Source organism: Thalassospira indica (genome assembly GCF_003403095.1).
Classification (GTDB): Bacteria; Pseudomonadota; Alphaproteobacteria; order Rhodospirillales; family Thalassospiraceae; genus Thalassospira; species Thalassospira indica.
This window is the reverse complement of the sequence record NZ_CP031555.1, coordinates 572401-1033773: the sequence shown is the minus strand read 5'-3', so window position 1 is coordinate 1033773 and position 461373 is coordinate 572401. Positions and strand designations below refer to the sequence as shown.

Sequence of the window (461373 nt, the reverse complement as noted above, 5' to 3'; positions counted from 1 at the left end):
TCTAGAATTTTCTTCTGAACTAAAAGGATTGCTTGAAAATCCGGATAATCCGCGCCAAGTCGATTTTACGGCCCTTGATTGTTATCTGACCATGGGCTATGTGCCTGGTGAGCACTGCATTCTGAATGGATACAAAAAACTACCCCCATCCCACGCCATGACGTTTCGTCTATCTGATGGTTTGGTAAAGACTTGGGAATACTGGTCAATTCCTGAAATGAGTTCGCGCACCGAAAGGGCGGCTTGCAATAAGGATGAATTACTTGATGAGTTGGAAAGTTTATTAGAGGAATCGGTAAGTCGCCAGATGTGTGCTGATGTGCCGGTCGGGGTTCTCTTGAGCGGCGGACTCGACTCCAGCCTAGTAACGGCTATGGCGGTAAGACATTCTGATAAAATACAGACCTTTAGTGTCGGCTTTCCCGGCTATGGTGATTTGGATGAAACGGCGCATGCGAGATTAATCGCAGACCATTTCGGTACCACTCATCTGGAACTGACCGCGGAAGCCACTACAGCCGACCTAATACCCCGCCTAGCATGCCAATTTGATGAACCTATGGCGGATTCATCAATGATTCCAACATGGCTTGTAACCAATCTAGTTAGACAACATTGCACTGTTGCCCTTGGCGGGGACGGAGGGGATGAACTATTTGGTGGATATCCACAGTATAGCCGTTTGTTATGGATGGAAAAGCGAAGCAGCATGTTTCCGACCTCAATAAGGCAATTGCTTAGCCGGTCTGCAGGAGCGATTCTTCCAACGGGTTTCCGGGGAAAAAATTACATTCAGGCATTCGAGGTGGACCTGAAACGAGACCTTTCAACTCACATTGACGGACTTTTTGATAATTCCACTCGGCGCAAGCTAATGAGTGGATATACCTCATATACTACTGTTGCAGATGAGATATATAGGCAGCGCACACCGCCAACATCGGATTTATTGCAGCGCGCGACACGAATGGACTTCCGGAATTATCTGGCTGAAGATATTTTGGTTAAAGTCGATCGAGCAAGCATGCTTAATTCGTTGGAGGTTAGAGCCCCTTTTTTGGATCGCAAGTTAGTCGAGTTTGCCTTTGCCAAGGTTCCGTCAAATCTGAAGGCTATTGAAAGTGATAAGAAGATTCTGCTGAAGCTATTGGCTGACCGGATACTTCCGCCCCAGTTCCATAAACAGCGCAAGCAAGGGTTTTCAATTCCGCTGGCAAGATGGCTAAAATCTGGGCCCTTCCGAGACTTATTTTGGGAAACTTTGACTGGTAGTAATTGTGTATTTGACCGCTCAACAATAATAAAATTGTTCAAGGGACTTGATAGAGGCTTCAATAATGGTGAACGTCTGTTTGCATTGACCCAATTTGAGCTTTGGCGTCAGCATTACAATATGAAATTGTAATGCTTGAATTGAACGTGGCAAGCTATAAGGCTTTTGTCGCTAAGTATTTTGATGATTTACATAATTTTTAAGCGTGGTTTTGATAATGAAATCTGAACTATTGTTCCGTTTAAGGTGCCCTAAAACAGGCCAAAAGCTTATTTATGAGTCCGACACCGGATATGCCAAAACTGAGACTAAAGATATTGATGATGGCTGGCTGGTCTCAGAAGATGGTAAACATAGATACCTCGTGCATCGCTCCATACCAAGGTTCGTCCCTAAGTCAAATTACGCTGACAATTTTGGCATGCAATGGAATCATTTTGCCAAAACACAGCTTGATAGCTATTCCGGACAACCGATATCTGAAGATAGATTCTGGAATGCAACCGGATGGACTCCGGATGAGATTAAAGGACAGTGGGTACTAGATGTTGGGGCAGGTTCAGGTAGATTCGCGGAAATTGCGCTAAAAGCCGGAGCCATCGTGGTTGCGCTAGACTATTCTAGCGCAGTCGATGCTTGTTACGCAAACTTAAACCACTATCCTAATTTACATGTGGTTCAGGGAGACGTCTACGCATTGCCATTTTCTGGAGAGAGCTTCCGTTATGTTTATTCTCTAGGAGTACTCCAGCACACACCTGATGTTGAAAAAGCTTTCTTTGCTTTACCTCCAATGGTCGAAGACGGCGGATACCTATGCGCTGATTTCTATTGGAACAGGTTCCGAACGCTCATGAACCCAAAGTATTTGTTACGTCCATTTACTAAAAGATTGGATCAGAAATTGCTTTTTGGGTGGCTGGAAAGGAATATTCCAACCTTGCTTCGAATGAGCCAAACTCTTGGACGTATTCCCCTTTTAGGCCGTTTTCTAAAGCGTTTGGTGCCGGTGGTGGACTACACTGGCATTTACGATTTGTCACAAAAGCAATTAGAAGAGTGGGCATTGCTTGATACATTTGACATGCTTGCTCCGGCTTACGATAAACCACAATCGGCACGGACGATTACAAAATGGTTTAAGGAAAAAGGTCTCAAGGATATTGAGGTTTTCCACTGGGGTCACTTGGTCGGAAGAGGAAAAAAATAGCAAAGGATGGCTTTAAAGATCGCGATAAATGCATCTCGAGCCCGCTCAGGAGGAGCTGTTGCGCATCTCGTCGGTATACTTGGTTGCCTGCATCCCGAAGAGTTCGGAATTTCAGAAATCCATGTCTGGAGTTACTCGGGATTGCTCGACCGCTTACCCACGGCTCCTTGGATAATTAAACACTGCGCGGAAGAATTGAATGCCGGCTTGGTCACGCAAATGTGGTGGGAACGGTTCCGTTTGCCCGAAGAAGTACAGAAATTTTCTTGCTCGATCTTGTTGAATGTGGATGCGGGTTCCGTTTGTAGATTCAGCCCTGCGATCACAATGAGTCGTGATATGCTCTCGTACGAGCCCGGCGAGATTCAACGTTACGGGTTTGGTCGAGAGCGATTAAGGATTACTGCACTTCGCTATGTTCAGAATGCAGCGCTGCGTCATGCTGACGGTGCGGTGTTTCTTACACATTATGCGGCGGAGGTAATCCAGAAATCATGCGGCAAACTCAGGAATGTAGCTTACATTCCGCACGGCGTTGGCGCCAATTTTTTTAACAACAGACACAGCGCGGCTTGGCCAGATGCGGCTGAACGCCCCGTTCGTTGCTTGTATGTATCCAACGCTCTTCCCTACAAGCATCAATGGCACGTTATCGATGCGGTCGGGCGCCTGCGCGCCAGGGGATTCAATTTGCAACTTGAGCTTGTCGGCGGTGGAGACGGGGCCGCCCAAGCCCGTCTAGAAAAACAGATCAGCGAAACCGACCCTGAACACACGTTCGTCAAGCAACATGATTTCGTGCCTCAATCTGCGTTGCCGGAGTTCATAGCCGGGGCCGATTTGTTCATATTTGCATCGAGTTGTGAAAATATGCCGAACACATTGCTAGAGGCCATGGCGGCAGGGGTTCCCATAGCCTGCTCGGACAGAGGCCCGATGCCGGAGGTGCTTGAGGATGGCGGCGTATATTTTGATCCAGAGGCCCCTGAGTCGATCGCATCGGCTGTTTCAGCGCTTATTCAAAATCAACGCATACGAGAAAGGGTAGCTGCTCGCAGTAGAGAGCTAGCCCAGAATTACTCTTGGCACCGTTGCGCCAGAGAAACTTTTCGGTTTGTCGCACAAACCGCTGACCAAGTAATAAAGAAGAACATTGTTTGATATGACTGATAATTACCAGATGTGTACCGAAACGGTACTGGATTCCAGTTATCCGGGGCTTACCTTCGATGAGCGGGGCGTTAGCAGCCTAGTAACGGATTTTCATGAAAACGTTAAACCCAAATGGCATACGGGTCCGGAGGGACGAGAACATTTGGAGCGAATGGTGGAACAAATCAAGCAATCCGGCAAAGGGCGTGATTTTGATTGCATCATGGGGCTAAGTGGCGGCGCCGACAGTTCATACATGCTGCACGTCATGGTCACCGAATTTGGTTTGAGACCATTAGTATTTCATGTCGATGGTGGATGGAATTCCGAGTTGGCAGTGAACAACATTAATCAACTGGTAGACAAGCTAGGCGTCGACCTTTTCACAGAGGTCATAGACTGGCAGGAGATGAGAGATTTTCAGCTGGCGATGTTCAAAAGCGGGGTGCCGCACCTTGATATTCCACAGGACATGGCCTTCATAGGCGTTCTTTACAAGTTCGCGAGCAAGCATGGAATCAAGTATATTTTGAACGGTGGTAACATTTCGACAGAATGTGTCCCTAGGCCCTTGAAGTATATTTACTGGGGTACGGACATGGCTCAAATACGCGACATCTTGTCAAGGTTTGGCACAATGCCGATGAAGACGTTTCCCTTCAGCTCTGTTTACTATCACAAGGTATACCTCCCTTACATAAGAAAGATAAAGGTCTTCAAACCTCTTAATTTCATGCCCTACATAAAACAAGAGGCCATGGAAAAAATGACGGAGCATTACGCTTGGAAACCTTATCCTCAGAAACATTTCGAGTCACGTTTTACGCGATTTTTCGAGGGGTACTGGTTACCCAGCCGGTTTGGTTTTGATATGCGCCGGGTCGATCTTTCGAGTCTGATTCTGACGGGACAGAAATCCCGGGAAGAAGCCCTGAGCGAACTAGAGCAGCCTCCATACGATCCCGAGCTTATCAACCAGGATTTTGAATACCTCGCAACAAAGCTGGGAATCAGCTCGGATGAATTTAAGGAATATCACGAGTTGCCTTTGAAATTTTATTGGGATTATAAAAATCAGCAGCGCATATTCGAATGGGGGGAGAAGGTTTTGTCGCGGGTGGCCGGGACCCGGCGTGGTGGAGCATTCTAAAGATGTACAAGGTGTCGATTGTCGATTACGGCCTAGGCAACATCCGTGCATTCTACCATATTTACCAGCGATTAAATATCCCAGTTGAAGTTGCAGCAACTGTAGAACAGCTGAAGAGTGCACAGAAACTCATATTGCCGGGAGTTGGTGCCTTTGATTGGGCTATGAACAGATTAAATGATTCGGGCCTTCGTGATGTCCTGGATGAACTTGTACTGAACAGGTCGGTGCCTGTTCTAGGGGTTTGTGTTGGAATGCAGATGATGGCATCTAAAAGTGCAGAAGGAGATCTTGCCGGGCTGGGGTGGCTGGATGCAGAAGTTGTACGCTTCAACGTCCCCAAGAATGTTTCCAACCCACTACCCCACATGGGGTGGAATGATGTTTCACCTGTTGAGCAAGAGACGATCTTTAAAGACATTACCTCTCCGCGTTACTACTTTTTACACTCTTACTGTATTCGGCCTGCCCGCGAGGAAAATATCTTGTCGCGGACTTTTTACGGTGAAGATTTCGTTTCTGCAGTAACCAAAGACAATATATTCGGTACGCAATTTCATCCAGAGAAAAGCCATAAGTGGGGAATCGATTTGTTGCGCAATTTCGCGGAGATTTCGCAATGTTAAGGCCACGAATCATCCCTTGCCTCCTCATAAGAAAAGGAGGCCTAGTCAAGACCGTGCGATTTGGCGAGTCAAAATATGTTGGAGATCCACTCAACGCGGTTCGAATCTTTAACGAAAAGCAAGTAGACGAGTTGATGGTGATCGATATAGACGCCACTGTGACCGGCAAAGAACCTAACGAAAAAATGATTTCCGACCTAGCGGCAGAATGCCGGATGCCGCTTTGCTACGGTGGAGGAGTTAAAACAGTCGATCAGGTAGAGCGACTTGTCACTTTAGGAGTGGAAAAAATAGCAATTGGTTCGGCCGCGATAGAAAATCCGGATTTGATTGTTCAAGCTGCAGCACGCGTTGGAAGTCAAAGTATTGTTGGGGTTGTTGATGTAAAAGCGACAGGACTTCTGCGCCGGTATGAAGTGGTAATAAGGAATGGCAGAAAGCGAACCGGTTTTGAGCCTGCAGCCTATGCCCAAAGATTAGAAAATTTGGGTGTTGGAGAGATATTTCTCAACTCTGTCGATTGCGATGGTGAAATGAAAGGTTATGATTTTAACTTAATTGATCGAATAAAGAAGGCCGTAAAATTACCAGTAACTGTTCTTGGTGGAGCAGGGTCTATTAACGACATTAAAGATCTTGTGCAACGCTATCCCGTTATTGGAGCTGCCGCCGGTAGCTTGTTTGTATTTAAGGGAAAATACAAGGCTGTACTTATAAACTACCCTAGCTTAGATGAGAAAGAGGCATTATTGCCAAGTGATCAATTATGAAAACTAAAATATTGATTTTTGGTGCAAGTGGGATGCTTGGGAACACTTTGTTGCGCTATTTCTCTCAGAAAGGCTTGTATCATGTAGTTGGATCGGTACGCGGCACAGGTTCATTGCGAGACATCGCCGACAATGGCTCCTACAGACAGGTTTCGGGTATTGATGCAGAAAATACGGATCACTTATTGCGTGTTTTCGAGATCGCACGCCCTGATGTGGTAGTGAATTGCGTCGGTGTTGTAAAGCAACTGGCAGAGGCAGATGATGAGCTTGTATCCATCCCATTAAACAGTTTATTGCCTCATCGTTTGGCACGGCTGTGCGCTGCAACTGGGAGTCGTTTGATTCATATCAGCACTGATTGCGTCTTTTCTGGAAAGAGTGGCGGGTATACTGAAAGTGATCTACCTGATGCCGTTGACTTATATGGTCGTAGCAAGTTGATGGGAGAGGTTAACTACCCGCATGCGATAACTTTACGAACCTCCTTGATCGGTCATGAGTTGAATGGCGCACGTAGTTTGATTAATTGGTTTCTCTCTCAAGAAGGCAGTGTGCGGGGCTTCACCAAGGCGATATTTTCTGGTTTGCCGACAGTTGAAATCGCCCGGGTTATTGAGACACATGTACTGCCAAATCCTGTATTACATGGGCTATACCACCTTTCGGTGGACCCAATAAGCAAGCATGATCTGCTGACACTCGTGAAAGATATCTATGGCAAGCGGATCGAGATCGTTCCTGATGATGCATTCCTCATCGATCGTTCATTAGATTCCGCACGTTTTCGTCGGGCTACGGGCTATTCGCCAAAATCTTGGCCTGAATTGATTCAAGATATGCATGATTTTGGATAAAAGTATTTATGGAACTTCTCAAAGATAAGGTTCTGATGATTACCGGTGGCACCGGTTCGTTCGGCAGCACGGTCGTCAGGCGGTTTCTCAACAGTGGTGTGCGTGAGATTCGCATTTTCAGCCGGGATGAGAAGAAGCAGGAAGACATGCGCATTGCGCTGAAGGACAGCAAAGCGAAGTTCTATATCGGTGATGTGCGTAACTATGACAGTGTTCATCAAGCCATGCATGGCGTAGATTATGTTTTTCATGCTGCCGCGCTCAAGCAAGTTCCTTCTTGCGAGTTTTATCCGATGGAGGCAGTAAGAACTAATGTATTGGGTGCAGAGAATGTGCTCAATGCCGCTGTTGCAAACGGTGTAAAACGGGTCGTTGTACTCAGTACGGACAAGGCAGTTTATCCCATTAACGCAATGGGTATTTCAAAGGCCATGATGGAAAAGCTGATGATTGCCAAGGCGCGGTTGCGCAGCGAAGGCGAAACGGTTTTGTGCGCGACGCGTTATGGGAATGTGATGGCGTCGCGTGGGTCTGTAATTCCGCTTTTCGTCGATTTGATCAAGGCAGGCAAAACGTTGACTGTGACCGATCCAGAAATGACGCGTTTTTTGATGTCACTGGAAGATTCGGTGGATCTTGTGTTGCATGCATTTGAACATGCAAAGCAGGGCGATATTTTTGTGCAAAAAGCGCCAGCTTCAACGGTTGGTGATCTAGCACAAGCGATGAAAGAGCTGTTTTCTGCCAATAATGCAATTCAAATTATCGGTACTCGACATGGTGAGAAGCTTTATGAGTCACTGCTGTCTCGTGAAGAGATGGCGCGAGCCGAAGACATGAATCGCTATTACCGAATTCCGTCCGATGATCGGGATTTGAACTATGCCAAGTATTTTGTTGAGGGTGAGGCATCAATTTCCAAGAGCGAAGATTACACCTCGCACAACACAGAACAACTCAATGTAGAGCAAATCAAGGCCCTGCTGTTGACGCTCGATTTTATTCAGGATGCCTTGAATGCTTAAGGTGATGACAATTGTCGGTACGCGACCTGAGATCATTCGCCTGTCGCGCACAATCGGGGTGTTGGATCAGCACTGTGATCATTGCCTTGTCCATACCGGCCAAAATTATGACTACGAGTTGAACCAAGTTTTTTTTGAGCAGCTGGAGATTCGCAAGCCAGATATTTTTCTTGAGGCAGCGGGTGCTACTGCAGCTGAAACAATTGGCCAAGTGATTGCCAAGATCGATAGTGTATTGGAAGCTCAAAGACCCGAAGCGGTTCTGATTTTGGGCGATACCAACAGTGCGCTCGCGGCGATTTCAGCAAAGCGTCGTAAGATTCCGATTTTCCATATGGAGGCAGGCAATCGCTCTTTCGATCAGCGCGTACCCGAGGAAATCAATCGGCGAATCGTTGATCACATTGCTGACATCAACCTCACCTATAGCAGCATTGCCCGCGAATACCTGCTGCGCGAGGGTTTGCCCCCTGATCAAGTGATCAAAACCGGCAGCCCTATGTATGAAGTGCTAAACCACTACCTACCGAAGATCGAGTCTTCCGATGTTCTGACGCGCCTGGACCTTGAGAATGAGCGTTACTTTGTTATCAGCGCTCATCGTGAAGAAAACATCGATTCGGAACGGCAATTCGACAAGCTGGTGACTGTGTTAAATGCGGTTGCGGAAGACTACGACTTACCCGTTATTGTCTCAACCCATCCGCGCACTCAGAAGCGCATTGATGCCACAAGAATTTCATTCCATCCACAGGTACGATTGCTAAAACCACTGGGCTTTAATGATTACGTTCACTTACAAGTGCACGCCAAAGCTGTTTTGTCGGACAGCGGAACTATCACGGAAGAGTCTTCGATCCTGAATTTTCCAGCATTGAATATACGCGAAGCGCATGAACGCCCTGAAGGCATGGAAGAGGCAGCCGTTATGATGGTTGGTCTGGACCCGGAGCGGGTAAAACAGGGGCTGTCAATTCTTCAAACACAATCAAGAGGCGATAGTCGATCCTTGCGTTTAGTAGCAGATTACGCAACCCCGAACGTCAGCGAAAAAGTGGTAAGAATTATTCATAGCTATACCGATTATGTTAATCGGGTGGTGTGGAAGAGGTATTGATTCGTGCGTATTCTTGTGGTGCATCGTTACTACTACCCAGACCAAGTGCCATGCGCCAGTATCATGAGCACCATAGCGCGCCGATTGCATCAAGATGGGCACCAAGTCGATGTTTTGACGGGAAAACCAAGCCGAACTATCAACCCTAGTCGTGATAAGGGCGCAAACTCTGACGGTTGTGACGGATTACGGGTTTTCAGGTTGAACTTACAACCTGAAGTCGGTCGTCCCGTCTGGCGGATTATTAACGCTTTGTATCTTGGTCTCAGCCTGCTGGTTAAAGCGATCTTTACGCGTTATGATGTCATTATCTCTACGAGCATTCCCCCTGTTTTAGGCGGTTTTTTTGCATCGCTTGCAGCAAGACTAACCCGTTCACGCTTTATTTATTATTGCATGGACCTTCATCCCGAAGTTGGCCGAGTATCTGGGGATTTTTCCAACCCAGTTCTCTATCGCATACTGCTTCGAATTGATGACTGGAGTTGTAGACAAGCTAGACCCGTATTGGTGCATTCAGAAGATATGCGCAACACGCTGCGAGCACGCTCAAGGGGGAATGAGTATGCAATTGAACTTATGAACAATTTCGCTTTGCCAACCCGGCATAGTAATCAAAGCAAGACTGAATGGCATCACAGTTCATACAATAATCGGCTAACACTGATTTATGCAGGCAACATGGGCCGTTTTCAAGGGCTGGAAACTTTGATCGGTGCCATGGGACTTGTCGCTCATCGCAAGGACATTGAGCTCATTATGATGGGTGAGGGGGGCGCTAAAGCTGATTTGATTAGTCTACAAAAACAGACCAACTCAAATGTGCGGTTCTACGATTATCAACCAGTCGAAGTAGCTAAAGCTGCCATTAATACCGCGGATATTGGATTGGTGATGCTGACTCCCGATATCTACAAATATGCCTATCCGAGCAAAACAATGGCCTATCTGGAACAGGGTTGCCCTATTATTGCTGTGATTGAGGAAGAAAGTGAGCTTGCTAGGACCATGAAATCAGATGGCTATGGATTTTCTATCCCTATAGGAAATACTGAAGCTCTCGCTCAATTATTGATGCAGCTTGCCGATGATATGTCCTGGAAAGAGCCGATGAGACAATCTGCATCGACGGCGTTTGAGAGATACTTCTCTGCCTCAGTTGTGTTGGATAAGTGGACGAAATTGGTCGATCAATCGCACCAAACATCCTAATTGGATGCAATCGGTTCATGCCTTGTGCACTGCGTTACTATTACGAATGTAATAGATAACATCGAAGCTAACCGATTTTCTTGAATTTGGAGACAGCCTGCCAGTCTGTCTATACGGACTGTTAAATGACGGCTTTCGCTAGATACGAGCCAGTCAATCTACAAGCTTTGAAGCGCATATAGCACCGTGCCAAGGAGCTTTATGCAGCCTGGAAACCAACTGCAATCACACTGTCGGACAAATGCTGATGAAATGCTTTCCGTATAGACGCTTGCCATTTTGACCAAGCCTTGGTTACAACTGGGTTAAAATTATTCCAAGCTATTTGGAACGACCTCCAATCCATTCAAAAACAATTCACGGGAAGCCACTTTTCCCGGATTGCATAATCATTGGTCGGCTTAAACCTCTAATTTTGCCTACCTTTTCACAGCAAACATTTACCTAGCGGAGACTTTTTGCAGCAAACACCCTCAAAGTCTCCTCACTCACATGATGCTCGATCCCCTCTGCATCAAACTCGGCAACCTCAGGATCGACCCCAATCGAGACGAGGAAGTTATAAACGATCTGGTGGCGTTCGCGACATTTTTTGGCGAGGGTTTCGCCTTTTTCTGTCAGGAAGATCGAGCGGTAGGGGCGTGAGGTGACGTAGCCGTCGCGTTCCAGGCGCTTGATGGTGTTATTCACGGTCGCTGCCGTTACGCCAAAGCGCTCGGCAAGGGCGACTGAGCGCGCCTCTCCTTCTTCGGCAATCAGGTCGCCGATCATTTCCACGTAGTCTTCGGTCACTTCGCGGGCGTGCGCATCGCGCAGGCGCGCAAAAACTTCGGCCTTGTTGTGACGCGGGTTAAGCTGGGTGTCGTCGCCCATTAAACTCTCCAATCCAGACTCCTGAAACCTTCATAACAAGTAAGTTGGCAAATAGCAATTTAGCCTTGACTAACTTTAAAAGTCCGCACATAAATAGGGGACATTTACCTGAGTAATTCCAATTAGCTTTCGGATGCCCTGATGCCGTTTTTCCCCACTGCCCGACCCATCGCTCGTTATCTTGTTGCACTTGCCTTTGCGCTGTTTGTTGGCGCGGGCGTTGCGCATGCGAAGCCGCTGAATGTGGTTGCGACCACATCAATGATTGCCGATGCCGCGCGTCAGGTCGCCGGTGATCGGGCAGAGGTGACGGCGCTTATGGGGCCGGGTGTGGATCCGCATTCCTATCGTCAGACGCGAAGCGATATTGCCGCCCTGGCGCGTGCCGATCTTGTTTTATGGCATGGCCTTTATCTGGAGGCGCAGCTTGAAGAGTTCTTCCTTGATCTTGGCAAGCGGCGCAACGTGGTTGCTGTCGGCGAAGCCGTGGCGCGCGAAAAGCTTCTGAGCCATGCGGACTATGAAGGCCGGTTTGATCCGCATGTCTGGATGGATCCGAAGCTCTGGGAAACCGTCGTTTATGCCGTGCGCGATGCCCTGATCAAAACCGATCCCGATGGTGAGGCCACCTATAATGCCAATGCCGATGCCCATGTGGCCGAGATCGAAAAACTGGTCGACTACATGACATCCGTCACCGCCACCGTGCCAAAGCAAAGCCGCGTGCTGTTGACTGCCCATGATGCCTTTAGCTATTTCGGACGTGGCTATGATTTCGATGTGCTGGGCATTCAGGGCATCTCAACAGAGTCTGAAGCCGGCCTTCGTCGGGTCGAGGAACTGGTCGACACCATTGTCGAGCGCAAGATATCAGCCGTCTTTGTCGAAAGCTCCGTCCCGGAACGTAATGTGCGTGCCCTGATCGAAGGGGCTTCTGCCCGTGGCCAGGACGTTACGATTGGTGGTACGTTGTATTCCGATGCGATGGGTGAACCCGGCACCTATGAAGGCACCTATATCGGCATGATCGATCACAATGCGACATTGATCACCCGTGCCCTTGGCGGCGATGCCCCCGAAGGCGGTTTTCAGGGCAAGCTTGCGGCCGGATCATAACCGCTTCACATATTAATCCAGATGGCATGAAGCAAAACGAAGCAGGATACACACCATGAGCAGCGCCAAACTGGTTGCAGAATCAGGCAAGATACTGGACGTCGCATCCAAGGACGCGCCGCTGACCGTGCGCGGACTTACGGTATCTTATGGCAATAAGCCGGCTGTGTTTTCCGTTGATGCTTCGATCCCGGCGGGCTCCATGACCGCAATCATCGGCCCGAATGGTGCCGGCAAATCGACTTTCCTGAAAGGTGCACTTGGTGTGGTGCCGCGCCTTTCCGGCGAAGTGCGCATTTTTGGCAAGCTGTTTGAAGATGCCCGCGATCGCGTCGCCTATGTGCCGCAGCGCGCCAGTGTGGATTGGGATTTCCCGGCGCGTGTGATCGATGTCGTCCTGATGGGGCTTTATGGATCGGTCGGGCTGTTTCGCCTGTGGCGCGCGCGCCATCGGGAACAGGCGATGGAGTGCCTGAAACGCGTTGGCATGGCCGATTTCGCAGATCGTCAGATCGGCCAACTTTCCGGCGGCCAGCAGCAACGTGTCTTTCTGGCGCGTGCCTTGGCCCAAAATGCCGAGTTCTATTTGCTTGATGAGCCGTTTGCCGGGGTGGATGCTGCGACTGAACGCGCGATTGTTTCTGTGCTTAAGGAACTTAAATCCGAGGGCCGCACAGTCGTCTGCGTGCATCATGATCTTTCGACCGTCGCCGAGTATTTTGACCGGGTTCTTCTGATCAATGTCCGGCGCATTGCCGAAGGCCCGGTGGATACGACATTCACAGCCGAGAACCTTCAGGAAACTTATGGTGGTCGACTTGCCGCCACCCATATCGATGAATTGCATCTGGCGTAACGCACATGGGATTTGGTGATTATTTCATAAGCGCCCTTTTCCTGCAGGCTGGCTATAACAGCGCGCTTGTTGCAATCGGTGCGGGCTTGCTCGGCCTGTCGGCCGGCAGTGCCGGGGCGTTTATTTTCCTGCGCAAACGGGCCTTGGTTTCCGATGCGATCAGCCACGCCACCCTGCCCGGTGTCGGGCTTGCATTCATCATTATGGTGGCGTTTGGCAGTGACGGGCGCTGGTTGCCGGGGCTTATTCTGGGATCGGCGATTTCATCGGCCATCGGGCTTTTGATGGTCGAATGGATCACACGCAAAACCCGCCTGACAGAGGATGCCGCCATTGGTGCGGTTCTTTCGGTATTTTTCGGATTTGGCATCGTTCTTTTGACCGTCATCCAGACCATGTCATCAGGCCGTCAGGCCGGGCTTGAAAACTTCCTGCTGGGCTCCACCGCTGGCATGTTGATTTCAGAAGCCACCACCATCGCCGTTGCGGGGGCCATGGCGGCAGGCTTTGTTTTCCTGCTTCGGCGTCCGATGACGCTGGTGGCATTTGATCCGGAATATGCCGCGACCACTGGCGTTAATGTCCGCAATATCGATTTGGCCATGATGGGGCTTGCCCTGATTGTCACGGTGATCGGACTTAAGATCGTCGGCCTTATCCTGATTGTGGCCCTTTTGATCATTCCGCCGGTGGCGGCGCGGTTCTGGACCAATCAGGTCGGCAAGATGATCGGCATTGCCGCCGTCATTGGCGGTCTTTCGGGTTATGTCGGGGCGGTATTATCGGCCGCGCACGCAGCACTTCCGACTGGTCCGATCATTGTTCTGGTGGCCTTTGGGTTCTTTATGATCTCTGCCCTGTTTTCGCCGTTGCGTGGCGGGCTGGCGTCCGCCCTGCGGCATCAACGGTTTCAGCTCCGCGTGCATCGCCGGCAAGGCTTGCTGTCGCTTGCGCGCCGTGAACCGATTTATGACGGGCTGACCATACGCATCCTGCGCCGCGCCGGGATGATCCGCGCAGACGGGGTTGCCACCGCACGCGGCCGCATTGCCGCCGAAAAGGCCGCCCATGACGAAGCCCGCTGGGCGATGGCGCGCCGGATGCTGCCCGATGATTCCACTATTGAACGTTATGACGGGCTGACCCCGATTGAACGGATGATGACGCCCGACCAAATCGCCGAGATTGATCGCATGATCCAGAACGCACAAACCACACAGGGAGCAAAGGCATGATCGATAACCTGATCACAGCCCTTGGCGCGGAGTTTGTCCAGCTGAGCCTGACGCCAATTGTGATTGGCACGCTGGCCGCCATCGCATGCGCGCTTCCGGGTAATTTCCTGTTGCTGCGCAGGCAGGCCCTGATTGGGGATGCGATCAGTCACGTTGTCCTGCCCGGTATTGTTGTGGCCTTTCTGGTGACCGGCACCATCACCGCCGTTCCGATGATGCTGGGTGCAGGGGCGGCCGCAATCATCGCCGTGGTCATGATCGAAATCGTCAAACGCCTCGGGCGGGTTGAACCGGGGGCCGCTATGGGGCTGGTTTTCACAACCCTGTTTGCCGCCGGTGTTTTGTTCCTTGAAATTACCGATACCAGTTCTGTGCATATTGATGTGCAGCACGCGTTGCTGGGCAATCTTGAAAGTCTGATCTGGTTTGATGCCGAAGGCTGGGGATCGCTTTTGGATCCGGCAGCCCTTGCGACCCTGCCACCGCAATTGCCGCGTCTGGCGGTTGTTCTGGTCGGCATCGGGCTGTGCATTTTCCTGTTCTGGAAAGAATTGAAAATCTCGACCTTTGATGCCGCCTTTGCCGGGGCGATTGGTATTCGTACCCGCGTCCTTGGCTTTGCGCTGGTCGTGGCAACAGCCGTTGCCGCCGTCGCGGCCTTTGATGCGGTCGGGTCGATTATCGTGATTGCGATGTTTGTCTGCCCGCCTGCAAGTGCGCGCCTGATGACCAATCAGTTGGCCCGTCAAGTCGGATGGTCGGTCGTGTTTGCGACCATCTCGGCCATTCTGGGCTATGTCTTGGCGGGGTATGGTCCGGGCTGGTTCGGATCGCCCTATGCGGTCAGTGCCGCGGGCATGATCGCCACGGTTTCCGGTGTGATCCTTATTCTGACCTGCCTGTTTGGCCCGCAACGCAAACGCGTTGGCCAGCAGGCCGAAGCCTGACAGTTTCCGAACACGCAGCTGCCTTCAACAGACATTCGCGGTGAGCCGGGATTTAGCGCCCGGCCTTGCGCCAGAATGTCATCGCAACACAGCGATCACGATCAAGGCCACATTCCTTGCGCCAGTAACTGTGGATCGGTTTGTAGTCCGCCTGTTCCACCCCGGCCCAGCAATAGACGCGATCATGCGCATCAGGAATGTCCACGGATCGAACAGCATCCTGAATCAGGCTGCGTTCGACAGGGTGTTGATCATCGCGAAACAGCCATTGAACTTGTATCTGACTGTTGGTGGGCACCGCGATAACGTCTGATCTGTTTGCGACTTCAATAATCGCGTGGCCGGTTACATGGTCCGGCATTTCGGCCAGATAGCGCCCAATCGCCGGCAAGGCGGTTTCATCGCCGGCCAACAGAACCCAGTCGGCCTCGGGCAATGCGGATCCCAACGGACCGGTCATCGCCACGACATCCCCGGGGCTTGCATGCATGGCAAAGGCCGAACCGGGGCCATTATCGCCATGCATCACAAAGTCGACATCGATCCAGCCGGCCTCGGCGTCGATTGCACGGATCGTATAGACGCGTTGTTCGATGATGTTTTCACCGCTTGGCCAGACGGGCATGCCGTTATCGGCAAGGGTCGGCCATTGCGGATTTTTCTGCCCACGCGGCGGGATCAGAAGCCGGACATGGATGCTACCCGTGTCATAGGCATCAAGATCGCAGGCATGAAGGCGCAATCGTCGCATATGCGGTGAAAGGTCGGTGATTTCGCCCAATGTCAGCTCGCAGAAATTCGGCAGTTTGCCGTTGCTTTTGCCCGCCCCCGTCCAGCGGCAGTCAAGATCAGCATCGGGTGCAGCCCCCTGCAGGATGGAAATGATCGCCGACTTCATCTGGATGACGTCGACCTCGGTCTTCGCGCCGACTTCGACCTCAAGTGTGGTTTCCGTGCTGCTGAGCTGAATATGGCCAATGGAAACCGAAATCCGCGTTTGATCCCCATCCCCTATGACGTCGCAATCATGTTCGCGATAGAACGCGGCGGCCTGTTTGATCAGGGCGGCACTGTCTGGAAGTGCGATGCGCGTTTTGGCCGTCAGAAACGATGTGGACATGGGGCTCTCGGATAAAGGGGGCGGACAAGATGTGTTTGTCTGTAATAATAACAATGATAGGCATTCTCAATAAAAATTATCATTGATTTTAGCGGTGCGTGATAGATGTTTGGCACATGCGTTTGCCCTGTCAGTGGCGGCAAGCGCGACCTTGATCTGTTTATTGGAAGTCTGAACAAAGCGATGCCTGACAAAATCCGCCGCCTGAAATCATTCGAGTTTCCCCTTGCTGTTGAATGGGCCGCCAAAGAGGGCTGGAACCCCGGCCTTGCCGATGCAGAGGTGTTTTTCAACACCGACCCGGAGGGGTTCTGGGGCGCGTTTGACAAACAGGGACTGGCGGCAGTGATTTCAGCAGTCCAGTACAGCTCGGACTTTGGCTTTGTCGGATTTTACATCTGCCGCCCGGATCGTCGCGGGTCGGGTCTTGGCTATCGCCTTTGGCAGGCGGTGCTTGAGGGCAGCGTTCCCAAAACCATCGGACTTGATGGCGTTGTTGGTCAGCAGGACAATTATCGCAAATCGGGTTTTGAGTTTGCCCATCGCAACATTCGTTTTGGCGGTGTCGTCACGGCCAGTGGCGAAACACCAGATGATCTGTTCACACTTGCGGTCGATGACATTGCCATTGTCGATGCGTTCGAGCAGACCTGTAACCTGTTCGCCGAGAGCCGGATTGAGTTCCTGCGTGGCTGGATTGGCCATGACAAACACAAAGCCCTTGCCCTTAAGGGGCCGATGGGTGTTCGCGCATATGGCGTGATCCGCCCGTGCCTTGAAGGACACAAGATCGGCCCGCTATTTTCCCCCAATGCCAAGGATGCAAAAACCCTGTTTTGTGCCCTTTTGCAAAGCCGGGATGATCAGGAGGGCAAGGTTTATCTTGATGTGCCCGAACCCAATCAGGCAGCAGTTGATCTGGCCACGGCGCATGGCATGGTGCCGGAGTTTGAAACCGCACGTATGTACAAGGGAACAGCCCCGAAGCTTGATCTTGATATGATTTTCGGGATTTCGTCGTTCGAACTGGGCTAGTTTGAGCCAAGTTTTTCGACAAGCTTTACCGCTAAGCCCTTGCAAACATCAGAAAATGTCAGAATTCCGGTTCTGTTTGTGGGTGCTTCCTTGGTGTAAAACCAAAGAGCCCCGCCACAGGAATAGAATTTTCTTATTCTTAGGGCGGGGTTGAGTGCTGTTCAAAAGTCTGGCAACAAACATTTAACGCCATAAGTATATGCCTTTCTAAACCAAGGCAGTAACTTCGTCACCGAACGGCGATGATTATCGGCGTCATTTGGTCATTGTCGGCAAGAAGTTGCTGCAAGCATATGGAAAACCAGTAACACAGTCCCAATTTCAGGAGTGTAGTTCGCGTTTCATTTCCATCTGGCAGCCTTTTAAGCAGACGGATTTCATCTGTGTGTCTGTCAGACCACTGATTAGTGTACGACCCGCCACGTGTCGCCTGCCCCCGTTTGGTACCGATGCGTTTGACGAACTTGTTTTAAGGCCGGATTTTAAAACCGACATGGATATAGCGACACTTATTGGAATTATCGCCGGGATGGGCGTTATTTTTGGCGCCATCTTGATGGGTGGCAGCCTTGATTCCTTTGTCGACCTTCCATCCGTCATGGTGGTGTTTGGCGGAACAGCCGCCGCCACCCTGATCAAATTCCCGATGCGTGATGTTATCAAGTCGCTCAAGATCGGCATCGGCATTGCGTTCAAGAACCCCAAGGAAGACCCGCTTTCGATCTATGAAAAGGCGATCGAACTTGCTGGGATCGTGCGCAAGAACGGCCTTTTGGGACTTGAAAGCGTTGAAGTCGAAAATGAAATCATGGCGCGCGGTATCCGCATGTGCGTGGATGGTCATAGCGGCGAGGTAATCCGCAGCTCGATTTCAAGCGAGGTGGAAAAATCCATCCAGAATGACGAGCTTGGAGAACTGATGTTCCGTGGCATCGGTGACACCGCACCGGCATTCGGCATGATCGGGACACTGGTTGGTCTTGTGCAGATGCTGGCCAACCTCTCAGACCCGGATGCCATCGGCCCGGCCATGGCAATTGCGATGCTGACCACCTTCTATGGCGCTGTTCTCGCCAACCTAATCGCGCTTCCGGTTGCCGACAAACTGGCGCTTAAGGTTGATCGTTTGAAAAACACCAAACAGCTGATCATTGAATCCGTGGTGCAGATCCAGGCCAGCCAGAGCCCGATGGTGATGAAGGAAATCCTCGGTCCCTATCTTCCGGGTGGCATTCCGGCCGATCCTGAAGATGGTGGTGCATGATCATGATGGCAGCGCGCATTCAGGCAGCAGACTGGGCATAGGCGATGGCAAAGAAACCAGCAGCAGGCGCACCGGCTTGGATGGCGACATTCGCCGATCTGATGTCGTTGCTGCTTGTCCTGTTTGTGCTGTTGCTGACTTTCGCCGAGATGGACGTCATCCGCTACAAACAGATTGCCGGTTCGGTCAAGGCGGCCTTTGGTTTTTCCCAACAAGATCAACTTGCTGGCGTGATCGAGCTTGATGGCTCAATCGTTGGCAAATCGCTTAAGGCGCCAACACCCGATACCCCGCGCGTGGTGTCGGAAATTCCGCGGGCCGAGACCCCGGAAGTTGAAAGCAACGAAACCGACAGCAAGGAAGAAAAGGCCGAGGCGCTTGAAGAAACGCTTGGCAAGGTTCTTGATAATATGGGCCTTCAGGATCAGGTCGGGCTGGAGCGTATCGACGGCGAGGTTGTCATGCGCTTTCCCAACGAACTGGCCTTTCCGTCCGGCTCGTCCGGCATGACAGATGAATTTGCCGCCATCCTCAATCGCGTCGCACCGGTGATCAACCAGACCGCAGGCGAAATTTTTGTCGCCGGTCACACCGATAACGTTCCTGTTTCGGCGTCGTCTCCCTATATATCGAACTGGGACCTGTCGGCGGCACGTGCGACGTCGGTTCTGCATTTTCTGATCGATCAGAACGGCACAGACCCGAGCCGCATGGTCATTCAGGGATATGGCGACAGTCGACCATTGGCGACCAACGATACCCCCGAGGGGCGGGCGACCAACCGTCGGGTTGAAATAACCATTGAAATGGTCGAGACCAATTTTGACGCCGACGCCAACGGCGCATCAGAAGGCAGCGAATTCAGAGCCCCGTCAAACGGTGGAGAAGACTTTGATGATGGTGCAAATCCGGGAACCGGTGATGCCAGCAGAAATCCACACTCTGAATCACGGCGTACTTTCAGCATTCCGTCAGACAGCCCCTGACAGAAGTCTGCCAACGGGACCCGATCCAAAAAACGCGTGAGCAAAGGGAACACCGCCCATCATGGCGAGCCATGCCAACAAGAAAAAGACAATCCTGTATGCGGATTACAGCGAACGGAACATCAGTGCCGCGCGGGCAGCCGTTGAGCATTTTGGCTTTGGCAAATTCGTTGAGTGTGACGACCGCGAACGCACGCTCGAACTGATTGCCGAGCTTAAACCGGATCTGGTTCTGATCGGTCTTTATCTTGATGGCATCCGCGGTATTTCGACCATTCGCGCCATTCGTGACGCCGCCACGAGAGGAAATCCCCATGGCAGTATCGTCCCGATCCTGCTTGGCGCGCCGAAACTGGATCGCCGCGGTATGCGCGATGCGGTCGACGCCGGGATCGAAGGCGTTTTTCGCCAACCGATTGATCCAGAACGCCTGACCAAGATCATTGAGACGGTCCTGAAAAAACCACGCCGGTTCGTGCTGGAGGAAAACTATTTCGGCCCGGCACGGCCACAGGACCTTGCGAAAATGGCGGCTTCGAATGCCACCAGCGCGAGCGCAAAGCCAAAAAATCCGACGGCAACAGCCCCTGAAAGCACCGCGACTTCCGAAACACCGGAAAACGACGGTGCCGGGCCGAAAACGCAAACAAAACCCGCCAAACCGTCGCCTGCCATTGGTATGACGACAAATCTCGACATCGCCGATAGCCGACCACGCCTGAACGGTGCCGGTCAGACATTTGGTGATGGCGAGCTTGTTGGTGTTCCGAGTGCGCGTGACAAACGCACGCGTGCACAGAACATAGAGGCCCTTCAATCTGCCAAAGAGGTCCTGCCTGCCGCCGTTGCCAGTGACGAACCAAAGCTATCTGATGCCGCTGATGAACCGATTGAGGCCGAGGATGACACCACGACAGAAGACGAGGAACTCGTCGAGATTGACCTGCATGCGGCGTTGATCAGCCACAAGCTTTGGGTTGATACCGGCGGGCGCGAGGGGTCGGTGATGTCCATCGAACATGCCGATCTGCGCGAGGCCGAGTTGGAAGGAATTGACCTCAGCCGGTGTGGATTGCCGTTTGCCAGTTTCCATCGTGCCAATTGCAAGGATGCGGTACTGCGCCGGTGCAACCTGGTTGCCGCGGACTTTGGTGAAAGCAATCTGGATAACGCCAACTTGGCGGCAAGCCGCCTTTCAGGCGCACGGTTTAGCAAGGCGATGATGCGCAACACGGTATTTTTGGGATCAGACTTGTCCAATGCCAATTTCCGGGGCCTCAAGATGGTCAATTGTGATCTGAGCGGTACCAATCTGGCCGGAACGGATTTCCGCGATGCGGATCTGAGTGGCACGCGCGGGCTGTTTGCCGAGCAAATCCAACGGGCACGCGTCAACGCCAATACCCGCCTGCCCCACGACCTGAAACTCCGTGATTAGTCGAGATCACAGACCATATGCAGACTGGGAAAACGGAAGTCCGGCGCAAAAGGTGCTTCGAAATTACCGATCACCCGAAAGCCACGTGACTCATAAAACCGTCTGGCGGTCAGGGTTGAATAACATTCAAAGCGCGTGACATTTTCAGATGCCTTGGCATCACGCACGCAGCGATCAAATAGCATGCTGGCAATGCCCTTGCGCGCGTGATCAGGATCGACGGCGAAATGCCGGACGTGGGCCAGCCCCGGTTGGACATCACCTTCCTGGCTTCCGGGCCGAACCGCTGTCCAGCCACCTGCGCCGACAACGTCACCGGCCTCTGTCCTGGCGATATAATAGGTGCCCGAACTTAATAGCTCGGGCTTTGCAAAGGTGAGAAACGGCATGGCGCGTTCAAGCATTTCCGGCGCATAGTCATCGGCCAAAAAAGTCGCATAAGACCGCGCAAACAAGGCACGGATGGCCGGGGCATCGTCAAGGGTCGCGATATGAAGCGTGATCGCCGCCATCTGTTTTCCTACCTGCGGCCAAACATCTTTTCGATGTCGTTAAGCTTAAGCTCAACATAGGTCGGGCGGCCATGGTTGCATTGCCCTGAATGCGGGGTGGCTTCCATCTGGCGCAGAAGGGCGTTCATTTCATCGGCATTAAGCTTGCGCCCGGACCGTACAGAACCATGGCACGCCATGGTAGCACAGACATACATCAGCCTGTCTTTTAGCGCCATGCCCTGCCCTAGTTCGGCAATTTCATCGGCCATGTCGCGCACCAGCGCACTGACATCAACCTTGCCCAGCATGGCCGGCACTTCGCGGACAACAATTGCGCCCGGGCCAAATGGCTCGATCACCAGACCCAGTTCAGCAAACTCATCGGCGCGATCGGCGATCCGATCAGCGGACGCTTCGTCGAGTTCGACGACTTCGGGCAGCAACAGCCCTTGTCTCTTCACGCCACTTTCGGCCAGATCAGCCTTCATGCGTTCATAGACAATGCGTTCGTGTGCGGCGTGCTGATCGACAATCACCAGACCATCGCGGGTCTGGGCAATGATGTAATTGGCATGGACCTGCCCGCGCGCAGCCCCCAGCGGATGATCAACAAACTTACCTTCATCGGCGATGTTATCAATGCGCGCGGACGGTGCGGCGGCGTCATAGCCACCCGACAGGGCTGCTGCCGCGGCAGCCGCAAAGCCGCCCTCGCCGCCCGCGATGTTAGCGCTACCACCCGATCCGCCAAACTCGCGCCCGCGATCAAACAGGCCGCCATAGTTTCCTTGATTTTCCATCGGTGCCTGGGCGGCGTAATTGCGTTCAATCGCGGCGTGGCCCGGCACGTTTGGCTGATAATGTCCGATGTTAAATCCGCTGCCACCGCCGCTTCGTGCGCCACCGCCATAAGGAAGTGAGGGTCCCTCACCTTCGCGGCGCACGGCCCCCAAGGCCATATCGGCCACCGTAGTCGAGGCACGATGCCCCGCCCCGGCCAGCGCATGTTTAAGTGCGCCGACAATCAAGCCACGCACCATGCCCGGATCACGGAACCGGACCTCCGTCTTGCCGGGATGGACGTTGACGTCGACATCGCGCGGGGAAAGTTCAAAGAAAAGTGCTAGCAACGGATGGCGATCACGTGCGAGGAAATCCTGATAGGCGCCGCGCACTGCGCCCTGCAGCAGCCGGTCCTTGACCGGGCGGCCATTGACAAACATGAACTGCATCTGGGCATTACCACGGTTCAATGTCGGCACCCCGGCATAACCGGTTAGACGGATGCCTTCACGCTCGGCCTCGATCTGAAGGGCGTTATCCTGAAATTCGCGCCCCATAACCGCGCCCAGCCGTTTCAGACGGGCATCAAACAGATCACCCTCGCAGGCCGGGTAATTCAGGATGGTTTTGTTGTTATCACCACTGAGTGTAAAGCCGACATCCGGGCGCGCCATCGCCAGGCGATCCATGATCTCGCGCGCATACATTTGTTCGGTCCGCGCGGTTTTAAGGAACTTCAGGCGTGCTGGCGTGGCATAGAAAAGATCACGTACCTCAACCCGCGTGCCATAGGGATGAGCAGCCGGTTCCGGTGCGCCCTTGGCCCCGCCTTCAACCGCCAGCGTCCAGGCATTTTCAGAGCCGCGCACACGGCTGGTCAGGCGCATGCGCGACACTGATCCGATCGATGGCAAGGCCTCGCCGCGAAAGCCCATGAAACCGATATTGAAAAGATCATCATCGGGCAGTTTGGATGTGGCGTGGCGTTCGACGGCCAGTGCCAGTTCGTCCGGCGTCATGCCCTTGCCGTCATCGGTAACGGATAACAACGTCCGACCACCATCGCGCAGATTGACATCCACCTTGGTCGCCCCGGCATCCAAAGCGTTTTCAACCAGTTCCTTAAGCGCAGCCGCAGGACGTTCGACCACCTCACCGGCGGCAATCTGGTTGATCAGGTTCTGTGGCAGGACGCGCAGGGTCATGAAGGCGGTGCTCGTGATGTTTGTCTTGGTTGGGATGAACCTACCAAAGCACAAAGCGCGGCGAAATCCCTTTCACCGCGCTTTGTAACTTTTAAGGCCCAATGGCTCGTCTGCGATCAGAAGGCCAGATCACCTTCCGGCTTGCCGACCACGGTGACTGTAACATTGGCCGGGTCCATCAGACTTGCTGCCACCCGGTTGACGTCATCAAGGGTAACGGCATTGACCATGTCATTGCGACGATCGAGGAAGTCCATACCAAGGTCTTCCTTTTGCATGCCGACCAGCATGCCCGACAGATTGCCAAGGCTGGTGAAGCGCAGCGGGAAGGCCCCGGTGAGGTAGGCCTTGGTATTATCAAGTTCTTCCTGGGTAATGCCGTCCTGCTTCATCTTGGTCCATTCCGTGCTGATCAGCGACAGGCTTTGCCCAATCGCGTCATTGCGCGTGGCAACCCCGCCCATCATCATGTCGGCATGATCAAGATTGGCGAGGTAGCTATAAACACCATAAGCCAATCCACGCTTTTCACGAACTTCCTCTGTCAGGCGCGATGAGAAACCGCCACCGCCAAGGATGTAATTCATCACATAGGCGGCATAGAAATCCGGATCCTGGCGCTCGATGCCTTTCTGGCCCCAGATCGCCTGACTTTGCGGGATGTCCTGTTCGATCACGTCGATATCGCCATAGGTCGGCGTGACATCGGCGATCTTTGGCAGGTCGCTTTTGTCTGGCAGGGCGCCAAAGGCCTCGTCGAGCAGCGGACCAAGTTCTTCGGCGGTGATGTCACCGGCGACGCCCACAATCAGGTTGTCCTTGGCAAAGGCGCGGCGCACGAAGCCACGAAAATCATTGGCGTTCAAACCGGCCACGGTTTCAAGCGTGCCCGAGACCGGCCGACCATAGGGATGATCGCCAAAGATCGAGGCAAAGAACGTGCGGCTGGCGATATCGCGCGGATCGGTTTCGGCCCGTTTGAGGCCCGAAACAACCTGTGCGCGGATACGTTCAACCGCCTCGTCATCAAAGCGAGGTTCGGACAGCGCCAGACGCAGCAGATCAATCGCTGTTTCGCGTTCACGCGTTAGCGTGGTCAGTGATCCGGCAAAATCATCGCGCCCGGCATCAAAGGAAAGACCGATGGACCGGTTTTCCATTTCACTGCGGAAGGTCTGGCTGTCCATGGCACCTGCACCTTCGTCAATCAGGCCCGATACCATGTTGGCCAGACCAAGCTTGCCATCGGGATCAGTTGCCGCCCCCGCGCCGGTAAAGGCGATATCCATGGTCATCAGCGGGTTCATGTGATCTTCGATCAGCCAGGCGCGAATGCCGCCGTCTGAAATCACTTCCTGTACCTCGACCGCCTTTGCCTGTTGCGCAAAGCCAAAGCCAAGCGTTGTCGCAAAGGCCACACCGGCGATCTGTTTAAACAGCTTGTTCATATCAGTGCACTCCTTCGCCGGAGGTAATCGGAAGGGCGGCACCAGCGCCCGTGACCGGACCACCTTCGGGCGGCATCAGCCAGCCGGTGACGGATTTGTTGGCATCAAAGACGCGTTTGGCAGCCTCATTGACCTGATCCACCGTCACGGCCGAAATCCGATCCGGCCAGCTTTCGACCTGATCCACGGTCAAACCGACCGCAAGCGACTGGCCGAGCACACGTGCACCGGCCGATAGCGAATCACGGGCGAAAACGGCGCTATCAAGCAGCTTCTGCTTGGCACGGTCGAGTTCATCCTGCGTCACACCGTCAGACACGACCTTGGCAATTTCGGCCTCCACCGCCTTTTCAAGGTCGGCCAGATCGACATCACCGCGCGGAACGGCATAGACACCGAAGCTTGCCAGATCGACCGCGACCGGGTCGTAGAAGGTGCCAACGCTTGACGCGATTTCCTGATCAACCACAAGCGCCTTAAAGAAGCGGCTGGTGGTGCCCGATCCGATGATTTCGCTCAGCACATCAAGCGGTGCGGCATCAGCCGCATCGGTATTATAGGACGGTGCAAGGTAGTAGCGCGACCAGGATGCCTGACCGACCTGCGGGTCACGCATGGTGACCTTGCGCGGGGCATGCTGAACCGGTTCCTGAACACGGTCACGGGTCATGTCCTTACCACGCGGGATGACGCCGTAATATTTTTCGGCCATCGGCAGCAATTCATCCATCGTGATGTCGCCGGCAACAACCAGAATGGCGTTATTGGGCGCATACCAGTCGCGATAAAATTCAAGTGCGTCTTCGGTGGAAAGTTTTTCCATCTCGTGGCGCCAGCCAATGATCGACCGACCGTAGGGATGCGCCATATAGAGGGACGCGCGCATCTGTTCGCCCAAAAGTGCGCCCGGGCTGGTATCAATGCGCGACCGGCGTTCTTCGATGATCACATCGCGTTCGGGCAGAACCACATCATCTGAAAGTTTCAGATTGGTCATGCGGTCGGCTTCCATCTTCATCACCAGATCAAGCCGGTCACGTGCGATGTTCTGGAAATATCCGGTATAGTCCCAACTGGTGAAGGCGTTGTCATTGCCGCCATTGCGCGCAACGATCTTTGAAAAGTCGCCCGGGGCCACCTTATCGGTCCCCTTGAACATCAGATGTTCAAGGAAATGGGCAATGCCCGATACACCTTGGGGCTCGTCGGCCGAGCCGACCTTGTACCAGACCATATGGGTAACGACGGGTGCACGGTGGTTTTCCACCAGCACGACCTGCATACCGTTATCAAGGGTGGCAGTTTGCGGGCTGAAAACAGCCGCCCGTGACAAACCGGGCACAAGGGCAAGAGTCAGTGCGACGAGGGCGAGCACAGCCACAGAGCTGCGCGTCATTGATCGGATTGTTCCAGAAATTCTCATTGTGGCGTCCCATTCCAATTCAGGATGGTTATGCAAACGGTGTGTTTCAATGCAGGACCGGCAGAACGCGGCACTTGCATTCAACAGGCATTTCTTAAGAACCGAATATGACAGAACAAGGGCGCGAAACCATCGCGCCCTTGTCTGAATGCATCAAATTGTCGTGTAGTCGGCGAACCGTCTGGCGAAGCTTAGAAGATGTCTTCCAGCCAGCCTTTCTGTTTGCGTTCGATCACCGGGGTATCGGCACCACCGGCAACATTGTCACCCAATGCCTGCTGATCGCGGATACGCTTGGCTTCGGCGGCCGGATCGACGACAGTGCCGAATTCCGGCTTTTCTTGCCAGAACAGCAGATCGTCGACGACGCCTTCGCTTTCGGAAATGAAGATCGAGGTTTCACGATCCACCGTGTTGCGGATTTCCGGATCGGCATATTGCGCACCGGATGCCGAAAGAAGGGCAACCTGACCCTTGCTTCGCGTGCCTTCGGTGATGTCACGTTTTACAACGTTGGGATCTTCGCCAACCAGAATACGACGCGCCTGATCGGTGGTCGAACCGGTCTGTGGGCGCGGTGCGCCCGGATCAGGAACACGCAGCGTAAAATCAGGCGGCAGGCTGAGCGGGGCGCGCGAAACAACCGCAAACTCGTCGGGCGACTGTTTGTTCAGGCCAAAGGTTTCACGTGTTGATTCACAACCGGAAACGCCAAGCGCAAGTCCGCTCAGCAATGCAATTTTGAAAATATTGGTCGTCAGTTTCCGGGCCATTTGTGCCTCATTACCACTTCAAAACCGGACCATGTTCGCCCGGCCAAAATTCATCTGGTAGATTTTTTACCGCCAAAAAGGGAATCGATCAACAGTAGCGCCGCACCAACCGTGATTGCACTATCGGCAATATTGAATACCGGCCAGTGATAACCCGCAACATGCAGATCAATGAAGTCGGTCACAGCCCCGTGGCGCAGACGATCAACGAGGTTGCCAATCGCGCCGCCAATGATCATTGCCAGGGCAAAGCGCAGCATGGAATCGCGCGTGCGCCACATCCAGATGCCAAAGCCAATGGTGATGGCCGCCGTCACCGCAATCATCACCCAAGGTGCCTGCCCCTGAAACAGGCCAAACGAAACACCCGGGTTCCAGGCCAGAACAAAGTTCATGAACGGCGTCACTTCGATGACGCGAAGCGGGTTCGACAGACCATCAATGGCAAGCGCCTTGGTCCACTGGTCGACACCAAACACGATTGCAATGACGATCAGACCAAACACAAAGGCACGATGTTTCATCAACACTCTTTCTGACTTGCCGGGATGTGCCCTGCCAGCTGGCAGGGCGTTCCCGAACGCCACCGTTACTCGGCGGCAATTCCCATTTCATCAACGGCATCCGCACAGCGGTTGCAAACGGTTTTATGTTCAGCGTGGCTGCCAACTTCCGGCAGGGTCTGCCAGCAACGTTCGCATTTCTCGCCTTCTGCCAGTGCCGACACAACACCGACACCTGCAACATCATCAAGGGTATAGGCACCATCCGGTGCGTCACCCGTGATCAGTTCGATGTCAGATGTAATGGCGATTTCGGCAAGATTAAGGCCAGCCAGGGCCTCGACATAATCAGCGGTCGCATAAACCTTTGGTGCGGCATCAAGGCTGGCGCCAATGCGTTTTTCGGCACGTTCAAGTTCAAGCGCACCGGTGACAACACGACGCAGCTTGCGAATTTTGGCCCATTTGGCGGCCAGCGCATCGTCTTTCCAGCCATCCGAAACCGTGTTGAAGGTTTCTGCATGCACCGAGCTGTCTGCGCCATAACGGGCACGCCATGCTTCGTCGGCGGTAAAGCACAGAACCGGTGCCAACCAACGCACAAGGCAATCAAACACGCGATCCATGACCGTGCGGGCCGCACGGCGGCGCAGGCTGCTTGGCGCGTCGCAATAAAGCGCGTCCTTGCGGATATCAAGATAGAACGCCGACATGTCGAGCGCGCAGAAGTTATGCAGTTCGATAAACATGCTGTGGAAGTCGTAATCCGCCGTCGTCTTGCGCACCATGTCGTCAAGGTGGCTCAGACGATGCAGAACCCAACGTTCCAGTTCCGGCAGTTCGTTATCCGCAACCTTTTCAGACTGGTCAAATCCATCAAGGTTGCCCAGCAGGAAGCGCAGGGTATTGCGCAGACGACGATAGATGTCGGAATGGCGCTGAATGATTTCATGGCTGATGCGCAGATCATCATGATAATCCGAGCTCACCACCCACAAACGCAGGATATCTGCACCCAGTTTGTCGATCACATCGTTCGGCGCAATCACATTGCCAAGCGACTTCGACATCTTGCGGCCTTCGCCATCAAGAACAAAGCCATGGGTCAGAACCGCTTCGTACGGGGCGCGACCACGGGTACCACAGGATTCCAGCAAAGAGCTGTGGAACCAACCACGATGCTGATCCGAACCTTCAAGATAAAGGTCAGCCGGCCATTTCAGGTCCTGACGTTCTTCAAGCACGAAGGCATGGGTCGAACCGGAATCAAACCAGACATCAAGCACGTCGGTGACCTGTTCGAAATCATCGGCGTTGTATTTGTCGCCAAGGAAATACTGTGCATCGCGGGTGAACCACGCATCAGCACCTTCCTCGCAGAAGGCTTCGTACACGCGATCAAGGACTTCCTGATCACGCAGCGGCTGCCGGGTGCTTTTTTCAATGAACACCGTGATCGGCACGCCCCATGCACGCTGGCGCGATACGCACCAGTCCGGGCGGTTGGCGATCATAGAATGCAGACGGTTACGACCGGCTTCCGGCACAAAGCGGGTTTCATCAATCGCCTTAAGCGCCTTTTCACGCAGGTCATTATCCTGCATGGAAATGAACCATTGCGGTGTGGTGCGATAGATCACCGGCGCCTTGGAACGCCACGAGCACGGATAGGAGTGCTTGAGACGACCGCGCGACAGCAGCGCATCCACTTCGATCAGCTTGGCGATGACAGCTTCGTTGGCACCGGCTTCCTTGCCGTTTTCATCATAGATGCGTTCGCCGGCAAACAGCGGCACGGTCTGATAATAAGCCCCGTCACCATCGACCATTTCCGGCACTTCCAGACCGTATTTCAGGCCGGTCTGGTAATCGTCCGGGCCGTGGGTCGGTGCGGTGTGGACAAAGCCGGTACCGGTATCGGTCGTGACATAATCGGCTGCCAGAAGCGGTACGTCAAAGTCATAGCCCTGCCCGCGGAACGGATGGGCTGAAAGCGTGCCTTCAAGCTCGGAGCCCTTAAAGGTGCCGACAACCTTGTGACCGGTAACGCGACCGTTTTTGCACAGGTCTTCAAGAAGGTCGGTACAGACAGCCATCTTCTCGCCGACTGTGGCCCAGGCTTCCTCGGCGGTTTCGGTAACTTCGATCACCGAATATTCGATATCTTCGCCGTACGAAATCGCGCGGTTGCCCGGAATGGTCCAAGGGGTCGTGGTCCAGATGACGATGGTCGCGTCTTTAAGCAGATCAACCTTGGTCTCGGTGACCGGGAAGCGGACATAGATCGTTTTGGACGTATGGTCGTGATATTCGACTTCGGCCTCGGCAAGGGCGGTCTTTTCAACCACCGACCACATGACCGGTTTGGAGCCCATATAGAGCGAACCGTTCATCAGGAACTTGCCAAGTTCACGGGCAATAGAGGCTTCTGCCTTGTAGTCCATGGTGACATAGGGATTGTCCCAGTCGCCCATCACGCCAAGGCGTTTGAATTCTTCACGCTGAATATCAAGCCATTTCTGGGCAAACTCACGGCATTCTTTGCGGAATTCGGCAATCGGAACATCGTCCTTGTTCTTGCCCTTGGCACGGTATTGTTCTTCGATCTTCCATTCAATCGGAAGGCCGTGGCAGTCCCAACCCGGAACGTAAACAGCGTTCTTGCCCAGCATCTGCTGGGAACGGGTGATGACGTCTTTAAGGATCTTGTTCAGTGCATGACCAATATGCAGATGGCCGTTCGCATAGGGCGGGCCATCATGGAGGACAAACATTTCACGATCGGCCGAAATACCGCGAATTTTGCCGTAGAGGTCCTCTTTCTTCCACTGCTCGAGCAGGGTCGGCTCCATCTTTGGCAAACCCGCCCGCATCGGGAAATCGGTCTTGGGCAGGATAACGGTTTTCTTGTATTCGACACTCATCGTGACGGTCCTGTCGTCTTGAACAAATTAAAAGGGCGAACCCCCGGAGATCTCGCGAAAAGCTGATCTTGCGAAAAGCGCGCGGATCATAGCGGGTTCGTCAACAAATTCAAATCTTGCCGAGAATATCCTTGGCAGCGATCACATCTGCTGCGATCTGGGCTTTCAGGGCATCAAGCCCATCGAACTTCTTTTCCCCGCGGATAAAGCCGTGCAGACGCACGCGCACCCGCCGGTCATAGATGTCCTGATCAAAGTCAAAAAGGTGCGCTTCAAGCCCGGCATCATCATCGCCGCCAAAGCTTGGCCGCACGCCAATATTGGCGACTCCGGGGATCCAGCGTTCGACGGTTTTGCCATCAGTTTTAGAAACCAGTCCAAGCTCGACAGCGTAAACCCCGAATTTCGGACGCAGGTGATTGCCAAGCGGAACATTAGCCGTCGGGAAGCCGATGGTGCGTCCGCGCGCATCGCCATGGGCGACAACCCCGCCAATCTCCCACGGGCGTCCCAACAGATGCTTGGCGTCTTCGGGACGGCCATCACGGAGCGCCTGCCGGATCGCGGTCGAGGAATAGACAATCCCGTTATCATGGGTGACAGCGGTCACCGCCGTGACGCCAAAACCGGATTTCTCACCAATGGCGCGCAGCAAATCAACATCGCCAGCCCGGCCCTTGCCGAAACAGAAATCCCAGCCAACCACGACATGTTTGGCGCCAAGACCCGTGACCAGAACGCGTTCGATGAATTCCTCGGCGGTCATGGCGGCAAAGTCGCGGTTAAATTCGACTTCATAGAACAGGTCGATATCAATGCTGCCAGCCGCGGTTTCGCGGTCCTCGGCCGAGGTCAGACGGAACGGCGGATCATCGGCGCGAAACAGCATGCGCGGATGCGGCTCAAACGTCAGGATCGCAAGCGGCGCACCAAGATCGCGGGCAATCGCACGTGCCTGATCCAGAAGCGACTGATGCCCCAGATGCAAACCATCGAAATTGCCGATCGCCACAACGGCGCCGCGCGCATCATCGGTCAGGTTCTCAAAAGATCGAAAAACGCGCATTCGCGCCGGTCTCTCTTTGCTGCGTTCCATGCCTGCCGACCTTTTATCGGCAAATCCAGCAGGCAGCTATATAGGGCGCAGGCCCGAAGCGTAAAGACTTTTCCGACAAAAAAGCGAGCTTTGCCGGGTCAACCGCGCGAAGGCACCATGACCGTTGCCTCGCCCGTGATCACACAGCGATCCCCGACATAGCAGTTGGTTTCCAGAATGGCGCGTTTCTTTTCCGGCATCAGTTCACGAACAGTGACGCGCGCCGTTACAGTGTCACCAATCCGGACCGGGGCCTTGAATTGCAGGTTCTGGGAAAGATAAATCGTACCCGGCCCCGGCAAGCGGGTGCCAAGAACGGTGGAAATGAACCCGGCCGACAGCATACCATGGGCAATCCGGCCTTCGAACATCGTGGTTTGGGCGTAATCCTGATTAAGATGTACCGGGTTGGTATCACCGGTAATGCCGGCAAACATGACAATATCGGTTTCTGTTACCGTCTTGCCATAGCTTCCCGACAGGCCGATCTCCAGATCCTCGAAATACAGCCCATGAAGTCCGTCGCGTTCGTTCATTTCCTTGGAACCCTTTGCCTGTTGCGCGGTCACTTAGTCATTAGATGTCGCGCTTATGATTATTCCGCAATGCAATATTTGTAATTTTATTGCGCGTTTTTCAAAATGAGCAATGCCTATTTCGTCGAATGGCCAATTGTCTTGTGCTTGAAATTATCGGAAACGGAGACATATCAGGGCATGCCCACCCGTCATCGCTATAAAATAATTCAAAAGATCAAACCTTTGGGGAACGCCGCCGATGAACACCACGATCGCAGACACCTATGAAATTGCCATGGGTCGATGGAGCCGCCGTCTGTCGCGCAGCTTCCTTGATTTTGTCGCAGCACCTTCGTGCGGGTCGTTGGTTGATGTCGGTTGCGGCACGGGTAGCCTAACCTTGGCTGCGGCCAACCGGTATCCGGATGCGCGGGTTGTCGGTATTGACCTGATCCCCGATTACCTGACAGACGCTCTGCGCGAAGAAGCTTCAAATATCGAACTGAAAACCGGGGATGCATTGTCGCTGCCGTTCGAGGAAAACAGTTTTGATACTGCGTTTTCGCAATTGTTGATCAATGATCTGGAAGATCCGGAAAAGGCGGTTGCCGAGATGGTCCGCGTCACCAAACCGAACGGGAAAATAGCGGCCTCTGTCTGGGATCGATCAGGCGGGCTGACCTTTATCCGACTGTTTCTGGATGCCGCGGCCATTCTTGGCGGACTGGAAGGGGAAAAACTGCGCGAAGAAGTTTTCGACGTCCCCTATCAGGATGAGGACGACCTTTACGATCTTTGGTCGGATGCGGGATTGGGCGATATTGAAACCGCAACTCTGGCGGTGCGCATGGATTTCATCGATTTCGATGACTATTGGCAGTCACTGATGGGGGCGCACAGCCTGATCCGCAATTTCTTTAACCGGCAATATGCCGACACGGCCTATGAAATTCAGCAGGCCACACGTCTGGCATATCTTGGTGGCAAGACAGACGGGCGGCGGTCGCTTGTGGCATCGGCGATGGCGGTGCGCGGCGTGGTGCCAGCGTAATCAGCGACGCCCGAATGGCATCCACAAAACACCCAGCAAACTTTGGCTGTCCATGTCGCGGAATTCCTTCAGGCCGATCTGCATATCGTGATCATTGACCTTGGTGTGATCGATATAGCTGACAAACAGGCGATCCCAGATCGACAGGATGTTGCCGTAGTTGCTGTTGGTTTCTTTCATCAAACTTGAATGATGCACCCGGTGCATATCGGGTGTAACGACCAACAGGCGCAAGGCGCGATCAAGGCGTTTGGGCAGATGCACATTGCCGTGATTAAACAGGGCAAAGCCGCTTAGCATGCTTTCATAAATCACCACCGCCCACGGATCGGCCCCGATCAGCAAGACAAAGCTCGATTTGTAGAGCGCGGATGCGACGATCTCGACCGGATGGAAACGCACAGCGGTCGAGACATCAAATTCTGTATCGCAGTGATGCACCCGGTGAAACCGCCAGAACACCGGCACGATATGGGTCAGGCGATGTTGCCAATAGATCACACAATCAAGAACAATGATGGTGACCAACCCGGACAATAATGCAGGCATGCCCAAAAGGTTATTTATCCCCCAACCATTGGCCTGCGCCCAGATGGCAGCGGCAATCATCGCAGCCCCGATGGTGAAACGTGAAAGGGCGGCACTCAGCAACAGCAGACCAAAATTGGTTAGCCAGCGCATCGGGCGGCGCACGGCCTCCCTGGGTCGATAAGGGGCCACCGCCTCCCACAAGGCCATGACCACCAAGATGGCGGCAAAGATACCCAGCCGAAATAATCCGCTCTGATCCATTTCATCCTGCCTTGTGTGATAAGGGGCGCGTAGGCGTCACCTTGAACTGATATCGGATATCGCAATGTATAAACAACATCTTGCAGTTCGATATCTCATCACCTTTATGTTAGAGAAAGGTGATTCATAGTGAAATGCCAATGCTTGGCGACAATAACCGATACCGGGGGACTATATGCCAAAACGATCAGGATCCATTCGGACACTTTTTCTTTCCGTGTTCACGACCCTGTCTTTTGGCAGCATCGCCCTCGCAGATGGTCCGCCGTTTGATTTACCGGTCGTTTGTACGGGCAACACCTGTGACATAGTTCATTATGTCGATCACGATCCCGGACCGAATATTCGCGACTATGCCTGTGGCACGACAACATATGACGGCCACCGCGGTACTGATTTCGCCATCCCGGATGAAGCCACCATGCTTGACGGTGTTCCGGTCCTGTCGATTGCAGATGGCACGGTCGTCGCCCTGCGTGAAGGGGTCGAGGATATTGATTCCGGTCGCATTTCCCCCAGCAGCCTTGATGGCATCGAATGCGGCAACGGCATCCTGATTGATCACGATGATGGGTGGCAAAGCCAGTATTGCCATTTGCGCCGTGGCTGGGTCGCGGTCAAACAGGGCGACCGTGTCAGCCGTGGTCAGGTGATCGGGCGGATCGGCATTTCCGGCCAGGCCACCTTCCCGCACCTGCATTTCAACCTGCGCAAGGATGGCGAACTTGTTGATCCGTTCAGTGGCGCCGCCATGGGCACCAGCAGTGCCACCAATTGCAATGTGGAGAATGCGGCACTCTGGTCATCTTCGGCACGTGCCCAGCTGAACTATAAGGAAATCACGCTTTACGGGCATGGCTTTTCGATGGCGCGCCCGAACGCATCCGACCTTAAACGCGGATATGGCAAGGATCAGGAACTGCCACGCACAAGCCCGGCACTTTATTTCTGGGCCTATCTGATTGGCGCCAATGACGGTGATGTCATCCGCATGAGCCTGCAAACACCTGATGGCAAGGGCGGCCATCGCGACTTTGTCATTGATCTGCCCAACGATGCAGGCCCGCGTGCGAAGTGGTTCTTCATCAATATGGATCGCCCCGGAAGCCAATGGCCGGCTGGCACCTATGAAGGCGAGATCACCTTTACCCGTGGGGACAATTCCCCGCGCATCATCGGCGAGGGCAAAGTTGTGATCCGCTAGGAACCCCGCCCCGGAAAGATCCGATTTGAGTTGCTTCACATACACCTGCCGACTTAAAATTACACCAGCAAAATGTATTAGATATTGAAACTATTACATTAATTTTAGATTTGGCGCGTGAATGTACAGAATTTATGACTGTCTGGCACACCAGCACAATATCGTACTGGTCCTTGTTGCCCTTCTTATTGGACTGGCGGGCATTCATACCGCATTCAATCTTTACGCACGCGCCTGCATCGGTCGCCTTCGTCAGAAAATCGCATGGCTGTTCCTGACCGGGGTTGTGACCGGTGGTGGCATCTGGGCAACCCATTTCATTGCAATGCTGTCCTATGACCCGGTTGTTCCGGTCGGCTATGAGCCCGTTCTGACGGCTGTTTCACTGGCGATTGCGATTGCCACAACCACGATTGGTTTCGCGATTGCCTCGGTCAGTGGGCCGCACCTTGTCCTGTCACGTCTTGTCGGCGGCCTTGTTGTCGGACTTGGCATTTCGGCCATGCATTTCACCGGCATGTCTGCCATCCGCGTTCCCGGTGTTATCAGCTGGCACATGGATATTGTGATTGCCGCCATCCTTATGGGGGCCTTGTTTGGCATGGCGTCGCTATATCTGGCCAAGACAGCACAGACCGACCAACAGAAACTTCTGGGCAAGGCAAATCTAACCATCGCGGTGGCGACCATGCATTTCGGTGCGATGGGTGCACTGGTGATTACACCCGATCCGACTGTCCCGGTCCCGGCACAGCTTATTTCGCAGGAATATCTTGCGGTCGGCGTTGCCGTGGTTGCCATCGGACTGATTGCCATTGGTTTTGTCACCGCCCTTCTTGACCGGCAGCTTCGCGATCATGTCAGTAACCGCATGCGCATCTTGGGTGATTCCGCCATCGAAGCACTTGTTCTGACCCAGAATGGTCGGGTGATTGATGCCAATGACAGTTTCCTGAAACTCGGTGGCGTCACCCGCGCAGACATTCTGGATCAGTATTTCCTGACAGAATGGCTTTCCGATACACCTGCCGAATTCAAGTCGGGAAAGATCGGATATGCTGAAACGACCCTGTCCTGGAATAACATCACCGCGATACCGGTAGAGGTCGTGCGACGTGAAATACCGGCTGATGAAATATCCGATGCCACAGTAATATTCGCCCTGCGTGACTTGCGCGAACGTTACGCCGCGGAAAACCATATCCGTTTCCTGGCAGAACGTGACGCCCTGACCAAGCTTCTGAACCGGTCGACATTCAATGACCGCCTGGCCGAGGCCCTTACGGAATCGGATGAAACAGGCATCCCGTTGACGGTGATGTGCATTGATTTCGATCACTTCAAGGAACTCAATGACAGCTTTGGCCACATTGCCGGCGACCATGCGCTTCGGGAACTGGGCGAACGCCTGTCAGACCTTTTCAGCAATGATGTGGTGATCGCGCGCGTTGGCGGTGACGAGTTTGTCGCCCTGCTGTCGCACCCTGAACAATCAGATATGGATAATGTCATCGTCCGGTCGCGCGAAACGGCCCAGAAAATCCTTGATTGTGTTGCACTCCCGATTTTCGTCAATGCCGAACACCGTGCGAAACTTTCTGCAAGTATCGGGATTGCGCATTATCCAACCGATGGCAATGACGCCGAAAGCATCCTTTTCCATGCCGACCTTGCGATGTATCGGGTCAAACAATCCGGCGGCAATGACATCGTGTTCTATTCGTCGGAAATGGACGAGGAATACCGTTTCAAGCGCCAGCTTTCGTCGAATCTGCGTCAGGCGATGGAGAACGGACAGCTTGAACTTCATTACCAGCCGCAATGCGAGACCGATGGTGATGATCAGGTGATCCACTCGTTTGAAGCCTTGCTACGCTGGACCGATCCGGAACTGGGATCGATCCCGCCCGGACGGTTTATTCCGATTGCCGAGGAAACCGGCCTGATTGTGCCGCTGGGCGAATGGGTGCTTAGAACCGCCTGCTGCGAGGCCGCACGCTGGAAAAATCCGCTTGGCATCGGGGTCAACCTGTCTGCGGTTCAATTGCAGAAACACGAACTGCCGGAGGTGGTTGCCAGTATCCTTGATGAAACCGGTCTTGATCCGAAACGCCTTGAACTGGAAGTCACCGAGACAGCCCTTATTCACAATCCGGCGCGCTCGATGAAGATTCTTTCTGATATCAAAAAGCTGGGTGTGCGGATTGCCATGGATGATTTCGGCACCGGTTACTCGTCGCTTGCAACCTTGCAGAACTTCCCGGTGGATCGCATCAAGATCGACCAGTCCTTTATCAAGAAGCTGGTCAGCAACGATCAGGCGATTGCCATCGTCCGTGCGGTGATCAATCTGAGCCGCGACCTCAACCTCGAGGTGATTGCAGAGGGGGTCGAAACCGACGAACAGGCAAGCTTCCTGAACGATCATGATTGCCGCTCCGTGCAGGGGTATAAGTACGGATATCCCAAGCCGATAAGCGACTACGCACATGTCGTAAACCCGACAGAATTCCCCGAAACCACCGCGAATCGGGATAGCGGCATCGAAACCGTATGATTGTTATGGAACCGGAAAAGGCATAATGCGTTTCAAACAGGCAGGGCTATTGCAATTTGTGACAAAACAGGCAGCAAAAACGTGACCTTTTCCATGAGGTTGAAAGTTTTTTGACGTTTTTTGACTCACAACTCTTGTAACTCGCCCTTTTGCCTGCCTATATTTGACGTGTGCCGAGCCCGGCACATTGACACTACCTGTCATAAGACGGAGTAAACATGATGAATAAGCGCAAAGCCGTTGCAATCGCCATTGCCCGTGAACAGCAGATCGCCCGTTCGATGGAAATCCTGTTCGCCGGTACCATTCTGGCTATCATCGCATCGCTTCTGGTCATCTGACCTACGTTTCGCTTTCATCATTAGCGTCCCTGTTCAAACCAAATGGCAAACCAACTGGTTTTGAAGAGACCTTCTTTTAAATAGCCCCATGACACATCACAGCGTCTTTTCGGTCATCATTGCGCGAATTATCAGCCCGGTTGTCTAAGGACACCGGGACGTATCTGTTCGCCTTTTTGATGCACTGAATATCTGTGAGCATTGTCATGACTGATCATGCATTTGCTGCGTCCGCAATGGACGCACATAGCCCCAAATCCGTTTACTGCTTTTCCGTTCACGCCGCAGCCGAACCGGACGTGATGCCGCGCGTCCTCGAACTGTTTGCCAAGCGTAATCTGGTTCCGGCCAGCTGGCATTCGACCGTTGCCAATGGTCTGCGCGGTTACGAGGAACTTCAGATCGACATTCAGGTCCAGCAACTTGAAACCAAAGTTGCCGAGCACATCGCGCGCTGCCTGCGACAAATCATTCACGTGAATGCGGTTCTGACATCGGAAAAAGGCTATTCAAACTCTGCGCTTAGCGCGTAGGCTGTCTTGGTTGCGGCACTGCAAAACTGGCAGTGCCTCTGCCCGACAGGAGTTCTGAATTGGCCTATCTTGATCATATCCATGCGTGCAACAACGCCAATCTGTCACGCTATGCCCGGTTTCGCATTGGCGACCTTCCGGTCGGTGCCATCCGGTCAGAATTTGCCAGCGCCCTTACCGCGCTTGGGGACAGCTTCATCCGTGACGAGAACGGCGAATATGGTTTTGGTTCGCACATCAAAACCATTGATGCGCGGAACCAGACCCTGATCGAGGCGACCGAAGCCCTGTGCGAGCAAGGCGTAATCAAGCACCTGCATGGCGAGAAGTTTGATATCCGCAATCGGCTTTCCGACGATCCGTTGTGCCAACTGGATCGGTTTGCCATGCCCTATTTCGGCTGTCGGTCTTGGGGCGTGCATATGAACGGCTTTGTCCGCAAGAATGATGGCATTCACATGTGGATTGCCAAACGCGCGCTGGACAAGCCGACCTACCCGGGGATGCTCGATAACATGGTGGCGGGCGGTCAACCGACCGGTCTTGGTTTTCGCGAAAACATGATCAAGGAATGCGCCGAAGAAGCTGGCATTCCAGCAAACCTTGCTGAAAACGTCTTGGCGATCGGTACTGTTTCATACCTTTATGAAACCGACGAAGGCTTGAAACCCGATGTGATGGTCAATTTCGATCTGGAATTGCCAGAAGACTTCGTCCCGCATTGCGCCGATGGCGAAGTTGCACAATTTGATCTGCTTCCCATCGGCGAGGTCGCCGAGATCGTCCGCACCGGCTTTGATTTCAAATTCAATTGCGCCCTGGTGGTGATCGACTTTCTGATTCGCCACGGCTATCTCACCGCGGATAATGAGCCATCCTACTGCGAACTTGTCACTGGCCTTCACCGCAGCCTTGAGCCCTGATGCGGCCTTTGCCGATACCGTAAACAAGAATGGCACCATCCCGATACGGGCGGTGCCATTTCCTTACAGGCTTATAGAAAATTTACTGACGCGGCGTATTTGGCCCGCCCATCAAGGCGCCCACAGCCATCACCGTCAGCTTGGCGCGCAGTTCCGGATCAAGCTTATCAAGGTCACTTTGTTTACTGCGAAGCGCCTTGACCGCTTCATTGATCAGTTCCTGACGACGCTCGTCCTCAGGCGTTGCGATCTTGCTTTTCTTTTTGCCAAGCTTGGCATCGGCGGCATTCAGCGCCTTCATGATTTCAGTATGCGGGGCGTCGGCCTGTTCGGTCAGGGTTTCGGCAAGGGCAAGCGCACGGGCTTCTTCCAGCGACATGCCTTCTTCCTGATGGGCAAGGGCGCGGTCTTCGATGCGACGCGCCTGACGCGCCTGAGCGGCTGTTTTTTCCGCAGTGGCGCTGTCACGAATGTGCAGGGATTGCGCGTCATTATAAGCCTGAATCGCATCCCGGCCTTTTTTGCCGACAAAGACGCGCATCAGCGTTTCCTTGAGCAATCCCATCAAATCATCCCTTGATTAAACATCCCGCGTTCGGATGCAACTGGTGTGAGATCAGTATGCGTCCAAAGAGTTTCGAAAACATTGCACCGAAAGACGGCGAAATTTTGCAGCGTTCTAAATATGTTGTGCGACGCGGGTTTCTTCAACTGCCAGAATGTAGTCGATCAGTGCCTCGCAGTCGCTTGTTTGCAGATGTTCAAGATCACAAACAAAGTCGACATTCCCCGCAGCCGGATCATCGGCATGACCGACAATACCGACTTTGACATATTCCGCGTCCAGTGCATCGAGTGCGGAAATCAGATCGGCAACACTGACCCGATCTTCTGCCGTCATGGACGTTCGGATCAAAAGCAGGATATCGGCGTCGCAATCAATCACCTGCAGGGCAATGGATTGTGCATCGGAATAGCGGGGTGCCACATCGACGTCAAACCCGCCATCGGCAAACAGGGTTGCGACATGTTTGTGGTGTTTTTCTTCGACGGAGGATGCCGTCGCCAGAAGAAGACGCGGATGGCGTCCTTCCATTTCGGCGAATTTGGCCAGACTGCTCGCAAGTTGAGGAGACGTCATGTTACCTCGCTTGAAACTGCCCTTTGCCATACGATACGGCAAAGCGGGCCAGTGCAGATGTCTTGCACTGCACCCCCAGTATCCCTGTCAAAACCTTGGCTGACAAGCCTTGCGATCAAAACAGTATTTACCAGCCTGCCATTGCAAGCGGATCGACACCAATCACATGACCATGCCCACCCAGGATAAGGAGATAAAGAACAATCCCGGCAAGGATATCCCGCCCCCGAAAGGCATCCTTTAGGCCTGATAGCGAAAAGCGTCGGGTTGCTGCCAGAAGGATCGCCTGTTCGCCATTCGTCATTCCGCGCAGCCGTATTTTTTCCATTCGCCAGAACCCGATCAGGGCAAAAATGCTGCTGCCGCCAAAGAACAGGACGGCGACGATATCACCATTGGCGATCGTGTGTCCGGCACCCCAAAGGATCATGCCCAACAGCAGTGGATGACGGCAAAACCGATTGATGCCGGGCTTTGCCGGATCAAAGCCGGTTTTTCGACCAATCGACAGCGGACAGGGTTGAAGAATGGCACAGGCCCACAAAATACAGGCAGGCAACATGACAACAACAAGGAGTTGCGCCTGCCATGTTTGATAGTCCCAAAGCCAAAACGACTCCGCGACCAAAACCTCGTGAATGACCCAGCCAAACAGCAGAACTGACAGGATCGAGAATGCAATAATATAGGGGCGGTACCCGATACGTCTTACAAGCCTTTCGCGCAGCAAGCCCGGAATAATATGGCCTGCAAGGAAAACGGTCACTGCAATTAAAAACCCTGCCAAAACGCGATCCCCTCTTTACATTGTGGCTTCAACATGCAAATTGCCCTGTTCGCGCAGACGGGCCGGGGTGCGAATCTCCAAGCCCCTTGCGTTACACGATATTAGGCGATACGTCTGTATCCCTGTTTGACATCGAACAACAAGCACCTGCCGTCAGATGTTCTGACCAGCAGACCAAGAAATACGGAATATACTCGAAATGAGCTGGACGCCGGAAAAGATTGAATTGCTGACCTCGCTCTGGAATCAGGGCTGGACCACGGCACGCATCGGTGAGGAACTCGGCGTCGGCAAGAACGCCGTCGTTGGCAAGGCACACCGCCTTGGGCTGCCCAAGCGCCCGTCCCCGATCCAGCGTCGTGCCGAGGAAGCAGAACAGAAAAAGGCACCGGCCCCCAAACAGCAGACCAAAGGCATTTCGATCTTTGATCTTGGTCCGGGCATGTGCCGTTGGCCGTTTGGCGACCCGGGCGATGACGACTTCCATTTCTGCGGCAAGAAAATCGTGCCGAGCAAGCCTTATTGCGACGAACATTGCGCACAGGCCTACCTTAACGGCAAGAACCCGCGCGAAGATAATCCCCCTGCACAGCAGGGTGGCCCCGGCGGCAAAGGCCCGCAGGCTGCAAACCGGAAGTAATCTGCTCTGCGCCTGGCAATTGCCCGCAGAGACACCGAGATACAAAAAAGCCGCCTGATCCGGGCGGCTTTTTCGTTAGGCGATATCAAGGTTCTGTTGGTTACCTTGTTTGCAGCACGTATTTGGCAAAGCCTTCCTGATCTTCGCCAACGAAGCTGATATTGTCAGGTGCGTTCACGGCCGAGGATGCCTTGGGGCTGGTGACAAACGTTACATCGGACGCCTCACCGATTGGGGCAAAGGTCCAGTTGCCATCTGCTTTCGGATCAATTTCCTTTTCGGTCAGGATATAGTTGGCAAGTACCGTACGGTTTTCATCGGGTGCCTCGACAATGATGGTCGATCCATCAAGGCCCGGGAAATTGCCACCACCGCCGGCGCGATAGTTGTTGGTCGCAACAACAAACTTCTGATCGGCTGTCACCGGTTTGCCCTCGAAGCTCAGATTGACGATGCGGTGACTATCGGGATTGATCACTTCGCCCGCCTTGTTGTAGCGGGCCGGTTTGGTGACATCGATTTCGTAGGTCACGCCATCAATCACATCGTAATTATAGGTCGGGAAATCCGGGTTGATCAGAGCCTGTTCTTCGCTGCTGTTCGGGTCAATCTGATTGAATTGGCCTGCTGACATTTCAAGCCATTCACGCACCTGATCACCATCAAGCAATACTGCGCGCACGGTGTTTGGATAGATATAAAGGTCCGCGACGTTTTTAAGCGCAATCTTGCCTTCGGGAATGTCGGTGAAATAGTCAGGACCACCACGACCACCGGCCTTGAACGGTGCCCCGGCCGACAGGATCGGGATGCCATCATATTCCGATCCGTTCAGGATCTTTTCGAGATACCATTTCTGAGCATTGGTCACGATCTGGATCGAAGGATCATCGGCCACAAGCGCAAAGAAGCTGTTGATTGGTGCCGATGTCGTGCCCACACCTTCGCGCATATAGGCAATGGTGGCTTCGTGCTCTTCCTTGACCGCGGCGATGATTTCCGGATCGGCTTCAACCAGCGGCGTCACGGTCCGGCCTTCGCGCTGATAGATCGGACGTGCATCAGACAGACTGTCGGTGACACTCCATTCGCCGTCATCGGACACATTCAAGGTCAGATCGATCACGCCAAGATGGCTGCCCCAGAAGCCCGGCATCACCGCGGCAACGCCGTTGATCGTGCCTTTGGCGATATCGACACCTTCGAGATCGGAAAAGGTCTCTGACGGAAACACGGTGTGGGCATGACCAAACAGGATCGCATCAATGCCATCGACTTCGGAAAGGTAATAGGTGGCATTTTCTTCCATGCCATTACGCGCCATGGTCGACAGACCGGAATGCGGAACGGCAATGACGATATCCGCACCCTTTTCGCGCATCTCCGGGACATATTTTTTTGCCATCTCAACAATGTCTTTTGCGATCACATTGCCTTCCAGATTGGCCTTGTCCCACTGCATGATCTGGGGCGGCACAAACCCGATCACACCGACCTTGGCCTTATGCACCTTGCCGTCATTATCGGTAAATTCCCGATCCAGCAGCACATAGGGTTCGAAATACGGCTTGTCGTTTTCGGGATTGTCATCGCCATCATCGACAAAAACGTTGGCACTGACATAGGGGAAGTTGGCACCGGCCAACGATTTACCCAGGAAATCGAGGCCATAGTTAAATTCATGGTTTCCGATGTTGGCCGCGTCATAACCAAGAAGGTTCATCGCCTTATAAACCGGATGGACATCACCGTCCTGAAGACCACGTTCCTTGGCCATATAATCGCCAAGCGGGTTGCCCTGGATCAGGTCACCATTATCGATAAAGACAACGTTCTCTGCCTCGCCACGCGCGGTTTTAAGCAGGGTCGCGACCTTTGCAAGACCAACCGTGTCTGACTCGCCATCACGGTAATAGTCATAATTAACCAGATGCGTATGGATGTCGGTGGTTTCGAGAATGCGCAAAGACACCGTGCTGTCGGCCAATGCCGTGCTGCTTACCAGTGCAAGTGCCATCGAAATCCCGGTCATCCGGGCAGCTTTTTTGTGAATGAATACCATCGAGCCGTGTCCCTGCTTATGCGTTAAACCGCGACAATCTAATCCCGTTTAAATGTCGGTGTTTTGAAGATTTTGCGAAAAAGGCAGGGCAAACACAAACAGAAACGCCTGCCAAGATCGGCAGGCGTTTCTGGTCAGGCGGGTATTTGACGATCAGGCTGGCTGCATCGCGGTTGATTTGTATCCGCGAATGACCTCGTTTCCGGGCTCGGGATCGTGTGGCACGTTCAGGGCCAACACCAGCGAGACAAAGGCCATGGCTGCCCCGGCAAGGAACACCGCACCCGGCGATATCAGCCAAAGCAACCCGAAGGCGGCCGGGATAAAAACAGCCGCGATATGGTTGATCGTAAAGCTGACCCCGGCGGTTGAGGAAATGTCAGCCGGGTCGGCGATCTTCTGGAAATAGGTCTTGATAGCGATCGCCAGCGCAAAGAACAGGTGGTCAATCACATAAAGACCACCGGCCAGAATGTGGTTTTCGACAAAGGCGTAAGAGACGAAAACAATAAACAATCCCGCATATTCAAAGACCAGCGCACGGCGTTCGCCCCATTTGCCGATCATCTTGCCGATCTTGGGGGCGAGGAACATGTTGATCACGTGGTTAAGCAGATACAGCAAGGTGATGGTTGCTGCGTCATAACCGAACTTCTCGACCATCAGGAAGCCGGCAAACACGGTAAAGATCTGACGGCGTGCGCCACTCATGAAAGTCAGCGCGTAGTAAAGCCAATAGCGTTTGCGCAGGATCAGCTTCTTGTTCTGCGGATGGGCATCGGCAAATTTCGGAAACGCCCCCCAGACAAAAAGCGCGGCCAGGATCGTCAGCGCACCGCCGAACAGATAGACGTAGCGATACTCGACCGCGAAAACTTCGAGCATCACCCAAACCATGCCAAACATGATCAGCGACGAGATTGATTTTGCCGACAGTTGCCGCCCCATGACCATGGCGGTGCGATCCTTACGCACCCATTGCAGTGACAACGCCTGCTGCATGGTTTCGAAATAATGGAAGCCGATCGACATCAAAACCGTCGTGCAATAAAGCCCGATTGCGGTCGGGAAATAACCCGATATGGCAACGCCAATTCCAAGCACCAGCAGTGACAGAACTGCAAATGTCTGTTCACGCAGAACCAGCAGCACAAAAATCGCGGTAAACGCAAGGAAACCGGGGATTTCACGCAACGACTGCAAAATACCGATCTCGCGGCCGGTGAAATCGGCCATTTCGACCGAAAAGTTGTTTAGCAGCGCCATCCAGGTCGAAAAGGATAGCGGCATGGCGGCCGCCATAACGATCAGCAGAACTTCCGGATTGCGCCAACCCTTATGGACCGGAGCTGCACTCACATTATTGGGGGCGTCGGGCGCATCACCAAGTGGGGCCGCGTGATTGCTGGCTTCCGGTATGATTTCCTTGGACATTGTACCTCCGAGGACAGGATCGTTGTGGTGGCGACGCCCCTGTCACATCTTGTGCGTTTTGGAATGCGACCAAGTTAAACCTGTCCGATCCGTCTGTCTTGCGGTAATCTGCCATCATATATCGCAATCAAGACAGTTTTGAATGTCGCCGCATCATGGTTCATATCCTCAATACCTTTGACGGACGTCCGGAACATCACAACAAGATCCCCCGCCCGCGTGAGTTGCCGCGCGCGGTATATGTCCGGGTCAGTGATATGCCTGCTGGCTATCATGTCGCGGCACACAGCCATGACTGGAACCAGCTTTTATATGCGATTGAGGGTACGATGACCGTGGTGACAGAGGCCGGGATGTGGATCGTGCCGCCACAGCGCGCAGTATGGGTCCCGCCCCACACGCAGCATGCGGTGACCTGCACCGGCTTCACCCGGGCCCGCCACCTTTATATCGGTCAGAACGTTGCGGCAAACCTGCCCGATCGCTGCATGGTTCTGGAAGTTAGCCCGCTTTTGCGCGAACTGATCCGGGCCGCAACGGAAATTCCGGTCGAATATGATGAAGATGGGGAGGAAGGCCGCCTGATCCGCGTATTGCTCGATCAGATCAAGGCCCCCGATCAGGACAAGCTTTACCTGCCTGCGCCCAAGGATACCCGACTGGCGCGCATTTGCGATCATCTGCAAGGCGACCCGGCTGATAACCGCACGCTTGAGGACTGGGCAAAGGTATGCGGCGCCTCAAGCCGGACGCTTGCCCGGCTTTTTCAACGCGAAACTGGAATGCCATTCCGCGAATGGCGGCAAAAACTTCGTCTGCTCCATGCGCTTGAAAAGCTCGCCAATGACCGTCCGGTGACCGAGATCGCACTTGATCTTGGCTATGAGACTCCATCAGCCTTTATCGCCATGTTTCGCAAGGCCACAGGCCGCACACCGGGCAGCTATTTCCGCTAGGCCCGGGATACTCAGTGGTCGTAACGGGTTACACGTGGTTTCGGCGGAATGATCTCGTGCTCGGGCTCAAGATATGTTCCGTACCGCTTCGTCACTTTCACATGGTCCGGGCAGGGCTTCTGCCCATTGGCACACATGTTGTGAAGCTGAACCATGAACTCCGAGGACAAACCGTTTCGTTCATGCGTCGCGTTTTCCGACGCCCGATTGGTAAACCTGCCATTGCTCAGACGATCAAGGCGCTTATCCGCTTTCGGTGCAACGGCACCGTCATGATGCATGACGCGGATACCTTCAAGGAAGGCCATCATTTCCATCACGGATTTTAGCATCCCGACGCTGTTTTCAAAGGTTCGGGTCACGGCGACCGATGCTTCTTCTATGTAGTCGGCAAATAATCCATCACCGTCTGCATCGGAAGGCTCGTATTTGTGTATGCCCGCTGCCATACGGCTTTTCCAAGCCTGATGGTTGGGCTCATTGACGCGACGCCCTGGAAGAATATGGCTGTTTTGTCCCCAGTCACGTCCATGACCGGTACAATTAACCTCACCCTTCCGGCGTGCCGGATGTGGTTCGTACGACATCATCTCTTTCCCCAGAGCGTAATAAGTGCGCTTCTCTGATATCCATGCCCTTACTTGAACGCAGATATTCCCACTCTGTGAACGGACATGTGTCTTATTATTTAATCCACAAATACCACAGGTTGTTTGCCGGAATTGCACATTCCATCCATATGAATATGCAAATTGTCCAAAAAACGTGGCAAAACCCAGCTTTTCGGCTTTGGAAAAGCACGCAGCAGCCAACAGCACCCAGATACACTATCCGGTCTGTTGCGCATTTATGCCTGGATCAGGAAACAGAAATACACACTGCGAGATCGCAAGTCAGCCTCACTTAGGGCAGTGATACCTACAGTTCTTTATGATCGGTCTTGAGTTTATTTTTAGTGCGAGACCCGTGATACGACATCATTCGCCGCTTGAATGCGGTTGCCATAGGCCATTGCCTTCGCACCATGGTTGAGCGACGGAATGCGTTCCGACGCACCCAATACGGCCAGTTGGTCAATCACGGCGAGCACCCACGGGCGGGTGTCATTGCCTTCGCCACCTGTTGACGACGTGTCTTTCGTATGGTCCAGAAGTCGCTCGTCTGCGCTGAAGATATCATTTTCATTGGAAACAGAACGAATAGCTTCCAATACGCGGACCAGCTCAGAAAGCGACTTCATCATATCGAAGGTCGCCGCAAGAGACTGGTTCACAGAAGACGGTTCTGCACCCTCCGCCATCTCAGGATCGCCAAAGCATGACGCTGCTGATGGTTCATCATCAAAGGATAGGAAAACCGGTTCCTGATCTTCCCGGCTCTGCCAGAAATGATGATTTTTCTCACCTTGACGACGTCCGGGTAACACGTGGCAGTTCTTTCCCCAGTCACGGCCGGGGCCGGCATAGTTCTTCTCCCCCGTCCGGCGTGCCGGATGTGGTTCTGTCGAATGCATCTAATCCCCAAGGTTCGGTGCACACACTGATAAGGGCCGCCAGCGTTTTCTGTTTTTCGTCATAGGCGGCATCTCTGTTTTTTGGATTTTTACCATGTGCAGCGGGGTGACAATGCACGAAGCGTCCAAAAAAATGTGCGAACCATCCAAAACACCTAATAAAGGGATTTCGAAAAAATAATCCCTAACATCCCGTATAGCCATAAGACCTTAAAACCAAAGGTATAATCCAGATCCCCTTACGCAATCATAATACCTTTGCGTTCATTTTTACCTAAACCTATACCTTTGTGGTTTTGACGAAACGCCCGGTTTCCGCTTAATATGAAAAAAATCTGGTATTAGAGATGTCGAATATTAATCCAGATGCACCCGCGCAAGTAGCGTTGTTTGCAATGAAGCAAAACCGGGAGTCAGGCATGACACAGTCAGCAACCCATACTTTTTTCACGGTCAATGACCTACCTATGTCCAAACGTTATGACGTTTGGCAAAGTAGTATTGACTGCATTTTCAGCGTCGAAACCCTTCCCGACATCCGCAAGAACAACTTCCATGCAACATTGGATGCGGATTTGTTGGGATCGATGATGATCGCCCGCACCAACAGCACACATCAGTTCTGGGAACGCAGTTCCAAGACAATCGCTGCCGACGGCATGGATCATTATATGGTCCAGCTTTACTATAACGGTGGCATGTCGACAGATGATGGCAAGGACGGCCAGGAAATAGAGGCTGACGGCTTGCTCTTTCAGGACCTGTCGCAAGTAGCACGGGCAACAACAAGCGATTTTGATAACCTTGCCTTCATCATTCCTCGCCCTCTTCTTGAAGACCGGCTTACCCTGCCCGAAGATCACAACATGCGGTTTCTAAGCCCGCGTGACCCGATGGTCCGGATTGTTGCAAATCTGATGCGCTCGCTGAAGGCCAATGCTTCGGCGCTCAAGACCGAGCATGCCCATGTGCTTGAAAACAGCTTTGCCGATATGCTTGCCGCGTGCCTCAATTCCGCATATGGCGAAACAAGCGAGACGACCAATAAACGCCAGAACCTTGAAGTCATGACGTTGATCCGGCGTTATTTCCGGGAGAATTTTTCGCGCCCCGACCTCACCCCGGACCGTGCGGCAAGAGAGTTAGGCATTTCACGATCCAAGCTGTATCAGTTGCTTGAAGAGCATGGCGGCGTTTATCGCTACACACGTGATCTGCGTTTGCGCCGTGCCAAGCAATTGCTTAGCACCACAACGAAGCGCCCCCGTTCCCTTTACGACGTCGCGCTCGAATGCGGATTTTCCAGTGACACGTCCTTCATCCGGGCATTTCGCGAAAAATTTGACATGACACCGGGTGATTTCAGACGCAGCCAGCAAAATGCATTGAATAACGTGCAGGACGCGGAAGGCAGTGAACGTGATACACGCTATGAAAAGTGGCTGCACACGCTTTGAAACGCCCCTTTTACCGCCAAGCCGTGTCAGAATTCCCGCATCTCTGACATGAAATTTTATCAGTATTGCCCGCCCCCAACTTACGATATTCCTGAAAACAGGTGCCAAGCACCCGCCACCATTCAGGAAGATCGCAATGAACAGTTTCTGGTCTGGAATTGGGTTACGCCTTGCCGCGACCGGATTGTTCGGGGTCATGAACCTGTTTGTCCGGTTGGCATCCTTTGAGGCCCCGACCGGTCAGATCGTTTTCTGGCGGAGCAGTGTCGCGCTGATCCCGATTGTGGCTTACCTGATGTGGCGCAATCAGTTTCCCAGGGCGCTTAAGACCAAACGCCCGTTTGGACATCTGAAACGCAGCACTTATGGCTGCGTTTCGATGTTTCTGGCCTTTGTGTCGTTGGCTTATCTGCCACTGGCGCTGGCCACCGCACTTGGCTTCCTTGCCCCGCTTATTCTGATCCCGGTTGCGATCATCACGCTTCGTGAAAATCCGGGATGGCTTGTGATCAGTGCAACCATCGGCGGCTTTGCCGGGGTGTTCCTGATGCTGTGGCCAATGCTGTCGACCCCGGGGCTGGATCACAACACCCTGATCGGCATCGGGGCCGGTGTGGCCTTTGCTGTCACCACGGCCTTTGCCAAGGTACAGATCAAGTCGCTGACCACGACGGAACCGTCTGGCACGATTGCCTTTTACTTTGCTGTGATCTGTTCGATCGGCGGGCTTTTGACCATCCCGTTTGGCTGGGCACCGCTTTCGACAAGCAACATTGTGTTCCTGATTGGCGCCGGGCTGACCGGCGGGCTTGCCCATATCGCCATGACCGAGGCCCTGGCGCGTGCCCCGGCATCGACCCTGTCGGCCTTTGAATATACCGCCATGATTTGGGCGATCATTCTCGATCTTGTGGTGTTTGGCGTCTTACCGGCACCGATCAGCCTGATGGGCGGCGTCTTCATCGTGATGGCCGCGGCCCTTGTGATGTTTAACGACCAGATCGTTGCAGCCGTTGCTCGCAAATTCAAAAGAACGCCCGAGACATCAACCGAACCGGCCAACTCACCGGCCGAATAACCCGGCGATTACGCCACTTTGGTTTCCTGAAGCTTGGTCAGGGCATGCAGGGCAAGATTGGTCGGCGTTGCGATACCAAGCTCCGCCCCCTTGCGAACGATATACCCGTTCAGGAAATCAATCTCGCTTGCTTTGCCGCGTGCCAGATCCTGTGCGGTTGAGGAAAACTGACCGGGCATGGTTTCGGCGATCTTTTCAATCGCGCCCCAAACATCACCCGGCACCGTCACCCCACATCCCTTGGCAACGGCCAGACATTCATCCACCGCATTGCGCATTACATCCCAGACACCGACACCTTGCACGACCTCACCGTAAGGCAGCTGCGTGATCGCCGAAAGCGCATTATAGGCACAGTTCAAAATCATCTTGGCCCAAAGGGCGCCTTCGGCATTGTCGGAGACCTCAACCGGAATTTTGGCTGGCACCAGTGTATCGACGACTGTCTGACTTTGCGCAGATGGGCCGATGACAAGTTCTCCCCGGCCGTGGTGTTTGACGTGGCCTGGTCCGCCCATACTGGTCGCAACATAAACCACCACTGGGATGACGGGTTGACCAAGAACACCGCCAAGTCGTTCGGCGTTATCCACACCGTTTTGCAGGCTCAGCACGATTGTGTTGGCAGAGATGAAAGGCTTGATCTGCTCGCCTGCCTCAACGGTGTCGGTGGACTTAACGCAAAACAGGATCATATCCGCACCGGCAACACCGGCGGCATCGGTATTCCCCGTGACGGTGACATATTCCTGCGAGGCCCCGAAATCGAGCAACAAGCCATCGCGGTTCATCGCCTCGACATGGCTGGGACGCCCGATCAAGGTGACGTCATGACCAGCACGGGCCAGCATCGCACCATAATAACACCCAACTGCCCCGGCACCCATTACCGCAATTTTCATGATGACTGTTCCTGATTTAGATTTCTGTCGCTGTCACAGGAAACATCATCTTTGAAGAGCGATGCAGATCAAGCAAAGATTTCAGGATTTTCCCACGCAGGGGCTAGCCGTTTTTTTTGACGGACACATGGCCTGCCGTCCAGCCGCCCGGCCAGACTTCGGCTTCGCCATTGCGAAGCGTGCGAACCAGTCCAATCGGCACATCCTTGGCAATCAGAACTTCGCCATCCGCACCATCATCAAAGGTCGGCTCAGTCTCGGCAAAGCGGCCGGTATGACCCAATTGCGGTTCGCACGGGGTATAAACCGAGCAACCCGAATAGTTGGTCGGGTTGTTGGTGGTGTTGACCGCAGCACCCGTCGTGCCGCAGGCAGCAACCACGGTCATCAGTTCAACCGCACGCGCCTTTGCACAGCCAAACACCCGGTGATAGCCAGACGGTGTCAGTGTCATGGATGGGACCAGCAACAAATCAATATCAAGTGGTGCCAGCAGGCAAGACAAGGCCGGCATTTCAATATCGAGACAGATCAGCACGGCCACATTCAGCCCACGCCATTTAATGACATTAAAAGCCTTGCCCGGTGTCAGGTTCCAGTTTTCCGGTTCCTGTTCGCCCGGCGTCAGGGAAAGCTTGTCCTGAATGATGGCATCGCCTTCGGGGGTGAAAATCATTGCGCTGTTGGTTTGCCCGGCATCTGGATTTTCAGGATCAATGTGCCAGGGCATGCTGCCAGCAACCAGAAGCATGTCATGCTTTTTGGCAAGCTCGGCACCATATTTTCGGGCCTCGGGCGCGAGCTCGGCCATCCAGGCGATTTCTTCACCTGTTTGCAGACCCGTGGGCTTGAAGGCCAACCATTGTTCGCTGGCATATTCCGGCAAGACAAAGATCTTTGCCCCCTGCTTTGCCGCCTCGGCCATCTGGGCATCAACGTGATTGGCCCACCCCGCCAAGTCTTTAACGGGTCGGCCAAGGTTCGTCGCCCAAAGGGCCAGGGTTACATATTCGGGGAAGGATGCCGGAGACGTCATGATCAGCGTTCCTGATATTCAGAGGGGCGTTTAGCTAAAATCGGCATGATCCGGCCATCAACTGACAGCCGGATCAGATAGATCGGGAATGGAACCAGACTTAGTTTTTAAGTTTGGTCCAGACACGGTTACGAAGATCACGCGCCTTGACCGAGCAGTTCTGCGACGCGATCAAAAGGTCTGCGTATTCTTCTGGCATGTTCACGGCCGGATCGGAATTCAGCGCCGGATCCATAAATTCGCCAGTCCCCTTGATCGAGTTCATGTAACCGGCATAGTTCGAGGCTTCTGCCGCGTTTTCCGGCTGCATCATCCAGTTAATGAAGGTCTTGGCGTTTTCAAGATTCGGTGCACCCGCCGGAATGACGAAGTGATCGGCCCAATAGGTCAGGCCTTCTTTTGGATAGACAAACACAGCCTCGGGGATGCTTTCCTTGGTCCGGTGGGCTGCACCGTTCCACTGCATGTGCATCTGAACTTCGCGGGCCGACATACGGTCGATGGTGCCCTCAGAGCTGTAAACAGCAATGTAGGGTTTCTGTTTTGTCAGAACATCAAGAACCTTCTGGGCCTCTGCCGGGTCCTCGGTGCATTTTTCAACACCGGCATAATACGACGCAGCATTGAACATTTCGACTTCGTCGTTCAGCGCGCCAATCTTGCCACGGAATTCTTCACGCGGTTCGAAGAATTCCTTCCAGCTGTTTTCAAGTTCGCCGTCAACCGCCGCCGCATCATAGGTGAAGCCGGTGGTTCCCCAGAGGTATGTCACGGAGTATTCGCGCTCCGGATCGTATTTCATGGTGTCGTGCGGCTTGGCAACATTGCTGAAATTCTCAAGGCTTTTGGCATCGAACTTGGTTGCCAGACCTTCCTTGATCATCACGTCAACCATGTAGTCGGATGCGACAGCAATGTCATAGCCCGACGCACCGGCCTGAAGCTTTGCCAGCATGGTTTCGTTGGAATCATACACATCAAGGGTCACCTTGATGCCGGTTTCTGCTTCGAACTTTTCCATCAGTTCCGGCGGAAAATAGTTCGACCAGTTATAGAAAAACAGTTCGCCATCCGCCTTTGCCGAACCGACCGACAACAAGGCTATCGCGGATGCTCCCAGAAGCACAGAACGTAGTTTCATCGTGAGACTCCCAAATAAGGACGGTGGGTTGTTTTGTTATTCGGATGGCCGGCCCGTCCGGGAACCGGCAATCCCGTTTTGAATTTCAGAGATCAATATCGAATACGATCAATCAGGAACGAGATGCTGACAAACAAGATTGAGACAATCAGCATCATCGCAGAGACAGCATTGACCTCGGGCGTGATCCCGATCCGGATCATCCCAAAAATATAGATCGGCAAGGTCGTTGCCCCTGCACCGCCAACGAAATAGGAAATGACAAAGTCATCAAGCGAGATGATGAAGGACAACATCGCGCCTGACAAAATTCCCGGCCACAGCAACGGCAGGGTCACACGCCGGAAGGCTTTCCATTCATTGGCATATAAATCATTTGCCGCCTCGACCAGTGCCGGGTCCATGCCCTCCAACCGTGCGCGGATCGGCAGATAAGCAAACGGAATGCAAAAGACTGTATGGGCAATGATCACGGTCAGAAGGCCCAGCTTGATCCCCAATGCGACAAAGAACAGAAGGGTCGCAATCGCCGTCACGATTTCAGGTACGAGCAACGGCAGAACCAGCATAGCTGAAACGCCTGCCTCGCCCTTAAACCGGCCCCGTGACATGCCCATTGCAGCAAGGGTGGCGGCAATGGTGGCAAGCACGGTTGCCGACACCGCAATTACGATGGAATTCTGAGCTGCGCGCAGCATGTCATCGTTGGAAAGGGCTGTGACATACCAGTCCATGGTAAAACCGGTCCAGATCGTCGCCAGACGGTTTTCGTTAAACGACAGCGCGATCAGGACGACAATCGGCAAATACAGATAGGCAAAGAAAAACATTGCCGTCGAGGTAATCCCGCGAAAACGCCACAGCGGGTTGGAAGCATCGACTTTCATCGGCTTTCCTCCGGCAATGATTTGAACTTGAACGAATAGACCATCATCGCAATCAGAACGAGGGCCAGAAGCACAAAGCCAAGCCCGGCACCAAGCGGCCAGTTACGTGCCGCACCAAACTGGCTGCCGATCAGGTTGGCAATCATCATGAACTTGCCGCCGCCCAGAAGTTCCGGGGTCACATAAGCGCCAAGGCACGGAATGAAGACCAGAATGCAGCCCGCGGCAATGCCCGGTGCCGCAAGTGGCAAGATCACCCGGGTCATGGCGCGACGTTTGTCAGCACCCAGATCAAAGGCCGCCTCGACCAGCCGATGGTCAAGCTTTTCAAGGCTGGCATAGATCGGCAAAACCATGAATGGCAGATAGGTATAAGTCAGACCGATGGAAACTGCGTAGGGCGTGTAAAGGACATCAAGCCCGCCGGTTTCAATGCCCATCCAATTCAGCGCACCATCAATCAACCCGCCATTGCGCAGCAACAGCATCCAAGCATAGTTCCGCACCAGAATGTTGGTCCAGAACGGAATGGTCACCAGAAAGATCAGGAAGTTGCGACGGCTTTGCGGTTGGGTTGAAATGTAAAACGCGGTCGGGAAACCCAGCAAAAGGGCAAAGACCGTCGTCATCGCCGACAGGCCAAAGGAACGGGCGAAAATCTGCAGGTAGTCGGTATTGACCACCAGATTGTCCATCAGATCGCGTTCAAAGATGAAACTGATATAGGCATCCATCGAAAATGCCCCCCAGTTCACCCCGCCATAATCACCGCGTTCCAACACAGAAACATAGGCCATCTGCAACAGCGGCACGGCCATAAAGAAGCCGATATAGACAACCGCAGGTGCGACCAGCCAAAATCGTTTGGATCGTAATATGTTACCCATGATCAATCCGCCAGTACCCGAATGGAATCAGGGGACATGGTGATGCCGACACGTTCGCCCTGGGCGAAATCGGCCTTCGCACCCGATCCGTTTTGCATCCGGACTGTCAACAGGGCGTCATTGCCCAGATCAATCTGATAGGTCGTATCCGTGCCGAAATAGATGACGGTCGAAACGGTCCCGACAAGCTGATTTGCGTTGGCCTTACTTTCAGCAACCAGTCCAAGGCGTTCCGGACGGACCGAAACAGTAACCTCGCCACTTCGTTGACCGGAAACGTCCTGTGTCAGTTCAATTACCTGACCACCACCAAGCTTAATGGCACGTTTGCCAGTACCATTATCGACAAGATTACCCACAAGGAAGTTACTGTCGCCGATAAAGTCGGCAACAAAGCGATGGGTCGGGGCTTCATAGATTTCACGTGGCGCACCGATCTGAAGAATTTCGCCCGATTTCATAACCGCAATGCGGTCTGACATCGCAAGCGCCTCTTCCTGGTCATGGGTGACAAAAACAAAGGTAATCCCGGTTTCTGTCTGCAGGCGTTTGAGTTCGACCTGCATTTCCTTGCGCAGTTTCAGATCAAGTGCCGAAAGCGGTTCATCAAGCAGCAAAACCTTTGGCGCCGGTGCCAATGCACGGGCCAGCGCAATACGCTGCTGCTGGCCACCGGAAAGCTGGCTTGGCACGCGGTCCCCGTATTGGGCGAGCCGCACAAGTTCAAGCATCTCTTCGGCGCGATCATCGGCCTGTTTGCGCGCCACACCCTGGATTTCAAGCCCGAACGTGATGTTCTGTCTGACCGTCAAATGCGGGAAAAGTGCATAGGACTGAAACACCGTGTTGATGGGCCGCTTGTAAGGCGGAAGGTCATTTAGCGCCTTCCCTTCAAGCAAAATTTGCCCCGAAGTAGCCTGTTCAAACCCGCCGATCAGACGCAGCAAAGTCGTTTTGCCACAGCCCGAAGGACCCAACATGGTGAAAAACTCATTCTGAAAGATATCGACAGATACGTCGTCCAGTGCCGTGACTTTATCGGCACCCGACCCAAATGTTTTTCCAACAGACTTTGCCGAAATGACTACTTCTGACATGCACTTCCCCGAATTTGTATTTTGTAAAATGATATAAAATCTACAGAGACTTGCAATCCGGTGGTCAAGAAAGCGTCGATATTTACAGAAGTTCCGCAATATCCGCCTTAAAATGGCATCCAAACTGGTTCTGATTGCGTCATATAGACACTTTACAAAATAATGTGCAGCGCACTATTCACGCAAAACGAGGACTTCTTTGGCAGAAAGACAATCAGAGGGCACCAAATGCACGGAAATCACCGTCAGATCAGACAATGCCGGCGTCACGCAACTTGGCAATCTGGTCGTCGCTAAGGTCAGCCACCTTGCGCAAGATTTCGTCGCTGTGTTGCCCCAGCATCGGCGGGGCTTTTTCATCCGTGATCGGTGTTTTGGAAAACTTGATCGGGTTGGCAACTGTCGGGACAGTTCCGGCCGTCGGATGGGCAAGCTGCTTGACCATACCGCGATGCTTGACCTGCGGGTTATCAAAAACGCGATCAAGGGTATTGATCGGACCGCACGGCACATTAGCCTTTTCAAGCGCATCAATCCATGCGTCGGTGGTTTTGGTAACCATGGCCTGACGGATTAGCGGCACCAGTTCGGTGCGATTGGCCACACGGTTGCGGTTGGTGGCGTAACGTTCATCAAGCGGCAAGGCATCCAGCCCCGCAACCGCGCAGAAGCTCTTGAACTGGCTGTCATTGCCAACCGCCAGGATCAGATAGCCATCCGCCGTCGGAAAGGCTTCGTAAGGCACAATATTGGGATGGGCATTGCCAAGGCGGCCCGGTGCGTTGCCGGTCGCAAGATAGTTCATCGCCTGATTGGCAAGAACGGCCGCCTGCACATCAAGCAAAGCCAAGTCGATATACTGCCCCTCGCCGGTGGCATCGCGGTGTCGCAAGGCCGCCAGAATGCCAATAGTCGCATAGAGGCCGGTAAAGATATCAGCAACCGCAACACCAACCTTCATCGGCTGACCACCCGGTGCACTATCGGGCGCACCGGTGATGCTCATAAGCCCGCCCAGACCCTGGATCATGAAATCATAGCCCGGCCGGTCCTTATAGGGGCCGTCCTGTCCAAAGCCTGTTATCGAACAATAAACCAGCTTGGGGTTCACCTTGGAAAGGGTCGCATAATCAAGGCCGTATTTGGCAAGGCCACCAACCTTGAAGTTTTCCAGAACCACGTCACTTTCGGCCGCAAGATTGCGCACGATCTCCTGGCCTTCGGGCTTGGTGATATCAATGGTCAGCGATTTCTTGCCGCGATTGGCTGTCAGGTAATAGGCGGCTTCGGTCGTGTCATTGCCACTGGCATCCTTGGCAAAGGGCGGCCCCCAGCCACGGGTATCATCACCGGCACCGGGACGTTCGATCTTGATGACCTCGGCTCCCATGTCGGCAAGGGTCTGGCTGGCCCACGGCCCGGCCAGTACGCGCGAAAGGTCAAGAACACGAAGCCCGGAAAGTGCGCCAGTCATCTGAATATCCCGAAATATCGACTTTTAAAAAAGCAGGTAGAATCAAATCGGGCGACAACATTTCTGCCGCCGCCCGATCAAGCTTTTGGGATCAAGCCTCAGCAGTGAAGGCCTGAATTCCGGTCTGCGCCCGCCCAAGGATCAGGGCGTGCACATCGTGGGTACCTTCATAGGTATTGACCGCTTCAAGGTTCATCGCGTGTCGAATGACATGGTATTCATCGGCGATACCGTTACCGCCATGCATGTCACGGGCAACACGGGCAATATCAAGCGCCTTGCCACAGTTGTTACGCTTCATCAGCGAAATGGCTTCCGGTGCGCCCTTGCCTTCGTCAAGCAGACGGCCAACCTGAAGCGCGCCCTGCAGGCCAAGGGTGATTTCGGTCTGCATGTTGGCCAGTTTCAGCTGGATCAGCTGGTTCGCCGCAAGCGGACGACCGAACTGTTTGCGATCAAGCGTGTACTGACGTGCCGCGTGCCAGCAAAATTCAGCAGCCCCCATCGCACCCCATGCAATGCCATAACGTGCCTTGTTCAGGCAGCCAAACGGGCCGCCAAGGCCCTTGACGTTCGGCAGCATGTTTTCTTCGGGGACAAAGACATTGTCCATGACGATTTCGCCGGTGATCGACGCACGTAGCGAAAACTTGCCTTCGATCTTCGGTGCCGACAGACCTTTCATGCCTTTTTCGAGGATGAAGCCACGGATAACGCTATCGTCATCTTTGGCCCAGACGACAAATACGTCTGCGATCGGGCTGTTGGTGATCCACATTTTCGCACCCGACAGGGTGAAACCACCATCAGCCTTGCGTGCGCGGGTTTTCATGCCGCCCGGATCGGAACCGTGGTCCGGTTCGGTCAGGCCAAAGCAGCCAATCCATTCGCCGGTTGCCAGTTTCGGCAGATATTTCTTGCGCTGTTCTTCGCTGCCATAGGCATAGATCGGATGCATCACGAGCGAGCTCTGAACCGACATTGCCGAGCGATAACCGGAGTCAACGCGTTCAACTTCGCGGGCCACAAGACCATAGGCCACGTGGTTGACACCCGGTCCGCCGTATTCCTCGGGGATGGTCGGGCCCAGCAGGCCAAGTTCACCCATCTCGGTCATGATTTCGCGATGGAAAATCTCATGACGGTTGGCTTCCAGAACGCGGGTCTGAAGGTTTTCCTGACAATATGCACGGGCCGCATCGCGGATCATGCGTTCGTCTTCGCTCAACTGCTCTTCAAGCAGGAGCGGATCTTCCCAATGAAACGGTGCGCGGCTTGCCATTCGCCTGGTCCTTTTATGAATTTTTCTACAGAAAGCAGGGGCAGCGCCATAGAAGGGCGAGATGACGCTACCCCTGAAAAGCTTAGTTGCTTATGGGTTAAAGCTAGGAATTGGCAGCGCAAGTTGCAAATGATAAAAGCGACATAGATTATGCGAAAAACTCATAATCTAAAACGTTTCACATGAAACAAAACAAGAACAAATAGCGGAATAGTTGACAGATGAGCCGCCGCATTCCCAGCCTCAAGGCATTGAGTTGCTTTGAACAAACGGCCCGTTTTGGCAGCGCATCACGCGCGGCTGAAGAATTGTATCTGACCCAAAGTGCGGTCAGCCGACAAATTCAGGGGCTTGAAAACTGGCTTGGCTGCAAGCTGTTTGCCCGCGAAAAGCAACGTCTGGCGCTGACACCCGAAGGCGAAAGCTATTTGCAATCCATTCGCCCCGCACTTGATCAGCTTGAAAGTGCGACCTTGACCCTTTTGTCGGGTGGATCGGAAAGCGGAGTTCTGACACTTGCTGCCCCGCCGACATTCGGATCGCGCTGCCTTATTCCATTATTGCCTGACTTCCGGGCCAGATATCCCGACATTGCGATCAATTTCATCTCGCGGATCGGCATGCCCGACTTTGATCGTGAACAGATCGATATCGCCGTTCTGTTTGGCGAAGGAATGTGGTCGGAACTTGATGCCCACATCCTGCATGGCGAGGAAATGGTGCCGATCTGCAGCCCGCAACTGGTTGCCAATCTGGGACGCACGCCACAGCCAGAGGATTTGCGAAACTTTACGTTGCTGCACATCGCGACCCGCCCGCGCGGTTGGGCCGATTGGCTTGCGGCAAGCGGGCTTAGTGATATTGACGGCGAAAACGGACCGAAGTTTGAGCATTTCACCATGGCTATGCAGGCCGCCGTTGCCGGACTTGGTGTGGCGTTGTTGCCGACCTTTGCGATCACCGATGAACTGGCAACCGGCCGGATCATTGCCCCGTTCGGCCAACCCAAGGCCAGTCCGTTTCACTATTACGCCTGCTGCCCGAAAAGCCGCGCACGCCTGCCAAAGATCCGGGCCTTTATGAACTGGCTTCATCAACTTGAGACGGTAAAGAAACTTGCGCGTGGAATCGCCACATAGGGCAAACTGGTTTGATCAGCTTGCCTTTTGATCGGCTGTTAATGCACGCAGTGCATTCATCCCGCGGCGGCGCAGCACATCGGCATCTTCCGGACCATCGACAATCTCAAGCAAACGCACCGTGGCCATGAGGTTTCGCTGCGCGTTCGGGACTTCTTCGGGAGTCAGTCGACGCATGCTGTCCACACCGGCACGACCGATCTGATTGAGCTTCTTCTTAAGTTCCACCACCGCTTTGGCCGCCGAACTTTGGGCTGCGAGCACATCGGAAATGCGCGCGGTTTCGGCAATTGCCTCAGCCGATTTTTCAGCGGCCAGGACTTTCTCGTCATCGAATTCCTGTGAGAAGATCGGACGGGCAAGTGCACCACGCCCCGACCCCGGGCCTTGAGCCGCTTCAAGCTTTGGCAAGGCATCAATCACGCGTTCCGGCGTTGCGCCAAACATCGTATCGGCAAGTGCGCGCGATACCCGACGACGGGTTTCAAGCAGCTTTTCACCCCAACGGCCATCCTTGCGGATTTTAAATTCGCGCGTGATGCGGACAAATTCCGAAGCATACCAGCGGGCCAATGACAGGATGTGGGCTTCGTCCTTGCCGGTACCGACACCTTGTTCAATCTCGGTTACCGTCTCGGCCAACAGGTCAATGATCAGATCACCGGTTTCAGCCAGGTTGGTTTTCTCGATCGTGCGGTCATCAGACTTGGTCGACAGCACACGAATAAGCTTGAACAACTCGCTCGGCCGCAAAAGGCGTGCCAGAACTGCGAGCAGGAACATCGGCTCAAGCCCGGGCTTCTCCTTTGAGATCGACATGAACAGGTCACGCAACCATTTCACATCGCTTGCATCAAGCACCCTGATCGGTGCGGACGGGAAGCGTTCACGCAACTGCGCAATTTCGTCGCCAACCCGCAAGATCTTGCCGACTTCGGCAAAGGCCGTAAGGTGAATGCGCGAGCCAAGTCGGGTTGCCAAGGCGCGTTCCTGCTTCACGCCGGTATGAGAATTTTCAAGTTGATCCTCAATCGTCTGCGCCCCGATCTGCCAAAGCTTACGCTCTGCGATGGCGAGTTTTGCAGTGTCGCGGGTCGCAGCAGCCTTATCGATGTCCTTCATCGCCTGTTGAAACTCAGGACCGCCGGATTCCACCACGACATTCCAGATTGGCATCAGTGATGACCGGCTGATGCGGATGCTTTTTTCATTCGGCTCGCCAGAGGTCAGCAGATCTTCAAACGGATCGCAGAACTGACGCATCGGCGTCGGATAGCGTTCCGGCTTAAGCGATGCCAGACGCGGGCGCAGGATTTGAAGAATGGCTTCATGGGGCAACGGCAATTTTGGATCGGCACGATCGCTTTCGATCGCGCGCGTGAAGCGGGCAATTTCGTTACTGCTGAGCGATTCAAACAGTTTGCCAAGTTGCGAAACGCCAAGCTTTCCGGCGTCTTCAATCTTCATGCCGACTGTCTCCTGAAGCGTTCGAGACGATCCATCATATCGGCGTCAATTTCACCACTGCCCAGCTTGCGCAATTCACCAGCCCAAAGCATCTGATTAACCCGTACATCAGCCCAGAACTGCTGTTCGGACTTCTCAATCTCTGAAAGCGGCAAGACCGGCGCAAAACTTGCTACTTCCTCGACGGTTTCGCGCTGTTTTGCGCGATCCGTAAGAGACCGCCTATCCCAGACATCAATCAGTTCCTGCCAACCATCAAGCAGCCACCAGAGATACTCAATCGTTTCACCAATAGCCTTTTTTGCGGTTTCCCAATCCGTCAGAACCTTGCCAAGTTCACTGTTCCAGCTATCAACTTCCGCGATGCGCTTCAAGGCATGATTACTTGTCGAACGGGTCGCGCTGACAACACGTCCAGCCATAAAGCGGAAGTCGGACTGTTCGGAATTTGACCATTCCTCGATATCCTGGGCGAACTTCTTGAGCCCGTTGGCCAGAACGCGAAGCTGCCCCTGACATCCCTCAAGGTCAAGACCGACCGGGGCGATCATCTTGCTCCATTCGCCAAGGCTATCAATGATGGTATCATTTGCGACCTTGTGCTCGGATGCAAAGCGGTTCAGCGCCCGGCGAGCGCGAATTTGACCTTCGGTGGTCATCAACTCTTCGCGCTTCATGTCCTTGACAGCATCACCACCGAGTTGGCGCAGGGCCTGATGGAGAACCGCCATCTGACCAAGTTCGCGTGATGCTTTTTCCGTCCAGTTGCGCCGCGTGCAGGTGCGCGCCAGTTCCACTCCGCCAACGCCGGTACTGCCAACGTCGCGGCTATGCTCCAGAACCGTCTGCGGGCGGACATCCTCCAACTCGATAAGTCGGTCGTAAAGCATGCGATCATGAACCGAAAGATCGAACACTTCGCGCAATGTGTCGAGCGGCAATTCATAGGTCCCAAGTCCGCCAGACAGACCGGGCAACATGATCATTTTCCGTCCGGCCTTGCCAATGGAAACGCGCGCATAACGCAGGGTCTTGGTCGTAAAGGGAGTCCTGACACCGCGCGAAGCAAATGTTTGCGGCAGGCACGCCAAAGGATCGTCCGGCACCTCATGCGGTTCAGGAGACTTGTGGCTGACGGAATTTACGATCTTCTGTTTATTCATTCTTGGCTTTGGCTAAGCTGTATCGGCGTAATGTCTGATGGTCACCCTGACGCCCCTTTAAGGGCAGGATTCCCGGCGTAAGAAAGCAGTACGTAATGAACATCTTGTCATTTTGGCCAGAAATTCTCGGGACAACTCAGACTACCCCGACAAGGTGGTAATTACATTAACAACCTTCCCTGAAATTACCACCTTCAACTGGCGGCGCCAAATTGCCATTTTTCACCGAATGTCAGCAAGTCCTTATAGTGTCTCTTGCGCTTTTTCCCATGTTTTCACATACGCCTTCCATTCCGCACCGTCCGGAATGGATTCATCAACCGTCAGGAATGCCCGACTGTCGATCATGATGGCCACTTCTTCGGTTTCCACCGGCGCCTTGACCATCTTTGTCTGATAGGCGCTTGGATGCGGTCCGTGCGGGAAACCGCTCGGATGGAATGTTGCCATTCCGGCCTTTATTTCGCCGCGACTGAAGAACTCGCCCCGGTGATAAAAGATGAACTCATCTGCATCTTCGTTGGAATGATAGAACGGCACGCGCATGATACCGGACTCGCCCTCGCCCACCTTGGGGATAAAAGTGCTGATTGAAAATGTCCCGGTAACAAAGGTACAGGATGCTGCAGGTGGCGTTCTCTGCCCGTCGGAGCGATGTTTTGCAAGATCGCGCCAATTGAGCTTCACCACACAAAGATCCCCTTCCCAGCCAATCGCATCCAGCGGATTGAACGGATAGGTCAGGGTCGAAACCTGCCCGCGGCGCTTGATGTGGATTTCCCAGAATGCGTCGTCTTGCTGGGCAATGAAGGCATCGTCAATTCTGGGCAAGGTGAACAACATCGGATCTACCGCGCGCGCGCCATCCGATGACGCATCCGGCAGCTTGAAGGCATCTGCCGTTGCCTCGATCATCATGAATTCCGAAAGTTCAGATGGCTCGATCCGCCAGGCAGTGCCGCGCGGCAAAAGGATATAGTCCCCGTCGCGATAGGGAAGATGACCGTAATCGCAAAACAGCGCCCCGGCCCCGTTGTGAACAAAGATCAGAGTATCGCCATCCGCATTACGGGCAAGCGCATGCATTTTGCTATCGGTTTTCCAGTAACGAACTTCCATATGTTCGTTATGAAGCACCCGGCGGGCCTGCAATGGACAGGCCGGGCCCGGTGAGAGCTTGCCAAGGGAAAACGCGCGTGGTCGCAAAGGACCTTCAAATGTCGCCCAGCCGGCCGGCGGGTGACGATGATAAATTTGCGCTGACGGCCCCGCGAAACCGGCACGCCCGACTTCGCGCTGATATGTTTTTTGGTCGCCTTGCCCATCAGAGCGCGCGACACATTGACCTTCGCTGTTTGGCAGCCTGATCCAGTTCGTCATGTGATCCTCCCAGATCGGTTTTATCGGGAGCCAAACGGAGTGGATCGCAACCAAGCCCCCTTTCTACCGATATGAGAAAGAAGTGGTTGTTTTTCAAGCAAGAGGAAAACCGTACATGACGGAAAGATGGTGCGCCCGACAGGATTCGAACCTGTGGCCCCCAGATTAGGAATCTGGTGCTCTATCCTGCTGAGCTACGGGCGCACTGCCAAAAGGCAGCATTCCATTAGCAGCAAAACCGACGGTGATCAATCCGCGAGGGCACGGATATTGCCACCTTGGCGGCCAAAAAATTGTCCGAAAAACAAATCAGCCGAGGATGCGCTCACCCTCGGCTGATTAAAACCTTTATCGATGATCGCCTTAGTCGAAGAGGCGCTCGATCGGGAAGGAATAGGTCAGGGACAGGATTTCTGTACCCGGGTTTTCGTCACCGATGCTGGCGTTCGAGATGTGCGAGATACCAAGGCTCAAACGCTCGTGGCTGTCAAAGCGGAAGCCAAGCTCAAGACCCGAACGGAATTCGATCCAGTGACCAAGATCTTCACCATTGCCCTGATGGTATGCACCAACCGAGGTGTAGACGCTGGAAACGAAATGATCGCCCCACAGAACATCAACAGCCAGACCGCCATAACCGTGAACGGCACCTTCGGAAGTAACCATCACCCCGCCGATCGGGCGGGTGACATCAAACATCGCGTGCTGTGCACGATAGTTCAGACGAAATTCAGCTGCTTCTTCGTCCTGCGTGATGTCGACCATACCGGTCGAAAATTCAAGCAGTCCGGAATCGTTATCATTTCCAAGAATTTGCTGTGCTTGTGCGGTGTTCAAAAAACCAAACAGTACGCAAACTGCAAGCATTTTCCCCAAAACCAACTTCATTAACCAAGTCCCCACTAGATCAATCGGTTCGATATACTACCCAACCGTGTTTCAAACTCAACAACACAATGCTGCTTGTCTGTTAATTTTACACAAACTTCTTGCCATCGAACCGGTTGGTCGCCAGCACCAGTTCCCGGATGGTCCCAGGTTCGCTGGCCGCATGCCCGGCATCATCAACGATGACCAGTTCAGAGCCATCCCACGCCTTATGCAGTGCCAAGGCCGAAACCGGCGGGCACACCACGTCATAGCGCCCCTGAACAATGACGAGCGGTGCATGGGAAATACGACCGACGTTCTTGATCAACTGGTCTTCTTCAAAGAAGCAGCGATGGACAAAGTAATGATGTTCAAGCTTGGCCAGCGCCAACGCGATCTGATCGCCCTCGAAGTCTTCGACCAGACCATCATCAGGCAGAAGCGTACAGCATGTCGCCTCATAGGCTGACCAGACGCGTGCGGCATCAACAGCCGCGTCTTCACCATCCTTGCCCGAGAAGATATCGGCATAACGGTCAAGCAAGGGCTGGTAACCGGGATTGTCTTTGAAACCAGCAGCATCAAGGAAGCGGCGCTCTGCCTCGGGGAAGAACCGCCCCATGCCCTCCATGAACCATTTGATTTCGGATGTCGTGCCAAGGAAGATACCGCGCAGGACAAACCCTGTGACGCGTTCCGGGCACGCCTGACCGTAGGCCAACGCCAAAGTCGACCCCCACGAGCCCCCAAACACCAGCCAACGATCAATGCCGCGCTCCTTGCGCAGGGCTTCGATATCGCCAATCAGATGTTCGGTCGTGTTATTTTCAAGGCTGCCGAACGGGCGAGATTTTCCGGCCCCGCGCTGATCAAACAAAATCACACGGTACTTTTCCGGATCAAAAAAGCGGCGGCTGTTAGGCGAAATACCCGCACCCGGGCCGCCATGCAGGAAGATGACCGGCAGCCCGTCGGGGTTACCAACTTCTTCCCAGTAAATCTCGTGACCGTCTTCACGAGGTAACCAACCCGACTGATGGGGCGAAATTTCGGGATAGAGCAAGCGAAGGACCTTTTCTTTATTAAATGGGACGCTGTCTTTTCGCCGGTGGCGGCGCGTACAAGAAGTCGCATAAACGACCGTATAAGAACAAGCTCTATTGCGCCCGCGGCTACCGGGCGAGGCAAAGCCAGAACGGGTTTTCAAGTGTGATGTAAGGGCCACCGCGATTTTCAATCACGCCACGCACCCGAATTTCCTGCCCGACCCAATCCTGCAGGATGTCTTGAAAGTCTTCGCCGTTGGCGAATGCATCGCGCAAGGTGGCATCGAGTGCGATGGTGAAATCTTCGCGCCAGTTCGATCCGAAGTTAAGGTAACTGCGCCATTCCTGATGTTCGATGCTTCTGATAGTGCCGTCAATCACGGCAAATCTGCCGATTGCATCACTCGCAGTCGGAGTTTTCTCTCCCCCGGCATCAACAGCCACCACATAATAGGCTGTCGCTGGGCTAGGGTCGGACCATATGCCAGAGTGATTTTTGATCGCAGCATCCTCGATCCCGATCAGCTCTGACACATCCTGCCCGCTTTCAGGAAGAAGCATCGCGAGACCGGCAGCCAGAAGTTCTGCTTGCCAGTCACCGATCACTTGATCTTCAATACGAACCGGTATTCGCCCGAGAAAGTCCGACCTTTCGGCCAGCGGCGTGATCGAAACCTTGTTCGCACTTGCCTGTTCTAGCCATGCCCGTGCCGCGTCTTCATATCCCGGCACAAACGCGATATCTGCCAGCCGAAATGATTTACCCGGCAGCTGGGCGGCAGTGAATGCATCAACCGCTTCAATATTGAGCTGCACATCATGCCAAACCGGTTTCGGATCCGTTGAAAGCAGCGTTTGTGCGTCACCCGCAATGATGTCAGCCCCACAGCGCCAATCGGCGGCCATCACGGGTAGATTGGCCCAGCAAAAGGCGACAACAAGCAGCATGAATGTGCCTTTACGACACACCAATGTCGATCCGGCCCAAAAATTTCCCCATTTTTGATGCTTTATCGGTGAATGCGAAAAGATTGAATGATCAAGGAACACGCGTTACCAATTCCCGGTTGGTTTCGCAAATATATTGCGCCACAGCTTACGCTGCCAAAGAACACGAGGAAAGATATCAATGGGCTGGCTGAACTTTCGTTCACATAAACATATTGCAGGTGTGCTTGCAGCGATTGCGCTGAGTACTGCCGTTGCCGGATGTTCGACCAACCGGGCGACCGGCGAAGACAGCTTTACGGCCTTCATGTCGCCCGAGCAGGAAAAACAGATCGGCTCGCAGGAACATCCGAAGATGGTCAAGGAATTCGGTGGTCAATACACCGAAAAGGACCTGCAGACCTATGTGACAGAAGTCGGTGAAAAGCTGGTCGCGGTTTCTGAAACCCCGAACGAGAAATTCACCTTCACGGTCCTGGACTCCCCGGTTGTCAACGCCTTTGCCCTGCCCGGTGGATACGTTTATATCACGCGTGGCCTGGCGGCCCTTGCGACCAACGAGGCGGAACTGGCAGGCGTCCTTGCCCATGAGATCGGTCACGTCGTTGCCCGTCATTCCGCACAACGTTATAGCCGTGGTGTACTGACGCAAATTCTGGCTGGTGGTCTGGCCGTTGCCGTTGGAAACGGTGCTGGCGAGTTAATCGGGACCGGGGCAAACGCATATCTCAAGTCCTTCTCGCGCGAACATGAATTCGAAGCCGACATGCTTGGCATTCGCTATATCACGCGTGCGGGTTATGACCCGGATGCCATGGCGACTTTCCTTGAAAAGCTTCGGGCCCATTCACGACTTCAGGCCAAACTTGCCGGCCGGTCACCTGACGATGTCGATCAGTATGATTTCATGGCAACCCACCCACGCACGCTTGATCGTATTGAACAGGCTCATCAAAGTGCCAATGTCACGGCGGTTGCCAATCCGGAAAGTGGTGCTGTGCGCTATATGACGGCAATTGACGGTATTCTGTATGGCGACGGCCCGGATCAGGGTTATGTCCGGGGGCAGGAATTTATCCACGTGCCATTGAATTTCCGGTTTGAAGTCCCCGATGGCTTCACAATGACCAACCAGCCAAATGCCGTTATCGCCCGCGATGGCAAAGGTGCCCAGATCATCTTCGAGGGTGCGCCGGGCGCAAAGGACATGCGCCTTGATAGCTATCTTCAAAACGGTTTCTCAAAGCAGATCGCGATCCGCAATATCGAGATGCTTGATATCGAGGGACAGGAAGCCGCCACCGGCAGTGCTGATATCTCGTTGCGTTCGGGTCCTGCACGCCTGCGCGTGGTTGTGATCCGCCATGGCAGCTCGGCCTATCAGTTCCTGTTTGTCACACCGCTTGATCAGGCTGATAGCTATAACCTGCCACTGCGCCGCACAACCTATAGCTTCCGCCCGCTCACCGATCGGGAAAAGAAGATCTATACCCCGCTTCGCATCAAGGTACGTGCGGTAAACCCGGAATATGACCTGCAGACCTTTATCGACGACATGGAAGTCGACAAGGCACCGGCAGATGTCTTTGCCACGATCAACGGCCTTCGCGATGGGCAGGCCCCGGCCGTCGGGTCGCTGGTCAAGGTGGTTCGCCACTAAAACGCCAACCTATCCAAACCCAAACACGATAAAAGGCAGCATATTGATGCTGCCTTTTTCTTTTCCGATTGCTCAATTCCCCGCGGGGATAACAGAAAGTCTAGCTGCTTGTGATCTGTTCGATGACCGCACCTTGGCCATCAAGGGCGACCGCAATCAAATGACCACCGCGACCTGCACCACCATCCAGCGACAGGGTAAATTCACGTTCCTGCAAGCCCGTCTGGCCTTGGGATGCACCGCGCACAATACGGGCACAGTCGTAATACCGCTCGGTGATGGCTTCAAACATTGACCCACCCCACCAGAAGGTATCCGTCTGGCCTGTCAGCGGCCGAGAGCCATCCAGCCCGGTATGAACAAAGATCAAGCGTCCATCTGTCGAATAGGCCGCGTGCTTGAGATCAGACATCAATGCGTTATGACCACTATGGCGGCGCACGGCGTCCGCAAAGCCCGAGGTCCACTGCGAGATCGCATGTGCACCCTGATGCATGGTTCTTTGGACATGGACCGGGTCAAAGCCATAGGCACGCACCGGTCCGGCGATGCCACGGGTCAGCATCCAGTCAAAAACTTCGCCCGGGTTTGGGGCGAACTGGATCTGCTGCAACTTGGACAGCATTTCTTCGACTGCACCGCGCAGGAAGGCGATATCACTGATATCAACACCATCCTTGGCAATGAAGAAACGGCGAAACAGCAACAGCTCGTTGATGGTTGCAACGACATTTTCAGCCGTGCCATCGCCCCAGTAATTGCCAAGATAGACAAGCCTGTCGCCCGGTTTCATATGTTGCGCAAGTTTCCGGTGAACGGCACATAATGCGCCGTGATCACCATTGATTGCGCCGACGACCCAGATTCGCTCAGCCGGCTTGATCGGCGCCAGAACTGTACTCATCGCTGTAACCTGCCCAAAACAAAAATAAAACCGGCCCAAGCGTATATCGCGGGCCGGTTTTTATAAATAGTTGTCTGAAGGGGCCTTCGCAATCAGGCAGCCTTCTGCAAAAGCTTTTCGAGTTTGCCAGACGCCTTGTCCTTGTCGATTTTTTCAATCGCGGCAAGTTCATCAACGAGGCGCTCGAAAGCAGCTTCGTAGATCTGGCGTTCGGAGAAGGACTGCTCCGGCTGGGTCGCGCTGCGGTGAAGGTCGCGCACGACTTCGGCGATCGAAACCGGGTCACCCGAATTGATCTTTGCTTCATATTCCTGGGCGCGGCGGGACCACATGGTGCGTTTCACACGCGCACGGCCCTTAAGGGTAATCAGCGCAGAATCCATCTGTTTTTTCGAGGACAGCTTGCGCAGACCGGAGTTGCCAACTTTGTTCACCGGCACGCGCAGGGTCATGCGGCTAGATTCAAAGGTAATTACATAAAGGCGCAATTCCTGCCCCGCAATTTCCTGGGTTTCCAGGCCATCAACACAGCCAACACCATGTGCGGGGTAAACAACGTAATCGCCAACAGCAAACGGCAACTTATCCGACATTAAGCATCCTTCCGGCCCAATCAGGCCTGGTCATTCAACTGCAACACTACAGAACCAGCGACGCAAAGAGCTGCACGCGACCAAGCTTTTTGGCAAAGTCGCGGTTCAGACAGGAAATTCAAATACGGAAATCCGACATTTCGGAACGAGCCTGTCGAGCCCTTAGCGCGAATTGTGAACCATAACACAACAAGCCATCAGTTTACAGGAATTTTCCCGGCAACCCGTTCAATGCAGCCATGCGCAAAACCCACTGGCGCAAACCAGTGGGTCAAAAATCGCATGTAATATCGGGGGTTAGCCCAAAAATCAGTCGCCCGTTCCCGGGGCTTCGGACAGCAATTCGGTCTTGCCGGATTTGCCGTTCCATTCATCCGCATCAGCAGGCGCATCGCCCTTGCGGGTAATATTTGGCCAGACCTCTGCAAACTTACGGTTGATTTCCAACCAGTTATCCAGATTCGGTTCGGTATCGGGAATAATCGCTTCAGCGGGGCATTCCGGTTCGCAAACACCACAATCGATGCATTCATCAGGGTGAATCACCAGAAAGTTTTCACCTTCATAGAAGCAATCGACGGGGCAAACCTCGACGCAGTCCTGATACTTACACTTGATGCAGTTTTCCGTCACCACATAGGTCATGGTGTAACTCCGTACAGGTTGCGGGGCCAGATTGCGGCTGCACCCGCTTTCGGCCATGTTCTCTCTCGGGAATTGGGTTATCACGCACAGCTGTTGTGTGCAACTCCAATAAAACCCTAATTTTTTACGTAGTATTTTCTTCACGACGCACTGACAGGCTGCGTGGCGCCTGCTTCGAGTTCGCCCTCAACGCTGCAGTGCAGCGCAGAACATACAGATTTCTCGCGGCTTTTCCAGTTCCTAAATCCCGCGGAGAATTGCTTTTACCCCCGCAAAGCCATAGTCTGCTTCGCAAGGGGTATAACAGAAGAAACTGTGGGGATCGGATTGCCGGAAAAAGGCCTTGATCAACAACGGCTTAGATGGCGCGATCGCTTGTCTGTCAAACAGGCAAGGATTGCGGTCGGCCTTACTTTGCTGATCGGCCTGTTATTCAGTGGCATTCAGATTGTCTGGGATCTTCGCGAAGAACAGAACCTGATTGACCGCACCGTAAACCAGGTTCTGGCGACGCTGCGCGAGTCTGCGACCCAGGCCGCATATGGTCTGGATGAAACACTCGCTGCCCGCGTCATTTCTGGCCTGTTTGAATATGAGCCAGTCTACGAGGCCGAGCTTCGCGACAACTTCCAAAATGTTCTGGCACGCAAGACCGAAAAGCCAATCAATTCCAACCGCACATTCCTGACCCAGATCATGTTTGGGGAAAATCAGGAATACGAAATCCCGCTGAATACAGACGGACCAAACGGTCTGGTCGGCCACCTCAGTGTCAAGATCGATACCGACATGATCGCAGAGGGTTTCATCAACCGTGCATCGCGCATTCTGTTATCGGGAATTGTGCGCAACCTCCTGCTCGGTCTGGTTCTGGTTGCTTTTTTCTATATCACTCTGACCAAACCGCTTCTGGGCATTGCCGCACAATTGCGCCAAATCGATCCGGAAAAGCCCGACTCTGCTGCCATCAACATTCCGCCGCACCATGCCCGCAATGAACTTGGCATGATCCTGCAGACAACACGTGGTCTGGTCGAACGGGTTTCATCAACACTCGACAGATTGCTTGAAAGCCAGCAAAAAGTCCGCGACCGTGAGAGCCGCCTGAGCGCCATCGTTCAAAATGTCGCGGACGGCATTCTGACCATCACGCCGACCGGTCGCATTGTTGAATGCAATGCAGCAACCAAAGAGATCCTCGGCCTGATGCGCGATGAGACACCGAAGGGCCGTACATTACATGAATTCCTGCTACCGCGTGCCGTGCCGCTTCTCGAGCACAGTCTCGAAGAACTCGCCGCACACGCCCCCGGCGCCGAAGCCGTCGAAAAACGCTTTACCCTGCCGATTGTGCGCGCCGATCAGAAGGAAATCGATGTTTCCATTGCATTGCGCCTGATCCCCGATAGCGCAACACCATTGATGACGGCTGTTCTGAACGATATCACCGTGCGAAAACGGTACGAAGAACAACTGGTCTATATGGCCAATCATGACACGCTGACCAACCTGCCCAACCGCAGCATGCTTGAACGCAGCCTGTCAGAAGCCCTAAACACCCATAAAAACAATGCTTCCGAGCGCAGCGGTGCCACCGCAATCCTGTTCATTGACCTTGATCGTTTCAAGGTGATCAATGACAGCCTTGGTCATGATGTCGGTGACCTGATGCTCAAGGCCGTCGCACTCAGGTTGCAACGCGTGATCGGGCGACAGGAAATTGTCGGCCGATTGGGCGGCGACGAATTCCTGATCATTATTCCTGACCTTAAGGAAACGCAGGATGCCGTCATCCTTTCGCAGGCCGTGCTGGATGCCTTGGCACCGGCCTTTGACATCAACGGACGCGTTCTGTTTGTCACACCGTCCATCGGGATTGCACTTTATCCATCTGATGGGGAGGATTTCCCGGCCCTGATGCGCAATGCCGACACCGCAATGTACAGTGCAAAATCCAGTGGCGGCGGCACCTATCACTTCTTTACCAAGACCATGAACGAAAGTGCCATGGCGCGCCTGGTGATCGAAAATGATCTGCGCGAAGCTTTGGTGAAGGATGAGTTTGAACTGCATTACCAGCCGAAGGTCGATCTGTGGACAAACCAGGTCTGCGGCCTTGAAGCGCTGATTCGCTGGAAACAGCCGGGCCGAGGCTATATTTCGCCAATGCAGTTTATTCCGGTTGCCGAGGAAACCGGCCTGATCAGCAGGATTGGCGAATGGGTTTTCCGCGAAGTTTGCCGTCAGATTTCCGAGTGGGAGGCTCAATCACTTCCGCCGATGCCGATTGCGGTCAATCTGTCACCAAGACAGTTGATCGAAGGCCACATCACAGAGACGATTTCACGCATCCTTGCCGAGACGGCAACACCAGCCGCCCGTATTGTGCTTGAAGTCACGGAAACGGCGATGATGCAGGAAATCAAGAAGGCGGCCACCATCCTTGATGAGCTGCGCCATCTTGGTTTAAAGATCGCAGTTGATGATTTTGGTACCGGATATTCGTCACTCGCCTATCTCAAACGGTTGCCGATCAATTCCATCAAGATCGACCGTTCGTTCGTACGGGATGTCACCATCGACACAGACGACGCCGCGATCACGCGCACCATTATTGCGATGGGACATAACCTTGGCCTCAAGGTGATCGCTGAAGGGGTCGAGACCCAGGAACAGATGAATTTCTTGCGGGAATGCAATTGTGATGAAGTCCAGGGCTTCCTGATCGCAACACCGCTGCCGCCCGAAGAAATTATCCAATACATTCGACGACCATCGATCGACATGTCGAGTGAAATCTAGCCCGCCAGACATGCCTAATTGACAGATGCTTCGCCACCACTGCCCCGCAAAATCGAGATGAAAATGCCAAACACCAAATCCGTATTGCTCGTTGATGACAGCAAGTTTGCCCGCCTTCTGGTCAAGGCATTCATTTCCAGCAACTTTGCCAATTGGGAAATCGACGAGGCCGAGGATGGCGCCAAGGCGCTTGAGATGGTTGATGCCAAAACCTATGACTATATGCTGGTTGACTTCAACATGCCGGGCATGGATGGGATTGAACTGGGCGAAAAGCTGCGTAGCCGGTTCCCCGGGGCTGTAATTGCGCTTCTGACTGCCAATATTCAACAGGAAATCCAGAACAAGGCCGAGAACCTTGGCCTTGATTTCATCGCAAAGCCCCCGACTGAGGACAAAATTCGCGACTACATCATGTCGCGGGAAGCAACCCGATGATCGAACTGACCGAACTTGAACATGATACAATCAGTGAACTGATCAATATTGGTGTCGGGCGTGCTGCATCGTCCCTTTCTGAAATGGTTGATCAGCCTGTTGAATTAACCGTGCCTGCCATCTCGTTTGTCGAACGGTTTTCCGATAGCGAACTTGCCAACGCCCCGACCGAAGTTGTTTCTGCCGTCAGTCAAAGTTTTCATGGACCGTTTACCGGTGAAGCCATGCTTGTCTTCCCGGAAGTTCGCAGCCTGGAACTTGTGCGCAGCTTGCTTAAAGTTGACGTACCGCTTGATACGCTGACCGATCTTGAACAGGAAGCCCTGATGGAGGTCGGCAACATTATTCTGAATGCCTGCCTTGGCAGTATTTCGAACGTTCTGGGTGAACCGATCAATTGCTCCATGCCGACGTTTCGCAAACGCGAAACGCGTGCATTGCTTGACGATGAAACCGCAGGGGGCAGTGCTGCCACGAATCCCGTTTTGATGATTTTGCATGTACAATTCATGCTGCGTCAGAACGATATCGATGGCTATGTGCTGTTTGTGATGGACTTGGAGTCCATCCAGATGTTGCGGGAACTGGTGCGGCGTTTTCTGGCCAACTCCCTTGGATAACCGGTGAGAGGTGAATGACAAAGTCGCAATCCGCTAAGGGGGATCAACCCCCGTCATTTGATCTGAACCGTGACAGCGATGCTGCTGATCTTTTTGCAGCACTGCTTGATACGGCAGATACAGGGCTGATTGCGCTTGCCCCGGACGGGACGATTTGCCACTGGAACCAATGGATGCAAAGCCGGTCGGGCAAGGATGCCGATCAGGTCATGGGCAAGGCGTTGCACGATGTGTTCCCCGACACGAAACTGGGCCGTGTCAGCCTTGCGATTGAAGATTGCCTGAAATTCGGCATGCCAGCAGTCATTTCGCCCTCGCTCAATCAGGGCGCTCTGCCGCTTCGTCCCCTACCGCAATTTGCCGCCAGTTTTGATCGCATGGAACAATCCATTCGCGTTCATCCGATCCAGACCAAGCGTAACGGCACGCTTTGTTCATTGATCATTCGCGACGTCACACTGGCTGTGCAGCGCGACCGTCTTTTGCGCCAGCAGGCCGCCGAGCTGGCCGACCTTGTGACACAAACCAAACGCAGCGAAGACCGCACGCGTGCGATTTTGCAAAACACCATCGATGCGATTCTTGTCGCCTCTGATGATGGCAGCATCGAACCGCTTAATTCCCGCGCGCAGGAGCTTTGCGGTCCGACGGGTGATCCGGAACTGCGCAACATCATCCGGTTCTTGCTGCCCGATAGCGAACATACCCCGCTGACCCCGCCGCCGCCGAACCAGCTTTTGACCGACCTTGGCACCGGCGTGATCGAAGTACTGGCATCGACACTCAGTGGTCGGAACGTGCCGCTTGAAGTCGCGATCAGCCATTTTTCCGCCGACCAGCGTTATCACTACATCATTACGCTGCGTGATATTTCCCAACGCAAACGCCACGAAAAAGAAATCCAGCGCACGATGCAGGAACTTGAACGCTCGAACGCGGAACTCGAACAGTTCGCCTATGCCGCCTCGCATGACTTGCAGGAACCGTTGCGCATGGTTTCAAGCTACACGCAGTTGCTTGCCCGGCGGTATGAGGGGCAACTCGACGAAACAGCCGATGAATTCATTCATTACGCAGTTGATGGCACGCAACGCATGCAGCGCATGATTGATGACCTTCTGACCCTGTCGCGGGTTGGGCGCCACGGCAAACCGTTCAATCCCGTCCCGCTCGACAATCTGTTTGATGCCATTGTCACCAATTTCAGGCGTGCCGGTTCCACCCCCGAAGGCAACATCATCCGCGAGGGTCACCTGCCGACCGTCATGGGGGATGCAAGCCAGTTGCTGTTGTTATTCCAGAACCTGGTGTCAAACGGGCTTAAATACAGCGATCCGAAAAATGGTCAGGTTCGGATTTTTGCCTCTGAGACACCAGACAGCTATCGGATCTTTGTCGCCGATAACGGGATTGGCATCGACCCGCAATATCACGAAACCATCTTTGAAATCTTCAAGCGCCTGCATGGCTATGGGGATTATGCTGGGACGGGAATTGGTCTTGCGATCTGTAAAAAGATCGTCGACCGCCATGGTGGCGGCATCGATGTCACCAGCAAGCCCGGCCAGGGCAGCACATTTTGTGTCGAGCTGCCAAAAGAATTGTCGATTGTCGCCGCATCCGAAAGCATGTAGCTTTCAGTTTACGTAAGCGTAAAGATGATTGAGCCCCCATGAGCGACAGCTACACCATCACCGATCTTGCCCGCGAATTCGAAGTCACCACCCGAACCATCCGCTTTTACGAGGATCAGGAACTGATTTCGCCCGAACGGCAAGGTCAGACCAGGATCTATAGCCAGCGTGACCGTGTGCGCCTGCGCCTGATCATGCGAGGCAAGCGGCTTGGATTTTCGCTAAAGGAAATTCGCGATTTGCTGGATCTTTATGACGGTGATCGCAGCGAGATCACCCAGCTGACCACACTGGTCGACAAGGTCAATGAACGGCGCGCGACACTTCGCAAGCAACGCGAAGACATTGACGCAACGCTTGATGAACTCGACAAACTTGAAGAAACTTGTCAGGAAGAACTGTCGCGCAAGAAGGCAGGCTAAGAGCCCTGCCCTTTGCTGGCTTTATTGACTGCTACCTGTTGGGTTCTGCACCTTGGCCAACCGGGCTTCCGAAGGGCGGGACAGGATAAAACAGCTAACAGGAATGGCGACCAGAAGCTGAATAAACGCCACCCAGCGGTTCTCGATCAGCACCAATGACGCCGTAATCACCACCAGAAACGCCACCATGGCAAGGGTTTTGGCACGGCGATTGATCACGCCATACTCGTTCCATTGACGGATCGACAAACCAAAACGCGGATGATTGCATATCCAGTCATGCAGGCGCGGCGATCCCTTGGCAAACAGCCAAGCTGCCAACAGCATGAAGGGCGTCGTTGGCAGAAGCGGCAAGAAAATACCGATCACACCAAGACCAACAGAAAGCCACCCAAGGGCCAGATAGATATGCGAGACGCGCAGCATTGATTTCCTGTTTACAGTCGATCCGACCCCTGACAGGTTAGACGGGTGTAATGTAGGCATAGAAATCAGCAAATTCAATCAATCGCCGACCATCACACTCAGTTAATTGATCACCTTGAAACAGTTCGACAATCTGCACGGTTTCCCATGCTTGAAATTGTAAATGGCCTCTATCTGGATGAACGCCATCTGAGTTTTCAGTTTGTCCGTGCCTCCGGCCCGGGCGGGCAGAACGTCAACAAGGTTTCCAGTGCTGTTCAGATGCGTGTGCGCATTGATGACCTGACTGAATTGCCAATGCATGTGCGAAATCGCCTGCGTGAACTTGCCGGCAGCAAATTGACCAATGACGGCGAAATCATTTTTGACGCTCAGCGCCACCGTACCCAGGAACGCAACAAGCAGGACGCGATCGATCGTTTTCTGGCACTTTTACGCAAGGCTGCCGAACGCAAAAAATACCGGGTCAAAACCCGCCCCAGTCTTTCTGCCAAACGCAAACGCGTCGATTCCAAAAAGAAGCGCGGTGATACCAAAAAGATGCGGCAAAAACCGTCCTATTGATCGCGCGATACCCATACAAAGGTCTGCCATGACCATCGACTGGAACAGGATTTCAACCGCGTCTCTTCCGGCCAATTGCGGGTGGAAGGGAACCTATCGCGTTCGTTATTCCGAGATTGGTGACAATGGCAAGGTCATGATGTCTGCATTGGCCGACTATATGCAGGATGCCGCCGGTTGGGGCGCGCGTATCCTGAAACTGGCCTATGACGATACGGTCGATCAGGGGATTGCCTGGGTTCTGGCGCGCATGGTCATTCATATGCGCGACTATCCGGGAAATGGCGAGGATATCCTGATTGAAACATGGCCGTCGGGGGTATCACGCCGGGTCGCCACCCGTGACTTTCGCCTGACCAATAGCAAGGGCGAAATCATCGGTGTCGCGCAAAGTTTCTGGGTGATGTTTGACCTTTGCACCCGCCGTGCGGCCCAATGGCCCGATTGGGTGGCCGAACGCCTGCCCGATCCCCCCGGCCCCAAATTGATCGAGCCACCTTTGCGACCGGCCTTTACCACCGATCCTTTGCCGACCATGGATAACATAAAGGCTCGGCCGTCCGATCTTGATCTCTATGGACACGTCAACAATGTGCGCCTGATGCAATGGGTCATGGGGGTTGCGGGTCCGAACGGTCGACCGGATTTTCATCCGGAAAGTCTTGATATTCAGTTCCGCAGTGAATGCCGCGTGCAGGAACGTGTTGCCATTCGTCATGCGGATGGCTTTGCCGCCATCACCCGCGAAGAAGATGACACCGATCTGGTGCGTGCCCATATCGTGCCGTTTAACCAGACTGCCCTAGCCTAGACCCAAATGACTTGGAACTGACCTAGCGGCCATCCATCATTGCATCAAACAAATCGGCAATCGGCTTGAAGCTTTTGCGGTGATGGGCGGTTGGGCCCACCTCGCCCAGTCCCGCCATATGCTTTTTGACGCCATACCCGGCATTGCCTTCCCAGCCAAAGAATGGGTATCGCGTGGCCAAGCGGGCCATGGCACGGTCACGCACCACCTTGGCAACGATTGATGCCGCGGCAATGGAAAGCGACTTGCTATCGCCTTTCACCACCGTCTCCACCGCACAGGGCAACCCGGGGTCGCGATTGCCATCAACCAGTGCCTGATCAGGCAAAGCCCCAAGGCGACTGACAGCGCGGCGCATGGCGACATAGGTCGCCTGCAGGATATTGATCTGATCAATCTCGCGCACGGATGCGGCACCAATGCCGACTTCGGCACAGTTCATGATGACGCCGTAAAGGTGATCACGTTTCTTGACCGAGAGTTTCTTGGAATCATTAAGCTCGGACAACAGCTCCACCGGAAGACGTTCATCGCGTGGCAGGATAACCGCCGCCGCCACGACCGGGCCAGCCAACGGCCCGCGACCGACCTCGTCGATCCCGGCAATACGGCCCTGATACTGATCTTCGATGGAAAAATCCGGCATGGTGATCTCTGTCCCGTCCCTCTCTGTCTTTCGTCTTAGCAACTGGGATGCACGCAGGCAACACACCCTAAAAACAAAAACGGCACCGGTTTCCCGGTGCCGCTTTAATTCATCAAAGGTCCTGACCCTTTCAGGTTTCCTTTTCCTGATATTCTTCGCTGGGGTCATACCCCTCTGGTCCGATCGGATCAAAGGTTGCCCAACCTTCATTCTGTTTGCTGGGCGGCAGTTCCTTGTTCGGATCAACATTCAGCAACATGTATGCCTTGGCGATCAGGTTTGCGGTGATCGGCGCTGTCAGGAAGATGAACAGCGTGATCAGCAATTCGTGAATGGTGAATTTACCGCGTTCAATCCAGAAAAACAGCATGGACGCAATCAAGACACCACCAAGCCCCACCGTACTGGCCTTGGTCGGTGCATGCAGGCGCGGCAAAAGATCACGCAACTTGATCATCCCGAACGACCCAACCAGCAAGAACAGCCCGCCGATCACGATCAGAAGCGAAATGATGAGTTCAACAACAAACGGCATCGTTACGCTCCCTTATTCGATGATGTCGCCGCGCAAGACGAACTTGCAATAGGCCACGGTTGAAACAAACCCGAACATCGCAAACAGCAATGCCCCTTCGAAATACATCGCGGTCGCCTTGCCGATCCCATACAGCACCAGAAGGGCAATGGCATTGATCGCCATGGTATCAACGGCCAAAACCCGGTCTGCCGTGGTCGGCCCGACGGTCAAACGATACAGGTTCATCAGAAGTGCCAGCGCAACGCAGATAAAGCCGAAATTCAGTGCATAATCGATCATTCGAAAATCTCCTTCAGACGGCGTTCGTAGCGGTTCTTGATATCGTCCACCACGCTCTGCGGATCGGGTGCGTGCAGGCAATGCACAAGCAGGCTTTTGGCATCGGCACTCAGATCAATCGTCACGGTTCCCGGCGTCATGGTGATCGTGCCGGCAAGTGTTGTGATCGCCTCTGGCGAGGTAAGATCAAGCGGCACAACAACCGACTTTGATTCCAGACTTTCGGTTTTGCGAAACAGGATCAAACCAGCCACGATCACATTCGCCACCAGAATGTCCCACAGCACAATCAGCCCGTACTCACAGATCCCATAGACGTTGCGCAAGCGCGGTCGATCCTGCCAGAAACTGGCCGTGATCAGCGGAATGATGATCGCAAGAATAAGCCCAAAGATCACCGCACCGGCCGAGACTTCATTAACCAGAAACACCCAGACAACAAGCAGTACTAGTGTCAAAAGCGGATGGGGCAGATAACGTTTTATCATCTTTCTATCCTCTCCCCTTATTGACCGACCAGTGACAGGGCGTTTGCACCCAGCACCGCTTCGATGTAATGCGACGTATCAAACAACTGTACCGCAACGCCGTTCAGATACTCGGTGATCGGTCCGGCAAAGATGGTCAGCGCGATCAGGCCGCTGACCATACCGCAACTGGCAATGATCGGCAGAACCGGCCATTTCGCACCTTCGACCGTTATTTCGCCGTCGACGGAGGCACTTTTCCAGAACAGCACACTGCCCGCTCGACCAAACCCGACGATACACATCAGTGACGTCACCAAAATGATCGACCAGATCCAGACCATGGCATCACTGTCGCGTGCCGCATCAAGAATCTGAAGTTTACCGATAAAGCCACTAAGTGGCGGCATCCCGGCCATACCGATCGCACCGATAAAGAACAGAACAGCCAGGAAGCCGGTCTGATGGAAGCGCGGGGCGGTATGCAAACTGTCCCCGAACTGCCCGCGGCGTGACACCACAAGATCGGCAATCAGGAACAGAGCCGCCGCCGAGAAGGTCGAATGCAGCATATAATAAAGACCGGCCGAAATCGCTTCGGGCGTAAACAGCCCGATGGCAATCAACAAGGTGCCCATTGATCCGATCACCGAAAAGGCGATCAGACTGTTAAGACGTTTCGCCGCAAGAACCCCGGTCATACCAAGCACCAGGGTCACCAGTGCCGCCGGCAGGACATAAGGCGCTGCGAGCCATGCCATGTCACCGGCCGTATCGCCAAAGGCCAGCGAATAGACACGCAGAACGCAATAGGCCCCGACCTTGGTCATGATGGCAAACAGGGCAGCCACCGGTGCCGGTGCATTGGCATAGGTGCCCGGCAACCAGAAATGAACCGGAACAAGTGCGGCCTTAACACAGAACACCAGAAGCAGGATCAACGCACCGGCGCGCAGCAGGGCTGCATCACCCGACGCGACATTGGTCACCTGAATGGCAAGGTCGGCCATGTTCAGCGTCCCGGTGACGGAATAGATCATGCCGACACCAATCAGGAACAAGGACGACCCTGTCAGGTTGATGACGACATATTGCATCCCGGCCTTAAGACGTTCTGCCCCCGCGCCATGCAGCATCAAGCCATAGGACGCAATCAGCAGAACTTCGAAGAACACGAACAGGTTAAAGATGTCACCGGTCAGGAACGCACCATTGACCCCCATCAGCTGGAACTGGAACAGGGCATGGAAATGCTTGCCGCGCTGGTCCCATTCGCTTGATGCGAAAAGAACAACGCCAAGACCAAGAAGCGATGTCAGGAACACCATCATCGCCGAAAGACGATCAAGCACCAGAACAATGCCAAACGGTGCCGGCCAATCCGACAGCGCATACATTTCCGGGCCATTGCCACTGGCATAAACCAGAAGCGAAAGTGTGACGGCCACAAGGGCGACCGTGGCCGTGATGGAAAATACGCGCTGCAGAATGATATCGTGACGCACCGCCAGAACAATCAGGGCGGCCATCACTGCGGGCAGCACTATGGGAACAACAATCCAGTCACCCATCAGTTTTTATCTCCTGCTTCGGATGGCGCGCCAACCGGACGACCGTCAACATGGTCATTACCGATTTCAAGGAAAGTCCGGATCGACAAAACGACGATCAATGCCGTCATACCGAACGAAATCACAATTGCCGTCAGGACAAGCGCCTGTGGCAGAGGATCGGTATATTCGGTGACACCCTCACGCAGGATCGGTGGCATGTTGATGGTCAGACGTCCCATGGCGAACAGGAAGACGTTCACCGCGTAGGACAGCAGGGCCAAGCCAACAACCACCGGGAAGGTTCGCCCGCGCAGCAACAAATAAGTCCCGCACGTGGTCAGAAGCCCAATACTGCTTGCGACAAGAAATTCCATATCAGGCCTCCTTGCCCGGCGTTGCCGCCGGTGCTGCCGACAACGACGGATCGTGGTCCATCGGCTCGGTATTTATTTCGACATGTTCGGCCATACGTTCGACTTGCGAAAGTTTGGCAAGTGCCAGCATCACTGCCCCGACCACGGTCAGGAAGACGCCAAGGTCAAAGCCCATGGCCGATGCCAGTTCAAACTCGCCAACGATCGGCAGGTGAACATGAACAAACCCGCTGGTCAGGAACGGCAGACCCGCAACCCAGGCTGATACCCCGGTAATCGCCGCGGCAATGACACCAAGACCGATCATGCCGTGGTAATTGACCTTCATGCGGTTCTGGGTCCAGCCAAAGCCCGACGCCATATACTGCATGACCAACGCAACCGACACGACCAGACCAGCGATAAAGCCACCGCCCGGTTCATTGTGACCGCGCAGGAAGATGTAAACACCCACCATCAGCGACAACGGCAACATCACACGCGTTGCCACAACCATCATCATCGGGTGACGATCAGCCGAGCGACGGTTGCTGACAACCCAGTTGGCCAGACGTTTGGCGGCCTCGCCCTGGGTCACGGTTTCAATCAGCGCAAAGATCGAAAGTGCGGCAATCCCAAGAACGATGATCTCGCCAAAGGTATCAAACCCACGGAAGTCAACGAGGATGACGTTGACAACGTTGGTACCACCACCTTCGGTTTTCGAGTTCGCCAAATGATAGGACGAGATTGTGTTTGGCAGATCGCGGGTCATGATCGCCCAGATCGCACCACCAACCCCAAGACCTGCCGCAATCGAGACAATACCGTCACGCATCTTGCGGCCCGGCAGGCTTTCCTTCGGGGTTTCCTTGGGAAGGATATTAAGCGCAAGCAACATCAGAATGACCGTCACCACCTCGACCGAAATCTGCGTCAACGCAAGGTCCGGTGCCGAAAGATAGATAAAGCCAAGCGACACAATCAGACCAACCACACCGACCAGAAGCAAGGTCAGCAAACGGTTGTGATGCATAAAGACCGACGCAATACATGTCACAACCAGCAACAACCAGCCAATAGCCGCAGGCGGCGAGACTTCAAGAAGCTCGCGCGTGCCCGACTGGAAGTCCGGTTGCGCATAGAAACCCGAAAGCCCGATCCCGATGGAACCGATGATCGTGATTGCAAGATAACGCTGCAATGATCCGTTATGCAGATTGTCCGAAACCAGTCGGCTGAGCGCGACGGCCTTGGCCATGCCGCAATCAAACATTGCCTTGGCATCGGGCCGCGACAGGTTGGCGGTTGCCGACATCAGGCCACCATGGCGCATCAGCAACAGGGAACCACCGATAATCGCAATCACACTCATGCCAAGGGCCGGTGTCAGACCATGCCAAAGCGACAGGTGATATTCCGGCAATTCACCACCGATAACGGCCCCTGCGGTCGCAGCGACCAGTGGCCCTGCGATGGCTGCCGGGAACAGACCGATCAGAACCACCAGAACCGTCAGCAATGCGGGCGGTGCCCACATGCCAAAGGGCGGATCATGCGGATGATGCGGCAAGTTTTCATCACGCGGCTTGCCCAGCCAGACGTGGAAAATAAATCGGAAGGAATAGGCCACAGAGAACAGAGCACCGACGGTCGCCAGAAGCGGAACCACCCAGTTCTGATCCAGCCACATGGTGTGCCATGCTTCTTCCAGCATCATCTCCTTGGAAATGAAACCATTAAGCGGAATGATCCCGGCCATCGAGGCGGCGGTGATAATCCCGATGGTGCCAGCAATCGGCATCAGGTTGAGCAACCCGCCAAAACGACGGATATCACGGGTCCCGGTTTCATGATCGATGATACCAGCCGTCATAAACAGGGCCGCCTTGAAGGTCGCATGGTTGATGATGTGAAACACCCCGGCAACAGCCGCCATCGGTGTCCCGAAACCAAGCAACATGGTGACAAGACCAAGGTGACTGACCGTCGAATATGCCAGAAGCCCCTTAAGGTCGTGCTTGAAGATCGCAATCCATGCGCCCAGCACCATGGTCATCAGACCAGCCGTCGCAACGATATAGAACCATTCCGGCGTGCCCGACAGAACCGGCCACATGCGCGCCATCAGGAAGATGCCCGCCTTCACCATTGTGGCCGAGTGCAGATAGGCAGAAACCGGCGTCGGTGCGGCCATCGCGTGCGGCAGCCAGAAGTGGAACGGGAACTGTGCGGATTTGGTAAAGCAGCCGAGCAAAATCAGGATCAAGGCCGGCAAATACATCGGCGATGCCTGGATCAGGTCGGCGTTCTGCAAGATCACGGTCAGATCATAGGATCCGACAATATCGCCAAGGATCAGCATCCCGGCAATCATTGCCAAACCACCAGCACCGGTCACGGCAAGCGCCATGCGCGCGCCCTGACGGCCTTCTGGCAAATGTTTCCAGTACCCGATCAGAAGGAACGATGACAGCGATGTCAGTTCCCAGAAAATCAACAGCAGCAGGATATTATCAGAAAGAACGATGCCGACCATGGCCCCCTGGAACAACAGCAGGAACACATAGAACCTGCCCATCGGGTCGTCCTTGGAAAGATAGAACCGCGCATAGATGATAATCAGAAGACCGATACCCAAGATCAGGGTCGCAAACAGCAACCCGAGCCCGTCCAGAAAGAAGGTCACATTCAGACCCAGTTCCGGCAACCAACTATAACTGACCTGAAATACCTCGCCGGCAATGACCGCCGGGGCCTTTGCCATCAGCAAGATCAGGGCAAGCAGCGTGACAGAACCGGTCGCTGTGGCACAAGCATTGCGCCCGGCCCTGATCATTATGGCGGGTAACACCGCCCCAATGAAGGGAAGCAAAACAATGAGGGTGAGACTCATGAAAGACCCTTATTTTTGGATATTCGCCGCATCGCCCCGAACGCGAGACAGCAAGAAAATTCCGCCAGAAGTTAATATTAGTACTGATAATGGTCAAGAAAACCCAAACAGCGCAGCTTTTTAACACCCTGCTGTCAAGTGAAGCCGATCACCAAAGATCGCAATTATAGCGGGCAAACCTTACTTTTTACCGCCTGCGAGCTGTATTGCCTCGGGCATCATGCGCAGCCTGACCATGGCAATCGTTCCCAAAACAGGCCCGACAGCCAACATGGCAAATGCCCCCCACCAACCTGTCTGATCGGCGACAACCGGCACAAGGTGGATGGAAACAAGTGCAATCAGGAACCCGATGGCATTTTGCAGGGTTAATGCCGTACCGACCTGATGCGGGTCGGCCAGTTCAATGACGCAGGACGAGAATTGGGCGGAATCCGCGATCACGGAGATCCCCCAGACGATGCAAACCACAATAAGAAGGATGATCGGGGCATCGGATAACCCACCGGCAACCAGCGCACAGGCGCTACTCACGATCATGGCGGCAATCGTCACGGTCGTTCTGCCAATCCGGTCAGCATAATACCCCCCGGCCAAGGACCCGAACGCGCCGATGCCAACAATGGCAAACGTCGAAAGTGCGGACCAGACACCGGGATTGTCCATCACACGATCCGAAAATGCGCCATACAGGAACAATCCGATCCAGCCCCACATGGCATACAGTTCCCACATATGCCCAAAATAGCCATAGCAGGCATGGCGCAGCGGCTTGTTTGCCCAGATCTTGCCAACCATTTTTGGATCAAACCGCGGGGAACGTCCCGGTGTCCCGCCCAGATGCACAAACAGGATGGCAATTGCCGCGATATAGGCGGTCACACTGGCGGTCATGATCACGTATCGCCAGTCGAGTGGCACCGCCACCGCAAACAGGTGCGGCATGGCAGACCCCATGGTCAGCGCCCCTACCAAAAGCCCGACCAAGAAACCTGTATCCCCGCGTGACCAGGTTGCGACCATCTTCATGCCAATCGGATAAATCCCGGCCATGCAAACGCCCGTGATCAGCCGCAACAGGATCACAACAATGCCGTCAACCGGTACAACAAGGATCAAAATATTGGCAGTCGCGGCAATCATCGCCGATGCCGCCCAGAAACGCCGGGGTTCGATGCGATCCGCCAGCCCCAGGATCGCACTGGTAACGGTTCCCAGAACGAAACCCAGCAATACCGCACTGGTAAATAGCGATGATTGCAGCGCCCCAATACCAAACTCGCTGCGCAATTGTGGTAGCACCGCCGTGGCCGAAAACCACAGCGCAAGCGCCATCAACTGGCAGACCGTAATCATGGAAACGGCAAAAGTCTTGCCCGTACGCACCCTGCTTCCCCCGTTGCATTTTTGGTATTTCGGCCATCATACACAGATGTTGGCGAATGCCTATCTTGGAACACCTCACCTTTCCAGCCGTTTAATAAGGAGCCCGACACCTGAAATGGCAGGAAGGTCACAATGGATTTGCTTGATCAATATTCAAACGGCGTCATGACCGCACTTGGTTTCTTCTGGAACGCACTGTGGGCGTTTGTGCTTGGTTACTCCATCAGTGCCGCGATTCAGGTTTTCGTCCCCAAGAACCGCCTGACTGCGCATATGGGCGACGCCGGTATCGGTAGCGTTTCGCTTGCCGGTCTGTTTGGCGCCATATCAAGTTCATGCTCGTTTGCAGCACTTTCGGCGGCACGATCGCTGTTTCAGAAAGGTGCGCATTTCATTGCCACTGTCGCCTTCATGTTCGCATCGACCAACTTGGTCATTGAACTTGGCGTTTTGATCTTCCTGTTTCTTGGCTGGCAGTTTCTGGCCGCAGAAATCATCGGGGGTATCCTGATGATTGCGATTTCGGCTGTTCTGATCCGTGTGACATATCCCAAGGAGATGATTGAAGCCGCCAAGCAACATGCCGACGAAGAAACCGGCAGTGAAGAAGACGACTTCGACTGGAAGAAACGCATCAAGTCCCAGGAAGGCTGGCAACAGGTCGGCAAGCGCTTTGTAATGGAATGGCAGATGGTCTGGCGTGAAATCCTGATCGGTTTCACGATTGCCGGCTTTATTGCGGTCTTTGTCCCGGCCGAATTCTGGCAGACCCTGTTCCTTGCCGGTGACGGCACGGGTAAGGCGTCAGACTTGCCGTTCCTGACCGTTCTTGAAAACGCCCTTGTGGCACCATTTGTCGCCGCCGCGACCTTTATCGGCTCGATGGGGAACATTCCATTGGCCACGGTTCTCAGTGCCGGGGGTGTCAGCTTTGCCGGGATTATGGGCTTTATCTATTCGGACCTGATGGTCCCGCCACTGGTCAAGGTCAATGCCCGGTATTATGGCTGGAAAACTGCGCTTTATATTGCAGGTGTCATGTATGCCAGCATTGTGGCCACTGCGCTTATCCTGCATTACGCCTTTGTCGCACTCGGCGCCCTGCCCGAAAGCAGCCGTGACATTGCCGAGGTCAGTGCCTTTGGCGTTAATTATACGCTGTTCTTGAATATCGCGGCCTTTGGGCTGATTGGCATCTTGCTGTGGCTCCGTCGCGAAGGCCAAAAGGCAGCACACCATGACCACGAGCATGATCATGGTGACCACGGTCATGATCACGACCATGGCGACGGGTCTTTGCTTTCGCTTAAAAACGTGATTGTCGGGACCGCACTTACGCTGCTTGCAGGTGGTCTGGTACTTAAAGCAGCCAGCTTGATCTAGAAAAAAAGTGCCGCCGGCAAAGCCGAGCGGCACAGGTTTCCCGAGCGGGAATGAAACAATAAGTCAGTTAACTTAATCAGGTCAGATCACGCTGATCATCAATCACTTTGCCGTCATTGGGCAGACTGCCAACCTCTGCGGCCAAAACCGTCCCGCGCAGCTTGCAAACGCTAGCAAGGGTTTCGGCAATCGCATCAATCTGACTGTCATCAATACCCTCGCAGGTCAGGGTCATGACGTCGTTATCGTTTTCCCGGGTAACGACAAGCCGCGCCTTGGCAATGTCGCCATGACGTTTGACGATTTCACCGATCTGTTGCGGATGAACAAACATGCCCTTGATCTTGGTGGTTTGATCGGCACGCCCCATCCAACCCTTGATCAGTTGGTTGGTCCGCCCGCAGCCGCTTTCACCCGGCGCAATCGCCGAAAGATCACCGGTCGCAAAGCGGATCAGCGGATAGTCCATATTCAATGTGGTGACCACAACTTCACCGACCTCACCCTCTGCCACCGGCTCACCCGTGCCCGGACGGACGATTTCAAGAATGATGTCTTCGGCAACAATCATGCCGTTCTTGGCGTCACTTTCATAGGCAATCAGGCCAAGGTCGGCACTGGCATAACATTGCAGCATCGCAATATCGCGCTCGGCAAACCAGGAACGCAGACTTTCCGGAAGCGCCTCGCCCGATACCAGCGCACGCTTGATTGAGGTGATATCAGCACCTAGTTCCTCGGCCTTTTCGATCAGGATTTTCAGGAAGGATGGCGTGCCGCTATAACCGGTTGGCTTAAGATCGCTGATCGCCTTGACCTGGGCTTCGCTTTGGCCAACACCGGCCGGAACCACGACGCAGCCGCACGCCCGTGCGCCACTGTCAAAGATAAAGCCACCCGGTGTCAGATGATAGGACAGGCAGTTATGCACGATATCGCCCGGGCGGAAGCCCGCCGCAAAGAACGCGCGGCCCATCCGCCACCAGTCATCTCCCTTGCCCTGCGGGTCATAAATCGGACCGGGGCTTTGGAACAGGCGCGCCATCGCCGGGATCGGCGTCGCGTTCAGGCCCGCCAATGGCGGTTCCTTGGCCTGAGCATCAATCAGATCGGATTTCCGCGTCACCGGCAGTTTTGCCAATGCTTCGCGGGTGGTGATGGTCTGCGGATCAATATCGGCAAGCAACCTACCATAGGCCGCCGACTGTGATTTGGCATGATGCAAAATACGCGGCAAGGCGGCCATCAACCCGGCCTCGCGGCTTTCCTGGGTGCGCGTTTCGCGTTCGTCAAAATAAGTCTTCAGCATCATACCCGTCTTTCATTCAAAGGCGCCAACCACAGACATGGATGTGGTTGGTGAACCATCCTAAAGCCAACGTTTACGGCGTTTGTAGGACTTGATGTTCTTGAAGCTTTTACGTTCTTCAGAACCACCGCCGAGATAGAACTCCTTGACGTCCTCGTTATTGAGAAGCTCGTCACGGGTGCCATCCAGAACAACCTTACCGCTTTCCATGATGTAACCATAGTCGGCAACCTTCAGCGCAAAGTTGGCGTTCTGTTCAACGATGAGCATGGTGATGCCCTGTTCGCGATTGATCTTTTCAATGATCCCGAACACTTCCTTGACCAAAAGCGGCGACAGGCCCATCGACGGTTCATCCAGCAGGATCATCTTGGGCCGCGCCATCAATGCACGGCCGATGGCCAGCATCTGCTGTTCCCCGCCGGAAAGATAGCCTGCAAGGCCAGTACGTTCCTTAAGGCGCGGGAAATATTCAAAGACCATCTCGATATCGTCTTTGACTTTGTTGTCCTTGCGCGTATAGGCGCCCAGACGCAGGTTTTCGATACAGGTCATGTCCTCGATGATACGGCGACCTTCCATGACCTGAAACAGGCCGGAGCGCACGATATCCTCGGGGCTGCCATTGGCAATCTGGTTGCCCATGAAATTGATGTCACCGCGGGTGACTTCACCGTCTTCGGTTTTCAGCAAACCCGAAATCGCTTTTAGCGTCGTGGATTTGCCAGCACCGTTCGGGCCGAGCAAGGTCACGATCTTGCCTTGCGGAACCTCAAGCGAGACGCCACGCAGGACCAGAATCACCTCGTCATAGACGACTTCGATGTTATTGACCGACAGCATCGGTTCAGCGGTTTCTATTTTGCGGGCGGGCTCTGCCATGGTGTCCCTTTCGAATGTTCGTCTTGTGATCTCCAGCTGCCGGAGACAGGGCATCTTGCGTCTTATGCCCGGCCTCCGAACAGTCTGGGAGACGTTCGTCTTACTGGCGGATCTTAGTAACCGAGCCAGTCGTCACGACGCGGCAGGGTCACGGTATTGACCTTGGTCACCGTAAAGTCGCCACCTTTGGCGCTGCCGTTATAGATGTTGACGGTGTTGATGCCGCGATGGTCCTCGGCGGTCCAGTTCGCTTCCATGCACACACCTTCAAGTCCTGCCGGCACCCAATCCTGACGGGCATACATGCCAGCCTTGATGTTCTCGCCGGTCAGACCGCCATTGGCCTTGGCCCATTCCATGGCTTCTTTCATGTAATAGACCGAGCAAATGCCACGGATGTAGTGATGGGTGCGGAACTGCTCGCCCGAGCTGTCCGACATCTTCGAAATTTCACGCACCAGTTCCATGCCCGGGACACCTTCGTCGGTCCAGAAGCTGGTCATGGCCGGGAAGACATAGTTTTCAACATCGCCGATGGTTTTAAGCGTCTCGTAGTCGCCCGCCCAGATATTGGCGAGCCATTTCGGGGTCGCACCAACCGTGTCACAGGATTTCACCAGCGACACAACCGACGGACCGAGGTTGCCAAGATACCCATAGTTGGTCCCGGCTTCTTTCAGGGTCAGGCACTGTGCCTTGAAATCACCCGGCTTCATCGAAACAACCACCGGTGCGGTTACTTCAAAGCCAAGCTCGTTGGCATATTCCGCACACGCTTCTTTCGGGGCGTTCGGATACGGGTGGTTGTCACCGATATGCGAGAAGACCGGCTTGCCCGAACCACCGGACTCTTTCCAGTCTTCGGCTGCCCACTGAACCATCGCACGGCAGGCGTCGGAATAGGATGCGCCATAGAAGAAGTTATAAGGCGCCGGTTTGGCGGTTTTCGGGTTCTTTGCGGTCGGGTCGGTCAGGTGCCCGGAATAGGATGCGGAATAGACCGGCACCTTGTCCTTGGCAACAAAGCTGATCAGGGCTTCGGTATCACCCGTGCCCCAGCCCTGCATTGCAATCATGTCATTGCGCGAACGCCATTTCTTGTAGTTCGCAATCGCCTGCGGAACCTTATAGGCATAGTCAACCGACTCAGAATCCAGAACCGTGCCATCGATACCGCCATTGACGTTCACATAAGACAGGGCATCACGCACACCATCAGCATAGAACTTGCCGATAAAGCCGGTGGCACCGGTGATGTCCATCAGATGGCCGACAAAGACCATGTCGTCATCTGCTTGCGCTGCCGAAAACGACAGCCCCGTTGCGACCATCGCGGTCGCAGCAATCAATCTTTTCATCACGACGTCTCCCTTGGACGTTTTCACAAAAGTAAGCCTCCCGGTCGCCCCGTTTTGATCCCGACCCTTTGATTTTTTATAAGCGGGCCGGGTTCGGGGTTTTGATCAGTACGAGAAGGGATAAAGCTTCCAGTACGCCCTGATCTGTTGCCAGCGATGGGCAAGCCCATCCGGCTCAAAGATCAGGAAAAGGATGATGGCCAGACCAATTGCCATCTCCTTGATGTAAGCCAGCCCGTCGGTCACAGCCGTTGAACTGGCCCATTCGAATACGCTCAGCGCGCTGACACCGCTTTCCATGACTTCGGGCAGAAGCACCATGAATACCGTGCCCATCAACGTCCCTTTGACCGAGCCCAGACCACCAATAATGATCATGCCCAGGAACTGGATCGACAGCAGAATGGTAAAGCCCTCGGCCGAGACAAAGCCAAGATAGTGGCCATACATCGCCCCGCCGACACCGGCATAGAAAGACGAAATTGCAAAGCTCATCAGGCGATATTTCGTGAGGTTGATCCCCATGATTTCAGCCGAAAGGTAATGGTCACGCACCGCGACAAAGGCACGGCCATCACGGGTCCGCATCAGGTTCGTGCCCAGCAGATACATCACCACCAGGAAGAACAGGCACACATAAAAGAAACTGAAATCATCATAGATTTCATAACCAAACACATTCACCGGGTTGGCTGCCGCACCGTAAGAACCGCCGGTAAACCATTCTGCACGGGCAAAGAAATCTTCAAGAATGAACTGCGCGGCCAATGTGGCAATCGCCAGATAAAGCCCCTTGATGCGGGCCGCTGGCAAACCAAACAGCATACCGACAGCCGCTGTCATCAAACCGGCCAACGGGATCGACAGCAAGACCGGAATGCCGGTTGTATTGTTGATCCAGGCCGAGGCAAAGGCGCCAAAACCAAAGAACGCGGCATGGCCCAGCGAAATCTGCCCGGTAAAGCCCACCAGAATGTTCAGACCAAGGGCGGCAATCGCGAAATACGAGATCTGAATGAACAGGTTGACGTAATAGCCATCCAGAACAAACGGGATCATGGCAACGGCAAAGATGCCAAGGATCGCGGCATTGCGGATATAGGTCGTATCAAAGATGCGGGTATCCTGACGATAAGTCGTACGGAAGTCACCGCAAGGACGTAGCGAAAATCCAGCCATAGTACTTTTCCTCGTCCCCTAGATACGTTCGATGTCTTTGGTGCCAAACAGGCCGTACGGCTTGATGCACAGAATAATGATCAGCACATAGAATGGCGCGATCGAGAACAGGTTGCCCCAGTGCAGATACTGGCCATCGACAAACTCTGCGGTGTTTTCCAGAAGACCGATGATCACGCCGCCGACGATTGCGCCAACAATCGAATCAAGCCCGCCCAGGATCACCGCCGGGAACACCTTGATCCCGATGACTGAAAGGGCCGAAGACACACCATTGACCATACCGATAACGATCCCGGCGACACCCGATACAAGGGCCGAGATCGCCCAGGACATCGCAAACACAGTTTTGACAGAAATACCAAGGCTTTGGGCAACCTGCTGATCAAAGGCGGTCGCACGCATGGCCAGGCCAAGCTTGGAATATTTAAAGAACCAATAGAACCCGGCCATGATGAACAACGAGATCACAAAGCTCATGATATAGGCCGTCTCGATCTGCATCCCCAAAAGGTTGACCGATCTGGTTTCAAACACCTGCGGATAGGTCGCGGTCGTCGCCCCGAAGATCCATTTGGTCGCTGCCTGGAAAAAGATCGAAAGCCCGATGGTCACCATAATGACCGAAATGATCGGTTCGCCAATCATCGGGCGCAAAACAACCATCTGCAGGACGATGCCAAACGCCATCATAAACAGCAATGTAAACAGGAAGCCCAGCCAGAAGGGCATACTCATTTCGACAAGGAATGCGTAACATACCCATGCCCCGATCAGCAGGAACTCACCCTGGGCAAAGTTGACAATCTGGGTCGATTTGTAGATCAGAACAAAACACATGGCCACAACGCCATAAAGTGTCCCGACAATCAAACCGTTCAGCAGAAGCTGGAACAGAAGTTCGAAATTCATGTTGCCATCCCTGTAATGGCGGCCCGCGTGCCGAGATTTCCGGCCGGGGCCACAGTTATGCTGCTGCCTTATTCGGCGGCTTTGGGGGCCGTCTCTGCGGCCTTGTTATCTTCAAGATCGACGACTTTCACACTCGTCTGGATGCGGGTTTTCGACCCGTCCTGGAAAGTGATCATGGTGTCGATATCAACCTTGTCATTGCCGGCATAAACCGCATCAATAATATCGGCATATTTTTCGGCGACCACACCGCGACGCACTTTGCGCGTCCGGGTCAGTTCGCCGTCATCCGCATCAAGTTCCTTGTACAGCAACAAGAAACGCTTGATCCGCTGGGCTTCCGGAAGCGTCTTGTTCACTTCGCGGATTTCCTCGGTGATCATCTCATAGACCTGCGGCTGCGCTGACAGGTTGGTATAGTTGGTAAAGGCAATCCCGCGCTGCTCGGCCCATTTCGCCATGATCGAATAACGAATACAGATCATGGTCGACAGGAACGGCAGATCCTTGCCAAGGATCACGGCCTCGGCAATGAAGGGCGAGAATTTCAGTTTATTTTCAATAAACTGCGGCGAATAGCGCACCCCGGTGGATGTTTCCGCCAGATCCTTCATACGGTCGATCACCACAAGGTGCTTGTTCTCGTCCTTGAAGTAGCCGGCATCGCCGGTATGCATCCAGCCATCCCGGACATCCTCGTCATAGGCGTCCTGGTTTTTGTAGTACCCGGTGAACATGCCCGATGTGCGCGCAACGATTTCGCCGACGCCATTTTCATCGGTGTTGATCACCTTGATCTCGGAATTATCGAACGCAACACCGACCGTATCGAAATCAATGTCTTCGGGCTGATGGATGGTATAGGCACCACACAGCTCGGTCTGACCATAAAGCTGGCGCAGCGGAACCCCCATCGCGTGGAAGAACTTGAAGGTTTCCGGGCCGATTGCGGCACCACCGGTGGCAGCCGATCGCAAATTGGAAAAACCAAGCCGGTCTTTCAGCGCATTCATCAGGATCACGTCGGCCATTTTCGAATGACCGCCGCTGTCCATCGCGGTACGCGCCAATGCCATGCCGAAATCAAACATCTTTTGTTTGAAGGGCGTTGAGTCCATCATCCGTGCCCGAACATCAGCCGCAATGGTTTCCCAAACGCGCGGGGCCAACAGAACAAAGTTCGGACCAATTTCGCGCAGGTCGGCCATCATGGTTTCCTGCTCTTCGACGAAATTAACGATTTGACGGCTGATCAGCGACTGACCCACGACATAGACCTGCTCCATGATCCATGGCAGCGGCAGGACCGAGACATAATTATCGCCCGGGTATTTCGGGTCAGCCCGAAGGTACGCTGCGCAGTGATCAAGAAAATCACCGGAATTGAGCATCGCCATTTTCGGCTTCGACGTCGTACCCGACGTGGTGCAGAGAATGGCACATTCATCGCCACGGGTATCGGCGACCATCTGGTCATAGGAACCCGCGTTCTGTTCCTCGAACGTGCGGCCAAGCTCATAAAGCTTTTCGACATCCATCAGACGCGGATCGTCATATTTGCGCATCCCGCGCGGGTCACAATAAACAATGTGCTCGACGGTCGGGATATCATCGCCAAGCTCAATAAGCTTGTCGCACTGTTCTTCGTCTTCGGCGATCAGGATCCGCGCCCCTGAATAGGTAATCAGATAGGCGACTTCTTCGTGCAGGCTGTCCTGATACAGACCAACCGACATACCGCGCAGCGCGTGGGCGGCGATTTCTGCCCAGACCCATTCCGGGCGGTTTTCACCGATGATGCCGACAACATCACCCTGACCAAGGCCAAGGGCGCGCATGCCAAGTGTCATCCATTTGACGCGGTCGTTATAATCCTGCCAGGTGAACTCCTGCCAGATGCCGAATTCCTTTTCGCGCATGGCGACTTCTTTGGGCCAGTTGCGCGCGTTATAGGCCAGCACTTTCGGGAAAGTATCCAGCGACTTGGTGTCGGCATATTCCGGGATATTGCTGCTCATGCTCAGGCCACCTGCTCGTCTTCGTCCGTTTCGTCGTCTTCTTCGCCGAGATAGGCTTTCTTCACATGCTTGTTGGCCATCACTTCATCGGGCAGGCCTTCGGCAATCTTGCGACCGAAATCAAGAACCATCACCCGGTTGGAGATATCCATCACCACGCCCATGTCATGTTCGATCATGACAACGGTCATGCCCCACTCTTCATTGAGGTCGATGATAAAGCGCGCCATGTCCTCTTTTTCTTCGAGGTTCATGCCCGCCATCGGCTCATCGAGCAGGATCAGATCCGGGCGCAGCGCCACAGCACGCGCCAGCTCAACGCGTTTGCGCAACCCATAGGAAAGCGTGCCGGCCGTTGCCTTGCGGATGTGGGAAATTTCAAGAAAATCAATAACGTCTTCGCAGAAGCGACGATGTTCCAGCTCTTCCTTCTGCGCCCCGCCAAGCCAGTAAAGCGGCCCATTGAGGAAGTTGTTCTTCAGCAGGTGGTGACGACCCACCATGATGTTATCAAGCACATTCATGTGCCCGAAAAGCGCAAGGTTCTGGAAGGTGCGACCAATACCGAGTTCCGCACGGTCATTGGGCTTGAGCCCGGTAACATCCTGCCCCTTGAAGGACACCGTTCCCATGGTCGGGGTGTAACGCCCCGATACGCAGTTCAACATGGATGTCTTGCCGGCACCGTTCGGGCCGATAATCGAAAAAAGCTCGCCCGGCTGAACGGAAAAGCTGACATCACTCAGCGCACGTACACCGCCAAACACAAGCGACACGTCGCTAATCTGTAGAATAGGACTCTGTGACGTCATGCCGTCGCATTCCTCCCTGACTTGGGCCACAAATGCCGCAGAACCGCATTTCGGGTTCTCACGCGTATGAATTTGCAAACCGCTGTTCAGTTTCCCTGATGATGTGTCGGTTTATTTTATGACCCTGACCTTACGGAAACCGGGCGTGACACATTTAATAGGCATTTAAGTACCAATTTCAGCATATCGCGTCAATGCAATGATTCTCAAGGGGTTGGGAGTTTTCTACAAATTCGCACCGCACAATTATTTGCGAGCAGAAAACACCACCCATTCTACCCTTGATTACGTAACGTTATCTGGCGCGCTGACCAATTCAGCACCTTGCACAATCGCCGCATTGCAAAAATTATTCGCAATCATGCACCGCACAATCTGTGACCCGGCAATCCCGCCCCTGCGCGAACACTTCGCCGGGCGACACCCCGACTCCATAGCGGAGTCGGCGCAGCTGGCGGCCAAATCAACAGCACCCGACAGGCTGTCGATCTACGGTTATAAACATGTCACGGAAAAACAGACTCCGGCCCGCACCCATCCTATTGAAAGGCCGGAAGCCACAGCACATATCGACTAGAGGTTTTTTATCGCTTGTTGGACTTTGCCAATATGCTGTGATCAACGGGTTTTCCCCAATACCCCTTTTCGGGGTCTGGACTTTCACAGGGAATTGTGGTGTAACCCCGTTGCACATAGATATGTAGCCGTGACCCGCGTCACGCAACACAGATAGCCCACCGCTCGGCGCTCCGACGGTCGGGGTGTCTTGTCACGACAAGCCCTTTTAACCACCTTGAGGAGGGTCTGATGTCCATTTGTGGCAAAGACAACCTGAAAACGCGCCGCACGCTGAAAGTCGGGGACAAGTCCGTCGACTATTACAGCCTCAAAGTTGCTTCCGAGAAATTCGGCGACGTTTCAAAACTTCCCTTCACGCTGAAAGTCGTTCTTGAGAACCTTCTGCGTTACGAAGACGATTTCACCGTTAAAACCGACGATGTCAAAGCTGTTGTTGACTGGCTCAAAGAGCGCAAAAGCAGCCACGAAATCAACTATCGTCCGGCCCGCGTTCTGATGCAGGACTTCACCGGCGTTCCCGCCGTTGTTGACCTTGCTGCAATGCGCGATGCTGTGGTGAAGATGGGCGGCGACGCCCAGAAGGTGAACCCGCTTTCACCGGTTGACCTCGTCATTGACCACTCGGTCATGATCGACTTCTTCGGCACCGACGACGCACTCGACAAGAACATGGAAGTCGAGTTCGAACGTAACGGCGAACGTTACGAGTTCCTGCGTTGGGGCCAGAACGCGTTTAACAACTTCCGCATTGTTCCGCCGGGGGCTGGTATCTGCCACCAGGTCAACGTCGAACATCTTGCAAAGGTCGTCTGGACCGGCAAGGACGAAGACGGCAAAACCGTTGCTTATCCGGACACGCTGGTTGGTACCGACTCTCACACCACCATGGTGAACGGCCTTGCTGTTCTCGGTTGGGGTGTTGGTGGTCTGGAAGCCGAAGCAGCAATGCTTGGTCAGCCGATCTCGATGCTGATCCCGGAAGTTGTCGGCTTCAAGCTGACCGGTTCCATGAAAGAAGGCATTACCGCAACTGACCTTGTTCTGCGCGTCGTTCAGATGCTGCGTGAAAAAGGCGTTGTTGGTAAATTCGTCGAATTCTACGGCGATGCGCTTGACCACATGAGCCTTCCGGATCGTGCGACCATCGGTAACATGGCACCGGAATATGGTGCGACCTGTGGCTTCTTCCCGATCGATGACGAAACGCTCAACTACATGCGTTCGACCGGCCGTGACGAAGACCAGATTGCACTGGTCGAAGCATATGCCAAAGAACAGGGCATGTGGCGCGACCCGGCACATGAAGCCGAATACACCGCAACGCTTGAACTTGACATCTCGACCGTCGAGCCGGCCCTCTCGGGTCCGAAGCGTCCGCAGGACCGTGTTCTGCTGAAAGATGCCGTTTCGAGCTTCACCAAGACCTTTGCCGACATGGCACCGGGTGTTGATGCTGATCGTTCTGTTCCGGTTTCGAACGAAAACTTCGAAATGAAAGACGGCAACGTCGTCATCGCCGCGATCACCTCTTGCACCAACACCTCGAACCCGAGCGTTTTGATCGCAGCAGGTCTTCTGGCGAAAAAAGCTGTCGAACTCGGCCTTCAGAGCAAGCCGTGGGTGAAAACCTCGCTCGCACCGGGTTCGCTGGTTGTTGCCGACTACCTCGAAAAAGCAGGCCTTCAGGATTACCTGGATCAGCTTGGCTTTAACGTGGCCGGTTTCGGTTGCACCACGTGTATCGGTAACTCCGGTCCGCTGGCAGCACCGATCATCGACGCAATCGATGGTAACGACATGCTCGTCACCGCCGTTCTGTCGGGTAACCGTAACTTCGAAGGCCGTATCAGCCCGCAGGTCAAGGCAAACTACCTTGCTTCCCCGCCGCTGGTTGTTGCCTATGCGCTTGCCGGTAACCTGAAGATCGATCTGAACAAAGATCCGCTCGGTAAGGACAAAAACGGTAAAGACGTCTTCATGAAAGACATCTGGCCGACCAACAAAGAGATCGCTGACACCATCGCGTCCTCGATCTCGGCGTCCATGTACAAAGATCGTTACGACAACATCTTTGCCGGTCCGAAACCGTGGCAGGAAATCGAAGTCACCGAAGGCGAGACCTTCGCGTGGGATGGCAAGTCCACCTACGTTCAGAACCCGCCTTACTTCGTCGACATGGCGAAAGAGCCGGGTGACTTCTCTGAAGTTCATGGCGCACGTCCGCTCCTGATCCTGGGTGACTCTGTCACCACCGACCACATTTCCCCGGCCGGTTCGATCAAGGAAGAAAGCCCGGCAGGTGAATACCTCAAGGCCCACGGCGTTGCTGTTCGTGACTTCAACTCCTATGGCGCACGTCGTGGTAACCACGAAGTCATGATGCGCGGTACCTTTGCCAACATTCGTATCCGTAACGAAATGGCACCGGGCACCGAAGGTGGTGTTTCGGTTCATTATCCGTCGGGCGAACAGGGCTGGGTCTATGACGTCGCAATGCGTTATCAGGCCGAAGGCACCCCGCTGGTTGTCATCGCTGGTAAAGAATACGGCACCGGTTCTTCGCGTGACTGGGCAGCAAAAGGCACCAACCTGCTTGGCGTCAAAGCTGTGATCGCGGAAAGCTTCGAGCGTATCCACCGTACCAACCTGGTCTGCATGGGCGTTCTGCCGTTGCAGTTCAAGAACGGCGAAGGCCGTGCGACCTACAAGCTGGACGGCTCGGAAACCTTTGATGTCCTTGGCATCGGCGATGGCATCAACCCGCTTCAGGACGTCACGGTTCGCATCACGCGCAAAGATGGCAGCACCGAGGAAATCGTTGTTACCTGCCGTATCGATACCGAGAACGAAGTTCTCTACTACCAGAACGGCGGCATCCTGCAGTTCGTTCTGCGTAACATGATGAAAGCTGCCTGATTTCAATCTGAAATCTTTGGCTTACACATTGACACCCCACCGGTTTTCCGGTGGGGTGTTCTTGTTTGTACCGAATTTTACTGGGCGACGTTCAATTGAACGCCCCTGACTTGATCCAGAACAATTCTCAAGTACGCCGAACCTGCTAGGTATGGCGCCTTCGCCTCACCCTTAAGAATAAAACCGAAAAAGATCAGTCGAACAGAGCAAACGCGCATGATACGCCCCACATCCTCCGATGGACGCCCGTTTGGTCTGACGGTCGGCACACTTTCCCCGGGAACAGTTTTAAGCTGCACACCGCAAACGTCCCTCGGCGACGCCACGGCCAAAATGCGCAAGGCCAACAGCAGCTCCGTCATTATTGTGGTGGACAACAAGCCTGTGGGAATTCTGACCGAGCATGATTTGCTATCGTTGCCACCGTCAACCTCGGCCGCGCTTTCTGAACCTGTTTCAACGCGTATGTCCCAACCGGTGCATACCATTTCGGTCCATGCCACCCCGCAATCGGCAATCGTGCGCATGCGCGATCGTGGTGTGCGCCATCTTGTCACCATTGATGCGGATGGCTGCCTTGTCGGGATCATCAGCCAGACCGACCTCATCCGTCACGTCGGTGACAAAAAGCCGTTCATTGCCAATGATGTTGCCGATGCGGTTCGCCAATCCACCGTATTTGCCCACAAAGACATTCGCGTCTGGGAACTGCGTCAGCGCATGCATTCGGAAAAATGCGACAGCGCGATCATTTCCGGTTTCGCCGACGACCAACCGGCAGAACTGCAAACCGGCATCATCACCGAACGTGATATCTTGCGCCATCTGGCAGAAGAACATGAAAACCTGACTGCGGGCGATATTGCCACCCGCCCGGTAACCTTCATTCGTCAGGACATGAACCTTGATGACGCGCGCAGAATGATGATGCGCGACAATTTCCGTCATCTTGTGGTTCATAACCACAACGGTGAAACCATCGGGGTTTTGTCCTTTGCCGATCTGCTTGAATTTATCGAACAGGATTATCTGATCCATCTAAGCAGTCTGGCCGAAGACAGTGGCAGCGAGATTACCAAGGCGCGCCAGTCCCTGGCCCTTGCCAATAAACTGATCGAAAATTCACCGGACTGCGTGATGATCTGCAATGCCCAGTCAGAGATCGAGGCCGTCAATCCGGCCTTCACGCGCGTCACCGGTTATCAGGCCGAAGAAGTAATTGGCAAGACACCGGCGATTTTGAAGTCCGGACGCCAGAACAAGGCTTTCTATGCCAAGCTCTGGGCGGATTTGGCGCGCACCGGGAAATGGGAAGGCGAAATCTGGAACCGGCGCAAGTCGGGCGAGATTTATGCCGAATGGCTTTCGATCATGGCGGTCCGGGATGGCGAAGGCACAATCACCCACTACGCTTCGATCTTCACCGACATCAGCGGGCGTGAAAAAAACCGCGAGGATGTCCTTCGGATTGCCTTTACCGATGAGTTGACCGGCATGCCAAACCGCCGCCGGTTTTCAGAACTTTTGTCGCTTCATATCGGACGCGCCCGCCGGGTTGGACGCCCGCTCACGGTTGCCATGCTCGATATCGACAACTTCCAGCGCGTCAATAATGCCCTTGGTCATAATATCGGGGACGATGTGCTGGTCGAAGTATCACGCCGCATCAGCCGTGAACTTGGTCAGGATGCTGTCATCGCCCGTATCGGTGCCGACGAATTCGCTGCAATACTGCCAAATGTGAACACCGAACAGGAAGCTGTCGGGATCGCAGAAAGTCTTCTGATGCGCCTTGGCGAAGCCCATCTGACCCGAAAGGGCGAAGACGTCTATCTTTCGGCCAGTATTGGCATTGCATCCTTCCCCGAAGATGCCAATGACACCAGCAACATCATTCGTTGTGCCGAACTGGCAATGGTTCAGGCCAAGGAACAGGGACGTAACCGGGTCGGGCTTTATAGCGTCAATCTGCACAGTCAAAAGGGGGCGGACCTTGCCCTTGAAACCGCCTTGCGCCGCGCGATCGACAATGAGGAACTCCATCTTGTCTATCAGCCGCAATTTGATGCAAAAACCGGTGAAATCGCCGGGGTCGAAGCATTGCTGCGCTGGACGACGGCCGAGGGTAAAACCATTCCGCCCTCGACCTTTATCCCGATTGCCGAGGAAATGGGTGTAATCGGCGAGTTGGGCCGCTGGGTCATTCGCACCGCCTGCCAGCAATTGGTCGCCTGGCGTCAGGAAGGCTTACACAACCTGCGCCTTGCGGTGAATGTGTCAGTTCAGCAATTCTATGGATCGATGGATTTCGCCGAACAGCTTCGCGCCATTATCGTTGACAAGGGGGTGGCTGCCGACCGGTTGGAAATCGAAGTCACCGAAAGCCTGTTCATGCGCAATATCGACGATATGCGTAGCAAATTGCAGCGCCTGCGTGATCTTGGCGTGCGCATCGCGCTTGATGATTTCGGGACCGGCTTTTCGAGCCTGAGTTATCTGCGCACATTACCCTTCGATGTAATCAAGCTTGATCGCAGTTTTGTCTGGGACATCGAAGACGGCCCGGATGGTGAAACCTTGCCAATTACGATCATCAATATGGCGCGCAACCTTGGCAAAACCTGCGTTGCCGAAGGCGTCGAAAACCAGCATCAGCTTGACGTGCTGCGCAAGGCCGGATGTGACTTGATCCAGGGGTATCTGCTGGGTCAGCCGATGAGCGCAGAAGCTGTTTCCAAGCTCGCCAAGGAAACCGCCCTGTAGAACCAAAACGAACAGCAAACGACAAAAAAGGGCGGGAAATTCCCCGCCCTTTCGCATATGCCTATCGGCAAGTCTGACTTAGAAAACGCCAAGCCCTTTAAGCAGGATAAAGGCAATCGCCAGCGGTGCGACGAACTTGACGATCAAGCCCCACGCACCGATCCATACCGGTACAATTCCGTTATGTGCTGCGATTTCTTCCTGGGCCTTGCCCCAAACGATCCAGCCAACAAACAACGAGATCAACAAGCCGCCAATCGGCAACAGCAGGCTGGAGCTGACGAAGTCCATCAGGTCAAAGAAGTTCTTGCCCCAAAGGATTTCGACATCGGCCATGACCCCCATCGAAAGCGACGACGGAATACCAAGCAGGAAGATCACGAAACCAAGAACCACTGCCGCCGTTTTGCGATTGATCCCACGATCATCGACGAAATAGGCAACAACCACTTCAAGGATCGAAACCGCAGAGGTCAAAGCCGCAATCGCCAGCAGCAGGAAGAACAGGAAGGCAAAGAACGAACCAAACAGCATCTGGGCGAACACAGCTGGCAGCGTGATAAATGTCAGGCCCGGACCGGCACTCGGATCAAAACCGAAGGCAAACACCGCCGGAAGAACCAGAAGACCAGCCAGAACGGCAACAGCCGAGTCCAGCAGGGTGACCCAACCGGCAGAGCCCGGAAGGTTTTCTTTCTTCGCAAGGTAAGAGCCATAGGTGATCATTGCCCCCATCCCCAGCGACAACGAGAAGAAGGCCTGCGACAGCGCATCCGAAACCGTTGCCCATGTCACTTTCGAAAAGTCCGGTGACAGCAGAAAGGCCACACCTTCCATGCCCCCCGGAAGCGTAACCGAACGCACGATCAGAACGATCAAAAGCGCAAACAGCGCCGGCATCAGGATTTTCGACGCGCGCTCGATACCGGCACCCACACCGGAAAGCACGACGAAAATGGTCAATGCCATGAAGATCGCGTGGAAAATCAACGGCGAGGTCGTATCACTGATGAAGCTGCCGAAGATATCGCCAAGGGCTGCCGGATCTTCGATCGAAAGCGCCCCGGTGACGGCCTTGATCATGTAGGAAAGCGTCCAGCCGGCAACGACCGAATAAAACGACAAAATCATGAAGGCGGCAGCAACGCCAAACAAACCAACGATCGGCCAAAGCCCACCCTTGAGTTTGGCAAATGCGCCAATCGCGTTCTTTTCCGACATGCGGCCGATCACGAATTCGGCCAGCATGACCGAAATACCGATGGTAAAGACCAGCACAAGATAGATCACCAAGAATGCGCCACCGCCATTCTCGCCAGCCATATACGGGAACTTCCAGATGTTCCCCAATCCGACAGCCGACCCGGCGGCCGCCAGAATAAATCCAAGGCGTGAGCCCCAGTGTTCGCGTTTCATCATTCGCTTGCAAACCTCGTATTGGACCGATCTTGCCAGATTAAGCTCCCACCAGCAGATCAGTTCCGCATTTTTCATTTAACGCAAAGGTCGTTTGTTCCTTTGCAATGGACAGCTCCCTAGAACTGGTTCCGATTGGTCCGCAGCTCATAGCATCAATCTTTGGAAATCTCCTTTCAAAGATCCGCGCAAACGCGCAAATATCTTCCACTTTACACCTACTGCTGATTTCAAGGCCTTGTGATTGGTCGGTGATGGTGGTTTTCAGGCATGATCAATGTCATGAAAAACCCTCGCCCCCTTCTAAGTGCGCTTGCACTGTTGCTCATGACCGTATCTTCACCCGCAAGGGCTGCTGAAAGTGTTTTGCCGCGCGCGGTCGTCGAACTCTACACGTCCCAAGGATGCAACTCCTGCCCGCCGGCCGATCAGGTCCTGCATGATCTGGCAGATCAGCATGATGATCTGCTGTTGCTGTCCTATCACGTTGATTACTGGAACTACCTTGGTTGGGAAGATCCGTTCTCCGATGCCCGATACAGCGAACGTCAACGCGACTATGCCAATCGCATGCGCGAACGTTACGTCTATACCCCGCAGGTCATCATCAATGGTGATCACGTGGTACGCGCCACCGCCAGACAGCAGATCGAAACCACCAGTACCACGGTTGCCCCGTTACGCGATCTTGCGGATATCCATCTAAGCACCATTGATCAAACACAACCGGCAAAGGGCACTGTTTCCTTGCACGGTGTTGGCAAACCAAACCCGGGACAGATTTCGCAGATCTGGTTGATCGGCTTTGATCGCGAACATCAGCGCGATGTGCTTTCGGGCGAAAATGCCGGCAAGCGACTGGTGAATGCCAATGTCGTGCGCGACATGATCAGCCTTGGCCAATGGGATGGCACCAGTCAGCAAAAAATCCCGTTTGCCATGAAAGCCGCCTATGACGGGGGGATCGCCGTCCTGATCCAGAACGGGCGTGGCGGCCCGATCATCGGTGCGTCCATGGTCCGTTTCGGCGACTGATTCCCTGTTTGATCGTGAGTTTGGATTGATTTGAAACAATGCCAACCAGTCGATTGTCGGTTATTGCATGAATAATACGCTGTAACGCGTTATATCATGACGTGTTACAGAATGAATTTCAGACAATCTAACGGGTTATATGGCTGATTTTAGCGGTTCTGATCTGACCTGCCTCCGCGGCGAAAGACTGGTATTTGGCGGCCTGTCCTTTTCGGCCAAATCCGGTGATGCCGTGATGCTGCGCGGTCGAAATGGTGCCGGGAAATCAAGCCTTTTGCGCCTGATGGCAGGCCTTGTGGCACCGCGTTCTGGCGACCTTCGCTGGAACGGTGAAAACATCGCAGAGGATCGCACCGCCCATCATGCGCGCACCCATTATCTGGGTCATCAGGATGCGATCAAACCGGTTCTGACAGTGCGCGACAATCTGCGTTTGTGGGGCCAGTTGCGCGGCGTGCGTGATCTTGAACCTGCGATTGACCGGGCGTTAACAGCCCTTCAAATCCATCATCTGGCACGGGTTACCGGTCGGTATCTTTCAAGTGGCCAGAAACGGCGCACCGCCCTTGCCCGCGTTCTGATCGGGCAAAGCGATCTTTGGTTGCTGGATGAACCCACCGTCGGACTGGATCGCGAAAGCTGTGCCGAATTGGCCCAACTGATCACCGAATTTCGCGGCCGCGGTGGCATTGTCGTCTATTCAACCCATATCGATCTTGATGTCGAAAACCCGACCATTCTCGATCTTGATGACTTCGCCATCCCGATGGTCGAATGGCTGGCCGAGCAGGACGATCTCGAAGACATGGCCCTGACAAAGCGTGCAGCCTCACCGCAGGAGGCCGCGCAATGAACGGTTTTCTGGCCATTCTGCAACGTGATCTGCGCCTCGCCCTGCGGCAGGGTGCGGATTCCGTGATGGTCGTGGCGTTCTTTATCGTTACCACCACGCTGTTCCCGTTCGGTGTCGGGCCGGAGGTCAACATTCTGGCACGTATCGCATCGGGGGTGATCTGGGTCTCTGCCCTGCTGGCAGCCATGCTGTCACTCGAACGCATGTTTCAGGCCGATTACGAAGACGGGACGCTTGAACTTTTGACCCTGTCACCGGTGTCACTCGAACTTCTGATCCTGGGCAAGGTGCTTGCGCATTGGCTGACAACCGGGCTTCCGTTGATCATAGCGGCACCGCTGATGGCGGTGATGCTCAATATGGATCAGGACGGTTTTGTCACTTTAATGATCGCCATGCTGCTTGGCACACCAGCACTGAGCCTGATCGGGGCAATTGGCGCTGCACTCATACTTGGCGCGCGACGTGGCGGAGTTCTTGTATCACTTCTAGTTTTACCACTATATATTCCGGTACTGATATTCGGGGCCGGTGCGGTTGAGGCCGCCCTGCTTGGAATTTCGGCGACCGCGCAATTACAGATCATGGCCGCCATCCTGCTTTTGACATTGGCAGCCGCACCCTTTGCCACCGCCCATGCCGTACGCCAGGCCATGGAATAAAACAACAAGACGACGAGACGGGATGACCCTTTGCGGATTTCCGCACCAAGGATAAGAAAAATGCATCGCTTTGCTAAACCAAGTGTATTTTTGAAATTTACAGCCCCGATCCTGCCGTGGCTGTCGGCTCTGACCGTGATCCTGATCGCGGCCGGCCTCTATTTTTCCCTGATCGGATCGCCGGTTGATTACCAGCAAGGCCACACCGTGCGGATCATGTATATCCATGTCCCTGCCGCTTGGATGGGGCTGTTCTGTTATGTCGGCATGGCGATCTGCGGCGCCATGAGCCTGATCTGGAAACACCCGTTGGCTGATATCTGCGCACGCGCCACCGCACCGGTTGGCGCGACCTTTACCGCCCTTTGCCTGATTACCGGGTCACTGTGGGGCGAACCGATGTGGGGCACATGGTGGGTATGGGATGCCCGTCTTACATCGATGCTGATCCTGTTGTTCCTTTATCTTGGCTATATGGCGCTGGTGAATGCCTTTGATGATCCCGAACGCGGATCAAAGGCAGGGTCGGCACTGGCACTGGTTGGTGCGGTCAATGTGCCAATTGTCAAATTCTCGGTCGATTGGTGGAATACACTGCATCAACCGGCCTCGATCGTGCGCATGGATGGTCCGGCCGTTGATCCAAGCATGCAGGTGCCCCTTGCCCTGATGATCCTTGGTTTCACCTGCTATTACTTTGTTGTTCTGATCCTGCGGGTTCGACTGGAACTGAACGAACGACGCATTCGTGCCCTGCATTTGTCAGGCATGTTTGAAGATCCCGAAACCCCGGCATCGGCAAATGAACAAGCCTATGAAGCGGGTCACAATGCGGAGGCCAAGCAATGAGTGAATTCTTCTCAATGGGCGGCTATGGCGGCTATATCTGGGCAAGTTACGGCGTTACCGCCCTTGCCATGATCGTTTTGCTGATTGCAACGCTACGCGGTTTACGCAGCAGCCGGATCGAACGCGAACAGCTTGAAGCGGTTTTGCAATCACGGCGCCCCCGCCGAACCAAAAAGACCCAACAGGTATCCTGAACGGAGAACGACTGTGTCACTTTCCCGCGCAAAAATCCGTAAACGCCAACGCATGTATGTCATCGGGGCCATCTTGCTTGCCGTTGGCAGTGCTGCGGCCCTGATGCTGACGGCATTTGAAGATTCTGTGGTGTTCTTCTTCAGCCCGACCGAAATCGCCGAAAAATCACCGATTGACCCCGATCAGCGTTTGCGGATTGGTGGCCTTGTTGTTGAAGGGTCGGTGGCAAAACAGGATGATGGACAAACCATTGCCTTCGTCGTCACAGACATGGCCGAAAGTGTGCCGGTTTCCTATCGCGGGATTTTGCCTGATCTGTTTCGCGAAGGTCAGGGTGTCGTCGCCGAAGGTCACATGAACAGCGACGGCACCTTTGTCGCATCCGAAGTTCTGGCCAAGCATGATGAAAACTACATGCCGCCTGAAGTCGCCGAATCGCTCAAGAAAAGCGGCTATTGGGAAGAAATCGAAGCCAAGAACGCCGAACAAATGCGCAATTAAGCCACATTCTGCCGCCATAAAGCCCGACCATACGCGCAAGAAAAACATAGCCGCGACCATTGCCCCTTGATCTGTACCCGACCGATCGGGCAATAGGGCGCAGGGGAACTATTGGGGAAGTCATAGACGCACATGTTTGCAGAGTTAGGACATTTTGCCCTGCTGCTGATGGTGGTCACGGGAATTGGACAGGCGGTTCTGTTCAGCCCGCTTTGGCTACATGCATCGTTGCGCATACTCACCCCGCAACGGGCTTCTGCCACACCGGCAGGCAGCCCCGCCTTTTCCGATGACGATGATAATGACGGAGCTTTCGGGCAGACCGCGGTAAAACCGTCCAGTCTGTTTCTTTTGCCTGCGGTCATTCTATTACTTGGCCTTCTGGCCGAGGGGGCGTTGCTTAATGCCTTTATCGTCAGTGACTTCACCCTGCCCATCGTATCGAACGTCAGTCATTCATCGACCCCATTGCTTTATCGCATTGGGGCGGCCTTTACCCCCGATGGCGGAGCCATGCTGCTGTGGCTTCTGACCCTTTCACTGGTCAATCTTCTCATTGCCATTCAGCTGCGCAGTTCTGCTGCCATCTGTACTGATCGCTTTGCGCGCAATGCCCTTTCCGTTCTTGGCGCATTGATCACAATTCTTGGTGTCGTGACACTAATTGATGCCGACCCGTTCCTGCGTGTCACTGTGGCGCCGCTTGATGGTCGGGGCATGAACCCGCAAAGCCAGGACCTTCTTAAGGTCCTGCGCGAACCGTTCCTTTATCTTGGTCTGGCGGGGCTTGCCGGTATCTTTGCCATGACACTGGCCGGGTTGCTTGACCGCAAGATTGACCGCCGGTTTGCCGAAACCATGCGATCCTGGACCATCATTTCGTGGGTCTGCCTTGGCACCGCGATTGCGATCAATGCCTATCGCTCCTACAGCGAACAGGCATGGGGTGGCTGGTGGTATTGGGACACGGCGGAAAACAGCCTTCTGTTGCCATGGTTGCTGGCAACCGCCCTGTTGCATTGCCGGGCCGTTCTGGAAAAAACCGAAACCCTGCGCGCCTGGACAGCCTTTCTGGGCATCACAACGCTTGCGGTGGGATGGTTCGGGGTTTATCTGACCCGATCGGATCTGTTTGCGCCCCTGCCCGAAACACAGCTTCTCCCGATTGACAGCACCGGACTTCTGGTCGCGTTCTGTCTGGTGTTTGCGTTCGCCTATTACCTGTTTTGGCGATCTGTCGATCAGATGGGCGATGGTCGCGGTTTTGATGTCATTTCGCGCGAAAGTGCGATGTTCCTCAACAGCGTGATGTTATCGCTGGTTGCTGCTGTCGTTTTGATCGGAACGATCTATCCACTGGTTTTGCAATGGATTACGGGCGACCCGATCACCGTTGGTGCGCCGTTCTATGTCAAAGCTCTGATCCCGATTGTTCTGCCCTTGCTGTTTCTGATGGCCTTTGCCCCGGCACTGCGCTGGCGACAGGATGAAGTCTGGATGATCGGGCGGCGCATGAAGCTTGCAGCCATCCTGTCACTCATCACGGTGCTGTTCGTTTCCATCCGCTTTATCGATCTGTCACCTGCACCGCTGATCGGTATTGGTCTTGCCGGTTGGGTTCTGACCGCGTCGCTAAGTGATCTGTGGGCGCGGCTTTGGCGCCACCCAGAATATGGCGAAAGCAAATATCGCAATCTGCAACTTCTGGGTCCACGCTATATCAGCATGACCCTTTCCCATATCGGCCTTGCAATCCTGATTGCCGGTGGATCGGCCAGCAGCATCTGGGAAGAACAGGTTGTTGTCTCTGCCCGTGCCGGACAAAGCATTCAGGCAGGCCCCTATAACCTGCAATATGAAGGTGTCTCGCTTTTGGCCGGTGAAAACTATGCCACCCGTCAGGCGACCTTTATCCTTTATCGCCATTCCCTGCCGGTCACCGAACTTTTCCCTGAAATTCGTTATTACCCGATCCGTGGCGTTGAAACCCGTGAAGCCGATATCTGGCATGGTCGCGATGGCGATCTGCATGTTTCGATCGGTGACCGTGATGATGACGGCGGCCGGGTGGTAACGGTTCATTATTTGCCCATGATGCCCTGGGTCTGGGGTGGCATGTTATTGATGTTGATCGGTGGATGTTTCAGCATCCTCACGCGCGTAATCCTGCGCTTCAAGAAGACTGGAGTTCCCGCTTCATGAGATTTTCGATCGCTGTCATTCCGCTGGTTTTGTTTGCCGCACTGGCCGGGGTGTTCTTGTTAAACATCGACAAGGATGCATCGGTTGTGCCGTCGGTCCTGATAGATAAACCGGCACCGGAATTCTCGCTGCCGCCGCTACCGGGCCGGGACAAGGGCCTGTCGCGTGCTGATCTGACCAAGGGCGAGGTATCGGTTCTGAACGTCTTTGCAAGCTGGTGCGTTCCGTGCCGCGCAGAACATCCGCTGATCAAACGTCTGTCACGCGAAGCCGCCGTTCCGGTCTATGGCCTGAATTACAAGGAAAAGGATCCCGAAGACGGCGTGAAATGGCTGGCCGAACTTGGCGATCCCTATACCGCTGTCGGCATGGACTTGTCGGGTCGGACCGGTATTGATTTTGGTGTCTATGGTGTGCCGGAGACCTTCATCATCGATGGCACCGGCCAAATCAGATACAAGCATGTCGGGCCTGTTACGGTCGAAGTCCTTGAAAAGGTCCTGCTGCCGAAAATCGCGGAGTTAAAGGGATGATAAGCCGCTTTAAACTTGTTTTTGGCGCACTTGCCATTCTGGTTCCGGTCATTGCATCGAACCCGGCATTTGCGGTCAACCCCGATGAAATGCTGTCCAACCCGGTTCTGGAAGAACGCGCGCGCGAAATCAGCAAGGAACTGCGCTGCCTTGTCTGTCAAAACCAGTCGATTGATGATTCTGATGCCGAACTGGCGCGTGATCTGCGCGTGCTGGTACGTGAACGCCTCGTTGCCGGCGACGACAACGAAGAGGTCATTGACTATATCGTTGCGCGCTATGGCGACTATGTCCTTTTGAACCCGCCGCTAAAACCGGAAACCTATATCCTGTGGGCAAGCCCGGCTGTACTGGTGGTGCTGGCGTTGCTGGCGGTCTTTGCCTTCTATCGCCGCAAGCAGCGCGAAGGTTCCCCGGCATCGGCATCCCTGTCAAAAGACGAACAGGACCGTCTGGACGAACTTCTTGGCACCTCGAATGATGACGGCAAGCCCTGATGAAACGTGATCGCCTGACATATCGTCAACCTGGCGGAGGTTTCGCGTGATCTGGGTTGGCTTGACAGTTTTGGCAGTTCTGGCGGGTTCTGCACTCTATGCAAGCCTGCCGAAATCCGACGGGCACGGATCACGTGCGCGCCGTGTGACGTTTGCCGCGCTGCCGGTCATCGCGGCACTGGGTCTTTATGCGATCATTGGCAGCCCAACCCTGCCATCGCGGCCCTATGCAGACCGTGCAGGTGAACGCAACCTGGCCGCCGCCGCGGCCGTTGCCGATAATGCCACCGACCCGGACTTCAAAACCGATCAACAGATCAGGCGCTTGCTTAATCAGATTGTCGTCTCGCTTGAGGTAAACCCGCGCAATCTTCAAGGCTGGGTCGCGCTCGCACGTGGATCGCTCCGCCTTGGCAATATTGAGCGCGCCGTTGCCGCCTTTGCGCAGGCCTACGCCCTTTCGGGGCACAATCCGTTGCTTGCCATCGAATATGCCGATACCCGCATCACCGCCCAGGATGGCCAAATCGACAGTACGTCACGCGATCTTGTGCTTCATGCCCTTGGGCAAATGCCCAACCATCTGTTGGCACGCTACTATTACGGCATGATGCTGAAACAAAATGGCAAGTCCGAGCAGGCGCTTCGCGTGCTTAGTGACCTCTATCGCGACCTTCCCAAGGACGACCCGCTTGGCAATGCCACCGAAAGCGAAATCAAGGCCCTGCAATCCAGTGCAGATGCCGTGATCAGCGCCGACTAGTCTGGGTTGCCGGAACTAGGCCGCGAACAGGTAAAGCACCCCAAGCAACACCGCGACAATCAGAACCAATGTCCCGCCCAGTGCCATCAGCTTGATGATCGGATGAAGGTTCTCAAGCTCGCCCGGCCGCGGCGCATTCCCGGCGCCATTTGCCGATGACTGCCCCTCGTTAAACCGTCGCAACGCTTCTTCGCCGCTCATGGGCGGCATCTTGATACGATCAAGGACCGTCCCCTGGTCGGGGCGACGGTCCTTGTCATGTGATGGATGCTTTTGCGGGGTGTCGCCGTTACTGGCTGTCATCGCAGATGATTGTGCTTAACGCTGCGCCGTCAGGCCGCGATCATTTTCCTGATCCTGCGGCTGATAGGTTGGCCATTCACCGGCCGCCAGAAGATCAAGCGACGGCGTTTCCTGACCGAACCGCGAACGATACATCCAAAGGTTTGCCATCACGCGTTCGATGAACAGTCGGGTTTCACGCGACGGAATGCTTTCGATGAAATACAGCGGATCGACATTGTCCTTAAGCGCCTTCTGCCAGCGGCCAAGATTGCCAATGCCACCATTATAGGCCGCCATCAACTGCAAGAAGCCGTTATCAACGCCATTCTGTTCAAGCAGGTGATCAACGTATTTCTGCCCCAGCGACAGGTTGATTTCCGGCTGATACAGCTCGGCACGCTTTTCACCCCGGTAACGGGTATTGCCGATATAGCTTGCCGTTGCCGGCATCAGTTGCATCAAACCACGCGCACCGGCATGACTGCGGGCGTCAGTATTAAAACCTGATTCCTGACGCATGAAGGCATAAATCACCGCCCGGTCAACTTCGTAACCACCTTCCGGCTCCCATGGCGGGACCGGATAAAGCGCGTTTACAAACACATCACCAGTCTTCTGCGCGATGTAGCTGCCAAGGCGCATGGTAAGCGATGCAAAGTTGGCGGTATCGGTCAGCGCCAAAACAGCACGGCGCAGCGAATCATCATCTTTTGCCGCAGCCTTGCGCAATTCACGTTCGGCTTCATCGCGCTGCCCGATCTGCAACAGCGAAAGTGCACGACGCCCATGCGGATCAAGCTTCAGCTTGTTGGCGCGGTTTTCATCAAGTTCCAGGCTGTCCCAGTCAAAGACATCGTCACGGCCAAGGGCGCGCATCGCCAACTGACCATAGAACGAGCGCGGATATTCCGCCGCGCGGTTCAACATGGCATCGGCCTCTTCGAACCGGCCAGCGGCCAGATCAATACGCCCTGCCCAGAACGCACCGGCGGTCCGGGTCCAGCTGGATGCATATTTATTGGTGCTCAGCGCTGCGAAATGGGCGTGCGATTCATCCATCTTGCCCAGGCGCCAGGCGGTCAGGCCCGCCGTCCAATGCGCCTGCGGCAGGTACTTGCCCGAACGCTTTGCCGCTTCACCGGCATATTTCAACGCAAGGTCCGGTTTACCAAAGTAATAGTAACCAGATGCAATTGCCGCCTTGGCATGGTCCTGCTCATAGGCATCAAAGAGACGCTGCGCCTCATCACTTTCAAGAACTTCCAGCGCGCCGGTCGGCCAGCCACTGCCGATACGATGGCGAATACGACTTTTCAGGGTCGCGACGCGTGAACGTTGCTTGGACGACAGCTTCTTGGACGACTTGTGATAATAGGGCGTGATGTTCTCGTAATCATAACCAGCACCCGAAACATAGCTGCCCACAGGCTTTTTCGGATAATTGGCCGATCCGCGACGTGTCAGCGCAAGTTTATAGATGCGCGGTGCCTGCGGATGATCGGCATAGCTGGCAAGCCAGTCTTTTAGTTCCTTGTAACGCGAACGGTAGGCCGTCGGATGCAGATAACGCTGCGCCATCACGTGCCCCATCAGGACATCATCAGACAGTCGCGAAATCAGGCGGTCGGCATCTTGCCAACGGCCCTGTTCCTGAACGGCAAAAATCTGTTCGTAAAGTTCGGCGTCACGTTCGGAAAGTGGCTTGGGGATTACGGTCGAAAGCGCGTCATCCAGAACCGGGCTGCCAAGGGATGCCTGTTCCTGCGTGCTGGCAGCAGCAGGTGACGTGGCCCCCATGACGGTCATGGTGCCAAGAAACGCGAAGAATAGGCCCTGCCTTAAGGTGCTTTTGACACCCGGCAGGCGTGTTCTTATTGCTTCGATCAAAATTAGTTTCCCCAACGAGACTTGTTTTCAAGCCGCGTGTTTATCCCGAAGCAGTTTGGTCTCGCAACCCGTTGCCTGCGGTGTTCCCCCTCGTGCAACGGCGTCCCTTATAGCAGCAAATGGCCAAACCGCGAAATCATTTATCTGGAATCAAGCACTTGGCGCGCTCCAGAATACGCACTCCGAACGCATGCATATCTCCCATGCATACAGTCAGTTTATCGCCAATTCCTTAAAGCTTTTGTGCGATCGCACGCAAATCACGCCAGGCAAGGCGTTTCTGTTCCGGCGTACGCAGAAGATAGGCCGGATGGAACATCGCGGTCAGGTCAGCCTTTTTGCCATTGGCAAAGGAAACTTCCTTCCAGGTGCCACGCAAACGCGTGATCCCGCGATCTTCTTCCATCAGGGTCTTGGCCGAACTGCCGCCAAGACACACCACAACCTTGGGCCCGATCAGTTCAAGATGTCGGCGCACAAACGGTTCACACACCGCAACTTCTGCTGTGGTCGGCTGGCGGTTTCCCGGCGGCCGCCATGGCAGAATATTGGTGATGTAAACTTCTTCACGTGCCAAGCCGATGGATCGCAACATGGCATCCAGCAACTTGCCACTTGGCCCGACAAACGGCAGTCCCTGACGGTCCTCTTCTGCACCCGGCGCTTCGCCGACCAGCACCAGCTTGGCCTCGACATTGCCGGCGCCAAAAACGGTATTGCTGGCAGACTTCTTAAGGGCACAACCTTCAAACTTTTCAATCGCCGCCTTGAGTTCCTCAAGACTATTTGCCGCGGCGGCCGCATCCCGTGCGGACTGGCGTGCTTCATGCGGCGTGTCAGACAGTAAAAACCCACCATCCGCGCCAGCCGGGATTGGTGCCGGGCCGTTGCCAGCCGCCTGTGCCGGACGGGCCGACGCCCCTGCCGGACGTTGCGGGTTGGTGCCCGCATTCGCGCCAAAGCCCGGCCGGTTCGCCGCGTTCTGACGCAGGCTTTCGGACGCCTTGAAACGGTCAAGCGGCTCGTCGGCAATTGCCTCGTCCGCGCCCATTTCAAATTGCCAGACAAGGGCCTCGAACGGGTCGAGATTATTTACATCAAAGTCTGTAATTGGTTTGCTCATCTACACTAAGGCGATGTATGTTGCACCGCGAACGGGATCGCGGCTGTTGCTTGGGACGACCTTATACGATTTTGGGTCCTTTGTGCCAGAGTACAAACGCGACACCGTTCGTGACTATGGATTGTCAACTGATCCCATGATCGGTATAGCTGTATTCATAGAGAATTATGAGAGAATTCAGGGCTTGGGCGAGACTCTGAACGGTGAATACCGGCTCACGGCCAACGAACGGAAACAGTTCGATACGGTCGCCAGCCAAAGGAGAGAGGCCAAATGGAACGGGAATCCATGGAATTTGACGTGGTCGTTGTTGGCGCCGGTGTATCCGGTCTGTCAGCGGCCATCAAGCTGATGCAACTCGCCCAGGAACAGGAAAAAGAAATCACCGTCTGTGTGGTTGAAAAAGGTTCCGAGGTCGGCGCACACACCCTTTCAGGGGCCGTGATGGAGCCGCGCTCGATCAATGAACTTTTCCCGGACTGGAAAGAACGCGGCGCGCCGCTGAACGTGCCGGCTGGCGAAGACCAGTTCATGATGCTGAGCGAAACTGGCGCTAAAAAGCTGCCGACCCCGCCGCAGATGCACAACAAGGGTAACTATATTGTCAGCCTTGGCAATGTCTGCCGCTGGCTTGGCGAACAGGCAGAGGCCCTTGGTGTTGAAGTTTATCCGGGCTTTGCTGCCGCCGAAGTTCTGTTTAACGAAGACGGATCGGTCAAGGGTATCGCCACCGGGGACATGGGCCTACAACGCGATGGCACGCCGGGTCCGAACCATGAACCGGGTATGGAACTGCATGCCAAATACACCTTCTTTGCCGAAGGGTGCCGTGGATCGCTGTCTGAACAGCTGATCAAGAAATTTGATCTGCGCAAAGATTCCGATCCGCAAACCTATGGCATCGGCATCAAGGAACTTTGGGAAGTTGATCCCGAAGTCCACAAGGAAGGCCTGATCCAGCACACCGTTGGCTGGCCGCTGGACAAGGACACCTATGGCGGGTCGTTCCTGTATCATCTTGATAACAATCAGGTGGTTGTTGGTTTCGTGATCGGTCTTGATTACGAAAACCCGCATCTCAGCCCGTTTGATGAATTCCAGCGTTTCAAGACGCATCCGGAAATCCGCAAGATTTTCGAAAATGGTCGTCGCATCTCGTACGGCGCACGTGCGCTGAACGAAGGCGGTTTCCAGTCGATCCCCGATCTTGTCTTCCCGGGCGGCTGCCTGATCGGCTGTTCGGCCGGTTTCATGAACGTGCCGAAGATCAAGGGTTCGCACACCGCAATGAAGACCGGCATGCTGGCCGCCGAGGCCGCGTTTGAGGCCCTGACGGTCGATGAAGTTCCGGCAAAGATGGAAAGCTACCCGCAGCGTCTGAAAGACAGCTGGGTCTATCCGGAACTGCACAAGGTCCGCAACATCCGCCCGAGCTTCGCCAAGTGGGGCTTCTGGGGTGGCATGGCCTACAGTGCGGTTGATACCTATCTGTTCGGCGGCAAGGCACCCTGGACATTTAAAAACCATGCGGATCATGCCTGCCTGAAGCCAGCAGCAGAAATGCCAAAGATCGACTATCCGAAACCGGATGGGAAAATCAGCTTCGACAAGCTGTCATCGGTCTTCCTGTCGAACACCAACCACAGCGAAGATCAGCCGATCCACCTGACGCTGAAAGATGCAAGTGTTCCGGTCAACACCAACCTTGCCGTCTATGACGGGCCAGAGGCACGTTTCTGCCCGGCCGGTGTTTATGAATTCGTCGAAGACGAAGACAATGGTGGCAAGCGCCTGCAGATCAATGCGCAGAACTGCGTGCATTGCAAAACCTGCGACATCAAGGACCCGACCCAAAACATCGTTTGGGTCGTGCCCGAAGGTGGCGGCGGACCTAACTACCCGAATATGTAAGCCTTTTCGGCTTTCCTCATACAAATAAGGGCCGCTTCTTGCGGCCCTTATTATTTAGTGTGATGAATTGATCACTTGGTCATTTGATCATTCTGGCGCATAGCCAAAAGCAACCGGCGGATTTGCCGCGGTTTCGGTCCAGACACTTTTGGGCTGCATATATTCCATCAAGCCTTCCTTGCCGCTGGATCGGCCATAGCCACTCTGTCCAAACCCGCCAAATGGCGACATGACATTGATGGTCTTATAGCTGTTAATCCAGAACGTCCCGGCCCGCACATTGGCGGCCACCCGGTGCGCGCGATCCACCGCGCCAGTCCACACCGCACCGGCCAGGCCAAATTTGCTGTCGTTGGCGATGGCAATGGCTTCGGCCTCGCCCTCAAACGGAATGACCGAAACGACCGGTCCAAAGATTTCGTCACGCGCAATCGACATATCGTTGCGGACATTGCCAAGAACCGTCGGACGCAAGAAATACCCATCGGCGCAAGCGCCCCCATCCGGGCGGACACCACCTGCAAGAATATCGGCCCCTTCGGCACGCCCCGCCGCGATCAGGCGATTTACCGTCTGGTACTGGGCATCATTGTTGATCGGGCCAATCTGGGTTGCGGTATCAAGCGGATCGCCCACAGGAATATGATTGGCACCCGTAACCAGCATTTCCTGGAACTGATCTAACACAGAACGCTGGACCAACAGGCGCGAACCGGCAACACAGCTTTGCCCGGCTCCGCTAAAGATCGCGGCCTGCGCGCCAGTCACGGCACGCTTAAGATCGGCATCTTCGAACACGATATTTGCCGACTTGCCGCCAAGCTCAAGAACACAAGGCACGATATTCTGGGCGGCTTGGGCCGCGATAATAGAACCGGTTTTGGGCGATCCGACGAAGACGACCTTGCGGGTGGCATCGTGGGTTGTCGCCGCAACACCCGTGGTATGGCCCAATCCTGCCAGTACGGAAATCACCCCATCAGGCAAGCCCGCCTTTTGCGACAAAACGCCAAGCGCAACAGAGGTCAGCGGCGTCATTTCCGACGGTTTAAGAACCGCCGCATTGCCCGCACACAAGGCCGGGGCCAACTGCCAACCTGCCGTAAAGATCGGCGCGTTCCAGGGCGTTATTTGCGTAACAACGCCATGTGGCTCGGGACGGGTATAGTTCAGATGGCTGGTCGGGACCGGGATCACATCGCCATGAAGCTTGTCCGCCCAACCGGCATAATATTCAAACATCTCGGCGACTTTAAGCACCTCGACCCGCGTATCGCGGATCGGTTTACCGGCAGAAACGCATTCCAGAAGTGCCAGCTGTTCAAGATGATCGCGGACCTGGGCTCCGATTTTCCAGAGAATACGGCCGCGTTCCGCCGCCGTCATCGCCCACCAGACACGCTGCCCGGCAACCGCCGCCTTCATAGCGGCATCCACGACATCGCCACCGGCATCCTTGAAAGTCAAAAACGCCTTGCCGGTTGCAGGATCGATCAATTCGACATCATCGCCGTTGCCCGGCATGATCGCACCATCGACCCAACTGCCAACAACACCATCGGCAAAGAACGGTGCCATGGCCTTGGCATAGTCACGCGTCATCAGTTTATCTGCGCTGCTCATTTTCATTCTCCTGCCTTGGCGGTGTTGGTGTTTGCAGTCAATTCGGTGATGCGATTGAAATCCATGTCATCGGAAAGCGCCGCTGCACTGTCCTGCCAAATCTGTCCGGCCAGTTGACTGACCGGAAGCGCCACGTCCTTTTGCGATGCCAAGGCCATGGCAAGGCGCATGTCCTTGCGCATCAACCCCATGGTAAAACCACTGTCAAACTGCCCGGAAAGAACCCATTTCGGATAATTGACTTCGCTAACAGCACTGCGCCCTGAACCGGCATTAAGTGCGGAGATCAGGTAGTTGGTATCCACCCCGGCCGCCTTGCCCAGTGCGACTGCTTCGCGCATGGTCAAAAGATGGGTCGCAACAAGCATGTTGTTGATAATCTTGACTGCGTGGCCGGCACCTACTGGGCCAACATGGGTAATCTTGCCACCCAGAACTGAAAGGATCGGCATCGCCTTGGCAAAACCGGCATCATCGCCGCCAACCATCATGGTCAATTGCCCACTATTGGCCCCAGCCGGGCCACCACTGACCGGCGCATCAATCAGGACATGACCGATCACACGCAAAGCCGCGTCAAGTTCACGGGTCACATCGGGTTCAGACGTTGTCGTATCAATGATCAGGCGCGGCGCAAGACCACAAGATGCAAGGCCACTATCCCCGGTCAGAACGGTTTGCACGTGGCGTGCTGTCGGCAAGGAAAGGATGATGGTCTCACAGGCGCTAAAAAGTTCCTGCTGGGTGGCAACGATGGTCACACCATCGCGCGCAGCATCCGCCTGGCGTTCGACGGAAAGGTCAAACCCGGTTACAGCGTGGCCCTCGCGCAAAAGTGTGCGCGCCATACCAAGTCCCATATTTCCAAGCCCAATGACCCCGACGGTTCCGCTGTCATTGATGTGTGTTTGTGTCACGATTGCTGCCTCTTTGCTGCTTTGGGGTCGTTACGCGCTGTATCAAAGGTGACAATCTTCGCCTTTGAACGCCCTTTTCCGCCCTTTTCTGTTTTGATTTCCTGATCAACTTCCGGCGGAAGCACCGCTGTTTCAAGATCAATTGCCGGAACATGTTGTTGCCGAAACAGCAACAGATATGCTCTGATTACGACATCGCCCCACAATTCGAAGCCCCGATATGAAGATCGATGACAAACCTCTCCGTTATTTTTTGGCTGTTTTCGAAGCTGGCTCGATCCGGACTGCTGCCGAGAACTTGCGCATTGCCCCCTCGGCGATCAGTCGACAGATCTCAAGCCTTGAGGCGCATCTCAATACGCTTTTGATGGAACGCACCAAACGCGGGATCATCTTTACCGAAACGGGGCATATGGTTGCGGCGCATGCACGCAAGCGCATTGAAATCGACGAAGCATTTGCAGTTGATCTGGCCGCCGCCCGTGGCGCCATTGCCGGGACGGTGCGCATCGCAACCGGGGAGGGCTTTGTTGTCGATCTTGTCAATCACGTGATCCGCCCGCTGCGCGACGAGTTCCCCGATATTCGGCTTGAAGTCGATGTTGCCGGAACCGAGAAGATCACCCATGGCATTCTGCGCGATGACTATGATCTGGGGCTGGTTTTCAACCCGCCGCGCACGCCGGAGCTTGAATTACTTGCCGAAAACCACAGCCCGCTTTGCGTGCTGGTCCCGCCGGAATTTGCCCTTGCCTCCAAGCAAAGCTGCAAACTGAATGAAACGCTGAATTATCCGGCCGCCTTGCTGGATCAAAACTTCGGGGTGTCCAAACTTTTGGCAAATGCCGATCCGGGAAATCGTGTTGCGCGGGATGCTTTTCTGACCGCCGATTCGATCAATGTTGCCATTCACTTTGTCCTGTCGGGGGGCGGCATTACCTATCTGCCCGCGTTTGCGGTATCACGACAACTACGCAGAGGAGAAGTCGTTGCCATCCCGATGACCGATCCCTTCCTGGCGCGTGTTCCCTCACACTTGCTGGTGCGCAAGGAGCGCCCCAAAACCGCCGCAGTGCGGGCTGTTACAGGCATGATCCGCGATCGGATGGAGGCATTTGGCTCCGCCTGGTATCCCGAAGAACATGAATAACCTTGAGTGACTTGTTGCCATTTCGGCAACAGAAGCATCCCAAAATGGCACTTGCCCATGAATCGGCATGTTCCCATTCTCGGTCGGAAATTCCGGATCTAAAAATGGCAAAACGATGAATTTTGCGTCGCCGGATTTTACAGGGATGACAAGGCGCGTTTGGTTTCCCGCAACAATGGGAAAGGTGTCCTTGCGTCGTAAACGCCACTGTCTGTCAAGGAGACTGGGAAATGAATGCGCTTCGGGGACAAATGGGGCTATGGAAGCTCCATTTAGCCGTTATCATTATCGGGGCAATCGCCGAGCTGATCGGCATCCGCAAAATTCCGTTGGGAATTGGGGCAATCCTTCTGTTGCCGCTGCTTTATGCCTTTATCATGGCAGCCCTTATGAATCCGAATGTCATGCCGAAATTTGGCAAGTTCATCGGTGAAAAAGAAGTCAAGGCGGCCTCACCGCTGATCGTCATTGCGATCATGCCGTTCATCGCCAAATTCGGAACCACCATCGGCCCGGCAATCGAAACCATCATCGAAGCGGGTCCTGCGCTGTTGCTGCAGGAACTTGGGAACCTCGGCACGATTGTGCTGGCATTCCCGCTGGCGGTTTGGGGCCTGAAAATGGGCCGTGAGGCCATTGGTGCAACCTTCTCGATTGCACGTGAACCGAACCTTGCCATCATTGCCGACCGTTACACCCTCAAAAGCCCGGAAGGTGCGGGTGTCATGGGCGTTTATGTGATCGGCACGCTTTTCGGCACCTTCATTTTTGCCATTCTGGCGTCGCTGTTTGCCAGCATTGATGTTTTTGATCCGCGCGCGCTTGCAATGGCATGCGGGATCGGCAGTGGTTCAATGATGGCGGCCTGCACCGGTGCGCTGACGGAAGTTGTCCCTTCCATGAAGGACGAAATCCTTGCACTTGCCGGGGCGAGCAACCTTTTGACCTATGCAACGGGTCTTTATGCCGGACTGTTTATTGCTCTTCCGATCGTTGAAAAACTCTATAACGCGACGGCTGGTAAGCGTGACCTTGCCGCTGCTGACAACAAGGGGGCTTGATCATGTCTGATAGCGTTGTTGCAAAAGAAACCACCCGCCCGAAAATTGATCTTGTCGATCATGCCGTCGTCCTGATCATTGTCTGCCTTGTCGGACTGGTGATGAACACAGTCGGACCGGCGATACCTTTGATGGACGGATTTATGGGCATGATCGTGATCTATTTGATCTCGATGGTTGGCCTTATCCTGACCCGCTTTGCGCCGTTCTATTTGCCAAGCGTTGCATGGATTTCGTTGGTCGGCATTGTCGCGACCCTTCCCTGGACCCCGGGTTCGGAATGGATTGTCGCACAGGCCAAGTCGGTTAACTTCCTGGCCCTTGCAACCCCGGCGCTTGCCTATGCCGGCTTTGCGATTGCCAAAAAGGAAATCGAAGTTGCCAAACATTCCGGCTGGAAACTCGCACTGGTTGCCTGCCTTGTCTTCCTTGGCACCTATGCCGGTTCGGTTCTTGTTGCCGAAGCGATCCTGAAGCTTCAGGGTATCTGATCACATCTTGTAACCGGGACCATCTGAAACATGGTGGTCCCGGTGTTAAGTTACCGGGTTCACGCCCGCACATATCATCCAAAATCGAGTATGCAGATGTCTGTCCCTTCTTGCTCCCTTCATCCTCGCGCCACTGAACTTGTCGATGAATTCATCAGTTGGCGTCACCATCTGCATGCTCACCCTGAAACCGCATTTGAAGAAAACCTGACCAGTGCCTTTGTCGCAGAAAAGCTGAAATCCTTTGGCTTGGAAGTCAAAACCGGCATCGCCAAGACAGGCGTTGTCGCAACCCTGCATGGCAACAAAGGGGCTGGAAAGCGGATCGGGCTTCGCGCCGACATGGATGCACTTGATATCCATGAAACAACCAATTTGCCTTATGCGTCAAAGCATCCGGGTAAAATGCATGCCTGTGGCCACGATGGGCACATGACCATGCTGCTTGGTGCCGCCAAAATCCTTGCTGAAAACCCGGATTTTGCCGGAACCGTCGATTTTATTTTCCAGCCTGCCGAAGAAAACGAGGGCGGCGGACGCGAGATGGTCAACGAAGGCCTTTTTGACAGCCATCCGGTCGATACGGTTTATGGCATGCATAACTGGCCGGGCCGCGATATCGGCACCATGGCCGTCAAGGCCGGCCCGATGATGGCAAGCTACGACGTGTTTGAAATCGTGATTGAGGGTAAAGGGTGCCACGCGGCCATGCCCCATCTCGGACATGATCCGATTACGACAGCAGGTCAGGTTTTGCTGGCACTGCAAACCATCGTTGCGCGCGAAATCAATCCTTTGAAAAGCGCTGTCATTTCGCCCACGCAGATTTTCGGCGGTGACACATGGAACGTAATCCCCAATACCGCGACCATTCGCGGCACTGTGCGCACATTTGATCCTGATATTCAGGATGTTATCGAAGCGCGTCTGGTCGAAACAGCCAAACACACAGCACGGGCCTTGGGCTGCGATGCCCGCGTGAATTATCAACGCCGCTATCCGGCAACAATCAACAGCCCGGCAGAATCCGAAATCGCCCTTTCGGTGGCATCGAAGATTGTCGGCGTAGATCAGGTGGACACCAATCCGGAACCGTCCATGGCCAGCGAAGATTTCGCCTTCATGCTGAATGTCAAACCGGGTTGCTATATCTGGCTCGGCAACGGCCCGACGGATGGCGACCGGTTGCTTCATAACGCCGCATATGACTTCAATGATGACGCAATCACGCATGGTGTCAGCTATTGGATTGCACTGGTCAAAGAAGCCCTGTCTCGGGACTGACGACATATTATCCTGCGCTTCGTATTCCCGTGTCATTGATCGCATTCAAAGATAGCCGTTTGCTGTTGTTGCAAATGCTTTGCCTTATAATTGCCGACTGAGTAGGCTAATCCCGAAATTCACTATGGCGATGCGACAGATCTGGCATCGCCGAACCCGAATTGCGGACGCAGGAAAAGCCTTTGAAACGTAAATTGTTACATCTCCTCATCCCGATGACGGCTATTGCGCTTTCGGCCTGTGGCACCATGCCACAGAACAGCGACGATGCCGTTTTCGAGTATCCGCAATCCAACGGGTTTTCGGGCAACTTCCTGGCGGGCAAGGCTGCCCAGATGGAAAGCCGGTCCGACTACGCTGCGCAATATCTTTTGCGCGCCCATCAACTCGACCCAGACAATGCCGAGCTGCGCCGCCGTGCCTTCCTGGCATTGATCAGCGACGGGCGCATCAGCGATGCCGTCGACATTGCCACCAGCTTGCAATCCGAAAACGATCAGGACCTGTTTGCCGCCCTGACCGTGATGGATGCCGCCATTCGCGAAGATCGCTATCAGGATGCGCTTGATATCGTCTCAAGCCTGCCCGAACGGGGCATCAATGCCCTAATTGCACCGCTGGCAAAGGCCTGGCTTTACACCGGCCTTGATCAAAAAGACGCGGCAATGACCGCCCTTGATGGCATGCAGGGCAATGGCGCGCTTAACCCGCTTTCGGAATACCATCGCGGTCTGATCCTGGCGCATTTTGGTGATTTTGATGCCGCCGAACGCGCCCTTGCCAGTGCTTATGGCGACCCGGCCGACGCGCCGCTTCGCGCCGCCGAGGCCCTGGGCGCCGTCTATGAGCGCAAAGGTCAGGTGCAAAAGGCATCCCTTCTGTATGAAAGCTATATGGATCGGCATCCGCAATCGCTTGCCATGCCGTTCCATCTGGCGCGGCTTGACCGCAACGAACCACCCATCGCAACCATGCTGACCCCGGCAGAGGGTCTGGCAGAGGCCTATCTCGATATCGCCACCCTGCTTAGTCAGGAAAACGCGGTTGATCCATCCTTGCTGATGGCGCGCTATTCGCTGTCGCTACGTCCCGATGATGACATTACCCGTCTTCTGGTTGGCGAAGTGATGGAAATTCAGAACCGTTTTGAAACGGCAATTGAGGTTTACAAAGGGATCCCGCGCTCATCCCCGCACAGCTGGAATGCGCGGCTTCGCACTGCCTCAAGCCTTGAGCAGATTGGCCGTGCGGACGAGGCGATTGATATCCTCAAAGACATGGTCAGCGAACGCCGCGATCGCCCGGATGCGCTGATCCAGCTTGGCGACATCCTGCGCATTCAGCAACAATATGGCCCGGCGGCAGACGCCTATGACAAGGCGATTGAACGGCTTGGTGGCCAGACCCAGGTTGGCTGGCGGTTGCTGTATCGTCGCGGCATTGCCCATGAACGTGCCGGTGACTGGGCCAAGGCAGAGGCAGATTTCCTTCAGGCGCTCGAAGTCGAACCGGAACAGCCCTATGTGCTCAACTATCTTGGTTATAGCTGGGTTGATATGGGCATGAATTTCGATCAGGCCGAAGACATGCTTAAACGCGCTGTCGAATTGCAGCCTGATGATGGCTATATCGTCGATAGTCTGGGGTGGGTTTACTACAAACTGGGCCGGTTCGAAGATGCGGTCGAACAGCTTGAAAAGGCGGTCGAACTGAAACCCGACGATCCGACCATCAATGATCATCTGGGGGATGCCTATTGGCAGATCGGGCGCTATCACGAGGCCCGATTCCAGTGGCACCGTGCCCTGTCCTTCAATCCGACCGAAGAACTGCGCAGTACCGTCGAAGCCAAAATCAATGGTCAGGTACCAAGCGTGGCCCCGACCGTCGTAAACTGACGCATTTGGGAAGAAACGTTCATGTCTGCGACCTATCGCCAGCAGGCACCTGCCAAGGTTAACCTGTTTTTGCACGTCACCGGCAAACGCGATGACGGCTATCACCTGCTTGAAAGCCTCGTCTGCTTTACCGCATCCGGCGACGTAGTGAGTGGTGAGGTGCGCGATGATGGCGCCATCACCCTTTCGATCACAGGCCCCATGGCCGCCAACCTCGCCCTTGAAGACACCAGCGACAACCTTGTCATGCGTGCCGCCCGGATGCTCCAGGCCGAAAGTGGCACGACACAGGGGGCCGACCTGATCCTTGATAAGCGATTGCCGATTGCATCGGGCATCGGTGGCGGGTCGGCGGATGCGGCTGCGACGATCCGGTTGCTGTGCGAGATGTGGAAACTTGATCTCGACGAAGACACCCTTTCGCGTATTGCCCTGTCGCTGGGGGCCGATGTCCCGGTTTGCCTGCATGGCAAAAGCTGTCTGATGTCGGGCATTGGCGAAGAAATCACCGCACTGCCCGACCTGCCGTCCGTCCCGATGGTCCTGATCAATCCCGGCAAGGCGGTTTCGACACCAGAAATCTTCAAGGCTCGCGCCGACGAGGGTTTCAGCCCAACCGACGCATGGGATACCAAGCAAACCTTTCAAAGTGGTGCTGCGCTTGCCGATGCATTGTCGGAATGCGGCAATGACCTGACGCTGCCGGCCACCGGTATCCTTCCGGAAATTTGTGATGTGCTAAATGCGCTTGCCCGTGAAGAGGGATGCTTGCTGGCCAGAATGTCAGGCAGCGGTGCGACGTGTTTCGGAATTTACGACACAAACGATCAGGCTGAACGTGCGGCAAATGCCATTGCGGCACAGAACCCGGACTGGTGGATTTCGCCCACCCATATCCTGACGGAAAAGAGCCGCGAGCAGGCAGATATGGGCGCGGCCTTCCCCGACTGAGCGCGAGATAAAAAAACCTTCAAATAGAGGGTTGCACTCTTGTCATGAGGGCGCTATTTTCCGCGCCACGCACGCTGATGGGGCGTGGCCAAGTGGTAAGGCATCGGTTTTTGGTATCGTGTACCGTAGGTTCGAATCCTACCGCCCCAGCCAAGACAAACCGCTTTGAGGTTTTCCTCAAAGCGGTTTTCTTTTGCCTGCTTCTTCCAAGGGAAATTCAGTGAACGTGCTACCCTTTATTCCCGCTTTCGGCATGTCTTTGACTGATGCATCGCGCATGTTTGCCTTAAACCCAATCAATACGCGCTTGAGTTAAACCCTCAATTCTGCAACCTTTAGTTCCATATGAACAAACTAAAATAAAGCATAGGAACAGCGTTATGGCGCAACATGTGTTCTTCCCAACCGGCAGACTAAACGATGCTCAAATCATGAAGTTGATGAGAGCTATTGTTGAATCCTTCGGCCGACTGCAAGAGAGCTGTCGATTTGGGAATGTCACACTTGATTTAGCGGAACTAGAATCAGTTGTAGGAAAGAAGAAGACTTTCTCAATTGATGCTGTCGATCTCGTCACGGATGTACACAAGTTCACAATATATTATCGGCGCGGAACCACACCGACACCGCCAAATGGGCAAAACCAAAACATTAACATCAGAGTACCTTCTCCTTACTTTGACGAAGTTATTGTTTTACCGGGCCAAGGCGGCAGTGCGGTTACTCCCTCTGCTACAGATATACATGGCCTTACTCAGCTAATTAATGCCCACTTGATACTGAAAACCCCTGATGCTGGAGACGGAAAAGCCGGAAGCGCTATCGATATCCTTCAGGCACAGCTTGCTGACCTTAGCGCACTTCAAACACGGATGGTTGAAGAGTCCGCCGCTGAGCGGGCAGCATTCGCTGAAGAGCGACGGAAAATTTCCGATGAAGTGCAGGAGGAAATCCGATCCAAACGCACAGAATACAAGAACTATATTGATCAAGAAGAAGCTCGAATAAGCGAGCTTGAGCGGAAAGTCAAAGCCAAGCAAAAGGAGCTTGATGATCGTGACCATATGCATGTGCGTCGACAACTTCGCGAGAGCATTACAAGCGAGATTAGTGATCGCGTTGCTGGATCCTTGTTACCAAAAGAAACAAGCAACCTGAACATTGCGATTTGTGTAGGCTCGTTTTTGATCGCCTGCGTAGCTGGCTATTTTGCGCTATCGAGTTTCGCTAGCTTTGACAATCTCATTACCGCTGCAGCTGAACAGTCCAGCCAAAGCACTAACTCAAATTTCCAAACATGGTTGATTGCCGAATTTCTCAGAGGATCTCTGTCATCTTTCGCCTGCATTGGCTTTCTTGTCTACACGGTTAGCTGGCTTAGACGAACCTATATTGCCAACGTTAAGGTCTCTCAAGATCTCCAGAAATACTCATTGGATATCAATAGAGCAAGTTGGACGATTGAGACAATTATGGAGATGACAACCAAAGAAGGCCGTGTACTTCCTGATAGATGGATTGATGGCGCATGCCACGGCCTTTTCCAAACAAGTGAGCAGGATCACGCCGAGATCACTCCAATGGAGGCCTGGACAGCATTGCTAAGCGGTGCAGCGAGAGTTCAACATGGCCCCCAAGGTACTACACTCGAACTAAGCGGCAAAGAGGCGAACAAAATGGCGCGGTCGAAAAAAACGTAAACTGCTCTGATGCAGTTCCTGTTTGCTCTGACACTAACGAACCAATCAGGACTGCTTGGATTGGTGCATGGCTATGCTGGCGCGCGACACCAGTTTATCAAGCGTATCGCCAGCCTCCGCAATGCCAAGGCCGATGCTGAGTGTAAGCTTCGGGTGTGCGCTTCCGGCCTCGAAATCCTCGGCACCAACGCGCTCTGTCAGGCGTTGTAGGTAGTTCAATGCACCTGCGGCCCCGGTTTCAGGCATCAGGATAATGAATTCCTTGTCGCTCCAGCGCGCGATGACATCGGTTTCGCGCTTCATGCCCGATGCCACCTTGGCAAACAGTTTTAGCGCGGCATCACCGGCATCATAGCCAAAGTTCTCATTCAGGTTCTTGAGATTGTCGAAATAGACAATCCCGATCACAACCGCATTGCCATAACGGTTTGAACGTTCAAGCTCGGTTCGCAAGATGCCTTCCATGTAATGGCGATTGTAAAGCCCCGTCAGGGGATCGGTATTGGCAGAAAGCTCGATATCCTTGCGCGCCTGATCAAGTGCCTTGCGATCATGGATATGGGCAACCGCCTGCCCGATTGAGTCGGCAAAAAGCTGCACCAGATCGATATCATGCTTGGTAAAGGCCTTCACCGGTACGGGGCTGCCGAATGCAAGGGTCCCGATGCATTCGCCTTCGACAACAATCGGTGCGCCAAGATAGGCGGCAAACCCGAATTTTTCGCCGGCCGGATGCGATCCCAGTTCGCTTTCACTGACATCATGAAAAGCAAAGACTTTGCTGGCCGAAATAACCTGACTGCAGAATGTCTCATCAAGATCGAATTCCATGCCCGGGGTCAGGGCATTTTCCGGATGGAACACCTGTCGAATTTCATAGGTCTGTTCGCCAATCGCACTAAAGATGCCGACTGGCAGACCAAACTGCTCAATACCGAGCTTCAGGATCGCCTCAACACGCTGTTCGAACATTTTGGCCATTTCGCCCTGATGATCGGTCTCAAACTCGGTGGTCATGTGATTTCCCATTTTTTGACTGGCACGGCTTTGCGCAAAAACGCCAGTCATAAAGCCTTGTTATAGTGCGACAATTAAGTCCGATAATCGCATGCGGCAAATTCTAAACCGTAAGCATACCAAGGCATAGGCCATTCTTATGATTGGATAATATTTTTCTGATATGACCGGCTCGGTTATCCGGATTTCGGCCGTGCTGTCATCTGGTGCAAAAGGGCTGCCCCCCGCAAACCGCCATCCCGGGCATGGGCGCCGGGCACCACCAGCGGCCCGTCATAGCGCCCCAGGGCATGCTTTCGCACCCGGGTGTCAATCTCTGCGATCAAGGCGGTCTCGGATGCCAATCCGCCGCCCACCGGGACACAGTCCGGATCGAGAACATTAACCATCAGTGCCAATTCACGGGCAACCAGATCACAATAGATGCCGATAACCCGTGCTGCCTTGTCATCCCTGGCCAGCCATGCCGTTGTGATGTCGTGGCTTGCAGGTGCCTGATCATGGAGTTGCGCGTAAATCCGTTCAAGCCCGCGCGCCCCGCCCCAGCTATCAAGGCATCCTGTGCGCCCGCAGCCACAGGCAACCGCCGACAGGCCATGTTTAACGAGGCTACCGGTGACATCATTGCCATGCCCCCATTCGCCACGGATACCGCTGTTACCGCCAACGAACTGACCATCGAACACAATTCCGCCACCAACCCCGGTACCAAGGATAATGGCAAAGACGGTTCGGGCGTTTTGGGCGGCACCTGTTGTTGCCTCGGCCAAGGCAAAACAATCGGCGTCATTTTCGACCAGAACAGGACGGTCCAGTATGGCTGAAAGCTCGGCCGCCAGTGGCCAATCCTTGATGGCTGGAATATTGGCAGAAATAACCGACCCGCTTTGCGGATCCATCCCGCCGGCAAGGCTGATGCCAACATCGCATCTGCCATATTGCTCATCGGCCTCGTGCACAAAGCTCGCCAGGATTTTGACAAAGGCATCGCGGTCATCACGCGGTGTCGATGCCTTGCGATGAAGCATCATCGCCCCATTGGCATCAAAAACACCGAACTCGATATTCGAGCCCCCTATGTCAAAGGCATATTGCATGCTGCACTTTCCACGAACTGTCCTGCTATCGGGATACACCAGCCTAGAGTACGTCGCAAAAAGAAACGGCACCAGCCGGGTCAGGCAGGTGCCGTTAATGTGTTCAAAGATCGCGTGAGCCTAGCTACGCAGGCGTGCCGCCAGATCGTCATACGAAGGCATCTGATCGACAGGACCAAGCGCCGTCACGGTCGGTGTGCCATCCAGCAATGCCTTGCCCGAACGGCGCACGCTTTCAAGGTCAACACCGTCGATCTTTTCAACGATTTCTTCCATGCTTTGCGGGCGGCCGAAAATCTGGATCTGACGGGCCAGTGTTTCACAGCGACCGGAATTGCTTTCCATCGCCATCACCACAGATGCCTTGAGCTGCGCACGTGCACGTGCGACTTCTTCTTCGGTCAGATCCTCGGTCGCGCGGACCAGTTCATCACACATGACCGGCATCAATTCGCCAACGTCATTGGCACCGGTCCCGGCATAGATCGAGAACAAGCCACCATCAACATAGTGCGACGAGAAGCTATAGACCGAATAGACCAGACCGCGCTTTTCACGGATCTCCTGGAACAGACGTGACGACATACCACCACCCAGAAGGGTGTTGAACACCTGAAGGTCATAGAAGCTGTCATCGGTGTAGGACACGGTCGGCAGACCAAAGATCACATGCACCTGTTCAAGCTTGCGGTTTTCGATCCTGCTGCCGCCTTCGTATTTAAGCGGCTCCATCTCGTGATCTTCATGGGCCGGAAGGCTGTCGAATTTCTTGGCGACCATATCGACAACGCGATCATGTTCGATCTTGCCCGATGCAGAAAACACCATGCGTTTCGGGCTGTAGCGGCGTGACATGAAATCAAACAAATGATCACGGCTGAGCGACGATACATTTTCCGGACTGCCAAGGATCGAACGCCCCAATGCCTGATTTGGCAGGGCGGTTTCCTGGAAGTAATCGAAAATGATGTCGTCAGGCGTGTCATTGGCCTGACCGATTTCCTGCAGGATGACCTGACGTTCGCGTTCAAGTTCCTTCGCATCCAGTGTGGAATGCTGAAGGATGTCGGCAATCACATCAATCGCCAGTTCCTGATCTTCGTGCAGGACTTTGCAATAATAGGCCGTGTTCTCGCGCGAGGTATAGGCATTCATCTGCCCGCCAACTGCTTCGATTTCTTCGGAAATCTGAAGCGCGGAACGACGACGCGTGCCCTTGAACGCCATATGCTCAAGCATATGAGAAATGCCGTTAATGTCGGGCGTCTCGTTACGCGCCCCGACATCAACCCACGTGCCCAAGGCAACCGACTGCACATGATCAAGGCGGTCAGTCGCGACAATCATTCCATTGTCAAGCTGGGTGAGCTCGACTGTCATATAGCATTACTCCTGTTTCGCATTCTTTTCCCAACCATGGCTGGTCTTCAGGCTGCACGCCGGTTCTTGCGGACATGCGCCATCAAGGCCGCCACATCGTTGGACATTGGTTCGACCTTTTCAGGTCGGTCATATAGATCAGAAAGACGCGGCGGCAAGTCCGGGTAGATGCCCGACGCCTGCTTGACCGCATCCGGGAATTTCGCCGGATGTGCGGTTGCCAGGGCCACCATCGGTACCGATTTGTCGCGATTGCACTGACGGCCTGACACGATACCGATCACCGAATGCGGATCCACCAGTTCGCCACTGGTTGCCAACACATCCTTGATTGCGGCTTTCGTTTCTTCGTCATCCAGTCGATAGCCATCGAAATGTTCGCGCGCGCGGCCAAACTGGCCCTGCGACATTTCCATAACACCGGTTTCACGGAACTTGGTCAGCATCTCGGCAATCGCAAGCCCGTCACGGTCATAAAGATCAAACATCAGGCGCTCAAAATTCGAGCTGACCTGAATATCCATCGAAGGGCTGAGCGACGGCTCAACGCCTTCCATCTTCATGGTCCCGGTTTCAAAGAAACGAGCCAGAATGTCATTGCGGTTGGCACCAACCACGAATTGTTTGATCGGAAGGCCCATCTGCATGGCGGCATAACCGGCATAAACATTGCCGAAGTTGCCCGACGGCACCGAGAAGGAAATTTCGCGTTCCGGCGAGCCAAGCTGCACACCCGCCCAGAAGTAATAGACGATCTGGCACATGATGCGCGCCCAGTTGATCGAGTTCACTGCCGACAGGCCAACCTCATCGCGGAAGCCATGGTCGTTAAACAGCGCCTTGACCAGATCCTGGCAATCATCAAACGAACCTTCGACCGCAATATTGTGCACATTGTCCGAAAGGATGGTCGTCATCTGACGACGCTGAACTTCCGAAACGCGGCCTTTGGGATGCAGGATGAAGATGTCGATATTTTCACGATCCCGGCAGGCCTCAATCGCGGCCGACCCGGTATCACCCGACGTCGCCCCAACAATCGTGATCCGCTCGCCGCGTTTGGCCAGAACATGATCAAACAGGCGACCAACCACCTGAAGCGCATAGTCCTTAAACGCCAGCGTCGGGCCATGGAACAGCTCCATTACCCAGTCATTCGGGCCAAGCTGTTTGAGCGGCGCGACGGCTTCGTGATCAAAGCCGCGATAGGTATCTTCAAGAATGGTCTTAAGGGCGTCGTCATCAACAGTGCCGGCAACAAACGGCTGGATGACTTTGAAGGCCACTTCGGCATAAGTCAGAGTTCGCAGCGCATGAATGTCATCCTTGGAAAAGGTCGGCCATGTTTCGGGAACATAAAGCCCCCGTCACGGGCCAGACCGGCAAGAAGAACTTCATCGAACTGCAAAACGGGGGCGCTTCCCCGCGTGCTGACATAGCGCACTAGACCTGCTCCTGCATAAGGCGAATATCGGTTGCGTGCATTTGGGCACAAATCGCCCCCAAACAACACGCCAAAGCCTGATTTAGTGAGGGTTTGAGCAGATATAGTCAAGGGACAATCCAGCAAGCCTGCCGTGCTTTACGCATTATCGCGCAAGCCACGGCCCCACCCCGCATTCAGCCCACCCTAACCGTCAAGCGGAATGCCATGTTCCTTGAGCTTTGACTCAGCCAATGCCGCCCGGCGCACAACCGTGCGGTAGTTGCCCAAAAGGATTCGCAACACGGCTTTGATAAACCGGTCCGACCCCGACATTTTCTTTTCAAACGTTTGGCGGCTGATCGCGATCAAAACGGTACGTTCTTTCGCCCGGGCAGAGGCCATGCGCGGCTGATTATCGACAAGTGCAAGCTCACCAAAAAGACCACCGGCCTCGATCGATCCGAGAATAACCTCTTTGCCTTCGCCCAGCGTCTTGAATATTTCGACTTTGCCTTCCTGCACGACATAGGCAGCGTTTCCAGGCTTTCCTTCCCGGAAAATAACCTGATCGATGGCAAAGACCTGCCGGTCCATCACCTTCTTGTTGCCGTCGGTTATGCCCATGTGTTTGCAGAGCCCATGAAAGGTTTGGGAACTTCTTGTCCCGAGGATCGATGGCCGCGTGTATCACCGATCAATAAATCAATGCTAGCAGATTGCCGGGCCCATTCAATTGAATTTACTGACCGTACCTATTCTCAAGATGGGTCCTAAAGGCATCCACGCCAAGGGGCTTTCCGGTCGCGGCCTGAAGGATGGCATCGGTGGATTTGCTTGAGGCCTGACTGTGAATGTTTGCGCGAAGCCAGCCCATCAACGGGGCGAAATCACCACGCGACAGTGCGTTGGGTATTTCAGGGTTGGATTCCTTGGCCGCGGCAAAGATTTGCGCTGCGGCCATCGCCCCTAACGTATAGGTCGGGAAATATCCCCATGCACCCGATGGCCAGTGGATATCCTGCATGCAGCCATTGCGGTCATCTTCGGGGACAATGCCCAGAAGTTTTTGCATCAACTCGTTCCAGGCGCCCGGCAGATCGACAAGCTTCATGTCGCCTTCGATCAGCGCGCGCTCCAACCGATAGCGCAAGATCACATGTGCGGGATAGGTCACCTCGTCGGCATCAACACGGATCAGGCCCGGCTCAACGCGGGTATAGAGGCGATGCAGGTTTGCTGCCCCCCACGCGGCGCTGTCACCGCCAAAGGCTTCCTTGAACACCGGTCCGGCATAGGTCAGAAACTCTTCTGACCGGCAGGCCTGCATTTCCACAAGCAGCGACTGGCTTTCATGCATGGTCATACCGCGCGCCTTGCCCACCGGCTGGTTTTGCCAATCGGCGGGCAATCCGCGCTCATACATGGCATGACCGGTTTCGTGCAGAACCCCCATGATGGCCGAGGTAAAATCATTCTCGTCATAGCGCGTGGTCAAACGCACATCTTCCGGAATGCCACCACAGAACGGATGATGGGAAATGTCCAACCGTCCGTGGTCAAAATCGAAACCAACCGCCTTCATCAGATCAAGGCCAATCCGGTTTTGGGTTTCAACCGCGAACGGACCGGTTGGTTTAACCGGCTTATCTTCGGATTTCTGGCGTTCGATCACATCGGCGGTAAAATCGGGCAGGAAGCTCTCCAGCTCGGCAAACAGGCTATCGATCCGATCAGAGCGCATCATTGGATCATACTGATCAAGCAACGCATCATATACCGAGGTGCCCAATGCCTCTGCCTTGGCTTTGCCAGCCTCGATCGACAGATCAAGCACTTCCTGCAAGTGCGGCAGGAGCCCTTTGAAATCGTTGTCGGCGCGCGCCTTGCGCCATGCCACTTCACAGCGGGTTTCCGCCCGTGACATTTTCTCCACCAGATCGACTGGCACCGCCGTGCCATGAACCCAGGCGCGCTTCATCTCCGCCAGATTGGCCTGCTGCCAATCGTCAAGGCGCTCGCTTTCCGCACTGCTGATCAGATCACCCAGATCCGGCGCATTGATCAGCTCGTTTTCCAGAACACTCAATGTCGCAAGCTGTTCGGAACGGGCATCTGCACCGCCGTCTGGCATGATCACAGCCATATCCCAGTGCAACATCCCGCCAATACCGGACAGGACACTCATACGGTGAAAACGGGCTTCGAGCTTTTTATACGCTTCGGTCATGGGAACTCCTGCGCGGGCAGTCCGGCTGCTGTCCGCAAAATATCATTCAAGTGGTGGCGACAAGATCAGGCTTGCGCGTCTTTTTCGTCATCGCTGCTTGGGCGGCGGTGATAAAGGACAAACATCACGATCAGGGTAAGTGCCAAGCTATACCAGGTGATGGCATATTCCAGATGGTTGTTGGGCAACTCAACCTTGGCCTGCCCGCCAATCGGCAATCCGCCCGGGATCGGCGTATCGTCGAGTTCGAGATAATACGGGCTTGCAAGGTCCGCACCGGTATCTTCGGCCATGTGATTGACATCGACATAGAACCACTGATTACGGATGGCGTCATTTTCCGGCTGCGCCCAATGCTTTTCACTTGGCAGGCGCAAAACACCCGACACACGCACCGGACCCTCGATCAGGCTGTCGGGGCGGGTTTCAGGTTCGCGGTAATCCTGCGGCACCCAGCCACGATTGACCAGAATGATGCGGCCATCTTCCTGTTCAAGCGGGGTGATCAACTGAAAACCGACATTGCCGCGCCGGGTGCGCGCCATCAGGTATTTTTCCTGATCGTTCAGGTAACGACCTTCGGCATAGGCTGCGCGAAACGCCATATCGGGATCAAGCACGGTATCGGTCGGCACGGCAATTGGCGGCATTTGTGCCTGCGCCTGGCGCATTTCGATCAGGTCTTTTTTCAAGAACAGTCTGTCAACCTGCCAGGAACCAAGCCCCAAAAGAATGATCAGAGACAGTCCGGCGGAAATTTTCATCGCCAGACTGGGACGCGTTTTAAGAAGTGGCATGAAGGGTCAGTCCTGTTCGGATGTCGATCGGTGGCGGTATTGCAGCGCCACCATGATGCCTTTAAGCGGCCTTAGCAAGACCAGCGTCAAACCAATGATCACCGGCCCCCACACAACCGCGTGCAGCCAGAGTGGAGGCACATAGGTCATTTCAACCCATAGCGCCATCGGCACCACCAGAAATCCGAGAATAAAGATGATGAAAACAGCCGGACCATCACCGGAATCATGGCCGCGCAAATCCAGTCCGCAAACCTCGCAGGTTTCGCGCACTGTCAAATAGCCCGAAAACAACTTTCCCCCACCGCAGCGGGGGCATTTGCATGCCAACCCGGTACGAATGGGGGAAAGGTTTGGATAATAATCATCCATGATCTTGTGTCTGACCTGACGGGTGGCTTATTCGCCACCCCAGATGTAAACGGCAAAGAACAGGAACAGCCATACGACGTCAACAAAGTGCCAGTACCAGGCTGCCGCTTCGAGACCAAAGTGATGATCCTGCTTGAAGCCATCTTTCATGGCACGCACAAGGCAAACCGCCAGGAACACCGTACCGACAAACACGTGGAAACCATGGAAACCGGTCGCCATGTAGAAGGTCGAGGAATAGATGTTGTCAGAGAAGCCAAATGCCGCGTGGCTGTACTCATAGGCCTGCAGGAACAGGAAGATGACTCCAAGGCCCACGGTCAATGCCAGTCCCTGAACCAGATCCTTTTTCTTGCCTTCCAGGATGCCATGATGCGCCCATGTCAGGGTACAGCCAGACAACAGCAGGATCAGGGTATTAAGGAACGGCAGATCCCACGGATCAAGCACTTCAACGCCTGCGGGCGGCCATTCGGTCACACCGGGGCTGAAGATCACAAACGCATTGTGGAAGAACGCCCAGAAGAAGGCGACAAAGAACATCACCTCGGATGCGATGAACAGCGACATGCCATAACGCAGGCCAATCTGAACGACCTTGTTATGATAGATGCGTGATTCGCTGATCACGTTGCTCCACCAACGGAACATCACAAACAGAATGCCTGCAATGCCGATCGCTGCCAGCCAGAAGTCAGCCGGCGCACGATCCGAATGCATGAACATGACCATGCCACCAGTAAACAGACCTGCGGCTGCGGCTGCTACCAGCGGCCACGGGCTCGGGTCCACCAGGTGGAACGGATGTTTCTGAGCATGATCACTCATTCCTTGTCCCCCTCAATCCTTACAAAAGAAACTCAAGTTCGCTTTGTTAAACAGAGACAGCAAATCGCATGACTGCGATCTGTCAGCCTCCCTGATCTTCGTTCCTGCCAACCGCTTCGAACGATGCCTCGGATTTGAAGAAAGTGTATGACAGGGTAATCGTCTTCACGTCTTGGGTATTGATGTCTTCGGCAATCGCCGGATCGACATAGAAACTGACCGGCATGTCAACGCGCTCGCCCGGTTGAAGGGTTTGCTCGTCAAAACAGAAACATGCGATCTTGCTGAAATACTGCCCGGCTTTGAGCGGCGTCACATTATAGACAGCCTGACCGGTGATCGGCTTGACCGACATGTTTTCGGCCATGTAATAGGCCAGATTGTCTTCGCCCAGACGGACGGTGATTTCACGCTGTTCGGGTTTGAACTGCCACGGCAAGCCGGAATTCACATCGGCGTTGAACCGGACCTTGATGGTCTTTTCCGAGACTTCAACGCCGGTGTCTTTGCCCACCTGCGGCGTGCCGCCAAATCCGGTTACCTGACAAAACAGCTCATAAAGCGGAACCGACGCATAGGACAGGCCAATCATGCCGCCAACGACGGCGGCACAACTCAGCATCACGCGCTTGTTGCGCTTCTTTACTGTATCTGTGTGTTGTTGATCAGCCATGGTTTCCTAGCTCATCTTCAAAATGGTTATGGCAAAGAACAGCACAATCAGGCTGGTCAAAATCACCAAAAACGCCCAGTTCTTCTTTTTACGCTTGGCGTAAAACGCTTCGAGTTCGGCTTTGCTCATTTTGGGGTGCTCCGTCATACGATGAACCCGCCAAGCCAGACATCTGCAACCATCGCCCCAAACAGGACAAACAGATACAAAATGGAATATCCAAACATCTTGTGCGGCGCGCGTTCTTCGGCGTTGCGCAAAACCCGTACCGCATGGCGCAGGAACCAAAGCCCGGTCAGACCCGCCGTCACGGCGTAAATCGTTCCTAGCAATCCGGTCGCGACCGGAACAAAGGTCACCGGCAAAAGCAGAATGGTATAAACCAGCATCTGCTTTTTGGTTGCGGCGTCACCGGCAACCACCGGCATCATGGGAACACCGACCTTGGCATAGTCGCCGCACCGAAACAGTGCCAGCGCCCAAAAATGCGGCGGTGTCCACATAAAGATAATCATGAACAGCGCGATTGAATTGATATCAATCCCGCCCGTCACCGACGCCCAGCCGATCATCGGGGGAAAGGCCCCGGCGGCACCGCCGATGACGATATTCTGTGGTGTGCTGCGTTTCAGCCAGATGGTGTAGACGAACACGTAAAACGCTATCGATACAGCCAGCAAAACCGCAGCAGCAATATTGATGGCAACCGCCATGATCGTGACCGAAACAATCGACAGCGCAATGCCAAGAGACAAGGCCTCGTCGGCGGGCACGCGCCCGGCCGGGATCGGTCGGTTTTGGGTACGTTTCATGTGGATATCGATATCACGATCATACCACATGTTAATGGATGCCGCGGCACCACTGGCGATAGCGATACAGGCGATTGCGACGAGTCCCAGAAACGGATGGATCGAACCCGGGGCAATCAGCAACCCCACAGCACCGGTGAAAACCACAAGCGTCATCACACCGGGTTTGAGCAACGCGATATAGTCACGCACATCCGAAACCGGCAGGGATACTGCGTTTTCAAGCGCTAGGGTCTGATCTGCAACCTGCTTGGTCATTGAACTCTGGTCTTCTCGTTTGGGGCGGTAGGATGCCCCCCGCAAACCGGGGCCTGCGGGGGACTTAAACCAGGATCACTTACTTGATACGTGGCAGTTCGTCAAAGGTATGGAACGGCGGCGGAGAGCTGACGGTCCATTCCAGTGTATCTGCACCTTCCCCGTACGGGTTTGCTTCGGCCTTCTTGCCACGGATGAAGGCATGCGCCACCACACCAAGGAAGAAGATCGTCGCCGCAAACGAGATATAGGCACCATAAGACGAAACCATGTTCCATCCGGCAAACGCATCCGGGTAGTCGGCATAACGACGCGGCATGCCGGCAAGCCCCAGGAAGTGCTGCGGGAAGAAGGTCAGGTTGACGCCAATGAAGAAGAGCCAGAAGTGGATCTTCGCACCGAGATCGGAAATCTCGTAGCCCGACATTTTGCTGAACCAATAGTAGAAGCCAGCAAAGATCGAGAAGACAGCGCCAAGCGACAGAACATAGTGGAAGTGCGCCACAACGAAATAAGTGTCATGCAGCGGCAGATCCATGCCCGAGTTCGCCAGAATCACACCTGTCACACCGCCCACAGTAAACAGGAAGATGAAACCGATTGCCCAAAGCATCGGAGCCCGCAAGGTGATCGAGCCCCCCCACATGGTCGCGATCCACGAAAAGATCTTAACCCCGGTCGGCACCGCAATCACCATCGTCGCTGCGGTAAAGTATGCACGGGTATCAACATCCAAGCCCACCGTGTACATATGGTGCGCCCACACGATGAAGCCGACAACACCGATTGCCACCATCGCATAGGCCATCCCGAGATAACCGAAGATCGGCTTGCGCGAGAAGGTCGAGATGATGTGGCTGATGATGCCAAAGCCCGGCAGGATCATGATGTACACTTCTGGATGACCAAAGAACCAGAACAGGTGCTGATACAGGATCGGGTCACCGCCACCGGCCGGATTAAAGAAATCCGTACCAAAGTTACGGTCGGTCAGAAGCATGGTGATCGCGCCACCAAGTACCGGCACCGCCAGCAGCAGCAAGAATGCCGTCACCAGCATTGCCCAAGCAAAAAGCGGCATCTTATGCAGGGTCATGCCCGGCGCACGCATGTTAAAGATGGTGGTAATGAAGTTCACCGCACCAAGGATCGAGCTGGCACCGGCAAGGTGAAGGGCAAAGATCGCCATATCCACCGAGGCATCCGGATGGCCAAGCACACTTGAAAGTGGCGGATAAACCGTCCAGCCGGTGCCGGCACCACTGCCGACAACAGCCGACAGCATCAGCAGGATAAAGGCCGGAACAATCAGCCAGAACGAAATGTTGTTCAAACGCGGGAACGCCATATCCGGCGCGCCAATCATGATCGGAACAAACCAGTTGCCAAAGCCGCCAATCATCGCGGGCATGACAACAAAGAACACCATGATCATGCCGTGTGCGGTCACAAGCACGTTAAAGAATTGCGGGTCATCAATGACCTGGGTTCCCGGTTGTGCCAGTTCCATACGGAACCAGACCGAAAACGCACCACCGATCAAACCGGCAAGCACTGAGAAGATTAGATAAAGAGTCCCGATATCCTTGTGGTTGGTCGACAGGAACCAACGGGTAAAGAAGCCGGGGGTATGATCGTGATCATGTGTTTCAGCGTGAGCCATCAATCTCTCCCTCACTCTGCCGATGCCACTGATACCGCAGACGGCAGATCAGCAGATGCGAACTGTTCTTGGGCCTTGGCTACCCAGGCTTCGTATTCTTCCATGGTAACGGCCTTAACCGCGATCGGCATATATGCGTGGTTCACACCACACAGTTCCGAACACTGACCATAGAATGTCGTACCGGCATACTCAGCTGGAATGCGGGTCCAGGTTTCGTTCAGTCGGCCGGGAACGGCATCAAGCTTGATGAACAGCGACGGCATCGCCCAGTTATGGATCACGTCGTCTGACGTCATGATCAGACGGATGTTTTGATCAACCGGCAGGACAACGGGATTGTCCACATCCAGAAGGCGCTTCTTGCCTTCGGCAATGGCGGTTTCCTGATCGATCATAAGCGAATCAAAGGTGAAGTTGCCGTTATCGGGGTACTCATATGTCCAGTACCACTGCTTGCCGATAATCTTGAGCGTAAGATCGGCATCCTCGACACGGTCTGCAAAATACAGCAGGCGGAAAGAGGGGATCGCGATAACAAGAAGAATAAGCACCGGAACAACCGTCCAGACCACTTCAAGAAGGGTATGGTGCGTTGTTTTCGATGGGACCGGGTTGCGTTTCGCGCTGAAGCGATAAAGCACAAACAGCAGCAAAGCCAAGACGATCACGGTAATGATCACCATCAACCACGTAACGAGATTAAAGAATTTCTGGCCTTCAACAGCCACAGGCGAAACCGGATCCTGCAGCCCAAGCTGCCAGGGTTCAGGTTGACCAACAGCCGCAAGTGCTGCGCCATCAAACCCGGTAAGTACCGCCAATCCCAACAGAAGGATGGGAAATAGCTTCTTGATCGACATGCGAATCTGCCCCCTCGCATTACATCTCAAGGCGATATGCCTCACTCTTCCCCACCCCCGTCTGCTTTTGTTGACCCGGCGTCATGTGCCCTGCGGGGGACATTTCACCGCTTCAACCAAAGATTAAAAATCAACGGGCCGGAGCATTTCCTCTGACATATCTTATTCTTAAATAGCCTGCACATGAAAGTACATTGGTAACGCAGGCAAATAGCGTATCTTCGACACCTGTTCCAGAAAAAACCTCGCTGCGTTGCACAAAAAATGTATTTGATAATCCATCAAATTAGCGCGGTGGTTTTGGCTGAAATCGTTCTAAACACCCACCCTTGGATAGAAAAACCGCCATTCCGCATGGCCGATTTTCACCTTTCCAACGAATGCTGCTTTGCAATATATGCGCAAAACTCGTTAGAATCACTTCAACCAATGGCTAAAGCCATTTCTTTTCAATTCCTACGCAATCCGCACATTGCCGGATCAACATGACGTTACGTCATCCTGACAGCGTCCTGATCCGGGCTGATTTTTCGCAAAAGCCCCCTCCAGGATCGATTTTCGCAACGATTCGGATACAGGCCTGACGCAGGCCTTAAGAAACCAAATGCAAAAATACTGTCCGAACCCTTTAATTGAGCGGACTTTTCCCCAATATCACGGATAGAAATTCGGTTGGATATATCAGCTTTGCCGACTATTCTACCAAAACGTATGCATTCCCGATGTTCCGTGCACCGCAACCAGCCAGGTTGCTGCCCGATGCAGACGGTTCAAAGACAGAGGTTCGTCTATGGCACGCTCAGGAAGTAAAAGACTATTTACCGCGGAAATGCGGTTGCTCAACAAACTCGAAACCATGAGCGACATGGTCGCCTTGCCGACCGACATGCCGACTGATGCGAATGGCTCTGTCGGTGGCGCCGACATTTCGAGCCTGCATACCGCAATAGAGGATCTCAAGCTTGAACTGCTTACCGACATCCGCGTGATGATCGAAGAGCAGAAAAAGGCGAACAAGGCAATCGACCCGGAAGACGACGAACAGGTCGACGCGCGCAATGAGCTGCGTCTGGTGAAAAACGAAGTTCGCGCCCTTGCCAATTCCATTCAGGAAACAAAACGCGAAATCGCCGCCCTTTATACCGCGCCCGAAGATGACAGCGGAACGCGCCTTAACATCGTCAAGGGCGAGCTTGATTCTGTTGTTGCGGCAACAGAGGATGCGACGGCAAACATTCTTGAAACCGTTGAGAAAATTGACGCTGTTGCCCACAATATTCGATCCGCCGCCACAGACGACTACACCCAGGGCCTGGCCGACGATATCGTTGAACTGGTCGTGAAGGTCTTTGAATCCTGTAACTTCCAGGATCTTACCGGGCAGCGGATCACCAAAGTCGTCAACACCATGAAATATATCGAGGAACGCGTGAACCGCGTGATCGAGATTTGGGGCGAAGACGACTTTGGCGACTTCGATCTTCCGCCAGATCCCAAAGGCCTCGACAATCTGGATAAAACCGTCACCAAGGCGCCACAGAATGCCAATCGCGTGTCGCAGGATGAAGTTGATCAGATTTTCTCGCAGGAAGAAATCGACGCGCTGTTTGATTGATCTTCATTCAATCCGAAACGAAAAACGCCTGCCGATGAGGCAGGCGTTTGTTTTTTGGCCCGGTATTAAAGCAATATACTTTAAGCGTGGCCAGCATCCCCCGAAAGTAATTCCGGCGCAAAACCGAGCTTGGAAAACGCCTGTTCCCACTTGTCTTCGCAGTCGATGTCAAACAGAAGATCGGCATCTGCATCTACATGCAGCCAGCCATTGGCAAGAATTTCACTTTCCAGTTGCCCGCTGCGCCACCCGGCATATCCCAATGCCAGAATGCGGCTTTCCGGGCCTTCGCCAACGGCGATCTGTTCAAGAATATCCACAGTGGCGGTCACCGAAACACCATGATCAACATGCAGTGTTGCTTCGTTGGAAAAGTCGGTTGAATGCAGAACAAAGCCACGACTGCTTTCGACCGGCCCGCCAAAATGTACCTGAATATCTTCAATCGTCGGCGCAGGCCGCGCAATGCCAAGCTGTTCAAGCAGTTCCGGGAAGGTAATACTGTCGATCAGGCGGTTGATCACCAGCCCCATCGCCCCGTCCTTATTGTGCGCACAGATATAGACCACACTTTGCGAGAAACGCGGATCACGCATGCCCGGCATCGCTACCAACAGCTTGCCGCCGAGATAATCACCCGTGCCTATACCTTCTGCCATGTCGCAACTCTCTTTATCCTGTTTCACAGAGCCTAGCGCGAATACCTGCCCATTTCCATCAAGAACCCGGAAAACCGTGTTTTTTTTGTCGTTTGACATTCCGGATTCCCATATACCTCATGTAGGTAGGAACGCACTGCCATGGCAATGGATCCGTCTCGTTTTGCGTTGGATCAGGACAAGTCCCTGTCGGCATGTGCTAGTGATAGGGCGTTCACACAGTCGTGGCTTGATTTGAACGGGGACTGGAATTACGCCTCTTCTGTGCCACAAGTTTGGCCAACACTGCGCAAATCGGTTTTTCGTGCTTAAGGAACAACACGTGCTCCGCCACCTTATCACCCGCTTGGCTCTTTTGATTGCCATCTGCCTTTCATCGATCGGTGCAAGTTCTGTTGCACTGGCTGCATCGGATATGGCAACCGACTGGGTCGATGAGGACTTCACGTCAGTCCGCCTGATCAGTGCGCAAACCGAAACTGGCGGCAAACAGACACTCCGTCTTGGCCTTGAATACGAACTGCAACCCGACTGGAAGATTTACTGGCGCAGCGCAGGCGATGCCGGTTTCCCGCCGCAACTTGACTGGACCGGCTCAGAAAATGTCGGCGACGCAAACATCCTTTGGCCGGCCCCTCACCGCTTTTCGATCTTTGGCCTCGAAACATTCGGCTACAAGGAGCACATCATTCTGCCGATTGATGTTGCGATCCCCGATCCGGCCCAGCCGGTCGCGATCCGCCTTGATGTCGATTATCTGGTGTGCAGCGACATCTGCATTCCGGCAACTGCCAGCTTTGATCTTGATATCCCGGCAAGTGCCGCCGCTGGTGCAGGCACCTCGATCGCAAGCAACCACGCCCACCAGATCGAAAAATTTGTTTCCAAGGTGCCGCTGCGGGGCACCGGCCTTCCCATCGAAGTTACCAGTATTTCCAGCATCAATCAGGGCAATGCACACAGCCTGCGTCTGGGTGTTCGTGGTCTTGATGATGCCGGGGTCGGTATTGACGACATCGTGATCGAAAGCGACCTGCGTGCGGGCTTCGGGCTGCCCGAACCGCAAACGACCGCGACGGGCAGCAACGAGGATGTTCAGTATTTCGATTTGACTGTCATGGGCCTGGCCGAAGACCAGACACTGAAAGATCAGCCGGTCACCGTCACCGTCATCGCCGGTCCGCTTTCGGTAGAGCAAAACCTTGTTGTCGGTGACGGCAAAGCAGCCACAAACACAGCATCCAGTACGGGCGCAACGGCGGGCATGAGTTTCGCGATGATCGGATTGTTCGCCCTGCTTGGCGGCTTGATCCTCAATGTCATGCCCTGTGTCTTGCCGGTTCTGTCTATCAAGGTCATGTCGGCCCTTAAGGCCCGCGAACAGGACATCAATCGGGTGCGCATCGGTTTCCTTGCCAGTGCCGCCGGGATCATTACCTCCTTCTGGGTGATTGCCGCTGTTCTGGTCGGCATCAAACTGGCCGGGGGCACCATTGGCTGGGGCATTCAGTTCCAGCAACCGCTGTTCCTGACCGTTATGACGATTATTCTCGCCCTGTTTGCGTTGAATATGTGGGGGCTGTTTGAAATTTCCGGCCCGGATCAGCTTGGCAACGCGGCAAATGACGCTATCACACGCAGCGAAAGCCACGGCCACCATATCAGCAGCAACTTCCTGACCGGCATGTTTGCCACCTTGCTGGCAACCCCTTGCTCTGCCCCGTTCCTTGGCACGGCGGTTGGTTTTGCACTGGCGGGCAGTGTTTTTGATATCTTCTGGATCTTTACCTTGCTGGGGATCGGCTTGGCGCTACCGTATTTTGCCATCGCCATCCAACCGCGTGTGGCCCATATCCTGCCCAAACCCGGTCGCTGGATGAATGGTGTCAAAGTTGTTCTGGGCCTTGCCCTGATCGGCACGGCGATCTGGCTTCTGGGCATTCTGTCGGTTCAGATCGGCATGGGTGGTGCGATTGCTGTCGGGCTTGGCCTGATTTTGGGCAGCGTCTTTATCTGGGCCCGCAAACGCACATCAAACCTGCGTCCACGCTTTGCCTTTACGTCGCTGGCGGTACTGGGCTTCTTGGTTGCACTGTTTGCGCCCGGCTTTTCACAACCGCCGTCGTCGCCAAGCGCATCATCGGACAATGGCACGCTTGTCTGGCAGGCGTTTGCACCTGAAACCATTGATCGTTTGGTTGCCGATGGAAAGACGGTCGTGATCGATGTTACGGCGGAATGGTGTGTGACCTGTCAGGTCAACAAAAAGCTGGTTCTTGAAAAGCCCGACGTCCGAAACGCCTTGATGCAGGATGATGTTGTCCTGATGCAGGCCGACTGGACCCGTCCGGATCAAAAGATTGCCGATTACCTTGCCTCTTATGGCCGGTTTGGCATCCCGTTCAATGCGGTATTTGGTCCGGGGGCACCGGATGGCATTTTGCTTTCGGAGTTGCTCGGTGTGGACGAGGTTTTAAGCGCGCTTGAAGATGCAAACGGTTCGGCAAGCCTTGCCAGTTCCGTTCAGTGATCACATCTGATTGGGAACGCGTAGTGTTTTGTTTCCGCTCCTGCGAGAGCGCAGGCGTTAAGGTGCACACAGGCCCAAAATTGCTGCCAATTCAAGTCAGGCAGATGAAACCTGTTAAAAACTCTGCGTGAAAGCATTGAATGCCAAGCAGATTTGGTGTTTGATTCCGGCATGCGATCCATCGCGCAGTCAACGGGATTGCGCCAAATAACGGAGACACCCATGACCATTTCAGTCGGTTCCGAACTCCCGGAAGTTACCCTTTTCCGCGCAACCAGCGACGGTCCGGAAGCCGTCAATTCCAAGGAATTCTTCGCAGGTCGCAAAGTTGTCCTGTTTGCCGTACCGGGTGCTTTCACCCCGACCTGCTCGGCCAAACACCTTCCGGGCTTTGTTGCCAAAGCCGATGAGATCAAAGCCAAAGGTGTCGATGAGATTGCCTGCCTTGCATCAAACGATGCCTTTGTTCTTCAGGCTTGGGCCGATGCGGAAAAGGCCAACGACGTCACCATGCTTTCGGACGGGGATCTGGCGTTTGTCGACGCGACCGGGCTTGGACTTGATCTGACCGGCCGCGGCCTTGGCAAGCGCGCCAACCGTTTCGCCATGATTGTCGAAGACGGCAAAGTCACCGACATTGCCGTCGAAGAACCGGGCGCGTTTGAAGTTTCAAGTGCCGAAGCTGTTCTGAAAAAGCTTTAAAACCGGAAAGTTTCCCGCAACAAGCGCTTAAAGCTCCGCAATCATTTGCGGAGCTTTTTGCTTTGAATGTAGGGAACAATAGTGCCTGATCAGCGCGGAAGCAGAACCGGTATCGGGTCTTCCTTGCTGTCATAATCGCATTCAAAGGTCGGGTTGGTGTGCTTGGCAATGAAATGCACAACACCTTCCCGGAAACTGTCCTTGATCGGTGACCAGCTCATATAGACCCCGCCACGGGTGTCATATTCGCGAATATCCGGATCTCGCATCAGTTCAGAAAAACTGTGTCCAAGATCTTCTGTTGCACCGGCCACCAGCCAAGACGGCTTCAGGCCACCATGCCACAGCAAGTAAACGCCACCGACCCCATCCAGGCTAAGCTCTGAAATATCGTCGATCATGAACAGGCGGTAGTACTCCCCACGTGGGCTTTTTCGCCATTTTATGTCTTGTGCCTTTGGCTGGCGAATAGCACCGAGAGACCAAAATCCCATATTAACCTCCAAGCACGCCAAAACGCGTGCAACCGTATGTCACACGCATCCCAACATAGCTTCTTATTCTTATAGGTAAGAACTTACCTTACATATGTAAACTTTTGATTGACAAATGACTGGGCGAAAACGCCCGAGGCGCTCTTTGCCAAGAAGATATAGCTCACGCTACTACCTTAAATCACAGCACAAAACCAAGCATTTTTCGAATTATTCGAACAACTTGTCGATATCGTCCTGGCTGATGCCTTCCCCTTCGAGCTGCGGACCATTCAAAAGGTCTGCATCCTCGGGCCGTGATTCTTCTTCGACCTCAGGAACCGGCAATTCGGCAAACGCATCTTCACCCCAGATCGAGATCATGTTGTGGACGCGCTCTTCAACGAACTCAAGCGTGCTGACCACCTTGTTGATGCGCTGGCCGGTAATGTCCTGGAAGTTACAGGCTTCAAAGATCTTGGTCACGATGAAGGCAATCTGTTCAACGTGATCGGCGACAAAATCGCTCGGTGCCGAGTTTTTAAGCGTCATCGTCAGATCGTCAATCTGCTCGGCGGATTCCAGAATGGTATGGGTCGCCATTTCGGTATCCTTGACGATGGCATCAAGTTCCGAGGTCGCACTTACCAATCGGTCATCCTGCGCCTTTGGATGGCGCAGCGACGCAATCTGAACCTTTGCCCGGTGGATGTGCTCGTTCATTTCCGCGATCTGGGTACGGATCAGTTCCAGATCGTCACGATCGGGCTCTGCCGCCCCCGGGCGATTGGAGTGGGTTGGGTTACTTGAAACCGGTTCGGGCAACTCATCCATCGGCGCATCGTTTGATGCAAACGGGGTGGCGACATCACTGGCCGGAACACCACCGGATGCCACTGCCTGACGCAGTTGCGAAACTTCCCCACGCAGTGCTCTGATTTCATCAAGAACAGCCTGGGTAATACCGGATGTTTCCGGGGCACTCGTCGCTGCCGGCAAGGATGCCTGCATCGGTTCCCCTGCCCCCATGCCGCTTTCCAGCGTCGGGTCAAAAAAGGAGTCAGACCAATCCTCAACCACACCACCGGTGCGTTCTTTAAGACGACGTTCAGCAGTGAATACTTTTTGCACGCGACGAGACATAACTGACTTTAACCCTCCGGAACGGACGTACGTCCGATCACTAAATCCCCAAACGCACCTTTTTGACGGCGTTCATTACTATTACGGCAAGTATAAGGGTGCAGATTGCGACAAGTCCAATGGGTTTCAAGTCCAAGTCTTTGAAAAAGAACACCCCGGCCAAAAGACCGGGGTGCTCCAAAAGGTCAGGTTGCGTTGGTTATCAAGCTGTTTCAGGCTTCCAGCGCAAAACCGGCTTACGTGCAGCTGCCGTTTCATCAAGGCGTCTGCGCGGGGTCAGATACGGCGCATTCTTGAAGAATTCTGCATCGCCCGACTCGGCCTTGGCCACAAGCGACAGAATCGCATCACAGAACTGATCGATCGATTCCTTGGTTTCGGTCTCGGTCGGTTCGATCAGCAACGCCCCATGAACCACCAGCGGGAAATACATCGTCATCGGGTGGAACCCTTCGTCGATGATTGCCTTGGCCAGATCCAGCGTCGAAACACCGGTATCTTTCAGGAAGCCGTCGTCAAACAGGGCTTCATGCATGCAATAGCCCGGGAAGGCCACACTGAGCTTGTCCTTAAGACGCGCCAGCAGGTAGTTGGCATTAAGAACCGCATCACCCGATGCCTGACGCAGGCCATCTGCACCATGGCTTTTCATATAGGTCAGCGCACGAATGAACATGCCCATCTGACCATGGAAGCCCTTCAGACGGCCAAACGGCTTCATGCCGTCTTCTTCGTCTGCGGTTTCGACCAGATGGAAACCATCACCCTTTTTCACCACATACGGGATCGGGGCAAACGGTGCCAGTGCCTCGGAAAAGACAACAGGTCCTGAACCCGGTCCACCGCCGCCATGCGGGGTCGAGAACGTCTTGTGCAGGTTGATATGCATCGCATCAATGCCAAGGTCTGCCGGGCGCACCCGACCGACAATGGCGTTGAAGTTCGCACCATCGCAATAGAAATAGCCACCCGCTTCATGCACCAGATCGGCAATCTTGCGCACATCACGTTCAAACAGGCCGCAGGTATTCGGGTTGGTCAGCATGATGCCAGCCACATCGTCGCCAAGCTTGGCTTCAAACGCTGCCAGATCAACACGGCCGTCTTCGGTCGCGGGGATCGAATCAACTGTAAAGCCACAGGCGGCTGCGGTTGCCGGGTTGGTCCCGTGGGCTGATTCCGGCACCAATACACGACGACGGTTTTCACCGCGTGCATCAAGGGCCGCGCGAATGGCCATCATGCCGCAAAGCTCGCCCTGTGCACCCGCTGCCGGGGACATGGAAACCGCCGGCATGCCGGTCAGGACCAGAAGCCAATGCGCACATTGGTCAATCAGTTCCAACGCACCCTGAACGGTGCTTTCGGGCTGCATCGGATGCAGATCGGCAAGACCGGGCAAACGCGCGACTTTTTCGTTCAGGCGCGGGTTATGCTTCATCGTGCACGAACCAAGCGGGAAGAAACCGGCATCAATGCCATAGTTCTTCTGCGACAGGCGCGTGAAGTGACGCACGACTTGCGGCTCCGAAAGCCCAGGAAGACCAACGTCGCTATCACGGTCAAGACCGCCAAGACGCGATTTGGTGCCCTTTGGTTCCGGCAAATCAACGCCGGTTCGGCCGGGCTGGCCCTGCTCGAAAATCAGCTGTTCTTCAAGAACAAGTCCACGGTTGCCGGTATGGGTTGTAAAGGTCATGCCAGCGCCTCCTTCAATGCGGACGCAAGCGCCGCGATATCCTCGTCGGTGTTGGTTTCGGTGACCGCAACCAACAGGTAGTTGTCCAGATCCGAACGGTTCGGATACAGGCGCGACAGCGGCACACCGGCAAGGATGCCCTTGGCAACCAGTGCTTCAACCACTTCGGCGGCCGGCTTGGAAAGCTTCACGGTGAATTCGTTAAAGAAGCTGTCATTAACCACAGATGCGCCTTCAACGGCGTCAATTGCATCCGCCGCCTTGCAGGCATTTTCATGGTTCAAGGTCGCCAGACGGCGATAACCGTCTTCACCCAGCAGGCTCATATGCACCGTAAAGGCCAACGAACACAGGCCCGAGTTGGTGCAGATGTTCGAGGTCGCCTTTTCACGGCGGATATGCTGTTCGCGGGTCGACAGCGTCAGAACAAAGCCACGCTTGCCGTCCTGATCAACCGTTTCACCACACAGGCGGCCCGGCATCTGACGCACGAGCTTTTGCGTGGTGGCAAACAGACCGACATACGGCCCACCATAATTCAGCGCATTACCGATCGACTGGCCTTCGCCGCAAACGATGTCTGCGCCAAAGCTGCCCGGTGATTTCACTGCACCAAACGCCACCGCCTCGGTAAAGACCACCACCAGAAGCGCACCCTTGGCATGGCAAAGATCGGCCAACTGGGTGTGATCCTGAATGCGGCCAAACACGTCCGGATACTGCACCACGACACACGCAGTCTGATCATCAATCAGATCGTTGAGTTCTTCGGCAGTTGCCTGATGTTCCGGATGCCCATCGCGCCCGGCAACTTCGGTGTCGCTGTACTGGCAATAAGTTTCGGTCACTTCGCGGTAATGCGGGTGCAGACCACCCGAAAGAACTGCCTTCTTGCGACGGGTCGCACGGCAGGCCATCAGAACCGCTTCGGCACAGGATGTCGCACCATCCCACATCGACGCGTTGGCAACATCCATCCCGGTGATCGAGGCAACCTGGGTCTGGAATTCAAACAGGTATTGCAGTGTCCCTTGCGCGATTTCCGGCTGATACGGGGTATAGGCGGTCAGGAATTCACCGCGCTGGATCACGTAATCAACCGTCGCCGGGACATGGTGGCGATAGGCACCCGCGCCCAGGAAACTGGGCACGCTTGATGCGCCCATGTTTTTGGCGGCCAAGGCCATCATATCGCGTTCGACCTGCATTTCGCCAAGGTGGGATGGCAAATCAACAGGTGCATCAAGCAACGCGCCGTCCGGCACATCACAGTAAAGTTCATCAACCGATGATGCCCCGATGGTATCAAGCATCGCAGCACGATCAGCGCGTGTCAGTGGGAGATAACGCATGTTTTAAAGGCCTTCGACGAAGTCTTTGTAGGCAGCTTCATCCATCAGCTCATCAAGCTGGGATTCATCGGTCAGTGTCATTCTAAAGAACCAGCCATCCGATTCCGGGGCTTCATTGACCAGTGCAGGATTGTCATCAAGCTCTTCGTTGACCTCGACAATTTCACCATCGAGCGGGGCGTAAACGTCGCTGGCGGCCTTGACCGATTCAACAACCGCGGCGTCGCCATCCTTGGTCAGTTTCTTGCCAACTTCCGGCAGCTCGACATAGACGATATCGCCCAGCGACTGCTGCGCGTAATCGGTAATGCCAACGGTTGCCACACCGTCTTCAAGCTCGATCCATTCATGTTCCTGCGAAAATTTCTTAGTCATCTTCCATTGTCCCTGTTGATCAATTCAGTGCCAATGCAGCGTAGCGCCGCTCTCTCTATGATAAATTCTGGTTCTCAACCGCGGAAATAACGATGCGGCGCGAACGGAAGTTCGACCACCTCGGCCGGCCGCGCCTTGCCGCGCACCATAAGATCGACCTTGGTACCCGGTTCGGCAAATTCAATCGCGACATACCCCATGGCAATCGGGCCATCGACGGTCGGGCCAAACCCGCCCGAGGTGATCTCGCCGATGTCTTCGCCATCTGCGTTCAAAATCTGGGTGTGTTCGCGTGCCGGTGCCTTGCCTTCGGGCTTGATGCCGACACGTTTGCGATCCGCACCGTGTTCAAGCTGATCAAGGATCACATCCGCGCCCTTGAAGCCACCTTCGGCCCGGCGACGTTTGTTGATGATCCAGTTCAGATCCCCTTCAACCGGGGTCGTGGTGGTATCAATGTCGTTCCCATACAGGCAAAGACCCGCTTCGAGACGCAGTGAGTCACGTGCACCAAGGCCAATCGCCTCGACCTCGTCCTCGGCCAGCAGCTTGCGTGCAAGCGCCTCGGCATCGGCGTTGGGTACGGAAATCTCATAACCGTCTTCGCCGGTGTAACCCGAACGGGTCACAAAGCACGGACTGCCAGCGATGTCGACTTCGGCAAAGCTCATGAATTTCAGATCGGTAACAGATGGCGCAAAGCGTGCCAGAACCTTGGCCGCTTCCGGGCCCTGAAGTGCCAGAAGCGCCCGGTCATCGATTTCTTCAAGCGATACACCGTCGCCAAGATTGGCACGCATGTGAACGATATCATCGTCCTTGCAGGCCGCATTGATCACCAGAAACAGGCTGTCACCCGCATTGGTAATCATCAGATCATCAAGGATCGTGCCGTCGTCCTGGGTAAATGCGGAATAGCGGGTGCGACCGGGTTTGAGGATGGCAATATCACCGGGCACAAGCTTTTCAAGCTCGGCCACGCGGTTCTCGCCGGTCAAGCGCACCTGCCCCATATGGGACACATCAAACAGGCCTGCCTTCGCACGGGTATGAAGATGTTCGCCCTTCACACCAAGCGGATATTGCACAGGCATGGCATAGCCAGCGAACGGCACCATTTTGGCACCGAGTTCCACATGCAAATCATAAAGGGCAGTTTTTAGAAGTTCGGATTCTTGATCCGCCATCAGGTTCTCCAGGACAATCGTTGCGAAATATAGCCGACCAGTGGCCAACCACATTCCCCCTCTGTCTTTGGAGCCTGAAAGAATCACATCCGGGGTAGGAAGCCGGTCTGCTTACATCTTCGGCGAGGTGTTCCTGATCAAAAATTCAGGTCACCTGCTTTCCAGAGTCCCATCTCCACGCGGTCCTGTTGCCTGAGAGTTTCCGGGGTGGTTGCTCCTTCGGCGTCCGCTCATCCGATAAGGACTGCGGCCTCTCCCACGTGCATCATTTGGGTATGCTTCTGTTATACGGGTTTCCGCGCAAACCGACCAGCCCCTATTTTTCGGGCACGATCGGCTTGCCGCGTCTCAGATGAACAAACCCGAATAAAATCAATCGGTTCCGAACCGGCGATTATACTCTAGTTGGTCCGCACTCAGCTGGAAACCAAGATAGATTTCGTAATCCGGACCGGTCCAGACATCGTCCAGCGGCACCGACAGGGTCACCTGCTCGTCCCGGATGCGTGCCATGTTCAGATTGTCGGCAAACGCCATATTCACGTCAAACACCGACTTCTGAATGAAGGTGCCGTTCGGGTCACGCAGGGCGACGAAATATTTAAATTGAACGTTACGGTTCTGGGCTGCCGGTCCAAGCTCGGCGGTAATGATCGGGCTGATGATGACATCAAGTTCCTTGTCATCAAGGTCGTAGCCGCAATCACCGAGGTATCCGGTAAATTCGGCTTCGACGATCACATCGGTCAGGTCGCGGCCAGCACCACTGAACTGGACAAGCTTTGCCGTATCCTTTGGCAGATAGGCCGCCGGACAAACCGGGACCGGCTGTTCTTCGAACGGGTTGCCACCGCCGCATGCGCTTAGCAATCCACCAAGCGAGACCATACCCAATGCATAAACGCGCCGAAGTCCGTTACCGATTGTCATCCAAGCCTCTATCAAACCAAATGTTTTCGGGCCACGTCGCGACGACCGGCCGGCGCGCAGTCTATTCTGTCGCGGATGTCGGCACAACCCGCTTGAACGGCCTTGGGCGGTGTAAAACGTCAAAAATTCGGCCAACCGGCAACGACCATTTACCCCAGAGTCATTGCACCGCATGATCAGGCAGGTTATGTAACGTCAATGTTTGAAAAATGCGTCGGCAACGCCCGCACGCAATTGGGAAAGCCGGACCTGTATCATGTCTGACAAAGCCAGCCTTCGGATCGTTCTTGCCAATCCGCGCGGTTTCTGCGCGGGGGTTGATCGCGCCATCGAGATCGTCGAAAAGGCACTCGAAAAATATGGCGCACCGGTCTATGTCCGCCACGAAATCGTGCATAACAAATTCGTGGTCAATCGCCTGCGCGATATCGGTGCCGTTTTCGTTGACGAACTTGATGCCGTTCCCGATGGCGTGCCGGTGATCTTTTCGGCCCATGGTGTCCCGAAATCCGTGCCCGAGGCGGCCGAAACCCGCAAACTTGAATATCTTGATGCGACCTGCCCGCTGGTCTCGAAGGTCCATCGCGGGGCCGAACGTCATCACGCAGATGGCAAACATATTCTTCTGATTGGTCATGCTGGTCATCCCGAAGTCATCGGCACGATGGGCCAGTTGCCCCCCGGCAGCATGACCTTGGTCGAGACCGAGGAAGACGCCGAAACCATCGAAATCAGCGATCCGGAAAATCTGGCTTTCGTGACCCAGACGACCTTGTCACTTGATGACACCGCCAAGATCATTGAAATCCTGCAGCGGCGTTTCCCGTCAATCGCGGTGCCGAAAAAGGAAGACATCTGCTACGCGACAACCAACCGTCAGCATGCGGTCAAACTGATCGCTGAAAAGGCTGACGCGATTCTGGTCCTTGGCGCGCCAAACTCGTCCAACTCCAACCGTCTGGTCGAAGTCGCCAAACGCGAAGGCTGCACACGGTCGGTTCTAGTCGAACGGGCAAAGGATATCGACTGGTCCAAGCTTGACGGTATTTCAAGCCTTGGCATCACTGCCGGTGCATCCGCGCCTGAAATACTGGTCGAGGAAGTCATTGATGCCTGTCGGGAACGCTTTGACGTGACGGTCGAGACAATCACGCTGACCAACGAAAATGTCACTTTCAAACTGCCGCGTCAGCTTGCCAGCTAGGTCTGCGGACATGCTTATTTTCAGATCAGGACGACGATAGAACTCATGGCCGTCTATACCGACGTTTCAGACGAAGATATTTCCCGCTTTGTGGCCGAATACGATATCGGTGACGTGGTATCGTTCAAGGGGATCGCAGAAGGCGTCGAAAACACCAATTTCCTGCTTCAGACGACCAAGGCTCCGTATATCCTGACCCTGTATGAGAAGCGGGTAAATCCCGATGATCTGCCCTTCTATCTTGGCCTGATGGATCACTTGTCGGCCAAGGGCCTGAATTGCCCAACCCCGATCCACGGCAAGGACGGTGTTGCCTTGCGACGCCTTTGTGGTCGCCCGGCCGCCATCACATCCTTCCTGCAGGGCATGTCGCCCAGGCGCATTCAACCGCATCACTGTGCCGGGGTTGGCGCCGCATTGGCAGAGTTACACTCAGCCGGTCAGGACTTCGAAATGCACCTGCCCAACGCGCTGAGCATCAAGGGATGGCGTTCGCTTTTCGATAGCTGTGCGGAACATGCCGACGATGTCGAACCCGGCCTTGGCAAGATGATTGGCGAAGAGCTCGCATTTCTTGAGGAAAACTGGCCGCACGCCCTGCCCAAGGGGGTCATTCACGCGGATCTGTTCCCCGATAACGTCTTCTTCTTTCCGAACAAGGAAGCCGTTTCCGGGCTGATTGACTTCTATTTCGCGTGTAATGACCTGTTTTGCTATGACGTTGCCATCTGCATGAATGCCTGGTGCTTTGAACCTGATAACAGCTTCAATGTGACCAAGGCCAAAAACCTTCTGTCGCATTACAGCAAGGTCCGTCCGCTTTCGGACGTCGAAAAGGCAGCCCTGCCCATTCTGGCGCGCGGCGCAAGTCTTCGGTTCCTTCTGACACGGCTGTATGACTGGGTGAATACGCCCAAGGATGCGCTGGTCACCCCGAAGAACCCGCGCGAATACATCAACAAATTGCGGTTCCACCAACGTGTGGAAAACGCAACAGCCTATGGCCTGGATTAGGCACAAAGGCGGGGAACACGACAATATGACTTCAAGTAACGGTGAAGATAACCGCGTCGAGATTTACACAGACGGCGCGTGCAGCGGCAATCCCGGCCCCGGTGGCTGGGGCGCTATTTTGCGCTTCAAGGGTGTCGAAAAGGAAATGTCGGGCGGCGATCCGGAAACCACCAACAATCGTATGGAAATGATGGCCGCCATCAGCGCGCTGGAAGCCCTGAAACGTCCCTGTGTCATCGATATCTACACCGACAGCAGCTATGTCCGCGACGGCATTACCAAATGGATTTTCGGCTGGCAGAAACGTGGCTGGAAAACCGCCGATAAAAAGCCGGTCAAGAATGTGGAATTATGGCAACGTTTGCTGCAAGCCCTTGAACCGCATAAGGTCGAGTGGCACTGGGTCAAGGGTCATGCCGGTCACCCGGAAAACGAAAGATGCGACGAATTGGCACGACAAGCCGTGCCGCGATAACGAATTTTTCGCGGTTATCGGGAAAAGTGCTTGAAGCTGAGGGACTTCGCTACAAGATAAATAGCTTTGCTGGCTTGTGTCAGATAATTGAATGTTTAACGAAATCAAACTTGCGTTTTCATCAAGTTGCGGTTTGACTTGAGACTAATTCAAGGGGGTGTTGGCACCCATACAAAGGTCGAGTACATTATATTCGACTAGCCTAAAGTGGGTGTCAGGGAGAGAACGCTTGTCACGCGGATCGTACGGGTTTTTACAACGAAAGTCCTTGAGCAGTCGGCTGCTGTTTATCGCATTGCCGCTTGTTTCGCTGTTCTCGCTCGCCCTTTTCATCGTCTTTGGATATGTCAGCTACAAGGTGCTGCGCGACGACCTGAATGGCAAGGTCGAACAGACCGCCGACATTAACGCCCGCGTTCTGGCCACACCTTTCTGGTATCTCGACGTCGACAATATTGAATCTGCCCTCAACGCCATGGCGCGCGATCGCGACATCGTTGCCGTGCAGGCACTGGGCGCAGACGGCACCGAATTTGCCCATACCGGCGTATCGCAATCCGAACTGACCGACACGCTCCGCCTTTCGCGCCGTGTCTATTTCGAACGCAACAACGTCCGCCATGACGTTGGAGAACTGGTGATTTACTTCACGGACGCACGTGTTCAGGATTTGCTGTTCCGCCGTATTGCGATCGACATGATCCTGTTCGGGCTTCTGATCTCGGTCGTGGCCGCAAGCCTTCTGATTGCCAACAAACGCTCGATCAAGGAACCGCTCAACCGACTGCTGCATTCCATCCGAATGACCAAGCACGGCCGACTGCGCCGTCCGGTGGAATGGAACAGCTCAGACGAACTCGGGCTTCTGATCCGCGAATACAACGAAATGGTCGCCCTTCAAGGTCAGGCACAGGAAGAAGCGCAGCGCAAACAGGCCCTGCTAGAAGCCACCCTTCACAATATCGGTCAGGGCATCTGTCTGTTCGATCAGGACCTGAACCTGATGGTCTGGAACGAACGCTATATCGAATTGCTGAACCTGCCGCGTGATCTGGTCAAGGAAGGCACCCCGCTTTCCGATATCCTCCGCTATAACGGTGAACGCGGCGAATATGGTGATGTCAGCATTCAGGCCCTGATTTCTGACCGTGTTGCGATTGCGCGGCGTCGTGAACCCTATCGCATGGAACGGACCCGCCCGAATGGCCGCGTCATTCAGGTTGATCACAACCCGATGCCGGGCGGCGGTTACGTTGCGACCTATACCGATATTACCGAACGTAAACAGACCGAAGCCCGCATGCGCCACCTTGCGGTCCATGACGTTCTGACCAGCCTGCCAAACAGAACACTGTTCCTTGACCGCCTGCGTCAGGCGCTGCTGTCGGCCCGTCGTTTCCAGCGCGGTGTGACGGTTCTGTTTGTTGACCTTGACCGGTTCAAGGACATCAACGACCACTTCGGCCACGATGTCGGCGATCTGATGATCCAGGAAATGGGTCAGCGTCTGTCGCGCATCATCCGGGATTCGGATACCGCCGCCCGCCTAGGTGGCGATGAATTCGCCATCATCCAGACCGATGTCCAGAACATCGAAGACACCATCGCCCTTGCCCAGCGCATCATTGACGAACTGTGCCAGCCGTTTGATTGCCGCGGCATCCGCCTGCATTCGACAGCCAGTGTCGGTATCACCCTGTTCCCGGAAGACGGCGAAAACCCCGAACAACTGGTCAAGAACGCCGATATGGCGATGTATGCCGCCAAGGCGGAAGGACGCAACAATTACCGCTTCTTCCTGCCGTCGATGCATGAACGGGTCAAGGAACGCAAAACCATCGAGGAAGATCTGCGCAACGCGCTCGAACACGATCAACTCGAACTTTATTATCAGCCGAAAATCGATTGCCGCACCGAACGCGTCGTCGGTGCCGAGGCGCTTGTGCGCTGGCATCACCCGGAACGCGGCCTGATCCTGCCCGGCGAATTCATTTCCGTTGCCGAGGAATGCGGCCTGATCAACCGTCTGGGTGCATGGGTTCTTGAAAAGGCCTGCCGTCAGACACGCATCTGGCGCGACTCATCACTTTCCGATCTTCGGATTGCCGTCAACCTGTCCCCGGCACAGTTCCAGGATGCCGAACTGGTTGATAGTGTGACCAAGATCGTCAAGGAAACCGCCCTGCCGCATGGCACGCTGGAACTTGAAATCACCGAGTCCATTCTGATGAACAACCCGGAAAAGGCGGTCTCCACACTCAAGGAGCTCAAGGAACTTGGCGTTCTGATCGCGATTGATGATTTCGGCACCGGCTATTCGTCGCTGAACTATCTCAAACGGTTCCCGGTGACTTCGATTAAGATCGACCGTTCATTCGTGAACGACATCCATGTCGATGTCGATGACAAGGCCATCGTCGATGCGGTCATCGGCCTTGGTCACAGCCTCAATCTCGAAGTGGTTGCCGAGGGCGTGGAAGAAGTCGAACAGCTTGTCTATCTGCAGGAAAAGGGCTGCGACTTTATCCAGGGCTTCCTGTTCTCCAAACCGTTGCCCGCCTCGACCTTCGAAAGCTGGGTCACTGAACGGCACGGATCCAAACAGGAAACCGTCTCTGCCAAGTCCTGACGTGTCCCACTGATCGTTTGATTGGCAAAAAGACGGGCCCCCGAATGGAAGGCCCGCCCCATATCATATATTCGGAACTGTTTGATCAGGCATTCATGCCGCTATCGACAGTGAATTCTGAACCGGTGACCACTTTGGCCTCAGGCCCGGCAAGCCATGCGACAAGCCCGGCTGTATCATTGGCATCGCTGTAATCGGGGATGGCCATGATACGGCGCGCAGCATCGGCGATGTCGCCTTCTGCCGGGTTCATGTCGGTTTCGGTCGGCCCCGGATGAACGACATTGACCGTGATCTTGCGCGGCCCCAAATCACGGGCGACCCCACGGGTAAAGCCGATAAGCGCCGATTTTGACAGGGCATAAAGGCTTAGTCCCGGCCATGGCACCCGGTGCGAAAGGTTACTGCCGGTCGTAATGATCCGACCACCATCGGGCATATGGGCCAGTGCTGCCTTGGTCGCCACGAAAACCGCGCGGACATTGACATCAACCGTGCGGTCAAACTGCTCAATGCTAAATTCGTCAATCGGTGCGAATTCAATAATCCCTGCATTATTAACGAGAATATCAATCTGCCCAAATTGGGCGGCCGCCTGATTGATTGCTGCTTCAATCTCATCGGCATTTAGGTTGTCGGCCTTTATCGCCACGGCCATGCCGCCCGATGCCTCAATTTCCCTGACCACATCACGTGCCCGGTCCGGGGCACTGACATACGTAAGCACAACTTTGGCGCCTTCCTGTGCCAGCCGTTTGGAAATGGCCGCTCCAATGCCACGTCCGCCGCCAGTGACGAAAGCAACTTTTCCTGTAAGGTTCTGCATCATGAATTCCTTTTATGTAACGATCATTACATAATTGATGACAACCTTGTGTTTCTGCGTCAAGTGATTTATGTAATGATCACTATAAAAACAGGAATACAGAGCATGGCAACACGCGGTAGACCCCCCGCATTTGACCGGGACAATGCACTGGACAAGGCCCTGGGCCTGTTCTGGGAACGGGGATATGACAATACGTCCATGGCCGAGCTCAGCGCGGCCATGAAGCTAAACCCGCCCAGCATCTATGCTGCCTTTGGCGGGAAAGAAGCGTTGTTTGATGAAGTGATCGCCCATTACAACAAACATCACGGCACCATGATCTGGGCTGATCTGGACCGCTTCAAACAACCAAAAGACGCAACACGTCATGTTCTGGTCGCGTCTGCAAATGCCTATACGCGTGAAGACACACCGCATGGCTGTCTGGTTGTACTGGCCGCACCGCAGGAAAACTCAAATCATGCAACGGTCAATCAGACCCTTTGCAGTCATCGCCGCTCGGTCACGAAAACCTTGCGCAACCTCTATGCCGAGGGTCAACGACGCGGCCACATTCCAAGGAACGCCAATATCGATACCATGGCTACCTATTACGCGACCGTTCAGATTGGCATGTCGATACAGGCCCGCGATGGCGCGACCCGCGACGATCTGATCGCTGTTGCCGATGCCGCAATGACGACATGGCCAAACCTGACCAGCACCTCGCTTGCACGACGCTAAAGCAAGCTCATCTGGTTAATAAATGGTGGTTCCCGCCACATCCGATTTACCTTTGGCTGAACCGGTATGCGGGTGATCTACCGATGTACGATCCACAAGATCAACAATCTCGGAAATCACCTTGGCCAACTGGTAATCCTTGGGGGTATAGACCGCAGAAACGCCCATCTGACGCAGCACCAGCATGTCAGATTCCGGGATAATCCCGCCGACAACGACCGGGATATGACCAGCCCCTTGGGCACGCAGCCCGTTGACCACTTCACGCACCAGCGGCACATGCGAACCGGACAGGATCGAGAGTCCGATGACATGCGCGCCGTCTTCGATGGCATTGCGTACCAGTTCCTCTGGCGTCCAGCGAATGCCTTCATACAAAACCTCGATCCCGGCCTCGCCCGCCTTGACCGCAATCTGTTCGGCCCCGTTGGAATGACCATCCAGACCCGGCTTGCCGACCAGCATCTTCATGCGCTCACCCAGCTTGTCAGAAACCTCATCAACGCGTTTGCGCAAATCCTGAAGGTTTTCCGCATCCCCGGTCACAATCATCGATGTAATCCCGGTCGGCGCACGGTATTCGCCAAACACGTCGCGCAGGGTTTCCGACCACTCGCCGGTGGTGACCCCGGCATGGGCACAGGCAATGGAACTTTCCATGATGTTGCGCCCTTCGCTGGCGGCTGACTTCAAATCGGTCAGCGTGGCATCGACTTCGGCCTGATTGCGCTCGGACCGCCAGGCTTTAAGTTTTTCGATCTGGTCCTGTTCGGCCATGTCATCGACGGTCAGAATCGATTTCTCCCCCGATGTCAGCGGCGATGGCTCGGTCTCGGTAAAGGCATTCACACCAATAACCTTGGTCAGGCCACTTTCAATATCGGCCAGACGCAGCGCGTTTGATCGCACCAGTTCCTGTTTCATATAGCCGCGATCAACTGCGGCAATTGCCCCGCCCATCTCATCAATCTTTGCAAGTTCTGCCCGCGCGCCTTCCTTAAGCGCGCCGACCTTGCGTTCAATCGCCGGGTTGCCGTCAAACAGGTCTTCATATTCCAGAAGATCAGTTTCATAGGCCATGATCTGTTGCAGGCGCAGCGACCATTGCTGATCCCACGGACGTGGAAGGCCAAGGGCCTCGTTCCAGGCGGGCAACTGCACGGCGCGCGCCCGCGCGTTCTTTGACAGAACCACCGCCAGCATCTCGATCAGAATACGATAGACGTTATTTTCGGGCTGCTGTTCGGTCAGGCCCAACGAGTTGACCTGCACGCCATAGCGGAACCGGCGGTATTTGGCGTCTTCGATGCCGTAACGGTCGCGGGTGATTTCATCCCAGAGTTCGCAGAATGCCCGCATCTTGCAGATTTCAGTAACAAAGCGAATCCCGGCATTCACAAAGAACGAAATGCGCCCAACCACCTTGGCAAAGTCTTCTTCGGGCACCTGCCCCGAATCGCGCACCGCATCCAGAACCGCAATCGCCGTTGCCAGCGCATAGGCCAGCTCCTGCTCGGCCGTCGCCCCCGCTTCCTGCAAATGATAAGAGCACACATTCATCGGGTTCCATTTCGGAACCTCGCGATAGGTAAAGGCCGCGACATCGGTAATCAGCTTAAGGCTGGGCGCTGGCGGAAAGATATAAGTCCCGCGCGAGAGATATTCCTTGATGATGTCGTTCTGGGTCGTGCCCTGCAGGCTGTCGCGCGCAGTGCCCTGTTTTTCCGCTACCGCAATATAAAGTGACAAAAGCCAGGCGGCTGGTGCGTTGATCGTCATCGACGTGTTCATCTGATCAAGCGGAATTCCGTCAAACAACGTCATCATGTCACCCAGATGCGCGACGGGAACGCCAACCTTGCCGACTTCACCGCGGGCCAGAACATGGTCAGAATCATACCCCGTCTGGGTCGGCAGATCGAAGGCCACCGAAAGCCCGGTCTGCCCCTTTGCCAGGTTCTGACGATACAGCGCATTTGATGCCTGTGCGGAGCTGTGCCCGGCATAGGTCCGGATCAGCCACGGGCGATCGCGTTCCGGCTTTGCTGCGTTGCGCTTGTTTTCCATCGACATCGCGACCTCTTGTATTTTTATTACTCAATGCCTTTACGATAATTACGTCTGAACGTTATTAAATTATCTACTAGACATCACTTGGGTAATTATATAACAATTTGTGCAACGCGATAAAAGCGAAAACAAATATCGCCCAGGTTATCCTTGCTGAAATTCCGCAGGAAACCGGGAGATGCCCGGGGAAAATAAAATAGATTCCGTGGCTTGGAGGATCCGTCGACCGCAACGCAGCATTGGTAATTTAATTACCCTGCAAACCGGATCGACCCCGAACAAGGAGTGAAGGCCATGAATACGTCTGCTGAAGTGCTGCCTTTCCGTGGCGGTCAGGAAGAAAAAGATCTTTATGAAATTGGCGAAATCCCGCCATTGGGCCATGTGCCAAAGAATATGTATGCATGGGCGATTCGCGAAGAACGCCATGGCGAACCCGATACGGCCATGCAGTGCGAAGTTCTGCCAGTGACCCAACCCGACAGCCACGAAGTGCTTGTTCTCGTGATGGCGGCCGGGGTGAACTATAACGGTGTCTGGGCATCCCTTGGCAAACCGATCTCGGTCTTTAATGTCCATGATTGCCCGTTCCATATTGCCGGATCGGATGCATCGGGCATCGTCTGGGCGGTTGGATCGAAAGTCACCCGCTGGAAAGTCGGCGACGAAGTGGTCATTCACTGCAACCAGGATGACGGCGACGACGAAGAATGTAACGGCGGCGATCCGATGCTGTCCCCGACCCAGCGTATCTGGGGCTATGAAACACCGGACGGATCCTTCGCCCAGTTCACCTGTGTTCAGGCACAGCAGCTCATGCCGCGTCCCAAACATCTGACCTGGGAAGAAAGTGCGTGCTACACGCTGACCCTTGCCACCGCTTATCGCATGCTGTTTGGCCATCGTCCGCATATCCTGCGTCCGGGGCATAATGTACTGGTCTGGGGCGCTTCGGGTGGTTTGGGCTCGATGGCGATCCAGCTGATCACAACGGCCGGAGCCAACGCGATTGGCGTCATTTCCGATGAAACAAAGCGCGACTTTGTTCTGGGACTGGGTGCCAAGGCCGTGATCAACCGCAAGGATTTCAATTGCTGGGGTCAGCTTCCCACCGTCAACGGTCCGGAATTTGGCGATTACATGAAAGAAGTCCGTAAATTCGGCAAGGCGATCTGGGACATCACCGGCAAGGGCAATGACGTCGACATCGTCTTTGAACATCCGGGCGAACAGACCTTCCCGGTATCGTGCAACGTTGTAAAACGCGGCGGCATGGTTGTGTTCTGTGCAGGCACCACCGGCTTTAACCTGACCTTTGATGCGCGCTTTGTCTGGATGCGCCAGAAACGCATTCAGGGCAGTCACTTCGCCAACCTGAAACAGGCGGCACAGGCCAACAAGCTCGTGATCGAACGCCGTCTGGATCCGAGCATGTCTGAAGTGTTCAGTTGGGAAGACATTCCGCGCGCTCACATGAAGATGATGCGCAACGAACACAAACCCGGCAACATGGCCGTTCTGGTGCAGGCAAAGCGCCCGGGAATGCGCACCCTTGAAGAAGCAGTCGAAGGCTAGTCCCACATTAATCTTCGACTGATAGCTGGCACCCCGCGCGCATTCTCGCCCGATCTGCGCATGGGGTGCCACCACCCTTGATGCTTTGATGCATTCATAACTGATCCGCGCAATCGCCCCACAGGATTGCACGACGAGGACCTGATCCGAGGACCCGAAGAATGACGAACAACGCCCTTTTGCCCGACCTCGAACGTTTGTGCGATGACTCCCTTGCGGCACTCAGCCCGGTTTATGACGCGGCCGAATATGCGCTGCGGACTGCCGTAACGGTCGATGGCCGGGTCAATGCCGATGCCTTTGATGACAACCAGTTTGCCGCACACGGCTTTGCCTGGTTCACTACCTATGTCACCGCCCTTGGCCAGATGAAGGCATGGGCAAACCGCCTTAAGGACCAGGGCAAGTTCAGCAATCTCGAACAACTGATCCTGCAATCGGCGTTTGGGGAATATCTGGCCCAGATCATCGGTGGCATTCCGATGTCACAGGGTGAAATCATCCGTCTTTCGACCCTTGGCGTTTCTGATGACCTGATTGCATCCCTTGCTGCCAACCCATCGGTTGCGACCCTTGCACGTGGTGGCAATTCCGATGCCGCACGCCGGGCGATTGCGGCTGAAATCGAAGACAGCCTTGATACCGGTCGCTTTGGCGAAACCGGTCTTGAAGACGAAACCCTTGATATGGTGCGCGATCAATTCCGCCGCTTTGTTGAGGAAAAGGTATCGCCGCATGCCCATGGCTGGCACGAACGTGACGAGCTGATCCCGATTGAAATCGTCAATGAAATGTCTGAACTCGGCGTTTTCGGCCTGACCATCCCCGAAGAATTCGGTGGCCTTGGCATGGGCAAAACCGCGATGTGCGTTGTCACCGAGGAACTGTCGCGTGGCTATATCGGTGTCGGGTCACTTGGAACACGTTCCGAAATTGCCGCCGAACTGATCCGCCTTGGCGGGACCGACGCGCAAAAGGAACATTACCTGCCCAAACTGGCATCGGGTGAAATCCTGCCAACTGCGGTCTTTACCGAACCCAACAATGGATCGGATCTGGCCCACCTGCGCACGCGTGCGGTCAAGGATGGCGATACCTATAAGGTCACTGGCAACAAGACATGGATCACCCATGCCGCACGGTCTGATCTGATGACGCTTCTGACCCGCACCAACCCCGACGAGTCCGGTTATCGTGGCTTGTCGATGCTGCTGGCCGAAAAACCACGTGGCACCGATAAAAACCCGTTCCCGGCCGATGGCATGTCGGGTGGCGAGATCGAGGTGCTTGGTTATCGCGGCATGAAAGAATACGAGCTTTCCTTTGACGGGTTCGGAGTCCCGACCGAGAACCTTTTGGGTGGCGAAGAAGGTCAGGGCTTCAAACAATTGATGGCGACCTTTGAGTCGGCCCGTATTCAGACCGCAGCCCGTGCTGTCGGCGTCGCCCAGAACGCGCTTGAGATCGGCATGCGTTATGCCAAGGATCGCGTCCAGTTTTCCAAGCCGCTTTACGCCTTCCCACGCGTATACGGCAAAGTGGCATGGATGGTAGTTGAAACCATGATCGCCCGCCAGCTGACCTATTTCTCGGCCTTTGAAAAGGATCAGGATATCCGCTGCGATATCGAGGCCGGCATGGCCAAGCTTCTGGGCGCGCGCGTCGCATGGTCGAATGCCGACAACGCCCTGCAGATTCACGGCGGCAACGGCTATGCGCTTGAATATCAGATCAGCCGCGTGCTGTGTGATGCGCGCATTCTGAACATTTTCGAAGGGGCTGCCGAAATTCAGGCACAGGTGGTCACGCGCGGCATTCTGACCCGGTGAACGACATAACATTCTGAAATACTGATAAAATTCTCATTCGAACCGTGGCCCCCGTGAACACCGAGGGCAAACTTGGCCCGCCGACACTGGCGGGCCTTTTTCCATATCAACCTAAAGTATGATATATTTTGGACTTACCAGTAGTGATACACTCCCCAAAAGCACACGCAGACCACTGAAAGTCTGTGAAAAAAATCGGGCTAAAAGGTCCGCCGGGAATAAGGGAGAGAATGGCAAATGAATCACAGCTCTGCAATGCCAGAAAGTACAATCTATGCGCGTATAAATGCCGCCTCGGAATTGTTTGCGCAACATGGAGAACAGCTTGCAGAAAATCTGGTCACCGAACTTTTGGGGATCGGCCAAAGCAGTGCTGCGCCAAGTGATCCGCAACATCATGTTGCCGAACTGTCCCGACGTTTTGCAACGCTGATCAACGCAAACAGCCCTGATGCATTCAACCAATGCTTTAATGAGCACGTTCTGGCCAATGCGGTCATCGGACTGGCTCCTGATCACATTGTACTGGCCTACCACAAGGTTTCAGCACTTTGCGCAACGCTTGCTGCGCGGTCCAAGGGCGGCACTGGGGCGGCTGATGCGGCGCGATGCCTGCTGATGGCGGATATGGGCAGCCTGATATCGGCGCGCCAGACCGTTTTGGCCAACCAGCGTTCCGCCTCTGAAATCCAGTCGATGTCGGAAATCATCGAACGTGAAACCGACAACATCATTTCCGAGGTTGGCTTCCAGGCCGGGCGCACCAATGATGTGGCGCAGGCCATGGAAAGTGATGCCAGCGAGCTTTCCCAACTGGTAGAGCGCATCACTGCCACCACCGAAGTCGCCAGCAGCAATGTCGCCACCGTGGCATCCGCGACCGAGGAGTTGCAGGCATCCAGCCACGAAATTGCCGAACGTATTCATAAAACCAATGACATTGCCAGTCAGGCCGTCACCCGCGCCCAGGAAACATCCACCACAATGGGCAGCCTGTCGGAAACCGCGACCGAGATTGGCAAGGTTGTTGATATCGTCAAACGCATTTCTGATCAGACCAAGATGCTGGCACTCAACGCCACGATCGAGGCCGCACGCGCCGGCGACGCCGGCAAGGGTTTTGCCGTGGTCGCCAACGAGGTCAAGAACCTCGCCACCCAGACCGAAAAAGCCATCCTTGATATCAACGCCCAGATTACCGCGATTCAGGGCGCCACATCCGAGGCGGTCACCGCGATTGAGGGCATCGGTGGCGCGATTGACGAAGTCAGCCAGCTTTCAAGCGATATCTCGGCATCGGTCGAACAACAAACAGCTGCCATTGCCGAAATCTCGACAAGTGCGCAGGAAGTTTCCACCCACATGCAGGGCATTTCCGGCGACATCGAACTGGCCAGCCACAAGTCGCACAATGCCAGCCAGACGGCGGAAAACCTTCGCATTCTGTCTTCGAATATCCGCAATGATATCAACGAGATGGAAACGCGCTTCCGCATGGTTCTGCGCAGTGCAGACAACACCAATCGCCGTCACGAAGAACGGGTTCCGATTGCGGTTGATATCAAGGTCGACTTTGGCAATGGTGATGTGCGCCAAGGTGTGACGGCGGACATGTCGCTTGCCGGCCTGCTTGCGCGTATTGATGCCAGCGAAGATGACCGCAACAAAGCAATCACGATCACGATGACCGATGGCACTCGGCTTAAGGGGACGGTCAAAGCATACTCGACACTCGGAACCCACATCCAGTTCACCGAAATCGACGACGAAGCAACCAAGGTCATTTTGGGACTGCTTAAGAAAACCCACGAACATGACGCCAAGATTGCCGATCTCGGCAAGCAACTGGCCGGCGAGTTGGGCAAGGTTCTTGAAGGCGGTTTGCGCAGTCACGAATTCACCCATGATGATCTGTTCAACACCCGCTACGAGCCGATTGACGGCACCGATCCCAAGCAGTTCATGACGCCGTATGTGCCCTTTACCGACCGCAACTTCACCCCGCTGCAAGAAGCCATTCTTGCAAAGGACGAACATATCGTCTTTGCCGCCGGGGTGGATACCAACGGCTATCTGCCTACCCACAACAAGGTCTACAGCCAACCGCAAAGACCGGGCGAACCCGCCTGGAACATGGGCAATTGCCGCAACCGGCGCATCTTTGATGACCGTGCCGGTCTGATGGCCGGGCGCAATACCAAGCCCCACCTGCTCCAGACCTATTTCCGCGACATGGGCAACAGCGTCGTCTTCATGAAGGAATGCGACGTTCCAATCATCGTCAATGGCGAACAGTGGGGCAATCTTCGGATCGGGTACAAATCCTAGGCGTACCCGAACCACTCTTGATAACGAACAAACGAAAAGCGGGCGGTTCAATCACGAACCGCCCGTTTTTTTTCGGAACTCTTGGTGCTTATCTGAAATCAAACAGCTCCTGATGGAAGGCCCGGCTTGGCAATCCTGCCGCGACCAGATCGTCCTTGATCGCCTGCCCAAAGCCGCTTGGCCCGCAGAACCACACACCGGCCTTCTGCCAATGCGCAATATCGCCGCGCAGCCTTTCGCCCGTCAGGAAACCATCCCGGGCATCACGCCATTCATGCAACCGCACCCCGGCGCGCGCCGACAAATCCTTGATCCGCGCCATCAGCTTGCCATCGCAATGCGGTGCCACCTGATAGAAATCGATCTCGCGCCTCATTGGATTGGCCACCAGATCCTCAAGCCAGGCAACGAACGGTGTTAATCCGATACCGCCGGAAATCCAGATTTGATGGCTCTGATCACGCTGCAGCGTAAAGGTGCCATAAGGACCTTCAAGTGCAACCGGGTCGCCCGGCTTCAGGGTCTCGTAAAGCGTGTTGGTATAATCGCCTAGTTTCTTGGCGATTATCGTCAGTCCCGAAACGCCATCTTGCCATGCGGATGCAATGGTAAATGGATGCGGTTCGTTGCTGTTGCCAAAACGGACAAAGGCGAATTGCCCGGCACGGTGCCCTTTCCATCCGCCATCGGATTTGATCGAAATCTGAAGTGATTGCATCTCAGGAAGATAATCGACTTCGACAACCTCGCCCGTGGATCGGCGTCCGGCACCGATTTGTCCCAGCAGAACAAGGATCGCCGATACCGACCCCACCAGCACCATCACTGCCAACGCCCAACCAACCGGCGTCGCCCAGTTCGTGAAATCAAGCAAGACGATGCTGTGAAACACCAGCGCCAGATAAATCACCGCCAGAACCGTATGTGTCTTGGCAAACCAGCGATATGGAATGCACTTGATCAACGCGACCAAGATCAGGGCAACTGCACTATAAAACGCCCACTCACCGATACTTTCCGCAAGCCCGCGATATTCAAGAAACAACGACTGCGCCCAATGCATGCCCGCCCCGTCCGGACGTGGCCCACGCCGGCGCGGTTCAAGAAGTTCAAGCGCCACCGCCCATTTCGGTGCCATCCGCCACGCCCAATGCATGGTCGCCACCACCAGCACCGTAATGCCAAGCCATTTATGCAAACGATACGCCTTGTCCAACCCGCCCAAACGGCGTGTCAACCACACCGGGCGGATCGACAAAAACAGGATCAGGCTCATCATGCCAAAGGCAAGAAACCCGGAATACTGAACCATCAGGTTCCGAAAACCGACAAAGTCCTGAACGGCAAAAATATCAGGATTAACCGCCAACCACAGGGCGGAAAGACCAAGCAACGTTCCAAAATATATGCGCGTGATGTTTTTCATGGGCTGGTTCCTGAAAATCCATTAAAGGCCCGTGAAATAACAATACCAACACGCGCCATTCGACGCTTTGATTTAAACAAATAATTTTCGTTAAATTATCCCGGAAACCCCTGAAAAATGTATCAAATCGTATCAGGGGAGCTGCAAAAGATTTTCAATTTCAGCAACTTGCCCCCGCATTAAGTGAAAAGCGATCAAAGGGTGCCCCTGTTCGGACACCCCTTATTCCGGACTGGTCATTAGCTGTGCGATTGCAGGATCGCCTCGGCGATTTCGCGTTCGACATCTTCCGGATAGGCATAAAAGCCCGGTTTGAAGGATGCCGCCCCGCCCGATGCCAGCCAGTCGATGCCGCGGATCAGAATGGCCGAAAACGGATCAAACAGATCCTTGCCCGATCCCCCCATACCCGGTGCCAGGTTCAACAAGCTACCCCGGTTCAGCAGATAAACCTCGCGGCTGTTAACAAGCTCGAACCGTTCGATATGACGGCGCATTTTCGTGCGCGTCTGGGTATCAAGCCATTTGACATCGATCTCGGTATTGGAATGCCCGACATTGACCAATATCGCGCCGCGACGGCACTGTTTGATTTGTTTCTCGCCCAGAATGCCGGAAAGGCCGGTGGCGGTGACAATGATCGCGCATTCCTTCAGGCCATCTTCAAGGCTGACAACCCGGCAACCATGATGCTGCGCCTCAAGGGCGCGGACCGGATCGCGTTCGGCGACTGATACCACCGCACCCAGATTGCGCGCACGTTCGGCCACACCACGCCCGACCGGGCCAAAGCCGATCACAAGAACCGTGCGCCCATACAGTGCAAGCCCCGTAACATTCGAAAAGACCGGCCACATTTCCTGCGCCACATGGTGGCGGTTATGCAGGCGATCCTTGATCGCGATATCGTTCCAGTTAAACACCGGGAAGGAATAATCAAGCTTCTCAACCCGGTGCACACCGGTCGTGGTCGCTTCAAGCGCGCCGTCGACCTTGTGACCTTTTTTGACAAACGCCTCAATCAGCTCCCCGCCCATATCGGCAATGATGTCAGCGGGCTCGGACGACAGGATATCGATGCTTTGGGCGTATTCATCGGGCGTCATGCCGGAAAAGGCATGGACCTCGACCCCATGGGCGGCAAGGTAGGCGGCGGCCGCATCATCAGTACTATCAGGGTTACATGCGCCAACCTTGACCCTGGCGCCGGCCTTCACAAACGGCAGCAAGGTGGGAATGGTGTCTTCAAGAACGTGCTGGAAACTGACGATGGTTTTGTCGCGCAGATCACGCTTGGCGACATAGTTTCCGTATTTCGCCGTCACCGGACAAATCACCTCGCGCCAGGCAAGGGCCTCGTCAGTGATCTGTTGGGCAAGGGCGGCGTCCTTGATGCGGCTGGTCATGAATTGGTCTCTTAACTTCGTGGGACAATGAATGCCCTCCTAATTAAGGCCAGCCTGACCGGATGAAAAGCATTTGTCTCCATCCGGTCAAAATCAGCGGGGATTAATCGCGGGCCGGAATGTTCAGTCCGCGCTGAACGGCCGGGCGATCAAGACCACGCTCCAGCCACGCCGGAACGTTTTTGAACTCGTGATAATCAACAAGGCTACCCGCGTCATAAAAACCGATCAGGTTGCGCACCCAGCCAAGCGACGCAATGTCGGCAATGCTGTATTCATCACCCATGATCCAGTCACGGCCCTCAAGGCGGGTTTCAAGCACACCCAAAAGGCGCTTGGACTCATTGCGATACCGATCCAGCGGACGCTTGTCCTCGATCTCCTTGCCGGCAAATTTGTGGAAGAAGCCAAGCTGGCCAAAGATCGGACCAAGCCCGCCCATCTGGAAATACACCCACTGGATCGCCTCGATCCGTTTGGCCGGATCGACAGGCAACAACTTGCCGGTTTTTTCCGCCAGATACTGGATGATCGCACCCGATTCAAACAGACCAAGCGGTTTGCCATTCGGTCCATGCGGATCAATGATTGCCGGAATTTTGCCGTTCGGGTTCAGCGACAGGAATTCCGGCGTCCAGGTTTCGTCTTCGCCGATATTGATCAGATGCGGCTCATACTCCAGACCGGTTTCTTCGAGCATGATCGAAACCTTCACCCCGTTGGGCGTCGGCAGGGAATAAAGCTGGATAACGTCTGAATTCTTCGCAGGCCAGCGTTTGGTAATGTCGAAGCTCGACAGATCAGCCATGATAAAGCCCTTTCCAAGTCAATGTGTTGTTGACCATAACATTTAGGCCATCATCACAAATGCGCCACCGGCAATCTGGCAACTTATTGTTTCCGGATCGGAGAATGGCAAAACCGGCCTGCGCGACACAGGCCGGTTTCGTTTACTGCGACTGCTCGTACCAAGTGACTGCGAACCAGCAATTGGCTTTGATTACCAGGCGCGGTATTTCAGGAATTTACCATCAAGGGTAATGACAACCCGGTCACCCTTCGGGTCTTCCTTGCGCTCGATATACATTTCGTAGTCGATCGCGCTCATGATGCCATCGCCGAATTTCTCGTGGATGATTTCCTTGATGGTTTCGCCGTAGACACCGACGATTTCATACAGGCGATAGATCGCAGGATCGGTCGGCACCGCCTGATCCCAGATTTTCATCGGGCATTCCTGAATGACAGCCGATGCTTCGGGCGACAGGTCAAACAGGGCAACCAGCATGTCAGCCTTGTCCTTTGGCGCGGAATTCATGCCAAAACAGACCGAAGTCGTCCATACCGGCGACATGCCGATCTTGCTGGCAACTTCTTCCCAGCCAAGGCCTTTGGCCTTTTTGGCTTCGATGATCATTTCTTTGACATCTGCTTTTTTCACAGCTTTTCTCCTTCTAAGTAATCAGCGTGCGGTTGGTTTATTCCACCCGGCTGGTGGCCGGTTTGCGGTTGTCTTTCTGATCGGAAATCACGACGTGTGCGCCAAAGCGCACAACGGATGGCTCGGCCACAACGCCGTCTTCCTGCTTGCCCGCAAGTTCCTTGGAACGGGTGGCAAGGAATTCGACCAGGTGGTTTCGGATGTCGTAATAGTCGGAATGGTGGATGATGTTGGCCCTTTCGCGCGGGCGCGGGATATCGACCTGAACCGATTCTGCGACACGCGCATAGGGCCCGTTGGTCATCAGCAAAATACGATCCGCCAACAGGATGGCCTCATCCACGTCATGGGTGATCATGAACACTGTCTGATCCGATCCCGACCAGATGCGGATCAATTCATCCTGAATGCTGCCACGGGTCAGGGCATCAAGGGCCCCGAACGGTTCATCAAGCAGCAGCAATTCCGGCTGGATCGCAAAGGCACGTGCGATGGACACACGCTGACGCATGCCGCCCGACAATTGCGATGGCTTGCGAAGCTCCGCCCCGCCAGCCAGCCCGACCATTTCCAGATACTTCATCGAATGGTCGTGAACCTTTTTCTTGCTCCAGGATTTGTATCGCGCCTGAACGGCAAAGGTGACGTTCTTAAGCGCTGATAACCATGGCAGCAGGGAATAGTTCTGAAAGACGATCCCGCGATCAAGACTTGGACCCGAAACCTCCTTGCCATTCATGATGACCGCCCCTTCGGTCGGTTCATCAAGACCCGCAAGGATATTGAGGATGGTCGATTTGCCACAGCCGGAATGGCCGATAATGCAAACAAACTCCCCCTTCTCGATCCCCAGATTGACGTTTTCAAACACCGTCAGGGCTTCACCGCCCTTAGGGGCCTGAAAACGTTTGCTCAGATTCTGCAAACTCAGGAATGGTGTCGACATATCAGGTCTCCTTATTCCTGGTACTGCACAAGACGTGCGCAATAGGCAAACGCGGTATCAAGCAACATGCCGACAACACCGATCATCAGGATCGAGAACACCACGCTGGTCAGATCAAGGTTGTTCCATTCGTTCCAGACGTAGTAGCCAATCCCCGTCCCACCCACGAGCATCTCGGCCGCGACAATCACAAGCCACGCAATGCCGATTGAAATCCGCATGCCGGTCAGGATGGTGGGCGCTGCCGCTGGAAGAATGACGATCCAGGCGGTTTTAAACGGGCCAAGTTCGTGGGTACGCGCGACATTGACCCAGTCCTTGCGAACCCCGGCCACACCAAAGGCAGTGTTGATCAACATCGGCCAGATCGAACAGATAAAGATGACAAAGATCGCCGATGCCTGACTGTCCTGAATGACAAACAGCGCAAGTGGCATCCATGCCAGCGGGGAAATCGGACGAAGGACCTGAATAAACGGATCAAGCGCCTTGTACATCAGGGGCGACATCCCGATCAGGAACCCGACCGGAATGGCAATTGCCGCAGCAAGGAAATAGCCGCTCAACACGCGATAAAGCGAATAACCGATCTGGATACCAATGCCCTTGTCGTTGGGACCGGCGTCATAGAACGGGTTGCTGAGCTCTTCCCATGCCTTGGCGATCACGTCCGAGGGGGGCGGCACAGCGGCCTTTGGCTCTGCCCCGCCCATCAGAAGTTCATATTCCGTAAGTTCGCCAGCGAGTTGTTGTTTTGGGCTGGCGGCCTCCCAAAGACCAAGGAAGACCGCCAGAAGGACAAGTGACAACACCAACGCCCTGGCATTGAGCGATGCCAGCATATCAGCTTACCCCTTTGCCGATGGCAAAGCTGTTGACATAGGCCTCAGGCTGATCGGGATCGAACGTCTTGCCCATGATGGTATAGCTTTTGTAAGTCTCGGTCGGCGCTTCATAGCCAAGCTCTTTCATGATCTTGGCGCAATCGCTCGCGACATAGACTTCTTCGGCGATCTTCTTGTAATCGACATCGCCCTCGATATAGCCCCAGCGTTTCATCTGGGTCAGGATCCAGACACCCATCGAGTGCCATGGGAACGGATCGAAATCGATGCGATCCGGCACGTTTTTCACTTCGCCCAGACCATCGGCATAACGGCCGGTCAGGACTTGCTCAATCACCGGAACCGGCTGGTTCAGATAGTTGGCCGGTGCAATCGCAGCCGAGATTTCCTTGCGGTTTTCCGCCTTGGCGGCGTACTGGGTCGCATCCACGATGGATTTCAAAAGCGCGCCATAGGTGTTCGGCAGTTCTTCGGAAAACGCCTTGGAACATGCAAATGCACAGCACGGATGGCCTTCCCAGATATCCTTGGTCAGGGTGTGCAGGAAGCCGATCTTTTCCCAAACCGCACGCTGGTTAAACGGATCGGGTGACAGATAACCGTCAAGGTTACCGGCACGCAGGTTTGCAACCATTTCGGGCGGCGGAACGACACGGATCTGGATGTCTTTGTCCGGGTCCAGGCCATGCTCGGCGACGTAATAGCGCAGCAGGAAGTTGTGCATCGAATATTCGAACGGTACACCGAACTTGAAGCCCTTCCACTGCTTGGGATCACGTTTGTCCAAGTGATCGTTATGCAGGACAATCGCCTGACCATTGATGTTTTCAACAGCTGGCATCAGGAACGGCGTTGCGGTTGACCCGGCCCCCATCGAAATCGCCAGCGGCATCGGGGTCAGCATGTGCGACGCGTCATATTCATTGTTCAGCGACTTGTCGCGGGCCACAGCCCAACCGGCTGTCTTGATGACATCAACATCAAGACCGTATTTCTCATAAAAGCCCATCGGCTGGGCCATGATGATCGGCGTTGCGCAGGTGATCGGCACGAAGCCGATATTAAGCTTGGATTTTTCCGGCGTGCCCAGATCATCAAGGATGGCGGCCTTGACCTTGTCGATTGGCAGGACCGAGGCAAGGGCTGCCATCATGGTGCTGCCGCCGACCATCTTGGCAAACGAACGACGCGAAATGTCGTTATGACCAAACACCGAACGCACAATCGCGCTGTCGATGGCACGATCAAGCATTTCTTCGCTGCTTTCCGGCGTTTTGGCATCCATATCGCCCATATCACTATGGGCCGGCATGCTGGCCAAATCGTGTTTTACGCCATGGTCATGGTCTTTATGTGATGCAGGTGTATGCCCATCTTTTGACGAACAGACATCACAGCCGCATGATTTGCTGTGACGCAGATCGGTATCGCCACTAAATGGATTGCCCAGACTTTTGACTGACATGTGATCACCCCCTGTGTTGTTACGCCGCCAGAAAGGCAGCACCAGATGTTCACAGTCCCTACAGCAACGGGCGTGCCATTTTGTGCAATGCGTCATTTTTCGTTGAAAACGCTGGACTCTTGCGCCTTTGAGTGAGACGCTAACCACATACGAAAAATCGTAATTCACGAAATATCGTAGTAAATATTACGATATTTCGTAGGAGTGTGTGATGAGGATCAGTGAAATCAATCCCCTACCGGTGATGATTGAAAACCTGCATTTGCAGGCATTGCTCGCCCACACCCATCCAACCTTGTTGATTCACCCCAAAACGGACCGGATTGTCTTTGCCAATCAGGCCGCTGCCAACCTGCTGGGGCGCAGCATTGAAGAGCTTCTGGTAACCTCGATGAGTGCGCTGCACAAAGGTCAGGTACCCAGTCTGGTCGTATTTAGCGAGGCCGCCTTTTATCACGGATTTGCTTGGACCCGCGGGCTCGACCTGACCCGCCCCGACGGCACCGAACTGAAACTTGAACACGAAGCGCGGCCGCTCATTCTGGACGGCGAAGACTATCTGACCGTCACGATTTCCGATCTCGATGCCCGCCATCGCCGCGATGTGGACTCTGAGGCCGATGATTACCTGCGCGAAGGCATCGCCGAATGGCGCCGTGCCGAACGGTTTTTCCGCGAAATCGAACGCGAAAACCAGCTGATCCTGGGTGCGGCTGGCGAAGGCATTTACGGGGTCAACAGCGACGGGATCACGACATTCGTCAACCCGGCGGCCGAACGTATGCTGGGCTGGACGGCCGAGGAACTGGTTGGTCGTGAAATCCATTCGATCATCCACCATTCCCACGTCAACGGCGACCCGTATCACGCCGAACAATGCCCGATTTACAACGCCTTTCGCGAAGGTATCGTCAGGCGCGTCGATGACGAGGTCTTCTGGCGCAGCGACGGCAAACCGATCCGGGTGGAATATACCTCCACCCCGATCCGTGACCATGGGCTGGTGATCGGGGCGGTGATTGTTTTTCGCGACATCACCGAACGTAAAATCGCCGAGGAAAAGCTGCACGCTGCCCTTGCCGAGGTCGACCGCCTGCGTGAACGGCTGGAGCTTGAAAACGCCTATCTGCAGGAAGAAATCCTCTCAACCAACAACCACCATGAAATCATCGGCCAGTCCGATGCCATTCAGGGTGCGCTTAAACAGATTGATCTTGTCGCGCCCACCGATGCCAACGTTCTGATCACTGGTGAATCCGGGACGGGCAAGGAACTGATTGCACGCGCCATCCATCAGGCCAGCGCGCGGTCTGATCGTGTTCTGGTGCGCGTGAACTGTGCGGCAATCCCGCATGAACTGTTTGAAAGCGAGTTTTTCGGCCATGTCCGCGGTGCCTTTACCGGTGCCGTGCGCGATCGTGTCGGGCGGTTTGAACTGGCCGATGGTGGCACGCTGTTCTTGGATGAAGTCGGGGAAATCCCGCTGGAATTGCAGGGCAAGTTGCTGCGTGTTTTGCAGGATCAGAAGTTCGAACGCATCGGCGAAGAACGCACACGCGAGGTCAATGTCCGCCTGATTGCCGCCACCAACCGCGATCTTAAGGAAGAAGTCCGTCAAGGACGCTTCCGTGAAGACCTGTATTTCCGTCTCAACGTTTTCCCCATTGAATGCCGACCACTCCGTGAACGGCCCGATGATATCCCGCCGCTGGCATCGCACTTCCTGCGCAATATCTGTCAGCGCCTTAATATCGCGCAGCCAACACTGACCAAGGGGCAGGTCCGTACCTTGCAAAACTATGGCTGGCCGGGAAATGCCCGCGAACTGGAAAACGTCATCGAACGCGCAGCCATCCTCGCCCATGACGGCAAGCTGCATTTTGATCTGCCCGAACAGGGCGCGCGCGACAGCCGCAAATTGGCAGCGCCGGCGACAGAGCCTGACAGCAAACCGGAAAAAACCGTTCTGACCCGGGGTGAGCTGCGCCAGACCGAATATGACAACATCATCCATGCGCTGACCATGACCAAGGGCAAGGTTTTTGGCGAAAATGGTGCGGCGGCCCTTCTGGATATCAAACCAACCACGCTGGCCTCGCGTATCAAGAAATTCAAAATCGACCGTCGCAGCTTTGTGGCAAACGAAACCATCGACTAATTGCCAAAATTGCCATCGTCTGGTTGCCTGTTGCGTCCATTTGGCGCAGCATGTCGCCGCCGGGCGCGGTATAAGTCAGCAGGCAGAAACAGGGAAGAAACAGGAATGGCTGGTTTTTTACAGATTGGTGTTTTGCTTGCGATGGCAGCTGTCGCCGGGGTCCTGATCATGGGCATCGTTTCGATGGCACGTGGCAAGGATGCGCGCAAACAAAACAAACTGATGCAAATGCGCGTCCTTTTGCAGGGTCTGGCGCTGTTGCTGCTTTTCATCCTGTCGCTGATGGCGGTCGGTTCCTAAGCCAGGCATATGCCTTGAACACACAAACCAGGATTACGGACGGCACATGGTTCAACTGACTCGTATCTATACAAAATCCGGTGACAAGGGCAAAACCGCCCTTGGGAATGGCACGCGCGTTGCCAAAAATGATGTGCGCGTAGAGGCCTATGGCACCGTGGATGAAACCAATGCCGTGATTGGTGTCGCCCGCCTGCATGCAGATGGCGACGTCGATGAGATGCTGGCCCGAATCCAGAACGATCTTTTCGATCTCGGCGCTGATCTGTGCACACCGGGCGATGGCAGCGATGATAACCCCGAACGGCCCGCCCTTCGCATTACCGCCAAGCAAACCGAACGCCTTGAGGCCGAGATTGATCAGATCAACGAAGCCCTTGATCCGCTGAAATCATTCGTTTTGCCCGGCGGCAGCGCGCTTTCCGCACAGTTGCATGTCGCCCGCACAGTTTCGCGCCGGGCCGAACGCCTGATTGTTGAGCTGGCCGGTGTCGAGACCATCAATGCCGAGGCGGTGCGTTATATCAACCGGCTGTCAGACCACATGTTTGTTCTGGCCCGCCAAGCCAACAATGGCGGCAAGGATGATGTTCTCTGGAAGCCCGGGCTAACCCGATAAACTGACGTGATAACAAGATTATCGGACAAAATCCTTGTTCCCTTGCGGATTTTTGCCGTATCAAGACGGCGAAGGGCATCGAGATTTTCGTGAAGTAGTTGTCGTTAACGTCAACACCTTTACGTAAATTGACAACCTGCGTAGCACTACCTATTGTGCGTCGCGGGGAAAACATTACCATGCGGGCCGAAGCAAACTGCCTTGGCAGGGAGCAAACCCGCAGTTTCGACAACAAAAACGAACAGGTCTGTCATGAAGGTTCTTGTCGCCGTTAAGCGCGTTGTGGATTACAACGTCAAGATCCGTGTCAAACAGGACCAGTCTGGCGTTGAGTTGAACAACGTTAAGATGTCCATGAACCCGTTTGACGAAATCGCCGTTGAAGAGGCCATCCGCCTCAAGGAAGCGGGCACCGCCACCGAAGTGGTTGCTGTGTCGCTCGGCGTTAAACAGTGCCAGGAAACCCTGCGCACGGCCCTCGCCATGGGTGCCGATCGCGGCATTCTGGTTGAAACCGAGGACGAACTCCAGCCGCTGGCTGTTGCAAAGCTTCTGAAAGAAGTCGTTGCCAAGGAAAGCCCGGATCTCGTGATCCTCGGCAAACAGGCAATTGACGATGATGCCAACCAGACCGGTCAGATGCTGGCCGCATTGCTGGATTGGCCGCAGGGCACCTTCGCGTCCAAGGTTGTCGTTGCTGACGGCAAACTTGATGTCACGCGTGAAATCGACGGTGGTCTTGAAACCATCAAGATTGATCTTCCGGCAATCGTTACCACCGACCTGCGCCTCAACGAGCCGCGCTACGCGTCGCTGCCGAACATCATGAAAGCCAAGAAAAAGCCGCTCGATACCCTGAGCCCGGCCGACCTTGGTGTTGATACCGCGCCGCGCCTGAAAACCCTGAAAGTTTCCGAACCGGAAGCACGTCAGGCAGGTGTCAAAGTTGCCGACGTCGCAGAGCTTGTCGACAAGCTCCGCAACGAAGCAAAAGTAATCTAAGCGGGGACCCATCAAATGAGCATTCTTGTTATTGCCGAACACGACAATACCGAACTGAAGGGTGGCACGCTTAACACCGTTGCTGCTGCTCAGAAAATCGGTGGCGACATCACCGTTCTCGTGGCTGGCGAAGGCTGCAAGGCCGTTGCCGAAGCCGCTGCCAAGGTCGAAGGTGTCTCCAAGGTTCTCCTCGCAGACAACGCAGCCTATGGCCACTTCCTTGCCGAAAACATGGCAGGCCTGGTGTCCGATCTGGCCGGGGACTACAGCCACGTTCTCGTTCCCGCCTCAAGCGTTGGCAAAAACTTCATGCCACGCGTTGCCGCCGTCAAAGACGTCGCACAGATTTCCGACATCACCGATGTTGTCGATGCCGATACCTTTGTCCGTCCGATCTATGCCGGTAACGCCATGGCAACCGTGCAGTCGGCAGACAGCCTGAAACTGATCACTGTCCGTACCACCGGCTTTGATCCGGTCGGCGCCGAAGGCGGTTCTGCATCCATCGAAGACGTTGCTGTTGCATCTGATGCTGGCAAGTCGACCTTCGTTGGTCAGGAACTGACCGAGTCGGAACGTCCGGAACTCACCGCTGCAAGCATCGTCATCTCTGGCGGTCGCGGCATGGGTTCGGGTGAAAACTTCCACCTGATCGAACCGATTGCCGACAAACTCGGCGCGGCAATTGGCGCTTCTCGCGCTGCGGTTGATGCGGGCTATGCCCCCAACGACTGGCAGGTCGGCCAAACCGGCAAAGTTGTTGCACCGCAGCTATACATTGCTGTAGGCATTTCGGGTGCTATTCAGCACCTTGCCGGCATGAAGGACAGTAAGGTCATTGTCGCGATCAACAAGGACGAAGAGGCGCCGATCTTCTCGGTAGCGGATTACGGACTTGTCGGTGACCTGTTCGAGGCCCTTCCCGCTCTGGCGAGCGAACTCGACAAATAATCTGATCCCCTTTAGGGTCAAGGCAACGCATACTCTTGTTTTGACCCTTGGGGACGAGTGGGGAACAAATGGCTTCGTTGGAAGATATCAAAACCATTGGCGTAATCGGCGCCGGTCAGATGGGCAACGGTATTGCACATGTGATCGCACTGGCCGGTTACGACGTCCGAATTCTCGACATCTCGCAAGATGCCCTTGATAAGGCCATCGGCGTGATGGAAAAGAACATGGACCGTCAGGTCAAAAAAGAGATCATTACCGCAGCGCAAAAAGATGCGGCACTGAAACTGATCTCAACCGGAACGGAATATACCTTCCTGTCTGACTGTGACCTGGTCATCGAAGCGGCAACCGAGAATGAAGAGATCAAGAAACAGATCTTCAAGGCTCTGTGCCCGGTGCTCGGCCCGGAAGCGATCATCGCGACCAACACTTCATCGATTTCGGTCACCCGTCTGGCGTCCTATACCGACCGCCCGGCGAAGTTCATGGGTATGCACTTCATGAACCCGGTGCCGCTGATGAAACTGGTGGAACTGATCCGTGGTATTGCCACGGACGAAACCACCTATCGCACCATTCATGAACTGACCAAAAAGCTCGGCAAGGACACGGCCAGCGCCGAAGACTTCCCGGCCTTTATCGTCAACCGCATCCTGCTTCCGATGATCAACGAGGCGATCTACACCCTTTACGAAGGCGTGGGGAATGTCGAGTCCATCGATACCGCGATGCGTCTGGGTGCGAACCATCCGATGGGCCCGCTGCAACTGGCAGACTTTATTGGTCTCGATACCTGCCTGTCGATCATGCATGTCCTGCATGATGGTCTGGCCGATACCAAATATCGCCCGTGCCCGCTTCTGGTCAAATATGTCGAAGCCGGATGGCTTGGCCGCAAGGCTGGCCGTGGCTTCTATGACTATAGCGGCGACGAGCCGACCCCGACCCGCTAAGCGGTTGCACGCCAGGACTGACGTTACGACATCAAAGCCGCTGCCCCGCAGCGGCTTTTTTTGTTGCATTCCGTGCTTCAACCATCTGGAATGGACCTTGCTCTAACCCGCGCAATCATGATGTCGGGAAAAATCAAACGGTTCTGGAGGCCGTCCGAACATGTATCTCGGAATTGATGTCGGCACATCGGCAGTCAAGGCACTACTGATTGACGAAAACTCGGTCACCCTTGCCGAGGCGGATGCCCCTTTACGCGTATCCAGCCCCAAACCGTTCTGGAGCGAACAAAACCCTACCGACTGGTGGGACGCAACCCTGCGCGCCATCGATGACTTGCACCGCCAGAACCCGTCGGCAATCGCCGCAACCCGTGCAATCGGCCTGTCGGGTCAGATGCATGGCGCAACATTGCTGGGTGCGGATGACAAGCCACTCCGCCCGGCGATCCTGTGGAATGATGGGCGCGCAACCCGCGAATGCGCTGAACTTGATGCCGTCCTGCCTGATCTGGGCCAACGGGCGGGTGTCGCCACCATGTCGGGCATGACCGCACCCAAACTGATCTGGCTGCAAAAACATGAACCCGATGTTTTTGCCAAAATCAAAACCATCCTCCTGCCCAAGGATTACATCCGCTTTTGCCTGTCAGGCGACAAGGCCACCGAAATGTCGGATGCCGCGGGCACGCTTTGGCTTGATGAACAAAGCCGAAGCTGGAACCAAAGTGCGATCGAAGCTTGCGGTTTGAGCCGCGATCAACTGCCGCATCTGGTCGAGGGATCGGACGTTACCGGCACACTGCGCGCAACACTGGCCGACCGTTGGGACATGCGGGACGACGTCATCATTGCCGGGGGTGGCGGTGATGCGGCAACCGGTGGCATCGGGGTCGGGGCGGTTTCCCATGGCGATGGCTTCATTTCGCTGGGCACCTCGTCACAGATCTTTGTCGCCTCGGACAAATACCGTCCCAAGCCCGAAGAACTCCTGCACAGCTTTGCCCATGCCATCCCGGACCACTGGTTCCAGATGGCGGTCCTGCTTAACGGGGCCAGTTGCCTGAAATGGGCGGCCGACCTTCTGGGCGAGGCCGACATTAGCGCATTGCTCAACCAGGTAGAGGCCCAACACGACGCCCCATCTGATATCCTGTTCCTGCCCTACCTCAACGGCGAACGCACCCCGCACAACAATCCGCATGCTCGGGGCGTATTCTTTGGTCTGGGCAGCGATACCGACCGCGAAACCATGGTTCAGGCGGTGCTCGAAGGGGTCGGTTTTGCCCTCCGCGATGCAAAATCCCGTCTGCACAAGGCCGGAACCCGGTGCGACCTGCCCGGTGTGATCGGCGGCGGTGCCCGCAGTCGCTACTGGATCCAGATGATCGCCGATATCCTGGGCAAGCCCCTTGCCCGCTATGAAGGCGCGACCAAGGGCCCGGCCTTTGGTGCTGCCAGACTGACCCGTCTGGCCCTGACCAAAGAACCGGTTGCAGACGTTTGCGTCAAACCCGCAATCGAAGAAGTGATTGAACCTGATCTGACCCGCCATGATGCCTACCAGCCGCGCTTTGCCAAATTCCAGCGCATTTACGCTGCATTGTCAGACGAATTCACCCCTGACTGACCGTCTGATCGCCTGATCAGGCAGACCGGCTGTTGCGTGGATCCATAACATTTTGATGATCTCGACAGATTTTGGCGACATCGCCCTTTAAACCCCTGATCTGAGAACAACATTAACTTAGTGGAATTCATTTATAAACGCGGACGATTATGACGATTGCAGTTGTTGGAAGCTCGAACTTTGATTTTGCGGCCCGTGTGGCGAAGCTTCCTGTTCGGGGACAAACGGTTTCCTCCCGGGCTTACAAGACCGGACCGGGCGGCAAAGGATGCAATCAGGCACTTGCCGTCGCCAGACTTGGTGTTTCCCCTGTCTTCATCTCCAAGCTTGGCGATGACATGTTGGGCAAACAACTGATCGAAACCCTTGCCACCGAGGGGTTGGATACCACCAACCTGATCGTTGCCGACGAAGCACAAACCGGCATTGCCCTGATCTCGATTGATGAGGCGGGTGAAAACATGATCACGGTCGTGGGCGGGGCCAACATGACCATGACCCGAACCGACCTTCATGAAAAACAGGAACTCCTGCGCAACTGTGATTATCTGCTGCTGCAGCTTGAATGTCCGGTGGTGGCCATTGACTGCGCGATCAAATATGCCCGTGAAGGCAATGCAAAGGTCATTCTTGACCCGGCCCCGGTCGCCGATCTGGTCGTCATGCGCGACCTGCTGGCCCTGACCCATATCGTCACGCCGAACCAAAGCGAATGCCTGGCCCTTACCGGTATTGATCCGGTGGACGAGGCCACCGCCAGTAGCGCCAGCATCAAGCTGCATGACATGGGCCCGGAAACCGTCATCATCAAAATGGGCGGTGATGGTGCGTTCTATTCATCGGGCGGGCAAACCGGCATGGTTCCGGGCTTTGTGGTCAACACGGTTGATACGGTGGGCGCAGGCGATTGCTTTAATGCCGGGCTGGCTGTGGCCCTGCATGGTGGTCAGCCGCTCAAGGATGCCGTGCGCTTTGCCTGTGCGACCGGTGCGCTTTCCACCACCAACAATGGTGCTGCCGAGGCCGCACCCCGCCTTGCCGATGTTCTGTCGCTGATCGAAGGCAACGCCTAAGACTGTGTCCCTTGCGCTCAGGACGTCTGATCAATCAACTGATCGAAATAGGCGATGACCTCTGGCGCATCCCAACGCGCAATGCCTTCAAGCTTGCCGCGAAGATCCCCGTTGGCGTCATAGACAAAACTGGTCGGAAGGCCGCGTGCCCCCATCTGGCGCGCAATCGCCCCACGGGGATCAAGAACGATATCTAGGTTCTCGATTCCATTGGTTTCAAAGAATTCGCGGACGGCATCCGCCCCGCCGCGGTCCTGACTAAGTGCGAGAACCCGGAACGGCTTATCGGCCATTTCGACTGCCAGGCGATCCAGATCGGGCATTTCCTTGACGCATGGCACGCACCATGTCGCCCACAGATTGACCAGAACAACCTGTCCTTTCAGGCTGTTAAAGGTGACCTCGTTGCCATTTTCATCGACAAACGCCAGATCTTCGGGCAAAGAACCCCCTTCGGATGGCATAACCATCTTTGAAAGTTCTTGCGGGAATTGCGTATCAGCAAAGGCAGGGGTTGCATAAATGCCCGAGATGGCGACAATCACGCCAAGTTTTACGTAACGAAGCAATGCTTTCACAACACCCACCTTTCCAAGACTGCGGATCACGATGACCGATCAAAACGCCACTGACCAGAAAAACGCAAACTCCCTTTGGGGCGGCCGCTTCGAAGCAGGCCCGTCAGCCATCATGGAAGAAATCAACGCTTCCATCGGCTTTGACAAGCGCCTTTACGCCCAGGACATTCAGGGCTCGAAGGCCCACTGCGCCATGCTGGTCAAGCAGAACATCATTCCTGCTGAAGATGGCGAAAAGATCACCAACGGTCTAGACCAGATTCTTCAAGAAATCGAGAGCGGTGAATTCAAATTCTCCGCCGCCCTTGAAGACATCCACATGAATGTCGAAAGCCGCCTGCGCGAACTGATCGGCCCGGCCGCCGGTCGCCTGCATACCGCACGTTCGCGCAATGATCAGGTCGCGACCGACTTCAAACTCTGGGTCCGTGACGTTGCGCTTGGCGATCTTGAGGTCGGCCTCAAAGGCCTTCAGGAAGCCCTGATTGCACAGGCTGAAACCCATGCTGAAACCATCATGCCGGGCTTCACCCACCTGCAGGCCGCCCAGCCGGTCACCTTTGGTCATCATCTTCTGGCCTATGTCGAAATGTTTGGCCGTGATCGCGGGCGTGTTGCCGATTGCCGCACGCGCATTAACGAAAACCCGCTGGGCTCTGCGGCCCTTGCTGGTACGCCGTATCCGATTGATCGCCACATGACGGCAAGTGCGCTCGGCTTTGATCGCCCGACGGCGAACTCGCTTGATGCGGTATCAGATCGTGACTTTGCGCTTGAATACCTCAATGCCGCATCAATTGCTGCCATGCATCTGTCGCGCTTGGCCGAAGAAATGGTCATCTGGTGCTCGGCCCAGTTCCGCTTTATCGGCATGTCTGACAAATTCTCGACTGGCTCATCGATCATGCCGCAAAAACGCAACCCGGATGCGGCCGAACTGATCCGCTCGAAAATCGGGCGTATTGTTGGCTGCTATAACGGCTTGATGCTGTCGATGAAGGGCCTGCCGCTCGCCTATTCCAAGGACATGCAGGAAGACAAGGAACCGGTCTTCCAGGCCCATGACCATCTTGGTCTGTGTGTTGCCGCCATGACCGGCATGATCGCCGACATGAAGGTGTTTGCCGACAACATGCGTGCGGCTGCCGGTGCGGGTTACACCACCGCCACCGACCTTGCCGACTGGCTGGTGGCCGAACTTGGCATGCCGTTCCGTGATGCGCATCACGTTGTTGGCGCGACCGTGAAGCTTGCCGAAACCAAGGGCTGCGATCTTGATCAGCTGTCGCTTGAGGACCTGCAAGGCATCGAACCCAAGATCACCAATGCGGTTTATGACGTGCTGACAGTCGAGGCATCGGTTGCCGCCCGCCAAAGCTTTGGTGGCACCGCCCCGGTCCGGGTCAAGGAATCCGTTGCGGCCGCAAAGGAAAGGTTCCTCAGATGAACAGCAACCTGTTGAAACGCGGCACCGTCATCACGCTTGCCATCATGTTGGGGCTTTCAGTTGCGGCGTGCGGCAAAAAAGGCCCGCTCGAACCGCCGACCGACAAAGGTTATGAATATCCAAGGGATTACCCGGCCCAATGAACCATTTTGAATATATCAACGGCGAACTTTACGCCGAAGGCGTCTCGATCCGGGAAATGGCTGACAAGGTCGGAACCCCGTTCTTCTGCTATTCGACCGCGACTTTGGAACGCCATTACAAGGTCTATGCCGACGCCTTTGACGGCCTTGATGCCACTGTGTGCTTTGCTGTTAAGGCAAACTCCAATCAGGCAGTCCTGAAAACACTCGCCAATCTTGGTGCGGGTGCGGACGTTGTTTCGGTTGGTGAAATGCGCCGTGCGCTTCGTGCGGGCATGCCCCCGGCCAAGATCATCTTTTCCGGCGTTGGCAAGGCCGATGCCGAAATGCGCGAAGCCCTTGACGCCGACATTGCCCAGATCAATGTCGAAAGCATCCCCGAACTGGTTGAGCTTAACCGTGTTGCCATCGACATGGGCAAAAAGGCCCGTATTGCCTTGCGCGTCAACCCGCATGTCGATGCCAAAACCCACGAAAAGATTGCCACCGGCAAGGCCGAAAACAAATTCGGCATCGACTGGACCCGCGCGATCGAGGTCTACCGTGAAGCCGCAGCCATGGATGGCATCGAGGTTACCGGGATCGCCATGCATATCGGCTCCCAGTTGACCGACCTGGCCCCGTTCCGCGAGGCATTTACACGTCTGGCCGGGCTGGTCGAACAGCTGCGATCTGAGGGCATCGATATCCGCAATCTCGATCTCGGTGGCGGACTTGGCATTGCCTATCAGGGCGAAACACCGCCGCTTCCCGACGCCTATGGTCAGATGGTGCGCGAAACCGTGGGCCATCTTGGTTGCCACATCACGCTCGAACCGGGCCGTTTGATTGCTGGCAATGCCGGGATCATGGTGTCGCGCGTCATGTATATAAAAGACGGCGAAGCCAAACGCTTTGTCATTCTTGATGCCGCGATGAACGACCTGATCCGCCCGACACTGTATGGCGCCTATCACGAAATCATCCCGGTCGATGAACAGACTGACGGTGACAAGCTGGTCAAGGTTGATGTGGTCGGTCCGGTTTGCGAAACCGGTGACACCTTTGGCAAGGACCGCGACCTTCCCGATGACCTCAAGGCCGGTGATCTGGTCGCTGTCATGTCGGCGGGGGCCTATGGTGCGGTCATGTCATCGACCTACAACACCCGTGCGCTGACACCCGAAGTACTGGTCAAGGGCAACAACTTTGCCATCGTCCGCCCGCGTCAGGAAATTGACGATCTGATCAACATGGATCAGGTACCCTCCTGGCTCAGCAACGCATAAGACCGGCATTCCGTTTCGGTTTTTAACGCTTTCGGGGCGGCTGGCAAAATGCTTGCCGCCCCTTTTTTTGACTTCGCCGATAAAAATAACCTGCGCTCGCAACACGAAATGATCAACGGGTCATGCCCCTGGACTGTCGCTTACGCCACCAGATCAAAACACCTGTCACCGTAACCACAACAAGCAACACCCCGATGAAGCTTGCCAAGACACGATAAGGCAGCCCGCCTATTCGCGCGATATGTAGTGATGTCAGCCAAACCGTAAATGTATCTCCCGCCGCCGCACCGGTCGGCAACTGATACCCGGCTTCTTGGCCGGTTGATGCATCAATGAAGACCCATGTTTGCCCAAATGTATCATTCACATCAAGACTCGTTCGCGACATGAGCTTCAAGATATTTTGGTCGGGATAATAGGCAAAACGTTCGCGGGCCAGAACCATAAAACCTTGATCGCGGGCCAAATCATCCAGATAGCCGGATGCAAGTTCAAACCCCCGTTCCCAGCCAATTTCAGGCGTATCTTTCTTTGGCAAAACATGCCGATCAGATGGCGGCACAGTATCCTGAAAATCCATGAACACGGACATGACCGGACGATAGACTTCGTTTTCCAGTGTCATCGCAATGCTGCTCAGCGCGAACATGGACAAAAATATCCATGCCCATACCGATCCGGCCCGATGAAGATCGAAGGTCATCTTATATCGCCCGCCCATCCAGCGAATTTTCCAGGCCTTTTTCCATTGCCGGAACCGGGATGGCAAACCACGCGACCTGACCGGAAATGTCAGATAAAGGCCGACAAAACAGTCCACCAGCCAAAGCAGGGAAATTACCCCCAACAGCGTGGTTCCCAGTTTCCCCAATACCAAGGATTGATGAAGACGATACAGAAACGGCATCAGGTTGATGACACCTTGTGAAATATCGCCCCACCGCCTTTGGCCGACGATTTCGCCGCTGTATCGATCCACAAAAACTTCGTCATATGGCAGGCTGACAACCGTGCCATCCGACCGTGTTTTTGCGTCCAGATAAAACAAGACAAGATCCCGCGATGCAGGCGGGTCAACCATCATCCAATTAACGTTTGCGTCCGGAAATGCGCGATCTGTTCGCGTCCGCAATTCAAAGGGTGACAATGCCAAATGATGGTCGTCTTGCCGGGTGTTCGGCTGAGGGCTGGCAGAATGAAGCCGGATGATTAATGTATCAAGTTCGTTGTACCAGACCAAAACAACACCGCTAAGGCCGGTTATGATCAGGAAACCTGCCATAACCAGCCCGACATAGCGGTGCATAAGCACCAGTTTTTGCCTGAATTTCATACTAGTAGGTGTATGTCAGACTGGCGGTGAAGACGCGCCCCTCTTCACGGACAACACCGCTAATAGAACCCGGCGAATAGATTTCCTCGTCAAACAGATTGCTGACGAGAAAATCCATCTTCAGGTTGTCGTCGATGGTGTAAAACGCCCCCAAATCAGCACGCACGTGGCTTGGCAACTTGGTTGTATTTGCATCCTCGGCGTAACGATCGCCGACATAGGCGACCGTGCTGCCAATGCTCAGCCCCGGTACATTGCTGAAATCATAGCGCCCCTGAAGCGATGCGGTGTGCTTTGGAACGTTAGCAAAGCTGTTCCCAACCAGAGACTGATCGTCGGTTTTGCGGATGCTGGTTTTGGTAAATCCATAATTGGCCGCAAGATAAAGTTGGGGCAGAACATTTCCCGACAGCGAAAGCTCAATCCCCTTGGATCGTGATTGCCCCTCAGCAACTTCAAAATCATCATCGGCCGGATCTTCGATGGCGATATTATCTTTGGTCAGGACAAAGCCGGTCACACTTGCCTGCAGACCGCCGAAATCGAACTTTGTACCGATCTCATATTGTGTGCCCTGCTCGGCTTCCAGCGGCCTTTTACCCGACGTCGTACCTTGTTGCGGCACAAAAGATTCACTGCGGCTGGCATAAACAGAAACATTCTTTGTCAGGTCATGAATGATCCCGAATTGGGTAATCAGGTCTGACTGGTCAACTTGATCAACAGTTCTGACAGAAGTCGAATTATTGATGGTGGTTTGTGACTGTTCTGAATTGATGAAACGCACACCTGCCAGGAAATGCCAATCATCATTCCAGGTTACCCTGTCCTGAAGGAAGGCGGCCATTACTGTATCTTCTTGCAAGGTCGTTCTGTCACGAACCTGATTCCCTGCAAGCAAAGTGGCGTTTGTGTATTGCGGATTATACAGGTCGATTGAACCAACATTGAATATCTTGGTGGGCCTGTCATCGTCGGAATAGCGATAATTCAGTCCCGTAATAAACTTGTGCTCGAAGGCACCTGTTTCGACTTCACCTGTCAGGTCAAGAATGACTTCATGATCGTCCCTGCGGGTATTTTCGCCAATGAAAACACGCCGATTAACCGTGCGGTTGTCCGCAGCCAGCCCAGTTGAGTAATACTCCATAAAATCGGAAGCATTTCGGGTGAAGCTATAGCTGAAACGTGCATCCAGGCTGTCTGTCAGGGCGTGGGTAAGACGCGTATTAACGTTATAGGAGTCGCGATCCGTAAAACTGTCCCCAGAGGCAACATTGAACGATTTGGCATATTTGCCATTGGGGTTATCCGTAACAGCCCCCGCAAACGGCGTACCCGCATTGATCGCCGTCCAACCGTTTTCCGAGTAACTGCCTTCGATAGTCAGGTTGGTATCGTCTGTCAAATCGACCGTCACATTCGGCGCAAAGAATTTATGGGAATAGCCCCAATTATCCAGTGCGGAACCTTTATCCTCATAGGCGGCATTCATCCTGACCCGCAGTCGATCATTAACCGGGCCGGTAACATCGAATTCGCCCCGGTAACTGTCGTAGCTCCCCGCTTGGACTTTGCCCTCCGAATGGAAATACGGCAGCGGCTGTTTTGTCACAACGTTGATTGTGCCGCCCGGCTCCATCTGGCTGTAAAGCACAGAAGCCGGACCATAAAGCACTTCAATACGCTCAACATTGGCAAGATCGGTCGGATGATCTGTTCGGGTAAAACCAAGACCGTTCGTTGACTGTGCCGCATCGTAGCCACGAATTCGGTAGTTATCCGCAAACATGTCCTGCGAAGATCCCGAACGTGATGCGTTCGGGATCAAGCGCATCACTTCGCCAATCTGATTGGCCTGCGTTAATTCAACAGCCTGATGATCGACAACCTGAACACGCTGTGGAATATCTTTGGCACTGTCATTCTTTTGACGACCATAAACATTGATCGGCGCAAGCACGACCGCGCTCTGTTCGCTTTTGGTTATTTTATATGCGCCACCTTCATCAACAACGCGCAACCCTGAGCCAAGCAACAAAGTTTGCAAACCTGCAACGGTGCTATAATCCCCCGAAAGCGCGGGCGCCATTTTTCCCGACACCAGATCGGGCGAGAACGAAAGGGTAATTCTGGCTTCACTCGCAAATGTATTAAGCGACTGCCCCAAAGGCCCAGCCGGGATCTCATAGGTCTTCTGAACAATGGCCTGCTCTTGGGCGTAGGCGACGCTAACCGGCGGCATTCCCAGCATGAGACCGAGGCCGAAGCCCCCAAGCCCCATTCCAAGCATCGATCCGGTCAATTTGGTTGAACGGCTCCAGAAACCATTCTTGGTCCGCGCACCATGGTTAAATTCCATCATCCCCCAGGGTCTCCTTTGATGACGTTAAGCTTTTTTCGCATTTCTACTGGGTATGCCGAGCGAGATGCGAAAAGGGGACAAGGGCGCGTGATTTTTTTTTGATTTTTATTCAGTTACGAGTATCCAGTACGGCGTTATGCGGCGGATACGAACCGGCAGGCTGCTGGCAATAATGTTCAAAGCGATATCTATCTGCGCTAGTTGGAAAACACCTGAAACCCTGTAATCTGCAACCGCCGGATCACAGCGCAAAACACCAGTGCGATAACGCGACATTTCTGCGATCAAATCGCCCAGCTTCATATTGTCGCTGATAATCTGCCCCTGAACCCATGAAGGTTCCTGTCGGTGCAGTGACGACAGCTTAAGAACTTGTGACGGATTAAATTTAGCCGACTGGCCTTTGCTAATCCGTGTTTCTGCCTCAGCTGACACTGGATTGATCGCAACGGCATGTTCATAAACGTCAACCCGGATTTCAGCCCGTTCAAATTGACGCACGGCAAAGCGTGTTCCCAAGGCACGGATAGTCCCGAACTTGGTCTGAACAATAAACGGCCTGTCCAAACCGACTGACCCGGCTTTTGCCGTTTGCACCAAAATCTCACCGTCAACCAGTTCGATCCGCCGTGCAGCTGCGTCAAACCGTAAATCAACGTGTGAATTGGTGTTCAAATAGAGTTGGCTACCATCAGGCAGGATGAACTTCCGGGTTTCGCCGGTTGCTGTCTTGTAGTCAGCCAAAAGCCCCGGCCATTCATCCCAGGCAAATTTGCAAACAGGCGCCAACATCAGGATGGACGCGATTGCCTTGATCGCGGCACGACGGCTGATGCGCTCACGGCCCCATATTTTTTGCCGCATATTCCCGGGCACAGCATCAATCATACCCATCAGATTCTGGGCTTTCTGCCATGCCTCTTCATGCTGTGGACTTCTGCTTCGCCAGGCAGTCAGGGCCATTTCCTCGTCCGCGCCAAATTGGCCTTCCTGCATGGATGTTAACCATCCGGCGGCTTCTTCCATGATTTGACGGGATGATTTCGACGTCATGGCCGTTACGCCATAGCCAAAAGGCATTGGGCAAAGCCCTTTTGCATATATCTTTTGACCGTTCTTGTAGAAATATCCATTCGGGACGCGATTTCGGCGTATGTCGCCCCTTCAATTTGCGACAACAGGAACACTTCTCGCACCTGTGCGGGCAAACGGTCCAATGCAGCGTCTATAAGCTGAATGGTTTCCAAAAGAATTTTCTGTTCTTCCGGGGAAATCACCTCTGGTTCCGGAAGCAGAGCCAAGGCTTCTAGAAACGCGCGCTCAACACTTTTACGGCGAAAGTGGTCTATCAACAGCCCTTTCGCGATCACTCTCAGATACGCACGCGGACGCTGAAGATGAACCGACTTCAGCTCGTCATGCCGCATCAGCACACGCACAAACGTATCCTGCGCCAGATCGGCCGCCTGATAACCACAGCCCAGTTTCGTCCCAAGCCAGGTTTTTAACCAGGTGTTGTGCTCGTTATATAGGTTTTCGACGTTGCAAATATGCATGGAGATCTTGAACGCATGGTTTGGCAAATATCATTTATTTGATATTAATTCGCATTTTCATTGTCAATTAGAATATCAGTAGGTCTTTGAATATTTTCCGCGACTACCTGCACGCATGCGGGGATTAAGCCGGACGTCCACCGGTCGTCATGCCGCGAAAACTTTCATCGGGTGCGACCTAATTATTTACCTCATGGCGGTGGAATAACTTGACCTGAACCCCTGCAACCACAAACTCTAAGAAGGGAACTTCGCGTTTAACGGGAACACCGAACCCATGTCGTTGATACCACCCTATCCCAAGATGGAACGCCATGTGCGCAAGACGCGCTTGGTGATGGTGTGGGAATCTGTCTGGCCCTGTCTGATCCCAGCCCTTTCGATCGGGTTGCTGGTCGTTGGCCTGACCCTGACCGGAACGTTTGAACTTCTCCCCGCCACCGGACATATCATGCTGCTGTCCGTGCTGTCGGTCGCGGTCATGGTTGCCGTGGTCGCGCCATGGCGCAATTTCAAAATGCCGGCGCGCCGGGACGTCCTGCACCGGATCGAGGTGGACAACCAGCTTGATAACAACCCGCTGCAAAGCCTTGAAGATCACGTCCCCGAAACCGACGACCCACTGACCAGCTACCTCTGGCAGCGTCAACTGGGCCTGCATGAAGCCGCACTGGCAAAGCTCCGGTTGTCGCGTCCCCTGCCCGCGATTACCCGGGTTGATCGCTTTGGCCTGACCGCCATTCCCGTGTTGCTGGTGTTTGTCGGCCTGATGACCGGCCTTGACCATGCCGAGGAACGCTTTTCAAAGGCCTTCAGCCCGCTTCAGCGCCTTGGTGCCGCCGACTTCAGTGCCACCCTTTGGGTCACCCCACCGGCCTATACCGGGCAAATACCGCGCATCTTGCATTTCAGTGCGCTGTCCGATGCCGATGCCACAGGTGCCCGCCAATCCGAAAACACAGGTAATACGACATCTGACAAGACCAGTGACGTCATCACTGTTCAGGTCCCGGCGGGATCGACCCTTGATGGCAGCATCACAAGCATCTGGGAACCGACCCTGACCACCCCGACCGGCGCGCAATCCTTTACCGAGGGGGCCGAGAACAGCTATGTGCTGTCGACCGCCATTGATCAGCCGGGCCAATGGCGCATATCGGTCTGGGGCAATGACCGGCTGACCCTTGATATCGAATTGCTGGCCGATAATGTGCCAAGCCTGTCCTTCGTTAGCCCCCCGACCATCACCCGGCGCGATCATGTCCGCCTTGATTACGTCGCCAGTGATGATTATGGGCTCGCCAGTCTTGATCTAGTGATCACGCCTGCGGCCGAGGACGGCACGATCAAGCAATATGGCCCGATTGACCAGGTGGTGATCGATCTCAAGGGCGACGCCGCTGGCGTTACAAGCAGCGCAGGCGCCATGCCGACCCGCATCGAAGGCCCGCGCTTTATTGATCTTGTCGCCCATCCCTGGGCGGGTTTGCCGGTCAATATCCAGATGGTATCAAACGACAATGCCGATCAACGCGGCGAAAGCGATATCCGCTCCCTGATGCTGCCCGAACGGGAATTCAGCCATCCGGTGGCGCAAAAGCTGATTGCGATCCGCCGCGGCCTGCTGCGCTATCCCGACCGCGCACTTGAAATGCATCAGGCGTTGCTGCCGATCCTGTTCGCCCCGCAAGCCTTTAACGGTCATCTGGGTGTATTCCTGACCCTTTCCGTGGCCGAAAGCAGGCTGGCATCCAACCTGCAAAACCGCACCACCCATCAGGATGTCGCAGGCCTTCTGTGGCATGTCGCCGAAGAGATTGAACGTGGCAGCTACGGCATTGCCGAACGTAATTTGATGGAGGCGGAGGAACGCCTGCTTGAGGCCCTTGCCAACCCCGATGTCACCGAAAGTGAAATTGCCCGCCTGATTGATGAGTATCGTCAGGCGTTGAATGAATATCTTGCCGCCATGATGCGCGAAAGCCCGGAACAGGCCGAGGAAGAACTCCCGCCCGGCAGTGCGACGCTTGAACAACAGGACCTGTCACGCATCATTGATCAGATCGATGCCCTGATGCGTGCCGGTGCACGTGATCAGGCCCGCCAGTTGATTGATCGTCTGCGCGAACTGGTCGAAAACATGCAGGTCACCACCGGTCAGGGCGGCATGGATATCACATCGACGCTGCGTGAGATGCTGGACGGCATGCGTGATCTGTCGCGCCGTCAGCAGGACCTGATGAATGAAGGCGACAGTGCCTCCACCCAAAACGGCAATGGTCCGCGCGCAAATCAGCAACAGGGTCTTGCCGACGATGCCGGTGAAATCCTGAACGATCCCGGTCTTGGCCAGTTTGGCGATGTCAGTGGCATGAATTCGGTGATTGATGCCATGCGCGGCGCGGCAGAGGCACTTGGCAACAACCGATCGCACGAGGCCCTGCAATATCAGCGACAGGCCATGGATGCCCTGCAACAGGGCATTGGCGAAATCAGCCGCGCGCTGGAAGGGCTCAGCCAGCTCGCCCCGATGCTCGAAGACCTCGAAGGGTCCGGGCGCCGTGATCCGCTGGGTCGGCCCGTCGGTGGCGATGGCACCACCACCATCCCGGATGTGAACACGCTCGAACGGGCCTGGCGCATTTTGCAGGAACTCCGCCGCCGGTCCGGTGATCCCGAACGCCCGGAAATCGAACAGGAATATATCGACCGCTTGCTCAAACGCTTCTGATCAGGCCACTGAAACCCCCAAAACAAAAAAGGCAGCACGCGTTGTGCTGCCTTTCGCATAATCAGAATGTTTGCGCGAACCGCTTAGGGCTCAACCGCCTCGCGCGGGTCAAGGAAAGTGACCTGCAGGCGGGTTGCCGTCGGGTTCGGACGCCGGATCTTGGTTTCGACTTCCATGCTTTCGCCAACCGGCAGCATCTGTTGCACCATCGGCATCTCCGCACCGGACTGAACCAGCGATTCATCATAAATCAGCGGCACCTTCTTGCGCTGTACCACACGATCAAGCGGATCAAGAAGCTCGATCAAAAGGTAAGGAAGCGCACGCGGCTCTTCGCTGATATTGACGATCTCGGCGCGAACAACAAGAACGTCAACGCCGTCCTCTTCTTCGCGGGTTGGCGGCAATTCGCGGATATCAAGGCCTTCGCCAACATGGGGCACATCAAGCCCGACCATGTCATAGACCTTGGCAATTGGCGGCCACAGCTCGATGATCTGATCCTTGGCGAAATAACCGCCCGCACCGATTCCACCCAAAATAAGCAGGAAGATGATCCAGCCAACAATGCCCTTTTTCTTTTTGGGCTCCGGCTTTGGATTGTTGCGAATCAGCTGCTGGGGAATCGGGGGCGGATCTGGAATCCGTTCTGCATTTTCAAAGCCGGGATCAACCGGCCCACCGCCCATCTGATCTGCATTGAAATCAGCACCAAGCGACCCCTCTTCATTGAACGGGGCCGGAATATCACTTTCGGGTGCCGGGGCTGGCTTCTTTGCGCCAGGTGGGTCCTGATGCCAGCTATTGCCGCAGCTTTTACAGCGCACGGTTCGGCCTTTCGGGCCGATTGCTTCTGTTTTAACTGAGTATTTCTTGGAACACTCTGGGCAAGTAATGATCATTGCAAACCTGGCATATCGATGACGGCGGCATCAAACACGGGGGAAGGCGTGAAACTGTCTGCGACTGACGGTCCCCCTGTGCCGTCAGTGAAGCCTTACACTATATGTAAATAGCGGCGATTTAACAGACTGTTAAGCACAGATAACAGAAGCTGCCCGGATTTGGGTGTCAAACCAGTGGCTAACGTGGCTGTTCGTGGTATCCAGAATAGACGACAAACCGCCCAAACCGGTTAATTCATTTTCGATATTGTCATGACAACGCTACTTTCCAACCCTGTCAGATAATGGCGAAAGCGGTTATAAACTGCTGTGGCGACCACCAACACAACCGTCATTCGGCCTTATGGAGCAAGAATTTTGACCGACGTTGTCAGTTTCAGGAATGTCGGAGTCCGCTATGAATCCGGGCCAGAAATCCTGCGCGACCTGAATTTTTCGCTCGGTCGCGGCAGTTTTCATTTCCTGACCGGGGCATCGGGTGCGGGCAAGTCCACACTGATGCGGCTTTTATTTTTGGCCTTGCGTCAGACACGCGGCGAAATTTCGATCTTCGGGCGCGACAATATCCGCATCCCGCGTGAAGAACTGCCTGCGATTCGCCGCAAGATCGGTGTCGTATTCCAGGACTTCCGGCTGATCAATCATCTGACGACGTTTGAAAATGTTGCCTTGCCACTGCGCGTTGCCGGTGTCGAGGATCTTCAGATTCGCAAGAACGTCACCGAACTTCTCGAATGGGTTGGTCTGGGTGATCACATCAATGCGCAACCCTCGCGCCTGTCAGGTGGGCAGCAACAGCGCGTTGCCATCGCACGTGCCGTCATTGGCCGTCCGGCCCTTCTGCTGGCCGATGAACCGACCGGTAACGTGGATGACCGAATCGCCATGCGGTTGCTCTATCTGTTTGAAGAGCTCAACAAACTCGGCACCACCGTTCTGATCGCAACCCACAACCGGCAACTTGTCCGGCGGTTTGGCCATACCCAATGGTTGCTCGAAGGTGGTACCTTGCACGACGTCACCAACAGCGGCTGAAACCCGACACACCAAGTCCAAGCTTCGCAAACACGGGATCAACAGGACCAACACACGATCATGGCATTTCGCGCACCTCCATCGCACCTCCCTCTTGAAAGCGATTCGTCCTCGCGCTTTTTGCCGAGCATCGTCGCCCTGATGGTTGCGCTCCTGACCTTCTCCATCGTCGGGCTGGCGGCCCTGCATGACAGTGTCGGCCAATGGTCCGGCCAGATCGAAGGCAGCCTGTCGATCCAGGTTCCCCCGACCGAGCTTGCCAACCGATCCCCCGCCGAACGCGAAGCCGCCCTGCAAGGCACGGTCGATAGCATCATCGAACAGGTTTCCACCCTGCCCGGCATCGCCCGGATCGAGGAACTCAGCCCCGACACCATGGCCGCCCTGCTTGAACCCTGGCTGGGCCCGGACGAAGTCATCAGCGAACTGCCCATTCCGCGCATTATCGAAGTCACGCCTGAAACCGGTTTTAACTTTGATGCGCTTGAAAGCCGCCTTGGCGTCATCGCGCCCGAAGCCGTGCTTGATGATCATCGCATCTGGATCGAACGCATCGCCGATGTCGCCTTTTCGGTTGAACTGGCATTGGCCCTTTTGATTGTCGTGCTGTTTGGCGCGACCATGCTCTCAGTGGTGTTTGCCACCAGATCAGGCCTTTCGATCCATCATCGCATCATTGAATTGCTGCATCTGATTGGCGCACAGGATGGCTATATCGCCAGTCAGTTCGGCCGTCATAATCGACGCCTTGCCTTCTTTGGCGCACTGATCGGCCTTTTGATCGCGTTGCCGGTTTCGGCCCTGATTGGTTGGCTCGGATTGCGGGCTGGCTGGCCGGTGCCATCGCTGGTTCTCAGCCCGACCTTTATTGGCCTGATCGTCGCCATTCCGTTTATTGTCGCATTGGTGGCGGGCATCACCGCCAACCGAACTGTGCTTCGTGTCCTACACCGGATGTTGTAACCCGCTCACGGTCTTCGTATAGTCGGTTGTTACCACTTCCCTTTTGGGATCATGGCCTTGGCCCTCTTTGTCCCCTTGAGGAGATCCGAATTCATGCCAGACCGCCGCTATTCAGGCACGCCTTCATGAACAAGCCCCCGCTGAGTGTGCAACATCGCCGCCGGTTCCGGCGGTTTCGTTTTTTGCTTTCCACACTGATTTTCTGCGCGCTGGTCTGGGCGGCGGGCTTCATCTGGTATGTCGATTACATCCCCAAAACGGTTGAAAACACGACCCAACGCACCGACGCCATTGTCGTGCTGACCGGCGGCAGCGAACGCCTGTCCGAAGGCCGCCGTCTTCTGGTGCGCGGTCTTGCCGACAAGCTGTTCATATCGGGTGTCTATCGCGGGGTTGAAGTCGACGAACTTCTGTCGGTCGGCAAATCCGATCCGCGCCTGATCGCCTGTTGTGTTGTTCTGGGCCATGTCGCTGAAAACACCCGCGGCAATGCGATTGAAACCGCTGTCTGGATGTATGAGGAAGGTTTCAAAAGCCTGCGCATCGTGACCGCCAATTATCATATGCCCAGGTCACTTCTGGAATTCAAAAGCCTGATGCCAGATGTTGAAATCGTCGCCCATCCGGTCTTCCCCGATAACGTCAAGGTCGACAATTGGTGGCGTTTCCCCGGCAGCAGCGCCCTGATCGCCAGTGAATATAACAAATACGTCTTTGCCAGCCTGCGCAACACGCTGCTCAACTGGTTGCCAAACGGTGACCGCGCCGCACTGCGCAGCCCCGGTGGCCCTGTGAAGGATGCACCGGACCTTGATGACTATTCCGCCTCAAACACGGCGCGCAAGGATGGCTGAACAATCGGCATTTTCTGATCGTCATATTGCTGTTACAAAACAGTGAATATTTAAGGTCAGGACCATGGCTGTAAGGAATTTGTCTGAATGATTACCCTGCGCGCGTTACTGTTTAACGTGTTGTTTTTCGGTGGAACGGCGCTTTTGTGCATTGTTCTGTTGCCGCTGATGCTGTTTGGGCGCAAGGCCAACCAGTTCGTCGGCCATGCCTGGTGTCGCCTCATTCAGTTCATGCTGCGCTACTCGGTGGGCATGCGCAAACGCTTCACCGGTCTGGAAAATCTGCCAGACGGTCCGTGCATCATTGTCGCCAAACATCAGTCCGCATGGGAAACCCTGACCTTCCATACGGTGGTTCCTGATCCAGCCTATATCCTGAAAAAGGAACTCACGCGCATTCCGCTCGTCGGGCAATTCCTGATCCTGTCAGGCCAGATTGCCGTTGATCGGTCGGCAGGCAGTCAGGCCCTCAAAGACATGATCAAGGGTGCGTCCAAGGCGCTTGAGGAAAACCGTCAGGTGATCATTTTCCCCGAAGGCACGCGTACCCCGCCGGGCTCCAACCGTCCGTATCATCCGGGGATTTTCGCGCTTTACAAGGCCTTCCCGGACACAAAGGTTATTCCGGTCGCGCTTAATTCCGGCATGTTCTGGGGTCGCGACAGCTTTATGAAATATGGCGGTCGCGTCACCATGGAATTCTTGCCGGCCATGGAGCCGGGCCTTGATCGCAAGACCTTCATGAAGGAAATCAAGCACCGCATCGATACCCGCACGCGCGAGCTTGAGGCCGAGGCACAAACAGAATTCCATCTGCCGATGCTGACCTCTGATGACATTGATGCGAAGCAGGAAAAAGAGGACGCGCAACTAAGCGCGACAGCCAACAAGGCCCCTGTCAAAGACACCGCGCAAGACAAGGTCTCCTGAACCGCCTGCGCGTAGCGTCACAACACATAAAAAGGCCCGCAACACCATCTGGTATGCGGGCCTTTTTTATCGCTTAAAAGCTCTACGGCTTTGTGACGCGAACGCGCTCTGTCTTTTTACGGGTCACAAGCCAGATGCCCGACACAATCAAAACAATGCCCGCCAGATGATAAAGATGCAGCGCCTCGCCCAGAAACGCGATGGCAAGGCCGCTTGAACAGACCGGGATCAGATACATGAACACGCCCGCCTTGGCCGGCCCCACAAGCGACACGCCCCTGTTCCAGAACATGTATCCCAGAAACGCCGGGCCCGCCCCGATATAGAAAATCTTGATCATATCCGGCCAAACCGGATCAAGCGTGGTGAAGAACGGCTTTCCATCAACCACCAGCGCCCAGACATAAAGCGGTGTTAAGAAACACAAACCGATCAGGGCCGATACAAACACAAGGCTTAGCGGATGAACACCCTTGGGCGCGCGTTTCAAAAACATAGAATAGGCGGCCCAGACCATGGCCGACATCATCGCCAGCACATCGCCCAGAACGAAATCCATTCTGGCAAAGAAAGATGGGTCGCCCTTGGCGATGATCGTCGCGGTTCCGGCCCCGGCGACCAGCACGCCAGCCCATTGACCAAGGCGTGGCTTGTCTGCCGTCAAAAGGGCTGCAAACAACAGAACCCAGATCGGCGTTGTCGCATTCAAAAGCCCGGTATTGACCGCCGTGGTGTTATAGGCCGCCAGATAAATCACCACAGAAAAAAGGAACACACCGGTAAAGCCGATCAGGAACATCGACAATTTGTGGTCGGCCATGATTTTCAGATCGCGACGCAGATACTTAAAGCAGAACGGCAACAGCAAACATATCGCAACGATCCAGCGCCAGAATGAAAGGGCCTCGAACGGGACCGTTTCATTGATGCCGCGCGCCACAACGTGGTTTGAGCCCCACATCAACGAACAGGCCACCAACATCAGATAGGCCATCGTCAGTGGCGTCTGCGACCCAGTCTGGGCGGCAGAAACAGTCGTTCCGTTTGACTGGCTCATCAGATCCCGGCCCCCATATTGATCTCGCCATATTCGCGCCGCACCAGATCCATCAGATCGTGCAGGGGCGGATCAATGATGCCCATTTCATCAAGATGGCGCACCGTGTTTTCCAGATATTCAAGGTTCGGCCCAACATTGCCATGGGCCGCAACAATGATTTCGACCGCAGTACGGACCGGCAGATTGCCAGCATATTGTTCATGGGTCGGATCGGCGACATAGGTGTGCGCAATCACCTTGCGTCCGTCTGCAAGCTCAACCTCGACATCGGCCGGGATATAGGTGTTGGTCACAAGTTCGCGCTCATCCAGGTAGGCTTTCACCTTTGACCAGTTTTCCTCAGCAATGAGAAACGCGTTGCCAACACATTCCCCGCCCTTGTTCAGGCCAAGAACCAGCCCCGGATTTTCCGGCGTGCCGCGATAATGATGGGAATAGATACAAAACGACCGGTGATAGCCGGGCAGCAACGCACGTGCGCACTCGACAAATTCAAAGCCCGGCCGCCACAACAGCGACCCGTATCCAAACACCCATTTTTCGCGCGCGTCGCTCACGCATTCCTCCGCTAACTAGCTTTCTGATCTCTTAGAATTACGCGAAACTAACGCTTCATGATCACCAATGCCACCCCAAGGGCGGCAATTGCAAACCCGGCAAAGCCAAGCACGCCAAGTTGCTCGTCAAACAGAAGCCAGGCAAAAAACGCGGCTGTTGGCGGCACAAGATAGAACATGCTGGCCACACGGGTAGCTTCGCCCTGCTTGATCAGAACCATCAACAACATGATCGCCCCGATCGACAGCACCAGCACCAGCCACGCCATGGCCAGAATGAAATTCATGCTCCATTCAACCTGCAAGGGTTCCTTGATCAGGGCAACGATCCCGACAAACACGCTGGCTGCAACATATTGAACGACTGTGCCGCTCATCAGTTCCATGCCGGTGCAAAAACGTTTCTGATAAAGGGTGCCCGCAGTCATGCCAAACAGCGCAAAAACCGCAAGCCCGATGCCAAACGGGGTAATGCCAACACCATCGCCAATCTTGGGCAGCAAAACCAGCGCCACCCCGATCAGCCCCAGGATCAAGCCGCCCCATTGGCGCATCGAAACCCGTTCGCCCAAAATGGACCCAACGACCGATGCGGTCACAACCGGCTGCAAGCCAACGATCAATGCGGCAAGCCCGGCAGGCAGCCCCGTATCAATCGCCCAGAACACCCCGCCAAGATACACCCCGTGCACCAGCACGCCTGTCGTGCCGATATGGGCGGCCTCACGCCAGGTCTTGGGCCATTTCGCACCCATCAGGAAGATCACCGGGATCATCAGGATCAGGACGATGACAAATCTGACAAACAGGAAAACGAAGGGATCTGCATAGGGCAGACCAAACTTGGCCCCCACAAAGCCCGTGCTCCAGAGGAACACGAACACAAACGGCATGATCCGCGTGAAAAGAGCATTTTCCATTAGATATGCTCTGCTTGATTGGTGGCAGACATGTCATTCCCCTTGGACCGGACGGCGCAACATGTGGGGCTGTTGTGCGTCGGGTTATCCCGTCAATGCGGGCATCACTGCATTATTCGCTTGGCTTCTTCTTACTTTTCTCGTCGCTTTTGCGGTTTTCCCCTTCGGCCGAGAAATTGGCAAAATACTGACCGGCATCAACAATGCCGCGGCGAATTTCACGGGTACGCGAAAACAGCTCAAACAGCTTGTCGCCCTCGCCCCAGCGAATGGCGCGTTGCAAGGCCATCAGGTCTTCCTGAAAACGTCCCAGCACATCCAGAACCGCTTCGCGGTTGTTCAGGAACACGTCGCGCCACATGGTCGGATCAGACGCAGCAATTCGGGTAAAATCACGGAAACCGGTTGCGGAAAACTTGATCACTTCCTGACGCAGCGCATCTTCAAGATCGGTTGCCGTTCCGACAATCGTGTAGGCAATCAGGTGCGGCAGATGCGATGTGATGCCAAGGATACGGTCATGATGATCGGCATCCATGCATTCAACATACATCCCGCAGGCTTCCCAAAGGGCTTTGACTTTGGCAATCGCAGCTTCGTTTTCGCCCGGGATCGGGGTCAGGATGCACCAGCGTTCCTCAAACAGTTCCGGAAAACCGGAATCCGGGCCAGAATGTTCCGTACCGGCCAACGGGTGACCAGGCACGAAATGCACACCCTCATCCAGATGCGGGGCAATGTCGCGGATGACCGATTGTTTGACCGACCCGACGTCCGAAACAATCGCACCCTTTTTAAGCGCACCGGTCAATTGCGTCCCGATGGCTTCGTTGGCACCGACCGGGGCACAGACCATGACAAGATCCGCATCACCAACCGCCTGCTTGATGTCGCAATAGGCCTCATCGGCAATGCCAAGTTCAAGCACCCGATCACGGGTCGCTTCTGATCGGACCGCGCAGGTGATTTTGTTGGCAAGGCCGTCACGCTTGATGCGACGGGCCATGGACGAGCCGATCAGGCCCATGCCGATAAAGGCGACAGTTTCAAACAGCGGTTGGGATGCAGTATTGGTCATTTTATGCGTTCACAAAGTCTTTGATGGTCTGCAGGCAGATTTCCATTTCTTCCTTCGTACCGATGGAAATACGAAGCATCTGCGGCAGGCCATAGGCACCGATTTTGCGCGGGATCACGCCACGGGCCATCATGAAATCATTGGCAGCATCGGCGTTCTTGCCTTCTTCTGCCGGGAATTCAACGAGAACGAAGTTGCCATAGCTCGGATGTGCCTTAAGGCCCGAAATCGCGTTCACCTCGTCGCGGAACCACGAAAGCGTCTCGGCATTGTGGCGCACGCATTCATTGACGAAATCATCGTCATCAAGTGCGGCGGCACCGGCTTCCTGTGTCGGCAGCGGCACGTTGAACGGGTTGCGCAGGCGTTGCAGCACATCGGCAATCGCCGGCGGTGCATAGCACCAACCTAGACGGATACCACCAAGACCATAGATCTTGGAAAATGTGCGGGTCATCACGGTGTTGTTGCCCGCTTTCACAAGCTCCTCACCGGCCGAATAATCTTCCTGACCGGTCATGAACTCGGCATAGGCCGCATCCACCACCAGAACGATGTCTTCACGCAGACCGTCGCGCAGGCGCTTCATTTCGGCATCCGAAATATAGGTGCCGGTCGGGTTGTTCGGGTTGGCAACAAACACGATCTTGGTTTTGTCCGTCACCGCCGCCAACAGCGCATCAACATCGGTCGTCATGTTGGTTTCAGGCGCGGTTACCGGCGTTGCACCAACGCCCATGGTCGCAATCGGATACATCAAAAAGCCGTGCTGCGAATACAGCACTTCATCACCCGGACCGGCATAGGCACGGATCAACAGGGTCAGAAGTTCATCAGAACCGTTGCCGCAGATAAGCTGATCAAATTCCAGACCGTATTTTTCGGCCAGCTTGTGACGCAGAACGTCGCAACCGCCATCCGGATAACGATGCAAACGGGTTGCCGTGTTACGCAGGGCTTCCATGGCCTTGGGGCTCGGGCCGAGTGCGCCTTCGTTCGAAGACAATTTGATCACGCGCTGAGCACTGTCAGCACTGGATTTACCGCCTTTGTACGGCGCGATATCAAGAATTCCGGGGCGTGGGGTGGGCGCAGACATCAGGTATATTCTCCCTGGGGAAATTGCAGCCAGTCGCGGCTGCCAAGCATGTTTAACTCAGTGCGTCTTCGGCAAGTGGCACGGCATAGGCCCCAACAACCCGCAAACTTTCGGGGCGAAGGCCTTGCGCGTCCAGTGTGCTCTGAAACGCATTGGTGCGATTACAAAAGAATCCCGGCACATCAACAAGCACAAAACGCCGATCCGTCGCCTCATCGTCAGAAAAGCCAAGGATTACCGATCCGTCGATGCCATCCGCAATTTTTTTGCGCACGGTATCCATCGAAATCTCTTTGGACAGGCTGACCACAAACAGAGTCCGGTCATCACCGCTGTCTTCAAGTTCAATCGCTGCCAGAACGAAACCCTCGGTATCTTCGCCGCGTCCGACCGGGCGCCCGCCAAAGGGCAGCTTTGAAACCACCCGCACCGGGCTTTGCTCGCTCAGATGGACCCACCATGGCTGGGCCTCGCCCAGTTGCGGTTTGGGAAACACACCAACTGCTGCCCGCCCGTCTTCAACGGCATTGAACGCTTCGCGCGGGGTATCAAATTCAATGATTTCGTTCAGACACCCGAAATTCAAACGCGCCAGTTCCCAGCAATCCAGCCCGTCGGCATTGCGGCCAAGGGCCACCGTATACGGCGCTTCAAGGCGCGTTCCGGCCGCGATCATTTCGCGCCAGATCTGGATCAGGGCGGTTTTGGGAAAGGCCCCTTCATGACGTTCAACAAGGGTGCGCATGATCCGCGCTTCACGGGCCGGGCGATAGGGCACCTTGACCTTGCCACCCGCTGCGATCATCCGGTCCTTGTAGGCCCCGACGGCCTGCACAACCTTTGTCCGGCGAATGATCAGCGACTGCAAAGCCTGATCGATCTCGTCGATCTCTCCGCGCAGCTCATTCAGGTCAAGATTTGCCAAATTTTTATCGTCAGACGCCATAATCTACTCTTCTTTTGAACGGCGCACAGTATTAGGACAGGGCCGCAGAAATGCAAAGAAAAGATTGACTAAATCCCAGTGTATTCCTAGCTAGGACAGGTTGCCTGCTGTCACGTTGCAGGAAAGTCAGACCTTGTTGACAAGGATAACACCACTTCAGGGGATACCGTTTTACATGTCCACCGCGACTAACACCGAAAAGCGCCCACCACTTCCCGGCCACCACATGGTGCTCGGCGAAATGGAAAAGCTGCGCCTTGATAGCGGTGTGGAATTCGGCCCCTTCACCCTGGCCTATCAGACCTACGGCGAACTCAACGCCGAAAAATCCAATGCGATTCTGGTCTGTCATGCCCTGACCGGAGATCAGTATGTTGCCGATGACGTTCACCCGATCACCGGCAAGGAAGGCTGGTGGTCCGAAATCGTCGGCCCCGGCAAGATCATTGACACCGACAAGTATTTTGTCATCTGCAGCAACGTGATCGGCGGCTGCCTTGGCAGTACCGGGCCCAAGGAAATCAATCCAGCCACCGGCAAGCCATGGGGCCTTGATTTCCCGGTGATCACCATTGCCGACATGGTACGTGCCCAGACCATGCTGATTGATGCGCTTGGCATCGACATGCTGTTTGCCGTCATTGGCGGATCCATGGGCGGCATGCAGGTTCTTGAATGGTGCAAAAGCTATCCCGAACGGGTTTATGCCGCTGCCCCGATTGCGACCTCGTTCCGCCATTCGGCGCAAAACATCGCCTTTCACGAAGTCGGGCGTCAGGCGGTGATGGCCGACCCGGACTGGTGTGGTGGCAATTACCTGCTGGAAGGCAAGAAACCCTCGCGCGGCTTGGCTGTCGCGCGCATGACCGCACACATCACCTATCTGTCGCAACCGGCACTCCATCGCAAATTCGGGCGCAAACTGCAAAACCGTGGGGCGATCACCTATAGTTTCGATCAGGATTTTCAGGTTGAAAGTTATTTGCGCCATCAGGGCAAAAGCTTCGTCGACCGGTTTGATGCCAACAGCTATCTCTATATCACCCGTGCGATGGATTATTTTGATCTGTCACTTGAATATGACGGGCGTCTGGCCGAGGCCTTTCAGGGCTGCAAAACCCGGTTCTGTGTGGTGTCATTTTCCAGTGACTGGTGCTTTACCACCGCCGAAAGCCGGATTGTCGCCCATGCGCTTAATGCCGCATCGTGCAATGTCAGCTGCGTCGAGATCGAAAGCGACAAGGGCCATGACGCGTTCCTGCTGGATGAACCCGATTTCCACATGGTGCTGAGTGGCTTCATCGACGGTGCCGCCGAAGGCCGGGGGCTGAAATAATCATGAATGAAATTACCTCAAACAGTTCGACCAATGCTGCCCACAGCGATCGCATCCGTGTCGACCTGCAACTGATTGCCGACATGATCGAACCGGGCACACGTGTGCTTGATATCGGCTGTGGCGACGGCGAACTTCTGGGCTATCTGACGCGCACCAAAAAGGTTGATGGGCGGGGGCTTGAGCTGTCCAACGAAGGCGTGCGCAACTGTGTCGCGCAGGGACTTCCGGTGATGCAGGGCGATGCCGATCGGGATCTGCGCGATTACCCGGACGGGGCGTTTGACTACGCCATCCTTAGCCAGACCTTGCAGGCCACCCAGCGCCCGAAAGAGGTGCTGTCGGAGTTGCTGCGCATTGGTACCAAGGCGATTGTGTCGTTTCCGAATTTCGGGCATTGGCGCGCACGGTTTGATCTGATGTTCCGCGGCCGGATGCCGCAGAACCCCAACCTTCCGATCATGTGGTACGAGACGCCAAACATCCATTTCTGCACGGTTTTGGACTTCGTTGCGCTGTGCAAAGAAATGGATTTGACGATTGAACGGTCGATGGTTCTCAATGAAAGCGGATCGAAGCTCAGCCTCGGCAGCCAGACCCGGTTTTCCAACTTTTTGGGCAACCAGGCACTTTTCATGTTAAGCAAATAATCAGATCGATTATTCGTTTTCATTGAATAATCGCCCCTACCCGATCACAAACTGATCGCGTCCCCGTCTGAAATCTGATGCCCGATCGGGCAACTTCATCAGACGGGGCCGATATGACCAATTCAATCCTCATACAATTTGTTCGCCGCAGTTTTCTGATCGGCGCGATCACCCTGCTTGCGGCCTGTTCGCAGAAGGCCGAGACGCTGAAACTTTCGGTCACCCAGTTTGGCAGCGCGACCGAGCAGGCGTTCGATCACTATGACGCGGCCTATAGCACGCAATTTGCCCCCTTCCCGAAATCCGATACGGCAAAACGCAGCGCGTTTGTCACCAACATCACCGATTTCACCGGCACGATCACACCGGCCAATATCGATACCTTGCTTGATCCCGATGCGGTGAAGATCGACCCAAGCGTCGCGCGCCAATGGCAGGACACGCTCAAGGGCCTTCGCAGCCAGTATCAGCAGTTCGTTGCGATTTTCGATAATATCGAAGCCGGATCGGCATTGGGTGCCTCGGCGGTCACAGAATCAGGCCCGATCCTGGAAAAACTGCGCGCACAGCTTGCCACCATCAGCGAAGAATTCGCGCGCACCCCGCCGCAATTCCTGACCCGGCGCAGCACCCTGATTGCCGAACTGAACCTGATCCGCACCAAGGACCATAACAACCCCGAGGCCGAAAGCCTTCTGATCGAGGCCTGGTGGCAGCAATGGAACAGCCTGATCGCGGCCGAACGCGCGATGCAGACCGACACCCTGCGCGCCTTTGTGACGGCCTCAACCCTTGGCAACAGGTTGCAGGGACAGATCGATAACTATGCCAAGCTTGATGTCGGGTCGCTGATTACCGCGGTCGAAGACGGCATCAAACTTTCCAGCCAGATCGGCAAGCTGAGCCCAGCCGAACTGGTCACCCAAGGCACCGGCCTGCTTGAGACCGCAACCAACTAGAAAAGAGGGAGATTTCACAATGAGCCAGACACTCGGTGCCCTGATTGCCGACGCACAGGAAGCCTATGCGACTGCTGCTGTGACCTATCAGGGGGCGACGATTGATCAGAAGGTCAAATCCAAACCGGCCCTTGATAAGGCCGCCAGCCAACTGGTCGCCCTTCAGGCCAAGCAGCTTGATGAAGCCAAGGAAGTCGACGCCGAGGACGAAGCGGCGATGAAGCAATTGCGCCAGCAGGTCAACAATGCCGCGACCTTGCAAACCGGGCTGATGACCCTGGTTGCGGTGCTGACGAAATTTATCTGATGGGCCGCTGTCGGGCAGTTATTTCCACCATCATTTCCAGCGGTCGGCATCGGCATCATCGGATGCCTTTGCCGTCACCCATTTGTCGCCACCGTCCGGGGTTTCTTCGCGTTTCCAGAACGGCGCGCGGGTTTTGAGGAAATCCATGATGAAGTCGCAGGCCTCGAACGCGGCGCGGCGATGGGCCGAGAGCACGATCACCAGAACGATGCGTTCGCCGGGCAACATCCGGCCAAAGCGATGAATGATGCGAATATCATCAAGCGGCCAGCGATCGGCGGCCTCATCGGCGATCTTTTCCAGTTCGCGTTCGGTCATGCCGGGATAGTGATCAAGGGTCAGGGCCGAAACATTTTCGCCGCCATGAATATCGCGCACCAGCCCGACAAAACTGACCGCAGCCCCAATATCGGTGCGACCATCGGTCAGAGCCGCAAGTTCGGCGCCCGGGTCAAAATCATGTTGCTGAACAGAAACGCGTGACATGGTCGCCGTCCCGGTTTGCCGGATTACAAGAATTAATCGAGGTGTTTAAGGCCGGTGCGCAGATAGATATAGCCGGTCTGAACCGTGACGATCCCGGCAATCCACAGCAGGATATCACCAATCAGGATCGACGGAATCAGATCGGGCGATGCATCGCCAACCAGAAGGAACCCGATGGCGAGAATCTGGGCCGTGGTTTTCCATTTGGCAAGGACTGTGACCGGCAAGGGCACTTTGATCTCGGCCAGATGTTCGCGCAGGCCCGACACCATGATTTCGCGGCACATGATGATCACCGCGGGCAATACCGCCAAACCAGAAATGCGTTCAAAGGCCACCATCATCATCAATGCAGCCGCCACCAGCAGTTTGTCAGCAATCGGATCAAGAAACCGACCAAGTGGGGAGACCACATTCATCGAGCGCGCCAGATAGCCGTCAAAGAAATCGGTCACCCCGGCAAAGGCAAACAGCGCAAAGCCGATCCAGTTGCCAACCGGACCATTGATGTAAAACGACGCGATCAGCGCCGGGATTACGAAAATGCGCGACATGGTCAGCAGATTGGGAATCTGGTTCTTCATAAACGGGGCCTGTTTGACGGATTTTACGGCAATGACATCAAGGCCCTGATGCGCAATCGCCCAAGGCCGCGCAATTATTAAAGACTTGAAGCACATACCACAAGGGCCGTGTTGATGACGGATTAGCGTCAGAACACGGCCCGTGCGATTTATCATCTCATCGCGTCTGCGCGATTATTCTGCCGCCGCCCCTGCCTCGGCCGGATGGGCGGACTTGCCGCGTCCGATGCTGAGCGCCTGATAGAGGATGATGGCAGCCAAGGTCGCGGTGCCGATCCCGCCCATGGCGAAACCACCGAAATTGACCGTGAAGTCGCCCGCGCCAAAGATCAGCGTGATGCCCACCGTAAACAGGTTGCGCGGATCAGAGAAATCAACGCGGTTATCGACCCACAAACGGATCATGGCAGCAGCAATCAGGCCAAAGACCGCAACGCCAAGCCCGCCCAGAACCGGGCCCGGAATGGTGTGCAGCAAGGCGCCGAATTTCGGCGAGAAACCAAGCAGGATGGCAATCACCGCGGCAATGACAAAGATCAGGGTCGAAAACACACGGGTAACGGCCATAACACCCATGTTTTCAACATAGGTGGTCACCCCGGTACCGCCGCCCGATCCGGCCAGCATGGTTGCCAGACCATCGCCGACAAAACCACGGCCGATATAACGGTCCATGTTCTGTTTGGTCATGCCGCCAATCGCCTTGATATGGCCGAGGTTTTCGGCCACCAGAATGAAGGCCACCGGCGCGATCAGGAACATGGCAGAACTTTCAAAGCGCGGCGCGACAAAGGATGGCATGCCAAACCACGCGGCCTCGGAAAGTTCAGTAAAATCAATCGCCGGCATCAGGCCAAAGCCGTTGCCCAAAACCAACACCAGCACATAGCCCGCCAGGATCCCGACCAGAATGGAAATCCGACGCAGCGCAATCGGCGCGTAAACCGAGACGAAGGCCACCGACAGCAGGGTCAGAAGGGCGACCAGCATATGCATGTTATCGCCCGTGATGCCATTGATCCCGACCGGGGCGAGGTTCAGGCCAATCGCCGCACCAACCGCACCGGTGACCGCAGGCGGCATCAGTTTTTCGACCCACCCGGTCCCGGTTGCCATGACGATCAGGCCGATCACGACATAAAGCGCACCAGCAGCAATGATCCCGCCAAGCGCCCCGCCAATATCGGGGTTTGGTCCCGATCCGGCATACCCGGTGGCGGCAATGACGACGGCGATAAAGGCAAAGGATGAGCCCAGATAACTCGGCACACGGCCCGCCGTGCAGATGAAGAAGATCAGGGTACCGATACCGGAAAACAGGATCGCCAGATTGGGATCAAACCCCATCAGAAGCGGGCCAAGGATGGTCGCACCCGACATGGCAACAAGATGCTGCAAGCCCATCGGGAACATCGCACCCCAAGGCAGACGTTGATCAGGCATGACTGTGGAAGACCGGGTCACAGACCAGGAAGGAAAATATCGCATTTATGGCAAGCCGATTATTTATGGACGTTTCGCGCGAAAATGCCCCACCGGGCGGCAGGGCGTACCGGGTATCGCGCCACGGGCAGCAAAAAGCAAGATGCCATCCGATGCTTTTTTAGTCGTTGCTGTGGAAATGGTCGTAAATCTTGCGCGCCAAGGCGGCACTGATGCCATCGACGGCCTCGAGATCCGATAGGCCAGCATCGGCCACCCCGCGGGCAGAGCCGAAATGGTGGAGCAATGCCTTTTTACGCGCCCCGCCGACACCGGGGACGGAGTCGAGCACGCTTTTGCCCATTTGTTTGCCGCGTTTGGCGCGATGGGTGCCAATCGCCCAGCGATGGGCCTCGTCGCGCAGGCGCTGAATGAAATAGAGCACCGGGTCCTTCATATCGAGACGTACCGGGGCCTTGCCGGGGATGTGTAGCACTTCCTTGCCAGCATTACGATCGACACCCTTGGCAACACCGACCAGCATGACGTCTTCGATCCCGAGGTCTTCGAGCACTTCACGTGCCACGCCAAGCTGCCCCAAGCCGCCATCAATCAGGCAGAGGTCGGGCCATGTGCCGTTTTCGCGGTCCGGGTCTTCTTTTTGCGCCCGGGCGAAACGACGGGTTAAGACTTCGCGCATCATGGCAAAGTCATCACCCGGGGCGATATCGCCCTTGATGTTGAATTTGCGATAGGCGTTTTTCATGAAGCCTTCGGGTCCGGCGACAATCATGCCGCCGACCATGTTGGTCCCCTGGGTGTGGGAGTTATCGTAAACCTCGATCCGTTCCGGCGTGCTTTCGAGATCAAGCTTGTCGGCAAGGTCTTCGAGCAATTTGCGCTGTGTCGCACTTTCAGCCAGACGACGGCCAAGTGCGTCCTTGGCGTTGGTGAGCGCATGTTCGACCAGTTTGCGTTTGCCGCCGCGCTTGGGCACGAGCAATTCGATCTTGCGGTCGTTATTGATGCCAAGCGCGTTTTCGACCAGTTCCTGGCCTTCGATTTCGTGCGACAGGAAGATTTGTTTGGGGGCCGGTTTATCGGCATAGAACTGCCCGACAAAGGCCGAGAGGATTTCTGGGATTTCGGCCGATTGTTCATGGCGCGGGAAATAGGACCGGTTGCCATAGTTCGAGCCCGAGCGGAAGAAGAACACCTGCACACAGCTTTGCCCGCCTTCCTGATGAAGGGCGATGACGTCGGCCTCTTCGACACCTTCGAGGTTGATGTCCTGATGGGATCGGATCTGGCTGAGCGCACGGATGCGGTCGCGATACATCGCGGCCTGTTCGAATTCCATCTTTTCAGACGCATCCATCATGTCGGCTTCGAGCTGCTTGAGGATTTTCTGGCTGCGTCCGGTCAAAAAGTCGCGGCAGATATCAACAAGCTCGTCATATTCCGGTTTGGAAATGCGATCGACACAGGGGGCGGCACAACGTTTGATTTGATAAAGCAAACACGGCCGTGACCGGTTGGAAAACACCCCGTCGGTGCAAGAGCGCAGCAAAAAGGCGCGTTGCAGATGGTTGATGGTGTTATTGACTGCCCAGGCCGAGGCAAACGGGCCAAAGCAACTGCCATCCTTGGCGCGTGCGCCGCGATGTTTGACGATGCGCGGATAGTCGTGATCCTCGGTGATCAGGATATAGGGGAAGCTTTTGTCATCGCGCAGCAGGATGTTGTAGCGCGGTTTGAGCTTTTTGATCAGGTTGGATTCAAGAAGGAGCGCCTCGGCCTCGGTATGGGTGGTGATGATTTCCATCTTCACCGTCTGGGCCACCATACGGGCAATGCGGATCGGCAATTGCATGATGCGGGTATAGGCGACCACGCGTTTCTTGAGGTTCTTGGCCTTGCCGACGTAAAGCACGCGTTCCTTGTCATCGATCATGCGATAGACGCCCGGTGATCCCGGCATGGTTTTCAGCGCATTTTTGATCGCCTCAACGCCCCTTGCCGCCCCGCCATCGATCTTGTCACCATCAAGCGACAAACCGATTTCCCGTTTCGGGGCATCATCCCCGGTCGGGTTTTCGGGGGAAACAGGTGGTTTCATCAAGGCACTCCAGATTTAAATAAAATACATTCAAAGTTGTGACAGCCGTCACAGGCAAACGCGATTTGAAACATAGCTGAAAAGATTAACATCGCAACCGCGCCATGGGGAATCGCCATGCCAAAAAAGATGTCCACCAAGACTGTGGATAACTATGTGGGTAATCGGGGGGTGACTTCCTGCACCCCTTGAGAGTCTTAACGTTCTATGAAGTGCACAATTATTGAGCAAAACAGTTAACTTATTGATTTTAAACAATAAAAATACTGTCAACGTGAAATCATTCGGTAATAGAGTCGTAAAAAATGAATATTTTCCTTTGAATCATATTCGCCAGATGCTTGTGAATAAGCGCCATAGCGATTCGCGCCAGAGGAATCAAAGAGTCCCTTGGATTAGCCGTCTGGAAAAGTAAATTTTTTCGGGAAATCGCGTATCGATCAGCGCGCGATATTGTGGCGTTCGATTTCCACACCAACCGCAGCTGCATCTTCAAAAACGTCGAGCTTTTCAACCCTGACGATCACCTTGCGGACGCGCGGATCGGCAAGACACATGTCAGCGAGTTTTTCCCCAAGGGTTTCCACAAGGTTGGTGTGACCATCCTGGCAGATGCGGCGTGTGCCGACGACCAGATCCTCGTAGCTTAGCACCGTGGTGATATCATCATTCTGAACACCGTCGCCTTCGAGCACGGCAAGGTCGAGATTGATGCGCACGCGTTGCGGGGCTTCTTTTTCGTGTTCATAAACACCGATGGAGGTGTGAATGATCATGTCACGCACGAAGACACGGCGCAGGTTGCCTGCACGATCTGCATGGGGCACATCGGCAAAGGGCAATGTCGTAATTTTGGCATCCTGTTTAAGGCCTGCGGTCATATTCCGGTCTTCCTTGTGCTGCTTTCCTGTGCAGTTTGATCAACAGAACCACACATGTCCGGCCCGATGTCTGGCAGCGACTTAACGATCACCACCGGGCATCATTCGTTGGGCGCATCTTCTTCGCCACTGGGCGCCCAATCGAGGTGCTGCCCGCCGTCAAGCGCTAACATTTGCCCGGTGATGGCCGGCGCGGCAAGGAAAAATCGAACCGCGTCGCAAATCTCTTGCGGGTTTGTCCCTATTTTCAGGGGTGTTTTTTCGCACTGCGCGTCGAAATCTTCCTGTGTTTGTCGGCTACTAGGCAGTGCCGGCCCCGGCCCGATGGCATTGACGCGAATTTTTGGCGCAAGGGCCAATGCCAGCGTCTGGGTCAGGGTCCAAAGCCCGGCTTTGGACAAGGTATAGGTCATGAAATGCGGGGTCAGGTTCCAGACACGCTGATCAATCAGGTTGAGGATCATGCCCTGACAGTTATCTGGCAGATGCTTTGCAAATTGCTGCGAGAGGATAAACGGCGCGCGCAAATTGGTTTCCATATGCAAATCCCAGCTTTCGCGGGTTGCGGTTTGCACATCATCAAATTCAAAGGTCGAGGCGTTATTGATCAGAACCCCGATCGGGCCGAGTTGCCTGGTCGCATCGGCAACCAATTGATGGGTTGCATCCTCGTTGGTCAGATCGGCCGAAACGACGCAGGCCTTTTGGCCAAGGTCGCGCACCTCGTTAGCGACGGCTTCGGCGTCTTGTTTCGAGCTGTTGCAATGAAGGGCGATGTCATAGCCGTTGCGCGCCAGATCCAGGGTCAATGCACGACCGATGCGTTTTGCCGCACCGGTGATCAGAACGGATTTCGGGAATTGACCTGTCATTGGTGCCTTGATCCTTCGCAAAGTGTACGGACTGTCATGGGACAGACGGCCCGCGAACTGATTGAACAGATTAAACGCAATATGCTTTATGCTACGACAAGTTGGAAGACATAGACCAGATAGGCAATCACGAATGCAACACCGGTGATGCGCGAAATCTTGCGCATGGCATAGGCAACACCGAGCAAACCCACGGTTACCGCCAGCATGATCCAGATATCGGAATTCATGATCTGTTCAGGCACCGGGATCGGTGCGATCAGCGACACACCGCCAATGATCACAAGCAGGTTCAAAAGGTTGGAGCCAAACACATTGCCCAACGCCACATCGGAATGGCCGCGGAAGGCAGCAACCACCGATGCGGCGAGTTCCGGAAGTGACGTGCCAAAGGCGACAAGGGTCAGGCCAATCACGGCTTCGGATACGCCAAACTGTCGGGCGACTGAGACCCCGCCTTCAACCAGCCACTCGGCGCCAAACATCAGCGCCACAATCCCGATGACGGTGGCGATGATCGGCCTGGTCCAGCCTTTGGGCTTTTCGCCGACTTCGTCGACTTCTTCTTCGTGCAGGTGGCTGGCCTCGCTCGGCGAATTTTTGTCGTGCTGATAGGTGAAGTACCAGATGGCCGCCAGCACACAAAGCATCACCGCCCCGGCCCAGCGTTCGATCACGCCAAACATGCAAAAGGCAATAAACAGGACCGTGCCCAGCAACATGGTGCCACCATCACGGACCACGGTGACCCGCGAGGCCGCAACGGGTTTCAGAAGCGCCACCGCACCGAGAATAAGCAGGATATTGGCAATGTTGGAGCCAACAACGTTGCCCATGGCGATATCGGCCGTGCCCTTGAGCGACGCATTGAGCGAGACGACAAATTCCGGCGCCGATGTCCCGGCGGCGACAATCGTCAGACCGACGATCACCTTGGAAACGCCCAGCAAAAGTGCAAGACCAACCGCCCCCCTTACGATGAATTCACCACCTGCTGTCAGGAGAACAAGACCCGCGATGATCTGAAGATAGGGGATAAGCTGTTCCAAAATATCTGCTCGTTTCAAAAGCGATTAAACCGGCCCTTTGTCGGGCCCGCGGAAGATGGCATTTGGCGGCGCGAATGGCAAGTCATCAGGCGGTGACAATTGCCACAGCACCTGATCGCAGGATTCCGTGGTGAATTTCGCAAATGCCGCAAATTTACCCACGACTGGCAGGGTTATTTTCGTTATCGTTGTAATCTCGTTATTTTCAGGGATTTAGGTCCTGATACCCATTGATTATTTGACCGCCTTCCGGAACGAATTTCGCCATGCATCACAGCGTCCTGTTTGAGCTGTTTCTTATTCTGACTGCCGCGATCATTGCGGTGCCGATTGCGCACAAGCTGCGTGCGAATTCGATCATCGGCTTTCTGATTGGCGGGTTCTTTATCGGGCCGTTCGGCTTTGGCCTGATTTCCGAACGCGAAGACATTTCCACGGTTGCCGAACTGGGCGTGGTTTTCCTGCTGTTCATGATCGGGCTGGAGCTTTCGCGTGATCGTTTGCGGGTGATTGGCGGGCGGTTTGCCGGTCTGGGCGTTTTGCAAATTCTGGTGTCGATGGCAGCCCTTCTGGGGCTTCTGGTTGTCATGGAATTCCCGCTGCCGACGGCCTTGGTGATTGCCGGCGCCCTTGCGCTTTCATCGACCGCGATCATTCTCAAACAGCTTTCCGATGACAAGCAGCTCAATACCCGGTTTGGCCGTGCGGCCCTTGCCATTTTGTTACTGCAGGACGTGGCGGTTGGTCCGTTCCTGATTATGGTGCAGGCCGCAGGTGACGCCGGAACGGAAACAAGCCCGTGGATGAGCATCCTGCTTGGTTTCGGGTCGGTCGCGTTGTTGTTGCTCGTCGGGCGCTATGTGTTGCCGCGGCTGTTTCGCTATATCGCGTCGCTCAAGAACCCGGAACTGTTTGCCATCGGCACGCTGTTTGTTGTGCTGGCGGCCAGCACCTTGACCGAGGTTTCCGGGCTTTCGATGGCGCTGGGGGCGTTTATCGCAGGGGTGATGTTGGCCGAAACCGAATTCCGCCATCAGATCGAAGCCGACATTTCGCCGTTCCGCGGCGTGTTCCTGTCGCTGTTCTTTATGTCGGTCGGCATGTCGGTTGATGCCGACGTTGTGTATAACGAATTTGGCACCATCGTCATGTGGCTGGTGCTGTTGCTGGTGATCAAGACGGCAGTTTTGTTCGTTCTGGCACGTGCGATCCGGTTTGAAACCGGCCTTGCCATCCGGGTAGCCATGAGCTTGGCCGCCGGCGGTGAATTTGCCTTTGTGATGTTTGCCCTGGCCGCCCAGAATGGTGCTGTACCGCTTGAAATGGCTGCGATGCTGATCCCGGTGGTGGCGATTTCGATGGCGCTGACCCCGACCCTGATCAGCCTTGGTCACAAGATCGAGGAAAAGCTTCATCCCAAGGAAGAAGACCAGCTTGGCGTGATTGCCGAAGAGTCCGAGGGCATCCACCAGCATGTTCTGGTGATCGGAAGCGGCCGCGTTGGACGGGTTCTGGCCCGGTTGCTCAAGACGCGCAACATTCCGTTCCTGGTGCTTGATAGTGATGCACAGCAGGTTTCGCGGGGCCGGGCAGAAGGATTGCCGGTTTACTTTGCCGACGGGTCCAGACCGGAAACTTTCCGGGCTGCACATACGGATGAAGCAAAAATTGCGGTTGTTGCCATGGGGAACCCGCATGCGACCGAGAAGACGGTCGCCCTTTTGCGCCAGCATTACCCGCATCTGAAGATCTTTGCCCGTGCGCAGGACATCACCCATATCGGGCCGCTGTCGCGCCACGGGGCGGATGCCGCCATCCCGGAGGTTCTCGAAACCGGGTTGAGATTATCCGATCACGTTTTGGCGGCGTGCGACGTGCCGCAGGAAGACATTGATGCCGAAATCGCCAAATTCCGCCGCGCGGACATGCTTTTGATGAATGAACTGGCGCCGCGCCCGCAGCGCAAACCGTCAGGGTCGGAGAATGCGGACAAACCGGCGAAGAAAGAAACCTGAAGACGTTACGACGTTAAAACAAAACCCCCGCAGCAAATCGCTGCGGGGGTTTTTTAATTAGATCAGGCTCTAAACCGGGTTAGGCAGCGGTTTCAGAGTCCAGCGCATAGCCCGCGGCACGGACCGTGCGGATGATATCGCGGGTGCCCTTGACGTCATTGAGCGCCTTGCGCAGGCGGCGGATATGAACGTCAACCGTGCGGGTTTCGACATAGATGTTCGGCCCCCAAACCGCGTTAAGCAACTGTTCGCGCGAGAAAACCCGCCCCGGATGTTCGAGGAAATAGCGCAGCAGACGGAACTCGGTCGGGCCAAGATGGATCGATTTTCCATTGCGGCTGACCCGGTGGGCGGCGAGATCCATTTCGATGTCGGAATAGATCAACTGCCCTTGTGGTTGCGCCGGACCGGACCGGCGCAAAAGTGCGCGGATACGGGCCAGAAGCTCGCCAATGGCAAACGGCTTGGTGACATAGTCATCAGCCCCGGTATCAAGACCGCGGATCCGGTCGCCTTCTTCACCGCGTGCAGTCACCATGATCACCGGCAAATCGCGGCTTTCAGGCTTGCGGCGGATCTGACGGCAGACCTCGATCCCCGACATTACCGGCAGCATCCAGTCGAGCAAAACCAGATCGACATGGGTTTCAGCCAGAATTTTCAACGCTTCGTCACCGTCACCGGCTTCGACAACCTGCATCCCCTCGCGTTCGAGGTTGTAGCGCAACATGGTTACGATTGCTGCCTCGTCCTCGACGATAAGAACCGTTGGGTCCATCTTCTATGCTCCCGTGTCAGTCATTCGGTTCGACAACAGCGAAGTTCGCTGCGTCGTTTTTTGGCCGGTCAATCCCCGGCAGGTCTTCGCCCTTGATCCGGTAATAGATCGTTTCGGCGATATTGGTTGCGTGATCACCGATACGTTCGATGTTCTTGGCAATGAACAACAGATGGGTCGATGCGGTAATGTTGCGCGGATCTTCCATCATGTAGGTCAGCAATTCGCGGAACAGCGAATTGTACATATCGTCGACTTCCTGATCGCGTTCCCAGACCCGGTGGGCCTTTTCGGCGTCGCTTTCGATATAGGCATCCAGGACATCCTTGATGATTTCCTGGGCCAGCTTGGCCATGTTCGGGATCGCCTGAACCGGGCGGATCGGCGGGATCTGGTTCAGGACCTGCGCGCGTTTGGCGATGTTTTTGGCAAGATCACCAATGCGTTCAAGATCGTTTGACAGCTTGAGCGCGGTCACCACCTGACGCAGGTCATCAGCCATCGGCTGACGCAGGGCCAGAAGACGGACGGCAAAGTCCTGGACTTCCTGTTCGAGCACATCAATGCGCTGATCGGACAGGATGACTTTCTCGGCCAGTTCGGAATCGCGTTTGACGATGGATCTGATCGAGGAAATAAGCTGGCTTTCAGCAAGCCCGCCCATTTGCGAAATGATGTTGTTCAGACGGGTCAGTTCCTCGTCGAACGAACTTACGATATGGGTATGTTCATCAGCCATTTATGCGTACTCCTGGCGTCGCTTAACCGAAGCGGCCGGTAATGTAACCCTTGGTGCGTTCGTCCTTCGGGTTGGTAAAGATCTGATCGGTTTCACCGACTTCAACCAGCTTTCCGAGGTGGAAGAACGCGGTGCGCTGCGACACACGGGCGGCCTGCTGCATGGAGTGGGTCACGATCACGATCGTGTAGTTCGAACGCAACTCGTCTATCAGTTCCTCGACCTTGGCGGTCGCAATCGGATCAAGGGCCGAGCACGGCTCATCCATCAGGATGACTTCCGGGCTGACGGCAACCGCGCGTGCGATGCAAAGGCGCTGCTGCTGACCACCGGAAAGACCGGTTGCCGGTGACTGCAGGCGATCTTTGACTTCTTTCAGAAGACCGGCACGTTCGAGCGAGGTCATGACGATTTCATCAAGTTCGTCACGCGAATTGACCAGACCATGAATACGCGGGCCATAGGCCACGTTGTCATAGATGGTTTTCGGGAACGGGTTCGGTTTCTGGAACACCATGCCGATGCGCGCGCGCAGCTGAACCACGTCGATCCGCTTGTCATAGATGTCGCGACCATCCAGGGTAACGTCACCTTTGATCGTCACACCGTCAATGGTGTCATTCATCCGGTTCAGGCACCGCAGGAAGGTGGATTTACCACAGCCCGACGGACCAATCAGTGCGGTTACCTGCTGTTCGGGGATATCAAGGTTGACCTCATAGAGGGCCTGATTGTCGCTATAGAAAAGATCGAGCTTGCGCGCGGTCATTTTCGGGTTTTCGACCGACGGCTCCGCCGTCATTGCGCTCTGGGATACAGCAGCCATTTTACCACTTCCGTTCAAATTTTTTGCGCAGATACACAGCCAGTCCATTCATCAGGACAAGGAAGGCCAGCAACACCATAATCGCTGCCGAGGTTTTCTCGACAAAGGCACGTTCCGGGCTGTCTGCCCACAGATAGATCTGGACCGGCAGAACCGTTGCCGGGTCAAGCGCCCCGCCCGGGATATCAACAATAAAGGCCACCATCCCTATCATCAGAAGCGGTGCAGTTTCCCCCAATGCCTGTGCCATACCAATGATCGTGCCGGTCAGAATGCCCGGCATGGCGAGCGGCAAGACATGGTGGGTCACGGTCTGAACCGGTGATGCGCCAAGCCCAAGAGCGGCCTGACGGATCGACGGCGGCACCGCCTTGATCGCCGCACGCGATGCGATGATGATCGTCGGCAAAGTCATCAGCGCCAGCGTCAAACCACCGACAACCGGGGCCGAGCGCGGCAAATGCATGACATTGAGATAGACCTCAAGCCCCAGCAGACCAAACACGATGGATGGAACCGCGGCCAGGTTGTTGATGTTGACTTCAACAATCTGGGTGAAGCGGTTCTTGGGCGCGAATTCTTCGAGATAGATCGCCGCCAGAACCCCAATCGGGAAGGACAATGCCAAAGTCACAAGCAGGGTATAGAACGAGCCAACAGCCGCCCCCCAGATACCGGCAAGTTCCGGTTCGCGGGAATCGCCACTGGTAAAGAAGCGGGTGTGGAACTGTTTTTCCACCGCACCGTCAGCAACCAGTTCGTTATACCAAGCGACTTCGTTGTCATTGAGGCGACGGTCGCCTTCGTCAACGGTGGGATCGATATAGCCCTTGTTGAGCATGTCGAAATCATCACCGGAAATCAGCCAGATGGTGCGCGTTTGGCCAATCAGGCTCGGATTTTCGAGAACCCGTTCGCGCAGATCATAAGATGCGCCGCCTGAAACGATGCCATAGAGATCACGTTTGTCACTGCGCGAGGTCACATCCGGGAACCGATCACGCAGCGCCTGTTTGACCAGACCATCAAAGTTCGCGCGCCCGATCACGTCGGGATCGCCGGTCCGGTCCGGATCGATCACAGCCGGATCAAAGGTCACTTCGAGCTGGACATAGGTCTGGTAAAAGGCGCTGTAGCCTTTAGAGCCGATCGAGAGTGCCAGCGTGCAAAGCGCCAGCAGCGCCAAACAGATCGCAACCAGACCATAGCTTTTAAAGCGGCGTTCGGCCGCGTAACGTTTCTTGATGTTACGGGCGATTTTCGGGCTGTCCCAGTCAACCGGCTTGCGCAGATTGTCAGAGATCACTTTGGCCGCAGCTCTGTCTTCCATAAGAGATGCCATATCAGTCATATTTCTCGCGATACTTCTGAACAACCTTAAGGGCAAATACGTTCAGCCCCAAGGTGACAAGGAAAAGAACCAGCCCCAACGCGAAGGCCGAGAGGGTTTTTGCACTGTCGAACTCCTGGTCGCCGACCAGAAGCGTCACGATCTGCACGGTAACAGTGGTCACCGCCTGAAGCGGGTTCACCGTCATGTTCGCGGCAAGACCAGCGGCCATCACAACAATCATGGTTTCACCAATCGCCCGCGAAACGGCCAACAGAACCGCCCCGACAATACCGGGCAAGGCGGCCGGGAAAATCACCTGCCGGATGGTTTCCGATTTGGTCGCCCCCAATGCATAGGACCCGTCACGCAGCGATTTCGGCACCTGCGACATCACGTCATCAGACAGCGAGGACACAAACGGAATGATCATGATGCCCATGACAAGACCGGCGGCCAGCGCACTTTCCGAACTGACATCGAGGCCGAGGATCGCGCCATTGTCGCGCAAGAACGGTGCCACGGTGAGCGCGGCAAAGAAGCCATAGACAACCGTTGGCACGCCCGCCAGAATTTCAAGTGCGGGTTTGGCAACAGCGCGAAATTTAGGCGCGGCATATTCGCCCATATAAATGGCCGAAAACAGGCCGACCGGCACCGCGACACACATGGCAATCAGCGTAATCAGCAAGGTACCGACAAACAGCGGAATCATGCCAAACGCCCCCTCGGACGCCACCTGATCGGCACGGATCGCGGTTTGCGGGCTCCATTCCAGACCAAACAGGAAGTCGAGCGGGTTGATCTTGCTAAAGAAATGCAGGGTTTCGAACATCAGTGAAAACACGATGCCGACCGTTGAAAGGATCGCAATCGCCGAACAGACAATCATGATCGCGCGCGAGATGCGTTCAACATTGTTGCGCGCGCGCATATCCGCTTCAATCCGTCGATAGGACAGGACAAGACCGGCAAGCGCAACCGACAGCATGACAACCACCAGCGCCGCATTGGCGATGGTTTGCAAATTGGCAAGTCTGCGCCCGGCATCAACAATTTCCGGCGACACGGTGAGATGTTCACCGCCACCGGCGGCGATCTGGGAAATGCTGTTGAGCGCCAGCGACAGACGACCGGAGTCACCAACTACTTCCTGCGGCAGGTCCGACACGATCAGGGCTTCAATCACCGAGCCCTGGAACATGTACCAGATCAAAAGCAAAAACAGCGCGGGAAGCCCGCACCATGCTGCTGTGTAGGCCCCGTAGTGAACCGGCAAGGAATGAAGATTGCTGTGCCGGCCACCAGAAAGGGCAACAGCCCGCTGGCGTCCGAAATAAAAGGACAGCGCGCAAAGTGCGGCAACCGCGAGCAACAGGAAAGACAGGGACATTATTTGAGATCCGTTCGCCAGATGAGCCTGCAAAGATCAGTTCGTGAGGCCAATAGGACAGAAACAATAAACAAATCAAGCAATGATATAAAGAAACCGGTGGCAGAAAAGGCTGCCACCGGTTGAAAGATCGCGTTACATGCTCAGCGGCGAAAGGTTCATCGCAGCGTTACGAACAGCTTCACGCTCAGCGGCATCCATCGGGATCAGGCCACGGTCAGCAAGGTAACCTTCTTCACCCCAAGCTTTGTCAGCGGTGAATTCAGCAAGATATTCCTTGATGCCCGGAATGGTGCCAACGTGCGCGTTCTTCACGTAGAAGAAGAGCGAACGGGAAACCGGATAGTCACCAGCAGAGATTGCTTCGAAGGTCGGAGCAACGCCACCGATCATCGAGCCCTGGAGCTTGTCGCCGTTCTGGTCAAGGAAGGAGAAGCCGAAGATGCCAAGTGCATCATGGTTGGCTTCGAGTTTCTGAACGATCAGGTTGTCGTTCTCGCCAGCTTCGACATAGGCACCGTCTTCACGAACGCCAGCGCAAACAGCTTTGTGCTGATCTTTGTTGGTGTCTTTAAGAGCGGCGATTGCCGGGAACTCATCACAAGCTTCTTCGAGTACCAGCTCGGTGAAGGCATCACGGGTACCGGAGGTCGGCGGCGGGCCGAGAACTTCGATTTTAACGTCCGGAAGGCTCGGATCGATTTCAGCCCAGGTGCTGTACGGGTTGTCGATCAGCGACTGGCCGTCTTTGGACGGAACGGTTTTTGCCAGAGCAAGGAAGATCTGCTCTTTGGTCAGGTCGAGCTGCGGCGCAGCGTTGGAGTTCGACAGAACGATACCGTCGTAACCAACTTTAACTTCGGTAACTTCCGAAATGCCGTTCTTCGCGCAAGTTTCAACTTCGGACTTCTTGATGCGACGCGAAGCGTTGGTGATGTCCGGATGCTGTTCGCCAACACCGGCGCAGAACAGCTTCAGACCACCGCCAGAGCCGGTAGATTCGATAACCGGCGTTTTGAAGGAGGTGGTTTTACCGAATTCTTCTGCAACTGCGGTTGCGAACGGGAAGACGGTGGACGAACCAACGATACGAATCTGGTCGCGTGCTTCGGCAGCGCCAGCAAAGGCAACGCTCATAAGCGCCGCAACAGCAAGAGTCTTCTTCATCATAAATTCCCCAATGGTAGTTCCACTTCGGAACGGTGCAACGATCTGCGAGGCGGACTCTACCGCTGGGTGCTTACGGTATTGTGTCGCTTTTGTTAACGTTATGTGACAACGTATCAGAGCAGTAAAAACAGCCACTTATTATTAATAAAATCAATAAGTTAGCATTTTTCGACAACCATCCGAAAACGGTGGTTTTTCACTTCAACATGGCAAAATCGCGATTGATTGCGAAAGGCTGTAACAAAAACTGTCACATTTCGTCCAAAGGTGACCTTGGGTGTCGGGGAATGGCGAGAATTGACGATAATTGCCAGCTAACCCTTTACATAGCCCCGTTTCCAAGCAACTCTTGTGCGTAGGGACCAAAAAATGCCGCGCACAAATGTGCGCAGCCATAACAGGAGCACTTGATGAGCACCGCTGCACTCGACGAAATTCAGGAACTGATTCAGAAGCTGTCTGGCGAACTTGGAGATATGTCAGAGGCTGCGTCGCGCCATATTGATGATCTGCATGTTGCGGTCAATAACGTCGCATCGCACGTTCTGGCGATCGAGGCAGTTCTGTCACTGGTGGCCCAGAAGGTCGAGGTTGACGAAGCCGAAGCAATCAAGTGGATTCGTGACAAGACTGCGGCCTATGCCGAAGACAGCAGCGAAAGCTCTGCCGCAGAAGGCATTACAAAAAGCCTGCTTGGCAAGGAAGAGTAAGGCGCCCAGTCGCACGGACTTACGAAATCAAAAGGACGGCAGAGGTTATTCCCTGCCGTCCTTTTTGTTTTTCGGTTTTGATGCAACTGGTGCCTAGCCCGCAAGTTCGGTCGGCTTTATCCGGTCGCGCAGTTTTTCAGGCACCGGTCCACCCGCCGCCCAATCAAGGAGCTGCACCGTGTGCAGAACTTTAAGATCGTCGGTTTCGATCTGGACCATGCAGCCGATATTCCCCGTTGCCACCAGATCAGGCTGGGTCGCACGGATATTGCCGCGTTTGCGTTCCTGAAGCTGGCCGGCGATTTCGGGCTGCAACAGGTTATAGACCCCGGCAGAGCCACAGCACAGATGGCCTTCGGCGATTTCAGCCACTTCATACCCGGCCTGTTTGAGAAGATCACGGGGTGGTCGGGTGATCTTTTGGCCGTGCTGCATCGAGCAGGCCGAATGATAGGCAACACGGGGATTCCCGTGATTGGCACCGGCAAAGACGGCGGCATCGATATCAAGGCCAGCCAGGTATTCAGTAATGTCCTTGGCAAGACCGGACACCGTCGCGGCCCTTTCGGCATAGGCCGGATCATGGCGCAGCATATGGCCGTAATCCTTGATCGTGGTGCCACAGCCCGATGCGGTGATGACGATGGCATCAAGGCCTTCGCCCGCGGCCTCGGCCGTCCAGGCATCAATGTTGGCCTTGGCCTGCGCGTGGGATTGTTCTTCCTTGCCCATGTGATGGACAAGCGATCCGCAACAGCCAGCCCCCTTGGCAACGACCACCTCAATCCCGAGACGGGTGAGTAGACGAACCGTCGATTCGTTGATTTCGGTTTCAAGCACCTGCTGGGCACAGCCGATCAGGATGGCAACCCGGCCTTTGCGTTCGCCAACTGCCGGGATCACCTGTGGTTTATCGACCCAGCTTGGCGGATGCATGGGGCGTGCGCCCATCTTGACCATGCCCTTAAGCCGACCAGGCATCAGACGCGCAAAGGGGGCGGCGAATTTTGCCCCGATCAATGACAGCCGGAACAGGGTCGGATTGGGCACAACAATCGACAGCAACTTGCGCAGCAACCGATCACCCAGCGGACGTTCATAGTTTTGTTCGATATGGGCGCGCGCATTGTCGATCAGGTGCATGTAATCAACACCAGAGGGACATGTGGTTGTACAGGAGAGACATGACAGGCAGCGATCAAGGTGTTTGACCACCTTTTCGGTTGCCGGTTTGTCATTTTCCAGCATGTCCTTGATCAGATAAATGCGACCACGCGGGCTGTCGAGTTCATCCCCAAGGGTGACGAATGTCGGACAGGTCGCGGTACAGAAACCGCAATGCACGCATTTGCGCAGGATCTGTTCGCTTTCGGCGATGGCCGGGTTTTCAAGTTGGGCAGCGGTGAAGTTGGTTTGCATTACGCGCCCTCCCCGTTCTGTGACACTGGCGCAATCCGGCCCGGATTGAGAATCCCCTTCGGATCGAGGTTTTCCTTGATCCGGGCATTGATCCGGGCAAGTGCCGGGTCTTCGGGATGGAAGACCGGGGTGGCTTGACGGATTTCATCGGACGCGCGCACCAGATTGGCCTGCCCGCCGACATTGGCGACGATATCGCGGATCGTGCCCGCCATTGCATCAGGTGCAACCGCCGCATCAGATGCGGCAATCTGCAACCAGATCAGGCCACCGGCCCAGTCCATCATCGCCCGACCGCCGGTTTTTTCGATCAGTTGGGCGCAGATATCACCCCCGCTTGCCGGGGGCACTGATACCCGCCACAGAATACTGCCACTGTTTTCCGATGCGACGAACGGCGCGACATTGGCGACAACCTTCCAGATGCGGTGGCTATGGCTTTCGGGGACTTCGTGGCATTCGCCAAAACCGGCAAGCGCCCGGCACAGGGCATCAGCCCGCCATGCGACAGACGGCTTGGGACCTTCGATCCGCAGGGCGACAAGGCCGCTGCCATATTCACCGGCCAGTGGCACATCAAGGTGCGGCGCATCTTCGGGGGCGATCCAGGCGGCGGCGGAGACTTCGTTTTCACTGCCCATGGCAATGGTCATCGCCTTGCCCGCCGCACGCGGGTCACTGCAGGCGACAATGACGGTGGCGGATGTTTCGTCATTGGGCATGACCTTAAGCGTTACGGTATGCATGACGCCCAGCGTGCCAAAGGAGCCCGCCATCAGTTTTGACAGATCAAAGCCGGTGACGTTTTTCATTACCCGGCCACCGGATTTAAAATCCTCTGCCCGGCCAGAAACGGCTTCGAACCCCAGAAGGTGATCACGTGCAGCCCCCACCTTGATCCGGCGCGGTCCGGCAAGGTTGCAGGCAACCAGCCCGCCGATGGTTCCGGCATCCGGGCCAGTTGATCCATCCAGCAGGGCCGGGAAGTTTCCGGGCTCGAAATGGAATTGCTGATTTTTTTCGGCCAGTGCCGCCTTGATATCGGCAAGCGGCGTTCCGGCACGCGCAGAGATCACCAGTTCTTCGGGCTGATAAAACAGGATGCCCGACAGTTTGGAGCAATCAAGCACTGCGTTGGTTCGAACAGAATGGCCAAAGGCGCGCTTGCTGCCCGATCCGATGATTTCAAGCGGGGTTTCTGATCCAAGCGCCCAACCAACCGCATCACGCAGCTGGTCTGGCGTGGTGGGGGAAAGTACGTCCACCATAACTCTCTCTTTTCCTCTCCTGAGCCTGATCAACCGGATTTGCGGGAACCGATTGGCAGGCCTTTGATCTATTTTGTTTTGTGTTTCTTGGGTCGTTTAAGCGCATTCTAGAAGCGCGGGATATCCGGGAACTTGTCGGCCACCGCCTTGGCATGCAGGGTTTTAAGTTCCCCGCAGCCATGCAAGGTCGGGAAGACCTTGCCGGGGTTGAGCAACTGGTCCTCGTCAAAGGCCATCTTGATGCGTTCCTGATGCTTCATGTCATCGGCTGTAAACATCTCGCCCATCAGGTCGCGCTTTTCGACCCCGATGCCATGTTCGCCAGACAACACACCACCGACCGCAACACAGAGTTTGAGGATGTCGGCGCCGAAGGCCTCGGCCTTTTCAAGGTCGCCTGCCTTGTTGGCATCAAACATGATCAGCGGATGCAAATTGCCATCACCGGCATGGAAGACGTTGGCAACGCCCAGCCCGTGCTTTTTTGACAGGTCCTGCATGCCGGTCAGCACCTCGGACAGGCGACCGCGCGGGATGGTGCCATCCATGCACATATAATCCGGCGAAATGCGGCCAATCGCCGGGAAGGCGTTCTTGCGCCCGGACCAGAACAGCAGGCGTTCTTCCTCGTTCTCGGAAATGCGGGAATAGACCGCCCCGCAATCCCTGGCGATCTTGCCAACCCGGTCGATCAGGTAATCGACTTCGACCTGCGGGCCATCGAGTTCGACCAGCAGGAGTGCTTCGACATCAAGCGGGTAACCCGCCTGAACGAATTCCTCGGTTGCCTTGATGGCCGGGGCATCCATCATTTCAAGCCCGCCCGGAATGATCCCGGCGGCGATGATGGCCGCGACACAATTGCCGCCTTCTTCGGATGAATTAAAGCCCAGCAACAGCGCACGGGCGGTTTCGGGTTTGCGCAAGATACGAACCGTCACCTCAGTCACGATACCAAGCAACCCTTCGGACCCGGTGATGATGCCAAGCAAATCATAGCCCGCCTGATCAAGGCCCTTGCCACCGACGCGCAGGATTTCGCCTTCGATGGTGACCATTTCAACCCCCAACACATTGTTGGTGGTCAGGCCGTATTTCAGGCAATGCACCCCGCCGGAATTTTCGGCGATGTTGCCACCAATAGAGCACGCAATCTGGCTGGACGGATCGGGGGCGTAATAGAACCCCTTGTGTTCGACCGCGCGCGTGATGCCAAGGTTGGTGACACCGGGCTGCACGACGGCGGCCCGGTTGTCCCAATCGATATCAAGCACGCGATTGAATTTCATCATACTAATGGTGATCGCATCGGCCATCGGAAGTGCGCCACCGGACAAACCGGTACCGGCACCGCGCGGAACGACACGGATTTTATTTGTATGACAATATTTCAGGATGGCTGCGACCTGGGCGGTATTTTCCGGCAGGACAACAATCATCGGCAATTGCCGATAGGCCATCAACCCATCGCATTCATAGGGCCTGAGCTGATCATCATCGACAATAACCCCGCCCGGTGACGGGATGATATCGCGCATGGCGGCGATAATGTCCTTGCGGCGTGCAAGTGTGTGTTGATCAGGCTCAGGCATCCTAAGCATCGGTGGGTTACTCCGTTAATTCGACCAGCAGGTCCTTGGCTTCGACCTGTGTCCCGGCCGGGGCGTGGATTTTGGCCACGGTTCCATCCTTTTCGGCGTGAACCGCGGTTTCCATTTTCATGGCTTCGAGCGAGCACATCACATCACCCGACTTGATCTTCTGGCCTTCGGACACGTGGACTTCGACCACAAGGCCTGGCATCGGTGCTGCAACGTGCAGCTTGTTGCCATCTTCGGCCTTTGGTTTTGTCTTGCCCGTGCCCGCCAGTGTCTTGTCGGCGACCTTGACGGTGCGGGGCTGACCGTTGAGTTCAAAGAACACGGTGCGGTTGCCCTCCTCGTCACCGGCCTCGGACGTGGTCAGATAGCGGATGACAAGGGTTTTGCCCTTTTCAAGATCGACCGAAATTTCATCGTTCTGGTTCATCCCGTAGAAGAAGACCGGGGTTGGCAGAACCGAAACATCGGCGTTGTGGCTGCGGTGTTCGGCGTAATCAAGGAACACCTTGGGATACATCACATAAGATGCAACCTCGGCGTCAGAGATATTGCTGCGATGGGTTTTCTTTTCGATTTCCTTGCGGGTCGCTTCGAAATCAATCGGCGGCAATGATTTGCCCGGACGGTCTGTCAGCGCCTCGGCACCTTTCAGCACCTTGCGCTGCAGGGCGGGCGGGAAGCCACCGACCGGCTGACCGATTTCACCACGGAAGAAGGAAATGACGCTGTCGGGGAAGGTAATGTCCTTTTTAGGATCAAGAACGTCTTCCTCGGACAAACCGGATGTCACCATCATCAAAGCCATATCGCCAACAACCTTGGAGCTTGGCGTTACCTTGACGACATCGCCAAACATCTTGTTGACCGCGGCATAGGCCTTGGACACTTCGGGCCAGCGATCCTCGATCCCGAGTGCACGGGCCTGTTGGCGCAGGTTGGTGTACTGGCCGCCCGGCATTTCGTGGACATAGACGTCGGAGGTGCCACTGCGGATGTCGCTTTCAAAGCCTGCGTAATAGCGACGGATCTGTTCCCAATAGGTCGAGATTTCCTTGAGCGCCTCGGTCTTAAGGCCCGGGTCGCGTGGCTGCCCGATATAGTTGTTGGCGATTGATCCGAGGTTGGGCTGAGATGTCAGGCCCGACATCGAATCCATTGCCGCATCGACCGCATCGACCCCGGCATCAATCGCGGCAATCACGGTGGCCGCCGAAATACCGCTTGTGTCGTGGGTATGGAAATGGATCGGGATATTGACGGTGTCCTTAAGGGCCGTGATCAGCTCGGTCGCCGCGGCTGGACGCAGGACACCCGCCATGTCCTTGAGACCGAGAATATGGGCACCGGCAGTTTCAAGTTCGCGGGCCATATTCACATAGTAATCAAGGTTATATTTCGGGCGGTCCTTGTCATAGATATCGCCGGTGTAGCAGATGGTCGCTTCGCAAAGCTTGTCGGTTTTAAGCACCGATTCCATCGCGACCTTCATGTTTTCAACCCAGTTGAGGCTATCAAACACGCGGAAGACATCCATGCCGTGTTCGGCCGCCTGCTTGACGAAGTAATCGACCGCATTATCGGGATAGTTGGTATAGCCAACCGCGTTGGAGGCCCGCAGCAGCATTTGCGTAAGAATATTGGGCACGCGTTCGCGCAGCTTGACCAGACGATCCCACGGATCTTCCTTGAGGAAGCGCATGGCAACATCAAAGGTTGCCCCGCCCCAGCATTCAATGGAAAACAGTTCCGGCAAGCCATGCGCGTAATAAGGCGCAATTTCGAGCATGTCATAGGTGCGCATGCGGGTGGCCAGAAGCGACTGATGGGCATCACGCATGGTGGTGTCGGTCATCAGGACGCGTTCCTGATCCTTCATCCAGCGCGAGAAACCTTCCGGCCCCAACTGATCAAGCTTTTGCTTGGTCCCCGGGCGGATTTCGCCAAGGTCGATGGACTTTGGCATCACCGGATCATGCAGATTGGTCGGCACCACGCGGCCTTCGACCTCTGGATTGCCATTGACCGCAACCTCGCCGATGAAGCGCAGCAGGCGGGTGGCACGGTCGCGCCGGCGCACGAACTTGAACAGATCGGGCGTTTCATCAATAAACCGCGTGGTGTATTCGCCAGCCCGGAATTTCGGGTGATTGATCAGGTTTTCAAGGAAGGCCAGGTTGGTGGCAACACCGCGAATTCGGAATTCACGCAATGCGCGGTCCATACGGTCCACCGCCTCGCGCGGGGTACTGCCCCATGCGGTGACCTTTTCAAGCATACTGTCATAAAACGGCGTGATCACAGCACCCGAGTAAGCCGTGCCGCCATCCAGACGAATGCCAAACCCGTTGGCCCCGCGATAGACCTTGATGATCCCGTAATCGGGGACAAAGTTGTTTTCCGGGTTTTCGGTGGTGATACGACATTGAAGCGCATGATCGCGCAGCTTGATTTTATCCTGCCAGGGGATACCGGTTTCGGACGGGAAACCGATGCGACCACCCTGTGCGATCAGGATCTGTGCCTTGACCAAATCAAAGCCAGTCACACATTCGGTGACGGTGTGTTCGACCTGAATACGCGGGTTGACCTCGATGAAGTAAAACTTGGATGTGTCGACATCCATCAGGAACTCGACCGTGCCGGCATTGACGTAATTGGCGGCCTTGCCAAGACGGATCGCAGCGTCACAAATCTCGGCGCGCTGATCATCATCGAGATAGGGTGCGGGAGCGCGTTCGACCACTTTCTGGTTGCGGCGCTGAACCGAACAGTCGCGTTCATAAAGATGCACAAGAGTACCGTGGTTATCGCCCAGGAGCTGTACCTCGACATGGCGGGCGCGGCGGATCAGTTTTTCAAAGTAAACCTCGCCATTGCCAAAGGCGGCCTCAGCCTCGCGCCTGGCAGCCAGCACCTGACCAGACAGGTCCTTGCCATTTTCGATAACCCGCATGCCACGGCCACCGCCGCCCCAGCTGGCTTTGAGCATCAGGGGATAGCCGATTTTCTCGGCGATGCGGGTGACCTCGGCCATGTCTTCGGGCAGCGCGCTTGAAGCCGGCATGACCGGCACACCGGCACTTTCGGCCAGATTACGCGCAGAGACCTTGTTGCCAAGGGTGCGCATGACTTCGGAATCCGGGCCGATGAATTGAATGCCGGCCTCGGCACAGGCATCGGCGAATTCGGGATTTTCCGACAGGAAGCCGTAACCCGGATGGATGGCATCGACATCGGCATCGCGCGCGACACGCAGGATGTCTTCGATATCAAGATAGGCGCGAATGGGCTTGTTGCCCTTGCCCACCGTGTAGCTTTCATCCGCCTTGAAACGGTGAAGGGCGAAGCGGTCCTCGTCAGAGAAGATCGCAACTGTGCGAATGCCAAGTTCGTTGGCGGCTCGCAGAACACGAATCGCAATCTCGCCACGGTTGGCGACCATAAGTTTACGGATACGCTTTGGTGCTGAACGCGTCATGGACACCGGGCTCCTACCACAATTTCCTGGCAGGAACGTGCCTGTGCGCGCCTGCCAAAACCAAGTGAAACGCCACGATATGGTCCCGGAATGCGTTGCGGTGCGGGATGCCTGCAACGCCATACCTTTTGTGGCGATACGGGATGCCAGCACGCTGAGATCTTGTGCAATGCATCCAGAGCTTTTGGCGCCCGGTGGGCAGGCGACGGTTCTGGTATATGCGCATTGCCCTCTCCCTGTCAAAGCATGATCTCGTAAATTGGTAATACCAATTATGGGAAATCCCGACCAGTTTCTTTTCACCATGCGGAACAGGTCGCCCAAACTTTCTCAATCAGGGCGATGGGAAAACCGCGATCTTTCAGCGACTTTTGGCGCGGATATGCTATTGTCCGCCGACGAAAAAACTGAAAATCCCGAAACGGTTAAAAGCATGCCGAAGCTCAATCTTCGACTAAAGTTTTTGCTGCTCTCGATCTTGCCACTGGTTCTGGCGGCGTCTGCGATCTCCTGGCTGGTGTTTGCCCAGGCCGAACGTCTGGCCGAGGCCGAGATCAGGACCTTTGAACGCAACATCCTTCACGCCAGAAAGGACGAGCTGAAAAGCTATCTTGAACTGGCGATGAAATCGATCGATCACATCTATTCGGTGGCAAGCCCGCTGGATGCAGTGTCAAAAGAACGCGTCAAGGCGATCATCGAAGATCTGTCTTATGGCGAGGATGGCTATTTCTTTATCTATGACCGTGACGGCACTGCCCTGGTTGACCCGCCGGAACCCTGGCGTTTGGGGCGGACTTATTGGAACCTGCGCGACATCAATGGCAACTCGGTCATTCAGGGTCTGATATTCAATGCCGAAAAGGGCGGCGATTTCATGCGCCATGTCTGGGACAAGCCATCCACCGGGGAACCGACCGAAAAGATCAGCTATTCCCTGATGCTCGATAAATGGGACTGGATGATCGGTACGGGCATTTATATCGACGATATTTCCGAACAAGTCACCGAGATCGAGGCCGAGGTTTCCACCCATATCCGCGAAACCACCATGTCGATTATCGGGGTGACCATTCTGGCGGTGTTGCTGGTGGGAATTTCAGGCACGGTTGTGACGCTTTCGGAACGCAAGCTTGCCGACTCAAAACTTAAGGAACTGACCCACCGGGTGGTTGATGTGCAGGAACAGGAACGCCTTCGGGTATCGCGTGAACTGCATGACGGGATCAGCCAAATCCTTGTTTCGGTCAAATATGCAGTCGAAACCGCCATTGCCCGGATCACCCAAAATCGCGACAACGCGATTGAACCGATGGAAAAGGCCGCCAATCGATTGCAAGACGCCATTCACGAAGTGCGGCGGATTTCGCGCGATTTGCGCCCGGCAGTTCTTGATGACCTTGGCCTGAAACCCGCGATCGAAAGCATGTGCGCCGAACTTCAGGACCGGTCCGGCATCCTGATCGAGGTCAAATGCGACAATGTCGACGGCCAGCTTGATATCGACAAGAAAACAACGCTTTATCGTGTGTTGCAGGAGACGCTTACCAATATCGAACGCCATGCCGATGCGACGGTGGTGAAGATTTCGATCAAACGCGAAGGCAGCAGCATTATCATGCGCATTGCCGATAACGGGGTCGGGTTTGAAACCAACCGCTATATCCGCAACCGCGATCCGCGGGCGGGTATCGGGCTTCGCAATATGCGCGAACGCATGGAATTCCATGGCGGGGGTCTTTCGGTGCGCTCCGAACCCGACGACGGGACAAAAATCACTGCATTTATTCCCGCCAACAGCCAGAATGCCCTACCCCATGACGCTATCAGCGGTTAATCTGATGACGCACAACCCGACAGTCACGCGACAGGAACTCGTTTGATCCATGACCAATGCCACCATTGCCAACGAAGTTTATTCCACCCATCGGCCCTTGCGGATTTTGCTTTGCGACGATCACGCCCTTGTCATGGATGGCATCCGGTCGCGACTGGAATGCTTTGAGCATATCAATATCGTCGGCGAGGCCGGCAACGGGGCCGAGGCATTAACCATGGCCGGTGACCTGCATCCTGATATTGTGCTGATGGATATTTCGATGCCGGTGATGAACGGGTTGGAAGCGGCGGAAAAGTTCCGTGAAACCCTGCCCGATACCAAGGTGGTCATCCTGTCGATGCATGAAAACCCGGAATATTTGCGCACCGCCCAGCAGGCGGGCGCAAAGGGCTTTATCCTGAAAGATGTTTCATCCAATGACATGGTGCGTGCGATTGAAACCATCGCCAATGGCGGGGAAGCATATAGTTCCAGCCTTGATCGCATGTCTGACGGCGAAGAAAGCAACAATGACGGCGTGCCGTTGACGTCGCGCGAACGTACGGTTTTGCGCCTGTTGGCCAAAGGCGCAAGCAACAAGCACGTTGCCCGTGAACTTGATATCAGTGTGCGCACGGTGGAAACGCACCGCCGTAACATCAAACGCAAGCTTGATATCGACAGTTCCGCAGGCCTTGTCCGCTATGCGATTGAAAAGGGTCTGGTGACCCTTGACTCTGCAAGTTGAAATCACAATCTGGATCACAGTTGCAACCAAAGCAGTGTAACTATGCATTGATTTCACATTCTGGTACGATACATTAGCCAGAAAGCTGGACGCATTATATTTTTGATACCTGCGCAACCGGGATGGACCAACGATCCGGATCAGCCCGTCGTCATGGGTGGAACGCGTGAACCATACAACAAGCTACACCTTCCGACCCGAACTGGCGCGATGCCGCGAATGTGGTGTGCGGAAATTTGCCCTGTTCAACAACCTGACGGACGAGGATTTCAAACTTGTCCATATGCCGGTTGAAGACATCACCCTGCCCAAACGCAATACGCTTTATAACGCCGGTGATCAGGCGCAATCGATTTTCACGCTGCGCAGTGGCTTGATCAAACTTGTCCATTACCTTCCGGATGGCAATCAGCGGGTGGTGCGCCTTGTCAAACCCGGCGGTACCATCGGGCTTGAAGCATTGGTCAGCGAATGTTTCACCCACCACGCCGAAGCCCTTCAGGACAGCAAGCTGTGCCGTATTCCGATTGCGGTAATTGAAAAGCTTGATAATGAAAGCCCGCGTTTGCACAAGCAGGTGCTTAATCGCTGGCATCAGGCGGTAATGGAATCCGATAACTGGCTGACCCAGATGTCGACCGGCACGGCGCGTGAACGGGTCGCCCGGCTTTGCCTGTTTTTACATGATGATGTAACCGAAACCTGTACCGTTCCGGGGCGCGAAGATATTGGTGCGATGCTTGGCATTACCACCGAAACGGCCAGCCGGATCATCGCCGATTTCAGACGTCATGACCTGCTGGAATTCAAGTCACGCAATGTCTTCAAGCTTGATCTTGTGGGCTTACGCGAAGTTGCAGGAATGGACGCCGCGGATGACGGCAATTACGCCGACTGATCCCCGATAATCCTATCTGGCCGCATCTTGCAAGACGGTCTGAAAGGCCGAGTTTGGGCCACAGGCCAGTGACAGCTTTTCATATTCCTGCGGCGTATCGATCCGTTTGTGTTTTTCCGCACTCCGCCTGCGAATATCGTTCAGCCGTCTTTTGAAATCCCGGCCATATTCCGAAATCAGCCGCCGCATGGCGCGTTGTGCATTGTCCGCGGGCATCGGGAACATGGCACCAACCTGTCTGACGACATCATTGACCAGATCATCGAGGGCGGCACGAATGTCGGCCTCCATGCCCTGGTTGATCTTCACATGTTCGCCTTCGTGGGCATAAACCACATCATATTCGCAGGTGCCGTGTTCAAGCTCGGACGCGATATAGACCAGGTGTTTGACGACATCGACCTTGGGATTGACCCGCACCGGATCAAGGCAATAGCGGCCAAAGCCAACTTGACGCGGCTCAAAACGCATATCGAACGATGCCTGAACTTCATATTCAGTGAGGCCCGTCACGAGAAAACGCGGGCTGCCCCCGGCACGGCTGTTCAGCCAGCGCACCGAGCGGTGCCGATCAAGCATCGGATCCATGTGATTGAACTCAAGGAAGGCTTCGGGCGCGCTGATTGGCGCGCAGGTGCCTTGGGCACGGGCCAGATTGGGAAGAAACGCCAGCGCAGCCAGAACGATCAAAAGCGCGCACAAGGTGCGGCCTTTTCCGATCTGATCATTGCGTTGCCCGAAAGCCGGCAAACCGTTTCTCCTGCCTTTAAAGAAAACGCTGCGCACAGAAACACCCGCACGCAGCGTTTGCGATATTCCCTTTACGCGCAACGATCAGACATGGCTCACATGATCAGCGCAATCGACGCAAAGCGGTGTGGTCGGATCGAATTCGAGGCGCTTGGCGGCAATCGGTTCACCGCAATTATGGCAATGACCGTATTGGTCGTCATCCATGCGCTTGAGGGTTTTTTCAATTTGCTCCAGCTCGACCACGCGGCGGCGTTCCTGTTCAAGATGCATTTCCTGATTTTGCAGGGCATCCATCCGCGACAGACGACCGACCGCCTGCTGATCCAGTTCGACCGGCTTGCGGTAGTCTTCCGAGTGGGTTGAATGTGCCAGAATCTCGGCGCGTCTTTCCTCCAGCCGGGTGCGCAACTTCGCAAGATCAATGTCTGTTCGATCCGTCATCCGAAACCTCATTATACGTTGTTGTTCTTAGTTATTAATATGGGTGCAGTGATCCCTCTTTCGCCAATGCATAGATCAAATTATTCAAAGATTTTGCCGATTACGTGCAATTGCCGCAGGCATCGACGAGTTTTTCAAGCGCTGCCTTGGCTTCGTCATCATCGAGACCTTCGGACTTGATCTTTTTCTGGATTTTACAGCAAAGGGCGGGCCCATTCGGGAACGGCTTGTCGGTCCAGAAGGGTGCCGTAGTACCAAAATATCCCGCCTGATCGAGGAACGAGACGCCATAGTAATAGGCGGCCCCGACCGAATTATAGAAGGTCGGGTCATCGATAAAACCGCCATCGGGCGTCATCGATTTCGTCAGGCACCAATCAAGCACCAAGGCGATGTCTTTGGATGCTGCATCTTGGGTGGTGGCATCGACCTTGGCCCAGCCAAGATCGAAAATCTTGGCGACGTCGTAATTGTTGTGATTGTTGAAATCACCATTGTGCTTCCAGCCAAACGGATAGGCATCGTCGCGGATCGCAAGGGTGGTATTGAAAATTTGCGTCCACAGATCGACCTTGCCATGTTGGTAGGAGATATTGTGGAACGTCAGGCTGAGGTCGCTGCTTTTGAGAACGCCCTGATCGGTGGTGTCAAACCAACCGCCCCAATAGCCACTTTGACCATCCTGCCAGTTATCGAGCCATGATTTATAGGCACTGATATAGTCATCGGTCAGATCAAAACCCTTTACGTTGGCTTTGAAATAATCGCGGATTTCGCTTTTAAAGCACATCTGTGACAGTGCTGCCGTAACCGCGCCAAGGGCATCACGACGGTCCAGACCATCGGCAAAAATCCGCGATGTCTTTTGACCATCAAGCCAGGCCGTCATCTTGTCGGGTGTTGAAATCGGTTCCAGAAAACTGAGCGGGTATTCAGGTGCCTTGCCTTCATCGGCCAGCGTATTGACCGCATCAATCATCGCATCGACTTTGAGGAACCATTGATCGTAACACGGCCCCCACGAGCCGTCGCTTGCGACCTGTTTTTCGGCCCAGGCCTGATCAGGATCGTTCAACGAACTGGCGAAGCCAGCGAGCTTTTGATCCAGCGTTTTCCAGTCAGCAGTATATTGCAGCAGCCATTTGCATTCGATCATCTGTTGATCGGAGGCCGCCATGCTGTTGCCTGTTTGCTGGGCGGCGATCAGTTTATCCTGCAGCGGGGCCAGCTTTGCGGCATATGTTTTTTGCTGCGCGACATAGTCGGGATCAAAAACGCAGAACTGCGCCGTGATCAGTTTACTAAAATCCGTCAAACCCCTGCCCCCGATGTTTCAAAAGATATTTATCATGTAAAACCATGACAAATACCCGTGCAGATCCAAAGCATTATCGACAAACGGCCTCAAACAGCCGAGGGATGGCATGGGATGTTGGGCCAGGTGGATGTGTGCTGGAAACTAGTTGCCCAGCAGCCAGTTGCGGATCACGCGCAATGCCTGTTCTGGGTCAGTATCGACGATCCTGGCGGCGACATTGGCCTTTTTGCGATCAATCATGCCGTCAATACCGGCCAGATTGAACCGATCCTGATCGTCGGATCCGGAAACATGCGATACGCCCGCCGTTGTTGCGCGCAATCTTTCACGCAAACGCGAATCCGAACCCGATTCGTAGCGGGGGATCGGTGCCGCAGGCTTTGGACCGGGCAAAAATGACGGTCCATCCCCTGTTTTATCGCTGTTATCTGATTGCGTCATTGGCACAACTTTCGGTTCGCATTGTGACACAGTCATCATATTGGGCTGACCCGACAGTGTGCAAATCCAATCACATCCTGCAAGGCCCTCTCAGCCACTTCAGATCGTTATATTAGTTTAAAAGAAACTTTGATTTCCGGGCGTTTCGGATGCTAGGGTCGAATTAAAATAAGAAGAAAAAAGATGGGCGCGACGCTGAATTTTTCCCAATCAAGCGGACGGTTTGATCATTTGATCACCGATGAAAATGCGTTCGAAAGTCGAAACGTATTTCACATATAGCAATTTCACCGCGCAATGAATCGATACAAAAAAACGCGCAATTGCAAATTTTGTACTTCCACAACTCGATCACTCTATCTAGTTTGGGAGGATCAACATACCACCACTTTAGGGTAGTTGTCGCAATACTTTAGACCAGAGCACACAAATCCAAAAGGGGGGCCAGGTTTTTGTGAGGCACCATACTCTTATCCTGATTGTTGCATTGACGACAATGCTGACTGGCGTTGCCAAAACGCATGCCGTTGAATTTGGTGAAGCACCCGAACTTGCCAAACTGGTTGAGGACGGAAATCTGCCGCCGGTCAAGGATCGCCTGCCGACCGCACCGATGATCGTCACCCCCAATGAACGGGTCGGAACCTATGGCAGCACCTGGAAAATGGCGCAGCGGAATAGCCGCGACCATGCCCTGCTGATCAGGACAATCGGATATGAGCCACTGCTGCGCTGGACCCCGCAATGGTCTTCGACCATCCCCAATGTCGCGCTGTCATTCCAGCCCAGCAGCGATGCAACCGAGTTCTTTTTCCGTCTGCGGCAAGGCATGCGTTGGTCGGATGGTACCCCGTTTACGGCTGATGACATCGTTTTCTGGTACGAAGATATCCTGAACAATCCGGCCTTTGCCGATGCGGTGCCGGAATGGCTGACATCGGGTGGCAATACCGTGCAAGTCGACGAGATCGATCCCTATACCGTTGCGTTTCGTTTCAGCAAGCCATATGGACTTTTCCCGACCGCCCTTGCCCGCCCCGAAGGCGTTGAGCCGGTAAGCTATCCGGCGCATTTTCTGAAGCCGCTTTTGCCGAAATATAATGCCAATGCCGATGCCGACGCCCAGAAGATGGGTTATTCAGGCTGGAAAGAGCGTTTTATCGACGTATTTGGGCAGCCCGGCACGATTGATGACCCGACGCGCTGGAACAATCCCGATGTGCCGACCCTGAATGCCTGGGTGCTTACCGGGGTATATGGCAAGGACGATCCACTGATCGCCAAGCGCAATCCCTATTACTGGAAAATTGATCCGACCGGCCGTCAACTTCCCTATATCGACACGGTTTCCATGACACTGGTGCCGTCAAAAAGCGCGGCTGGTGATGCGGCAATTGCCGGCAAGGTCAATATGCAGGAACGCCATATCGGCACGCGCGCCAACGAAGTTCTGGCCCAAAACAAGGATCTTCAGGCCTTCACGCTGATAGAGAGCGATATGAATATCCTGACCTTGTCACTTAATCTTAATGACAAGGACCCGGTGCTGCGCGACATCTTCCAGAACAAGGATTTTCGCGTTGCCCTGTCATATGCGATTGATCGCGAAACCATCATTGATCGCTTTGTCCCCGGTGCCTTGCCCCATCAGGCGGCACCAAGACCGGAAAGCCCGCAATATCACACGGTACTGGCGCGACAGTTCATGGCATATAATGTCGAACTGGCGCGGACATATATTGCGAAAGCGGGACTGAACACCTTCAATGATGACGGCATCCTGTTACGTCCGGATGGCAAGCCGCTTTCATTCACGATTGATACCGAAGGTGCCGACCGCTTTCAGATGCTCGATGCGGTCATGGGGTACTGGCGTGAACTTGGCATTGATGTGAGGGCCCGGAACCTTGCGCGTGACGAGTTTGTCGCGTTGCGCGATCGCAATGAACACAATGCCAGTGCATGGGGCGGCGATGGCGGCCTTGATGCGATGCTCATTCCGATCAATTACCTGCCGATGTCTTCTGAATCGTCATGGTTTGCAACCGGATGGGCCAACTGGTACCTGAACCCGGAAAGCCCCGATGCCATTACCCCGCCCCAGGATGTTCAGGATCAGCTTGCGCTTTATGACCAGCTGAAAGCGACAGCAAATGCGGAAAAACAAAATCAACTGATGCGCGATATTCTCGACATCAGTGCAAATCAGTTTTACCTTATGGGAATTGCATTACCGCCAAACAGAAAAGGCGTGGTAGCACGGGACTTCCACAATGTTCCCAAGGTCATGCCTGCCGCCTGGAGTTATGCGACACCTGCACCGACCAATCCAAGTCAGTATTTTATTCAGCCCGAGTAAAATCCACGACAAACACGCATCATTCTGAATGGGGGCAGAATTAACTTGAGGACGCTGTTTGACCGACTGATCGGCAGTCTGGTTTTCAAGATCGCATTTGCGATCATTGTCGTGGAAACCATCCTTTTTGGTCTGTTTGGCGGTTATTATGTGAACTATTTCGGGGCCGAAATTGACCGCAGGATCGCGGAACAGATCAGCACACCCGGAAGGCTTATTCAGCAGGAACAACTCAAGGTCTCTATTCTGAGCGACGCCGAGCAGATGGAACTTCTTCTCGGACGGCATTTGCAGCAAGCGTTCGCTGTCGGTTTTGACGGTACCATCTATCATTCAACCGACCCGTTGATGATCGGTGCATCAATCAGCTCGTTACCCGACTTCCCGACCGAACAGCTTCGCGCCGACATGACAGAGCCGACCCTGTTCACGGTTGATGACGATACCGGGTCCAGCATGGTCAGCATCACGCCGATCTTTGCCCTGAACGCCAATCAGCCGTTCATGTATGTCTATCTCAAGGTGTCCACCAAGGGCCTTGAAGAAAGCCAGCGCCAAATGCAATCGGTGCTTATCATCGGTTCCATCCTTTGTGTGTTGCTGACCTCTGCACTGATTTTCCTGTTTACCCAGCACACGGTGCTTAAGCGCCTGATCACGGCGGCACAGTTTGTTAACAAGATCCAGGTCGGCAAGCTGAGTTCGCGGCTGACGCCGATGGGACGTGACGAAATCGGCATTCTCGAACGCGGCCTGAACGCCATGGCCGAAAGTCTGGAACGCCGCACCCAGCAACACCACGCCGCCCAGAATGCCTTGCGCGACAGCGAGGAACGTTTCCGCGACTTTACCCTGTCTTCCGCCGACTGGTACTGGGAGATGGACAGCGATTTCAAAATCGCCTTTGCGTCATACAAGTTTTATCAGCTGATCGAGGAAATCAATGGCTCCCCACAGGGGCAGTCATTTGACAAACTCGGCCTTCATCCGGAACACCCGGAGGGGTGGCAATATCTGCAACGCCATCTTGATGAACATACCGCGTTCTATAACGTCGAATTTTCCTGGACATCGCGGGATGGCGAAAAGCAGTTCGGGCGGATCAATGGCGTGCCTGTCTTTGCGCTGGATGGCAGTTTCAATGGCTATCGCGGGACAGGCAGCAACATTACCGACCAAAAGCGCGCTGCCGAGGAACAACAGGCACTGCAACGCCAGCTTGCCACATCGCAAAAGCTTGAGGCGGTTGGCCAGATGGCCGGTGGTGTTGCCCATGAATTCAACAATTGCCTTGCCGGTATCCTGAGTTTCGCCGAGGTGGCGCGCGCCAAGATTGATGATCCTGAACGGGTCAAAGAATATCTTGATCACGTCATCTCGCTTGGCGAACGGGCGACCGGTGTTGCCGATCAGCTTTTGATGTTTTCGCGCCGCAGGATCGATCAGCCGAAAAATGTCCGGGTTGAAAGCATCTTTGCGGAGATGGAAAAACTGCTGGTGACCTTGCTTGAGCACCGGATTGATTTGCAAATCTGGGCGGATGAGGCCGACCTTCATACCCGGGTTGATCCGACGCAATTGTCGGCCTGTATCCTCAACCTTGCGATCAATGCACGCGATGCGATGCCCGATGGCGGCACGCTGCAGATTTCATGCAGCAGTGCCGATATTCCGCCGCTGGCACAGCGCGACACCGATGAAGACGAGGATATCTATCCGCCAGAGGCAGAAGGCCAGTTTGTTGTCATCACCGTACAGGATACCGGCACCGGGATTCCCGAAGATGTGATCGACCATATTTTCGAGCCCTTCTTCTCGACCAAGGAGCCGGGCAAGGGCACCGGCCTTGGGCTTTCGATTGTTCATAGCTGGGTCGAAGAGGCCCACGGCTTTATCAATCTTGAAAGTGTCGAGGGCGAAGGCACGACGTTCTCGATCTATCTGCCGCGTTCGGAACCCGGCGCGGAGCCAGAGGACGAAGTTGACGAAATTGGCGTGTTCCCCGGCAATGGCGAGCGTGTTCTGATTGTCGATGATGAACAGGCCCTGCGCACCACCGCCCAAATCATCCTGGAAGATGCCGGTTATCGCACCGAGATTGCGAAAAGCACCGAAGAAGCGTTGGTGATCTTGCAAACGAGCACGGATGATGCGGCATTTGATGTGATTGTGACCGACGTCGTCTTGCCCGGTCGCAGTGGTCCGCAACTGATCATCGAAGCATTGCGCCAGAACCCGCGCTATGGCGTGGTGTTCATGTCCGGTTACCCGGCACGATCGCGCAAGGAACTGGATAATCTTTTGGGCAATTACGTGTTTGTCAAAAAGCCGTTCCGCCCCGGCAAGCTGCAAAAAGCGGTGCATGATGCGCTCAAACTCGCATCCGAACGGGCGCAGTCGAACTGACATCGCTGCTCAACAGGTCGAGTCCCCAACCCTGAACATCGCGAAATTGCGGAATTTTCGCCGAATGGTTAAAAAAATCTTACCCGCCTATATTAGTTAAAATGCTTGCAAACCAAGCAATTGGCAGGGTTTGGATTGCGACAGCACTGGATAGTGTGACAACCATCACTTATATCAACCTAACAAGCCCATACCGTGAACTTCAGACAGATTTGAAGAACCCGGTAAAGATTGATGGGCATCGCCCACCCGGACAGATAAAGAGGTCAGGATGATCGGCTCAGTTCAAGGTTCAGGACTTGGTTCAGCGGCACAGGCCGTGAATGATGCAATTACGCCCAAAGGTGGTGCAGACCCGTCTTTGCCTTTCGCAGCCGCAGAAGGCGCGATCAATAAGGCGACCGGTCTTGCCAAGGTGATCGGCTCGATCGTCACCGAACACCAGCCGCTTGAAACCAGCGGCAATCGTGGCACCAAGGTTAATATCCTAACGTGATTTTTCCCTCTCGTTAGCTTCCTCCGGGGTGGTCTTTTATGGCCACCCTTCTTTCTGTCTGGACCACGGATTGCGCTTTGATGCGGCCCGTCACGCGATCATGACAAACGTCTGACCACGTGCTAGGGTAATCCCAACATCAATCGTGGACGATCAGATGACCACCAACAGAATTGGCACAGGCTCCTCCCATACAGGCCTTCAGGATGCACGCGCGCGTCCGCAGGGCGGTATGGTTTCGCGGGGTCGGGTTGGTGCCAATTCAGATCAGCCGTCATCGGACAGTTTCATCGCATCCCAGCTTGCCCGCCTGCGCAACCTGATCGCCACCGATCAGATTGACCATAATGCCCGGCGCGGGACTTATCTGAACATCGTGCTTTAACCAGCAATACCGCAGATCGTTACGTCGTGACGTTCCCAGCGGGAGCGCAGGCATTGGCGCGACTTTGCGTCTCCCAGCAAGCTCGCCCGCAAAGAAAAAAGCCCCGTACCGAAGTACGGGGCGAGTTCGTTTGTCCAGGTGTGTTGGACAAGGGAGCTTGCGCAAAAGCGTGAGGGATCACGCAGTTGCCTGGTTTTCGCTCTCGGAGCGAATGGGGTGTTCCAGCTTGTCGACGATTTCTTTTGGCACGATCTGCCAGAAGTTGCCGCGTTCACGGTCCCAGTTATCGAGGATGGTGCGGGCGAAACCACTTTCGGTTTCGGCCACATGCTCTTCGATCAGAGAACGGCAATGTTCGTCCCAATGCTGGGTTTCAATGCGCTGATACAGGATGGAGCCATCATTAACGACATCGGCAAAGGTATTGTCGCGGTCATAGATGAATGCCATACCACCGGTCATGCCGGCACCGAAGTTTTCACCAACGGAGCCAAGAATGACAGCCGTGCCGCCGGTCATATATTCACAACCGTTCGAACCACAGCCTTCGACCACGACAGTCGCACCGGAGTTACGCACACAGAAACGTTCACCGGCCTGACCAGCGGCAAACAGCTTGCCTGCGGTCGCACCATACAAAATGGTGTTGCCGATGATGGTGTTTTCGTTGGTCTTAAGCGAGCTGCTTGGGCGCGGACGCAGAACAATCGTGCCGCCCGAAAGGCCTTTGCCGACATAGTCGTTGGCATCGCCCTGGACTTCGATCTTGAGCCCCTGTACGGCAAAGGCACCAAGCGACTGACCAGCCGAGCCCCGCAGACGGACATGGAGATGGCCCGGTTTCAGGCCGGTCATGCCGTATTTCTGCGTGATCAGTGACGACATCCGGGTGCCAATCGCACGCTGGGTGTTCTGGATGTTGTACTGAAGCTGCATCTTTTCGCCGTCTTCCAGAAGCGGACGGGCATCCTTGATCATCTGGGCATCAAGGGTGTCGGGCACTTCGTTGCGGCCTTCGATGGTGCAGAAGCGGGCATGATCGCCAGCATCTGCCTGTGCCAGAAGCGGGTTCAGGTCAAGGTCAACAAGATCCTTGGCACCACGGTGAACCTGCTGAAGCAGGTCTGATCGGCCAATGACCTCTTCGAGACGGGTGTAGCCAAGCTCGGCCAGAACGTCTTTGACTTCCTCGGCCATGAAGGTGAACAGGTTGACCAGCTTGTCTGCCGTACCGACGAACTTGGCACGCAGTGCCGGATCCTGGGTACAGACACCGACCGGGCAAGTGTTCGAATGGCACTGACGGACCATGATGCAGCCAAGCGCGATCAGGGATGCGGTACCGATACCGAATTCCTCGGCACCGAGCATGGCACCGATCACCACGTCACGGCCGGTTTTGAAACCGCCGTCAACGCGCAGCTTGACCTTGTCACGCAGGTTGTTGAGCGTGAGCACCTGGTTGACTTCCGACAGGCCCATTTCCCACGGAACGCCGGCATATTTGATCGAGGTCTGCGGGCTTGCACCCGTACCACCGTCATAACCGGAAATCAGGATCACGTCGGCTTTTGCCTTGGCAACGCCAGCAGCAATCGTCCCGACACCCGAACGCGACACCAGCTTGACGCAGACGCGGCAACGCGGGTTGATCTGTTTGAGGTCATAGATCAGCTGTGCCAGATCTTCGATCGAGTAGATGTCATGGTGCGGCGGCGGCGAAATCAGGGTCACACCCGGCGTTGCATGACGCAATTGGGCGATTTCCACCGTGACCTTGAAGCCCGGCAACTGACCACCTTCGCCCGGTTTTGCACCCTGGGCGACCTTGATCTGGATTTCTTCGCAGTTGTTGAGGTATTCGGCAGTGACACCGAAACGACCCGATGCGACCTGCTTGATCGAGGAACGCGCATTGTCACCGTTCGCACGCGGACGGAAACGTTCACGCGATTCACCACCTTCGCCGGAGTTCGATTTCGCACCGATGCGGTTCATGGCAATCGCCAGGGCTTCGTGCGCCTCGGTCGAAAGCGCGCCATGGGACATGCCCGGGGTTACGAAACGCTTGCGGATTTCGGTGATGCTTTCGACCTTGTCCTGATGAACAGGGCTATGGTCACTGCGGAAATCAAGAAGATCGCGCAGATGAAGCGGTTCTCGCGAACGCAAACCTTCGGAGAACTTGCGGAAGGTGTTGTAGCTGCCAGACGTCACAGCGGACTGCAACGTGTGGATCAGCGGACCGGTCCAGACGTGACGTTCACCACTGCGGCGGTATTTATAAAGACCACCCACCGGAAGCGTCACGACATTGCCGTTAAAGGCTTCCTTATGCTGGGCGATGGTGCGGCGCTGGATCCCCTGAAGGCCGATCCCCGAAATGCGCGACGGCATGCCCGGGAAGAACTCAGCCACCAGCGAACGCGACAGACCGATGCTTTCAAAGTTGTAGCCACCACGATAGGAGCTGATGATCGAGATGCCCATTTTCGACATGATCTTGAGCAAGCCGGCATCAATTGCGGCCTTGAAGCGCTGCATGACTTCGGCCGTGCTGTTCACATTCGGGAACAGGCCACGCGCATAACGATCCAGCAGACCTTCCTGTGCGAGATAGGCGTTGACCGTCGTTGCACCCACACCGATCAGAACGGCGAAGTAATGCACATCCATGCATTCGGCCGAGCGAACGTTAAGCGAGATATAGGTGCGCAGCGACGTCTTGACGAGGTGGCTGTGAACGCCACCGGTCGCAAGGATCATCGGGATCGCGGCACGGGTTTCGGAAATGCCTTCGTCGGTCAGGATAATGTGCAGGGCACCACCGCGCACAGCTTCCTCGGCTTCGCGCTGGATGCGGGTGATCGCATCACGCAGGGCCGTTTGCCCACCACTGATGTCAAAGGTGGTGTCGATTTCGACCGCACTGTCGCCCATATAGCCGCGCATGGCGTCATATTCGGCATTGGTCAGAACCGGGCTTTCGAGCTGCAGCAAGTCACACTGGCTTTCATCCTCATCGAGGATGTTGCCAAGGTTGCCCAGACGGGTTTTCAGGCTCATGACGCGCGCTTCACGAAGACTGTCGATCGGCGGGTTGGTGACCTGCGAGAAGTTCTGACGGAAGAAGTGATGCAGGCCGCGATAACGATCCGACAGGATCGCAAGCGGGGTGTCATCCCCCATCGAGCCGATGGCTTCCTTGCCGTCCTCACCCATCGGATGGAGGATCAGTTCAAGGTCTTCGTGGGAAAGGCCCATCGCCTTTTGCATACGCAGCAGGCGTTCTTTTTCGAAATGTGCCGGTTCGCTCCGTTCCGGCGAAATCAGGTCATCAAGTACCTTGGTACGGCCAACCCATTTCGACCAGTCGCGACGTGCTGCCAGCTGATCTTTCAGTTCGGCATCATGCAGCAGTTTACCTTCTTCAAGGTTCACCGCAATCATCTGACCCGGGCCAAGGCGGCCTTTTTCAACGCAGGCTTCCTCGTCGATATGAACCATACCGGCTTCGGAGCCGGCGATCAAAAGACCATTGCCGGTAACCGCATAGCGCAGCGGACGCAGACCGTTACGGTCAGTGCCACCCATCAGCCATTTGCCGCCATAGGCCGCAAGGGCGGCCGGGCCGTCCCACGGTTCCATCACGGCGTTGCAATAGGCATAGAGGTTTTTATAGCTGTCTGGCGTGGAAGCCTTTTTCGACCAGGCTTCGGGCACCATCATGGTTTTGACCATCGGAAGGTCACGACCCGAACGCACCATCAGTTCGAACACGGCATCAAGGGCAGCCGAGTCAGACGAGCCCGGCTGGATCACCGGTTTGAGGTCTTCGATGCTGTCGGCATAGGCATCATGCGCCATGCGTGCTTCGTGGCTTTTCATCCAGTTGACGTTGCCGCGCAAAGTGTTGATTTCGCCGTTATGAGCCAGAACACGGAACGGCTGTGCCAACGGCCAGCTCGGGAAGGTGTTGGTCGAGTAGCGCTGATGATAGACGCAGAAGTTCGAGATAAAGCGATCATCGCGCAGATCGGGATAGAAGGTATCGACGTCTTCGGCCAGGAACATGCCCTTGTAGATCACCGAACGGCACGACATCGAGCAGATGTAGAAATCCTTGATCGCCTCGGAAAGCACAGCCTTCTCGATGCGGCGACGGATGGCATAAAGGTCGATCTCGAACTTTTCTTCGTCGACGTCATCACGGACACCGATCAGAACCTGTTCGATTTCCGGGCGGGTCTGGTTGGCTTTTTCGCCGATGACCGATACATCAACCGGCACCTGACGCCAGCCGAGAATGCCGTAACCCTGTTTGAGGATTTCGGTTTCAACAATCGCGCGGCAACGCTCCTGTGCGGCCATGTCGATACGCGGCAGGAAGACCTGACCAACAGCGATCAGGCTATCGGGGGCTTCCTGGTTGATGACCTTGAGATATGCCTTGAAGAAATCCTGCGGGATCTGAAGGTGGATACCCGCGCCATCACCGGTCTTGCCGTCGGCATCAACAGCACCACGGTGCCAGATGGCTTTCAGCGCCTCGATACCGGCTTCGACAACTTCGCGACGCGGTTTGCCGTCAATGGCACCGACCAGCCCCACACCACAGTTGGCGTGTTCTTCGGCCGGGTCATACATGCCACTGGCTTCAAGATGTGCTGCGTTCTTTTCAAAACGGGCGATGTCAGCAGCACCACGGTTCTGATCCATTTTATCCTGAACGATCTTGTTCATATCGTCTCTCTCCTAATGCGGCAGCGGGCTTAAGCAGCAGCTTCTTTGCGCGCCAGCAAATACTCATCAATCCGGTCAGCCGCATCACGGCCATCACGAATTGCCCAGACCACAAGCGAGGCACCACGGGCAATATCACCCGCAGCAAACACGCCATCGAGATTGGTCATCATGGTGCGGAAGTCGATCTTGACCGTCCCCCAACGCGACACACCCAGTTCCGGCGCATCAAACAGGGTCGGCAGGTCTTCGGGTTCGAAACCAAGCGCCAGGATGACCATGTCGGCATCCATGGTGTAGCTTGAACCTTCGATGATTTCCGGGCTTTGACGGCCACCGGCATCCGGGGCACCAAGGCGCATCTTGACCGCACGCACACCGGTTACTTTGTCATCGCCGACAAAGGCTTCGGGGTTGGTCAGCCAGACAAACTCGACACCTTCTTCCTCGGCATTGGCGACTTCGCGCTGCGAGCCCGGCATGTTTGCACGGTCACGGCGATAGAGACACTTGACCGATTTGGCACCCTGACGGATCGCAGTACGGACACAGTCCATGGCGGTATCACCACCACCGATCACGACAACATTCTTGTCCTTGGCATTCAGCGTTCCGTCTTCGTAAGCCGGAACCGTGTCACCCAGGCCGTGGCGGTTGGACGTGGTCAGGTATTCAAGTGCCGGATAGACGTTGCCAAGACCGGCACCGGGCAGCTTCAGTTCGCGGGCCTTGTAAACGCCGGTCGCGATCAGAACGCTGTCATGTTTCTTGCGCAGGTCATCAAGGGTCGCATCGCGGCCAACCTCGAATTCGGTGTGCATGACAACACCACCTTCTTCGAGAAGCTTCACACGGCGTTCGACGACATCCTTTTCAAGTTTGAAGCCCGGAATACCATAAACCAGCAGCCCGCCCATGCGGTCATAACGGTCATAGATATGGACTTCGTAACCTTTGAGGCGCAGCTGTTCGGCCGCGGCCATACCGCCCGGACCACCGCCGATGATGCCAACCGACATGCCATTTTCCTTGGCCGGTTTCGGCGGCTTCACCCAGCCATTCGCAAAGGCAGTGTCGGTGATGTATTTTTCAACAGAACCGATGGTAACAGCGCCGTGGGTCGACTGTTCGATCACACAATTGCCTTCACACAGGCGATCCTGCGGGCAGATGCGACCGGTGACTTCGGGCATGTTGTTGGTTGCAGCCGAGATGGCATAAGCCTCTTCAAGGCGACCTTCGGTGGTCAGGCGCAGCCAATCGGGGATGTTGTTATAAAGCGGGCAATGCGCCTGGCAGAATGGCACTCCACACTGCGAGCAGCGCGATGATTGATCGGCGGCACTATTGTCATCAAACGGTGCATAAATTTCGTTGAAATCCGTGCGGCGCTCGGACGCTTCTCTTTTGTGCGGATATTTTTGTTCAAGATGAACAAATGTCAGCATCTTTTCTGTCATGACGGCCCTCTGGAAGGGTTTTATGTTGCGGGTTTTGCTCTGTATACGTGTCGAACACGCAAGAATCCAGCACAAAATATCATTTAGGTCAATATTGCTGACTTAAATATCCGGACAAATTTTCCGGTTTTTCCGAGAGTGCCTCGGAAAATGACCGCAACATTGTTTCAATAGTACCATTATGGTACTATTTATGCGTTTCGCCAAAATGGGCTAAACTGCTATAAGCGATCAGTTTTTGCAGCGAACAGCCACAGAGGCGGGCGTGACCCTACAGCACATTATTCTTCTGGCGATCGTTCAAGGGATCACCGAATTTCTCCCGATCAGTTCATCTGGCCACCTTGTCCTGGCCCCTGCCCTCACCGGCAGCGCGGATCAGGGTTTGTTGGTAGACGTTGCGGTGCATGTCGGTACTTTGGCTGCTGTTTTGATCTATTTCTGGCGTGATGTGTTTGCCATGCTTGGCGGATTCGTCCGGCTGTTTACCGGGCGAATCAACCCCGGTGCCCGCCTTGCCCTTCATATCGTGCTTGCCACCATCCCGGTGATTGCCGTCGGATTCTATTTCAAGGTTTCCGGGATCGAGGAACAGCTGCGCTCTGTTGAAATCATTGCCTGGACCACACTTGGCTTTGGGATATTGCTTTGGCTTGCCGACAAGGTTGGTATGACGATCAACCGTCTTGAACATATGCGCTGGGGCGGTGCCCTGTTTATCGGACTTGCACAGGTTCTGGCCCTTGTGCCGGGTACCAGCCGGTCGGGCATCACCATGACGGCTGCGCGCTTCATGGGGTATGAACGATCGGACGCGGCGCAGTTTTCGATGCTGATGTCGATCCCGGTCATTCTCGGTGCCGGGTTGCTGGCAGGGATCGATTTGCATCAGGCGGGCGACATCAACCTGACCGAAGATGTTCTGCTTGCAGCGGGTCTGTCGTTTATCACCGCCCTGATTGCCATCGCCCTTCTGATGAGCTGGCTGAAACGATCCAGCTTCACGCCGTTTGCCATCTATCGCATTTTGCTGGGCGGCGGACTTCTGGTGTGGATTTACGTCTATGGCGGTGCGCCCCTTCCGTTCCTGAGCTAATCAACCACCACCGTCCAACGCATACCCAAGAGCCCCACATGTTTTTACGTCCCCTTGACCCGGCGGCAGATGGCGCCGCATTGCACCGCATTTTCGGTGATCCGGATTGCTGTACCTGGCTTCCTGACCCGGCCTTTGCCGATCTTGATGCGACAATTGCCAAATTGCGCGAATGGACAACCGGGTTTGAAGCGACATCATGGGTGATCTGCGAGACACCGGATGGACCGGCCCTTGGACGTATTGCGCTTTATAATGTCGGACGTGACGAGGATGTCTGGGAAGCGGCCTGTATGGTGACCCCGGCCGCACGCGGTCGGAATTACGCCGCACGTGGTCTTTATGCCGCGATCCGGTATCTGTTTGAAAATACCACCGCGCGCCGGGTGTTTGCCGATATCGACCCGGACAATCACGCGTCGATCAGAACATTTGAAAAGCTGGGCTTCACCCGCGAGGGTGTTCTGCGCGGCGAGTGGCAAACCCATATCGGCATTCGTGATTCTGTGATTTTCGGGCTGCTGCGCACCGACAGCCTTACCGATATTCCCAATCCGCCTGAATTAATCACCGCCTAGGCTGGTGTTTTGCCGGGCCGGGACCGTCAGTCCTGCCAGATCGGTCCGCCGGACAGCACAATCTGGGCGCGCGCCGGATCTTCGGGGGCATAGCCCGACTCCTCGACAAAGCGCATCAGAAACGGCTCGTGCGACAGCAGAAATTCAAGCGCACCACATTGCACCTCGTTCGAGGCGATCCCGGCTTTGAGATCATCAAGCCCCATGCCGGTTTGCGCGATCAACCCCTGCAGCAATTCGTCGTCGCCCGCGATATGAGCGATGGCGCGAATGGCGAGAGTTTCGGCAGCTTCCTTGTTCATATGTGCGAATGCCTGCGTGATAGACTGTTATTTGAACCATTTTGCCTTGGACAAGGCGCGCCAGACAACAAGACCGGCAATCACGATGACGCCAGCGGCAATTGCGCCCAAGCCATTGCCCGCCACCAGCACCAGCCCCCAGAAGCCGACCGTACCAAAGCCAATTGCCAGACTGAGGAAGGCGGACTTGGTCAGGGTGTCCTGATTTTTCTGGGCCATTTCGGCGCGCTTGATTTCATCGACGATCTCATACCAGGCCAGTTGCTGCCAACGGGAATATTTCAGCCCCTTGCTCGGCCCCTTGCGGAGGAATTCATCAAGCTGTTTGACGATATTGGCTGCGCGCTCTTCGGGGGCAACATATTTGCCAATCCGTTCTTTCTTGCGCGGGCCTTCGTCTTCATCTGGTAACGGCATAGGGCAGCCTGACACGTGATTGCGGCGATGCGTTATGGATAGGCGGCATCTGCTTTACATCCGGTAAACATTACCCTGTCTTGCGTTTCTGCCAGTGTCGCAGGCAAGCCTTTTCAATTTCGACCAGCACAAAGACGCTGAACCCGACACCGACGGCCATCGCCCAGCCAAGCGGCGGGATGGCGACACTTTCAAACAGATACTGCATCGGCGGGGCATAGGTGTAGATCAGCTGGAAAAGCACGACCAGTGCGACCGCAATCAACACCGCCCGACTGCCCAAAAGCCCTTGTCTGTTGAATGCCGATGCGGTCAGGAAACGCGCGTTGAACAAATAGAACAGTTCAAACATCACAAGCGTGTTGACCGCGACCGTGCGCGACACTTCAAGGTCCGCCCCACGGTTCTGGAACCAGACAAACACGCCGTACACACCAGCCACCAAAATGAGCGAGACAAAAATCGTCCGCCAGATCAGAAAGCCCGATAGCAACGGCGCATCGCGCCTGCGCGGTTGACGTTTCATAACATTGTCTTCGGCCGGTTCAAACGCAAGGGCAAGTGCGAGTGTCACCGCGGTGATCATATTAACCCACAGGATTTGTGGTGCGGTGATCGGCAGCAACTGCCCCAAGGCCAGCGCCATGACAATGGTCAGGGCTTCTCCGCCGCTGCTCGGCAGGATGAACAGGATCGATTTGACCAGATTGTCGTAAACCGTTCGGCCTTCTTCGACCGCGGCGGCGATCGATGCAAAATTGTCATCGACCAGCACCATTTCGGCGGCTTCCTTGGCGGCCTCGTTGCCCTTTTGGCCCATGGCAACGCCAACATCGGCGCGCTTGAGCGCCGGGGCGTCATTAACGCCATCGCCGGTCATGGCAACGACATGGCCCTCAGCCTGCAGGGCCTTGACCAGACGCAGTTTATGTTCGGGACTGGTGCGGGCGAAAACGTGGGACTTTTGGGCAACGGCGCGCAATGCGTCGTCATCAAGCCCGTCAAGCTCATGGCCGCTGACCACAGGTTCGCCATCGCCAAGGCCGAGTTGGCGGGCAATGGCACCCGCCGTGATCGCATGGTCGCCGGTGATCATTTTAACCGCAATCCCGGCTGCACGGCATTTGGCAACGGCAGCGATGGCTTCGTCGCGCGGCGGATCAACCAGACCATAAAGGCCGATCAAGACCAGATCCTGTTTGACGTCGTCAAACACCAGCTGGTGATGGCCGTTATGGGTCGGGCGGAAGGCGAGTGCGAGAACCCGCTGGCCATTTTCGGCCATTTCCTGCATGCGGGCTTCCCAATAGGGACGATCCAGGACTTCCTGATAATCCGGTCCGCCCTGAGAGTTGCACATGGCAAGGATACGTTCCGGCGCGCCTTTGACATAGATGAAGCCATGGCCTTCGGCATGGTGATGCAGGGTCGCCATGAAACGATGTTCGGATTCAAACGGGATAACGTCGTGGCGCGGCAATTGACGGTTTTCAGTGCCGGGTTCCAGTTCTGCCTTCATGGCAAGGGCCACCAGTGCGCCTTCGGTCGGGTCGCCATCGACCGACCATTGACCATCACTTTCATGCAGACCGGCATCGCTGCACAAAAGTGCCCCGCGCGCCATTTCGGTCAGGCCGGGATGGTCATCCGGTTTGACGGGCTTGCCATCCAGCTCAAAGGCGCCTTCGGGCCGGTATCCTGTGCCGGTGACGGCATAAAGATGCTTGCCGGTGGCGAGCGACTGCACCGTCATTTCGTTACGCGTCAGCGTGCCGGTCTTGTCCGAGCAGATGACGCTGACCGAGCCCAATGCCTCCACCACCGGCAGACGGCGAATGATCGCGCGCCGTGCGGCCATGCGCTGCACGCCGGTGGCAAGCGCGATGGTCATGATGGCAGGCAGGCCTTCGGGGATGGCGGCGACGGCGAGCGCGACCGCACCGACAAACATGTCAGCCGCGCCGCGGCCATGCACCCAGACGCCAATGGCAAAGGTCACGAAGGCCACCGCCATGATGGCGGCACTGAGCTTCCGCCCGAAGGTCGACATTTGCCGCAGAAGTGGCGTGGTCAGGGTGGTGACCTCGGACAGAAGCGCGCTGATGCGGCCGATTTCGGTTTTGGCCCCGGTGGCCACAACCACGCCACAGCCCTGCCCGTGGGTGACCATGGTGCCGGAATAGGCCATGGAAAAACGATCACCAAGTGCCGCGTCCTCGGCGACGGGGGAAACCGCCTTATCGACGGGTACAGATTCGCCCGTCAGAATGGCTTCCTGAATTTGCAGGCCCTTGACCCGGATCAGGCGCAAATCCGCCGGAACCTTGTCCCCCGATTGCAGATGGATGATATCGCCCGGCACGACGTCTTCGGCGGGGATTTCGATTTTACGCCCTGCCCGCTCGACGATGGCGGCGAGTGACAGCATATTACGGATTGCTTCAAGTGCGCTTTCGGCCCGGCCTTCCTGCACAAAGCCGATGATGGCATTGATCACCACCACCGCCAGAATGACCGACGTGTCGACCCAATGCGCCAAGGCCGCCGTGACAAGGGCTGCCAGCAGCAGGACATAAATCAGCACATTGTTAAACTGCGACAAAAACCGGATCAGCGGCCCTCGTCGACGCGGCGGATCAAGCCGGTTGGGGCCATATTGCGCCAGACGTTCGGATGCTTGTTCTGCATCAAGGCCTTGCGGGCTTGTTTGGAAATCCTCAAGAGCCTGATCGGCGGGTAGTGCGTGCCATGCGCCGTCCTGCTGGATCGGTACGCCCGAAAGTTCTGTGGATTTGGCAGCGACTTTGTTCATGGCAATGCTGGCCTGTTAATGGCGTGAATACGCACATCACGGATCCTATCGCACTGCAGCATCTCATACAAGAAGTCACCGATTGATCATCAGGTTACGACCAGTGCGGCGGCGGCAATGACACCAATGGCGATCAAGTGAACCATCTTCATTCTCCTGCATTGGGGATGAAACAACATCCACAGCAAACCTGTGCCGGGATGCTTGCAGGATGAAATACAATGCAGAGGATTTGATGACAGGAATTCGGCAATTTGGTGCCGGGACCGTAAACAGGGTCCGTTTGCCGATGCGCTGGTGCGGGCGGCCGGACTTGAACCGGCAAAGCCTTAGGGCTGACGGATTTTAAGTCCGCTGCGTTTACCAATTTCGCCACGCCCGCGACGCGCGTTGGGCCCGGCCAAAGCCGGTGCAAAGCGTTCTAGCGCGGCTTGGTTTTTGACGCAACATTCTATTGGCGCTAATCGGCACCTTTGCGCGGTTAAACAGCAATGGGGCAGAACTGCCCGTGTTTCTCCATATTCCGTGCATTTTCGTCTGTCATGCTGGACCACTGACCCAAACAGTCACGTTCAAAGTCAGATGCACAGGCGTTTTCAAGCTGCCGTGATTGCCACGGTCTGTCTGGCGGCCGTTACCTATATCCTTCGACGGGAGATAAGCCAGCCGCCCATAATACCGCAGGCCTTTGCCCGCGATGATGCCGCACGGCCTGATGCACCGGTATTGCGCAACAAGACAACCACCCGGACCGCAAATCAGCAGCGCCATATGAACCGCCTGTATGACAAGATGGACGAAGATCTTTATGACAGCCGGGTGGCGCCGTTGTTGTTTGATGGCTTCCTTTCTCCACCGCAACAGGCCACCGAACATCTGCAATTTGGCATGGGCACACCAACACCCAGCGAAATTCTGGCCGGGCGCAATGCGCTTTCATCGCTTGCGCGCAAGCTTGACCTTGATAGTGCGGCGGGGACGTTCCCGACCCAATCGCGCAGCGTGCATGCACCGATCAGTATCTGGCTTGCGGGCAATCATTCAGAACTTGAAAACCGTATCACCGGGTCGGGCTATGATCCGGACCTCAGTGGCGACACCATCTCGATTGATAGCGGTGTGGATTATCTGATTGATGACGGGCTTGTGCTTGGCATCGGGGTTGGCTGGAGCAGCACGGTTGGCGAATCCGGTACCCGGCAACTGGGCTATCGCGAGAACAATCTTGCCCTGTCGCCCTATTTCGTATCGCGGGTGACAGACTGGTTTAACCTACGCGGCAGCATCAGCCTTGGCCAAAGCACCATCCACCAATCCCCGATTGGCCCGGTGCCCGATAACCTGCGCTATGCTGAACGGCTTGACAGTACCAGCATTTCAAACAGTATCGGTTTTGGCACCGACTATGAGTTTGGCGCGGTGCCGCTGCGCATCCAGCTTGATGGCGACATCACCACTGCGCGGGAATATGTCGATGCGGCGCGCGCCACCAGTGGCGGACTTGTACCTGGAAGCATCGCGACCACGCAGCTTTTTGATGCCTCGGTCGAGGCGCGCTATCGACTTGGTTTTGGCAACCATGAAATCATTCCGTTTGCCGGACAGGACGAAACCATATCGCTTCTCAATCAGAATTACGGGCGCAGCGGATCGACGCGCTATTATGCCGGGGCCGATTATGCCTATGATCCGCTGAGTTTTGATCTCAGCATTCAGGGGTTTCGCAACATCGCCACCGGGTCTGAGGACATTACCGGCATTCGATCGGAGTTTTCCCTGATCCATGATGTCGCACAGTCCTCCATGACGCTTGAGCCGTTTGTCAGCGTTGAAAGCACCAATATTTATCTTGATACCGGGGGCGGCATTACCCAGCAATGGGGCAGTTTCCCGGCCAGTGTCAGTTTCGAGTTGCGGCGAAAACTGAGCTATGAAGTCTCGCACGGCAACTATACCGGTTTCCTGACCATAGATGTGCCGTTCTAGGCTTTTGTCAGCGCACGGCGCGCAAAAATGGGCTGTGATGGATCGATGAGATCATCTTGCTATTGGCGATAGCGACGCTGACAGGTAGGGTGCAAAACAATTGAAATTTACCTCGCATTTCATCGGGCCCGCGCCATGACCAAACCAGATCAGATTGCCACAAACAGCGCCCCGGAAACGGACCTGACGCCGCCGGTTTTTGACCAGGCCTTTCAAAAGCAGTTCATCAATCTTTTGCTCTGGCGGCGTGACGTCCGGCGTTTTCGCACCGACCCGATCCCTAAGGGCGATATCGACGATCTGATCAAGGAAGCCTGCCTGGCGCCCTCAGTCGGCAATTGCCAGCCATGGCGTTTTGTGAAGGTCAATGATCCGAAACGCCGCAAGTCAATCCGCGACAGTTTCGAACGCGCCAACAATGAAGCACTTAATGATTATCACGGTGAACGCGCCAAGCTTTATGCGTCGCTGAAGCTTCAGGGTATGGATCAGGCCCCGGTACAGTTGGCCGTGTTTGCCGATGAAGAAACCGAAGCAGGCATGGGCCTTGGGCGCAAGACCATGCCTGAGATGCTTGATTATTCTGCGGTCGCCGCTGTGCAGTTGCTGTGGCTGGCGGCACGTGTCAAGGGCATCGGGGTTGGCTGGGTTTCGATCCTTGAGCCGGATGTGGTTGGCAAGACGCTTGATGTGCCCGACCACTGGCGCCTCATTGCCTATCTTTGTATCGGATATCCCGAAGAAGATCACGTCGTGCCCGAACTGGTGCGCGAAGGCTGGCAGGATCGCATTGATCCCGATGCGCTGACACTTGAACGCTGATTGCCAAAACATAATTCAGAACGCAAGGAATACCGAATGTCTGGCGAACCAAGCCAACCGAACAATCCCGAACAGCCGCCGCAAAAAAAGGGACTGTCGAACGGGGTCTATTTCAAGATCATGGGCTATCTTCTGACCGCGGGTTGGGTCGGGATCATTTTGGCGGCGTCGGGTGGGGATTCAAGCCACCCGTTGTTTGATTACATTTTCATCGTGCCGTTGGCCGGCTGGATCATCGGGATGCTGGTTGCGCGCGTGATCGCAAAGAAATCCGGTGCGGACCGGCCATAAGGCGGGTGTTCAACGTTCCAGAAAGGCGCCACCAAACGGCGCCTTTTTTATTTTCTGTCATCTGAATTGCGATTGCGGGTGCGTTCATCGCGATAGCGGTCATCATCGGAAAAGCCGCCAAGCGTCATGATCCCGACGCCCAGACTGATGCTGCCGAAGGTCACAAACAGGCCGAAAAACAGCAAGAAGATAAAGATCGGCGCATCACGCGATGACGTCGCAAGGCTGTAAATCCCGCCAATATCGAAATACAGAACCAACGCCCCGAACACCAGCGCGCCAAACCCGCCGTAAGCTGTGTGTTCGATCATGAATTTCACAATCGACCGGGCTTCGCGGGCGGCCTGACTGTTGCGCGCGTCATTGTGCGGATCATGGTTCTGATCGGTCATGTTGTCTTCCCGTAAAAGGTCAGAACAATTCTAGACACAGCCCGAAGACATTACCTTGATCAAACGCAATTCAAGGCCACTGGCCAAGGCGATCAGACAGCACCGGTATCTTCGATCACATCCTTGCCGCCATCGATAATGGCAAGGCGAATGCGATCAGATGCCTGATTGACGTCATCGGCACTCTCGCCGCGCACCACCAATGTGGTGCCAAGCTTGCCTTCGCGCAGGAAGGGGTAGGAACCGATATCGGTTTCCGGGAAATCAGCCTGAATTTCGCCAAGCACCTTGGCAATTGAGCCTTCAGGGATATAGCCCCCGACAGAGCGCGACACCATCGGCTTGCCGCCGATCAGCTGATGTTTGATGCCCTGGAACATGGCCTGCATGATCATCGGCACACCGGCCATGACATAGACGTTTTCCATGCGGAAGCCCGGTGCCTTGGAAATCGGGTTCTGGATCAGTTCAGCCCCGACCGGAATGCGTGCCATACGCAGGCGCGCTTCATTGAGGTCTTCGGGGTTTTCATAATGGCTTTTAAGCAAGTCATGCGCGTCTGCATTGAGTTCGATCGCCGCCCCGAATGCCTTGGCGACGCATTCCGATGTGATGTCATCGTGGGTCGGGCCGATGCCGCCGGTGGTAAAGACATAATCGAATTTTGCCCGGCATTCATTGAGCGTCTCGATGATGGTGGCTTCGATATCGGGAATGACGCGGGTCTCGGCCAGGCGGACACCAAGCGTGTTCAGTTCCTCTGCCAGATAGGGCAGGTTCTTGTCATGGGTGCGGCCAGACAGGATTTCATTGCCGATAATAATCAGACAGGCACGGACCGGATCAGACATCATATCCCCACAACATCATTCAAACTTCAATGCGCGATCTCATACGCCACAAACGCGCAGATGGCTCACAGAAAATCGCGCAACATCGCCACAAGCGGCACGTCAGCCGGTGGCATCGGGTAGTCGCCCAGACGGACCGGGCGTACCCATTTAACCTGCTGGCCTTCCATCGGGGTGATTTCACCCTTCCAGACGCGACAGAGATAAAGCGGCATCATCAGATGGAAATCATCATAGGTGAAGGATGCAAAGGTAAAGGGTGCCAGGCAGCTTTCGGTGATATCAATGCCAAGCTCTTCCTTGAGCTCACGCACCAGCGCCATTTCGGGTGTTTCGCCCGCCTCGACCTTGCCGCCGGGAAACTCCCAAAGGCCGGCCATGGATTTGCCTTCTGGGCGCTGTGCGATCAGCACACGATGATCAATATCGACCAGCGCGACCGCACTGACGAACACGGTTTTTTCCGGGATTTTGCCCTGGCGCAGGTCAACCGACATGCAGCCTTTATCTGGTTGTTGTATTGTCATGGCACTGTTTTATCGCGCCATCAAACCTTCGCCAAGTGCAGAAAGCATCCCGGATCACTTTCACCGGGTCAGATCGATATCATCAGGGGCGAGGCCTTTAAAATAACGATCATAAGCTGCTTCAAATGCCGCTTCGATATCTCGTGTATAGCCCGCCGTATCAAACAGTGGACAGGTCTTGATCTGTTCTTGCAACTTCTGCTTCAATGCCATGATTTTTTCCGGATTCAGCGCCAGATCTAGGGCAATGGCCTGATAATCCGCTTCATCCTTGGCGATCAGTTCGGGCAGATTTGCCGCACTGAGAATGCTGGCTGCAACACGGGCGGCAAATTGCTCGCCGGGAAGCGTAACAAGCGGCAAGCCGGCCCAAAGCGCATCGCTTGCCGTCGTGTGAGCATTGACGTTGAAGGTATCAAGCAAAAGGTCGCCATGTTTGTGCCGCGCAAGATGTTCTGATTGGGAAAACCTCTCTGCAAAAATCAAACGATCCGGATCAACACCGCGTTTTTGCGCTTCTTTGCGCAAGTTTTCTGCCGCGTAGTCATTGCCTTTGAACAACCAAAGCACCGACCCATCGACCCTTTTCAGGAGCCGCATCCAGATATCGAATTCACGCGGGGAAGTCTTGTAGGTATTGTTAAAACTACAGAAGACAAAACCGTTATCAGGCAGACCGAAATCAGCACGCGTTGTGTTGGTCTCCGGGATGCTGCGCTGGTCATCGTTGGGTTGATAACAATGCGGCAGATAAATCGGCTTTTCCGACAGATACTTTTTGTGCGTTTCAGGTACGGTAACCTTGTCGACGATCATATATTCGATAAAGTCTGCCCCTATGGTGCCCGGATTGCCCAGATAGTTGATCTGAACCGGGGCCATACGCCGGGCAAAAAAACCTAACCGTCCCAGTCGTGTATGGCCTTTTAGATCAATCGCGATATCAATTTTCTTTTCTCGTGCGAGCTCGGCAATCGCATCATCCGATTCTCGTTCAACATGGGAAAAACTTTCAAAGTAACCCTTTGCCTGATCAAGACTTCGACCTTCTTTGACCAAGCCATAAGAAAACCCGTGAATTTCGAATTTGTCGTGATCATGGTGACGCAGAAGCCCCATTATCAGCGAAAGCGTCGCATGATCCTGGAAATCGGCCGAAAAATAACCAATGCGCAGCTTACTCGGTCGTTTGGTTGGAGGCGGCCGTTGCCATTTGGTTCCATGACCAAAATTGACCATCACCAGCCTGCTGCTTCGTATCAATTGCCGTTCAGGTGCATCCTCCAATTGGAGCAGCGTAAATGGTGAAACAACTTCGCCCTCAACGCCCAGCGTATCGGCGACACGCGTGAAGTCCTCTAACTGAGACCAATCACACATCATTGCCAAGCAATGATATTGATTGGCCAAGGCGCTTTTCAGCGAAGGATCTAGAGAATAAGCTTTGGCATACCCCTGAGCTGCAGCCTGCAATTGCCCCTTGAGGAAGAAAGCATTGGCCATATTGCTGTAGGCATCGGCGAGTTGAGGGTTTAGCTGAAGAGCTTTGACAAAATACTGCTGCGCGGTATCACGCTGGCCCACCTTCATTAGAACATTGCCGGCACTGTTATAGGCGAGGGCATAGTTCGCATCGCAGTTGACCGCGCACTGAAAACACTGCAGCGCTTCGTTAAACTTTCCGATGCTTTGATAAAACATACCAAGGTTTTGATGGGACTTTGGGCTTCCTGGCGCAAGTTCGACGACCTTCTCGAAGCACAAAGAGGCCTGCACATAGTCCTTTTTCAGGAAATGGGCATTTGCCAAGAGATCCCAGAGCACAAGCATATTGGATTCGGTTTTCAGGCGCTCTTCACAAATGGAAATAGCCTTATCAGGCACATTATTGCGAATGGCTTCTTTGGCGTTGGACACCACCTGTTCCAGCGTCGTGCTCAAAACATCTTCCTCATTCCTGATGCAAAATTTACCCGTATCTTAATGGCTGACAAGATCAATGTTTTTTGGAGCTTCACCCCGAAGGTAGCATGCATACGCTGCGTCATAAGCCCGTTCCAGATCAACGGTATAAGATTTGCTGTCGAACAAAGGACAGACTTTGGCGTTTTCTTTAACCTTAGATCTGATGGCTATGGCCTTTTCCGGGTTTAAAGCCAGATCAAGGGCAATCGCTTCGTAGTCCTCTTCGGATTTCGCGATCAGCTCGGGAAGGTTTGCCGCACTTAGAATGCTGGCCGCGACACGCGCGGCAAATTGCGCACCGGGCAAGGTGACCATCGGCAAACCGGCCCAAAGCGCGTCACTCGCCGTGGTGTGGGCGTTGACGTTAAAAGTATCAAGCAAAAGATCTGCATGTTTATGGCGTGCCAGATGTTCCGGTTCCGGCAGCTTTTCTGCAAATATCAAACGGTTCGGATCGACACCCCGTTTTTGCGCTTCCTTACGCAGGTTATCGGCCGCGTAATCGTTGCCTTTGAGCAACCAAAGGACTGAGCTATCAACCTTGCCAAGAAGGCGCATCCAGATATCAAACTCGCGCGGTGTGATCTTGTAGGTGTTGTTGAAACTGCAAAACACAAAACCAGTTTCCGGAAGGCCAAAATCTGTGCGTTTTGTATCTGTTTGCGAAATTTGGCGCTGATCATTGTTCGGCTGATAACAATTTGGCAGATAAATCAGCTTCTCAGACAAATACTGTTTGTGCGTTTCAGGGACTGTGACTTTGTCGACAATCATGTATTCGATGAAATCAGCACCGATGGAACCGGGATATCCCAGATAATTGATCTGAATGGGTGCCATGCGATACGCAAAAATACCGGTGCGCGCCTGGTGGGTGTGCCCCTTAAGATCAATTGCGATATCAATCTTCTTTTCACGCGCAAGTTCAACAATTTCTTCGTCGGTAGCACGCTCCACATCCGAGAAGCTCTCTAAGAATTGTTTGGCCTCGTTTAGACTGTTGCTTTCTTTGACGACACCATAAGAGAAACCATGGATTTCAAATTTTTCGTGATCATGGTTCCTAAGCAGGCCCATCATCAGTGATAGCGTTGCATGGTTGTGAAAATCGGCAGAGAAATATCCAATCCGAAGCTTGTCGGGACGCTTTGAGGGGGCAGCACCCCGCCATTCTGCGCCACGTCCAAATTTAGCCGATACGAATTTCCGAGATCGCGCCAATTGTCGTTCCGGTGCGTCTTCACGCACCAACAGAGAAAAAGGCGCAATTGCTTCGCCCTCAATTCCTAGTGTATCGGCTTCACTCGAAAAGCTTTCAAGTCCGGCCCAATCACACATCATCGCCAAACTATAGAACTGGTTTGCCTGTGCGCTTTTCAAATCAGGGTTCAGCGCGTTGGCCTTGGCATAACTCTGGGCTGCTGCGGGCAATTGTCCCTTGCTAAAGAACACATGCGCCAAATTGTTGTAGGCGTCGGCGAACCCTGGATCGAGCTGAAGCGCTTTGGCAAAATACGGCTGAGCTACATCAAACTGCCCAACTGTCATCAAGACAACACCGGCGCCATTATAGGCCGGGGCATAATTTGCATCGCAACTTGCCGCTTTCTTATAACTTTGCAGGGCTTCGTTATACTTCCCGATGCCTTGATAAAACACACCAAGATTTTGATAGGATTTTGGGTTTTGCGGCGCGAGATCGACAACCTTCTTGAAGCAAGAAAACGCTTGCTCATAATCTTTGTTGGCAAAATGTGCGTTTGCCAAAACAACCCAAATCACAGCTGCACCAGGTTCAGATTTGAGGTGTTTTTCGCAAATGGAAATCGCCACCCCAAACTGATTGCTTTTCATCGCATTTTTGGCTTGGGAAAGCGCCATTTCAACTGCCGACGTCAAGACTTCTTCCTCATTCTCGGTACAACATTCGCGCGTATATCATTCATTTAGAAGGTCAATATCCGCAGGGGATTCGCTTCGAAGGTAACGTTCATACACCGCATCGTAAGCACGCTCGAGATCACTGGTATATGATTTGGTGTCAAACAACGGACATGCTTTGACGTTTTCCTTGACCTTTGCCTTCATGGCTTCTGTCTTTTCCGGATTCAATGCCATATCAAGGGCAATCGCCTCGTACTCTTCTTCGTCATTGGCAATCAGTTCAGGCAAGTTTGCCGCCTTTAGAACACTTGCGGCGACCCGGGCGGCAAATTGTTTTCCGGGAAGTGTTACAAGCGGCAACCCGGTCCAAAGCGCGTCACTTGCCGTGGTATGCGCATTCACATTGAAGGTATCTAGGAACAGGTCGGCATGTTTGTGACGTGCGAGGTGTTGTTCCTCGGGCAAGAAGCCTGCAAAGACAAGGCGGGCTGGATCCACGCCGCGATTTCCGGCTTCCTTGCGAAGATTGAGCATCGCGTCCTCGCTTCCTTCAAAGAGCCACAGGACAGAACCATCTACCTTCTTAAGCAAGCGCACCCAGATATCGAATTCGCGCGGCGAAATCTTATAGTTGGCATTGAATGAACAGAAGACAAAGCCGTCTTCGGGCAAGCCCAGCTCCGTGCGTGTTTGGGTATTTTCGGGATAGGCCCGACCGCCATCATTGGGTTGATAACAATGCGGCATGTAGATGATTTTTTCGGAATAGGCGTTCTTGTATTCGCCGGGGATGATGGTGTGGTCTGCGATCAGATAGTCGATGTAATCGGCCCCCAAAGTCCCCGGATAACCAACATAGTTGATCTGAATTGGCGCCAACCGATAGGCAAATAGCTGTGGCCGTCCGTACTGGGTGTAGCCCTTCAGATCAATCGCGATATCTATCCCCTGGTTACGGGCGTGTTCGACAATTTCGCGGTCCGATGCACCGCGAACGTCCCAGTTTTTTTCAACCAGTTTCTGAAGCTTGCCACGACGCCAACCATCCGTGACACCGCCGTAACTATATGCATGTATTTCAAATCGGCTTTTGTCGTGGAAACCAAAAAGCCCCATCATCAAGGAAAGCGTCGCATGATTGTGAAAATCAGCGGAGAAATAGCCGATTTTGAGTTTCTGCGGGCGCGAAGACGGACGAGGGAACTTCGGAACGTCTTCTCGCACGGCAAGTTCCTGGGCCCGGTTTTCAGAACGCTTTTTCTGCGCGTATGGGTCATCGTCAAAATGTAGGAACGAAAAGGGTGAAACCGAGTTACCCGGTTTTCCAATCGGCTTCACTTTCTTAAATTCGGGTGCAAGTTCAGACCAGTCGCAGATTTGTGCGCGGACATAGAGATAGTCCGAAAGTGCCGTCATATTGTTCGGTCGCAGTTGGGCGACTTTTTCAAATGCCTGTTTGGCAGCACCGCGCTTTTTCTTGCGATACAGGATGATCCCAAGATTAAGATATGGCTCCGCCAGATTGGGATCGTATTTGATCGCCATCACGCAGAATTTCTCAGCCTCATCAAAGCGCCGCATCTCTATCAGGATGCCTGCGATCGAACTCAGAACGCCGGCATTTTGCGGTTCGATATAACTCGCATTTTGAAATGCCTGCAACGCAAGATCCCACTTGTTTTGCGTTGAAAACAGCGTGCCAATATTCACCCAAGCCATTCCGAAATTCTTATCGATCTCAATGGCTTTGCGCAGACATTTTTCCGCCTCGGCCGGGTTTTGACTCTTTGCATAGCCAAATCCAAGAAGGTTCCATATCTGGGCATTTTCGGGCGCAAGTTCCACGAGTTTACGGGCAAGTTCAACGCCTTTTGCAACCGCGCCCTGCTCAATCAGTTTGGAGGCTTTTGTGAACGCTTCCTGAGCAGAAACACCATTTCCTAATGCTGCACCGCGCAACTTCTCAAGTGCTGCTTTGGCGCGCGTGTTTTTCGGGAAATCCTGAAGAAACATTTCGTAGAGTTTGATGGCCTCGTCAATCTGGCCCTGATTTTCGAGCTTTTTGGCGCGTTTGGACAGTTGATCGAATGAGGACACTTTGACTGGATCTCCGAATTTGAACTTTGCCCGGAAAGTCTAGGGAGCAGGCAATTAAGGACTAATAAATACATCCCAACAATACACATGCGACGCGCTGCTTTACAGGCCTGGATTGTCAAAATCCGAGGACATAGCGAGTGTGGTCGGCGCAAACATCCATTTGATTGTTTTAAACGGAATTCAGTGCGCTAACGTACTGACTATATAAATGATAATTTTTGCATAGATCGGTACCCCGAATGTTTCCCAAAAAGTTTCTGAGCATGACGACCAATTCCGTTGTCGCAATGGTGCTTCTGGCCGGATGTGACAAGCTTGGTGCTTACAATCATTGGCAGGCTGGCGATATAGAACCTGATATAGCGGCACTTTCCTATGGCCCGGATGAGCGGCAGGTTCTGGATCTTTATCTGCCCGATCCGTCACTTCAGCCCGCCCCACTTGTGATCTGGTTTTATGGCGGGTCCTGGGATTCTGGTGACCGTGGTAAGTATGCCTTTATCGCCAAACGTTTTGCCGAGTTTGGCTATGCGGTTGCCATTCATGATTACCGATTGGTGCCCGATGTTCATTTCCCGGCCTTTATCGAGGACGGGGCAGCTGCAATAGCCTTTATGAAAGGCTATGCCGGGCAACACCCCGATCAAATACGGGAGGAGGTCCCGATCATGTTGGCCGGGCATTCCGCCGGGGCCTATAACGCCGTTCAGCTGGTTGCAGACCAACAGTATCTGCAAGCTGTCGGGCTTGATGCCGATGACATTGCCGGCATCATCGGGCTGTCGGGCCCATATGATTTTTATCCTTATGATGTTGCGGCCACCCGGAATGCATTCGGCGATACACCAGCGGATCAAAGCCAGCCGGTCGAGATGGATCTGGCGCATATGCCGCCGCTTTTGTTGATAACGGGCACCCGAGATCACACGGTTTTACCCCGCAATTCGAGGAAGCTTGCCGAACTGGCCCCAAATGCAGAACTTGTCGAAGTCCCCGAAACGGGCCATGCCGGAACCCTGATTGCAATGGGGTTCTATCTGACAACCGATGATGCGGTGTTGGGTCCGGTCAAACAGTTCCTGCAAAGCCATCTGCCAACAAAGGCCCTTACGGCAAACAACTGACAAAGAAAAAGCGCGCATCCCGAAGGTGCGCGTTTTTCCTAAATTTCATGGCCTTTTCGATCAGTTCAACTGACCGTGGCAATGCTTGTATTTCTTGCCAGATCCGCAAGGGCAGGCCTGGTTGCGGGCAACACGCCCCCAGGTCGACGGATCATTGGGATCGAAATTGCCCGGCTGACGCGACTGAACGGTTGCGGTATCAACACCCTGCTCGGTTGCTTCGAGTTCGTCACGATTTTCGCGCATTTCCTGTTGCGGACGGCGTGCCTCGAGATCTTCGGGGCGCGGGGTCGATTGCAGTTCAACATGCGACAGCATCTGGGTCACGCGCTCGCGCAAGGACACCAGCATGGCTTCGAACATGTTGAAGGCTTCGCGCTTGAACTCATTGAGCGGGTCGCGCTGACCATAGGCGCGAAGACCAATGCCCTGACGCAGGTGATCAAGGGCAAGAAGGTGCTCTTTCCATGACTGATCAAGGAGTTGCAGCACGAGGCTTTTTTCAACCTGGCGCATGATATCAGCACCATAGTTGGCAACCTTGGCTGCCATTTTCGCATCCGCGGCCTTTTCAATGCGTTCGCGCATGACTTCCTGATCGATGCCTTCTTCCTTGACCCAATCCGAAATCGGCAGATCAAGACCGAGAAGACGGGTAACTTCTTCGTGCAGGCTGGCGGCTTCCCACTGCTCCGGATAGACCTTGGCCGGGCAGTATTTGTCGACCATGTCCTCGATGACTTCGGCGCGCATGTCGGCAACGTCTTCGGCAACGTTCTTGGCCTGCATCAGATCGCGGCGCTGTTCATAGACGACCTTACGCTGGTCATTCATGACATCGTCAAATTTCAGAACGTTCTTACGAATGTCGAAGTTGCGTGCCTCGACTTTCTGCTGGGCTTTCTCTAGCGCCTTGTTGATCCACGGATGGTAAATCGCTTCACCTTCCTGCAGACCCAGTTTCTGAAGCATGCCGTCCATGCGCTCGGACCCGAAAATACGCATCAGGTCATCTTCAAGCGAGAGATAGAATTTCGATCCACCCGGGTCACCCTGACGGCCGGAACGACCACGCAGCTGGTTATCCACACGACGTGATTCATGGCGTTCGGTCCCGATCACAAACAGGCCACCGGCGGCAAGGACCTTTTCCTGGTCGGCTTTGACTTCGGCTTTGATCTTTTCAATCGCGGCCGCACGTTTGGCTTCGTCGGTGACGTTGGCCAGTTCGTGCTCAACGCGCATTTCAACGTTGCCACCAAGTTTGATGTCGGTACCACGACCGGCCATGTTGGTGGCAATCGTGATCGCACCCGGCGCACCGGCCTGGGCCACGATCAAGGCTTCGCGTTCATGCTGCTTGGCGTTGAGAACTTCGTGCGGGATTTTCTTCTTTTTCAGAAGATCAGACAGAATTTCCGATTTCTCGATTGAGACCGTCCCGACAAGCGCTGGCTGGCCGCGCTTGTGGCAATCTTCAAGCTGTTCGGAGATCGCAATCCACTTTTCATTGGCAGTGCGATAGATCTCGTCATCGGCATCTTTACGGGCAATCGGGCGATGGGTCGGAATTTCGACAACCTGAAGGTTGTAGATTTCCTCGAATTCCTCGGCCTCGGTCATTGCCGTACCGGTCATCCCGGCAAGGGTCGGATAGAGACGGAAATAGTTCTGGAAGGTGATTGATGCCAGAGTCTGGTTTTCGTTCTGGATCTTGACCTTTTCCTTGGCTTCGAGTGCCTGATGCAGGCCATCGGAATAACGGCGGCCTTCCATCATACGACCGGTAAATTCGTCAATGATGACGACCTTGTCGTCCTTGACGATATAGTCGGTATCTTTCTGGAACAGCTTGTGGGCACGCAGCGCCTGGTTGACGTGATGGACCAGATGAACGTTGGCAACGTCATAAAGCGTGCCTTCGGTCAGGATTTCCATTTCCATCAGAAGCTGTTCGGCGTGCTCGGTGCCTTCTTCGGTCAGGGTAACCGCGCGCGCCTTTTCGTCCTTTTCATAGTCTTCTTCGACCAGTTTCGGGATCAGCGCATCAATCGAGCGGTAAAGTTCCGAGCTGTCCTCGGCCGGGCCCGAAATGATCAGCGGGGTACGGGCTTCGTCGATCAGGATCGAGTCGACTTCATCGACGATCGCAAAGTTGAACGGGCGCTGCACCATGTCTTCGAGACGGAACTTCATGTTATCGCGCAGATAATCAAAGCCGAGCTCGTTATTCGTCGCATAGGTGATGTCACAGGCATAAGCCGCACGGCGCTGATCATCGGTCATGCCATGCATGATCACGCCCACGGTCAGACCAAGGAAGCCATAAACCTCGCCCATCCATTCGGCGTCACGACTTGCCAGATAGTCGTTGACCGTCACCACATGAACGCCCTTGCCTTCAAGCGCATTCAGATAAACCGGCAGGGTCGAAACCAGGGTTTTACCTTCACCGGTTTTCATCTCGGCAATTTTGCCAGATGTCAGAACCATGCCGCCCAGAAGCTGTACGTCATAATGACGTTCGCCACGGACACGTTTGGATGCCTCGCGGATGGTGGCAAAGGTATCAGGCAGGATGTCGGTCAGAGTCTCGCCATTCTTGAGACGTTCGCGCAGCCAATCGGTCCGGGCGCGCAGTTCATCATCAGTAAGCTTTTCGACTTCGGGTTCCAGGGCATTGATTTGCTCGACCGTGGCCCGCAGGGCTTTGACTTCACGATCGTTAGCTGAACCGAAAATTTTCCGGGCAATAGCGCCGAGCATTAATACGTTCCTGAACAAATAAATTAAGACACAATGAGGCCCTACAGAAAGCGGAGCCCGATCACAGATAGAACCCTGCCTGCCATCTGTCAACGGAACGAGCCAATATCGCTAATGTTGGGCTGAAAATTACCGGTTTTCACCGCAGTCCCCGGACACATCCGGACGGTTTCACATTTTCGTTTTTGGCTGTTGATCCCTTCTTGCTTGAGAAATACGAAAAATCGGCGTACCATTCGCCTAATAGTTTTAAACCCTAACAGAGCATGTAGCTCGTTTTGGCACGCAGGGTTGCACCGAAAACGCTGCCAAATCACGTCCTCAGGAGGAGGATTATGGTCGATTTCTCAGCGCTTAATCCATTTCGTCAGGGTCAATCCGCCCTTCAGGATGCGCGTCAGCCCATCTCAAAAAGTAATCCCGATGCCGGTGACAGTGCCGCAAAGGCGCGAACTGATGCCCGCAATCAGGTTGATCCGGTTGCGTTGTCAGACGATGCGCTTGCCGCACATAATGACAGCCAGAAGCTTGCCCCGTCGGCAGGAAAATCGCTGTCGAATAAGCCACTGACAACCGAAGAACTGTTTGAACGCGCACTTGATGCGTCGCTTGAGATGATTCGCGGCAGTGTACAGGAAATGTTCGCGCTTTCGGGCATGTCCGAAGAAGATGCGATTGCTGCGACCGATGCCATGTTCAATGGCATTCGCGACGCTGCCAGTGGGCAGGACCAGTTCGAGTTTTCCTTTGATCAGGCGATCGCCAGCCACAGCAAAACCGCTATTTCATATGCCGGGGCCAATGGTGCCGCGGTTGGCGTATCGGAATCCGCCATCATGGCGGTCCAGTCGCTTGATATCAGCATCAACAACGAAACCGGTGAATTCTCGTTTAATTACGAGGCTGCCAAGATCGAAGTTGTAAAGACCCAAGCCATCGCAATTGGCAACAGTGCCGGCGCCGCCCTTGGCGCACTAGGTGCGGTCATGGATGGGCTGGGTGGCGGATCGCTTGTGGATATGCTGGGCAACCCGGCCAGTGCCGAGAATGGCGGACTTCTGTTTGATATTAATGATAACGGAGTCGCTGAATTCATTCGTGAATTGATGAATGCAACAGTCGGTTCTGATGATGCGTCCGAAGAAGGTGACTCAGCCGGTGCTGCGCAGACCAATGGTCAGGCGCTTGCGGCGGAACGGATGGCGGTCCTGAATGCCCAGATCACTGAACAGTTCATGGAACAGGCAACCCTGATCGTACGCAGCATCAATCAGCCGTCAGGCGAAACTGGCGAGGGTGCCGGTCCGCTTCAGCTGACCGTTGATATGATGATGCCGATGGGCCTCTTTGGTCAGGATGATGGCAAGGCCACCTTCACGTTCCCGAATGGTGAAACCGTGCCCGTCACTGACCCGACACAGGAACAGGATGTTCTGATTTAACTGCGACGGGATGTCGTGTCCGACATCCCGCAGCCCTTCAGGAAGGAGGTGCTGAATGATGTTTGACCCGAACATGGTCCCCCCACAGCAAACCGGCACAGCCGGTATGGATGCCTATGCCGGCGCGCAGGCAGCAGCAAAGGCTGCTGCCGAAAGCGTTGCGGCGCAAAAAACAAATGCGGGACAGTTGAGCAAGGTCCAACGCGCGATTGCAGATCAGGTGGACCTGAGCGCTAAGGCCAACGAGAAAGTTGAAGATGCGCCGGAACCGTTTGCCCATTTGCCGGTTTTTGAAGTGCAAACCAATGCGCTAGATGTTCTGAATGCCGTCAAACCCGCCATTCAGGATGCGCAGGGTCGAATGGATAATGATGCCTTTATCATTCTTTCAATGATTGGCGTCCCGCCCGAAAAAGCACGTCAGATTGCGTCTGAGATGGCCGATGGTCCGCTTGGTGATGTTGCGATCAGCGGTGTCGACGGCGTTCCCAATGGCATATCCGTCGAATCACTCGTAAAGGGGATTGCTTCGGGCGACATCAAGGCCGATGCAGGTTCCCTGCAGATGATATCACAAGCCGTCAATATTGACCTTACCCAGCTTCAAAGCGGTTCCTCGGGCCGAATGAGTGGGGGCATTTCCTTGGCCGAAATCAATGCCAAGATTGAGCAAATCAGCGTCAAGTATACAAGCATTGAAATTCGTCAGATATATCAGCAGGTGGCCCCCTTATCCTGGACCTTGACGGCAATGGCATTGATGTCACCGACGTTGCCAACGGCGTCACATTCGACATTGACGGCGATGGCGACGAGGATCAAACCGCGTGGGTAAGTGGCGGGGATGCGCTGCTTGCGCTCGATCGCAATGGTGATGGTGAAATCAACGACGGCACCGAACTGTTTGGTGACCAGAACGGTGCCAAAGACGGCTTTGCTGAACTGGCAAAATATGACGACAACCAGGATGGCGTGATTGACGAAAGTGATGCTGTGTTCAGCTCGCTCGTTCTACTACGTGCCGATGGAAGCCAGAGCAGCTTGGCAAGCGAAGACATCAAATCGATATCGCTGACCATGATCACACCATTGGATGAACGCCTGATCGGCGGGGATCTAGTGGCCAAATCGGGTTTCACCCGAACAGACGGGTCACAAGGAACAGTCGGTGAAGTGCTGTTTGACGTTCAGGCCTGAACAGTCCCAACCGTGTCAGAATTTCACATAACTGTCGTCCGATCATTGCCCGCCTTTCGGGTGATGCGCGCGCGTGAACGCAATGATACACATCACAACATGCTGACACGCAAATTTAGCTTCTTCACATTTTAGACAGAAAGCTTTGTCAAAAGGTGCGACATCCACGGCGAAGCCTTGTGCAGGCACAACTTATGTGTTTTACCCGTGGGCAGAGGCATTGGGCATAAGCCCATCTGAAATCAAAGTCTGGAGAAACTATGCTGCGCAAATCCCTTCTTGCTGCGTCCCTGGCAACCGTCATTTTCGCATCCCCTGCCATGGCACAGGACGCTGCACCGGCAGAAGACCCGGTGCTGGCGACGGTCAATGGCGAGGACATTCTTGAATCAGAAGTCCGCGCAACCCAGCAGGGCCTGCCGCAACAGTATCGCCAGCTTCCGTTTGACATGCTTAAAGCGGATCTTCTGACCCGTGAAATCAATCAGCGCCTGCTGATGGATGCCGGCAGCGAAGCTGGTCTGGCTGATGACGAGGAAGTCAAAGCACAGATCGCAGCCCTTGAGCGCCGCCTGATCGCGGAAACCTATCTGGATCGTGCGCTCAGTGACGCGATCACCGATGATGCGATCGAAGCAAAATACGAAGAATTCATCAAAACCAACGAGCCGGAGCCGCAGGTCCACGCCCGCCATATCCTGCTTGAAAGCGAAGAAGACGCAAAAGCCATCATCGCAGAACTTGACGATGGTGCCGACTTCGTCGAACTCGCCAAAGAAAAATCAACCGGCCCGTCCGGTCCGAACGGTGGTGATCTTGGCTTCTTTAACCGTGCCGACATGGTCGCACCGTTCGCCGAGGCAGCCTTTGCCATGGAACCGGGCACCTATTCGAGCGAGCCGGTTCAGACCCAGTTCGGCTGGCACGTGATCAAGGTTGAAGAGAAAAAAGAAGGCACCCAGCCGTCGCTTGACGAAGTCCGTCAACAGCTGGTGGCCGAAATCAGCCGCGATGCGTTTAACGCACTTGTCGAAGACCTGCGTTCTGATGCCGAAATCGTCAACTATGTCGAAATCGAAGCCGCGAAGGCAGCAGAAGAAGCCGCCAAGGAAAAGCCGGCGGAATAATTCCGCAAACGTCGCGGTCAGCATAGATTGATCGCGACTGGCGTTAGAGAATTCGAAAACGGGGTGCAGCCATTGGCTTCGCCCCGTTTTTTACACATCATTTGATCGCGTAAATTCATTCTGCCGCTTGCTTTTCGTCGCCATTGCGGCAGGATGGACCGACTTATCCAATAAAGGAAACTGCACTGATGGTTGCGACTGCCATTTCACCGCTTGCCCCTGCGGCATTCCCAGACCTTCCGGCGATTGCTGGCGTTAAACTGCATACCGCAACCCTTGGCATTCGCTATAAGGGGCGCCCGGATGTTCTGATGGCCGAACTCGAGCCAGGCACGCAGGTCGCCGGTGTCTTCACCACGTCGACCACCGCATCGGCGGCGGTCCGCTGGGGACGTGAGGCACTTAAGGGTGGTACGGCACGTGCCTTTTTTGTCAATGCGGGTAACTCCGTCGCCTTTACCGGCAAGGCTGGCGAAAAGTTCGTTGCTGACAAGGTCGAAGCCGTGTCCAAGGCACTCGGCTGTGCAAAAACCGAAATCTTTACCGCATCGACCGGCGTGATTGGCGAACCGACCACGGCCAACCGCATCACCGATGCACTGGGTGATCTTCTGGCCAATGAGGCCGGCTGGCTTGATGCCGCCAAGGCCATCATGACCACCGATACCTTCCCCAAGGGCGCGTCAGCCACCGCGACCATCAATGGCAAGACCGTGACCATTGCCGGTATCGCCAAGGGATCGGGCATGATCGAGCCGAACATGGCAACCATGCTAAGCTTTGTGTTTACCGATGCCGCCCTGCCGCACAATGTGCTGCAAGCCATTCTGGCCGATTGCAACAATCGCAGCTTCAACGCGATAACGGTTGATAGCGATACGTCAACCTCGGACACGCTTCTGGTGGCTGCCACGGGCAAGGCGGGCAATGACGCAATTAGTGACGTCAACGATCCGGAACTTGCCGCGTTCAAGGCGGCATTTGAAGACGTACTGCGTGATCTTGCCCATCAGATCGTTCGCGATGGCGAGGGCGCTTCGAAATTCATCACCGTCAAAGTCACCGGTGCCGTGAACGAAAAAGAGGCCAAAACTGCCGCGAAGGCCATTGCCAACTCCCCGCTTGTCAAAACCGCGATTGCGGGTGAAGACGCCAACTGGGGCCGTATCGTCATGGCTGTTGGCAAATGCGGTGTAACCGCCGATCCCAACAAGCTGAGCGTTGCAATCGGTGGCATTACGTTGGCCAAGAACGGTGAACGTGTTGCCGATTATGACGAAGGCCCGGTCGAGGCCCACATCAAGGGCCAGTATATCGACATTGATGCCGATCTTGGCTTTGGCGATGGTGCAGCCACGGTTTGGACCTGTGACCTGACGCATGGCTACATCTCGATTAATGCGGATTACCGCAGCTAAGCGATCATAGTCCTGCGCACTAAAAAACGCCGCCTTCACTGAAGGCGGCGTTTTGCGTTTTCGGGCCGTGATCGGCAGAGGTTATCTCTTGCCGGGAATATAGCCATTGAGGATCAGACCAACATTGGCACCTTCAAGTTCGGTTTCGCTCAGATCCGTGGCGCCAAAGGCGACGCCGGCAACGTTTGCCTTGGTCAGATTGGCGCCCTTCATCTTGGCTTCATCAAATACCGAGTTGCGCAAATCGGCCTGTTCGAAATTGACATCCGAAAGATCCGCGTTCCAGACGACGCCGGTCTTTTCACCCTTCTTGTCGCGCTGATCGACACCGCCAAAGTGAACGCCCTGGAACACGCCCTCGCTACAATCAGAACCGGCCATGCGCACACCATCCAGCACAGCACCATTCATGCGGATTTTATGCATGTCGGCTTCGCGCATCGAACACATGGCAAGAATGGTATCGACAAAAAGCGTGCCGCGCAGGATGCATTTGTCAAAGACGGCCCCGGACAGGTCCATGCCCGAAAAGTCCATGCCCGACAAATCGCGACCGGCAGCAATCATTGGCATGCCGGTTTTGCCGCCGGTGGCCAGCCAGGTACTGTGGCCGTTTACAAGTTCGCGAATATCATCAACCAGCGGGGCCGTCGGCGTACCGCCACCGATTGAGTAGGATGTGTTGGCCTGCGACAAATCGACATCCTGCAAGTCGACATTGCGCAGGTTCGCACCGCTCAGATCCGCACCGACAAGTTCCGTCCCGGCAAGCTTCGCCCCCTTGAGGTTGGCATTGCGAAGCTTTGCGCCGTTCATCTTGCACCCGGTCAGATCAGCGCCTTCGAGGTTGACGGCAAACATGTTGGCGTCACTCATATCGGTATGCGCAAGGCGCGATCCCGACATGTTGGCACCGGCCATATTGGCCCCCCACATCATCGCACCTTCGAGGTCGGTATTAGACATGTCGGTTTCGCGTTTGACCGTGCGTTCACGAGCCCCTTCAAGAACCACCATGATGCCTGCGCGCAGATCAATGCCGTTCAGGTTGGCATTGCGCAAACTGGACCGTGCCATATTGGCTCCGCGCAGATCGGCGCGTTCAAAGGTCGAATTTTCGAGATCAGCCTCAACAAAGTTCGCGCCAAACAGGTCACAGAAATCGAAACAAACATCGCGCGCCGATGCCTGAATGAAGTTTGCACCGGGTAATACCGCCTCTTTCAGGCTGATCTTGCTCATTTTGATGCGGGAAAGATTGCAGTTGCGCTTTTGCATGCGCACCCCGCCCGGCTTTTGATTGAGATAAAGTTGATGCTTCTTGATTGAATCAATCAATTCCGAACGCGATGACATTCAGTAGAAAACCCCAGAGATTCTAAATTAGATTCTTGTTATTCTGGATTATAGAATGACGCAGTTTCCCCGCAACGCAATTTGTTTAAGACATTGCGCGACATTGGGACGGTTTAAGTCTTTAAAAAGCGGGAAAAACTATCCGAACGCTTAGTGCACCCGCACCCTGGCAGGGTTGAATCTTAAACCTTACCGGGGATGATTCCGGTCAGAATCGAGCCGGTGTTGGTACCGTCAAGATCGACATCGCTCAGGTCCGTTTCACCAAAGGCAACACCGGAAATATTGGCCTTGCAAAGCTTGGCCCCCTTCATGTGGGGCTCATCGAAAACCGAGTTTCGAAGGTCAGCGTATGAAAAGTCCGTCGCATGAAGGTCTGCGCGCCAGACCTCGCCCGTTTTTTGTCCCTTGGCATCACGTTGTTCGACGCCACCGAACTTGACGCCCTGAAGCACGGCCTTGGTGCAGTTGGCATAGGACATCCGCACACCGTTCATGATCGATCCGCTCAGCCGGGCGCGGGACAAGTCGGCATTGCGCATCGATGCCATGACCAGAATGGTATCGACCAGCAAAACACCGCGCAGGATGCAATCATCAAAACATGCCGCTGAAAGATCAAACCCGGTGAAATCAAGTTCAGTCAGATCACGACCGGTCACATCAAGACGTGCGCCCGATATGCCGCCACTTGTCAGCCACTCGGTATGGGCATTGAGCAAGATGCGGATATCATCAGGGAGCGGCGTTGCCGCCTTGCTGCCAATCGAGTTTGACGTATTGGCCTGCGACAGATCAACGTTCGCCAGATCAACATTGCGCAGATTGGCACCCGACAAGTCCGTGCCAAGCAAAAGCGTATCCTTGAGCTTTGCACCCTTGAGGTTGGCGTTCTTGAGCTTTGCGCCCGACAGGTTGCAGCCCGAAAGATCCGCGCCGGCAAGGTTCACGGCAAACATGTTGGCGTCACTCAGATCCGCATCGGCAAGCCGGGCACCGGACATGTTGCTTTCGGCCAGATTGGCTCCGGACATCACCGATCCCTGAAGGTCTGCATTGGTCAGATCTGTTTGTCGCTTGACCTTTTTCTCGCGTCCGGCATCGACAATCACCATCACACCGGATCGAAGATCGGCCCCGGTCAGGTTGGCATTGCGCAGTTTGGCACGCGCCATGTTGGCGCCGCGCAAGTCGGCGCGCATGAAGCTTGAACCTTCGAGATTGGCCTCGACAAAGTTGGTTCCGAACAGATCACAGAAATCAAATTTGACATCCTGGATCTGGGCCTGAATGAAATTGGCACCGGGAAGCACCGCATCTTCAAGACTGATTTTGCTCATCTTGATGCGCGACAGGTTGCCATTGCGGAGCTGCAATCGCCGACCGCCGGGCTGCTTCATGACAAAGAGCTGATGCTTTTTGATTGCATCAACCAGTTCGGTGCGTGTTGTCATTTGGTGGGCGGTACCCCCAATCAATCGGAAACAGCGCTTGGACGCTGCAGTTCCAAGAATTCTTATAAAGTATACCCGTCAATGACAGTGAACATTCTGACAAAACATGACAATTCAGCCCCTGGTTCACTGGCATAAATATATGATTACACAATACTTATCGCGTTGCATGGTTTTCTTGCGGCCTGTTGCGGATCTGACAATCGTGCGATCGATATTGCGGGGCAATGTGTTTGCAACGGCAGCGCCATATATCGGCCGGACCGCGCAGGGAACCGGCCTGTGATTTTGCGATCTTGTATGGGGTTCCGCCCACCCCCATCTGCAAAAATGTATTTAAGAAGAAGCGGGTAAAATGCACCACATTTTGTTTGTTGATGATGATGCCAACATCCTGAACGGATTGCGCCGACGTCTGCGCAGCACCCGTCCCGAGTGGAACCTTTATTTCGCCAATAGCGGGTCTGAGGCCATCGAACTTGCCGAAAACAAGGATCTGGACGTCATCGTTTCAGACATCCAGATGCCTGGCATGGACGGTGTGACCTTGCTTGAAACCTTGCAGAAAACCCATCCCGATGCCGTACGTATCATTCTGACCGGCCATGCCGATAACGCATCCTATCTGCGCACCATCGGCCCGGCACACCAGTTTCTCAGCAAACCCTGCGATCATGAAACCCTGGTCGACAGTATTGAAAACGCACTGGGTCTGCGTCAGTTATTGCGAAGCCCCGAACTTAGAACCCTTGTCGCTGGTTCCAAGAGCCTCGCCTCGCCGCCCGACACCTATATGCGTCTGGAAACGGCGTTTTCGAACCCGAATTACGCGCTTGATACCATCAGCAAAATTGTTGAGTCTGATATCGCGCTGACCACCGAAGTTTTGAAACTGACCAACTCGTCCTATTTCGCAGTGACGCAGAATGTTTCGTCGGTCGCGCACGCCGTGCGGATGTTGGGGATGGAAACGCTTAAGGCACTGGCTCTTTTTGTTGGGCTATATCGCGGCTTTGACGGCCCTGCCAGTCAGGCAGCCAATCTTAAACGCCTGTGCCACCGCTCCCAGCAGATTGGCGTTACTGCCGCCCTGATTGCCGAATATGAACGGCTTCCGCGTGAAATTTGTCATGCTGTGCCATCCATCGGGATGCTTAGTCACATCGGCACGTTGATCCTTTATACCAAGCGCCCTGATGAGATGCAGGCGGTCATTGACCGTGTTGAAAAAGAAGGCATTTCAATTGATCAGGCGGAGGCCGAACAATTCGGGGCCGGACATGCCGAAATCGGTGCCTATTTGCTGGGATTGTGGGGTTTTCCGGCACCTGTCATTCAGGCCGTTGCCTATCATCATCGGCCAATGGATTTACCGCACCGGGAAATGACCGCCCTGACCGCGATCTATGTTGCGCAACATCTGACACGTGAAATTGCCGATCGCGACGCCGGACGGACCGTCGAAAGCACGATCGATCAGGAATATCTCGCCCAGATCGGCAAGCAGAGTCACATCGAAGAATGGACCAATATTGCGGCTGTTGTTTCCGGCAAATACCGCGAACTGACCAACAACTAGATCACGTGTCCTGATGTGCTCCGTCTTCAGGAAAAAGGGGCAAAAAGGACACGACCCTCCACATATGCGGACTATCAAAGATCCTTTGCAGGCCCCATGTATAAACCATGGAGCACACGCATGAGGTGAAAATGAGCGTCATCCTTTTTGTCGATGATGACAAAAATATTCTGGATGGTTTGCGTCGCCGGTTACGCTCGGTCCGGTCCGGCTGGGAGCTGCATTTCGCGCATGACGCGGAAAGCGCCTTGGCGAAGGCTGCGGAAATGGAGCCGGATGTCGTCGTTTCCGACATGCGCATGCCCGGAACCGATGGCGCAGAACTTTTGACCATGATGCAGGAAAAACACCCGCATAGCGCGCGTATCATTCTGTCGGGTTTTGCCGAGGAAGAGGCAATCCTGCGCACGGTTGGCCCGGCGCATCAGTATCTGGCCAAACCGTGTGATGATCAGATGCTGGTCGAAACCATCGAGAACGCGCTTGATCTGCGTAACCTTCTGACCAATCCGGACCTGCGTGCACTTGTTGGCGGGATTGATGCACTTGCCTCCCCGCCGATAACCTATACCAACCTTATCAAGGCACTGGAAAACCCACTGACCAGCAATGAGCAGCTTACGGCCATCGTTGCCTCAGACATTGCGTTAACCGCCGAAATCCTGAAGCTGACCAACTCGGCCTATTTTGCGGTCAGCCAGAAAATCACATCTGTCTCGCAAGCCATCCGCATGATTGGCGTCGATACGCTTAAGGCGCTTGCCCTGTTTATCGGTCTGTTTCGCAGTTTTGACGGCCCCAAGCCGGCAGTCACGCGGATGATGCAACTGTGCAAACGCAGCCAGCAGCTTGGCGTTGTCGCCACCTTGATCGCCGAACAGGAAAAGCTTCCGAAGGAAGTGATCAGTGTCATGGCCGCTGTGGGCATGCTGAGCCATACCGGCAGTTTGATCCTTTATGCCTATCGCGCCAATGAAATGGCCGAGGTCATCAAGCGGGTCGAAACCGAAGACATTCCGATCAACGTTGCCGAACGTGACCAGTTTGGCGCGGCCCACCCGGAAATCGGTGCGTACCTTTTGGGTCTGTGGGGCTTTCCAAGCGCCATGGTGCAGACGGTTGCCTATCACCATCGCCCGCAAGACACACGGCATACCGAAATGAACGCGCTGAGCGCAATCTACATTGCCCAGCATCTGGCCCGCGAAGTCGCCATCGAAAGCCGTACCGGGCAGGCCCCCGAAAGCCGCATTGATCTTGAATATCTTGAACGTCTGGGAAAAGCCGACCGGTTGCCGGTCTGGCGCGAAATTGCCCGCGTGGTCGAAGAAAAATACCGCGAAATGGACACGTAAGGGAGAGAGATGATGACACAGAATCCCCCTGTACTCTTCGTTGATGATGATGAAAACCTGTTGATGGGCCTTAAGCGCAAGCTGCGCGGCAAGTTCGATTTCGACACGGCTGTCGGCCCGCTTCAGGCGCTTGAGAAAATCAAGGCAGGCAACAAATATTCGGTTTGTGTTGCCGACATGCGCATGCCCGACATGGACGGTGTGAAGCTACTGGCCGAGGTTGCCAGACTCAGCCCCGATACAGTCAACATGATGCTAACCGGCAATGCCGACCAGCATACCGCCGTCGAAGCAATCAACCGAGGGCATATTTTCCGCTTTTTCAACAAGCCGTGCGAGGACGAGGACCTGATTGCCGGTGTTAAGGCGGGCTTGCGCCAATATCAGTTGATCACCGCGGAAAAGGCGCTGATCGAACAGACCCTGGCGGGCAGTGTAAAGGTCCTGACCGAGGTGCTGGCACAACTTAACCCGGCGATTTTTGGCAAGGCGATGCGCGCCAAGCTTTGGTGCGACACCATTGCCAAACAGATCGGCTACCCGCATCCGTGGGAGTTGGGGTTGGCCGCGTTGCTGGCGCCAATTGGTTATGTCTCCCTGCCGCCGGAAATCCTTGCCCGCCTTGGCGAGGACAAGCCGCTTCAACCGCTTGAACGTGACGTGGTCCGTCGCACACCCGAGGTGGCACGCAAACTGATTTCCAATATCCCGCGTCTGGAACAAGTTGCCGGTATTGTCTATCTGCAAAACCGCAATTTCGACGGATCGGGCTTCCCGGCCGAAGGCCCGCTTGGCACGGAAATTCCGTTGGGCGCGCGGGTCCTTCGGATTTTCAACGACCTTGGCAAAATTGTCGAAAGTGATCTTGTCGTCAAACAGCACTTTGACGAGTTGCGCCACCAGCCAAAGCGCTACGACCCGGAGCTGCTCGACAAGATCGAGGCCCTGTTGGCCAAAGAAGATCCGTCCTATGACAAGGTCGCCTACCCCAAAGGGACCGAGCATGACATCTATCTGAAGGCTCTGCGCATGGGTGATTTCCTGCTCACAGATATCGAAACCCGCGAGGGGCAAGTGCTTTTGGCACACGGCAACTACGTATCCGAGATACAGCTTCAGCGGTTGCGCGTATTTCAGGAACTTCATCAGTTCCATGAACCGATCCGTGTGAGACGCGGCGGACAGGACCCAGAAATCACGATACGCGAGGGCTCATGACCGAAGACCAGGACAGCACTGATGCACCGAAAATCCTGAGCGGCACCGCCGATGTCGCGTCCGGCTCGGATTTGCTTGATGCTGCGATGGAAATTGATGCGCCCGAAGATGTGCGTGCGCGTTTCCTCGCACTACTGACCGAGCAGAAACGGCGCAAGAAGGAAACCACCCAGCGGCTCAAGACCATTCTTGATAGCGTTGTCGAGGGGATCCTGATCATTGATGCCACTGGCATGATCCAGGATTTCAACAAATCAGCCGCCGAAATCCTGCGCGCAACCGGCGATGAGTTGCTGGGCACTTCGGTCGATATCATGTTCATTGATCGCAAGGCAACCGTGCGCCACAAGCTTTTGAACCGCTGCATCAATATCAGCAGTGGTGTGCTGAAATATGACTATACCGAAACCATGGCGCAGCGCCTTGATGGCGACAGCTTTCCGATGGAAATCATCGTAAGTCCGGCCAATTTCGCCTCCGAGATGAGCTATCTTTACATTTTCCGCGACATCACCCGACGCAAGAACGCGGAAGTCGCGCAAAAGAAGCTTGAAGAAGACTTGCGCGAGGCCCTTAAGCTTGAGGCGATTGGCCATCTGGCGGGCGGCATTGCCCATGAAATCAATACGCCCAGCCAGTATATCCGCGACAACCTGAAGTTCCTGAATGACAGTTACGGGGCGCTTTCGCGCATGCTTGGTCTGGCCTTGCAGACCTTGTGGAAAAACCGTGCAAATTTGCCGCCCAATACGTTTGAGGATTTCGCCCGACAAATGCGCGATTCCGATCTTGAATTTCTGCTTGAGGAAATCCCGCACGCCACCCAACAGTCCCTTGATGGCATCAATCAGGTGGCGCGCATTGTCCTGTCGATGAAGGAATTCTCCCATCCCGGCGGGACGGAAAAAACCACCACCGACATCAACCGGGTCCTGTCGAACGTGATTGTGATTTCACGCAATGAGTGGAAACACAATGCCGACATCACCGAGGAACTTGATCCGGAAATCCCGCATATTCCGTGCCACATCAACGAGGTCAATCAGGTCTTCCTCAACCTGATTGTCAACGCAGCACAGGCCATTCAGGCGGCCGGGCGCAAACCCGAAGAAGGTCACATCACTGTCAAGACCACGTCGCTTGATGACAGCATCCTGATTTCGATTTCCGACAACGGAACCGGTATTGCCAAGGAAAACCGGTCAAAGGTGTTCAACCCGTTCTTTACCACCAAGGAAGTTGGCAAGGGCACGGGACAGGGACTTTCGATCACCCATGACATCGTCACGGTGCGCCATGGCGGACGCATCTGGTTTGAAACCGAAATGGGAAAGGGAACGACATTCCGCGTACTTCTGCCCGCCGAAGACCGCACTGGCAAAAAGCCCGATGAAAAATCCGAGAAAGCCAAGACCTAACGCGGGGCAAACAGGATGATCCCGGCACCCAAAAGGCAAACCAGCAATCCGGTTACATCCCAGCGGTCGGGGGTGGTGCGTTCAACCACCCACATCCAGAAGATCGATGCCGTAATGTAAACACCGCCATAGGCCGCATAGGCCCGCCCGGCAAAGTCGGCCTCAACCCAGGTCAGAAGCCAGGCAAAGACAATCAGGGATGCGACACCCGGCACGACCCAAAAGATCGATTTTCCGGACCGAAGCCAAGCCCAGAAGGCAAAACACCCGGCAATTTCGGCAATGGCTGCAAAGATATAGGCCGCAATGCTTTGCATCTGTTCCCCGTTTTGATCAGAAGGCCGGGCGCAAGTCCCCGGCATATTTGCCCGCCCAGTTGGTCAGAACCGGGGTCAGGTATTTCTTCAAGACCTCGGCCTTGGCGTCATCAATCACGCCATGTTTGCGCAGGATCGCGCCCATCGCAACCTCTGCCCCGCGCTGGGTGCCATCATCGATTTTAAGCGCCACACCAAGTCCCTGTTTGGGGAAGGCTGCGCAATAGACCCCCTCTGCGCCGACCTTGACCAATGCATCTTCACCGCATTCTTCCATGATCCCGGTGCAAAAACGCCCGGTTCCGGCAACCATGAAGGGGGCATTTGCACAGCCCTTGCGGATGCGCTTGATCGCATCAATACGTTTGGCATCAAGCCCCGCCGGGTCGGCCATGCGCGCCATGGCAAGGCCCAGATCACGCAACCGCATGCCGATCACCGGAATACCGCATCCATCGATACCGCGCGGGGTCGAAGACAGATAGCAATCACCCATTTCTTCCAACACCTTGATCAGGCGCTGCTGAACCGGATGGGACTCTTCGATATAGCCAGCCGGGTCTTCGCCCAACTGCTGTGCGGTCGACAGGAACCCTGAATGCTTGCCAGAGCAATTGTTGTGCGCCTTGGTCAGGCTGACATGATCAGACGCCTGTTTAATCGCGGCATTCAGGCTGAGTGAATAATGCGGGGCGCATTCCAGCGTATCGACCGAAAGACCGATCTTCTCCAACCATGCCTTGACGGTTTGGGCGTGTTCTTCCTCGCCATTATGCGATGAGCAGGCAAGAGCGATGTGTTTGTCCTCAAGCCCGAAGGCCTCGACCGCACCGCTTTCAACAAACGGAATGGCCAGAAGCGGCTTGATCGCAGATCGCGGATACATCAGCGCATCAATATCGCCCCCTTGATCAACCACTGTCCCGTCAGACGTCATCACGACGTAACGGCCGCGATGGAAACTTTCGACCATATCGCCGCGTGTGGCTTCGACAAGGATCGGGTTGGCAGCGATTGACTGAGGCATTTTAAAGCTCCGGCTTTGGTGGGTTGATCAGTCTATGCCTGAAACACCGGTGGAAAATCAAGTATGGCAAATCTTGCAACTGCGAATGTGCCCGCCATCTGAGGGCTGCCTTTAAACACCTTTCGGCAATGGTATGGCCGTCAGGTTCTTGTATTCCTTCAAAACCAGACTTGATTGCACATCGCGCACATTGGACATTGAAAGCAACTGATGGGTGACAAAATCGCCAAAGCTTTCGATATCGCGCGCCACGGACACCAGCAGAAAATCCTGCCGCCCCGTCATCGCCCAGCAAGACAGGATTTCCGGCAGATCATTCATCGCGCGGGCGAAATCCTCCGCCCCCTGTTCGGTATGGCTTTGCAAGCGGACCTGAATGGTTGCCAGCACACCGAAACCAAGCTTCTTGCGATCAAGGAGTGCGACCTGACGTTTGATGACCCCGGAGGCTTCGAGTTGTTTGACCCGACGCAAACAGGGCGATGGTGACATGCCGACCATTTCCGCCAGTTGAACATTGCTGATCGCGGCGTCCTTTTGCAGGGCCTGCAGTATCCGGATATCGGTCGCGCTTAGCGTCACGTCAGTCATTTTAAACCCCAAATCAAACCAAAAAGGTCACAATATACACATCATAACCGATTTGGACGCCTTATTGGCCAGAAAATGACATTAGAGTTGATGTAAAATGATCCTTGTAAATCGGCAATAGAACCCGAAAGAGGACGGCCATGAATCAGGGAAACGATCTGCGTGGCGATTACAGCCACATCAATGACGACTACACCATCGATCAGGACTGGAGCACATATACCGAAGCCGAGCACGAGCTATGGCGCAAACTTTATGACCGCCAGTCGCGCATTTTGCCCGGATATGCTGCCGAGGATTACATTCGCAATCTGATGAAACTTGATGCGGCGGATCAGATTCCGCATTTCGGCCGGGTCAGCGAGAAGCTTCATGCGGCGACCGGTTGGCATCTTGTGGCTGTTCCGGGCCTGGTGCCTGATGATGTGTTTTTTGACCATCTTGCCAATCGTCGGTTCCCGGTCACCGTGTGGCTGCGCAAGCCCGAGGAAATGGATTATCTGGTCGAACCCGACATCTTCCATGACTTTTTTGGTCATGTGCCGATGCTCTATGACCCGACCTTTGCCGATTATCTGGCGGCCTATGGCGCCAAGGGCCCAGAGGCAATTGCTAAGGGCGGCCTGAAACAGCTGGCGCGGATGTATTGGTATATGGTCGAGTTTGGCCTGATCATGACCCCGCATGGTTTGCGCGCCTATGGGGCGGGCATGTTGTCATCGCAAACCGAAACCATCTATTCGGTCACCGATCCCACGCCAAACCGGGTGGCGTTCGAGCTTGAACGGGTCATGGGCACGGATTATGCGATTGATGATTTCCAGAAAACCTATTTCGTGCTGGAAAGTTACGATCAGTTGTTTGACGCGATGAATGTGCCACTGGCGCCGATCTATGATCGGCTTGCCAAGAAGCCTGCGATTGATCCAGCAACCACCTTGTCGACAGATCGGCTTTATCATGTGCACGGGGCCGCAGACAGCATCATTTCTCTGGGCGAGGAGCCCCACAGGCCCCACAGACAACAACGCCCTGCATAAGGCAGGGCGTGGTGATCCGTTCAGGATTGATCAAGGCAGGGCTGGTCTCCCAGCACCGCTAGCAGGCACTGATGGAATGACCCAGCACCCGATTGAGTTGCTCAAGCACCACTTTCGGGCTGGCGTCCTTGCTGATGAAATCGGCCGCCCCAAGCGCATCGGCTTGTGCGCGGGTGTCGGCGTCATAATGGGCCGAGAAGAAGAAAACCGGCACATTCTGGCTGTTGGGATAGCGGCGGCGAATTTCGCAGAACGCTTCAAAGCCGCTCATACCCGGCATTTCAATATCAAGGATGATGGCACGGGGATAAAGCCCGTCCAGCTGATCAATCAGATCATCGGCACAATCAAAACCGGCCACGTCATATCCTGCCCGACGCAACACTGTTTCAAGGGCTGCCTTGGCGCTGGGACTGTCGTCGGCGAACGCAACCAGTCCATCAGGACAGAATTGCGACGGCAAAGCGCTGAGCGCGTTCATGGATGGTGATACTCCGAGTTTTGAGACAAGCCCAAATTGCCAGACGAAAATGTCAAATTGGTTAAACCCGCCAAATTTCTGCCACGCAATGTTCCGGCTTCACCCCGGCTTTGCACTTTTACCGCGAAAGTATAAGGCCGCAATGATCGCGGCCACGCATCGCACACACAGCAAGCAAGCCAACAAAACTCAATGTCTGCGAAGACATAACGTTACGGAAACCTGATCTATAAGGGGGCTTATTCGCCTAAATAGGTATTTCCATGCCTATTTACGGAATTAGGGACAGGTGCTATAAACCGCCATGTCGCGAATGTGACCGGAAAACATGGTCGGGAATCCGGTGCGGCCCTGCCTTACGGCGTTATGGCCAAGCCCGGAACTGCCCCCGCAACTGTAAGTGCAGAGCCATTTTTCAAGGCTTTTGCGCGAGTCAGGATACCGATGATGTTTTCTTGGTACGAAATGGGCCGGGCGGGGTGTACCGGGTACTGGGAATCCGTAGTAGAATAAAATTTGGAAGCGTTCCGTGCCCCGACCCATATGGAGTCGCAGACAGGCCGGAGCCAACCAAGCCGGGAGAAACCATGTCCGACCCGCTAAAGCTCGCATCAGAATTTCCATCCGCTGATTATGCAAGTTGGCGCAAGCTTGCCGAAGAGGCGCTTAAAGGCGCGCCGTTCGAAAAGAAACTTGTGACAAACACGCTTGATGGTTTTGCCGTTCAGCCGATCTATACCAGCGACGATCAGGATGATGCGACCCGGTTAATCCACGAAGTTCTGAATGCCACGGTCGAGCCGCGCGAAACTGTCACCGGTTGGGACATCCGCCAGCTGCACACCCATCCCGATCCCAAGGCCACCAACGCTGCGATCCTTGAAGACCTTGAAAATGGCGCGACCTCGGTCACGCTCAAGCTTGATGCCGCCGCACGGAACGGCCGGGAAATCAGTTCTGCCGAGGTTGGTGTTGATGGCATCGCCATTCATTGTCTGGCGGATCTCGATGCCGCCCTTGAAGACGTTTATACCAACCTTGCCACCATCGGGCTTGATGCCGGTGCGGCAGGTGTTCCGGCAGCTGTCCTGTTGGCTGCCCATATTGCAAATTCCGAGGGTGCCGACGAAGCAGCACCGGCCTTTAACATGGATCCGATTGGCACCTTGGCTGCGACCGGCAACCTGCCCTGCGGGGCACAGGATGCGGTTGATCACGCAGCCAATGTTGCGGTTGAGCTGATTGATCTGTTCCCGCTGGCGACCGCGATTTCGGTCAATGGGGCCCCTTACTATAATGCCGGTGCCACCGATGGTCAGGAACTCGCATGCCTTCTGGCAAGCGGGGTGACATATCTTCGCGCCCTGACCAATACCGGAATGGCGGTTGATCAGGCCGCTGGTGCAATGGTGTTTAACGTCGCCATCGGCACCGACTTCTTTGCCGGGATCGCCAAGCTGCGCGCCCTTCGCATGATGTGGAGCCGCATCCTTTCGGCATCGGGTGCCGAGGATGCGACAATCACCATCAATGCGGTGTCGGCCGAAATGGCGATGACCAAGGTTGATCCGTGGGTCAATATGCTGCGCACCACGGTAACCAGCTTTGCCGCCGGTCTTGGCGGGGCAGACAGTGTGACCTGCCTGCCCTATGACCATTTGATTGGCCTGCCTGATGGCTTTGCACGCCGCATTGCGCGCAACACCCAACTGATCCTGCAGGAAGAAAGCAACGTGCACCGGGTCATCGATCCGGCGGGCGGTTCGTGGTTCATTGAAAACCTGACCAAGGAACTGGCGAAAACGGCCTGGTCGAAATTCCAGTCGCTTGAAAAATCGGGCGGCATTCTGAGCGCGCTTGCCAATGGCAGCCTGAAAACCGAGATCGAAACCATCAGGAACGCACGTGAAAAACGCCTGTCGACGCGCCGTGATCCGCTGACCGGTGTTTCGGAATTCCCCAATATCACCGAAGCCAAGGTTGAATGCGAAACACCCGACCTTGAGGCAATCGTTGCTGATGCCAAGTGCCGCCAGACCAAGTTTGATGGCACGGTCGGTACAACACTTGCCTCCATGATTGAGGCCGCACGCAACGGGGCCACCATCGGCCATATGTTTACCGATCTTTATGGCACCAGTGCTTCGACCCGTATCGGTGCTTTGCCAGCCCATCGCCTTGCCGAAAGTTACGAGGCGCTTCGCAAGCGTTCCGATGCACACAAGGCCAAGACCGGCACCTTCCCGCAGGTCTTCCTGGCCAATCTTGGCAAGGTCGCCCAGCACACCGCACGCGCGAGTTTTGCGCGCAACTTCTTTGAAGCTGGCGGCGTTGAGGCGATCAGCAATAACGGCTTTGCCGATGCGGATGGCGTTGCCAACGCCTTTGCTGAGAGTGGGGCAAAAATCGCCGTTATCTGTGGCTCGGACAAACAATATGCCGAAATGGCGACAGACGTTGCCAAGGCCCTTAAATCCAAGGGTGCCAGCCTTGTTTATCTTGCTGGCAATCCCGGCGATGCCCGATCCGACTACGAGGCTTCTGGCATTGATGAATTTGTCTTTGTAGGTGCTGATGTGCTTGGCATTTGTGGTACCGCGCTTGATCATCTTCTTGGCGCACAGGGGGAGAAATAACCATGACCCGCATTCCTGATTTCTCTGACCTGCCACTGTTTGATGGTGCTTCTGCCGGGGCCAAAGACCCGTTTGACAGCACGCCTTGGACGACGCCTGAAGGGATCGATGTCAAATCATCCTATGGCCCCAAGGATCTGGATGGCATTGATCACCTGGGTACCATGCCGGGCATGCCGCCATTTTTGCGTGGCCCCTATCCGACCATGTATGTGCAGCGTCCCTGGACGATCCGCCAATATGCCGGGTTCTCGACCGCCGAAGAATCCAACGCGTTCTATCGCCGCAACCTGGCTGCTGGTCAAAAAGGCCTGTCGATTGCCTTCGATCTGGCCACCCACCGTGGCTATGACAGTGATCATCCACGTGTTGCCGGTGACGTTGGCATGGCCGGTGTGGCAATTGACAGCATCTATGACATGCGCACCCTTTTTGACGGCATCCCGCTTGATGAAATGTCGGTTTCCATGACCATGAACGGGGCCGTGTTGCCTGTCATGGCGCTTTATATTGCGGCGGCTGAAGAACAGGGTGTAAAGCACGAACAGCTTTCGGGCACCATTCAGAACGACATCCTCAAAGAATTCATGGTGCGCAACACCTATATCTATCCGCCGAAGCCCTCGATGCGGATCATTTCGGACATCTTTGCCTTTACCTCGCAAAACATGCCGAAATTCAACTCGATCTCGATTTCCGGCTATCACATGCAGGAAGCGGGGGCGACCGCCGATCTTGAGCTGGCCTATACGCTGGCCGATGGCATCGAATATGCCCGCGCTGGTCAGGCCGCCGGTCTTCCGATTGATAAATTCGCGCCGCGTCTGTCGTTCTTCTGGGCGATTGGCATGAACTTTTTCATGGAAATCGCCAAAATGCGCGCGGCCCGCATGATCTGGGCCAAGCTGATCAAACAGTTCGATCCGCAGAACCCGAAATCATTGTCTTTGCGCACACACAGCCAGACATCGGGCTGGTCGCTGACCGCACAAGACGTGTTTAACAACGTCATCCGGACTTGTGTTGAGGCGATGGCATCAACGCAAGGCCACACCCAGTCGCTGCATACCAATGCGCTGGATGAGGCATTGGCATTGCCGACCGATTTCTCGGCCCGGATTGCGCGTAATACGCAACTTTTCCTGCAACAGGAAAGCGGCACCACCAATGTCATCGATCCGTGGGGTGGTTCGTACTATGTCGAACGCCTGACACGCGATCTGGCCGAAAAGGCATGGGCCCATATCGCCGAGGTCGAAGAACAGGGCGGCATGGCCAAGGCGATTGAAGCCGGCATTCCGAAAATGCGCATCGAAGAAGCCGCTGCCCGCACACAGGCCCGGATCGATAGCGGCCGTCAAACCCTTGTTGGTGTGAACAAATACCGCGTCACCGATGATCGCCCGGTTGATGTGCTTCAGGTCGACAACGCCGAAGTCCGCCGTCAGCAGATCGCCAAGCTTGAACGTCTGCGGGCCGAGCGCGACAACGCTGCTGTTGAAAGTGCCCTGACTGCACTGACCAATGCGGCCGATGGTGGCAATGGCAACCTGCTTGAACTGGCCGTCGAAGCCGCGCGTGCCAAATGCACGGTTGGCGAGATTTCCGATGCGCTTGAAAAGGTCTATGGCCGTCATCAGGCCGTCATCCGATCCATCTCGGGTGTTTATAAAACCGAAGTCGGTGCGGATAATGAGGCGCTGGCCAAGGTCGATCGCCTGATCACAACGTTTGAAGAAAACGAAGGCCGCCGTCCGCGTATCCTGATCGCAAAGATGGGTCAGGATGGTCATGACCGTGGTCAGAAGGTGATCGCAACTGCCTTTGCCGATCTTGGCTTTGATGTTGATATTGGCCCGCTGTTCCAGACCCCGGAAGAAGCCGCCAAGCAGGCGGTCGAAAACGATGTTCATATCGTCGGTGCAAGTTCGCTTGCCGCCGGTCACCTGACCCTTGTGCCGCAGCTTCGCGCTGAACTGGACAAGCTGGGGCGTGATGACATCATGATTGTTGCCGGGGGTGTGATCCCGCCGCAGGACTTCGACAAACTGTTCGAAGCCGGGGCGGAAGCCATCTTCCCGCCCGGAACGGTCATTGCCGAAGCCGCCGGCGACCTGCTAGAAAAGCTTAATCAGTCTGGTGAGGAAGCGGCTTAACGGCCCCTTCCTGCCAAGGCTCAACGCTTTGCTGGCATGGATAATTTGCCAAATTCAAGGAACGCCTGGTGAAAGAAACACTGCGCACCATACCTGCAGGATCGGGCGGCACAGTCAGCCCGCGCAAGGCTGTGCGCAGGCGTGTGCTTTCGACCGATGAAATCGTTGCGGGTGTTCTGGCAGGCGACCGCACCATTCTATCACGCGCCATCACCCTGGTCGAAAGCCGCAATCCCAAACATTTCGAACAGGCGCAGGCGGTTCTGGCCGAATTGATGCCCAAAACGGGCGGATCGCAGCGCATCGGCATTACCGGCGTGCCCGGTGTCGGCAAATCAACCTTTATCGAGGCGTTTGGCAAAAACCTGACCAAGGCAGGCAAAAAAGTCGCCGTGCTGGCGGTTGATCCGACCAGTGCCCGGTCGGGTGGTTCCATTCTGGGCGACAAGACCCGGATGAACGAACTGTCGATTGATCCCAATGCCTATATCCGCCCATCGCCTAGCAGCGGCTATCTGGGTGGGGTCAATCGCATGACGCGCGAGACCATCCTGCTGTGTGAGGCGGCCGGTTTTGATGTGGTTCTGGTCGAAACTGTCGGGGCCGGGCAAAGCGAAACCATGGTCGCGCAGATGACGGACTTTTTCCTTGTCCTCATGCTGCCCGGTGCGGGCGATGAGCTTCAGGGCATCAAGAAAGGCGTTCTGGAAATTGCCGATCTGATCGCGGTTAACAAGGCCGATGCAGACCCGGCAAAGGCGCGCGAGGCCAAACGTGAGTATTCCTCAGCTTTGCGGATTATGCAGCCAAGCAGCAAACATTGGCGGCCACAGTCGGTGATGGTCTCAAGTCTGATCAATGACGGGCTTGATAACATCTGGGATCTGATCAACCAGCATCGCACCGTTATGGAAAAGGAAGGCGAATTTGCCGCCAAGCGGGCCCGTCAGCAACATGACTGGATGTGGACGATGTTGCGCGACCGGTTGCTTGAAACCTTTACCGCCCGCGATGACGTCGCAAGCCGAATTAAGGCACTTGAATCTGAAGTCCTTTCAGGCACGACCAACCCGACTGCCGCAGTCGAGGACTTGCTGAGCCTGATCAAGACTGTCGCGAAATAGGCAAAACAAAAGGCCGCACGCGGAACGGTACGGCCTTTGACTTCTGAATGGTACGCTGAGCTTACTTGTTTTCAGCGGCTTTCAGCTTTTCCTTCAGGACTTTCAGCTTTTCGACCGCATCGTTGATTTCCTGATCAAGATGCTTGAGGCCTTCGCGCTTTTCGGTCGGCACGGATTCGAGCTCATCCAGGGCTTTTTCTACGATATACAGCATCCCACGATCCTCCTTATTTTGATATCGGCGACGTCATATTGGCAAGCTTGGTGCCTCTGACATTCACGTGGGTAATGATATAGCACCAAGCGATGCATAAATTCAAAGACATGGATCAAGATTAACCCGAAAGTATCAGCAAGCGGTCTGTTCAAGACGCTCCTTGAGCACCCGAAAGCCTTCAGAAGTGGCCTAGAGAACCTGATCTAGGCCGGAGAAATTTTCACGGCCTGCGAGCGCAACGGCAAGGCTGATCTGTGATTTTTCACCGACAGGTTTAGTCCATTTATGCTAAAAGCCGCCAACTGATTTTCTGAAACCGGAATTGATCGCGATGACGCATCTGGTGCTCGCACCAATGGAAGGACTTGTTGACTGGCGCGTTCGGCAATTGCTGAGCGCGACCGGCGGGTTTGACCTGTGCGTCACCGAGTTTATACGCGTATCGCAAAACCTGTTTCCCGCCCATGTGTTTCATCGCTATTGCCCGGAACTATTGAACGGTGGCAAGACCCTGTCGGGTGTGCCGGTTCTGGTTCAGTTGATGGGTCATGATCCCGAACTGATGGGCGAAAATGCCGTTGTCGCGGTTGAGCTTGGCGCGCCGGGAATTGATATCAATTTCGGCTGCCCGTCCAAGACGGTGAACAAACGCGAAGCCGGTGCATCGCTTTTGAAATGCCCGGAAAATCTATACGAAATCGTCTCGGCCGTGCGCCGTGCGGTGCCAGGTCACATCCCGGTCAGTGCCAAGGTCCGCCTTGGTTATTCCGACAAGGAGATGTTCCTTGATATCGCGCGTGCGGTTGAGGCCGGCGGCGCGCAGCACCTGACCGTGCATGCGCGTACCAAGATGGAAGGCTACAAACCGCCAGCGCATTGGGAATATCTTGCGCGCATTCGCGAAGCCATCTCAATCGGCATGACCGGTAATGGCGAGATTTGGGATGTCGCGGATTATCAGAAATGCCGCGATATATCGGGCTGCGACAGCTTTATGATCGGCCGGGGCGCCATTGCCGCCCCGGACCTTGCCAACCGGATCAAGGCATTTGAAGGCGGATCACACCTGCCCAAGGAAAGCTGGGCCGATGTTCTGTCCATGTTGCTGGCCTATTGCGATCTGATGGCGTCAGATGGTGCGTCGGAAAATCATCAGGCCGGGCGCATCAAGCAATGGATGGCCCTGATCCGCAAAAGCCACACCCAGGGTGAAGCCTGTTTTGACGAGATCAAACGCATCCGCGCGATTGATGAGCTGCGGGCCAAGCTGCGGCACGATATGGCCTTACCGGAAAATCAACGGACGAGTGACCTGATTGCTGCGGAGTAGCCGGTCAGTCTTGCGAAATATCCAAAAAGAAAACGGGCGGTCATGATGAGCGCCCGTTTTTATTCGATCAGACTTATGATCCTTGATCAGTTGCCAAAACCGAAGTCATCGGCATCCAGATCGTCCGGATCATTGACCCCCATCAGCGTGACAGAGGCATCGTTGCCCAGTTCAATGACGACATTGCCATCGGTATCGAGATGCATGTCATTGAGGACCTGGTTGAAGTTGTTGTAGTTCCACTCCGACAGATCGATGATGTCTTCGCCCGGCTTGAAGTCGGTAATGATGTCATGACCATCGGCTTTACCAATCTGGAAGGTATCCCAGCCAGTGCCGCCGGTCAGGGTGTCATCACCGGCACTGCCATAAAGATGGTCATCGCCCGAGCCACCCAGCAACAGGTCATCCCCGGCATTGCCCCAAAGCGTATCGTTACCGGCACCGCCATCAAGGGTGACATCGCCATAGCTTTCGGTGTCGCTGGTCAGATCAATGATGTCGTTGCCGTCACCGGCCTCGATCACTTCGATCCCGCTGATGCGGACATTGGCATCGCCGTCGCTGACGTCATCATCGAGGAACAGGGCGTCATTGCCGCTGGTCATTTTCAGGGTGTCGACACCTTCGCCACCGGCGAAGACATCATTCGACTGGTTATAGCCACCCAGATTGACGGTCTCGCCAGTGCCAGTGTCGCCACCTTCATTATGGCCCCAGCCATTGCCATGGAAATGGTGATGACCCCAGCCACTGTCGTTCTGATGACCATCTTCGCCGGGCGATCCATTGTTGACGGCGTACCAGTTGTTATCCCAGACACCATCGGCGTTGTATTGCAGGACATCATCACCCGCACCGCCATTCAGCACATCCTGACCAGCACCGCCGGTGATCGTATCAGCGCCCGAACCACCCCACAGGGTGTCGTTGCCAGCACCGCCATCAATCACGTCATCGCCAGCGTTGCTCCAGACGATGTCATCGCCGGTACCGCCAAGGATGGTGACATCACCATAAGACAGCGTGTCACTGGTCAGATCGATGATGTCATCCCCGTTACCGGCATCAATGACTTCGATGTTGGAGATCCGCGGGCTGGTGCCCGGATCGGTCAGGCGATCTTCAAGGAACAGGGCGTCGTTACCGCTGGTCATGGCCAGGGTGTCGGTGCCCGAACCGCCATCAATGATGTCTTCGGAACGGTTATAGCCCGAAAGATTGATCTGTTCGTTGGTGCCATCCATCCCCGGATCGCCAACGTTCTTCGCAGCATAACTGCCCGTCCAGCTCGCATCCTTTTGGTATTCGATGTAATCGTCACCCGCACCGGCATCGATCAGGTCCGAACCGCGGCCACCATTGATGCTGTCATTGCCATCGCCACCCCAGATGGTGTCATCCCCGTCGTCACCGCCAAGGATGTCATTGCCATCAAGACCCGACAGCAGGTTCGCGCCATCATCACCGAACAGGTAATCGTTGAAGTTCGAACCAATCAGGTCTTCGATAGAGCTTAGCTTGTCATTGCCAACGCTGCTGCTTGCGGTGCCGCTTTCAAGGTTTGCGGCAACTGCCGTGGTCGAGTTGGCATAGCTTGCGGTATCGCGACCGGCACCCCCGACAAGGCTGTCATGACCGGCACCACCCATCAGGGTGTCATTGCCGGCACCACCATAAAGCTTGTCGTCGCCATTGCCGCCTTCGATGGTGTCGTCACCATCGCCGCCGTAGAGACGGTCGTTGTTTTCGCCGCCATCAATTACGTCATTGCCGGCACCACCCAGGATGCTGTCATCGCCGGTGCCGCCATTGATGGTGTCATTGCCAGCTTCGCCATACAGCTTGTCCTGACCCTGGCCACCGGTGATGGTATCAGCACCGTCACCACCCCAGACGCGGTCATCGCCCGAGCCACCGTCAAGGGTATCGTCGCCGGTGCCGCCGGTAATGCTGTCCTGGCCACTGCCGCCTTCGATCAGGTCATTACCGTCATCGCCCGAAAGCGTGTCATCGCCGTCACCACCATACAGGCTGTCATTGCCTTCCATGCCACTAATGGTGTCCTGACCATTCAGGCCATAGACCGTGTCATCGCCGGCAAGGGCGGCAATCGTGTCGTTGTTGCTGGTGCCATAGAGCAGATCATCATACGGCGTCGGGCCGGAGGCCTGCTCGACACCCACAAACATGTCCGCCTTAAGCTGGCTCATCGAGATGCCAACAAGCGTCAGCGTGCCCTGACCATTCAGGTTGATCACGGTGTCGTTGCCGACCTGGGTCATCTGTTCTTGCAGATCACCCCAGTCATCAATGTCGAGCGACGCCAGATTGATCTTGTCTTCGTTAATGCTGAAGTCGGTAACAACCTTATTGCCGGAATTGTTCGATACGATGATTTCATCCGCACCCGTGCCGCCGGTGTAGGTGTCATCACCCGCACCGCCATCCAGCGTATCGTTGCCCGAACCACCAAGCAGGGTATCGGTGCCATCGGTTCCGGTCAGGGTGTCGTTGCCGACCCCACCATCGAGAAGGTCATTGCCATTGCCACCCGACAGAACGTCATCACCGTCGCCACCGAGAAGCGTATCGTCACCATCACCGCCAAGCAGGGTATCGTTGCCGGCGCCACCATCAAGGGTGTCATTGCCGGCATCCCCCGACAGCAGGTCGTTGTCCGCACCGCCAGCGATGCTGTCATTGTCATCACCGCCATACAGAACGTCGTCGCCGCCTTCGCCATCCAGCGAGTCATTGCCCGCAGAGCCATAAATGGTGTCGGTTTCGTCGCCACCGGTGATGGTGTCGTCACCTTCCATGCCGTCGATGTAATCATCGCCGCCACCGCCATCCATGACGTCGTTACCGGCATGACCGATCAGGGTATCGTCACCGGCATTGCCTTCAATGACGTCATCGCCTTCATTGCCTTCGAGACTGTCGTTACCCGAGCCACCGGAAATCACATCATTGCCGCTGCCGCCGGTGATGGTGTCGTTCCCATCACCACCCGAAAGCGTGTCGTTGCCTTCCATGCCATTGAGCGTGTCATTGCCAGCGCCACCATCGACGGTGTCATCACCGGCAAGGGCATCGATATAGTCATCTTCGCTGGTGCCCAGCAGGACATCGTCAAACTGGGTCGGCCCACCATCATTTTCGATACCGACAAACATGTCGGATGAAACATCATTCAGGCGGACACCGCGCAGCGTGACAGAGCCCTGATCGCCAAGATCAATGACCGTGTTGCCATTCACTTCGGACAGAAGCGGGGCCAGTTCCGACCAGGTGCTGATATCAAGCGCATCGAGCGAGATTTGATCGACGCTGGTGTTGAAGTCCATGACGACCTTGTCACCGATCAGGCTGGTGACCTGAACAACGTCGGCCCCCGATCCGGTATGGATGACGTCATCGCCTGCACCGCCATCGATGGTATCGTTGCCCTGATCGCCATAAAGCGTGTCGTTGCCCGCACCACCGTCAAGGTAGTCGTCGCCACGTTCGCCATGCAGCGTGTCATTGCCTTCGCCACCGATCAGGGTATCGGCACCATCGCCGGTCCAGATGACATCGTTGCCTGCACCACCATCAACGGTGTCTTCGCTGATGTCGGTTTCGACATTGTCAAACGTGTCATTGCCGGCCCCCAGATCAACTTCGTTGTTCTGGCTGTTGCCATAGACATAGTCGTCATGGGCCGATGCGATGACCTTTTCGAAGTTGGCAAGGATATCGCCAACCGCATCGCCACCAAAGGCGCGCCCGTCCTCACCCGGATTATGGGTATGGGCATCGGTGTCACCGAGGAAGATTTCAACACCGGCGTCTGAACCTTCGTAACTGATGGTGTCACGGCCATCACCACCATCAAGATAGTCGCCACCTGCGCCACCTTCGATGGTGTCATCGCCGGCACCACCGAGCAGCGTGTTGGCACCACTTGACCCGGTCAGAACATCGTCGCCATCCGATCCGATAACATTTTCGATGTTGCTGATCGTATCCGTCCCGGTTTCAGCCGACGTCGCAGTACCAGCCGACAGATCCACCGTCGCACCGTTGGCAGCCGACATATCAAGCGTATCTTCGCCGTCGCCACCATCAAGGGTGTCGTCGCCAGAAGACGCCATCAGGGTATCGTTACCGGCACCGGCATCGACGACGTCGTTGCCCGCGCCATCATCAACGACGTCTGCACCATCGCCCGAAGCAATCGTGTTGTTGGCGGCGTCACCGGCAATGGTATCTGCCGCAGCACTGCCAATCACATTTTCAAAGCCGGAAATGGTGTCATTGCCGGTTTCAGAACTGCTTGCCGTACCGGCCACAAGGTCAACCGTGGCGTCGCTGGTGGCATCACTGAGATCAAGGGTGTCGTCGCCTTCACCACCGGCAAGGGTGTCATCACCCGCACCTGCCATAACGGTATCGTTGCCCGCACCACCATCAACGATATCCGCACCGGCACCGGCAGTGATCACGTCGCTGCCGTCACCACCATTAATGGTGTCATTGCCTTCGCCGCCATCAAGGATGTCGTCACCGGCACCACCTTCAAGCAGGTCATCACCCGCGCGCCCCGAAAGGATATCGTTCCCCAGACCGCCGGTCAGGGTGTTGTTATCGTCCGAACCGGAAAGCCTGTCATTGCCGTTCGAGCCAATCAGGTCTTCGATGCTGGAAAGCTTGTCGGTTTCGGTTGTGCCGACCTTGGCCGTGCCGGTCGCAAGATCAACATTTACCGGGTTGCTTGCGTTGCTGTAATCGGCGGTATCATTGCCGTCGCCACCAACAAGGGTGTCGTTGCCAGCACCGCCCGACAGCGTATCATCACCGGCACCACCATCAAGAATGTTGGATTTCGCATCACCGGCGATTGTGTCTTCATGATCCGAACCGATGACATTTTCGACATGATAGATCGCGTCGTTGCCGGCACCACCGGTTGCGGTGTAGTTCGCCAGATCAACATCAACACCAGACGTCGCATCGTCATACATGACGACGTCTTGATCAGCACCGCCGACAATGATGTCATTGCCCGCACCACCGCGCAGGGTATCGTCGCCGATACCACCCTGCAGCGTATCATCGCCAACACCACCATTGATGATGTCGTCGCCATAGCTGCCATCAAGGTAATCGTTACCCGCACCGCCATCCAGGTTGTCATGGCCAAGTTCGCCATTGATGGTGTCGTCACCGGCGTTACCCCAAAGGGTATCGTTACCCGCACCACCATTGATGGTGACATCGCCGTACGAAATGGTGTCGCTGGTCAGATCGACCACGTCATCGCCAGAACCGGCATTGATGACCTCGACCCCGTCAAGGCGTGCGCCATCGGTCGTGGTTTCATCGACCGTGGTGTCGAAGCTGATCGAGCGAACAAAAAAGTCGCTGCTGTCAGAACCGGTCGAGCCATTGGCATACGGCTCGCTTTCAAACGCGATATAGCGGAATTCGATCGCATTGCCGCTGCCATCGGTGGCGTTGATGGTTGCCGTGCCGACACCGTTGCTGGAGTAGTTGACGGTGCTGTCATCAAGCGTGCCCGAAGCGACAAGGTTGCCATCGGCATCAAAGGCCTGCCAGGAGCCGATCTCGCCGCCGCCTTCACCCGCCATCAGGTTGGAAACCTGAACGGTGGCTGTCGAGGCATCTGAACCAAGATCAACAACAATGGCTTCGCTTTCGCCGGACTGGGCATCGTGGTTGATCTGACCGCCAGCGATACCACCGCCGTCATTACCGATGCCATTGCCATCAAAGTTGACCGCGTCATCCGCCGCCGCAAGGTTCAGTTTGCCATCGCCATCGACATAGGACGTGCCGAAGTCAAAGGCATAAAGGTTGGCATCGGACCAAGCCGCCTGAACATCAGCCGAACTTGCCGACTCTGTCAGGCCAAAGGTGCGGGTTTCGGTCGTTGGCGTGGTGGTCTGACCATCACCAAGTTTCGAACCATCAAGCACCAGCGCATCGCTGCCATCGGTCATATCAAGGGTGTCATTACCCTCACCACCGATAAAGGTATCGTCAGAGATGTTCTTGCCGCTGATATCAGCAATATCGCCGGTGCCATCGACACCCGGGCTGCCGGTATTTTCGGTGGTGTCACCACTGATCGCGGTTCCGTCGACATCAAAGTTCAGAACGTCGTCGCCAGCCCCGCCGTCAAGGGTATCGTCACCGGTACCGCCGCTGAGTTCGTCGTTATCGGCACTACCAGTTAAGGCGTCGTCACCTTCGCCACCAGACAGTGTATCGTTGCCCGCACCACCATCAAGGCTGTCATTACCCGTGCCACCGTCCAGGGTGTCGGCACCGTCATTGCCAAGCAGGGTGTCATCACCCGCACCACCCGCAACCGTGTCGTCACCGGCAAGGGCATCGATGGTGTCATCGTCATCGGTGCCTGAAAGGATGTCGTCATTCGGGGTTGCGCCGTCGGCGATGTTGGTAAAGTCATCCGCGCTAAGTTCGCTCAGACCAATCCCGACAAGGGTCACCGTGCCACCAGACGGCAGGTTCAGGACGGCGTCACCATTGCTGTTTTCGCTTAGCAACGGAACAAGGTCGCCCCAGTTTTCGATGCCAAGATCATCAATCGAGATTTTGTCTTCGCCACGTGTGAAGTCACTGACAACATCATTATCGGTGCCATCGGCAAAGATAAAGGTATCGGCACCCGCGCCACCGGCAACCGTGTCGTCGCCTGCGCCACCATCAATGGTGTCGGCACCGGCACCTGCATTGATAACGTTATCGCCGCTCGACCCGGTAATCTGGTCATCCCCAGCACCCGTCGTGGCATTCTCGATGTTGGAGAACTGATCATTGCCAGTTTCGGCCGAACTTGCCGTCCCCGCACCAAGGTCGACAACCGCACCACCCGTTGCGTTCGACATATTCAGCGTATCAGTGCCGTCGCCACCATCAAGGCTGTCATTGCCTGCACCGGCAATGACCGTATCGTCACCGGCACCACCCAGGACAAGGTCGCTGCCCGCGCCGTCGGAAATGACGTCGTTGCCAGCACCACCATCGATCAGATCGATGCCATCGCCACCATCAATGGTATCGGCACCGGCACCGGTCGAAATGGTGTCATTTGCACTGCTGCCGGTAACGGTATCATCACCGGCACCCGTGGTGACATTTTCAAAGCCGGAAATGACGTCATCGCCGGTTTCGCTGCTGTGAGCAGTTCCATCCTGCAGATTGACCGCGACGTCCGCGTCAACATCGGACATATCAAGTGTGTCAAAGCCATCGCCACCCGAAAGCGTATCGTTGCCCGCATCGCCGACGACCGTGTCATTGCCTGCACCGGCATCGACGATGTCATTGCCCGTACCGGCATTGATGTGGTCATTGCCATCACCGCCGCTGATGCTGTCATTGCCTTCGTTGGTCCAGACGGTGTCGTCACCCGTTCCGGCATCAACCGATACATCGCCATAGGAATCCGTCTGGCTGGTCAGATCAACAACGTCATCACCATCGCCTGTATCAATGACTTCGACACCGGAAATCGACGGTGCGTTTGATCCGTCGGCATGATCGTTATCAAGGATGATCGCATCACCGCCCGACGTGCCGACAAGGGTATCTCTGCCTTCGCCGCCGTCGAACTGGTCATCACTCAGACCAAGGCCTTCAAGATCGGCAATATCACCAGTGCCATCGACACCCGGGCTGCCTGCGTGATCGGTCTCATCACCGGCCTGACCGGTGCGATCAGCTTCGAACTGAAGAATATCATCACCGTCGCCACCATCAAGCGTATCGGCACCTTCACCACCGCCAAGCGTGTCGTTGCCGCCACCGCCAATAACGGTGTCATCACCCGAACCACCACCAACAGTGTCATTCCCATCGCCGCCATCTACGGTGTCGTTTCCGTCTCCACCATCGACCGTGTCATTACCACCGCCGCCGCCGACCGAATCATTGCCGCTTCCGCCACCGACAGAATCGTTCCCACTGCCGCCGCCAACGGAATCATCACCGTCACCACCGTCTACGGTATCGTTACCGTCGCCACCATCGACGCTGTCATTGCCGCCTCCACCATCAACCGAATCATCGCCGTCGCCACCGCCAAGGGTGTCTTCGCCCGGTGTACCGATATTGTCGATACCAGTGAAGTGATCCGGGGTCAGGTCGCCAACGGCCACACCCGACAGGGTCACCGTACCGCCAGATGGCAGGGTAATAACCGCACCATCAGGGCCATCAGACAGCAGTGGTTGCAGATCGGTCCAGGCCGAAATGCCCAGATCCGGAAGTGAAATCGTATCCGACGTCAGATCGAAATCAGTGACAAGATCGGTGTCCGTACCGTCTTCGAAGACAAACGTATCGGCACCTTCACCACCCGACAGCGTATCGTCACCCAGACCACCATCAAGTGTGTCGTTGCCAGCCCCGCCGTCAATGATGTTGGCATCATCGGAACCGTTGATCACATCGGCATCGTTCGATCCGGTTACATTTTCGAAGTTCGCAATGGTGTCCGATCCGGTGTTGGCACCACTTGCCGTACCGGCCGCAAGATCGACATTCACACCACCCGTGGTGTCAGACAGATCAAGGGTATCAATACCATCGCCGCCATCGATGTCGTCATTGCCGCCATCAAGCGTAACGGTGTCATTGCCCGCACCGGCATCAATCGTGTTGTTGCCAGACGATCCGGTAATGGTGTCATCACCATCGGTCGCGATGACATTTTCAAAGCCCGAAATGCTGTCGCTGCCGGTTTCATCGCTGCTTGCGGTGCCCGCGCCAAGATCAATGGTCGCGCCATCGGCGCCCGAGAGATCAAGCGTGTCATCGCCGTCACCACCGATCAGAATATCGTCGCCAGCACCGGCTGCGATGGTGTCATTACCTGCACCACCGTTGATGGTGTCAGAACCTGCGCCGCCATCAAGAACGTCGTCACCCGCACCACCATCAAGGGTGTCGTTCCCGGCACCGCCATTGATGTTGTCGGCACCTTCGCCGCCCAACAGGACATCGTCACCGTCATTTGACCAGATGGTGTCGTCGCCCGCACCGCCATCAACCGTGACATCGCCATAGGCATGAGTGTTGCTGGTCAGGTCGACGACGTCATTACCGTCACCGGCATCGATGTTTTCGATATCAGCGATGGACGGGTTGGCCGCACCGTTTTCATGATCACGATCGAGAATGATCGCATCGTCACCGGAGCCTGCAACAAGCGTGTCATTGCCGTCGCCACCAACGAAACTGTCATCAGACAGGCTCTTGCCAGAAATATCGGCAACTTCGCCAGTCCCGTCGGTGGTTGGGCTGCCGACATGGTCGGTGGTGTCGCCGTCGGCGGCAACGCTGTCACCTTCGAATGACAGGACATCATCACCAGCACCGCCATCAATCAGGTCGGCACCTTCGCCACCGGCAAGCGTATCATTGCCCGCACCGCCCGAAAGCGTGTCGTCACCCGCACCACCATTAAGGACGTTGTCGCCCGTCGAACCGGTCAGGGTGTCATCACCCGCGCCACCGGTCGCACCTTCGATACCGTCAAGGGTATCGGTGCCATCGGTTGCCTTACCGGTGCCGTTTTCAAGATCGACAACCACACCATCGGTCTGGTCGGAATAATCGACGATATCGTCGCCTTCGCCGCCGATCAGCGTGTCGTTACCCGCACCGCCCGAAAGCGTGTCATTCCCGGCACCGCCATCAATGACATTGTCAGTCTCACCACCAGCAAGCGTGTCATCATGATCAGAACCGATCAGGGTTTCAAAACCGTCAATGCTGTCATTGCCTGCACCACCGGTCGCAGTACCGGCATCAAGGTCGGCATTCACACCACTTTCGGCGTCTTCATAAGACAGAATGTCTTCGCCTTCGCCGCCGATCAGCGTGTCATCGCCACCATTGCCAAAGACCGTGTCATTGCCTGCACCGCCATCAAGGATGTTGGCATTCTCATCACCGATAAGCACATCATCACCATTACCGCCGGTGACGTTTTCGATGCTTTCAAGGGTATCGTTGCCCGCCTCACCCGTCGCGGTGCCAGCACCCAGATCAACGGTGACATCTTCGGTCGTGTCGGAATAATCGGCGGTATCACTACCATCGCCGCCGCGCAGGGTATCGTCACCTGCACCACCAATCAGGGTGTCATTGCCTTCGTCGCCATAGATATCATCATCACCAGCCTGACCGTCGATGATGTCATCACTTTCAAGCGCATGGATTTCGTCACTGATCTGGCTGCCGGTGATGTCATCTTCGAACTCGGTGCCAAAGATGGCGTCATAGCCAAAGAAGTTTTTCTGACCAAGATCATCGACCGAGACACCTTCAAGGGTGATGCTGTCGCCATCGCCAAGGGTGATGACGGCATTGCCGTTTTCATCATCGGCCATCTGGTCACGAAGGGTGGCATAATCCTCGATGCCATAAGCAGACAGATCGATGATGTCTTTTTCAACGTCAAAGTCGGTCGCGGTATCATGTCCCCCACCCGGCGCAAGCACGATCAGATCTTCGCCTTCGCCAGTGATCAGGACATCATCACCCGATCCGCCAACAAGGGTATCGTTACCCGATCCGCCATCAAGTGTGTTTATGCCGTCGCTGCCGATCAGGGTATCGGTGTAATCGGTGCCGATGACGCGTTCGAAATTCCGAACGATATCGTCGCCACCGCCACCAGTCGCGTATTCCTTGACCAGATCGACCGTGACACCTGCATCGACATTGGAATAGTCGACGGTGTCGATATCATTTTCGCCGTTGCCACCATCAAGGATGTCATCCCCGACATCCCCATAGACCCAGTCGCTGCCGGCACCCGCTTCGACGATGTCATCGCCTTCGCCACCACTGATGGTGTCGTTGCCAGCTTCACCCAAGAGGATATCGCCACCGGTGCCTCCATCGATGATGTCGTCGCCAGAACCGCCGCTGATTTCGTCTATGCCTTCGCCGCCATCAATAACGTCGTTCCCGGCGCCAGCATTAATCGCGTCGCCACCGGCACCGCCGGAAATGGTGTTGTTGCTCTCGTCACCGGCAATCTTGTCGTTGAAGTCGGACCCGACGACGTTTTCGATATCAATCAGGGTGTCGTTGCCCTGGCCAGTTGCTGAACCGGCTGCAAGATTGACGGTTACGCCCTGATCAGCACTGCTGTAATCGGCGGTATCGGAACCTTCGCCACCATCAAGCACGTCATCACCAGCGCCACCGACAAGGGTGTCGTCACCGGTAAGGCCGGTCAGGGTGTTGTTTTCGTCATTGCCCGACAGGGTATCGTCAAACAGGGTACCGGTGACGTTTTCAATGCCTTCAAGGACATCATCGCCGTCACCACCGGTGACTGTTCCCTCATCAAGGTCGGCAACAATGCCAGCCCCCTCAGTCGAATAATCGGCGGTGTCGTTACCATCGCCACCACGCAGCAAATCCGACCCAGCATTCCCGACCAGCGTATCATTGCCGATACCACCATCGACGGTATCGTTGCCTTCGCCACCGATCAGGCGGTCATTCCCGGCACCACCATCAATCGTGTCGTCGCCTTCAAGGGCGTTGATAATGTCATCACCACTGCCGCCGATCATTTCATCGGCATTCTCAGACCCAAGCTGGACTTCAACACCGATGAAGTTGTCTGCGCTAAGCTCTGACGGAGTGACGCCTTGCAGCGTGATGGTATCACCGCTGTCAAACGTGATGGTCACATCACCATTGGCGTCCGTGCCAAACATTTTCTCGAGCGCACCATAACCGGCAATATTGAAGCTGGTCAGGTCAATGGTATCGGCGAGCGGATTGAAATCGGTAACAGTATCCTGGCCGTCGCCCGGATTGAAGATCACCTGATCAGCACCTTCGCCAAGCGTCAGGATATCGTTGCCAGCACCGGCATCAAAGGTGTCATCCCCTGCACCACCGATAAAGGTATCGCTCTGTGCGCCACCGATGAAGGTGTCGTTGAACTCGGAACCACGGATGGCCTCGATACCCTCAAGGGTATCGGTGCCGGTTGCCGTGCCGGATACGGTATTGTTGCTGGTATCAACTGTGACGGCAGACTGAGAGTCGATATAGCTTGCAGTATCAAAGCCTTCACCACCAATCAGGCGGTCATCACCGGCACCCGACTGCAAGGTGTCGTTGCCTGCGCCACCATCGAGCGTATCGGCACCGGCACCACCCGAAATGATGTCATTGCCCGCGCCACCTTCGACAAGGTCATCACCGCTGCCAGAAGAAATGACGTCGTCACCTTCACCGCCAAGAACGGTATCAGCCCCGTCACCGGTATTGACGGTGTCATTGCCCGCACCACCATCGACACTATCGGCGCCCTCGCCAGAAGAAATGACGTCATTACCCTCGCCACCAGAAACGGTGTCGGCACCTGCACCGGTATTGATGGTATCATCGCCAGTCCCGCCATCGACAATATCAGCACCGTCACCGGTTGTGACGACGTCATTGCCTGCACCCGCATCAACGCTGTTATCACCATTTCCGGCATCAATGACATTGTTATTGCCATCGCCAATGATCAGGTCATCGCCATCACCCATGATGACATTTTCGATATTGGCGAAGGTATCGATATCTGTACCATCGGTGGCACTGCCGTTGGTAAAATCGACGGTCTGGTTGCCAGAAAGGTCGCCGAGATCAAGCGTGTCGTTCCCGACACCACCATCAATGGTGTCACTACCAACACCACCGCGCAGCGTATCATTGCCCGCACCGCCCAGTAGGACGTCATCACCTGCGCGACCATCAAGGACGTCGTTGCCCGCGTCACCCGACAGCGTGTTGCGACCGCCATCACCGCGCAACGTATCTGCACCGGTCGAACCGGAAATGTTTTCAAAATTCGAGACTTTATCACCGGTGCTGATCACACCGGTCTGCAGATCTGCCGAAACACCTGCATCAACCGCAAAGGAAAGCGTGTCTTCGCCCTCGCCACCATCAAGTGTATCAGTGCCAACACCGCCAGAAATGGTGTCGTCGCCCGCACCGCCATCGATCACGTCGTTACCGGCACCGCCGGTCACAGTGTCATCATGGTCGGATGCAATAATCCGTTCGATGCCACTAAAGGTATCACGGCCGGTATCATCACCGATTGCGGTATTGCTTCCCACATTAATGGTCAGCCCTGATGCCGCATCAGAGTAGTCAAGGGTATCTGTACCCGCGCCACCAATGTAAGTGTCGTCGCCCAGTTCACCAGCGAAGCTGTCATTACCTTCGCCGCCGTTCAGAACGTCATTGCCTGCGCCACCGGTCAACATGTCGTCGCCAGCACCGCCAAGGATTACGTTATTGGCGTCATTACCGGTGATGGTGTCGTCATAGTCGGTACCGGTGACATTCTCGAAACCGGAAATCGTGTCATTACCGTCTGCACCGGTTGCCGTTCCTGCGGCAAGGTCGACATTCTGACCACCGGCTGCAGCGGAATAATCAACAGTATCAATACCCGCGCCACCTGAAAGGGTGTCATCTCCCACACCACCAGCAATCAGGTCATTTCCAGCGCGACCATCAATCGTATCGTCGCCTACATCACCCGAAAGGGTATTTGCAGCATCCGAACCACTAATGCTGTCATTGGCATCCGAGCCGATCACATCTTCGATGTTGCTCAACAGATCGGTTCCATCGGCCTTGTCAGTCGAGCCGGCTTCAAGGTCGACATCAACGCCGGTTTCACTGTTACTGTAATCAACAACGTCCTGCCCGGCACCACCGTCAATGACATCGTCGCCAGCACTGCCGTTGATGGTATCGTCGCCGGCACCAGTCAGAATGGTGTTGTCTGCATCCGAACCGGTAATCGTATCATCCTGCCCCGAACCGATGGCATTCTCGACATTCAGAACCGTGTCACCGGTTACCGAGTCCGGTATGCCAGCTCCAAGATCAAGGGTAACGCCGCTTTCGGCATCAGAATAATCAACGGTATCAATTCCATCACCACCATCAATCAGGTCACTGCCCGATCCGCCGCTCAGGGTATCGTCACCAGCACCGCCCAGAAGCGTGTCGTTGCCGCCGCCGCCTGAAAGAATGTCGTCGCCATCTTCACCGGACAGGACGTTGTTACCCTGATCACCAGTTATGGTGTCGTCAAAAGCAGAACCGCTGAGGTTTTCGATACCCGAAAGCGTATCATTGCCCAGACCGGTGACAGTGCCTGCGCCAAGGTCGGCCGTAATACCGCCAGTCGCAGTACCGTAATCAACAGTATCAACCCCGACACCGCCGCGCAGTACATCATTGCCACCGCTTGCAACTAGGGAGTCATTACCTGCGCCAGCATCAATCGTGTTGGCACCAGCATCCCCCGTGAGCATGTCGTTGTGCGTCGAACCGATAACGTTTTCAAAGCTTTCAAGGGCATCATCACCCGCCGCACCACTTGCCGTTTGCGCAGCAAGATCGACCGTAACGCCGCCATTAGCATTGGCGTAACTTGCGGTATCGTTGCCCACGCCACCCGACAGGGTATCATCGCCGCCAAGGCCTTCTAGGACATCATCGCCCTCGCCACCGATCAGGATGTTGTCAGCATCCGAACCTGTAAGCGCGTCATTACCGGCACCTGCCACAACGTTTTCAACATTGCGGATCGTGTCGTTGCCACTTAAAGCAGTCGCTGTTCCTGATTGGAGATTGACCGTGATGTTGCCGGTTTCGTCGGAATAATCGACCGTGTCGACACCATCGCCACCATCAAGAATGTCGTTACCTTGACCGCCAATCAGGGTGTCGTCACCGGCACCACCAAAGATGCTGTCATCGTCTTCAAGACCATCAATGATGTCGTTGCCATCAAGACCCGACATGGTGTCCTGACCATCGGTCCCCGACATGGTGTCATCACCTGACGTTCCGACAATGTCGCGAACACCAATGAAGTTGTTGGCGGTAATGTCGTCAAGACCAACACCTTCGAGCACCATCGACGTGCCTTCACCGAAATCGATGACAAGGTCACCGTTTTCGTTCTCGGTCATCATCTCGTAAAGTGCGCCATAAGTATCGACACCAAGAGCGGAGATATCAATCTGGTCTTCACCAACGGCAAAGTCGGTGATCGTGTCAGTTCCGTCGTCCGGGCCAACAACATAGACATCAGCACCCGCGCCACCGGTCAGGGTATCATCGCCTGCGCCACCGGTGATGGTGTCGGCACCTTCACCCGCATTGATGATGTTATTAGCTGCATCGCCTGTAATGACATCGGCGTCATCAGAACCAATGACATTTTCAACGCCACTGATGCTGTCAGTTCCATCGGCGTTGGTGGCTGTTCCTTCTGCCAGGTCAATATTGACAGAACTTCCACCGGCATAGCTGATGGTGTCGGTGCCTTCACCACCTTCGATGGTGTCGCTTCCCGCACCACCAATCAGCAAGTCATCGCCAGCGCCGCCATCAAGGACGTCGTCGCCCGCACCTCCCGAAAGAGTGTTGTTGGCCGCATCACCGATCAGTGTGTCGTCGTGATCAGAACCCTGAACACTCTCGAAACCTTCGAGCGTATCGTTACCTGCGGCACCGCTTGCAGTTCCTTGGGAAAGATCAACGGTAACCGATCCGTCTGCGTCGCTGTAATCAGCGATATCTGTGCCGGCGCCACCAACTAGGACGTCATTGCCAAGACCACCTGAGAGGATGTCATTGCCTGCACCGCCCAGTACCGTGTCATCACCTTCACCGCCGGTGAGCCTGTCATTGCCCAAACCACCAAGCAAGACGTCATCGCCCGCACCGCCTGAAAGGATGTCGTTACCTGCACCACCAGACAATGTGTTGGCACCGTCATTCCCGATGATGGTGTCGTTCTGGTTTGAGCCAAGAACGTTTTCGATATCAATCAGCGTGTCTTCGTTCCCGACACCACCAACACCCGTTTCGAGATTGACTGAAACGCCACCGCCGGCCGAATAATCGACTGTATCTTCACCGTCACCGCCATCGATGACGTCCTGACCCGAACCGCCAGAAATCGTGTCATTACCGCTGCCGCCGTAAATCGTATCGTCGCCAGCGCCACCAGTAATCGTGTCATTGCCCGACAGGCCGTCAATAATCTCGGCAGCGGAAGATCCCTGCAAAACATCATCACCCTGCGTCGCACCCAGCGAGTCAATATCGATGAAGTTTTCTGCAGTGAGGTCTTCCGGGGAAACACCATTCAGGACGATAGTGCTGTCATTTATAGTGATGACTGCATTGCCCGAACTGTCCGTACCGAGCATTTTCTTGAGTGCTTCAAAGTTCGGAACATTGAAGCCAGCAAGATCAATCTTGTCTTCTGCCGGATCGAAATCAGTGATGACGGTCCGGCCAGTCTCAGCGCCAAAGACAAAGGTATCAGCACCTTCGTCGCCGGAAACAATATCGTTGCCGCCACCAGCGCTGATGGTGTCATCGCCTGCACCGCCCTCGATGACGTTATTGGACTGGTCACCGGTAAGGATATCTTCAAAGTCCGAACCTACGATGTTTTCAATGGAGTCCAGAGTATCGTTGCCGTCTGCGCCGGATGCAGAACCTGAGGCAAGATCGACACTCACACCACCCGATGCATCCGCATAGGTAACGGTATCAGAACCAAGGCCACCGGTGATCGTGTCATTGCCTGCGCCACCGGACATGGTGTCGTTACCAGAGCCACCATTGAGCACATCGTCACCGTCACGACCATCAAGAATGTCGTTACCTGCGCCGCCATCAATCACGTTCGCAGTGTCATCACCAGCAAGGGTGTCGTTAAAGGACGAGCCAGTGACATTTTCAAAATTGGCAATCGTATCAGTGCCATCAGGCGCACTTGCCTCGCCGGTCTCAAGGTCGACAACAACACCGCCATCAGCACCCTGATAGCTCAGAGTATCGTTGCCCTCGCCACCATCAAGATCATCATTGCCAGCACCGCCACTGATCACATCATTGCCAGCACCACCGGTGATGGTATCCGTGCCAGTTCCGCCAGTGATGACATCGTTGCCATCGCCGCCATCAATCGTATCGTTTCCAGCCCCCCCGGAAACGGTGTCATTACCTTCTTTCGCACTGATCACATCGCTACGATCAGTACCAATCAGAACATCCCTGTCCTCGGTACCTTCGAGCGAACGGATGCCCTTGAAGTTGGCATAGGTCAGGCTATCGGGATTAACACCTTCAAGGGTAATGACGGCGTCGCCAACCGTAATTGTGGCATTGCCCGCCGCATCTTCACCAATGAAATCAGCAACATCAGAAAACAGCTCAAGACCGTCGACACCCTGAATATCAATGATATCGTTCGTCGGATCGAAATCGGTGACCAGGTCATTGCCGCTGTCGGTGGTTACAACGAAGGTATCAGCCCCCGATCCGCCGCTGAGCGTATCGTCACCGCCGCGACCATCAATGGTGTCGTTTCCGGCACCACCCAAGAAGATATCGTCACCACCGCTGCCCAGCATGGTGTCGCTGGCCGATGAACCCTCGATCTTCTCAAAACCGGAGATAACATCGGTAAAGTCGTTTCCGGAAACCGTTCCTGCCTCGAGGTCAACCGTCACGGCCGACCCAGGACCTGTCACACCAGCGTTATAGCTTAGGGTATCGTTGCCATCACCACCGATCAGGGTGTCATCACCGGCACTGCCAAAGACAGTATCGTCGCCATCACCGGTATCAATTATGTTGTCGACAGCGTTGCCATAAACGATGTCGTTACCAGAACCGGACACAACGTTTTCAAAGCCCGAAAAGGTGTCATTGCCGTCACCGGTTGCTGTGCCGGTCGAAAGGTTAACCGTCACACCGCCATCGACGTCGGTGTAGTCAACAGTATCGTTGCCAGCACCGCCAGACAGCACGTCATCACCGCCGCCACCGGAAATGGTGTCATCACCAGCCATACCCGAAAGCGTGTTCGCGCCATCGTCACCGGAAATGACATCGTTGTTTGCAGACCCGGTAATATTTTCAATGTTGGAAAGCTGCGCTGTCCCGGAACCCATCGTGGCGGTGCCGTTCGCAAGATCGACATTCAGCCCGGACTCATTGCCAAAGGAAACCGTGTCATTACCATCTCCACCGTCGATGGTGTCATTGCCGCCGACGCCGCGAATGGTGTCGTCACCGTCTCCGGTCGAAATGACATTGGCATCACTAGACGCAACCACAGTGTCATCGCCAGCACCAGTAATAACGTTCTCAACACCAATCAGTGTATCAGTTTCGCCGGTTTGGCCGTCACGCGCGGATCCATCGCCAAGATAAACTTCCTGACCGCTTTCACGCGCGCTCAGATCAAGGGTATCGCTGCCTTCACCGCCGATGAGGGTATCGTTGCCTTCTTCGCCAACGAACAGGTCGTCGCCTTCGCCGCCATCAAGGGTGTCATTGCCACCACGACCAACAAGCGTGTCATTACCCGCACCACCGCGCAAAACGTTGACACCGTTATCGCCGTAAAGTTCGTCGTCATAGGCTGAACCGGTCGCATTTTCGATACGATCAAGAACATCGTTGCCATCGGCACCCGTCGCAGTTCCTGCGCCAAGGTCAACCTGAACACCGCCATTGGCACCGGAATAGTCGACGGTATCAAAACCTTCCTGACCGCGCAGGGTATCGTTGCCTGCCCCGCCCGAAACCGTGTCATCGCCATAGCCGCCCGAGACAACGTCGTCACCACCCCCACCGCTGAGCGTATCGTCACCGCCATACCCATAAAGCGCGTCGTTGCCGTCGGTCCCGGCACCGACGTCATTGTCTTCGGTTTCAAAAATGCGACCGAAACCGCGGAAATCATCCGCGTTCAGGCTGTCGCTGCTGACACCTTCAAGGGTGAGCGTGCCCTGATCCCCGAAATCGATAACGGTGTTGCCATTGCCATCATCCGACATCATGGATTGCAGGATTGCAAAGTCCTGAATGCCTAGTTTGGAAAGATCTATAATATCTTCCGAACCGGCAAAATCAGTGATCGTGTCATTGCCGAAATTCTCGGTCAGCTCAAAGTCATCGGCACCCGAACCACCGGTCAGGGTGTCGTCCCCCGCACCACCGGTCAGAGTATCAATGCCCGCGCCGCCCTCAAGGACGTTGTCGGCATCATCACCCGCAATGTGATCGTCAAAGTCGGAGCCAACGACGTTTTCCACCATCTGGACGACGTCATTGCCTGCACCGCCCGTCGCGGTTTCATTGGCAAGGTCAACCGTGACGGCACTGTCGGCATCGCTATAGCTTACGGTATCGACACCACTGCCACCCTGGATGTGATCATCGCCCTGGCCCCCGCGCAGGAAGTCATCACCGGACCCACCCGCTATGACATCATTGCCGGAACCACCAACCAGAAGGTCGTTGCCAGCCCCACCCTGCAGCACGTCGTCGTCATCGCCACCAAACAGGCTGTCGCTGCCATCACCGCCCTGCAGGATGTCGTTGCCGCTTTCACCGCGCAGGACATCATTGCCGCCACCACCCTGCAAAAGGTCATTGCCAGCACCGCCTTCAAGCGTGTCATCGCCGTCATTGCCCTGAAGGGTGTCGTTTCCACTAGCCCCCCCGAGAGTATCTGTCTCGTCGTCGCCCTGAACGACATCGGCCGCACCCGACGGATTATTGTCAAAGGCGCTGGAATCGCCGTCATCAGCATCGGTTACGTCGCCATCCGCTTCAGCGTCAGCACCGCCGGTTGTTTCACCACCCGTTGCGTCCTCGCCCGAGGCAGCATCGCCAGAAGTTTCTTGTCCGGCGTCACCTTCTGGTGCTGTGCCAGCTTCGCCGCCTTCGGTCGTGTCACCCGATGCGGTTTCTTCACCGGTGGTTTCTTGACCTGCGGTCTCACCAGAAGTTGAACCCGCATCAGACGCCTGATCGCCATCAGCAGCACCGTCGCCTGATCCTGTCTCGCCGGAGCCTTCTGCCGGTGTTTCGTCGCTACCTGCGCCAGTGGTTTCTGAACCGGCTTGGGACTCAGCCGTCTCAGCGCTGGTTTCTGCACCAGCTTCGGCACCCGCCTGGGCACCGGTGCCTGTATTGTCTTCTGTATTCGGGCTGGTTTCGCCAGCCGGGCTCTCGGCACCGGCTTCGTCACCTGCGGTTTCTTCACTGGTCTCTGCTTCGCCAGAGGAAGCGCCCGCGCCAGCGGCCTCACCGCCGGATGTTTCACCTGTTGCTTCGTCTACCGGCTGCTCAGCACCTTCGCCCGCAGCATCACTGGAATCCGTACTGCCAGTATCGGTTGCGCCACCTTCGGTGTCACCGGAGCCTAGCGTATCTTCACCGCTGCCGGCAGAAGCACTGTCAGAACCTGCCTCTCCGCTGGTTTCACCGCCAGAAGAACCTTCACCAGAAGTCTCGCTGCCCGCACCGGCTTCTGAACCTGCGCCAGAACCCGTATCAGAACCGTCAACGACTTCAGCGCTGTCAGAGCCTGAAGCCTCTTCTCCGCCGGTTGCATCACCAGCGTCGGAACCACCCGTGGAAGGTTCCGTCTCACCTGATACGGTTTCACCCGTTGTGCTACCGCCATCCGTCGATCCGGAAGCCTCACCCGAAGACGCACCGGTCTCGTTACCGGTCGCTTCGGAACCAGATGCATCACCTGAACCGCCATCGGTTGGTGTTTCCGACGCGCTATCGCCGGTGCTGCCCGTTTCGCCGGCGCTTTCTGAATCGCCAGATGTAGCCTCGCCTGAGGTGGTATCTTCCTGTGCTTCGGAACTGCCCGTTGAACCGGTTTCCGTTACCGGATCGCCAGTCGTGGCTTCACCGGAACCGCTGGAATCACTGTCGGTCCCGCCATCACTCTGGGTGGTTCCTTCACTGCCGGATGCACCGGTCGCGCCATCACCAGAGGTTTCACCTGAAGCTGCCGAACCCGTTTCTCCGGTGCTGCCGGAACCAGTTTCCGTATCACTATCGCCTGTCGCATCACCACTTGCGGCACCATCGGTTGCGGTACCGGTATCGCTTTGCGATGAAGTATCTTGCGCGTCATTTACACGACCAGCGCCGGACTCCAGATTAACTTCAACACCCTGATCAGACTGGCTGTAATCAAGGGTATTTTCGCCCGCACCACCGTCAATAGCGTCCGCACCGTCGCTGACGGCGAAGGTGTCGTCACCATCGCCACCCGACAGGCTGTTATTGCCAGAATCACCCGTCAGAACATCATTGCCCGATGTGCCACGGAGATTTTCAATATTTTCAAATGAAGTCCGATTGGCACCAGTGGCATCGGTTGAGGAACCCTGCGAAAGATCGGCGCGCACGCCGTCAGAAGCCCCGTCAAATGACAGGGTATCTTCGCCAGCACCGCCATCAATGCTGTCTGCACCGCCACCCGGCAAAATGACATCATCACCATCCGAACCGATAATGATGTCGTCGCCTGACCCACCTTCAATCACATTGGCTTCGCCATCGGTCGAGGCAGCATCCCCGCCCTTGGTCGCGACGGAAACTTCGTTGATTTGAGGGACATCCACCAGCGTCACATTGGCAAGCTCTACCTTCGACACGCCCTCGAAAATCACCTTTTCGCCGGTGGCGAACACGATGAAGGCATTGCCAGACGCATCTTCGCTGGCCAGCGCCATGAGCTCGCTGACACTGTCGACGCCAAGATCGCCAAGCGCCAACTCATCTTCATCAATGTTGAAGTCGGTGATTGTGGTTTGCTCGAAACCACTTTGGAGCACGAATGTATCGCGTCCTTTGCCGCCGGTAACAACATCCTCACCCTCGCCCGATTCGAGAATGTCGTCGCCTTCGCCGCCAATCAGGGTGTTGTCACCACCATCGCCCACCAGAACATCGTCATAGGCAGTGCCGATCACGTTCTGGATGTTGGTGAAAACCTGCGTTGCAGCGGATTGAGAGTTGCCTTCGCCCGAAGAGCCTGCCCCAGAATCATTTTTGACCGCAGCAGAATCCCCTTCTGCGCGGTCATCAAGAACCTGATCAATGTCGGTGTCGGTAATTCCAACACCATCGTCTTGGTTGGCGGGCGAGACCAAAACACATACTCCCTACATGGGAATTATTTTTACCAGTACTGCGGCGAACAATCGGCCCCAGAATCGACTTATACCGTAGTATAAATTAGATTTATACGAATCATCAATAGAAAATGACTCGCCCGGGTACGGTTGATGCGTTTTTTCTCATATTTTCCGGCGTTTTGGAAGGAAAAAGCCCGGTCTGTCAGAATCTGTCAGGTTGTATAGATTTAGCCGCCATGACCTATACGTTATTTACCAAATCATTGTTCGCGGAATGCGCGATCAAAGCTGGTGGTGATCGGTGAAAACAGGTAAGCGAGAATCGTTCTGGCACCCGTTACGATCTCCAACTGGGCGGGCATGCCAGGCGACAAAATCATCCCTTCATGCTCGGCGAGGCTTTCGGCATCGATCTCGACCATGGCCTGGAAATAGGATCGCCCTTCGGAGTCTGTCAGCCGGTCCGGCGAGACATCGGTTACCGTGCCCTTGACCGGCGCAAACCAACGCTGACTGAACGATGTCACCCGGATATTGACCGGAAGACCGGCCGAAACGACGTCAATATCGTTTGGGGAAACGCGGGCCTCGATCACAAGCCGATCATCCGCCGGCACGATTTCAAGCACCTGTGCACCGGGCGGGATGACCCCGCCGACCGTGGTGAACTGCATATTGGTGACTGTGCCATTGCGCGGCGCCTTGATGTCGGAACGCACCAGGATATCCTCGGCCGAACGCAGACGTTCATTCAGATCGGAAATCTCGCTTTGGATATCGCGCAATTCTGTGTTGATCGATTGCAGTTGGTCGCGCATCAACTGTGACTGGCTGGCTTTGACCTGCTGGATTTGCTGTTCGATCCGGGCAATGTCGGCTGAAAACCGCCCGATATTGCCAAGGGTTTCAACCAACCGGCTTTCAAGTTGCAGCAACCGGGTCCGCCGTGCATAGCCAAGATCGACCATCGGCTTGACCATGGCGAGCTCTTCCTTGACGATCCCGACCTGCTGTTCGGCAGCGGTCTTTTGCTCGCGCGTGCCAATAATCTCTCGGCGCAATTCCTTGATGCGTTCGTCATAGAGCGCAAGCTCACCGGCAAACGCACTGCGGCGACTGTCAAACAGGGTGCGTTGTGCATCGGTGATCGAAAAATAACGCGGATCTTCAAGCGGCGGCGGGAATGACAAATAATCATCCTGCGCCCGTTCGGCAATCAGCCGCGTCTGGGTCGCCAGCGCATTGAGATAACGGTTATTGAGCAGATCATAACTTGCCCGTGAACGTGTATCATCAAGCCTGATCAGGACATCGCCCGCCTGGACCCGCGTGCCATTGCGCACAAGAATGTCGCGAATGATGCCGCCTTCAAGATGCTGAACGCTTTGTCGGCCCGAAAATGGCGCAACCACACCACTGGCCGTCGCGGCCGAATTGACCTCGGCCGTACCGGCCCACAGAAGGACCGAGCCAAAGCCCAAAAACAGGATCAAAAAGCCGATCCGCACCAACGGCTTAACATCGGTACTAAGCTCGCGCGCGGTTGGAAGTTGCACACCACCAGACATCAGGCACCACCCTGTCGACGTTCAGCCGATCCTTCAACCACACGCAATTGCGGACGACCGCGACGGGCATTTTGTGCACTTGGTTGTGCGCGGTCCATCGGGCGATCCTCTGCCTCGGCCGGTTTGCGGCGCGGTGCGCGCGCAGCAGCGGCACGTTCGGCATCCTCACGCACTTTGCGCATGCGCATCGCGGCTTCTTCGCGGGCTTTGGCGATGGCCTCGGCTTCACTCATTTTGCGCTGTGGCGCAGGCTTGCGGGCCGATTGCGCTGCTCGTTCCGGCTGGGCCTGTGGTTTGGTCGCGGCGCGCTTGGGCGCAAGATCGGCGGCACTGGCCGGTCGGGCTTCACGCGATGCGCGGGCCGGTGGGTCCTTGCGGGTTGCGTCATTTGTCGCAGCTTGTTTCTTGCTGACCGGGCGCATGGTCATCATCGTGCCACCCGGGGTCGGCTGGGGTTTCATTTCTGTCTTGGCGATACCTGCCGCCTGCTTTGCGGCTTGTGCGCGACCAGAACCTGCTTCGCCGGTGGCACCGAAATCCGCGATCTCTGGTGTTTCCTCGATCCCGACTTCAGGTTCCGGCGTGCTCATGGCTGCTGCCGGATGGGTATTGGGGGCCGTGTTTTTCTCAACAATCGGGCGCGGTGCGTCAGGGTTGGGCACGGCAATCTGTTTGGGGGTGATGCGCATTTGACCATCAGATGGCAACGCGTCGGCCATTGGCTCGGCCGGGCGGGACATTGGTGGCAGGCCACGTGCAATTTGACCACTTTCCGGAGCCGGTTTTGATACTGCTGATTTCGCGCCACCCTTGACCGGCACAACCTGAATTTGCCCGTCCGCCAGTGCCAGAATGGCATCGGCGCGTGCCAGAATTTCGCGTTCGTGGCTGACGATAAAGGTCGTAATGCCGTTGCGGCGCAAAACGTCGATCAGTTCGCTGATATGGGTAACGCCATTGTCATCAAGGGCGGTTGTCGGCTCATCAAGCAACAACAAACGCGGACGCGAAAACAGGGCAGCGGCGAGTGCGATCAATTGCCGCTGTCCGCCCGAAAGATTGCGCCCCCCACGATCAACCCGCGTATCATAACCATCTGGCAAATCCAGAATGAACTGATGCGCACCAGCCAATTCAGCAGCCTGAATGATATCGCGCATTTCCGCATTACCAAGACGGGCAATGTTTTCGGCAATTGTTCCGGGAAACAGGAACGGGTTTTGCGCCAGATAACCGATCTGAGCACCCATTTCGGTGCGATCTGCGCGGGATGCTTCAACATCATCAAGCTTCACCGACCCCGACCCCGGCAACCAGATGCCCATGATCAGCTTCAAAAGCGCGGTCTTGCCGACCCCGTTAAACCCGGCGATTGCGATAATCTGCCCCGGTCCGGCCTTGAACGAGAATCCCTTGAAAAGCACATTGCGGCTGTTGGGCGGCGCAAAGACAAGCCGATCCACACTGACCGCCATCCCCCGCCCACGCGGCATCGGGGCCGGGACTGTCTGGCGTTTTTCAAGCAGGATATTATTAAGACGTTCAAACGAACTGCGTGCTGCATTCCAGCTGCGCCATGCTGTCACTGCGCCATCAAATGGTGCCAGACCGCGCATGCCAAGAATCATGGATGCAACCATGATGCCGATCGTGATGCTTTCGGACAGGACTAAATAGGCGCCAACCCCGATAAAGCAGACCTGCATGGCAAGGCGGACAAAATGCGATAACGTGGTCGATGTGCCAACCCGGCGACTGGCCTGCCCTTCCCAATAAAGCGAATCTGATTGATCCGCTTGCCAGCGCTGACGGGCGGACTGGGTCATGCCCATCGCTTCCATCGCCTCGGCATTGCGGACATAGGTTTCTTCCTGCGCAATACCGCGGTTCTGGCTTTCCTCGGACCGATCGACAGAAATCTTGGCGGCAGCTTCGTTGGCAATCGCAATCACGATCAACAACAACGCCCCGCCGCATGCCACCATGCCAAGGCGGGTATCGAAAATGAACACGACCCCGATATAGACCGGCGCCCACATGAAATCGATCAGGGCAAACGGACCACTGCCGGTCAGAAACCCGCGCAAGCCATACAAATCGCGCAAAGGTCGCTGGCGCATCTGGCTGCCGCGTGCGGATTGCTGCACGACGTGGGCAAACAGCTCCCCACCCAGACGCAGATCAAGTGCCGTCCCGACCCGGATCAAAACCCGTGATCGCAGCTGTTCCATCGAGGCGATGAAGACCAGAACAAGACCGATACCAAGGGTAAGGAGGGCCAGCGTATCCACCGACCGGCTGGAAAGAACCCGGTCAAATACCTGCATGGAATAGATCGGGATCACCATGTTCAGCAGGTTGATCACCATCGAGAATCCGCCGACAAGCGCAATCGACCGCCAGAACAACCGTTCCAGCGGGGTACGATCCCCTTCGCGTCCCGCATCCGATTTGCGGGTTGGTCGGATTTTATCCAACAGGCCCATCAAGTCCTTCCACTACCACCGCCCATGAAACAAGGGCAGGTCTCTTATATCTGTTGCCGCTGACCATTTGGCAATTGCGCATGACAAACCACCCGCGCGGCAAAGCCACAACGGGTATCCTAGCCAATGGCATACTCCCACTATTCTAGTCGAATATATAAGGATGTGTTAAGATTTCGCCGCAAAGCCCTTTATTTCATTGCCTTACTGCGTCATCACATCACGCAATTCTTCCCAAATTCCAGTATCGAAACCCAACCAATTTCTGCTGGCAGAAACCTGTGCTGGATCAATGCAAACAACCGATTGTTTGACATAAATTTTCCCGTCCGCGCCAAAGGTTGCATTTGCGTATCTGCAGTGATCATCCCTATCTTTGGATAAGGCCCCAACCCGAACCCTGACAGGCAAAACGCCAATGGCTGACAACACGCCGCAGCTTCCCGACTTCATTCAACGCTTTCTGGCCATTCAGCCCGGTGGAGTCTCCCACGCGGGCGGGCTGATGGCCTGCATGATCGGCGTGCTTGCCGCCTGTGCATGGATGCTGGGCGGGATATCGATGATGATTTCGGCCGGCATTGCCGTTGCCCTGATGCTGGTACTTTCACCGATGATCTCGCCAGAAATCCTGATGAAGATGCTGCGCGCCAGTCCGCTTTCGGGGGAAGATTATCCCGCCATCCATGAAATGAGTCGCCTGCTTTCCGAACGCGCGGAACTTGGTCACAAACCAAAATTGTTCCTGCTGCCGGGTAAGGGCGTTAATGCCATCACGACCGGCACGGACGACAACACCACGATTGCGATTTCAAGCGACGCTGTTCATGGCCTGTCTCCGCGCCAGATGCGCGCCATTTTGGCCCATGAAGTGGCGCATGCCTGGCATGGCGATACCCGTATTTTGCTGATTACCGATGTGCTTTATCGCGCAACATGGACCATCGCGCTGTTTGGTCTTGCGATCTTTATCTTTGGCGATTTCAATCCACCCGCCTGGATGATTATCCTGTTTGGCGCGGTGCCGACGATCAGCTTCCTGTTCCAGCGCGCGGTCATCCGCGACCGTGAATTTGCCGCCGATCACGGTGCAAGCGACCTTCTGAACGGCCCGGAAGACATGATTGATGCCCTGCTTCACATCGATCAGATCAATCGCAAACGTCTGGGTCTTGTGCCCTATCGCAGCACCCAACCACCCAGCCTGCTTGATACCCATCCGTCAGTTGTCGCGCGGATCAAGGCATTGCGTGCGCTTAAGCCCGGCACATGGCAGAAATTCTTTGAAAACCGGCGCATGCCGCCGCAATAATCGGCCATGGCAATACCGGGAAATTCTGATCGTTCTGACCTTGGGAAATGCGCGATCTGTGGTCGGGCGATGATCGCAGGTCCCAGTGTTGATCGCCATCACTGGCACCCGAAATCACAGGGCGGGACCGAAACCGAATGGCTGCACCGCGTTTGCCATCGCATGATCCACCGCCTGTTTGACGAAGCCACCCTTGCGCGCGACTATAACAGCCCCGACAAGTTGCTTGCCCATCCCGACATCATCAAGTTCGTCAAATGGGTGCGCAAGAAACCGGTTGATTATGTCGACTGGCCGGAAAGTGCCGGTCGATATGGCCGCAATCGCGGCAAACGCCGCTAGACCCTTCCGGGGAAAGAACTGCCAATTTAACCATTTACCTGCCAAGATAGGCGCAATATACGCATCCGTCGCGCAACCGCCGAAAGCAGGAAGAACCGATGCTTGATATGCTAAATGATCTGATCCCGGTCTTTGTCACATTGTTCGTGATCATTGACCCGCTGGGTCTGGTGCCGGTTTTCATCGTCCTGACACAGGGCACAAGTGCCACCCATCGCAGACGGATGGCGATCCGTGCCTGTTTGACCAGCTTCTTTATCCTCGCGGCCTTTGCCCTGATCGGCGAAGGGTTACTGGGCATCTTTGGCATTCACATGCCCGCCTTCCGGATTGCCGGGGGCACGTTGCTGTTTTTGATCGCGCTTGAAATGCTGTTTGAAAAGCGCAGCCAGAAACGCAACCAGCGCGCCGAACAGGTCCATCAGGAACTCGAAGAAGATCACGAAGCCGAAAAGCCCAAGGCAAAACCCAAAGCAAGCCCGGCCAAATCAAACGGCGACGTCACCATCCCCGACGATGAGGCCGATGATGTCTCGATCTTCCCGATGTCGATCCCGTTCCTGTCCGGCCCCGGCGCCATCGCATCCGTGATGCTTTTGATGGGCAAGTTCGAAGACAATATCGCCATGCAGGCCAGCGTCATTGGTGTGGTCGCCGTGGTGATGGTCATCGCCTTTGTCTTCTTCCTGCTGGCAAACGTGGTTGCCAAACGCCTCAGTCCGACCGTTGCCACCGTTGTATCACGCCTGCTGGGTATGATCCTTGCCGCGCTTGCGGTCCAGTTCATCATCGATGGCATAAAGCAGGCGTTTTTCTAGGCCCCCCAGAAAAGAAGCCTGCCCTGCGCCGACACCCCTTACTGGGCTGCCCATACGTAACCGGCATACAGTACCAGCATAATAATGCCGGGTATCCGGCCAATCTGCGGACGGCGAAGCATCAGCGTCAGGCCAATCGAAACTGCAATCATCACCGGAAGATCAAACATCAGGAACCGGTCTGCCACCGGAATCGGCGACACGACCGCCGTCAGGCCGAGAATCCCCAGAATGTTGAAAATGTTCGACCCGACAATATTGCCAATCGCGATTTCAGATTGCTTCTTCAACGCAGCAATCAATGACGTCGCCAGCTCTGGCAGGGACGTACCAACCGCAACAATCGTAAGCCCGATAAAGGCTTCGGACACACCAAAGGTGCGCGCGATGGTCACCGCCCCTTCGACAAGGTAATGGGCGCCAACCATCAACATCGCCAGCCCCGCGACAACCCAGACAATTGACAGCCAAACATTTGAAACCGCCTCGGGCAGATCCGTCGATGACGCGGGCTCCGAACGCGACTGGCGATAGGCAAACACCAGATAACCAATCAACGCCGCAAACATAAACCCGCCAGCCACACGACCAAGGTCACCAAGCGCAAAGAACGGCACCAGCACGACAGCAGCACCAAGCATCACAGCGGTATCGCGACCAAGCGTGCCACCAGATACCGCAATTGGCCAAACCACGGCAGAAACACCAACGATCAGCAAGATGTTGGCAATGTTGGACCCGATTACGTTGCCAAGCGCAATATCAGGCACACCACGCAATGCCGCATCCATGGAGACAAGCAGTTCCGGCGTCGATGTCCCGAAACCGACCACGGTCAAACCAATCAGAAGCGATGACATGGAAAGTTTGCGGGCGATCCCGACGCTACCGCGCACCAGAGATTCCCCCCCAAAGAAAAGCCCGGCCAAACCGCCGAGCAACATCAGATATTCCATGAGCAACGTCCTTTCAGATCACACAGCACCAAATCACGGTTCCTGATGCATACTGCGTGATTTGTTCGACGGTTGGGCGCATTGCAAGCCAATGAGCGCTTACCCAACGAAAAAAATAAACGCCATATGCCCCGATCAAGACAGAGCGCGCCTTGTCTTATTGCGGTGCCGTCAAAGCCAATAATTCATCATGCAGCGCCCTGGGGATCGTCACCCCGTTTTTGTGGCTGCGCTCACGAGCCGCGAACCGGCGTTGCGATGGCAGTCTTGCACCCTGTTTGACGATCTCGTCAAACAGCTCTTCGGCATGATCAAGATGTTGCTGCGCATCCGCGCCCAAGAAGGTTTCCGGTGAAAACGCGATAATCATTTCACCATGATGGGGCTTGCCCGGTGCATCTTCGGATGCCGCATATGTCTCGTGCCCCAGTACATCGCCAATCAACGGCCCGGCTAGCAGTCCGATCATGGTCGACAATGCCGATCCCTTATGTCCGCCAAAGGTCAGCATCGCCCCTTCAAGAGCCTTGGCTGCATCCGTTGTTGGCGCGCCGTTTGTGTCAATCGCCCAACCTTCGGGGATTGCCTTGCCTGCGCGGCGGTGCAACTCGATCTCGCCACGGGCGATCATGCTGGTGGCGAAATCAAAGGTGTAAGGCGTCTTTCCCGGACGCGGCCATGAAAAGGCAATCGGGTTGGTACCCAAAAGCGGCTTGGTTCCGCCAGCAGGTGCGACAAAGGCATGGGTTGGCGTCATGGCCATCCCCACCAGACCATGGGCCGATATCTGTTCGACTTCCGGCCACAACGCTGAAAAATGGAAACAGTTATTGATCGCCAGAACCGAAATCCCACAGTGTCGCGCCTTTTCAACAAGCTTCGGCAAGCCCATTTCAAAACCCAGAAGCGAGCATCCCTTATGCGCATTTACCCGCGTGACGGCTGGCGCCTGATCGATAATTTCCGGCAGAACATGGGTATCAAGCCCGCCATTGCGGGCGGTTTGCACACAACCCATCAGACGATAAAGCCCATGCGAATGGCACTCATCAATCTGGGCGGCAACCACGCTGCGCATGATGGCACCTGCATGTTCTTCGCCAAAGCCATTGTCCTCCAGCACGGCAAGGCTTAGCTTTTCAGCCTGTTCGATTGTCAGTGTAACAGTCTCAGTCATGGGGCTTTTCCAGTTTTGTGGGCAACTCAATCGGTAGTAATGCTTGCATGGGCCATGGCGGCGATCAAATCAGTTCGGGTCACAATGCCAATGATTTTTCCATAATCAAGAACAGGAACGGCATCACAAGCGCCATCCGCCATCAGCGGTAGCAACGCCGCAATTGGTGTATCGGGCGTGGCACGTGGTTCCGTGACAGACATGATTTCCATCGCCCGGACAGGCGCTTCACGCTTGCGATCAACCAGACGCGACATCGCCGATAACAACCCACGATCCAGACGCAATGCATCCTCACGTGCGCGGCGGATCAGATGAATTTGAAAGATCACACCAATGAACTGGCCGTCCGCGCCAATCACTGGCAAGGAGGTAAAGCCATGCTTGCGAAAAAGGTCGGCCACCTCACCAAGGGGTGTTTCCGCCTCAACAGTCACAAGATCGCGCGACATGATATCACGCGCGGTCATCGGCCCGGTGCGATGCGACGCCGCCTGCAATTCAGCCGCACCGATCAAACGCGCAAGGTCTTCAATACCAAGGTTAAGCGACTGGCTGTATTGCTGCAGGATCGCGTTTAGCTCATCCTCATCAAGGCCAAGCCGTTCGATTGGTGCACGATCTGCCGTCCGGTGCAAACCTTTGTCATCGAAATGGCGGAATGGATATGTGCGCCCGGTCAAACGGGCATAGGCAATCGCGACCAGAACCAGAATTGCTGTCACAACAGCAACCGGCGTCACGGCGAAGCGAAAGCCGAGATCCGCGATCATATCCGGGTTCAAGGCAGCGACCATCGCAACCGCACCACCAGGCGGATGAACCGCCCGTGCGACAATCATCGCTGAAATGCCCAGCCCGACCGCCAACGCAACCCGAAGCACAGGATCATCAACCATCATGCACACAGCCACCCCGGCAATCGCGGCAACGCTGTTACCAACAATCGCGGACCATGGCTGCGCAAGTGGACTGTTGGGTACTGCGAACAACAAGACGGATGTCGCACCGAATGGCGCAATCAGATAAAGACCTGCGCCTTGCAACTCGGGTACTGACAGCAAAAAACCTGCCAGCCCCAGTCCAATCAGGGCCCCGCCGCCGGCGCGCGCGGCCTCAATCGGTGTGCCAAACGGCATCGCCGGATAAAGCCCTTTAAGACTTCTGTTTTTCATAAGAACGTTTCACTGCCCGGCTCAGGGTTACACACTGAACCGATTTTAATTTTTATAAATTGCGAACAGTTCTCGTACTTACAATCCGACATTGCGTCAACTGCCAGGCCACTCCAAGTGGTCGAGCCAGACATGAAAAAAGGGAGGGCTAAGCACCCGCCCTTTCGAACATCAAGCCTGCCCTATCAATCCCAGCGTTTCGCCGCGCGCAGGATGGCCTCCGTGCCGATCTGGTAGTGATCATAAAGCGCGATGCTATCACCGCACTGGCCAAAGGCATTCACACCCAGCGGGGCGACCGCATGACCACGCACACCGCCAAGCCATGCAAGGGCCGCCGGATGGCCGTCAATCACGGTGACAAGCCGGGCATCGGATGCCAGCGGTTTCAGCAGGTTTTCCACGTGGGCCATTTTGCCATCGGCCTTGCCTTCAAGACGCGCGCGTTCAAGATCCTGCCATTCGTTATAAAGACGATCGGTCGAGGTGACGGCAAGCAGGCCAAGGCCCGGATGATCATCCGACAGCTTTTCCCACGCCGCAATCGCCTCTGGTGCCATGGCGCCGCAATAGGCAATCGCCATCTTGCAGTCTTCGCCCGGCTTGCGCAGCCAATAGCCACCCGAAATAATTTCGGTCTTCTCAGACTCTGACAGGTCTCGTTCCGGCTGCGACAGCGGCTTGGTCGACAAACGCAGGTAAATCGATCCACCGTCCGGGTCCTGCATATGTTCAAACGACCAGCCCATGATGGCGGCCAGCTCATCGCCGAAGCTGGGTTCGAAACTGGTCAGGCCCGGCTGACCCATGCCGATCATCGGCGTTGATATCGACTGGTGCGCGCCGCCTTCCGGGGCCAGCGTGATGCCACTTGGCGTTGCAACCACCATGAAACGCGCATCCTGATAACACGCGTAATTCAGCGCATCGAGGCCGCGCGCAATGAACGGATCATAAAGGGTGCCGATCGGGAACAGGCGTTCGCCAAACAAGCTGTGTGACAGGCCCAAAGCCGCGAGATTAAGAAACAGGTTGTTTTCGGCAATGCCCAGCTCAACATGCTGACCACTTGGCGATCTGATCCATTTCTGAGCCGAGGGAACCTTGCGTTCCTTGAATTCATCAGCCAGTTCTTCGCGGCCAAACAGGCCACGCTGATTCACAAACCCGCCAAGGTTGGTTGACACCGTCACGTCGGGCGACGTTGTCACGATACGATCGGAAAGGTCGCTTCTTTTCATCTTGGCCAGTTCATTCAGGATCTTGCCAAAGACTTCCTGCGTACTGGACGTTTCCGTCCGCGCGTAAGGCATTTCCGGGATGGTGATGTGTTTGGCCGATTTGTTGCGCGGGGCATCATCGTTAAACGGTGCCTTGGCGATGTAATCACGCATCTGATCAGCACTGATATCAAGGCCCGCAGCAAGATCCCATTCCTGACCGTCGGCAACGTTGTTTTGCAGCTTGAAGGCATCCATCTGCGGCACATTCATAAGGCCGGCATGGTTGTCCTTATGCCCCTGAAGCGGCGTGCCATAGCCCTTGACGGTATAGGCGATAAAGACGGTCGGCTTGTCATTGGGAACGGCATCAAAGGCACTCAGCACCGCTTCCATGCAATGGCCGCCCAGATTGGTCATCAGGTCATGGAGCTGATCATCGTCATAATCACCCAGCAGGCTTGCCAGCGCATTGTCGCCGTCCATGTCCGATGTAATCTGTTTGCGCCATGCCGCCCCACCCTGGAAGGTCAGCGCGGAATAGATGTCATTCGGTACATCATTGAGCCATTTCTTAAGCGATTTCCCGCCCGGTTTGGCAAAGGCATCATGCAGCTTGCGGCCATATTTGATGGTAATGACGTTCCAGCCAACCGCCCGGAAAAACCGGCCAATGATGCGGAACAAATGGGCATCAATCATGCCATCAAGGCTTTGGCGGTTGTAATCAATCACCCACCAGACATTGCGAATATCATGCTTCCAGGTATCAAGCAGCGCCTCATAGATGTTGCCTTCATCAAGTTCCGCATCCCCCACAAGGGCGACCATGCGACCGGGCGTTTCATCCTTGGGCAGCATGTCCTTGTAGCGCAGGTAATCTTGCGTCAGGGCGGCAAAGTTCGTCACCGCCGCACCAAGGCCGACGGAGCCGGTCGAGAAATCAACCTGATCGCCATCCTTGGTCCTTGACGGATAGGATTGCGCACCACCGAACGAGCGGAAGTTTTCAAGCTTTTCCTTGGTCTGACGGCCAAGCAGATAGTTAATCGCGTGAAATACCGGGCTTGCATGCGGCTTGACCGCAACCCGGTCCTGCGGACGCAGAACATTGAAATAAAGGGCTGTCATCAGTGTGGTCATCGACGCACAGCTGGCCTGATGTCCGCCAACCTTGATGCCGTCGCGCTTGGGGCGCAGATGGTTGGCATTATGGATTGTCCAGCTTGACAGCCAGCGCACTTTCTTTTCAAGCAGGCCAAGCATCTCAAGATCATTGGCATTGATATCGGCCGTGCTGCTTGCTTCGATGATTTCACCGATTTCCGGTGCGCTATCCTGTACTGACATTTCCTGATTGCTTTCTTTTTTATCCGATATTGCGGGTTTCATGCGATGTCGTCTGGCGTCTCAATAATTCGGCACCACAATGCCGATTTTTAGGGGCAAGTCGCGGAAATCAAGATGGCGGTCCGGCAATTCACACAAGATTCGGCAATTTCACTGAAATGTTGGAATCAGCTGCGACGATCACAGGGAAACTCTCGAATTTCCGTTCCAGCAAAAAGTCCGGAAAATAACTGCACGCACCTATTCCCGGACGAGTCGACCAAACCCGGAAGACCGCCAAATTCGATCAGCGCCGGGTGGAAGATTACGGCCCGCGTGCAACCCCGGCTCAAACTCTTTGCACAGAAATATCTTATACTGATATATAGATACCGCCTCTCCTAAAGTTCGCTTCCGGTGACGTTGAAATTGCCAAACTTTCTCTCTTTAAGATCTCTTTCCCTGACCGAAGTTATTCTATTCCGATGACAGTCTGGATCGGAGCAATTCGAGGCGTATTATCCTCTGTGGCCAACCGGTTCACAGCCATCAAAGATGTTGCCCGACAATTTCTTTGCCTGATGATCGTCACTGCGTGCCTGTTTGGTGGCATCCCCGCCCATGCGCAGTCGGCATCCGCCAATGACCCGCGCGTCGTGCGCATCCCGATGGATACACCATCGGAATTTTGCCGCGGCGAGATCACCTGGGAAGCACACCGGGAATATCACATCGATCTGTTGCGATTGGCCCTGAGACTGAGCGGGCACAACGCCACCCTTGTGCCGATATGCATGGATTACCCGACCGAAGACCGGCGTATTCCCATGCTCGAAGCCGCAGACCAGTTCGACACGGTTTTCTTTGGCACCAATGCAGAGCGCGAAGAAAGGCTGCTTGCGGTCTATATCCCGATCTATCTTGGCACCACCGGTTTGCGGCTGTTCATGCTGCATAAAGACCTCAAAGAACCGTTCAGTCAGATTGAGACGATTGACGACCTCAGGAAACTTTCCATGGGTCAGGGACTTGGATGGCCAGACAACGAGATTTTGACCGATAGCGGCTTTGACGTCGTTAGCGGACGTTACAGAACGCTTCATCGTATGCTCGACGCAAGGCGGTTTGATCTTTATCCGCGTGCCTACTGGCAGATTGCCGGCGAATGGAACTGGATGAAGTGGGAAGCACCCGGTATCGAAATTGCCCAAAAAACAGCACTTTATTACCCGCAGCCAATCTATTTCTTTGTCAGCCCCAAAAATCCTGATCTGCGCGACATCATCGAAACCGGTCTTAAGCGCGCCTTTTCAAACGGCATGATGCTGGATCTTTTGAAAACCCATCGCGATACCGCACCGTCATTCTCGCAAATTGATTTACACGATCTGAAAGTCATGCGGATCGAGAATAAACACCTGTCAGACCGATCGCGCGAAGCAATGGCTCAATACAGTCTGTTTGACTAACGCCGGACAAAAACAACAGACCGGAATGGCACTCGGCCATCCCGATCCACGGTTGATTTGCCGTTACTCGGCGGCAATCGCCATCTGATCGCCATCCAGTGCGTTGGACAGATCAGCCAGAATGTCATCAATGCTCTCAAGCCCGGCTGACAGACGGATCAGACCATCGGTGATCTGATATTCGGCGCGTTCTTCGGCGGTGTAGGTCGAATGGGTCATCGATGCCGGATGCTGGATCAGGGTTTCCGCATCGCCAAGGCTGACCGCACGGGTAATCATGTTAAGGCCGTTCATCAGTTTACGGCCTTCTTCGATCCCGCCCTTAAGCTCAAACGCGATCATACCGCCAAACCGGTCCATCTGCTTTTTGGCCAGTTTATGCTGCGGATCGCTTTCAAGACCCGGGTAAAAGACTTTCTCGACTTTCGGGTGCGCAGCCAGAAACTCGGCAATTTTCTCGGCATTGTCGCAATGACGCTCCATACGAAGCTCAAGCGTTTTAAGACCGCGCATGACAAGGTTGGCATCCTGTGCTGACAGAACCGCACCGGTCATGTCCTTAAGCCCGACCAGACGGACCTGCGTCATGTCTTCAAGCGACCCGATCACTGCACCGGCCATCAGATCGCCATGGCCGCCAAGATATTTGGTCGCGGAATGAACAACGATATCAGCACCGAGTTCAATCGGGCGCTGCAGATAGGGCGTGCAATAGGTGTTATCGACAACGACCTTGGCGCCATGCTTATGGGCAATGTCGGAAATGGCTTCGATATCGACCAAACGCATGTTCGGGTTGGCTGGTGTTTCGAAATAAACAATCTTGGTCTTGTCCGAGATCGCCTTTTCAAGTTCTGCCGGATCGGTCAGATCCACATGGGTGTGCTTGATGCCGAACTTTTCCAGACCGTGGCGGAAATAGGCAAATGTGCAGCCATAAAGCGTGCGATCAACAATGATCTCATCGCCCGGCGCAATGAAGGTCCAGAAGACCGAGGTAATCGCGCCCATGCCCGATGCAGTCGCAACGGCGGCCTCCCCGCCTTCAAGCACCGCCAGACGCTTTTCAAGCAGATCAAGGGTCGGGTTGGCGATACGGGAATAGATAAAGCCCTGCTCGTCCCCGGCAAAGAACCGCCCACCCTGCTCGGCTGTTTCGAACGCAAAGGTCGAAGACATATAGACCGGCTGGTTCAACGCCCCATTGTGGCTTTGCGGATCATAACCGTGATGGATCGCACGGGTGGCAAAGCCGGTTTTGGCACTGTTGTGTTTGTCATGGGCAGACATCAGAAGGCTCCTTGAAATGCGTTTATTCTGCCCGCATTACCGCAAGCACCATGCCAGACTTGGAAATCGCCTATTTTCAAGGACTTGCGCAAACTCCATCCAAAGTGTCTGTAAATATTTATTTACACATCACCGCAATTCCAGCCGAACAACCGCAAATAAGCTGGATTTCAGAACTTTAGCGACGTAAACTTATCGCTACAGTGTAAATTATTCGATACGGATATGCGGTTCGAAATTCGCGGTGAAAACAGGCTCGGCATTACGCGCGACGTTATCAACGTCCTGGCCGATCAGGGTTTGGACATCCGCGCGTTTGAAGTCACCACCCACCATATCTATGCCGATATCCCGGCTGTGCGCCCTGAACGCTTTCTGCTGCTGTCGCATGCGCTCAAACAAATTCCCGGTATTTTCGACATTACTGAAATCGACCGCCTGCCGACCGAACGCCGTCGCGCGCAGCTGCATGCAACGCTTGCCGCCCTTGGCGATCCTGTAATTGCCGTTGATGCCAATGGCCTGATCGCGCAGGCCAACCCGGCGGCACAGGCAATTTCAGGTACCCCTGAAAAACCTCTGCGGGATCAGGATATATCCAGTATACTACTAGAACCATCTATTGAAGATTTACGCCAAGGTGGTTTTCGACTGCCGGAACGTGAAGTGACGCTCGGCGGGCAGACTTATCTTTTGCAGGTCGAACCGATCGGCCATGTTGATGATGGGTCGGACGCCAGTGATGATGCGCCCTGGGGCGGGGTGATGGTCTTTCACCGTCCGGCACGACTGGGCCGCGTGATCACCGCCCTTCAGGATCGCAGCCACACCGGCTTTGACGACATTATTGGCACCAGTCGGGCCATGCTGCGCGTAAAATCACAGGCAGAACGGCTGGCCGCCATCGAGGCCCCGATCCTGATCCTTGGCGAAACCGGCACAGGCAAGGAACTGTTTGCGCGTGCCTGCCACCGCGCAAGTGCGCGCGCTGATCAACCGTTTCTGGCCCTTAACTGTGCGGCCATGCCCGAAGGATTGGCCGAAAGCGAACTGTTTGGGTATGCCGCCGGGGCCTTTACCAGTGCCAGACGGGGTGGAAAACCGGGGCTTCTGGAGCTGGCCGATGGCGGCACCTTGTTTCTTGATGAAATCGGCGAACTGACCCCCTATTTGCAGGCCAAGCTTTTGCGCGTGCTGCAGGATGGCCGGTTCCGGCGCGTCGGTGGAACCGATGAAATCACCGTCGATGTCCGGGTGATCAGCGCAACCAACCGCGACCTCGAGGCGATGTCCCATGACGGCACGTTTCGCGAGGATCTTTATTTCCGCCTTAACGTTCTGGGCATCACCCTGCCGCCCTTGCGCGACCGGGTCGAAGACATTGCCGATCTTGCCGCCGTTTTCATCGACCGTACCGCCCAGCAGACCGAGCGGACACCACCGCGCCTCGCCCGCGATGGGCTTGACTGGCTTTGCCGCCACGACTGGCCGGGCAATGTGCGTGAACTTGAAAACACCCTGTTTCGCGCCGTTGCGCTCCTTGATGGCGATGTCCTTGGCGCACGTGATCTGGCAGATGCCGCCACCGGCACGGCCACGACACCCGAACGAGACACCCAACAGGCGCACGGCGCGCCGGACAGCGGCGAGGCTTCCCCTGCGGGCGAGGGCGAACAGGCCGATCTGATCACCACCGCCCTTGCACAAAACGATTTCAACAGCGGCATGGATTTGCTCGAACGTGAAATGCTGGCGCGCCTCTATCCGGACTACCCAAGCTCGCGCAAACTGGCTGATCGGCTTGGCGTTTCGCACACCTCTATCGCCAACAAGCTGCGCAAATACGGGATTGGCACCTAAAAAGCCATCCGCCCGACAACAGCATTTCTTGCCACTTACATTGCACTGCGGCATGATCTTCCTAAATCAAAGGGCAGAAAGCCCATTTCACAGGGAGAAGACAAAATGCTGACAGGTAAACGCGCACTCGTAACCGGCTCGACCAGCGGGATCGGCCTTGCCATGGCCAAGGCCCTTGCGGGGGCTGGTGCTGATGTGATGCTTAATGGCTTTGGCGACTCTGACGAAATCGAGGCGACCCGCAAAGCTCTTGAAACCGAACACGGCGTCACCGCGCATTATAACGGTGCTGACCTGTCCAAACCCGATCAGATCGAAGCAATGATGAAAGACGCCGAAGCCAAATTTGGTGGCGTCGACATCCTGATCAACAATGCCGGCATCCAATACACCGCCAATGTCGAAGATTTCCCGCCGGAAAAGTGGGATGCGGTGATTGCGATCAACCTGTCATCGGTCTTCCACACCACCCGCCTTGCCGTGCCCTATATGCGCAAGAAAAACTGGGGCCGCATCATCAACACCGCATCCGCCCACGGCCTTGTCGCCTCGATCCAGAAGGCCGCCTATGTCGCGGCCAAGCATGGCGTGATCGGATTGACCAAAGTCACCGCGCTTGAAACCGCCGAAACCGGCATCACCGCCAATGCCATCTGCCCGGGTTGGGTGCGGACCGAACTGGTCGAACGCCAGATCGAGGCACGTGCGAAGGAAAACAACATCTCGGTTGAAGAATCCGCAACCCGACTTGTCTCGGACAAACACCCGTCCAAACAGTTCGTCAGCCCCGAACAGATCGGCCAGACCGCCCTGTTCCTGTGCTCGGACGCCGCATCACAAATGACAGGCACGCATCTGTCAGTCGATGGCGGCTGGACCGCGCAGTAACGCAAACACATTCCGAAACGACAAAGCCCCGCGGCCTGTGCCTGCGGGGCTTTATGTTTGCGCCGGATGATCTTGACCTAGCTCAGGTCACAATCACAGGCCGGACGTTTGGCATTGGCGATGCAATCAGACTTCTTCGAATAGCCTTGCGTCGACGCACCAACAATCTCCCCATTCTTGGCCGTACGCCGCCAACGCCAACCATCCTTTGCTTCATAGACTTCCCAAAGATCGCCGTTCGACCCTGTGCATTGTGACATCCGTTTTCTCCTTCAAACCGAAATGCTTTGCCCGGTTTGACGCTGGCGAGCCCCGTTTGTGACAGATCATCAGGATGCGGATCCCAAATACCGCCCCAGATGCTCCACCAGCATCCTGATTTTCGGGCTGAGGTGCCGGTTGGTCGGGTAAATCGCCCAAATGCCCTCATCGGATGGCTGGTATTTGGTCAGAACCGGGACCAGGTCGCCGCTGGCAATCCAGGGATCGACGTAGTAGTCGGGCAATTGCACGATGCCAATACCCTTGCGCGCTGCATCCAGAAGCGCCTGCCCGCTATTGGCGTGGATGGAGCCATGAATGCGCACGGTGCGTTCGCGACCATCCTCTTCAAAGCGCCAGTAATCAAGTGTGCCGACCAGACAATTATGGTGGTGCAATTCCGAAAGCGAATAGGGCTCCCCGCGTTTGGCGATGTAGCTGGGTGCGGCACAGGCGTAAAGGCGCCGCGTTGAAAGCTGCTGGGTCATCAGGCTACCGGTTGTGCCTTCCAACCGGCCCAGACGGATCGCCATGTCGTAGCCTTCCAGCACAAGATCAAGCTTCTGGTTGGTGAAGCGGCATTGCACTTCCAGATCGGGGTAGCGGGTGACGAAATCATTGACCAGTGGGGCAATCACGGTTTCGCCGTAAGTCGTCGGCGCGGTGAGTTTCAGCTTCCCGCGCGGCACCTCTGTCAGGTTGCCAATCGCGCGCTCTGCCTCATCCAGCCCGTCGAGCAATTGCCGACAATGCTGATAGTAAATCTGCCCGGCCTCGGTCACGCTGACCTTGCGCGTGGTGCGGTAAAACAATTGCGTGCCGAGCTTTTCTTCAAGCGCTGTGACCTGTCGGCTGACCTGGGCGACCGAAATGCCAAGCTGCTTGGCGGCATGGGTAAAATTCTGCCGCTCGGCCACGGCGATAAACTCGCTGATCCCGTCCCAGGCATTCATGCCGCGACCCCGCCTCGATTATTGCACATACGTAAAAGTGAATTACCAAAATAGCGGATTATCACATCAAGGGAAATAAATAGACTGTTGGCATCCAATTCAAACCATCGGAGTAGCGTCATGAGCGCCGAAACCATCACCTGCAAAGCCGCCATCGCCTGGGAAGCAGGCAAACCGCTGTCGATTGAAGAAGTTCAGGTCGCCCCGCCGAAAGCAGGCGAAGTGCGCGTCAAGATCGTTGCGACCGGCGTTTGCCACACCGATGCCTTTACCCTGTCGGGCGACGATCCCGAGGGCATTTTCCCGGCGATCCTTGGCCATGAGGGCGGCGGCATTGTTGAATCCATCGGCGAGGGTGTGACTAGCGTCTCGGTTGGCGATCACGTCATCCCGCTCTACACCCCGGAATGCGGCGAGTGCAAATTCTGCAAATCGGGCAAAACCAACCTGTGCCAGAAAATCCGCGAAACCCAGGGCAAGGGCCTGATGCCGGACGGCACCACGCGCTTCTCGCAGAATGGCAAGCCGATCTATCATTATATGGGCTGCTCGACCTTCTCGGAATACACAGTGCTTCCTGAAATCTCGCTGGCGAAAATCAACAAATCCGCCCCGCTTGAAGAAGTTTGCCTGCTTGGTTGCGGGGTCACCACCGGCATGGGGGCCACGGTGAACGCGGCCAAGGTGCAGAAGGGTGACTCCGTGGCCGTCTTTGGCCTTGGCGGTATCGGTCTTTCGGCCATCATCGGCGCACAGATGGCCGGTGCCGGTCGCATCGTTGCCATCGATCTGAACGAAAAGAAATTCGATCTCGCCAAGAAGCTGGGTGCGACCGATTGCATCAACCCGAAAAGCTATGACAAGCCAATTCAGGAAGTCATTGTCGAGTTGACCGATGGTGGTGTTGACTGGTCGTTCGAGTGCATCGGCAATGTCAATGTCATGCGTTCAGCCCTTGAGTGCTGCCACAAGGGTTGGGGTGAGTCGGTCATCATCGGTGTTGCCGGTGCCGGTCAGGAAATCTCCACCCGTCCGTTCCAGCTGGTCACCGGTCGCGTCTGGCGCGGCACGGCGTTTGGTGGCGTCAAAGGCCGCTCGCAGCTGCCCGATTATGTTGAACGTTACCTTGCCGGTGAGTTCAAGCTCTCGGACTTCATTACCCACACCATGAAGCTCGAAGACATCAACGAAGCGTTCGACTTGATGCATGAAGGCGAAAGCATCCGTTCGGTTATCCATTACTGATCGAAATATAAACGTTTGAATAATTGCGCCACTGCCGGAAACCATCCGGCGGTGGCCGATCAGAAGGAGGCCCCGAAATGGGTATCGAGAATTCTTCAAGCAACAAGGTCTTTGGCGGCTGGCAAAAGCAATATACCCACCCGTCAATCACCCTTGGCTGCGACATGCGTTTTGCGATCTTTCTGCCGCCGCAAGCCAGCAATGGCACCAAGGTCCCCGTCATGTACTGGCTGTCGGGCCTGACCTGCACGGATGAAAACTTCATGCAGAAGGCCGGTGCATTCCGCATTGCCGCCGAACTGGGCATCGCCATCGTCGCCCCGGACACCAGCCCGCGCGGCGATCATGTGCCCGATGACGAGAACGAGGCGTATGACTTCGGCAAGGGGGCGGGCTTTTACGTCAACGCCACGCAGGAGCCGTGGGCGCGCAATTATCGCATGTATGATTACGTGACCAAGGAACTACCGACCCTCATCAAGGATCACTTCCCGGTCAATGATGATGCGGTAATTTCCGGTCATTCCATGGGCGGTCATGGGGCGCTGATGATTGCGCTGCGCAATCCGGGAACATTCAAGTCCGTCACCGCCTTTGCACCGATTTCCAACCCGATCAATTGCCCATGGGGCCAGAAGGCGCTTGGCAATTATCTCGGTGATGACAAATCAGCCTGGAAAGACTGGGACAGCTCGGAACTGATGAAGGCCGCAAGCGCGCCCGATGTGCAGACCCCGGCCCTGGTCGATCAGGGCGGTGCCGATGGCTTTTTGGCCGAACAGCTTAAACCCGAAGTGCTTGAAGCCGCGGCCAAGACATCAAACTACCCGGTCACCATCCGCATTCAGGATGGCTATGACCACAGCTACTATTTCATCTCGACCTTTATCGAAGATCATATCTGCTTCCACGCCAAGCATCTTGGACTGAGGTGATTGCACCAACGATCTTCGACTTCCCCGGCACGCCGCCGTACTTCCCCCCCCCTCTGGCGTGTCGGGGCTTTTCTTTTCGGGGAAATCTGAAAACCTGGCGATGGTGCCTAGTCAAAGCTCCGTGCATCAATCGCATCGGCGACATCGTCGGCCATTTTAAGCGTACGGATGATCAGTGGCACCACCATCGCAACGACGGACCGATCAAGGCCGCGTGCGCGTTGGGCATCACGGATTTCCGATGCCACGGTGGAGATCACCGGAATAAAGCGCAGCACCATCGAGATCGCCAGACTGACCTTTTCCGGGTTTACGCCAATCGGGCGCAAGGGCTGCATGGCCCGTTCCAGCGATGCAAGCAGGTCTGATGTTTTGGTGGTCAGGGTCACAAGCGCGGCAAACATCACAATTGCCGCAATCCGGATGATGACCAGCAATCCCGCCTGCCAGTCATTCAGCCAAAGCTGAACGGCAAAAAAGATCACAAGCAGCCAAAGGATCGGCTTGATCTGCGCCCACATAATGCGCGGGCCAAAACCGGATACAGGATAAAGCAGCAAGACAGTCGCCAGAACATACGCCACCACCGGCCAATCGGGGATCAGGAACACGCCCGTGCCAAGGGCAATCATGGCAAGGATCTTGGCCCCGGCCGCTGCCCGATGCAGGGCAGAATGCCCGTCAATATAAAGCCCCGCGATCAAGCCATCATCTCCCGATATTTCGGAAGGACGTTTGCCGGGGTGCCATCAAGCACAACCTTGCCATCCTCAAACGCCAGCACCCGGTCGTAATCGGCAATCAGATCCAGATCATGCGAAACCGTAATCACCGTTTGATTCAGCTCGCCTATGGCGCGCTGCACCCGGTTGCGATTGCGCAGGTCCAAAAGCGTGGTCGGTTCATCAAAAACGATATAACGCGGCGCCATCACCAGCACGCCCGAGATGGCAAGGAGCTGCTTTTGCCCGCCACTTAGCAAATGACTGGGATGCGTTTTGAAATCCTGAAGGTCATAGTGTGCCAGCACGTCATCAATGCGGCGATCAACCTCATCCTTGGGAAGCTTGAGCGGTTTCAAGCCAAAGGCAATGTCTTCCTCGACCACCGGATAGACGATTTGATTGTCCGGGTTCTGGAATACAAACCCGACATGACGTCTGAGCTTGCGGCCATCCTTCGCCGCATCAACATCATCGACCAGAACCCGGCCAGACGTCGCGGTTTGCAGGCCATTCAGCAACCTGACAAAGGTGCTTTTGCCCGACCCGTTCGCGCCGACAATCCCGATCCGCTTTTCAGTTAGCGTCAGGTCAATATCAGCAAGCGCACGTCGCTGTTCAAACTGCACAGAGACATTTTCAATTCGGATCATGGAAGGACGTCCGGCTTTATCAGGGAAATTGGAATGGCTTAAAACGGGCGCAAGCACATCACTTGCGCCCATAAGACGTTAGCCCGCCTTGGAAATCAAGGGATAGGCGCGCCGGACCGCAAGGCACGCCGCGGTCGCAATCGCAACCTTGATGGCATCCCCGATCAGGAACGGAGCCGCCCCGACGGTTGCCTGCCAATAGCTGATCTCGGCCACCTCCGCGACCCAGGCATTGCCAATGGCATACAGGACGACAATCCCGCCAAAGGCGATGGACAGTGCGGCATTGAAAACATTCAGACGGTTCCAGAACTTCTCGATCAGAAGCCCGATGACAAAGGCCGAAATGGCCCAGCCAAACATGAACCCGCCGGTTACCCCGATCATCACGCCAAAGCCACCGCGCCCGCCGGACAGAAGCGGCAAGCCAACAGCAACCAGAACAAGGAACAGAACAATCGAAAGTCCGCCACGACGGGCACCCAAAATGGCCCCGGCCAACATCGGACCAAGCGATTGTGCTGTGACCGGCACACCGGTGACTGGAAGGGTGATTGGCGGAAACAGCCCAAGAACGGCGGTCAGGGCTGCAAACAGGGCGACATAGACAATATCTTTGGTCTTCATGTAACGGTTTCCCATTCCCGTTATAAGGCCGTCCTGCAATCAACCCCTTGCGCAGAATGGCCTCCGTTAACCGGTCCGCCCGACCGGCTCAACGCGATATGGGATAACCGCAAATATCATCGACGCCAAGCAAAATGACAACGGATACTGCGTAGCTCATTTAAGAGGAACGCAATATCCGATAATTTTCAAAACCTTAGGCCTCGCCATCTTCGACAAAGGACTTAAGCCGCATCAGGGCAGATTCCCAACGGCCCGCCACCTGATCAAGATAAGCGCGCGCCTCGGCCAGTTGTTCCGGGCAAAAGGCATACTGGCTTTCGCGCCCGACCCGATGGTTCTGCACAAGACCTGCCGCCTCAAGCACGCGCAGATGCTTGGTCACGGCCTGCCGGGTCATATCGGCATCATCAGACAACACCGAGATCGAGCGCGGCTTGCCATCGGCCAGACGATCAAATATCGCCAACCGTGTCGGATCGCCCAAGGCGGCAAACAGGGCGGAAAAATCCCAGTCCTGTTTGCCATTATCTGTATTTTTTTCAGCTTTCTGCATATTTCTTGATGTTTTCAAGCTGGAAGCCCCAGCCGTTTGTATTGGCCCGCAACGCATCAGCAATGCGATGGGGTGGTAGATTATCAAATCCGGTTTCGCGCACCTTTACCGATGTCGTGCCGGACGTTTCTTCAAGCCAGAATTCGACAAGGGTTTCGGGTTCGCCACTGTAATCGACTTCGGGGTCAACCGCATAGGGGTGCCATGTATAGGCGAAGTAAGCCGGTTCCTCCATCGCCTTGATCGTTGAATTCCACGGCACATGGGTGAAACCATCAATGGTGAACATGCCCCTGGATACCTCGCCCACGACAAACGGCGCCTTGATATCAATCCCGAACCAGATGCCGAATTCCTTGGAATCGGTCAGGGCCTTCCACACGCGGGAACGGGACGCTTTGATTTCAATCGACTTCTCTATGGTATTTGACATAGCGCAACCTCCTGGTTGCCTTTAACCTGCCAGAAGATTTTCTATTATGCAACTAAAAAGTTGCGTATTTGATTTAAACCCAACAAACACAAACGCCCGGCTGTTGCCAGCCGGGCGGTGCGTGCTCCCGTCATCCTTGGGTCAAGGCCGCATTAATGTAACCGGCCCTGCCCGTGCAGCTATCCTTATATCCCCATATCAGGATGCTGCGGATTGGCGGAGCCCCCCTGTCTCGATGATGAAGTTTTTGACATCTTCAAGGCCGTCCATCGCCTTGAGATTGGTGAACAGGAACGGACGGTCCCCGCGCATTTTCTTGGCATCGCGATCCATCACGCCCAGATCGGCCCCCACCAGCGGCGCCAGATCGGTTTTGTTGATCACGAGCAGATCAGAACGGGTGATGCCCGGGCCACCCTTACGCGGGATTTTGTCGCCTGCCGAAACGTCGATGACGTAAATTGTGATGTCGGCCAGCTCCGGCGAGAAGGTGGCAGACAGGTTGTCGCCGCCCGATTCAATAAAGATCGCCTCAAGACCGGCATGCTTGGCGGCCATATCTTCGACAGCCGCCAGATTGATCGAGGCATCTTCGCGAATGGCCGTATGCGGGCAGCCACCGGTTTCTACACCGGCAATGCGGTCAGCCGCCAGCGCGCCCGAACGGGTCATGAATTCGGCATCTTCGCGGGTGTAGATATCGTTTGTGATGGCAGCGATGTTGAACTCATCGCGCATCGCCTTGCACAGGCGTTCCAGAAGGGCGGTCTTGCCCGAACCAACCGGGCCACCAATTCCGATACGAAGGGGAGAGCTCATGATCTAAATAGCCTCGTATATTGGGTTTCGTGTTTCATCGACGTCCAGTCGACCATCGGTGCCGCGGCACCAAGATCGGAAAGTTCAGCCTGCATGGCGTGATCAACGGCAACCGATACTGCACCATCCAGCGACGACAGTGATCTGACACCATCGGTCTGGCCGAGCGGCACCAGACGCACCGCACTGGACACAAGGTTTGCCGCCATCGCATGCAAATACGCCGTCAGCGCATCAGGCAGCGGCACATCAAACTGAGCCGCCGCAATGCCCACCGCCACCGGATAGGATGGCAAACGATCATCTTCGCGCATGGCATCGGCCCAACGAGTGATCATCCCATCACCCCAGACCTTTTGCATGGTCGAGACAAAGGCACGTCCCTGCGCGGTTGCCTCCAACGCCATCTCGGACGTGCCACGCCAACAATCGGCCTCAACCCCGATGTCAAACAGGGCCGCTTCATCACCGGCACGCGCCGCCCGCCATGCGGCACAAAACAGCACCGCATCAATCCGCCCGGCGCCGAATTCCAGAACCCCTTCAACCCAGTTGATCAGGCTATCAGCCGATGTCACCCGGCCGTCTTCGACGGCATATTCAACGCCATGCGAATAGGTATAGGCACCAACCGGGAATGACGGACTTAGCCACGTCATCAACCGCATCAGGCCGGCCGGGTTAAGGGTCAGGTCATCCGTGGTCATGGGAATGCCCGTGGTGATGGCTGTGCTTGTGATCATGTTCATGATCCTCATGGTCGAAATGATCGTTGCCATGGCTGTGACCATGTGCGCCGCCAAGCCCGTGATAGGCCCCGTTCAGCGGATCAAACGGTGCGATTTCGTTTTCCACCACACCGCCAAGGCCCGTAATCATGTCGCGCATTACATGGTCATCAATGATGCGCAGACGCCCGTCACTCAGAACCTGAACCGGGGTGTGCCGGTTGCCGATATGCCAGGCCAGTTTGGCGGTCGCAATCGGACCGGCCGCCGTGATGGTCAGAACCGGCTCCTCGGCTGCGCGGACGACAATCACCCCGCCATCAGCAAGGCGCAAGCGATCCCTATCCGCCAGACGCACCGCATGCGGCAAATCAAGCAAGAACGGCTCCCCCGCATCATCATGCAGACGAATGCGGCGGCGATGCCGATCGGAAAAGGCCAGGGTCACCGTGCCGCGCACTTCGGACGTGTCGGCACGATCAACCGGGATATGTTCAATGGCGTGACGCATGGTGTTCTCAGCCACCGATCAGAACAGGAAGTAACGCTGCGCCATCGGCACAACGTCAACCGGCTGACAGGTCAGAAGTTCACCATCCGCCGTCACCTGATAGGTTTCCGGATCAACTTCCATCACCGGCAACGCATCATTCAGCTTCATGTCCTTCTTGCCGATATTACGCGTGTTCGACACCGCCAGAAGTTCCTTCGACAAGCCGAACTCGGCGGCAATACCCGCATCAATGCCGGCCTGCGAGACAAACGAGAAGCTCGACTTCGCAAGCGCATTGCCATAGGCGCCAAACATCGGGCGGTAATGGACCGGCTGCGGCGTCGGGATCGATGCGTTCGGATCGCCCATGGCGGCGGCGGCAATCATGCCCGCTTTGATGACCATGTCGGGCTTGGTGCCAAAGAACATCGGCTTCCAAACCACAAGGTCGGCAATCTTGCCAACTTCGATGGATCCGACATGCGCGCCAATCCCCTGCGCAATCGCCGGGTTGATGGTGTATTTCGCAACGTAGCGCTTGGCACGGAAGTTATCGTTGCCCTTGCCTGAATCCTCGGGCAACGCACCGCGCTGCTTTTTCATCTTGTCTGCTGTCTGCCAGGTGCGGGTGATGACTTCACCGACACGGCCCATCGCCTGACTGTCTGACGAGATGATCGAAAATGCGCCAAGATCATGCAGGATATCTTCGGCCGCGATTGTTTCACGGCGGATACGGCTTTCGGCAAAGGCGACGTCTTCGGGGATTTTCGGATCAAGGTGATGGCAGACCATCAGCATATCCAGATGCTCGTCAATCGTATTGACCGTAAACGGACGGGTCGGATTGGTCGAGCTTGGCAGTACGTTGGCTTCGCCGCACAGCTTGATGATGTCTGGCGCATGTCCACCACCGGCACCTTCGGTATGGAAGGTGTGAATGGTCCGGCCCTTGAACGATGCACGGGTGTGCTCGACAAAGCCGCTTTCATTCAATGTATCGGTATGGATCATGACCTGCACATCAAGGTCATCGGCAACTGACAGGCAGGTATCAATCGCAGCCGGGGTGGTGCCCCAGTCTTCATGAAGCTTCAGGCCACAAGCACCTGCCTTGACCTGCTCAATCAGCGATCCGGGCAGGGTCGCATTGCCCTTGCCAAAGAAACCGATATTCATCGGAATGCCGTCGGCCGCCTGCAGCATCCGGGCTATGTGCCACGGACCCGGCGTACAGGTGGTGGCATTCGTACCCGCCGCCGGGCCGGTACCACCGCCCAGCATGCTGGTCACGCCGGAATAAAGCGCATCTTCAACCTGTTGCGGGCAGATCCAGTGAATATGGGCATCAATCCCGCCAGCGGTGATGATGTTACCTTCACCGGCAATAATCTCGGTGCCCGGACCAATGATGATATCAACACCGGGCTGCACATCCGGGTTCCCGGCCTTGCCGATCCCGGCAATGCGGCCATCGCGAATACCGATGTCGGCCTTGATAATACCAGTGTAATCAAGGATCAGCGCATTGGTGATCACGGTATCAACCGCACCATCAGCGCGCGTTGCCTGTGACTGGCCCATGCCATCACGGATCACCTTGCCGCCGCCAAATTTGACTTCCTCGCCAAGGGTGGTGAAGTCTTTTTCGACCTCGATGATCAGGTCGGTATCGGCCAGTCGCACCTTGTCCCCGACGGTCGGACCAAACATGGCCGCATAGGACGGACGATCAATTTCGTAAGCCATTTATTCCATCCCCCCGCTTAAAGCTTGCCGTTGATTTTGGCGTTAAAGCCATAGACCGTGCCGGTACCGGCATATTTCACCAGATTGACTTCGCGCGACTGGCCCGGCTCGAAACGAACAGCGGTTCCAGCCGGGATATCAAGGCGAAAGCCACGTGCGGCTTCACGATCAAAATCAAGGCCCGGATTGGTTTCATAGAAATGATAGTGCGACCCCACCTGCACCGGACGGTCCCCGGTATTGGCAACGGTGATGGTTTTGGTTTCACGCCCCTCGTTCAGGATGAGGCTGCCTTCCTTGGTAATGATTTCACCTGGAATCATAACGCGCTCCTCTTTCCTTAACGGATCGGTTCGTGAACGGTCACAAGCTTCGTCCCGTCCGGGAAGGTGGCTTCGACCTGAATTTCGTGGATCATTTCGGCAATGCCATCCATCACCTGATCGCGCGTGATCACGGTCGCCCCGTCGCGCATCAGATCGGCAACAGAACGACCATCACGCGCACCTTCAACGACATAGTCGGTGATGATCGCGATCGCTTCGGGGTAATTAAGCTTCACCCCCCGTGCAAGGCGATTGCGCGCCACCATGGCGGCGACCGAGACCAGCAGTTTGTCCTTCTCGCGTGGCGTCAGATTCATGCCTGCCTACTCCTTGGCTTCATTTATTAAATCTCCCACAAACGCGGCAAGCGTGCGGGAAGCCCCCTTGTTTGATGACGGAATGTCTTCCACCACGCGCCATACACCCGGCGCAATTTCATCGGATCGCGCGCCATGAAACGGGCAATCACAATTCCCTTCATCGCGGTCGCGGCACACAACACATCGCGCGCCTCAAGCCCGTCAGATGCCTGCGCCAAACAGTCACGCGCCGCTTCAAGGTTTTGTTCCGCGCCCTGCCCGACCAGAATGGCGGTCGCGTTGGCGCGTGCACCGTCAAAGGCCGCCGCGTGATCAAGCATGCGCAACACATCACCTTCGAGATGCAGCGCATCACGCCAGATCGGCCGACCATCAATCGACACATCCCATGCATCGCGCGCAAGCCCAGTCGTAAAAACCTCACCGCGTGCAAGGCGGCCAAACACCATCATCTCGCCGGCCATGACCATGCCGCTGCCAGATGCACGCACGGTGGTTTTGCGTTTCAGCCGGGCCTGATCAAACAGGATGCTTTCATGGGGCAACCATTCAAGCCAGCCACCATCGGCGACATCCAGATCAACCGACATTTCGCAATCCGGTCCGACCGACCGGTAAATCTTTTCTGCCGCCTGGGCGGTAAACAGCGCGGATGCGCCCGCCTCGACCTTGCCGGCAAAGGCAAGCTTATCACCGCCAACCATGCCGCCCGATGTCGTGACCAGAACAGCCGTCGCCAGATCCCCCGCAACCGGGCGCGGGAACAGGATTTTCATCGGGTCACGGTAATAAAGATGATCAAGGGCTGCATGCCCGCCCTGATGTGCCGCACCCGTGCCCTGACGAAACGTCACCTCGGCCCGGCCATCGGTGATGATGCGGGCGGGCGTTACTGGCGTTTCCATCTCCGCATTCGGATCTGCGGATGTTGTCGGATCAAGTTTGCGAAGCTGCACAAAGTCACCTGATTAATGCGCCCCACTTATGGAGCCTTAATACCAAGGGTCCTCACAGCAAGATGCGGGCCAACCGCCAACACCCTGTCGATACAGGGAGTTCGGCGGTATTTGGCCCGATTGACAGCATCAAGTTTGCGCAAAATTTTGGCAAATGCCGATCAAACAGTCAGATAGGCACGGACTTTTTCACGATCGAGCGTTTCCTTCGCACCCGACAAAACGACCTCGCCACGTTCCAGCACGACAATCTCGTCGGCCAGTTCATGGGCGAATTCAAAGTACTGCTCCACCAGCAAGATCGCCATATCACCGCGATCCGCCAGCTGTTTGATGACACGCTGAATGTCCTTGATGATCGATGGCTGAATGCCCTCGGTCGGCTCATCAAGCACCAGCAACCGTGGTCGGGTGACAAGTGCGCGCCCAATGGCCAACTGCTGTTGCTGCCCGCCCGAAAGATCCCCACCGCGACGGCCCAGCATGTCGCGCAGCACCGGGAACAGTTCGAAAATCTCATCCGGGATATGGCGCAGGGCACGCGGCAATGCGGCAAAGCCAGTCTCAAGATTTTCCTTCACCGTCAAAAGCGGGAAAATCTCGCGCCCTTGCGGGACAATCGCGATCCCATTGGCCGAGCGACGATATGACGGATCGCGCGAGATATCCTTGCCTTCCCATTTGATGTTGCCTTCCGTTATCGGGTGCTGGCCAACCACGGCCCGCATCAACGACGTTTTGCCAACCCCGTTACGGCCCAAAACCGCGGTTACCTTGCCGGTTTCAGCACTCAGCGACACCTTGCGCAACGCATGGGACGCGCCATAGAACAGATCAATATTGCTGACATCAAGCATGACAGTTTTTCCCTAGCGTCCCAGATAGACTTCAATGACCCGCGGGTCTTTCTGCACATGATCAAGGCGGCCTTCGGCCAGAACCGATCCTTCGTGCAGGACAGTCACCTTGCAATCAAGATCGCGGACGAATTCCATGTCATGTTCAACCACCACGACCGAGTATTCCTTGGAAATCGACCGTAAAAGTTTCGCCGTTTCCTCGGTTTCGGAATCGGTCATCCCGGCAACCGGTTCATCGACCAGAAGAAGTTCGGGTTCCTGCATCAAAAGCATGCCGATTTCCAGCCACTGCTTCTGCCCGTGCGAAAGATTGGCGGCCATCTCATCACGCTTGTCTTCAAGCATGATGGTGACCAGCGTCTTTTCGATCTTGATCTTTTCCGCATCAGAAAGACGATGGAACAGCGCCTGAAACACCCCGCGCCCGCCCGAACACGCCAAAAGCAGGTTGTCGAAAACCGTATGGCTTTCAAACACTGTCGGCTTCTGGAACTTGCGTCCAATGCCGAGATTGGCAATCTCGGCCTCGTCCAGCTTGGTCAGATCGATCTCGCTTTTAAAAAGCACATCACCGGTATCAGGCCAGGTTTTGCCGGTGATGATATCCATCATCGTCGTCTTGCCCGCCCCGTTCGGGCCGATGATGGCGCGAAGTTCGCCCGGCTCGACATAAAATGACAGGTTGTTGAGTGCGCGGAACCCGTCAAAGGTTACCGACACGCCATCGACATAAAGGATGGTTTCCGACCGCGCGGATTTGACCTGCTCCTCGTCCGAGGCATTCTTTTGAATGGCGGCTGCTTCGCTCATGCCTTGCCTCCCTCATTTGCGCGTCGTTTACGCCAGGTCGTGAACAATGATTGCCGATCTGCCGATCCGAATGCTGGCACCGCCCCGATCACACCTTTCGGCAGGAACAGGGTCACCGCAATGAACAACCCGCCCAGGAAGAACAGCCAGAAATCCGGCATCGCCCCGGTAAAGAAGGTCTTGGCATAGTTGACGATAAACGCGCCAAGCACCGCCCCATAAAGCGTGCCACGCCCGCCAACTGCGACCCAGATAACGATTTCAATCGAAAGGGCCGGGGCAAATTCGCCGGGGTTGATGATGCCGACTTGCGGCACATAAAGTGCGCCAGCGATGCCGGCCATGACGGCCGAAACGGTAAAGACAAACAGCTTGTAATATTCAACCCGGTAGCCGGTGAAACGCACTCGGCTTTCGGCATCGCGAATGGCAATCAGCACCTTGCCCAGACGTGACTGGGTAATGCCGCGCGCCACCGTATAGCAAATGCCAAGAAACACACAGGACGCGACAAACAAGCCAGCCCGTGTGCCATCCGATTGCAACGAATAGCCCAGAAGATCCTTGAAATCGGTCAGGCCGTTATTGCCACCAAAGCCCATATCGTTGCGGAAGAAGGCCAGCAACAACGCATAGGTCATGGCCTGCGTGATGATCGAAAGATACACACCCGTCACACGCGACCGAAAGGCAAGGAAGCCAAACACAAAGGCCAGAAGCCCCGGCACAAACATCGCCATGACGATGGCGAACCAGAACATGTCAAAGCCATACCAGTACCATGGCAATTCCTGCCAGTTCAGGAAGACCATGAAGTCCGGCAGGATCGGATCACCATAAACACCGCGATCGCCGATCTGGCGCATCAGATACATGCCCATGGCATACCCACCGAGCGCAAAGAACGCCCCGTGGCCAAGTGACAAAATCCCGCAGAACCCCCAGATCAGGTCGACACTAAGCGCCAGCAGCGCATAGCAAAGATACTTGCCCAGCAGGCTGACCATCCAGGTCGGCACATGGAAGGCGGAGCTTTCGGGCAACAAAAGGTTGCTTGCCGGCACCAGAATGGCGGCCGCAATCAGGATACCCAAAAGGATCATCCCGCCGCGGTCTTTCAACAGCCAGCCAATAACCGGTGTCATTTGATACTTTTGACGATAATCGGTCATGGATCAGGCCTCCACCGCGCGACCTTTAAGGGCAAACAGCCCCTTGGGTCGTTTCTGGATAAACAGGATCAGCGCAATCAGGACAAAGATCTTGGCGAGAACCGCACCTGCCATCGGCTCAAGGAACTTGTTCACAATGCCGAGGCTAAACGCGCCCAGTACTGTGCCCCAAAGATTCCCGACCCCGCCAAACACGACAACCATGAAGCTGTCGATAATGTAAGTCTGACCAAGGTTCGGGCTGACGTTTGAAATCTGGCTGAGCGCGACACCGGCGATGCCTGCAATCCCCGACCCCAAACCAAAGGTCAGCGCATCAACATAACCGGTGCGAATACCCACCGATCCGGCCATGCGCCGGTTCTGTGTAACGGCGCGCATCTGCAAACCAAACGCGGTGTAACGCAGCACCGCTGCAATACCCGCAACCACGATGATGCTAAACAAAATGATCCACAACCGGTTATAGGTCAGCACCAGACCGGTCGAAAATTCAATCGCGCCACTCATGAAATCAGGTGCGGTGACCTGCTGGTTGGTCGCCCCGAAAATCGTTCGGATCGCCTGCTGCAAGACAAGGCTGACCCCCCATGTCGCAAGAAGGGTTTCAAGCGGCCGACCATAGAGGAAACGGATCACGGATCGTTCGATCACAACCCCGACGGCGCCTGCGACCAAAAAGGCGGCTGGCACTGAAATCACCAATGACCATGCCGACCCGGATGGCAGGATGGATCCCAGCGCCTGCTGCACCATAAAGGTGGTATAGGCACCGATCATGATCATTTCACCATGCGCCATATTGATCACGCCCATCACACCAAAGGTGATGGCAAGACCAACCGCCGCCAGCAACAGAACCGACCCCAGACTGATCCCGCGATAGACATCCCCAATCGTCTGCCAGGTCGACAGGCGTCCCTCGACCGAGGCAAGCGCATCCTCTGCGGCGGCAACCACTTCGGGCTCGTAACCTTCTGCCTCCGCACTGGCGACAAATTGCGACAGCACCGCGCGAATTTGCGGCGTGGTTTCGCTGGCCAGAACATCAATCGCGCTTAGGCGTTCTTCGGTGGTTTCACCGGCTGCCAGCGCCATGGTGGCCTGCGCCAGTTCCATCCGTGCCAGAAGCGTTTCATCCTCTTCGCGGTCAATCGCGCGCAGAAGCAATGGCAACATCGCCGGGTCACGGGCATCCATGATCTGCTCGACCGCAGCGCTTCGGATATTGAGATCCGGGCTAAACAGGTTCAGCGTCGCCAACGCATCGCGCAGCGCGCCCCGCAGGCGGTTGTTGATCTTGATCTTGGAGAGTTCCTTGGATGAACTTTCACCGACTTCTTCGCCGCTGACGATGTCGATATGGGTAAAGACCTTGCCCTTTTTGGTGGCGATGACTACATGCTCGTCGCTGTCGCGAACATAAAGGTCACCGTCAAGCATGGCCTTCAGGATCGGGGCGACACGCGGATCACCGTCCGCTGCCATTTCCTCGATCACCGCGACCTTTTTGGTCGCACTTTTATCATTTAACTGTTCGGCGATGTTTCGCAGTTCTTCGTCGCTAAATGCCTGTGCGCTATTGGGTGTTGCGATCACAAGCAGGGCCAGACACGCGATCATGACACCCAGTCGAAGGGCGACGTCACGCGTTTTGACCAATGAGAACGGAGAACGGCGCAGCACTGAAAACATGTCATTGCGCATGATCACCAAACCTTTGAATTCAATATGGAAAATTGGATAAAGAAGACGCGGACAGCCGGCAGGTGCTGATTGCGTTGAAAATGAACAGGCCGGTCGCGTTGCCACGACCGGCCCATCCGAAACCAATTAGTACATCGGTTTTTCACAGTTGCCGCAGACCCACGGATAGGTCCAGTCGGCGGTCAGCTTTGCGCTTTCCGGAAGGAAGTCCGACCATGCATCGCCAACGACGGTGCCTTCGGTTTCCCAAACGATGTCAAACTGGCCATCATCCTGAACTTCGCCGATCAGAACCGGCTTGGACAGGTGGTGGTTGGTGTTCATTACAGCGGTACCGCCGGTCAGGTTTGCAACTTCCTGGCCATACATTGCCTGACGAACTGCATCGACATCGGTGGTGCCAGCCTGCTCGACAGCCTGTTTCCACATGTTAAAGCCGATATAGGTTGCTTCCATCGGGTCGTTGGTTACGCGCGACTCATCACCGATGAAGGCGTGCCATTTTTCGATGAAGGCCGTGTTGGCATCGGACTCAACAGACTGGAAGTAGTTCCAGGCAGCAAGGTGACCAACCAGCGGCGCTGTATCGATACCAGCCAGTTCTTCTTCACCAACCGAGAAGGCAACAACCGGAATGTCTTCGGCTTTGATGCCCTGGTTTGCCAGTTCCTTGTAGAACGGAACGTTCGCGTCACCGTTAATGGTCGAAACCACGGCGGTTTTCTTGCCAGCAGATGCGAATGCTTTCACGTCAGCAACGATCGACTGCCAGTCAGAATGGCCAAACGGGGTGTAGTTCTCCATGATGTCTTCATCGGAGATACCCTTGCCGTTCAGGTAAGAACGCAGGATCTTGTTGGTGGTACGCGGATAAACATAGTCAGTACCCAGAAGAACGATACGCTCGGCAGAGCCGCCATCTTCGCTCATCAGGTAATCAACAGCCGGAATGGCCTGCTGGTTCGGAGCTGCACCGGTGTAGAACACGTTGCGCGAGCTTTCCTCACCTTCGTACTGAACCGGATAGAACAGCATGCTGTTCAGTTCTTCGAAGACCGGCAGAACCGATTTACGCGAAACCGACGTCCAGCAACCGAAGACAACAGCAACCTGTTCCTGTTCGATCAGTTCGCGGGCTTTTTCAGCAAACAGCGGCCAGTCAGAAGCCGGGTCAACGACAACGGCTTCGACTTGTTTGCCAAGCAGACCACCATTCTTGTTCAGGTCATCGACCAGCATCAGAACAGTGTCCTTCAGCGTGGTTTCGGAAATCGCCATCGTCCCGGAAAGAGAGTGCAGCACACCAACTTTGATGGTTTCTGCTGCTTGTGCGGCTGACATTGCCATTGCAGACACTGCCATGGCCCCGGCGCCAATGAGCGCCTGAAGCTTCTTATTCATTTATAGCCTCCACTGAGTTTTTATTGCACCGCCGTTGCACTTGCTAAAACCGTGCCAGACTCAGAGGCCATATCGAATAAAATCGCGAATCGAGGGATTCTCACGCAATAAGAAACCATTTTACAGCTATTTCGGGGACAATATTTGCGTAAGCCGTGTTTTGAATGACTATTTTTCAATCATTGATTACATTTTGATTAATTTTTGATCATGTTGACGCCGCGGCCTTCACAGCCTATCTGGAGCGCGGAAGTTTCGTCTGCGCTGAGCTTATTGCACCACAATCTGCCCCGTGTCGGCCAGCTTCCCGCCCCGTCGGGAGACCGGCGGGGCGTTTTGATTTCTGGCTGTATTTGTCCGGGATTACTCGGCCGCCTGCAATGCGCGGTCCGGCGCGATCGCGTTAATTGCTGCGCGGATTTGATCACGCAACCAGATCAGACCAACATCCTTGTCGGTCCACACAGCCCAGTTCATCCTCACCGGCGGAAACGCCACATCAATCGGCATCGGGCAATAAGACAACCCGAATAACGGTGCATACTGGTTGGCAATACGACACGGCACAGTGGCAATCACGGCACTGTTTCGGGCCGCTGCCAGAAGCGGCATGAAATCAGGTGCCGCCAGAACAACATCAAGTTCAATCCCCATCCCCTGAAGCGCGACACCAACACACCCGGCGACATTCTCGGTCTGGGACAGAACCGCATGCCGCGATGCCAGATATTGCGCACGTGACATCGGCAGCGGCAAATCCAGAATATCGGGATTAAAACAACAGGCGACTTCCGAGTTGAACAGAACCTCGCCGAAATGGCCTGTGTCGAGTTGGCTTTTGCAGCCAATCGCCAGATCAATCTCGCCGCCATTGATCATTCCATCAACCGTTTCAGATGTGATGGTGCGGCTCAAAATCTTGATACCCGGTGCCTGCTGCTGCAAATGCTGCATCAAAACCGGCAGCAAAATCATGTCCATTTCGCCGGTCACGCCCAAGCGAAAAACACGTTGGGCGGTTTGCGGATCAAAAGAATCCGTCGCATGAAGGGCATTCTGCGCCTGCGAAAGGGCGGTGCGCACTGGCCCGGCCAGCGCACGGGCTTTTGCTGTCGGCTGCATTTTCTGACCGACACGCACAAACAGATCATCAGCCAGCAACATGCGCAAGGTATTGAGATTGTGGCTCATGGCCGACTGCCCGATACGCAGTTTCTCGGCCGCCTTGGTCACGCTCATTTCCTGCATCATGGCGTCAAACGCAATCATCAGGTTGAGGTCAAATGACCGTAAATTGAAATGATCAATATTATCCATGACTGGTATCGATTTGATTACTGACTGATCGCACTATAGCCTTTCCCCATCAGCTTACAACCCGCCGGTTCCGACCGGCATGATTTGAGGGAAAAGAAAAATGCTATCACGTCGTGATTTGCTCAAAAGCACGCTTGCCGCCGGCGCCGTTGGCGCGATCGGCAGCACCGTCTTTGTGCCACTGGCCGCAAAGGCAAAGGCACCGCTGGTTGGCACACAGGCACCGGGCTATTACCGTGTCATGGTCGGCGACGTCGAAGTCACCGCCCTTTCTGATGGTGCGGCCCAGTTCCCGATCGCTGACCTTTATGTCAACACCACGCCCGAACAGGCCCGCCTGGCCCTTGCCAATGCGTTTCAGGGCACCCCAACCTATCTTTCGGTCAATGCCTATTTGCTGAATTTCGGGGATCGTCTTGTATTGCTCGATGCGGGCACCAGCGATCTGATGGGCCCGGCACTCGGCAAACTTCCGGCCAATATGATTGCATCGGGCTATCACCCTGATCAGGTAGATGATGTCGTGATTACCCACATTCATCCCGACCATACCGGTGGCCTGACACTGGCCGGCAACAAGGTCTTTGCCAATGCCACCGTCCATGTTCCCGAGCCGGATGCCGCGTTCTGGCTCAGTGCCGAAAACAAGGCGGCCGCGCCTGAAGACGCCCACGCGTTCTTCGATCAGGCGGTTGCCGCCCTGACCCCCTATATCGATAGCGGCAAGCTTGTGAAATATGCTCCCGATGCCCCGGCCATCGAAGGCATGGTCAACACCACTTTCCGCCCCGGACACACGCCCGGCCACAGCGCGCTTTGGATCGAAAGCAAGGGCGAGAAGTTTGTTTATTGGGGCGACATTACCCATGGCGATGTCGTGCAGTTTGACGATCCGAATATCGCCATCGCCTTTGACGGCGACACCGACATGGCAATCAAATCACGCGAAGCGGCCTTTGCCGAAGCAGTACAGGAAAAATACCTGGTTGCAGGCTGCCATGTCGCCTTCCCGGGATTTGGTCATGTGCGCGAAAATGCCACCATGTATGACTGGGTACCGATGAACTATCGCGCTGACGTTTAGGTTGGAATTGATCCCCATCCCCGCCGACCTTAAAGCAATCCGTCAACACAAAGGAGCGGTCGTGCATTACGACCGCTCTTTCCTTTGGATCTCGTTCCTGTTTGCTTATTCCGGCATGCCTGCCCGGATCCACTGGCCAAGCTGCGCGCGTTCCTCGTCGGTCATTTCCGTCATATTGCCAAGCGGCATGGCCCGGCCAATAACCGCCTGTGCGAGAACACGCTGCGCATTTGCTTCGATCTGGGCCAGATCATCAAACATCACGCCTGCCGGGGCTTCGTCAAAGCCCTCGTCACTCGGGTTCGCCGAATGGCAGGTCGAACAGCGGGTCTGGACGATCGCTAGGGCATGATTGGCGGTAATAACATCTTCATCGGCACGCTTGACCGCATTCGGATCATAGGATGCAAACATCGCAAGGATCGCCATACCGACCGCAGCCGACGGAAGCTGCCATGCAATCGCCTTGCCGGTGCCGCCAGCATTGCGCGTGTTAAAGAAATGGCGCACCAACCCACCGATGATCAGGATCAGGCCGACAATCAGCCAGGACTGATCATGGGAAAACAGCATCGAATAGTGGTTGCTGATCATCATCAGCAACACCGGCAGGGTCAGATAGTTATTGTGCGTTGAACGCTGCTTGGCCTGCAGGCCCAGTTTCGGATCGGGCTTTTCCCCGGCCATCAGGCTGGCGACGACCTTTTTCTGATTGGGAATGATGATGCGAAACACGTTGGCGGCCATGATCGTGCCAATCATCGCACCGACATGGATGAACGCACCCCGCCCGCTAAACACATGGGTAAACAGATAGGCGGCCGCCATAATCAGGATAAACAGGGCGACGGCCAGCTTACCGGTGCTTTTGCCAATCGCGCTTTTGCAAATGATGTCATAGATCACCCAACCGGCAAACAGGCTGCCAAGCCCAATCAGGATCGCATCCATCTTGGTCAGTGCAAGAACGCTTGGGTCAATCAGATAGCTTTCGGCACTCCAGTAATACATGGTCACCAAAAGTGCGAAGCCGGTAATCCAGGTGAAATAGGCCTCGTATTTGAACCAGTGCAATTCTGCGGGCATGGAACTGGGTGCCACCATCCATTTGTTCACATGATAGAACCCGCCGCCATGCACCATCCAGGCTTCGCCGTAAACGCCTTCATCCATGCCCGGACGCTTGCGCAAGCTCAGATCCAGCCACACGAAATAGAATGAAGACCCGATCCAGGCGATGCCTGTAATCAAATGCGCCCAGCGCAGGATCAAATTGATCCAGTCCTGAAACAGAATATCCACGGTGCTTGAAACCTCCGTCTCGCCCATGCGCGGTTTCCGGCGCGCTGGCAGCCCTGCCTTGATGATGATGCCCGGGACTTTTGAAGTCGCTCTGATGGCTTTATCCGGGTTCAATCCAGTCGATCTGTTTCCTAACACAGTCACCCGACCGGCTCTATTATTTAGGGGTTGAGCATAATCAAAATGACTTTCAAATTAATCTTTAAAATGGCACAGTGTGCCCGCCAATTTGCACGTAGAATAATGCAAAAGACTTCAGACATCAGGAGCTTCCCGCGCCATGTCCGACTTCGAGGACATTCAGATTTTTGTCCGTGTTGCCGAACTTGGCAACCTTTCTGCGGCCGGGCGTGAATTGCGTCATTCGGCCGCTGTGGTGTCAAACCGGATCGCCCGCCTTGAAGAACGTCTGGGGGTTCGGCTGCTTAACCGCACAACGCGGCGGGTCAACCTGACGACCGAGGGTGATGTTTATTACCGGCATTGCCTGCGCATTCTGTCGGAAATGCAGGAAGCCGAAAACGCGATTGCCAATCAGAAAAACACCACACGCGGCCCGGTCACGCTGACCTGCCCGGTGGCGTTCGGCAACAAGTTCGTCGCCCCGATCATTCCGAAATTCGTCGAACAGAACCCGGATGTGCAAATCCGCCTGCATCTGTCCGACCGGCTTCTTGATCTGCTGCAAGACAAGGTCGATCTTGCCATCCGCATTGCCGAGCTTAAGGAAAGTTCGCTGATCGTGCGCAAGCTGGCTTCTAACAAACGCATGCTGGTCGCAAGCCCGGATTACCTTGCAAAGAACGGTACACCCAAGGTGCCTGCCGACCTTCTGAACCACAATTGCCTGCTGCTGCGCTTCCCGGGATCACAGCAATATCAATGGACCCTGCAAGGGCCGAATGATGAACCGCCAGTAACCTTGGCGGTTGCCGGTTCCATGGATTCCGATAACAGCGAAGTGCTGACCCGCTGGTGCCTTGACGGTCACGGCATTGCCTTGAAATCCGATTGGGAAATTGGCGAATACCTGCGCGATGGCCGCCTCAAACGCGTTTTGCCCGAATACCAGCCACCGTCGCATGCGGTCTATACGCTGTATCCGGAAAACCGATATCTGCCGACGCGTGTCCGCGCCTTTGTTGATTTTCTGGTGGCGGAATTTGGCGGCGCGCCGCCCTGGGAACGCTGAACAAAAAAAGCCCCGCACTTATTGTCGGGGCGTTTTGTATTCTGCCCTGCTTGGCCTAGCTTTTGGCAAGCTCAAGATACCCCTTAAGAACCGCGGCCACATTGTGCCCGATCACATCATGGGCATAGCCGCCTTCCATGGTGAATATGGTTTTAAGCCCCATCCGACCTATCATCTGACCGATACGGTTGAAATCATCGGTCTGGAGCTTGAAGTCACAGATCGGCTCGGCCTCGTGGGCATCAACACCAAGCGCCACCACCAGCGCATCGGCCTGCCAGGTCAGAAGTTTCTGCATTGCCTTGGCAAACCCCGCACCCCAGCCCGCGAAATCACTGCCACCCGGCAGCGGGATATTCAGGTTCGCCCCTTGCCCGTCATTGCGCCCGGTTTCATTGGCATAGCCCATGAAGAACGGGAACTGATGGGTCGGGTCGGCATGGATGGATATGGTCAGGACATCGCCACGTTCATAGAAAATATCCTGTGCACCGTTGCCGTGATGGTAATCGATATCAAGGATCGCAACCTTTTTCGCACCCTTGGCAATCATGTGCTGGGCCGCGATGGCGGCATTGTTCAAGAAGCAATATCCACCATATCGGTTGGCATGGGCATGGTGCCCCGGCGGACGGGTCAGGGCAAAGGATGCTTCGCCTGTGCCCCATGTCGCCTCGGCCGCCGATATTACGGTTTGCGCCCCCCAATAGGCCGCACGCCATGTGCCTTTGGTAATCGGTGTATCAGAAGAAAAGGCATATTCGCCAAGACGCGCGCTGATATGTTCGGGCTTGCCGCCGGAAAAACCCGCGGTCGGCCAGACATAGGGGAAAGCATCACCACTTTTCCCCGCCTTGGTCCATTCATCCCAGGCATTTTCCAGGAAATCGATATAGTCCGGATCGTGGATCGCGCGGATCGGGTTCATGCCATGATCGGTCGGATCAACAAGCTGTGCCTTGATGGCATGCGCCACCGCATCGCGAATGATCGGAATGCGCCGGGCATTCTCAAAACATGGCACCATGCGTCCGTGATGCATTTCGCCGGCCCCATCATGGGCATCGTGGCGCGAATTGAAGAAAACCCGCATGGCACCGCTCTCCTGACTGAAAATCCTGACCGGGTACCATCATGATGCCCGACGCATCCTGTTGCACGCAGAAAGCGGCTATTTCTTGGCGGTATAAAGCAGCTTTTCGATGGTATCGAGGAACACACCCAACTGATTGCGCAGGCTTTCCGACTGATCGGCAAGACGACTGGCCATGTCGCGCGTGGTATCGGCCGCTTCGCCCGTGCGCCCGGCCATATCGGAAACCACGGTGATATTGTCAGTGACTTCCTGTGCGCCGCTTGATGCCTGTTCGACATTACGCGTGATGTTGGTCGACAGGTTCGCCTGGGTTTCGACATTGCCCGAAATCGTGTCCGAACGTGCCGCCAGATCATCAATCACGCCTGCGATCTCGCGGATCGACCCAACGGATTGCTCGATCGCGGTCTGGATGTCCTGAACCTTTTCCTCGATGCTTTCGGTTGCCTTGCTGGTCTGGTTGGCAAGCCCCTTGACCTCGTTGGCAACCACTGCAAAGCCCTTACCGGCCTCACCAGCGCGCGCAGCCTCGATCGTCGCATTCAGCGCAAGCAAGTTGGTCTGAGCCGCAATGTCGCGGATAAAGCTGACCACTTCGACGATTTCACCAGCAGCCGCTTCCAGCTGTCCGATACGACCATCGGTTTCCTGGGCAAGGCCGTTGGCTCGGTTGGCAATTTCAACCGATTCACGCGCCTGTTCGGACACATTTCGGATTGCCTCGTTCAGCTCTTCGGATGCGGCCGAAAGTTCGCTGACATTGGCCGCCGTCTGGCGGGCCGCTGCGGCAACGTTGGTTGAACGCGAACTGGTTTCATGGGCGATGGAATTGGCGTCCCCGGATGCCTCAGAAAGGGCAGATGCGGCATTGGCAATGTCATCAACCGCGGCAAACGAACCGCTTTTGAATTCATCAAGAATGTCGGCAAACCCGGAAAGTTTCTTTTCGATGGAGGCACTTGCGGCATTAATCCGCTGGGCCGAAGAAAGGTAATCCCCGACCAGCCCGGTTTCGACAATGCGGCGGTAATAACGGTTTTCGGAAACCGCCCCCATGGATGCCGCACTTTCGCGCAGGAACGCATCATTGCGGTCAATCAGCCGGTTGATCGCAATAAACAGTTCGCGCATGTCAGGATGACTGTCGACATTGGTAATGCGGGCTTCGTAATCACCGTCCGCTGCGGCCAGAACCACATCCAGTGCCTTTTTGATACCCGATTTTGAACCACCGAACAGAGACATTAGAACCTCAAACCTTGCATTTTCGGGAACCGCCTTTGGATCCCCCTAGAGACTTTGGATAAACTCGTCGTACGACATGCCCATATCAGAAAGCTTCTGTGACAAGGCCTCGGATGCTGCCTTCATGCCGTCCTTGCGATTGGGCAGACTTTCCTCGATCTTGCGGAGTTCCGCATAGAGAGGAATGATCGTTTCGCTCAGAACCTTTGGATCGGGCACCCGGCGGTTGGAATGGTATCCAATCACCTTGTGACTGGCATCAAAGGTCGGCGTCACATGGGCATAGACCCAATAATGATCCCCATTGCTGGCCATATTCACGACATAGGCAAAAATCTCGTGACCGGATGATATCCGGTCCCACAAAAGCTTGAAAACGCAGCGCGGCATATCCGGATGTCGGATCAGCGCATGCGGCTTCCCCAAAACCTCACCTTCCGAATAATCAGAAAGGCGCAAAAACACCTCATTGGCGTAGGTAATATGCCCTTTGAGATCCGTCTTGCTGACGATCAATTCTTCCGGTTTGAAATGACGTTCCCGCCCAGAAGGCTGAATGCCTGAAGGCTTTTCACTCACCTGTAAGACCCCGATACTTTATTTTTATTTCCAAACATGCTCGCAATTTCGGGCTGCGGGCACGATGAATTACTCAATTATCATGTGAAAATGATCGTGCGAAGCTAAATATTATTTTTCCACATGTTTCATTCTCAATACCTAACACAGTAATCTGGAATTATTATTGGATAAAGTATTATCCGATTAGTAGATATTCAACCTACGCTCACCATTTTTCTTTCTGCGCCAACCAAGGATTTCCAGTATCGGCAATCCGGGTGACATGCTCGAAACGGGATAAAATCGCATTGATGATCTGGCAGGAAACTGGCCCGCCCGTTGAACTGGGCCCGGCTTTGTGGAACGGCATCTTCATCACGCCGATCGACAGCCTGCTGTCTGTCAGTTCATGAATTAAGCAACTTTGTAACGATTTCATGTATCATCGCAGCAAACAGGAACCGTCAGGGACACACCGATGTCGAAAGATCTTCGGAATTTTCCATATCGTGTCGTTATTCACGAGAAACATTCCGCCCAAGCTGTGCTGGACTGGCTCGACATCAATGTCATGAGCAAGAACTGGACGATGGGCATTCGGAATATCGAACTCCCGCGTGGCGGTCAGAATGCCCCGATTGTCGATATGGTGATCTATTTCAATCGCCGCGAAGACATGGAACGGTTCCGCGACAAGTGGGCCGGTAAAACCCGCGAACACAAGGTCAAGCTGTATGGCTGGCGCGCAGCACTCTATGCCCTGCGGCACCCAAAAACCGAAATGATCGCCTATGAAAAGTCAGACGAACCAACCCGGCCCAATCCAAAGAAGCCGACCTGACAAACCGTCATAAGAAAAGCCCCGCGCAAGCTAATGCACGGGGCTTCGTCATTTAACCGATCCGGACGGATCGGAAATCCGACTTATTTCGGCAGTTCTGCGTCGATGCCCTGAATGTACCAGTCCATGCCAAGCAGCATGCCATCATCCGCAACTTCGCCTTCTGCAACGCGCAGTTCGCCTGCCTGGTCATAGATCGGGCCGGTGAACGGGTGGAATTCACCCGATGCGATTTTTGCTTCGGTTTCTTCTGCCAGCGCTTTCACGTCGTCAGGCATGTTGGTGTAAGGTGCCATGTCGACCATACCGGAATCAATACCACCCCAGGTGTCCATGGACTCCCATGTGCCATCGGCAACGGCCTTGGCGCGGGCAACATAGTAGCTGTCCCAGTTATCAACGATGGCGGTCAGCTGTGCCTTCGGTGCGAACTTGATCATGTCAGACGCCTGACCGAAACCAAGAACGCCACGGTTTTCAGCAACCTGAAGCGGTGCCGGGCTGTCGGTGTGCTGAACCATGATGTCTGCACCCTGGTCAATCAGGGCCTTGGCAGCATCGCCTTCCTTGCCCGGATCATACCAAGTGTTTGCCCAAACGATTTTGACCTGCACGTCCGGGTTAACCGACCAAGCACCCATCATGAAGGAGTTGATACCACGGACAACTTCCGGGATCGGGAAGGAGCCGACATAACCAACGATGTTCGACTTGGTCATTTTACCGGCGATCACACCAGCAACATAACGGCCTTCATAGAAACGTGCGGCATAGGTCGACAGGTTGTCAGCACGCTTGTAACCGGTTGCATGTTCGAATTTGACATTCGGGAACTGCTTGGCAACTTTTTCGGTCGGGTTCATGAAACCGAACGAGGTGGTGAAGATCAGGTTGTGGCCGGTCTGGGCCATCTGACGGATCACGCGTTCAGCATCTGCACCTTCCGGCACGCTTTCGACATAGCTGGTCGATGCGGCATCGCCGAGTTCGGCTTCGATGGCCTGACGGCCAATGTCATGACGGTAAGACCAGCCATGGTCACCAATCGGGCCGACATAGATAAAACCGGCCTTAACGTCTTCGGCCTGGGCTGCACCCATGCCGGTTGCGAGGGCACCAACAGCCGCAACGGCGGCAAGTGTGCGCTTCACGAGGCTTGCATTCATAGTTTCAGTCTCCCTGTTAGACACTCAATCAGGACTTATACTGACTTCCTGATCGCAATCAATGACACGTTCCTGCACAAACCAAATCTCAGACAAACCGGCCAAGCCGTGCCCGGCTTGTGTGAGGTTTGGCAAGCACAGTCTTCCTCCCGTCGTCGGGCCGAAACATCATTTGACGTGTTCCGGTCCCGCAGTTAAGGCCGCCGAAACCCTATTGGGCGGCCCTGAACGCCTGACCAATACAGGCCGGCGCATTCAGTCTGATTTTCGCGCGGTCGCTGGAAATAATCACCAGCACGATCACAGTCGCCAGATACGGCAACATCGACATGAACTGGCTGGGCACATGAATGCCAGCCCCCTGCGCATGCAACTGCATCACCGAAATCAGGCCAAACATATAGGCCCCGGCAACCAGACGCCCCGGACGCCATGTGGCAAACACCACCAGCGCCAGCGCGATCCAGCCACGCCCAGCCGTCATGTTTTCCGCCCACATCGGCGTATATGAAAGCGACAGATACGCGCCACCAAGGCCCGCCATCGCCCCGCCAAACATGGTGGCCAGATAGCGGATCTTGATCACCGAATAGCCAATCGCGTGCGCCGAATGATGGGAATCCCCAACCGCCTTAAGAATGAGGCCCGCACGCGATTTGGACAGGAACCACGCGATGCCAATCACAACCGCGATTGACAGATAAACCAGAAAGTCCTGCCCAAACAGGATCGGGCCGATGATCGGAATGGCACTGATGCCCGGGATCGAAAGGGCAGGCAGCGGATCAATCGCAAAGCCAACAAAGCCCGATCCGACAAGGGCTGAAAAACCAACCCCGAAGATCGTAAGCGCAAGCCCCGTCGCCACCTGATTGGCCATCAGCGTCAGAGTCAAAAATGCAAAGATCAGCGACATCAATGTGCCCGCCACAACAGCAGCCAGAATGCCAAGAGAGGCCGATCCGCTTGATGCCGTCACCGCAAAACCGGCAATCGCGCCGACCAGCATCATGCCTTCAACACCAAGGTTAAGCACACCGGATTTCTCGGTAATCAGCTCACCCGATGCCGCCAGCAAAAGCGGGGTCGAGGCGGTGATCACGGTCAGGATAAAGGGAACAATCCATTCCATTATGCGGTTCTCCCTTTTGCCGCGATGGAGCCGAAACGAATGCGGTATTTGGTCAAAACATCACTGGCCAGCAGGAAGAACAGCAAGATCCCCTGAAAAAGACCGGTCACAGCATTGGGCAGGCCGAGTGTAATCTGTGCCAGTTCGCCCCCCAAATAGGTCAGCGCCATGATCAAACCGCCAAACAAAATGCCCACCGGATGCAACCGGCCAAGGAACGCCACGATAATCGCGGTAAAGCCATAACCCGGCGAGATCGATGGCTGAAGCTGCCCGATGGGGCCTGACACCTCAAACAAACCGGCCAGACCGGCCAGCGCACCACCCAGAAGAAGGGTAAACCAGACCATGCGTTTCTGACGGAACCCGACATGGCGGGCGGCCTGCGGCGCCTTGCCGACAACGCGCAACTGGAACCCGATCACCGATTTTGACAGCAACAACCAACCGGCAATCACGACAAACACGGCAACGGCCGTACCAAGATGTACACGCGATCCTTCAAAGATGATCGGAAGCAAACCGGCATCCGGGAACGGCCGAGATTCCGGGAAGTTGAACCCTTCCGGGTTACGCCACGGACCATGGACAAGGAAGCTTAAGAACAGCGTTGCGACATAAGTCAGCATCAGGCTGGTCAGAATTTCATTGGCGTTAAAGCGCGTGCGCAACAGTGCCGGGATCGCGCCCCAAAACGCACCGCCCAGCGCGCCCAGGACAAACATGGCCGGCATCAAAAGCACGCTTTCGCTGTCATGGAAATAAAGCGCCAGACCACCGCCGAAAATCGCCCCCATGGTCAATTGGCCTTCGGCCCCGATGTTCCAGACATTGGCCCGGAATCCCATGGCAAGACCGACCGCAATGATGACAAGCGGGGTCGCCTTCACAAACAGCTCGGAAATACCATAGCTGTTATTGATCGGCAGAATGAAGAACGTATAAAGCGCGTCAAACGGGTTCTTGCCCATAAAGGCAAAGATGATCCCGCCGACGACAAGCGTCATAAGGATTGCCAGAACCGGCGACAGATAAACCATCGCCTGGGAATGCTGGCGACGGGGTTCAAGCCTGACCAACGCGACCTCCTTCAACTTCCATGTCGTTCGCCGGGGTCGCGTTGCCTTCAAGATCATGAAGGCCCCCCATCAACAGACCAATTTCCTCGATGCTGACATCGGCCATCGGACGCGGTTTGGACATTTTGCCCTCCGCCATCACCACCACCGAGTCACAAATGGCATAAATCTCGTCCAGATCCTGCGAAATTACCAAAACCGCCGTGCCCTTGGCTGCCAAATCGAGCAATGCCTGATGAATGGCACTGGCCGCCCCGGCATCCACCCCCCAGGTCGGCTGGGAAATCACCAGAACACCCGGGTCCTGCAAAATCTCGCGCCCGACGATAAATTTCTGAAGGTTGCCGCCCGAAAGTGATCCGGCCTCGGCCCCAGAACCGGTGGTACGCACATCAAAAGTCTTGATGATGTTATCGGCAAATGACTTGGTCGGGACTTCGCGGATCAAGCCACGGGCCGAAAGCGCCATGCGCCGGAATGCCGTCAAAAACCCGTTTTCCGAAAGGCTCATGTCCGGTACAGCACCATGGCCGTTGCGTTCTTCGGGAACGAACGTCGCGCCCAGTCGACGGCGGCGGCGCGGGCCGAAATGCGCAACCGACTTGCCATCGATCTTGATGCTATCGGGTGCCGCTTGCTGTTCGGTTTCACCGGCAAGGGCACGGAACAGTTCGTTCTGGCCGTTCCCGGCAACCCCGGCAACGCCCATGATTTCGCCACCGCGCACCTCAAGATTAATCCCCTTAAGGTCGGTACCGAACTGTTCATCGCTTTCAAGCGACAGATTGGAAACCGCAAGCCGCACATCGCCAAATTCGCGGGATTTACCACGATCCGGTGCGGTCAGTTTCTGGCCGATCATCATTTCGGCCATCGATTTTGCGGTTTCTTCGCGCGGGTCACAGCCGCCGACAACCTTGCCACCACGCAGCACGGTCGCCTTTTGGCAAAGCGCCTTCACTTCATGCAGTTTGTGGCTGATATAAAGGATTGCGCAGCCTTCATCGGCCAAACGGCGCAGGGTTTCAAACAGCTTTTCAACTTCCTGCGGTGTTAAGACCGAGGTGGGCTCGTCCAAAATCAGAAGCTTCGGGTTCTGAAGCAAACACCGCACAATCTCGATGCGCTGACGTTCCCCAACCGAAAGCGTATAAACATGGCGATCAGGATCCAGCGGCAGGCCATATGTCTTTTCGACCTCAAGCACCTGCTTGCGCAGTGCATCCATATCGCGCACGTCATTCATCGCCAGCGCAATGTTCTCAAGCACCGTCATGGTTTCAAACAGCGAGAAATGCTGGAAAACCAGACCGATCCCCATTTCGCGCGCGTCATGCGGGCTTGCGATCGTGACCGGCTTGCCTTCCCAGATCAGTTCGCCTTCATCGGCCTGCAGCACGCCATAGATGATCTTTACAAGCGTACTTTTTCCCGCCCCGTTTTCACCAAGCAGCGCATGGATTTCACCAGGCTCGATCCGGAAACTGATATCGTCATTGGCGAGACACCCCGGAAAGGCTTTGGTCACACCGCGCACTTCAAGCTGCGCAGGACCTGCCCCCTTCATGGCTTCTGTCCCGGTTTCACCGGTCATTGACGTCACTGTTGCCACCCCCATTTAGCGATATGTCTTGCACCCGACACGCGGTTTTACCGCATAACGCATTGCAGTCAAACGGTCTCAATATTCGATCTTGTCGGTTTTGGCATCCCAGGCGGCAAACACTTCGCGCGCCTCGGGCAAATCGACATGCACAATTGGCAAGGAACGATCATTGATCGATTTTGCCACCTCATCATACAGGAACTGATCATCAAAACCGATGGCAGCAGCATCTTCGCGGCCATTGGCATAATAGATCTTGTCCAGACGGGCCCAATAGATCGCCGCAAGGCACATCGGGCAAGGTTCGCAACTGGTATAGATTTCACATCCCGACAGATCAAACGTGCCCAGTTTTTCACAAGCTGCGCGAATGGCGCTGACCTCTGCGTGGGCGGTCGGGTCGTTTTTGGACGTGACGTTGTTCCATCCTTCTGCAATCACTTCGCCCTTGCGAACGATGATTGCCCCGAACGGACCACCGCATCCCTCTTCCATTTTTTGCCGCGACAAATCCACGGCATGGCGCATATGGCCCTTGGCGTCACACACAGCCAAACTCTCCTCTACGAAACCTCTGGCCCGGTTTCCCGAACCACCTGATCAGGCCGTCATTGCGCGGCCCTTTATCATTAATAGTGCCCTCAAAGAAGGCCTTAAGCGTTGCCCAACCCGTCTGATGCGGATTTTGGCGTTTGCGTATTTGCCATCTGTGCTTCGCGCACCGACAATACCTGTGCGGCAACCGATGCCGCGATCACGGCGGGCTGTTTGCCGCTAATGCCTTGAATTCCAATCGGTGAGGTCAGACGACCGATCTCAACCGCGCTCAACCCCCGATCAGAAAGACGTCGGACAAAGCGTGCACGCTTGGTTTGGCTGCCAATCATGCCAACAAAACCAAGATCCCCCCGCACCAAAGCCGCCCGACAGATATCGAAATCAAGCGCATGGTTGTGCGTCAGGATTAATACATGCGCCCCGGCCGGGATATCGGCGACCTCGGCTTCGGGCTTATCGCTTTGACAAACCTGAACATTTTCGCCTTCAATACCCGCAAGAAACTCATCACGCGAATCGATCAGATGAATGTCAAACGGAAGCGGTGCCAAGGCCTCCACAACCGCCTTGCCAACATGCCCGGCACCAAAAATCCACATCGGCGTGCGCGCGTCATCAAGGCGCAAACACAGCGTTTCTAACCCATTAAGCGTCACTATCCCGCCGCGCGCAGCCCCGAGAGTTTCCGATAACATCCGGGCATGCGTACCACTGACCCGCGCAATGTCATTACAATCGGTCGGTACGGTTACCCAATGGCCATCGGCACGGGTCGGTGCCGTCTCGATCTCTGTCAAAACACTGCGCAGCGTCTCTTTCGCGACATCATCCAAAAGATGGAAACCAACCTCGACCGATCCACCGCAACACTGCCCAAGCCCCGGCCCCAACGGAAACCGCACGATCTCGCCAAGGGTTACTGTATCGACACCTTGGGCAAATCCGTCACGCACCCGGCGTGTGACCTGATGTTCAAGGTTACCGCCCCCAATCGTGCCCGAAATCGCATCCGGCGTGATCAGCATGAAGGCCCCAACCTCGCGCGGGGTCGATCCGCGAATGGCCGCAACACTGACCAGCATCACCGGACCGGGTTGGGACAACAGCCTGATATGATCGCGCCGCGACAGGGTCATGACCTATTCCCCCGCCATTGAATGGGCCGCATCGGCAGAATGCGCGTTCTCGATCATGCGCTTGGCGCAATCGGCCACGGCATGCAAGACCGCCTCAGGCGTTGCCGGAGTATCAAGGACCGGGACAACCTTGTGATTGGCGACCGAGGCCACCGCATCGGCAATCGCCCGATGCACCGAAATCGCCAGCATCAAGGGTGGCTCACCAACTGCCTTGGACCGGTGAATGGTTTTTTCAACGTTTCGTCCGGACGACCACAGCTCCATACGGAAATCTTCCGGTCGATCTGAACAAGCCGGGATTTTATAGGTCGACGGCGCATGGGTGCGCAGCCTGCCCTTGTCATCCCACCACAGTTCCTCGGACGTTAGCCAGCCCATCCCCTGAATGAAGCCGCCTTCAATCTGCCCAAGGTCAATCGCCGGGTTCAACGACCGGCCGACATCATGAATGATATCAACCCGCGTCACCTTGTATTCGCCGGTCAGGGTATCAATCACGACTTCCGAACATGCCATGCCATAGGCAAAGTAATAGAACGGCCGTCCCGATGCGCTTTCGCGGTCATAATGGATTTTCGGCGTCGCGTAATAACCCGTGGCCGACAGCGACACACGCGCCAGATAGGCCTGCTTGATCAGATCGGCAAAGGCGAGCACTTCCTTGTCGCCGACAATGACCTTGCCCGGCACAAAGCGCACAGTACTTTCCGCCACACCATATTTCTCGGCGGCAAAGGCAATCAGCCGGTTCTTGATCGTCATCGCCGCATCGCGTGCGGCCATGCCGTTCATATCCGCCCCGCTGGATGCGGCCGTGGCAGATGTGTTGGGCACCTTGCCGGTATTGGTCGGGGTGATCTTGATCTGATCCAGATCGATCTGGAATTCCTCGGCCACGACCTGGGCGACCTTGATAAACAGGCCCTGGCCCATCTCGGTCCCGCCATGGTTCAGATGTACCGATCCATCCTGATAGACATGGATCAGCGCGCCCGCCTGGTTCAGGAACGTGGTGGTAAAGGAAATCCCGAATTTCACCGGCGTCAGCGACAGGCCCTTTTTTAACACCGGGCTTTCGGAATTGAATGCCGTAATCTCTGCCCGGCGCTTGCGATAGTCGCTGGCTTTCAGGATATCGTCTGTCAGTTCCGGCAAAACGTTATCTTCGACCACCATGTGATAGGGCGTCGTATTGCGATCTTTGGTATCGTAATAGTTGGCAATCCGCACATCCAGCGGATCACGGCCAACCGTCATCGCAATCTCATCAATGATCCGTTCAATCGCCACCATGCCCTGCGGCCCGCCAAAGCCCCGGAAGGCAGTATTGGACACAAGGTTGGTCTTGCAGCGGTACGACCTGATTTCGACATCGCCAAGGTAATAGGCATTGTCGGTATGGAACATCGCCCGGTCGGCGATCGCCGCCGACAAATCAGCCGAAAAACCGCAATTGGCGGCATATTGGATATCCAGCCCGCAAATCCGCCCGTCATCATCAAAGCCGACATCATAATCGACAATGAAATCATGGCGCTTGCCGGTCATGACCATGTCGTCATCGCGGTCCAGACGGAACTTGGCCGGGCGTCCTGTTTTGGTCGCAACGATGGCCGCCAGTGCCGCCCATTGCATGGCCTGCGTTTCCTTGCCGCCAAACCCGCCACCCATGCGGCGCACTTCGACCGTCACCGCATTGGCCGGACGGCCCAGTACATTGGCAATATTATGCTGCACCTCGGATGGATGCTGGGTGGAGCAATGCAGCAACACATCACCATCCTCACCAGGAATGGCAAAGCTGATATGGCCTTCAAGGTAAAAATGATCCTGCCCACCAATATCCATCCGACCAGTTTGGCGATGCTTGGCACGCGAAAGTGCGGCCTTGGCATCGCCCTGCTTCATCACATGCGGCGGCGCGACAAAAAGCTGTTTTTCCAATGCCTCGGCAACATCCAGAACAGCCGGCAGTTCTTCATATTCGATCTCGGCCAGTTTTGCGGCGGCACGGGCCTGCGCGCGGGTTTCCGCCGCCACGCAAAAGACCGGCTGACCATAAAACTGCACGATGCCATCGGGCAAAACCGGCTCGTCATGGGTATGCGCTGGCGAAACGTCATTTACACCGGGGATGTCATCGGCGGTCAGAACGCACACCACACCGGGCGCCGTGCGGACCTTTGACAGGTCCAGTTTGGTGATCTTGCCATGCGCAATGGTTGCCGCACCCGGTGCCAGATGAAGCGTGCCAAACGGCTCATTGATGTCATCAATATAAACCGCTTCGCCCGCCACATGCTTCGGGCCGCTATCATGTTTGGAGCTTGACCGTACCCCACCGCTTAGGCCTGCGGTCGGTGCAATCACCTCGTCATTATCGGCTTTTAAAACCTGATCAGACATGGGCCGCCTCCTTGCCAACAAGGCGGGTGGCAACTTCAGGCGCACTGGTTTCGATAAACAGCTTGGTCAACAGGTTCTGGGCCACCAACATGCGATATTCCTTGGAGGCACGCATATCACTCATCGGCTCAAATTCGCTGGCCAGCGCCATTTGTGCGGCATTAAGGCTGGCTTCATCCCAGTCCTTACCGATCAGGGCCGCCTCGCATTTTTTGGCCCGCATCGGCGTGCCTGCCATGCCACCAAAGGCTGCGCGGAATTCGACAACCTTGCCGGCATCGTCGACCTTGATGGCAAAGGCCGCCAAAACGGCCGTGATATCCTGATCAAACCGTTTGGAGATTTTATAAGCCTTGAACACCAGCCCACTTTTGGGTTTGGGCACGATCACGCTTTCAACAAACTCGCCCGGATGGCGGTCCTGTTTGCCATAGGTGATAAAGAACTCTTCCAACGGCACTTCACGCCGAACATCGCCCATGCGCAGCACGATCTTCGCACCCAATGCAATCAGGGCTGGCGGCGTGTCACCAATCGGCGAACCGTTGGCAATATTGCCGCCCACAGTCCCGGCATTACGGATTTGCCGTGATCCGATCCGGCGCACCAATTCACCAACATCACTTGCCACCCGCCCCAGCGCGTCGTGCGCCCGGCTATAGGTCACACCGGCCCCGATAATCAGCGCATCTTCGGTTTCATAAACCGATTGGATATCGGCGACATCGCCAATGTAAATGATCGGATCAAGACGCTTGAGCATCTTGGTCACCCAAAGCCCGACATCCGTTCCCCCGGCCAGAACCGTCGCATCCGGATGCGCCACCAGCAGTTCGGCCAACGCATCAGATGTGCGCGGCGCAAAATAACGCCCCGCAGGATGTTCAAGCGCAAGCATGCCTTCATCCGCGACCATTGCCGTCAATCTTGCGGCAATATCTGCACGGCGTTTTTGCTCGGCACTGTCATTGGCGGCAACACTACCTGCCTTGCGCGCGGCCTCGATAATCGGGCCATAACCGGTGCAACGGCACAGGTTCCCGGCCAGCGCATCATTGATCGCACCCCGGTCATCCTCGCCACCATCAAGCCACAGCTGATACAGGCTCATGACAAAACCCGGCGTGCAGAAACCGCATTGCGACCCGTGGGTATCGACCATCGCCTGCTGCACTGGATGCAACGTCCCGTCTTCGGATTTAAGATGCTCGACGGTCAAAAGCTGCTTGCCATCAAGGGTCGGGACAAACTGGATGCAGGCATTAACCGTGCGGTACGCCATCCCGCCATCGCCATCCGGTTCGCCCAGCACAACCGTGCAGGCCCCGCAATCCCCCTCGGCACAGCCTTCCTTGGTGCCGACCTTGCGCTCCGATAGGCGCAGATATTCAAGAACCGTCATCTGCGGATCAACATCACGCAGGCTGCGTTCCTCGTCTCCCAGCAGGAAACGGATATCAGAACGAAGGGATCCGGTCGCACTTGCCATGTCTGACCTCAGCTGCCGCGATAGGTGGAATAGCCAAACGGCGACAGCAACAGCGGCACATGATAATGCGCCTGCCCGTCGGAAATCCCGAACCGGATCACCACCTGATCCAGGAATTTCGGATCGGGAAGCTCGGCACCGCTGGCATCCAGATAATCGCCCGCATGGAAAACAAGCTGATACTGCCCCGGTTTGAACGAGGCGCCTTCAAGCATCGGCTTGTCGGTGCGGCCATCGGCATTGGTCACGGCCTCGGCAACCATGTCATCATGGCCATTGCCAAAGCGATGCAGCTCAATGCGGATTCCGGCAGCCGGGCAGCCTTTTGCCGTATCCAGTACATGGGTGGTCAGTCGTCCCATGCCGGGCCTCCTCTCTCATTCTCTTAATTTTATGAGCGGTCGCTTCTCCCCGGGAACGGCATTCTGTTTATGAAGTTTTGTGCCGAACCATTTTTAAGCGATCTAAAATCGTCGCATTACACCCCGTCCGGGGGAAAGAGGCGATAACGTGAAACTATATCAACAATTCTTTGAAAAACGAATACAGCAGTTTCAGGCACTATGAACGGAAACACAGGCAAAACGCCTTGATAGACCGCGAAAAGCGTGGCTCAAATCTGATCCCGTCCAGGAACATTATCAAAACAGCCTTGATAGTGCGGCACGTCGTTGGCTTAGCATCCACAGGTTTCTTTCTTGCTGCGCCGCGGCCGATGGTTAATGCTACACCAAACAGGCCCGACAACAAAGCCGGGCGTACGGGATCAATCCCACAGAATTCAGGAGAAGGTTCGCATGAACGACCAGACATATGCGCGTGATTTGATCGGCTATGGGGAAAACCCGCCCAAAGCCAACTGGCCAAACAAGGCGCGCGTCGCGGTGCAGTTTGTCCTGAACTATGAAGAAGGCGGCGAAAACTGCATCCTGCATGGCGACAAGGCCTCCGAGGCGTTCCTGTCTGAAATCATCGGGGCCGACATGCGCGAAGGTGTCCGCCATATGAGCATGGAGTCGATCTATGAATATGGTGCGCGGGTCGGTGTCTGGCGCATCCTGAACCTGTTTCGCGAACGCCAGATTCCAATCACGATCTTTGCCGTTGCCATGGCCCTTGCCCGCCACCCAAGGGTCGGTGAAGTCGCGATGAAAGACGGTCACGAGATTTGCTCGCACGGCTATCGCTGGATTGATTATCAATACATGCCTGAAGATCAGGAACGCGAACACCTGCACAAGGCGATTGAAATCATCAAGGATGTGACGGGCGAACGCCCACTCGGTTGGTACACCGGCCGCACCAGCCCCAACACCCGCCGTCTGGTGGCAGAAGAAGGTGGCTTCCTCTATGACGCCGATGATTACAGTGACGAACTGCCATTCTGGAGCACCCAGACCGAAACGCCGCACCTGATCGTGCCCTATACGCTTGATGCCAATGACATGCGCTTTGCCGCCATGCAGGGCTTTAATTCCGGCGAACAGTACTTCCAGTACCTCAAGGACAGCTTCGACACCCTGTACGAAGAAGGCAGCGAAACCCCGCGCATGATGTCGATCGGCTTGCATTGCCGCTTGGTCGGGCGTCCGGGCCGGTTCGCAGCGCTCAAGCGCTTTGTTGATTATGTCCAAAGCCACGACAATGTCTGGTTTGCCCGCCGGATCGATATTGCGCGCCACTGGCGCGAACATCATCCCTTTGGCGGCTGATTAAAAAAGAACACAAGGTCCCAATGACAGAAACCACTCAATCCCTGTTTGAAACCCGCCCGCCCAGCACACTCGCCGAGAGCGCGTTCGTGTCGCTTTATGGCTGGGTTTACGAACATTCACCGTGGGTTGCCCATCAGCTTTATGAACGCGGCATCACCAAAAACCTCGATAACTCTGCGGCGCTTGCCGATGCCATGGCGGCCATCGTCAATGGCGCGGTTGATGATGACAAACTGTCACTTCTGCGCGCCCATCCCGATCTGGCGGGCAAGCTTGCGCTGGCAGATTTGACCGAGTCATCACAAAGCGAACAAAAGGGTGCCGGGCTTGATCAATGCACGCCGGATGAACTTGCCCGCTTTACCGAGCTCAATGATCTCTATAAACAGAAGTTCGGCTTTCCGTTCATCTTTGCGGTCAAGGGATATCATCGCACCGACATCCTCGAGGCGTTCGAGCGACGCGTGAAAAACGACCCGGAAACCGAATTCAATGAGGCGATCAATCAGGTTCACCGCATTGCCAAATTGCGGCTCGAAGCGCTGTAAAAGCATCCGAACCGATTTCTGCCATATAATAAACGACTATTTCAGGATAATACGATCATGAGCCATCAGGAAAACAGCGACGCGCCGGAATTTACACGGCGTTTTGTCAATCTCGCCGATGAACGTCTGGGTGCCGCAGCAATCTTTGCGACCGATGATTTCTTCGCTGACAAACAGCGCATGCTGCAAACCGCGGATGCGGTGTTTTATCCTGACCGCTATGACGATCACGGCAAATGGATGGATGGCTGGGAAAGCCGCCGCAAACGTGTCGAAGGCCATGATTATTGCGTGGTGCGTCTGGCAACATCCGGCCGCATTCACGGTGTTGATATCGACACCAGCCACTTCACCGGCAACTTCCCGCCTGCCGGATCGCTGGAAGGATGCTATTGCCCGGATGGTGATCCCGGTGATGACGCCAAATGGGACGAAATCGTCGCCCCGATGGGCCTTGGGGCAAGTGCGCATCATTATGCCGAAGTCACCTCGGATGTGATTTACACCCACGTTCGCCTGCACATCTATCCTGATGGCGGTGTCGCACGTCTGCGCGTTTATGGTCGCCCGAACCGCGACTGGACGGAAATGGCCGCCAAGGGCGAACAGGTTGACCTGGCTGCCATGATCAATGGCGGTGTGGTTGTCGACTGGTCGGATGCCCATTATGGCAACCCGAATGCCATTCTCGCACCGGGTCGCGGGGTTAATATGGGCGATGGCTGGGAAACCCGTCGTCGTCGCGAACCGGGCAATGAATGGCTGATTGTCGAACTAGGCCACCCGGGCGAGATTGAAAAAATCATCGTCGATACCTGCCACTTCAAGGGCAACTATCCTGACCGCGTTTCCATTCAGGGTGCGTTTGTCGATGGTGAAAAGGACAAGTCGCTGCGCGCACGTTCGATGTTCTGGTCGACCATCCTGCCGGAAAGCAAGATGCAGGCAGACCATATCCACGAATTTGATGCATCCGCGCTTACCGTCAATGGTCCGGTCACCCACCTTCGCGTCAACTCGATACCCGATGGCGGCATCAGCCGTTTGCGCATTCTCGGCAAACCGACCAAGTAACGGGGCAAGTTGATGCAGCTTTCCATCGAACATCTGACCCCGGATGCCTTCGCCCCGTTTGGCGAGGTCATCTCAACCGCCACCGCGCGCGATACCTACAAGATCAATCAGGGCACCACGACCCGGTTCCATGATATCTCGCGCGTCGATGTCGGGGATGAGGGCGGCAGCCCCATCATCAGCATCTTTCGCGGCACGCCCCGGCCCAAGCCGATTGAAATCAAGATGATGGAACGCCATCCGCTGGGCTCACAGGCTTTCATCCCGCTATCGGGTCAAAAGTTCCTGATTGTCGTCGCCACCAGCACCGAAACACCCAAGCCCAAAGACCTGCGTGCGTTTCTTTCGGACGGCACGCAGGGCGTGACCTACGCCAAAAACGTCTGGCACCACCCGTTGCTCGTCCTTGAAGAAGACAGCGACTTTCTGATCGTGGATCGCACAGGCCCCGGCAACAACCTCAATGAAGTCGAGCTGCCACTGGTTGATGGCAAAGTCATCACGCTGGATTGGGCGTAACGCAGCAAAGTGACGAAATAACAAAGGCCGGGAATTCCTGGCCTTTTTCTTTTCCTGTTGCGGATACTTATCACTGAGCCGGGGCCGCCGCCCCACCGTTCAGGTCCAAAGCCAACAAGCGCTTCTGAATGGTCTGCGACAGAACCGGACCCGCACCCGCCTCCAATGCGCGCTGGTAGGCTGCCCGTGCCATTTCAGTCTTGCCCATCGCCAGTGCATTGTCGGCGAAATGCGCAATATGCTCGGCCGTCGGCATGGCCTTGTTGGCACGGATAAACACTTCTTCGGCTTCCTGATAGCGTCCCTGCCGATAAAGGATCAGGCCATAGGTATCAAGCGCACCGGGATCATCAGGGGCCACTTGCAGGGCCTGCTTTGACAGGCGTTCGGCCTCCTGCAAATTCTCGCCGCGCACCGCATAATGATAGGCCAGCCAGTTGGCCGCCCCCATATTGCCCTGCCCTGCGGCCTGATAGGCCTCGGCGGTCATGGTATCGCGATAAGACGTAATCACGCTTTCAATCGCACTTTGATCCAACCCGTCGACCCAGGTCAAACCGACCCGCACCGCCTTGCAGCCCTGCGCATTGGCCTGTTGGCACATCGCAACGGCCTCTTCGACCGCGCCAAGAACGGTGGCATTCGGCCCGGCGGCATATTCCTTGCCCGCTTCGTCACGCGCCATCGCCTTGAAATCAATCATTGCCCGATAACGATCATCGACTTTTTCCTGGCTGGGGGCGGCAAACATATCCTGCGCCTCCCACTTGGGCGCGGTTTCCCCACACGCCGAAAGGCCAAGCATCAGGCCAGCAACCATGACGAAACGCAGTGATCTGAAATGAAACGGGCAGCGGTCAAACAAGGTTGTCATTCCCATACTGGTGCAAAAAGCCAGACGCCATCATAGCGCATTTGGGTAATTGTGGGGTTAACATCATGCGACCAAACGAAAAAGCCGCCGGGATCATCGATCCTCGGCGGCTTTAGCAAACTGGCGCAAAACGCCAATATCAGTTCAACACTGCTTGCGGCTTACGCGCGGCGTTCTGCGATCATCTTTTTGATTTCGGTGATCGCAAGCGCCGGGTTCAGGCCTTTCGGGCAGGTGTTGGTGCAGTTCATGATCGTGTGGCAACGATACAGGCGGAACGGATCTTCGAGTGCATCGAGACGTTCACCGGTATATTCATCGCGCGAGTCTGCCAACCAACGGTATGCCTGCAGCAGAACCGCCGGGCCGAGGTAACGGTCGGAGTTCCACCAATAGGACGGGCACGCGGTCGAGCAGGAGAAGCACAGAATGCATTCCCACAGACCATCAAGCTTGGCACGCTCTTCACGCGACTGCAGACGTTCGCCATCCGGCGGGGTCGGGCTGTCGGCCTTAAGCCACGGCTCGATCGAGGCAAGCTGTGCATAGGGCTGCGAAAGATCCGGCACCAGATCCTTGACCACCGGCATATGCGGCAGCGGATAGATCTTTACTTCGCCCTTGATGTCTTCGATCGGCTTCAGGCACGCAAGGGTGTTACGGCCATCGATGTTCATCGCGCACGAACCGCAAATGCCTTCACGGCAAGAACGGCGGAAGGTAAGGGTCGCGTCGATCTCGTTCTTGATCTTGATCAGCGCATCAAGAACCATCGGCCCGCATTTGTCGAGGTCGATGTCATAAGTGTCGGTACGCGGGTTGTCGCCACTGTCCGGATCAAAACGGTAAATCTTGAACGCACGGACATTCTTCGCGTCAGCCGGCGCAGAGAACGTTTTGCCCTCTTTGACGACCGAATTGGCGGGAAGATTGAATTCTACCATCTCTCAAATCCTCTCTTGCCGCGCCTTAATAGACGCGCTCTTTCGGCTCGATATACGACACTTCATCGGTAAGGGTGAAGTTGTTGACCGGACGGTAGGTCAGATCAACGCCATAACCCTTCTCGGTATCAACGGTCGCAATCGTATGCTTCATCCAGACTTCGTCATCACGCTTCGGGAAATCTTCGTGGGCATGTGCACCACGCGATTCATGACGCGCTTCTGCCGAATTCATGGTTGCAGCGGCACAGGTCATCAGGTTCTCAAGCTCGAGAGTTTCGACCAGGTCCGAGTTCCAGATAAGGGATCGATCCGAAACACCGACGTCGGGAAGCGTCTTGGCGGTTTCAGAAAGCTTGTCCTTGCCTTCTTTAAGGATTTCCGAGGTCCGGAACACGCCGCAGTTACCCTGCATGACGCGCTGCATTTCCAAACGGATATCCGCCGTCGGACGCGAACCTTTTGCCCAGCGCAGACGATCAAAGCGTGCAATCGCCTCTTCGCCATCCGTGCCTTTGAGTTCCTTGAAGGATGCCTTGGCATCGACCACTTCGGCGGCATGCATGCCGCATGCACGGCCAAACACAACAAGGTCGAGCAGCGAGTTCGTGCCCAGACGGTTTGCACCATGGACCGAAACGCAGGCTGCTTCACCAGCCGCCATCAGGCCCGGAACGATTGCGTTCGGGTCTTTGGCGGTCGGGCGCAGAACCTCGCCCTTATAGTTGGTCGGGATACCGCCCATGTTGTAATGGACCGTCGGCAGGACCGGGATCGGTTCCTTGGTCGCATCAACACCGGCAAAGATTTTTGCGGTTTCGGTAATGCCCGGCAGACGTTCCCACAGCACTTCCGAACCAAGATGTTCAAGGTGCAGGTGGATGTATTCGCCGTGCTCGCCAACACCACGACCATCACGGATTTCCTGTGCCATACCACGCGACACAACGTCACGCGATGCAAGGTCCTTAACGGTCGGCGCATAACGTTCCATGAAACGTTCGCCTTCGGAGTTGGTCAGATAACCACCTTCACCACGGGCACCCTCGGTAATCAGGCAGCCTGAACCGTAAATGCCGGTCGGGTGGAACTGAACGAATTCCATGTCCTGAAGGCCAAGACCCGCACGGGCCACCATGCCATGACCGTCACCAGTACAGGTATGTGCCGAGGTGCAGCTAAAGAACGCACGGCCATAACCGCCAGATGCCAGAATGACCATCTTGGCGTTGAAGCGATGCAGCTCACCGGTATCAAGATCCCAGGCCACCAGACCTTTGCACGAACCGTCTTCGTCCATGATCAGATCAAGGGCGATATATTCGACAAAGAATTCCGCTTTGTGCTTCAGGCACTGCTGATACAGGGTATGGAGCATGGCGTGACCGGTACGGTCAGCTGCGGCACAGGCACGTTCAACCGGCGCCTTGCCGTGGTCACGGGTATGGCCACCGAACGGACGCTGATAGATTTTGCCATCTTCCGTCCGCGAGAACGGCATGCCGTAATGTTCAAGTTCATGAACCGCCGGAACGGCGTTACGGCACATATATTCGATCGCGTCCTGATCCCCCAGCCAGTCCGAACCCTTGACGGTGTCATACATATGCCACTGCCAGTGATCCTCGGACATGTTGCCAAGCGATGCGCCGATACCGCCCTGGGCAGCAACGGTGTGCGAACGGGTCGGGAAGACCTTGGTGATACATGCGGTTTTAAGGCCGGCTTCAACCGTACCCAGTGTCGCGCGCAAACCCGCGCCACCCGCACCCATAACAACGACGTCGTAGTTATGGTCGATAATTTTATAAGATTCACTCATTGGCTCAGGCTCCGGCAAAAACGATACGCAGGACTGATACGATGGCCGCCACAGACAAGAACGCTGCGACCGCCTTGATCAGCATCAGCGAGACCACTTCTGCTTTACGGTTATGCACATAATCTTCGATCACAACCTGCAGGCCGTGCGTGAAATGCACGGCGACGCTGACGATCATCAGGATCATCATGGTTGAATGGAAATACGAGCTCAACCAAGCGTGAACGGCATCGTAATTTGCCGTGTGCCCGGCAAGTATAGAAACAATAAACCAGATGCCGAGCGGAAGGTTTGCAGCAGCCGTAACGCGCTGGGTCCACCAGTGCGAAGAGCCACTTTTGGCAGAACCGAGACCGCGGACACGGCCCAGATCGGATTGCATCTTCATGACAAGTTGTCCCCTCTTGCCCGGCCTTAGGCCAGACCGATGATCCAGGTGAGAATGGTCAGCACGACTGCCGCGCCAAGGACGATCGGGTTGCCTTTGGCAGCACCCTCATTCGTCAGGCCGCGACCGGTATCCCAGACAAGGTGACGGAGACCGTTGCAGGCGTGGTAATAAAACGCCGCCGTCCAACCGAACAGCAACAGCAGACCAAACCACGAGGTGAAAAATCCGTGATAGCCGTTAAAGGCCTCACGACCAGCGCCGGCACCAATCAGCCAGGACGCCAAAAATACGAAACCAATGGCAAGGCCGACACCCATCACACGGAAAGAGATGGACATCTTTGCCGTCATCGGAAGCCGGTACACCTGCAAGTGCGGAGACAGCGGCCGATTGGCTTTGCTCATAGCGGAATTGCCTCTTCTCAAAGTAGCTGGCGGGAAAGCAGGGCTTATTTACCCATGCAGCGGGTTTGAGTCAATCTGAACCCCTTTGTAAACCAAAGATTTCAGTAACAAAAACGCCTCAACTGCCTCCGTTAAACTACGTAGGTTGACCTCTCAGACACCGTAAACACCCTGCGGGATGGGTGCTGCGAAAGACACGGGTCATTCACTTACGGCGTAACGTGCTTTTAGCAATCGCACAATTAGACCTTCTTACGCAAGGAAACTGCCAGCGGATCGGGTCTTATTTATTGCAAACACATATGAATGCGCCCTCACCCGATCAAGACCGGGCCCAGGCGCGCGGCGAAATTACCCTGGCGCAGCCAAACGAAAAGTTAAGCTACCCCAGGATTTATGACGAGTCAGCGCGCGATCAGCACCGTGTAGTCAAAATCAAGCAAGACATCAGACTGATATTTGCCATCCGCGTCTTTCAGCGGGAAGTCACTGGCCTGACGGTCGCGCACGGCAACAAGGCGCAGGCGAAGCGCACCCAAATCGCGCCGACCGGGCACCTCGAACTTCCCCAGAACTTCCGACCAGGCAAAAATCGTATCCCCGGCAAAGGCCGGATTGGCATGCGCCCCGGCATTGATCGCGGCAATCCGAAACGCGTTGCCAAGCCCGTTGAATGACAGCGCCCGGCACAGCGAAATGATATGCCCGCCATAGATCAACCGCTTGCCAAATCGTCCGCCATTGGCCGCGACCTGATCGAAATGAACCTTGGCGGTATTTTGATAAAGCCTTGTTGCGATCTGATGTTCAGCCTCTTCCAGGGTCATGCCATCGACATGATCGATCTTTTCGCCTACATAATAGTCGTCCCAACGATGCAGTGATCCGGAAAGCTCTGTCGAATAGCCCGATACATCAAGCCCGACCGGGATCTGAAATGCCTCGGGCGCGACGACGCCGGGCAATTCCGGCAGGACGGTTTCAGGGGCCGGAGCACTTTCATCGCGTTTGCGCACCATGACCCAACGATTGTAATCAAGCACCATCTCACCGCGCTGATTGCGCCCGACGGAATTGACGTAAACAACGCCTGTCTTGCCGTTGGAATTTTCCTTGATCCCGGTCACGGTCGAAACCGAACTGACCGTATCACCGGGATAGACCGGAACGCCAAACACGCCCCCGGCATACCCAAGATTGGCCACGGCATTCAGCGACACATCGGGCACCGTCTTGCCAAACACCATATGAAATGCCAGCAAGTCATCCACCGGGGCAGCCTTAAATCCAATGCTTTGGGCAAACTCGTCAGACGACTGCACGGCAAAGCGCGGGCCATACAGCCCGGTATAAAGTGCCACATCACCGCTTGTGATCGTGCGCGGCGTGGCGTGGCGGATTTCCTGTCCGATCTGGAAATCCTCAAAATAATTGCCCGGATTGGTTTTTGACATTCGATTGCCTCCCCTGAAAGGCCGGATTTTCTGTGAAATGCCGATGCGCGCCGCTTGGCTGTCTTGGATGCAGCCATTTTCATCTCCCGGCGCGAACCGTTTGTCTGCGTACAAGCAGGCCTGTCAGGCGGCGTCCATCTCTGCGATCAAATCTGCCATCGCGACCAGTTTCTTGGCCGACACCACATGCAGATTTTCAATCAGCTTGCCATCGACCACGACAACGCCCTTGCCTTGGGCACTGGCTTCTTCGTGGGCGGCAATGATCTTGCGCGCCCAGTCGATCTCGGCCTCTGCCGGGGCAAAGGCCTCGTTGGCCGCGGCAATGGTTTTGGGATGAATAAGGGTTTTGCCGTCAAAGCCGAACTCACGGCCCTGCTTGCAGGATGCGTCAAATCCGGCATCATCCGACAGATCAAGATGCACACCATCCAGGATCGCAAGCCCATAGGCGCGGGCCGCCAGCATACACAAACCAAGACTGGTCACCATCGGCAAACGATCCGGCGTATGGGCACAGTTGAGATCCTTGGCAAGATCGGACGTCCCCATGACAAACCCGCCCAAACGCGGATGGGCACCTGCAATTTCCTTGGCATTTAGCATCGCAAGCGGGGTTTCCATCATGCACCAGATGGTCATGCCAGCGTGTGCGCCTTCGGCTTCCATGATAGTGGCGACCTGACGGACGGTATCGGCACTCTCGACCTTGGGCAGCAGGATGGCATCGGCTGATGTCTTGGATGCCGCAACAATATCGGCATAACCCCATGGCGTATTCAGACCATTGGTCCTGATTTGGATTTCACGTTTCCCATAGCCACCCTCGGAAAGCGCACTTACGATCTGATCGCGCGCGGTATCCTTGGCATCCGGTGCCACCGCATCCTCAAGATCCAGAATAAGCCCATCGGCCGGAAGCGTCCGGCCCTTTTCAAGGGCACGCGCATTTGATCCCGGCATATACAAAACAGAGCGGCGCGGACGTGGGGCAGCAGCCATCAGGAATCTCCCGTTTGATAATATTCGTTCAATAATTGGTTTTTATTTTTACGAAAATTACCCAAACTCGCTTTTCACTGCAAGCCACTTTTTGCGCTGCGGCATGAACAAGCAGGATCCAGAAAACTATTCCGGCTTGCCGAACAAACCGGTCATTAACATGCTGGTCACGCTCGGCACTTCATTAAGCGCCCGGCCATTGGCCAGGAACACCACCACCGTGTTCTGATCCGGGAACCAGGAAAACTCTGCCGAATAGCCGAAATAGATCCCGTCATGGCCCCAGACTGGCCCCCAGTCGCTGGACCCGATCATCAGCCCATAGCCATAGGAGCCATCACCGGCAAAAATGGTATCGGTTGTCGCCCGTTCAAGGGCGTTTGGTCCCAACAGCACCCCGTTGACGAAAAGCGCGCGGGCAAATTTGACCATGTCCTCGGCGGTCGAAATCACCCCGCCATCGGCCAGCTGATCGCCAACATCATAATCGGTGACATCTTCAAGCTTGCCATCCCCATCGGCATCGTCAAAGCCACGTGCCAACAAGTCCGGTCTTGGATAGCGGCCAAAGGATGTATTGATCATCTCGGCCGGTTCAAAAATCCGGCGATTGAATATCGCTTCGATATGGTCACCCTCGACCGCTTCGATCATCACGCCCAGCAAGATGAAGTTGCTGTTTGACGGGGCATAATTCTTGCCTGGTTCGAAATAGGCTTCGCGATCAGCAATCAGCGGCAACAGTTCGACATTGCGCCAGCCATGCTGCGGGTCGCGCCCGACCAGCTGGAAAAAGAACTCGCCATCAAGGTAGTCGGGGATGCCTGAACTGTTGCGCAACAAATCCCGGATGGTTGCGCTGTCGGCATTGGCAATCCTTCCTTCATATTCTTTGGGCAGGAATTTTCCAATTTTGTCGGACAAATCAATCCGCTTTTCCGATGCCAGCTGCAGGGTCACAACCGCCGTCATCATCTTGGTCAGCGATCCGATATAAAACTGCCGGTCACGCGTCATGCCCCGATCAGGCTGCACACTGGGGTATCCGGTCGCGGCATAGCGCACATTGCCTTGGTCATAGCCAATCGCCACAACTCCGCCCGGCAAACCGGCATGTTCAACATATTGGTGCAGGAATTTTTCCAGCGGATCGCCAGCAGTCCCCGGTGAAGCTTTGCCTTGCTGTGCGAAAACCGGCATGGCGTGCAACAGGACACATGCCATCACCACAAACACTGCAAACGTCTCGATACGCCTGAAAATCACCGTCAAACCGCTCGGTCCCTAATCACCAACCCGTGCCCACAGTCGGGCAAATTGCTTTCCGCCCGGTTAATCCGGATTGTCTGAAAGCACCGCACACCATGCTTCAAGCGCCAAAATCAGGTCCCCCGTACTTACCGTCACAACGGATTCCCCCGCCTCGGCATAGGCCGGTTCAATGGCACTTGTTTTTCGAGCTGCCTTTAAGATGTAGGCATTCATCGCCATTTCCCAATGGTCTTCAACACCTTCCTGCACATTGCGCAGGTGGGAAAGCACGGTATTTGCCCAGTCCGGTGCACGCTGAATGTCCATCACCAGCACGGCCGCAATGCGATCATGCCCAACGTCACCGGCCACCTTGCCCGGCCAGTCGGGAACAGGAAACTCATTGTCTGCCATCACGCCCCCATCAATACAGCGGAAAGGCGGTATTGATTTTGCCATCTCTTAGCGTGGCAAAGGCAATGTAAAAACGCGCGTCTTCCGATGGACCAAGGCAATATCCGGCACCCGCCACCGATCCGCCTTCGGGCCGGTTAAACCCGCAAGATGCCCAATGCGGCGCGCCGGTCGGGCAGGCCACTTGATGGTCATAGGCATGAATAATGGATTTCTCGACCTCCGCCTGACTGCATGTATCCGGGTACATGGTCGAAAACTTGGACGGGTTGGCTCCATCGGGGTTCACCAGTGTGATGGTCGCGCCGTAAACGCCGCTTTCATTGGGCTCTTGCGTGATTTGCACATTGGCTACACTGGCCGGATTGATGCCATCCGGGCGGGAATGAAACCCTTTGGCCCGGTCGCCATCAACTTCACCGCAAAAGACATGCTGGGTATTGATCGGCGGTGTGGTCGCACTCCAATGCGGATCGGCAGGGCATGTCACTTCTGCCTGTGCAAACGCACTCCCCGGCAAAACCGCCCCGCCAACAATCAAAAGGTAAAACCGTAACAGCCCGATCATCAGAGACCTCCCTTGCCGCACACCCCAATCAAAGCTGCGAAAATTCAAGCCCGATCCGAAGGGCCAGCACACTGGCCGGTTCAAAACGCATCGGCACCCCGCCAAGCTTGCCGCCATGCCACTGCGCCTTGGTCAGGACAAACGCACCCAATGGCAGCGCATGACTGCCCCGGAAATTGACCAGTGCGCGGATTTCCTTGGGCTTGCGGATCGCCTCATCCCGCCACAGGCAGTGATAGGCAAACAAAGGCGTGCCGGACCGACGATCAAGGAACACGAACGGCACCTCATATTGCCCCCAGCGCGCGTAATACAGGCTTTCCATCCCGACACTTGACGTCAGGAACTGGGTCTGGATCGCGGTTTCCGCCAGTCGTGTGATGGTGGCACTATCAGATGCCCGAACACCAATCAAACCGGTGCGCAGGCCCGGATGAATAAGGTGCACCTTGAACGCCACCGCGCGCTGAAACGGTTTGGCATCCTGATCGACACGTTCAAGACGGCGCACCAGCCAGGCACTTTCAAGATATTCAAGATACCGCCGAAGCGTGTTCTTCGCGATATCAAGCTCGCGCGCCAGCCCCTCGATCGAAAATTCCGAACCGGTGTTATAGGCCAGAAGCGCAAACAACCGATGCAGGTCCGACGGGCTTGAAATGCCATGCAGGCCCGGCAAATCCGAATGAAGCGATCGGTGAATGGCCCCGGCCTCGCCATTGGCGGCATGAAAACCGCCTTCGTTGATATAGTCCTCAAACAGATCGTTCAGTTCAATCAACCCGTCTGGCACATCGGCGGTGTAACGCCCGACATTGGGTGTTTCGGGCAAAACATCACTCGGCGCGATGCCCTTTTGCTCAAGATATTCGGCAAAGCTGAAAGGCGGTAAAAACAGGCTCTGGATATATTCCGCATTATCCCCGGCTGGCGCCAGCGCACTGACCGCCACCACGCGTAACATCGGATCGGCGGCGAGCAACTTGATCAGGCTTGCCTCCCAGTCGCGCTGATAGGATACCTCGTCGATAAACAGCCAAAGCGGATGATCGGCCGAAATACCGCGCATGGAGCGCAGCAATTTCGGCAAACGCGGCAGATCTATTTCCAGAAACAGCGGATGTTCAAGCGAGATATAGCAAACATGGCGTCTTGGCGTGTCGGCATTCAAAAGCTCCGCCACGGCCTGGCGCGTCATCACGGTCTTGCCCACCCCGCGCGGGCCGGTCAGAACAACCGCCTTCTGCCCGTCATTCTTTTCGATCGCCGCCCAAAATCGCTTGAAAAACGCCCGTTGCGGCAAGCCTTGCACCTGATCATCGGTAACACCATCCCACCACGGGTTATCAAGCATCAAACGATGCAGAAAATCCTGTTCGCCGGGATGCTCGATCATGGTCGTCATATGGTGCTCCCCAAAAGCTGCCTGCCCTATAGCGCACTATATGGGCAATTTTTCCGACTTTGCCGGAAAAACCTTTAAATTAGGTATAGTGATAAACGCTATTTGGCAGTTTTGCCCCAAGAACCTGCAAACAAAAGAAAAACCGGACCTCCTGAGAAGTCCGGTTTGATGTTTGACGACGGTTCTTCGGGTCAAGACCCGTGCCAACGCGAGGGGGGATTTGGGGTAGCTGTTAAAACCGCCGTCAATCTCGTCAAAATGCTCTGCTCGTGCTTAGGCCTTCGGCCCATCCGTTTTGGTATCGTCCGGCTTGCTGCCTTCATCGGCCTTACCGGCTTCGTCATCCTCTTTCATCTTTTTGAATTCGGATGCCATGCGGTAATCGCCAGATGCGACAAAGCCTTCCATCGAACCGGTGCGCCGTTCCAGATCGTCAAACTGCTCGCGCAGGTCTTCCATCCAGCTTTCTTCATAATCAACACCAACCGTCGGGCGCTCGTTTGCGGCATCCGCCGTGCTGTTGTTCTGGCGGGCGGCACGTCCGGCCGATGTGCTTTGACCGGCACCGCGTACTTTGCCGCGCAGAGCATCAAACCACTGCGGATGATGGACATAGGCCCATGCCAGACCAAACAGCATCACGCCGACCGGGAAGCTGAAGATCAGAACCAGAATGAAGGCAATCAGCACCCCTTTGCGCGGAATGCCAAAGGCTTCTGAAATGCCGCGCGTGGTACGTCCGATCACACCATGACGCCTGGAACCGTCCGGGTTGTGCCGTGAGCCACATCCACAGCGCGCGCGTCTTTTGTGACTGCGCCCAAAACCGTCTCCGGCAGTAGCTTGCTGAGCAGTCATATCCTGTTCCTCCATTCGGCAACCTCGGCATCTAACAGGCGTTCAAGTGTTTCAACACGCGTTTCGAGTCGTTCTGCCCGTTGTTTCAGACCCGCCACCGCTTCCTTTTCGCGGGCTGTCTGTTCCGGGCTTTGCGGGCGTTGCTCCGCCTTCATGCGTTTCCAAACCGTGATGTAATGAAACACCACCCAAACCGGGCCCACAACGGCTATTAAAACGATAAGGGGTACGGCAATCGCCCACATACTCGACATCTCGTTCTTTCAAACAGATCAACGTATCGAAACACGAAAACCGGTTACTTGTCTTTGTTCGCGTCGCTCTTCACGCGTGCTTTCAGTTCCTTAAGATCATCCTCGATCCCGAGTTCGGCCTCAAGGTCTTCGAACTGTTCTTCAAGGCTATGCCCGCGACCAAGGTCCCAGGAGTCCGCACTTGCTTCAAGTTCGTCAATCCGGCGTTCCATCTGCTCATAGCGCAGAAGCGCTTCGTCGATCTGACCGGAATGCAGCTTTTCTTTCATTTTGACACGCTTTTCTGCCGTCTGCATGCGGATTTCAACCGTCCGCTGTTTGGCCTTGGCTTCATTAAGCTTGTTCTGAAGCTTATTCAGGTCCTCGTCATATTTGCCAAGGGTCTCTTCAATCACTTCCAGTTCACGCTCAAGCACAAGGCTCTGATCGGCCAGACGACGGCGCGCCATCAGCGCACCCTTGGCCAGATCATCACGGCCTTTGGAAACGGCAAACTCTGCCTTGGTATCCCATTCGACCTGACCGTCATGAAGTTTTTTAAGCTTGCGCTCAACTTCCTTCTTGTCGGCAATCGCCTTGACGGCGGCGGAACGAACTTCAACCAGGGTGTCTTCCATTTCCTGGATCATCAACCGCACCATTTTCTCCGGATCTTCGGCACGATCCAGAAGCGAGTTGATGTTGGCATTTACGATATCGGACAAACGCGAAAACACGCCCATTGTCTGATCTCCTTAATTAATCGGGGGACGCACAAAATTCTGCACTCTCTATTTCAAATGCCGTGCCAGTTTTGACATCAAATAAAATCAATGACTTAGAATTATCGCCTTTTGCCAATTAACTTTTATCGCGACAATTATGTCTTTTTTCGATAACGTTTTTCGCGAAATGGATAGTTTGCAACCGATTTTGGGCGAAGACCCCGTTTTTCTGGCCGCCCTTGAACATGTTTCACGTCTGGCGCCGATTGAACGCCCGTGTCTGGTGATTGGCGAACGCGGCTCGGGCAAGGAACTGATTGCCGCCCGCCTGCACTATCTGTCGCGCCGCTGGGGCGGACCGCTGGTCAAGGTCAATTGCGCAGCACTTACCGAAAGCCTTCTTGATACCGAACTTTTCGGCCACGAGGCCGGCGCGTTTACGGGCGCGACCAAACGCCATGTCGGTCGGTTCGAACGCGCGCATGGTGGCACCATCATCCTCGATGAAATCGCCACCGCCAGCCCGGTGGTGCAGGAAAAGCTTCTGCGGGTTGTCGAGTATGGCGAGATCGAACGCGTCGGCGGGTCTGAGGTGATCGAAGTCGATACACGCGTCATTGGTGTGACAAATGAAAATCTCCGCGAACTGGCCAAAACCAACAAGTTCCGCGCCGATTTGCTTGATCGTCTGGCCTTTGACGTCATCGCCGTGCCACCACTGCGCCAACGGTCTGATGATATCCTCTTGCTCGCCGAACAATTCGCGCTCGAGATGACCAAACGCCTGGGCCGCAGCGTCTTTCCGGGCTTTTCCCGACATGCCGCCGAACAATTGCTTCGCCATTCCTGGCCCGGCAATATCCGCGAATTGCGCAATGCGGTTGAACGCAGCATTTACCTGTCCGAAGACGACGAAACCCCGCTCGCCCACATCACCCTTGATCCGTTTGATGGCATCTGGTCAGAAACCGACCGGGACACGCCAACACCTGCGCTAGAGGTCGCCACACCGGAACCAGACACAACTATCGACTTCAAAACACAGGTCGCCAATTTCGAGATCAAACTGCTTGAACAGGCGCTTAGGCAAAACGCCAACAACCAGACCGAGGCCGCCAAGGCGCTTGATCTGAACTATCACCAATTCCGCAGGTTACTGGAAAAGCACGGACTTCTGCCAAGCAAATAACAACCATCATAGCTGTTCTGAGAATCATGCGCTAAATCATATAATCACAAATTATTACTCAATTCCGATAAAAATCAATTATGCTCCAAAAGCGATATTGTTTAATTATGAGAAATGGAACATAGTTTTGTCATGAACGACTTAGCACGCACACCAAAACAGATCGGCAACACCATTCGCCGTGCGCGTAAAGCCCGCGGCTGGAGCCAAACTGTACTTGGCCAGAAATCGAACCTGAGGCAGGAAACGATTTCTCTCATCGAGACTGGCAATCCCTCCGCACGGATGGATACAATTCTAACCGTCCTTGCCGCACTTGACCTAGAACTTAGAATTCATACCCGATCTCAGAGCTCATCATCCGATATCGAGGAGATATTCTAGTGCCACGGAAAGCCAAACATGCACCGCTAAACGTCTATCTAAATAACCGTTTGGTCGGGATGCTAAGCAAACAACCAAGTGGAGCTATCAAATTCGTATATGATGAAAACTGGCTAAACTGGGAACATACTTTTCCTATATCGCTGTCCCTACCACTTCGGGAGGATGCCTATCGCGGTGAAGCCGTCGTCGCCGTGTTCGAAAACCTGCTGCCTGATTCAGACCTTCTACGCAAACGCGTTGCTGAAAAAGTTGGGGCACGCGGCATTGATGCCTACAGCCTACTTAAAATCATTGGGCGCGATTGCGTCGGTGCCCTTCAATTTATGCCCGATGAAGCCCCACCAGGCACAGACAGCACCACAATTGATGGAGAAGCTGTTTCCGAACAGGAAATTGAAAAAATTCTCAACAATCTGACTCAAGCCCCACTAGGACTTCAACCCGACGACGATTTCCGAATTTCAGTAGCTGGTGCGCAGCAAAAGACCGCTTTTCTTCACCACGAGGGACGATGGCTAAAACCAAAGGGCACAACCCCAACAACACATCTTTTCAAAACTCAAATCGGGCATCTACCAGAGGGCATTGACCTAACGAACAGTGTTGAAAACGAGTTTTATTGCCTCCAGCTTTTCAAAGCTTTTGGCCTTCCGGTTAACAATGCGCAAATCAAAATCTTTGGCAATACCAAAGCGCTTGTAATCGAAAGGTTTGATAGACGCTGGACAAAAGACGGGCGTCTAATTCGCTTGCCCCAGGAAGACTGCTGCCAAAGCCTCTCAATCCCGCCCACAATGAAATATCAAAATCAGGGTGGCCCCGGCATCGTTGACATTCTTGCTTTCCTTAAAGGAAGCGACAATCCAATCAGCGATCAAATACGCTTCCTTAAGGCGCAGATCCTTTTCTGGCTAATTGGCGCAACCGATGGTCACGCCAAGAATTTCAGTGTCTTCTTGGGGGCCGGTGGCGGTTATTCACTCACACCATTCTATGACATACTCACGACACAGCCTTGCCTGGACGCAAACCAAATAACGCGACGCCAGATGAAACTGGCGATGTCTGTTGGCAATAGTCGCCATTACCGGATTGACCAAATTTACGCGCGTCACTTTATTCAAACATCAGACTTGGCAGGATTGCCGCGACACGTCATTCAAGAAATAATTGAACAACTTATAGAAACCGCACCCAAAGCCATTTCAGAACTTGAAAATACGCTGCCTGACGACTTCCCAGACGAAATTCACACTTCTATTCACAGGGCAATGAGTCGACGATTAGACAGCCTCAAACGACCAACCGGGATGTAACTCAATCCGCCAATGCCCGGGCAATCACCATCCGCTGGATATCAGACGTGCCTTCATAGATCTGGCACACCCGCACATCGCGATAAATGCGCTCGACCGGGAAGTCTTTGAGGTAACCGTATCCGCCATGGATCTGAATGGCGCTTGAGCACACTTCTTCGGCAATTTCAGAGGCAAACATTTTCGCCATGCAGGCCTCGGTCAGACACGGCTTGTGATCGTCGCGCAGTTCGGCGGCACGGTGAACCAGCAGACGCGCCGCATCGATCTTGGTCGCCATATCGGCAAGGCGAAACGCCACCGCCTGATGTTCGATGATCTTTTTGCCGAATGTTTCGCGCTCATTGGCGTAATCCTTGGCGGCCTCGAACGCGGCGCGCGCCATGCCGACAGACTGGGCGGCAATGCCGATGCGCCCGCCTTCAAGATTGGCCAGCGCGATTTTGTAGCCCTGCCCTTCCTCGCCCAGCATATTCTCGGCGGGTACCCGGCATTCAACAAAGGTGATCTGACAGGTGTCAGAGGCATTCTGACCAAGCTTCTCCTCAACCCGGGAAACAACATATCCCGGCGTATCGGTCGGCACGATAAAGGCCGAAATACCGCGCTTTCCGGCATCCGGATCGGTGACGGCAAAGACGATGGCGACATCGCCCTCGGACCCTGATGTGATAAATTGCTTGGCGCCATTCAGAACCCAATGATCTCCATCGCGGACCGCGCGCGTACGCAGCGCACTGGCATCCGATCCGGCCTGCGGTTCGGTCAGGCAGAACGCCCCGATCTTTTCACCGCGCGCCATCGGGATCAGAAATTCTTGCTTTTGTGCCTCTGTCCCGAATTTCAGGATCGGCATGCAGCCGACAGAGTTATGCACCGACATGATGGTCGAGGTCGCCCCGTCACCAGCAGCAATTTCTTCAAGTGCCAAGGCATAGGCGACATGATCCATGCCCGCCCCGCCATACTCGTCAGGCACCAGCATGCCCAAAAAGCCCAACTCGCCGAGGCCTGCAATCGCCTCAGCCGGGAAGGTATGGTGGATGTCCCATTTTGCGGCATTGGGTTTGAGTTCGTTTTCGGCGAACTCGCGCGCGGTATCGCGCACCATGATCTGATGTTCTTCCAACCGCATGACGGCCACCCTCCCACTTACAGGCGATGTCCGGTCCTGCGATCAGAAGATCGTTGTCATCAGACCGGGCTTACTCTTCGCCCTGAACAAATTTGTCCTGCGCGGCATCAAAGCGCCACAGGATCCCTTCTTTCATGCCGTACCACCAGCCATGCAGCTTGAGGTCTCCGGCCTCGACCCGTTCCTTGATGAACGGGAACGACATCAGGTTTTGCAGCGAGTTACGGATCGAATGACGCGATACCTTGTCGACATCCGGGCCATGTTCGAGACAGCATTTCGAAATGCTGACCCACTCGCCGATAAAGTCGCGGTCCGGCACCTTGCCCGCTTCGCCGTGCTCGACCAGAGCCTCCATGCCACCGCACGCCGAATGGCCCAGAATGACGATGTCCCTGACCTTCAGATCACGCACCGCAAATTCGATCGCCGACGACGTCCCGTGGTAATTCTCATCGGGCTCATAGGGCGGAACAAGGTTTGCCACGTTACGGATGACAAACATCTCGCCCGGTTCGGCATTGGTCAGGATGGCGGGATCAACGCGGGAATCAGAACAGGCAATCAGAAGAACTTCCGGTCGCTGGCCCATATTGACCAGGTCCTCGACGCGTTCCGGGCGCTGATCATAATACATCGCCTTAAAGCTCTTGAACCCGGCAAGCATCCGATCAACGGTTGGCTTTGACATCTCGCGAAGTCCCCTATTCTGTCATAACGCTGTCGACAAAATAGGACCAAATTGCCCAAGTTGATAGTCCCCATTCCAACCTTTTGAACCGTTCTAAACGTGCGATCTCCTTTGTTTCGCAGACAACCAAACCCTGACGTTCCTAGAAACGATCCGCGCGCAGCACCTGACAGTCACTGATGGTGACAACACCGATATGACGATCCACCACCTCGAACGCGGCCTCAAGCATCCGGTCAAGCTTCTCCGGGCGGATGATGCAGATCACCTGAACCATGCCGCCGCCGCGCGACACGGTATCATCGCGGCTCCAGCTGCCTGACCGCCCCGATCCGCCAAGTACTGGCAGCACGGAAAAGCCGGTAACCCCCGCCCCCTCAAGCGCCTGACGCAGGCGGCTTTCCATAATGGCTTCGATAATGATCGCCACGCGTTTGGCATCATGCTTTTCCATGGGATTAACCTCCGTGAACGGCGCTGGCCATCGCAAGATAAAGCGGAATGCCAAGCGTCAGGTTGAAGGGGAACGTCACGCCAAGCGACAGCGTAAGATAGACCGACGGATTGGCCTCTGGCAGGGCAACACGCATGGCCGCGGGCACCGCGATATAACTTGCCGAGGCGGCCAGAACCATCAACAGCACCGCCCCACCAAGTGACAGCCCGATTATCAGCGCAAACGCCAGTCCAAGGCACGAACCGATCACTGGCATCAACATCCCGAAAACAAGCGGCCCCGGACGCAACACCGCACGCCCCTGTTTCAGGCCACGCCCGGCAACCAGCCCCATATCCAGCAGGAACAGGCAAAGAACTCCCTGGAAGGGCGAAACAATCAGGGCTTCGATCTTGGCCATGCCCTCGGCACCGGTGATCCAGCCAATAAAGAAACTGCCGACCAGCAGGACAATGGAACCATTAAGCAGGATTTCACGGATCAACGCGCCATCCATCCGACCCTTGCCACCCGATGACACCAGCAACAGGGCCGAGAAGATGGCAGGTGCCTCCATCGCGGCAGCCACCGCAACCATGTAACCCTCAGCAACAATGCCCGAACTTTGCAGGACCGAGGTTGCCGCGACAAAGGTCACGATCGAGATCGAGCCATAATGCCCTGCCACCGCAGCGGCATCCGTTCTGCTCAGTTGCGATATCCAGCGCAGCAAGGCAAAGGCAATGAAGGGCAAGACAAAGGACAGGATCACGCCGGCCATCAGGGTCATGCCAAGTGTCAGGTCGATCCCGTTATTTGAGACCGCCACCCCACCCTTGAAGCCAATGGCAAACAGAAGATAAAGCGAAATGCCTTTGGCGACGGCTTCCGGGATCGTCAGATCCGATCGCGCAAGGGCAGCCCCCACCCCCAGAACAAAGAAAAGAACGATGGGCGACAGAAGATTTTGCGCCGCCAGGCTCAACACATCTTGCATGGCTGTCCCTTGACTATGATACCCCGGTGTTGGTGTCGCGCAAGCAGCCTCGCCCCTGCGCCAAAACCGCAATTCCGATAGCAGGATCACGGTTTTCTGTCATCAGAAAGCCGAACCCTCCGATCACAGGGGCGTAACTTCGTTCACATAATTTACCAAAAACTTAAAGCAGCTCGATGGCGACCGCCGTGGCCTCACCGCCACCAATGCAAAGCGACGCCACACCCTTGGTCCCGCCATGGGTTTTAAGCGCATGGATCAGGGTTACGAGCAACCGCGCCCCGGTCGCACCAATCGGATGACCGAGTGCGCAGGCCCCGCCATGGACATTGACCTTGCCGTGATCAAGTTCCAGATCACGGATCGCAGCCATGGCGACCACGGCAAAGGCTTCGTTGATTTCCCACAGATCGACATCGTCCTTGGACCAGCCGGTTTTGCCCAGCACCTTTTTGATCGCATCAATCGGGGCGGTCGTGAACCAGCAGGGTTCCTGGGCGTGGGTCGACTGACCAACGATCTTGGCAAGCGGCTTTAGCCCGCGCTTTTCGGCTTCCGACGCGCGCATCATCACAAGGGCCGCAGCGCCATCGGAAATCGATGCCGAATGGGCGGCGGTTACCGTACCGTCCTTGGCGAAGGCCGGGCGCAGGGTCGGGATTTTTTCAGGCCTCGCCTTGGGTGGCTGTTCGTCGGCATCAATCGTGACCTCGCCCTTGCGGGTGTTAAAGGTCACCGGGGTAATCTCATCGGCAAAATGGCCGGACGTGGCGGCATTTTGCGCCCGCGTCAGCGAGGTAATGGCATAGTCATCCTGCTCTTTGCGGGTGAAGCCGTATTTCTCGGCGGTTGCCTCGGCAAAGGTGCCCATCGAACGGCCCTTGTCATAGGCATCTTCAAGCCCATCGAGCGCCATGTGGTCATAGACCATGTCATGACCGTATTTGTGGCCCGACCGCATTTTCGGAAGCAGGAACGGCGCATTGGTCATGCTTTCCATGCCGCCCACCACCATGACATTGGCGCCACCGGCGACCAGCGTATCATGGGCAAACATCACGGCCTTCATGCCCGATCCGCACATCTTGTTGATCGTGGTCGCCCCCGCCGCACGCGGGATGCCGGCATGCCAGGCGGCCTGACGCGCCGGTGCCTGCCCCTGACCGGCGGGAAGGACATTGCCCATGATGACTTCATCAATATCATCGGCGCTAATACCGCCGCGCTCAAGCGCTGCCTTGATTGCAACACCGCCCAGCTCGGCGGCAGTCACGCTGGCAAAATCCCCCTGCAGACCGCCCATCGCGGTGCGGGCACAGGAAACAATGACGATCGGATCAGAAGTGCTCATGGTATGGGTCCGTTTGTTCGTGGGACGAAGTTTGGGGTTTCAGCTCAGAACTCAGGCGGTTTCGCCAAACAGTTCGCGGCCAATCAGCATGCGGCGAATTTCGCTGGTGCCTGCGCCGATTTCATACAGCTTGGCATCACGCAGCAACCGGCCGGTCGGATACTCATTGATATAGCCATTGCCGCCCAGCGTCTGAATGGCTTCCAGCGCCATCCAGGTTGCCTTTTCTGCGGCATAGAGGATCACACCCGCCGCATCCTTGCGCGAGGTTTCCCCGCGATCGCACGCCTTGGCGACTTCGTAAACATAGGCGCGACAGGCATTCATTGTGGTGTACATATCGGCGATCTTGCCCTGCATCAGCTGGAACTCGCCAATCGCCTTACCGAACTGTTTGCGTTCATGAATATAGGGCACGACCACATCCATGCAGGCGCGCATGATGCCGGTTGGGCCTGCGGCCAGAACCGCACGTTCATAATCAAGGCCGCTCATCAAAACACGCACACCGCCATTGAGTTGGCCCAGAATGTTTTCCTCGGGCACTTCGCAATCCTGGAACACGAGTTCGCAGGTGTTGGAGCCACGCATGCCCAGTTTGTCGAGCTTTTGCGCCGTGGAGAAACCCTTGAACGTCTTTTCAATGATAAAGGCGGTAATGCCCTTGGGCCCGGCATCGGGATCGGTTTTGGCATAAACCACCAGCGTATGGGCATCCGGGCCGTTGGTGATCCACATCTTGTTGCCATTAAGGATAAAGCGATCCCCCTTTTTTTCGGCCTTAAGCTTCATCGACACGACGTCTGAGCCTGCGCCCGGCTCGCTCATCGCCAGCGCCCCGATATGCTCGCCACTGATCAGTTTGGGCAGGTATTTGGCCTTTTGCTCGGGCGTGGCGTTGCGTTTGATCTGGTTGACGCACAGGTTGGAATGCGCGCCATAAGAAAGGGCCACCGACGCCGAAGCACGGCTGATTTCTTCCATGGCGATCACATGTTCAAGGTATCCAAGGCCGGTACCGCCATCTTCTTCGGACACGGTCATGCCCAGCAGGCCAAGATCACCGAATTTGCGCCAAAGGTCGTTCGGGAACTGGTTGGTTGCATCAATCTCGGCGGCGCGCGGGGCGATTTCGGCCTCGGCAAATGACGAGACGGTTTCGCGAATTGCCTCGGCAGTTTCGCCAAGATCGAATTTCAGTCCGGGAAAGTCGAAAAATGCCATTGTGGAGTTCCTGCCCTGGGTGTTCTGATTTTTTGATAAAAGTGAATAATCAAACCGATTATGCGGCGCTGGTGAGTAATTCCGGCGGAAGCTTCATCACCTTGAGCGTCTGAAGCGAGGTCGCACAGAGGACCGTTTCGGTATTCCTCATACCAAAGACATCGATGCGGGTGACGATGATCGACCGACCACGTGAAACCACCTCGCCCACCGCACGCAACTGATCGCCCATGCCCGGTGCGACGATGTTGAGTTTGTATTCAATCGTCAGCATGCCCTGATCGGCCGCGACCAGGCTCCAGCCAGCGAAACCGCCGGCGATATCGGCCAAACCCGCGATCAAGCCGCCATGGAAATAGCCGTTATGCTGAACAAGATCAGCACGCGTTGGCACGATCACCTCGACCCGGCCCGGTTTGACATCAGAAACCTCCGCCCCGATCGACAGATTGTAGGGCTGCTGCGCGAAACGCCGGCGCACTTCGGCAACGTAATCGGGATTTTGCGGTTCAAACGAGGCCATGTCGCGATCCTGTGGTGAAACCGGCGCGATGAGGATCAAGCACACCGGGATATGACGCGACTCTGTTGTAGTTGACGTTAACGTTAACGTCAAATTAAATCCGCATAGCTATACCGGTTTTTTGATGCGGCGGGCAGCTTCTAGACTAAATCGCCGTGAAGCCGACGATATTCAACGGTTTCGGATTGCAGTTCGCGCGCTGAGCGCGGAAAACCCCTATGATTTCAGAGGCATAAATTAAATGTGAGCAATCCTCACATTTTCGTTGCCGCAACAATCGGGACAGTTCGTACACGGGTGTGGCAGAGGCATCCCGCCTATGGCGCGGGGACAAGCCGCGGTTTGTCTGACCCTAGTTTAGCTGACCCTAGCAGGTCTGGCCTCAGTTGGCCTGACCTTAGTTTATCTGGCCGTAGTTTATCTGGCCCTAATTGGTCTGGTCGCCCCATTCCTGGATGCTGGCTTCGAGCATTTCGGTCATCACATTGCGGGAAACGAGATCGAAGACGGCACGCGACAGGCGGCCGCGCAGTTCGCCGGTGTTGCATTCCGATTTGTGCGACATGGTCAGATAGAGGTTTTCGGTGCTGACCGGGGTGTCGTAACTGCGGATATTGGTGATGTTTTCATGGGCGGCCACGGCCTTGCCGGGGAATTCTTCGTAAATCAGGTATTCCGCCCGACCAAGCGAAAGCATCTGCAAGCCCTGTTCGAGGCTTGGCACTTCGCTGATGGTTAGATTGTGACGGGCATAGGTGTCAAACGCCTGCCCGAAACTGTTATTGATCACGGTCAGGCCATCAATCCCGACCAGATCGGACCACTGGCTGTAGCGCAGATCAAGATTGTCATGCGTCCAGATCACGGTGCGGGTGCCCTGAAAGGCCGGATAGAAGTAATCCATATATTCGAGACGCGGCAGGGTCAGGAAGGCACCGGCGATCAGATCGATCGTTCCGTCGCGCATATGTTGCTGCACCCGGCCCCAGTTGCCCGAATAGACGACATCGACTTCAATACCGGCCAGTTCACCGGCCCGTTTGATAAAGTCGGCAGCAGCACCTTGCAGGGTCTGGCCATCCTTGGCCACCCAGAGATAGGGTGGGTAATCCGGATTGCCCGACGCAACCAGACGCGAACAATCGCGCTGCCCGTCGGCATCGGAAACAGGTCCGCTTTTGCCCGACTGTGCACGCACAGATACCGAGCCAACAACGGTCGCCAAAAGCACGGCCAGAAATGCAATTCTGATGCTCATCATTACCACTCTTCCTCTGCCTGCATTTCAGAGCCCTGAGACACACAGAACAGATACCTTACGCTTAGGTGTAGTAAATTTAGACCAATTCCCCACTTCAGAATAGGTCTAAACAGTTTTACGTTACAAACCCGTGCGCGAAACACAGGCCAAAATAGCGAGGGACCAGCTGTTTCCAGCCGGTCCCCCTTTAACAAAGTCCCTGTGAAGTGCTGCGCACCGGCATGACGTAAACGTCTATGCCGTTCCCCGGCGCAGCCCCCATACAGTCCCCGCAACCCTGCGGGACAGAATTATGCCGAACGGCGCTTCATGCCCTGGTTGCCGCCGCGACCTTCGTTGCGACCACCTTCTGCACGACGCGGACGGTCGCCAAAGTCACGACGGGCACCATCACGGCCACCGTCTTTGCCACCGTCACGACCGCGGAAATTACCGCCACGATCACCACGCGGCTTGTCGGCAAAGCGACGTTCGTCACGGTTGCCACCTTCACCACGGGGGCGGAAGTTGCCACCGCGGCCGCCACTGCGCTCTTCACGATCGCCGCGCGGTGCACGGTCATCATTGTCAAAGCGCGGTTTGCGGTCATTGCGGAAATCACCGCCATCACGACGCGGACGATCATTGAAGTCACGACGTGCGCCATCACGGCCACCATCGCGTGCCTCATCACGACCACCGAAGCCACGGGCTGCGCGATCACCTTCGGCGCGGGCACCGTCACGCGGGCCGCCGAAACCACGACCGCGACCACCGTCACGATTGTCACCACGGGCACCATCACGACCACCGCCGAAGCCGCCACGGCCCCGGCCGCCATCACGGCCGCCGAAACCACCGCGACCGCCGCCGCCAAAGCCACGACCACCGTCACGGCCACCGCGACCACCACGACCGCCTGCACCAGCACCGGCACCGAACGAACGGGGCGGCGGGGCTGCATGGAATTCGTGATCTTCGTCGATCCCGACATCCTGTTTGATCAGGCGTTCGATGTTGCGAAGCAAGCGAATGTCGCGCGGCTCACAGAATGAAATCGCAATACCTTCGGCAGAACCACGACCGGTACGACCGATACGGTGAACATAGCTGTCGGCATCCTGCGGCAGATCATAGTTCACAACGTGGGTAATGCCCGGAACGTCGATACCACGGGCCGCAACATCGGTTGCGATCAGAACCGGGAATTGACCATTGCGGAAGTTGCGCAGGATTTTCTGACGGATGCGCTGCTGTTTGTCGCCATGGATGGCATCGCTGTCGATGCCTTCATCGCGCAGCTGGAACGACAGTTCGTCGGCATCTGCCTTGGTTTTGGTAAAGACCAGAACGCGGTCGGTGTCATCACGGTTGAGAATCTGAACCAGAAGCTTGGTCTTGTCGTGACGTTTCACGAACATGCCAACCTGGGTCACACGTTCGGTAACACTTGCCTGCGGTGCGGTTTCAACCTTGACCGGATCTTTGAGAAGACGGTCGGTCAGGTGTTTGACTTCGGCCGGCATGGTTGCCGAGAACATCACGGTCTGATGATTGTTCGGCAGCAGTTCAGCCACGGTCAGAACGTCTTCGGAGAAGCCCATATCAAGCATACGGTCGGCTTCATCAAGGATGAAGATTTCGACATCGTCGAAACGAACCGTGTTGCGCGACATGTGATCCAGCAGACGGCCCGGGGTCGCCACCAGGATATCAACGCCACGGCGCAGTTCCTGAATTTGCGGGCCCATCGGAGAGCCACCAAAGACAACAGAAGAAAACAGGCGGATGCCTTTTTTGAAATCGCGCAGGCACTGGCCGATCTGGGTGGCCAGTTCGCGGGTCGGAGCCAGAATAACCGCACGCGGCTGACCCGGTTTCGGGCGCTGCGGGTTTTCGGCAAGACGCTGCAGCAATGGCAGGCAGAATGCAGCGGTTTTACCGCCACCCGTATGGGAAATACCCATCAGGTCCTTGCCTTCGAGAAGAGCAGGAATCGTCGCGGCCTGAATTTCGGTCGGCGCGGAGAAACCGGCAGCTTCAACATTGCGCAGCAGGGGCTCGATCAGGTTGAGCCCATTAAAATTCGTCATAAAGGAAAGTCCTTCGTTTATCCGGTCGGCGCCATGTTAACGCCTGTGGGTGCCTGCCCAAACGAAGTCATGACCGGTGCGCGGCAAAGAGCAGCCACTGCGTCGGACCCTGCATGAGAGGCAAATGATGTGAGGCATCGACGTCATCACGCCGAACCCGCCCTCGCCTTTTCATACAGTTCCTGACAGCTCATTCTGTCTTTGCAAGCGAAGGAATGAGCGGGGTGATACAGGGCATTTGACCATAAGTCAATCAATCCCCGCGCCGATCAGCCATGCAAAAACGCATTACCCTTGTGTTGGAAACAGAATCTGTAACCACCATGTAACAAACAACGCATATAATATTAATAATTTGGTTCCCAAATTGAGTGCATATAGTGCGAACACTACAATCGCTTGGAAGGGGATAATCATGCGATTTCGGGTCGTCACAGGGATATTTTCGATTCCCGCCATCTGCCTGCTGGTGCTGCTTGCCATCATTGCAACAGTTGCCTTGAACTATCAGACAAGTCTTCGAAACGGGAAATTTGAACAGATTTCGCACCTGACCGAAGGCGCTGTCACCATCGTCAACAGTTATATCGCCAAAGCAAAAAGCGGCGAGATGACCGAAGACGAAGCCAAGGCTGCGGCCCTGGATGTGCTCAATGCATACCGGTTTGACGGCCAGAACTATATCTTTGCGACAGATTACAATTACTGCATGCAGCTCGACCCGCTGAGCCCGGAAGATGTTGGCAAGTGTAATCCCGACAGCAAGGTGCGCAATATGATTGTTGCCGCAGCCAAGGCGGGCGGCGATGTGATCCTGTATGAAACCAAGAAGCCGGGTGAAGGTGACAAACTGATCGAGAAAGCCGCCTATGTGCGCCCGATCAAGGAATGGAACTGGGCCCTTGGCGCTGGCGTCTATATGGACGATGTTCAGGCAGAATTCATTTCTGTCATGCAGCGCATTGCGATCATTTCCGTGATTGCGATCATCATTGCCGGTGTTTTGTCCTGGCTTGTCGGTACGCGGATCACGCGCAGCATCGTCGGCCTGAACAGCAGCATTCGCACGATTGCCGATGGCGATTACAAGGCCCCGGTCGAAACCGAATCCCGGTTCGTTGAAATCGGCGACATGGCCGCCGGTGTTCTGGCACTGCGTGACAAGTCGGCACAGGCCCAGCAGCTTGAAGCTGATGCCGCCGTGCAGAAACAAAAAGCCGAAGAAGAACGCCGCAGCAATATCCGCGCCATCGCCGAGAAGCTTGAAAGCGAAGTCGGCGGGATCGCCAAAGCGGTTGATCGTTCGGTTCAACGCAGTGCCGATCTTGCGGTGAGCATGTCACAGAGTGCCGATGGCATTCTGGGCCAGAGCCAGCAGGTTGCGTCCGCCGCCGGTGAAGTTTCCCAGAACGTCGATGCAGTTGCCGCCGCGACCGAGGAACTTTCATCCTCGATCACCGAGATCAACGTTCAGATTTCCCAGATGTCAAACACTGTCGAACGGGCAACCGATGAAAGCCAAAGCGCATCTAATGACGTTGCCGGCCTGTCGGAGACTGTCGACAAGATCAAGGAAATCATTGGCCTGATCAACGATATTGCCGGTCAGACCAACCTTCTGGCGCTGAACGCCACCATCGAGGCCGCGCGCGCCGGTGAAGCGGGCAAAGGCTTTGCGGTTGTGGCAAACGAGGTCAAAAACCTTGCCACCCAGACGGCAAAGGCGACCGATGAAATCGCCGCCCAGATCAATGACATTGTTGACGGCACCGAACGTGCGGTGACTGGCATTTCGCGGGTTTCGGAAACCATCGAACAGGTCCGAAGCGCATCAACCGCAATTGCGGCTGCCATTGAAGAACAGGGTGCGGCAACGCAGGAAATTTCGGGCAATGCCAACCGCAGTGCGGATGGTGTGAAACAGATTTCCCAGAGCGTTGACGAAACTATGAAGAACGCCCAGGGCACGACCAACGATGCCGATGAACTGAAATCGGCATCGGCAGAGCTTTCGGATCGCTCGGCTGAACTGAGCCAGATCATTCATCGTTTCTCGACCGACTTGAAGAACCAAGCCGGGTCGTAAGAACCTGATTTCAAAAAAAGGGCCGGACATTGATTTGTCCGGCCCTTTTTGTTTTGCGCGTTCTGTTTTCCGCCTATTCCGCCGGAAGGTTGTTTTCCTTGCGGAAGGAGTGCGCCGGATAAACACCCAGAATGCGGACTTCGTGCGAGAAAAATTGCAGTTCTTCGAGCGCATGGCGCAGGCCAAGTTGTTCGGGGTGGGCTTCGACCTCGGCAAAGAACTGGGTCGCGGTGAAGTGGCCTTCAACCATGTAGCTTTCAAGCTTGGTCATGTTGATGCCGTTGGTGGCAAAACCACCGAGTGCCTTATAGAGCGCAGCCGCAACGTTGCGCACCCGGAAGACAAAGCTTGTCACCACCGGGGTGCCGTCATTGGGAATGTCGAGCGGTTCACGCGCCAGAATGATAAAGCGCGTGGTGTTGTGTTCGGCGTCTTCGACCTCGGTCCGGAGCACATCAAGACCATAAATCTCGGCTGCCAGCACCGGTGCGATGGCGGCAATCGATTTATCGCCGCGATCAGCAACTTCCTTGGCACAGCCCGCGGTATCCGGCCCGACCACGGCATTCACACCGAGTTCCTTGCGCAATTTGCGGCATTGGCCAAGCGCGTGAACGTGGCTGTGGATTTCCTTGATGTCTTCGATCTTCGTGCCCGGTACGCCAACCAGCGCATGGTTAATGCGCAGGAAGGTTTCACCGATGATATGCACACCGGATTCAGGCAGGATGTGGTGAACGTCCGCCACCCGCCCGGCCAGCGTGTTATCAATCGGGATCACGGCCAGATCGACATCGCCATCTTCGAGTGCGCTAAAGGCGCCTTCAAAGGTCCTGTACGGTACTGTCGTTGCACCCGGAAAGGCGCGACGGGCTGCCTGATCTGAATAGGCACCGTGCATTCCCTGAAAAGCGATCCTTTGTTGCGCAGTCATCTGGCTGTTTCCTGAGTGGTCAAATTGTTGGGTTAGGGTCCAAACTCATTCACATAATCGCTCCGGTCCCCCGGATTTGTGCGGATATGCGGAGCAAAATCGCAGGAAGATATACATCTTTCAAGGTTTTGCGACAAAATAGCCCGTGCAAATCCGGGCGATCCGAAGGACAACTGATATGAGAGAAAGCCTCGTCGTCAAATCCCTTGACCGGGGATCACCCCGGTTTGCGGGCTTTTCCTAGCTTTTTCTCTCATATCAATTGCCGGATCGGTCATGTGAATGAGTTTGGACCCTAGGAACTTAAAGCACTTGAAGCGTCAAACCGCAACTATGCACCCAGCACTTCGCGCGCGCGTTCAAGGTCTTCTTGTGTATCGACACCAAGCGGCACGCCATCAACAAGGGCGACCGCGATCACCATGCCGTTTTCAAGCGCGCGCAGCTGTTCAAGCTTTTCGCGTTGTTCGAGTTCTGCGGGGGGCAGGGAAACGAACCGATCAAGGGCGGCACGGCGATAGGTATAAAGACCGATGTGATGATAAAGCGGCCCGTCACCATAGGGTGCGGTTGCACGGGTGAAATAAAGGGCGCGTGCGACACGCCCCGAACCAAAGGCCGCGACGGCCTTGACCACATTGGGGTTGGTGCGTTCTTCATCGCGTTTGATTTCAGCCGCCAGGGTCGCGATATCGACATTCGGATCGGCAAGCGGTTCAAACACTGCGCGGATGTCGGCGGCATCAATGGTCGGCAGATCCCCCTGCACATTGACCACCGCATCAAATTTGCCTTCGGGGTCGAAGGTTTGCAGTGCCTGATGCACACGGTCCGACCCGCTGGGCAGGTCGGGATCGGTCAGAACGGCAATACCCCCGGCAGCAGTGACCGCGTCAGCAATTTCCTGTTCGGCGCAGGCGACCAGGACCGGACCGATTCCGGCCTCCGTCGCGCGCTTCCAAACCTGAACGATCATTGGTTCGCCACAGATATCGGCCAGCGGTTTATTGGGCAAACGCGTGGACGCCATTCGGGCGGGAATTACAACGACAGGATTGCGCGGGGTCGACATTTCTTCACTCCGGCCAAGGATAAGTCATGGGGCACAAATCACCTGCTTTTTGATCTTGCGCAAAGCGTGATGTGAACAAGCAATGGCAGAACACAGGTATGAATCGGCGCGACATTAGCCGGTTTTGGTGGGAGGACGAAAGGCGGAATCGCGTTTTGCAGAACACTAGACGAAAGTTCTAAGGCAAGCTTGTTCGCCTTGGTGTTTAAGAAAGGTTGATGCAAATCGCTGAAACGTATAGTTTCCCACCAACCAGTTTTGCCAGCGGTGACATGTGTGTTTCTCTTTATCGAGGATTGCCGGGAACGCATAGGTAGAACATAAAGATAAAACCTGAGAGTGATTAGGCTGTAACGGGGTCCCGTCATGAACACGATGGAAATCAACAAGATCGTCGCCGGCGTTATTTGTGCTGTGCTTCTGGTAGTGGTTGTCGGCAAGGTCGGCAGCGCACTGGTCCATCCCGAGGAATTGGAAGCACCGGTATATCCGTTCTCCGAAGATGTGATGGCGGGTGCAAATGCCCCGGCTGCTGCACCGGCAGAACCGGCAGGCCCGGAACCGATTCTTGCCATGCTGGCCTCTGCCGACATGGGTGAAGGCGAGAAAGTCTTCAAAAAATGCGCATCCTGCCATGACGTCGAAAAAGGCGGCCCGAACAAAACCGGCCCGAACCTTTATGGCATCGTTGGTGCCGCGTTCGCGCACAAGGATGACTTCTCCTACTCTGACGGGATGGCCAACCATGGTGGCACCTGGGGCTTTGAGGAGCTGAACGAGTTCCTTTACAAGCCGCGCGATTACATCGATGGCACCAAAATGAGCTTTGGCGGTCTGAAAAAGGCCGAAGATCGTGCCGCGGTTATTGCCTGGCTGAACACCAAGTCTGACAACCCGGTCGCCCTGCCCGATCCGGCAGCGGTTGAAGCCGCCGAAGCGGTTGACCAAGCAGCCGACGCGGTTGAAGAGACTGTCGATGAGGCAGCCGAAGCCGTTGAAGGCGCAGTTGAAGAAGCCGGCGATGCTGTTGACGCGGCCACCGCGCAGTAAATATTTCGCCTGACCGAGATTTATGGTCAGCACCGAATTCGCAGGGGACAGGAAACTGTCCCCTGTTTGCGTTTGAGGGTTTGTCCTTTGGGACTTTATATATGGCATCCTTGCGTTCCGGGCCCAAAGCGGAAATAGTACCGACCATAACCATACCCCGCCGCCAGACATCAACCGCCTGCAGGAATGCCTTTATGGAAAATCTCGATCCGTTTTTGGAAATCGCCCACAAACTGGCCGATGCCGCACGCCCGGTCGTGCGCAAATATTACCGCACCCCGGTCGCGGTTGATGTGAAGGCCGATGACAGCCCGGTGACGATTGCCGACCGCGAGGTCGAACGCACCATGCGCGATATCCTCAATGCCGAGCTGCCAGACCATGGCATTCTGGGCGAGGAACATGGAAGGGAAAATGTCGATGCGGAATATGTCTGGGTGCTTGATCCGATTGACGGCACCAAATCGTTTATTTCCGGCAAGCCGAGCTTTGCGACCCTGATTGCGCTTTGCCATAACGGCACCCCGGTTCTGGGCATCATTGATCAGGCGATTACCGATGAACGCTGGGTCGGTGTCATGGGACAGGCCAGCACGATGAATGGCGTTGAGATCAGCGCACGCGAATGCGAAGACCTTAAAAGTGCGACCTTCTTTACCACCGCGCCTGAACTGTTTACGGGCGATGCCGCCAAGGCCTATCAGGCGGTTTCGAAAGGCTGTCGGGTGCCGATGTATGGGGTTGATGCCTATGCCTATGGCCTGACCGCGCTTGGGCTTGCCGACACGGTGGTTGAGATAGGCCTTCAGGCGTATGATTTCTGCGCGCTGGTGCCGGTGGTTGAGGGTGCTGGCGGGGTAATGACCGACTGGGCGGGCAAGCCGCTTCATATGGATAGTGCCGGGGACGTTATCGCCAGTGGCGATGCACGCTGCCATCAGGATGTTCTGGCGACCATCAAGACGGCGATGGCGTGATTTTCGCGCCAATCTTCGCCCGTTAACCCCTGCCTTACAGTGCCCGACACAGGAAATCCGATGACCAACAGCCACCCTTTTCTTGCCATGGCCCACAAGCTTGCCGATGCGGCGCGCCCGGTGCTGCAAAGCTATTACCGCAAGCCGCTTTCTATCGATGAAAAGGGTGATGCCAGCCTTGTGACCGATGCCGACCGGGCGATCGAGCGCACCATGCGTGATCTGATCCATGCGGAGCTTCCCGACCATGGCATTCTGGGTGAGGAATACGGGCCGGAAAACCTTGATGCCGAATATGTCTGGATCCTGGATCCGATTGACGGCACCAAATCATTCATTACCGGCAAGCCCAGCTTCAACACATTGATTGCGCTGTGCCGCAATGGCAAGCCGGTGCTGGGTGTGATTGATCAGGCGATTTTGGATGAACGCTGGATCGGGGTCGAAGGACAGCCAACGACGTTAAATGGCGAGGTGGTCACGGCGCGTGAATGCCAACACCTGAAAGATGCCAATATTTTCACCACCGGACCGGACCTTTTCGTCGAACCAAAGGCGATTGCCGGATATGAGGCGGTCTTTGGGGCTGCCAAGCAGCCGATTTACGGTATTGATTCATATGGCTATGGCCTGATTGCCATGGGGTTTGGCGATGTGTTGGTGGAATCGAATTTGCAGCCTTATGATTTCTGTGCCGCCGTGCCGGTGATTGAGGGTGCGGGCGGGATCATTACCGACTGGTCGGGCAATGCCCTTACCATCAACAGTGGCGATCTGGTGATTGCCAGTGGTGACAGCCGCGCCCATGCCGAGGGGTTGGCAGTTTTGCAAAAGGCCATCGCGTAAGGCCATGTGATGCCTTAAACATTTGGCGATCAGGCACCTTTCGGGCACACTTGCCATGATCAGGGCAACAGGTTGGGCAGCGCCATGTTTGAATGGGTGATCATTCTTTTTCTCGGCTCCGGGCTGGTTTACGGCCTGCAATCGCGCCGCCTGCAACGCCGCAATATATCCTCGCCGATGATGATGGTTCTGACCGGGATGCTGGTCGCCCTGCCGCTGGGCATCTGGCACGAGGCGCCAATGAGTGCGCTTTCGGGCAGCATTCATTTTGCCACCAGCTTTGCCGAGATGACGCTGGCGATCATTCTGTTTCTCGATGCGGCGGTGCTCGATTACCGCAAGGAAAGTGCGGCGCGCAATGTCGCGATCCGGCTGCTGTTGATCGGCTTGCCGCTGACCATCGGGGTAACATGGGCGTTTATTGTCGGGCTTGATGCCTCTATCGGGTTGGTGCCAGCCCTGATCCTTGCGCTTATTGTCAGCCCGACCGATGCCGCCCTTGGCCGACCGGTCCTTGAAAACAAGGGCGTGCCCGAACCGGTGCGCCAGGGCATTAATATTGAAAGCGGGCTGAATGACGGGTTGGTCCTGCCGGTCTTTACCACGGCAGTTTTGCTCGAAGCCAATCTTCTGAGCAACGGACATCAGGGCTGGATCGCGGAGGCGCTGCTTGAGATTTCAATCGGGGCGGTGATCGGGGTGGTCAGTGGCTATGTCATTGGTCAGGTAGTCAATCACGCGGTCAAGCACCGCACTATCGTTGACCGGTTTGAGAGGTTACTCGGCGTTCTGGCCGCCCTTTTCATATTCCTGCTGGCCGAGGAATTGGGCGGCAATGGCTTTGTCGCGGCCTTTGCCGGCGGGCTTGCGCTTAATATTTCCAGTGACAAGGTCAAGGACGCGATTGAAAGCTTTGGCGAGGCCGAGTCAGAGCTTCTGACCATGCTGACATTCTTTGTCTTTGGCCTGATCGTTGTGCCAGCGCTTTATGAAAGCTGGACCTGGACGATGCTGGTGTTTTCGATTGCAAGCCTTGCTGTCCTGCGGCCGCTTTGTGTGTGGATCTGCATGATTGGCAGTCCCTATAGCCTGGGCGAAAAGCTTTATATCGGCTGGTTCGGGCCGCGCGGGATCGCCTCGGTGATTTATATGCTGATCATGGCGACGATGATTGATCCGGGCGCGTTCAAACCACTGTTTGCCGCCGGTACCATGATCGTCTGCATCAGCGTGGTTGCCCATGGCATTACCGCCGCCCCGGCATCGCGGGCACTGGTCACCTATCTGGCGCGGAAATCCTAAGCAAGGCTGATTTTTTCAGGCTATTGCTGGGAAATGGCAAGACGGATGCCAAGGGCGATGAACATGCCGCCAAGTGCGCGGTTCAACCAGGCGCCAAGCTTGCGACTGCCCTTGATCCGGCCAGCAGCCGAGGCCACGGCCAAAACCAGCATGCCCTCAACCACAAAGGCAATCAGAAGCACCATCAGGCCGAGTACCAGAAACTGCACCGCGCCATTGCCACGGGTTGAGTCAATGAATTGCGGCAGGAAGGCCATGAAGAAAATCGCCACCTTCGGATTAAGCACATCAATCATCACCCCCTGACGCCAAGCGCCAAAGGCAGTCATCGGTTTGGTCGAAATCGGGGCAGCCGGTTCAGCCGATTGCGCATCACTTTCGGATTTGGCAAAGCTGCTGCGCAATGCGCCGATGCCAAGCCACACCAGATAGGCAACGCCAATCCATTTGACGATGGCAAAGGCCAGCGCCGAGGTGGCAAGAATGGCCGAAAGGCCAAAAGTTGCCGCCAAAACATGGACAAAGGCGCCCGAAATCACGCCAAGCGATGAAAACAGGCCGATCTTGCGGCCGTGCACCGCGGTTTGCCCGACAATATAGGCCATATCCGGCCCCGGAGAGATGTTAAGCAACAGGGCGGCGATCAGAAACGGCGTATAGACAACGAGAAGTTCGATCATCCCAACTGATCCCGGGCGAAAAAGACCAGATCAATTTCAAGCGGGCCAGCGCCAGCTTCGATCAGCATGTTCGAGAGCTGGCCGCGATGATGGGTCTGATGATTGAACATATGCGCCAATATCAGATTGCGCGGCATGGTATAGGCATCACCGGCGACCGAGTGATAGGTAAGATCGGCGGTTACCACGGCATCGGTCAGGCCGTTGGTGAACTCAATGATCGCCTGATCTTCGGCCACGCGGGCGTGGCGGAGTTCATCGAAATTTTCATAGAGAATTGTATTGAGCGGCATGGCCACCGGACTGCCGAGCAGGCGGCTCATCCAGATGCGATCAGCCACCAGGATATGATTGAGCGTGCACAGGATCGACGGGAAGAAGGCCGTGCGCGGGGCATCGAGTTCGGCGGCTGGCAATTTTGCGCAAAGCCCATAGGCACGCGTGTTGGCCCAGAGATTATATTGCGCCATGCGTTCGAAATAGGCCGCACCGTTCATCTTGTTACTCCGTCTTCAGGTCTGCCATCAGGGCTTTGCTGTCGGGTTTGTTGCGCAAGTTGGCGGTACTGGTGCAACCTGTTCGAGCACCTTGGTCGCCGGTTTGGGAACCCGTTTGGTCAGAATAACCACGTTGCCGACCAATGTCAGCGCCACACCCCAGATTATGTTGCCCATCCAGTGGAAATCCTCAAACCAGGTCGACAGCAACAGGGCGACAATCGGGAACATCACCGAACTGTATGCCGCACGATCCGGGCCGATCTTGCCCAGAAGTGTCAGATAGAAACCAAAGCCCAAAACCGATCCGAACAGGGCGAGATAGACCCACGATGCAAGGAAGCTTGTGCTGGTATCAAAGGTGACCGGGATCCCGGCAAGCGCGATATAGCCAAACAGCAACAGCGTGCCATAGAGCATGCCGTAAGCATTGGCCTGCATGACCGGAACCCCGCGCGCATGGTTGCGGGCTGATGCCATATTGCCAAGCGATGCGATGTAACTTCCGGCAAGGGAGACCAGAAGACCGATGCTGCCGCCGGTGGTCAGATCGAAGGCGGCCAGATCATTGGCAAAGACCATGGCAATGCCGGTAAGCCCGATCCCGGCCCCGATCAGGGTGCGGGTTTCGGGACGGCGGCGGAAAAAGATCACGCCATTAATCATATTCATGATGACGATAGTGGAAAACACCACCGCCAGAAGCCCGGATGTCAGATGGATACTGGCGACATAGATCAGGACATAGTTCAGCGAAAACAGACAGACGCCCAGAACCGCCATGAAGAAATGATCACGCAGCGTAAAACGCATCGGCAAGCGGCGCAGGCCACACCACGCCATCAAGATCAGCGTTGCCAAGGCAAAGCGATAGGCGACGGCGACTTCGGGGGCGACCGAAAGCTGATACTGAATGGCGATCCAGGTCGATCCCCAGATCAAGACAACTGCTGCGTAAAGACCGAACATGGCCCAAGGACTCCAAAAGAATTGAAGCCACAATTTAGGGCAGTTCAGAACCGGCGCCAAACCAGCTTTTTTGATCCTGTCATTAGCCAAACTAATCCAAAGAGCGGAAATCTAATGCATCGCCAATCAGGATTTTTTCGACCGACCTGCTTTGCCGGGCTTTTTGCCGCTGTCTTCTTCTGGTTCGGGGGTTTCAGCACCGTCTTCGGGGGTGTCACCGGACGTGTCGTTAACCGCGTCGCCAGCCACATCGTCGACCGTGTCATCGGATGCGCCCGGCACGTCGGGGGCCTCAGTCACATCGGCCTCGTCTGAGCCATCATCAATCTGCTTGGCCGTTGATGATGTCTGATCGCTCAGCGCCGCATTCTTTTCGGCGCGTTTGCGTTTCTGCCAGTCTTTCCAGATTGCAAGCAATTCGCTGCGCGACTGGAAGATCGGAATGCGGCGTTTGGGTTTGGCTTTTTGTTGTTCAACCGCCAAGCCGACCTCAAGCACGTCGTGCTCATCATCTGTGCGGCGCACGATCAGTTCCACCGTGCCATAGGGCATGCGATCACCGAGTTCGAGATCGCCGGGCAGATCGCGTTCGAGGATTTCGGCCACGGTGAGTTCGGTGTCATCAGCGTCGACGGCAAAGCCATACAGACGACCAATATCGGCAATCCGGGTATCGGCCGGGAAGCTGAAATCGCCAAACAGTTCGACGTCATTGGCGCCCTCGGCCGGACCGGCAAACAGTTGGTCGAGCAGGTCGACATGCTTGGGCGGGGTGATGATATAGACCTGATCACCGCCCTGAACCGGCCCGGCAGAATGCGGACGCAATGACGCACCATCACGCAGGATCAGGCTTGGCCGTGCCCAGCGCGGAATACGATGGCCGGTGGCAACGGCACTGGCTTCGTGGACGCGATAGACAACGATTTCCTGATTGGCATTGCCGGGCAGTTCAAGGTCAATACGGTCCACCGGGCCATGGCGGGCCGGCACAATAATGCCCAGCCAATGCGCCATCCGCCGGATCGTCCAGCCCTGCAGCAAAAGCGAGGTAATCACGACAATAAAGGCGGTGTTAAACAACAGCTGCCCTTCGGGCACGCCTTCGACCATCGGCACAATGGCAAGCAGGATGGACACCGCGCCGCGCAAACCGACCCATGAAATAAAGGCGGTGTCATTGCGCGAGAAGTTAAAGAACATCAGGCACAGCCAGACCGCCACCGGACGGGCGACAAACACCAGAACCAGCGCCAGAATAACGCCCGGAAGGACAACTGTGCCAAATTCGGACGGGGTGGCGAGCAGACCCAAGGTGACAAACATCGCGATCTGGGCAAGCCAAGTGGTGACATGCTGAAAACGCCGGACGCCGACGCTCATTTTCATGTTGCTGTTCCCGGCATAAAGACCCGCGACATAAACCGCCAAAAAGCCACTGCCGCCGAGAATACTGGTCGCGCCAAACAGGCTGAGTGCCAACGCCATGGTAATGATCGGCACCAGGCCCGGTTCAAGTTTGACCCGGTTGATCATCCAGACCAGCGCATAGCCACCCGCAAGGCCGAAAATCGCGCCAAGTCCGATCTGAAGGATGAAGCGTTGCAGGAGTTCAAGCGCGATGTTTTCACCACCACCCAGAATGATCAGTTCGACAAGCGAGATGGTGAGAAACACCGCCATCGGGTCGTTTGAGCCAGACTCAACTTCAAGCGTGCTGCGCGTGCGATCACGCAGATTGATGCCGCCCACACGCAAAAGGAAGAATACCGCCGCCGCATCGGTCGAGCTGACAATCGCCCCGAACAAAAGTGCGACCAGCCACGGCACATCGAGCACCAGCCAGGTGACCCCGCCAATCACCCCGGTGGTGATCAACACCCCGAAAGTTGCCAGAACAAGGGATGGTCCGGCGGCGATTTTTAACGTTCGGAGCTGGGTTTCAAAGCCACTGTCAAACAGGATCAGGGCGAGCGCGATGGAGCCGATGAAATAGGCAAGCGGCGCATTGTCGAACATGATGCCGCCAATGCCGTCCTCGCCCGCCGCCAGACCGACAAACAGAAACACCAACAGCAAGGGCGCGCCAACCCGGAAGCTGACCAGACTGGTGAAAACAGCCACCACCACCAGAATCGATGCAATCAGGATCACCAGATTCATCGATTCAATCATTTCGGGGGCTCCTATGTCGGGACATCAGAATGGGTTTGGCGGGTTGCGTGCGCAGTACTATCACATAGTGATACTTAGGAAATGATGACCGGCAATGCCATCACCCCCGATGACTGATCAAAATTTTCCTGAAACTGTAAAGTCAGGCACGGCCCCCTATTCGTGGTCGGCCTGCGCCGGAACAAATAGGGTTTCCTTGGCCGTTGACAAGGCGATTTCCGGCAGAACTTCGACCACGCCGGGCATTTCCTTGATCGTGTCGGAAATGAACGATTCCAGATGGCCGGTATCGCGCAGGCGCAATTTGACCAGAAAATCAAAGCGTCCTGTCATGTGATGGCATTCCAGCACTTCATCGGCCTTGATCAGGGATTTGACCAGTTTCTTGTTGCCCTTGGCCGGATCGGTGCGCAGCCAGACCATTGCGGTCAAGGCACGGCCAATGGCGTTTGGATCGACCGAAATGCGATAGGCCTGAATAATCCCCTGTTCGCGCAGCTTGCGCACGCGATCATTCACCGCAGAAACAGACAACCCGACCTTTGTTCCCAGAACCGAATAGGACAGTGATGCGTCTTCCTGCAGGATGTCGATCAGTTTGCGATCAATTGCATCCATTTATCTTCCCCCTGAATGGATTTTGCTGATTGCCTTGATCTTACACGAAAAACGGGTGTGCGCGAACTGTTCGCCAAATTTGCCGGGTCTGCCATGCGCCGCTGCCATGCGATACCCCGTTCGCGAGACTGGATTTTTTCCGGATAGCTGCGTAAACCTTTACTTGTAATGATTTTACATCGCCCCGCCTCTGACAATGCAGCCCTGATGGGCGCCCTTCTTATGATCAGTGCTGCAATGTGTTTTGCGGTAATGGCGGTTTTTATCCGCTATGTCACAGCAGACCTGCATCCGTTCGAGGCATCGTTTTTCCGTAACCTGTTCGGATTGTTGCCGATGGTGCCGTGGATGGTGCGCCATGGCGCAAGCGGATTAAAGACCGAGCGGTTCAAGCTGCATTTTCTGCGCGGGGTTCTCGGTTTCGGGGCGATGTCGTGCATTTTTACCGCCCTGTCGCTGTCACCCGCGGCACAGGTCATTGCGATCAACTTTACCCTGCCGATCCTGACCACGGTGCTGGCCGCAGTAGTGGTACGTGAAACCGTGCGGGCGCGTCGCTGGAGCGCGATTGCGATCGGTTTTGTCGGGGCGATGATTGTGATCCGCCCGTTTGGCCAAAGTTTTGAGACCGGTGCGATCCTGGCGCTTGGCGCGACGGTTTTCATGGCGTGCGCGATGACCACGGTTAAAATGCTGTCACGGACCGAAAGTGCCAATGCCATCGTAACCTGGATGGGCCTGATCATGACGCCGCTGTCGCTGATCCCGGCGCTGATATACTGGCAGGGACCGAGCATGTGGCAATTGTTCATCCTGTTGATCATTGCCGTGACCGGAACAGCGGGACAGCAATTGCTGGTGCGTGCCTATCGCACGGCCGATCAGTCCTATGTCATGATTTTTGATTTCCTGCGCCTGCCCTTTGTTGCGGCCTTGGCCTATGTGATGTTTGGCGAGGTGGTTGATTTCTGGACCTGGGCGGGGGCGGCCTTGATCATTGGATCAGCACTTTATATCGCGCGGCGTGAGGCGGTTCTGGCCAAACGGGCCAAGAGGGAAGCCAACCTGCCGACCACAGCACCCGCCGATCCGCAAGCCATCCCGGTGACCCGCGTGGATCGGGATGCCCCCGCAAAGGACAAGCCCGATGCGTGAGTGGTTTAACGGACTTCCGCCCTATTTGCAGGCGACCGCCTTTGGCCTGATGGCATCGATCAGTGCGGCGATCTTTTCGGTGTTTGTCCGCCTTGCGACCGAGCATATCGATCCGTTGCAGGCGGTGTTTTTGCGCAATTTCTTTGGGCTTTTATTCATCGCCCCGATTGCGTTGCGGGCAGGATTAACGCCGCTTAAGACCAAGCGTTTTCCGATGTTTTGCCTGCGTGCGGTTCTGTCGATGGGGGCGATGAGTTTCTGGTTTTCGGCGATTGCCTATATGCCGCTGGCCGAGGCAACGGCGCTTAATTTCACCGTGCCGCTGTTTGGGACCATCCTTGCCGCGATCTTTTTGGGTGAGAAAGTTCGCAAATACCGGATTGCGGCCTTGCTGGTCGGTTTTGGCGGGGTGCTGGTGATCATCCGGCCGGGCAGCGAAACCGTGCAACTGGCAAGCCTGTTTCCGATTGCGGCGGCCATTTGCATGGCCAGTGCAGGATTGACGATCAAGTCACTTTCGCGGACCGAAAACCCGACCGCCATCATCCTTTACATGATGATGCTGACCACGCCCCTGACCCTGATCCCGGCATTGTTTGTCTGGGAGACACCGAGCCTTGAGGTGCTTGGCCTGATGGTGGCGGGCGCGTTCATGGCCAACATCACCCAGCTTTGTAACACCAACGCCTTTCGGGTTTATGATTACAGCTTTGTGATCGGGTTTAATTACCTGCGCTTGCCCTTTGTCGTCGGTATCGCCCTAGTGATGTTTGGCGAGGTTCCGGAAATATGGCTGGTGCCGGGTGCGGCCCTGATTATCGGGTCCGCACTTTATATCGCGCGGCGCGAGGCGAAATTGAACCGCGAAGCCAACCGGATCAAGCGCGGGCTTTCGGCCACGGCAAGCGACCTTGACCCGCCGCCGTCCAACAGGAAGTCGTGACGGCATGCGGACATGGTTCAACACCCAGTCCGATGTGATGCGGGCAAGCTTTTTCGCGCTGCTTGCGGCCATTCTGGCGGCGTGTTTTACCCTGACGATCCGCTATGCCACCGAGGAACTGCATCCCTATCAGGCGGTGTTTTTGCGCTTTGCCTTTGGCCTGATCCTGATTTTGCCAATGGTGATGAAGCGCGGGATTGGCAGCCTTGCGACCAAGCGCCTGCCTTTGTTTGGCTTGCGCGGGGTGTTGTCGGCAGCGGAGATGTGTTTGTGGTTTATGGCGGTGTTGTATTTGCCACTGGCCGAGGCGACGACGCTTAATTTCACAGTACCCCTGTTTGGCACCATTTTGGCCGCGGTGATTTTGCGCGAACAGGTGCGCATTCACCGCTGGCTTGCGATTGTTATCGGGTTTGTTGGTGTGGCGCTGATCATTCAGCCCGGGACAGACACCATGCAAGCGGCCAGCATTCTGCCAATTGCGGCGGCGATCTGCATGGCCAGTGCCGGGTTGATCACAAAGCGGTTGGTGGCAACCGAGTCCACCACATCGCTTTTGTTTTATCTGATGATCATCACCACATCGGTTTCCCTGATCCCGGCATTATTCGTCTGGCAGACGCCAAGTTGGTCTGCACTTGGCCTGATGGCGGTTGCCGCGTTGATGATGAATGTGATGCAGGTTTGCAATGTCAAAGCCCTGCAACTGGCCGATTACAGTTTCTTTGTCGGATTTTCCTATTTGCGTTTGCCGATCATTGCCGTACTTGCGCTGATCCTGTTTGGCGAAGTGCCCGATATCTGGATATTACCCGGCGGGGCGATGATTATCGGCGCTGCGATCTATGTCGCACTGCGTGAGCGCAAGCTTGCAAAGCGCGCAACCGGGCCTTAACCACACCCGTAATCCGCATATAGGAACCACCCCGGAATAGCCCTTGCCCGTAAAAGATATAATTTGGTATATAAATACCGAATTAAGTAAAATAACGCGCGTCAGGAGGCTTCACGTCATGCAAATCAAGGGATCGATTGCCATTGTAACCGGGGCGGCATCCGGTCTGGGTGCAGCAACGGCAGAGACACTGGCACATGCCGGAGCACGAATTGCGGCGTTTGATTTGAATGCAGACGGAGCTAGGGCGACCGCCGAAAAACTCGGCGGGGTTGGCTATGGCGTTGATGTATCGAACGGGGAAAGTGTCGAGCAGGCGGTTGCCAAGGTGGTTGAGGATCTTGGCGCGCCATCGATCCTTGTGAACTGTGCCGGAATCCTTCAGGGCGAACGCATTGTCGGGCGCGAAGGCCCGGCCGATCTGGATGCCTTTGCACGCGTGATCAATGTCAACCTGATCGGCACATTCAATATGATGCGGGTTGCCGCAACGGCCATGAGCCGCAATGAACCGTCGCCCGGAGGAGAAAGGGGCGTGATCATCAATACGGCGTCTATCGCGGCATTTGAAGGGCAGATCGGACAGGCGGCCTATTCGGCATCAAAAGGTGGTGTCGCCGCAATGACCCTTCCGGCCGCACGTGAATTGGCACGCCATGGCATTCGTGTTGTGTCGATTGCGCCGGGCATGTTTGGCACCCCGATGGTCACCGCCCTGCCTGATGAAATGCAGGTCGCACTTGCAGCAAATATCCCGTTCCCGAAACGCTTGGGCGATCCGCATGAATATGGCCGTCTGGCGACGCATATCTGTGAAAATGAAATGATCAATGGCGAGACCATTCGCATAGATGGCGCGGTCCGGCTGGAACCGAAATAGTCCCACACGATTTCGATTCTTTATCCGCAGCCAATGCGCCCTGCCGTCCCCCAGCGGCAGGGCGCAATTCATTTGGCAGGGCTTATTGACCAGAAGCCGTTTGGCAGAAGGTTGCCAGATCAATGTCCTTTTGCGTCACGCCACCGGCATCGTGGGTGGTCAGCGTCATTTCGACCTTGTTATAGACATTGAACCATTCGGGATGGTGATCCATCTTGTCGGCCATGAGTGCCACCCGCGTCATGAAGCCAAACGCGGCATTGAAATCGCCAAACTTGTAGACGCGCGTGATCGAAAGCCCGTCATCGGCAAGCGCCCATCCCGAAAGATGGGTCAGCGCCTTTTCGATGGTGGATTTTTCAAGTTTGCTCATATCTTGTGCCTCCTTAATGTTGGCCGCTTGTCTTCTGGGCGCATTGGAACATAAAAACCAGCACAACCCAAATCGGTCTATGTCAGCAAGCCTTGCACACGTAATTGCAGCACCGGCAAAAGGTCGGCCTCAAACCACGGGTTCTTTTTCATCCAGGCGGTGTTGCGCCAGCTTGGATGGGGCATGGGGAGGATGCCGTCGGGCAGGAAATCGGCAAAGTGATGCACGGTTTCGGTCATGGTTTTGGCCCGGCGCGGACCAAGATAGCGTTCCTGCGCGTATTGCCCGATCAGAAGAGTCAGGCCGATATTGGGTAAATGATGGCGCAGGGCATCATGCCAAGTCGGCGCGCATTCCGGACGGGGCGGCAAATCCCCGCCACGATCAAAGCGACCGGGATAACAAAACCCCATTGGCATGATGGCGAGTTTGCCCGGATCATAAAAATCATCGACCGACAATCCCAGCCAATCGCGCAACCGGTCGCCGGACGCATCATTCCACGGCAGACCGGTTTCATGCACCCGCGTGCCGGGTGCCTGCCCAATCACCAGAATGCGCGCCGATTTTGCCATGCGCACCACCGGGCGCGGCCCAAGCGGCAAGTGTTCGGCACAAATCCGGCACGCCCGGACCTCAGACAGCAGCTTATTGAGTGCCGCATCCCCGCCCATCGGATCAATTTCGGGCAGTTTTCCGGTGAGACCCGGCATGGGTTATTTTACCTCAGCGTCGTCAATCACCCATTCCTCAGCCGCGGCATCGGCGTACCATTCCTTCATCTCCGGCAGGCCAAGGATGGTTTCCATATAGGCATTGCCAATCGGATCAAGGGTGACGCCATAGGTTTTGAACCTTGTTACCACCGGGGCATACATGGCATCGGCAATCGAGAAATGACCAAACAGGAAATCACCGCCCTGCCCATATTGGGTCCGGCACATCTTGAAGGTTTCACCGATACGGTTGATGTCCTTGTCCACGCCAGGACCGCGCCCAAGACCAGGCAGGCTTTTGCGGCAATTCATCGGCATGGAGCTTCGCAAAGGCCCAAACCCGCCATGCATTTCAAGCGACACGGCACGCGCAATCGCCCGCACATCGATATCAAGCGGCCAGAGCATGGTGTCGGGCTGACTGTCTGCGATATATTCGAGGATACCAAGCGCCTCCCAGATGGTTTTGGTGCCATCGAAGTAAGCCGGAACCTTGGCCGTGGGCGAAAAGACCGGGGCCTTGGCGTGCCATTCTTCGGAGCGGAGCGGGACGAGCTTTTCCTCGAACGCCACGCCGGCCACCCGCAGGCCAAGCCAGGCGCGCAGCGACCAGGAGGAATAGTTTTTATTGCCGATATAGAGCACAGGAAGGTTTTGCATGCTGGGACCTTTGGCGATTGGTGCGATTGGCACATTTGATGACAGCGGCGAATACTATCTGGCCTTTGGGTGCTGTGTTCAAGCCAGACGTTCAAGCATGGCTTTAAGCACAAAGCAGTGTTCGATTATGTGAATGAGTTTTGACCGCGGGGGATGGCAGCCGTAAGATCGGGTCACATATCTTGTGAACACATATTGCCGGTTCGTCTTGGTTGGGCAGTTGGTCTTTGGCCGCTGCCCTTTCAGTCGACCGTCACCCGTCACCAGCAGGGAAGCCTTAAATTGTACGACCACATCATCGCCAACGATCCTTCTGCCAAGCCGACCCCGATCACCCCGATTGCCGAAAGCGATTTTGAAAGCTGGCTTGCCCAGCAGCCCGACGCAACCAAGTCGTGGATTGCCGCCAACAGTTTTGAGGGCAAGCGCGGCACGCAGCTTTTGCTTCCCGGCAAAGACGGCGCGGTTGGCACCGTTCTGGTTGGTTATGTTGATGATGCCAAGGCAATCTGGGATTTTGCCGGTTTGCCAAACGCGCTTCCGGTCGGGACCTATGCGCTTTCAGATGATCTGACAGGCAAGGATGATCTTTATGAAAAGGCTGCCCTTGGGCTTTATCTGGGCGGCTATCGGTTTGATCGCTATCGCAAGGATGACGGTAAAAAGGACAAGCGCGCCAAAATCGCCCTGCATGACATTGAGGCCGCCAAGCGGGCGGAGAATATTGCACGCGGCATCGGCCTTGCACGCGACCTGATCAATGTGCCGGCCAATGACATGGGCCCGGCCGAGCTTGAAGAAGCCGCCCGCGGCCTTGGCGCGGAATTTGGTGCCAAGGTCAGTGCGATTGTCGGGGAAGACCTGCTTAAGCAAAACTACCCGGCCATTCACACCGTCGGGCATGGCAGTGATCGTGCGCCGCGCCTGATCGACCTGACATGGGGCGATGAAAGTGCGCCGAAAATCACGCTGGTGGGCAAGGGGGTGTGTTTTGACACCGGCGGCTATGACCTGAAGCCATCGAGCAACATGCTTTTGATGAAAAAGGACATGGGCGGTTCGGCACAGGTTCTTGGCCTGGCGCGTATGATCATGGCGGCCGACCTTCCGGTAAGGTTGCGCGTTCTGATCCCGGCAGTTGAAAACATGGTATCGGGTCGGGCCTATCGCCCGAGTGACATTTTGCAAACCCGAAAAGGGATCACGGTCGAGGTGGGCAATACTGACGCCGAAGGACGCATCGTGCTTTCCGATGCCCTTACCGAGGCGGCATCAGAAGACCCGGACATGCTGCTTGATTTCGCGACCCTGACCGGGGCGGCACGTGTTGCGCTTGGTCTTGGTTTGCCGGCCCTTTTTTCCAATGATGATGATCTGGCAAATGGGTTGATGGAAACCGGGATGGCCGAAAATGATCCGCTGTGGCGTTTGCCGCTGTGGGATGATTATCGCAGCCAGCTTGATAGCAAGGCGGCTGACATGAACAACATTTCCGGCAGCCCGTTTGGCGGGGCGATCATTGCTGCCCTGTTCCTTGATCGCTTTGCCGAGGGGGCCAAAAGCTGGGCTCATATCGATCTGATGGCCTGGAACCCGTCTGACCGTCCCGGTCGCCCGACCGGCGGCGAAGCACAGGGCATCCGGGCCGCCTTCAAGCTGATCAAGGATCGTTACGGTAAGTAAACTAACCGTAAATTCAATTTTTTGGTAATTAGGCCTTTGACATCATGGCAGGGGTCAGGTAGAGATTACGTATTCGTAACAAATAAATTGTTGGGCACGAACATGTCGATCGAGATCAAACCGTCTCAGGCGCTTGACCTTTGGCGTATCGCGATTGTTGAGAGTGTGCGTCGGGATTCCCCCGACCTGTCGGCCCGACAGATGGCCTTGTTGCTAAGCGTTTACCTGACCCCGGCGCCGCATACGGTGCGCGGCCTTTCCGAGGCGCTGAATATCTCCAAACCGGCTATTACCCGTGCGCTTGATCGCCTGAGCTCGCTTGGCATGGTCAAACGCAAGGTCGATGAAGAAGATCGCCGTTCAGTTCTGGTGCAGCGGACGGTCAAGGGATCGGTCTTCCTGCGTGAATTTGGCGATATCATCGTCGGTGCGGGTCTCGAGAGCGAATAATCCGGCCCCAGAAACAACCAAAAGCAAATCGACAAGCGTCTGAAGCCAGTCCGTAATTGATGCCCAACGCCCGTTTCCAAGGCCACGTTTCGCAAAATCGGTCAATTAGGGCAGCAAAACTTCCCCATTTTAAATGCAGCAAATCTGATATGGCAAAAAATCGCTATATACAGACCAGTTGGTTTGTATGTGCGCCAATCAGCGTGTTATGCACGTTCTGTTTTTCCATATGATATCAATTGCTTATCAGGAATTCTAATACAAAAGACCGGGCAAAACGACGTTATGGCGCCGGTTGATGGTTTATCGCCTGTGCCGGAACCTGGTGGGTGTCGGCCATGGTTTCGGGCACCTCAATCAGCGCCAAAAGCCCCGCAGCGACGATCAAAACGCCACCTGACAACCGTGCGATGACGTTATTGCCGCCGCGGCGCACCAGCCAGGGCATCAGTTTTGCAGCCCCCATCGCGTAAATCATTACGAAACTGTAATCAAGTGTCGCGAAGGTGACGCCAAGGATTAGGAGCTGTGGTGTGAGGGGCTGGCCGGGATCAATGAATTGCGGAAACAGCGCCCCGAAAAAGGCAATCGCCTTGGGATTTCCCGCCGCGACCAGAAAGCCTTCACGGAACAGGCGTAGTCCGTTTGCCGGTTCAAACCGTGCCTGATTATTCGTTTCGATACCGGTATTGATACTGATTCCCCTGGGCTTGCGAAGGAATGACATCAAACCGATGACGAGCAGAAAACCAACACCGCACCATTTGACAATGGCAAAGGCAGTTGCCGATGTCGCCAGGACGGCCCCCAAACCAAGGGCCGCAATCAGCATCTGGATCATGTTGGCGGTGACATCACCCAAGGCCGTCATCAAGGTCGGGCGCGCACCATAACGCAGCGCATGCGACATGCCGATCAGGATGCTGGGTCCGGGCGACATCACGACCAGAAAGACAAGCAGGGTGAAACTGAGCCAGATTTCAAAGGACATGTTTGGGGCAACTCCGGTGGTGTTGGCCATCGGATATCACAGTGCGACGTCGGGACAAGTGCCGATTTGGCACAAGCCCATGCACGATATCCGAACACATCATCCGGCTTCGTTATCCTGGATGTTTTTTCTGAAGATGACTTAGCGCGGCTTAACGTCACCCGGCCAGAAGTCATAGAACATGCGGATCTGGACCGAGCGCAGGGTATCGGGTGGCAGAACGCCCTGACCGGTGCGCAGAAGCTTGTTTTGCAAGGCCGCGAAATAGCGGTTCGAGACCGGCTGGAACGGACTGAAGGGTGGTTCCTTGGCAATTTCCTCGCCATTTTCCTCAGCCAGCTTGGCGGCTTCGGCCTCGGCGGCGAGTTCTTCCTCGGTCTTGGGGGGCGGCGGCGGCAGAAGGCCGGGGGCTGTATATTTAAAGCCGCGTTTTCCCGGTTCGCGGTTTTCAAAGCGTTGCTCGGTATCGCGATACATCAGGCGTTGCAGATCGACCAGAAAGGCGTTGATGACCTTGGGCAGGCGTTGTTCGATAACGTCCACAGCCTGCCTGTTGGTGGCTTCCAGCCAGATGTTGAAAACGATCTGACGAATGGTGCCGCTTTTTCGCAAGACAATCGTCAGCGACACCGGATCAGGCACAACAACCGTATCGGGTATTTCAGGAACGGCTGGTTCTTTGGGTTCTTCGGTATTGGCTTTGTCCGCGGACGCCGTGCTGGCGCGGGCCGAAGGGATCGCCATTGAAAATACAGCAAAGCACAGAGCCATGATCAGCACATGGCCGCAAAGACGATGTCCGGTTCGATTTTTGATCGCACGTGACAACATATTCAACCTTAAACCTGCCTTTATAGTCCTGTTATTATTGCCTTTTCATATGTTGTACCCGATCTCGATCAGGAATGCTGCCCCTAGTTTCTGACAAATTCCTTACCGGCTGCTTTGAGATCAAGGGCCGCGGCCAGCAGCGCCTTGGTATAGGGCTGTTGCGGGTTATCAAACACATCGGCAGCCGCCCCGCTTTCGACCAGCTTACCGTTCTTCATGACCATGACACGGTGCGACAATGCACGCACAACGCGCAGGTCATGACTGATGAACAAGTATGCCATCTTATGGCGTGCCTGCAAATCACGCAGCAGTTCGACGATCTGGGCCTGTACCGACATATCAAGAGCCGATGTCGGTTCATCAAGTACGATAAAGCGGGGTTTTAAGACCAATGCACGGGCAATCGAAATGCGTTGACGCTGGCCGCCGGAAAATTCGTGCGGATAACGATCCATGGCATTTTGCGGCAGGTCGACTTCGTCAAGCGCCTCGGCAATGCGGGCTTCGCGTTCGGCCTGAGACAGGTCGGGCGCGTGGATTTCAAGGCCTTCGCCAACGATCTGGGCGATCGACATCCGCGGGCTGAGCGAACCGAACGGATCCTGAAACACCACCTGCATATCGCGGCGGAGCTTGCGCAAATCGCCACCGGAAAAATCGCGAATGTCCTGGCCTGCAAAGCGGATGTCACCGGTTGATTTCAGAAGCCTGAGGATCGCCATGGCAAGTGTGGTCTTGCCCGATCCACTTTCACCGACGATGCCAAGCGTTTCGCCCTGCTTAAGGGTCAGCGAAATCTGATCAACCGCATTCAGGTAATGATCGGGCCGCCCGAGGATGCCCTTGCGGCCAATCGGGAACTGTACATGGATATTGCTGGTTTCAAGCAGTTCTGTCGCGTTTTCAGGCAAGGCCGGGGCTTCGCCACTTGGCACCGCCGATAGCAGCTTTTTGGTATAGTCATGCCGGGGTGCATCGAACAGGGCGCGCGCCTTCCCGGCCTCGACAATTTTGCCGTCTTTCATGACGCAGACGGTCTGCGCCATTTTCTGCACGATCTGCAAATCATGGGTGATCAGCAGCAATGCCATGCCAAGCTTGCTTTGCAAATCCTTGAGCAGTTCAAGGATTTGCGCCTGAATGGTGACATCAAGGGCCGTGGTCGGCTCATCGGCAATCAGCAATTCCGGTTCGTTGGCAAGCGCCATGGCGATCATCACGCGCTGGCGCTGCCCGCCGGAAAGTTCATGCGGCAAGGCTTTCAGCCGTGACGCCGGATCTGGAATGCCGACAAGTTCCAGCAATTCAAGAATCCGCGCCCGTGCCTTGGCACCGCGCAGGCCCTTGTGGAGGAACAATACCTCGCCCACCTGCTTTTCGATATTGTGCAGCGGATTCAATGACGTCATCGGTTCCTGAAAGATCATGGAAATGCGGTTGCCACGGATCTTGCGCAGGGTGCGTTCCTTGGCCCCGACCATTTCCTGCCCGTCAAAGATGATCGAGCCTGACGGGTGGCTGGCGCGCGGATAGGGCAGCAATTGCAGGATCGACAGGGCCGTGACCGATTTGCCAGAACCACTTTCCCCGACAAGCGCCATGGTTTCACCGCGATCAAGGGTAAAGGACACATCCTTTACCGCCGTCAGATCGGCGAATTTGACCGACAGGTCCTTGATGGTCAGGAGCGGCTGATGGGCAGATTGTTCTGTCATTGTCCTACTCCTTAAAATGTCTTGCGGGGATCAAAGGCATCACGCACCGCTTCGCCGATAAAGATCAGAAGGCTGAGCATGGTGGCGATGGCAAAGAAGGCCGTAAAGCCAAGCCATGGCGCCTGAAGATTATTCTTGCCCTGTGACAGCAACTCGCCCAGGGACGGGGAGCCGGGCGGCATGCCAAGCGACAGGAAGTCAAGCGAGGTGAGTGCCACAATCGAGCCATTCAACACGAACGGCAGGAAGGTGATGGTTGCCACCATCGCATTCGGCAAAACATGACGATACATGATCCGGGTGTCGGTCATGCCAAGTGCGCGCGCAGCCCGGACATATTCGAAATTACGCGCACGCAGGAATTCGGCACGGACCAGACCGGTCAAACTCATCCAGCTAAACAGCACCAGGATGAACAGCAACGTCCAGAAACCCGGCGCAAACAGGCTGGCGAGAATGATCAGGATGAAGAGTTGCGGCAGGCCCGACCAGATTTCGATCACGCGCTGGAACCCAAGATCGACCCAGCCGCCGAAATAGCCCTGCACCGCGCCAGCAGCAATGCCGATCACGGAACTGATTGCAGTCAGCGCCAGACCGAACAGGATCGAAATCCTGAAGCCATAAATCAGGCGGGCCAGAACATCACGCCCCAACTCATCCGTTCCCAGCCAATGACGGGTCGACGGCGGGGCCGGTTGCGGTTCACGCATTTCAAAATCGATGGTGTCATAGGAAAACGGGATCAAAGGCCAGATGGCAAAACCGTTTTCGGCAATCTTGCCTTCGATATAGGGATCATAGAAATCGGTCTCGACATCAAAATCCCCGCCATAGGCGGTTTCAGGGTGGTCCGAGAGTATCGGCACATACCATTCGTCGCCATATTTGACGAAGATCGGTCTGTCATTGGCGACCAGTTCGGCAAACAGGCAAATAACAAACAGGAGGGTAAAGATCATAAGCGACCAATAGCCGCGCTTGTTGGACTTGAAGTTCGAGATGCGACGCTGATTGAGCGGTGAGAATACAGCACGGATCATGATCAGTTCCCCCGCGCTTCAAAGTCGATCCGGGGATCGACAAAGTGATAACTGAGGTCGCTGATCAGGTTCATGATCAAACCAAAAAGCGTGAAGAAATAAAGCGTGGCAAACATCACCGGATAGTCACGCGTCATCACCGCGTTAAAGCCAAGCAGGCCCAGACCATCAAGCGAGAAGATTACCTCGATCAGGACCGAGCCGGTAAACAGCATGCCAACCAGTGCACTGGGGAACCCGGCAATGATCAAAAGCATGGCGTTGCGGAAAACATGACCATAAAGCACACGTTTTTCGGTCAGCCCCTTCGCACGGGCGGTCACGACATATTGCTTGTTAATCTCATCAAGGAACGAGTTCTTGGTCAGCATCGTCAGCGTCGCAAAACCCGAAATCGTAAGGGCAATGATCGGCAGGGTCAGGTGCCAGAAATAATCAACGATCTTGCCCCACAAGGACAGCTGTTCCCAGTTTGACGATGTCAGCCCGCGTAACGGGAACCAGTCAAGATAGGCCCCACCGGCAAACACCACGATCAGCATGACGGCAAACAGGAAGCCCGGAATGGCAAAGCCGACAATGATCGCAGCCGACGACCAGATATCGAAGTTCGACCCATCGCGCACCGCCTTGTTAATGCCCAGCGGGATCGAGATGATGTAAATGATCAGCGTTGACCAGATGCCTAGCGAGATCGAAACCGGCATCTTGTCGATCACAAGATCAACCACATCGCGGTCCTGAAAATAGCTTTGGCCAAAATCGAAGGTCAGATAGTTCTTCATCATCATCCAGAAGCGTTCATGGGCCGGTTTGTCAAAACCGAACTGTACTTCCAGCTGTTTGATGACTTCGGGATCAAGCCCCTGCGCGCCGCGATAGTTGGACGTCGATGAGAAGTTGTTACCAGATGCCGAGGATGCGCCTGATCCGCTACCCCCGCCGCTGTCGCCGCCCTGATTGGTAATGCGCGCGGTTGATGAAACAGCCGTTCCCTGAAGCTGGGCGATCACCTGTTCGACCGGGCCGCCGGGGGCGAACTGGATGATCGCGAAATTCAACAACATGATGCCAAACAACGTGACCGGGATCAGAAGCAAACGCCGAATGATATAGTTCAGCATGGCCTAGAATCCCCCCATCTGCAGTTTGGTGGCCTTTTCAGGGTCAATCCACCAGCGCATTATCGACATCCCCTTAAGCGGCACCGTGTCCGGGCGACCAAAGATGTTCCACCAGACCATGCGGTCCCCACCCAGATACCATTGCGGAATGACGTAATTCCCCCACAGAAGTACGCGATCCAGTGCGTGGGTCGCAGCCACCAGTTCTTCCCAGCTGTCGGCAGATGCCACATTTTCGATCATCGCATCGACCACCGGATCCTTGATGCCGGCAAAGTTACGAGAGCCGGGTTGATCGGCGGCCTCGGAGCTCCAGAACACGCGCTGTTCGTTGCCCGGTGTCAGGGATTGCGTCCACCAATGGGTGGTAACTTCGAAATCAAAGGCCTGAATACGATTGACCCACTGGCCGGTATCAATCAGGCGAATATCCATTTCCACGCCAAGCTGTTTGAGGCGCGATTTGACCACCAGCGCGATCTTTTCAAGCCCCGGCTGGCGAATGATCAGCTCGAACCGGAAAGGCTGCCCGGTTTCCTTGTTGACCAGAACCTTGTCGCGTACTTCCCAGCCTGCTTCGTTCAGAAGCGTCATGGATTCACGCAGGGCCTCACGGCGGCCGTTCGGGGCATCAAAGTTTGGCAACTTATAGGGTTCGGTGAACAACCTTTCGGGCAATTGATCGCGATAGGGTTCAAGCAGTGCCAGTTCAGCACCGGTCGGAATACCGGTCGCCGCCAGTTCGGAGTTGGCAAAGAAACTGTCGGTACGGTGATAGGCCCCATAGAACATTGCACGATTAAGCCACTGGAAATCGAGCCCGTATTGCAGCGCGCGGCGCACGCGCTTGTCGGCAAACAGCGGATTGCGCGCGTTCAGAACATAGGCCTGCATGCCAGTTGGCAAATGATCAGGCATGAATTCCTTTTGGATGTCACCACGCTGGACCGCAGGCGTGTTATAGGCCGTGTTCCAGTCGCGCGATGAATGCTCGGACCGGATCATGTATTCGCCAGCCAGAAATGCCTGACGCTGCACTTCCATATCAAGATAGGTGTCATAGCGGATGGTATTGAAATTGTTCTGCCCGCGATTGACCGGAAGGTCGGCCGCCCAGTAATCCTTGACCCGTTCATAGGTGATGCGTCGGCCAGCTTCGATGCTGGCAACCTTATAGGCCCCGCTGCCGACTGGAATTTCAAAGGTGGTTTTGGCGAAGTCCTTACCTTCCCAGAACTTTTTCGGCATGATCGAAATGCCCGCCACGGTCATCGGTGTTTCGCGATTGTTGCCTGGCTTGAAAGTGAATTTGACGGTCAGTTCGTCAATCACCTCGGCCCCTTCGATCTGGGAAAAATACTGGCGGTAGACGGGACTGCCCTTTTCGACCAGCACTTCGTAGGAAAACACCACGTCTTCGGCGGTGATATCGCTGCCATCCTGGAAACGCGCACGCGGATCAAGATGGAAGATGGCATAGGACCGGTCGTCCGGCACCTCGATCGAATGGGCAATCAGGCCATACATGGCGTAGGGCTCATCCGCGCTGGAAACCATCAGGCTGTCATAGATCAGACCAAGGCCCGCAGCCGGATTGCCCTTGAGCGTAAAGGGATTAAGGGTATCAAAGGCAACGATGGAGGATTGCACCAACGTGCCGCCCTTCGGCGCATCGGGGTTCACATAATCAAAGTGATGAAAGTCCGGCCCGTATTTCAGATCACCATACAGCGAAATACCGTGTGAGCGGGTGGTCAGCGGCGCCAGATCGGCCTCGTCGACGGCCACGGTGGGTGCCGGTGTAATCACCGGTTTGTCGCCATCCTGTGCATGTGCCTGATGCAAGGGCGCAAGAACCGAAAAGACAGTCAGTAAACTGGCAAAAAGGATGGTTTTCATAGCCACGCCAAACCGTCCCCGGCCCGGCATTGTCATGCTGGCTGCATACGAAATCATGTGATTGTCGTCTTTCCCTGATGCAAGCTGATCATTGTTCCATTATGTGGACTTAATCTACTATTATGTGGACTTAATCCACGCGGCGCAATCGACGGTCACTTCGCGATGCCCCCTGCCCACGTTGTTTGTGAATGATGCCACACTAGAACCACCTGATAGTCACCGTTAAATCGTTCAATTTCAAGGCACCTTCACGTGAGTTTGGTTTATCGCGCATCTTTTTGCGTCAGTTTTCGCCGCGCGGTTTCAAGCTTGATCTCTGACATCAACCAGTCACGGAACGCCTTGACCTTGCGCCGTTCCAGACGCCCGCGCGGATAGCACAGCGAATAGGCATAAGGACTGTCGACCGGTAGATCAAACGGCACGGTCAGGCGATTGGTCACAACATATTCTCCGATCATGGCCGGATCGGACACCACCACCCCAAAGCCACTTGCCGCGGCCTCCATGGCCATATCAAGGGTGGCAAAAACCGGCCCCTTGGTGCCATCCACCCCCTTGATACCGGTTCCTTCAAGCCAGATGCGCCAGTCTTCGCGCTGGGCTGAGCAGTGCAGAAGCGTCACACCCGCCAGGTCTTCTGGCGCTTTGAGTTGCTTGGCCAGATCGGGATGACAGACCGGCAACAGCCGTTCGCCGGTCAGAAATTCATGCACCAGCTGTTCATTGCCATGATCGGCAAAGCGGATGGCGATATCGACCTCGTTGAAGTCAACCGATGCCAGATCGTCACTATAGGTGCCCAACTGGACTTGAAAATCAGGATATTCCATCTGAAACCGCCCGAGCCGCGGCACGATCCATCGCATGGAAAATGTCAGCGGTGCCGAAACAGACAGGTGGGTGTCATCGGCACGGTCTTCGACCTTGGCAACCGCGTCTTCGATGGCGTCAAAGGCCGGGGTGAGGGCTTCGAGAAGGTTGCGACCGGCGCGCGTCAACCGCAGGCTTCTGTGGTGGCGTTCAAACAGCTGACGACCCAGAACTTCCTCAAGATGCTGCACCTGCCGACTGACCGCCCCTTGGGTCACGTTAAGATCATGTGACGCTTTGGTGAAACTTTCAAGACGTCCGGCCACTTCGAAGGCACGGAGCGCATTTAGCGGCAATGGACGGCGTTTCATGACAATGACTTTGCATGATTAAAACTCATGCAATGATGACAAAAGGTGGTTTGAGCGCAAGTGTTTTTTCGGGTAACTCTGGGTTTAACGAGATTAGTACAGACGCATCGTGGATGCCCGGGCCGCTGAATCGCTGAGAGCAGGCCTGATTTAAAGAGGATTAGAATCATGGTTGCTATCACCAAAGAAGCTGGCGCATTTGTCGCCACCCGCCGTAACCACACTGCCACCAGCCTGCTGGACTTGGCGCGCACTTGGCTCAAACGCCACGACCTGCGTCAGAAACTGGCCGGTATGGACGCACACATGCTGCGCGATATCGGCTGGACCGTCTATGACGCAAAACGCGAAGCCGCCAAGCCGTTCTGGAAAGCCTAACCGGACTTAACCCGCGCGAAAGCGCACCAACTGAGTATTCTGTCATGCAGAACAACGTATCGCCGCTTCACAGCGCAATTACCTTCCCGCTTCAGGTTCTGATTGAAGCCCTGATGGACGCGTGGAAAGGCATCAGCCTTAAATAAGGCTTTAGGGTCAGAACCAGTTAATTTGGTTCTGACCCTACTAATCCCTGAGCGCAATTCCAGCTCCCCCCGCTGGAAAGTGCGTATTTAAATGTCGGTCGCACCCCCTGTGACCGACATTTTTTTTTCGCACATCCGGAAATGGCGGCGCAGACTATTTTTTGGCGGGATGGCGCAGATACATCAGGTTTGCAGCATTGAGCACGGAATACATCACGGCGAACTGGGCATTGAATTCGAACTTTTCGGGTTTGGGATCAAACAGTTCGTAGATTTCACCAATCGAGCGTTTGCCATCAATGCGCGACAGGATCGCCGGCGACGCCGAGGGCATGGTCCGGGTCACAGCAAGGCCGGTAAAGGTGATCTTGATATTGCCGGTCTTGGCAACCGAACGGGCGAGTGACGGGCCATCCACACGGGTAAAGGTCGGGATCAGTTCGGGCGACGGGACCGGTGGTTTGACCTTGTTCTTGGCCTTGACGACATAAAAGGTGTGTTTGGTGATGTTGCCTGCCATCAATTCGGCAAGGGCTGCGCGTTCACGAAACGGCACGTGCATCGCCTTGTCCAGCACATCATGGCGCGAACAATAGGTGGTCGGGTCATAGCGCATCGGTTCGATAAAGTTTTGCAGACGCAGACCGGCCGCCTCGACAAAATCAAACACCTCGTCGACGCGATAGGCGCGATCCTGTTGATGCAACAACAGGTCATAAAACCCGGCATCACCGCCATGGATATGATCACCGACAAACGGGTTGCGTTTGAGCCAGTTGGTCCCGGGTAGTGAATTAAACAGTGCCTTGCCGAAATTAAGGCGCCTGGCCCCGCCCGCCTCGGCATTGAGGCGTTCCATCATTTCCTGCATGTGATAGACGCCCTGGCGGCCCAACTCGCCATAGACCATCAGGCCCATGCCGCCATTGGGTTTGAGCGCATCGGCAAGTGCCCTGAGCCCGGCATCGGGATCAGGCAGGTGATGAAGCACCCCGCAACAATCAATATAGTCAAACGGGCCGTACTCAGATGCCAGATCGACAAAGGACCCGGTCACAAACGTGACGTTCTTTTCCAGACTGCGGCGTTTGATACGCGCCTCGGCAATGGCGCGCGAGCTTTCGGACAGATCGATATAGACGATGTCGGCCTTGGCCTTGCGGTCTCGCGCCTGCTGGGCCAGCATCACCAACGCATCCCCGGTGCCCCCGCCGGCAACAAGGATTTTGATTTTGCCACTTTTGGTTTGTGCCGATGGATCGCGCCCGCCAAATACAAAATGGACGACCTCGTCCCAGTTGCCCGGTGATCCGGTGATCAGACGCTTGTCCTCATCCTCAGGATTGCGGGCCGGATAGGGATAGGTTTCATACTGATCACGGGTCTTTGCGGAAGACTGGACGTGATCGGGCCTTTTTTTGTCGTCGGGCATTCGGCGATTTCCGGCAGAGAAGTGGTTGGGACGGGCTCATCCTATACCAGCAATGTGTGTATTGAAATCCGCCTATTTACCTGTTTGGACGGCAATCAATCACCAGCTTGCCGGTCGCCGTGCGATCACGAATGGCCGTCAGGGCATCCATCGCATCTTCGAGGCGATAAACAGCCGAGATCATCGGCCGGATTGCCCCGGATTTCAGGCGCGCCAGCAGTTCTGCCATGCCCGATTGCGCAACATCGGGATTTTGTTCGAGATAGGCACCGAAATAAAAACCGATTGCGGTGACATTCTTGACCAGCAGGATATTGGCCGGGATTTGCGGCACCGTGCCGCTGGCAAAGCCGATCAGAAGCATGCGCGCACCAGGCCCAACGCAGCGCAGGCTTTGATCAAAGACATCACCGCCAACCGGATCATAAACAACATCGACACCTTTGGGTTGGCCAAGGCTTGCGGTGATTTCGCGCACCCGGTCGCGGATGTTTTCGGATTTATAGTCAATGACATGATCCGCACCATGGTCGCGCGCGATCTGACATTTGTCCTCCCCACCGGCCGTGGCAATCACGGTTGCGCCCAAGAGCTTGGCGCATTCGACCGCCGTCAGGCCGACCCCGCCAGCAGCCCCATGGACCAGCACAATCTCACCCGGCTTGACATCGGCGCGATACTTCAATGCAAACCAGCTGGTGCCATAGGCGATTTGAAAGGCTGCTGCGCTGTTGAAATCAACACCGTCGGGAAGCGGCATGACAAGGCATGCATCAGCCACGACCTGTTCGGCGTAACCGCCCCAATCGGGCATGGCCATCACCGCATCGCCGGGTTTGACATTACTGACACCATCGCCGACGGCACGCACCGTGCCGCTGACTTCAAAGCCGGGGGAAAAGGGACCTTCGGGACGTTTTTGATATTTGCCCTTAAGGATCAGGGTATCGGCGAAATTGACCCCGCAGGCGGCAACATCAATCAGAACCTGACCGGGTTGCAGCACCGACGGCGCCAGATCAGAGGCATCCACCCATTGCGGTACTTCGCCAAATGCGTTGCACACCCATGCCTTCATTCCGGTTTTCCTGCCTATTGTTATCCTGATTATCGGCAGTGTGCCGACTGCACCGCGTGCAGACAAGGCGACAAAGGGCTAAACCGGGCAATACCCCGTTAAGTGAAGAGCTCTGGCGAACGGGAGGTCAGAAAATGCGCTGACGCTTGCGCTTGCGGGTCAGCAGAAGAAGGATGGCGGATGGCACAAACAAGACAACCAGGGCCGGCGCCAACAGGATCGGGACAAAGATGGTGTCCCATGCCCAAACGGAAATGTAGCGCTGGATGACGGATTGCAACAGGTTCAGACTGCCGGTATCAAGGCGATACCAGAGCTCGCCGGCGGCGACCAGACGAAAACTTCCTGTTTGAAGCGCGGTAATGGAATCATCGACCAGCACAGCAATGCTGGCAAAAAGCAGTAACCATCCCAACGCCCGGAAAAACCACATTATCCGCTCCAAGCGACCTGTCAGGGTCGGTATATTAGAAAAACAACAAAAAGCCTAATGGTTTGCACATACAGGGTAAAGGGATGCATTTGTATAACAAAACATTACCCATGAGTTGCAAACACCTGACACCAAACCTTACGGATCAGACATCAACAAGAAGTAAAGATGCCGACAACGCCCCGTTTACCAAGGGTTTGCGGCGATTGAATGTCCGAAACACAGGCGATTTTACAGGCCAATCAGTGGGATTTGCGCAAAGTGAAAAAAGAGGCTGATTGGGCCTTGTCAAGCGCGGGCGTCTCGGCTAATGTCCGCCCGCTTTCGCGATATATCAAAGATCGCATGTGGAGAGGTGGCCGAGTGGTTTAAGGCGCACGCCTGGAAAGCGTGTTGGGGTGTAAGCCCCTCAGGGGTTCGAATCCCCTCCTCTCTGCCACATTCCCTTATATTTCAATGACTTACAAAGCACATTTTGCGATAACCGCAATTGTACCCATCATCGTAAAAGTGATGGCTGCTGACCTTACTATTTACCCAATCGCGGCCAAAAAGCGCTTCAGTGCGTGATAGGATTTACTATCAGTTGATCCATCAATTATCGCATCTTCGATAGTACCGGACGGGGTTTCGACACGCATCCAAACACGCTTTGCGTCAACAATCCGTCTGATCAAACTCAGCGGCACCAGATATGCTTTGCTTGATGTTGCAATCACTTCGGAATCGAAACTTGTGGAGGCTTGGCTCGGGTCCAACCTTATTTTTTCCCCATCGATATTGAGCAACGCTCCCGTAACCGCTGTAGTGTCGTTAAACACCGTGACGATAAGTAACGCCTGATCTGGGTGCTCATCGCTCCATTGCGCTCCAAGGCCTGTGCAGACCCAGCCCGTACATGCGTTGCCATGCGGCGGCAAATTAACAATCCTCGCGTCATCAAAACCGGAATACCCTTCTTGGGGAGCCGTGCCGATTGTGTTAGCGCACCCAGACAGGAAAACGAGAAATATTCCCGCAATCAATTTGTTCATTTTTAAGATGTTGCCCATTTTTCCCCACCTATGACTTTGAGTTGAACGCCACAATAATCATACACCACAAAAAGCAAAAACACGATTAGCTGGCGTATGGAATACCGTGCAAGCGGTGCGCAAATTGTTCAATCTCTGCCCTATTCCAAAGCGGTCTGCCATTGGCATCCCGTGAGGCAGGGCGGGGGAAGCTATCCCCCTCAGTGGGCCAGCCTTTGATCTTGTCTATCACGGTTTCAAATCCGATCAGGTCGTTTTCCATGACTGTCCCCCGTTAGTCTGCCAGTGCTTCACTCAAAGCAGCCTCAGCTTTACGTGCCGCGTCAATCGCCGCCTGATCCGCACTGACTTCATCTGGTGTGCCCGTAACCTGATCCATCAGCTTTACCGACTGAATGAAACTGTCATCAAGCAAATCAACAGTATATTCCGCAGCGTCGCGGAATTGCACAAGGTCAGGCAACAAACCGCTTTCAGCTTCATCACGCCAGCGTTTCATTTGTGCTTTGTCAACCCCCAAAAGCAAAGGATTGGTTGCGGAAAGAACAGCGCCAATAAGATCACTATCTTCACTTGCAATAGCATCCCTGAATACTTCCCGCTTTTCTTTGTTTTCCATTCCACGCAAGATAGAACGGATTTCAGCCGCTTGGGGGTTGGTGCTTTTCAAGCCAAGACGTTCATCAGCAATGTCGCCAAGTGCCTCGATACGTTTCTTCAAAAAGGAACTCGCCCGTTCGGCAGATTTTGACGCGGTTTCAATGGCCTTTTTGCCCGCAGCCTCAAGACGGGCACGGTTGGCCGTAGGGGTCAGGAGCGGGTCCGGCGCATTGATCATATTGGCGATAGCGTCCATGGCCTCAATGTACCGCTTGTGGGCTTGCCGTGCGATATTGATGTCCGGGTCATTTTTCCACTTTTCCCCAGCCTTCATTTCGATAATCGAATTACGGGTCATAGTCAGTGACGGGTGACGCTTGGTGCGTCGTGCCGGGTTCATTGCATTTGCCATTTTGGTATTCCTTTCGGGGTGTTAACGGGCGGTTGCGTAACCGATGCCGGTGGTGAGAATAGGGGCGCGGCGTAGGCACCCGTAGCGAAGTGCGTCTGCGCCGTGGTCGATGGCACGGGTATCAAGGTCTTCGGGGTTACGCGGATCACGTGGAAGGCTTGGAAGGGTCTCCCACAGATATTGGCAGTTCTTGGTAATGTAGAGGCCCGGAACGTCAGGCTGTCCTGCTTGGCTCATTAACGTCCGAAGTTCATTCCACCCAGACAGGCGCGAACCTTTTTTGGCTTTGCGGAAATGCACACCAGCTTTACGAAACTGATCGGCAATCGTGCCATCCTGTGAACCCACATTGGCGAAACATGCGTCATCCAAAACCCCTTCGGCCCGGATACCCCACCGCTCGGTCATGCTCTTTATGCTGGCGGCTTGTTCGGGGGCGGTCATCAACAGGCCTTGGGATGGATCGTCAATGCCTGCCAAGGCCACCTCGTCAAACACGATTTTGGAGCCTCGTGGATAGAAAATCCCTTCGTGTTCAAGACCCGGACTTTCTGCCATCGCAAGGTAAATTGCAGGTGCAGCGGTCCCGAAATCGCCAGCAATCCAAAACCGCCAGTTATGACGGGATTTAACCTCGCCTTGGTAAAGGAAAGAGTTGTCGTATTCTATTCCGACGCCCTTGGGTAAAGACTTCCATGGGTCCACCATTGATTTATCCGTCAGACACTCAAAGAAAGCACCACGGATCGCAGTCCAGTCGCCACTGAGCCATGCAAGAGCCAGTGCAGGATCGCCCGCACAGGACGCTTTCAAATTGCGTTCGTATGCAGCTTGGTCGATGAAAATATTGGATTCAAAAGTACCGTTGATGGTGACGAATGACGCGCCCGTTGCCTCATCCTGATAGGGCTCCCATTCGGCCCTGAGTACGTGCCGTTTTTTGATCCAGCCATGACCGGGGCCACCGGGGTTAGCTGTGATAATGTAACGGGTGGGAATGCCCTTTGGAGCACGTAAGGACGAACGCAGACGATCAAGCAAAGCAGGGCTTGGGTACTGCCCAGCCTCGTCGGCGATGATCAATCCAAACGAACGGCCTTGGAATTTCGCAAAGTCGTTTTCGTGGTCGAGTTGGTCGAGTGAAATCGTGCCGCCGTTGGGCAGGGTAAACCTATGTTTCTGGCTGTTGTACTTAACAGCGGCCCCGTATATTTGCCCAAATATCGTTTGGCATTCGCTTTCGATTTCAGCAAGGCCCGGAAAGCTGCGACGGACGATCAGAACTTTTGCATGTTTGCCGTACTGCTCACAAAAACGCAGTGCAATCAACAGGGCAACGCGCGTCTTGCCATAACCCCTACCGCCCAGTAGCGCCAAATCGAAGGCATCAGGGACCGCCATGATTTTCGCCTGCAAGGGCGTTAGTTTATCTGGTTCAATGGTAACCATTTCACTCATTACAGGCCAAATCCGAAGGGGTTTACAAAGCCAAACACAACACCAAATCCGAAACCAATGCAGGTCCATAAGGCGGCATTAAGTGCGCGGCAGGCGTCTTGATCAGGCCAAGCGCAAGGCTCGTCAAAATCGGTATATTCCGCAGGGTTTTCCTGCTTTGCTTCAAGGGGTTGCTGTCCATCCCGATCACTCATTTGCACCACCATCCGGCAGGGCCTTCTGCGCTGATTGCACGGTCTTCATGTACTCGCTGGGATCAAGCGCAGCAGGCAGGGTGAAATTCACAGTCACACCACCACCGCCACCAGTCGGTTGCTTTTCCGTGAGGCCATGCCGCACCGCCAGCAACGTGGTCGCCGCCTGCCTGTCGCCCCCATCCGCAAGGCTCCACAACTTGCCCAGCAATTCATCTTTCTCGATGGACAGGGCATTTTCCCAAATCTGCTTAGAGGCTGCGTCATCAGCAATCACACGCTTAAACTGGTCGATTGGCATGCCCAACGCAGTCGCCGCCTTGCTCTCACTCAACATTCCATTTGCCGCCATAGCCTCAAGATGATTTTTCGCACCAGCGGGCAGTGATGTATATGGACGCGCCATTGCAGAAACCTCGTTTACTGGCAGTTACGGGGGAGTTATTACCCCCTAATTACGGTATTATAATACCACAACAGAGGCTTATCACAAACAGGTTGTTGGGTAATTAAATGGGTAAATGAGCAATTAACCCCCAAATAACTGATAATTGACGGGTAGTCGCAGACATATAAGAAGTCGAACTGGTTTTTGGGGATTGTTGGGGAGATGTGATGACGGGTATTTCACCCCTGCTCTATCTATAGACAACCCAATTTTGCCAATTTTTTTGGGGTTTGGTTAAATGAGGCCCAATACGCCAAATAATAGAGATCAGGAAAGGGGATAGACAGGGAGGAGGGAGAGGTAGGAGGGATGGGGGTATATGTATAACGTTTAGGAGATAAGATGCTGATAACAATGAATAATATTGTTTAAAAAGATGACCCGAAATTAGATCAAAATGGGGCTTAATATTTGGCTTCCACGGGAATAATCATACCGCACTTTGTGGATGAAACTTCCATCATGATTTGGCCCAGAAGGTCAGCCTTCGAACGCGCTACCATAAAGCTATCGTGAACGGGCAAAACAACCACCCCAGCCCGCAACATTCGATCCATAACAGCCTGTGCGATGTCACCGTCGAGTGCCATCAATTGCGACCCGATTCCCGTAAAGAAAAATTGGCTAATCGGTTCGTGTAAATCGCATAGCTTTGCCAGAACCCCGTTAGCAGCGTTGTGGGCCTCGTGAGAGGCTATAACCGCCGTTCCTGTCTTTTCCATTACATCTTTCTTAGCGAGGGCCGAAACCGCGCCGTGACGTGATCTTGCATTCAACATGATTAGCAATGCAACTTTGGCGAGATCGCGGTGGAAGCCTGGAACGGCATAACAATCGGCTGGCGGGTTAATGCCGAGCCGTGCATAGAGCAGACGGGGATGCAGGTTTTTATAGTCGAGTTCCGAAACCGCTTCGCCATTGATTTTAACCGATGAACGTCGAAGATGCATTGGCACCGGATTTCCGTCTTCGTCAGTGGCTTTGCCGCGCAACTGTTGCCACGAACCGCCATCCGCGTAACCGCGCCCACCGTGCTTAAAATCGCCGTTGAATATGCGACGGATGCTTCCCTTATCGACGCCTGTGATTGCCGTATCATTCAGCGCATCATTATATTCGCAAAGGGATCGCCGCATTGATTTGGTTTTGGCGTTGTCCTTGTAATCAACAAGGTTTTTCTCCGCATCGCGCATGACGATAGGCTCGCGGGGAACGATCAGCTTTGCTTCGTGCCCATCAGTCACGATTGCATACTTTTCGATCAACTCAGGTGTGGCCGCGCAAGTGCTTTGCCATCCTCGAGTACCCTTTTCCTGCTTCCAGTTCCATATCAAGCCATCAGCGGCCAACCGATCCATACCACCGGCAACCTTTCGGTGCGAATACAGACTGGTTCGATAACGCCCCGGCATGCTGTAGTGGTGGGGATTGCGGCTGTATGAACACACCTCGCCACTTTGGCACAGCGCGACAATAATCGCGGCCTCGGTGTCGGTCAGCCTACGCCCTACCAGATCGTACAGAGCGGATTTGATGGGTTTGAAGTCGTGGTGCAATGACAAAGGACGGTCACGGTTTCCGTTTTGTTCTTGCGAAAAGTTGTCGTTCTCGCTATTATTGCCCTGCTCTGAATACGAATTTACAGCCCCGAACGCGGCACCACCCGCGCCGGGGTTTTCCTTTTTATTGGGCATGGCATTTAATCCGCGCCCAACAAATCACACAGCCTGTTTTCGTAACGTGCGATATCCTCGGCTCGCCACTTCGGGCCATCCTTGGTCTTTACAGGTTCGGGGAATAGATACAAGTCTCCCGGCCAGTCAGAAAAACCAACGAGCCTCTCCGCAACCTGATCAAATGTTAAGAAAGTGCCGGGGGTGATTTCGGTTCGGGTGAATTCCGCGCGCCCCATCATGCCGCACCCCCGATTTTATTATTTTCCCACGCCTCAACGTCAGCAATACGCCAACGCGAACAGCCGCTTGCTAATTTTATGGGATTGGGGAAATCGCGGGTTTTGACCCACCGCCAGATTGTCGAACGCGCCACCGAATACCGGGACGCAATCTGCTTATCTGAAACAAATACATGTGCCATTTCAAGGCCCTTTCATCAAGGACCACCGGCACGAAAAGAATCACGAACCGGTGGCCGTTACAACCACATCGTCATCGAGATTTCCTTTCATTATTTCACCGGCGCATCGCTGCGGCGGCGGGCACCTCTGCCCAAAAGGGATTTCTCCCCTTTTCAAATTCGAATTTACGTTACATCATAACATCAGTCAACACAAAATATGGCATATCAGATTTATTTCGGCGCAATATGTTGCATTTGTCATGCCCGTGCCCTTTCCAGACCAACAACATTATCAGCATCAACCGGCGGATTTTTCAGGAAGGCACCCCAGCGAGCCATGAGCGCACCGCGTTGCTCTATAAGTTCGTCTCGCTTATAAGCTGTTCGGGTTGCATCGGAATTGACGTGCGCCAACGCAAGCTCTGACACTTCGTCCGCAAAGTCCCTTTGTTTTCTGGCCCATTCTGCAAACGTGGAACGGAATCCATGTGCAGTCACTATTGCGTTGTCTTGTTGGGGATCAGTGTATCCCGGCCCGCCTCTGGCAACGTCCTGATCGTGCATCCGGATCAAAACATTGCGCATTCCGTTATCCGATATTGCTCCGCCCTTTGCAGCATTGAAAACAAGGTTAGAACCAGCCATACGGGGCATATTTCCAAGGATCGCCACCGCCTCTTCGCACAACGGCACAACATGCGCCCGACCCGCTTTCATCCGGCTTGCTGGGATTGTCCAGCGGCGGTGTTTGAGATCAATTTCGGACCATTCCGCTTTCCGAATTTCACCCGGACGGGAAGCTGTGAGAACGCCAAAACGTAGCGCGATTGCTGTAATAGTGTCACGTTCTCGCAGGTCACACATGAACCTAAACGCATCATCAACAGGAAGCGCCGGGAAATGCCGTTTCTTCGCCTTTTTCAACTTACTAGCATCGGCCAGAAGCGGTTTCACCAAGGCCAGCGCAGCGGGATTTGCAGTGTCGCGATAACCAGCGGAAATTGCCCAGTCCAGCACGTTTGCAATGCGTCCACGTACTCGGGTCGCGGTTTCGGTTTTAGATTGCCAAATGGGCTGCAACAGGGACACGACATGGGCCGTGTCAATGTCACCAACCCCCAGCTTGCCGATCACTGGAAACGCATAATCCTCAAGTGTTTTTGCCCACTGCGCCAAGTGTTTTTGAGATTTCAGGACGGGGGATTTGATTTCTTCTATATATGTACGCGCTGCCTGCTCGAACGTGAGCGCCTTGCCCTGATCCCTTATCAAAGCCTGTTTGGCTTGCTTGCGTTCGGCCACCGGATCAATTCCCGCCTTTATCTTGGCTTTGATTTCCCGTGCCGCCTCGCGGGCATCAGAAAGGCCAACGTCAGGATAACCACCCAAACCGATGTCACGGCGCTTGGCACCGACAACCGTTCGTAAAATCCATGATTTCGAACCCGAAGCCGTTTCTGATACTGGCGGGCGACACTGCAAAAGCAATCCCGACACACCACCAACGGCGTGATAACGTGGTTTCCCGCCCTCGCCCCACGACAAGCGGCGAACGGCGGCGGCACTCAGTTCGGGGGCCTTTTTCGGCATGGCGGTTTTCCTATGTTGGCAAGCATCAAGGGTATCGGTTTCTTCCTCTTCCACACCTTGATAACTGCTATATTACCCAACATAAGAAATACCATTGCGTGCAACATGATGCAACAGCATAAGACAATGTATTTATGGTTATTGTTGTTTTACAGATACTTATGATACTGAACGAGACAACTTAGGACGGCAGTTCGCCAGACCTCCTCTCTGCCACTGACCAAATTCCCGAAAAAACCGACCAGGCACCGCGACAACAGCCGCACCGATTGGCATGGCCGGATTATTCCGTTCCTGGGTTTTGCGAACCAATTGCCGCCAGCCATTTGCGCAGCAGGTCATCAAGCTGGTCGAGCTCTTCGGGGTTTAGTGCCTCGAGCATCTGATGCTGGTTGGCGACATGCTGGGTAACGGCAGCATCAATCAGCTCAAACCCCTTTTCCGTCAGGGCGATGACAAAGCCACGTCCGTCTTCCGGGTTGCGCTGACGGGTGATCAGCCCGGCCTTTTCAAGCCGGTCAAGACGATTGGTCATGGTGCCCGATGTCACCATGGTCCAGTCAATGAGCTCGGACGGGCTCAGCGCATAGGGCGGGCCGGACCGGCGCAGTGTCGCCAGAACGTCAAAACTTGCCAGCGACAGATCGTATTTTTTGAAAACACGTTCATGTGCGGCACTCAAATGGCTGCGCAGTCGTCCTATCCGGCCAATGACGCCCATTTGGGTGACATCAAGGTCCGGTCTTTCACGGCGCCACTGCGCAAGAATGCGGTCAACTTTATCCATGGTTTAGAGTCTTTTCAGAATTTTATCTTGACGTCAAGATTTCTGAATATATCTTGATGTCAAGATAAATGGAGATGCCACCATGAACCGAACAACCGATTTATGCCTGACTGCTCTTGCCCCGATCATTTGGGGCAGCAGCTATATCGTCACCACGGAAATGCTGCCTGATGGCTTTCCACTGACCGTCGCCCTTCTGCGTGCCCTGCCGGCCGGATTGATCCTTTTGCTTGTTGTGCGGCAATTACCGCCTGCTGGCTGGCGCGCCCGCGTGTTTATTCTGGGCGCGCTGAACTTTGCCGTTTTCTGGTCGATGCTGTTTGTCGCGGCCTATCGCCTGCCGGGCGGTGTGGCGGCGACACTTGGCGCGATCCAGCCGTTGCTGGTGCTGTTTCTGGCGCGCTTTGCGCTGGGATCCGGGATTACGATGCTGGGCATTATCGCTGCCATTTCCGGCTTGATCGGGGTAGCAATGCTTGTGCTTGGCCCGACCAGCAGCCTTGATCCGATTGGCATTGCAGCCGCCCTTTTTGGTGCCGCATCCATGGCAGCCGGCACCGTCATGACCCGCAAATGGCAGCCGCCGGTATCACCGCTGACCTTTACCGCCTGGCAATTAACCGCGGGCGGGATCCTGATGATCCCGGTAGCCCTGATCCTTGAGCCCGGCTTCCCGGTGCCGACCGTAACCAATCTGGCCGGTTTGGTGTGGCTTGGTCTGATCGGGGCGGCCCTGACCTACTACCTGTGGTTCCGGGGCATTGCGCGCCTTGGCCCGACGACGGTGACAAGCTTTGGCTTTTTGAGCCCGACCAGTGCGGTTTTGCTCGGCTGGGTCATTCTGGGCGAGGCCCTGAGCCCGCTTCAGATGGCAGGCGTGATTGTTGTGCTGGTCAGTATCTGGCTGGGTCAGCGGGCAGCGCGTCCTGCGCCTGCACCAGTGGCTGAACCAGCACCAGCGGCGATCAACGAACCCGCCCCGCGCACGACATAAAAACAAAACGCCCCACAAATATAAAGGAAACGTCCGATGAAGATTGTTCTGTTTGGTGCCACCGGCGATGTCGGTACCGCCACCCTGCACGAAGCCCTAAAGCGAGGCCATACCGTCACCGCGATTGCGCGCAATATCCACAAACTGGCCGATGTGCCTGATAGCGTCGCGCGCGAAAGCGTTGATGTGCTGGCCAAGCCAGACCGCGTTGCCGAGCTAATGACAAGCCATGACGTTGCGATCAGCGCACTTCGCCCGATCAGCGGATCAGAAAGTTTGCTGGTCGAGATGAGCCGCGTGTTGCTGGATGCGGCGCGTAAAACAAAAGCCCCGATTTACCTGACCGGTGGGGCTGCGACCCTGAAACTGGCCGATGAAAGTGGTCATACTGTTCTAACCGCGCCAGACTTCCTGCCCGATGCCGTGCGCCCGATTGCAGAGGCCTGTGCAAAGCAGGATGCGCTGTTTAATCAATATGAGGATGTGCAATGGACCTGCCTGCGCCCACCGGCGATGCTGATCGAGGGGCCGCTGACCGGGCAATATGTGCGCGGCACCGATACGCTGATCCCCGATCACGACGGGGTTGCGCGGATTTCCTATGCCGATTTCGGTTATGCCATGGTTGATCTGATCGAAACCGGCAATGGCGGTCAGCAGCGCTTGACGGTTGGGTATCAGAACAGGGCGGCGGCCTGAGAGCTCAGCACGCATTATATAAACAACAGAAAAACGGGCGGCCTTGTTGGTCGCCCGTTTTGCGTTGCTTGACGGTGCTTACCCGGAGGCCTTGATCCGGGCAAAGACTTCATCAAGGGCGGTATGGAGGGCATCTGCACCCTTTTCGCGGATGAAGGTTTGCGCGACCTGCTCATTCAGGCCGCCCGCCGTGATGTGACCCGCATAAAGATCAGCAAAACTTTGATCGGGGGATTTGTCGGTATTTTGCGCAAGGCTGGAAAACAGCGCGGCAAGGTAGCGCCTGGCATCGGCATAGTCGGATCCCTGTTTGACCATCCACTGGGCGGCACTTTCCAGTACGGTGAAATAGGTCGCCATCAATGCACTGCCCGCCGCGTAGCCATCAAAGGCATCAATGGTTTCAGCCGCCACCGCCCCGCCCAGCTTTTCAAAAAGGGTCATTACACCGGGCGAGCCGGGATAAACCGCCGTGACACAGGCATGATGTTCGACCGGTGGCAGGGGAATGGCGCGATCACATTGCGCGTTGGTGCCAAGCCAGACTTTGAGATCAGAAATCGGGATGGTGGCGATCAGACTGACAATCTGTTTGTCATCAGGCACGCGAAGGGCGGACAGCACATCACCGGCAATCTGCGGCAGAACCGCCAAGAAGATCATATCGGATTGATCAATGATCGCCTGATTGTCGTCTTCGACCCGCACCCGATCAAAGTCGGCGGCGAGCTTTGCCGAGATATGTCCGCTTCGGCGTGAGACGATGATTTCATCTACTGCGTAATCAGATGTCAAAAGACCACGAATGACCGCATCGCTGATCGCGCCAGTTCCGATAAAGCCAAGTTTCATTGAAAATCCTCTGTTGCGAAGGCCTCTGAGAGGTCTGGCTCAGGAAGCGGCCCGTCCTTGCCGTCATAGGCGGCAATCACGCGAAATTCCGGACCATCCGCCGTTGCGTGGCTTTCATACAAACAGAAACGATCAACGGTGAACACCCGTGATGACACATCCCCATGATCGACAATCGCCTGTTCGACGACGGCACGCGCAGCGTCACGGTTACGCCCCAACGTAATATGCGGGGTGAATTTGCGCATATCCATATCCGGGCATTCTTCCAGCGCCAGAAGCGCATTTTCCACCCGATTGGCAAGTGTGCGCAGAGCCGGTTGATCCTTTACCCCGGCCCAGAAAATGCGAACCTTGCGGTTTGAGGCAAACATATCAAGGCCCGATACCTGCAGATCAAAGGGCTCGAACGCCACTTGTGACAAGGCCTGATCAATCTCACCCGCCAGACCCGGATCGACATTGCCGATGAATTTCAGGGTGATGTGCATGTTTTCCGGGGTCTGGGCATCAAGCCCCTTGATCGCACGCCCCAGCGGATAAAGGTCGGTCGCAATATCGTGGGGAATTTCCACACCAACAAACAAACGCATGTCTTCAATCCAATTCTGATGCGGTAATTAGCCGGTCGAACGTTCAGGCAGTGGCAAGGCGTCATCTTCGCCATCAATCTGCGGGAACTTGCCCGCCGCCCAGTCGGCTTTGGCGGCCTCAATCCGTTCCTTGGAACTGGCAACAAAGTTCCACCAGATATAGCGCCGGCCGACCGGCAGGCCGCCCAGCAACATCACCCGGCAACCGGTTTTGGCAACGATATCGGGGATTTCTTCGGGTGCAACATAGACAAAGCTTTCTGGCTTATAGCTTTCGCCGTCAATCAGAAGCGTGCCTGATACGACGTAAATCGCCCCTTCCTGATTTTCACCCGGCAGAAGAAGCTGCGCGCCTTCGTCCATTTCGACATCAAGGTAATAAAGCTTGGATTTGACCGGCACGGGGGCGGTTTTGCCAAAGGCCTCACCGGCGATCAGTCGCATGTGAAGCCCGGCATCCTCGATCACGGGCAGGTCATTCTTGGCCACGTGGTAAAAGGCGGGATCGGATTCCTCTGCCTCGTCAGGTAGTGCGACCCAAAGCTGCAAACCATCGAGTTCATGAACGGAATTGCGGACCGCATCGGTTTCGCGTTCGGAATGGGTAATGCCGCGCCCGGCACTCATCCAATTGAGATCGCCCGGTGTGATTTCAAGATCACTGCCCAGACTGTCGCGATGGAGGATCGCGCCCTTGAACAGATAGGTCACGGTCGCGAGACACGTATGGGGATGCGGCGGCACATCAATGCCCTGACCGGGTTGGAATTCAACCGGCCCCATATGATCGAAGAATACGAACGGACCGACAGAACGCACATCGCGATGGGGTAAAACGCGACGGACGGAGATACCCCCCAGGTCGGATTCCTTGCCAAAGATCAGCTTAACCATATGTCGCCTCCGTTCTGGTGGTGGGAAAAGCGGCGGGATAAACCGCCGCCTTTCAAAAGTCTGTGGTCAAATCCTGAGAGCAAAATCTGACCATCCTGTGACCTTACGGGCAGGGATAGGTGTAGACCTGATGGATGTTTTCGATTTCTTCGAGAACGCTGTCCGACAGGGTGATGTTGGCCGAGCCGATATTGGATTTCAGCTGTTCCATGCTGGTCGCGCCAATGATGTTGGACGTCAGGAACGGGCGCGAATTGACATAGGCCAGCGCCATCTGGGCCGGATCAAGACCATTGTCCCTGGCGAGCTTCACATAGGCTTCGGTTGCCTTGACGCCGCTTTTCGTCAGAAAGCGCCCGAAATATTGCGGCCAGACCGACGACCGCGCGCCTTCCGGGCGCGAACCGCCAAGATACTTGCCCGACAACGCTCCGCCACCCAGCGGCGAATAGGCCAGAAGACCGGCATCTTCGCGGATCGAGCATTCGGCAAGACCGACTTCATACTGACGGGTCAGAAGGCTATAGGGGTTCTGAACCGAGACAACGCGTGGCCAACCATTCTTTTCGGCCAGTTCAAGGAACTTCATCAGGCCCCACGGGCTTTCATTCGACAGACCGATATGGCGAACCTTGCCAGCCTTGACCAGTTCATCAAGGGCACCAAGGGTTTCTTCGATCGGCGTGAATTGCTCGTCAGCGTCATGGGTATAGCCGAGCTTTGAGAAGAAGTTGGAATTCCGATCCGGCCAGTGCAGCTGATAAAGATCGACATAATCGGTCTTAAGGCGGGTCAGTGACGCGTCGATGGCTTCAAAGATCTGGTCACGGGTCAGACGCGGGCCACCACGGACATACGGGAAACGGTCCGCCGGGCCGACAACCTTGGTGGCAAGAACCAGATCATCACGACGCCCGCGTTTTTCAAGCCAGTTGCCGATGATGGTTTCGGTGGCGGTGAAGGTTTCCTCCATCGCAGGGACCGGATACATTTCGGCGGTATCGATGAAATTGACTTCGTTGGCAGTGGCGTAATCAAGCTGTTCGAACGCTTCGTCCTGTGTGTTCTGCTGGCCCCAGGTCATGGTGCCGAGACAAATTACGCTGACATCAATGTCAGTACGCCCCAATCGACGATATTCCATATGAAATTCCCCTGTTTTGCGCCGCCCGACGCACTGGATCGGTGCGACACATGATTTTGCAATGGATTGAATATATCCGCTTGTCCGCGCGAGATGAAACCGTTCGGGGGAAATTTCTTATTATCGGGTTTTACGCAGCGTCAGATAAACAGGGTCAGAACCCCGGTATAACCGTAGAAGCGGTCATTGCAGATTTCGCCATTGCCGTAAAAGCCTGTCAGCGGCAAATCACCCAGTTCATCACGGATGATCATCATTTCCCGGCTTTCGGTGCCAAACAGATGCGGGCCACGGGCGACACAACTGCAATAAAGGGCCCCGCGCGGTTTGCCTGGCAGGCGTTTTTGCAAATCGGCCAGCATGCGACGCAGATCCTGTTCGGCCGCCGCCCCGTCACGGCGAACAAAACGGATGGCATCGCCCGCCTGTACATCCCCGCTGATCGCGATCATGTGGTTATTGGGATCAATCCCCATCAGATTGCGCACGACAAAATCACCAGTATCGGACCCCGGCACCATCAGGGCCGCATGATAACGACCCGACGCCATGGATTGTTCGCCGCCATCTGCTTCGAGTTCTTCCTTAAGCACATCAAGGGCAGGACGATCATCAAGGGTGGAGACAATTCCTTCGCGGCCTTCGGTGACGCGATGAACCGGACCGACCGGCGTGCAGGCCTGACTGATGCCAACCTGAACGCTGGTTTTGCCATCAAACAAAACGCCTGACAGCCCGCCATCAACAACGCGATCGGCAATCTGTGGCGCGCCGCGTTCGCCCGATGCGATCCCGCCCACAAGATAGGTCGACCCCAGACGTGCAAGTTCGGCCAGTTGCCCCAGACTGTCAGGCGCCCCGGGATCACCATGGACAAGTCCAAAGATCGGCTGCAGACGATCAATTGCCTTTTGCAGTTCTGGCGTATCGAGATCGGCTTCGGTCTTGAGCGGTTCAAAGATATGAAAATCTTCACTGGCAAAGGGTGCCACCATGACAGAGGCCGCTGGCACCCCGAAATAGGCCCGGCCCGATCCGCACACCCCAACGCCAGAGGTTCCGATCCAGTGTTCAATCGACAAACGCGAGCGCAGGAAGGTCAGGATACTGCCAAGATCCGCAGCGAGTGGTTCGGAGACATACAAAAAAGCCAGGGCCTGACTTGGCAGCGGCTCTTTTTCCAGAAGTTCGGCAAGCTCGGATGCGACCGAGGCCCAGTTTTCACCGCTGGCATGTGCCGCCCGAAATTCCGCCGTCATGCTGTCTCCCGTTATTGTCTGGCCAAGGTGCCCGGGTCTTGTGCCCGGTCGATAACCAGAAATCCACTTTCATACATCTAAGCATTGCGCCAACCCTTCCACAAGGGCCTGAGCGGCGGTTTGTCCACAAACGCAAAACGGCGGATCAGGAAACGTGCTTGCGCAAAATTTCCATGGCGGCATTTAGTTGGGTCATGCGCTGGTGGGAGCCATAATTGCTGTCCGGATGGTGGATGGCCGCAAGAACGCGGTACTTGGCGCGGATCGCACGCATATCGGGCCGCGCACTGGGGGCAAAGCCCATGACATGCAGCGCTTCGTTAAAGGTCGTGACACCCCGATCAAGCGGATCAAAAGCCAGATTATCAACGATCTGACGCAGGCGTTCGAGTTCTTCACGCGATTGCAGAAGTTCAACAGGCGGCTCTGCCTGACGTTTTTTAAGTGCGCGGGCTTCTTCAAGGGCTGCACGTTCGGCGGCGAGAACGTCGGATTTCTCAACCCGCATATTGACATCACCCGCATCGAAATCGATCGCCATTTGCAGTGCCTTGCGCACGGTGATTACCGAAAACCCGGGCGGCAGGCGCAATTGCAGGCGGGGTTTGCGCCGCCAGGGGCGCCCCTCGGCCGGGCCAGATTTCAAGACGATGGTTTCGCGATCCCCCTTAGGCGGGTCGCCGGGATCCTGATAATCCTCAATCACCTTTTCGGGCACAATCAGCATCACCGAGCGCGCCAGATCAGCGGCATTCACCCCACGCCGTTCTGCCAGGTGCAGCACAGCGTCACGAAAGATCGAAGAACAGGGAATGGTGTAGGACTGTTTGACGGTGGAAGAAGACGACACTGAACAATCCCTTTAAGGCATTGAAGTATATAACTTAAATCTGACATCCCCGGACACCGAAAGCGCAGATCAAACGCGCCTTTCCGCCCGATAAGATAAAGTGTATCGACGGATTTGAACCCCTGCAACTGCATTTGCAGTCAAAATTGAATCGCTTCCGATTCATTCACAGGCCTATCGGCGACTCGTTGGGAATCCATGGAGTCCCCAGAAAAACGCCAACACATTGATATGACGGGATATTTGGTCAACGGCGTGCATTTCAGGCATCCAGGACACCTGTTTGGTTTCCCAAGAGTTATCCACAGGCCATAAATATCACCTGATTTCGGGAAAATTTATTAAGTTGTTGATATTGTGTGATTTATCACATGGTGCACTTGCGATGCCCAGCCCTGCCGGAAAGGCAAAAAAGGATCAGAAACCCGATAATTGGATAACAGCGTTGGAAGAGGCTTTTTGAAAAACAACATACGCAGTAGCAGAAACGCTGTTCGAAACAGAACCGAAAGTAAATGAGGTGTTAATTTTACACCAAACAGCGTGTTTTGGTCCCCAAATGAGGATTTTCAGACAAGATTCACGGTATTTGCGACACATGCAAAAACCACTTAAATTATTTATTTATATGATATATTCGTCTTTTTACCGCGTTGACTTCGCCTTCTGAAGGTCCGGCCACTTAATCATTTCGGGTTGTTGACGTTTTCTATCTACATACGTAGTTTTTTACGGTTCATAAGCGTCGAAATTGCGCCAATCTGTGTCTTTGTGAAATTTTATAACCTGTCGGGACGCGCACAAGCCCTTGGAAAACCGTCGGTTTTGCGCCCCAGATCATGAAGCGCCGGCATATAGCCAAGCAGGTGCTTCGCGCTTAGCTGGCGTCAGAGGTTTGCAGCAGGTCGACGACATCAGGCAGGATGCGTTTGACGATTACGTCCACGCCGTCGGCATTGGGATGCATCCCGTCATCCTGATTAAGCTCCGGCTCGGCAGCGACGCCTTCGAGGAAAAATGGATAGAGATCAACCTGATAGCGGCTGGCGAGATCGGGATAGATGCTGTTGAATTCATCGCCATATGCCGTCCCCATATTGGGCGGAGCCATCATACCGGCCAGCAGGACATCAACATCCATGCCGCGCAGCTTTTCAAGGATTTCTGCCAGGTTTTCACGGGTCTGGGATGGCTCCATGCCGCGAAGCGCATCATTGGCACCAAGTTCGAGCAAGACCGCATCGGGTTTTTCAACCAGCGCCCAGTCGAGACGCGCCAGTCCGGCCGCCGTGGTATCGCCCGAGACGGAGCTATTGATCACCCGGACATCGTGGCCTGCTTCCTTAAGGGCCGCTTCAAGCTTGGGCGCGAAACCGTTTTCATGATCAAGGCCATAGCCCGCCATCAGGCTATCGCCAAACAAAACAAGGGTTTTTGGCGTCTGCTCGCCATCCTGTGCCTTGGTTTCATAAGCAAACCCGGTCATCCCAAGGGTTGCGAGGGCAAGCGTGGCAAGGGCCAAACCGGCGGATTTGCGAAAGCGTGATACCAACTTATGCGTGAACTTGATTACAGTGCGACCTTGCCCAAACGCCAAATTCATTACAAATCTCACCTTTACATGCTGCGAACTTGCCGGAGCGGTTTCCGACCGTTTACCCTTAAAGAAGTTATTCAGATCAAAAGAAGTCTGAACCAGAAACGTCCTGATCCGTAAGCTTATGTAGCCTGCTTTGTTGATCTTGCAACGGACAACCCGATAGGACCCGAAATGAGTGTGACCGAAACCACCACGATACCGGAACAAAATGTCGCCGCGTCTGGTGAAGCGCCAAAACAGACAATTGATGTGCAAAACCTGAAGCTGCGGCTGCAGGGTCCGGCCGGGATTGTCGAGATCCTTAAAAGGGTTGATCTTGCGATTGGTGCGGGCGAGCGTGTCTCGCTGGTCGGTCCGTCCGGGTCCGGCAAAACATCTCTTTTGATGGTGATCGCCGGACTGGAACAAGCCCAGGAAGGTGTGGTGAAGGTGTGCGACAAGGACCTGCGCGCCCTTGATGAAGACGGCTTGGCGCTTTATCGCCGCCATCATGTCGGCATCGTGTTTCAGGACTTCCACCTGATCCCGACCATGAGCGCGCTGGAAAACGTTGCGCTTCCGATGGAATTTGCCGGGCGTGCAGATGCCTTTGAAAAGGCACGCGAAGAATTGGAACTTGTCGGGCTGGGTCATCGCACTGATCACTATCCCGGCCAGCTATCAGGCGGGGAGCAGCAGCGCGTTGCGCTTGCACGTGCGCTTGCGACCGACCCGGAGCTTTTGCTGGCCGATGAGCCGACCGGCAACCTTGATGGCACGACCGGTGAAACGATTATCGAATTGCTGTTTGATCTGACCAAACGGCGTGGCTCGACCCTGCTTTTGATTACCCATGATCCCGCCCTTGCCAAGCGGTGCGACCGCACGGTGATGCTGCGCGACGGCGAAATCGTTTCGCATCTGGAATCGCAGTCATGAGCATATCTGTTTCCCCCTCTGACGGTGCAGACCGCCTGTGGTCCATTGCCTGGCGTGTCTGCCGGCGCGAGTTGCGCGGCGGGCTTTCGGGCTTTCGTATTTTTCTGGCGTGTCTTGCGCTTGGCGTCGGGTCGATTGCAGCTGTCGGAAACGTTTCGGAATCCGTTCTTTCGGCACTTGAGCGTGACGGGCGGAAGCTTTTGGGCGGTGATGTTGAACTGCGCCTGACCCATCAGGAAGCCACCGGTGATCAGATCGAGTGGCTAACAGCGAACACTGAACGTGTGGCCGAACTGGCGACCATGCGCACCACGGCCTATGGCCCGGACCAGCGCCGGTTGGTGGAGCTTAAGGCAGTTGATGATGCCTATCCGCTTTTTGGCGAGATGGAGCTTGCCGATGGGGTTCCCTTTGACGGGATCCTTGACCAGAAAGATGGCGTCTGGGGTGCGGTGACCGAGGCCGGCTTGCTTGAACGGCTTCGCATCAATGTCGGGGATACAGTTGCCCTTGGCGATATTGATGTTCAGATCCGCGGTGTGATTGCGACCGAGCCTGACAAGGCAGTTGGCTTTTTCAACTTTGGTCCGCGCCTGATGGTGTCGATGGACGGATTGATGGAGACCGGGCTGGTGCAGCCGGGCAGTCTGATCCGCTATTATTACGCTTTGGATATCAATGATAATGAAACCCCGATCGCCTTTCGCGAACGGCTTGAAGAGCAGTTTGAAGATGCCGGCTGGCGCATCCGTGATACGGCCAATGCTAACCCGGGCCTCAAGCGATTTATCGAACGTCTGACCCTGTTCCTGACGCTTGTCGGGCTGTCGGCGCTGCTGGTTGGCGGCATTGGTGTGGCCAATGCGGTGCGCAGCCATATCGAAAGCAAAACATCCGTCATCGCCACGCTTAAATCGATTGGCGCGTCGCATGGCTTGGTGCTTCGGATTTACTTCCTGCAGATCCTTGTGCTGGCCCTGATCGGGATTGGCATCGGGCTTTTGATCGGTGCGGTGACACCGGCGTTGATCGCGCCACTTTTGTCCGGGCGCCTGCCCATTGATGTGACGCTTGGACCGGCATTGCCATCGCTGATCATTGCGACGAGCTTTGGCGTTCTGACCACCTTGGTCTTTGCCCTTCCATCGTTGCTGCGTGCGCGTGAAATTCCGGCAGCACGTTTGTTCCGGTCCAGCGCGGGGCTGTTTAATGGCAGCCCGGTGCGCAAGCGTGACTTGCCCTATATCGGGGTGCCGCTGGTTCTGTTGCTGATCCTGACAGTGCTGACCGCGACCGACAAGGTGATTGCCCTTGGCTTTATCGGCGGGTCGGCGGCGGCCGTGGTGATTTTCACCTTTGCCGGACAGGGCATCGTATCCCTTTCGAAACGGTTGATTACAGGTCGCAGCGCCTTTTCCAGACTGGCATTGGCCAACCTGCATCGTCCAGGCGCAAGCACCGTGCCGGTTGCGCTGTCGCTTGGTTTGGGTTTAACGTTGCTCGTGACGATTTCAGGGATCGAGGGTAACCTTGATAACGAGATCAACGAGAACCTGCCGGATTCTGCCCCGGCCTTCTTCTTCCTTGATATTCGCCCTGATCAGATCGAGCAGTTCCGAGGCCAGCTTCTGGCACAGGATAATGTTTCGGATATCGAACAAACACCGATGCTGCGCGGCCGTGTAACCGCCGTTGACGGCGTTAATTCCAACGATGTCGGGCCAGGCGATGATCGCTGGTTCCTGCGCGGGGACCGCGGACTTACCTTTGCCGCCACCCCGCCACCGGAAACCAAACTGGTACGCGGCGAATGGTGGCCAGCCGATTATAACGACGCGTCCAAGCCACTGGTGTCGATCAGTGCAGATATCGGTAATGCGTTTGATCTGGAGCCGGGCGATACATTGACCGTCAATGTGCTGGGCCGCGATATCACCGCCGAGATCGCCAACTGGCGCGAGATCGAATGGCAAAGCCTGCGTATGAATTTCGCGATGGTGTTTTCACCGGGCCTGATCGACAAGGCGCCCTATAGCCTGATCGCCACCGCCCACATGCCGCGCGAAATGGAAGAACCGGTTGATCGCATGATCGGCATGGATTTCCCGAATGTCTCGGCCATCCGGGTACGTGAAGCGCTGGAAGCGGCCAATGCCATTCTGGCGGGGATCGGAACGGCGCTTAATGCCACCAGCATGATTGCGATTGTCGCCGGCGTGCTTGTGCTTGGCGGGGCGGTTGCGGCCGGCCGGCGCAAGCGCATTTATGATGCCGTGGTGCTCAAGACCCTTGGCGCAACACGGGCCAACATCCTTTATGCCTATGCGCTGGAATACGGGATCCTTGGCCTTGCCACCGGGGTGATTGCCGCCGTGGTCGGATCGGTTGCCGCCTGGTCAGTGCTGGTGCTGATCATGGAAGCCAACTGGGTGTTGTTGCCGATGACCATTCTGGGTCCGATTGCGATTGGCCTGTTTGCCACGCTGGCGGCTGGCTTTGTCGGCACCTGGCAGGCATTGCGCAGCCCGGCAGCACCGTTGTTGCGCAACGAGTAGGCCCACAACTGCCAAAACTTGAAACAGACAAGGCCGGATCCTGATGGACCCGGCCTTGATTTTTGCGAAAACCGTTTCGAAAACGATCTGAATTGACTGATTGAGGATCAGGCGATGTCGCGCAGTGCCCGCCTGACGACCTTGCCGGTGGTTGTCATTGGCAACTGATCAAGGAAGGCGATCTCGCGCGGGTATTCGTGTGCGGCCAGACGGGTTTTCACGAAATCCTTGATTTCGCTTTCAAGCGCCGGGCTTTGGGCAAAACCATCGGCCAGCACGACAAAGGCCTTTACGATCTGGCCGCGCTGTTCATCGGGCTTGCCGATCACACCGGCCATGCGCACAGCAGGATGGGCGATCAGGCAGTCTTCGATCTCGCCCGGGCCGATACGATAGCCTGCCGAGCTGATGACATCATCATCACGCCCGACAAAGCGGATATAGCCATCCTGATCAATGCAGCCCATATCGCCGGTCAAAAGCCATTCACCGACAAACTTGTCGCGGGTGGCTTCGGGATTGCGCCAATATTCAAGGAACATCACCGGGTCGGGCGCGCGCACGGCAATGCGGCCCATTTCACCGGGCTCAAGCACCTTGCCACCCAGATCAATCACTGCAACGTCATGACCGGGCACGGGACGGCCCATCACACCGGGTTTGGGGTCCATGATCGACTGACAGGAACTGACCACCATATTGCATTCGGTCTGGCCGTAAAACTCGTTGATGGTGACATCAAACACCCGACGCCCCCAATCAAGCAGTTCCGCACCCAATGTTTCACCACCGCTTGCGATAGAGCGCAATTTGAAATTGAATCTTTGCGCCATTTCATCACCGGCGGCCCGCATCATCTTTAGCGCCGTTGGCGGCAGGAAGGTATTGCGCACGCCATATTCAGCCATCAGGCGAAAGGCATCTTCGGGTGTGAATTTTTCAAACCGGTGGGCGACAACGGGCACCCCGTGATGCCAGGCCGGCAACAGCACATCCAGAAGCCCGCCAATCCAAGCCCAGTCGGCCGGGGTCCACATGACGTCGCCTTCTTCCGGGAAGAAATCATGTGACATTTCGACACCGGGCAAATGGCCAAGCAACACGCGGTGCGCATGCAAGGCCCCTTTTGGCTGGCCAGTGGTTCCGGATGTGTAAATGATCAGGGCCGGTTCATCGGCCCGGGTGTTAACCGGTTCAAATTCGTCACTGGCCTCGGATGACAGGGCCTTGAAATCAAAACAGCCGTCCGGCGCACCATCAATCACATAGACATATTCAAGGGCCGGCAACAGATCACGGATTTCAGCGATCTTGGCGGCACCTTCCTTGTTGGTCACCAAAGCCTTGGCCGCACAGTTGCCCAGACGGTATTCCAGCGCATCCACCCCAAACAGGGTAAAGAGCGGCACGGCAATACCACCCATTTTATAGGTCGCGACATGGGCAATTGCCGTTTCCGGGCTTTGTGGCAACAAGATCCCCACCCGGTCGCCGCGCCGTATGCCATGACGGCGCATGACATTGGCAAAGCGGTTCGACAGGCGTTTGATCTGTGAAAATGTGTAATCACGGCGCGTGCCATCGCGCCTGCGATGCATCAGGGCCAGACGATCCGGATCATCCGCCCATTTGTCGCAAACATCGACGCCGATATTAAAGTGGGTTGGTACGTTCCAGGCAAATCGAGAACGCACCGAAGCATAGTCAGAACGACTGCCCAGCATATTTCCTCCCTGTATTCGCCGCTGTTCTTGTTTTTTTGGCTGCGGCAAATGTTGCAAGGCATGCTAGTTGCAATCGTCCGAAATTGGAAGGTTTCTCTGTTCCTGACCCTAGCTGCCCGGATCCAGCAGGAAGGTAAAGTTGGCAATTTGCCCGGCATCACTGGTTGCCCTTGCATGACAGCCAAGGCAGGTGGCGTCCGACTGATCCTGCATGAAGCTTTCAAGCGTGCTGTTGGTCAGAAAGCGCGGCACTTCACCAACACCAAAAGGCGCCCCGCCCGGATTGCCGATCCATTGCGTGCCAAGCAGCATGTAGTTTGCAAGAACGCTACCCGACAGCCTGCCCTGCCAGACAAAGTTGCTTTCTGCCGTGCCGGAAAACAGCCGCCAGCATCGCACGATATCGGGCGATGTGGCCCGCCCCCCGGATGACAGGCGGGCATAGGGCGTGTGATCGGCCCATTTCAGGGTTCCAGAGATCGGCTGATTGGCAGGATCGCCTGAAGCCCCCAACCCACCATAAAAAGCATATTGCTGATCCACCGCACCTGGCGCCAGACACCCGTTTTCAAACGGTTCCTTGGTAATGATGCTGTTGGGACGTCGCGCATTGGCCGCCATAGGGACATTGTCGATATGTTCGAAACTCGACCAGATCCAGCGATCCCCATTGCCACTGGCAACCCGTTGCACAAGATGCATGCCAACCAGCCCGACCGTGACATCAAGGCATTTCGCCCGACCATCAAGCGTCTGATCACCGGAAAGCGATATCCGGGCGGGGCGGGTTAAGTAACGGCTATTCTGCGTTGCATCGTCGGTTGGCAAAATGCGCCATGCAAATTTCAGCAATTGCGCCCCCATCACGCCGGGGGCAGCGACCGGGATAATGGGGCCGACGTCGGATATTGCGTTGTTCGCAGGATCATTGGCAGCAGCAGCCTTGGTCGAAACCGCACTCACCACCTTGGCCAGATCGGCCTGCAAATGGCCGGTCGGGAAATCAATGGCCTGCCCGGATTGTGCAAAAGCCGCCCGGCCGGAGCGCGTTTGCAGATTATTGGCGGTGATATAGTCTGCGGCGACCGGATTGATGCGCGTTTCAAACAAAACGAAGTTGCCGGTCTGATCGATCAGGATATCCCCGGTCGATTGCAGATAGCTTGCCAGCAACAAATGTCCGTCTGGCAGATCCTTGCCGCAGGCCGGGTTGGGATAAGTGACCTCGGCAAACAGATCGCGCTTTGTCGGAAAGGTTTCCCAACGTGCGGGCTGGTTCGGGCGATGCAGCGGGTCCATCAGCGATGTGAAGGCCTGCCAGGAAAACCGATCGAACGGGCGTTGTGCGTGATAGGCGAGAAAACGGTAGACGAAGCTGGCATCAAATTCCGGGACATCGACCGGGGCGATGGCGCAAGGCGCATCACTGCTGCCATCCGCACAGAATTCCGATCCGTCATAGGCATCGGTAAAGACCGGAATGTCACCATCACCCGGGGCGCGTTGAAGGCTGGCATTTTGGGCCTGCCCGACCGAAGCGCCAAAAGAGCTTGCGGCAAACAGACAGCCCACGATCAACCCGCCTATAGCCAACCCACGCCCAAAAACCCGAAACCGGAACGGGTCTGAAAGCGATATATTGGATATGGTTGGACGTGACATTGGGCCGGACCTGTATGCGTTTAAACAAAGCTTTGCGAGTCCCGCAGTGGCACCATCATAGACCGGTTTACATAACCTGTCGTCATCGGACGATTTCACGATAGCGTCATATCAAGGGTGAACAAGTTCACATCTGACGGCGGCCCAGCGCAGGACAATCTGTCAAACCGTTGCTTT

General features: G+C 55.2%; 398 protein-coding genes, 4 tRNA genes, 1 pseudogene and 3 riboswitches (1 of these 406 only partly in view). Of the genes and pseudogenes, 155 read left to right on the top strand and 248 right to left on the bottom strand.

The features are described 5' to 3' along the window. The 10 genes from asnB to DY252_RS04885 all read left to right on the top strand — a co-directional run. Positions 1–1405, top strand: the 3' portion of a protein-coding gene (gene asnB / locus DY252_RS04930; RefSeq protein ID WP_064787411.1) for an asparagine synthase (glutamine-hydrolyzing). Its footprint begins 467 nt before the window's first position; the window shows 1405 of its 1872 coding nt (coding positions 468–1872); its start codon lies off the left edge, out of view; the stop codon is at positions 1403–1405. Positions 1406–1490: 85 nt separating this feature from the next. Continuing rightward, complete coding sequence (locus DY252_RS04925; protein WP_064787412.1) at positions 1491–2483, top strand: class I SAM-dependent methyltransferase; 993 nt, start codon at positions 1491–1493, stop codon at positions 2481–2483. A gap of 6 nt (positions 2484–2489) precedes the next feature. Continuing rightward, positions 2490–3644 carry a glycosyltransferase family 4 protein gene (locus DY252_RS04920; RefSeq protein WP_064787413.1) on the top strand — a complete coding sequence of 385 codons (1155 nt, stop codon included), beginning with the start codon at positions 2490–2492 and terminating at the stop codon, positions 3642–3644. A gap of 1 nt (position 3645) precedes the next feature. Next, positions 3646–4785, top strand: a complete 1140-nt coding sequence (locus DY252_RS04915) for an N-acetyl sugar amidotransferase (RefSeq protein ID WP_064787414.1) — start codon at positions 3646–3648, stop codon at positions 4783–4785. 2 nt (positions 4786–4787) lie between these two features. Further along, positions 4788–5411 carry an imidazole glycerol phosphate synthase subunit HisH gene (hisH, locus tag DY252_RS04910; RefSeq protein ID WP_064787415.1) on the top strand — a complete coding sequence of 208 codons (624 nt, stop codon included), beginning with the start codon at positions 4788–4790 and terminating at the stop codon, positions 5409–5411. Beyond that, the gene (locus tag DY252_RS04905) at positions 5405–6181 is read left to right on the top strand and encodes an AglZ/HisF2 family acetamidino modification protein (RefSeq protein WP_064787416.1); all 777 of its coding nucleotides are present in this window, start codon (positions 5405–5407) and stop codon (positions 6179–6181) included. Before hisH ends, DY252_RS04905 begins: the two co-directional genes overlap by 7 nt. After that, entirely contained in the window at positions 6178–7038 is an 861-nt protein-coding gene (locus tag DY252_RS04900; RefSeq protein WP_064787417.1) for a dTDP-4-dehydrorhamnose reductase family protein, read from the top strand. Before DY252_RS04905 ends, DY252_RS04900 begins: the two co-directional genes overlap by 4 nt. Positions 7039–7046: 8 nt before the next feature. After that, positions 7047–8063, top strand: a complete 1017-nt coding sequence (locus DY252_RS04895) for a polysaccharide biosynthesis protein (RefSeq protein WP_064787418.1) — start codon at positions 7047–7049, stop codon at positions 8061–8063. Continuing rightward, on the top strand, positions 8056–9180 hold the full coding sequence (gene wecB, locus DY252_RS04890; protein ID WP_064787419.1) for a non-hydrolyzing UDP-N-acetylglucosamine 2-epimerase: 1125 nt from the start codon (positions 8056–8058) through the stop codon (positions 9178–9180). Before DY252_RS04895 ends, wecB begins: the two co-directional genes overlap by 8 nt. A 3-nt stretch (positions 9181–9183) precedes the next feature. Beyond that, entirely contained in the window at positions 9184–10392 is a 1209-nt protein-coding gene (locus DY252_RS04885; protein WP_064787420.1) for a glycosyltransferase family 4 protein, read from the top strand. Between the two features lie 444 nt (positions 10393–10836). Here DY252_RS04885 and mntR read toward each other — a convergent pair whose 3' ends face one another. Then, a complete protein-coding gene (gene mntR, locus DY252_RS04880; protein ID WP_064787421.1) occupies positions 10837–11265 on the bottom strand; it encodes a manganese-binding transcriptional regulator MntR in 429 nt (142 codons plus the stop codon). A 141-nt stretch (positions 11266–11406) separates the two neighbouring features. Between mntR and DY252_RS04875 the strand changes: the two genes are divergently transcribed. The 4 genes from DY252_RS04875 to DY252_RS04860 are packed head-to-tail and all read left to right on the top strand — an operon-like array spanning position 11407 to position 15419. Beyond that, on the top strand, positions 11407–12381 hold the full coding sequence (locus DY252_RS04875) for a metal ABC transporter solute-binding protein, Zn/Mn family (RefSeq protein ID WP_064787422.1): 975 nt from the start codon (positions 11407–11409) through the stop codon (positions 12379–12381). 55 nt (positions 12382–12436) lie between these two features. After that, entirely contained in the window at positions 12437–13237 is an 801-nt protein-coding gene (locus tag DY252_RS04870; RefSeq protein WP_064787423.1) for a metal ABC transporter ATP-binding protein, read from the top strand. 5 nt (positions 13238–13242) lie between these two features. Continuing rightward, positions 13243–14472 carry a metal ABC transporter permease gene (locus DY252_RS04865; protein ID WP_064787424.1) on the top strand — a complete coding sequence of 410 codons (1230 nt, stop codon included), beginning with the start codon at positions 13243–13245 and terminating at the stop codon, positions 14470–14472. Then, positions 14469–15419: a metal ABC transporter permease gene (locus DY252_RS04860; protein WP_064787425.1), complete on the top strand. Its 951-nt coding sequence runs from the start codon at positions 14469–14471 to the stop codon at positions 15417–15419. The genes DY252_RS04865 and DY252_RS04860 overlap by 4 nt, the downstream gene beginning before the upstream one ends. Before the next feature lie 52 nt (positions 15420–15471). Here the strand turns inward: DY252_RS04860 and DY252_RS04855 are convergent, their stop codons facing one another. Beyond that, the gene (locus DY252_RS04855) at positions 15472–16539 is read right to left on the bottom strand and encodes a siderophore-interacting protein (RefSeq protein WP_064787426.1); all 1068 of its coding nucleotides are present in this window, start codon (positions 16537–16539) and stop codon (positions 15472–15474) included. A gap of 183 nt (positions 16540–16722) precedes the next feature. Here DY252_RS04855 and DY252_RS04850 point away from each other — a divergent pair, with 183 nt between their 5' ends. From DY252_RS04850 to DY252_RS04835, 4 genes are all read left to right on the top strand, one after another. Beyond that, positions 16723–17574 (top strand): GNAT family N-acetyltransferase, encoded by an 852-nt coding sequence (locus tag DY252_RS04850; RefSeq protein WP_064788229.1) that lies wholly within the window; start codon positions 16723–16725, stop codon positions 17572–17574. 493 nt (positions 17575–18067) lie between these two features. After that, entirely contained in the window at positions 18068–18838 is a 771-nt protein-coding gene (locus DY252_RS04845) for a motility protein A (protein WP_040822872.1), read from the top strand. Between the two features lie 44 nt (positions 18839–18882). Beyond that, on the top strand, positions 18883–19824 hold the full coding sequence (locus DY252_RS04840; RefSeq protein WP_082923336.1) for an OmpA family protein: 942 nt from the start codon (positions 18883–18885) through the stop codon (positions 19822–19824). A 61-nt stretch (positions 19825–19885) separates the two neighbouring features. Further along, positions 19886–21262, top strand: a complete 1377-nt coding sequence (locus DY252_RS04835) for a pentapeptide repeat-containing protein (protein ID WP_064787427.1) — start codon at positions 19886–19888, stop codon at positions 21260–21262. Here the strand turns inward: DY252_RS04835 and DY252_RS04830 are convergent. The 9 genes from DY252_RS04830 to DY252_RS04790 form a co-directional block, all read right to left on the bottom strand. Continuing rightward, positions 21259–21774, bottom strand: coding sequence for a GNAT family N-acetyltransferase (locus DY252_RS04830; protein WP_064787428.1), 516 nt, complete (start codon positions 21772–21774; stop codon positions 21259–21261). The two genes, DY252_RS04835 and DY252_RS04830, sit on opposite strands and share 4 nt — an antisense overlap. An 8-nt stretch (positions 21775–21782) precedes the next feature. Further along, on the bottom strand, positions 21783–23744 hold the full coding sequence (gene mutL, locus DY252_RS04825; RefSeq protein WP_064787429.1) for a DNA mismatch repair endonuclease MutL: 1962 nt from the start codon (positions 23742–23744) through the stop codon (positions 21783–21785). 116 nt (positions 23745–23860) lie between these two features. After that, positions 23861–25192, bottom strand: coding sequence for a M16 family metallopeptidase (locus tag DY252_RS04820; RefSeq protein WP_064787430.1), 1332 nt, complete (start codon positions 25190–25192; stop codon positions 23861–23863). A gap of 1 nt (position 25193) precedes the next feature. Beyond that, positions 25194–26588, bottom strand: coding sequence for a M16 family metallopeptidase (locus DY252_RS04815; protein ID WP_231959614.1), 1395 nt, complete (start codon positions 26586–26588; stop codon positions 25194–25196). Between the two features lie 218 nt (positions 26589–26806). Continuing rightward, positions 26807–27388: a DUF3035 domain-containing protein gene (locus DY252_RS04810; RefSeq protein ID WP_064787432.1), complete on the bottom strand. Its 582-nt coding sequence runs from the start codon at positions 27386–27388 to the stop codon at positions 26807–26809. A gap of 50 nt (positions 27389–27438) precedes the next feature. Then, on the bottom strand, positions 27439–27912 hold the full coding sequence (gene lspA / locus DY252_RS04805) for a signal peptidase II (RefSeq protein ID WP_064787433.1): 474 nt from the start codon (positions 27910–27912) through the stop codon (positions 27439–27441). 65 nt (positions 27913–27977) lie between these two features. Next, the gene (gene ileS / locus DY252_RS04800; protein WP_064787434.1) at positions 27978–30815 is read right to left on the bottom strand and encodes an isoleucine--tRNA ligase; all 2838 of its coding nucleotides are present in this window, start codon (positions 30813–30815) and stop codon (positions 27978–27980) included. 109 nt (positions 30816–30924) lie between these two features. Then, entirely contained in the window at positions 30925–31881 is a 957-nt protein-coding gene (locus DY252_RS04795) for a bifunctional riboflavin kinase/FAD synthetase (RefSeq protein ID WP_064787435.1), read from the bottom strand. Positions 31882–32009: 128 nt separating this feature from the next. After that, entirely contained in the window at positions 32010–32447 is a 438-nt protein-coding gene (locus DY252_RS04790; protein ID WP_064788231.1) for a MaoC family dehydratase, read from the bottom strand. Between the two features lie 241 nt (positions 32448–32688). Here DY252_RS04790 and DY252_RS04785 point away from each other — a divergent pair, with 241 nt between their 5' ends. After that, positions 32689–33480, top strand: coding sequence for a class I SAM-dependent methyltransferase (locus DY252_RS04785; RefSeq protein ID WP_064787436.1), 792 nt, complete (start codon positions 32689–32691; stop codon positions 33478–33480). On the opposite strand, the gene DY252_RS04780 is transcribed toward DY252_RS04785, so the two are convergent. Continuing rightward, complete coding sequence (locus DY252_RS04780; RefSeq protein WP_064787437.1) at positions 33481–34272, bottom strand: sterol desaturase family protein; 792 nt, start codon at positions 34270–34272, stop codon at positions 33481–33483. Positions 34273–34447: 175 nt separating this feature from the next. Between DY252_RS04780 and DY252_RS04775 the strand changes: the two genes are divergently transcribed. The 5 genes from DY252_RS04775 (at position 34448) to DY252_RS04760 (ending at position 39830) form a co-directional block, all read left to right on the top strand. Next, positions 34448–35476: a M23 family metallopeptidase gene (locus tag DY252_RS04775; RefSeq protein ID WP_064787438.1), complete on the top strand. Its 1029-nt coding sequence runs from the start codon at positions 34448–34450 to the stop codon at positions 35474–35476. A 121-nt stretch (positions 35477–35597) separates the two neighbouring features. Next, complete coding sequence (locus DY252_RS04770; RefSeq protein WP_064787439.1) at positions 35598–38033, top strand: bifunctional diguanylate cyclase/phosphodiesterase; 2436 nt, start codon at positions 35598–35600, stop codon at positions 38031–38033. 218 nt (positions 38034–38251) lie between these two features. After that, positions 38252–38374 (top strand): hypothetical protein, encoded by a 123-nt coding sequence (locus DY252_RS22660; RefSeq protein ID WP_269451506.1) that lies wholly within the window; start codon positions 38252–38254, stop codon positions 38372–38374. A gap of 206 nt (positions 38375–38580) precedes the next feature. Beyond that, positions 38581–38907 (top strand): hypothetical protein, encoded by a 327-nt coding sequence (locus tag DY252_RS04765; RefSeq protein WP_008889296.1) that lies wholly within the window; start codon positions 38581–38583, stop codon positions 38905–38907. Between the two features lie 59 nt (positions 38908–38966). Continuing rightward, entirely contained in the window at positions 38967–39830 is an 864-nt protein-coding gene (locus DY252_RS04760) for an NUDIX hydrolase (protein ID WP_082923337.1), read from the top strand. 82 nt (positions 39831–39912) lie between these two features. Here the strand turns inward: DY252_RS04760 and DY252_RS04755 are convergent, their stop codons facing one another. The 3 genes from DY252_RS04755 to DY252_RS04745 form a co-directional block, all read right to left on the bottom strand. Next, a complete protein-coding gene (locus DY252_RS04755) occupies positions 39913–40395 on the bottom strand; it encodes a hypothetical protein (protein ID WP_064787440.1) in 483 nt (160 codons plus the stop codon). A gap of 114 nt (positions 40396–40509) precedes the next feature. Continuing rightward, positions 40510–40971, bottom strand: coding sequence for a hypothetical protein (locus DY252_RS04750; RefSeq protein WP_064787441.1), 462 nt, complete (start codon positions 40969–40971; stop codon positions 40510–40512). A gap of 127 nt (positions 40972–41098) precedes the next feature. Then, on the bottom strand, positions 41099–41737 hold the full coding sequence (locus DY252_RS04745) for an NnrU family protein (RefSeq protein WP_231959615.1): 639 nt from the start codon (positions 41735–41737) through the stop codon (positions 41099–41101). A gap of 220 nt (positions 41738–41957) precedes the next feature. Here DY252_RS04745 and DY252_RS04740 point away from each other — a divergent pair, with 220 nt between their 5' ends. Further along, positions 41958–42398 carry a GcrA family cell cycle regulator gene (locus tag DY252_RS04740; protein WP_063088632.1) on the top strand — a complete coding sequence of 147 codons (441 nt, stop codon included), beginning with the start codon at positions 41958–41960 and terminating at the stop codon, positions 42396–42398. Between the two features lie 100 nt (positions 42399–42498). Here the strand turns inward: DY252_RS04740 and DY252_RS04735 are convergent, their stop codons facing one another. Next, entirely contained in the window at positions 42499–44460 is a 1962-nt protein-coding gene (locus DY252_RS04735; RefSeq protein WP_064787443.1) for a bifunctional 2',3'-cyclic-nucleotide 2'-phosphodiesterase/3'-nucleotidase, read from the bottom strand. Positions 44461–44613: 153 nt separating this feature from the next. Continuing rightward, a complete protein-coding gene (locus DY252_RS04730) occupies positions 44614–45894 on the bottom strand; it encodes an MFS transporter (RefSeq protein ID WP_129542681.1) in 1281 nt (426 codons plus the stop codon). A 155-nt stretch (positions 45895–46049) separates the two neighbouring features. Here DY252_RS04730 and DY252_RS04725 point away from each other — a divergent pair, with 155 nt between their 5' ends. After that, positions 46050–46850 (top strand): AraC family transcriptional regulator, encoded by an 801-nt coding sequence (locus DY252_RS04725; RefSeq protein ID WP_082923338.1) that lies wholly within the window; start codon positions 46050–46052, stop codon positions 46848–46850. 11 nt (positions 46851–46861) lie between these two features. On the opposite strand, the gene DY252_RS04720 is transcribed toward DY252_RS04725, so the two are convergent. Together DY252_RS04720 and DY252_RS04715 are read right to left on the bottom strand one after the other, a co-directional pair. Continuing rightward, on the bottom strand, positions 46862–47668 hold the full coding sequence (locus tag DY252_RS04720; protein ID WP_129542680.1) for a hypothetical protein: 807 nt from the start codon (positions 47666–47668) through the stop codon (positions 46862–46864). Positions 47669–47802: 134 nt separating this feature from the next. Next, positions 47803–48363, bottom strand: coding sequence for a hypothetical protein (locus tag DY252_RS04715; RefSeq protein ID WP_129542679.1), 561 nt, complete (start codon positions 48361–48363; stop codon positions 47803–47805). Between the two features lie 419 nt (positions 48364–48782). On the opposite strand from DY252_RS04715, the gene DY252_RS04710 reads away from it, so the two are divergent. Next, positions 48783–49820, top strand: a complete 1038-nt coding sequence (locus tag DY252_RS04710; RefSeq protein ID WP_165374893.1) for an AraC family transcriptional regulator — start codon at positions 48783–48785, stop codon at positions 49818–49820. A 136-nt stretch (positions 49821–49956) separates the two neighbouring features. Further along, positions 49957–50898 carry a DMT family transporter gene (locus DY252_RS04705; protein WP_064787447.1) on the top strand — a complete coding sequence of 314 codons (942 nt, stop codon included), beginning with the start codon at positions 49957–49959 and terminating at the stop codon, positions 50896–50898. Between the two features lie 8 nt (positions 50899–50906). Here the strand turns inward: DY252_RS04705 and DY252_RS04700 are convergent, their stop codons facing one another. The 8 genes from DY252_RS04700 to DY252_RS04665 form a co-directional block, all read right to left on the bottom strand. Then, complete coding sequence (locus tag DY252_RS04700) at positions 50907–51800, bottom strand: ketopantoate reductase family protein (protein ID WP_064787448.1); 894 nt, start codon at positions 51798–51800, stop codon at positions 50907–50909. A gap of 103 nt (positions 51801–51903) precedes the next feature. Beyond that, entirely contained in the window at positions 51904–52836 is a 933-nt protein-coding gene (locus DY252_RS04695) for a nitrilase-related carbon-nitrogen hydrolase (protein ID WP_064787449.1), read from the bottom strand. A gap of 100 nt (positions 52837–52936) precedes the next feature. Then, entirely contained in the window at positions 52937–53977 is a 1041-nt protein-coding gene (locus DY252_RS04690; protein WP_064787450.1) for an extracellular solute-binding protein, read from the bottom strand. Between the two features lie 92 nt (positions 53978–54069). Then, positions 54070–54864 (bottom strand): ABC transporter permease, encoded by a 795-nt coding sequence (locus DY252_RS04685; protein WP_063088623.1) that lies wholly within the window; start codon positions 54862–54864, stop codon positions 54070–54072. Beyond that, complete coding sequence (locus DY252_RS04680) at positions 54861–55751, bottom strand: ABC transporter permease (RefSeq protein WP_064787451.1); 891 nt, start codon at positions 55749–55751, stop codon at positions 54861–54863. Before DY252_RS04680 ends, DY252_RS04685 begins: the two co-directional genes overlap by 4 nt. Positions 55752–55753: 2 nt before the next feature. Further along, the gene (locus DY252_RS04675) at positions 55754–56848 is read right to left on the bottom strand and encodes an ABC transporter ATP-binding protein (RefSeq protein WP_064787452.1); all 1095 of its coding nucleotides are present in this window, start codon (positions 56846–56848) and stop codon (positions 55754–55756) included. Between the two features lie 250 nt (positions 56849–57098). Next, a complete protein-coding gene (locus DY252_RS04670) occupies positions 57099–58322 on the bottom strand; it encodes a CaiB/BaiF CoA transferase family protein (protein WP_064787453.1) in 1224 nt (407 codons plus the stop codon). A 91-nt stretch (positions 58323–58413) separates the two neighbouring features. After that, positions 58414–59604 (bottom strand): acyl-CoA dehydrogenase, encoded by a 1191-nt coding sequence (locus tag DY252_RS04665; RefSeq protein WP_064787454.1) that lies wholly within the window; start codon positions 59602–59604, stop codon positions 58414–58416. 221 nt (positions 59605–59825) lie between these two features. Between DY252_RS04665 and gcvA the strand changes: the two genes are divergently transcribed. Next, positions 59826–60743, top strand: a complete 918-nt coding sequence (gcvA, locus tag DY252_RS04660) for a transcriptional regulator GcvA (protein WP_064787455.1) — start codon at positions 59826–59828, stop codon at positions 60741–60743. 15 nt (positions 60744–60758) lie between these two features. Here gcvA and DY252_RS04655 read toward each other — a convergent pair whose 3' ends face one another. The 7 genes from DY252_RS04655 to DY252_RS04625 form a co-directional block, all read right to left on the bottom strand. Then, positions 60759–62210: a hypothetical protein gene (locus DY252_RS04655; RefSeq protein ID WP_064787456.1), complete on the bottom strand. Its 1452-nt coding sequence runs from the start codon at positions 62208–62210 to the stop codon at positions 60759–60761. After that, positions 62207–63373, bottom strand: coding sequence for a hypothetical protein (locus DY252_RS04650; protein WP_231959616.1), 1167 nt, complete (start codon positions 63371–63373; stop codon positions 62207–62209). The genes DY252_RS04655 and DY252_RS04650 overlap by 4 nt, the downstream gene beginning before the upstream one ends. Before the next feature lie 243 nt (positions 63374–63616). Then, positions 63617–64753, bottom strand: coding sequence for a homogentisate 1,2-dioxygenase (locus DY252_RS04645; protein ID WP_064787457.1), 1137 nt, complete (start codon positions 64751–64753; stop codon positions 63617–63619). Between the two features lie 127 nt (positions 64754–64880). Continuing rightward, positions 64881–64957: transfer RNA gene (locus DY252_RS04640), tRNA-Arg, on the bottom strand. A gap of 159 nt (positions 64958–65116) precedes the next feature. Beyond that, positions 65117–65641 carry an acyloxyacyl hydrolase gene (locus DY252_RS04635; RefSeq protein WP_064787458.1) on the bottom strand — a complete coding sequence of 175 codons (525 nt, stop codon included), beginning with the start codon at positions 65639–65641 and terminating at the stop codon, positions 65117–65119. A gap of 88 nt (positions 65642–65729) precedes the next feature. Further along, a complete protein-coding gene (gene pip, locus DY252_RS04630) occupies positions 65730–66686 on the bottom strand; it encodes a prolyl aminopeptidase (protein WP_064787459.1) in 957 nt (318 codons plus the stop codon). A gap of 109 nt (positions 66687–66795) precedes the next feature. After that, positions 66796–67617, bottom strand: a complete 822-nt coding sequence (locus DY252_RS04625) for a hypothetical protein (RefSeq protein WP_064787460.1) — start codon at positions 67615–67617, stop codon at positions 66796–66798. Positions 67618–67798: 181 nt separating this feature from the next. Between DY252_RS04625 and DY252_RS04620 the strand changes: the two genes are divergently transcribed. Continuing rightward, positions 67799–69277: a M48 family metalloprotease gene (locus DY252_RS04620; RefSeq protein ID WP_064787461.1), complete on the top strand. Its 1479-nt coding sequence runs from the start codon at positions 67799–67801 to the stop codon at positions 69275–69277. Positions 69278–69377: 100 nt separating this feature from the next. Here the strand turns inward: DY252_RS04620 and DY252_RS04615 are convergent, their stop codons facing one another. The 3 genes from DY252_RS04615 to fdxA form a co-directional block, all read right to left on the bottom strand. Beyond that, on the bottom strand, positions 69378–70181 hold the full coding sequence (locus DY252_RS04615) for a hypothetical protein (protein WP_064787462.1): 804 nt from the start codon (positions 70179–70181) through the stop codon (positions 69378–69380). 92 nt (positions 70182–70273) lie between these two features. Next, on the bottom strand, positions 70274–70774 hold the full coding sequence (locus DY252_RS04610; RefSeq protein ID WP_008889261.1) for a CarD family transcriptional regulator: 501 nt from the start codon (positions 70772–70774) through the stop codon (positions 70274–70276). 309 nt (positions 70775–71083) lie between these two features. Then, entirely contained in the window at positions 71084–71419 is a 336-nt protein-coding gene (fdxA, locus tag DY252_RS04605; RefSeq protein ID WP_007090191.1) for a ferredoxin FdxA, read from the bottom strand. 375 nt (positions 71420–71794) lie between these two features. Here fdxA and DY252_RS04600 point away from each other — a divergent pair, with 375 nt between their 5' ends. From DY252_RS04600 to DY252_RS04580, 5 genes are all read left to right on the top strand, one after another. Continuing rightward, entirely contained in the window at positions 71795–74221 is a 2427-nt protein-coding gene (locus DY252_RS04600) for a putative bifunctional diguanylate cyclase/phosphodiesterase (RefSeq protein ID WP_231959617.1), read from the top strand. A gap of 63 nt (positions 74222–74284) precedes the next feature. After that, a complete protein-coding gene (locus DY252_RS04595) occupies positions 74285–74659 on the top strand; it encodes a response regulator transcription factor (protein ID WP_064788236.1) in 375 nt (124 codons plus the stop codon). Further along, on the top strand, positions 74656–75279 hold the full coding sequence (locus DY252_RS04590) for a chemotaxis protein CheC (protein WP_064787464.1): 624 nt from the start codon (positions 74656–74658) through the stop codon (positions 75277–75279). The genes DY252_RS04595 and DY252_RS04590 overlap by 4 nt, the downstream gene beginning before the upstream one ends. A gap of 14 nt (positions 75280–75293) precedes the next feature. Then, a complete protein-coding gene (locus DY252_RS04585; RefSeq protein ID WP_064787465.1) occupies positions 75294–76913 on the top strand; it encodes an ATP-binding protein in 1620 nt (539 codons plus the stop codon). Positions 76914–76951: 38 nt separating this feature from the next. Next, positions 76952–77335, top strand: coding sequence for a MerR family transcriptional regulator (locus DY252_RS04580; RefSeq protein ID WP_064779803.1), 384 nt, complete (start codon positions 76952–76954; stop codon positions 77333–77335). Positions 77336–77356: 21 nt separating this feature from the next. Here the strand turns inward: DY252_RS04580 and DY252_RS04575 are convergent, their stop codons facing one another. Then, positions 77357–77761 (bottom strand): YbaN family protein, encoded by a 405-nt coding sequence (locus tag DY252_RS04575; RefSeq protein WP_063088603.1) that lies wholly within the window; start codon positions 77759–77761, stop codon positions 77357–77359. 147 nt (positions 77762–77908) lie between these two features. Here DY252_RS04575 and arfB point away from each other — a divergent pair, with 147 nt between their 5' ends. Further along, positions 77909–78325, top strand: coding sequence for an alternative ribosome rescue aminoacyl-tRNA hydrolase ArfB (arfB, locus tag DY252_RS04570; RefSeq protein WP_064787466.1), 417 nt, complete (start codon positions 77909–77911; stop codon positions 78323–78325). Positions 78326–78353: 28 nt separating this feature from the next. Next, on the top strand, positions 78354–79136 hold the full coding sequence (locus tag DY252_RS04565; RefSeq protein ID WP_064787467.1) for an acyl-[acyl-carrier-protein] thioesterase: 783 nt from the start codon (positions 78354–78356) through the stop codon (positions 79134–79136). A 22-nt stretch (positions 79137–79158) separates the two neighbouring features. Here DY252_RS04565 and DY252_RS04560 read toward each other — a convergent pair whose 3' ends face one another. The 8 genes from DY252_RS04560 to DY252_RS04525 form a co-directional block, all read right to left on the bottom strand. Beyond that, positions 79159–79782, bottom strand: coding sequence for a ribonuclease HII (locus DY252_RS04560; RefSeq protein WP_064787468.1), 624 nt, complete (start codon positions 79780–79782; stop codon positions 79159–79161). A 130-nt stretch (positions 79783–79912) separates the two neighbouring features. Further along, positions 79913–80317 carry a Na+/H+ antiporter subunit G gene (locus DY252_RS04555; RefSeq protein ID WP_064779806.1) on the bottom strand — a complete coding sequence of 135 codons (405 nt, stop codon included), beginning with the start codon at positions 80315–80317 and terminating at the stop codon, positions 79913–79915. 12 nt (positions 80318–80329) lie between these two features. After that, positions 80330–80599 carry a K+/H+ antiporter subunit F gene (locus DY252_RS04550; protein WP_063088598.1) on the bottom strand — a complete coding sequence of 90 codons (270 nt, stop codon included), beginning with the start codon at positions 80597–80599 and terminating at the stop codon, positions 80330–80332. Then, positions 80596–81087, bottom strand: a complete 492-nt coding sequence (locus DY252_RS04545; protein WP_064779807.1) for a Na+/H+ antiporter subunit E — start codon at positions 81085–81087, stop codon at positions 80596–80598. Before DY252_RS04545 ends, DY252_RS04550 begins: the two co-directional genes overlap by 4 nt. Positions 81088–81104: 17 nt before the next feature. Continuing rightward, positions 81105–82637, bottom strand: coding sequence for a monovalent cation/H+ antiporter subunit D (locus tag DY252_RS04540; RefSeq protein WP_064787469.1), 1533 nt, complete (start codon positions 82635–82637; stop codon positions 81105–81107). After that, positions 82637–82993: a Na+/H+ antiporter subunit C gene (locus tag DY252_RS04535; protein ID WP_064779809.1), complete on the bottom strand. Its 357-nt coding sequence runs from the start codon at positions 82991–82993 to the stop codon at positions 82637–82639. Before DY252_RS04535 ends, DY252_RS04540 begins: the two co-directional genes overlap by 1 nt. Position 82994: 1 nt before the next feature. Further along, positions 82995–85868: a monovalent cation/H+ antiporter subunit A gene (locus tag DY252_RS04530; RefSeq protein ID WP_064787470.1), complete on the bottom strand. Its 2874-nt coding sequence runs from the start codon at positions 85866–85868 to the stop codon at positions 82995–82997. A gap of 180 nt (positions 85869–86048) precedes the next feature. Further along, positions 86049–87254 (bottom strand): MFS transporter, encoded by a 1206-nt coding sequence (locus tag DY252_RS04525; RefSeq protein ID WP_082923341.1) that lies wholly within the window; start codon positions 87252–87254, stop codon positions 86049–86051. 132 nt (positions 87255–87386) lie between these two features. Here DY252_RS04525 and DY252_RS04520 point away from each other — a divergent pair, with 132 nt between their 5' ends. Further along, positions 87387–88637 carry a permease gene (locus DY252_RS04520; RefSeq protein WP_064787471.1) on the top strand — a complete coding sequence of 417 codons (1251 nt, stop codon included), beginning with the start codon at positions 87387–87389 and terminating at the stop codon, positions 88635–88637. A 76-nt stretch (positions 88638–88713) separates the two neighbouring features. On the opposite strand, the gene DY252_RS04515 is transcribed toward DY252_RS04520, so the two are convergent. The 7 genes from DY252_RS04515 to DY252_RS04485 all read right to left on the bottom strand — a co-directional run bounded on the left by DY252_RS04515 (position 88714) and on the right by DY252_RS04485 (position 97107). After that, positions 88714–89949 carry a phenylacetate--CoA ligase family protein gene (locus DY252_RS04515; protein WP_082923342.1) on the bottom strand — a complete coding sequence of 412 codons (1236 nt, stop codon included), beginning with the start codon at positions 89947–89949 and terminating at the stop codon, positions 88714–88716. A 57-nt stretch (positions 89950–90006) separates the two neighbouring features. Then, positions 90007–90789, bottom strand: coding sequence for an ATP-binding cassette domain-containing protein (locus DY252_RS04510; protein WP_064788239.1), 783 nt, complete (start codon positions 90787–90789; stop codon positions 90007–90009). Between the two features lie 152 nt (positions 90790–90941). Next, on the bottom strand, positions 90942–92186 hold the full coding sequence (locus tag DY252_RS04505; RefSeq protein WP_064787472.1) for an ABC transporter substrate-binding protein: 1245 nt from the start codon (positions 92184–92186) through the stop codon (positions 90942–90944). Positions 92187–92291: 105 nt separating this feature from the next. Then, positions 92292–93365 carry a branched-chain amino acid ABC transporter permease gene (locus DY252_RS04500; protein WP_064787473.1) on the bottom strand — a complete coding sequence of 358 codons (1074 nt, stop codon included), beginning with the start codon at positions 93363–93365 and terminating at the stop codon, positions 92292–92294. A gap of 18 nt (positions 93366–93383) precedes the next feature. Further along, positions 93384–94277 carry a branched-chain amino acid ABC transporter permease gene (locus DY252_RS04495; RefSeq protein WP_064787474.1) on the bottom strand — a complete coding sequence of 298 codons (894 nt, stop codon included), beginning with the start codon at positions 94275–94277 and terminating at the stop codon, positions 93384–93386. A 68-nt stretch (positions 94278–94345) separates the two neighbouring features. Continuing rightward, positions 94346–96295 (bottom strand): long-chain fatty acid--CoA ligase, encoded by a 1950-nt coding sequence (locus DY252_RS04490; RefSeq protein WP_064787475.1) that lies wholly within the window; start codon positions 96293–96295, stop codon positions 94346–94348. Positions 96296–96297: 2 nt separating this feature from the next. Next, positions 96298–97107 (bottom strand): ABC transporter ATP-binding protein, encoded by an 810-nt coding sequence (locus DY252_RS04485; RefSeq protein ID WP_064787476.1) that lies wholly within the window; start codon positions 97105–97107, stop codon positions 96298–96300. A 199-nt stretch (positions 97108–97306) separates the two neighbouring features. Here DY252_RS04485 and DY252_RS04480 point away from each other — a divergent pair, with 199 nt between their 5' ends. The 3 genes from DY252_RS04480 (at position 97307) to DY252_RS04470 (ending at position 103365) form a co-directional block, all read left to right on the top strand. Continuing rightward, the gene (locus tag DY252_RS04480) at positions 97307–97684 is read left to right on the top strand and encodes a hypothetical protein (RefSeq protein ID WP_064787477.1); all 378 of its coding nucleotides are present in this window, start codon (positions 97307–97309) and stop codon (positions 97682–97684) included. 230 nt (positions 97685–97914) lie between these two features. Continuing rightward, positions 97915–100602 carry an aconitate hydratase AcnA gene (acnA, locus tag DY252_RS04475; protein ID WP_063088588.1) on the top strand — a complete coding sequence of 896 codons (2688 nt, stop codon included), beginning with the start codon at positions 97915–97917 and terminating at the stop codon, positions 100600–100602. 216 nt (positions 100603–100818) lie between these two features. Then, positions 100819–103365 carry an EAL domain-containing protein gene (locus tag DY252_RS04470; RefSeq protein ID WP_082923343.1) on the top strand — a complete coding sequence of 849 codons (2547 nt, stop codon included), beginning with the start codon at positions 100819–100821 and terminating at the stop codon, positions 103363–103365. Positions 103366–103443: 78 nt separating this feature from the next. Here the strand turns inward: DY252_RS04470 and DY252_RS04465 are convergent, their stop codons facing one another. Beyond that, a complete protein-coding gene (locus tag DY252_RS04465) occupies positions 103444–104784 on the bottom strand; it encodes a sodium-dependent transporter (RefSeq protein ID WP_064788241.1) in 1341 nt (446 codons plus the stop codon). 279 nt (positions 104785–105063) lie between these two features. Here DY252_RS04465 and DY252_RS04460 point away from each other — a divergent pair, with 279 nt between their 5' ends. The 10 genes from DY252_RS04460 (at position 105064) to DY252_RS04415 (ending at position 112871) form a co-directional block, all read left to right on the top strand. Further along, the gene (locus tag DY252_RS04460) at positions 105064–105816 is read left to right on the top strand and encodes a DUF1223 domain-containing protein (protein ID WP_231959618.1); all 753 of its coding nucleotides are present in this window, start codon (positions 105064–105066) and stop codon (positions 105814–105816) included. A gap of 139 nt (positions 105817–105955) precedes the next feature. Then, positions 105956–106669 carry a heme ABC exporter ATP-binding protein CcmA gene (gene ccmA, locus DY252_RS04455; protein ID WP_064787479.1) on the top strand — a complete coding sequence of 238 codons (714 nt, stop codon included), beginning with the start codon at positions 105956–105958 and terminating at the stop codon, positions 106667–106669. Beyond that, a complete protein-coding gene (gene ccmB / locus DY252_RS04450) occupies positions 106666–107331 on the top strand; it encodes a heme exporter protein CcmB (RefSeq protein ID WP_064787480.1) in 666 nt (221 codons plus the stop codon). The genes ccmA and ccmB overlap by 4 nt, the downstream gene beginning before the upstream one ends. Before the next feature lie 60 nt (positions 107332–107391). After that, positions 107392–108180: a heme ABC transporter permease gene (locus DY252_RS04445; RefSeq protein ID WP_064787481.1), complete on the top strand. Its 789-nt coding sequence runs from the start codon at positions 107392–107394 to the stop codon at positions 108178–108180. Then, positions 108177–108374 carry a heme exporter protein CcmD gene (gene ccmD / locus DY252_RS04440; protein ID WP_064787482.1) on the top strand — a complete coding sequence of 66 codons (198 nt, stop codon included), beginning with the start codon at positions 108177–108179 and terminating at the stop codon, positions 108372–108374. The genes DY252_RS04445 and ccmD overlap by 4 nt, the downstream gene beginning before the upstream one ends. Before the next feature lie 13 nt (positions 108375–108387). Further along, complete coding sequence (gene ccmE / locus DY252_RS04435; protein ID WP_008889225.1) at positions 108388–108876, top strand: cytochrome c maturation protein CcmE; 489 nt, start codon at positions 108388–108390, stop codon at positions 108874–108876. A gap of 132 nt (positions 108877–109008) precedes the next feature. After that, the gene (locus DY252_RS04430; protein ID WP_064787483.1) at positions 109009–111078 is read left to right on the top strand and encodes a heme lyase CcmF/NrfE family subunit; all 2070 of its coding nucleotides are present in this window, start codon (positions 109009–109011) and stop codon (positions 111076–111078) included. After that, a complete protein-coding gene (locus tag DY252_RS04425; RefSeq protein ID WP_064787484.1) occupies positions 111075–111611 on the top strand; it encodes a DsbE family thiol:disulfide interchange protein in 537 nt (178 codons plus the stop codon). Before DY252_RS04430 ends, DY252_RS04425 begins: the two co-directional genes overlap by 4 nt. Then, positions 111608–112108, top strand: coding sequence for a cytochrome c-type biogenesis protein (locus tag DY252_RS04420; protein ID WP_064787485.1), 501 nt, complete (start codon positions 111608–111610; stop codon positions 112106–112108). Before DY252_RS04425 ends, DY252_RS04420 begins: the two co-directional genes overlap by 4 nt. 46 nt (positions 112109–112154) lie before the next feature. Beyond that, the gene (locus tag DY252_RS04415) at positions 112155–112871 is read left to right on the top strand and encodes a tetratricopeptide repeat protein (protein WP_064787486.1); all 717 of its coding nucleotides are present in this window, start codon (positions 112155–112157) and stop codon (positions 112869–112871) included. A 15-nt stretch (positions 112872–112886) separates the two neighbouring features. Here DY252_RS04415 and DY252_RS04410 read toward each other — a convergent pair whose 3' ends face one another. The 3 genes from DY252_RS04410 to DY252_RS04400 all read right to left on the bottom strand — a co-directional run bounded on the left by DY252_RS04410 (position 112887) and on the right by DY252_RS04400 (position 116166). Continuing rightward, complete coding sequence (locus DY252_RS04410; protein ID WP_064787487.1) at positions 112887–113174, bottom strand: hypothetical protein; 288 nt, start codon at positions 113172–113174, stop codon at positions 112887–112889. 15 nt (positions 113175–113189) lie between these two features. Next, a complete protein-coding gene (locus tag DY252_RS04405; protein ID WP_064787488.1) occupies positions 113190–115043 on the bottom strand; it encodes a lytic transglycosylase domain-containing protein in 1854 nt (617 codons plus the stop codon). 232 nt (positions 115044–115275) lie between these two features. Further along, the gene (locus DY252_RS04400; RefSeq protein WP_064787489.1) at positions 115276–116166 is read right to left on the bottom strand and encodes a uracil-DNA glycosylase; all 891 of its coding nucleotides are present in this window, start codon (positions 116164–116166) and stop codon (positions 115276–115278) included. 273 nt (positions 116167–116439) lie between these two features. Here DY252_RS04400 and DY252_RS04395 point away from each other — a divergent pair, with 273 nt between their 5' ends. Further along, positions 116440–118077: an electron transfer flavoprotein-ubiquinone oxidoreductase gene (locus DY252_RS04395; protein WP_064787490.1), complete on the top strand. Its 1638-nt coding sequence runs from the start codon at positions 116440–116442 to the stop codon at positions 118075–118077. Between the two features lie 87 nt (positions 118078–118164). Here the strand turns inward: DY252_RS04395 and DY252_RS04390 are convergent, their stop codons facing one another. Together DY252_RS04390 and DY252_RS04385 are read right to left on the bottom strand one after the other, a co-directional pair. Beyond that, positions 118165–119700, bottom strand: a complete 1536-nt coding sequence (locus DY252_RS04390; RefSeq protein ID WP_231959619.1) for an aldehyde dehydrogenase family protein — start codon at positions 119698–119700, stop codon at positions 118165–118167. A 2-nt stretch (positions 119701–119702) separates the two neighbouring features. Further along, the gene (locus DY252_RS04385) at positions 119703–120617 is read right to left on the bottom strand and encodes an NAD(P)-dependent oxidoreductase (protein WP_082923345.1); all 915 of its coding nucleotides are present in this window, start codon (positions 120615–120617) and stop codon (positions 119703–119705) included. Between the two features lie 220 nt (positions 120618–120837). Between DY252_RS04385 and DY252_RS04380 the strand changes: the two genes are divergently transcribed. From DY252_RS04380 to DY252_RS04345, 8 genes are all read left to right on the top strand, one after another. Beyond that, positions 120838–121767 (top strand): LysR family transcriptional regulator, encoded by a 930-nt coding sequence (locus DY252_RS04380; RefSeq protein WP_008889214.1) that lies wholly within the window; start codon positions 120838–120840, stop codon positions 121765–121767. Positions 121768–121997: 230 nt separating this feature from the next. Continuing rightward, positions 121998–122828: a DUF3100 domain-containing protein gene (locus DY252_RS04375; RefSeq protein ID WP_008889213.1), complete on the top strand. Its 831-nt coding sequence runs from the start codon at positions 121998–122000 to the stop codon at positions 122826–122828. Between the two features lie 2 nt (positions 122829–122830). Next, a complete protein-coding gene (locus DY252_RS04370) occupies positions 122831–123319 on the top strand; it encodes a hypothetical protein (RefSeq protein ID WP_008889212.1) in 489 nt (162 codons plus the stop codon). A 96-nt stretch (positions 123320–123415) separates the two neighbouring features. Then, positions 123416–124603 (top strand): M20 aminoacylase family protein, encoded by a 1188-nt coding sequence (locus DY252_RS04365; RefSeq protein WP_064788243.1) that lies wholly within the window; start codon positions 123416–123418, stop codon positions 124601–124603. Between the two features lie 182 nt (positions 124604–124785). Next, complete coding sequence (locus DY252_RS04360) at positions 124786–126501, top strand: tetratricopeptide repeat protein (RefSeq protein ID WP_064787492.1); 1716 nt, start codon at positions 124786–124788, stop codon at positions 126499–126501. A gap of 21 nt (positions 126502–126522) precedes the next feature. Then, entirely contained in the window at positions 126523–127452 is a 930-nt protein-coding gene (locus DY252_RS04355) for a 4-(cytidine 5'-diphospho)-2-C-methyl-D-erythritol kinase (RefSeq protein ID WP_064787493.1), read from the top strand. Between the two features lie 78 nt (positions 127453–127530). Then, positions 127531–127605, top strand: a tRNA-Gln gene (locus DY252_RS04350). A 227-nt stretch (positions 127606–127832) separates the two neighbouring features. Next, a complete protein-coding gene (locus DY252_RS04345) occupies positions 127833–129152 on the top strand; it encodes a hypothetical protein (RefSeq protein ID WP_064787494.1) in 1320 nt (439 codons plus the stop codon). 45 nt (positions 129153–129197) lie between these two features. Here DY252_RS04345 and DY252_RS04340 read toward each other — a convergent pair whose 3' ends face one another. The 14 genes and pseudogenes from DY252_RS04340 to coxB form a co-directional block, all read right to left on the bottom strand. Further along, a complete protein-coding gene (locus DY252_RS04340; protein ID WP_165374892.1) occupies positions 129198–130169 on the bottom strand; it encodes a sensor domain-containing diguanylate cyclase in 972 nt (323 codons plus the stop codon). Positions 130170–130345: 176 nt separating this feature from the next. Then, the gene (locus DY252_RS04335) at positions 130346–131266 is read right to left on the bottom strand and encodes an ROK family protein (protein ID WP_064787496.1); all 921 of its coding nucleotides are present in this window, start codon (positions 131264–131266) and stop codon (positions 130346–130348) included. A gap of 120 nt (positions 131267–131386) precedes the next feature. After that, positions 131387–132646 carry a M16 family metallopeptidase gene (locus DY252_RS04330; protein ID WP_064787497.1) on the bottom strand — a complete coding sequence of 420 codons (1260 nt, stop codon included), beginning with the start codon at positions 132644–132646 and terminating at the stop codon, positions 131387–131389. A 47-nt stretch (positions 132647–132693) separates the two neighbouring features. Further along, a pseudogene (gene thrC / locus DY252_RS04325) lies at positions 132694–134090 on the bottom strand (threonine synthase). 186 nt (positions 134091–134276) lie between these two features. After that, complete coding sequence (locus DY252_RS04320) at positions 134277–134696, bottom strand: cyclic nucleotide-binding domain-containing protein (protein ID WP_063088567.1); 420 nt, start codon at positions 134694–134696, stop codon at positions 134277–134279. 115 nt (positions 134697–134811) lie between these two features. Beyond that, positions 134812–136299: a carboxypeptidase M32 gene (locus DY252_RS04315; protein ID WP_064787499.1), complete on the bottom strand. Its 1488-nt coding sequence runs from the start codon at positions 136297–136299 to the stop codon at positions 134812–134814. 65 nt (positions 136300–136364) lie between these two features. Further along, positions 136365–137096 (bottom strand): SURF1 family protein, encoded by a 732-nt coding sequence (locus DY252_RS04310; protein WP_064787500.1) that lies wholly within the window; start codon positions 137094–137096, stop codon positions 136365–136367. Between the two features lie 6 nt (positions 137097–137102). After that, positions 137103–137468 carry a DUF983 domain-containing protein gene (locus DY252_RS04305; RefSeq protein WP_064787501.1) on the bottom strand — a complete coding sequence of 122 codons (366 nt, stop codon included), beginning with the start codon at positions 137466–137468 and terminating at the stop codon, positions 137103–137105. A 27-nt stretch (positions 137469–137495) separates the two neighbouring features. Then, positions 137496–138296 carry a cytochrome c oxidase subunit 3 gene (locus DY252_RS04300; RefSeq protein WP_064787502.1) on the bottom strand — a complete coding sequence of 267 codons (801 nt, stop codon included), beginning with the start codon at positions 138294–138296 and terminating at the stop codon, positions 137496–137498. A gap of 82 nt (positions 138297–138378) precedes the next feature. Further along, complete coding sequence (locus DY252_RS04295) at positions 138379–138969, bottom strand: cytochrome c oxidase assembly protein (protein WP_064787503.1); 591 nt, start codon at positions 138967–138969, stop codon at positions 138379–138381. Between the two features lie 6 nt (positions 138970–138975). After that, positions 138976–139098 carry a hypothetical protein gene (locus tag DY252_RS22655; protein ID WP_255356190.1) on the bottom strand — a complete coding sequence of 41 codons (123 nt, stop codon included), beginning with the start codon at positions 139096–139098 and terminating at the stop codon, positions 138976–138978. A gap of 14 nt (positions 139099–139112) precedes the next feature. Further along, positions 139113–140039, bottom strand: a complete 927-nt coding sequence (gene cyoE, locus DY252_RS04290) for a heme o synthase (RefSeq protein WP_008889198.1) — start codon at positions 140037–140039, stop codon at positions 139113–139115. A 79-nt stretch (positions 140040–140118) separates the two neighbouring features. Further along, positions 140119–141702, bottom strand: a complete 1584-nt coding sequence (ctaD, locus tag DY252_RS04285; protein ID WP_008889197.1) for a cytochrome c oxidase subunit I — start codon at positions 141700–141702, stop codon at positions 140119–140121. Positions 141703–141713: 11 nt separating this feature from the next. After that, the gene (coxB, locus tag DY252_RS04280) at positions 141714–142565 is read right to left on the bottom strand and encodes a cytochrome c oxidase subunit II (RefSeq protein WP_064787504.1); all 852 of its coding nucleotides are present in this window, start codon (positions 142563–142565) and stop codon (positions 141714–141716) included. Positions 142566–143355: 790 nt separating this feature from the next. Here coxB and DY252_RS04275 point away from each other — a divergent pair. Then, positions 143356–144180 carry a hypothetical protein gene (locus DY252_RS04275; protein WP_245960869.1) on the top strand — a complete coding sequence of 275 codons (825 nt, stop codon included), beginning with the start codon at positions 143356–143358 and terminating at the stop codon, positions 144178–144180. Positions 144181–144260: 80 nt separating this feature from the next. Here the strand turns inward: DY252_RS04275 and DY252_RS04270 are convergent, their stop codons facing one another. After that, a complete protein-coding gene (locus DY252_RS04270) occupies positions 144261–144839 on the bottom strand; it encodes a YqgE/AlgH family protein (protein ID WP_064788244.1) in 579 nt (192 codons plus the stop codon). Positions 144840–145161: 322 nt separating this feature from the next. Here DY252_RS04270 and DY252_RS04265 point away from each other — a divergent pair, with 322 nt between their 5' ends. Both DY252_RS04265 and DY252_RS04260 read left to right on the top strand, forming a co-directional pair. After that, positions 145162–147369, top strand: a complete 2208-nt coding sequence (locus tag DY252_RS04265) for a protein-disulfide reductase DsbD family protein (protein ID WP_064788245.1) — start codon at positions 145162–145164, stop codon at positions 147367–147369. Positions 147370–147591: 222 nt separating this feature from the next. Beyond that, positions 147592–148071, top strand: coding sequence for a peroxiredoxin (locus DY252_RS04260; protein ID WP_008889192.1), 480 nt, complete (start codon positions 147592–147594; stop codon positions 148069–148071). 89 nt (positions 148072–148160) lie between these two features. Here the strand turns inward: DY252_RS04260 and DY252_RS04255 are convergent, their stop codons facing one another. The 7 genes from DY252_RS04255 to DY252_RS04225 form a co-directional block, all read right to left on the bottom strand. Further along, positions 148161–148565 (bottom strand): hypothetical protein, encoded by a 405-nt coding sequence (locus DY252_RS04255; RefSeq protein ID WP_040822685.1) that lies wholly within the window; start codon positions 148563–148565, stop codon positions 148161–148163. Between the two features lie 210 nt (positions 148566–148775). Then, positions 148776–149687: a protein phosphatase CheZ gene (locus DY252_RS04250; protein WP_064787506.1), complete on the bottom strand. Its 912-nt coding sequence runs from the start codon at positions 149685–149687 to the stop codon at positions 148776–148778. Between the two features lie 202 nt (positions 149688–149889). Further along, positions 149890–151386: an aminomethyl-transferring glycine dehydrogenase subunit GcvPB gene (gene gcvPB / locus DY252_RS04245; RefSeq protein WP_008889189.1), complete on the bottom strand. Its 1497-nt coding sequence runs from the start codon at positions 151384–151386 to the stop codon at positions 149890–149892. Next, positions 151383–152738, bottom strand: a complete 1356-nt coding sequence (gene gcvPA / locus DY252_RS04240; RefSeq protein WP_064787507.1) for an aminomethyl-transferring glycine dehydrogenase subunit GcvPA — start codon at positions 152736–152738, stop codon at positions 151383–151385. The genes gcvPB and gcvPA overlap by 4 nt, the downstream gene beginning before the upstream one ends. Positions 152739–152741: 3 nt before the next feature. Continuing rightward, complete coding sequence (gcvH, locus tag DY252_RS04235; protein ID WP_008889187.1) at positions 152742–153113, bottom strand: glycine cleavage system protein GcvH; 372 nt, start codon at positions 153111–153113, stop codon at positions 152742–152744. A 74-nt stretch (positions 153114–153187) separates the two neighbouring features. Continuing rightward, positions 153188–154300, bottom strand: coding sequence for a glycine cleavage system aminomethyltransferase GcvT (gene gcvT / locus DY252_RS04230; RefSeq protein ID WP_064787508.1), 1113 nt, complete (start codon positions 154298–154300; stop codon positions 153188–153190). A 59-nt stretch (positions 154301–154359) separates the two neighbouring features. Further along, positions 154360–154467, bottom strand: a riboswitch (glycine riboswitch). A gap of 3 nt (positions 154468–154470) precedes the next feature. Beyond that, positions 154471–154569: riboswitch (glycine riboswitch) on the bottom strand. Between the two features lie 103 nt (positions 154570–154672). Beyond that, on the bottom strand, positions 154673–155230 hold the full coding sequence (locus DY252_RS04225) for a hypothetical protein (RefSeq protein ID WP_063088556.1): 558 nt from the start codon (positions 155228–155230) through the stop codon (positions 154673–154675). Positions 155231–155486: 256 nt separating this feature from the next. Here DY252_RS04225 and ispH point away from each other — a divergent pair, with 256 nt between their 5' ends. From ispH to DY252_RS04205, 4 genes are all read left to right on the top strand, one after another. Next, the gene (gene ispH, locus DY252_RS04220; protein ID WP_064787509.1) at positions 155487–156434 is read left to right on the top strand and encodes a 4-hydroxy-3-methylbut-2-enyl diphosphate reductase; all 948 of its coding nucleotides are present in this window, start codon (positions 155487–155489) and stop codon (positions 156432–156434) included. A gap of 45 nt (positions 156435–156479) precedes the next feature. Next, entirely contained in the window at positions 156480–157448 is a 969-nt protein-coding gene (locus DY252_RS04215; RefSeq protein WP_008889183.1) for a homoserine kinase, read from the top strand. Positions 157449–157473: 25 nt separating this feature from the next. Further along, on the top strand, positions 157474–157923 hold the full coding sequence (gene rnhA / locus DY252_RS04210) for a ribonuclease HI (protein ID WP_064788246.1): 450 nt from the start codon (positions 157474–157476) through the stop codon (positions 157921–157923). 268 nt (positions 157924–158191) lie between these two features. Continuing rightward, complete coding sequence (locus DY252_RS04205; RefSeq protein WP_064787510.1) at positions 158192–160552, top strand: putative bifunctional diguanylate cyclase/phosphodiesterase; 2361 nt, start codon at positions 158192–158194, stop codon at positions 160550–160552. A gap of 85 nt (positions 160553–160637) precedes the next feature. Here the strand turns inward: DY252_RS04205 and DY252_RS04200 are convergent, their stop codons facing one another. Next, the gene (locus DY252_RS04200) at positions 160638–161381 is read right to left on the bottom strand and encodes an SDR family NAD(P)-dependent oxidoreductase (protein ID WP_245960868.1); all 744 of its coding nucleotides are present in this window, start codon (positions 161379–161381) and stop codon (positions 160638–160640) included. 102 nt (positions 161382–161483) lie between these two features. Between DY252_RS04200 and DY252_RS04195 the strand changes: the two genes are divergently transcribed. Then, positions 161484–162104, top strand: coding sequence for a TetR/AcrR family transcriptional regulator (locus DY252_RS04195; RefSeq protein WP_064787512.1), 621 nt, complete (start codon positions 161484–161486; stop codon positions 162102–162104). A gap of 15 nt (positions 162105–162119) precedes the next feature. Here the strand turns inward: DY252_RS04195 and DY252_RS04190 are convergent, their stop codons facing one another. After that, the gene (locus tag DY252_RS04190) at positions 162120–164177 is read right to left on the bottom strand and encodes a protein meaA (protein WP_064787513.1); all 2058 of its coding nucleotides are present in this window, start codon (positions 164175–164177) and stop codon (positions 162120–162122) included. A 291-nt stretch (positions 164178–164468) separates the two neighbouring features. On the opposite strand from DY252_RS04190, the gene ccrA reads away from it, so the two are divergent. The 3 genes from ccrA to DY252_RS04175 all read left to right on the top strand — a co-directional run bounded on the left by ccrA (position 164469) and on the right by DY252_RS04175 (position 169906). Beyond that, positions 164469–165749 carry a crotonyl-CoA carboxylase/reductase gene (gene ccrA / locus DY252_RS04185; protein WP_063088554.1) on the top strand — a complete coding sequence of 427 codons (1281 nt, stop codon included), beginning with the start codon at positions 164469–164471 and terminating at the stop codon, positions 165747–165749. A gap of 161 nt (positions 165750–165910) precedes the next feature. Further along, on the top strand, positions 165911–167578 hold the full coding sequence (locus DY252_RS04180) for an acyl-CoA dehydrogenase family protein (protein ID WP_064787514.1): 1668 nt from the start codon (positions 165911–165913) through the stop codon (positions 167576–167578). A gap of 237 nt (positions 167579–167815) precedes the next feature. Beyond that, complete coding sequence (locus tag DY252_RS04175; protein WP_064787515.1) at positions 167816–169906, top strand: methyl-accepting chemotaxis protein; 2091 nt, start codon at positions 167816–167818, stop codon at positions 169904–169906. Positions 169907–169994: 88 nt separating this feature from the next. Here the strand turns inward: DY252_RS04175 and DY252_RS04170 are convergent, their stop codons facing one another. The 7 genes from DY252_RS04170 to DY252_RS04140 all read right to left on the bottom strand — a co-directional run bounded on the left by DY252_RS04170 (position 169995) and on the right by DY252_RS04140 (position 177435). Beyond that, positions 169995–171332, bottom strand: a complete 1338-nt coding sequence (locus tag DY252_RS04170) for a ferredoxin reductase family protein (RefSeq protein ID WP_064787516.1) — start codon at positions 171330–171332, stop codon at positions 169995–169997. A 239-nt stretch (positions 171333–171571) separates the two neighbouring features. Further along, the gene (locus tag DY252_RS04165; protein ID WP_064787517.1) at positions 171572–172738 is read right to left on the bottom strand and encodes an adenosylhomocysteinase; all 1167 of its coding nucleotides are present in this window, start codon (positions 172736–172738) and stop codon (positions 171572–171574) included. A gap of 103 nt (positions 172739–172841) precedes the next feature. Continuing rightward, positions 172842–173546 (bottom strand): glutathione S-transferase N-terminal domain-containing protein, encoded by a 705-nt coding sequence (locus tag DY252_RS04160; protein WP_064787518.1) that lies wholly within the window; start codon positions 173544–173546, stop codon positions 172842–172844. A 192-nt stretch (positions 173547–173738) separates the two neighbouring features. Then, entirely contained in the window at positions 173739–174179 is a 441-nt protein-coding gene (gene cynS / locus DY252_RS04155; protein ID WP_064787519.1) for a cyanase, read from the bottom strand. Positions 174180–174216: 37 nt separating this feature from the next. After that, positions 174217–175125, bottom strand: a complete 909-nt coding sequence (locus tag DY252_RS04150) for an ABC transporter ATP-binding protein (RefSeq protein ID WP_064787520.1) — start codon at positions 175123–175125, stop codon at positions 174217–174219. A gap of 11 nt (positions 175126–175136) precedes the next feature. Next, positions 175137–175967 carry a nitrate ABC transporter permease gene (ntrB, locus tag DY252_RS04145; RefSeq protein ID WP_064787521.1) on the bottom strand — a complete coding sequence of 277 codons (831 nt, stop codon included), beginning with the start codon at positions 175965–175967 and terminating at the stop codon, positions 175137–175139. A gap of 1 nt (position 175968) precedes the next feature. After that, positions 175969–177435, bottom strand: a complete 1467-nt coding sequence (locus tag DY252_RS04140; RefSeq protein WP_064787522.1) for a CmpA/NrtA family ABC transporter substrate-binding protein — start codon at positions 177433–177435, stop codon at positions 175969–175971. Positions 177436–177646: 211 nt separating this feature from the next. On the opposite strand from DY252_RS04140, the gene DY252_RS04135 reads away from it, so the two are divergent. The 8 genes from DY252_RS04135 to rbsK all read left to right on the top strand — a co-directional run bounded on the left by DY252_RS04135 (position 177647) and on the right by rbsK (position 186121). Continuing rightward, positions 177647–179593 (top strand): sigma 54-interacting transcriptional regulator, encoded by a 1947-nt coding sequence (locus DY252_RS04135; RefSeq protein WP_064787523.1) that lies wholly within the window; start codon positions 177647–177649, stop codon positions 179591–179593. A 105-nt stretch (positions 179594–179698) separates the two neighbouring features. Next, positions 179699–179893 carry a twin transmembrane helix small protein gene (locus DY252_RS04130; RefSeq protein ID WP_008889168.1) on the top strand — a complete coding sequence of 65 codons (195 nt, stop codon included), beginning with the start codon at positions 179699–179701 and terminating at the stop codon, positions 179891–179893. A 46-nt stretch (positions 179894–179939) separates the two neighbouring features. Then, entirely contained in the window at positions 179940–180512 is a 573-nt protein-coding gene (locus DY252_RS04125) for a cob(I)yrinic acid a,c-diamide adenosyltransferase (protein ID WP_064787524.1), read from the top strand. Between the two features lie 252 nt (positions 180513–180764). Continuing rightward, positions 180765–181514, top strand: a complete 750-nt coding sequence (locus DY252_RS04120; protein WP_008889166.1) for an electron transfer flavoprotein subunit beta/FixA family protein — start codon at positions 180765–180767, stop codon at positions 181512–181514. Between the two features lie 15 nt (positions 181515–181529). Continuing rightward, on the top strand, positions 181530–182465 hold the full coding sequence (locus DY252_RS04115; protein ID WP_064787525.1) for an electron transfer flavoprotein subunit alpha/FixB family protein: 936 nt from the start codon (positions 181530–181532) through the stop codon (positions 182463–182465). Between the two features lie 68 nt (positions 182466–182533). Further along, positions 182534–183421, top strand: coding sequence for a 3-hydroxybutyryl-CoA dehydrogenase (locus DY252_RS04110; RefSeq protein ID WP_064779860.1), 888 nt, complete (start codon positions 182534–182536; stop codon positions 183419–183421). A 160-nt stretch (positions 183422–183581) separates the two neighbouring features. Beyond that, entirely contained in the window at positions 183582–185048 is a 1467-nt protein-coding gene (gene xylB / locus DY252_RS04105) for a xylulokinase (RefSeq protein WP_064787526.1), read from the top strand. Positions 185049–185197: 149 nt separating this feature from the next. After that, positions 185198–186121, top strand: coding sequence for a ribokinase (gene rbsK / locus DY252_RS04100; protein ID WP_064787527.1), 924 nt, complete (start codon positions 185198–185200; stop codon positions 186119–186121). Positions 186122–186138: 17 nt separating this feature from the next. On the opposite strand, the gene DY252_RS04095 is transcribed toward rbsK, so the two are convergent. Then, complete coding sequence (locus DY252_RS04095; protein ID WP_064788247.1) at positions 186139–186699, bottom strand: TlpA disulfide reductase family protein; 561 nt, start codon at positions 186697–186699, stop codon at positions 186139–186141. A 31-nt stretch (positions 186700–186730) separates the two neighbouring features. On the opposite strand from DY252_RS04095, the gene argH reads away from it, so the two are divergent. The 3 genes from argH to lysA are packed head-to-tail and all read left to right on the top strand — an operon-like array spanning position 186731 to position 189557. Continuing rightward, complete coding sequence (gene argH / locus DY252_RS04090; RefSeq protein ID WP_064787528.1) at positions 186731–188146, top strand: argininosuccinate lyase; 1416 nt, start codon at positions 186731–186733, stop codon at positions 188144–188146. Then, positions 188143–188289: an LPS translocon maturation chaperone LptM gene (gene lptM / locus DY252_RS22105; RefSeq protein WP_165374891.1), complete on the top strand. Its 147-nt coding sequence runs from the start codon at positions 188143–188145 to the stop codon at positions 188287–188289. Before argH ends, lptM begins: the two co-directional genes overlap by 4 nt. Further along, the gene (gene lysA / locus DY252_RS04085; RefSeq protein WP_064787529.1) at positions 188286–189557 is read left to right on the top strand and encodes a diaminopimelate decarboxylase; all 1272 of its coding nucleotides are present in this window, start codon (positions 188286–188288) and stop codon (positions 189555–189557) included. The genes lptM and lysA overlap by 4 nt, the downstream gene beginning before the upstream one ends. A gap of 112 nt (positions 189558–189669) precedes the next feature. Here the strand turns inward: lysA and DY252_RS04080 are convergent, their stop codons facing one another. The 4 genes from DY252_RS04080 to DY252_RS04065 all read right to left on the bottom strand — a co-directional run bounded on the left by DY252_RS04080 (position 189670) and on the right by DY252_RS04065 (position 194811). Continuing rightward, positions 189670–190863, bottom strand: coding sequence for a PepSY-associated TM helix domain-containing protein (locus DY252_RS04080; RefSeq protein WP_231959670.1), 1194 nt, complete (start codon positions 190861–190863; stop codon positions 189670–189672). Positions 190864–190891: 28 nt separating this feature from the next. Further along, a complete protein-coding gene (locus tag DY252_RS04075) occupies positions 190892–193255 on the bottom strand; it encodes a TonB-dependent siderophore receptor (protein WP_064787531.1) in 2364 nt (787 codons plus the stop codon). Positions 193256–193360: 105 nt separating this feature from the next. After that, on the bottom strand, positions 193361–194281 hold the full coding sequence (locus tag DY252_RS04070) for a FecR domain-containing protein (protein ID WP_165374889.1): 921 nt from the start codon (positions 194279–194281) through the stop codon (positions 193361–193363). A 32-nt stretch (positions 194282–194313) separates the two neighbouring features. Continuing rightward, positions 194314–194811 (bottom strand): sigma-70 family RNA polymerase sigma factor, encoded by a 498-nt coding sequence (locus DY252_RS04065; RefSeq protein WP_129542676.1) that lies wholly within the window; start codon positions 194809–194811, stop codon positions 194314–194316. A 277-nt stretch (positions 194812–195088) separates the two neighbouring features. On the opposite strand from DY252_RS04065, the gene DY252_RS04060 reads away from it, so the two are divergent. Continuing rightward, entirely contained in the window at positions 195089–197542 is a 2454-nt protein-coding gene (locus DY252_RS04060; RefSeq protein WP_064787533.1) for a DUF4175 domain-containing protein, read from the top strand. A gap of 83 nt (positions 197543–197625) precedes the next feature. Here DY252_RS04060 and DY252_RS04055 read toward each other — a convergent pair whose 3' ends face one another. Next, complete coding sequence (locus tag DY252_RS04055; protein WP_082923347.1) at positions 197626–198444, bottom strand: DUF3426 domain-containing protein; 819 nt, start codon at positions 198442–198444, stop codon at positions 197626–197628. 360 nt (positions 198445–198804) lie between these two features. Here DY252_RS04055 and ftsE point away from each other — a divergent pair, with 360 nt between their 5' ends. From ftsE to DY252_RS04035, 4 genes are all read left to right on the top strand, one after another. Next, on the top strand, positions 198805–199482 hold the full coding sequence (ftsE, locus tag DY252_RS04050) for a cell division ATP-binding protein FtsE (protein ID WP_064787535.1): 678 nt from the start codon (positions 198805–198807) through the stop codon (positions 199480–199482). 60 nt (positions 199483–199542) lie between these two features. Beyond that, positions 199543–200445 carry a cell division protein FtsX gene (locus tag DY252_RS04045; protein WP_008889154.1) on the top strand — a complete coding sequence of 301 codons (903 nt, stop codon included), beginning with the start codon at positions 199543–199545 and terminating at the stop codon, positions 200443–200445. Between the two features lie 125 nt (positions 200446–200570). After that, positions 200571–201299, top strand: coding sequence for a YdcF family protein (locus tag DY252_RS04040; protein WP_064787536.1), 729 nt, complete (start codon positions 200571–200573; stop codon positions 201297–201299). Positions 201300–201386: 87 nt separating this feature from the next. Continuing rightward, complete coding sequence (locus DY252_RS04035) at positions 201387–202229, top strand: lysophospholipid acyltransferase family protein (RefSeq protein WP_064787537.1); 843 nt, start codon at positions 201387–201389, stop codon at positions 202227–202229. 82 nt (positions 202230–202311) lie between these two features. Here the strand turns inward: DY252_RS04035 and DY252_RS04030 are convergent, their stop codons facing one another. From DY252_RS04030 to DY252_RS04005, 6 genes are all read right to left on the bottom strand, one after another. Continuing rightward, positions 202312–203286, bottom strand: a complete 975-nt coding sequence (locus DY252_RS04030; protein WP_064787538.1) for a DMT family transporter — start codon at positions 203284–203286, stop codon at positions 202312–202314. Continuing rightward, positions 203286–203846, bottom strand: coding sequence for a gamma-glutamylcyclotransferase (locus tag DY252_RS04025; RefSeq protein ID WP_008889148.1), 561 nt, complete (start codon positions 203844–203846; stop codon positions 203286–203288). The genes DY252_RS04030 and DY252_RS04025 overlap by 1 nt, the downstream gene beginning before the upstream one ends. A gap of 47 nt (positions 203847–203893) precedes the next feature. Then, a complete protein-coding gene (locus DY252_RS04020; RefSeq protein WP_064787539.1) occupies positions 203894–204766 on the bottom strand; it encodes a DMT family transporter in 873 nt (290 codons plus the stop codon). Positions 204767–204878: 112 nt separating this feature from the next. Further along, positions 204879–205844 (bottom strand): prephenate/arogenate dehydrogenase family protein, encoded by a 966-nt coding sequence (locus tag DY252_RS04015; protein WP_064787540.1) that lies wholly within the window; start codon positions 205842–205844, stop codon positions 204879–204881. A 1-nt stretch (position 205845) separates the two neighbouring features. Further along, complete coding sequence (hisC, locus tag DY252_RS04010; RefSeq protein WP_008889145.1) at positions 205846–206943, bottom strand: histidinol-phosphate transaminase; 1098 nt, start codon at positions 206941–206943, stop codon at positions 205846–205848. Positions 206944–206995: 52 nt separating this feature from the next. Beyond that, the gene (locus tag DY252_RS04005; protein ID WP_231959620.1) at positions 206996–207868 is read right to left on the bottom strand and encodes a chorismate mutase; all 873 of its coding nucleotides are present in this window, start codon (positions 207866–207868) and stop codon (positions 206996–206998) included. A gap of 196 nt (positions 207869–208064) precedes the next feature. Here DY252_RS04005 and metX point away from each other — a divergent pair, with 196 nt between their 5' ends. From metX to DY252_RS03985, 4 genes are all read left to right on the top strand, one after another. Then, positions 208065–209225: a homoserine O-acetyltransferase MetX gene (gene metX / locus DY252_RS04000; protein WP_129542675.1), complete on the top strand. Its 1161-nt coding sequence runs from the start codon at positions 208065–208067 to the stop codon at positions 209223–209225. Between the two features lie 2 nt (positions 209226–209227). After that, entirely contained in the window at positions 209228–209875 is a 648-nt protein-coding gene (gene metW, locus DY252_RS03995) for a methionine biosynthesis protein MetW (RefSeq protein ID WP_064787542.1), read from the top strand. A gap of 113 nt (positions 209876–209988) precedes the next feature. Then, entirely contained in the window at positions 209989–210834 is an 846-nt protein-coding gene (locus DY252_RS03990; RefSeq protein WP_231959621.1) for a hypothetical protein, read from the top strand. 19 nt (positions 210835–210853) lie between these two features. After that, entirely contained in the window at positions 210854–211141 is a 288-nt protein-coding gene (locus DY252_RS03985; RefSeq protein ID WP_063088529.1) for a hypothetical protein, read from the top strand. Between the two features lie 30 nt (positions 211142–211171). Here DY252_RS03985 and moaE read toward each other — a convergent pair whose 3' ends face one another. From moaE to DY252_RS03950, 7 genes are all read right to left on the bottom strand, one after another. Then, positions 211172–211627, bottom strand: a complete 456-nt coding sequence (moaE, locus tag DY252_RS03980; protein ID WP_064787544.1) for a molybdopterin synthase catalytic subunit MoaE — start codon at positions 211625–211627, stop codon at positions 211172–211174. Between the two features lie 32 nt (positions 211628–211659). Next, positions 211660–212211, bottom strand: coding sequence for a CDP-diacylglycerol--glycerol-3-phosphate 3-phosphatidyltransferase (pgsA, locus tag DY252_RS03975; protein WP_040822814.1), 552 nt, complete (start codon positions 212209–212211; stop codon positions 211660–211662). A 174-nt stretch (positions 212212–212385) separates the two neighbouring features. After that, a complete protein-coding gene (locus DY252_RS03970; protein ID WP_231959622.1) occupies positions 212386–213654 on the bottom strand; it encodes a uracil-xanthine permease family protein in 1269 nt (422 codons plus the stop codon). A 160-nt stretch (positions 213655–213814) separates the two neighbouring features. After that, on the bottom strand, positions 213815–215752 hold the full coding sequence (uvrC, locus tag DY252_RS03965) for an excinuclease ABC subunit UvrC (protein ID WP_129542674.1): 1938 nt from the start codon (positions 215750–215752) through the stop codon (positions 213815–213817). Positions 215753–216192: 440 nt separating this feature from the next. Further along, on the bottom strand, positions 216193–216633 hold the full coding sequence (gene folB / locus DY252_RS03960) for a dihydroneopterin aldolase (protein ID WP_008888328.1): 441 nt from the start codon (positions 216631–216633) through the stop codon (positions 216193–216195). A gap of 101 nt (positions 216634–216734) precedes the next feature. Continuing rightward, complete coding sequence (locus DY252_RS03955; protein ID WP_008888329.1) at positions 216735–217505, bottom strand: SDR family oxidoreductase; 771 nt, start codon at positions 217503–217505, stop codon at positions 216735–216737. An 86-nt stretch (positions 217506–217591) separates the two neighbouring features. Further along, positions 217592–218554 (bottom strand): calcium/sodium antiporter, encoded by a 963-nt coding sequence (locus DY252_RS03950; RefSeq protein WP_063088525.1) that lies wholly within the window; start codon positions 218552–218554, stop codon positions 217592–217594. 266 nt (positions 218555–218820) lie between these two features. Between DY252_RS03950 and DY252_RS03945 the strand changes: the two genes are divergently transcribed. Further along, positions 218821–220569: a cation:proton antiporter domain-containing protein gene (locus DY252_RS03945; protein WP_064787546.1), complete on the top strand. Its 1749-nt coding sequence runs from the start codon at positions 218821–218823 to the stop codon at positions 220567–220569. Between the two features lie 79 nt (positions 220570–220648). Here the strand turns inward: DY252_RS03945 and phoB are convergent, their stop codons facing one another. The 6 genes from phoB to DY252_RS03915 form a co-directional block, all read right to left on the bottom strand. After that, complete coding sequence (gene phoB / locus DY252_RS03940; protein WP_008888332.1) at positions 220649–221347, bottom strand: phosphate regulon transcriptional regulator PhoB; 699 nt, start codon at positions 221345–221347, stop codon at positions 220649–220651. 16 nt (positions 221348–221363) lie between these two features. Next, the gene (gene phoU / locus DY252_RS03935; protein WP_008888333.1) at positions 221364–222086 is read right to left on the bottom strand and encodes a phosphate signaling complex protein PhoU; all 723 of its coding nucleotides are present in this window, start codon (positions 222084–222086) and stop codon (positions 221364–221366) included. Between the two features lie 22 nt (positions 222087–222108). Continuing rightward, entirely contained in the window at positions 222109–222912 is an 804-nt protein-coding gene (pstB, locus tag DY252_RS03930) for a phosphate ABC transporter ATP-binding protein PstB (RefSeq protein ID WP_064787547.1), read from the bottom strand. A gap of 1 nt (position 222913) precedes the next feature. Next, a complete protein-coding gene (gene pstA / locus DY252_RS03925; RefSeq protein ID WP_064787548.1) occupies positions 222914–224263 on the bottom strand; it encodes a phosphate ABC transporter permease PstA in 1350 nt (449 codons plus the stop codon). Further along, positions 224256–225635, bottom strand: coding sequence for a phosphate ABC transporter permease subunit PstC (gene pstC, locus DY252_RS03920; protein WP_064787549.1), 1380 nt, complete (start codon positions 225633–225635; stop codon positions 224256–224258). Before pstC ends, pstA begins: the two co-directional genes overlap by 8 nt. A gap of 135 nt (positions 225636–225770) precedes the next feature. Next, the gene (locus DY252_RS03915; protein ID WP_064787550.1) at positions 225771–226805 is read right to left on the bottom strand and encodes a PstS family phosphate ABC transporter substrate-binding protein; all 1035 of its coding nucleotides are present in this window, start codon (positions 226803–226805) and stop codon (positions 225771–225773) included. A 410-nt stretch (positions 226806–227215) separates the two neighbouring features. On the opposite strand from DY252_RS03915, the gene DY252_RS03910 reads away from it, so the two are divergent. Then, positions 227216–227515 carry a hypothetical protein gene (locus tag DY252_RS03910; protein WP_063088518.1) on the top strand — a complete coding sequence of 100 codons (300 nt, stop codon included), beginning with the start codon at positions 227216–227218 and terminating at the stop codon, positions 227513–227515. A gap of 93 nt (positions 227516–227608) precedes the next feature. On the opposite strand, the gene glcF is transcribed toward DY252_RS03910, so the two are convergent. From glcF to DY252_RS03890, 4 genes are all read right to left on the bottom strand, one after another. Continuing rightward, positions 227609–228934, bottom strand: a complete 1326-nt coding sequence (gene glcF, locus DY252_RS03905) for a glycolate oxidase subunit GlcF (RefSeq protein ID WP_064787551.1) — start codon at positions 228932–228934, stop codon at positions 227609–227611. Beyond that, positions 228934–230202 (bottom strand): glycolate oxidase subunit GlcE, encoded by a 1269-nt coding sequence (gene glcE, locus DY252_RS03900; RefSeq protein ID WP_064787552.1) that lies wholly within the window; start codon positions 230200–230202, stop codon positions 228934–228936. Before glcE ends, glcF begins: the two co-directional genes overlap by 1 nt. 107 nt (positions 230203–230309) lie before the next feature. After that, on the bottom strand, positions 230310–231794 hold the full coding sequence (locus DY252_RS03895) for an FAD-linked oxidase C-terminal domain-containing protein (RefSeq protein ID WP_064787553.1): 1485 nt from the start codon (positions 231792–231794) through the stop codon (positions 230310–230312). Between the two features lie 16 nt (positions 231795–231810). Then, on the bottom strand, positions 231811–235281 hold the full coding sequence (locus DY252_RS03890; protein WP_064787554.1) for a pyruvate carboxylase: 3471 nt from the start codon (positions 235279–235281) through the stop codon (positions 231811–231813). A gap of 433 nt (positions 235282–235714) precedes the next feature. On the opposite strand from DY252_RS03890, the gene DY252_RS03885 reads away from it, so the two are divergent. The 3 genes from DY252_RS03885 (at position 235715) to DY252_RS03875 (ending at position 238746) form a co-directional block, all read left to right on the top strand. Next, on the top strand, positions 235715–237118 hold the full coding sequence (locus tag DY252_RS03885) for a cache domain-containing protein (RefSeq protein WP_064788250.1): 1404 nt from the start codon (positions 235715–235717) through the stop codon (positions 237116–237118). A 49-nt stretch (positions 237119–237167) separates the two neighbouring features. Further along, complete coding sequence (locus tag DY252_RS03880; RefSeq protein WP_064787555.1) at positions 237168–237848, top strand: response regulator transcription factor; 681 nt, start codon at positions 237168–237170, stop codon at positions 237846–237848. Positions 237849–238014: 166 nt separating this feature from the next. Further along, positions 238015–238746: a Crp/Fnr family transcriptional regulator gene (locus DY252_RS03875; RefSeq protein ID WP_064788251.1), complete on the top strand. Its 732-nt coding sequence runs from the start codon at positions 238015–238017 to the stop codon at positions 238744–238746. A gap of 12 nt (positions 238747–238758) precedes the next feature. Here the strand turns inward: DY252_RS03875 and DY252_RS03870 are convergent, their stop codons facing one another. From DY252_RS03870 to DY252_RS22430, 4 genes are all read right to left on the bottom strand, one after another. Continuing rightward, entirely contained in the window at positions 238759–239496 is a 738-nt protein-coding gene (locus DY252_RS03870) for a hypothetical protein (protein WP_064787556.1), read from the bottom strand. A gap of 84 nt (positions 239497–239580) precedes the next feature. Continuing rightward, complete coding sequence (locus tag DY252_RS03865; protein ID WP_064779891.1) at positions 239581–239940, bottom strand: TraR/DksA family transcriptional regulator; 360 nt, start codon at positions 239938–239940, stop codon at positions 239581–239583. A 100-nt stretch (positions 239941–240040) separates the two neighbouring features. Beyond that, positions 240041–241255 (bottom strand): hypothetical protein, encoded by a 1215-nt coding sequence (locus DY252_RS03860; protein ID WP_064787557.1) that lies wholly within the window; start codon positions 241253–241255, stop codon positions 240041–240043. 144 nt (positions 241256–241399) lie between these two features. Then, positions 241400–241591 carry a hypothetical protein gene (locus DY252_RS22430; RefSeq protein WP_231959624.1) on the bottom strand — a complete coding sequence of 64 codons (192 nt, stop codon included), beginning with the start codon at positions 241589–241591 and terminating at the stop codon, positions 241400–241402. 604 nt (positions 241592–242195) lie between these two features. Between DY252_RS22430 and DY252_RS03850 the strand changes: the two genes are divergently transcribed. The 4 genes from DY252_RS03850 to DY252_RS03835 all read left to right on the top strand — a co-directional run bounded on the left by DY252_RS03850 (position 242196) and on the right by DY252_RS03835 (position 247345). Continuing rightward, entirely contained in the window at positions 242196–244058 is a 1863-nt protein-coding gene (locus DY252_RS03850) for an ABC transporter substrate-binding protein (RefSeq protein ID WP_064787558.1), read from the top strand. 45 nt (positions 244059–244103) lie between these two features. Continuing rightward, positions 244104–246464: an ATP-binding protein gene (locus DY252_RS03845; protein WP_064787559.1), complete on the top strand. Its 2361-nt coding sequence runs from the start codon at positions 244104–244106 to the stop codon at positions 246462–246464. A gap of 271 nt (positions 246465–246735) precedes the next feature. Further along, on the top strand, positions 246736–246960 hold the full coding sequence (locus DY252_RS03840) for a hypothetical protein (RefSeq protein WP_062956730.1): 225 nt from the start codon (positions 246736–246738) through the stop codon (positions 246958–246960). Positions 246961–247117: 157 nt separating this feature from the next. Further along, positions 247118–247345 (top strand): hypothetical protein, encoded by a 228-nt coding sequence (locus tag DY252_RS03835; RefSeq protein ID WP_064787560.1) that lies wholly within the window; start codon positions 247118–247120, stop codon positions 247343–247345. 177 nt (positions 247346–247522) lie between these two features. Here the strand turns inward: DY252_RS03835 and gltB are convergent, their stop codons facing one another. Together gltB and DY252_RS03825 are read right to left on the bottom strand one after the other, a co-directional pair. After that, positions 247523–252088 carry a glutamate synthase large subunit gene (gene gltB, locus DY252_RS03830; RefSeq protein WP_064787561.1) on the bottom strand — a complete coding sequence of 1522 codons (4566 nt, stop codon included), beginning with the start codon at positions 252086–252088 and terminating at the stop codon, positions 247523–247525. A gap of 29 nt (positions 252089–252117) precedes the next feature. Then, entirely contained in the window at positions 252118–253548 is a 1431-nt protein-coding gene (locus DY252_RS03825) for an NAD(P)-dependent oxidoreductase (protein WP_008888355.1), read from the bottom strand. Positions 253549–253813: 265 nt separating this feature from the next. On the opposite strand from DY252_RS03825, the gene DY252_RS03820 reads away from it, so the two are divergent. Together DY252_RS03820 and DY252_RS03815 are read left to right on the top strand one after the other, a co-directional pair. Next, positions 253814–254644, top strand: coding sequence for an undecaprenyl-diphosphate phosphatase (locus DY252_RS03820; RefSeq protein WP_064787562.1), 831 nt, complete (start codon positions 253814–253816; stop codon positions 254642–254644). Between the two features lie 38 nt (positions 254645–254682). Then, positions 254683–255222, top strand: a complete 540-nt coding sequence (locus tag DY252_RS03815; RefSeq protein ID WP_064787563.1) for a GNAT family N-acetyltransferase — start codon at positions 254683–254685, stop codon at positions 255220–255222. Between the two features lie 26 nt (positions 255223–255248). On the opposite strand, the gene DY252_RS03810 is transcribed toward DY252_RS03815, so the two are convergent. The 4 genes from DY252_RS03810 to DY252_RS03795 all read right to left on the bottom strand — a co-directional run bounded on the left by DY252_RS03810 (position 255249) and on the right by DY252_RS03795 (position 259135). Then, positions 255249–255524 (bottom strand): DUF3572 domain-containing protein, encoded by a 276-nt coding sequence (locus DY252_RS03810; protein ID WP_064787564.1) that lies wholly within the window; start codon positions 255522–255524, stop codon positions 255249–255251. Positions 255525–255551: 27 nt separating this feature from the next. After that, entirely contained in the window at positions 255552–255941 is a 390-nt protein-coding gene (locus DY252_RS03805; protein ID WP_064787565.1) for a hypothetical protein, read from the bottom strand. A gap of 70 nt (positions 255942–256011) precedes the next feature. Then, positions 256012–258753, bottom strand: a complete 2742-nt coding sequence (locus DY252_RS03800) for a cation-transporting P-type ATPase (protein WP_064787566.1) — start codon at positions 258751–258753, stop codon at positions 256012–256014. A 295-nt stretch (positions 258754–259048) separates the two neighbouring features. After that, a tRNA-Leu gene (locus tag DY252_RS03795) sits at positions 259049–259135 on the bottom strand. A gap of 200 nt (positions 259136–259335) precedes the next feature. Between DY252_RS03795 and DY252_RS03790 the strand changes: the two genes are divergently transcribed. From DY252_RS03790 to DY252_RS03780, 3 genes are all read left to right on the top strand, one after another. Further along, a complete protein-coding gene (locus DY252_RS03790) occupies positions 259336–260739 on the top strand; it encodes an autotransporter outer membrane beta-barrel domain-containing protein (protein WP_231959625.1) in 1404 nt (467 codons plus the stop codon). Positions 260740–260874: 135 nt separating this feature from the next. After that, complete coding sequence (gene bluB / locus DY252_RS03785; RefSeq protein WP_082923349.1) at positions 260875–261561, top strand: 5,6-dimethylbenzimidazole synthase; 687 nt, start codon at positions 260875–260877, stop codon at positions 261559–261561. 36 nt (positions 261562–261597) lie between these two features. Continuing rightward, positions 261598–261852, top strand: a complete 255-nt coding sequence (locus DY252_RS03780) for a hypothetical protein (RefSeq protein ID WP_008888363.1) — start codon at positions 261598–261600, stop codon at positions 261850–261852. A 47-nt stretch (positions 261853–261899) separates the two neighbouring features. Here DY252_RS03780 and DY252_RS03775 read toward each other — a convergent pair whose 3' ends face one another. From DY252_RS03775 to DY252_RS03750, 6 genes are all read right to left on the bottom strand, one after another. Next, positions 261900–262244, bottom strand: a complete 345-nt coding sequence (locus DY252_RS03775) for a hypothetical protein (RefSeq protein WP_064787567.1) — start codon at positions 262242–262244, stop codon at positions 261900–261902. A gap of 92 nt (positions 262245–262336) precedes the next feature. Then, positions 262337–263098: a competence/damage-inducible protein A gene (locus DY252_RS03770; RefSeq protein ID WP_064787568.1), complete on the bottom strand. Its 762-nt coding sequence runs from the start codon at positions 263096–263098 to the stop codon at positions 262337–262339. A 62-nt stretch (positions 263099–263160) separates the two neighbouring features. Continuing rightward, positions 263161–263592: an 8-oxo-dGTP diphosphatase MutT gene (gene mutT, locus DY252_RS03765; protein ID WP_063088498.1), complete on the bottom strand. Its 432-nt coding sequence runs from the start codon at positions 263590–263592 to the stop codon at positions 263161–263163. Positions 263593–263682: 90 nt separating this feature from the next. Then, complete coding sequence (locus tag DY252_RS03760; protein WP_064787569.1) at positions 263683–265563, bottom strand: O-linked N-acetylglucosamine transferase, SPINDLY family protein; 1881 nt, start codon at positions 265561–265563, stop codon at positions 263683–263685. Positions 265564–265602: 39 nt separating this feature from the next. Further along, on the bottom strand, positions 265603–267486 hold the full coding sequence (locus DY252_RS03755) for an O-linked N-acetylglucosamine transferase, SPINDLY family protein (protein WP_082923350.1): 1884 nt from the start codon (positions 267484–267486) through the stop codon (positions 265603–265605). A 39-nt stretch (positions 267487–267525) separates the two neighbouring features. Further along, complete coding sequence (locus tag DY252_RS03750) at positions 267526–269568, bottom strand: O-linked N-acetylglucosamine transferase, SPINDLY family protein (protein WP_064787571.1); 2043 nt, start codon at positions 269566–269568, stop codon at positions 267526–267528. 266 nt (positions 269569–269834) lie between these two features. On the opposite strand from DY252_RS03750, the gene DY252_RS03745 reads away from it, so the two are divergent. Continuing rightward, positions 269835–270695: an alpha/beta hydrolase gene (locus tag DY252_RS03745; protein ID WP_064788253.1), complete on the top strand. Its 861-nt coding sequence runs from the start codon at positions 269835–269837 to the stop codon at positions 270693–270695. A 60-nt stretch (positions 270696–270755) separates the two neighbouring features. On the opposite strand, the gene secA is transcribed toward DY252_RS03745, so the two are convergent. Further along, positions 270756–273461 carry a preprotein translocase subunit SecA gene (gene secA, locus DY252_RS03740; protein WP_064787572.1) on the bottom strand — a complete coding sequence of 902 codons (2706 nt, stop codon included), beginning with the start codon at positions 273459–273461 and terminating at the stop codon, positions 270756–270758. A 335-nt stretch (positions 273462–273796) separates the two neighbouring features. On the opposite strand from secA, the gene DY252_RS03735 reads away from it, so the two are divergent. The 5 genes from DY252_RS03735 to argJ all read left to right on the top strand — a co-directional run bounded on the left by DY252_RS03735 (position 273797) and on the right by argJ (position 278645). Further along, positions 273797–274903, top strand: coding sequence for a hypothetical protein (locus tag DY252_RS03735; protein WP_064787573.1), 1107 nt, complete (start codon positions 273797–273799; stop codon positions 274901–274903). A 55-nt stretch (positions 274904–274958) separates the two neighbouring features. Next, on the top strand, positions 274959–275738 hold the full coding sequence (locus DY252_RS03730; protein WP_129542673.1) for a hypothetical protein: 780 nt from the start codon (positions 274959–274961) through the stop codon (positions 275736–275738). Between the two features lie 137 nt (positions 275739–275875). After that, positions 275876–276100, top strand: a complete 225-nt coding sequence (locus tag DY252_RS03725) for a hypothetical protein (RefSeq protein WP_129542672.1) — start codon at positions 275876–275878, stop codon at positions 276098–276100. 260 nt (positions 276101–276360) lie between these two features. After that, entirely contained in the window at positions 276361–277227 is an 867-nt protein-coding gene (locus DY252_RS03720; protein WP_008888374.1) for a peptidylprolyl isomerase, read from the top strand. A gap of 188 nt (positions 277228–277415) precedes the next feature. Further along, positions 277416–278645 carry a bifunctional glutamate N-acetyltransferase/amino-acid acetyltransferase ArgJ gene (gene argJ, locus DY252_RS03715; protein ID WP_064787575.1) on the top strand — a complete coding sequence of 410 codons (1230 nt, stop codon included), beginning with the start codon at positions 277416–277418 and terminating at the stop codon, positions 278643–278645. An 81-nt stretch (positions 278646–278726) separates the two neighbouring features. Here the strand turns inward: argJ and DY252_RS03710 are convergent, their stop codons facing one another. Both DY252_RS03710 and DY252_RS03705 read right to left on the bottom strand, forming a co-directional pair. Next, positions 278727–280001, bottom strand: coding sequence for a pentapeptide repeat-containing protein (locus DY252_RS03710; protein WP_008888376.1), 1275 nt, complete (start codon positions 279999–280001; stop codon positions 278727–278729). A 182-nt stretch (positions 280002–280183) separates the two neighbouring features. Further along, complete coding sequence (locus DY252_RS03705; RefSeq protein ID WP_064787576.1) at positions 280184–281455, bottom strand: pentapeptide repeat-containing protein; 1272 nt, start codon at positions 281453–281455, stop codon at positions 280184–280186. Positions 281456–281810: 355 nt separating this feature from the next. Between DY252_RS03705 and DY252_RS03700 the strand changes: the two genes are divergently transcribed. From DY252_RS03700 to DY252_RS03685, 4 genes are all read left to right on the top strand, one after another. Continuing rightward, a complete protein-coding gene (locus tag DY252_RS03700) occupies positions 281811–283034 on the top strand; it encodes a response regulator (protein WP_064779906.1) in 1224 nt (407 codons plus the stop codon). 131 nt (positions 283035–283165) lie between these two features. Next, positions 283166–284389, top strand: coding sequence for a response regulator (locus tag DY252_RS03695; RefSeq protein ID WP_064788254.1), 1224 nt, complete (start codon positions 283166–283168; stop codon positions 284387–284389). Positions 284390–284401: 12 nt separating this feature from the next. After that, entirely contained in the window at positions 284402–285607 is a 1206-nt protein-coding gene (locus tag DY252_RS03690) for an HD domain-containing phosphohydrolase (RefSeq protein WP_064788255.1), read from the top strand. After that, complete coding sequence (locus DY252_RS03685) at positions 285604–287025, top strand: two-component system sensor histidine kinase NtrB (RefSeq protein WP_064787577.1); 1422 nt, start codon at positions 285604–285606, stop codon at positions 287023–287025. The genes DY252_RS03690 and DY252_RS03685 overlap by 4 nt, the downstream gene beginning before the upstream one ends. On the opposite strand, the gene DY252_RS03680 is transcribed toward DY252_RS03685, so the two are convergent. The 3 genes from DY252_RS03680 to DY252_RS03670 all read right to left on the bottom strand — a co-directional run bounded on the left by DY252_RS03680 (position 287022) and on the right by DY252_RS03670 (position 288960). Continuing rightward, entirely contained in the window at positions 287022–287342 is a 321-nt protein-coding gene (locus DY252_RS03680; protein ID WP_064787578.1) for a YnfA family protein, read from the bottom strand. The two genes, DY252_RS03685 and DY252_RS03680, sit on opposite strands and share 4 nt — an antisense overlap. 16 nt (positions 287343–287358) lie before the next feature. Then, positions 287359–288369: an asparaginase gene (locus DY252_RS03675; RefSeq protein WP_064787579.1), complete on the bottom strand. Its 1011-nt coding sequence runs from the start codon at positions 288367–288369 to the stop codon at positions 287359–287361. A gap of 111 nt (positions 288370–288480) precedes the next feature. Continuing rightward, entirely contained in the window at positions 288481–288960 is a 480-nt protein-coding gene (locus DY252_RS03670; protein WP_064787580.1) for an Lrp/AsnC family transcriptional regulator, read from the bottom strand. Positions 288961–289100: 140 nt separating this feature from the next. On the opposite strand from DY252_RS03670, the gene phhA reads away from it, so the two are divergent. Then, a complete protein-coding gene (gene phhA, locus DY252_RS03665; protein ID WP_064787582.1) occupies positions 289101–290000 on the top strand; it encodes a phenylalanine 4-monooxygenase in 900 nt (299 codons plus the stop codon). A 58-nt stretch (positions 290001–290058) separates the two neighbouring features. Here the strand turns inward: phhA and DY252_RS03660 are convergent, their stop codons facing one another. Then, on the bottom strand, positions 290059–290481 hold the full coding sequence (locus DY252_RS03660) for a response regulator (protein WP_064787584.1): 423 nt from the start codon (positions 290479–290481) through the stop codon (positions 290059–290061). Between the two features lie 312 nt (positions 290482–290793). After that, positions 290794–290945, top strand: a riboswitch (cobalamin riboswitch). Positions 290946–291068: 123 nt separating this feature from the next. On the opposite strand from DY252_RS03660, the gene DY252_RS03655 reads away from it, so the two are divergent. The 3 genes from DY252_RS03655 to meaB all read left to right on the top strand — a co-directional run bounded on the left by DY252_RS03655 (position 291069) and on the right by meaB (position 296397). Next, a complete protein-coding gene (locus DY252_RS03655) occupies positions 291069–293117 on the top strand; it encodes a methylmalonyl-CoA mutase family protein (protein WP_064787586.1) in 2049 nt (682 codons plus the stop codon). A 2-nt stretch (positions 293118–293119) separates the two neighbouring features. Continuing rightward, a complete protein-coding gene (gene scpA / locus DY252_RS03650; protein WP_064787588.1) occupies positions 293120–295273 on the top strand; it encodes a methylmalonyl-CoA mutase in 2154 nt (717 codons plus the stop codon). A gap of 68 nt (positions 295274–295341) precedes the next feature. After that, on the top strand, positions 295342–296397 hold the full coding sequence (gene meaB / locus DY252_RS03645) for a methylmalonyl Co-A mutase-associated GTPase MeaB (RefSeq protein WP_064787590.1): 1056 nt from the start codon (positions 295342–295344) through the stop codon (positions 296395–296397). Between the two features lie 61 nt (positions 296398–296458). Here the strand turns inward: meaB and DY252_RS22100 are convergent, their stop codons facing one another. After that, positions 296459–296611 carry a hypothetical protein gene (locus tag DY252_RS22100; RefSeq protein WP_156518936.1) on the bottom strand — a complete coding sequence of 51 codons (153 nt, stop codon included), beginning with the start codon at positions 296609–296611 and terminating at the stop codon, positions 296459–296461. A 334-nt stretch (positions 296612–296945) separates the two neighbouring features. On the opposite strand from DY252_RS22100, the gene DY252_RS03640 reads away from it, so the two are divergent. Next, positions 296946–297944: a tRNA dihydrouridine synthase gene (locus DY252_RS03640; protein ID WP_064787592.1), complete on the top strand. Its 999-nt coding sequence runs from the start codon at positions 296946–296948 to the stop codon at positions 297942–297944. 86 nt (positions 297945–298030) lie between these two features. On the opposite strand, the gene DY252_RS22650 is transcribed toward DY252_RS03640, so the two are convergent. From DY252_RS22650 to DY252_RS03365, 3 genes are all read right to left on the bottom strand, one after another. Further along, a complete protein-coding gene (locus DY252_RS22650; protein WP_064787594.1) occupies positions 298031–320032 on the bottom strand; it encodes a M10 family metallopeptidase C-terminal domain-containing protein in 22002 nt (7333 codons plus the stop codon). A 245-nt stretch (positions 320033–320277) separates the two neighbouring features. Further along, positions 320278–321585: an HlyD family type I secretion periplasmic adaptor subunit gene (locus DY252_RS03370; protein ID WP_064787596.1), complete on the bottom strand. Its 1308-nt coding sequence runs from the start codon at positions 321583–321585 to the stop codon at positions 320278–320280. Beyond that, positions 321585–324071, bottom strand: coding sequence for a type I secretion system permease/ATPase (locus tag DY252_RS03365; protein ID WP_064787598.1), 2487 nt, complete (start codon positions 324069–324071; stop codon positions 321585–321587). The genes DY252_RS03370 and DY252_RS03365 overlap by 1 nt, the downstream gene beginning before the upstream one ends. Before the next feature lie 418 nt (positions 324072–324489). Between DY252_RS03365 and DY252_RS03360 the strand changes: the two genes are divergently transcribed. The 3 genes from DY252_RS03360 to DY252_RS03350 all read left to right on the top strand — a co-directional run bounded on the left by DY252_RS03360 (position 324490) and on the right by DY252_RS03350 (position 326543). Continuing rightward, positions 324490–325383 carry a M48 family metalloprotease gene (locus DY252_RS03360; protein WP_064787600.1) on the top strand — a complete coding sequence of 298 codons (894 nt, stop codon included), beginning with the start codon at positions 324490–324492 and terminating at the stop codon, positions 325381–325383. Between the two features lie 6 nt (positions 325384–325389). Beyond that, positions 325390–325725, top strand: a complete 336-nt coding sequence (locus tag DY252_RS03355; protein ID WP_064787602.1) for an HNH endonuclease signature motif containing protein — start codon at positions 325390–325392, stop codon at positions 325723–325725. 98 nt (positions 325726–325823) lie between these two features. Next, the gene (locus DY252_RS03350) at positions 325824–326543 is read left to right on the top strand and encodes a MarC family protein (protein ID WP_231959627.1); all 720 of its coding nucleotides are present in this window, start codon (positions 325824–325826) and stop codon (positions 326541–326543) included. A gap of 38 nt (positions 326544–326581) precedes the next feature. On the opposite strand, the gene DY252_RS03345 is transcribed toward DY252_RS03350, so the two are convergent. From DY252_RS03345 to DY252_RS03330, 4 genes are all read right to left on the bottom strand, one after another. After that, positions 326582–327499, bottom strand: a complete 918-nt coding sequence (locus tag DY252_RS03345; protein ID WP_064787603.1) for a calcium/sodium antiporter — start codon at positions 327497–327499, stop codon at positions 326582–326584. A 157-nt stretch (positions 327500–327656) separates the two neighbouring features. Beyond that, complete coding sequence (locus tag DY252_RS03340; protein ID WP_064787605.1) at positions 327657–328676, bottom strand: Ldh family oxidoreductase; 1020 nt, start codon at positions 328674–328676, stop codon at positions 327657–327659. Positions 328677–328702: 26 nt separating this feature from the next. Further along, positions 328703–329851, bottom strand: coding sequence for an HPP family protein (locus DY252_RS03335; protein WP_064787607.1), 1149 nt, complete (start codon positions 329849–329851; stop codon positions 328703–328705). A 185-nt stretch (positions 329852–330036) separates the two neighbouring features. Beyond that, a complete protein-coding gene (locus DY252_RS03330) occupies positions 330037–332421 on the bottom strand; it encodes a transketolase (RefSeq protein ID WP_064788257.1) in 2385 nt (794 codons plus the stop codon). Positions 332422–332981: 560 nt separating this feature from the next. Between DY252_RS03330 and DY252_RS03325 the strand changes: the two genes are divergently transcribed. Further along, positions 332982–333869, top strand: coding sequence for a substrate-binding periplasmic protein (locus DY252_RS03325; RefSeq protein WP_129542671.1), 888 nt, complete (start codon positions 332982–332984; stop codon positions 333867–333869). A gap of 63 nt (positions 333870–333932) precedes the next feature. On the opposite strand, the gene DY252_RS03320 is transcribed toward DY252_RS03325, so the two are convergent. Beyond that, on the bottom strand, positions 333933–335159 hold the full coding sequence (locus tag DY252_RS03320) for a methionine gamma-lyase (RefSeq protein ID WP_064787611.1): 1227 nt from the start codon (positions 335157–335159) through the stop codon (positions 333933–333935). Between the two features lie 225 nt (positions 335160–335384). Between DY252_RS03320 and DY252_RS03315 the strand changes: the two genes are divergently transcribed. Further along, a complete protein-coding gene (locus DY252_RS03315) occupies positions 335385–337019 on the top strand; it encodes a sigma 54-interacting transcriptional regulator (RefSeq protein ID WP_064787613.1) in 1635 nt (544 codons plus the stop codon). Positions 337020–337124: 105 nt separating this feature from the next. Continuing rightward, complete coding sequence (locus tag DY252_RS03310; protein ID WP_064787615.1) at positions 337125–337907, top strand: 3-hydroxybutyrate dehydrogenase; 783 nt, start codon at positions 337125–337127, stop codon at positions 337905–337907. Positions 337908–337984: 77 nt separating this feature from the next. Here the strand turns inward: DY252_RS03310 and DY252_RS03305 are convergent, their stop codons facing one another. Beyond that, entirely contained in the window at positions 337985–338167 is a 183-nt protein-coding gene (locus DY252_RS03305) for a YegP family protein (protein WP_008888404.1), read from the bottom strand. 69 nt (positions 338168–338236) lie between these two features. After that, a complete protein-coding gene (locus DY252_RS03300) occupies positions 338237–339121 on the bottom strand; it encodes a LysR substrate-binding domain-containing protein (protein ID WP_064779923.1) in 885 nt (294 codons plus the stop codon). 120 nt (positions 339122–339241) lie between these two features. On the opposite strand from DY252_RS03300, the gene DY252_RS03295 reads away from it, so the two are divergent. Together DY252_RS03295 and fghA are read left to right on the top strand one after the other, a co-directional pair. Beyond that, positions 339242–340366, top strand: a complete 1125-nt coding sequence (locus DY252_RS03295; RefSeq protein WP_064787616.1) for an S-(hydroxymethyl)glutathione dehydrogenase/class III alcohol dehydrogenase — start codon at positions 339242–339244, stop codon at positions 340364–340366. A gap of 77 nt (positions 340367–340443) precedes the next feature. Then, positions 340444–341301 carry an S-formylglutathione hydrolase gene (gene fghA / locus DY252_RS03290; protein ID WP_064787618.1) on the top strand — a complete coding sequence of 286 codons (858 nt, stop codon included), beginning with the start codon at positions 340444–340446 and terminating at the stop codon, positions 341299–341301. A gap of 107 nt (positions 341302–341408) precedes the next feature. On the opposite strand, the gene DY252_RS03285 is transcribed toward fghA, so the two are convergent. The 18 genes from DY252_RS03285 to DY252_RS03200 form a co-directional block, all read right to left on the bottom strand. Next, a complete protein-coding gene (locus DY252_RS03285; protein ID WP_064787620.1) occupies positions 341409–342005 on the bottom strand; it encodes an energy-coupling factor transporter transmembrane component T family protein in 597 nt (198 codons plus the stop codon). Beyond that, on the bottom strand, positions 342002–342676 hold the full coding sequence (locus DY252_RS03280; protein ID WP_064787622.1) for an energy-coupling factor ABC transporter ATP-binding protein: 675 nt from the start codon (positions 342674–342676) through the stop codon (positions 342002–342004). Before DY252_RS03280 ends, DY252_RS03285 begins: the two co-directional genes overlap by 4 nt. Positions 342677–342754: 78 nt before the next feature. Beyond that, positions 342755–343303 (bottom strand): biotin transporter BioY, encoded by a 549-nt coding sequence (locus DY252_RS03275; RefSeq protein WP_064787624.1) that lies wholly within the window; start codon positions 343301–343303, stop codon positions 342755–342757. A gap of 196 nt (positions 343304–343499) precedes the next feature. Beyond that, positions 343500–343859, bottom strand: coding sequence for an ArsR/SmtB family transcription factor (locus tag DY252_RS03270; RefSeq protein ID WP_064787625.1), 360 nt, complete (start codon positions 343857–343859; stop codon positions 343500–343502). Beyond that, the gene (locus tag DY252_RS03265; RefSeq protein ID WP_064787627.1) at positions 343846–344292 is read right to left on the bottom strand and encodes an SRPBCC family protein; all 447 of its coding nucleotides are present in this window, start codon (positions 344290–344292) and stop codon (positions 343846–343848) included. Before DY252_RS03265 ends, DY252_RS03270 begins: the two co-directional genes overlap by 14 nt. A gap of 198 nt (positions 344293–344490) precedes the next feature. Then, complete coding sequence (gene ureG / locus DY252_RS03260; protein ID WP_008888415.1) at positions 344491–345111, bottom strand: urease accessory protein UreG; 621 nt, start codon at positions 345109–345111, stop codon at positions 344491–344493. Then, a complete protein-coding gene (locus DY252_RS03255; protein WP_425451904.1) occupies positions 345108–345854 on the bottom strand; it encodes an urease accessory protein UreF in 747 nt (248 codons plus the stop codon). The genes ureG and DY252_RS03255 overlap by 4 nt, the downstream gene beginning before the upstream one ends. After that, complete coding sequence (locus DY252_RS22645; RefSeq protein WP_064787631.1) at positions 345805–346350, bottom strand: urease accessory protein UreE; 546 nt, start codon at positions 346348–346350, stop codon at positions 345805–345807. Before DY252_RS22645 ends, DY252_RS03255 begins: the two co-directional genes overlap by 50 nt. 18 nt (positions 346351–346368) lie before the next feature. Continuing rightward, entirely contained in the window at positions 346369–348081 is a 1713-nt protein-coding gene (gene ureC, locus DY252_RS03245; protein WP_008888418.1) for an urease subunit alpha, read from the bottom strand. A gap of 17 nt (positions 348082–348098) precedes the next feature. Next, positions 348099–348404 carry an urease subunit beta gene (locus tag DY252_RS03240; protein WP_008888419.1) on the bottom strand — a complete coding sequence of 102 codons (306 nt, stop codon included), beginning with the start codon at positions 348402–348404 and terminating at the stop codon, positions 348099–348101. 17 nt (positions 348405–348421) lie between these two features. Continuing rightward, a complete protein-coding gene (locus DY252_RS03235; protein WP_064787633.1) occupies positions 348422–348724 on the bottom strand; it encodes an urease subunit gamma in 303 nt (100 codons plus the stop codon). Between the two features lie 26 nt (positions 348725–348750). After that, positions 348751–349683, bottom strand: coding sequence for an urease accessory protein UreD (locus tag DY252_RS03230; RefSeq protein ID WP_064787635.1), 933 nt, complete (start codon positions 349681–349683; stop codon positions 348751–348753). A gap of 161 nt (positions 349684–349844) precedes the next feature. Further along, the gene (gene urtE, locus DY252_RS03225) at positions 349845–350540 is read right to left on the bottom strand and encodes an urea ABC transporter ATP-binding subunit UrtE (RefSeq protein WP_008888422.1); all 696 of its coding nucleotides are present in this window, start codon (positions 350538–350540) and stop codon (positions 349845–349847) included. Positions 350541–350552: 12 nt separating this feature from the next. Continuing rightward, positions 350553–351353, bottom strand: coding sequence for an urea ABC transporter ATP-binding protein UrtD (gene urtD / locus DY252_RS03220; protein ID WP_064787637.1), 801 nt, complete (start codon positions 351351–351353; stop codon positions 350553–350555). Beyond that, a complete protein-coding gene (urtC, locus tag DY252_RS03215) occupies positions 351350–352525 on the bottom strand; it encodes an urea ABC transporter permease subunit UrtC (protein ID WP_064787639.1) in 1176 nt (391 codons plus the stop codon). The genes urtD and urtC overlap by 4 nt, the downstream gene beginning before the upstream one ends. A 3-nt stretch (positions 352526–352528) precedes the next feature. Next, positions 352529–354232: an urea ABC transporter permease subunit UrtB gene (gene urtB, locus DY252_RS03210; protein WP_231959628.1), complete on the bottom strand. Its 1704-nt coding sequence runs from the start codon at positions 354230–354232 to the stop codon at positions 352529–352531. A 126-nt stretch (positions 354233–354358) separates the two neighbouring features. Beyond that, on the bottom strand, positions 354359–355633 hold the full coding sequence (urtA, locus tag DY252_RS03205; RefSeq protein WP_008888426.1) for an urea ABC transporter substrate-binding protein: 1275 nt from the start codon (positions 355631–355633) through the stop codon (positions 354359–354361). Between the two features lie 363 nt (positions 355634–355996). Continuing rightward, positions 355997–356950, bottom strand: coding sequence for a LysR family transcriptional regulator (locus DY252_RS03200; protein ID WP_064787641.1), 954 nt, complete (start codon positions 356948–356950; stop codon positions 355997–355999). 100 nt (positions 356951–357050) lie between these two features. On the opposite strand from DY252_RS03200, the gene DY252_RS03195 reads away from it, so the two are divergent. After that, positions 357051–358034 carry an MBL fold metallo-hydrolase gene (locus DY252_RS03195; RefSeq protein ID WP_064787643.1) on the top strand — a complete coding sequence of 328 codons (984 nt, stop codon included), beginning with the start codon at positions 357051–357053 and terminating at the stop codon, positions 358032–358034. Between the two features lie 105 nt (positions 358035–358139). On the opposite strand, the gene DY252_RS03190 is transcribed toward DY252_RS03195, so the two are convergent. After that, positions 358140–359363 (bottom strand): urate hydroxylase PuuD, encoded by a 1224-nt coding sequence (locus DY252_RS03190; protein WP_231959629.1) that lies wholly within the window; start codon positions 359361–359363, stop codon positions 358140–358142. A gap of 253 nt (positions 359364–359616) precedes the next feature. Here DY252_RS03190 and DY252_RS03185 point away from each other — a divergent pair, with 253 nt between their 5' ends. Next, a complete protein-coding gene (locus tag DY252_RS03185; RefSeq protein ID WP_064787645.1) occupies positions 359617–360528 on the top strand; it encodes a LysR family transcriptional regulator in 912 nt (303 codons plus the stop codon). A 55-nt stretch (positions 360529–360583) separates the two neighbouring features. Here the strand turns inward: DY252_RS03185 and DY252_RS03180 are convergent, their stop codons facing one another. From DY252_RS03180 to DY252_RS03165, 4 genes are all read right to left on the bottom strand, one after another. Next, a complete protein-coding gene (locus tag DY252_RS03180; RefSeq protein WP_064787647.1) occupies positions 360584–361621 on the bottom strand; it encodes a histone deacetylase family protein in 1038 nt (345 codons plus the stop codon). A 78-nt stretch (positions 361622–361699) separates the two neighbouring features. After that, on the bottom strand, positions 361700–362869 hold the full coding sequence (locus DY252_RS03175; protein WP_064787649.1) for a methyl-accepting chemotaxis protein: 1170 nt from the start codon (positions 362867–362869) through the stop codon (positions 361700–361702). A gap of 45 nt (positions 362870–362914) precedes the next feature. Then, positions 362915–363448 (bottom strand): PAS domain-containing protein, encoded by a 534-nt coding sequence (locus DY252_RS03170; protein ID WP_064787651.1) that lies wholly within the window; start codon positions 363446–363448, stop codon positions 362915–362917. Positions 363449–363656: 208 nt separating this feature from the next. Beyond that, positions 363657–363869, bottom strand: coding sequence for a hypothetical protein (locus tag DY252_RS03165; protein WP_129542669.1), 213 nt, complete (start codon positions 363867–363869; stop codon positions 363657–363659). Between the two features lie 39 nt (positions 363870–363908). On the opposite strand from DY252_RS03165, the gene DY252_RS03160 reads away from it, so the two are divergent. Further along, complete coding sequence (locus tag DY252_RS03160; RefSeq protein WP_064787653.1) at positions 363909–364271, top strand: hypothetical protein; 363 nt, start codon at positions 363909–363911, stop codon at positions 364269–364271. Positions 364272–364354: 83 nt separating this feature from the next. Here the strand turns inward: DY252_RS03160 and DY252_RS03155 are convergent, their stop codons facing one another. The 9 genes from DY252_RS03155 to uraH form a co-directional block, all read right to left on the bottom strand. Beyond that, positions 364355–365422 (bottom strand): BMP family ABC transporter substrate-binding protein, encoded by a 1068-nt coding sequence (locus tag DY252_RS03155; protein ID WP_064788260.1) that lies wholly within the window; start codon positions 365420–365422, stop codon positions 364355–364357. 226 nt (positions 365423–365648) lie between these two features. Next, positions 365649–366569, bottom strand: a complete 921-nt coding sequence (locus DY252_RS03150) for an ABC transporter permease (protein WP_064787655.1) — start codon at positions 366567–366569, stop codon at positions 365649–365651. Beyond that, entirely contained in the window at positions 366569–367648 is a 1080-nt protein-coding gene (locus DY252_RS03145; RefSeq protein WP_129542668.1) for an ABC transporter permease, read from the bottom strand. Before DY252_RS03145 ends, DY252_RS03150 begins: the two co-directional genes overlap by 1 nt. Continuing rightward, positions 367635–369242, bottom strand: coding sequence for an ABC transporter ATP-binding protein (locus tag DY252_RS03140; protein WP_231959672.1), 1608 nt, complete (start codon positions 369240–369242; stop codon positions 367635–367637). The genes DY252_RS03145 and DY252_RS03140 overlap by 14 nt, the downstream gene beginning before the upstream one ends. A gap of 87 nt (positions 369243–369329) precedes the next feature. Continuing rightward, positions 369330–369803: a nucleoside deaminase gene (locus DY252_RS03135; RefSeq protein WP_197482545.1), complete on the bottom strand. Its 474-nt coding sequence runs from the start codon at positions 369801–369803 to the stop codon at positions 369330–369332. A gap of 104 nt (positions 369804–369907) precedes the next feature. Then, complete coding sequence (xdhC, locus tag DY252_RS03130) at positions 369908–370948, bottom strand: xanthine dehydrogenase accessory protein XdhC (RefSeq protein WP_064787664.1); 1041 nt, start codon at positions 370946–370948, stop codon at positions 369908–369910. Positions 370949–370951: 3 nt separating this feature from the next. Further along, positions 370952–373357 (bottom strand): xanthine dehydrogenase molybdopterin binding subunit, encoded by a 2406-nt coding sequence (gene xdhB, locus DY252_RS03125; RefSeq protein ID WP_064787666.1) that lies wholly within the window; start codon positions 373355–373357, stop codon positions 370952–370954. Further along, positions 373350–374846: a xanthine dehydrogenase small subunit gene (gene xdhA / locus DY252_RS03120; protein WP_064787668.1), complete on the bottom strand. Its 1497-nt coding sequence runs from the start codon at positions 374844–374846 to the stop codon at positions 373350–373352. Before xdhA ends, xdhB begins: the two co-directional genes overlap by 8 nt. Before the next feature lie 8 nt (positions 374847–374854). Beyond that, a complete protein-coding gene (gene uraH / locus DY252_RS03115; protein WP_033070534.1) occupies positions 374855–375208 on the bottom strand; it encodes a hydroxyisourate hydrolase in 354 nt (117 codons plus the stop codon). A gap of 435 nt (positions 375209–375643) precedes the next feature. On the opposite strand from uraH, the gene puuE reads away from it, so the two are divergent. Genes puuE through DY252_RS03095 form a run of 4 tightly spaced genes read left to right on the top strand, consistent with a single transcriptional unit; the run spans position 375644 to position 378702 of the window. Continuing rightward, complete coding sequence (gene puuE / locus DY252_RS03110; protein WP_064787670.1) at positions 375644–376558, top strand: allantoinase PuuE; 915 nt, start codon at positions 375644–375646, stop codon at positions 376556–376558. 23 nt (positions 376559–376581) lie between these two features. Beyond that, positions 376582–377109: a 2-oxo-4-hydroxy-4-carboxy-5-ureidoimidazoline decarboxylase gene (uraD, locus tag DY252_RS03105; protein WP_064787672.1), complete on the top strand. Its 528-nt coding sequence runs from the start codon at positions 376582–376584 to the stop codon at positions 377107–377109. A gap of 57 nt (positions 377110–377166) precedes the next feature. Further along, entirely contained in the window at positions 377167–378183 is a 1017-nt protein-coding gene (gene alc / locus DY252_RS03100) for an allantoicase (RefSeq protein ID WP_064787674.1), read from the top strand. A 12-nt stretch (positions 378184–378195) separates the two neighbouring features. Further along, positions 378196–378702 (top strand): ureidoglycolate lyase, encoded by a 507-nt coding sequence (locus tag DY252_RS03095; protein WP_064787676.1) that lies wholly within the window; start codon positions 378196–378198, stop codon positions 378700–378702. 70 nt (positions 378703–378772) lie between these two features. Here the strand turns inward: DY252_RS03095 and DY252_RS03090 are convergent, their stop codons facing one another. The 14 genes from DY252_RS03090 to pspA all read right to left on the bottom strand — a co-directional run bounded on the left by DY252_RS03090 (position 378773) and on the right by pspA (position 391065). Next, a complete protein-coding gene (locus DY252_RS03090) occupies positions 378773–379576 on the bottom strand; it encodes a tetratricopeptide repeat protein (protein ID WP_231959630.1) in 804 nt (267 codons plus the stop codon). Positions 379577–379737: 161 nt separating this feature from the next. Next, positions 379738–380520 (bottom strand): succinate dehydrogenase iron-sulfur subunit, encoded by a 783-nt coding sequence (locus tag DY252_RS03085; protein WP_008888450.1) that lies wholly within the window; start codon positions 380518–380520, stop codon positions 379738–379740. Between the two features lie 25 nt (positions 380521–380545). Continuing rightward, positions 380546–382342: a succinate dehydrogenase flavoprotein subunit gene (gene sdhA / locus DY252_RS03080; RefSeq protein WP_064787678.1), complete on the bottom strand. Its 1797-nt coding sequence runs from the start codon at positions 382340–382342 to the stop codon at positions 380546–380548. 4 nt (positions 382343–382346) lie between these two features. Further along, a complete protein-coding gene (gene sdhD / locus DY252_RS03075; protein ID WP_064787680.1) occupies positions 382347–382730 on the bottom strand; it encodes a succinate dehydrogenase, hydrophobic membrane anchor protein in 384 nt (127 codons plus the stop codon). Positions 382731–382756: 26 nt separating this feature from the next. Then, entirely contained in the window at positions 382757–383137 is a 381-nt protein-coding gene (sdhC, locus tag DY252_RS03070; protein ID WP_064787682.1) for a succinate dehydrogenase, cytochrome b556 subunit, read from the bottom strand. Positions 383138–383541: 404 nt separating this feature from the next. Continuing rightward, a complete protein-coding gene (locus DY252_RS03065; protein WP_064787686.1) occupies positions 383542–384591 on the bottom strand; it encodes a MaoC family dehydratase in 1050 nt (349 codons plus the stop codon). Between the two features lie 123 nt (positions 384592–384714). Beyond that, on the bottom strand, positions 384715–385593 hold the full coding sequence (locus DY252_RS03060) for an HpcH/HpaI aldolase/citrate lyase family protein (protein WP_064787688.1): 879 nt from the start codon (positions 385591–385593) through the stop codon (positions 384715–384717). 126 nt (positions 385594–385719) lie between these two features. Then, the gene (locus DY252_RS03055; RefSeq protein ID WP_231959673.1) at positions 385720–386859 is read right to left on the bottom strand and encodes a serine hydrolase domain-containing protein; all 1140 of its coding nucleotides are present in this window, start codon (positions 386857–386859) and stop codon (positions 385720–385722) included. 66 nt (positions 386860–386925) lie between these two features. Beyond that, complete coding sequence (locus DY252_RS03050) at positions 386926–387258, bottom strand: hypothetical protein (protein ID WP_064787690.1); 333 nt, start codon at positions 387256–387258, stop codon at positions 386926–386928. Positions 387259–387268: 10 nt separating this feature from the next. After that, the gene (locus tag DY252_RS03045) at positions 387269–387826 is read right to left on the bottom strand and encodes an EndoU domain-containing protein (protein WP_064787692.1); all 558 of its coding nucleotides are present in this window, start codon (positions 387824–387826) and stop codon (positions 387269–387271) included. A 28-nt stretch (positions 387827–387854) separates the two neighbouring features. Next, positions 387855–389231 (bottom strand): ATP-binding protein, encoded by a 1377-nt coding sequence (locus DY252_RS03040; protein WP_064787694.1) that lies wholly within the window; start codon positions 389229–389231, stop codon positions 387855–387857. 273 nt (positions 389232–389504) lie between these two features. After that, positions 389505–390089 (bottom strand): hypothetical protein, encoded by a 585-nt coding sequence (locus DY252_RS03035; RefSeq protein WP_231959631.1) that lies wholly within the window; start codon positions 390087–390089, stop codon positions 389505–389507. Continuing rightward, positions 390086–390343, bottom strand: a complete 258-nt coding sequence (pspB, locus tag DY252_RS03030; RefSeq protein ID WP_231959632.1) for an envelope stress response membrane protein PspB — start codon at positions 390341–390343, stop codon at positions 390086–390088. The genes DY252_RS03035 and pspB overlap by 4 nt, the downstream gene beginning before the upstream one ends. Positions 390344–390387: 44 nt before the next feature. After that, complete coding sequence (pspA, locus tag DY252_RS03025) at positions 390388–391065, bottom strand: phage shock protein PspA (protein WP_064787698.1); 678 nt, start codon at positions 391063–391065, stop codon at positions 390388–390390. Between the two features lie 169 nt (positions 391066–391234). Between pspA and pspF the strand changes: the two genes are divergently transcribed. The 3 genes from pspF (at position 391235) to DY252_RS03010 (ending at position 393939) form a co-directional block, all read left to right on the top strand. Further along, entirely contained in the window at positions 391235–392236 is a 1002-nt protein-coding gene (gene pspF / locus DY252_RS03020; RefSeq protein WP_064788264.1) for a phage shock protein operon transcriptional activator, read from the top strand. A 114-nt stretch (positions 392237–392350) separates the two neighbouring features. Continuing rightward, positions 392351–392620: a helix-turn-helix domain-containing protein gene (locus DY252_RS22750; RefSeq protein ID WP_425451901.1), complete on the top strand. Its 270-nt coding sequence runs from the start codon at positions 392351–392353 to the stop codon at positions 392618–392620. Then, positions 392620–393939 carry a type II toxin-antitoxin system HipA family toxin gene (locus DY252_RS03010; protein ID WP_064787700.1) on the top strand — a complete coding sequence of 440 codons (1320 nt, stop codon included), beginning with the start codon at positions 392620–392622 and terminating at the stop codon, positions 393937–393939. The genes DY252_RS22750 and DY252_RS03010 overlap by 1 nt, the downstream gene beginning before the upstream one ends. Before the next feature lies 1 nt (position 393940). On the opposite strand, the gene DY252_RS03005 is transcribed toward DY252_RS03010, so the two are convergent. From DY252_RS03005 to DY252_RS02965, 9 genes are all read right to left on the bottom strand, one after another. Next, positions 393941–395074 (bottom strand): acyl-CoA dehydrogenase, encoded by a 1134-nt coding sequence (locus DY252_RS03005; protein WP_064787702.1) that lies wholly within the window; start codon positions 395072–395074, stop codon positions 393941–393943. A 70-nt stretch (positions 395075–395144) separates the two neighbouring features. Next, positions 395145–395765, bottom strand: coding sequence for a carbonic anhydrase (locus DY252_RS03000; protein WP_008888479.1), 621 nt, complete (start codon positions 395763–395765; stop codon positions 395145–395147). A 142-nt stretch (positions 395766–395907) separates the two neighbouring features. After that, positions 395908–396219 carry a P-II family nitrogen regulator gene (locus DY252_RS02995; protein WP_007088811.1) on the bottom strand — a complete coding sequence of 104 codons (312 nt, stop codon included), beginning with the start codon at positions 396217–396219 and terminating at the stop codon, positions 395908–395910. A gap of 4 nt (positions 396220–396223) precedes the next feature. Further along, positions 396224–397198, bottom strand: coding sequence for a sodium-dependent bicarbonate transport family permease (locus tag DY252_RS02990; protein ID WP_064779965.1), 975 nt, complete (start codon positions 397196–397198; stop codon positions 396224–396226). Between the two features lie 163 nt (positions 397199–397361). Further along, complete coding sequence (locus tag DY252_RS02985; RefSeq protein WP_064787704.1) at positions 397362–398549, bottom strand: acetyl-CoA C-acyltransferase; 1188 nt, start codon at positions 398547–398549, stop codon at positions 397362–397364. A 51-nt stretch (positions 398550–398600) separates the two neighbouring features. Then, a complete protein-coding gene (locus DY252_RS02980) occupies positions 398601–399773 on the bottom strand; it encodes an isovaleryl-CoA dehydrogenase (RefSeq protein ID WP_064787706.1) in 1173 nt (390 codons plus the stop codon). A gap of 58 nt (positions 399774–399831) precedes the next feature. Further along, positions 399832–400296, bottom strand: a complete 465-nt coding sequence (locus tag DY252_RS02975) for a PaaI family thioesterase (protein WP_064788266.1) — start codon at positions 400294–400296, stop codon at positions 399832–399834. Positions 400297–400723: 427 nt separating this feature from the next. After that, a complete protein-coding gene (locus DY252_RS02970) occupies positions 400724–401557 on the bottom strand; it encodes a substrate-binding periplasmic protein (protein ID WP_064787708.1) in 834 nt (277 codons plus the stop codon). Between the two features lie 290 nt (positions 401558–401847). Continuing rightward, positions 401848–403629, bottom strand: a complete 1782-nt coding sequence (locus tag DY252_RS02965) for a DEAD/DEAH box helicase (RefSeq protein ID WP_064787710.1) — start codon at positions 403627–403629, stop codon at positions 401848–401850. A 415-nt stretch (positions 403630–404044) separates the two neighbouring features. Here DY252_RS02965 and DY252_RS02960 point away from each other — a divergent pair, with 415 nt between their 5' ends. Next, positions 404045–405715, top strand: a complete 1671-nt coding sequence (locus DY252_RS02960; protein ID WP_064787711.1) for a methyl-accepting chemotaxis protein — start codon at positions 404045–404047, stop codon at positions 405713–405715. 73 nt (positions 405716–405788) lie between these two features. On the opposite strand, the gene DY252_RS02955 is transcribed toward DY252_RS02960, so the two are convergent. Beyond that, a complete protein-coding gene (locus DY252_RS02955) occupies positions 405789–406649 on the bottom strand; it encodes a prephenate dehydratase (RefSeq protein ID WP_040822211.1) in 861 nt (286 codons plus the stop codon). Positions 406650–406980: 331 nt separating this feature from the next. Then, positions 406981–407721, bottom strand: coding sequence for a 3-deoxy-manno-octulosonate cytidylyltransferase (locus DY252_RS02950; protein WP_064787713.1), 741 nt, complete (start codon positions 407719–407721; stop codon positions 406981–406983). Between the two features lie 366 nt (positions 407722–408087). On the opposite strand from DY252_RS02950, the gene DY252_RS02945 reads away from it, so the two are divergent. The 4 genes from DY252_RS02945 (at position 408088) to DY252_RS02930 (ending at position 411896) form a co-directional block, all read left to right on the top strand. Continuing rightward, positions 408088–408771: a c-type cytochrome gene (locus tag DY252_RS02945; RefSeq protein ID WP_064787714.1), complete on the top strand. Its 684-nt coding sequence runs from the start codon at positions 408088–408090 to the stop codon at positions 408769–408771. A gap of 194 nt (positions 408772–408965) precedes the next feature. Then, positions 408966–409748, top strand: coding sequence for a histidinol-phosphatase (hisN, locus tag DY252_RS02940; protein WP_064787716.1), 783 nt, complete (start codon positions 408966–408968; stop codon positions 409746–409748). A 60-nt stretch (positions 409749–409808) separates the two neighbouring features. Beyond that, positions 409809–410594, top strand: coding sequence for an inositol monophosphatase family protein (locus DY252_RS02935; RefSeq protein ID WP_064787718.1), 786 nt, complete (start codon positions 409809–409811; stop codon positions 410592–410594). An 84-nt stretch (positions 410595–410678) separates the two neighbouring features. Further along, positions 410679–411896 carry a cation:proton antiporter gene (locus DY252_RS02930; protein ID WP_064787719.1) on the top strand — a complete coding sequence of 406 codons (1218 nt, stop codon included), beginning with the start codon at positions 410679–410681 and terminating at the stop codon, positions 411894–411896. 20 nt (positions 411897–411916) lie between these two features. Here DY252_RS02930 and DY252_RS02925 read toward each other — a convergent pair whose 3' ends face one another. From DY252_RS02925 to DY252_RS02905, 5 genes are all read right to left on the bottom strand, one after another. Beyond that, positions 411917–412576, bottom strand: coding sequence for a LysE family translocator (locus DY252_RS02925; RefSeq protein WP_064787720.1), 660 nt, complete (start codon positions 412574–412576; stop codon positions 411917–411919). Further along, a complete protein-coding gene (locus tag DY252_RS02920) occupies positions 412573–413073 on the bottom strand; it encodes a DinB family protein (RefSeq protein ID WP_064787721.1) in 501 nt (166 codons plus the stop codon). Before DY252_RS02920 ends, DY252_RS02925 begins: the two co-directional genes overlap by 4 nt. 27 nt (positions 413074–413100) lie before the next feature. After that, positions 413101–414042, bottom strand: coding sequence for a DMT family transporter (locus DY252_RS02915; RefSeq protein WP_064787722.1), 942 nt, complete (start codon positions 414040–414042; stop codon positions 413101–413103). Positions 414043–414168: 126 nt separating this feature from the next. Further along, the gene (locus DY252_RS02910; RefSeq protein ID WP_064787723.1) at positions 414169–416217 is read right to left on the bottom strand and encodes a potassium/proton antiporter; all 2049 of its coding nucleotides are present in this window, start codon (positions 416215–416217) and stop codon (positions 414169–414171) included. A 156-nt stretch (positions 416218–416373) separates the two neighbouring features. Next, a complete protein-coding gene (locus tag DY252_RS02905) occupies positions 416374–416835 on the bottom strand; it encodes an Lrp/AsnC family transcriptional regulator (protein WP_063086688.1) in 462 nt (153 codons plus the stop codon). A gap of 207 nt (positions 416836–417042) precedes the next feature. Between DY252_RS02905 and DY252_RS02900 the strand changes: the two genes are divergently transcribed. The 4 genes from DY252_RS02900 (at position 417043) to DY252_RS02885 (ending at position 420708) form a co-directional block, all read left to right on the top strand. Further along, a complete protein-coding gene (locus DY252_RS02900) occupies positions 417043–417990 on the top strand; it encodes a DMT family transporter (RefSeq protein ID WP_231959633.1) in 948 nt (315 codons plus the stop codon). Further along, positions 417983–418933, top strand: a complete 951-nt coding sequence (locus tag DY252_RS02895; RefSeq protein ID WP_063086684.1) for a DMT family transporter — start codon at positions 417983–417985, stop codon at positions 418931–418933. Before DY252_RS02900 ends, DY252_RS02895 begins: the two co-directional genes overlap by 8 nt. A 4-nt stretch (positions 418934–418937) precedes the next feature. Continuing rightward, positions 418938–419828, top strand: coding sequence for a DMT family transporter (locus DY252_RS02890; RefSeq protein ID WP_064787725.1), 891 nt, complete (start codon positions 418938–418940; stop codon positions 419826–419828). Positions 419829–419946: 118 nt separating this feature from the next. Then, on the top strand, positions 419947–420708 hold the full coding sequence (locus DY252_RS02885; RefSeq protein WP_064787726.1) for an SDR family NAD(P)-dependent oxidoreductase: 762 nt from the start codon (positions 419947–419949) through the stop codon (positions 420706–420708). A gap of 82 nt (positions 420709–420790) precedes the next feature. Here DY252_RS02885 and DY252_RS02880 read toward each other — a convergent pair whose 3' ends face one another. The 3 genes from DY252_RS02880 to DY252_RS02870 all read right to left on the bottom strand — a co-directional run bounded on the left by DY252_RS02880 (position 420791) and on the right by DY252_RS02870 (position 422457). After that, entirely contained in the window at positions 420791–421081 is a 291-nt protein-coding gene (locus tag DY252_RS02880; RefSeq protein ID WP_064787727.1) for a 4a-hydroxytetrahydrobiopterin dehydratase, read from the bottom strand. A 77-nt stretch (positions 421082–421158) separates the two neighbouring features. Next, positions 421159–421794 carry a uracil-DNA glycosylase family protein gene (locus tag DY252_RS02875; RefSeq protein WP_174713870.1) on the bottom strand — a complete coding sequence of 212 codons (636 nt, stop codon included), beginning with the start codon at positions 421792–421794 and terminating at the stop codon, positions 421159–421161. Between the two features lie 3 nt (positions 421795–421797). Beyond that, a complete protein-coding gene (locus DY252_RS02870; protein WP_064787728.1) occupies positions 421798–422457 on the bottom strand; it encodes a glutathione S-transferase family protein in 660 nt (219 codons plus the stop codon). A 282-nt stretch (positions 422458–422739) separates the two neighbouring features. Here DY252_RS02870 and DY252_RS02865 point away from each other — a divergent pair, with 282 nt between their 5' ends. Together DY252_RS02865 and DY252_RS02860 are read left to right on the top strand one after the other, a co-directional pair. Further along, positions 422740–424140: a leucyl aminopeptidase family protein gene (locus DY252_RS02865; protein WP_064788268.1), complete on the top strand. Its 1401-nt coding sequence runs from the start codon at positions 422740–422742 to the stop codon at positions 424138–424140. Between the two features lie 102 nt (positions 424141–424242). Continuing rightward, the gene (locus DY252_RS02860) at positions 424243–424590 is read left to right on the top strand and encodes a MarR family transcriptional regulator (RefSeq protein WP_064787729.1); all 348 of its coding nucleotides are present in this window, start codon (positions 424243–424245) and stop codon (positions 424588–424590) included. Between the two features lie 283 nt (positions 424591–424873). Here DY252_RS02860 and DY252_RS02855 read toward each other — a convergent pair whose 3' ends face one another. From DY252_RS02855 to DY252_RS02825, 7 genes are all read right to left on the bottom strand, one after another. Beyond that, positions 424874–425611 carry a LysE family translocator gene (locus tag DY252_RS02855; RefSeq protein ID WP_231959634.1) on the bottom strand — a complete coding sequence of 246 codons (738 nt, stop codon included), beginning with the start codon at positions 425609–425611 and terminating at the stop codon, positions 424874–424876. Positions 425612–425722: 111 nt separating this feature from the next. Further along, positions 425723–426325: a hypothetical protein gene (locus DY252_RS02850; RefSeq protein WP_231959635.1), complete on the bottom strand. Its 603-nt coding sequence runs from the start codon at positions 426323–426325 to the stop codon at positions 425723–425725. A 170-nt stretch (positions 426326–426495) separates the two neighbouring features. After that, positions 426496–428130 (bottom strand): ABC transporter ATP-binding protein, encoded by a 1635-nt coding sequence (locus DY252_RS02845; RefSeq protein ID WP_064787731.1) that lies wholly within the window; start codon positions 428128–428130, stop codon positions 426496–426498. An 11-nt stretch (positions 428131–428141) separates the two neighbouring features. Next, positions 428142–429173, bottom strand: coding sequence for an ABC transporter permease (locus DY252_RS02840; RefSeq protein WP_064787732.1), 1032 nt, complete (start codon positions 429171–429173; stop codon positions 428142–428144). A 2-nt stretch (positions 429174–429175) separates the two neighbouring features. Then, positions 429176–430297, bottom strand: a complete 1122-nt coding sequence (locus DY252_RS02835; protein WP_064787733.1) for a microcin C ABC transporter permease YejB — start codon at positions 430295–430297, stop codon at positions 429176–429178. Positions 430298–430300: 3 nt separating this feature from the next. After that, entirely contained in the window at positions 430301–432196 is a 1896-nt protein-coding gene (locus tag DY252_RS02830) for an extracellular solute-binding protein (RefSeq protein ID WP_064788270.1), read from the bottom strand. A 266-nt stretch (positions 432197–432462) separates the two neighbouring features. Beyond that, on the bottom strand, positions 432463–433383 hold the full coding sequence (locus DY252_RS02825; RefSeq protein WP_064787734.1) for a LysR substrate-binding domain-containing protein: 921 nt from the start codon (positions 433381–433383) through the stop codon (positions 432463–432465). A gap of 168 nt (positions 433384–433551) precedes the next feature. On the opposite strand from DY252_RS02825, the gene DY252_RS02820 reads away from it, so the two are divergent. Next, a complete protein-coding gene (locus DY252_RS02820) occupies positions 433552–433761 on the top strand; it encodes a DUF1127 domain-containing protein (protein WP_064787735.1) in 210 nt (69 codons plus the stop codon). A 300-nt stretch (positions 433762–434061) separates the two neighbouring features. Here DY252_RS02820 and DY252_RS02815 read toward each other — a convergent pair whose 3' ends face one another. From DY252_RS02815 to DY252_RS02805, 3 genes are all read right to left on the bottom strand, one after another. Further along, positions 434062–435339, bottom strand: a complete 1278-nt coding sequence (locus DY252_RS02815) for a class I SAM-dependent methyltransferase (RefSeq protein ID WP_064787736.1) — start codon at positions 435337–435339, stop codon at positions 434062–434064. A gap of 76 nt (positions 435340–435415) precedes the next feature. Next, a complete protein-coding gene (locus tag DY252_RS02810; RefSeq protein WP_064787737.1) occupies positions 435416–436417 on the bottom strand; it encodes an NADPH:quinone oxidoreductase family protein in 1002 nt (333 codons plus the stop codon). Positions 436418–436544: 127 nt separating this feature from the next. Then, the gene (locus DY252_RS02805; protein ID WP_008888520.1) at positions 436545–436850 is read right to left on the bottom strand and encodes a hypothetical protein; all 306 of its coding nucleotides are present in this window, start codon (positions 436848–436850) and stop codon (positions 436545–436547) included. A 349-nt stretch (positions 436851–437199) separates the two neighbouring features. Between DY252_RS02805 and DY252_RS02800 the strand changes: the two genes are divergently transcribed. Then, positions 437200–437289 (top strand) — tRNA-Ser (locus tag DY252_RS02800). A 94-nt stretch (positions 437290–437383) separates the two neighbouring features. Here DY252_RS02800 and DY252_RS02795 read toward each other — a convergent pair. From DY252_RS02795 to DY252_RS02755, 11 genes are all read right to left on the bottom strand, one after another. After that, on the bottom strand, positions 437384–437902 hold the full coding sequence (locus tag DY252_RS02795) for a hypothetical protein (protein ID WP_082923355.1): 519 nt from the start codon (positions 437900–437902) through the stop codon (positions 437384–437386). A gap of 67 nt (positions 437903–437969) precedes the next feature. Continuing rightward, on the bottom strand, positions 437970–438146 hold the full coding sequence (locus DY252_RS21985; RefSeq protein ID WP_156518937.1) for a hypothetical protein: 177 nt from the start codon (positions 438144–438146) through the stop codon (positions 437970–437972). Between the two features lie 12 nt (positions 438147–438158). Continuing rightward, on the bottom strand, positions 438159–438896 hold the full coding sequence (locus DY252_RS02790; protein ID WP_064787738.1) for a hypothetical protein: 738 nt from the start codon (positions 438894–438896) through the stop codon (positions 438159–438161). Between the two features lie 21 nt (positions 438897–438917). After that, positions 438918–440354, bottom strand: a complete 1437-nt coding sequence (locus DY252_RS02785; protein WP_064787739.1) for a terminase large subunit domain-containing protein — start codon at positions 440352–440354, stop codon at positions 438918–438920. After that, on the bottom strand, positions 440354–440560 hold the full coding sequence (locus DY252_RS21980) for a hypothetical protein (protein WP_165374887.1): 207 nt from the start codon (positions 440558–440560) through the stop codon (positions 440354–440356). Before DY252_RS21980 ends, DY252_RS02785 begins: the two co-directional genes overlap by 1 nt. Continuing rightward, positions 440541–440954, bottom strand: a complete 414-nt coding sequence (locus DY252_RS02780) for a hypothetical protein (protein ID WP_129542666.1) — start codon at positions 440952–440954, stop codon at positions 440541–440543. The genes DY252_RS21980 and DY252_RS02780 overlap by 20 nt, the downstream gene beginning before the upstream one ends. A 446-nt stretch (positions 440955–441400) precedes the next feature. Then, on the bottom strand, positions 441401–442690 hold the full coding sequence (locus DY252_RS02775; protein WP_064787742.1) for a hypothetical protein: 1290 nt from the start codon (positions 442688–442690) through the stop codon (positions 441401–441403). A 5-nt stretch (positions 442691–442695) separates the two neighbouring features. Beyond that, positions 442696–442911, bottom strand: coding sequence for a hypothetical protein (locus DY252_RS02770; RefSeq protein WP_064787743.1), 216 nt, complete (start codon positions 442909–442911; stop codon positions 442696–442698). Beyond that, the gene (locus tag DY252_RS22735) at positions 442908–443093 is read right to left on the bottom strand and encodes a helix-turn-helix transcriptional regulator (protein ID WP_064787744.1); all 186 of its coding nucleotides are present in this window, start codon (positions 443091–443093) and stop codon (positions 442908–442910) included. Before DY252_RS22735 ends, DY252_RS02770 begins: the two co-directional genes overlap by 4 nt. A 240-nt stretch (positions 443094–443333) precedes the next feature. After that, a complete protein-coding gene (locus tag DY252_RS02760) occupies positions 443334–444719 on the bottom strand; it encodes a tyrosine-type recombinase/integrase (RefSeq protein WP_197482546.1) in 1386 nt (461 codons plus the stop codon). Positions 444720–444948: 229 nt separating this feature from the next. Further along, positions 444949–445452 carry a MarR family winged helix-turn-helix transcriptional regulator gene (locus tag DY252_RS02755; RefSeq protein ID WP_064787746.1) on the bottom strand — a complete coding sequence of 168 codons (504 nt, stop codon included), beginning with the start codon at positions 445450–445452 and terminating at the stop codon, positions 444949–444951. A gap of 82 nt (positions 445453–445534) precedes the next feature. Between DY252_RS02755 and DY252_RS02750 the strand changes: the two genes are divergently transcribed. Together DY252_RS02750 and DY252_RS02745 are read left to right on the top strand one after the other, a co-directional pair. Beyond that, positions 445535–446446 (top strand): EamA family transporter, encoded by a 912-nt coding sequence (locus DY252_RS02750; RefSeq protein WP_064787747.1) that lies wholly within the window; start codon positions 445535–445537, stop codon positions 446444–446446. 36 nt (positions 446447–446482) lie between these two features. Continuing rightward, positions 446483–447145, top strand: a complete 663-nt coding sequence (locus DY252_RS02745; protein ID WP_064787748.1) for an NAD(P)-dependent oxidoreductase — start codon at positions 446483–446485, stop codon at positions 447143–447145. 78 nt (positions 447146–447223) lie between these two features. Here DY252_RS02745 and DY252_RS02740 read toward each other — a convergent pair whose 3' ends face one another. From DY252_RS02740 to DY252_RS02710, 7 genes are all read right to left on the bottom strand, one after another. After that, positions 447224–447997 carry a pyrroline-5-carboxylate reductase gene (locus DY252_RS02740; protein ID WP_064787749.1) on the bottom strand — a complete coding sequence of 258 codons (774 nt, stop codon included), beginning with the start codon at positions 447995–447997 and terminating at the stop codon, positions 447224–447226. Next, positions 447994–448590 (bottom strand): RNA 2',3'-cyclic phosphodiesterase, encoded by a 597-nt coding sequence (thpR, locus tag DY252_RS02735; protein ID WP_064787750.1) that lies wholly within the window; start codon positions 448588–448590, stop codon positions 447994–447996. Before thpR ends, DY252_RS02740 begins: the two co-directional genes overlap by 4 nt. A gap of 27 nt (positions 448591–448617) precedes the next feature. Then, positions 448618–449484, bottom strand: coding sequence for a pirin family protein (locus DY252_RS02730; protein ID WP_064787751.1), 867 nt, complete (start codon positions 449482–449484; stop codon positions 448618–448620). A gap of 103 nt (positions 449485–449587) precedes the next feature. Further along, positions 449588–450628 (bottom strand): NADP(H)-dependent aldo-keto reductase, encoded by a 1041-nt coding sequence (locus tag DY252_RS02725; RefSeq protein ID WP_064787752.1) that lies wholly within the window; start codon positions 450626–450628, stop codon positions 449588–449590. A gap of 140 nt (positions 450629–450768) precedes the next feature. Continuing rightward, positions 450769–451887, bottom strand: coding sequence for an FIST signal transduction protein (locus DY252_RS02720; protein WP_064787753.1), 1119 nt, complete (start codon positions 451885–451887; stop codon positions 450769–450771). Positions 451888–452032: 145 nt separating this feature from the next. After that, positions 452033–452737: a J domain-containing protein gene (locus DY252_RS02715; RefSeq protein WP_064787754.1), complete on the bottom strand. Its 705-nt coding sequence runs from the start codon at positions 452735–452737 to the stop codon at positions 452033–452035. Between the two features lie 877 nt (positions 452738–453614). Further along, positions 453615–454340, bottom strand: coding sequence for an arylesterase (locus DY252_RS02710; protein ID WP_064787755.1), 726 nt, complete (start codon positions 454338–454340; stop codon positions 453615–453617). Positions 454341–454508: 168 nt separating this feature from the next. Here DY252_RS02710 and DY252_RS02705 point away from each other — a divergent pair, with 168 nt between their 5' ends. Beyond that, complete coding sequence (locus DY252_RS02705) at positions 454509–455255, top strand: ABC transporter ATP-binding protein (RefSeq protein WP_064787756.1); 747 nt, start codon at positions 454509–454511, stop codon at positions 455253–455255. Next, entirely contained in the window at positions 455252–457810 is a 2559-nt protein-coding gene (locus tag DY252_RS02700; RefSeq protein ID WP_064787757.1) for an ABC transporter permease, read from the top strand. The genes DY252_RS02705 and DY252_RS02700 overlap by 4 nt, the downstream gene beginning before the upstream one ends. A 107-nt stretch (positions 457811–457917) precedes the next feature. On the opposite strand, the gene DY252_RS02695 is transcribed toward DY252_RS02700, so the two are convergent. Together DY252_RS02695 and DY252_RS02690 are read right to left on the bottom strand one after the other, a co-directional pair. After that, entirely contained in the window at positions 457918–459534 is a 1617-nt protein-coding gene (locus DY252_RS02695; RefSeq protein WP_064787758.1) for an acyl-CoA synthetase, read from the bottom strand. 108 nt (positions 459535–459642) lie between these two features. Then, on the bottom strand, positions 459643–461106 hold the full coding sequence (locus DY252_RS02690) for a hypothetical protein (RefSeq protein ID WP_231959636.1): 1464 nt from the start codon (positions 461104–461106) through the stop codon (positions 459643–459645). Positions 461107–461373: the final 267 nt, after the last annotated feature.

What these genes read in the sequence shown, in the direction of transcription:
- xylB (WP_064787526.1), top strand. Translation starts at nt 183,582, where the DNA reads ATGTATCTCGGAATTGATGTCGGCACATCGGCAGTCAAGGCACTACTG.
- DY252_RS04430 (WP_064787483.1), top strand. Translation starts at nt 109,009, where the DNA reads ATGTTTGCAGAGTTAGGACATTTTGCCCTGCTGCTGATGGTGGTCACG.
- DY252_RS03360 (WP_064787600.1), top strand. Translation starts at nt 324,490, where the DNA reads ATGGCTGACAACACGCCGCAGCTTCCCGACTTCATTCAACGCTTTCTG.
- sdhC (WP_064787682.1), bottom strand. Translation starts at nt 383,137, where the DNA reads ATGAGCAAAGCCAATCGGCCGCTGTCTCCGCACTTGCAGGTGTACCGG.
- DY252_RS02995 (WP_007088811.1), bottom strand. Translation starts at nt 396,219, where the DNA reads ATGGAAAAGCATGATGCCAAACGCGTGGCGATCATTATCGAAGCCATT.
- DY252_RS04465 (WP_064788241.1), bottom strand. Translation starts at nt 104,784, where the DNA reads ATGATGAAACGCGAACACTGGGGCTCACGCCTTGGATTTATTCTGGCG.
- DY252_RS03190 (WP_231959629.1), bottom strand. Translation starts at nt 359,363, where the DNA reads ATGGGCGAGACGGAGGTTTCAAGCACCGTGGATATTCTGTTTCAGGAC.
- DY252_RS04625 (WP_064787460.1), bottom strand. Translation starts at nt 67,617, where the DNA reads ATGCTGCTTGTTGTCGCCTTTTGCTGGGCCAATCTACCCGTGATGGCC.
- sdhA (WP_064787678.1), bottom strand. Translation starts at nt 382,342, where the DNA reads ATGAGTGAATCTTATAAAATTATCGACCATAACTACGACGTCGTTGTT.
- DY252_RS04870 (WP_064787423.1), top strand. Translation starts at nt 12,437, where the DNA reads ATGAGCAGCGCCAAACTGGTTGCAGAATCAGGCAAGATACTGGACGTC.
- DY252_RS03165 (WP_129542669.1), bottom strand. Translation starts at nt 363,869, where the DNA reads ATGAAATCGTTACAAAGTTGCTTAATTCATGAACTGACAGACAGCAGG.
- DY252_RS04680 (WP_064787451.1), bottom strand. Translation starts at nt 55,751, where the DNA reads ATGGGTAACATATTACGATCCAAACGATTTTGGCTGGTCGCACCTGCG.
- DY252_RS04530 (WP_064787470.1), bottom strand. Translation starts at nt 85,868, where the DNA reads ATGAGTCTCACCCTCATTGTTTTGCTTCCCTTCATTGGGGCGGTGTTA.
- DY252_RS03345 (WP_064787603.1), bottom strand. Translation starts at nt 327,499, where the DNA reads ATGGAATATCTGATGTTGCTCGGCGGTTTGGCCGGGCTTTTCTTTGGG.
- pstB (WP_064787547.1), bottom strand. Translation starts at nt 222,912, where the DNA reads ATGGCTGCTGTATCCCAGAGCGCAATGACGGCGGAGCCGTCGGTCGAA.
- folB (WP_008888328.1), bottom strand. Translation starts at nt 216,633, where the DNA reads ATGACCGCAGGCCTTAAACAGGATGCCAAAATTACGACATTGCCCTTT.
- DY252_RS03945 (WP_064787546.1), top strand. Translation starts at nt 218,821, where the DNA reads ATGCATCACAGCGTCCTGTTTGAGCTGTTTCTTATTCTGACTGCCGCG.
- DY252_RS04150 (WP_064787520.1), bottom strand. Translation starts at nt 175,125, where the DNA reads ATGTCGACACCATTCCTGAGTTTGCAGAATCTGAGCAAACGTTTTCAG.
- DY252_RS04370 (WP_008889212.1), top strand. Translation starts at nt 122,831, where the DNA reads ATGTCTGATAGCGTTGTTGCAAAAGAAACCACCCGCCCGAAAATTGAT.
- DY252_RS04140 (WP_064787522.1), bottom strand. Translation starts at nt 177,435, where the DNA reads ATGTCAGTCAAAAGTCTGGGCAATCCATTTAGTGGCGATACCGATCTG.
- DY252_RS22100 (WP_156518936.1), bottom strand. Translation starts at nt 296,611, where the DNA reads ATGCTGTATATCGTAGAAAAAGCCCTGGATGAGCTCGAATCCGTGCCG.
- acnA (WP_063088588.1), top strand. Translation starts at nt 97,915, where the DNA reads ATGTCCATTTGTGGCAAAGACAACCTGAAAACGCGCCGCACGCTGAAA.
- alc (WP_064787674.1), top strand. Translation starts at nt 377,167, where the DNA reads ATGAGCCATCAGGAAAACAGCGACGCGCCGGAATTTACACGGCGTTTT.
- pstA (WP_064787548.1), bottom strand. Translation starts at nt 224,263, where the DNA reads ATGACTGATATGGCATCTCTTATGGAAGACAGAGCTGCGGCCAAAGTG.
- DY252_RS22645 (WP_064787631.1), bottom strand. Translation starts at nt 346,350, where the DNA reads ATGCGTCACGCCATTGAACATATCCCGGTTGATCGTGCCGACACGTCC.
- DY252_RS04635 (WP_064787458.1), bottom strand. Translation starts at nt 65,641, where the DNA reads ATGAAGTTGGTTTTGGGGAAAATGCTTGCAGTTTGCGTACTGTTTGGT.
- DY252_RS03955 (WP_008888329.1), bottom strand. Translation starts at nt 217,505, where the DNA reads ATGACAGGTCAATTCCCGAAATCCGTTCTGATCACCGGTGCGGCAAAA.
- gcvT (WP_064787508.1), bottom strand. Translation starts at nt 154,300, where the DNA reads ATGGCGGATCAAGAATCCGAACTTCTAAAAACTGCCCTTTATGATTTG.
- lspA (WP_064787433.1), bottom strand. Translation starts at nt 27,912, where the DNA reads ATGAAACATCGTGCCTTTGTGTTTGGTCTGATCGTCATTGCAATCGTG.
- gcvPA (WP_064787507.1), bottom strand. Translation starts at nt 152,738, where the DNA reads ATGCGTTATCTCCCACTGACACGCGCTGATCGTGCTGCGATGCTTGAT.
- DY252_RS04865 (WP_064787424.1), top strand. Translation starts at nt 13,243, where the DNA reads ATGGGATTTGGTGATTATTTCATAAGCGCCCTTTTCCTGCAGGCTGGC.
- DY252_RS02860 (WP_064787729.1), top strand. Translation starts at nt 424,243, where the DNA reads ATGTCGATCGAGATCAAACCGTCTCAGGCGCTTGACCTTTGGCGTATC.
- urtC (WP_064787639.1), bottom strand. Translation starts at nt 352,525, where the DNA reads ATGACCGATTATCGTCAAAAGTATCAAATGACACCGGTTATTGGCTGG.
- DY252_RS04595 (WP_064788236.1), top strand. Translation starts at nt 74,285, where the DNA reads ATGCCAAACACCAAATCCGTATTGCTCGTTGATGACAGCAAGTTTGCC.
- DY252_RS04780 (WP_064787437.1), bottom strand. Translation starts at nt 34,272, where the DNA reads ATGGATCAGAGCGGATTATTTCGGCTGGGTATCTTTGCCGCCATCTTG.
- DY252_RS03990 (WP_231959621.1), top strand. Translation starts at nt 209,989, where the DNA reads ATGACCAATTCAATCCTCATACAATTTGTTCGCCGCAGTTTTCTGATC.
- DY252_RS04810 (WP_064787432.1), bottom strand. Translation starts at nt 27,388, where the DNA reads ATGGCCCGGAAACTGACGACCAATATTTTCAAAATTGCATTGCTGAGC.
- DY252_RS04195 (WP_064787512.1), top strand. Translation starts at nt 161,484, where the DNA reads ATGGCAACACGCGGTAGACCCCCCGCATTTGACCGGGACAATGCACTG.
- DY252_RS04610 (WP_008889261.1), bottom strand. Translation starts at nt 70,774, where the DNA reads ATGTCGGATAAGTTGCCGTTTGCTGTTGGCGATTACGTTGTTTACCCC.
- DY252_RS02970 (WP_064787708.1), bottom strand. Translation starts at nt 401,557, where the DNA reads ATGATGAGCATCAGAATTGCATTTCTGGCCGTGCTTTTGGCGACCGTT.
- glcF (WP_064787551.1), bottom strand. Translation starts at nt 228,934, where the DNA reads ATGCAAACCAACTTCACCGCTGCCCAACTTGAAAACCCGGCCATCGCC.
- argH (WP_064787528.1), top strand. Translation starts at nt 186,731, where the DNA reads ATGACCGATCAAAACGCCACTGACCAGAAAAACGCAAACTCCCTTTGG.
- DY252_RS04550 (WP_063088598.1), bottom strand. Translation starts at nt 80,599, where the DNA reads ATGATCGATTATGCACTGAATTTCGGCTTTATCTGCGTTGCGCTGGCA.
- DY252_RS04905 (WP_064787416.1), top strand. Translation starts at nt 5,405, where the DNA reads ATGTTAAGGCCACGAATCATCCCTTGCCTCCTCATAAGAAAAGGAGGC.
- DY252_RS04565 (WP_064787467.1), top strand. Translation starts at nt 78,354, where the DNA reads ATGACCATCGACTGGAACAGGATTTCAACCGCGTCTCTTCCGGCCAAT.
- DY252_RS02925 (WP_064787720.1), bottom strand. Translation starts at nt 412,576, where the DNA reads ATGATCGAACTTCTCGTTGTCTATACGCCGTTTCTGATCGCCGCCCTG.
- DY252_RS03695 (WP_064788254.1), top strand. Translation starts at nt 283,166, where the DNA reads ATGAGCGTCATCCTTTTTGTCGATGATGACAAAAATATTCTGGATGGT.
- phhA (WP_064787582.1), top strand. Translation starts at nt 289,101, where the DNA reads ATGAATCAGGGAAACGATCTGCGTGGCGATTACAGCCACATCAATGAC.
- gltB (WP_064787561.1), bottom strand. Translation starts at nt 252,088, where the DNA reads ATGAACAAGATCGTTCAGGATAAAATGGATCAGAACCGTGGTGCTGCT.
- DY252_RS03265 (WP_064787627.1), bottom strand. Translation starts at nt 344,292, where the DNA reads ATGTCAAATACCATAGAGAAGTCGATTGAAATCAAAGCGTCCCGTTCC.
- DY252_RS03825 (WP_008888355.1), bottom strand. Translation starts at nt 253,548, where the DNA reads ATGACAGAAAAGATGCTGACATTTGTTCATCTTGAACAAAAATATCCG.
- DY252_RS03680 (WP_064787578.1), bottom strand. Translation starts at nt 287,342, where the DNA reads ATGCAAAGCATTGCGGCCTATATCTTTGCAGCCATTGCCGAAATTGCC.
- urtB (WP_231959628.1), bottom strand. Translation starts at nt 354,232, where the DNA reads ATGCGCAATGACATGTTTTCAGTGCTGCGCCGTTCTCCGTTCTCATTG.
- DY252_RS04410 (WP_064787487.1), bottom strand. Translation starts at nt 113,174, where the DNA reads ATGACAGCCAGTAACGGCGACACCCCGCAAAAGCATCCATCACATGAC.
- DY252_RS03885 (WP_064788250.1), top strand. Translation starts at nt 235,715, where the DNA reads ATGCCGAAGCTCAATCTTCGACTAAAGTTTTTGCTGCTCTCGATCTTG.
- DY252_RS03640 (WP_064787592.1), top strand. Translation starts at nt 296,946, where the DNA reads ATGACGCATCTGGTGCTCGCACCAATGGAAGGACTTGTTGACTGGCGC.
- fdxA (WP_007090191.1), bottom strand. Translation starts at nt 71,419, where the DNA reads ATGACCTATGTGGTGACGGAAAACTGCATCAAGTGTAAGTATCAGGAC.
- DY252_RS03240 (WP_008888419.1), bottom strand. Translation starts at nt 348,404, where the DNA reads ATGATTCCAGGTGAAATCATTACCAAGGAAGGCAGCCTCATCCTGAAC.
- DY252_RS02985 (WP_064787704.1), bottom strand. Translation starts at nt 398,549, where the DNA reads ATGAGCACTTCTGATCCGATCGTCATTGTTTCCTGTGCCCGCACCGCG.
- DY252_RS02830 (WP_064788270.1), bottom strand. Translation starts at nt 432,196, where the DNA reads ATGAAAACCATCCTTTTTGCCAGTTTACTGACTGTCTTTTCGGTTCTT.
- DY252_RS04400 (WP_064787489.1), bottom strand. Translation starts at nt 116,166, where the DNA reads ATGAGCAAACCAATTACAGACTTTGATGTAAATAATCTCGACCCGTTC.
- DY252_RS02820 (WP_064787735.1), top strand. Translation starts at nt 433,552, where the DNA reads ATGGTTGCTATCACCAAAGAAGCTGGCGCATTTGTCGCCACCCGCCGT.
- ntrB (WP_064787521.1), bottom strand. Translation starts at nt 175,967, where the DNA reads ATGCTGGCATCGCTCAATGCCAGGGCGTTGGTGTTGTCACTTGTCCTT.
- uvrC (WP_129542674.1), bottom strand. Translation starts at nt 215,752, where the DNA reads ATGAAACCACCTGTTTCCCCCGAAAACCCGACCGGGGATGATGCCCCG.
- DY252_RS03305 (WP_008888404.1), bottom strand. Translation starts at nt 338,167, where the DNA reads ATGTCACAATGCACAGGGTCGAACGGCGATCTTTGGGAAGTCTATGAA.
- DY252_RS03185 (WP_064787645.1), top strand. Translation starts at nt 359,617, where the DNA reads ATGTCCGACTTCGAGGACATTCAGATTTTTGTCCGTGTTGCCGAACTT.
- DY252_RS04715 (WP_129542679.1), bottom strand. Translation starts at nt 48,363, where the DNA reads ATGCATTCGACAGAACCACATCCGGCACGCCGGACGGGGGAGAAGAAC.
- DY252_RS04335 (WP_064787496.1), bottom strand. Translation starts at nt 131,266, where the DNA reads ATGCAATATGCCTTTGACATAGGGGGCTCGAATATCGAGTTCGGTGTT.
- DY252_RS04670 (WP_064787453.1), bottom strand. Translation starts at nt 58,322, where the DNA reads ATGACTGGCGCACTTTCCGGGCTTCGTGTTCTTGACCTTTCGCGCGTA.
- DY252_RS03035 (WP_231959631.1), bottom strand. Translation starts at nt 390,089, where the DNA reads ATGACTGCTCAGCAAGCTACTGCCGGAGACGGTTTTGGGCGCAGTCAC.
- puuE (WP_064787670.1), top strand. Translation starts at nt 375,644, where the DNA reads ATGAACGACCAGACATATGCGCGTGATTTGATCGGCTATGGGGAAAAC.
- DY252_RS04495 (WP_064787474.1), bottom strand. Translation starts at nt 94,277, where the DNA reads ATGAATTTCGAACTTCTGTTCCAGCTTCTGCTGAACGGTTTGATTGTC.
- DY252_RS04110 (WP_064779860.1), top strand. Translation starts at nt 182,534, where the DNA reads ATGGCTTCGTTGGAAGATATCAAAACCATTGGCGTAATCGGCGCCGGT.
- xdhB (WP_064787666.1), bottom strand. Translation starts at nt 373,357, where the DNA reads ATGTCTGATCAGGTTTTAAAAGCCGATAATGACGAGGTGATTGCACCG.
- phoB (WP_008888332.1), bottom strand. Translation starts at nt 221,347, where the DNA reads ATGGACCCAACGGTTCTTATCGTCGAGGACGAGGCAGCAATCGTAACC.
- DY252_RS02700 (WP_064787757.1), top strand. Translation starts at nt 455,252, where the DNA reads ATGAGCATATCTGTTTCCCCCTCTGACGGTGCAGACCGCCTGTGGTCC.
- DY252_RS04395 (WP_064787490.1), top strand. Translation starts at nt 116,440, where the DNA reads ATGGAACGGGAATCCATGGAATTTGACGTGGTCGTTGTTGGCGCCGGT.
- DY252_RS04490 (WP_064787475.1), bottom strand. Translation starts at nt 96,295, where the DNA reads ATGAGCAGCAATATCCCGGAATATGCCGACACCAAGTCGCTGGATACT.
- DY252_RS04115 (WP_064787525.1), top strand. Translation starts at nt 181,530, where the DNA reads ATGAGCATTCTTGTTATTGCCGAACACGACAATACCGAACTGAAGGGT.
- DY252_RS03865 (WP_064779891.1), bottom strand. Translation starts at nt 239,940, where the DNA reads ATGACGGATCGAACAGACATTGATCTTGCGAAGTTGCGCACCCGGCTG.
- DY252_RS02945 (WP_064787714.1), top strand. Translation starts at nt 408,088, where the DNA reads ATGAACACGATGGAAATCAACAAGATCGTCGCCGGCGTTATTTGTGCT.
- DY252_RS02780 (WP_129542666.1), bottom strand. Translation starts at nt 440,954, where the DNA reads ATGGCGCGTCCATATACATCACTGCCCGCTGGTGCGAAAAATCATCTT.
- DY252_RS02785 (WP_064787739.1), bottom strand. Translation starts at nt 440,354, where the DNA reads ATGAGTGAAATGGTTACCATTGAACCAGATAAACTAACGCCCTTGCAG.
- DY252_RS21985 (WP_156518937.1), bottom strand. Translation starts at nt 438,146, where the DNA reads ATGGAAAACGACCTGATCGGATTTGAAACCGTGATAGACAAGATCAAA.
- DY252_RS02805 (WP_008888520.1), bottom strand. Translation starts at nt 436,850, where the DNA reads ATGTGGTTTTTCCGGGCGTTGGGATGGTTACTGCTTTTTGCCAGCATT.
- DY252_RS04035 (WP_064787537.1), top strand. Translation starts at nt 201,387, where the DNA reads ATGATTACCCTGCGCGCGTTACTGTTTAACGTGTTGTTTTTCGGTGGA.
- DY252_RS04725 (WP_082923338.1), top strand. Translation starts at nt 46,050, where the DNA reads ATGGTTCATATCCTCAATACCTTTGACGGACGTCCGGAACATCACAAC.
- DY252_RS03040 (WP_064787694.1), bottom strand. Translation starts at nt 389,231, where the DNA reads ATGACGACCATGATCGAGCATCCCGGCGAACAGGATTTTCTGCATCGT.
- DY252_RS03790 (WP_231959625.1), top strand. Translation starts at nt 259,336, where the DNA reads ATGCACAGGCGTTTTCAAGCTGCCGTGATTGCCACGGTCTGTCTGGCG.
- hisC (WP_008889145.1), bottom strand. Translation starts at nt 206,943, where the DNA reads ATGTCTGCGCCCACCCCACGCCCCGGAATTCTTGATATCGCGCCGTAC.
- thpR (WP_064787750.1), bottom strand. Translation starts at nt 448,590, where the DNA reads ATGCGTTTGTTTGTTGGTGTGGAAATTCCCCACGATATTGCGACCGAC.
- uraH (WP_033070534.1), bottom strand. Translation starts at nt 375,208, where the DNA reads ATGGGACGACTGACCACCCATGTACTGGATACGGCAAAAGGCTGCCCG.
- DY252_RS02745 (WP_064787748.1), top strand. Translation starts at nt 446,483, where the DNA reads ATGAAGATTGTTCTGTTTGGTGCCACCGGCGATGTCGGTACCGCCACC.
- DY252_RS03910 (WP_063088518.1), top strand. Translation starts at nt 227,216, where the DNA reads ATGAGCACCGCTGCACTCGACGAAATTCAGGAACTGATTCAGAAGCTG.
- DY252_RS04045 (WP_008889154.1), top strand. Translation starts at nt 199,543, where the DNA reads ATGGCATTTCGCGCACCTCCATCGCACCTCCCTCTTGAAAGCGATTCG.
- DY252_RS04225 (WP_063088556.1), bottom strand. Translation starts at nt 155,230, where the DNA reads ATGACAATCGGTAACGGACTTCGGCGCGTTTATGCATTGGGTATGGTC.
- DY252_RS04375 (WP_008889213.1), top strand. Translation starts at nt 121,998, where the DNA reads ATGAATGCGCTTCGGGGACAAATGGGGCTATGGAAGCTCCATTTAGCC.
- DY252_RS04705 (WP_064787447.1), top strand. Translation starts at nt 49,957, where the DNA reads ATGAACAGTTTCTGGTCTGGAATTGGGTTACGCCTTGCCGCGACCGGA.
- DY252_RS03730 (WP_129542673.1), top strand. Translation starts at nt 274,959, where the DNA reads ATGATGTTTGACCCGAACATGGTCCCCCCACAGCAAACCGGCACAGCC.
- DY252_RS04075 (WP_064787531.1), bottom strand. Translation starts at nt 193,255, where the DNA reads ATGATGGAATTTAACCATGGTGCGCGGACCAAGAATGGTTTCTGGAGC.
- DY252_RS02835 (WP_064787733.1), bottom strand. Translation starts at nt 430,297, where the DNA reads ATGCTGAACTATATCATTCGGCGTTTGCTTCTGATCCCGGTCACGTTG.
- DY252_RS02885 (WP_064787726.1), top strand. Translation starts at nt 419,947, where the DNA reads ATGCAAATCAAGGGATCGATTGCCATTGTAACCGGGGCGGCATCCGGT.
- DY252_RS04270 (WP_064788244.1), bottom strand. Translation starts at nt 144,839, where the DNA reads ATGGCAGAAGGTATAGGCACGGGTGATTATCTCGGCGGCAAGCTGTTG.
- ispH (WP_064787509.1), top strand. Translation starts at nt 155,487, where the DNA reads ATGTCTGACAAAGCCAGCCTTCGGATCGTTCTTGCCAATCCGCGCGGT.
- DY252_RS03160 (WP_064787653.1), top strand. Translation starts at nt 363,909, where the DNA reads ATGTCGAAAGATCTTCGGAATTTTCCATATCGTGTCGTTATTCACGAG.
- DY252_RS04925 (WP_064787412.1), top strand. Translation starts at nt 1,491, where the DNA reads ATGAAATCTGAACTATTGTTCCGTTTAAGGTGCCCTAAAACAGGCCAA.
- DY252_RS04585 (WP_064787465.1), top strand. Translation starts at nt 75,294, where the DNA reads ATGACAAAGTCGCAATCCGCTAAGGGGGATCAACCCCCGTCATTTGAT.
- DY252_RS03000 (WP_008888479.1), bottom strand. Translation starts at nt 395,765, where the DNA reads ATGTCAAAGCCAACCGTTGATCGGATGCTTGCCGGGTTCAAGAGCTTT.
- DY252_RS03195 (WP_064787643.1), top strand. Translation starts at nt 357,051, where the DNA reads ATGCTATCACGTCGTGATTTGCTCAAAAGCACGCTTGCCGCCGGCGCC.
- DY252_RS22660 (WP_269451506.1), top strand. Translation starts at nt 38,252, where the DNA reads ATGATGAATAAGCGCAAAGCCGTTGCAATCGCCATTGCCCGTGAACAG.
- DY252_RS03685 (WP_064787577.1), top strand. Translation starts at nt 285,604, where the DNA reads ATGACCGAAGACCAGGACAGCACTGATGCACCGAAAATCCTGAGCGGC.
- DY252_RS02840 (WP_064787732.1), bottom strand. Translation starts at nt 429,173, where the DNA reads ATGATCCGTGCTGTATTCTCACCGCTCAATCAGCGTCGCATCTCGAAC.
- cyoE (WP_008889198.1), bottom strand. Translation starts at nt 140,039, where the DNA reads ATGACCAAGCAGGTTGCAGATCAGACCCTAGCGCTTGAAAACGCAGTA.
- DY252_RS04080 (WP_231959670.1), bottom strand. Translation starts at nt 190,863, where the DNA reads ATGCACCGCTATGTCGGGCTGGTTATGGCAGGTTTCCTGATCATAACC.
- DY252_RS02915 (WP_064787722.1), bottom strand. Translation starts at nt 414,042, where the DNA reads ATGTTCGGTCTTTACGCAGCAGTTGTCTTGATCTGGGGATCGACCTGG.
- DY252_RS03700 (WP_064779906.1), top strand. Translation starts at nt 281,811, where the DNA reads ATGCACCACATTTTGTTTGTTGATGATGATGCCAACATCCTGAACGGA.
- DY252_RS03800 (WP_064787566.1), bottom strand. Translation starts at nt 258,753, where the DNA reads ATGAACAAAGTCGCTGCCAAATCCACAGAACTTTCGGGCGTACCGATC.
- DY252_RS02855 (WP_231959634.1), bottom strand. Translation starts at nt 425,611, where the DNA reads ATGGCCAACACCACCGGAGTTGCCCCAAACATGTCCTTTGAAATCTGG.
- DY252_RS04535 (WP_064779809.1), bottom strand. Translation starts at nt 82,993, where the DNA reads ATGGAATTTCTTGTCGCAAGCAGTATTGGGCTTCTGACCACGTGCGGG.
- DY252_RS02775 (WP_064787742.1), bottom strand. Translation starts at nt 442,690, where the DNA reads ATGCCCAATAAAAAGGAAAACCCCGGCGCGGGTGGTGCCGCGTTCGGG.
- DY252_RS04615 (WP_064787462.1), bottom strand. Translation starts at nt 70,181, where the DNA reads ATGAGTACAGTTCTGGCGCCGATCAAGCCGGCTGAGCGAATCTGGGTC.
- lptM (WP_165374891.1), top strand. Translation starts at nt 188,143, where the DNA reads ATGAACAGCAACCTGTTGAAACGCGGCACCGTCATCACGCTTGCCATC.
- DY252_RS03890 (WP_064787554.1), bottom strand. Translation starts at nt 235,281, where the DNA reads ATGACGCGTTCAGCACCAAAGCGTATCCGTAAACTTATGGTCGCCAAC.
- DY252_RS02905 (WP_063086688.1), bottom strand. Translation starts at nt 416,835, where the DNA reads ATGGATGCAATTGATCGCAAACTGATCGACATCCTGCAGGAAGACGCA.
- DY252_RS04685 (WP_063088623.1), bottom strand. Translation starts at nt 54,864, where the DNA reads ATGAAAGTCGATGCTTCCAACCCGCTGTGGCGTTTTCGCGGGATTACC.
- DY252_RS03880 (WP_064787555.1), top strand. Translation starts at nt 237,168, where the DNA reads ATGACCAATGCCACCATTGCCAACGAAGTTTATTCCACCCATCGGCCC.
- DY252_RS03330 (WP_064788257.1), bottom strand. Translation starts at nt 332,421, where the DNA reads ATGTCAGTACAGGATAGCGCACCGGAAATCGGTGAAATCATCGAAGCA.
- hisH (WP_064787415.1), top strand. Translation starts at nt 4,788, where the DNA reads ATGTACAAGGTGTCGATTGTCGATTACGGCCTAGGCAACATCCGTGCA.
- DY252_RS04850 (WP_064788229.1), top strand. Translation starts at nt 16,723, where the DNA reads ATGCCTGACAAAATCCGCCGCCTGAAATCATTCGAGTTTCCCCTTGCT.
- phoU (WP_008888333.1), bottom strand. Translation starts at nt 222,086, where the DNA reads ATGGCTGATGAACATACCCATATCGTAAGTTCGTTCGACGAGGAACTG.
- DY252_RS03840 (WP_062956730.1), top strand. Translation starts at nt 246,736, where the DNA reads ATGATCGGCTCAGTTCAAGGTTCAGGACTTGGTTCAGCGGCACAGGCC.
- DY252_RS03335 (WP_064787607.1), bottom strand. Translation starts at nt 329,851, where the DNA reads ATGAAAAACAGAAGTCTTAAAGGGCTTTATCCGGCGATGCCGTTTGGC.
- DY252_RS04770 (WP_064787439.1), top strand. Translation starts at nt 35,598, where the DNA reads ATGTACAGAATTTATGACTGTCTGGCACACCAGCACAATATCGTACTG.
- DY252_RS04665 (WP_064787454.1), bottom strand. Translation starts at nt 59,604, where the DNA reads ATGGCAAGCCGCGCACCGTTTCATTGGGAAGATCCGCTCCTGCTTGAA.
- DY252_RS04915 (WP_064787414.1), top strand. Translation starts at nt 3,646, where the DNA reads ATGACTGATAATTACCAGATGTGTACCGAAACGGTACTGGATTCCAGT.
- DY252_RS03810 (WP_064787564.1), bottom strand. Translation starts at nt 255,524, where the DNA reads ATGAACAAGGAAGCTGCCGAAACTCTCGCCATTCGCGCCATCGCTCAT.
- DY252_RS02755 (WP_064787746.1), bottom strand. Translation starts at nt 445,452, where the DNA reads ATGGATAAAGTTGACCGCATTCTTGCGCAGTGGCGCCGTGAAAGACCG.
- DY252_RS02950 (WP_064787713.1), bottom strand. Translation starts at nt 407,721, where the DNA reads ATGTCGACCCCGCGCAATCCTGTCGTTGTAATTCCCGCCCGAATGGCG.
- DY252_RS02935 (WP_064787718.1), top strand. Translation starts at nt 409,809, where the DNA reads ATGACCAACAGCCACCCTTTTCTTGCCATGGCCCACAAGCTTGCCGAT.
- DY252_RS04040 (WP_064787536.1), top strand. Translation starts at nt 200,571, where the DNA reads ATGAACAAGCCCCCGCTGAGTGTGCAACATCGCCGCCGGTTCCGGCGG.
- DY252_RS03670 (WP_064787580.1), bottom strand. Translation starts at nt 288,960, where the DNA reads ATGACTGACGTGACGCTAAGCGCGACCGATATCCGGATACTGCAGGCC.
- DY252_RS04055 (WP_082923347.1), bottom strand. Translation starts at nt 198,444, where the DNA reads ATGATCATTACTTGCCCAGAGTGTTCCAAGAAATACTCAGTTAAAACA.
- DY252_RS03655 (WP_064787586.1), top strand. Translation starts at nt 291,069, where the DNA reads ATGTCCGACCCGCTAAAGCTCGCATCAGAATTTCCATCCGCTGATTAT.
- mutL (WP_064787429.1), bottom strand. Translation starts at nt 23,744, where the DNA reads ATGACCCTGCGCGTCCTGCCACAGAACCTGATCAACCAGATTGCCGCC.
- wecB (WP_064787419.1), top strand. Translation starts at nt 8,056, where the DNA reads ATGCTTAAGGTGATGACAATTGTCGGTACGCGACCTGAGATCATTCGC.
- DY252_RS03270 (WP_064787625.1), bottom strand. Translation starts at nt 343,859, where the DNA reads ATGCAGAAAGCTGAAAAAAATACAGATAATGGCAAACAGGACTGGGAT.
- DY252_RS04580 (WP_064779803.1), top strand. Translation starts at nt 76,952, where the DNA reads ATGAGCGACAGCTACACCATCACCGATCTTGCCCGCGAATTCGAAGTC.
- DY252_RS03915 (WP_064787550.1), bottom strand. Translation starts at nt 226,805, where the DNA reads ATGATGAAGAAGACTCTTGCTGTTGCGGCGCTTATGAGCGTTGCCTTT.
- DY252_RS02880 (WP_064787727.1), bottom strand. Translation starts at nt 421,081, where the DNA reads ATGAGCAAACTTGAAAAATCCACCATCGAAAAGGCGCTGACCCATCTT.
- DY252_RS04505 (WP_064787472.1), bottom strand. Translation starts at nt 92,186, where the DNA reads ATGAAAAGATTGATTGCTGCGACCGCGATGGTCGCAACGGGGCTGTCG.
- DY252_RS02875 (WP_174713870.1), bottom strand. Translation starts at nt 421,794, where the DNA reads ATGCCGGGTCTCACCGGAAAACTGCCCGAAATTGATCCGATGGGCGGG.
- DY252_RS02930 (WP_064787719.1), top strand. Translation starts at nt 410,679, where the DNA reads ATGTTTGAATGGGTGATCATTCTTTTTCTCGGCTCCGGGCTGGTTTAC.
- DY252_RS03180 (WP_064787647.1), bottom strand. Translation starts at nt 361,621, where the DNA reads ATGCGGGTTTTCTTCAATTCGCGCCACGATGCCCATGATGGGGCCGGC.
- DY252_RS03745 (WP_064788253.1), top strand. Translation starts at nt 269,835, where the DNA reads ATGACGACCAATTCCGTTGTCGCAATGGTGCTTCTGGCCGGATGTGAC.
- DY252_RS04515 (WP_082923342.1), bottom strand. Translation starts at nt 89,949, where the DNA reads ATGATGCTGAAGACTTATTTTGACGAACGCGAAACGCGCACCCAGGAA.
- DY252_RS04675 (WP_064787452.1), bottom strand. Translation starts at nt 56,848, where the DNA reads ATGTCAGAAGTAGTCATTTCGGCAAAGTCTGTTGGAAAAACATTTGGG.
- DY252_RS04190 (WP_064787513.1), bottom strand. Translation starts at nt 164,177, where the DNA reads ATGTCGATGGAAAACAAGCGCAACGCAGCAAAGCCGGAACGCGATCGC.
- DY252_RS02740 (WP_064787749.1), bottom strand. Translation starts at nt 447,997, where the DNA reads ATGAAACTTGGCTTTATCGGAACTGGCGCGATCAGCGATGCGGTCATT.
- DY252_RS02825 (WP_064787734.1), bottom strand. Translation starts at nt 433,383, where the DNA reads ATGAAACGCCGTCCATTGCCGCTAAATGCGCTCCGTGCCTTCGAAGTG.
- DY252_RS04740 (WP_063088632.1), top strand. Translation starts at nt 41,958, where the DNA reads ATGAGCTGGACGCCGGAAAAGATTGAATTGCTGACCTCGCTCTGGAAT.
- DY252_RS03005 (WP_064787702.1), bottom strand. Translation starts at nt 395,074, where the DNA reads ATGCGGTTGGAAGAACATCAGATCATGGTGCGCGATACCGCGCGCGAG.
- DY252_RS04345 (WP_064787494.1), top strand. Translation starts at nt 127,833, where the DNA reads ATGGCGCAACATGTGTTCTTCCCAACCGGCAGACTAAACGATGCTCAA.
- DY252_RS02810 (WP_064787737.1), bottom strand. Translation starts at nt 436,417, where the DNA reads ATGAAGGCATGGGTGTGCAACGCATTTGGCGAAGTACCGCAATGGGTG.
- DY252_RS04295 (WP_064787503.1), bottom strand. Translation starts at nt 138,969, where the DNA reads ATGGCTGATCAACAACACACAGATACAGTAAAGAAGCGCAACAAGCGC.
- DY252_RS03355 (WP_064787602.1), top strand. Translation starts at nt 325,390, where the DNA reads ATGGCAATACCGGGAAATTCTGATCGTTCTGACCTTGGGAAATGCGCG.
- DY252_RS02900 (WP_231959633.1), top strand. Translation starts at nt 417,043, where the DNA reads ATGGGCGCCCTTCTTATGATCAGTGCTGCAATGTGTTTTGCGGTAATG.
- DY252_RS04445 (WP_064787481.1), top strand. Translation starts at nt 107,392, where the DNA reads ATGCATCGCTTTGCTAAACCAAGTGTATTTTTGAAATTTACAGCCCCG.
- mutT (WP_063088498.1), bottom strand. Translation starts at nt 263,592, where the DNA reads ATGTCGGTTGACCTGCGCCAGGGCAAAATCCCGGAAAAAACCGTGTTC.
- DY252_RS04180 (WP_064787514.1), top strand. Translation starts at nt 165,911, where the DNA reads ATGACGAACAACGCCCTTTTGCCCGACCTCGAACGTTTGTGCGATGAC.
- DY252_RS03095 (WP_064787676.1), top strand. Translation starts at nt 378,196, where the DNA reads ATGCAGCTTTCCATCGAACATCTGACCCCGGATGCCTTCGCCCCGTTT.
- DY252_RS04200 (WP_245960868.1), bottom strand. Translation starts at nt 161,381, where the DNA reads ATGATGCAGAACCTTACAGGAAAAGTTGCTTTCGTCACTGGCGGCGGA.
- DY252_RS03065 (WP_064787686.1), bottom strand. Translation starts at nt 384,591, where the DNA reads ATGTCAAAAACCAATCCGGGCAATTATTTTGAGGATTTCCAGATCGGA.
- argJ (WP_064787575.1), top strand. Translation starts at nt 277,416, where the DNA reads ATGGTTGCGACTGCCATTTCACCGCTTGCCCCTGCGGCATTCCCAGAC.
- pspB (WP_231959632.1), bottom strand. Translation starts at nt 390,343, where the DNA reads ATGTCGAGTATGTGGGCGATTGCCGTACCCCTTATCGTTTTAATAGCC.
- DY252_RS03325 (WP_129542671.1), top strand. Translation starts at nt 332,982, where the DNA reads ATGATCGTCACTGCGTGCCTGTTTGGTGGCATCCCCGCCCATGCGCAG.
- DY252_RS04260 (WP_008889192.1), top strand. Translation starts at nt 147,592, where the DNA reads ATGACCATTTCAGTCGGTTCCGAACTCCCGGAAGTTACCCTTTTCCGC.
- DY252_RS04895 (WP_064787418.1), top strand. Translation starts at nt 7,047, where the DNA reads ATGGAACTTCTCAAAGATAAGGTTCTGATGATTACCGGTGGCACCGGT.
- DY252_RS04790 (WP_064788231.1), bottom strand. Translation starts at nt 32,447, where the DNA reads ATGAACGAACGCGACGGACTTCATGGGCTGTATTTCGAGGATCTGGAG.
- DY252_RS04510 (WP_064788239.1), bottom strand. Translation starts at nt 90,789, where the DNA reads ATGCTGTCGGTCAATAACATCGAAGTCGTCTATGACGAGGTGATTCTG.
- bluB (WP_082923349.1), top strand. Translation starts at nt 260,875, where the DNA reads ATGACCAAACCAGATCAGATTGCCACAAACAGCGCCCCGGAAACGGAC.
- DY252_RS04460 (WP_231959618.1), top strand. Translation starts at nt 105,064, where the DNA reads ATGAAAAACCCTCGCCCCCTTCTAAGTGCGCTTGCACTGTTGCTCATG.
- DY252_RS02710 (WP_064787755.1), bottom strand. Translation starts at nt 454,340, where the DNA reads ATGAATTTGGCGTTTGGGCAAGGTCGCACTGTAATCAAGTTCACGCAT.
- uraD (WP_064787672.1), top strand. Translation starts at nt 376,582, where the DNA reads ATGACAGAAACCACTCAATCCCTGTTTGAAACCCGCCCGCCCAGCACA.
- ccmA (WP_064787479.1), top strand. Translation starts at nt 105,956, where the DNA reads ATGGCTGATTTTAGCGGTTCTGATCTGACCTGCCTCCGCGGCGAAAGA.
- DY252_RS02790 (WP_064787738.1), bottom strand. Translation starts at nt 438,896, where the DNA reads ATGGCAAATGCAATGAACCCGGCACGACGCACCAAGCGTCACCCGTCA.
- DY252_RS03805 (WP_064787565.1), bottom strand. Translation starts at nt 255,941, where the DNA reads ATGCCGTTACCAGATGAAGACGAAGGCCCGCGCAAGAAAGAACGGATT.
- DY252_RS22735 (WP_064787744.1), bottom strand. Translation starts at nt 443,093, where the DNA reads ATGGCACATGTATTTGTTTCAGATAAGCAGATTGCGTCCCGGTATTCG.
- ccmB (WP_064787480.1), top strand. Translation starts at nt 106,666, where the DNA reads ATGAACGGTTTTCTGGCCATTCTGCAACGTGATCTGCGCCTCGCCCTG.
- gcvPB (WP_008889189.1), bottom strand. Translation starts at nt 151,386, where the DNA reads ATGACCTTTACAACCCATACCGGCAACCGTGGACTTGTTCTTGAAGAA.
- DY252_RS04855 (WP_064787426.1), bottom strand. Translation starts at nt 16,539, where the DNA reads ATGTCCACATCGTTTCTGACGGCCAAAACGCGCATCGCACTTCCAGAC.
- DY252_RS04015 (WP_064787540.1), bottom strand. Translation starts at nt 205,844, where the DNA reads ATGACCAATACTGCATCCCAACCGCTGTTTGAAACTGTCGCCTTTATC.
- DY252_RS02705 (WP_064787756.1), top strand. Translation starts at nt 454,509, where the DNA reads ATGAGTGTGACCGAAACCACCACGATACCGGAACAAAATGTCGCCGCG.
- DY252_RS04835 (WP_064787427.1), top strand. Translation starts at nt 19,886, where the DNA reads ATGGCGAGCCATGCCAACAAGAAAAAGACAATCCTGTATGCGGATTAC.
- DY252_RS03735 (WP_064787573.1), top strand. Translation starts at nt 273,797, where the DNA reads ATGGTCGATTTCTCAGCGCTTAATCCATTTCGTCAGGGTCAATCCGCC.
- DY252_RS02795 (WP_082923355.1), bottom strand. Translation starts at nt 437,902, where the DNA reads ATGGGCAACATCTTAAAAATGAACAAATTGATTGCGGGAATATTTCTC.
- DY252_RS04820 (WP_064787430.1), bottom strand. Translation starts at nt 25,192, where the DNA reads ATGAACAAGCTGTTTAAACAGATCGCCGGTGTGGCCTTTGCGACAACG.
- urtD (WP_064787637.1), bottom strand. Translation starts at nt 351,353, where the DNA reads ATGAGCGAAGCAGCCGCCATTCAAAAGAATGCCTCGGACGAGGAGCAG.
- DY252_RS04695 (WP_064787449.1), bottom strand. Translation starts at nt 52,836, where the DNA reads ATGACGTCTCCGGCATCCTTCCCCGAATATGTAACCCTGGCCCTTTGG.
- DY252_RS03150 (WP_064787655.1), bottom strand. Translation starts at nt 366,569, where the DNA reads ATGGAATGGATTGTTCCCTTTATCCTGACCGTGATCACCGCCTCGACC.
- DY252_RS04470 (WP_082923343.1), top strand. Translation starts at nt 100,819, where the DNA reads ATGATACGCCCCACATCCTCCGATGGACGCCCGTTTGGTCTGACGGTC.
- DY252_RS04795 (WP_064787435.1), bottom strand. Translation starts at nt 31,881, where the DNA reads ATGCGCGTTTTTCGATCTTTTGAGAACCTGACCGATGATGCGCGCGGC.
- DY252_RS03970 (WP_231959622.1), bottom strand. Translation starts at nt 213,654, where the DNA reads ATGCCTGATCAACGTCTGCCTTGGGGTGCGATGTTCCCGATGGGCTTG.
- DY252_RS03690 (WP_064788255.1), top strand. Translation starts at nt 284,402, where the DNA reads ATGACACAGAATCCCCCTGTACTCTTCGTTGATGATGATGAAAACCTG.
- DY252_RS04815 (WP_231959614.1), bottom strand. Translation starts at nt 26,588, where the DNA reads ATGACGCGCAGCTCTGTGGCTGTGCTCGCCCTCGTCGCACTGACTCTT.
- DY252_RS04860 (WP_064787425.1), top strand. Translation starts at nt 14,469, where the DNA reads ATGATCGATAACCTGATCACAGCCCTTGGCGCGGAGTTTGTCCAGCTG.
- coxB (WP_064787504.1), bottom strand. Translation starts at nt 142,565, where the DNA reads ATGTCGATCAAGAAGCTATTTCCCATCCTTCTGTTGGGATTGGCGGTA.
- DY252_RS04500 (WP_064787473.1), bottom strand. Translation starts at nt 93,365, where the DNA reads ATGGCTGGATTTTCGCTACGTCCTTGCGGTGACTTCCGTACGACTTAT.
- DY252_RS04750 (WP_064787441.1), bottom strand. Translation starts at nt 40,971, where the DNA reads ATGACGTCTCCTCAACTTGCGAGCAGTCTGGCCAAATTCGCCGAAATG.
- urtE (WP_008888422.1), bottom strand. Translation starts at nt 350,540, where the DNA reads ATGCTTGATGTCAGCAATATTGATCTGTTCTATGGCGCGTCCCATGCG.
- DY252_RS03710 (WP_008888376.1), bottom strand. Translation starts at nt 280,001, where the DNA reads ATGTCATCGCGTTCGGAATTGATTGATTCAATCAAGAAGCATCAACTT.
- DY252_RS04365 (WP_064788243.1), top strand. Translation starts at nt 123,416, where the DNA reads ATGTCTGTCCCTTCTTGCTCCCTTCATCCTCGCGCCACTGAACTTGTC.
- DY252_RS03310 (WP_064787615.1), top strand. Translation starts at nt 337,125, where the DNA reads ATGCTGACAGGTAAACGCGCACTCGTAACCGGCTCGACCAGCGGGATC.
- DY252_RS03770 (WP_064787568.1), bottom strand. Translation starts at nt 263,098, where the DNA reads ATGATGTCTGATCCGGTCCGTGCCTGTCTGATTATTATCGGCAATGAA.
- DY252_RS04390 (WP_231959619.1), bottom strand. Translation starts at nt 119,700, where the DNA reads ATGAGCAGCGCAGATAAACTGATGACGCGTGACTATGCCAAGGCCATG.
- ureC (WP_008888418.1), bottom strand. Translation starts at nt 348,081, where the DNA reads ATGGCTTACGAAATTGATCGTCCGTCCTATGCGGCCATGTTTGGTCCG.
- DY252_RS04920 (WP_064787413.1), top strand. Translation starts at nt 2,490, where the DNA reads ATGGCTTTAAAGATCGCGATAAATGCATCTCGAGCCCGCTCAGGAGGA.
- urtA (WP_008888426.1), bottom strand. Translation starts at nt 355,633, where the DNA reads ATGAATAAGAAGCTTCAGGCGCTCATTGGCGCCGGGGCCATGGCAGTG.
- pspA (WP_064787698.1), bottom strand. Translation starts at nt 391,065, where the DNA reads ATGGGCGTGTTTTCGCGTTTGTCCGATATCGTAAATGCCAACATCAAC.
- DY252_RS03895 (WP_064787553.1), bottom strand. Translation starts at nt 231,794, where the DNA reads ATGCCTGAGCCTGATCAACACACACTTGCACGCCGCAAGGACATTATC.
- DY252_RS03255 (WP_425451904.1), bottom strand. Translation starts at nt 345,854, where the DNA reads ATGATCACAAGCACAGCCATCACCACGGGCATTCCCATGACCACGGAT.
- DY252_RS04540 (WP_064787469.1), bottom strand. Translation starts at nt 82,637, where the DNA reads ATGGGTGACTGGATTGTTGTTCCCATAGTGCTGCCCGCAGTGATGGCC.
- DY252_RS04845 (WP_040822872.1), top strand. Translation starts at nt 18,068, where the DNA reads ATGGATATAGCGACACTTATTGGAATTATCGCCGGGATGGGCGTTATT.
- DY252_RS03365 (WP_064787598.1), bottom strand. Translation starts at nt 324,071, where the DNA reads ATGGGCCTGTTGGATAAAATCCGACCAACCCGCAAATCGGATGCGGGA.
- DY252_RS04315 (WP_064787499.1), bottom strand. Translation starts at nt 136,299, where the DNA reads ATGACCGAAGCGTATAAAAAGCTCGAAGCCCGTTTTCACCGTATGAGT.
- DY252_RS02730 (WP_064787751.1), bottom strand. Translation starts at nt 449,484, where the DNA reads ATGGTTAAGCTGATCTTTGGCAAGGAATCCGACCTGGGGGGTATCTCC.
- DY252_RS22750 (WP_425451901.1), top strand. Translation starts at nt 392,351, where the DNA reads ATGGAACATAGTTTTGTCATGAACGACTTAGCACGCACACCAAAACAG.
- DY252_RS04785 (WP_064787436.1), top strand. Translation starts at nt 32,689, where the DNA reads ATGAACACCACGATCGCAGACACCTATGAAATTGCCATGGGTCGATGG.
- DY252_RS04700 (WP_064787448.1), bottom strand. Translation starts at nt 51,800, where the DNA reads ATGAAAATTGCGGTAATGGGTGCCGGGGCAGTTGGGTGTTATTATGGT.
- DY252_RS03705 (WP_064787576.1), bottom strand. Translation starts at nt 281,455, where the DNA reads ATGACAACACGCACCGAACTGGTTGATGCAATCAAAAAGCATCAGCTC.
- DY252_RS03235 (WP_064787633.1), bottom strand. Translation starts at nt 348,724, where the DNA reads ATGAATCTGACGCCACGCGAGAAGGACAAACTGCTGGTCTCGGTCGCC.
- DY252_RS03835 (WP_064787560.1), top strand. Translation starts at nt 247,118, where the DNA reads ATGACCACCAACAGAATTGGCACAGGCTCCTCCCATACAGGCCTTCAG.
- ctaD (WP_008889197.1), bottom strand. Translation starts at nt 141,702, where the DNA reads ATGGCTCACGCTGAAACACATGATCACGATCATACCCCCGGCTTCTTT.
- metW (WP_064787542.1), top strand. Translation starts at nt 209,228, where the DNA reads ATGAATGAAATTACCTCAAACAGTTCGACCAATGCTGCCCACAGCGAT.
- DY252_RS03675 (WP_064787579.1), bottom strand. Translation starts at nt 288,369, where the DNA reads ATGCCTCAGTCAATCGCTGCCAACCCGATCCTTGTCGAAGCCACACGC.
- DY252_RS04320 (WP_063088567.1), bottom strand. Translation starts at nt 134,696, where the DNA reads ATGGGCATAACCGACGGCAACAAGAAGGTGATGGACCGGCAGGTCTTT.
- DY252_RS04255 (WP_040822685.1), bottom strand. Translation starts at nt 148,565, where the DNA reads ATGGGATTTTGGTCTCTCGGTGCTATTCGCCAGCCAAAGGCACAAGAC.
- DY252_RS04160 (WP_064787518.1), bottom strand. Translation starts at nt 173,546, where the DNA reads ATGGCTGATCTGTCGAGCTTCGACATTACCAAACGCTGGCCTGCGAAG.
- DY252_RS03175 (WP_064787649.1), bottom strand. Translation starts at nt 362,869, where the DNA reads ATGTCTCTGTTCGGTGGTTCAAAATCGGGTATCAAAAAGGCACTGGAT.
- DY252_RS04735 (WP_064787443.1), bottom strand. Translation starts at nt 44,460, where the DNA reads ATGGTATTCATTCACAAAAAAGCTGCCCGGATGACCGGGATTTCGATG.
- DY252_RS04120 (WP_008889166.1), top strand. Translation starts at nt 180,765, where the DNA reads ATGAAGGTTCTTGTCGCCGTTAAGCGCGTTGTGGATTACAACGTCAAG.
- DY252_RS02815 (WP_064787736.1), bottom strand. Translation starts at nt 435,339, where the DNA reads ATGCCCGACGACAAAAAAAGGCCCGATCACGTCCAGTCTTCCGCAAAG.
- DY252_RS04485 (WP_064787476.1), bottom strand. Translation starts at nt 97,107, where the DNA reads ATGACGTCACAGAGTCCTATTCTACAGATTAGCGACGTGTCGCTTGTG.
- DY252_RS04730 (WP_129542681.1), bottom strand. Translation starts at nt 45,894, where the DNA reads ATGTCCAAGGAAATCATACCGGAAGCCAGCAATCACGCGGCCCCACTT.
- ileS (WP_064787434.1), bottom strand. Translation starts at nt 30,815, where the DNA reads ATGAGTGTCGAATACAAGAAAACCGTTATCCTGCCCAAGACCGATTTC.
- DY252_RS03300 (WP_064779923.1), bottom strand. Translation starts at nt 339,121, where the DNA reads ATGAATGCCTGGGACGGGATCAGCGAGTTTATCGCCGTGGCCGAGCGG.
- DY252_RS03085 (WP_008888450.1), bottom strand. Translation starts at nt 380,520, where the DNA reads ATGGTAGAATTCAATCTTCCCGCCAATTCGGTCGTCAAAGAGGGCAAA.
- DY252_RS04830 (WP_064787428.1), bottom strand. Translation starts at nt 21,774, where the DNA reads ATGGCGGCGATCACGCTTCATATCGCGACCCTTGACGATGCCCCGGCC.
- DY252_RS03295 (WP_064787616.1), top strand. Translation starts at nt 339,242, where the DNA reads ATGAGCGCCGAAACCATCACCTGCAAAGCCGCCATCGCCTGGGAAGCA.
- scpA (WP_064787588.1), top strand. Translation starts at nt 293,120, where the DNA reads ATGACCCGCATTCCTGATTTCTCTGACCTGCCACTGTTTGATGGTGCT.
- DY252_RS03045 (WP_064787692.1), bottom strand. Translation starts at nt 387,826, where the DNA reads ATGATCGGGCTGTTACGGTTTTACCTTTTGATTGTTGGCGGGGCGGTT.
- gcvA (WP_064787455.1), top strand. Translation starts at nt 59,826, where the DNA reads ATGAGCCGCCGCATTCCCAGCCTCAAGGCATTGAGTTGCTTTGAACAA.
- DY252_RS02975 (WP_064788266.1), bottom strand. Translation starts at nt 400,296, where the DNA reads ATGGCCTCGTTTGAACCGCAAAATCCCGATTACGTTGCCGAAGTGCGC.
- DY252_RS02990 (WP_064779965.1), bottom strand. Translation starts at nt 397,198, where the DNA reads ATGCAAGATGTGTTGAGCCTGGCGGCGCAAAATCTTCTGTCGCCCATC.
- DY252_RS04520 (WP_064787471.1), top strand. Translation starts at nt 87,387, where the DNA reads ATGGATTTGCTTGATCAATATTCAAACGGCGTCATGACCGCACTTGGT.
- moaE (WP_064787544.1), bottom strand. Translation starts at nt 211,627, where the DNA reads ATGTCACGCGTTTCTGTTCAGCAACATGATTTTGACCCGGGCGCCGAA.
- DY252_RS03370 (WP_064787596.1), bottom strand. Translation starts at nt 321,585, where the DNA reads ATGTCTGGTGGTGTGCAACTTCCAACCGCGCGCGAGCTTAGTACCGAT.
- DY252_RS03320 (WP_064787611.1), bottom strand. Translation starts at nt 335,159, where the DNA reads ATGTCTGCCCATGACAAACACAACAGTGCCAAAACCGGCTTTGCCACC.
- DY252_RS04310 (WP_064787500.1), bottom strand. Translation starts at nt 137,096, where the DNA reads ATGCCACTTCTTAAAACGCGTCCCAGTCTGGCGATGAAAATTTCCGCC.
- DY252_RS04840 (WP_082923336.1), top strand. Translation starts at nt 18,883, where the DNA reads ATGGCAAAGAAACCAGCAGCAGGCGCACCGGCTTGGATGGCGACATTC.
- DY252_RS04900 (WP_064787417.1), top strand. Translation starts at nt 6,178, where the DNA reads ATGAAAACTAAAATATTGATTTTTGGTGCAAGTGGGATGCTTGGGAAC.
- DY252_RS02770 (WP_064787743.1), bottom strand. Translation starts at nt 442,911, where the DNA reads ATGATGGGGCGCGCGGAATTCACCCGAACCGAAATCACCCCCGGCACT.
- DY252_RS02870 (WP_064787728.1), bottom strand. Translation starts at nt 422,457, where the DNA reads ATGCAAAACCTTCCTGTGCTCTATATCGGCAATAAAAACTATTCCTCC.
- DY252_RS03140 (WP_231959672.1), bottom strand. Translation starts at nt 369,242, where the DNA reads ATGACCGGTGAAACCGGGACAGAAGCCATGAAGGGGGCAGGTCCTGCG.
- xdhA (WP_064787668.1), bottom strand. Translation starts at nt 374,846, where the DNA reads ATGGCAAGTGCGACCGGATCCCTTCGTTCTGATATCCGTTTCCTGCTG.
- DY252_RS02920 (WP_064787721.1), bottom strand. Translation starts at nt 413,073, where the DNA reads ATGAACGGTGCGGCCTATTTCGAACGCATGGCGCAATATAATCTCTGG.
- DY252_RS04690 (WP_064787450.1), bottom strand. Translation starts at nt 53,977, where the DNA reads ATGAAACTACGTTCTGTGCTTCTGGGAGCATCCGCGATAGCCTTGTTG.
- DY252_RS02850 (WP_231959635.1), bottom strand. Translation starts at nt 426,325, where the DNA reads ATGGCGATCCCTTCGGCCCGCGCCAGCACGGCGTCCGCGGACAAAGCC.
- DY252_RS04060 (WP_064787533.1), top strand. Translation starts at nt 195,089, where the DNA reads ATGTCGTTGATACCACCCTATCCCAAGATGGAACGCCATGTGCGCAAG.
- DY252_RS03720 (WP_008888374.1), top strand. Translation starts at nt 276,361, where the DNA reads ATGCTGCGCAAATCCCTTCTTGCTGCGTCCCTGGCAACCGTCATTTTC.
- DY252_RS04545 (WP_064779807.1), bottom strand. Translation starts at nt 81,087, where the DNA reads ATGATAAAACGTTATCTGCCCCATCCGCTTTTGACACTAGTACTGCTT.
- DY252_RS02695 (WP_064787758.1), bottom strand. Translation starts at nt 459,534, where the DNA reads ATGCTGGGCAGTCGTTCTGACTATGCTTCGGTGCGTTCTCGATTTGCC.
- DY252_RS04755 (WP_064787440.1), bottom strand. Translation starts at nt 40,395, where the DNA reads ATGGGATTGCTCAAGGAAACGCTGATGCGCGTCTTTGTCGGCAAAAAA.
- DY252_RS04330 (WP_064787497.1), bottom strand. Translation starts at nt 132,646, where the DNA reads ATGACAGTCGAGCTCACCCAGCTTGACAATGGAATGATTGTCGCGACT.
- DY252_RS04275 (WP_245960869.1), top strand. Translation starts at nt 143,356, where the DNA reads ATGGCACGCTCAGGAAGTAAAAGACTATTTACCGCGGAAATGCGGTTG.
- DY252_RS02910 (WP_064787723.1), bottom strand. Translation starts at nt 416,217, where the DNA reads ATGATTGAATCGATGAATCTGGTGATCCTGATTGCATCGATTCTGGTG.
- DY252_RS04480 (WP_064787477.1), top strand. Translation starts at nt 97,307, where the DNA reads ATGATTCTCAAGGGGTTGGGAGTTTTCTACAAATTCGCACCGCACAAT.
- DY252_RS22655 (WP_255356190.1), bottom strand. Translation starts at nt 139,098, where the DNA reads ATGAGCAAAGCCGAACTCGAAGCGTTTTACGCCAAGCGTAAAAAGAAG.
- mntR (WP_064787421.1), bottom strand. Translation starts at nt 11,265, where the DNA reads ATGGGCGACGACACCCAGCTTAACCCGCGTCACAACAAGGCCGAAGTT.
- DY252_RS04135 (WP_064787523.1), top strand. Translation starts at nt 177,647, where the DNA reads ATGAGGATCAGTGAAATCAATCCCCTACCGGTGATGATTGAAAACCTG.
- rnhA (WP_064788246.1), top strand. Translation starts at nt 157,474, where the DNA reads ATGACTTCAAGTAACGGTGAAGATAACCGCGTCGAGATTTACACAGAC.
- metX (WP_129542675.1), top strand. Translation starts at nt 208,065, where the DNA reads ATGTCCACCGCGACTAACACCGAAAAGCGCCCACCACTTCCCGGCCAC.
- DY252_RS04710 (WP_165374893.1), top strand. Translation starts at nt 48,783, where the DNA reads ATGACACAGTCAGCAACCCATACTTTTTTCACGGTCAATGACCTACCT.
- DY252_RS03775 (WP_064787567.1), bottom strand. Translation starts at nt 262,244, where the DNA reads ATGACCGATCAGAACCATGATCCGCACAATGACGCGCGCAACAGTCAG.
- DY252_RS04555 (WP_064779806.1), bottom strand. Translation starts at nt 80,317, where the DNA reads ATGCCGTTTGTTGTTGAACTCATCATTTCGCTTCTGATCGTGATCGGC.
- DY252_RS04620 (WP_064787461.1), top strand. Translation starts at nt 67,799, where the DNA reads ATGGGCTGGCTGAACTTTCGTTCACATAAACATATTGCAGGTGTGCTT.
- DY252_RS02890 (WP_064787725.1), top strand. Translation starts at nt 418,938, where the DNA reads ATGCGGACATGGTTCAACACCCAGTCCGATGTGATGCGGGCAAGCTTT.
- DY252_RS04030 (WP_064787538.1), bottom strand. Translation starts at nt 203,286, where the DNA reads ATGAGCCAGTCAAACGGAACGACTGTTTCTGCCGCCCAGACTGGGTCG.
- DY252_RS04650 (WP_231959616.1), bottom strand. Translation starts at nt 63,373, where the DNA reads ATGAATAAACAGAAGATCGTAAATTCCGTCAGCCACAAGTCTCCTGAA.
- arfB (WP_064787466.1), top strand. Translation starts at nt 77,909, where the DNA reads ATGCTTGAAATTGTAAATGGCCTCTATCTGGATGAACGCCATCTGAGT.
- DY252_RS03780 (WP_008888363.1), top strand. Translation starts at nt 261,598, where the DNA reads ATGTCTGGCGAACCAAGCCAACCGAACAATCCCGAACAGCCGCCGCAA.
- DY252_RS03850 (WP_064787558.1), top strand. Translation starts at nt 242,196, where the DNA reads ATGCTGACTGGCGTTGCCAAAACGCATGCCGTTGAATTTGGTGAAGCA.
- DY252_RS02980 (WP_064787706.1), bottom strand. Translation starts at nt 399,773, where the DNA reads ATGGCATTTTTCGACTTTCCCGGACTGAAATTCGATCTTGGCGAAACT.
- sdhD (WP_064787680.1), bottom strand. Translation starts at nt 382,730, where the DNA reads ATGAAGATGCAATCCGATCTGGGCCGTGTCCGCGGTCTCGGTTCTGCC.
- DY252_RS04125 (WP_064787524.1), top strand. Translation starts at nt 179,940, where the DNA reads ATGGTTCAACTGACTCGTATCTATACAAAATCCGGTGACAAGGGCAAA.
- lysA (WP_064787529.1), top strand. Translation starts at nt 188,286, where the DNA reads ATGAACCATTTTGAATATATCAACGGCGAACTTTACGCCGAAGGCGTC.
- DY252_RS04775 (WP_064787438.1), top strand. Translation starts at nt 34,448, where the DNA reads ATGCCAAAACGATCAGGATCCATTCGGACACTTTTTCTTTCCGTGTTC.
- DY252_RS02955 (WP_040822211.1), bottom strand. Translation starts at nt 406,649, where the DNA reads ATGACTGCGCAACAAAGGATCGCTTTTCAGGGAATGCACGGTGCCTAT.
- DY252_RS04175 (WP_064787515.1), top strand. Translation starts at nt 167,816, where the DNA reads ATGAATCACAGCTCTGCAATGCCAGAAAGTACAATCTATGCGCGTATA.
- DY252_RS02960 (WP_064787711.1), top strand. Translation starts at nt 404,045, where the DNA reads ATGCGATTTCGGGTCGTCACAGGGATATTTTCGATTCCCGCCATCTGC.
- DY252_RS03985 (WP_063088529.1), top strand. Translation starts at nt 210,854, where the DNA reads ATGAGCCAGACACTCGGTGCCCTGATTGCCGACGCACAGGAAGCCTAT.
- DY252_RS02895 (WP_063086684.1), top strand. Translation starts at nt 417,983, where the DNA reads ATGCGTGAGTGGTTTAACGGACTTCCGCCCTATTTGCAGGCGACCGCC.
- DY252_RS02725 (WP_064787752.1), bottom strand. Translation starts at nt 450,628, where the DNA reads ATGGAATATCGTCGATTGGGGCGTACTGACATTGATGTCAGCGTAATT.
- DY252_RS04250 (WP_064787506.1), bottom strand. Translation starts at nt 149,687, where the DNA reads ATGTCTCGTCGCGTGCAAAAAGTATTCACTGCTGAACGTCGTCTTAAA.
- DY252_RS04655 (WP_064787456.1), bottom strand. Translation starts at nt 62,210, where the DNA reads ATGAAGATTGAAGACGCCGGAAAGCTTGGCGTTTCGCAACTTGGCAAA.
- DY252_RS04420 (WP_064787485.1), top strand. Translation starts at nt 111,608, where the DNA reads ATGATAAGCCGCTTTAAACTTGTTTTTGGCGCACTTGCCATTCTGGTT.
- DY252_RS03280 (WP_064787622.1), bottom strand. Translation starts at nt 342,676, where the DNA reads ATGATCCGAATTGAAAATGTCTCTGTGCAGTTTGAACAGCGACGTGCG.
- gcvH (WP_008889187.1), bottom strand. Translation starts at nt 153,113, where the DNA reads ATGACTAAGAAATTTTCGCAGGAACATGAATGGATCGAGCTTGAAGAC.
- DY252_RS03350 (WP_231959627.1), top strand. Translation starts at nt 325,824, where the DNA reads ATGCTTGATATGCTAAATGATCTGATCCCGGTCTTTGTCACATTGTTC.
- xdhC (WP_064787664.1), bottom strand. Translation starts at nt 370,948, where the DNA reads ATGACCCTGTCGCGGCGCGATCATATCAGGCTGTTGTCCCAACCCGGT.
- DY252_RS04300 (WP_064787502.1), bottom strand. Translation starts at nt 138,296, where the DNA reads ATGAGTGATCATGCTCAGAAACATCCGTTCCACCTGGTGGACCCGAGC.
- DY252_RS04575 (WP_063088603.1), bottom strand. Translation starts at nt 77,761, where the DNA reads ATGCTGCGCGTCTCGCATATCTATCTGGCCCTTGGGTGGCTTTCTGTT.
- DY252_RS04130 (WP_008889168.1), top strand. Translation starts at nt 179,699, where the DNA reads ATGGCTGGTTTTTTACAGATTGGTGTTTTGCTTGCGATGGCAGCTGTC.
- ccmD (WP_064787482.1), top strand. Translation starts at nt 108,177, where the DNA reads ATGAGTGAATTCTTCTCAATGGGCGGCTATGGCGGCTATATCTGGGCA.
- DY252_RS04165 (WP_064787517.1), bottom strand. Translation starts at nt 172,738, where the DNA reads ATGACCAGCCGCATCAAGGACGCCGCCCTTGCCCAACAGATCACTGAC.
- secA (WP_064787572.1), bottom strand. Translation starts at nt 273,461, where the DNA reads ATGCTCGGCGCTATTGCCCGGAAAATTTTCGGTTCAGCTAACGATCGT.
- ccrA (WP_063088554.1), top strand. Translation starts at nt 164,469, where the DNA reads ATGAATACGTCTGCTGAAGTGCTGCCTTTCCGTGGCGGTCAGGAAGAA.
- DY252_RS02845 (WP_064787731.1), bottom strand. Translation starts at nt 428,130, where the DNA reads ATGACAGAACAATCTGCCCATCAGCCGCTCCTGACCATCAAGGACCTG.
- DY252_RS04425 (WP_064787484.1), top strand. Translation starts at nt 111,075, where the DNA reads ATGAGATTTTCGATCGCTGTCATTCCGCTGGTTTTGTTTGCCGCACTG.
- pspF (WP_064788264.1), top strand. Translation starts at nt 391,235, where the DNA reads ATGGATAGTTTGCAACCGATTTTGGGCGAAGACCCCGTTTTTCTGGCC.
- DY252_RS04070 (WP_165374889.1), bottom strand. Translation starts at nt 194,281, where the DNA reads ATGGAAGAAGCCGCCGGATGGTTAACATCCATGCAGGAAGGCCAATTT.
- DY252_RS04380 (WP_008889214.1), top strand. Translation starts at nt 120,838, where the DNA reads ATGAAGATCGATGACAAACCTCTCCGTTATTTTTTGGCTGTTTTCGAA.
- ureG (WP_008888415.1), bottom strand. Translation starts at nt 345,111, where the DNA reads ATGAGCTCTCCCCTTCGTATCGGAATTGGTGGCCCGGTTGGTTCGGGC.
- DY252_RS04170 (WP_064787516.1), bottom strand. Translation starts at nt 171,332, where the DNA reads ATGAAAAACATCACGCGCATATATTTTGGAACGTTGCTTGGTCTTTCC.
- DY252_RS04765 (WP_008889296.1), top strand. Translation starts at nt 38,581, where the DNA reads ATGACTGATCATGCATTTGCTGCGTCCGCAATGGACGCACATAGCCCC.
- DY252_RS04645 (WP_064787457.1), bottom strand. Translation starts at nt 64,753, where the DNA reads ATGACGAACTGGATCAGGCTGCCAAACAGCGAAGGTCAATGTGTCGCG.
- DY252_RS03815 (WP_064787563.1), top strand. Translation starts at nt 254,683, where the DNA reads ATGTTTTTACGTCCCCTTGACCCGGCGGCAGATGGCGCCGCATTGCAC.
- DY252_RS04340 (WP_165374892.1), bottom strand. Translation starts at nt 130,169, where the DNA reads ATGACCACCGAGTTTGAGACCGATCATCAGGGCGAAATGGCCAAAATG.
- DY252_RS04590 (WP_064787464.1), top strand. Translation starts at nt 74,656, where the DNA reads ATGATCGAACTGACCGAACTTGAACATGATACAATCAGTGAACTGATC.
- DY252_RS03060 (WP_064787688.1), bottom strand. Translation starts at nt 385,593, where the DNA reads ATGGCTGCTGCCCCACGTCCGCGCCGCTCTGTTTTGTATATGCCGGGA.
- DY252_RS02965 (WP_064787710.1), bottom strand. Translation starts at nt 403,629, where the DNA reads ATGACGAATTTTAATGGGCTCAACCTGATCGAGCCCCTGCTGCGCAAT.
- pstC (WP_064787549.1), bottom strand. Translation starts at nt 225,635, where the DNA reads ATGTCCCTGTCTTTCCTGTTGCTCGCGGTTGCCGCACTTTGCGCGCTG.
- DY252_RS04560 (WP_064787468.1), bottom strand. Translation starts at nt 79,782, where the DNA reads ATGCCGGATTTTTCCATCGAAGATCAGTATCAGGGCCGTATTGCCGGG.
- DY252_RS03340 (WP_064787605.1), bottom strand. Translation starts at nt 328,676, where the DNA reads ATGACTGAGACTGTTACACTGACAATCGAACAGGCTGAAAAGCTAAGC.
- DY252_RS04215 (WP_008889183.1), top strand. Translation starts at nt 156,480, where the DNA reads ATGGCCGTCTATACCGACGTTTCAGACGAAGATATTTCCCGCTTTGTG.
- DY252_RS03315 (WP_064787613.1), top strand. Translation starts at nt 335,385, where the DNA reads ATGCGGTTCGAAATTCGCGGTGAAAACAGGCTCGGCATTACGCGCGAC.
- pgsA (WP_040822814.1), bottom strand. Translation starts at nt 212,211, where the DNA reads ATGAAGAACCAGATTCCCAATCTGCTGACCATGTCGCGCATTTTCGTA.
- fghA (WP_064787618.1), top strand. Translation starts at nt 340,444, where the DNA reads ATGGGTATCGAGAATTCTTCAAGCAACAAGGTCTTTGGCGGCTGGCAA.
- DY252_RS04355 (WP_064787493.1), top strand. Translation starts at nt 126,523, where the DNA reads ATGTCTGCGACCTATCGCCAGCAGGCACCTGCCAAGGTTAACCTGTTT.
- glcE (WP_064787552.1), bottom strand. Translation starts at nt 230,202, where the DNA reads ATGGTGGACGTACTTTCCCCCACCACGCCAGACCAGCTGCGTGATGCG.
- rbsK (WP_064787527.1), top strand. Translation starts at nt 185,198, where the DNA reads ATGACGATTGCAGTTGTTGGAAGCTCGAACTTTGATTTTGCGGCCCGT.
- DY252_RS03275 (WP_064787624.1), bottom strand. Translation starts at nt 343,303, where the DNA reads ATGAAGACCAAAGATATTGTCTATGTCGCCCTGTTTGCAGCCCTGACC.
- DY252_RS02720 (WP_064787753.1), bottom strand. Translation starts at nt 451,887, where the DNA reads ATGACGGCGGAATTTCGGGCGGCACATGCCAGCGGTGAAAACTGGGCC.
- DY252_RS02750 (WP_064787747.1), top strand. Translation starts at nt 445,535, where the DNA reads ATGAACCGAACAACCGATTTATGCCTGACTGCTCTTGCCCCGATCATT.
- DY252_RS04875 (WP_064787422.1), top strand. Translation starts at nt 11,407, where the DNA reads ATGCCGTTTTTCCCCACTGCCCGACCCATCGCTCGTTATCTTGTTGCA.
- DY252_RS04020 (WP_064787539.1), bottom strand. Translation starts at nt 204,766, where the DNA reads ATGGAAAATGCTCTTTTCACGCGGATCATGCCGTTTGTGTTCGTGTTC.
- DY252_RS03090 (WP_231959630.1), bottom strand. Translation starts at nt 379,576, where the DNA reads ATGACAACCTTGTTTGACCGCTGCCCGTTTCATTTCAGATCACTGCGT.
- DY252_RS03660 (WP_064787584.1), bottom strand. Translation starts at nt 290,481, where the DNA reads ATGAACGCGCTCAGCGCTTTGCCGTCGCAATTCTGTCCTGATGGACTG.
- DY252_RS03050 (WP_064787690.1), bottom strand. Translation starts at nt 387,258, where the DNA reads ATGGCAGACAATGAGTTTCCTGTTCCCGACTGGCCGGGCAAGGTGGCC.
- DY252_RS04065 (WP_129542676.1), bottom strand. Translation starts at nt 194,811, where the DNA reads ATGCATATTTGCAACGTCGAAAACCTATATAACGAGCACAACACCTGG.
- DY252_RS03200 (WP_064787641.1), bottom strand. Translation starts at nt 356,950, where the DNA reads ATGGATAATATTGATCATTTCAATTTACGGTCATTTGACCTCAACCTG.
- DY252_RS21980 (WP_165374887.1), bottom strand. Translation starts at nt 440,560, where the DNA reads ATGGTGGTGCAAATGAGTGATCGGGATGGACAGCAACCCCTTGAAGCA.
- hisN (WP_064787716.1), top strand. Translation starts at nt 408,966, where the DNA reads ATGGAAAATCTCGATCCGTTTTTGGAAATCGCCCACAAACTGGCCGAT.
- DY252_RS04305 (WP_064787501.1), bottom strand. Translation starts at nt 137,468, where the DNA reads ATGGATGATTATTATCCAAACCTTTCCCCCATTCGTACCGGGTTGGCA.